The organism is Clavibacter californiensis, from assembly GCF_021952865.1.
Lineage (GTDB): Bacteria > Actinomycetota > Actinomycetes > Actinomycetales > Microbacteriaceae > Clavibacter > Clavibacter californiensis.
In genome coordinates, this window is record NZ_CP040792.1 from 2,024,685 (window position 1) to 2,480,968 (window position 456,284).

417 protein-coding genes, 10 tRNA genes, 1 other RNA gene and 1 pseudogene (2 of these 429 cut by a window edge) are annotated in these 456,284 nt (G+C 72.5%); 196 read left to right on the forward strand and 233 right to left on the reverse strand.

The annotated features are described in order from the left end of the window. Positions 1-942, forward strand: the final stretch of a protein-coding gene (locus tag FGD68_RS09825; protein WP_237609404.1) for an Rne/Rng family ribonuclease. It extends 2,055 nt beyond the left edge of the window; only the last 942 of its 2,997 coding nucleotides appear in the window; its start codon lies off the left edge, out of view; the stop codon is at positions 940-942. Positions 943-1,031: 89 nt separating this feature from the next. Here FGD68_RS09825 and FGD68_RS09830 read toward each other — a convergent pair whose 3' ends face one another. Continuing rightward, positions 1,032-1,310: a DUF4031 domain-containing protein gene (locus tag FGD68_RS09830; protein ID WP_119373202.1), complete on the reverse strand. Its 279-nt coding sequence runs from the start codon at positions 1,308-1,310 to the stop codon at positions 1,032-1,034. 291 nt (positions 1,311-1,601) lie between these two features. Between FGD68_RS09830 and rplU the strand changes: the two genes are divergently transcribed. The 17 genes from rplU (at position 1,602) to FGD68_RS09915 (ending at position 15,349) form a co-directional block, all read left to right on the forward strand. Then, positions 1,602-1,910 (forward strand): 50S ribosomal protein L21, encoded by a 309-nt coding sequence (rplU, locus tag FGD68_RS09835; RefSeq protein ID WP_119373201.1) that lies wholly within the window; start codon positions 1,602-1,604, stop codon positions 1,908-1,910. Between the two features lie 24 nt (positions 1,911-1,934). After that, positions 1,935-2,189: a 50S ribosomal protein L27 gene (gene rpmA / locus FGD68_RS09840; protein WP_012038176.1), complete on the forward strand. Its 255-nt coding sequence runs from the start codon at positions 1,935-1,937 to the stop codon at positions 2,187-2,189. 119 nt (positions 2,190-2,308) lie between these two features. Further along, positions 2,309-3,847: a GTPase ObgE gene (gene obgE, locus FGD68_RS09845; protein WP_104236490.1), complete on the forward strand. Its 1,539-nt coding sequence runs from the start codon at positions 2,309-2,311 to the stop codon at positions 3,845-3,847. Positions 3,848-3,850: 3 nt separating this feature from the next. After that, positions 3,851-4,630 carry a glutamate 5-kinase gene (gene proB / locus FGD68_RS09850; RefSeq protein WP_119373200.1) on the forward strand — a complete coding sequence of 260 codons (780 nt, stop codon included), beginning with the start codon at positions 3,851-3,853 and terminating at the stop codon, positions 4,628-4,630. A 49-nt stretch (positions 4,631-4,679) separates the two neighbouring features. Beyond that, positions 4,680-5,978, forward strand: coding sequence for a glutamate-5-semialdehyde dehydrogenase (locus FGD68_RS09855; protein WP_237609405.1), 1,299 nt, complete (start codon positions 4,680-4,682; stop codon positions 5,976-5,978). 97 nt (positions 5,979-6,075) lie between these two features. Beyond that, on the forward strand, positions 6,076-6,291 hold the full coding sequence (locus FGD68_RS09860; RefSeq protein ID WP_012038180.1) for a hypothetical protein: 216 nt from the start codon (positions 6,076-6,078) through the stop codon (positions 6,289-6,291). Positions 6,292-6,308: 17 nt separating this feature from the next. Continuing rightward, positions 6,309-6,911 carry a nicotinate-nucleotide adenylyltransferase gene (gene nadD / locus FGD68_RS09865; RefSeq protein ID WP_104236492.1) on the forward strand — a complete coding sequence of 201 codons (603 nt, stop codon included), beginning with the start codon at positions 6,309-6,311 and terminating at the stop codon, positions 6,909-6,911. Further along, complete coding sequence (locus FGD68_RS09870; protein ID WP_119373302.1) at positions 6,908-8,443, forward strand: hypothetical protein; 1,536 nt, start codon at positions 6,908-6,910, stop codon at positions 8,441-8,443. Before nadD ends, FGD68_RS09870 begins: the two co-directional genes overlap by 4 nt. Before the next feature lie 39 nt (positions 8,444-8,482). Then, entirely contained in the window at positions 8,483-8,860 is a 378-nt protein-coding gene (gene rsfS, locus FGD68_RS09875; protein WP_012038183.1) for a ribosome silencing factor, read from the forward strand. 31 nt (positions 8,861-8,891) lie between these two features. Continuing rightward, positions 8,892-9,305 carry a TFIIB-type zinc ribbon-containing protein gene (locus FGD68_RS09880; RefSeq protein ID WP_119373301.1) on the forward strand — a complete coding sequence of 138 codons (414 nt, stop codon included), beginning with the start codon at positions 8,892-8,894 and terminating at the stop codon, positions 9,303-9,305. 101 nt (positions 9,306-9,406) lie between these two features. Continuing rightward, a tRNA-Ala gene (locus FGD68_RS09885) sits at positions 9,407-9,479 on the forward strand. A gap of 187 nt (positions 9,480-9,666) precedes the next feature. After that, entirely contained in the window at positions 9,667-9,990 is a 324-nt protein-coding gene (locus FGD68_RS09890; RefSeq protein WP_041465260.1) for a hypothetical protein, read from the forward strand. Positions 9,991-10,117: 127 nt separating this feature from the next. Beyond that, a complete protein-coding gene (locus FGD68_RS09895; protein WP_237609406.1) occupies positions 10,118-11,050 on the forward strand; it encodes an SGNH/GDSL hydrolase family protein in 933 nt (310 codons plus the stop codon). Between the two features lie 134 nt (positions 11,051-11,184). Then, the gene (locus FGD68_RS09900) at positions 11,185-11,973 is read left to right on the forward strand and encodes a DeoR/GlpR family DNA-binding transcription regulator (RefSeq protein WP_119372899.1); all 789 of its coding nucleotides are present in this window, start codon (positions 11,185-11,187) and stop codon (positions 11,971-11,973) included. Then, positions 11,970-12,941, forward strand: a complete 972-nt coding sequence (locus tag FGD68_RS09905) for a 1-phosphofructokinase family hexose kinase (protein WP_119372898.1) — start codon at positions 11,970-11,972, stop codon at positions 12,939-12,941. Before FGD68_RS09900 ends, FGD68_RS09905 begins: the two co-directional genes overlap by 4 nt. Before the next feature lie 22 nt (positions 12,942-12,963). After that, on the forward strand, positions 12,964-15,030 hold the full coding sequence (locus tag FGD68_RS09910; RefSeq protein WP_119372897.1) for a PTS fructose transporter subunit IIABC: 2,067 nt from the start codon (positions 12,964-12,966) through the stop codon (positions 15,028-15,030). Positions 15,031-15,076: 46 nt separating this feature from the next. After that, complete coding sequence (locus FGD68_RS09915; protein WP_119372896.1) at positions 15,077-15,349, forward strand: HPr family phosphocarrier protein; 273 nt, start codon at positions 15,077-15,079, stop codon at positions 15,347-15,349. Positions 15,350-15,427: 78 nt separating this feature from the next. On the opposite strand, the gene FGD68_RS09920 is transcribed toward FGD68_RS09915, so the two are convergent. Both FGD68_RS09920 and FGD68_RS09925 read right to left on the reverse strand, forming a co-directional pair. Continuing rightward, positions 15,428-16,918 carry an SDR family oxidoreductase gene (locus FGD68_RS09920; RefSeq protein WP_119372900.1) on the reverse strand — a complete coding sequence of 497 codons (1,491 nt, stop codon included), beginning with the start codon at positions 16,916-16,918 and terminating at the stop codon, positions 15,428-15,430. A gap of 142 nt (positions 16,919-17,060) precedes the next feature. Then, positions 17,061-17,336, reverse strand: a complete 276-nt coding sequence (locus tag FGD68_RS09925) for a hypothetical protein (protein ID WP_119372895.1) — start codon at positions 17,334-17,336, stop codon at positions 17,061-17,063. Between the two features lie 87 nt (positions 17,337-17,423). Here FGD68_RS09925 and FGD68_RS09930 point away from each other — a divergent pair, with 87 nt between their 5' ends. Beyond that, on the forward strand, positions 17,424-19,964 hold the full coding sequence (locus FGD68_RS09930; protein ID WP_104236828.1) for a DEAD/DEAH box helicase: 2,541 nt from the start codon (positions 17,424-17,426) through the stop codon (positions 19,962-19,964). After that, complete coding sequence (locus FGD68_RS09935) at positions 19,961-20,890, forward strand: SDR family NAD(P)-dependent oxidoreductase (protein WP_237609407.1); 930 nt, start codon at positions 19,961-19,963, stop codon at positions 20,888-20,890. Before FGD68_RS09930 ends, FGD68_RS09935 begins: the two co-directional genes overlap by 4 nt. 14 nt (positions 20,891-20,904) lie before the next feature. Here FGD68_RS09935 and FGD68_RS09940 read toward each other — a convergent pair whose 3' ends face one another. Continuing rightward, a complete protein-coding gene (locus FGD68_RS09940; RefSeq protein ID WP_119373054.1) occupies positions 20,905-22,023 on the reverse strand; it encodes a histidinol-phosphate transaminase in 1,119 nt (372 codons plus the stop codon). 85 nt (positions 22,024-22,108) lie between these two features. Here FGD68_RS09940 and FGD68_RS09945 point away from each other — a divergent pair, with 85 nt between their 5' ends. From FGD68_RS09945 to FGD68_RS09955, 3 genes are all read left to right on the forward strand, one after another. Continuing rightward, complete coding sequence (locus tag FGD68_RS09945) at positions 22,109-23,038, forward strand: alpha/beta fold hydrolase (RefSeq protein ID WP_119373055.1); 930 nt, start codon at positions 22,109-22,111, stop codon at positions 23,036-23,038. A gap of 67 nt (positions 23,039-23,105) precedes the next feature. After that, positions 23,106-23,840 (forward strand): esterase/lipase family protein, encoded by a 735-nt coding sequence (locus tag FGD68_RS09950; protein WP_104236824.1) that lies wholly within the window; start codon positions 23,106-23,108, stop codon positions 23,838-23,840. 30 nt (positions 23,841-23,870) lie between these two features. Continuing rightward, the gene (locus FGD68_RS09955; RefSeq protein WP_119373056.1) at positions 23,871-25,316 is read left to right on the forward strand and encodes an MFS transporter; all 1,446 of its coding nucleotides are present in this window, start codon (positions 23,871-23,873) and stop codon (positions 25,314-25,316) included. Here the strand turns inward: FGD68_RS09955 and FGD68_RS09960 are convergent. After that, on the reverse strand, positions 25,313-26,290 hold the full coding sequence (locus tag FGD68_RS09960) for an NAD(P)H-quinone oxidoreductase (protein WP_119373057.1): 978 nt from the start codon (positions 26,288-26,290) through the stop codon (positions 25,313-25,315). The genes FGD68_RS09955 and FGD68_RS09960 overlap by 4 nt on opposite strands. Positions 26,291-26,444: 154 nt before the next feature. Here FGD68_RS09960 and FGD68_RS09965 point away from each other — a divergent pair, with 154 nt between their 5' ends. Continuing rightward, positions 26,445-27,011, forward strand: a complete 567-nt coding sequence (locus tag FGD68_RS09965; protein WP_119373058.1) for a YceI family protein — start codon at positions 26,445-26,447, stop codon at positions 27,009-27,011. Between the two features lie 103 nt (positions 27,012-27,114). On the opposite strand, the gene FGD68_RS09970 is transcribed toward FGD68_RS09965, so the two are convergent. From FGD68_RS09970 to FGD68_RS09980, 3 genes are read right to left on the reverse strand one after another with little or no spacing between them, the layout of a single operon-like run. Further along, positions 27,115-28,047, reverse strand: coding sequence for an alpha/beta hydrolase (locus FGD68_RS09970; protein ID WP_119373059.1), 933 nt, complete (start codon positions 28,045-28,047; stop codon positions 27,115-27,117). Beyond that, entirely contained in the window at positions 28,044-29,090 is a 1,047-nt protein-coding gene (locus tag FGD68_RS09975; RefSeq protein ID WP_237609408.1) for an FUSC family protein, read from the reverse strand. Before FGD68_RS09975 ends, FGD68_RS09970 begins: the two co-directional genes overlap by 4 nt. Positions 29,091-29,144: 54 nt before the next feature. After that, on the reverse strand, positions 29,145-32,567 hold the full coding sequence (locus FGD68_RS09980) for a DNA polymerase III subunit alpha (protein ID WP_119372548.1): 3,423 nt from the start codon (positions 32,565-32,567) through the stop codon (positions 29,145-29,147). 114 nt (positions 32,568-32,681) lie between these two features. Between FGD68_RS09980 and FGD68_RS09985 the strand changes: the two genes are divergently transcribed. The 3 genes from FGD68_RS09985 to FGD68_RS09995 all read left to right on the forward strand — a co-directional run bounded on the left by FGD68_RS09985 (position 32,682) and on the right by FGD68_RS09995 (position 36,269). Further along, on the forward strand, positions 32,682-34,049 hold the full coding sequence (locus FGD68_RS09985; protein WP_104236817.1) for a glucose-6-phosphate dehydrogenase: 1,368 nt from the start codon (positions 32,682-32,684) through the stop codon (positions 34,047-34,049). Positions 34,050-34,151: 102 nt separating this feature from the next. Beyond that, positions 34,152-34,901 carry a dienelactone hydrolase family protein gene (locus FGD68_RS09990; RefSeq protein ID WP_119372547.1) on the forward strand — a complete coding sequence of 250 codons (750 nt, stop codon included), beginning with the start codon at positions 34,152-34,154 and terminating at the stop codon, positions 34,899-34,901. Positions 34,902-35,009: 108 nt separating this feature from the next. Then, positions 35,010-36,269 carry an LCP family protein gene (locus FGD68_RS09995; RefSeq protein WP_119372546.1) on the forward strand — a complete coding sequence of 420 codons (1,260 nt, stop codon included), beginning with the start codon at positions 35,010-35,012 and terminating at the stop codon, positions 36,267-36,269. 30 nt (positions 36,270-36,299) lie between these two features. On the opposite strand, the gene pnuC is transcribed toward FGD68_RS09995, so the two are convergent. Further along, positions 36,300-36,992: a nicotinamide riboside transporter PnuC gene (gene pnuC, locus FGD68_RS10000; RefSeq protein WP_119372545.1), complete on the reverse strand. Its 693-nt coding sequence runs from the start codon at positions 36,990-36,992 to the stop codon at positions 36,300-36,302. 128 nt (positions 36,993-37,120) lie between these two features. Further along, complete coding sequence (locus tag FGD68_RS10005) at positions 37,121-37,444, reverse strand: DUF6504 family protein (RefSeq protein WP_104236813.1); 324 nt, start codon at positions 37,442-37,444, stop codon at positions 37,121-37,123. A gap of 254 nt (positions 37,445-37,698) precedes the next feature. Here FGD68_RS10005 and FGD68_RS10010 point away from each other — a divergent pair, with 254 nt between their 5' ends. Next, positions 37,699-38,568, forward strand: a complete 870-nt coding sequence (locus tag FGD68_RS10010; protein WP_119372544.1) for an aldo/keto reductase — start codon at positions 37,699-37,701, stop codon at positions 38,566-38,568. 70 nt (positions 38,569-38,638) lie between these two features. Here FGD68_RS10010 and FGD68_RS10015 read toward each other — a convergent pair whose 3' ends face one another. Next, positions 38,639-39,736, reverse strand: a complete 1,098-nt coding sequence (locus FGD68_RS10015; protein WP_237609409.1) for an App1 family protein — start codon at positions 39,734-39,736, stop codon at positions 38,639-38,641. 37 nt (positions 39,737-39,773) lie between these two features. Next, positions 39,774-40,505 (reverse strand): SOS response-associated peptidase, encoded by a 732-nt coding sequence (locus FGD68_RS10020; protein WP_119372543.1) that lies wholly within the window; start codon positions 40,503-40,505, stop codon positions 39,774-39,776. Here FGD68_RS10020 and FGD68_RS10025 point away from each other — a divergent pair. The 9 genes from FGD68_RS10025 (at position 40,504) to FGD68_RS10065 (ending at position 47,685) form a co-directional block, all read left to right on the forward strand. Continuing rightward, the gene (locus FGD68_RS10025) at positions 40,504-40,674 is read left to right on the forward strand and encodes a hypothetical protein (protein WP_237609410.1); all 171 of its coding nucleotides are present in this window, start codon (positions 40,504-40,506) and stop codon (positions 40,672-40,674) included. The genes FGD68_RS10020 and FGD68_RS10025 overlap by 2 nt on opposite strands. A 23-nt stretch (positions 40,675-40,697) precedes the next feature. Next, complete coding sequence (locus tag FGD68_RS10030) at positions 40,698-41,603, forward strand: ABC transporter ATP-binding protein (protein ID WP_119372542.1); 906 nt, start codon at positions 40,698-40,700, stop codon at positions 41,601-41,603. Then, positions 41,600-42,298 (forward strand): ABC transporter permease, encoded by a 699-nt coding sequence (locus FGD68_RS10035; RefSeq protein WP_119372541.1) that lies wholly within the window; start codon positions 41,600-41,602, stop codon positions 42,296-42,298. The genes FGD68_RS10030 and FGD68_RS10035 overlap by 4 nt, the downstream gene beginning before the upstream one ends. Beyond that, positions 42,295-43,020 carry an ABC transporter permease gene (locus tag FGD68_RS10040; RefSeq protein ID WP_104236808.1) on the forward strand — a complete coding sequence of 242 codons (726 nt, stop codon included), beginning with the start codon at positions 42,295-42,297 and terminating at the stop codon, positions 43,018-43,020. The genes FGD68_RS10035 and FGD68_RS10040 overlap by 4 nt, the downstream gene beginning before the upstream one ends. A 14-nt stretch (positions 43,021-43,034) precedes the next feature. Then, positions 43,035-43,961, forward strand: a complete 927-nt coding sequence (locus FGD68_RS10045; RefSeq protein WP_119372540.1) for an ABC transporter substrate-binding protein — start codon at positions 43,035-43,037, stop codon at positions 43,959-43,961. 148 nt (positions 43,962-44,109) lie between these two features. Next, a complete protein-coding gene (locus tag FGD68_RS10050) occupies positions 44,110-44,559 on the forward strand; it encodes a DUF3618 domain-containing protein (protein WP_237609411.1) in 450 nt (149 codons plus the stop codon). 29 nt (positions 44,560-44,588) lie between these two features. After that, a complete protein-coding gene (locus FGD68_RS10055; protein ID WP_237609412.1) occupies positions 44,589-45,776 on the forward strand; it encodes a type III polyketide synthase in 1,188 nt (395 codons plus the stop codon). Continuing rightward, positions 45,776-46,498, forward strand: a complete 723-nt coding sequence (locus FGD68_RS10060) for a class I SAM-dependent methyltransferase (RefSeq protein ID WP_104236805.1) — start codon at positions 45,776-45,778, stop codon at positions 46,496-46,498. Before FGD68_RS10055 ends, FGD68_RS10060 begins: the two co-directional genes overlap by 1 nt. Further along, positions 46,495-47,685 (forward strand): FAD-dependent oxidoreductase, encoded by a 1,191-nt coding sequence (locus tag FGD68_RS10065; RefSeq protein WP_237609413.1) that lies wholly within the window; start codon positions 46,495-46,497, stop codon positions 47,683-47,685. Before FGD68_RS10060 ends, FGD68_RS10065 begins: the two co-directional genes overlap by 4 nt. On the opposite strand, the gene FGD68_RS10070 is transcribed toward FGD68_RS10065, so the two are convergent. Then, positions 47,678-48,523, reverse strand: coding sequence for a UbiA family prenyltransferase (locus tag FGD68_RS10070; RefSeq protein WP_237609414.1), 846 nt, complete (start codon positions 48,521-48,523; stop codon positions 47,678-47,680). The two genes, FGD68_RS10065 and FGD68_RS10070, sit on opposite strands and share 8 nt — an antisense overlap. Next, positions 48,520-48,990 carry a GNAT family N-acetyltransferase gene (locus FGD68_RS10075; RefSeq protein ID WP_237609415.1) on the reverse strand — a complete coding sequence of 157 codons (471 nt, stop codon included), beginning with the start codon at positions 48,988-48,990 and terminating at the stop codon, positions 48,520-48,522. Before FGD68_RS10075 ends, FGD68_RS10070 begins: the two co-directional genes overlap by 4 nt. A gap of 51 nt (positions 48,991-49,041) precedes the next feature. Here FGD68_RS10075 and FGD68_RS10080 point away from each other — a divergent pair, with 51 nt between their 5' ends. After that, positions 49,042-49,551 carry a GNAT family N-acetyltransferase gene (locus FGD68_RS10080; protein WP_104236801.1) on the forward strand — a complete coding sequence of 170 codons (510 nt, stop codon included), beginning with the start codon at positions 49,042-49,044 and terminating at the stop codon, positions 49,549-49,551. A gap of 296 nt (positions 49,552-49,847) precedes the next feature. On the opposite strand, the gene FGD68_RS10085 is transcribed toward FGD68_RS10080, so the two are convergent. Beyond that, a complete protein-coding gene (locus FGD68_RS10085) occupies positions 49,848-50,291 on the reverse strand; it encodes a hypothetical protein (RefSeq protein WP_237609416.1) in 444 nt (147 codons plus the stop codon). Positions 50,292-50,669: 378 nt separating this feature from the next. On the opposite strand from FGD68_RS10085, the gene FGD68_RS10090 reads away from it, so the two are divergent. The 4 genes from FGD68_RS10090 to cydC are packed head-to-tail and all read left to right on the forward strand — an operon-like array spanning position 50,670 to position 56,551. Continuing rightward, positions 50,670-52,082: a cytochrome ubiquinol oxidase subunit I gene (locus FGD68_RS10090; RefSeq protein ID WP_119373622.1), complete on the forward strand. Its 1,413-nt coding sequence runs from the start codon at positions 50,670-50,672 to the stop codon at positions 52,080-52,082. Then, on the forward strand, positions 52,082-53,086 hold the full coding sequence (gene cydB / locus FGD68_RS10095) for a cytochrome d ubiquinol oxidase subunit II (protein WP_119373623.1): 1,005 nt from the start codon (positions 52,082-52,084) through the stop codon (positions 53,084-53,086). Before FGD68_RS10090 ends, cydB begins: the two co-directional genes overlap by 1 nt. 7 nt (positions 53,087-53,093) lie before the next feature. Then, positions 53,094-54,884 (forward strand): thiol reductant ABC exporter subunit CydD, encoded by a 1,791-nt coding sequence (gene cydD, locus FGD68_RS10100; protein WP_237609417.1) that lies wholly within the window; start codon positions 53,094-53,096, stop codon positions 54,882-54,884. After that, the gene (gene cydC / locus FGD68_RS10105; protein ID WP_237609418.1) at positions 54,860-56,551 is read left to right on the forward strand and encodes a thiol reductant ABC exporter subunit CydC; all 1,692 of its coding nucleotides are present in this window, start codon (positions 54,860-54,862) and stop codon (positions 56,549-56,551) included. Before cydD ends, cydC begins: the two co-directional genes overlap by 25 nt. Positions 56,552-56,567: 16 nt before the next feature. Here the strand turns inward: cydC and FGD68_RS10110 are convergent, their stop codons facing one another. Further along, positions 56,568-57,386 carry an aminotransferase class IV gene (locus tag FGD68_RS10110; RefSeq protein WP_237609419.1) on the reverse strand — a complete coding sequence of 273 codons (819 nt, stop codon included), beginning with the start codon at positions 57,384-57,386 and terminating at the stop codon, positions 56,568-56,570. Between the two features lie 53 nt (positions 57,387-57,439). Here FGD68_RS10110 and FGD68_RS10115 point away from each other — a divergent pair, with 53 nt between their 5' ends. From FGD68_RS10115 to holA, 5 genes are all read left to right on the forward strand, one after another. Then, entirely contained in the window at positions 57,440-58,921 is a 1,482-nt protein-coding gene (locus tag FGD68_RS10115; RefSeq protein WP_237609420.1) for an anthranilate synthase component I family protein, read from the forward strand. A gap of 98 nt (positions 58,922-59,019) precedes the next feature. Further along, a complete protein-coding gene (gene leuS / locus FGD68_RS10120) occupies positions 59,020-61,578 on the forward strand; it encodes a leucine--tRNA ligase (RefSeq protein ID WP_104236795.1) in 2,559 nt (852 codons plus the stop codon). Positions 61,579-61,837: 259 nt separating this feature from the next. Further along, the gene (locus FGD68_RS10125) at positions 61,838-62,635 is read left to right on the forward strand and encodes a ComEA family DNA-binding protein (RefSeq protein ID WP_237609421.1); all 798 of its coding nucleotides are present in this window, start codon (positions 61,838-61,840) and stop codon (positions 62,633-62,635) included. Positions 62,636-62,724: 89 nt separating this feature from the next. Beyond that, a complete protein-coding gene (locus FGD68_RS10130) occupies positions 62,725-64,389 on the forward strand; it encodes a ComEC/Rec2 family competence protein (protein WP_237609422.1) in 1,665 nt (554 codons plus the stop codon). An 82-nt stretch (positions 64,390-64,471) separates the two neighbouring features. After that, positions 64,472-65,500: a DNA polymerase III subunit delta gene (gene holA / locus FGD68_RS10135; protein ID WP_119372256.1), complete on the forward strand. Its 1,029-nt coding sequence runs from the start codon at positions 64,472-64,474 to the stop codon at positions 65,498-65,500. 118 nt (positions 65,501-65,618) lie between these two features. Here holA and rpsT read toward each other — a convergent pair whose 3' ends face one another. Both rpsT and FGD68_RS10145 read right to left on the reverse strand, forming a co-directional pair. Further along, complete coding sequence (rpsT, locus tag FGD68_RS10140; protein ID WP_012299101.1) at positions 65,619-65,882, reverse strand: 30S ribosomal protein S20; 264 nt, start codon at positions 65,880-65,882, stop codon at positions 65,619-65,621. Positions 65,883-66,017: 135 nt separating this feature from the next. Continuing rightward, positions 66,018-66,536, reverse strand: a complete 519-nt coding sequence (locus FGD68_RS10145; protein WP_104236791.1) for an NUDIX hydrolase — start codon at positions 66,534-66,536, stop codon at positions 66,018-66,020. A gap of 155 nt (positions 66,537-66,691) precedes the next feature. On the opposite strand from FGD68_RS10145, the gene FGD68_RS10150 reads away from it, so the two are divergent. From FGD68_RS10150 to lepA, 5 genes are all read left to right on the forward strand, one after another. After that, the gene (locus FGD68_RS10150; protein WP_119372255.1) at positions 66,692-67,951 is read left to right on the forward strand and encodes an amidohydrolase; all 1,260 of its coding nucleotides are present in this window, start codon (positions 66,692-66,694) and stop codon (positions 67,949-67,951) included. Beyond that, a complete protein-coding gene (locus tag FGD68_RS10155) occupies positions 67,948-68,925 on the forward strand; it encodes an epimerase (RefSeq protein WP_104236789.1) in 978 nt (325 codons plus the stop codon). The genes FGD68_RS10150 and FGD68_RS10155 overlap by 4 nt, the downstream gene beginning before the upstream one ends. An 88-nt stretch (positions 68,926-69,013) precedes the next feature. Continuing rightward, positions 69,014-69,583, forward strand: coding sequence for an RNA polymerase sigma factor (locus tag FGD68_RS10160; RefSeq protein ID WP_220452696.1), 570 nt, complete (start codon positions 69,014-69,016; stop codon positions 69,581-69,583). Beyond that, a complete protein-coding gene (locus FGD68_RS10165) occupies positions 69,576-70,370 on the forward strand; it encodes a hypothetical protein (protein WP_104236787.1) in 795 nt (264 codons plus the stop codon). Before FGD68_RS10160 ends, FGD68_RS10165 begins: the two co-directional genes overlap by 8 nt. Before the next feature lie 97 nt (positions 70,371-70,467). After that, positions 70,468-72,315 (forward strand): translation elongation factor 4, encoded by a 1,848-nt coding sequence (lepA, locus tag FGD68_RS10170; protein WP_119372253.1) that lies wholly within the window; start codon positions 70,468-70,470, stop codon positions 72,313-72,315. 71 nt (positions 72,316-72,386) lie between these two features. Here lepA and FGD68_RS10175 read toward each other — a convergent pair whose 3' ends face one another. Genes FGD68_RS10175 through FGD68_RS10190 form a run of 4 tightly spaced genes read right to left on the reverse strand, consistent with a single transcriptional unit; the run spans position 72,387 to position 75,723 of the window. Further along, the gene (locus FGD68_RS10175; RefSeq protein WP_104236785.1) at positions 72,387-73,211 is read right to left on the reverse strand and encodes a hypothetical protein; all 825 of its coding nucleotides are present in this window, start codon (positions 73,209-73,211) and stop codon (positions 72,387-72,389) included. A 59-nt stretch (positions 73,212-73,270) separates the two neighbouring features. Next, the gene (locus FGD68_RS10180) at positions 73,271-74,056 is read right to left on the reverse strand and encodes a hypothetical protein (RefSeq protein WP_119372252.1); all 786 of its coding nucleotides are present in this window, start codon (positions 74,054-74,056) and stop codon (positions 73,271-73,273) included. A gap of 36 nt (positions 74,057-74,092) precedes the next feature. Further along, positions 74,093-74,893 carry a hypothetical protein gene (locus tag FGD68_RS10185; RefSeq protein ID WP_119372258.1) on the reverse strand — a complete coding sequence of 267 codons (801 nt, stop codon included), beginning with the start codon at positions 74,891-74,893 and terminating at the stop codon, positions 74,093-74,095. Between the two features lie 56 nt (positions 74,894-74,949). Beyond that, positions 74,950-75,723, reverse strand: a complete 774-nt coding sequence (locus FGD68_RS10190) for a hypothetical protein (protein WP_104236783.1) — start codon at positions 75,721-75,723, stop codon at positions 74,950-74,952. Between the two features lie 392 nt (positions 75,724-76,115). Between FGD68_RS10190 and FGD68_RS10195 the strand changes: the two genes are divergently transcribed. Next, a complete protein-coding gene (locus FGD68_RS10195; protein ID WP_119372251.1) occupies positions 76,116-76,769 on the forward strand; it encodes a DUF1990 family protein in 654 nt (217 codons plus the stop codon). 22 nt (positions 76,770-76,791) lie between these two features. On the opposite strand, the gene FGD68_RS10200 is transcribed toward FGD68_RS10195, so the two are convergent. Next, positions 76,792-77,493, reverse strand: a complete 702-nt coding sequence (locus tag FGD68_RS10200) for an HAD family hydrolase (RefSeq protein ID WP_119372250.1) — start codon at positions 77,491-77,493, stop codon at positions 76,792-76,794. 79 nt (positions 77,494-77,572) lie between these two features. On the opposite strand from FGD68_RS10200, the gene hemW reads away from it, so the two are divergent. Next, positions 77,573-78,796 carry a radical SAM family heme chaperone HemW gene (hemW, locus tag FGD68_RS10205; RefSeq protein WP_104236780.1) on the forward strand — a complete coding sequence of 408 codons (1,224 nt, stop codon included), beginning with the start codon at positions 77,573-77,575 and terminating at the stop codon, positions 78,794-78,796. Between the two features lie 19 nt (positions 78,797-78,815). Here hemW and FGD68_RS10210 read toward each other — a convergent pair whose 3' ends face one another. Then, positions 78,816-79,229: a VOC family protein gene (locus tag FGD68_RS10210; protein WP_104236779.1), complete on the reverse strand. Its 414-nt coding sequence runs from the start codon at positions 79,227-79,229 to the stop codon at positions 78,816-78,818. Between the two features lie 10 nt (positions 79,230-79,239). Beyond that, positions 79,240-79,635: a DUF4870 domain-containing protein gene (locus FGD68_RS10215; RefSeq protein WP_119372249.1), complete on the reverse strand. Its 396-nt coding sequence runs from the start codon at positions 79,633-79,635 to the stop codon at positions 79,240-79,242. Between the two features lie 186 nt (positions 79,636-79,821). On the opposite strand from FGD68_RS10215, the gene hrcA reads away from it, so the two are divergent. From hrcA to leuA, 13 genes are all read left to right on the forward strand, one after another. Beyond that, entirely contained in the window at positions 79,822-80,844 is a 1,023-nt protein-coding gene (gene hrcA / locus FGD68_RS10220; RefSeq protein ID WP_104236777.1) for a heat-inducible transcriptional repressor HrcA, read from the forward strand. Positions 80,845-80,904: 60 nt separating this feature from the next. Beyond that, positions 80,905-82,020 carry a molecular chaperone DnaJ gene (gene dnaJ / locus FGD68_RS10225; RefSeq protein ID WP_104236776.1) on the forward strand — a complete coding sequence of 372 codons (1,116 nt, stop codon included), beginning with the start codon at positions 80,905-80,907 and terminating at the stop codon, positions 82,018-82,020. Between the two features lie 2 nt (positions 82,021-82,022). Further along, positions 82,023-82,781 carry a 16S rRNA (uracil(1498)-N(3))-methyltransferase gene (locus tag FGD68_RS10230; RefSeq protein WP_119372248.1) on the forward strand — a complete coding sequence of 253 codons (759 nt, stop codon included), beginning with the start codon at positions 82,023-82,025 and terminating at the stop codon, positions 82,779-82,781. A gap of 28 nt (positions 82,782-82,809) precedes the next feature. Then, on the forward strand, positions 82,810-83,166 hold the full coding sequence (locus tag FGD68_RS10235; RefSeq protein ID WP_119372247.1) for a histidine triad nucleotide-binding protein: 357 nt from the start codon (positions 82,810-82,812) through the stop codon (positions 83,164-83,166). Further along, complete coding sequence (locus FGD68_RS10240; RefSeq protein WP_119372246.1) at positions 83,153-84,202, forward strand: PhoH family protein; 1,050 nt, start codon at positions 83,153-83,155, stop codon at positions 84,200-84,202. Before FGD68_RS10235 ends, FGD68_RS10240 begins: the two co-directional genes overlap by 14 nt. After that, positions 84,199-84,660 carry an rRNA maturation RNase YbeY gene (ybeY, locus tag FGD68_RS10245; RefSeq protein WP_119372245.1) on the forward strand — a complete coding sequence of 154 codons (462 nt, stop codon included), beginning with the start codon at positions 84,199-84,201 and terminating at the stop codon, positions 84,658-84,660. The genes FGD68_RS10240 and ybeY overlap by 4 nt, the downstream gene beginning before the upstream one ends. An 8-nt stretch (positions 84,661-84,668) precedes the next feature. After that, a complete protein-coding gene (locus FGD68_RS10250; protein ID WP_119372244.1) occupies positions 84,669-85,991 on the forward strand; it encodes a hemolysin family protein in 1,323 nt (440 codons plus the stop codon). Continuing rightward, positions 85,984-87,051 (forward strand): GTPase Era, encoded by a 1,068-nt coding sequence (era, locus tag FGD68_RS10255; protein WP_182480869.1) that lies wholly within the window; start codon positions 85,984-85,986, stop codon positions 87,049-87,051. Before FGD68_RS10250 ends, era begins: the two co-directional genes overlap by 8 nt. Positions 87,052-87,159: 108 nt before the next feature. Next, positions 87,160-88,668, forward strand: coding sequence for a sensor histidine kinase (locus tag FGD68_RS10260; RefSeq protein WP_237609423.1), 1,509 nt, complete (start codon positions 87,160-87,162; stop codon positions 88,666-88,668). Positions 88,669-88,721: 53 nt separating this feature from the next. Further along, on the forward strand, positions 88,722-89,408 hold the full coding sequence (locus tag FGD68_RS10265) for a response regulator (protein WP_012038260.1): 687 nt from the start codon (positions 88,722-88,724) through the stop codon (positions 89,406-89,408). 80 nt (positions 89,409-89,488) lie between these two features. Continuing rightward, positions 89,489-90,892: an alpha/beta hydrolase gene (locus FGD68_RS10270; RefSeq protein ID WP_104236772.1), complete on the forward strand. Its 1,404-nt coding sequence runs from the start codon at positions 89,489-89,491 to the stop codon at positions 90,890-90,892. Further along, on the forward strand, positions 90,889-93,465 hold the full coding sequence (locus FGD68_RS10275) for a bifunctional lysylphosphatidylglycerol flippase/synthetase MprF (RefSeq protein ID WP_119373093.1): 2,577 nt from the start codon (positions 90,889-90,891) through the stop codon (positions 93,463-93,465). The genes FGD68_RS10270 and FGD68_RS10275 overlap by 4 nt, the downstream gene beginning before the upstream one ends. A 165-nt stretch (positions 93,466-93,630) precedes the next feature. After that, positions 93,631-95,397 (forward strand): 2-isopropylmalate synthase, encoded by a 1,767-nt coding sequence (gene leuA / locus FGD68_RS10280; RefSeq protein WP_104236770.1) that lies wholly within the window; start codon positions 93,631-93,633, stop codon positions 95,395-95,397. Between the two features lie 90 nt (positions 95,398-95,487). Here leuA and FGD68_RS10285 read toward each other — a convergent pair whose 3' ends face one another. Beyond that, complete coding sequence (locus tag FGD68_RS10285) at positions 95,488-96,165, reverse strand: trimeric intracellular cation channel family protein (RefSeq protein ID WP_104236769.1); 678 nt, start codon at positions 96,163-96,165, stop codon at positions 95,488-95,490. Positions 96,166-96,283: 118 nt separating this feature from the next. On the opposite strand from FGD68_RS10285, the pseudogene recO reads away from it, so the two are divergent. The 4 genes and pseudogenes from recO to FGD68_RS10305 form a co-directional block, all read left to right on the forward strand. Then, a pseudogene (gene recO / locus FGD68_RS10290) lies at positions 96,284-96,997 on the forward strand (DNA repair protein RecO); the annotation flags it as partial. A gap of 218 nt (positions 96,998-97,215) precedes the next feature. After that, positions 97,216-98,082, forward strand: a complete 867-nt coding sequence (locus tag FGD68_RS10295) for an isoprenyl transferase (protein ID WP_119373418.1) — start codon at positions 97,216-97,218, stop codon at positions 98,080-98,082. A 9-nt stretch (positions 98,083-98,091) separates the two neighbouring features. Further along, on the forward strand, positions 98,092-99,201 hold the full coding sequence (locus FGD68_RS10300) for a Gfo/Idh/MocA family protein (RefSeq protein ID WP_119373417.1): 1,110 nt from the start codon (positions 98,092-98,094) through the stop codon (positions 99,199-99,201). A 110-nt stretch (positions 99,202-99,311) separates the two neighbouring features. Continuing rightward, entirely contained in the window at positions 99,312-100,697 is a 1,386-nt protein-coding gene (locus FGD68_RS10305; RefSeq protein WP_104234636.1) for a glycine--tRNA ligase, read from the forward strand. A gap of 52 nt (positions 100,698-100,749) precedes the next feature. Here FGD68_RS10305 and FGD68_RS10310 read toward each other — a convergent pair whose 3' ends face one another. Then, positions 100,750-101,283, reverse strand: a complete 534-nt coding sequence (locus FGD68_RS10310) for an aminoacyl-tRNA deacylase (protein WP_182480945.1) — start codon at positions 101,281-101,283, stop codon at positions 100,750-100,752. A gap of 51 nt (positions 101,284-101,334) precedes the next feature. Between FGD68_RS10310 and FGD68_RS10315 the strand changes: the two genes are divergently transcribed. The 12 genes from FGD68_RS10315 to FGD68_RS10370 all read left to right on the forward strand — a co-directional run bounded on the left by FGD68_RS10315 (position 101,335) and on the right by FGD68_RS10370 (position 115,757). Beyond that, complete coding sequence (locus FGD68_RS10315) at positions 101,335-102,060, forward strand: DsbA family oxidoreductase (protein ID WP_237609424.1); 726 nt, start codon at positions 101,335-101,337, stop codon at positions 102,058-102,060. Further along, positions 102,057-102,263, forward strand: a complete 207-nt coding sequence (locus FGD68_RS10320; protein WP_237609425.1) for a hypothetical protein — start codon at positions 102,057-102,059, stop codon at positions 102,261-102,263. Before FGD68_RS10315 ends, FGD68_RS10320 begins: the two co-directional genes overlap by 4 nt. A 92-nt stretch (positions 102,264-102,355) precedes the next feature. Beyond that, positions 102,356-103,588: a tRNA dihydrouridine synthase DusB gene (gene dusB, locus FGD68_RS10325; RefSeq protein ID WP_119373522.1), complete on the forward strand. Its 1,233-nt coding sequence runs from the start codon at positions 102,356-102,358 to the stop codon at positions 103,586-103,588. Positions 103,589-103,592: 4 nt separating this feature from the next. Continuing rightward, positions 103,593-104,852, forward strand: a complete 1,260-nt coding sequence (locus FGD68_RS10330) for a deoxyguanosinetriphosphate triphosphohydrolase (protein ID WP_104234900.1) — start codon at positions 103,593-103,595, stop codon at positions 104,850-104,852. 61 nt (positions 104,853-104,913) lie between these two features. Then, a complete protein-coding gene (gene dnaG, locus FGD68_RS10335) occupies positions 104,914-106,806 on the forward strand; it encodes a DNA primase (RefSeq protein ID WP_237609426.1) in 1,893 nt (630 codons plus the stop codon). Positions 106,807-107,006: 200 nt separating this feature from the next. Beyond that, positions 107,007-108,662: an ABC transporter substrate-binding protein gene (locus FGD68_RS10340; protein WP_104234641.1), complete on the forward strand. Its 1,656-nt coding sequence runs from the start codon at positions 107,007-107,009 to the stop codon at positions 108,660-108,662. Between the two features lie 164 nt (positions 108,663-108,826). Continuing rightward, the gene (locus tag FGD68_RS10345) at positions 108,827-109,900 is read left to right on the forward strand and encodes an ABC transporter permease (RefSeq protein ID WP_237609999.1); all 1,074 of its coding nucleotides are present in this window, start codon (positions 108,827-108,829) and stop codon (positions 109,898-109,900) included. 1 nt (position 109,901) lies between these two features. Then, the gene (locus tag FGD68_RS10350) at positions 109,902-110,882 is read left to right on the forward strand and encodes an ABC transporter permease (protein WP_119373196.1); all 981 of its coding nucleotides are present in this window, start codon (positions 109,902-109,904) and stop codon (positions 110,880-110,882) included. Beyond that, a complete protein-coding gene (locus FGD68_RS10355) occupies positions 110,879-112,591 on the forward strand; it encodes a dipeptide ABC transporter ATP-binding protein (protein ID WP_104234644.1) in 1,713 nt (570 codons plus the stop codon). The genes FGD68_RS10350 and FGD68_RS10355 overlap by 4 nt, the downstream gene beginning before the upstream one ends. Positions 112,592-112,704: 113 nt before the next feature. Continuing rightward, the gene (locus FGD68_RS10360) at positions 112,705-113,646 is read left to right on the forward strand and encodes an ABC transporter ATP-binding protein (protein WP_119372446.1); all 942 of its coding nucleotides are present in this window, start codon (positions 112,705-112,707) and stop codon (positions 113,644-113,646) included. Positions 113,647-113,756: 110 nt separating this feature from the next. Next, positions 113,757-114,662, forward strand: a complete 906-nt coding sequence (locus tag FGD68_RS10365) for a D-isomer specific 2-hydroxyacid dehydrogenase family protein (RefSeq protein WP_119372447.1) — start codon at positions 113,757-113,759, stop codon at positions 114,660-114,662. A 66-nt stretch (positions 114,663-114,728) separates the two neighbouring features. Continuing rightward, entirely contained in the window at positions 114,729-115,757 is a 1,029-nt protein-coding gene (locus FGD68_RS10370) for a lactonase family protein (RefSeq protein WP_119372445.1), read from the forward strand. A gap of 13 nt (positions 115,758-115,770) precedes the next feature. On the opposite strand, the gene FGD68_RS10375 is transcribed toward FGD68_RS10370, so the two are convergent. From FGD68_RS10375 to def, 3 genes are all read right to left on the reverse strand, one after another. Then, on the reverse strand, positions 115,771-116,136 hold the full coding sequence (locus FGD68_RS10375; protein WP_119372444.1) for a hypothetical protein: 366 nt from the start codon (positions 116,134-116,136) through the stop codon (positions 115,771-115,773). Positions 116,137-116,214: 78 nt separating this feature from the next. After that, positions 116,215-116,287, reverse strand: a tRNA-Asn gene (locus FGD68_RS10380). 77 nt (positions 116,288-116,364) lie between these two features. Beyond that, the gene (gene def, locus FGD68_RS10385) at positions 116,365-116,931 is read right to left on the reverse strand and encodes a peptide deformylase (RefSeq protein WP_104234648.1); all 567 of its coding nucleotides are present in this window, start codon (positions 116,929-116,931) and stop codon (positions 116,365-116,367) included. 39 nt (positions 116,932-116,970) lie between these two features. Between def and FGD68_RS10390 the strand changes: the two genes are divergently transcribed. The 4 genes from FGD68_RS10390 (at position 116,971) to FGD68_RS10405 (ending at position 121,949) form a co-directional block, all read left to right on the forward strand. Further along, positions 116,971-117,882 (forward strand): DMT family transporter, encoded by a 912-nt coding sequence (locus FGD68_RS10390; protein ID WP_119372443.1) that lies wholly within the window; start codon positions 116,971-116,973, stop codon positions 117,880-117,882. Positions 117,883-118,062: 180 nt separating this feature from the next. Further along, the gene (locus FGD68_RS10395) at positions 118,063-119,322 is read left to right on the forward strand and encodes a glycosyltransferase (RefSeq protein ID WP_119372442.1); all 1,260 of its coding nucleotides are present in this window, start codon (positions 118,063-118,065) and stop codon (positions 119,320-119,322) included. Between the two features lie 12 nt (positions 119,323-119,334). Then, positions 119,335-119,408 (forward strand) — tRNA-Ile (locus tag FGD68_RS10400). Positions 119,409-119,756: 348 nt separating this feature from the next. Further along, positions 119,757-121,949 carry an acyltransferase family protein gene (locus FGD68_RS10405; RefSeq protein WP_119372441.1) on the forward strand — a complete coding sequence of 731 codons (2,193 nt, stop codon included), beginning with the start codon at positions 119,757-119,759 and terminating at the stop codon, positions 121,947-121,949. Between the two features lie 99 nt (positions 121,950-122,048). Here FGD68_RS10405 and FGD68_RS10410 read toward each other — a convergent pair whose 3' ends face one another. Next, positions 122,049-123,044 carry a GDP-L-fucose synthase family protein gene (locus tag FGD68_RS10410; protein ID WP_119372440.1) on the reverse strand — a complete coding sequence of 332 codons (996 nt, stop codon included), beginning with the start codon at positions 123,042-123,044 and terminating at the stop codon, positions 122,049-122,051. Next, positions 123,041-124,093, reverse strand: a complete 1,053-nt coding sequence (gmd, locus tag FGD68_RS10415) for a GDP-mannose 4,6-dehydratase (protein WP_119372439.1) — start codon at positions 124,091-124,093, stop codon at positions 123,041-123,043. The genes FGD68_RS10410 and gmd overlap by 4 nt, the downstream gene beginning before the upstream one ends. A gap of 170 nt (positions 124,094-124,263) precedes the next feature. Between gmd and FGD68_RS10420 the strand changes: the two genes are divergently transcribed. The 8 genes from FGD68_RS10420 (at position 124,264) to FGD68_RS10455 (ending at position 132,287) form a co-directional block, all read left to right on the forward strand. Continuing rightward, positions 124,264-125,550: a glycosyltransferase family 4 protein gene (locus tag FGD68_RS10420; RefSeq protein WP_119372438.1), complete on the forward strand. Its 1,287-nt coding sequence runs from the start codon at positions 124,264-124,266 to the stop codon at positions 125,548-125,550. Further along, complete coding sequence (locus FGD68_RS10425) at positions 125,547-126,131, forward strand: LbetaH domain-containing protein (protein WP_119372437.1); 585 nt, start codon at positions 125,547-125,549, stop codon at positions 126,129-126,131. The genes FGD68_RS10420 and FGD68_RS10425 overlap by 4 nt, the downstream gene beginning before the upstream one ends. Positions 126,132-126,234: 103 nt before the next feature. Beyond that, complete coding sequence (locus FGD68_RS10430; RefSeq protein WP_119372436.1) at positions 126,235-127,170, forward strand: polysaccharide pyruvyl transferase family protein; 936 nt, start codon at positions 126,235-126,237, stop codon at positions 127,168-127,170. Beyond that, complete coding sequence (locus FGD68_RS10435) at positions 127,167-128,399, forward strand: glycosyltransferase (protein WP_119372435.1); 1,233 nt, start codon at positions 127,167-127,169, stop codon at positions 128,397-128,399. Before FGD68_RS10430 ends, FGD68_RS10435 begins: the two co-directional genes overlap by 4 nt. Continuing rightward, complete coding sequence (locus tag FGD68_RS10440; RefSeq protein WP_119372434.1) at positions 128,396-129,679, forward strand: putative colanic acid polymerase WcaD; 1,284 nt, start codon at positions 128,396-128,398, stop codon at positions 129,677-129,679. The genes FGD68_RS10435 and FGD68_RS10440 overlap by 4 nt, the downstream gene beginning before the upstream one ends. After that, entirely contained in the window at positions 129,660-130,328 is a 669-nt protein-coding gene (locus tag FGD68_RS10445) for a glycosyltransferase family protein (RefSeq protein ID WP_237609427.1), read from the forward strand. The genes FGD68_RS10440 and FGD68_RS10445 overlap by 20 nt, the downstream gene beginning before the upstream one ends. Further along, the gene (locus FGD68_RS10450; RefSeq protein WP_104234660.1) at positions 130,325-130,828 is read left to right on the forward strand and encodes a serine O-acetyltransferase; all 504 of its coding nucleotides are present in this window, start codon (positions 130,325-130,327) and stop codon (positions 130,826-130,828) included. Before FGD68_RS10445 ends, FGD68_RS10450 begins: the two co-directional genes overlap by 4 nt. Positions 130,829-130,862: 34 nt before the next feature. Beyond that, positions 130,863-132,287 (forward strand): oligosaccharide flippase family protein, encoded by a 1,425-nt coding sequence (locus tag FGD68_RS10455; protein ID WP_237609428.1) that lies wholly within the window; start codon positions 130,863-130,865, stop codon positions 132,285-132,287. A gap of 12 nt (positions 132,288-132,299) precedes the next feature. On the opposite strand, the gene FGD68_RS10460 is transcribed toward FGD68_RS10455, so the two are convergent. The 3 genes from FGD68_RS10460 to FGD68_RS10470 form a co-directional block, all read right to left on the reverse strand. Further along, complete coding sequence (locus tag FGD68_RS10460; protein ID WP_104234662.1) at positions 132,300-133,865, reverse strand: sugar transferase; 1,566 nt, start codon at positions 133,863-133,865, stop codon at positions 132,300-132,302. Between the two features lie 145 nt (positions 133,866-134,010). Further along, positions 134,011-134,298, reverse strand: a complete 288-nt coding sequence (locus tag FGD68_RS10465; protein ID WP_119373389.1) for a hypothetical protein — start codon at positions 134,296-134,298, stop codon at positions 134,011-134,013. A 117-nt stretch (positions 134,299-134,415) separates the two neighbouring features. Continuing rightward, entirely contained in the window at positions 134,416-134,619 is a 204-nt protein-coding gene (locus tag FGD68_RS10470; RefSeq protein WP_012038298.1) for a cold-shock protein, read from the reverse strand. A 257-nt stretch (positions 134,620-134,876) separates the two neighbouring features. On the opposite strand from FGD68_RS10470, the gene FGD68_RS10475 reads away from it, so the two are divergent. Continuing rightward, entirely contained in the window at positions 134,877-136,547 is a 1,671-nt protein-coding gene (locus FGD68_RS10475; RefSeq protein ID WP_237609429.1) for a bifunctional 3'-5' exonuclease/DNA polymerase, read from the forward strand. Between the two features lie 66 nt (positions 136,548-136,613). On the opposite strand, the gene FGD68_RS10480 is transcribed toward FGD68_RS10475, so the two are convergent. Beyond that, positions 136,614-136,799 carry a hypothetical protein gene (locus tag FGD68_RS10480; protein WP_181036605.1) on the reverse strand — a complete coding sequence of 62 codons (186 nt, stop codon included), beginning with the start codon at positions 136,797-136,799 and terminating at the stop codon, positions 136,614-136,616. Positions 136,800-136,895: 96 nt separating this feature from the next. Between FGD68_RS10480 and FGD68_RS10485 the strand changes: the two genes are divergently transcribed. Then, positions 136,896-137,747 (forward strand): DUF1684 domain-containing protein, encoded by an 852-nt coding sequence (locus tag FGD68_RS10485; protein WP_104234665.1) that lies wholly within the window; start codon positions 136,896-136,898, stop codon positions 137,745-137,747. Position 137,748: 1 nt separating this feature from the next. Here the strand turns inward: FGD68_RS10485 and FGD68_RS10490 are convergent, their stop codons facing one another. Next, positions 137,749-138,351 carry a PadR family transcriptional regulator gene (locus tag FGD68_RS10490; RefSeq protein WP_119372691.1) on the reverse strand — a complete coding sequence of 201 codons (603 nt, stop codon included), beginning with the start codon at positions 138,349-138,351 and terminating at the stop codon, positions 137,749-137,751. A 262-nt stretch (positions 138,352-138,613) separates the two neighbouring features. On the opposite strand from FGD68_RS10490, the gene FGD68_RS10495 reads away from it, so the two are divergent. Next, the gene (locus FGD68_RS10495) at positions 138,614-139,132 is read left to right on the forward strand and encodes a DUF3145 domain-containing protein (protein ID WP_012038303.1); all 519 of its coding nucleotides are present in this window, start codon (positions 138,614-138,616) and stop codon (positions 139,130-139,132) included. A 91-nt stretch (positions 139,133-139,223) separates the two neighbouring features. Here the strand turns inward: FGD68_RS10495 and FGD68_RS10500 are convergent, their stop codons facing one another. The 6 genes from FGD68_RS10500 to aceE all read right to left on the reverse strand — a co-directional run bounded on the left by FGD68_RS10500 (position 139,224) and on the right by aceE (position 146,923). After that, positions 139,224-140,465 carry a beta-ketoacyl-[acyl-carrier-protein] synthase family protein gene (locus FGD68_RS10500; protein WP_104234668.1) on the reverse strand — a complete coding sequence of 414 codons (1,242 nt, stop codon included), beginning with the start codon at positions 140,463-140,465 and terminating at the stop codon, positions 139,224-139,226. Between the two features lie 79 nt (positions 140,466-140,544). Next, on the reverse strand, positions 140,545-140,793 hold the full coding sequence (locus FGD68_RS10505) for an acyl carrier protein (RefSeq protein WP_012038305.1): 249 nt from the start codon (positions 140,791-140,793) through the stop codon (positions 140,545-140,547). Between the two features lie 53 nt (positions 140,794-140,846). Continuing rightward, positions 140,847-141,860, reverse strand: coding sequence for a beta-ketoacyl-ACP synthase III (locus FGD68_RS10510; RefSeq protein ID WP_119372690.1), 1,014 nt, complete (start codon positions 141,858-141,860; stop codon positions 140,847-140,849). 30 nt (positions 141,861-141,890) lie between these two features. Further along, positions 141,891-142,811: an ACP S-malonyltransferase gene (locus FGD68_RS10515; protein WP_119372689.1), complete on the reverse strand. Its 921-nt coding sequence runs from the start codon at positions 142,809-142,811 to the stop codon at positions 141,891-141,893. Positions 142,812-142,905: 94 nt separating this feature from the next. Beyond that, positions 142,906-144,180 (reverse strand): PucR family transcriptional regulator, encoded by a 1,275-nt coding sequence (locus FGD68_RS10520; RefSeq protein WP_119372688.1) that lies wholly within the window; start codon positions 144,178-144,180, stop codon positions 142,906-142,908. 16 nt (positions 144,181-144,196) lie between these two features. Further along, positions 144,197-146,923: a pyruvate dehydrogenase (acetyl-transferring), homodimeric type gene (gene aceE, locus FGD68_RS10525; RefSeq protein ID WP_119372687.1), complete on the reverse strand. Its 2,727-nt coding sequence runs from the start codon at positions 146,921-146,923 to the stop codon at positions 144,197-144,199. 240 nt (positions 146,924-147,163) lie between these two features. Here aceE and FGD68_RS10530 point away from each other — a divergent pair, with 240 nt between their 5' ends. Continuing rightward, on the forward strand, positions 147,164-147,637 hold the full coding sequence (locus FGD68_RS10530) for a peroxiredoxin (protein WP_119372686.1): 474 nt from the start codon (positions 147,164-147,166) through the stop codon (positions 147,635-147,637). 24 nt (positions 147,638-147,661) lie between these two features. On the opposite strand, the gene FGD68_RS10535 is transcribed toward FGD68_RS10530, so the two are convergent. After that, entirely contained in the window at positions 147,662-148,351 is a 690-nt protein-coding gene (locus tag FGD68_RS10535; RefSeq protein ID WP_119372685.1) for a DUF1345 domain-containing protein, read from the reverse strand. A gap of 92 nt (positions 148,352-148,443) precedes the next feature. On the opposite strand from FGD68_RS10535, the gene FGD68_RS10540 reads away from it, so the two are divergent. Continuing rightward, positions 148,444-148,516: transfer RNA gene (locus FGD68_RS10540), tRNA-Val, on the forward strand. 40 nt (positions 148,517-148,556) lie between these two features. On the opposite strand, the gene FGD68_RS10545 is transcribed toward FGD68_RS10540, so the two are convergent. Beyond that, entirely contained in the window at positions 148,557-149,156 is a 600-nt protein-coding gene (locus FGD68_RS10545; RefSeq protein WP_237609430.1) for a TetR/AcrR family transcriptional regulator C-terminal domain-containing protein, read from the reverse strand. A 77-nt stretch (positions 149,157-149,233) separates the two neighbouring features. Between FGD68_RS10545 and FGD68_RS10550 the strand changes: the two genes are divergently transcribed. From FGD68_RS10550 to rnpB, 7 genes are all read left to right on the forward strand, one after another. Continuing rightward, on the forward strand, positions 149,234-149,875 hold the full coding sequence (locus tag FGD68_RS10550; RefSeq protein ID WP_119373732.1) for a biotin transporter BioY: 642 nt from the start codon (positions 149,234-149,236) through the stop codon (positions 149,873-149,875). Continuing rightward, complete coding sequence (locus FGD68_RS10555; RefSeq protein WP_119373731.1) at positions 149,872-150,576, forward strand: energy-coupling factor ABC transporter ATP-binding protein; 705 nt, start codon at positions 149,872-149,874, stop codon at positions 150,574-150,576. The genes FGD68_RS10550 and FGD68_RS10555 overlap by 4 nt, the downstream gene beginning before the upstream one ends. Then, positions 150,573-151,184 (forward strand): energy-coupling factor transporter transmembrane component T family protein, encoded by a 612-nt coding sequence (locus tag FGD68_RS10560; protein WP_237609431.1) that lies wholly within the window; start codon positions 150,573-150,575, stop codon positions 151,182-151,184. Before FGD68_RS10555 ends, FGD68_RS10560 begins: the two co-directional genes overlap by 4 nt. 85 nt (positions 151,185-151,269) lie before the next feature. Further along, positions 151,270-151,461, forward strand: a complete 192-nt coding sequence (locus FGD68_RS10565; RefSeq protein WP_104234678.1) for a hypothetical protein — start codon at positions 151,270-151,272, stop codon at positions 151,459-151,461. 52 nt (positions 151,462-151,513) lie between these two features. Continuing rightward, positions 151,514-152,341 carry a Nif3-like dinuclear metal center hexameric protein gene (locus FGD68_RS10570; protein ID WP_119373169.1) on the forward strand — a complete coding sequence of 276 codons (828 nt, stop codon included), beginning with the start codon at positions 151,514-151,516 and terminating at the stop codon, positions 152,339-152,341. 88 nt (positions 152,342-152,429) lie between these two features. Further along, entirely contained in the window at positions 152,430-153,164 is a 735-nt protein-coding gene (locus FGD68_RS10575; RefSeq protein WP_119373168.1) for a zinc ribbon domain-containing protein, read from the forward strand. A 44-nt stretch (positions 153,165-153,208) separates the two neighbouring features. Beyond that, positions 153,209-153,590, forward strand: an RNA gene (gene rnpB / locus FGD68_RS10580) — RNase P RNA component class A. 73 nt (positions 153,591-153,663) lie between these two features. Here the strand turns inward: rnpB and ppgK are convergent. Further along, positions 153,664-154,485 (reverse strand): polyphosphate--glucose phosphotransferase, encoded by an 822-nt coding sequence (gene ppgK, locus FGD68_RS10585; protein WP_119373167.1) that lies wholly within the window; start codon positions 154,483-154,485, stop codon positions 153,664-153,666. 74 nt (positions 154,486-154,559) lie between these two features. Between ppgK and FGD68_RS10590 the strand changes: the two genes are divergently transcribed. Continuing rightward, the gene (locus FGD68_RS10590; RefSeq protein ID WP_012038320.1) at positions 154,560-154,742 is read left to right on the forward strand and encodes a hypothetical protein; all 183 of its coding nucleotides are present in this window, start codon (positions 154,560-154,562) and stop codon (positions 154,740-154,742) included. A gap of 9 nt (positions 154,743-154,751) precedes the next feature. On the opposite strand, the gene panB is transcribed toward FGD68_RS10590, so the two are convergent. Then, positions 154,752-155,621, reverse strand: a complete 870-nt coding sequence (gene panB, locus FGD68_RS10595; protein ID WP_104234682.1) for a 3-methyl-2-oxobutanoate hydroxymethyltransferase — start codon at positions 155,619-155,621, stop codon at positions 154,752-154,754. Between the two features lie 85 nt (positions 155,622-155,706). On the opposite strand from panB, the gene FGD68_RS10600 reads away from it, so the two are divergent. Then, positions 155,707-157,044 carry a glutamine synthetase family protein gene (locus FGD68_RS10600; RefSeq protein ID WP_012038322.1) on the forward strand — a complete coding sequence of 446 codons (1,338 nt, stop codon included), beginning with the start codon at positions 155,707-155,709 and terminating at the stop codon, positions 157,042-157,044. A gap of 58 nt (positions 157,045-157,102) precedes the next feature. Continuing rightward, entirely contained in the window at positions 157,103-160,123 is a 3,021-nt protein-coding gene (locus tag FGD68_RS10605) for a bifunctional [glutamine synthetase] adenylyltransferase/[glutamine synthetase]-adenylyl-L-tyrosine phosphorylase (protein WP_237609432.1), read from the forward strand. Positions 160,124-160,215: 92 nt separating this feature from the next. On the opposite strand, the gene glnA is transcribed toward FGD68_RS10605, so the two are convergent. Further along, complete coding sequence (gene glnA, locus FGD68_RS10610) at positions 160,216-161,640, reverse strand: type I glutamate--ammonia ligase (RefSeq protein WP_119372969.1); 1,425 nt, start codon at positions 161,638-161,640, stop codon at positions 160,216-160,218. 194 nt (positions 161,641-161,834) lie between these two features. Here glnA and FGD68_RS10615 point away from each other — a divergent pair, with 194 nt between their 5' ends. Then, positions 161,835-162,263: an RDD family protein gene (locus tag FGD68_RS10615; protein ID WP_119372970.1), complete on the forward strand. Its 429-nt coding sequence runs from the start codon at positions 161,835-161,837 to the stop codon at positions 162,261-162,263. 25 nt (positions 162,264-162,288) lie between these two features. On the opposite strand, the gene FGD68_RS10620 is transcribed toward FGD68_RS10615, so the two are convergent. Then, entirely contained in the window at positions 162,289-163,014 is a 726-nt protein-coding gene (locus FGD68_RS10620) for a J domain-containing protein (protein WP_119372971.1), read from the reverse strand. A gap of 54 nt (positions 163,015-163,068) precedes the next feature. Beyond that, positions 163,069-163,779, reverse strand: coding sequence for a DUF4191 domain-containing protein (locus FGD68_RS10625; RefSeq protein ID WP_119372972.1), 711 nt, complete (start codon positions 163,777-163,779; stop codon positions 163,069-163,071). 417 nt (positions 163,780-164,196) lie between these two features. Here FGD68_RS10625 and FGD68_RS10630 point away from each other — a divergent pair, with 417 nt between their 5' ends. Then, complete coding sequence (locus FGD68_RS10630; protein WP_237609433.1) at positions 164,197-165,729, forward strand: protein kinase domain-containing protein; 1,533 nt, start codon at positions 164,197-164,199, stop codon at positions 165,727-165,729. Between the two features lie 26 nt (positions 165,730-165,755). On the opposite strand, the gene sucB is transcribed toward FGD68_RS10630, so the two are convergent. From sucB to FGD68_RS10645, 3 genes are all read right to left on the reverse strand, one after another. Then, on the reverse strand, positions 165,756-167,207 hold the full coding sequence (gene sucB / locus FGD68_RS10635) for a 2-oxoglutarate dehydrogenase, E2 component, dihydrolipoamide succinyltransferase (protein WP_237609434.1): 1,452 nt from the start codon (positions 167,205-167,207) through the stop codon (positions 165,756-165,758). A 60-nt stretch (positions 167,208-167,267) separates the two neighbouring features. Beyond that, the gene (gene lpdA / locus FGD68_RS10640) at positions 167,268-168,641 is read right to left on the reverse strand and encodes a dihydrolipoyl dehydrogenase (protein WP_119373177.1); all 1,374 of its coding nucleotides are present in this window, start codon (positions 168,639-168,641) and stop codon (positions 167,268-167,270) included. Positions 168,642-168,732: 91 nt separating this feature from the next. Then, the gene (locus tag FGD68_RS10645) at positions 168,733-170,241 is read right to left on the reverse strand and encodes a leucyl aminopeptidase (RefSeq protein ID WP_119373179.1); all 1,509 of its coding nucleotides are present in this window, start codon (positions 170,239-170,241) and stop codon (positions 168,733-168,735) included. Between the two features lie 169 nt (positions 170,242-170,410). On the opposite strand from FGD68_RS10645, the gene FGD68_RS10650 reads away from it, so the two are divergent. From FGD68_RS10650 to FGD68_RS10670, 5 genes are all read left to right on the forward strand, one after another. Further along, the gene (locus FGD68_RS10650; protein WP_119373178.1) at positions 170,411-171,331 is read left to right on the forward strand and encodes a proteasome assembly chaperone family protein; all 921 of its coding nucleotides are present in this window, start codon (positions 170,411-170,413) and stop codon (positions 171,329-171,331) included. 75 nt (positions 171,332-171,406) lie between these two features. Further along, positions 171,407-172,729, forward strand: a complete 1,323-nt coding sequence (locus FGD68_RS10655; protein ID WP_104234691.1) for an MFS transporter — start codon at positions 171,407-171,409, stop codon at positions 172,727-172,729. 249 nt (positions 172,730-172,978) lie between these two features. After that, positions 172,979-174,466: an RNA polymerase sigma factor gene (locus FGD68_RS10660; RefSeq protein WP_104234692.1), complete on the forward strand. Its 1,488-nt coding sequence runs from the start codon at positions 172,979-172,981 to the stop codon at positions 174,464-174,466. Positions 174,467-174,469: 3 nt separating this feature from the next. Then, complete coding sequence (locus FGD68_RS10665) at positions 174,470-175,750, forward strand: Mur ligase family protein (protein WP_237609435.1); 1,281 nt, start codon at positions 174,470-174,472, stop codon at positions 175,748-175,750. After that, positions 175,747-176,481 carry a type 1 glutamine amidotransferase gene (locus FGD68_RS10670; RefSeq protein ID WP_237609436.1) on the forward strand — a complete coding sequence of 245 codons (735 nt, stop codon included), beginning with the start codon at positions 175,747-175,749 and terminating at the stop codon, positions 176,479-176,481. Before FGD68_RS10665 ends, FGD68_RS10670 begins: the two co-directional genes overlap by 4 nt. Positions 176,482-176,583: 102 nt before the next feature. Here FGD68_RS10670 and FGD68_RS10675 read toward each other — a convergent pair whose 3' ends face one another. Then, the gene (locus tag FGD68_RS10675) at positions 176,584-176,811 is read right to left on the reverse strand and encodes a DUF7455 domain-containing protein (RefSeq protein ID WP_104234695.1); all 228 of its coding nucleotides are present in this window, start codon (positions 176,809-176,811) and stop codon (positions 176,584-176,586) included. A 212-nt stretch (positions 176,812-177,023) separates the two neighbouring features. Here FGD68_RS10675 and FGD68_RS10680 point away from each other — a divergent pair, with 212 nt between their 5' ends. Beyond that, complete coding sequence (locus tag FGD68_RS10680) at positions 177,024-179,102, forward strand: DNA gyrase/topoisomerase IV subunit B (RefSeq protein ID WP_104234696.1); 2,079 nt, start codon at positions 177,024-177,026, stop codon at positions 179,100-179,102. Positions 179,103-179,183: 81 nt separating this feature from the next. Here the strand turns inward: FGD68_RS10680 and FGD68_RS10685 are convergent, their stop codons facing one another. Continuing rightward, positions 179,184-181,730 (reverse strand): DNA gyrase/topoisomerase IV subunit A, encoded by a 2,547-nt coding sequence (locus FGD68_RS10685; RefSeq protein ID WP_119372359.1) that lies wholly within the window; start codon positions 181,728-181,730, stop codon positions 179,184-179,186. 84 nt (positions 181,731-181,814) lie between these two features. Here FGD68_RS10685 and FGD68_RS10690 point away from each other — a divergent pair, with 84 nt between their 5' ends. After that, the gene (locus tag FGD68_RS10690; protein ID WP_119372360.1) at positions 181,815-182,954 is read left to right on the forward strand and encodes an alkaline phosphatase family protein; all 1,140 of its coding nucleotides are present in this window, start codon (positions 181,815-181,817) and stop codon (positions 182,952-182,954) included. Between the two features lie 55 nt (positions 182,955-183,009). Here FGD68_RS10690 and sepH read toward each other — a convergent pair whose 3' ends face one another. Beyond that, a complete protein-coding gene (gene sepH, locus FGD68_RS10695) occupies positions 183,010-184,200 on the reverse strand; it encodes a septation protein SepH (RefSeq protein ID WP_119372361.1) in 1,191 nt (396 codons plus the stop codon). A 325-nt stretch (positions 184,201-184,525) separates the two neighbouring features. Here sepH and FGD68_RS10700 point away from each other — a divergent pair, with 325 nt between their 5' ends. Further along, on the forward strand, positions 184,526-184,819 hold the full coding sequence (locus tag FGD68_RS10700) for a DUF4193 domain-containing protein (RefSeq protein ID WP_012038342.1): 294 nt from the start codon (positions 184,526-184,528) through the stop codon (positions 184,817-184,819). 49 nt (positions 184,820-184,868) lie between these two features. Here the strand turns inward: FGD68_RS10700 and FGD68_RS10705 are convergent, their stop codons facing one another. Next, a complete protein-coding gene (locus FGD68_RS10705) occupies positions 184,869-185,318 on the reverse strand; it encodes a DUF3093 domain-containing protein (RefSeq protein ID WP_119372362.1) in 450 nt (149 codons plus the stop codon). A 38-nt stretch (positions 185,319-185,356) separates the two neighbouring features. On the opposite strand from FGD68_RS10705, the gene dut reads away from it, so the two are divergent. From dut to dxs, 5 genes are all read left to right on the forward strand, one after another. Next, positions 185,357-185,827 carry a dUTP diphosphatase gene (gene dut / locus FGD68_RS10710; protein ID WP_043586840.1) on the forward strand — a complete coding sequence of 157 codons (471 nt, stop codon included), beginning with the start codon at positions 185,357-185,359 and terminating at the stop codon, positions 185,825-185,827. After that, positions 185,824-186,516 carry a DUF3710 domain-containing protein gene (locus FGD68_RS10715; RefSeq protein ID WP_104234702.1) on the forward strand — a complete coding sequence of 231 codons (693 nt, stop codon included), beginning with the start codon at positions 185,824-185,826 and terminating at the stop codon, positions 186,514-186,516. The genes dut and FGD68_RS10715 overlap by 4 nt, the downstream gene beginning before the upstream one ends. Positions 186,517-186,518: 2 nt before the next feature. Beyond that, entirely contained in the window at positions 186,519-187,316 is a 798-nt protein-coding gene (locus tag FGD68_RS10720; protein ID WP_119372363.1) for a DUF3159 domain-containing protein, read from the forward strand. A 231-nt stretch (positions 187,317-187,547) separates the two neighbouring features. Continuing rightward, positions 187,548-190,361, forward strand: a complete 2,814-nt coding sequence (acnA, locus tag FGD68_RS10725; RefSeq protein ID WP_119372364.1) for an aconitate hydratase AcnA — start codon at positions 187,548-187,550, stop codon at positions 190,359-190,361. Between the two features lie 114 nt (positions 190,362-190,475). Continuing rightward, a complete protein-coding gene (gene dxs / locus FGD68_RS10730) occupies positions 190,476-192,428 on the forward strand; it encodes a 1-deoxy-D-xylulose-5-phosphate synthase (RefSeq protein WP_119372365.1) in 1,953 nt (650 codons plus the stop codon). 64 nt (positions 192,429-192,492) lie between these two features. On the opposite strand, the gene FGD68_RS10735 is transcribed toward dxs, so the two are convergent. The 7 genes from FGD68_RS10735 to FGD68_RS10765 form a co-directional block, all read right to left on the reverse strand. After that, the gene (locus FGD68_RS10735; protein WP_119372366.1) at positions 192,493-194,622 is read right to left on the reverse strand and encodes a 3-hydroxyacyl-CoA dehydrogenase NAD-binding domain-containing protein; all 2,130 of its coding nucleotides are present in this window, start codon (positions 194,620-194,622) and stop codon (positions 192,493-192,495) included. Continuing rightward, the gene (locus FGD68_RS10740) at positions 194,619-195,827 is read right to left on the reverse strand and encodes a thiolase family protein (protein WP_104234707.1); all 1,209 of its coding nucleotides are present in this window, start codon (positions 195,825-195,827) and stop codon (positions 194,619-194,621) included. The genes FGD68_RS10735 and FGD68_RS10740 overlap by 4 nt, the downstream gene beginning before the upstream one ends. Before the next feature lie 71 nt (positions 195,828-195,898). Continuing rightward, positions 195,899-197,371 (reverse strand): ribonuclease D, encoded by a 1,473-nt coding sequence (locus tag FGD68_RS10745; protein WP_237609437.1) that lies wholly within the window; start codon positions 197,369-197,371, stop codon positions 195,899-195,901. Then, positions 197,368-197,964, reverse strand: coding sequence for a DUF3000 domain-containing protein (locus FGD68_RS10750; protein WP_119373099.1), 597 nt, complete (start codon positions 197,962-197,964; stop codon positions 197,368-197,370). Before FGD68_RS10750 ends, FGD68_RS10745 begins: the two co-directional genes overlap by 4 nt. 94 nt (positions 197,965-198,058) lie before the next feature. Continuing rightward, positions 198,059-198,805, reverse strand: coding sequence for a dihydrofolate reductase family protein (locus FGD68_RS10755; protein ID WP_104234709.1), 747 nt, complete (start codon positions 198,803-198,805; stop codon positions 198,059-198,061). Then, entirely contained in the window at positions 198,802-199,242 is a 441-nt protein-coding gene (locus tag FGD68_RS10760) for a SufE family protein (RefSeq protein ID WP_119373098.1), read from the reverse strand. Before FGD68_RS10760 ends, FGD68_RS10755 begins: the two co-directional genes overlap by 4 nt. Beyond that, the gene (locus tag FGD68_RS10765; protein ID WP_119373097.1) at positions 199,239-200,150 is read right to left on the reverse strand and encodes a sulfurtransferase; all 912 of its coding nucleotides are present in this window, start codon (positions 200,148-200,150) and stop codon (positions 199,239-199,241) included. The genes FGD68_RS10760 and FGD68_RS10765 overlap by 4 nt, the downstream gene beginning before the upstream one ends. A 168-nt stretch (positions 200,151-200,318) precedes the next feature. Here FGD68_RS10765 and zapE point away from each other — a divergent pair, with 168 nt between their 5' ends. The 7 genes from zapE (at position 200,319) to FGD68_RS10800 (ending at position 209,067) form a co-directional block, all read left to right on the forward strand. Next, a complete protein-coding gene (gene zapE / locus FGD68_RS10770; RefSeq protein ID WP_119373096.1) occupies positions 200,319-201,383 on the forward strand; it encodes a cell division protein ZapE in 1,065 nt (354 codons plus the stop codon). Between the two features lie 252 nt (positions 201,384-201,635). After that, entirely contained in the window at positions 201,636-202,922 is a 1,287-nt protein-coding gene (locus tag FGD68_RS10775; protein ID WP_104234712.1) for an ammonium transporter, read from the forward strand. A 206-nt stretch (positions 202,923-203,128) separates the two neighbouring features. Continuing rightward, positions 203,129-203,968 (forward strand): aldo/keto reductase, encoded by an 840-nt coding sequence (locus FGD68_RS10780; RefSeq protein ID WP_119373095.1) that lies wholly within the window; start codon positions 203,129-203,131, stop codon positions 203,966-203,968. A 191-nt stretch (positions 203,969-204,159) separates the two neighbouring features. Beyond that, on the forward strand, positions 204,160-204,591 hold the full coding sequence (locus tag FGD68_RS10785) for a helix-turn-helix domain-containing protein (protein WP_237609438.1): 432 nt from the start codon (positions 204,160-204,162) through the stop codon (positions 204,589-204,591). After that, positions 204,588-205,454 (forward strand): putative protein N(5)-glutamine methyltransferase, encoded by an 867-nt coding sequence (locus tag FGD68_RS10790; RefSeq protein WP_237610000.1) that lies wholly within the window; start codon positions 204,588-204,590, stop codon positions 205,452-205,454. The genes FGD68_RS10785 and FGD68_RS10790 overlap by 4 nt, the downstream gene beginning before the upstream one ends. Before the next feature lie 173 nt (positions 205,455-205,627). Beyond that, entirely contained in the window at positions 205,628-206,890 is a 1,263-nt protein-coding gene (locus FGD68_RS10795; RefSeq protein WP_119372967.1) for an endo-1,4-beta-xylanase, read from the forward strand. Positions 206,891-207,174: 284 nt separating this feature from the next. Next, positions 207,175-209,067, forward strand: coding sequence for an endo-1,4-beta-xylanase (locus tag FGD68_RS10800; protein WP_237609439.1), 1,893 nt, complete (start codon positions 207,175-207,177; stop codon positions 209,065-209,067). A gap of 117 nt (positions 209,068-209,184) precedes the next feature. Here the strand turns inward: FGD68_RS10800 and FGD68_RS10805 are convergent, their stop codons facing one another. From FGD68_RS10805 to FGD68_RS10825, 5 genes are all read right to left on the reverse strand, one after another. After that, positions 209,185-209,490 (reverse strand): FUSC family protein, encoded by a 306-nt coding sequence (locus FGD68_RS10805; protein ID WP_237609440.1) that lies wholly within the window; start codon positions 209,488-209,490, stop codon positions 209,185-209,187. Positions 209,491-209,525: 35 nt separating this feature from the next. Continuing rightward, entirely contained in the window at positions 209,526-210,164 is a 639-nt protein-coding gene (locus FGD68_RS10810; protein ID WP_147361649.1) for a hypothetical protein, read from the reverse strand. Between the two features lie 388 nt (positions 210,165-210,552). Then, positions 210,553-211,026, reverse strand: coding sequence for an NUDIX hydrolase (locus FGD68_RS10815; RefSeq protein ID WP_119372963.1), 474 nt, complete (start codon positions 211,024-211,026; stop codon positions 210,553-210,555). Further along, positions 211,023-213,110: a S9 family peptidase gene (locus tag FGD68_RS10820; protein ID WP_119372962.1), complete on the reverse strand. Its 2,088-nt coding sequence runs from the start codon at positions 213,108-213,110 to the stop codon at positions 211,023-211,025. Before FGD68_RS10820 ends, FGD68_RS10815 begins: the two co-directional genes overlap by 4 nt. 39 nt (positions 213,111-213,149) lie before the next feature. After that, positions 213,150-213,929, reverse strand: a complete 780-nt coding sequence (locus tag FGD68_RS10825; RefSeq protein ID WP_104234722.1) for an SDR family oxidoreductase — start codon at positions 213,927-213,929, stop codon at positions 213,150-213,152. Positions 213,930-214,107: 178 nt separating this feature from the next. Here FGD68_RS10825 and FGD68_RS10830 point away from each other — a divergent pair, with 178 nt between their 5' ends. Genes FGD68_RS10830 through FGD68_RS10840 form a run of 3 tightly spaced genes read left to right on the forward strand, consistent with a single transcriptional unit; the run spans position 214,108 to position 215,636 of the window. Beyond that, positions 214,108-214,425, forward strand: coding sequence for a hypothetical protein (locus FGD68_RS10830; RefSeq protein ID WP_237609441.1), 318 nt, complete (start codon positions 214,108-214,110; stop codon positions 214,423-214,425). Next, positions 214,422-215,210: a glycerophosphodiester phosphodiesterase family protein gene (locus FGD68_RS10835; RefSeq protein WP_237609442.1), complete on the forward strand. Its 789-nt coding sequence runs from the start codon at positions 214,422-214,424 to the stop codon at positions 215,208-215,210. Before FGD68_RS10830 ends, FGD68_RS10835 begins: the two co-directional genes overlap by 4 nt. 60 nt (positions 215,211-215,270) lie before the next feature. Then, positions 215,271-215,636: an RNA polymerase-binding protein RbpA gene (locus FGD68_RS10840; RefSeq protein ID WP_012038371.1), complete on the forward strand. Its 366-nt coding sequence runs from the start codon at positions 215,271-215,273 to the stop codon at positions 215,634-215,636. Positions 215,637-215,723: 87 nt separating this feature from the next. Here the strand turns inward: FGD68_RS10840 and lnt are convergent, their stop codons facing one another. The 9 genes from lnt to FGD68_RS10885 all read right to left on the reverse strand — a co-directional run bounded on the left by lnt (position 215,724) and on the right by FGD68_RS10885 (position 226,135). Continuing rightward, the gene (lnt, locus tag FGD68_RS10845) at positions 215,724-217,265 is read right to left on the reverse strand and encodes an apolipoprotein N-acyltransferase (RefSeq protein ID WP_119372401.1); all 1,542 of its coding nucleotides are present in this window, start codon (positions 217,263-217,265) and stop codon (positions 215,724-215,726) included. 41 nt (positions 217,266-217,306) lie between these two features. Next, entirely contained in the window at positions 217,307-219,778 is a 2,472-nt protein-coding gene (locus FGD68_RS10850; protein ID WP_119372402.1) for a DEAD/DEAH box helicase, read from the reverse strand. Between the two features lie 94 nt (positions 219,779-219,872). Continuing rightward, positions 219,873-220,625, reverse strand: coding sequence for a twin-arginine translocase subunit TatC (tatC, locus tag FGD68_RS10855; RefSeq protein ID WP_119372411.1), 753 nt, complete (start codon positions 220,623-220,625; stop codon positions 219,873-219,875). 54 nt (positions 220,626-220,679) lie between these two features. Continuing rightward, positions 220,680-221,024 (reverse strand): Sec-independent protein translocase subunit TatA, encoded by a 345-nt coding sequence (gene tatA, locus FGD68_RS10860; protein ID WP_104234727.1) that lies wholly within the window; start codon positions 221,022-221,024, stop codon positions 220,680-220,682. A 198-nt stretch (positions 221,025-221,222) separates the two neighbouring features. Beyond that, a complete protein-coding gene (locus FGD68_RS10865) occupies positions 221,223-222,212 on the reverse strand; it encodes a helix-turn-helix transcriptional regulator (RefSeq protein WP_104234728.1) in 990 nt (329 codons plus the stop codon). Next, a complete protein-coding gene (locus tag FGD68_RS10870; protein WP_119372404.1) occupies positions 222,209-223,216 on the reverse strand; it encodes a helix-turn-helix transcriptional regulator in 1,008 nt (335 codons plus the stop codon). The genes FGD68_RS10865 and FGD68_RS10870 overlap by 4 nt, the downstream gene beginning before the upstream one ends. A 48-nt stretch (positions 223,217-223,264) precedes the next feature. Beyond that, a complete protein-coding gene (locus tag FGD68_RS10875; protein ID WP_119372405.1) occupies positions 223,265-224,308 on the reverse strand; it encodes an FKBP-type peptidyl-prolyl cis-trans isomerase in 1,044 nt (347 codons plus the stop codon). 61 nt (positions 224,309-224,369) lie between these two features. Continuing rightward, entirely contained in the window at positions 224,370-225,443 is a 1,074-nt protein-coding gene (locus tag FGD68_RS10880; RefSeq protein WP_119372406.1) for a tRNA (adenine-N1)-methyltransferase, read from the reverse strand. Continuing rightward, positions 225,440-226,135 (reverse strand): HAD family hydrolase, encoded by a 696-nt coding sequence (locus FGD68_RS10885; RefSeq protein ID WP_119372407.1) that lies wholly within the window; start codon positions 226,133-226,135, stop codon positions 225,440-225,442. Before FGD68_RS10885 ends, FGD68_RS10880 begins: the two co-directional genes overlap by 4 nt. A gap of 92 nt (positions 226,136-226,227) precedes the next feature. Between FGD68_RS10885 and FGD68_RS10890 the strand changes: the two genes are divergently transcribed. Continuing rightward, the gene (locus tag FGD68_RS10890; RefSeq protein ID WP_119372408.1) at positions 226,228-227,187 is read left to right on the forward strand and encodes a PAC2 family protein; all 960 of its coding nucleotides are present in this window, start codon (positions 226,228-226,230) and stop codon (positions 227,185-227,187) included. A 15-nt stretch (positions 227,188-227,202) separates the two neighbouring features. Here FGD68_RS10890 and mshC read toward each other — a convergent pair whose 3' ends face one another. The 3 genes from mshC to FGD68_RS10905 are packed head-to-tail and all read right to left on the reverse strand — an operon-like array spanning position 227,203 to position 230,659. Continuing rightward, positions 227,203-228,483, reverse strand: a complete 1,281-nt coding sequence (mshC, locus tag FGD68_RS10895; RefSeq protein ID WP_119372409.1) for a cysteine--1-D-myo-inosityl 2-amino-2-deoxy-alpha-D-glucopyranoside ligase — start codon at positions 228,481-228,483, stop codon at positions 227,203-227,205. Between the two features lie 4 nt (positions 228,484-228,487). Continuing rightward, positions 228,488-229,306, reverse strand: a complete 819-nt coding sequence (locus tag FGD68_RS10900; RefSeq protein WP_104234735.1) for an undecaprenyl-diphosphate phosphatase — start codon at positions 229,304-229,306, stop codon at positions 228,488-228,490. Between the two features lie 42 nt (positions 229,307-229,348). After that, the gene (locus FGD68_RS10905) at positions 229,349-230,659 is read right to left on the reverse strand and encodes a M20/M25/M40 family metallo-hydrolase (protein WP_119372410.1); all 1,311 of its coding nucleotides are present in this window, start codon (positions 230,657-230,659) and stop codon (positions 229,349-229,351) included. Between the two features lie 114 nt (positions 230,660-230,773). Between FGD68_RS10905 and FGD68_RS10910 the strand changes: the two genes are divergently transcribed. From FGD68_RS10910 to FGD68_RS10920, 3 genes are all read left to right on the forward strand, one after another. Further along, positions 230,774-230,859: transfer RNA gene (locus tag FGD68_RS10910), tRNA-Leu, on the forward strand. A gap of 138 nt (positions 230,860-230,997) precedes the next feature. Next, positions 230,998-232,014: a magnesium and cobalt transport protein CorA gene (locus FGD68_RS10915; RefSeq protein ID WP_104234737.1), complete on the forward strand. Its 1,017-nt coding sequence runs from the start codon at positions 230,998-231,000 to the stop codon at positions 232,012-232,014. 43 nt (positions 232,015-232,057) lie between these two features. Next, positions 232,058-233,023, forward strand: coding sequence for an NAD-dependent epimerase/dehydratase family protein (locus tag FGD68_RS10920; protein WP_104234738.1), 966 nt, complete (start codon positions 232,058-232,060; stop codon positions 233,021-233,023). 8 nt (positions 233,024-233,031) lie between these two features. On the opposite strand, the gene FGD68_RS10925 is transcribed toward FGD68_RS10920, so the two are convergent. Beyond that, positions 233,032-234,372: a J domain-containing protein gene (locus tag FGD68_RS10925; RefSeq protein ID WP_237609443.1), complete on the reverse strand. Its 1,341-nt coding sequence runs from the start codon at positions 234,370-234,372 to the stop codon at positions 233,032-233,034. Positions 234,373-234,622: 250 nt separating this feature from the next. Between FGD68_RS10925 and FGD68_RS10930 the strand changes: the two genes are divergently transcribed. The 4 genes from FGD68_RS10930 to FGD68_RS10945 are packed head-to-tail and all read left to right on the forward strand — an operon-like array spanning position 234,623 to position 238,320. Further along, positions 234,623-235,264 carry an ABC transporter permease gene (locus FGD68_RS10930; protein WP_104234740.1) on the forward strand — a complete coding sequence of 214 codons (642 nt, stop codon included), beginning with the start codon at positions 234,623-234,625 and terminating at the stop codon, positions 235,262-235,264. Further along, positions 235,257-236,546, forward strand: coding sequence for an ABC transporter ATP-binding protein (locus FGD68_RS10935; protein WP_119373139.1), 1,290 nt, complete (start codon positions 235,257-235,259; stop codon positions 236,544-236,546). The genes FGD68_RS10930 and FGD68_RS10935 overlap by 8 nt, the downstream gene beginning before the upstream one ends. Further along, positions 236,543-237,310, forward strand: coding sequence for an ABC transporter permease (locus tag FGD68_RS10940; RefSeq protein WP_104234742.1), 768 nt, complete (start codon positions 236,543-236,545; stop codon positions 237,308-237,310). Before FGD68_RS10935 ends, FGD68_RS10940 begins: the two co-directional genes overlap by 4 nt. A gap of 2 nt (positions 237,311-237,312) precedes the next feature. Continuing rightward, positions 237,313-238,320, forward strand: coding sequence for a glycine betaine ABC transporter substrate-binding protein (locus FGD68_RS10945; RefSeq protein WP_119373140.1), 1,008 nt, complete (start codon positions 237,313-237,315; stop codon positions 238,318-238,320). Between the two features lie 217 nt (positions 238,321-238,537). Here FGD68_RS10945 and FGD68_RS10950 read toward each other — a convergent pair whose 3' ends face one another. The 3 genes from FGD68_RS10950 to FGD68_RS10960 form a co-directional block, all read right to left on the reverse strand. Beyond that, a complete protein-coding gene (locus FGD68_RS10950) occupies positions 238,538-240,346 on the reverse strand; it encodes a DEAD/DEAH box helicase (protein WP_104234744.1) in 1,809 nt (602 codons plus the stop codon). A 200-nt stretch (positions 240,347-240,546) separates the two neighbouring features. Then, complete coding sequence (locus FGD68_RS10955; protein WP_237609444.1) at positions 240,547-241,737, reverse strand: acyl-CoA dehydrogenase family protein; 1,191 nt, start codon at positions 241,735-241,737, stop codon at positions 240,547-240,549. 51 nt (positions 241,738-241,788) lie between these two features. After that, positions 241,789-242,640, reverse strand: coding sequence for a VOC family protein (locus FGD68_RS10960; protein WP_104234747.1), 852 nt, complete (start codon positions 242,638-242,640; stop codon positions 241,789-241,791). 125 nt (positions 242,641-242,765) lie between these two features. On the opposite strand from FGD68_RS10960, the gene FGD68_RS10965 reads away from it, so the two are divergent. Then, the gene (locus tag FGD68_RS10965; protein WP_119373263.1) at positions 242,766-243,557 is read left to right on the forward strand and encodes an SGNH/GDSL hydrolase family protein; all 792 of its coding nucleotides are present in this window, start codon (positions 242,766-242,768) and stop codon (positions 243,555-243,557) included. Between the two features lie 15 nt (positions 243,558-243,572). On the opposite strand, the gene FGD68_RS10970 is transcribed toward FGD68_RS10965, so the two are convergent. Next, on the reverse strand, positions 243,573-244,787 hold the full coding sequence (locus tag FGD68_RS10970; RefSeq protein ID WP_119373262.1) for a D-alanyl-D-alanine carboxypeptidase family protein: 1,215 nt from the start codon (positions 244,785-244,787) through the stop codon (positions 243,573-243,575). Beyond that, entirely contained in the window at positions 244,784-245,593 is an 810-nt protein-coding gene (locus tag FGD68_RS10975) for a TrmH family RNA methyltransferase (protein ID WP_119373261.1), read from the reverse strand. Before FGD68_RS10975 ends, FGD68_RS10970 begins: the two co-directional genes overlap by 4 nt. Positions 245,594-245,747: 154 nt before the next feature. Between FGD68_RS10975 and FGD68_RS10980 the strand changes: the two genes are divergently transcribed. Continuing rightward, positions 245,748-246,602, forward strand: a complete 855-nt coding sequence (locus FGD68_RS10980) for a Sir2 family NAD-dependent protein deacetylase (protein WP_119373260.1) — start codon at positions 245,748-245,750, stop codon at positions 246,600-246,602. Then, positions 246,599-247,234: a histidine phosphatase family protein gene (locus FGD68_RS10985; RefSeq protein WP_104234751.1), complete on the forward strand. Its 636-nt coding sequence runs from the start codon at positions 246,599-246,601 to the stop codon at positions 247,232-247,234. The genes FGD68_RS10980 and FGD68_RS10985 overlap by 4 nt, the downstream gene beginning before the upstream one ends. A gap of 53 nt (positions 247,235-247,287) precedes the next feature. Here the strand turns inward: FGD68_RS10985 and FGD68_RS10990 are convergent, their stop codons facing one another. Together FGD68_RS10990 and FGD68_RS10995 are read right to left on the reverse strand one after the other, a co-directional pair. Continuing rightward, positions 247,288-248,382 carry a glycosyltransferase family 4 protein gene (locus tag FGD68_RS10990; protein WP_119373249.1) on the reverse strand — a complete coding sequence of 365 codons (1,095 nt, stop codon included), beginning with the start codon at positions 248,380-248,382 and terminating at the stop codon, positions 247,288-247,290. Further along, positions 248,379-249,275, reverse strand: coding sequence for an alpha/beta fold hydrolase (locus FGD68_RS10995; RefSeq protein ID WP_119373248.1), 897 nt, complete (start codon positions 249,273-249,275; stop codon positions 248,379-248,381). The genes FGD68_RS10990 and FGD68_RS10995 overlap by 4 nt, the downstream gene beginning before the upstream one ends. 125 nt (positions 249,276-249,400) lie before the next feature. Between FGD68_RS10995 and treS the strand changes: the two genes are divergently transcribed. Together treS and FGD68_RS11005 are read left to right on the forward strand one after the other, a co-directional pair. Next, on the forward strand, positions 249,401-251,134 hold the full coding sequence (treS, locus tag FGD68_RS11000; protein WP_174239530.1) for a maltose alpha-D-glucosyltransferase: 1,734 nt from the start codon (positions 249,401-249,403) through the stop codon (positions 251,132-251,134). A gap of 10 nt (positions 251,135-251,144) precedes the next feature. After that, positions 251,145-251,846, forward strand: coding sequence for a 3'-5' exonuclease (locus FGD68_RS11005; RefSeq protein WP_119373247.1), 702 nt, complete (start codon positions 251,145-251,147; stop codon positions 251,844-251,846). A 75-nt stretch (positions 251,847-251,921) separates the two neighbouring features. Here the strand turns inward: FGD68_RS11005 and FGD68_RS11010 are convergent, their stop codons facing one another. The 3 genes from FGD68_RS11010 to glgA all read right to left on the reverse strand — a co-directional run bounded on the left by FGD68_RS11010 (position 251,922) and on the right by glgA (position 254,372). Continuing rightward, on the reverse strand, positions 251,922-252,179 hold the full coding sequence (locus tag FGD68_RS11010) for a type B 50S ribosomal protein L31 (RefSeq protein ID WP_086513528.1): 258 nt from the start codon (positions 252,177-252,179) through the stop codon (positions 251,922-251,924). A 133-nt stretch (positions 252,180-252,312) separates the two neighbouring features. Next, positions 252,313-253,101 (reverse strand): ABC transporter ATP-binding protein, encoded by a 789-nt coding sequence (locus FGD68_RS11015; RefSeq protein ID WP_104234755.1) that lies wholly within the window; start codon positions 253,099-253,101, stop codon positions 252,313-252,315. 86 nt (positions 253,102-253,187) lie between these two features. Next, the gene (glgA, locus tag FGD68_RS11020; protein ID WP_237609445.1) at positions 253,188-254,372 is read right to left on the reverse strand and encodes a glycogen synthase; all 1,185 of its coding nucleotides are present in this window, start codon (positions 254,370-254,372) and stop codon (positions 253,188-253,190) included. A gap of 46 nt (positions 254,373-254,418) precedes the next feature. On the opposite strand from glgA, the gene FGD68_RS11025 reads away from it, so the two are divergent. Next, positions 254,419-255,660, forward strand: coding sequence for a glucose-1-phosphate adenylyltransferase (locus FGD68_RS11025; protein ID WP_119372159.1), 1,242 nt, complete (start codon positions 254,419-254,421; stop codon positions 255,658-255,660). Next, positions 255,657-256,355 (forward strand): phosphoserine phosphatase SerB, encoded by a 699-nt coding sequence (gene serB / locus FGD68_RS11030; RefSeq protein ID WP_220452691.1) that lies wholly within the window; start codon positions 255,657-255,659, stop codon positions 256,353-256,355. The genes FGD68_RS11025 and serB overlap by 4 nt, the downstream gene beginning before the upstream one ends. Before the next feature lie 21 nt (positions 256,356-256,376). Here serB and FGD68_RS11035 read toward each other — a convergent pair whose 3' ends face one another. Together FGD68_RS11035 and fabG are read right to left on the reverse strand one after the other, a co-directional pair. After that, a complete protein-coding gene (locus tag FGD68_RS11035; protein WP_104234758.1) occupies positions 256,377-257,333 on the reverse strand; it encodes a phosphotransferase enzyme family protein in 957 nt (318 codons plus the stop codon). A 23-nt stretch (positions 257,334-257,356) separates the two neighbouring features. Further along, entirely contained in the window at positions 257,357-258,067 is a 711-nt protein-coding gene (gene fabG, locus FGD68_RS11040; RefSeq protein ID WP_119372160.1) for a 3-oxoacyl-ACP reductase FabG, read from the reverse strand. Positions 258,068-258,186: 119 nt separating this feature from the next. Here fabG and FGD68_RS11045 point away from each other — a divergent pair, with 119 nt between their 5' ends. From FGD68_RS11045 to FGD68_RS11055, 3 genes are read left to right on the forward strand one after another with little or no spacing between them, the layout of a single operon-like run. Next, on the forward strand, positions 258,187-258,642 hold the full coding sequence (locus FGD68_RS11045) for a DUF3099 domain-containing protein (RefSeq protein ID WP_119372161.1): 456 nt from the start codon (positions 258,187-258,189) through the stop codon (positions 258,640-258,642). Continuing rightward, positions 258,639-258,896: a hypothetical protein gene (locus tag FGD68_RS11050; RefSeq protein WP_119372162.1), complete on the forward strand. Its 258-nt coding sequence runs from the start codon at positions 258,639-258,641 to the stop codon at positions 258,894-258,896. Before FGD68_RS11045 ends, FGD68_RS11050 begins: the two co-directional genes overlap by 4 nt. Beyond that, positions 258,893-259,738, forward strand: coding sequence for an SURF1 family cytochrome oxidase biogenesis protein (locus tag FGD68_RS11055; RefSeq protein ID WP_119372163.1), 846 nt, complete (start codon positions 258,893-258,895; stop codon positions 259,736-259,738). Before FGD68_RS11050 ends, FGD68_RS11055 begins: the two co-directional genes overlap by 4 nt. Positions 259,739-259,804: 66 nt before the next feature. On the opposite strand, the gene FGD68_RS11060 is transcribed toward FGD68_RS11055, so the two are convergent. The 6 genes from FGD68_RS11060 to sufB form a co-directional block, all read right to left on the reverse strand. After that, complete coding sequence (locus FGD68_RS11060; protein WP_043586702.1) at positions 259,805-261,403, reverse strand: ABC-F family ATP-binding cassette domain-containing protein; 1,599 nt, start codon at positions 261,401-261,403, stop codon at positions 259,805-259,807. 224 nt (positions 261,404-261,627) lie between these two features. Next, the gene (locus tag FGD68_RS11065) at positions 261,628-261,963 is read right to left on the reverse strand and encodes a metal-sulfur cluster assembly factor (RefSeq protein ID WP_012038415.1); all 336 of its coding nucleotides are present in this window, start codon (positions 261,961-261,963) and stop codon (positions 261,628-261,630) included. After that, a complete protein-coding gene (gene sufC / locus FGD68_RS11070; protein WP_119372164.1) occupies positions 261,960-262,748 on the reverse strand; it encodes a Fe-S cluster assembly ATPase SufC in 789 nt (262 codons plus the stop codon). Before sufC ends, FGD68_RS11065 begins: the two co-directional genes overlap by 4 nt. Before the next feature lie 13 nt (positions 262,749-262,761). Continuing rightward, the gene (locus FGD68_RS11075; protein ID WP_043586697.1) at positions 262,762-263,082 is read right to left on the reverse strand and encodes a non-heme iron oxygenase ferredoxin subunit; all 321 of its coding nucleotides are present in this window, start codon (positions 263,080-263,082) and stop codon (positions 262,762-262,764) included. Beyond that, positions 263,079-264,290 (reverse strand): Fe-S cluster assembly protein SufD, encoded by a 1,212-nt coding sequence (gene sufD, locus FGD68_RS11080; RefSeq protein ID WP_119372165.1) that lies wholly within the window; start codon positions 264,288-264,290, stop codon positions 263,079-263,081. Before sufD ends, FGD68_RS11075 begins: the two co-directional genes overlap by 4 nt. After that, complete coding sequence (gene sufB, locus FGD68_RS11085; RefSeq protein WP_012038419.1) at positions 264,291-265,709, reverse strand: Fe-S cluster assembly protein SufB; 1,419 nt, start codon at positions 265,707-265,709, stop codon at positions 264,291-264,293. Between the two features lie 266 nt (positions 265,710-265,975). Between sufB and FGD68_RS11090 the strand changes: the two genes are divergently transcribed. Beyond that, the gene (locus FGD68_RS11090; RefSeq protein WP_119372166.1) at positions 265,976-266,986 is read left to right on the forward strand and encodes a COX15/CtaA family protein; all 1,011 of its coding nucleotides are present in this window, start codon (positions 265,976-265,978) and stop codon (positions 266,984-266,986) included. A gap of 234 nt (positions 266,987-267,220) precedes the next feature. Here the strand turns inward: FGD68_RS11090 and FGD68_RS11095 are convergent, their stop codons facing one another. Beyond that, positions 267,221-268,141, reverse strand: coding sequence for a heme o synthase (locus tag FGD68_RS11095; protein ID WP_012038421.1), 921 nt, complete (start codon positions 268,139-268,141; stop codon positions 267,221-267,223). Positions 268,142-268,312: 171 nt separating this feature from the next. Here FGD68_RS11095 and tkt point away from each other — a divergent pair, with 171 nt between their 5' ends. From tkt to pgl, 6 genes are all read left to right on the forward strand, one after another. Continuing rightward, the gene (gene tkt / locus FGD68_RS11100; RefSeq protein WP_119372167.1) at positions 268,313-270,403 is read left to right on the forward strand and encodes a transketolase; all 2,091 of its coding nucleotides are present in this window, start codon (positions 268,313-268,315) and stop codon (positions 270,401-270,403) included. A 150-nt stretch (positions 270,404-270,553) separates the two neighbouring features. Then, positions 270,554-271,669: a transaldolase gene (gene tal / locus FGD68_RS11105; protein ID WP_104234768.1), complete on the forward strand. Its 1,116-nt coding sequence runs from the start codon at positions 270,554-270,556 to the stop codon at positions 271,667-271,669. Then, positions 271,666-273,261 (forward strand): glucose-6-phosphate isomerase, encoded by a 1,596-nt coding sequence (locus FGD68_RS11110; RefSeq protein WP_119372168.1) that lies wholly within the window; start codon positions 271,666-271,668, stop codon positions 273,259-273,261. Before tal ends, FGD68_RS11110 begins: the two co-directional genes overlap by 4 nt. 38 nt (positions 273,262-273,299) lie before the next feature. Next, positions 273,300-274,841: a glucose-6-phosphate dehydrogenase gene (zwf, locus tag FGD68_RS11115; RefSeq protein WP_012299309.1), complete on the forward strand. Its 1,542-nt coding sequence runs from the start codon at positions 273,300-273,302 to the stop codon at positions 274,839-274,841. Further along, on the forward strand, positions 274,838-275,836 hold the full coding sequence (locus FGD68_RS11120; RefSeq protein WP_043586688.1) for a glucose-6-phosphate dehydrogenase assembly protein OpcA: 999 nt from the start codon (positions 274,838-274,840) through the stop codon (positions 275,834-275,836). Before zwf ends, FGD68_RS11120 begins: the two co-directional genes overlap by 4 nt. Beyond that, positions 275,833-276,603 (forward strand): 6-phosphogluconolactonase, encoded by a 771-nt coding sequence (pgl, locus tag FGD68_RS11125; RefSeq protein ID WP_104234770.1) that lies wholly within the window; start codon positions 275,833-275,835, stop codon positions 276,601-276,603. The genes FGD68_RS11120 and pgl overlap by 4 nt, the downstream gene beginning before the upstream one ends. 194 nt (positions 276,604-276,797) lie before the next feature. On the opposite strand, the gene FGD68_RS11130 is transcribed toward pgl, so the two are convergent. The 16 genes from FGD68_RS11130 to polA form a co-directional block, all read right to left on the reverse strand. Further along, the gene (locus FGD68_RS11130; protein WP_012038428.1) at positions 276,798-277,166 is read right to left on the reverse strand and encodes an RNA polymerase-binding protein RbpA; all 369 of its coding nucleotides are present in this window, start codon (positions 277,164-277,166) and stop codon (positions 276,798-276,800) included. Positions 277,167-277,177: 11 nt separating this feature from the next. Beyond that, positions 277,178-277,429, reverse strand: a complete 252-nt coding sequence (gene secG, locus FGD68_RS11135) for a preprotein translocase subunit SecG (protein ID WP_012038429.1) — start codon at positions 277,427-277,429, stop codon at positions 277,178-277,180. A 142-nt stretch (positions 277,430-277,571) separates the two neighbouring features. Then, positions 277,572-278,375 (reverse strand): triose-phosphate isomerase, encoded by an 804-nt coding sequence (gene tpiA, locus FGD68_RS11140; RefSeq protein ID WP_119372169.1) that lies wholly within the window; start codon positions 278,373-278,375, stop codon positions 277,572-277,574. Continuing rightward, positions 278,366-279,580, reverse strand: coding sequence for a phosphoglycerate kinase (locus tag FGD68_RS11145; RefSeq protein WP_104234772.1), 1,215 nt, complete (start codon positions 279,578-279,580; stop codon positions 278,366-278,368). Before FGD68_RS11145 ends, tpiA begins: the two co-directional genes overlap by 10 nt. Positions 279,581-279,586: 6 nt before the next feature. Beyond that, a complete protein-coding gene (gene gap / locus FGD68_RS11150; RefSeq protein ID WP_119372170.1) occupies positions 279,587-280,594 on the reverse strand; it encodes a type I glyceraldehyde-3-phosphate dehydrogenase in 1,008 nt (335 codons plus the stop codon). Positions 280,595-280,721: 127 nt separating this feature from the next. Next, positions 280,722-281,348, reverse strand: coding sequence for a superoxide dismutase (locus FGD68_RS11155; protein ID WP_012038433.1), 627 nt, complete (start codon positions 281,346-281,348; stop codon positions 280,722-280,724). A 170-nt stretch (positions 281,349-281,518) separates the two neighbouring features. Continuing rightward, complete coding sequence (whiA, locus tag FGD68_RS11160; protein ID WP_104234774.1) at positions 281,519-282,499, reverse strand: DNA-binding protein WhiA; 981 nt, start codon at positions 282,497-282,499, stop codon at positions 281,519-281,521. A 29-nt stretch (positions 282,500-282,528) separates the two neighbouring features. Beyond that, positions 282,529-283,404 carry an RNase adapter RapZ gene (gene rapZ, locus FGD68_RS11165; protein WP_012038435.1) on the reverse strand — a complete coding sequence of 292 codons (876 nt, stop codon included), beginning with the start codon at positions 283,402-283,404 and terminating at the stop codon, positions 282,529-282,531. Positions 283,405-283,479: 75 nt separating this feature from the next. Then, positions 283,480-285,408: an excinuclease ABC subunit UvrC gene (gene uvrC / locus FGD68_RS11170; RefSeq protein ID WP_119372171.1), complete on the reverse strand. Its 1,929-nt coding sequence runs from the start codon at positions 285,406-285,408 to the stop codon at positions 283,480-283,482. Next, positions 285,408-288,329: an excinuclease ABC subunit UvrA gene (uvrA, locus tag FGD68_RS11175; protein WP_104234775.1), complete on the reverse strand. Its 2,922-nt coding sequence runs from the start codon at positions 288,327-288,329 to the stop codon at positions 285,408-285,410. The genes uvrC and uvrA overlap by 1 nt, the downstream gene beginning before the upstream one ends. Positions 288,330-288,411: 82 nt before the next feature. Continuing rightward, positions 288,412-290,478, reverse strand: coding sequence for an excinuclease ABC subunit UvrB (gene uvrB / locus FGD68_RS11180; protein ID WP_104234776.1), 2,067 nt, complete (start codon positions 290,476-290,478; stop codon positions 288,412-288,414). A gap of 9 nt (positions 290,479-290,487) precedes the next feature. Continuing rightward, entirely contained in the window at positions 290,488-291,102 is a 615-nt protein-coding gene (gene coaE / locus FGD68_RS11185; protein ID WP_104234777.1) for a dephospho-CoA kinase, read from the reverse strand. Positions 291,103-291,189: 87 nt separating this feature from the next. Further along, positions 291,190-292,644, reverse strand: a complete 1,455-nt coding sequence (rpsA, locus tag FGD68_RS11190; RefSeq protein WP_012038440.1) for a 30S ribosomal protein S1 — start codon at positions 292,642-292,644, stop codon at positions 291,190-291,192. 186 nt (positions 292,645-292,830) lie between these two features. Beyond that, positions 292,831-294,510: a DUF885 domain-containing protein gene (locus FGD68_RS11195; protein ID WP_119372422.1), complete on the reverse strand. Its 1,680-nt coding sequence runs from the start codon at positions 294,508-294,510 to the stop codon at positions 292,831-292,833. Then, positions 294,507-294,965, reverse strand: coding sequence for a PTS sugar transporter subunit IIA (locus tag FGD68_RS11200; protein WP_104234779.1), 459 nt, complete (start codon positions 294,963-294,965; stop codon positions 294,507-294,509). Before FGD68_RS11200 ends, FGD68_RS11195 begins: the two co-directional genes overlap by 4 nt. Before the next feature lie 43 nt (positions 294,966-295,008). Further along, the gene (gene polA, locus FGD68_RS11205) at positions 295,009-297,693 is read right to left on the reverse strand and encodes a DNA polymerase I (protein ID WP_119372421.1); all 2,685 of its coding nucleotides are present in this window, start codon (positions 297,691-297,693) and stop codon (positions 295,009-295,011) included. 53 nt (positions 297,694-297,746) lie between these two features. Between polA and FGD68_RS11210 the strand changes: the two genes are divergently transcribed. Further along, a complete protein-coding gene (locus FGD68_RS11210) occupies positions 297,747-298,181 on the forward strand; it encodes a PaaI family thioesterase (protein WP_119372420.1) in 435 nt (144 codons plus the stop codon). A 39-nt stretch (positions 298,182-298,220) separates the two neighbouring features. Here FGD68_RS11210 and FGD68_RS11215 read toward each other — a convergent pair whose 3' ends face one another. Beyond that, positions 298,221-298,829 carry an ANTAR domain-containing response regulator gene (locus FGD68_RS11215; protein WP_147361605.1) on the reverse strand — a complete coding sequence of 203 codons (609 nt, stop codon included), beginning with the start codon at positions 298,827-298,829 and terminating at the stop codon, positions 298,221-298,223. Between the two features lie 84 nt (positions 298,830-298,913). On the opposite strand from FGD68_RS11215, the gene FGD68_RS11220 reads away from it, so the two are divergent. Beyond that, positions 298,914-298,996: transfer RNA gene (locus tag FGD68_RS11220), tRNA-Leu, on the forward strand. A gap of 97 nt (positions 298,997-299,093) precedes the next feature. Here FGD68_RS11220 and pyk read toward each other — a convergent pair. The 49 genes from pyk to FGD68_RS11465 all read right to left on the reverse strand — a co-directional run bounded on the left by pyk (position 299,094) and on the right by FGD68_RS11465 (position 353,741). After that, positions 299,094-300,539, reverse strand: coding sequence for a pyruvate kinase (gene pyk, locus FGD68_RS11225; RefSeq protein WP_104234782.1), 1,446 nt, complete (start codon positions 300,537-300,539; stop codon positions 299,094-299,096). Positions 300,540-300,625: 86 nt separating this feature from the next. Then, complete coding sequence (locus FGD68_RS11230; protein WP_119372418.1) at positions 300,626-302,083, reverse strand: glutamate synthase subunit beta; 1,458 nt, start codon at positions 302,081-302,083, stop codon at positions 300,626-300,628. Continuing rightward, entirely contained in the window at positions 302,076-306,647 is a 4,572-nt protein-coding gene (gene gltB / locus FGD68_RS11235) for a glutamate synthase large subunit (protein ID WP_119372417.1), read from the reverse strand. The genes FGD68_RS11230 and gltB overlap by 8 nt, the downstream gene beginning before the upstream one ends. Positions 306,648-306,754: 107 nt before the next feature. Further along, positions 306,755-307,777, reverse strand: coding sequence for a prolipoprotein diacylglyceryl transferase (gene lgt / locus FGD68_RS11240; RefSeq protein WP_119372423.1), 1,023 nt, complete (start codon positions 307,775-307,777; stop codon positions 306,755-306,757). Positions 307,778-307,847: 70 nt separating this feature from the next. Further along, on the reverse strand, positions 307,848-308,660 hold the full coding sequence (trpA, locus tag FGD68_RS11245) for a tryptophan synthase subunit alpha (protein WP_119372416.1): 813 nt from the start codon (positions 308,658-308,660) through the stop codon (positions 307,848-307,850). Further along, on the reverse strand, positions 308,657-309,871 hold the full coding sequence (gene trpB / locus FGD68_RS11250) for a tryptophan synthase subunit beta (RefSeq protein ID WP_119372415.1): 1,215 nt from the start codon (positions 309,869-309,871) through the stop codon (positions 308,657-308,659). The genes trpA and trpB overlap by 4 nt, the downstream gene beginning before the upstream one ends. After that, complete coding sequence (trpC, locus tag FGD68_RS11255) at positions 309,868-310,644, reverse strand: indole-3-glycerol phosphate synthase TrpC (RefSeq protein ID WP_119372414.1); 777 nt, start codon at positions 310,642-310,644, stop codon at positions 309,868-309,870. The genes trpB and trpC overlap by 4 nt, the downstream gene beginning before the upstream one ends. Further along, positions 310,644-310,886, reverse strand: coding sequence for a DUF6704 family protein (locus tag FGD68_RS11260; RefSeq protein WP_119372413.1), 243 nt, complete (start codon positions 310,884-310,886; stop codon positions 310,644-310,646). Before FGD68_RS11260 ends, trpC begins: the two co-directional genes overlap by 1 nt. A gap of 104 nt (positions 310,887-310,990) precedes the next feature. After that, positions 310,991-311,629, reverse strand: coding sequence for a Trp biosynthesis-associated membrane protein (locus tag FGD68_RS11265; RefSeq protein WP_104234788.1), 639 nt, complete (start codon positions 311,627-311,629; stop codon positions 310,991-310,993). After that, positions 311,629-313,188 (reverse strand): anthranilate synthase component I, encoded by a 1,560-nt coding sequence (locus tag FGD68_RS11270; protein ID WP_237609446.1) that lies wholly within the window; start codon positions 313,186-313,188, stop codon positions 311,629-311,631. Before FGD68_RS11270 ends, FGD68_RS11265 begins: the two co-directional genes overlap by 1 nt. Continuing rightward, positions 313,185-313,583: a phosphoribosyl-AMP cyclohydrolase gene (gene hisI / locus FGD68_RS11275; protein ID WP_119373812.1), complete on the reverse strand. Its 399-nt coding sequence runs from the start codon at positions 313,581-313,583 to the stop codon at positions 313,185-313,187. Before hisI ends, FGD68_RS11270 begins: the two co-directional genes overlap by 4 nt. Beyond that, positions 313,580-314,371 (reverse strand): imidazole glycerol phosphate synthase subunit HisF, encoded by a 792-nt coding sequence (gene hisF, locus FGD68_RS11280; RefSeq protein ID WP_237609447.1) that lies wholly within the window; start codon positions 314,369-314,371, stop codon positions 313,580-313,582. The genes hisI and hisF overlap by 4 nt, the downstream gene beginning before the upstream one ends. A gap of 2 nt (positions 314,372-314,373) precedes the next feature. Next, positions 314,374-315,213: an ATP phosphoribosyltransferase gene (gene hisG, locus FGD68_RS11285; RefSeq protein ID WP_104234907.1), complete on the reverse strand. Its 840-nt coding sequence runs from the start codon at positions 315,211-315,213 to the stop codon at positions 314,374-314,376. A gap of 48 nt (positions 315,214-315,261) precedes the next feature. Then, positions 315,262-315,525 carry a phosphoribosyl-ATP diphosphatase gene (locus FGD68_RS11290; protein WP_043586624.1) on the reverse strand — a complete coding sequence of 88 codons (264 nt, stop codon included), beginning with the start codon at positions 315,523-315,525 and terminating at the stop codon, positions 315,262-315,264. 109 nt (positions 315,526-315,634) lie between these two features. Beyond that, positions 315,635-316,003, reverse strand: a complete 369-nt coding sequence (locus FGD68_RS11295) for an FKBP-type peptidyl-prolyl cis-trans isomerase (protein ID WP_012038460.1) — start codon at positions 316,001-316,003, stop codon at positions 315,635-315,637. A gap of 34 nt (positions 316,004-316,037) precedes the next feature. Next, positions 316,038-316,706 carry a ribulose-phosphate 3-epimerase gene (gene rpe / locus FGD68_RS11300; RefSeq protein ID WP_119373563.1) on the reverse strand — a complete coding sequence of 223 codons (669 nt, stop codon included), beginning with the start codon at positions 316,704-316,706 and terminating at the stop codon, positions 316,038-316,040. 10 nt (positions 316,707-316,716) lie between these two features. Continuing rightward, complete coding sequence (locus FGD68_RS11305) at positions 316,717-318,216, reverse strand: RsmB/NOP family class I SAM-dependent RNA methyltransferase (protein WP_237609448.1); 1,500 nt, start codon at positions 318,214-318,216, stop codon at positions 316,717-316,719. Beyond that, positions 318,213-319,130 carry a methionyl-tRNA formyltransferase gene (fmt, locus tag FGD68_RS11310; protein WP_119373713.1) on the reverse strand — a complete coding sequence of 306 codons (918 nt, stop codon included), beginning with the start codon at positions 319,128-319,130 and terminating at the stop codon, positions 318,213-318,215. The genes FGD68_RS11305 and fmt overlap by 4 nt, the downstream gene beginning before the upstream one ends. Positions 319,131-319,221: 91 nt before the next feature. Beyond that, positions 319,222-321,339 carry a primosomal protein N' gene (locus FGD68_RS11315; RefSeq protein WP_262914781.1) on the reverse strand — a complete coding sequence of 706 codons (2,118 nt, stop codon included), beginning with the start codon at positions 321,337-321,339 and terminating at the stop codon, positions 319,222-319,224. 42 nt (positions 321,340-321,381) lie between these two features. Further along, entirely contained in the window at positions 321,382-322,593 is a 1,212-nt protein-coding gene (metK, locus tag FGD68_RS11320; protein WP_119373702.1) for a methionine adenosyltransferase, read from the reverse strand. A 39-nt stretch (positions 322,594-322,632) separates the two neighbouring features. Continuing rightward, positions 322,633-323,850, reverse strand: coding sequence for a bifunctional phosphopantothenoylcysteine decarboxylase/phosphopantothenate--cysteine ligase CoaBC (gene coaBC / locus FGD68_RS11325; protein WP_237609449.1), 1,218 nt, complete (start codon positions 323,848-323,850; stop codon positions 322,633-322,635). Positions 323,851-323,928: 78 nt separating this feature from the next. Next, on the reverse strand, positions 323,929-324,198 hold the full coding sequence (rpoZ, locus tag FGD68_RS11330; RefSeq protein ID WP_012038467.1) for a DNA-directed RNA polymerase subunit omega: 270 nt from the start codon (positions 324,196-324,198) through the stop codon (positions 323,929-323,931). Positions 324,199-324,246: 48 nt separating this feature from the next. Beyond that, the gene (gene gmk / locus FGD68_RS11335) at positions 324,247-325,155 is read right to left on the reverse strand and encodes a guanylate kinase (RefSeq protein ID WP_119373724.1); all 909 of its coding nucleotides are present in this window, start codon (positions 325,153-325,155) and stop codon (positions 324,247-324,249) included. Next, entirely contained in the window at positions 325,152-326,045 is an 894-nt protein-coding gene (pyrF, locus tag FGD68_RS11340; RefSeq protein ID WP_237609450.1) for an orotidine-5'-phosphate decarboxylase, read from the reverse strand. Before pyrF ends, gmk begins: the two co-directional genes overlap by 4 nt. Then, positions 326,042-329,332 (reverse strand): carbamoyl-phosphate synthase large subunit, encoded by a 3,291-nt coding sequence (gene carB, locus FGD68_RS11345; RefSeq protein ID WP_119373316.1) that lies wholly within the window; start codon positions 329,330-329,332, stop codon positions 326,042-326,044. The genes pyrF and carB overlap by 4 nt, the downstream gene beginning before the upstream one ends. Continuing rightward, positions 329,332-330,501 carry a glutamine-hydrolyzing carbamoyl-phosphate synthase small subunit gene (gene carA, locus FGD68_RS11350; RefSeq protein ID WP_182480936.1) on the reverse strand — a complete coding sequence of 390 codons (1,170 nt, stop codon included), beginning with the start codon at positions 330,499-330,501 and terminating at the stop codon, positions 329,332-329,334. The genes carB and carA overlap by 1 nt, the downstream gene beginning before the upstream one ends. A gap of 5 nt (positions 330,502-330,506) precedes the next feature. Next, a complete protein-coding gene (locus tag FGD68_RS11355; protein WP_237609451.1) occupies positions 330,507-331,034 on the reverse strand; it encodes a PH-like domain-containing protein in 528 nt (175 codons plus the stop codon). Then, positions 331,031-332,443, reverse strand: a complete 1,413-nt coding sequence (locus FGD68_RS11360) for a dihydroorotase (protein WP_237609452.1) — start codon at positions 332,441-332,443, stop codon at positions 331,031-331,033. The genes FGD68_RS11355 and FGD68_RS11360 overlap by 4 nt, the downstream gene beginning before the upstream one ends. Continuing rightward, positions 332,440-333,396, reverse strand: coding sequence for an aspartate carbamoyltransferase catalytic subunit (locus tag FGD68_RS11365; protein WP_119373502.1), 957 nt, complete (start codon positions 333,394-333,396; stop codon positions 332,440-332,442). Before FGD68_RS11365 ends, FGD68_RS11360 begins: the two co-directional genes overlap by 4 nt. After that, positions 333,393-333,977: a bifunctional pyr operon transcriptional regulator/uracil phosphoribosyltransferase PyrR gene (gene pyrR / locus FGD68_RS11370; protein WP_119373501.1), complete on the reverse strand. Its 585-nt coding sequence runs from the start codon at positions 333,975-333,977 to the stop codon at positions 333,393-333,395. Before pyrR ends, FGD68_RS11365 begins: the two co-directional genes overlap by 4 nt. 89 nt (positions 333,978-334,066) lie before the next feature. Beyond that, positions 334,067-334,960 (reverse strand): GNAT family N-acetyltransferase, encoded by an 894-nt coding sequence (locus tag FGD68_RS11375; RefSeq protein ID WP_119373500.1) that lies wholly within the window; start codon positions 334,958-334,960, stop codon positions 334,067-334,069. A 78-nt stretch (positions 334,961-335,038) separates the two neighbouring features. Next, positions 335,039-337,090, reverse strand: coding sequence for an acetate--CoA ligase (gene acs, locus FGD68_RS11380; protein WP_237609453.1), 2,052 nt, complete (start codon positions 337,088-337,090; stop codon positions 335,039-335,041). 71 nt (positions 337,091-337,161) lie between these two features. After that, entirely contained in the window at positions 337,162-338,028 is an 867-nt protein-coding gene (locus tag FGD68_RS11385; RefSeq protein ID WP_237609454.1) for an ABC transporter permease, read from the reverse strand. Next, a complete protein-coding gene (locus tag FGD68_RS11390) occupies positions 338,025-339,077 on the reverse strand; it encodes an aliphatic sulfonate ABC transporter substrate-binding protein (RefSeq protein WP_119373873.1) in 1,053 nt (350 codons plus the stop codon). The genes FGD68_RS11385 and FGD68_RS11390 overlap by 4 nt, the downstream gene beginning before the upstream one ends. A 114-nt stretch (positions 339,078-339,191) precedes the next feature. Next, complete coding sequence (locus FGD68_RS11395; protein ID WP_237609455.1) at positions 339,192-340,061, reverse strand: ABC transporter ATP-binding protein; 870 nt, start codon at positions 340,059-340,061, stop codon at positions 339,192-339,194. 105 nt (positions 340,062-340,166) lie between these two features. After that, positions 340,167-340,580 (reverse strand): transcription antitermination factor NusB, encoded by a 414-nt coding sequence (gene nusB / locus FGD68_RS11400; protein ID WP_043586586.1) that lies wholly within the window; start codon positions 340,578-340,580, stop codon positions 340,167-340,169. 3 nt (positions 340,581-340,583) lie between these two features. Next, positions 340,584-341,147, reverse strand: coding sequence for an elongation factor P (gene efp / locus FGD68_RS11405; protein WP_012038481.1), 564 nt, complete (start codon positions 341,145-341,147; stop codon positions 340,584-340,586). Positions 341,148-341,257: 110 nt separating this feature from the next. After that, a complete protein-coding gene (locus FGD68_RS11410; protein ID WP_043586584.1) occupies positions 341,258-341,698 on the reverse strand; it encodes a type II 3-dehydroquinate dehydratase in 441 nt (146 codons plus the stop codon). Positions 341,699-341,730: 32 nt separating this feature from the next. Then, positions 341,731-342,516, reverse strand: a complete 786-nt coding sequence (locus FGD68_RS11415; RefSeq protein ID WP_119373270.1) for an SDR family oxidoreductase — start codon at positions 342,514-342,516, stop codon at positions 341,731-341,733. Next, positions 342,513-343,667, reverse strand: coding sequence for a 3-dehydroquinate synthase (aroB, locus tag FGD68_RS11420; protein ID WP_182480933.1), 1,155 nt, complete (start codon positions 343,665-343,667; stop codon positions 342,513-342,515). The genes FGD68_RS11415 and aroB overlap by 4 nt, the downstream gene beginning before the upstream one ends. Continuing rightward, positions 343,664-344,155, reverse strand: coding sequence for a shikimate kinase (locus tag FGD68_RS11425; RefSeq protein WP_119373271.1), 492 nt, complete (start codon positions 344,153-344,155; stop codon positions 343,664-343,666). The genes aroB and FGD68_RS11425 overlap by 4 nt, the downstream gene beginning before the upstream one ends. A gap of 2 nt (positions 344,156-344,157) precedes the next feature. Continuing rightward, on the reverse strand, positions 344,158-345,396 hold the full coding sequence (gene aroC, locus FGD68_RS11430; protein WP_119373272.1) for a chorismate synthase: 1,239 nt from the start codon (positions 345,394-345,396) through the stop codon (positions 344,158-344,160). A gap of 39 nt (positions 345,397-345,435) precedes the next feature. Beyond that, positions 345,436-346,326 carry a shikimate dehydrogenase gene (locus FGD68_RS11435; RefSeq protein ID WP_237609456.1) on the reverse strand — a complete coding sequence of 297 codons (891 nt, stop codon included), beginning with the start codon at positions 346,324-346,326 and terminating at the stop codon, positions 345,436-345,438. Next, a complete protein-coding gene (gene mltG, locus FGD68_RS11440; RefSeq protein WP_237609457.1) occupies positions 346,319-347,929 on the reverse strand; it encodes an endolytic transglycosylase MltG in 1,611 nt (536 codons plus the stop codon). The genes FGD68_RS11435 and mltG overlap by 8 nt, the downstream gene beginning before the upstream one ends. Further along, positions 347,883-348,368, reverse strand: coding sequence for a Holliday junction resolvase RuvX (ruvX, locus tag FGD68_RS11445; protein ID WP_119373318.1), 486 nt, complete (start codon positions 348,366-348,368; stop codon positions 347,883-347,885). Before ruvX ends, mltG begins: the two co-directional genes overlap by 47 nt. Then, entirely contained in the window at positions 348,368-351,025 is a 2,658-nt protein-coding gene (gene alaS / locus FGD68_RS11450) for an alanine--tRNA ligase (RefSeq protein ID WP_119373319.1), read from the reverse strand. Before alaS ends, ruvX begins: the two co-directional genes overlap by 1 nt. Before the next feature lie 5 nt (positions 351,026-351,030). Further along, positions 351,031-351,252, reverse strand: a complete 222-nt coding sequence (locus tag FGD68_RS11455; protein ID WP_012038491.1) for a hypothetical protein — start codon at positions 351,250-351,252, stop codon at positions 351,031-351,033. Between the two features lie 183 nt (positions 351,253-351,435). Continuing rightward, complete coding sequence (rpsD, locus tag FGD68_RS11460; RefSeq protein ID WP_012038492.1) at positions 351,436-352,065, reverse strand: 30S ribosomal protein S4; 630 nt, start codon at positions 352,063-352,065, stop codon at positions 351,436-351,438. A gap of 248 nt (positions 352,066-352,313) precedes the next feature. After that, a complete protein-coding gene (locus tag FGD68_RS11465) occupies positions 352,314-353,741 on the reverse strand; it encodes a replication-associated recombination protein A (RefSeq protein WP_237609458.1) in 1,428 nt (475 codons plus the stop codon). Positions 353,742-353,814: 73 nt separating this feature from the next. Between FGD68_RS11465 and FGD68_RS11470 the strand changes: the two genes are divergently transcribed. The 3 genes from FGD68_RS11470 (at position 353,815) to FGD68_RS11480 (ending at position 356,292) form a co-directional block, all read left to right on the forward strand. Beyond that, positions 353,815-354,102, forward strand: a complete 288-nt coding sequence (locus tag FGD68_RS11470; protein WP_119372833.1) for a dioxygenase — start codon at positions 353,815-353,817, stop codon at positions 354,100-354,102. Between the two features lie 257 nt (positions 354,103-354,359). Beyond that, positions 354,360-355,592, forward strand: a complete 1,233-nt coding sequence (locus FGD68_RS11475) for a DUF349 domain-containing protein (protein ID WP_104234912.1) — start codon at positions 354,360-354,362, stop codon at positions 355,590-355,592. A gap of 91 nt (positions 355,593-355,683) precedes the next feature. Then, the gene (locus FGD68_RS11480) at positions 355,684-356,292 is read left to right on the forward strand and encodes a type IV toxin-antitoxin system AbiEi family antitoxin (RefSeq protein WP_119372831.1); all 609 of its coding nucleotides are present in this window, start codon (positions 355,684-355,686) and stop codon (positions 356,290-356,292) included. Here FGD68_RS11480 and FGD68_RS11485 read toward each other — a convergent pair. The 16 genes from FGD68_RS11485 to FGD68_RS11560 form a co-directional block, all read right to left on the reverse strand. Beyond that, positions 356,279-358,528 carry a RelA/SpoT family protein gene (locus FGD68_RS11485; RefSeq protein ID WP_104234818.1) on the reverse strand — a complete coding sequence of 750 codons (2,250 nt, stop codon included), beginning with the start codon at positions 358,526-358,528 and terminating at the stop codon, positions 356,279-356,281. The genes FGD68_RS11480 and FGD68_RS11485 overlap by 14 nt on opposite strands. A gap of 167 nt (positions 358,529-358,695) precedes the next feature. After that, complete coding sequence (locus FGD68_RS11490) at positions 358,696-359,055, reverse strand: rhodanese-like domain-containing protein (RefSeq protein ID WP_104234819.1); 360 nt, start codon at positions 359,053-359,055, stop codon at positions 358,696-358,698. Continuing rightward, complete coding sequence (secF, locus tag FGD68_RS11495) at positions 359,052-360,062, reverse strand: protein translocase subunit SecF (protein WP_104234820.1); 1,011 nt, start codon at positions 360,060-360,062, stop codon at positions 359,052-359,054. Before secF ends, FGD68_RS11490 begins: the two co-directional genes overlap by 4 nt. Then, a complete protein-coding gene (secD, locus tag FGD68_RS11500) occupies positions 360,062-361,870 on the reverse strand; it encodes a protein translocase subunit SecD (protein WP_104234821.1) in 1,809 nt (602 codons plus the stop codon). The genes secF and secD overlap by 1 nt, the downstream gene beginning before the upstream one ends. A 126-nt stretch (positions 361,871-361,996) precedes the next feature. Continuing rightward, the gene (yajC, locus tag FGD68_RS11505) at positions 361,997-362,380 is read right to left on the reverse strand and encodes a preprotein translocase subunit YajC (protein WP_237609459.1); all 384 of its coding nucleotides are present in this window, start codon (positions 362,378-362,380) and stop codon (positions 361,997-361,999) included. A gap of 76 nt (positions 362,381-362,456) precedes the next feature. Continuing rightward, positions 362,457-363,536: a Holliday junction branch migration DNA helicase RuvB gene (ruvB, locus tag FGD68_RS11510; protein WP_119372830.1), complete on the reverse strand. Its 1,080-nt coding sequence runs from the start codon at positions 363,534-363,536 to the stop codon at positions 362,457-362,459. After that, positions 363,533-364,177 carry a Holliday junction branch migration protein RuvA gene (ruvA, locus tag FGD68_RS11515; RefSeq protein ID WP_237609460.1) on the reverse strand — a complete coding sequence of 215 codons (645 nt, stop codon included), beginning with the start codon at positions 364,175-364,177 and terminating at the stop codon, positions 363,533-363,535. The genes ruvB and ruvA overlap by 4 nt, the downstream gene beginning before the upstream one ends. 16 nt (positions 364,178-364,193) lie before the next feature. Further along, the gene (ruvC, locus tag FGD68_RS11520; protein WP_237609461.1) at positions 364,194-364,802 is read right to left on the reverse strand and encodes a crossover junction endodeoxyribonuclease RuvC; all 609 of its coding nucleotides are present in this window, start codon (positions 364,800-364,802) and stop codon (positions 364,194-364,196) included. Between the two features lie 51 nt (positions 364,803-364,853). Beyond that, complete coding sequence (locus FGD68_RS11525; protein ID WP_119372783.1) at positions 364,854-365,621, reverse strand: YebC/PmpR family DNA-binding transcriptional regulator; 768 nt, start codon at positions 365,619-365,621, stop codon at positions 364,854-364,856. A 77-nt stretch (positions 365,622-365,698) separates the two neighbouring features. After that, positions 365,699-366,328 (reverse strand): pyridoxal 5'-phosphate synthase glutaminase subunit PdxT, encoded by a 630-nt coding sequence (gene pdxT / locus FGD68_RS11530; RefSeq protein WP_119372784.1) that lies wholly within the window; start codon positions 366,326-366,328, stop codon positions 365,699-365,701. Then, positions 366,318-367,220 (reverse strand): pyridoxal 5'-phosphate synthase lyase subunit PdxS, encoded by a 903-nt coding sequence (pdxS, locus tag FGD68_RS11535; protein ID WP_119372785.1) that lies wholly within the window; start codon positions 367,218-367,220, stop codon positions 366,318-366,320. Before pdxS ends, pdxT begins: the two co-directional genes overlap by 11 nt. Positions 367,221-367,233: 13 nt before the next feature. Beyond that, the gene (locus tag FGD68_RS11540) at positions 367,234-367,818 is read right to left on the reverse strand and encodes an HIT family protein (RefSeq protein WP_050976305.1); all 585 of its coding nucleotides are present in this window, start codon (positions 367,816-367,818) and stop codon (positions 367,234-367,236) included. 2 nt (positions 367,819-367,820) lie between these two features. Beyond that, positions 367,821-369,875: a threonine--tRNA ligase gene (thrS, locus tag FGD68_RS11545; RefSeq protein WP_119372786.1), complete on the reverse strand. Its 2,055-nt coding sequence runs from the start codon at positions 369,873-369,875 to the stop codon at positions 367,821-367,823. Between the two features lie 158 nt (positions 369,876-370,033). Next, positions 370,034-370,108 (reverse strand) — tRNA-Val (locus FGD68_RS11550). A gap of 10 nt (positions 370,109-370,118) precedes the next feature. Further along, positions 370,119-370,192, reverse strand: a tRNA-Cys gene (locus tag FGD68_RS11555). 64 nt (positions 370,193-370,256) lie between these two features. Beyond that, positions 370,257-370,328: transfer RNA gene (locus FGD68_RS11560), tRNA-Gly, on the reverse strand. A gap of 280 nt (positions 370,329-370,608) precedes the next feature. On the opposite strand from FGD68_RS11560, the gene FGD68_RS11565 reads away from it, so the two are divergent. Beyond that, positions 370,609-370,681, forward strand: a tRNA-Val gene (locus FGD68_RS11565). A gap of 43 nt (positions 370,682-370,724) precedes the next feature. On the opposite strand, the gene FGD68_RS11570 is transcribed toward FGD68_RS11565, so the two are convergent. Next, complete coding sequence (locus tag FGD68_RS11570; RefSeq protein ID WP_119372787.1) at positions 370,725-371,684, reverse strand: sugar-binding transcriptional regulator; 960 nt, start codon at positions 371,682-371,684, stop codon at positions 370,725-370,727. A gap of 110 nt (positions 371,685-371,794) precedes the next feature. Between FGD68_RS11570 and FGD68_RS11575 the strand changes: the two genes are divergently transcribed. Together FGD68_RS11575 and FGD68_RS11580 are read left to right on the forward strand one after the other, a co-directional pair. Further along, positions 371,795-373,555 (forward strand): glycerol-3-phosphate dehydrogenase/oxidase, encoded by a 1,761-nt coding sequence (locus FGD68_RS11575; RefSeq protein WP_119372788.1) that lies wholly within the window; start codon positions 371,795-371,797, stop codon positions 373,553-373,555. Positions 373,556-373,664: 109 nt separating this feature from the next. Beyond that, positions 373,665-374,156 carry a glutathione peroxidase gene (locus FGD68_RS11580; RefSeq protein ID WP_043586528.1) on the forward strand — a complete coding sequence of 164 codons (492 nt, stop codon included), beginning with the start codon at positions 373,665-373,667 and terminating at the stop codon, positions 374,154-374,156. A gap of 42 nt (positions 374,157-374,198) precedes the next feature. Here FGD68_RS11580 and FGD68_RS11585 read toward each other — a convergent pair whose 3' ends face one another. Next, positions 374,199-374,714 (reverse strand): mycothiol transferase, encoded by a 516-nt coding sequence (locus FGD68_RS11585; protein ID WP_119372789.1) that lies wholly within the window; start codon positions 374,712-374,714, stop codon positions 374,199-374,201. Positions 374,715-374,805: 91 nt separating this feature from the next. Between FGD68_RS11585 and FGD68_RS11590 the strand changes: the two genes are divergently transcribed. Beyond that, positions 374,806-375,222 carry a YchJ family protein gene (locus FGD68_RS11590; RefSeq protein ID WP_119372790.1) on the forward strand — a complete coding sequence of 139 codons (417 nt, stop codon included), beginning with the start codon at positions 374,806-374,808 and terminating at the stop codon, positions 375,220-375,222. A 25-nt stretch (positions 375,223-375,247) separates the two neighbouring features. Here FGD68_RS11590 and dhaM read toward each other — a convergent pair whose 3' ends face one another. Genes dhaM through dhaK form a run of 3 tightly spaced genes read right to left on the reverse strand, consistent with a single transcriptional unit; the run spans position 375,248 to position 377,637 of the window. Continuing rightward, positions 375,248-375,982 carry a dihydroxyacetone kinase phosphoryl donor subunit DhaM gene (gene dhaM, locus FGD68_RS11595; protein ID WP_237609462.1) on the reverse strand — a complete coding sequence of 245 codons (735 nt, stop codon included), beginning with the start codon at positions 375,980-375,982 and terminating at the stop codon, positions 375,248-375,250. After that, positions 375,979-376,632 carry a dihydroxyacetone kinase subunit DhaL gene (gene dhaL, locus FGD68_RS11600; RefSeq protein WP_237609463.1) on the reverse strand — a complete coding sequence of 218 codons (654 nt, stop codon included), beginning with the start codon at positions 376,630-376,632 and terminating at the stop codon, positions 375,979-375,981. The genes dhaM and dhaL overlap by 4 nt, the downstream gene beginning before the upstream one ends. A 3-nt stretch (positions 376,633-376,635) precedes the next feature. Further along, positions 376,636-377,637 (reverse strand): dihydroxyacetone kinase subunit DhaK, encoded by a 1,002-nt coding sequence (gene dhaK, locus FGD68_RS11605; protein WP_119372338.1) that lies wholly within the window; start codon positions 377,635-377,637, stop codon positions 376,636-376,638. Positions 377,638-377,864: 227 nt separating this feature from the next. Here dhaK and FGD68_RS11610 point away from each other — a divergent pair, with 227 nt between their 5' ends. Together FGD68_RS11610 and glpK are read left to right on the forward strand one after the other, a co-directional pair. Beyond that, a complete protein-coding gene (locus FGD68_RS11610; RefSeq protein WP_182480874.1) occupies positions 377,865-378,671 on the forward strand; it encodes an MIP/aquaporin family protein in 807 nt (268 codons plus the stop codon). A gap of 29 nt (positions 378,672-378,700) precedes the next feature. Further along, positions 378,701-380,218, forward strand: coding sequence for a glycerol kinase GlpK (gene glpK, locus FGD68_RS11615; protein WP_012038518.1), 1,518 nt, complete (start codon positions 378,701-378,703; stop codon positions 380,216-380,218). 89 nt (positions 380,219-380,307) lie between these two features. On the opposite strand, the gene FGD68_RS11620 is transcribed toward glpK, so the two are convergent. After that, the gene (locus FGD68_RS11620; protein ID WP_119372337.1) at positions 380,308-381,054 is read right to left on the reverse strand and encodes an SOS response-associated peptidase; all 747 of its coding nucleotides are present in this window, start codon (positions 381,052-381,054) and stop codon (positions 380,308-380,310) included. A 46-nt stretch (positions 381,055-381,100) separates the two neighbouring features. Then, positions 381,101-382,156, reverse strand: a complete 1,056-nt coding sequence (trpD, locus tag FGD68_RS11625; RefSeq protein ID WP_119372336.1) for an anthranilate phosphoribosyltransferase — start codon at positions 382,154-382,156, stop codon at positions 381,101-381,103. A gap of 79 nt (positions 382,157-382,235) precedes the next feature. On the opposite strand from trpD, the gene ctaE reads away from it, so the two are divergent. The 7 genes from ctaE (at position 382,236) to FGD68_RS11660 (ending at position 388,666) form a co-directional block, all read left to right on the forward strand. Continuing rightward, a complete protein-coding gene (ctaE, locus tag FGD68_RS11630) occupies positions 382,236-382,874 on the forward strand; it encodes an aa3-type cytochrome oxidase subunit III (protein WP_079533409.1) in 639 nt (212 codons plus the stop codon). A 26-nt stretch (positions 382,875-382,900) separates the two neighbouring features. Further along, positions 382,901-383,701 (forward strand): cytochrome bc1 complex diheme cytochrome c subunit, encoded by an 801-nt coding sequence (gene qcrC / locus FGD68_RS11635; protein WP_043586512.1) that lies wholly within the window; start codon positions 382,901-382,903, stop codon positions 383,699-383,701. A 45-nt stretch (positions 383,702-383,746) separates the two neighbouring features. Then, complete coding sequence (gene qcrA, locus FGD68_RS11640; RefSeq protein WP_104234840.1) at positions 383,747-384,856, forward strand: cytochrome bc1 complex Rieske iron-sulfur subunit; 1,110 nt, start codon at positions 383,747-383,749, stop codon at positions 384,854-384,856. Further along, a complete protein-coding gene (gene qcrB / locus FGD68_RS11645; RefSeq protein WP_390610660.1) occupies positions 384,837-386,471 on the forward strand; it encodes a cytochrome bc1 complex cytochrome b subunit in 1,635 nt (544 codons plus the stop codon). The genes qcrA and qcrB overlap by 20 nt, the downstream gene beginning before the upstream one ends. A 113-nt stretch (positions 386,472-386,584) precedes the next feature. Further along, positions 386,585-387,502, forward strand: a complete 918-nt coding sequence (locus tag FGD68_RS11650; RefSeq protein ID WP_119372335.1) for a methyltransferase domain-containing protein — start codon at positions 386,585-386,587, stop codon at positions 387,500-387,502. Positions 387,503-387,768: 266 nt separating this feature from the next. Further along, entirely contained in the window at positions 387,769-387,933 is a 165-nt protein-coding gene (locus FGD68_RS11655) for a hypothetical protein (protein WP_237609464.1), read from the forward strand. 37 nt (positions 387,934-387,970) lie between these two features. Further along, a complete protein-coding gene (locus FGD68_RS11660; protein WP_237610002.1) occupies positions 387,971-388,666 on the forward strand; it encodes a PP2C family protein-serine/threonine phosphatase in 696 nt (231 codons plus the stop codon). Between the two features lie 14 nt (positions 388,667-388,680). Here FGD68_RS11660 and FGD68_RS11665 read toward each other — a convergent pair whose 3' ends face one another. From FGD68_RS11665 to FGD68_RS11690, 6 genes are all read right to left on the reverse strand, one after another. Then, the gene (locus FGD68_RS11665; protein WP_119372332.1) at positions 388,681-389,118 is read right to left on the reverse strand and encodes a GNAT family N-acetyltransferase; all 438 of its coding nucleotides are present in this window, start codon (positions 389,116-389,118) and stop codon (positions 388,681-388,683) included. 4 nt (positions 389,119-389,122) lie between these two features. Beyond that, positions 389,123-389,539: a cytochrome c oxidase subunit 4 gene (locus tag FGD68_RS11670; RefSeq protein WP_104234844.1), complete on the reverse strand. Its 417-nt coding sequence runs from the start codon at positions 389,537-389,539 to the stop codon at positions 389,123-389,125. Between the two features lies 1 nt (position 389,540). Continuing rightward, complete coding sequence (ctaD, locus tag FGD68_RS11675) at positions 389,541-391,286, reverse strand: aa3-type cytochrome oxidase subunit I (RefSeq protein WP_182480873.1); 1,746 nt, start codon at positions 391,284-391,286, stop codon at positions 389,541-389,543. Between the two features lie 12 nt (positions 391,287-391,298). Further along, positions 391,299-392,210, reverse strand: a complete 912-nt coding sequence (gene ctaC, locus FGD68_RS11680; protein ID WP_119372331.1) for an aa3-type cytochrome oxidase subunit II — start codon at positions 392,208-392,210, stop codon at positions 391,299-391,301. A gap of 124 nt (positions 392,211-392,334) precedes the next feature. Beyond that, the gene (gene erpA, locus FGD68_RS11685) at positions 392,335-392,697 is read right to left on the reverse strand and encodes an iron-sulfur cluster insertion protein ErpA (protein ID WP_012038530.1); all 363 of its coding nucleotides are present in this window, start codon (positions 392,695-392,697) and stop codon (positions 392,335-392,337) included. A gap of 127 nt (positions 392,698-392,824) precedes the next feature. After that, positions 392,825-394,246, reverse strand: a complete 1,422-nt coding sequence (locus tag FGD68_RS11690) for a dipeptidase (protein WP_119372330.1) — start codon at positions 394,244-394,246, stop codon at positions 392,825-392,827. A gap of 40 nt (positions 394,247-394,286) precedes the next feature. Here FGD68_RS11690 and FGD68_RS11695 point away from each other — a divergent pair, with 40 nt between their 5' ends. Continuing rightward, on the forward strand, positions 394,287-394,880 hold the full coding sequence (locus FGD68_RS11695) for a DUF3043 domain-containing protein (RefSeq protein ID WP_119372329.1): 594 nt from the start codon (positions 394,287-394,289) through the stop codon (positions 394,878-394,880). A gap of 30 nt (positions 394,881-394,910) precedes the next feature. On the opposite strand, the gene FGD68_RS11700 is transcribed toward FGD68_RS11695, so the two are convergent. From FGD68_RS11700 to hisD, 3 genes are all read right to left on the reverse strand, one after another. Beyond that, positions 394,911-395,945: a quinone-dependent dihydroorotate dehydrogenase gene (locus tag FGD68_RS11700; protein WP_119372328.1), complete on the reverse strand. Its 1,035-nt coding sequence runs from the start codon at positions 395,943-395,945 to the stop codon at positions 394,911-394,913. A 63-nt stretch (positions 395,946-396,008) separates the two neighbouring features. Next, positions 396,009-396,482 carry a transcriptional regulator NrdR gene (gene nrdR / locus FGD68_RS11705; protein WP_012038534.1) on the reverse strand — a complete coding sequence of 158 codons (474 nt, stop codon included), beginning with the start codon at positions 396,480-396,482 and terminating at the stop codon, positions 396,009-396,011. A 17-nt stretch (positions 396,483-396,499) separates the two neighbouring features. Beyond that, entirely contained in the window at positions 396,500-397,804 is a 1,305-nt protein-coding gene (gene hisD, locus FGD68_RS11710; protein WP_182480875.1) for a histidinol dehydrogenase, read from the reverse strand. A gap of 61 nt (positions 397,805-397,865) precedes the next feature. Here hisD and FGD68_RS11715 point away from each other — a divergent pair, with 61 nt between their 5' ends. After that, positions 397,866-398,381 (forward strand): flavin reductase family protein, encoded by a 516-nt coding sequence (locus FGD68_RS11715; RefSeq protein ID WP_104234851.1) that lies wholly within the window; start codon positions 397,866-397,868, stop codon positions 398,379-398,381. Positions 398,382-398,412: 31 nt separating this feature from the next. Here FGD68_RS11715 and dnaE read toward each other — a convergent pair whose 3' ends face one another. The 20 genes from dnaE to FGD68_RS11815 form a co-directional block, all read right to left on the reverse strand. Beyond that, positions 398,413-401,874 carry a DNA polymerase III subunit alpha gene (gene dnaE, locus FGD68_RS11720; RefSeq protein WP_390611012.1) on the reverse strand — a complete coding sequence of 1,154 codons (3,462 nt, stop codon included), beginning with the start codon at positions 401,872-401,874 and terminating at the stop codon, positions 398,413-398,415. Between the two features lie 127 nt (positions 401,875-402,001). Continuing rightward, the gene (locus tag FGD68_RS11725; RefSeq protein WP_104234853.1) at positions 402,002-402,919 is read right to left on the reverse strand and encodes an RluA family pseudouridine synthase; all 918 of its coding nucleotides are present in this window, start codon (positions 402,917-402,919) and stop codon (positions 402,002-402,004) included. A 135-nt stretch (positions 402,920-403,054) separates the two neighbouring features. Then, a complete protein-coding gene (locus FGD68_RS11730; RefSeq protein ID WP_104234854.1) occupies positions 403,055-403,705 on the reverse strand; it encodes a DivIVA domain-containing protein in 651 nt (216 codons plus the stop codon). Between the two features lie 139 nt (positions 403,706-403,844). Further along, on the reverse strand, positions 403,845-404,144 hold the full coding sequence (locus FGD68_RS11735; protein WP_043561739.1) for a YggT family protein: 300 nt from the start codon (positions 404,142-404,144) through the stop codon (positions 403,845-403,847). Positions 404,145-404,210: 66 nt separating this feature from the next. After that, positions 404,211-404,708: a cell division protein SepF gene (locus FGD68_RS11740; protein WP_104234855.1), complete on the reverse strand. Its 498-nt coding sequence runs from the start codon at positions 404,706-404,708 to the stop codon at positions 404,211-404,213. Positions 404,709-404,756: 48 nt separating this feature from the next. Then, positions 404,757-405,488, reverse strand: a complete 732-nt coding sequence (locus tag FGD68_RS11745; protein ID WP_104234856.1) for a YggS family pyridoxal phosphate-dependent enzyme — start codon at positions 405,486-405,488, stop codon at positions 404,757-404,759. Continuing rightward, positions 405,485-406,624, reverse strand: a complete 1,140-nt coding sequence (ftsZ, locus tag FGD68_RS11750; RefSeq protein WP_012038543.1) for a cell division protein FtsZ — start codon at positions 406,622-406,624, stop codon at positions 405,485-405,487. The genes FGD68_RS11745 and ftsZ overlap by 4 nt, the downstream gene beginning before the upstream one ends. 137 nt (positions 406,625-406,761) lie before the next feature. Beyond that, positions 406,762-408,006, reverse strand: a complete 1,245-nt coding sequence (locus FGD68_RS11755) for an FtsQ-type POTRA domain-containing protein (protein ID WP_237609465.1) — start codon at positions 408,004-408,006, stop codon at positions 406,762-406,764. Beyond that, positions 408,003-409,433: a UDP-N-acetylmuramate--L-alanine ligase gene (gene murC / locus FGD68_RS11760; protein WP_237609466.1), complete on the reverse strand. Its 1,431-nt coding sequence runs from the start codon at positions 409,431-409,433 to the stop codon at positions 408,003-408,005. Before murC ends, FGD68_RS11755 begins: the two co-directional genes overlap by 4 nt. 42 nt (positions 409,434-409,475) lie before the next feature. Next, a complete protein-coding gene (gene murG, locus FGD68_RS11765; protein WP_237609467.1) occupies positions 409,476-410,579 on the reverse strand; it encodes an undecaprenyldiphospho-muramoylpentapeptide beta-N-acetylglucosaminyltransferase in 1,104 nt (367 codons plus the stop codon). Then, positions 410,576-411,865 (reverse strand): putative lipid II flippase FtsW, encoded by a 1,290-nt coding sequence (gene ftsW, locus FGD68_RS11770; RefSeq protein ID WP_119372870.1) that lies wholly within the window; start codon positions 411,863-411,865, stop codon positions 410,576-410,578. Before ftsW ends, murG begins: the two co-directional genes overlap by 4 nt. Beyond that, a complete protein-coding gene (gene murD, locus FGD68_RS11775; RefSeq protein WP_119372871.1) occupies positions 411,822-413,366 on the reverse strand; it encodes a UDP-N-acetylmuramoyl-L-alanine--D-glutamate ligase in 1,545 nt (514 codons plus the stop codon). The genes ftsW and murD overlap by 44 nt, the downstream gene beginning before the upstream one ends. A gap of 2 nt (positions 413,367-413,368) precedes the next feature. After that, positions 413,369-414,478 (reverse strand): phospho-N-acetylmuramoyl-pentapeptide-transferase, encoded by a 1,110-nt coding sequence (gene mraY, locus FGD68_RS11780; RefSeq protein ID WP_119372872.1) that lies wholly within the window; start codon positions 414,476-414,478, stop codon positions 413,369-413,371. Next, on the reverse strand, positions 414,472-415,881 hold the full coding sequence (locus FGD68_RS11785) for a UDP-N-acetylmuramoyl-tripeptide--D-alanyl-D-alanine ligase (protein WP_119372873.1): 1,410 nt from the start codon (positions 415,879-415,881) through the stop codon (positions 414,472-414,474). Before FGD68_RS11785 ends, mraY begins: the two co-directional genes overlap by 7 nt. 1 nt (position 415,882) lies before the next feature. Next, on the reverse strand, positions 415,883-417,427 hold the full coding sequence (locus FGD68_RS11790) for a Mur ligase family protein (protein ID WP_104234862.1): 1,545 nt from the start codon (positions 417,425-417,427) through the stop codon (positions 415,883-415,885). Between the two features lie 12 nt (positions 417,428-417,439). After that, positions 417,440-419,221: a peptidoglycan D,D-transpeptidase FtsI family protein gene (locus FGD68_RS11795; RefSeq protein WP_119372874.1), complete on the reverse strand. Its 1,782-nt coding sequence runs from the start codon at positions 419,219-419,221 to the stop codon at positions 417,440-417,442. An 89-nt stretch (positions 419,222-419,310) separates the two neighbouring features. Next, positions 419,311-419,985: a hypothetical protein gene (locus tag FGD68_RS11800; RefSeq protein WP_237609469.1), complete on the reverse strand. Its 675-nt coding sequence runs from the start codon at positions 419,983-419,985 to the stop codon at positions 419,311-419,313. Further along, positions 419,982-420,938, reverse strand: a complete 957-nt coding sequence (gene rsmH, locus FGD68_RS11805; protein ID WP_119372260.1) for a 16S rRNA (cytosine(1402)-N(4))-methyltransferase RsmH — start codon at positions 420,936-420,938, stop codon at positions 419,982-419,984. Before rsmH ends, FGD68_RS11800 begins: the two co-directional genes overlap by 4 nt. Positions 420,939-421,041: 103 nt before the next feature. Continuing rightward, entirely contained in the window at positions 421,042-421,473 is a 432-nt protein-coding gene (mraZ, locus tag FGD68_RS11810) for a division/cell wall cluster transcriptional repressor MraZ (RefSeq protein WP_012038555.1), read from the reverse strand. Between the two features lie 344 nt (positions 421,474-421,817). Next, the gene (locus FGD68_RS11815; protein ID WP_237609470.1) at positions 421,818-422,204 is read right to left on the reverse strand and encodes a DUF3040 domain-containing protein; all 387 of its coding nucleotides are present in this window, start codon (positions 422,202-422,204) and stop codon (positions 421,818-421,820) included. Positions 422,205-422,284: 80 nt separating this feature from the next. Between FGD68_RS11815 and FGD68_RS11820 the strand changes: the two genes are divergently transcribed. Beyond that, entirely contained in the window at positions 422,285-423,406 is a 1,122-nt protein-coding gene (locus FGD68_RS11820) for a polyprenyl synthetase family protein (RefSeq protein WP_119372262.1), read from the forward strand. A gap of 51 nt (positions 423,407-423,457) precedes the next feature. On the opposite strand, the gene FGD68_RS11825 is transcribed toward FGD68_RS11820, so the two are convergent. Further along, positions 423,458-423,799 (reverse strand): Rv2175c family DNA-binding protein, encoded by a 342-nt coding sequence (locus tag FGD68_RS11825; RefSeq protein ID WP_119372263.1) that lies wholly within the window; start codon positions 423,797-423,799, stop codon positions 423,458-423,460. Between the two features lie 213 nt (positions 423,800-424,012). Between FGD68_RS11825 and FGD68_RS11830 the strand changes: the two genes are divergently transcribed. After that, a complete protein-coding gene (locus FGD68_RS11830; protein ID WP_119372264.1) occupies positions 424,013-425,314 on the forward strand; it encodes a muramidase family protein in 1,302 nt (433 codons plus the stop codon). Positions 425,315-425,396: 82 nt separating this feature from the next. Then, positions 425,397-427,346, forward strand: a complete 1,950-nt coding sequence (pknB, locus tag FGD68_RS11835) for a Stk1 family PASTA domain-containing Ser/Thr kinase (RefSeq protein WP_104234870.1) — start codon at positions 425,397-425,399, stop codon at positions 427,344-427,346. 68 nt (positions 427,347-427,414) lie between these two features. On the opposite strand, the gene FGD68_RS11840 is transcribed toward pknB, so the two are convergent. The 3 genes from FGD68_RS11840 to FGD68_RS11850 all read right to left on the reverse strand — a co-directional run bounded on the left by FGD68_RS11840 (position 427,415) and on the right by FGD68_RS11850 (position 430,578). Then, positions 427,415-428,785, reverse strand: a complete 1,371-nt coding sequence (locus FGD68_RS11840) for a class II 3-deoxy-7-phosphoheptulonate synthase (protein ID WP_104234871.1) — start codon at positions 428,783-428,785, stop codon at positions 427,415-427,417. A 59-nt stretch (positions 428,786-428,844) separates the two neighbouring features. Beyond that, on the reverse strand, positions 428,845-429,534 hold the full coding sequence (locus FGD68_RS11845; RefSeq protein WP_104234872.1) for a lysophospholipid acyltransferase family protein: 690 nt from the start codon (positions 429,532-429,534) through the stop codon (positions 428,845-428,847). Between the two features lie 78 nt (positions 429,535-429,612). Further along, positions 429,613-430,578, reverse strand: a complete 966-nt coding sequence (locus FGD68_RS11850; protein WP_104234873.1) for an ROK family glucokinase — start codon at positions 430,576-430,578, stop codon at positions 429,613-429,615. A 133-nt stretch (positions 430,579-430,711) separates the two neighbouring features. Between FGD68_RS11850 and FGD68_RS11855 the strand changes: the two genes are divergently transcribed. Next, positions 430,712-432,538, forward strand: coding sequence for an AMP-dependent synthetase/ligase (locus tag FGD68_RS11855; RefSeq protein WP_119372265.1), 1,827 nt, complete (start codon positions 430,712-430,714; stop codon positions 432,536-432,538). A 36-nt stretch (positions 432,539-432,574) separates the two neighbouring features. Here the strand turns inward: FGD68_RS11855 and FGD68_RS11860 are convergent, their stop codons facing one another. The 3 genes from FGD68_RS11860 to FGD68_RS11870 are packed head-to-tail and all read right to left on the reverse strand — an operon-like array spanning position 432,575 to position 437,987. Further along, on the reverse strand, positions 432,575-433,066 hold the full coding sequence (locus FGD68_RS11860) for a peptide deformylase (RefSeq protein ID WP_104234875.1): 492 nt from the start codon (positions 433,064-433,066) through the stop codon (positions 432,575-432,577). Positions 433,067-433,097: 31 nt separating this feature from the next. Continuing rightward, on the reverse strand, positions 433,098-434,570 hold the full coding sequence (locus FGD68_RS11865) for a mycothione reductase (protein WP_119372268.1): 1,473 nt from the start codon (positions 434,568-434,570) through the stop codon (positions 433,098-433,100). A 15-nt stretch (positions 434,571-434,585) separates the two neighbouring features. Further along, positions 434,586-437,987 carry a pyruvate carboxylase gene (locus tag FGD68_RS11870; protein ID WP_119372266.1) on the reverse strand — a complete coding sequence of 1,134 codons (3,402 nt, stop codon included), beginning with the start codon at positions 437,985-437,987 and terminating at the stop codon, positions 434,586-434,588. A 79-nt stretch (positions 437,988-438,066) separates the two neighbouring features. On the opposite strand from FGD68_RS11870, the gene FGD68_RS11875 reads away from it, so the two are divergent. Next, positions 438,067-438,879 carry a ParA family protein gene (locus tag FGD68_RS11875; RefSeq protein ID WP_045528295.1) on the forward strand — a complete coding sequence of 271 codons (813 nt, stop codon included), beginning with the start codon at positions 438,067-438,069 and terminating at the stop codon, positions 438,877-438,879. Between the two features lie 194 nt (positions 438,880-439,073). Here FGD68_RS11875 and FGD68_RS11880 read toward each other — a convergent pair whose 3' ends face one another. The 4 genes from FGD68_RS11880 to FGD68_RS11895 form a co-directional block, all read right to left on the reverse strand. Continuing rightward, on the reverse strand, positions 439,074-439,616 hold the full coding sequence (locus FGD68_RS11880; protein WP_012038569.1) for a MerR family transcriptional regulator: 543 nt from the start codon (positions 439,614-439,616) through the stop codon (positions 439,074-439,076). Between the two features lie 357 nt (positions 439,617-439,973). Next, complete coding sequence (gene ftsR, locus FGD68_RS11885; protein WP_104234877.1) at positions 439,974-440,675, reverse strand: transcriptional regulator FtsR; 702 nt, start codon at positions 440,673-440,675, stop codon at positions 439,974-439,976. Then, entirely contained in the window at positions 440,675-441,157 is a 483-nt protein-coding gene (locus tag FGD68_RS11890) for an FHA domain-containing protein (RefSeq protein ID WP_012038571.1), read from the reverse strand. The genes ftsR and FGD68_RS11890 overlap by 1 nt, the downstream gene beginning before the upstream one ends. Before the next feature lie 88 nt (positions 441,158-441,245). Next, positions 441,246-442,631 (reverse strand): cation:dicarboxylate symporter family transporter, encoded by a 1,386-nt coding sequence (locus FGD68_RS11895; RefSeq protein ID WP_119372267.1) that lies wholly within the window; start codon positions 442,629-442,631, stop codon positions 441,246-441,248. A gap of 140 nt (positions 442,632-442,771) precedes the next feature. Between FGD68_RS11895 and FGD68_RS11900 the strand changes: the two genes are divergently transcribed. The 5 genes from FGD68_RS11900 (at position 442,772) to FGD68_RS11920 (ending at position 447,506) form a co-directional block, all read left to right on the forward strand. Further along, complete coding sequence (locus FGD68_RS11900; protein ID WP_237609472.1) at positions 442,772-444,526, forward strand: sensor histidine kinase; 1,755 nt, start codon at positions 442,772-442,774, stop codon at positions 444,524-444,526. Beyond that, positions 444,523-445,227 carry a response regulator gene (locus tag FGD68_RS11905; protein ID WP_119373907.1) on the forward strand — a complete coding sequence of 235 codons (705 nt, stop codon included), beginning with the start codon at positions 444,523-444,525 and terminating at the stop codon, positions 445,225-445,227. The genes FGD68_RS11900 and FGD68_RS11905 overlap by 4 nt, the downstream gene beginning before the upstream one ends. A gap of 93 nt (positions 445,228-445,320) precedes the next feature. Next, positions 445,321-446,367, forward strand: coding sequence for a M4 family metallopeptidase (locus FGD68_RS11910; protein WP_104234880.1), 1,047 nt, complete (start codon positions 445,321-445,323; stop codon positions 446,365-446,367). Next, the gene (locus FGD68_RS11915) at positions 446,368-446,649 is read left to right on the forward strand and encodes a protealysin inhibitor emfourin (protein WP_119373778.1); all 282 of its coding nucleotides are present in this window, start codon (positions 446,368-446,370) and stop codon (positions 446,647-446,649) included. Then, positions 446,646-447,506, forward strand: a complete 861-nt coding sequence (locus FGD68_RS11920) for a DUF3097 domain-containing protein (RefSeq protein ID WP_237609473.1) — start codon at positions 446,646-446,648, stop codon at positions 447,504-447,506. Before FGD68_RS11915 ends, FGD68_RS11920 begins: the two co-directional genes overlap by 4 nt. Positions 447,507-447,551: 45 nt before the next feature. Here FGD68_RS11920 and FGD68_RS11925 read toward each other — a convergent pair whose 3' ends face one another. Further along, the gene (locus FGD68_RS11925) at positions 447,552-448,625 is read right to left on the reverse strand and encodes a LacI family DNA-binding transcriptional regulator (RefSeq protein WP_104234883.1); all 1,074 of its coding nucleotides are present in this window, start codon (positions 448,623-448,625) and stop codon (positions 447,552-447,554) included. 112 nt (positions 448,626-448,737) lie between these two features. Between FGD68_RS11925 and FGD68_RS11930 the strand changes: the two genes are divergently transcribed. From FGD68_RS11930 to FGD68_RS11950, 5 genes are read left to right on the forward strand one after another with little or no spacing between them, the layout of a single operon-like run. Further along, positions 448,738-449,946, forward strand: a complete 1,209-nt coding sequence (locus FGD68_RS11930; protein WP_237609474.1) for an extracellular solute-binding protein — start codon at positions 448,738-448,740, stop codon at positions 449,944-449,946. Continuing rightward, positions 449,943-450,896: an ABC transporter permease gene (locus FGD68_RS11935; protein ID WP_043586431.1), complete on the forward strand. Its 954-nt coding sequence runs from the start codon at positions 449,943-449,945 to the stop codon at positions 450,894-450,896. Before FGD68_RS11930 ends, FGD68_RS11935 begins: the two co-directional genes overlap by 4 nt. Further along, positions 450,896-451,711 (forward strand): ABC transporter permease, encoded by an 816-nt coding sequence (locus tag FGD68_RS11940; protein WP_119373345.1) that lies wholly within the window; start codon positions 450,896-450,898, stop codon positions 451,709-451,711. Before FGD68_RS11935 ends, FGD68_RS11940 begins: the two co-directional genes overlap by 1 nt. 7 nt (positions 451,712-451,718) lie before the next feature. Beyond that, a complete protein-coding gene (locus tag FGD68_RS11945; protein ID WP_237609475.1) occupies positions 451,719-452,870 on the forward strand; it encodes an ABC transporter ATP-binding protein in 1,152 nt (383 codons plus the stop codon). Next, the gene (locus tag FGD68_RS11950; RefSeq protein ID WP_237609476.1) at positions 452,867-454,444 is read left to right on the forward strand and encodes an inositol monophosphatase family protein; all 1,578 of its coding nucleotides are present in this window, start codon (positions 452,867-452,869) and stop codon (positions 454,442-454,444) included. Before FGD68_RS11945 ends, FGD68_RS11950 begins: the two co-directional genes overlap by 4 nt. Here FGD68_RS11950 and FGD68_RS11955 read toward each other — a convergent pair. Beyond that, on the reverse strand, positions 454,441-455,403 hold the full coding sequence (locus FGD68_RS11955) for an NUDIX domain-containing protein (RefSeq protein ID WP_237609477.1): 963 nt from the start codon (positions 455,401-455,403) through the stop codon (positions 454,441-454,443). The two genes, FGD68_RS11950 and FGD68_RS11955, sit on opposite strands and share 4 nt — an antisense overlap. Positions 455,404-455,443: 40 nt before the next feature. Between FGD68_RS11955 and FGD68_RS11960 the strand changes: the two genes are divergently transcribed. Continuing rightward, on the forward strand, positions 455,444-455,923 hold the full coding sequence (locus FGD68_RS11960; protein ID WP_104234889.1) for a hypothetical protein: 480 nt from the start codon (positions 455,444-455,446) through the stop codon (positions 455,921-455,923). A gap of 40 nt (positions 455,924-455,963) precedes the next feature. Here FGD68_RS11960 and FGD68_RS11965 read toward each other — a convergent pair whose 3' ends face one another. Next, a protein-coding gene (locus tag FGD68_RS11965) for an NADP-dependent oxidoreductase (protein WP_237609478.1) crosses the window boundary here: on the reverse strand, positions 455,964-456,284 show its 3' end. 687 nt of this gene lie beyond the right edge of the window; only the last 321 of its 1,008 coding nucleotides appear in the window; its start codon lies off the right edge, out of view — the gene reads right to left on this strand; its stop codon occupies positions 455,964-455,966.

Here is a 456,284-nt window from a genome sequence, read left to right on the forward strand (position 1 = left end):
GTCGACTTCATCGACATGGTGCTCGAGACCAACCGCGATCTCGTGCTGCGCCGTCTGGTGGAGTGCCTCAGCCGCGACCGGACCAAGCACCAGGTCGCCGAGGTCACCTCGCTCGGCCTCGTGCAGATGACGCGCAAGAAGCTCGGCCTCGGGCTGCTCGAGTCGTTCTCGGAGAACTGCGAGACGTGCGCCGGGCGGGGGATCATCATCCACCACGACCCGCTCATGGCCCACAAGCAGACGCCGCAGGAGCCCATTCAGGGCCAGGGGCGCCGCCGCGGCGGCAAGGGCCCGCAGGAGCACGGCAACGGCGGCGGTCGCGGCAACGGCGGCGGCCAGGCGCAGCAGCAGCAGCGCACGCCCGCGGCGAGCACGCACAGCATCACCGACGACGCGCGCTCCGCCCTCGCCAAGATCGCCACGAGCACCATCCAGACGGTGAACGAGGCGATCGACCGGGTCGAGGACGTCGTGCGCACGCCCGACGAGACCGCGGACCCGGCCGTGCAGGCCGAGGCTGCTCCCGTCGAGGAGCAGACCCGCGGCGACCGTCCGCGTCGGAGCCGCGGGGGCCGGGGACGCGCGTCGTCCGCCACCGTCGAGGGGCAGGACAGCTCGGAGCCGCAGGCGCCCGCCGCCGAGGCGCCGTCCGCTCCCGCCGAGGACCCGACGCCGGCCGACGCGCCGGTGGAGGAGCCCGCCCTGTCGACGCTCGAGCCGCGCGAGGCCATCCGCCTCGAGCCGGTGCAGATCCTCGACATCCCGGTCGCGAGCGCGCGCACAGCACCGCGCCGCGTCAGCTCGGCGGACGCGGAGCAGCTCCTCGGCTCCGTCCTCGACGCGCTGCCGCAGCCCAAGGAGCCCGGACAGGGGCGTTCGCGCAGCCGCCGGGTCTCCACGCAGACGCTGACGACGCCGGCCCCGGCCGACGACGCGAGCTGACGCGTCGGCTGCCCGTCAGGCAGCCGCACGAGGGAGGGCCCGGGGCGCATGCTCCGGGCCCTCCGTCGTGCGATCGGACGTCCGCCGCGTCAGGATCCCAGCCCGCGCCGTTCGCGCTGGGTGACCCGCAGCCCGCTCGCCTGCAGCCGCCGGACGAGGTCGCGGTTCGAGACCGCCACGGCGCCGCGTGCCACCAGCTCCGCGTGCCGTTCCTCGGGCACGTCGTAGTGGTCGCGGTCGAAGGCCTTCTCGGGGACACCGGCCGCCCGGGCGAAGGCGTGCAGCTCCTCGAGGGACGCGTCGCTCACCAGGTGCGCCCAGAGCCTGCCGTGCGCTGGCCAGGCCGGTCGATCGAGGAGGACGGTCATCCTGCGAGCTTAGGCAGGCCCGTCGCCGGTGGGTGCACCGCCTGGGCCCTCGGTCGGCGACGACGCGCCCGGCGGGAATGCGGCGAGGACGCCGCCGGCTCGCGTATGATCGACCGAGGACGCCGGGGGTCCGGAGTTTGACCCCTGTCCGGCGTTCCGGTAACGTGAGTCGCTGGCATGCGCCGATCCCTAGAGATCATGCGCCTGCGGCAGACTTCCTCCAATGATTCGGGCCACAGGGCGTCAAGTCCCCAGTGAGTCAAGCCCGCGAGAGAAAACAGGTACGGAAAAGTGGTTTACGCAGTTGTGCGCGCCGGCGGTCGGCAGGAGAAGGTCGAGGTCGGGACCATCGTGACGATGGACCGGGTCAAGAACCAGCAGAGCGGCAAGGTCGTGTTCCCCGCGGTCCTGCTCGTCGACGGCGACACCATCACCACGGACGCCGCCAAGCTCGCCGACGTCACCGTCAGCGCCGAGATCCTGAACGACCTCCGCGGTCCCAAGATCGTCATCCAGAAGTTCAAGAACAAGACCGGGTACAAGAAGCGCCAGGGGCACCGCCAGGACCTCACGCGCGTCCAGGTCACCGAGATCAACTAGCACCGAGACCGCAGGGAGAAACAGATGGCACACAAGAAGGGCGCGAGCTCTACCCGCAACGGCCGTGACTCGAACGCCCAGCGCCTCGGCGTGAAGCGCTTCGGCGGCCAGGTCGTCGGCGCCGGCGAGATCATCGTCCGCCAGCGCGGCACGCACTTCCACCCCGGCGTCAACGTCGGCCGTGGCGGCGACGACACGCTGTTCGCCCTCTCCGCCGGCTCGGTGCAGTTCGGCGTCAAGGGCGGCCGCAAGGTCGTCAACATCGTCGTCCCGGCCTAGCGCAGGCCGACAGCACGGACGCTGCGGCGGCACTGCCGCGCAGCACTTCAAGGGCGGGCCTCGGCCCGCCCTTGTCTGCGTTCCGCAGGGAACACCCCTAGAAGAAACGAGCTACAGCCATGGCGACATTCGTCGACACCGTGACCCTCCACCTGCGGGCGGGAAACGGCGGGAACGGCTGCGTCTCGGTGCGCCGCGAGAAGTTCAAGCCCCTGGCGGGACCCGACGGCGGCAACGGCGGCAACGGCGGGGACATCGTCCTCGTCGCGGACCCCCAGGTCACCACGCTCCTCGCCTACCACCGCGGACCGCACCGCTCCTCGCGCAACGGCGGACCCGGCATGGGCGACCACCGCCACGGCACGCTCGGCGAGGCGCTCGAGCTCCCCGTCCCGGTCGGCACCGTCGTCAAGGACGCCGACGGCAACGAGCTCGCCGACATGGCCACGCCCGGCATGCGGTTCATCGCCGCCGAGGCCGGCCAGGGCGGGCTCGGCAACGCCTCCCTCGCCACCACGAAGCGCAAGGCCCCCGGCTTCGCGCTGCTGGGCACGCGCGGCTACGAGGGCGACGTCGTCCTCGAGCTCAAGGTCGTCGCCGACGTGGCTCTCGTGGGCTACCCGTCCGCGGGCAAGTCGAGCCTCGTCGCCGCCATCTCGGCCGCGAAGCCGAAGATCGCCGACTACCCGTTCACCACGTTGCACCCGAACCTCGGCGTCGTCGAGGTCGCGGACTCGCGCTACACCGTCGCGGACGTCCCCGGCCTCATCGAGGGCGCGAGCGAGGGAAAGGGCCTCGGCCTCGAGTTCCTGCGCCACGTGGAGCGATGCTCGGCCCTCCTGCACGTGCTCGACTGCGCGACGCTGGATCCCGGTCGCGACCCCATCTCCGACCTCGACATCATCCTCACGGAGCTCGCCGCGTACCCCGTGCCCGACGGCCAGGTGCCGCTGCTCGATCGCCCGCAGCTCATCGCGCTGAACAAGATCGACGTCCCCGAGGCCCGGGAGCTCGCGGAGCTCGTGCGGCCTGAGCTCGAGGCCCGCGGCTACCGCGTCTTCGACATCTCCACGGTCAGCCACGACGGCCTGCGCCAGCTGTCCTTCGCCCTCGCGGAGCTCGTCGAGGACGCCCGCACGAAGGCCGCCGAGGAGCCCGAGGCACCGCGGATCGTGCTGCGTCCCCGCGCCGTCAACGAGAAGCCGTTCACCATCCGCGTCGACGGCGGCAGCTACGGCGACATCTACCGCGTCATCGGCACCAAGCCCGAGCGCTGGGTGCAGCAGACCGACTTCACGAACGACGAGGCCGTCGGCTACCTCGCCGACCGCCTCGCCAAGCTCGGCGTCGAGGACGGCCTGTTCAAGGCCGGCGCGGTGGCGGGATCCAGCGTCATCATCGGCGAGGGCGACGGCATCGTCTTCGACTGGGAGCCGACCCTCACGTCGACCGCGGAGCTCATCACGAGTCCCCGCGGCGCCGACGCCCGCGTCGACCCGATCAGCCGACGCACCAACCAGGCGCGCCGCGAGGACTACTTCGCCCGCATGGACGCGAAGGCCGAGGCGCGCGCGCAGCTCGTGCGCGAGGGCGAGGCCGGCCTGTGGGCGGACGAGGACGGGTCGGACGAGGACGCGTCCTCGGACGCGAAGGCCTAGCGGGTGGGGACGGCCTCCCGCGCGGGCATCGCGTCCGCGCGGCGCATCGTCGTGAAGGTCGGATCGTCGTCCATCAGCGGGGACAACGCCGGGCAGATCGCACCGCTCGTGGACGCCATCGCTTCCGTGCACGCGCGGGGTGCTGAGGTCGTCCTCGTGTCCTCCGGCGCCATCGCCACGGGGATGCCCTTCCTCCGGCTCGACGACCGCCCGGCCGACCTCGCCACCCAGCAGGCCGCGGCCGCGGTCGGCCAGAGCGTGCTGATCTTCCGCTACCAGGAGAGCCTCGACCGCTACGGCATAGTCGCGGGCCAGGTGCTCCTCACAGCCGGCGACCTCGCCGCACCCGACCACCGGGAGAACGCGCAGCGCGCCATGGAGCGGCTGCTCGGCCTCCGCCTGCTGCCCATCGTCAACGAGAACGACACCGTCGCCACGCACGAGATCCGCTTCGGCGACAACGACCGGCTGGCAGCGCTCGTCGCCCGACTGGTTGGCGCCGACCTGCTGCTCCTCCTCTCGGACGTGGACGCCCTCTACACGCGACCGCCGGAGGAGCCGGGCGCCCGCCGCATCGAGCACGTGGGGTTCGGCGACGAGCTCGACGGCGTCGAGATCGGCAGCACCGGCACGGGAGTCGGCACCGGGGGAGCGGTGACCAAGGTCGCCGCCGCGCGCCTCGCCGCCGAGGCCGGCACCGGGGTGCTCCTCACGTCGACCGCGCAGGTCCGCTCGGCCCTCGCCGGCGAGCACGTCGGCACCTGGTTCGCGCCCCGCGGCTGAACGCCCCGCCAGCACCTCGGGCCGGCGGTGCGTCAGTAGGCTGCCGTGCATGCCCTCGAACGCGCCCATCGCCCCGACCGTCGCCACCGAGGCCCTCCCCGCCGACGAGCTCGAGCGGATCCTCGAGGCCGCCCGCACCGCATCCATCTCCCTCGCCGCCAGCACCTCCGTCCAGCGCGACACGGCGCTCGACGCCGTCGCGGCCGCGCTCGTCGCCGGAGCCGACCGCATCGTCGCGGCCAACGCCGAGGACCTCGCCGCGGGCCGGGACGCCGGGCTGGCAGCTGGCCTCCTCGACCGGCTGACGCTCGACGGCCGGCGCGTGGCGTCCCTGTCCGACGCCGTCACCGGGATCCGCGGGCTCGACGACCCGCTGGGCCACGTCGTCCGCGGCCGCACGCTCCCGAACGGCCTGCTGCTCTCCCAGGTGCGCGTCCCCTTCGGCGTGGTCGGCGCGATCTACGAGGCCCGGCCCAACGTCACGGTCGACATCGCCGCGCTCGCGCTGAAGAGCGGCAACGCCGTCGTGCTGCGCGGCGGATCGGCGGCGCTGCGCACCAACGCCGTCCTCGTCGACGTCATGCGCGCCGCCCTCGAGCGCGTCGACCTCCCCGCGGACGCGGTGCAGACCGTCGACGCGCACGGCCGCGCGGGCGCCGCCCGGCTCATGCGGGCACGCGGCCTCGTCGACGTGCTCGTGCCGCGCGGATCCGCCGAGCTCATCCGCACCGTCGTCGAGGAGTCGACCGTGCCGGTCATCGAGACCGGCGCCGGCGTCGTGCACGTCTACCTCGACGCGTCGGCCGACGCGCGCATGTCCGTCGACATCGCGGTCGACGCCAAGGTCAGCCGCCCGAGCGTGTGCAACGCGATGGAGACGCTGCTGGTGCACCGCGACGCCGCCCCCCGGGTCCTCCCCGCCGTGCTCGACGCCCTCCGCGACCGGGGCGTGACGGTGCACGGCGACGCCGCCGTGCACGAGCTCTGGCCGGACGCCGTCCCCGCCACGGACGAGGACTGGGCAGCCGAGTACCTCTCGCTCGACCTCGCGGTGCGCGTCGTCGACTCCGTGGAGGACGCGGTCGCCCACATCGCCCGCTGGTCGACGCACCACACCGAGTCCATCGTCACGTCCGACCTCGCCGTCGCCGAGCGCTTCCTCGCCGCCGTGGACTCGGCCGTCGTGATGGTCAACGCGTCCACGCGCTTCACCGACGGATCCGAGTTCGGCTTCGGCGCCGAGGTCGGCATCTCCACCCAGAAGCTGCACGCGCGGGGTCCGATGGGCCTGCAGGAGCTCACCAGCACCAAGTGGATCGTGCGGGGGAGCGGGCAGGTCCGCGGCTGACGGCACGCCCGGCGGGCGTGCGCCCCGTGCGGGGGCCCGCCGGTAGGATGGCAGGCGCCGCCTCCGCTCGACGGGGCGTGCCACGAACGGAGATCACATGCACGCGCTGACCACCACCATCCTCGCCGAGACCGAGCACGCCATGGAGCTCGCCGCTCCGCTCTGGGTGTTCCCGGCCGTCGCGGCGGTCGCGTTCCTCGCGCTCGGCGTGGTCATGTTCAGCTTCCGCGACGTGGCGAACCGCCACTCGGAGAAGTGGGGCAAGCCCCCGGTGGCCGAGCAGGGCCACGGCACCGCCGACTCCACCCACTGAGCGCGAGAACCCACCACATGACGACGGCCGCCGCCCCGCGCCTCCGCATCGGGGTCATGGGCGGCACGTTCGACCCCATCCACAACGGCCACCTCGTCGCCGCGAGCGAGGTGCAGCAGCACCTCCAGCTCGACGAGGTGATCTTCGTCCCCACCGGCCAGCCGTGGCAGAAGCAGACCGTCACGGACGGTGAGCACCGCTACCTGATGACGGTGATCGCGACCGCGGCCAACCCGCGCTTCACCGTCAGCCGCGTCGACATCGACCGCGCGGGCACCACGTACACGATCGACACGCTCCGCGACATCCGGCGCACCCACCCGGACGCGGAGCTGTTCTTCATCACGGGAGCGGACGCCATCCAGCAGATCCTGGGCTGGAAGGACGTCGCCGAGCTGTGGGACCTGGCGCACTTCGTCGCCGTCACCCGGCCCGGGCACGACCTGACCGAGAGCGGCCTCCCGCACGCCGACGTAAGATTGCTGGAGGTGCCGGCGCTGGCGATCTCCTCGACCGACTGCCGAGCCCGTGTCGGTCGGGGCTTCCCCGTGTGGTACCTCGTCCCCGACGGAGTCGTCCAGTACATCTCCAAGCACCACCTGTATCGGAGCCCGCAATGACCCCCTCCCACGACGCGCCCGACACCGGGCCGACCTCGTTCGACGACGGTCCCGCTCCCGCGACCCTGGGGCTCAGCCGCCGCGAGATGCGCGCCGCTGAGCGTGCCCGCGCGCTCGCGCTCGGCATCGACGAGGCGGACGACGCCCCCGCGGACGAGCCGACGACCGCTGCGGACGCCTCGACGGACGGATCCTCCGACGAGCGATCGGCGACGGCGACCCCCGCGGACACCGAAGCGGACACCCCGTCTCCTTCGCGTGGGGACGGAACAGGGCCCCGGCCCGACGAGGCGACGACGCCTCCGGCCGCCCCGCTGACCGCTCCGGGCATCGGCCCCGACACCTCGGCCATCCTGCTGTCGGGCGGCGTGCTCACGCGACGCCAGCTCCGCGCCATCCGCGAGGCCGAGGAGGCCGCCCGCGAGCAGCGCGGATCCGAGCACGAGGACGCGCAGGCGACGCCCGCCGGCTCGGAGACGGGCTCCACTCCGTCCGACGCCGAGCCCTCGACCGCCGCCGTGGACGACGCGCCGCCGTCCTCGTCCGAGACGTCCGTCCCGCCGTACGCGCGATACGGCCGAGGATCCCGTGCGACGCCGCGGCCCCGCGCGCCCTACGGGAGCGCCTACCGTCGTGCGGCCGCCGCAGAGGCGACGGACGCACCCGCACCCGCCGCGGAGGACGACGCCCAGGCGGAGGCACCCGAGGCGCCCGCGGCGGCGGACCGCGAGACGACCCCCGCCGAGACGCCGTCGGCCTGGCCGTTCGCGCCGATCGTCCCCTCGGGCGACGCCGCCGGTCGCGACCCGGACGCGTCGGGCGAGCAGCCGACCGTCCCGCCCCTCGCGGCCCATGCCCCGAGCTCCGACGAGGATCCCCGCCCCGCACCCTCGCTCGACGCGACGCCGTGGGTCACGGGAGCCGCCGACCCGCACCTCGAGCCGGCGTTCGGCACACGCGCGTCGGCCGCAGAGGCCCTCCCGGAGGACCGGACCGAGACGCCGGACGCCGACTCCGACTCCGACTCCGCATCGACCGTGACCGCCTCGACGGACTCCGACGCGCCCGACGCCCGCGCGCCGTTCACCCCGCCGACGGGTCACTGGTCCGTGCAGGACCAGGTCGACGAGGACCAGCCCCACACCGGCAACCACTTCATCCTCCCGACCGTGCCGCACGCCAACGACATGCAGCAGGCGCTCAACAGCACCGGCGAGATCATCATCACCGGCTCCATCGACCTGCCCCGCAGCCTCGGCTCCATGGGCACGCACCCGGACCGCTTCGACACGGCCGACATGGACCGCATCCTCGAGCAGGGCGACGACCACGACCACGCGCCGGGCGGCTCGGACTCCGAGCCCGTCCGCGCCAGCCGCGCCGTCAGCACGCACACGTCGACGCGCGCCGTGGTCCAGCCGCCGCCCCGCAAGCGCTTCACCGCGCCGGTCGTCGCGGCCGTCGCGGCCGGGGGAGTCGCCGTCATCGGCGCCGGCCTCGTCATCGTCGCGTTCATGACGAATGTATTCTGATCGTCTGATGCACCATCCCACCCGTCCCGGAAGGACTCTGTGACCGCTTCTCCCCGCGCCCTCGACCTGCTCAAGGTCGCCGCCCTCGCTGCCGACTCCAAGCAGGCCATCGACCTGGTCGCGCTCGACGTCTCCGGGCCCCTGCCCCTCACCGACGTCTTCCTCATCGCCTCGGCCCGCAACGAGCGGAACGCGCAGGCGGTCGCCGACGAGATCGAGGACAAGATGATCGAGGCCGGCGCCAAGCCGCTGCGCCGCGAGGGGAAGAGCGAGGGCCGCTGGATCCTCCTCGACTTCGGCGACGTCGTCGCCCACGTCTTCACCGAGGAGGACCGCATGTACTACTCGCTGGAGCGCCTCTGGAAGGACTGCCCCGTCGTCGCCCTCGAGATCGAGCCGACGGCCTCCGCATCCTGATCCTGCGCCACGCGTCCCGCGAGGAGCTCGCATGAAGTGCCCTGACGACTCCGCCACCCTCGTGATGAGCGAGCGCGCCGGCGTCGAGATCGACTACTGCCCCGACTGCCGGGGCGTGTGGCTCCACCGCGGCGAGCTCGACAAGATCCTCGATCGCGCGGAGCAGGAGATGCGGTCCGCCCCGGCGGCCGCGTCGCCCGTGCCACCGGCGGCGCCGCTCGGCGGGTATCCGGACCCGGGTCGCGACGACCGGCGCCGGGATGACGACGGCCGGCGCGACCGTCGCCTGGACGACGACCGCGATCGCTCGTACGGATCCCGGATCGACGGATACGGCGACCGCGGCGGCTCCGGCCATCCGGCGGTCGGCGGCTACGAGCAGAGCGGCGGGTACGGCGGGAAGCGCCGCAAGAAGGAGAGCTGGCTCAGCGAGCTGTTCGACTGAGCCGTCTCCGCCGGCCGCCCGTGGACGAGGATGCCCTGGTCATGGGGTGGTCGGAATGTGTAGTAATGTAGACGAGTCGCTTCCGCAGGGAAGCGGATCACGGGTCTGTGGCGCAGTTGGTAGCGCACCTGCATGGCATGCAGGGGGTCAGGGGTTCGAATCCCCTCAGATCCACCCTCGAGCCCCGCTCCTCCTCTCGGAGGCGCGGGGCTCTTGTCGTTTCCGGCTGTGTTGGTCTCCGGCTGTGCTCGTATCCGGCTGTCCTCTTCCCGGCGCGGCGTCGGTCCCCGATCGGGGGACTGTCCTCCACTTGGAGGACCGGCGTACCGTTGCTCAGGTCATCGACCCCTGGAGCTCCACAATGTCGCACGCCACCCTGCACCGCACGCACACCACCGACCCGCACCGCACGTCGGTGGTCGGTTCCGCGGTGCTGGGGTTCCTGTCCGCGTTCGTGGTGGGCGCGGCCGTGATCGTGACGCTCCTCATCACCTCCTTCGCGCAGGGGACCGAGGGCTACCCCGGACTCGACGTGCCGGGCGTGGTCGACACCCGCATCGACCACGGCAGCGTCGTGACGCAGATCGGCCCCGGCGGGTTCCTCTTCCCGCTGGCTGCCGGCCTCCTCGTCGGGCTCATCGTGGCCGTCGTCGTCTACGCGCGTCAGCGCCACGTCGAGGACTGAGCCCGACCGACCCTGATCCCGAGCGCGTAGGGTCGAGGGGATGCCTCGCCACACCGCCTCACGCTCGAGTCGGCGCCGCGCGTCGGCCTCTCGCTCCCTTCTCCGTGGAGCGTCCCTCGCCAGCGCGGTGACGGCCCTGCTCCTGATCGCGACCGGCTGCACCGCACCGGATGTCGTCCAGCCGACGGCTCCCGCCGCCCCGCTCCGGGTGGTCTCCCTCGGTGACTCCTACTCCACGGGCACGGGACCAGCCGAGCCGCTGCCCGGCGATGCGGGGGTGTGCGGGCGCACCGTGGCCTCGTCCGTCCGGGTCGCGGCGGCCGCGGTCGGTGCGGATCTCGTCGACGCGGCCTGCGACGGCGCCAGCACCGCGGACCTCGTCGACCCGCGCGAGCGCGGCGGACAGACGGTGCCCGCGCAGCTGGACGCCCTCGCCGACGGGGCCGATGTGGTCCTCGTGCGCCTCGGGGGCAACGACCTCGGCTTCCCCGCCCTCGTCGGCGGGTGCCTCGCCCGGGATCCTGACGGGCCCGTGGCCGCCGGGCCGACGACGTGCGTGGACGCGCTCGCGCCCGCGGGCGGGTCCGACGCCGTCCGCGCCCGCATCGACGGCGAGGTGGCGACGCGTCTCGCCGAGGCCTTCGCGCGGATCCGCGCCGCGGCACCGGACGCACGCATCGTCGCGCTCGGCTACCTGACCGTGCTCGGCGACCCGGATGCGCTCCCGGCCGAGGGCTGCCTACGCGCCACGGCGTCGTCGGCGGTCAACGGACAGGTGCTCCTCGCCGACCGGGACGCGGTGTGGCTGGCGGGGATCCAGCGCGAGCTCGACGGGGCGATCGCGCGGGCGGCCGCCGACGCCGACGCGCGATTCGTGGACCAGGAGACGCCGACGGTCGCGCACGGCGCCTGCGCGGGCGATGCCGGGGATCCGTACGTCGCAGGGCTCGGCGGCAGCGCGGGAGACGTGCCGCTCCATCCGAACGCCGCGGGGCTCGCCTGGGAGTCGGGTGCCATCGCAGACGTGCTGCGCGAGGAGGGGGCGGCGCTCGGCCGCTGACCGCGCCGCTGCCCGGGACGCCGATTCTGGGTTCGTGTGGGTTCCTGTGGGATCTTGTTGCTTCTCCCACGAATCGGGGCTACAGTGCGAGGACGCGAGGCGCCAGTGCCCCACGGAGTCGAAGGAGACCGCCCATGTACGCCGAAGAGCGCCAGGACAGGGTGGTCGCCCTCCTCGAGCGCACCGGCCGCGTCGCGGTCCTCGGCCTGGCCCGCGACTTCGACGTGACCACCGAGACCGTGCGCCGGGATCTGGCGCAGCTCGAGAGCCGCGGCGTGCTCCGCCGGGTGCACGGCGGCGCCGTCCGGGCTGACCGGTCCACGCGCGCCGAGGAGAGCCTGGACACGCGCGGCTCCCGCAACACGGCGGCGAAGGCGCGCATCGCCGACGCGGCCATGGCCTTCCTGCCCGCGAGCTTCGAAGGATCCATCGCGCTCGACGCGGGCACCACCACGGGCCTCGTCGCGGAGCGCGTCGCCGCCTGGCGGCCCGACGTCCCCGGCCGCACGCTCGTGGTCGTCACGCACTCCATGGCCGTCGCGCAGACGGTCACCCGCAATCCCGCCGTCGAGGTGCAGCTGCTCGGCGGCCGCGTCCGAGGCATCACGAGCGCGGCCGTCGGCCCCGCGACCCTCGGCCAGCTCGCGCGGCTGCGACCCGACATCGCCTTCATCGGCGCCAACGGGATCCACGCCGAGTTCGGCCTGAGCACACCCGATGAGGAGGAGGCGGCCGTGAAGACCGCGTTGACCCGAGGATCCCGACGCGCCGTGGCGCTCGTCGACGCGTCGAAGGCGGGGGAGGAGGCGCTCGTCGGCTTCGCCTCACTCGAGGACCTCGACGCGCTCGTGACCGACGAGGCGCCCGACGGACCGCTGGCCGCGGCGCTGGCGGCCGCCGAGGTGGAGGTGATGGTCGCGTGATCCTCACCCTCACCGCCAACCCGAGCCTCGACCGCACCATCGACCTCGCGGGCTCCCTCGCGCGCGGCGCCGTGCAGCGCGCCCGCGGCGTGGCCGAGCAGCCGGGCGGCAAGGGCGTCAACGTCTCGCGCGCGCTCATCGCCTCGGGCCTCGACACGATCGCGCTGCTGCCCGGGCGCCTCGACGACCCCATGCTCGTGGCCCTGGCCGCCGAGCGGATCCCGCTGGACCACCTCGACATCGACGGCCGTGTGCGCCAGAACGTCACGCTGACGGAGCCCGACGGCACGACGACCAAGGTCAACGAGCCGGGCCCCGTGCTCTCCGCGGCCGAGGCGGACGCGCTCGTGGCGCTCGTCATCCGGCACGCGCGCCGGGCGAGCTGGCTCGTGCTCGCGGGATCGCTGCCGCCCGGCCTCGACGACGACTTCCACGCCCGCGTGGTGCAGGCCGTGCGCGCCGAGCTCGGCGACGAGGCCCCGCGGATCGCCGTCGACTCGTCGGGCGCGCCCATGGCCGCGCTCGTCGCGTCCGGCGCGGTCGTGGACCTCGTCAAGCCCAACGCCGAGGAGCTCGCCGAGCTCGTCGGCCTCCCCGACCCGGATGCGCTCGAGGCCGATCCCCGGCTCGCCCACGACGCATCCCGCTCCCTCGTCTCGCGCGGCTGCCGGGCGGTCCTCGCGACCCTCGGCGCGCGGGGCGCCGTCCTCACCACGGCGGAGGGCGGGTGGCTCGCCACGATGCCCCCGATCGTGCCGGTGAGCACCGTGGGCGCGGGCGACTCGTCGCTCGCGGGCTACCTGCTCGCCGACCACCGCGGGGCAGGACCCGAGGGGCGGCTGGCGCAGGCCGTCGCCCACGGATCCGCCGCCGCGTCCCTGCCCGGCAGCACCATGCCGTCCCCCGACCAGACACGGCCGGAGATCGTCACCGTCCAGTCGCTCCTCCCGATCGCCGCCGATCGCTGACCCGCCCCACCTGGAGAAGAACATGCCATCGCTCATCACGAACCGCCTCGTGCTCCTCGACGCCGACCTCGGCGCCGACCGCGAGCACGCCGTCCGCACGCTGGCCGAGCGCGTCGTCGCCGAGGGCCGCGCCACAGACGCCGACGCCCTCTTCGCCGACGCGTGGGAGCGCGAGTCGAAGACCGCGACCGGCATGGGCGGCGGGCTCGCCATCCCGCACTGCCGCTCCGCCGCGGTGACCGAGGCCACGCTCGTCATGGCCCGCCCGCAGCCGACCGTCGACTTCGGCGCGCCGGACGGCCCCGCCGACCTCGTGTTCTTCATCGCCGCGCCCGACGGCGCCGACCAGGAGCACCTCGTGCTGCTGTCGCGCCTCGCCCGGTCGCTCATCAAGCCGGAGTTCGTCGAGGCGCTGCGCACGGCGACCGACGAGGACCAGGTCGTGTCGCTCGTGGAGGGCGCGCTCGTGGACGAGCCCGCCAGCTCCACCGGCGCCCCGGCCGCCGCCGCTCCCGCCGCGTCCACCGCCGACGCCGGGTCCGCCGCGCCCGCACCCGCGGCCGCGGCCGACGCCCCCGTCCTGATCGCCGTCACCGCGTGCCCCACCGGCATCGCGCACACCTACATGGCCGCCGACTCGCTCGTGGCCGCCGCGAAGCGCGCAGGCGTCGAGCTGCACGTCGAGACGCAGGGGTCCTCCTCGGTCACGCCCGTCGACCCTGCGATCATCGCGCGGGCGACCGCCGTGATCTTCGCCGTGGACGTCGACGTGCGCGACCGCGCGCGATTCGCCGGCAAACCCGTCATCCAGTCGCCCGTCAAGCGCGGCATCGACCAGCCCGACCAGATGGTCGCCGAGGCGGTCGCCGCGGCGAAGGACCCGAACGCCCCGCGCGTGCCGGGCGGCGCGTCGTCCGCATCGGGCTCCGAGCAGGCGTCCCCGCAGTCGTCGCGGTCCGTCGGCGCGCGCCTCAAGCGCTGGCTGCTCACGGGCGTCAGCTACATGATCCCGTTCGTCGCGGGCGGTGGGCTGCTCATCGCGCTCGGCTTCCTCCTCGGGGGCTACCGCATCACCGAGACCGCGTCCGATGTCGTGCTGCAGAACTCACTGGCGAACCTGCCGGACGGCGGCCTCCTCCAGTACCTCGGCGCGGTGGCTTTCGTCATCGGCAACGCGTCCATGGCCTTCCTCGTGCCCGCCCTGGCGGGCTACATCGCCTACGCGATCGCCGATCGGCCGGGCATCGCGCCCGGATTCGTCGCCGGATCCGTGTCCGTGATCATGGGCGCGGGGTTCCTCGGCGGCCTGGTGGGCGGTCTCCTCGCCGGTGGCATCGCGTACGCCATCGGACGCATCGACGTGCCGCGCTGGCTGCGGGGCCTGATGCCCGTCGTGATCATCCCGTTGCTCGCCTCCATCGTCGCCTCCGGCCTCATGGTCATGGTGCTCGGCGGTCCCATCGCGGCGCTCACGCGCGGGCTCAACGGCTTCCTCTCCGGGCTCACCGGCACGTCGGCCATCGTCCTGGGCATCATCCTCGGCGTCATGATGTGCATCGACCTCGGCGGCCCGATCAACAAGGTCGCGTACTCGTTCGCGGTCGCCGGCCTCGGCGCCGGATCCATCACCGACCAGGCGCCGTGGCACATCATGGCCGCGGTCATGGCCGCCGGCATGGTGCCGCCGCTCGCCCTCGCGCTCGCCTCCACGGTGATCGACCGCCGCCTGTTCAGCCCCGCCGAGCGCGAGAACGGCAAGGCCGCGTGGCTCCTCGGGGCGGCCTTCATCTCCGAGGGCGCCATCCCGTTCGCGGCCGTCGACCCGCTCCGCGTGATCCCCGCGAGCATCGTGGGCGGTGCCGTCACGGGTGCCATGATCATGGGGCTCGACGTCGTGTCGCAGGCCCCGCACGGCGGCATCTTCGTGCTGTTCGCGATGAACGGCACGTTCCTCGGCTTCCTCGCCTCCGTCGCGGTCGGCGCCGTCGTCTCCGCGTTCCTCGTGGTGCTCCTCAAGCGCTTCACAACGAAGCGCCCGGAGGCGGCCGCCGCCCAGCCCGTCGACCAGGGCGTGCCCGTCGCGGCCTGATCCGCCTGTCCCACCTCCACCCGATCCCCGTACGAAGGAGAACATCATGACCGAGCGCACCGCCACCATCGGCAGCCGCGTGGGCCTGCACGCCCGACCCGCATCCCTCTTCATCGAGGCCGTGCGCCGCACGGGCGTGCCGGTGAGGATCAGCAAGCCGGGCGGCACGCCGCTCGACGCGACGAGCATCCTGTCGCTGATGAGCCTCGGCGCCGCGAACGGCGACCAGGTCGTGCTCACGGCCGAGGGCGAGGGCGCGGATGCCGCGCTCGACGAGCTCGCGGCGCTGCTCGAGAGCGACCTCGACGCCGTCGAGTAGCCGCTCCGCACGACGAGAGGGCCCGGTCACCGCGATGCGGCGGCCGGGCCCTCTCGTCGTGTCAGGGGAGCGCCCGCGTCACCACTCGGCGACGCGGTAGTCCTTGAGGAAGACCCCCGAGATGTCCTCGCCGGCCTGGCCCATGACGATGGGGTCGTAGACACGCGCGGCGCCGTCCACCAGGTCGAGCGGCGCGTGGAAGCCCTCCTCGGCCAGCCGGACCTTGGTGGGGTGCGGGCGCTCGTCGGTGATCCAGCCCGTGTCGACGCTCGTCATGAGGATGCCGTCCGTCTCGCGCATCTCGCGCGCCGACGTGCGGGTCATCATGTTGAGCGCGGCCTTTGCCATGTTCGTGTGCGGGTGGCCGGGGCCCTTGTACGCGCGGGCGAACTGGCCCTCCATGGCGCTCACGTTCACGACGTACTTCCGGCGCGACGCGGACGCGGCCATCGCGGGGCGCAGCCGGCTGACGAGCAGGAACGGCGCCGTGACGTTGGCGAGCTGGACCTCGAGCATCTCCAGCGGGTCCACCTCGTGCACGACCTGCGTCCAGCTGTTCGCGTCGTGCAGGTCGGGCACGAGGCCGCCCGCGTCGATCGCGGTGCCGGCGGCGAGGCGCGCGAGCGACGAGGAGCCCGCCGTCATGGCGAGCTCGGTGACCTCCGCCGCGGTGATGCCCGTGGCGGTCGAGAGGATCGGGTGCGCAGCGACGCTGGCGGCCAGGGCCGCGGGATGCGCGTCGTTGGTGTGCCCGAAGGTCAGCAGCTCGGGGAGGTCGCCGTCGGGCAGCGGCGCCGCCTCGGCCTCCGACAGCGGCGCGTACGAGCCGGGGGAGCGGCGCACGGTCTGCGCGGCGTTGTTGATGAGGATGTCGAGCGGACCCGCGGCGGCCACCGCGTCCGTGAGGCCGATGACCTGCGCGGGGTCGCGGAGGTCGAGGCCCACGATGCGCAGGCGGTGCACCCACTCGTGCGCGTCGGGCAGGCCGGCGAAGCGGCGCACGGCGTCGCGGGGGAAGCGCGTGGTGATGGTGGTGTGCGCGCCGTCGCGGAGCAGACGCAGGGCGATGTGCATGCCGATCTTGGCGCGGCCGCCCGTGAGCAGCGCGCGCATGCCGGAGAGGTCGGTGCGGGCCTCGCGCTTCGCGTGGTTGAGGAGCGCGCAGTCGGGGCAGAGCTGGTGGTAGAAGGCATCGACCTGCGTGTAGTGCTGCTTGCAGATGTAGCAGGGGCGCGAGCGGAGGAGGGTGCCGGCGGTGGGCTTCGCGGTGGTGATGGCGAGCGGGATGCCGCGGGTCTCGTCGTCGATGCGGTCGGGTGCGCCCGTGGCGGTGGCGGCGACGACGGCGCGGTCCGCGCTCGCGACGGCCTCGCGCTTCTCGAGCCGACGCGCCTTCTTCACCTGCTTGAACATGGACGCCGTGGCGCGGCGGACGGCGACGAAGTCGGGGTGCTCCTCGTCGATGTCGGCGAGGGAGCCGAGCACGCGGAGGGCGACGGCGAGGTCGTCCGGGTCGATGGCCGATCCGGGGGCGGCCGACCGGTCGGGGGAGGCGGCGGCATCGGGCATGGGGGTGACGGGATCCGCGGGGCGGGCGGGGTCGTCGGGCAGGGCGTCGGAGGGCACAGGAGATGATACCCGGGACCTCGGCGGCGCCCGGGCGCCGACCGGCTCCCCGCGCTGCGCGGCGGGACCAGCGGATCGAGCCGCGCTACATCGTGGTGGCGAAGCCCACCGCGGCGGCGATGACCGCCCAGAGCGCGATGGTGACGACCACGAGGGCGATGACGCCGGTGCGGCGGTCGCGCCAGCGCGCCCGCTCGGTCTCGGGGTCGACGGGGACGGACTCCGGGGCGGTGACGCCGGCGGTCGCGTCGTCCGCGACATGACCCGCTGTGGCCTTGACCGTGTCGGCGGGCGGAGTCGATGCCGGGGTCGGGTGGAGCTGGGCGCGGTGGGGACGCGGATCGAGCGGGAGGGACGGCATCCGGCGACCGTACGCGCTGGCGCCCCGAGGACCCTGCGGCCTGTGGAGAACTCCGCGGTGGGATGCGTGGGGGAGGATGGACGCATCATGTCGGACACCGCGCTCGCCCCCACGCTCACCGAGGAGGCGGCCCGGCTGGCCGTGGACGGGGCGACCGACGACGCCATCTACGACGCGTTCGCCGAGTGGGCGATCGCACGCGGGATCGAGCTCTACCCGGCGCAGGACGAGGCGGCGCTGGAGATCGCGTCGGGCGCGAACCTCATCCTCTCGACGCCGACGGGCACGGGGAAGTCGCTCGTCGCCGTCGCTGCGCACTTCGCGGCGCTCGCCCGGGGTCGCCGCTCGTACTACACGGCCCCGATCAAGGCGCTCGTCTCCGAGAAGTTCTTCGCGCTCGTGGAGCTGTTCGGCGCGGCGCAGGTGGGAATGGTCACGGGCGACTCCTCCGTCAACCCGGACGCGCCGATCATCTGCTGCACCGCGGAGATCCTCGCCAACCGGTCGCTCCGCGGCGGCGCGGACACGCCCGTCGACCAGGTGGTCATGGACGAGTTCCACTTCTACGCGGATCCCCAGCGCGGCTGGGCCTGGCAGGTGCCGCTCCTGCTCCTGCCGCACGCGCAGTTCGTGCTCATGTCGGCGACGCTCGGCGACGTGACCGACCTCGCGGACGACCTCACGCGCCGCACCGGGCGGGCGACGGCGCGGATCACGGGCATCGAGCGGCCGGTGCCGCTCTTCTTCCACTACGCGGTGACGCCCGTGCAGGAGACCGTCGAGGAGCTGCTCGACACGAAGCAGGCGCCCGTCTACATCGTGCACTTCGCGCAGGCCGCGGCACTCGAGCGGGCGCAGGCGCTCTCGAGCATCAAGATCGTGACGCGCGAGCAGCGGGACGAGATCGCCGAGATCATCGGCGGCTTCCGGTTCAGCACGGCGTTCGGGAAGACGCTCTCGCGGCTCGTGCGCGCGGGGATCGGCGTGCACCACGCGGGCATGCTGCCGAAGTACCGGCGGCTCGTCGAGCAGCTCGCCCAGCAGGGACTGCTCCGGGTGATCTGCGGCACCGACACCCTGGGCGTCGGCATCAACGTCCCGATCCGCACGGTGCTCTTCACGGGCCTCACCAAGTACGACGGCACCCGGATGCGGCAGCTCAACGCGCGCGAGTTCCACCAGATCGCGGGGCGCGCCGGCCGCGCCGGCTACGACACCGCCGGGACCGTGGTGGCGCAGGCCCCCGAGCACGAGACCGAGAACATCAAGATGCTCGAGCGCGCGGGCGACGACGTGAAGAAGCGCCGCAAGCTCGTGCGGAAGAAGGCGCCCGAGGGCTTCGTCTCCTGGGGCGAGCCGAGCTTCCGGAAGCTCATCGACGCGGAGCCAGAGCGGCTGACGTCGAGCATGCAGGTGAGCCACGCGATGATGCTCAACGTCATCGCGCGCGGCGGCGACGTGTTCCGGAACATGCGCGCGCTCGTCGAGGACAACCACGAGCCGAGGATCCGCCAGCTCGCGCTCGCCCGCCGCGCCCTCGCCATCTACCGGACGCTGCGGACGGCCGGGATCGTGGAGCAGGTCGAGGACCCGGATGGGGGGCCGACGCGGATCACGCTCACGGTCGACCTGCAGGCCGACTTCGCGCTCAACCAGCCGCTGTCGCCGTTCGCGGTCGCCGTGTTCGAGATCCTCGACCGGGAGTCGCCGACGTACGCGCTCGACATGGTGAGCGTGGTCGAGGCGACGCTCGACGACCCGCGGCCGATCCTCTCGCAGCAGCAGTTCAAGGCCCGAGGCGAGGCCGTGCAGGCGATGAAGGCCGACGGCATCGAGTACGACGAGCGCATGGAGCTGCTGGAGTCCGTCACGCACCCGAAGCCGCTCGAGGAGCTGCTCGACCAGTCGTTCACGACCTACGCGGCGAGCCAGCCGTGGATCGGGGACTTCGCGCTCAGCCCCAAGTCGGTCGTCCGCGACATGTACGAGCGGGCCATGTCCTTCAGCGAGCTGATCTCCTTCTACGGCCTCATGCGCTCCGAGGGCCTCGTGCTCCGCTACCTCTCCGACGCGTTCCGGGCGCTGCGTCAGACGATCCCCGACGAGGCCAAGACCGAGGAGCTGCTCGACGTCATCGAGTGGCTGGGCGAGCTCGTGCGCCAGGTCGACTCGAGCCTCCTCGACGAGTGGGAGGAGCTGTCGCACCCGACCCAGGCGCCCGGCGACGCGCCCGTGCTGCCGCCCGCGCCGAAGCTCCTCACGTCGAACACGCGCGCGTTCCGGATCCTCGTGCGCAACGAGCTGTTCCGCCGCGTGCAGCTCGCGGCTCGCGAGGACCTGCAGGCGCTCGGCGAGCTCGACGCCGCGTCCGGCTTCGACGCGGACGCGTGGGGCGACGCGCTCGACGGCTACTTCGGCGAGTACGACCGCATCCTCACCGACGGCGACGCCCGCAGCCAGGCGCTCGTCACGATCGAGGAGGGCCCTGCCGCGTGGACCGTGCGTCAGGCGCTGCACGATCCCGAGGGCGACCACGACTGGGGGATCGAGGCGACGGTGGACCTCGACGCGTCGAACGAGGCGGGCGAGGCCGTCGTGCGCGTGACGCGCGTGGGCACCCTCTCGTGAGCGCCGCGCCCCACCTGCCCGACCTCGCGGGGCGGACGGTCCTCGTCACGGGCGCGAACGGCGGCATCGGCTTCTGGACCTCCGCGCAGCTCGCCGCCGCGGGCGCCCGCGTGCTCCTCGCCTGCCGCTCCGCCGAGCGCGGTGACGCCGCCGCCCGGGCGCTCCGGGCGCGTGCGCCGGGGGCCGACGTGGATGTCGTGTCCCTGGATCTCGCGAGCCTGGCCAGCGTGGACGCATGCGTCGCCGCCGTGCGGGAGGACCTCGACGCGATCGTCGCGAACGCGGGCCTCACCCCCGCGGGCGGACGCGCGCGGCACCGCCGGACGACCGTCGACGGGTTCGAGGAGCTCATGGGCACCAACGCGCTCGGCCACTTCGCGCTCGTCGCCGGGCTCGCGCCGCGGCTGCGGGCGGACGGACGCGTGGTGATGCTCGGATCCCTCGCCCATCGCCTCTCGCCGCTCGACCTCGGCGACCTCGCGGGGGAGCGGCGCATGCCCGCGCTCGTGAGGTACGGCCGGTCGAAGACGGCGTGCATGGTGATCGCGGCCGAGCTCGACCGGCGGTGGCGCGCCGCGGGATCCGACCGCATGGCGCTCGCGGCGCACCCCGGCTACTCGGTGGACGCGCTGACGCCGCCGCAGGAGCCGGCCGACCGTGCGCGCGGACTCGACGCCGCACGCCGCCGGCTCGCGCGGGCCGGCCGCGTTTCGGTGCAGGGCAAGGACGCCGGCGCGTGGCCGGTGGCGCACGCCGCGGCCGCGGACGGCGTCACGGGCGGTGCGTACTGGGGACCCGCGGGCCCGCTCGAGCTGAAGGGCGCGCCTGCTCCCGGGTTCGTCGCGGAGCACGCGCGATCACGGGCCGTCGCCGAGCAGCTGTGGGCGGCCGCCGAGGACGCGACGGGGATCCGCTTCCGGCCCTGACGGGGCCCGCCGGCTCAGCCCCGAGGCGCCCCGAGCACGTCGTCGAGCGCGTCGCGGAACGCGGCCGTCTCCTCGGGGGTGCCGACGGAGACCCGGAGCCAGCCCTCGGGTCCCGTCTCGCGGATCAGGACGCCCCGGTCGAGCAGCCCCTGCCACACCGCGTGCCGGTCGGGGAACCGGCCGAAGAGGACGAAGTTCGCATCCGAGGGCGCCACCTCGAAGCCACGCCCGCGCAGCCACTCGACGAGCGCGTCGCGCTCCTCGCGGAGGGACGCGACCTGCGCGAGCAGCACCCCGCTGTGCCGGAGGGCGGCGGTCGCGCTCACCTGCGTGATCCGCGACAGGTGGTACGGCAGGCGCACGATGCGGAGCGCGTCGACGACCGCGGGGGAGGCGGCGAGGTAGCCGAGCCGGCCGCCGGCGAAGGCGAACGCCTTGCTCATGGTGCGCGAGACGATGAGGCGCGGGTGCTCCGGCAGCAGCGAGATCGCCGTCGGCACGCCCTCGCGGCGGAACTCGGCGTACGCCTCGTCGATCACCACGACGCCGGGCGCGACGGAGAGCACGTGCTCGATCTCGGGGATCGTGAGCGCGGTGCCCGTCGGGTTGTTCGGCGAGGTGAGGAACACGACGCTCGGCTGGTGCTCCTCGACGAGCGCCGTGACGTCCGCGAGGTCGAGCGTGAAGTCCTCGTGGCGACGGCCGGAGACCCAGCGCGTGAGCGTGTTGCGCGCGTACTCCGGGTACATCGCGTAGTGCGGCGCGAAGGAGAGCGCGACGCGGTCGGTGCCGCCGAAGGCCTGGAGCACCTGCTGCAGCACCTCGTTGGATCCGTTCGCCGCCCAGACGTTCTCGGGGCCGAGCTCCAGGCCGCTGTCCGCCGTGAGGTACTCGGCGAGCTCGGTGCGCAGCTCGAGGAACTCGCGGTCGGGGTAGCGGTTGAGCCCGCGCGCGGCCTCGAGCACGGCCTCGCTCACCGCGACCGCGACCTCCTCGGGCAGCGGGTACGGGTTCTCGTTCACGTTGAGGAGCACGGGCACGTCGAGCTGCGGGGCGCCGTAGGGCTCCTCGCCGCGGATCCCGTCGCGGAGGGGCAGGTCGGCGAGGGTGGTCTCGGACCAGTCGGGGCTCATGGGTCTCCTCGGGAGTCGTCGGGCTCCCCATCCTCCCATCGACCGGGCAGGCGGACGCCCGGCGCGGGGCGGCTAGGGTCGACGGATGCGGTCCCCCCTCGCCCGGCTCGCGCGCGTGCGGCTCCCGGGGGACGTGCACCGCACCGAGTCCGCGCCGCCGCGCTGGCTCCTGATCTCCCGCCGCTACGGGTCGCGGGCGATCCCCGTCGAGCACGACCTCGAACGGCGCACCGTGCTCGGCTTCCGGGTCGCGATCAAGGTGTTCCGGTCGTCGGGCGCGAACACCGGTCGCATCCTGTCGGCCGCCCCGTCGCGCGAGGGCTCGCCGGGGTCCGCCGAGGCGCGTCCGGCCTTCGTGCTCGTGCACGGGATCGGCGTCTCCTCGCGCTACTTCCACCCCGTGGCCGCGTTCCTCGCCGAGCACGGCACCGTGTACGCGATCGACCTGCCGGGCTACGGCGAGTCGCCCAGGGTCCGTCGGGACGTGACGCTCGACGACCACGCGGCCGTCGTGGCCGAGGTGATCCGGATGCACGGCCTCGTCGACCCCGTCGTCGTCGGCCACTCGATGGGCACCCAGATCGTGACCCGGCTCGCCGTCGACCAGCCCGAGGTCACCGACCGCGTCGTGCTCATCGCCCCCACGCTCCCGCCGCGGACGCGCGGCGTCGTGCGGGCGGCCGTCGCGCTCGCGGTCGACACCCTGCGCGAGCCGCTGCTGGCGAACGCCGTGGTGCTCGGCGACTACTTCCTGCGCTGCGGGGTCCCGTACTACCTCCGGCAGCTGCCGCACCTCATCGACGACGCGATCGAGGAGCGGGCGCCGCGGATCCGCGCGCGGACGCTCGTCCTGGTGGGCGACAGGGACGCGGTGGTCGACCGGCCGTTCGCGCGCGACCTGGCCGAGCGGATCCCTCGCGGGACGCACCGCGTGGCCCGCGGCCCGCACGTCGTCATGTACACGGATCCGCTCGGGGTCGCGCGCGCGATCGTGGAGCATGCCCGGGCCCGCTGAGGCGGCGGATGCGCAGCCGACGCGCCGCGGGCCGGTCGCGCCCATCCCGTCCGGGCAGGATGGACGGGTGACCGCCGCAGGACCCGACCCGCTCCCGCCGCTCCCGCTCCTCCGCAAGGCGCTCGACTGGGCCCTCGACTACGCCTATGTCCTCCGCTGGCAGATCGCGGCCACGCTCTCCCGCGACGACGCCCGCTCCTTCGAGGACGGGCGCGACGACCGGCCGACGATCCTCGTGCTGCCGGGCGTCTACGAGCGCTGGCAGTTCATGCTCCCGATCATCCGGCGGCTTCACGCGCGCGGGCACGGCGTGCACGTGGTCGGCGCGCTCGGCGCGAACGTGGGCCGGATCGCCGAGATGTCGCGTCGCGCCCGCGTCTACCTCGAGGCCGAGGACCTGCGCGACGTCGTGATCGTCGCGCACAGCAAGGGCGGCCTCATCGGGAAGCACCTGATGGCGTTCGGCGACCCGGACCGCCGGATCCGCGCGATGGTCGCGATCAACGCGCCGTTCGGCGGATCCTCGTACGCGCGCCTGTTCCCCGTCCGCAGCATCCGCGACTTCTCGCCGCGGAACGCCGCGCTGGTGGAACTCGGACGTTCGCGTGAGGTCAACGCGCGGATCACGAGCCTCTTCGCGCGCTTCGACCCGCACATCCCGGGCGGCAGCTCGCTCGACGGCGCGACGGACGAGCGCGTCCGGGCGTCGGGGCACTTCCGGATCATGGGCGACGAGGACGTGCTGCGCCGCGTCGAGGCCGCGATCGACCGCGCCGGCACCCCGGCGCCGCCCGCCGCCTGACCCGACTCCGGCGCGGCGCATACTGGGCACATGCCCGACCCCGCCGCCCCCGCCCGCGCCGGCGGCTCCGCGGACGGACACCCTGGCGGCACCGCAGACGGCCGCGGCCGCACGGTGCTCGTCGTCGCGATCCTCGCCTCCTTCGTCGCGTTCCTCGACGGCACGGTCGTCAACGTCGCGCTGCCCGCCATCGGGGCGGACCTCGGCGGCGGCCTCGTCGTGCAGCAGTGGGTCGTGGACGCGTACCTCATCACCCTCGGCGCGCTGATCCTGCTGGCCGGCTCGCTCTCCGACGCCTTCGGGCGCGTGCGCGTGCTGCGCTGGGGGCTCGTCGGTTTCGGCGTGACGTCGCTCGTGTGCGCGATCGCGCCGACGGCCGTGATCCTCATCGCCGCGCGCGCCGCCCAGGGCGCGGCAGGGGCGCTGCTCGTGCCGAGCTCGCTGGCCCTTATCGCGCAGGCCTTCCGCGGTCCCGCGCAGGCGCGCGCCATCGGCTCGTGGACGGCGTGGACCGGCACGGCGATGCTCGTCGGCCCCGTGCTCGGCGGCGTGCTCGTGGACGCCCTCGACTGGCGGCTCGTGTTCGGGATCAACGTGCTGCCCATCGCGGTGACCCTCGTGCTCCTCGCGCGGCTCCCGCACGACGCGCCGGTGGCGGACGGCACGCGCGTCGACGTGCCGGGCGCGGTGCTCGGCGCCCTCGGGATCGGCGGCCCCGTCTTCGCGCTCATCGAGCAGTCGCGGCTCGGCCTCGGTCACCCGCTCGTGGTCGGCAGCCTCGTCGTCGGCGTCGCGTGCCTCGTGCTCTTCGTGGTGCGCGAGCGGCGCACCGCGCATCCGATGCTGCCGCTGTCGCTCTTCCGGGAGCGGGACCTCCTCGTCGGCAACATCGCGACGATCGGCATCTACGGCGCGCTGTCGCTCGGCGGCTTCGTGATCGCGGTCTTCCTGCAGCAGACCGGCGGGCTGTCCGCGACCGCCGCGGGCTTCGCGCTCGTGCCGACCACCGTGATCATGCTGCTGCTGTCGACGCGGTTCGGGGCACTCGCCGGGCGCATCGGGCCGCGGCTCCTGATGGGCGTCGGTCCGATCGTCGCGGGCGGCGGCTACCTGCTGATGCTGCGCGTCACGGAGCCCGTCGACTACTGGGGGCAGCTGCTCCCCGGCATCCTCGTCTTCGGCCTGGGCCTGTCGATGACGGTCGCGCCGCTGACCGCGACGATCCTCGAGGCCGTCCCGTCCGCGCAGGCGGGCATCGCGTCCGCCGTCAACAACGCCGTCTCGCGCGTCGCCGGGCTCGTCGCGATCGCCGCGATCGGGCTGGTCGCGGGGCCCGATCTCGACGTGGCCGCCTTCCACCGCGTGGTGCTCGTGACGGCGGCGCTGCTCATCGCGGGCGGGCTGGTGTCCCTCGTCGGGATCCGCTCGCGCCGCGCCGTGGCCGCTGCCCCTGCCTCGGGCGACGCGACGGGCTAGACGGCCAGCAGCACCTTGCCGACGTGCTGCGACGACGCCACGTGGGCGTGCGCGGCGGCCGCCTCGGCGAGCGGGAAGACGCGGTCGACGACCGGCCGCACGGATCCGTCGGCCACCGACGGCCACACGTCCGCGCGGATCGCGGCGACGATGCGCGCCTTGTCGTCGGTGTCGCGGGCCCGGAGCGTCGTACCCCAGATCCGTCCGCGTCGCGCCATCAGCTGGCCGAGCGCGATGCTCGTGGGCGCGCCGCTCTGCGCGCCGATGACCATGATCCGGCCGTCGCGCGCGAGGGCACGGATGTCGCGGTCGATGTAGTCGCCGCCGATCGCGTCGAGCACGACGTCGGCGCCGCGCCCATCGGTGGACTCGAGGAGCGCCGCCACGAAGTCCTCCTGGCGGTAGTCGATGAGGATGTCCGCGCCGAGCGCCCGGCACGCCTCGAGCTTCGCCGGGCTGCCCGCGGTCACCGCCACGCGCGCGCCGAGCCGGGCGGCCAGCTGGATCGCCATGGTGCCGATCCCGCTCGACCCGCCGTGCACGAGCAGCGTCTCGCCCGGAGCGAGGCACGCGTCGAGCACGACGTTCGACCACACGGTCGCGACGACCTCGGGCAGGCCGGCCGCCTCCACGAGGTCGATGCCATCGGGCACCGGGAGGACGTGGCGCTCGTCGACCGCGACGAGCTCCGCGTAGCCGCCGCCCGCGAGCAGCGCGCACACGCGGTCGCCGACGCTCCAGCGCGTCGCGCCCGCGCCGACGGCCTCGACCGTGCCGGACACCTCGAGCCCCAGGTGCGTCGGCGCGCCGGCGGGCGGCGGGTACGCGCCCTCGCGCTGGCTGAGGTCGGCGCGGTTCACGCCGGCGGCGGCCACGCGGATGAGGATCTCGCCTGGCCCGGCCACCGGATCCGGGAGCTCGGTGAGGGAGAGGACGTCGGGGGAGCCGGGGGACGGGAAGGTGATCGCGCGCATCCCGCCACGGTACGCCCGCGGCGGCCCGCATCCGGCCGCCCCCAGAAGTACATGAACTCGCAACTGAATTCGGGAATAGGACTCCGATCCATGCGCTTGCATACCTTCGAGGCCGTCGGCCCGCACCCATGACCCCTGTAGGAAAGGCACGCACATGAGCGACACCAGCACCGTCCCCGGCTACATCGCCGGCACCTGGACCATCGACAAGACGCACAGCTCGGTCGGCTTCAGCATCCGCCACATCATGATCAGCAAGGTCAAGGGCACGTTCAAGGACTTCGACGCCGAGATCTTCACGGGCGCCACCCCCGAGCAGAGCTCCGTCAAGGCCCACGCGACCATCGCCTCGATCGACACCAACGAGCCGAACCGCGACCAGCACCTCCGCACCAACGACTTCTTCGACGCCGAGAACAACCCCACCATCGACTTCGTCTCGACCGCGGTGCGCGTCGAGAAGGACGGCGACGCGAAGGTGGACGGCGAGCTCACCGTCCGCGGCGTCACCAAGCCCGTCACGTTCGACGTCGAGTTCGGCGGCTTCGGCGGCGACCCCTACGGCAACACCAAGTTCGGCGCGACGGCCACCACGGTCATCAACCGCGAGGACTTCGGCCTCACCTACAACGCGGCCCTCGAGACCGGCGGCGTGCTGCTCGGCGACAAGGTCACCATCACGCTCGACATCCAGGCGGTCCTCGCGACCCCCGCGGCCTAGCTCGCGCCGGTCGGCATCCGTCCGGCCGCCTCCGCGTCATGCGGATCCGACGCCCCCGTTCCCCTCGCCGGACCGGGGGCGTCGTCGTGCCCGGCGTCGCGTCTCAGGGGACGAGGCCGAGCGCCCGGAGCGTCTCGACCGGTCGCTCCACGTGCGCGAAGTGGCCGGCGTCGCGGATCACGCCGGAGCGCAGCGAGGGCACCGCGCGCGCCAGGAGGTCGAGGTCGTCCCGGGACACGAACACGTCGTCGTCACCGCGCACCGCGACCACCGGGCAGGCGATGCGCGACCACAGGCCGTCGGCGTCGTAGCCACGTGTGACCTCCGCCGCGAGCGAGAACGCGCGAGGGCGCGCCTCGGTGGCGATGGCGTCGACGATCGAGCGGCGCACGTGCCAGCCGTGCGCGAAGAGCGGCAGCGCGATCGCCCGCATGAGGCGGATGCGGCCGACGCCGCGGATGAGCGCGGTGCCGGGGCGTCCGAGCCGGCGCATGGTGCGCATCACGCCGAGCATCATCGTGAAGCCGGGGATGAGCCGGAACTCCCGCACGGGATGCGCGACGGACGCGATGACGGAGTACGTCGTGGGCGAGACGAGCGCGACGGACACGGCGCGGGCGGGGTCGCGCGCGGCCAGGTGCAGCGCGATGAAGCCGCCCATCGAGTGGCCGACGAGCCGCCAGCGCGCGTAGCCGAGGCCGTCCACCACGACGCGGACGGCGTCGGCGATGGCGTCGACCGTGGCCTCGGCGTCGGTCGCGTCGAGCTCCGAGCCGCCCCAGCCGGGCAGGTCGATGGCGACGACGTCGGCGAACGGCGTGCCCGCGTCGCGCGCGGTGCGGATCAGCGGCGTCCAGGTGGTCCAGGATCCCGCGGCGCCGTGCAGCAGCACCGTCGCGGTGTCCGAGCCGCGGACCCGCACGTGGTGGTGCCGCACGACGCCGAGGCCGGTCGGCGTGGTGCCGCGCGCGAGGCCGGATCCGGCGGGATCCGCATCGAGCTCGAGCGGGCTGTAGCCGGGCAGGGGCCGGGTCACTCGGCGCCGCCGATGATCTCCGAGCGGATGCGGCGGATGTCCTCCAGCAGCGAGCCGATGAGGATCCAGTGCTCGTCGCTCGGCTGCAGCACCACGAGCGGTGCCGTGAGCGCCGGCTCCTCCCGCGGGTCGGCCCCGTCCGCGCGAGCGTCGCCCGGCAGCGCGTGCTCGGCGAGGAGCCGCACGTCGTGGGCGGCGCGCGTCAGCTCGGTCGCGATCCCACGCACCACGGGCTCCTCGGCGAGCGACGGGTCGTAGCGGTCGTGCACGGCGCGCGTCATGCCGACCACGCGGTTGACGAGCACGGTGAGCGTCGCGAGCAGCTCGCGGTCGGCCTCGAGCAGCGCGCGGTGCCGCCGCCGGAGCGGGTTGAGGGTCAGGCTCTCGAGCCCCCTGTCGACCTCGGCGACGGCCTTCGTGTGCCGCGGCCGGAGCTCGCGCGCGCGGACGAGCATGCGGTCGAGCTCCTCGCGGTCGACCGGCTCGGACAGCGCGCCGGCGAGCCGGTCGAGGGCCGCGGCGCAGTCGCCCGCGAGGCCGACCACCGCGCGTCGGCTCGCCTCGTGCAGCACGGGCGGGGCGATCGCGATGTTGACGACCACGCCGATGGCCGCGCCGAGGATCGTCTCCACGATGCGGTCGACCGCGTACACGGGCGAGAGCTGGCCGATGGCGAGCACGAGCATCGCGCTGATGGGGATCTGCGTACTCGACCCGGGCGTCAGCCGGAACACCCAGCCCACGAGCACCGCCACGACGACCGCGAGGAGCACCACCCCGCTCAACGTGCCGAGCGCGAGGCCGAGCCCGAGCGCGAGCAGCACGCCCGTGATCACGCCGAGGCTGCGCTCGACCGCCTTGCCGAAGGTCTGGTTGATGCTCGGCTGCACCACGAGCAGCGCCGCGATGGTCGCGAAGATGGGCAGCTGCGCCGGCAGCAGGGCGGTGCAGACGAACCAGGCGATGATCGCGGCGACGGACGTCTTGACCACCTGGACGAACGGGATCCGCGTGGTGGTGCGGACGGTCGTGGTGATGCGCACGTGCGGCCTCGAGCTTCCGTCTGGGGTGCCCCCATCATCCCGCGGGCGGGGACCTCAGGCGACCTGGGCCGCGTCGTCCATCCCGCCGTCGCCCTCGCCGCCCTGCCGCCTGGCGTCCTGCCAGCGCGCCCACATCTCCTTGAGGTCCCACGCGTCCTCCGCCTGGATGGAGACGCCGCGCTCGCCCGTGCGCCGGGTGCGCCCCCGGATGACGAGCAGCCGCGTGCCGAAGAGCATGGGCCCGGCCTTCTGCTGCGCCTCGTCGAAGAAGGTGGAGTCGGAGCAGCCCGTGCCGTCGTCGAGGCTGATGAAGACCACGCGCTTGCCGCTGCGCATGGGGGGCGTCTGCGTGGCGATGCGGATCCCCGCGACCACCACCTCGGAGCCGCCGCGCACCTCGAGCAGCTGGCTCGCCGGGATCACCCCGAGCTCGTCGAGCATCGGCCGGTAGCTCTCCAGCACGTGCTCGGTGACCTCCATCTGCAGGATGTCGAGCTCGGCGGCGACCCGCGCGCGTCCGTCGGGGTCGGGCGAGCCGCGCGGGATGAGGTCGCGGTCGTCGACGAAGAGCGGCAGCTGGCCGGCCGGATCCGCGGGCCGGGCCGCCCGCGCCGTGAGCCGCCGCGCGTACGCCATGACGTCGCCGCGGGACGCGGCCCCGCGCGCCGCCCGGTCGTCCTCGTTCGTGGCGAGCGAGTCGAGCGCGCCGACCGCGGCGAGCCGCTCCAGCAGCGCGCGCGACGGCTGCGCCTTCGCGTAGAAGTCGCTGATGGAGTCGTAGGGCTGGCCCCGCTCGATGCGCTCGAGCTCCGCCTCGCTCATGCCGTGCACGTCCTGCAGCGACAGCCGGATCCCCAGCTCCCCGATGCGCGTGCGCCCTGTCGTCTCCCCGCCCTCGACGCGCTCCACGCGGTAGACGCCGGTCGACCGGTTCACGTCGAGCGGCAGCACCGGCACGCCCATGCGACGGGCCTCCGTGAGGAGCAGGCGCTTGGGGTACATGCCGGGGTCGTGCGTGAGGATCCCCGCGAGGAACTCCGCCGGGTAGTGCGTCTTCAGCCACGCGCTCTGCCAGGTGGGCAGCGCGAACGCGGCGCCGTGCGCCTTGCAGAACCCGAACGACCCGAAGCCCTTGAGCGCCTTCCAGATGCGCTCGACGTCGGCGTCCGTGAAGGGACGCCGACCCGTGCGCCCGTCGACGTGCATGGCGGTGCGCTCCCGGAACGCCTGCTCGACCACCGTGTCCATCCGCTCCATGTTGCGGCGCAGCTCGTCCGCCTCCGCGAGGGAGACCTGCATGCAGTCGGCGAAGATCCGGATGACCTGCTCGTGGTAGATGACGACGCCGAACGTGGGCGCGAGGAACGGCGCGAACCGCGGGTGCAGGTAGTCGGGCCGGGTGATGCCGTGCTTGGTGTCGAGGAACGGGGCGACCATGTTGCCCTTCATGGGGCCCGGCCGGAACAGGGAGATGTCGGCGATGAGGTCCTCGTAGACGTCCGGCTGCATCTTGCTGATGAGCTCGCGCTGCCCGGGCGACTCGATCTGGAACATGCCGAGCGTGTGCGTGGTGCGGATGGCGGCGAAGGTCTCCTCGTCGTCGTGGGGGATCTCGTCGAGCTCGATGCGCCCGTCGCGGTGCACGTAGCGCGCGTCGACCGGGACGCCGCCCGCGACCGCCGAGCGCGCGCCGTGGATGCGGTGGATCTCGTCCAGCGCGTACGCCATGGTGCTCTGCATCCGCACGCCGAGGATGTCGAGCTTCAGGAGCCCCATGTCGTCGATGTCGTCCTTGTCGAACTGGCTCATCGGCAGGCCCATCCCGCTCGGCTGCACGGGGCTCGTGCTGAGCAGGTCGGAGTCGCCGAGGATCACGCCGCACGGGTGCATGGAGATGTGCCGGGGGAGCCGGTCGAGCCGCTCCGTGAGGTCGACCAGCAGGTCGATGCTCGGGTCGTCGCGCACGAGGTCGGCGATGGGCTTGAGCTCGGGCTTCGTCTCGAGCACCGCCCGGAACTCGCGCGCGTTGAAGCGCCAGATGTTCTTGGCGATGAAGTCGATCTGCTGCTCGTCGAGGTCGAGCGCGAGCCCCGCGTCGCGCGCGGCCCCGCGGGCCCGGTAGGTGTTCTGCATCGACAGCAGGGTGACCCGGTTGCTCCCGTACTTCTCGAACACGCGGTGGTAGACCTCGTGCCGGCGTGCGGACTCCACGTCGATGTCGATGTCGGGCAGCGTCGAGCGCACCTTGCCGAGGAAGCGCTCGAACAGCAGGTCGTGCTCGAGCGGGTCGACGTTGGAGATGCGCAGGAGGTAGTTGACGAGGCTGCCCGCGCCGGATCCGCGGGCCTGGTTGCGGACGCCCATGTCGCGCATGAGCGCGCACACGTCGGCGACCGTGAGGAAGTAGGTGGCGAAGCCGAAGCCCGTGATGGTCTGCAGCTCCGTGCGCATCCGGGCGAGCACGCGCTGCCGCATCGCCTCGTCGACGTGCCCGAACCGCTCGGTGACGCCGGCCTCGGCCTTCCGCCAGAGCGCCTCGTCCGGGTCGCCCGTGACGCCGATGACGGACTTCTCCGGCAGCTTCGGCTTCCTCCAGGCGAGGTCGGCGTCCGGATCCAGGCGGCAGCGGTCGGCGAGCTCCTCGGTGGCGCGCAGCAGCGCCTCGCCCGCCCGGCGGTCGAGGGACGACGTGCCCGCGACCTCACGCGCGATCTCCTGCATCTCGGCCGGGGTCTTGAGCCACGCCTGGCCGTTGGGCTGCGGCCGGAACGACCCGAGCGGCCGGAGCGTGCCCGCGGAGTCGAGCACGTCGCCCGTGAGCGCGTCATCGGGCTCGAGGTAGCGGACGGCGTTGGTGAGCACCGCGGGGACGCGGTGGGCCTCGGCGAGCTCGAGCATGCGGGCGGCGTGCCGGAGGCTGGCGGACTCGCCGGGCTCGGTGAAGTGGCAGACCACCTCGACGACCAGCGCGCCGGGCAGCAGCCGGGCCCACTCGGCCAGGTGGCGGGACGCGAGCGCGTGGTCGCCCGCCGCGACGGCGCGCCCCACATCGGAGTCGGGTCCGAGCATGACCGTGCCGACCGGCCCGTCCTCGCCGAGGAGGAACGCGGGCGGTCGGGTGCGCGCGATGCCCGCCTGGGCGCTCCGCGCGGTGCTCCTCGCCGTGCCGCGCCCGTGGCTCGCGCTGATGAGCCGGCTGAGCGCCGCCCAGCCCTGGCCGCGCGTGCCGCCGTGCGCGAGCACCGTGATCCGGCCGGGGTGCTCGCCCGTGAGCCCGAGCTCCGCGCCGACGACGGGGGAGACCCCGGCGGCGAGGGAGCGGCGGATGTGGCGGACGGCGCCGTAGAGCCCGTCGCGGTCGGTGATGGCCGCGGCAGACGCGCCCCGGGACGCGACCTCGTCGACCAGGGCCTCGGGTGCCGTGGTGCCGAAGTGCGCGGAGAAGGCGGACGCGACGTGCAGGTGGGTGAAGCTCACGCGCGCCTCCCTCGATGTCCGCCCGCGTCCTCCCCGGGCGCGATGTTCGAACGGATGTTCGACTCGCCCAGTGTAGGTCGGCTGCCCGGCAGCCGCGACCCGTAGTCTCGGAGGATGACCAGCGAACCCTCCACCCTCGTCATCCTCGGCGCCAGCGGCGACCTCACGGAACGCCTCCTCCTGCCGGGTCTCGGCAGCCTCGTGGCGAGCGATCGGGGGCGGCGGATCCAGCTCATCGGCACCGGCCGGAGCGAGCGGAGCGCTGCGGAGTGGACGAAGACGGTCCGCACCGCGTTCGACTCGGTCGACGCGAAGGGTCGCCGCGCGGCGGGCATCGTCTCGTCGACGAAGTACATCCAGGCCGACCCCACCGACCTCGACGACCTCAAGCGCATCCTCGACGCGTGCGAGGGCGCGCCGGCCCTCTACTTCGCGCTGCCGCCGGCCATCTCCATCGCGGTCTGCGAGAAGCTCGAGCAGCTCGACCTGCCGGAGGGCACCACGTTGGCGCTCGAGAAGCCGTTCGGGTCGAACAGCCGCACGGCCGCGCAGCTCAACCGCCAGCTGCTGAAGCTCGTGCCGGAGGACCGCATCCACCGCACCGACCACTTCCTCGGCCTCTCCACGGTGCTCAACCTCGTGTCGCTGCGCTTCGCCAACCGCTTCTTCGAGTCGGTGTGGAGCGCGAAGGACATCGAGAAGGTCGAGATCCTCTACGACGAGACGCTGGCGCTCGAGGGCCGCGCCGCCTACTACGACAAGTCGGGCGCTCTCGTGGACATGATCCAGAGCCACCTGCTGCAGGTGCTCGCGGTGTTCGCGATGGAGCCGCCCGCGAGCATCGACCCGGACGACCTCCGTTCGAACATCGCCTCGGTCCTCCGGGCCACCGAGGTCTGGGACAACGACCCCATCGCCCACAGCCGCCGGGCGCGCTACACCGGCGCCACGGTGGACGGCACGCGCATCCCCGCGTACGCGAAGGAGGAGGGGGTGGACCCGGCCAACGAGACGGAGACGCTCGCCGAGGTCACCTTCGGCGTCGCGAACGCGCGCTGGGCGGGCGTCCCGTTCCGGCTGCGCTCGGGCAAGGCCCTCAAGGAGGCGTCCAAGCGCATCGTCGTCACCTTCAAGCCCGTGGCGCACCTGCCGCGGGGGCTGCACGGCTCCGCGCGGCCGGACCGGCTCATCATCGACCTCAAGCCCGACGGCATCTCGCTGGAGGTCACGATGGACGGCACGGGCGAGCCCTTCACGCTCACGCAGTCCACGTTCCGCGCGGAGTTCGCGGAGCCCGAGCTCACGCCGTACGGCGAGGTGCTCGACGGGATCCTCGCGGGCGACCCGCGCCTCTCGGTCCGCGGCGACGTGGCCGAGCGCTGCTGGCGCATCGTCGCGCCGGTAATGCGCGCCTGGAAGGGCGACCGCGTGCCGATGGCCGAGTACCGCGCCGGATCCGCGGGGCCGACCGCCTGGCGCTGACCGCGCGGTGCTCCCGCCCGCGCATGGCGGGCCCGCATGACGGCTCCCTGGGCGTCGTCGCCTCCCGGCGGCGGCGCCCTCGCCGCGTCCTAGCGTGATGGCATGCCCGTGACCCTCACCGAGATCCCCCTGCCCGCGGCCTCGCCGGATGCGTCGCCCGGGCTGCACGGCGTGCTGGCGGTGCCCGACGGCGAGGGGCCGTGGCCCGCGGTCGTGGTGGTGCACGAGGCCTTCGGCGTCACCGACGTCATGCGTCGCCAGGCCGAGCGCCTCGCCGAGGCCGGCTTCCTGGCGCTCATGCCCGACCTCTTCTCCGCCGGCGGCGCGCGCCGCTGCCTGGTCGCGACCTTCCGCACGCTCGCGGCGGGGGAGGGCCGGGCGTTCGTCGACGTCGAGTCCGCCCGCCGCGCGCTCCTCGCCCGCGCCGACTGCACGGGCCGCGTCGGCGTCATCGGCTTCTGCATGGGCGGCGGGTTCGCCCTCGCGGCCGCCTCCCGCGGCTTCGACGCGTCGAGCGTGAACTACGGGATGCTCCCGGAGGACCTCGACGGGGTGCTGGACGGCGCGTGCCCGATCGTCGCGAGCTACGGCGGCCGCGACCGGCAGCTCGCGGGATCCGCCGACCGCCTCGAGGCCGCGCTCGTGGCGCACGGCATCGATCACGACGTGCGGGAGTACGCCGCCGCCGGGCACTCCTTCCTCAACGACGCGGAGACGGGTCCCCGGCCGCTCCGCCCGGTGCTACGCGCGGTGGGCATGGGCCCGGACCCCGCCTCCGCGGCGGACGCCTGGCGCCGGATCGACGCGTTCCTCGACGCCCACCTGCGCCGCGAGGAGCGCACGGGGGCGTAGCGCATCGGGCCCGCGCGCCGAGGGGACTCTCCACCGGCCTCGGCTAGCCTGTGGAGGATCCGGGTCCCCGCGCCCGACCCTCCCCGCCCGGCGACGAGAGATCCACCCATGCAGCACGCACCCCAGAGGACCCGCGCCGACCGGGCCCGCGTCCGCGGCATCGCCCGCCACGGCCGCCTGCGCACCCCGAGCGCGGGACGCACCGTGATGAGGGGCATCGGCATGACAGTGGCGGTCGCCCTCGTGAGCACGCTCTCGGTCGTGGGCATCGCCGCCTGGGACCTCTCCCGCACCGTCGCCGACAACACGGTCGACATCTCGGGCGGCCAGACGCTCCCGCCCTCGCTCGGCGGCATCGACGGCGGCGCGAACATCCTCATCGTCGGCAGCGACAGCCGCGCCGGCCAGGGCGACGGCTACGGCGCGGCGAAGGACGTGGGCACGGCCACCCTCAACGACGTCACGATGCTGCTGCACATCAGCCAGGACAGCAGCCGCGCGACGGTCATCTCCTTCCCCCGCGACATGCTCGTGCCCATCCCGGAGTGCGAGGGCCCCGACGGCACGAAGTACGCCGCCAGCTCGCGCGCGCAGCTCAACGAGTCGCTCTCCCGCGGCGGGTTCGAGTGCACCGTGCGGATGGTCGAGGGCCTCACCGGGCTCGACATCCCGTACGGCGGCGTCGTGCAGTTCAACGGCGTGGTCGAGATGTCCAACGCGGTCGGCGGCGTCGAGGTGTGCGTGGCCAACGGGATCTACGACAAGAAGACCGACCTGTCGCTGGATCCCGGGCTGCACACGCTCCAGGGCAAGGACGCCGTGCAGTTCCTCCGCACGCGCTACGGCGTCGGCGACGGCAGCGACATCTCCCGCATCGGCAACCAGCAGGTGTTCCTGAGCGCGCTCGTGCGCACCATCAAGAGCACGGACACGCTGACCAACCCGGCGAAGCTCTACGGCATCGCGCGGGCCGTGGTCGACAACATGCAGCTGTCCACGTCGCTCGCCGACCTCGACACGCTCGTCTCGGTCGCGCTCACGTTCAAGGACATCCCGCTCGACGACGTCGTGTTCCTGCAGTACCCGGGCACGGTCCTCGCGAACGGGCGCGTCCAGCCGGATGAGGCGGCGGCCGCGCAGCTCGTGAGCCTGCTGGCCTCCGACGCGGACTTCTCGCTCGGTCAGCCGGCCGCGACCGACGAGGCCGGCAGCGTCCCGGCCGAGGGCGCGACCACGCCGCCCACGACCGCGCCGCCGACCGACGCCTCCGCACCGACCACGCCGCCCACCGCGACGGCCGAGGTGCTCGACCCGAGCATCACCGGCCAGACCGCGGCGCAGAGCACCTGCTCCAACGGCCAGGGCTGACCCGCTCGATCGCCAGCCGCCAGCCCCCGGCTACGGCTGGCGCTCGGCGATCCGCGGATCCGGGAAGGCCGTCTCGACCGCGGGCGCGTCGGTGCCGCGGGCGCGCATCCAGACGAAGAATCCCGTGAGCGTGAACGCGCCGTAGAAGACGTACATGAAGGCGGACGCGTAGTAGCCGGCGCTCACCAGCAGCGGCACGCCGACGAGGTCGACGGCGACCCAGACCAGCCAGAACTCGACCCAGCCCTTGGCCATGCCGTAGGTGGCGAGGAGGGAGCCGACGAAGATCCAGGCGTCGGCCCAGACGGGCTCGTAGGAGCCGAGCGCGCGGAAGGCGGGGGTGAGCAGCGCGGTGCCGCCGACGAGCGCGACCACGAGCAGGATCCGCTCGCGACCCGACGCCCACTGCGGCACGACGGGCGCGCCACCGTGCCTGGCCTGCTGCCAGCGGTACCAGCCGTAGACCGACACGGCGATGAACATGACCTGACGGCCGGCCTGGCCGAGCAGGTTGACGGGGTTCGGCGTGCCGAAGACCGCGCCGAGGAAGACGGTGAACAGGAGCACGTTGCCGACGATGCCGACGGGCCACGCCCAGACCTTCCGGCGCATGCCGCCGAGCGCGCTGGCGAGGCCGAAGAGGTTGCCGACGATCTCGCGCCAGAGGATGGTCTGGTCGCCGATGCGGAGCTGCGCGTCGAACAGCCACTCGAGTGCCGCCATGCGGGGTCCCTCCGTGCGCCGCGGTCCGGGTGACCTGCGTGCGGGGCGCCGTGCGCGGCGCCGATGGGGTGAAGGCGCAGGCGCCCCCGGCTATTCCCCGCAGCCCGTGCGGACGGGGACGGGCGGCCTCACGCGAACAGGCGCACGTCGAGCTCCTCGTCCGACGCCGTGACGAGCGACCACCGGCCGCGCGCGTCGACGCTCAGGTCGAACGAGCCGTCGACCCGGCGCGCGCCCGTGGTGAGCGGCACGGCCTCCACGCGCCACATCGACAGCTCCAGCAGGTGGGCGCTCGCACCGCGGGGCGCGCGGCCCGTGCGCTGCCACCAGTCGACCCGCGCGATCCACCGCTCGGGCGAGCTGACGACGCCGTAGACCACGTCCCGCCAGGTGAACCGCAGCGGCGATCCGTCGGCCGAGAGCTCGACCTCCACGTCCTCGTCGATCCGCATGGTGCCGCTCCTCTCGCCCGTCGCGCCGGCCGCGCTCCCGCGTTCGAACGGATGTTCGAACGTCTGATCCGAGTGTAGGAACGCCCGCCGACATCCACGAGGGGAGCGGGCGGATCCACCTCACCCTCGACCGGAGCCTGAGGGTCGGGTCCGGATCGCGCGCATCGGGCATGGATCCACCGTCCGCCGCGTTGGCCCCGGTGTCCCGAGGGCGGCAGACGCCCCCTCGTCATCGACACCCGAGGAGGGTCCACATGACCGACACCACCACCCGTCCTGCCGAGGCATCCGGCACGTTCACCATCGGCGGCGACCTGCCCGTCGTCCGGCTCGGCTACGGCACCATGCAGCTGACCGGCGAGGGCGTCTGGGGCGCCCCCGAGGATCCCGCCGAGGCCGTCCGCGTCATCCGCCGCGCCGCCGAGCTCGGCGTCACGTTCTTCGACACCGCCGACTCCTACGGCCCGTTCGTGGCCGAGGAGCTCCTCAAGGAGGCGCTCCACCCGTACGCCGACGACGTCGTCATCGCGACCAAGGGCGGTCTCACCCGCCCCGGCCCCGGCGACTGGCGGCCCGTCGGCCGCCCCGAGTACCTGCGCCAGCAGGCCGAGCTGAGCCTGCGCCACCTCGGCCTCGAGCGCATCGACCTCTACCAGCTGCACCGCATCGACCCGGCCGTGCCGCTCGCCGACCAGATCGGCGTGCTCAAGGACCTGCAGTCCGAGGGCAAGATCCGCCACATCGGGCTCTCCGAGGTGCAGGTCGACGATGTGAAGGCCGCTCGGGAGATCGCCGAGATCGTCTCCGTGCAGAACCTCTTCAACCTCGCCAAGCGCGACGCCGAGCCGCTGCTCGACTACGCCGAGGCCGAGGGCCTCGCCTTCATCCCGTGGTTCCCGCTCGCGACCGGCGAGCTCGCGAAGGACGGCGGCCCGCTCGACGCCCTCGCGAAGCAGCACGACGCGCGCGCCTCGCAGCTCGCGCTCGCCTGGCTCCTGCGCCGCTCGCCCGTCATGCTGCCGATCCCCGGCACCAAGTCGGTCGGCCACGTCGAGGACAACATCGCCGCGGCGGGCATCGAGCTCACCGACGACGAGTTCCAGGCGCTCACCGACGCCGTCTGATCCACCGCACGACGACGAAGGGCCCCGCGACGGATCGCGGGGCCCTTCGTCGTGCCGGTCGGCGTCCGGGTCAGGTGCCGATCCGGGTGCCCGAGTCGTCGGCGAGGCCGAGGTCGTCGAGCTGCGCGAGCAGGCTCGCCCCGTCCGGCGCGTAGACCCACGGGATCGAGCTGTCGAGGGCGCGCTTCTCCGCCTTCGCCCGTCCGCCCGCGAGCACGGCCTCGCCCGCCGAGAGCTGCCGGATGAGGACGACCTCGACGTTGTCGGGGTGCCGCTCGGCGAACTCGCCGTAGAGCAGCTCGTCGTGCTGGCCGTCGTCGCCCGCGAGGATCCACTTGACGTGCGGGAACTCGGCCGCGAGGCGCTGCAGGTTGTTGCGCTTGTGCTCCATGCCGCTGCGGAACCACCGGTCGACGGTCGGGCCCCAGTCGGTGAGGAGGATCGGTCCCGGCGGGTAGAGGTTCCGCGAGAGGAACCGCGTGAGCGTCGGGGCGACGTTCCACGCCCCCGTGGAGAGGTAGAGGACGGGCGCGCCCTCGTGCTGCAGGCGGAGGCGCTCGTAGAGCACGGCCATGCCGGGGGTGGGCGTGCGCGCGTGCTCGTCGAGCACGAAGGTGTTCCAGGCGGCGAGGAACGGCCGGGGGAGCGCGGTGACCATGACGGTGTCGTCGATGTCGCTGAGGATCCCGGTGCGCACGTCGTCGCCCACGATGAAGACGGGCGCCTCGACGGTCTCGGACCCCTGCGCGCGGATGCGGATGGTGTGCCAGCCGCTCCGCAGGCTCGCCTCGACGACCTGGTCGACGACGCCGCCGCGGTCCGCCCGCACGTGGTGCTCGGTCCCGTCGATCTCGACGACGACGTCGACGTCGGTGAGCGGGACGCTCGTGAAGCTCCGCCAGCCGCGGACGACCTTGTCGCCGGCCAGAGCCCGCTTGCTCTTCGGGTCGGTGAGGAGGACACGGCAGAGGACGCGGACCCAGCGCACGGATCCGTAGCCGGCGTACGGGATGACGGTGGGCTTCAGCCCGCGCTTGCGGGCACGGCCCTCGCGGATCTCGTGGATGCGGTCCTCGATGCGCGCCGCCCGGTGCAGCACCGGTGCGGCGGCCGGTGACTCGAGGAGCGTGCGGGTCGCGTGCTTCTTCTTCTTCGAGGAGGGGGCCACGGGCACAGTCAACCAGACGAGGGGACGCGGCCGGGCGTCACACGGGTCGGGCGAGCTCCGCCGTGTCGGGCGCGCCCTGGTCGATGCCGGGTCCGACCTCGTCCATCGCCAGCTGCTCGATCACGTCCTCCGCCTGCGCGGCGACGGCCCGGAGCAGGTCGGGGGAGCCCTCGGCAGTGGGGTCGAGCCACTCCTCGACCACGTCGGGGGAGAGCACGACGGGCATGCGCTCGGCGAGCGCCTCCACGGTGCCGGCCGCCGGCCGGGTGAGGACGGCGCAGGTCAGCACCCAGCGGGCCGGGTCGTCGGCGGCGCGCGCGGGATCCCGCCACCACCCGTACAGCGCCGCGAGCAGCACGATGCCGTCGCCCGCGCCGACCAGGTAGGGGGTGCGCAGGCCGTCGTCGGTCTCGTGGTGCTCGTAGTAGCCCGACACCGGGATCGCCGCGCGCCGGGACACGAGCGCCTGCAGGAGCTCCGGCCGTGAGCCGAGCTGCTCGGCGGGGACCTCGGCGAGCGGCGGGCCCTGGTCCGGTGCGGGCGACCCCGCAAGGACGAGGCCCCACCTGGCGGACTCGAGGCGCCGCACGGGCACCTGCTCCTCCGTGTCGCCCTCCGCGCGGCGCGGCAGCGTGTCGACCAGGACCGCCACGCGCTGGGCCGGCTCGATGCGCCAGGACGGCGCGGGCACGGCCTCGCCCGCGTGATCCACGTCGAGGAGCCCGACCAGGTCGTCGGCGGTCGAGGACCTGGCGAGGATGCGCGTCATGCCCTCCATCCTGGCCGACGCGCCAGGCGCCGACCGACGCGCGCACGGCATCCGTGGGCTATCCACGGAAGCATCGATTTGTTACGAAGTGGCGACAGGGGACGACCCGGTGCGTCCGTTCCGCCGCGATCGTGGTTCGCTGGTGTGCCTGGCAAGTGTCGATTCGTAGTGCCTACGAGGAATGAGCCACCCATGATCGAGTTCCACCACGTCCGCAAGCAGTACCCGGACGGCACGCTCGCGATCGAGGACTTCAGCCTCGTCGTCCCCTCGCAGACCACGACGGTCCTCGTCGGATCCTCGGGCTGCGGCAAGACGACCCTCATGCGCATGATCAACCGGATGGTCGAGCCCACCTCCGGCCGCATCGAGATCGACGGCACCGACATCGCCACCCAGGACGCCGTGAAGCTCCGCCGCAGCATCGGCTACGTGATGCAGAACTCCGGCCTCCTGCCGCACCGCAAGGTCGTCGACAACATCGCCACCGTGCCGCGCCTCACCGGCGTCGACAAGCGCACCGCGCGCGAGGGCGCCCTGAAGCTCATGGACACCGTGGGCCTCGACCGCTCGATGGCCGACCGCTACCCGTCGCAGCTCTCCGGCGGCCAGCAGCAGCGCGTCGGCGTGGCCCGCGGGCTCGCGGTGGATCCGAACATCCTGCTCATGGACGAGCCGTTCGGCGCCGTCGACCCGCTCGTGCGCGACGACCTCCAGCAGGAGCTGATCCGCCTGCGGACCGAGCTCGACAAGACCGTCGTCTTCGTGACGCACGACATCGACGAGGCGTTCCTGCTCGGCGACCAGGTCGTGATCCTCGAGAAGGGCGGCCGCATCGCGCAGCAGGGTACGCCGCAGGAGATCCTCTCGAACCCGGCGAACGACTTCGTCCGCGACTTCGTGGGCGCCGACAAGGGCAAGCGCGCGCTGCACGTCGAGGACACCGCAACGGGACAGGTGCTCGTCGACCGCGACGGCCGGCTCGTGGGCGTGCTCGACGACGAGGGGCGCGCCGCCGCCCGATCCGCATCCGCTCCGACCGAGGCGGGGGCCGCGCACGCCCCCGGTGCTCCGGCGCAGGGTGCGGGACCCGCGTGAACTGGGTCATCGCCAACTTCGGAACGGTGCTCGACCTGGCCGTCGCCCACGTCGCCCTCGCGGCGCCGCCCGTCGTGCTGGGGCTCGTCATCTCCCTGCCGCTCGGCTGGCTCGCCAACCGCTACCGCCGCACCCGCGGAGCCCTGCTCACCGTCGGCGGAGCCCTCTACACGATCCCGTCCATCGCGCTCCTGCTGGCGATGCCCGCCATCATCGGCACGAACATCCTCGACCCGCGCAACGTCGTCGTGGCGCTCACCGTGTACGCGGTCGCGCTCATGATCCGCATCACCTCGGACGCGCTCGCGTCGGTCTCCGAGGACGTCAAGCAGTCCGCGACCGCGATGGGCTACGCCGGGTGGGCGCGCTTCTGGCGGGTGGAGCTGCCGCTCGCGGGTCCCGTCCTCCTCGCCGGGCTCCGAGTCGTCTCCGTCAGCACGGTCAGCATGGTCACCGTGGGCTCGCTATCGGGGATCCTCAGCCTCGGCACGATGATCCTGAGCGGATACCGGCGCCAGTTCTACACGGAGATCATCACCGGGATCGCGGGCATCGTGATCATCGCGCTCGTCTTCGACCTGGTCCTCCTGCTGGCCGGGAGGATCCTCATGCCGTGGTCGACCCAGCCATCCCTGCGTGCGCGCACGCGCTCTGCGCGCCGCGCCGCCCTGGTCACGGATGCGAGCGCCTCGTGAACCTCTTCGCGGAGGCCTTCGCCCTCCTTCTCGACGCCTCGCGCTGGGCGGGTCCCACCGGATACGGCACGCGCTTGCTCGAGCACCTGGGCTACACCGCCCTCGCCATGGGGGTGGCCGCCGTCATCGCCATCCCCGCCGGCCTGTACATCGGGCACACCGGTCGGGGCCGCAACGTCGCCGTCGCGTTCTCCGGCGGCCTCCGTGCGCTCCCCACCCTCGGCGTGCTGGTCCTGCTCGGGCTCCTGTTCGGCATCGGGCTGACCGGCCCGATCCTGACCTTCTCGCTCCTCGGGATCCCGCCCCTGCTGGCGGGCGTGTACTCCGGCGTCCAAGCGGTCGACCGGTCCGCGATCGACGCGGCACGCTCCGTGGGCATGAGGGAAACGCAGATCCTGGGTCGCGTCGAGATCCCGCTCGCGCTGCCGCTCATGATCAGCGGCTTCCGCGCGGCGATCCTGCAGGTCATCAGCACGGTCACGCTCGGTGCCTACCTCGGGCTCGGCGGGCTCGGTCGAGACATCTTCACGGGCTTGACCACGCGGAACTTCCCCCTGCTCCTGGCATCGGCGATCCTCGTGACCGCGCTCGCGCTCGTCGTCGACGCGGTCTTCGCGATCGTGCAGCGCGCCGTCGTCCCCCGCGGCGTCGTCGCCGCCTCCGGACGCACCCCCGACTCACCGCGCGCCTCGTCGAGGCACGCGGTCAGCACCACCTCCTGAAAGGAACACAGCACATGACCCACAGCATCATCCGCCGGCTCCTCGTCGGCACCGTCGCGCTGGGCACCGCGATGGCCCTCGCCGGCTGCTCGTCCGGCGATCCCCTCGACACCTCGGGCGGCTCGGCATCGGCCGCCCCCACCGACACCATCTCCGTCGGCTCGGCCGCGTTCGGCGAGAACGTCATCCTCGCCGAGGTCTACGCGCAGGCCCTCGAGGCCAACGACGTGAAGGTCACGCGCAACCTGCAGATCGGCGAGCGCGAGGTCTACCTCAAGGCGCTCGAGGAGGGGTCCATCGACCTCATCCCCGAGTACACGGGCAACCTGCTCGCCGCTTACGACACCGAGTCGACCGCCACCTCCAGCGACGACGTGTTCGCCGCTCTCGGCGACGCTCTGCCGGACGGGTTCGAGGTGCTCGACGAGTCGCCCGCCGAGGACAAGGACTCGTACAACGTCACGAAGGAGTACTCGGAGACCAACGGCGTCACGAGCCTCTCCGACCTCAAGGGCAAGGCCGTCCGCGTCGGCGGCGGCGCGGTGCTGGGCGAGCGCGAGTACGGGATCCCCGGCCTCACGGGCACGTACGGCATCGACGCGAGCCTCGTCACCATCGAGGACCAGGGCGGCCCCAACACCGTCAAGGCGCTGCTCGACGGCCAGGTCGACATGGCGAACATCTACTCGACCACGCCGTCGATCCTCGACAACGGCTTCGTGACGCTGGAGGACCCCGAGAACCTCATCAAGGCGCAGAACGTCGTGCCGCTCGTGAACACCGCGAAGATGAACCCCGACGTCACCGCGATCCTCGACAAGGTGTCGGCCGCGCTGACCACCGAGGACCTCACCGAGATGAACCGCCGCAACCAGGGCGACGAGAAGGCCGAGCCGGCCGCGATCGCCGCCGACTGGCTGAAGGAGAAGGCCCTCTTCTAGGAGGCGCCGACCGGGCGGCGACGCCCGGCACCCGGGAGGGGTCGACGCGCGAGCGCCGGCCCCTCCCGCCGTCCGTGGGTGCCCGCCCGGGCACGACGGAGCATGATGGATCCACCGCAAGTACTTCCCCGATGGCAGGAGCCCGCGCATGGCCAAGAAGAAGTCCCCGACCGGCGAGGTCAGCGTCCTCGGCGCGGTGACCACGGTCGCCCGCGAGGTCCGCAAGCACAGGGCGGTCGCCGAGTCGGCGCCGCACGGCGAGGGCGCGAACATCCCGCCCGCGCCCAAGCGCAGCCCCGAGGAGCTGAAGCGCGACATCCAGGCAGGACGCGACGAGCTCGCGCGCACCGTGCGGGAGCTCGAGACCGCGCTCGACGTGCCGGCCCGCGCCTCCGAGCTGAAGGCCGACGCCTCGGCCCGCGCCCGCGCCATCCGCGACGACGTCACGACGCGCGTCCGCACGACCGGCCGGGACGTCGCGCGCCGCACGCGCGCGTTCACGAAGAAGGACCCGGCCGTCGCCGCGTCGATCGGCGCGGGTGCCGTCGCCGTCGTGCTCGCGGTGGGCGCGGCCGTCGTCTCCGGCGGCCGACGCTGATCGCCTCCATACGCTCGATCGCCACGGCCGTGCCGCCGACCGTCCTCGCCCAGGACGGCGTGCGCGACCTCTTCGGCAGCCAGCCCGAGCTCGGGCGGCTCGGGACGAGGCTCGTGTCCGCGGCCTTCGACGCGTCGGGGATCCGCACGCGGCACACGGTGATCCGCGAGCTCGGCACCGCGCCGGGCATGGCGGGCGCCGACGCGGATCTCGAGGCCGGGGACGGCGATCCGGTGTTCTACGACCGGGCGAGCGGGCGGATCCTCACCCCCGGCACCGGCGCGCGGAACGACACGTACATCCGGGAGGCCCCCGCCCTGCTGCTCGAGGCGGCGCGGCAGGCGGTCGAGGGGGCAGAAGGCATCGGGACCTCCGACGTGACGCACGTCGTCACCGTCTCCTGCACGGGCTTCTACGCGCCCGGACCCGACTACCAGGTAGTGCGCGGCCTCGGCCTCGGCGCGTCCACCCAGAGGTTCCACCTCGGCTTCATGGGCTGCTACGGCGCGTTCCCGGCGCTGCGCATGGCCGCGCAGTTCTGCGCCGCCGACCCTGGCGCCGTCGTCCTCGTCGTGTGCGTCGAGCTCTGCTCGCTGCACCTGCACTCGTCGGACGACGCGGACACCATCGTGGCGTCGTCCGTCTTCGGGGACGGCGCGGCGGCCGCCGTGGTCACCGCGCGACCGGCTCCGGCCGGATCCACCGTGCTCGACCTCGACGCGTTCGAGACCGTCCTCACGCCCGTGGGCGAGGACGACATGGCGTGGACCATCGGCGACCAGGGCTTCGACATGGTCCTGTCGAGCTACGTGCCGAGGATCATCGACGAGCACATCGAGGGCGCGCTCGCGCCGCTGTGGGCGCAGCTCCCGGCGCTCGAGGGCGTCGCCCCCGCGGAGATCGAGGACTGGGCCATCCACCCGGGCGGCCGCAGCATCCTCGACCGCGTCGAGGGCCGGCTGGGGCTCGCGCCCGCACAGCTCGAGGCCTCGCGCTCGACGCTCGCGGAGGTGGGGAACATGTCGAGTGCGACGGTGCTGTTCGTGCTCCGGCGGATCCTGCACCGGACGCCTCCCGCGGATGTGCCGGGTCGACCCGACCTCGCTGAGGCCGCACCCGTCGTCTCGTCCGGGCCCGGCTCAGGGCGCGTGTGCGCGATGGCGTTCGGCCCGGGCCTCACCGTCGAGACGGCGCTCATGACGCGCCGGACCGTCTGATGGACCTCTCCCGGCGCGACGCCGGTCTCACGGAGCTCATGGACGACCCGGACTGCGATCCCGTCGCCCTCGACCGCACCTACGCGCGGTTCGCGATGGTGAACCGTGTCGTCGCCGGATGGCGCGGCGTCTACCGGTCCCGGATCCGCCCGCTGCTGTCCGCCCAGCGGGAGACGACGCTCCTCGACATCGGGTCGGGCGGCGGCGACGTGCCGCTCGCCCTCGCGCGGTGGGCTCGGCGCGACGGGCTGCGGCTCACCGTCACGGGGATCGACCCGGATCCGCGCGCCGCCGCCTTCGCGTCCGCACGACCCCGCGACCCCGACGTGGCGTTCCTCGCGTCGTCGAGCGGGGACCTCGTCGCCGCGGGCCGCCGCTTCGACCTCGTGACGAGCAACCACGTGCTCCACCACCTCGACGACGCCGCGTTCGACGCGCTCCTGGCGGACTCCGCGGCGCTCGCCCCGCGCGCGATCCACGGCGACATCGCGCGCGGTCGCCTGGCCTACGCCCTCTACGGGCCGGCCTCCCGGCTCGTCGCGCGCGGCTCGTTCGTGCACGTGGACGGGCTCCGGTCGATCCGTCGCAGCTGGACGCCCGTGGAGCTCGCCCTCCGCGTGCCCGCCGGCTGGCGTGTAGAGGGCGCCGTGCCGTTCCGCGTGCTCGTCGTCCGCGACCCGTCCACGGGCCGCGCTGACCCCGTCGGGCGCCCGGGCCGATGACCCGCGTCGACGCGCTGGTCGTGGGCGGTGGGCCCGTCGGGATCCACCTCGCGGCGCTCCTCGCGCAGGCTGGTCTCGACGTGCGGGTGTGGGAGGCACGGCCGGCGCCCGCCCTGCTGTCGCGCGCGATCGGGATCCACGCGCCGTCGCTCGACGCGTTCGACCGACTGGGCGTCGCGGACGAGATGGTCGCCGAGGCGGTCCTCGTCCGGACGGGCATCGCGATGGGGCCCCGCGGCGAGCTCGGGCGCGTCTCGTTCGCCGGGGTCTCGGCCACGCACCCGTACGTCGCGGCGCTGCCGCAGTGGCGCACGGAGGAGATCCTCGCGAGGCGCCTGACCGGCCTCGCCCCCGACGCCCTCCGCCGCGGCGTGACGCTCACCGGGCTCGACGCGGATCCCGCCGGTGCGCCGGGCGGGGTCGTCCGCGCGAGCGGGCGGGACGCCGACGGCGCGCGCGTCGAGGTCGCCGCGTCCCTCGTCGTCGGCGCGGACGGCACGCGCGGCCGGGTCCGCGGGCTCCTCGGGATCGGCGTCGACGAGCGCCCCCTGCCTGACCGGTTCCTGATGGGCGACGCTCCCGACCGCACCGACGGAGGCGACGACGCCGTCGTCACCCTGCATCCGGACGGCGTCGTCGAGTCCTTCCCGCTGCCCGGTGGCCTGCGGCGCTTCGTCGTGGGGCTCCGCGCGGGGGAGGACGACGGGGATCGGGCGTCGCTCCTCGCCCGCGCGGTGCGCGAGCGCACCGGGCACGTCGTGTCGGCCGCGGAGCTGGATCCGGTCAGCGGCTTCGGCGTGCGCCGTCGCCTCGCGAAGCGCATGGTCGCCGGGCGAGGCGTGCTGATCGGCGACGCGGCCCACGAGATCAGCCCCATCGGCGGGCAGGGGATGAACCTCGGCTGGCTCGACGCGGACGCCCTCGCGCCGATCCTCGTCGACGCCGTCCGCGCGCGCCGCGGCGCGCCGGATCCCGTGCGCCTCGCCCGCTGGGAGCGTGACCGGAAGGCCAGCGCGCGACGCGCGGCGGTGCAGTCGGAGATCAACACGGCGCTCGGGCGTCCCGTCCGGGGGCTCACCCGCCTCGTGCGCGACGCGGGGCTCCGCACGGTGCTCGCCTCGCCCGCCGCTGCCGGGCTCGCCTCCGTCTACGCCATGGGCCGGGACGCGGGCGCGCGGGTCAGGTGAGGCGGGTCGCGTTCAGCGCGATCTGCGCCACGAGCAGCAACGACGCCGCCATGATCAGCTGGAACAGCAGCCGCCCCGGCGGCCGCGTGACGACGCGCACGGCACCCCACGCGGCGATGCCCAGCGTGACGACGAGCCCGGCGGCCGCGACCGGCGTGATCGCGCGCGCCGGATCCGCGAGCACGGGGCCCACGGCCACGACGACCGCCCCGAGCGCGAGCGCCCCGAACGCGACGAGGCCCGACGGCACGCGCCCGAGCCGGTGCGGCAGGCCCCGCACGCCCGTCCGAGCGTCGTCCTCGAGGTCGGGCAGCACGTTGGTGAAGTGGATGGAGACGCCGAGCACCGCGCCGGTCGCCATCGCCCACGCGGCCGCGGGCACCGGATCGACGCCGCCCAAGGCGACCACCGTCGGCAGGATCCCGAAGGCCACGACGAAGGGGAGGACGCTCACGGCGGTCCGCTTCAGCCCGGCGTTGTACGCCCAGCCCGCGCCCACGAGCACGCCGTGCGCGAGGAGGAACGCCGGTCCGAGCGCGGCCGACGCCACGCCGCACGCCGCCACCGTCACGAGGGCCGCCGCCCGGACCAGCCCGACCGTCACCTCGCCGCGCGCGACGGGCTTGTCGGCGCGGGCGACGCTGCGGTCGCGCTCGGCGTCGATCCAGTCGTTGGAGAGGCCGATGGACAGCTGCCCGAGGAGCACGGCCAGCGCCACCGCGACCACGCGCCCGGGCCCGTAGCCGAGCGCGATCGCGAGCACCGCGGCGAGCACCGTGACGGTCGCCGTCGGCCCCGGGTGCGAGGAGAGCGCGAGGAGCCGGAGCCGGCCGATCACGCGAGCGTCAGCGCGTAGCAGCGGGAGCCCTCGGAGTCGGCGTAGGCGCCGAAGCGGGGGATCTCGGTCCAGCCCTCGCGGACGTAGAACCGCATGGCGTCGGGCTGCTCCGGGCCGGTCTCCAGCACCAGGTCGACCACGCCGAGCTCGCGGGCGGTCTCCTCGAGGGCGCGGAGGACGGCCGTCGCGACGCCCGTGCCGCGGACGGCGGGCACCACGTACATGCGCTTCAGCTCCGCCCACGGCGTCCCGTCGCCGCGGTCGGCGAGCGGCCGGATCCCGCCGCAGCCGACGGGCGTCCCGTCCGCGTCGCGCGCGACGAGGAACGCGGCCATGTCGGCGGCCGTCGGCTTGGCGCCGGGCTCCGTGTCGCCGCCGTAGCGGAGGTCGAGCTCGGCGCGCTGGGCGGCGCGGAGGGAGATCGCGTCGTCGTCGTCCCACGCGACCCGCGAGATGGTGAGGTCCATGCGTCGATCCTGCCGCACGGCTCCCGCCGACCGCTCCGTTAGCCTGCTGGCATGAGGATCCGCCCCGCCGAGCTGCGTGACATCGACGACCTGCTGGAGATCCGCAACCACGCGATCCTCACCGGCACCGCCCTCTGGACGGAGGAGCCGGTCGACCGCGCCGAGCGCGAGGCGTGGTTCCGGGAGACGACGGAGGCGGGCGACCCGATCCTCGTCGCCGAGGTCGACGGGGCCTTCGCGGGCTACGGCACCTACGGGCCCTGGCGGCGGATGTCCGGCTACCGCTTCTCGGTGGAGGACTCGGTCTACGTGCGCGACGCCTTCCAGGGGCAGGGCGTCGGCCGCGCGCTCATCGAGGCGGTCGTCGAGCACGCACGAGCGGCCGGGAAGCGCGCGGTGTTCGCGGACATCGAGGCCGGCAACACCGGCTCGATCCGGCTGCACGAGCGGCTCGGCTTCCGTCAGGTGGGGCTGCTGCCCGGGATCGGCTGGAAGTTCGGCCGCCCGCTCGACCTCGCGATCCTGCACCTGCCGCTGGTCGACGACGCGGCATCCGCCTAGCAGAGGGCGATGCCCGCGCGAGGATCCGCCCGCCGGACGGTCGAGAGGCCCGGCACGGGGCGCGGGAACGCCACGGGTGCCGGGCCTCTCCGGTGATCGCGGTCCTTCGGGGGGTGGGCGATCGCCGTGGTCCGGGAGCCGTCCGATCCGGGGGGGGGGTGGACGGACGTGCTCGTCGGGTTGCGAGCGCCAGGCCCAAGGGGGGGGTAAGGGCCGTGCGCTCGTGGACGACTCTACCGGGTCCCCCTTTATGCGGACACACGGGGATGGCCCCAGAAAGAGGGGCGCACCCGATGTCAGTCCTGGGACTCGTCGAGCTCGCGGCCGCCGCCCGCGACGACCGCGTCGCGGAGCGCGTGGAACTGGTCGACCGTGAGGCCGTTGCGGAGGAGGTACGGCTCCACGCCGCCGCGGCCGGCCAGGGAGTGCAGGGCCTGGATCACCGGCGCGGGATCCCCGTCGACGGCGTGCTGCGCCGCGTCGCGGACGTCGAGCCCGCCGGCGACGAGCGCGAGGGCGACGACGAGCGCGTCCTCGGCGGACGCGGTGCGGGCGTCGTAGCGCGCCGCGGGCGCGCCGGCCCCCAGGAGGTCCGCCGCCTCGGCGACCCGCTCCGTGAGGTGGGTGCCGTCGGCCACGAGGAGGGCGACGTACGTGGATGCGGGAGCACCGGCGGCGGCGGTCGCCGCGGATCCGATGGTGCGGTCGGATGCCGGCGAGGCGGGAGCGGGTGAGGTCATGGCGGCGGCCCTTCGGTCGACGTGCGCGGTGCGGGTGGGTGCGGTGCCGGATCCGAGGGCCGACGGCGTGCGCGGAGCCGATGCCGACCCGCGCATGGGCGCACCGGGTCGACGCCGATCCGGATGCGTGGTCCGACCCTCGCCCGGCCGGGTGAACGACGGGTGTCGCGCGCGCCGCCGGCCGGCCAACGCGACGCGGCCGGGATCCGCGCGCAGGGCTCGCGCCGATCGTCTACAAGTCGTAGAATCGAGGGGTCGCGATGGAGCCTCAGCCCGCACGATCCGCCATCCACAGGAAGCGCATCCGGTCGCCATGACACCGCACCCCGTTCCCGCAGACCATCCCGCACCCGGCCGTCGCCAGAGCGGTCGCCCCGAGTGAACGACCTCCTCGACCCGCTCCTCCTCTCCCGCTGGCAGTTCGGCCTCACGACCGTCTACCACTTCCTCTTCGTCCCGCTCACGATCGGGATGGCGTTCGTCTGCGCGCTGTACCAGACCGCGTGGGTGCGCACCGGGAAGCAGCACTACCTGCGGCTCACCCGGTTCTTCGGGAGGATCTTCCTCATCAACTTCGCCATGGGCACGGTCACGGGCATCGTGCAGGAGTTCCAGTTCGGCATGAACTGGTCCGAGTACTCCCGCTTCGTGGGCGACGTGTTCGGCGCACCGCTCGCGCTCGAGGGCCTGCTGGCGTTCTTCCTCGAGGCGTCGTTCATCGGCGTCTGGATCTTCGGCTGGGACAAGCTCCCGAAGAGGCTGCACCTCGCGTCGATCTGGGTGGTCTCGGTCGCGTCGATCCTGTCGGCGTACTTCATCCTCGCGGCCAACGCCTTCATGCAGAACCCGGTGGGGTACCGCATCGACGAGGCCCGCGGACGAGCCGAGCTCACCGACATCTGGGCGCTCCTCACCAACAAGGTCGCCCTCGCGGCGTTCCCCCACACGATCTTCGCGGCCTTCATGTGCGTGGCCGCCGTCATCATCTCGGTCGCCGCCTGGCACCTGTCGCGCAACCAGCACCTCGAGACGATGATGCCGGCGCTCAGGTTCGGCATGTGGTTCATGGTCGTCTCGGGCGCGCTCACGATCCTCTCCGGCGACCAGCTCGGACTGGCGATGGTGCAGACGCAGCCCATGAAGATGGCCGCAGCCGAGGCGCACTACGACACCTCGTCGGGCGCCGCCGCGTCGTTCTCGCTCTTCACGTGGGGCACGCCGGACGGGTCGAGCGAGCTGTTCTCCATCCGGATCCCGTACCTGCTCTCGTTCCTCTCGACGCACACGCTCGACGGCACGGTCCAGGGCATCAACGACCTGCAGGCGCAGTACGTCGCGAGCTACGGCCCGGGCGACTACACGCCCACCATCTGGGTCACCTACTGGGCGTTCCGCTGGATGATGGGCTTCGGCATGGCGGCCATCGGCGTCGCGGTCGCGGGCCTCTGGTCCACGCGCCGGGGGCGCCGCATCACGAAGCCGTGGATGTGGAAGGTCGCCATCTGGGCCGCCCCGCTGCCGCTGCTCGCGATGACGGTCGGCTGGATCTTCACGGAGATGGGCCGCCAGCCCTGGATCGTCTTCAGCCTGCTGCAGACCTCGTCCGCGGTCTCGCCGAACGTCACCGGGATGCAGGTGCTGCTCTCGCTCATCGCGTTCACGGTCGTCTACGGGTCGCTCGCCGTGGTCGAGTTCCGCCTGATCCTGAAGGCGGCGCAGAAGGGTCCGGAGGCCGAGCAGGAGCCGGATCCCGTCACGGGCGAGGTCGTCCGGGAAGCGAGCGTGTACTGATGGACCTGCCCACCATCTGGTTCGGTGTCATCGCCTTCCTCTTCGTCGGCTACTTCGTGCTCGACGGCTTCGACTTCGGCGTGGGGATGAGCTTGCCGTTCCTCGCGAAGGACGACACCGACCGCCGCGTGCTCATCAACACCATCGGCCCGGTCTGGGACCTCAACGAGACGTGGCTCATCGTCGCGGGGGCCGCGCTCTTCGCGGCGTTCCCCGAGTGGTACGCGACCATGTCCAGCGGGTTCTACCTGCTGCTCGTCGCGATCCTCATCACGCTGATCCTCCGCGGCGTCTCGTTCGAGTTCCGGCACCAGGGGGCGTCGGACCGGTGGCGCGGGTGGTTCGACGCGATGATCGTGGTCGGATCCGTGGTGCCGTCGTTCCTCTGGGGCGTCGTGTTCGCGAACGTGGTGCGCGGCGTGCCGATGGACGCGAACCACGACTACACGGGGTCCACGCTCGACCTGCTGACCCCGTACGCGCTCCTCGGCGGGCTCACGACGCTCTCGCTGTTCCTCGTGAACGGCCTGCAGTTCGCCGCGCTCAAGACCGACGGGCCGATCCGGGCGCGTGCCCGGCTGCTCTCGATGCGCGTCGGCGCGGTGACCATCGCGATCGCGGCGACCTTCCTCACTTGGACGACGCTCGCGCACGGGTCGGCGCTGTCGGGGCTCGTGTCCGCGCTCGCGGCCGCGGCCCTCGTCGGGTCCTACCTCGCGAACGTGCGGGGTCGGGAGCGCTGGGCGTTCGGGCTGCTCGCGGCGACCATCGCGCTCGCGGTCGCGAGCCTCTTCACGGCGCTGCACCCGTACGTGATGCCGGCGTCGAACGATCCCGCGTACGGCCTGACGCTGGAGAACGCGTCCTCGTCGCCGTACACGCTCACGATCATGACGTGGGCCGCGGGCTTCGCGCTGCCGCTGATCCTCGCCTACCAGGCGTGGACGTACTGGGTGTTCCGGAAGAGAATCACGCGCGCCGTGATCGTCCAGGCCGCGCACTAGGCGCGCCGTGAAGCCCCTGGATCCGCGGCTGCTGCGGCACTCGGCGTCGGCGCGCGCCATGCTCGCCGTGGGCGCCGTCGTCGGCGTGGTGCAGACCGCGGCGCTCGTCGCCTTCTGCTGGTCGCTCACGCAGCTCGTCGTGCGGGCGATCGGCGGCACAGCCGCGTCGGAGCTCGGGCCGGTGCTCGCGCTCGTCGTCGGATCCGCCGTCGTGCGCGGAGCCTCGGCGTGGCTCCTCGACGTGGTGGGCGCGCGCGGCGCCGCTCGTGTCACCGCGGAGCTCCGTCGCCGGGCGCTCCGCGCGATCGCCGACCTCGGGCCCGCGTGGACCGCGGGCCGCAGCCGCGGGCGCCTGGCGACCGTCGTCGGCCCGGGACTCGACGCGCTCGACCCCTACTTCGCCCGCTACGTGCCGCAGCTGATCCTCACGGCGCTCGCGACGCCGATCGTCGTGGCGGTGCTCTTCCTGGCCGACCCGCTCACGGGCGTGACCGTCCTCGCGACGCTGCCCGTGATCCCGGTCTTCATGGTGCTCGTCGGCTGGGCGACGCAGGAGGTGCAGCGGCGGCAGTGGTCGCGCCTCACCGAGCTGGCGTCGGGCTTCCTGGACGTGGTCGACGGGCTGTCCACGCTCCTGGTCTTCGGGCGCGCCCGGCGGCAGACCGCCCGGATCCGCCGGGTCACGGACGAGTACCGCGTCGAGACCATGCGCGTGCTCCGGATCTCGTTCCTGTCCGGCTTCGTGCTGGAGCTCGCGGCGTCGCTGTCGGTCGCGCTCGTGGCGGTGTCGGTGGGGGTGCGCCTCATCGGCGGGCAGCTCGACCTCGAGGTGGGGCTCTTCGTGCTGCTGCTCGCGCCGGAGGCGTTCCTGCCCATCCGGCAGGTGGGCGTGCAGTTCCACGCCGCGGCCGAGGGGGTCGCGGCCGCGGACGACGTGCTCGGGATCCTCGAGGAGGAGCGGGCCGGGCGGGCGGCGCGGGCCGTCCCGCGCGCCGGGGCGGCCGCAGGCGCTGCAGCTCACGCTGCGGCTGGCGCCGCGGCTGCCCGGGGTCCCGCGGGCGACGCGCTCGTGATCCGCGACCTGGTCGTCACGCGCGGCGACCGGCCCGTTGTGGCCGGGCTCTCCGCGACCTTCCCCCGGGGACGCGTCACGGCGGTGACCGGGCCGAGCGGCGTCGGCAAGTCGTCACTCCTCCAGGCGATCCTGGGGCAGCTGCCCGCGGCGGGCGCCGTCGGCTGGGTCGGCGAGAACGCCGCCTCCGCGCCGCGCGCGCCGCTGGTGACCGAGATCGCCTGGGCGGGGCAGCGGCCCGGACTCGTGGCGGGCACGGTGCGGGCGAACGTGGCGCTCGGCGTCGCGGATGCGGACGACGCGCTCGTCCGACGCGCGCTCGCGCTCGCGGCGGCCGACGGCATCGACCCCGACCTGGAGCTCGGCGTCGGCGGGCAGGGGCTGTCCGGCGGGCAGGCGCAGCGGGTCGCCGTCGCGCGGGCCGTGCACCGCGCGCTCGCCCTCGACTGCCCGCTCGTCCTCCTCGACGAGCCGAGCTCCGCGCTCGACGCCGCTGCCGAGGCGCGCCTCGCCGACGGGATCCGCGCGCTCGCCGACCAGGGCCGTGCCGTGGTGGTCGTCACGCACCGCGGCGCGCTCGTGCGGGCGGCGGACGCCGAGCTGCGGCTGGGCGGGGGATCCGCCGCGGACGGGACACCGCCCGCCATCGGCCGGCGCGTACCCGCCGCCGAGATGCCCGCCCGCATCGCCCCGGAGCCCGCATGGCGCGCGCAGGTCGCGCCGTGAACCGCGACGACGTCCTCCGGCTCGCGCAGCCGCCCGCGCGCCGCGCCCTGCCCGGCCTCCTCGCGGGCCTCGCGAGCGCCGTCGGCTCGGTCGCGCTCCTCGCGACCTCGGCCTGGCTCATCACGCGCGCGTCCGAGCAGCCGCCCATCCTCTTCCTCGGCATGGCGATCGTCGGGGTGCGGGCGTTCGCGCTCGGGCGGGCCGCGTTCCGCTACCTGGAGCGCATCACGAGCCACGACGCGGCCTTCCGGGCCCTGGCGACGCTCCGCGTGGGGGTCTTCGAGCGGCTCCTCCCGTTCGCGCCCGCCGGCCTCCGCGACACGCGCCGCGGCGACCTCCTCACGCGGCTCGTCGGCGACGTCGACCGGCTCCAGGACCTCCCGCTGCGCGTCGTGCAGCCGCTCGCGGTGTCGGTGCTCGTCCAGGTGGCGAGCGTCGCGGTCGTGTGGGCCGTGCTGCCCGCGGCGGGGATCGCGCTGCTCGTCGTGCTGGCGGTCTCGCTCGCCGTCGGGATCGGCGCGACGACCGCGCTCGCGGCACGCGCCGAGACGCGCATCGCGCCGCTGCGCGCCCGGCTGCAGGACCTCGTGCTCGACCTGGTCGGCGGCCTCGACGTGCTGACCGCGTTCGGGGTGGTGGGCGACCGACTCGCCGCGATCGACCGGGCCGCGTCCGACCTCCGGCGCCAGGAGCTGCGCAGCGCCGCCGCGGCGGGCGTCACCGCGGGCGTCGTGCTCGCCGGCACGGGCGCGGTCGCCGGCTGGACCGTGCTGCAGGGAGTGCCGGGCGTCGCGTCCGGGACGCTGGATCCCGCCTGGCTCGCGCTGGCCGCGCTGGTGCCGCTCGCGCTGGTCGAGCAGGCGACGGCCGTGCCGCTCGCGGTGCAGGCGTGGCGGCGCGTGCGCACGAGCGCGGAGCGCGTGGCGGGCGTCGTGCCGGGGACGGTGCCCGACGAGATCCCGCGGGAGCCCGACGACGCCGACGCGGAGCCCGCGCACGCCGACGCGCCGACCACGGGCACGACCCTCGAGGTCCGCGACCTGGTCACGCGCTGGCCGGGAGCGCATCACGACGCCCTCGCCCCGGTGTCGCTCGTGGTGCGGCCGGGGGAGACGGTCGTCGTGCGCGGCCCGAGCGGATCCGGGAAGTCGTCGCTCGCGGCCGCCCTCGCCCGGTTCCTCGAGTCGCGCGGCGCCTACGAGCTGGACGGCCGGGACGCGCGGTCGATGGCTCCGTCCGCCGTGCGCCGGATCGTCGGCCTCTGCGAGCAGGCGCCGCACCTCTTCGACGCGAGCATCCGGCAGAACCTGCTCTTCGCGCGCGATGGCGCGACGGACGACGAGCTCGTCGGCGTCCTCGCGCGCGTGGGCCTCGCCGGGTGGACGGCCGAGCGGGGCGGGCTCGACGCGCGCGTCGGCGACCGCGGCGGCCTCGTCTCGGGCGGCCAGGCGCAGCGCATCGCCCTGGCGCGGGCGCTCCTCGCCGAGTTCCCGGTGCTCGTGCTCGACGAGCCGACGGCGGACGTCGATGCCGAGCGCGCCCAGGCCGTGCTGCGCGACGTGCTTACGGCGGCGCGCGCCAGCGGACGCGGGGTGCTGCTGCTCACGCACACGGAGGTGCCGGGCGACCTCGTGGACCGGACCATCGAGCTGCTGCCCGTGTCCTGACCCGGGGCCGCGTGGGTCAGCCCGAGGGCAGCTCCCGCCGCAGCGCATCCAGCCGCGTGCGCCACGCGCGCACCCGACCGGGCTCGGCCGCGGTGGCCGGGCCGTCGATCCAGCCGCGCACCAGGCGGATCCCGTGCAGCGCGCTGACGGCCCACACCTCGCGCCCGTCGAGATCGGCCGGCCGCGCCCGCTCGTGCAGCACGTCGACGCCGAGTGCCGTGGCCAGCGCGACGATGCTGCGCTCGGTGACGCTCGGGATCCGCGGCACTGCGCCCTCGACGACCGCGAGCGCGTCGCCGTGCCACCACAGGATCGCGCTGTACGCGCCCTCCACGATCGTGCCGTCGGCCGCGAGGATCACCGCCTCGCCCGCTCCGTATCGGGAGGCGCGGCTGCGCAGGGCGCCGAGCGCGTGCAGATCGGGTCCCTTGACGCGGGGCATCGTGCGCGGATCCGGGCCGTCGTGGTCGCGCAGGACCACCGAGGCCGTGCGCTCCGGGGCCGGGCGCACGAGGAGCCGGGCCACGTCGCCGTCGGGGCCGCGGAGCGCCTCCACGCGTGGGAACCACGCGCCGTCGCGGGGCAGCGCGGCGACCGCGGCGTCGAGGAAGGCCGCGGGATCCGCCACGGCCGCGGACTGCAGGCGCAGCGACGCGAGGAACCGCTGCCGGTGGACGTCGAGCGCCAGCACCCGGCCCTCCTCGACGAGGAACGAGTCGGCCGCGAGCACCCGGTGAGCGGCGGGTCGGGCCTCCTCGGCTCCTCCACCGGCGGGATCCGCGGCCGTCGTCGCCCATCCGGCCGCGCTCCACCGGAGGATCGTCTCGGAACTCATACCCTTGAGGCTAGGCGGCCGCCGGGTGCGCTCACGACACCGGGAGGCCGAGCATGCACGAGGGCGACGCGCGCGCCGCCGCGGAGGTCGTCGGCCGCCGGCTGGGCCGCTGGCACGACCCCCAGGACGTGTTCCTGGCGCTCTTCGCCGCGGAGTCCGCCGGCGACGTCGCGTGGCTCGACGACTCGGCGGGGGAGGGATGGACCTACCTCGCGGCGTCGACCGACACCGTGACGGCGTGGCCGCGGGGCGTGTTCGCGGGGCTGGCGGAGCTGCTGCCGGCGTCAGCGCCCGACGTGTCGCCCGCCGGGTCCGCCGCGCCCGATGCCGACCCGCTGCCGGACGGCCTCGCCTTCCGGCTGGGGCTCGTCGGCTGGATCCCGCACGACACCTGGACGGAGACCGTCCCGCTCCACCATGCGCCGCCGAGCGCGCCAGCGCACGCCACGGGCCGCGTCCCGGCCGCCGCGCTCCGCGTCGACCGCCTCCTCGCCTTCGACCACGCCACGGGCGAGGTGTGGGCCGTCGCACGAGCGGGGGATCCCTGGCCGCTCGCCGTCGAAGAGGAGCTGGAGCGCGCGGACCAGGCCGGCGCCCGTCCCGTCGCGCGCGCCCCGGAGGACGACGCTGACGCGCCACCCGTCTGGCGGCACGACGACGCGGCCTACCTCGACCTCATCCGCGCCTGTCAGGAGTCCATCCGCCGCGGCGACGCGTACCAGCTCTGCCTCACGAACAGCGCGGCCGTGCCCGGGCACGTCGACCCCGTCCGCGTGCACCTGGCGCTGCGTGCGCTCAGCCCCACCCACCATGGCGCGTTCCTGCGCGCGGGCGGCACGGTGCTCGTCAGCGCGTCGCCCGAGCGGTTCGTCGAGGTCGACGCGCGCGGCACCCTGCGCACGCTGCCCATCAAGGGCACCCGGCCCCGCCACGCGGATCCCGCCTCGGATGCACGGGCGCGCGCCGAGCTCCTCGCGAGCGAGAAGGAACGCGCCGAGAACGTCATGATCGTCGACCTCATGCGCAACGACCTCAGCCGCGTGTGCGTCCTGGGGTCCGTGCGCGTGACGAGCCTGTTCGCCGTCGAGGCCTACGCCCAGGTCCACCAGCTCGTGAGCCGCGTCGAGGGGGAGCTCGCCCCGGGCGTCTCGGCCGTCGACGCGGTGCGGGCCCTGTTCCCCGCGGGATCCATGACGGGCGCCCCCAAGTCCGCGGCCGTCGGCATCCTCCAGGCGCTCGAGGGCGGCCCACGCGGCGTCTACGCGGGCGCGTTCGGCTGGTTCGGCGACGACGGGCGCGTCGACCTCGCCATGGTCATCCGCTCGGTCGTCGTCACGGGCGGCCGCGCGACGGTGGGTGCCGGCGGCGGGATCACGGCGCTGTCCGTCCCCGAGGAGGAGCTCGAGGAGGTGCGCGTGAAGGCCGCGCCGCTCCTCGCGGCCGTCCGGGCCGGACGCGTGCCGCCACCCGGCGACGAGGACGATGCCGACGCCGCACCGCGTCCCGCCCTCCCCAAGGCGCCGGAGGCGGCCTGATCCGCGCCCCTCCCACCGGTTCGGGAGGGGCCCTGCGCGTTCACTAGTCTTGTCGAGGCCTTCACGGCCGCGACCCCCGCATCGAATCGAGAGCGCCCTTGGCACACGAGACCCCCGACATCCCCGGCGAGACCTACGACTTCCGCGCCATCGAGGCCGAGTGGTCGGAGGTGTGGGAGCGCGAGCAGCCGTTCCGCACGCCGGACGCGAGCGACACCCGCCCCCGCAAGTACATCCTCGACATGTTCCCGTACCCCTCGGGCGACCTGCACATGGGTCACGCGGAGGCGTTCGCGCTCGGCGACGCGGTCGCGCGCTACTGGCGCCAGCAGGGCTTCAACGTGCTGCACCCCATCGGCTGGGACTCCTTCGGCCTGCCCGCGGAGAACGCGGCCATCAAGCGCGGGGTCGACCCGCGCGAGTGGACCTACGCGAACATCGAGACGCAGAAGCAGTCGATGAAGCGCTACGGCCTGTCCTTCGACTGGGAGCGCGAGCTGCACACGAGCGATCCCGAGTACTACAAGTGGAACCAGTGGCTGTTCCTCAAGATGCACGAGAAGGGCCTCGCCTACCGCAAGGACAGCTGGGTCAACTGGGACCCGGTGGACCAGACCGTCCTCGCCAACGAGCAGGTCCTGCCGGACGGCACGTCCGACCGCTCGGGCGCCGTGGTCGTCAAGAAGAAGCTCACGCAGTGGTACCTGCGCATCACCGACTACGCCGACCGACTCGTCGACGACCTCAACCAGCTCGAGGGCACGTGGCCGGCGAAGGTCATCAGCATGCAGCGCAACTGGATCGGACGGTCCATCGGCGCGGAGGTCGACTTCGTCGTCGAGGGCCGCGACGAGCCCGTCACGGTCTTCACCACGCGTCCGGACACGCTGCACGGCGCCACCTTCATGGTCGTCGCACCCGACAGCGACCTGGCGGCGGAGCTCGTCGAGGGGGCGTCGGACGAGGTCCGCGAGCGGTTCCGCGGCTACCTGGAGCGCACGCAGCGCCTCAACGAGATCGAGCGCTCCACGACCGACCGCCCGAAGACGGGCATCCCGCTCGGCCGCACGGCGATCAACCCCGTCAACGGCGAGCGGATCCCCGTCTGGGCCGCCGACTACGTGCTCGCCGACTACGGCACGGGCGCCGTCATGGCCGTCCCCGCGCACGACCAGCGCGACCTCGACTTCGCGCGCGCCTTCGACCTGCCGGTGCGCGTCGTCGTCGACACCACGCAGCCCGTCACGGGCGCCATCCGCATCATCCCCGAGGACGGTGAGCTGCCCGACCTCGAGGAGGTGCTGCCCGGTCGCACGGGCGTGGCGCTGCCCGGCGAGGGCCGCCTCATCAACTCCGGATCCCTCAACGGGCTGAGCAAGCAGCCGGCCATCAAGCGCGTCATCGAGCAGCTCGAGGCGGAGGGCCGCGGCCGCGCGGCGAAGAACTACCGCCTGCGCGACTGGCTCATCTCGCGCCAGCGCTTCTGGGGCACGCCCATCCCGATCGTCTACGACGCCGAGGGGAACGAGATCCGCGTCCCCGAGGACCAGCTGCCCGTCCGGCTGCCCGACACCGAGGGGCTCGACCTCACGCCGAAGGGCAAGTCGCCGCTGGCGGCCGCCACGGAGTGGACGAACGTGCCGAGCCCCGTCGACGGCAGCCCGGCCACGCGCGACCCCGACACCATGGACACCTTCATGGACAGCTCCTGGTACTGGTTGCGCTTCCTGTCGCCGAACGACGCCACGAAGGCGTTCGACCCGGCCGACGCCGACCGCTGGGCGCCCATCGACCAGTACGTGGGCGGCGTGGAGCACGCGATCCTGCACCTGCTGTACTCCCGCTTCATCACGAAGGTCCTGTTCGACCTCGGCTACGTCACCTTCACCGAGCCGTTCAGCGCGCTGCTCAACCAGGGCATGGTGCTCTCCGGCGGCAGCAAGATGTCGAAAAGCAAGGGCGGCGTCGACCTGGGCTCCGAGATGGACCGCCACGGCGTCGACGCCATCCGCCTCACCATGGCGTTCGCCGGCCCGCCCGAGGACGACATCGACTGGGAGGACGTCTCCCCGTCCGGCTCCGCGAAGTTCCTGGCGCGCGCCTGGCGCCTGACGGGCGACATCACGAGCGCCCCGGAGATCGAGTGGAAGACGGGCGACGAGGCGCTCCGCCGCGTCACGCACCGCTTCCTCGCCGAGGCGCCCGGCATGCTCGAGGCGTTCAAGTTCAACGTCGTCATCGCCCGCACGATGGAGCTCGTCAACGCCATCCGCAAGACCATCGACCAGGGTCCCGGCGGCGGCGACGCGGCCGTGCGCGAGGCGACGGAGGTCGTCGCCATCGCGCTCAGCCTGTTCGCGCCGTACACGGCGGAGGACATGTGGAGGCGCCTCGGCCGCGAGGGGTCCGTGGCGTTCGCCGGCTGGCGCAAGGCCGAGCGCAACCTGCTCGTGCAGAGCACGGTCACGGCCGTGGTGCAGGTCGACGGCAAGGTGCGCGACAAGCTCGAGGTCGACGCGAAGATCGGGGCGGACGAGCTCGAGGCCCTCGCGCGCGAGACCGCGGGCGTCAAGCGGTCCACCGCGGGTCGCACGATCGACAAGGTCATCGTCCGCGCGCCCAAGATCGTGAGCATCACCACCACTCCCGCTCCCTGAGGGACGGCCCGCGACCCGACGTCGCGGTGAGGCGAGGGCGGTCCGGCGACGGGCCGCCCTCGCTCCATCCCAGGGCGGATCCGCGACGGCGATCCCCAGACCCGGAGCCGCGGGCCGGACGCCCCCGGGCACCGCCTACCGTGCCCGCATGCGCCCCCTCCGCCGACCCCGTCCCGGACCCGATGCCGCCGAGCACCGGGAACCCGCGGGGTCGACGGACGACGGGTGGGAACCCGACGCTGAGTGGCCCTCGGGGGCCGTGCCCCCATCACGAGCGGACGGTGACGCCGACCCGGCAGACGACGCCGTCCTTGGCCGCGCCGCTCCCGACACGGTCCATCCGCTGCCTGGTCAGCGGTCGCGCATCCGGCTCCGCGTCGGCATCGGGGCCGCGGTCGTGCTGGTCGGTGCGGCGCTCGTGGTGACGATCCTCGTCACCGCCGTCCAGTCGGCCGGCGTCGCCTCCCCGGCGGTTGCCCCGGCGGCGCGCCCGAGCCCGTCGACGCACACGAGCGCAGGCGCCGGCGCATCGGACGGATCCGGGGACGAGGACGCGACCGGGAAGCCGGGCGACGCGAGCGACGCGGACGGCGGGTCCGCCGACGGCGCGCGGACGCCCATCTACGTGCACGTGGTCGGCGCGGTCGTCTCCCCGGGCCTGTACCCCCTGTCCCCGGGCAGCCGCGTCGTCGACGCCCTCGCCGCCGCGCACGGCTTCGCCGACGGGGCGGACACCGCGGGCGTCAACCTCGCGCGCGTCCTCTCCGACGGCGAGCAGCTCGTCGTCCCGCGCCAGGGGGAGGCCCCCGCCGTGCCCGCGACGTCGGGCGCCCCCGGAGCCGCAGGCGGGTCCGCGAGCCCGTCGGCACCGGTGGACCTCAACACGGCGACGGCGGAGCAGCTGGAGACCCTCCCGCGCGTCGGACCCTCCCTGGCCGCGCGGATCATCGCCTGGCGCACCGCGCACGGCCGCTTCGCGCGCGTCGCCGACCTCGGGCGGGTCCCGGGCATCGGCGATCGCACGCTCGCGTCGCTCACCCCGCTGGTGCGGGTGTGATGCCGAGGTCGGGTGCCGGCCGCGGCTCGCGCGGGCCGGCGCGAGGGCGGTGGGGCGCTGCCGCGGGGCACGTCGACCTCCGACTCGCGATGCCCGCGGCCGCCGGCTGGACGACCACGGCGGCAGCCATCGGCATCCGGGGTGCGGACGCGCCGTCGGCCGTCGCCGCCGCGACGGTGGCCGTGGTGTGCGCCGGGATCGCCGTCGGGTCGGCCGTGCGCGCGAGGGCGTGTGCGACCCCGACGGGATCCCCGGACGCCGGGCCGCGCATCCCACGACGCCGACGGGCGCGCCGAGCGGACGCGTCTGCGGCCCGGTTCCGCCGCGCCGCCGCCGCGCTCGCGGTCGCCGCAGGGGTCACGGCGATGCTCCTCGGCGCCGCCGCCGCCCGCGAGCCGTCGCGGCACCCGGAGGTCCTCGAGGCCGCCGCGCACGCGGACGGCATGGTGTTCGCGGACGCCGTCGTCGACGAGCCTCCCGCCCCGATCGCCTCGCACTCCGGGAGCGGACCGGGCCGCGCCGATCGAGTGCGGATCGTCGCGCACCTCACCGCCCTCCACGTCGGCCGCGACGCGATCGGGCGGACGGTCGACGCCGCGCTGCGGCTGCCGGCCCCGGTGCCCGTCGTCGTCTTCGCCACGGGCGCCGACGAGCGGCACGGCGGATCCGCGCACGCTCGCCCGGGGGTGGGCACGCTCCTGCGGGTGAGCGCCGCCGTCCGCGCCACGGATCCGGGCGATCGCGCCGCCTACCTCCTCGTCGCCCGCGGGGCACCCGAGATCGCGGGCGGGCCCGCCGGCCCGCTCGGGTTCGCCGACGCCCTCCGTGCGGGCCTCGCCGACGCCTCCGCCGACCTCCGCGGACCGGGGGCCGAGCTGCTGCCCGGCCTCGCGATCGGGGACGTGTCGGCGGTGACGCCCGCCCTCGCGCAGACCATGAAGGACAGCTCGCTCACGCACCTCACGGCCGTCTCCGGTGCGAACTGCGCGGTCATCGTGGGACTCGTGCTCGCGCTGGCGGCCGCCGCCGGGCTCCGGCGACCGGCGCGCGCGGTCGCGGCGCTGGCCGCCCTCGGCGCGTTCGTGATCCTGGTGACGCCGCAGCCCAGCGTGCTGCGCGCCGCCGTGATGGCCGCCGTGCTCATCGTCTCCACCGCATCCGGGCGGCCCTCCCGCGGCCTGCCCGCCCTCGCGGTGGCCGTGGTCGTCCTGCTCACGAACGATCCCTGGCTGGCACGCGACCTCGGCTTCGCCCTCAGCGTGCTGGCGACGGCCGGGCTGCTCGTCCTGGCGCCCCCGCTCGCGGACCGCCTGTCACGCCGCATGCCGCGTCGCCTGGCCGAGGCGCTCGCGATCCCCGTCGCCGCGCAGGTGGCGTGCCAGCCGGTGCTCCTCGTGCTGCAACCCGGCCTGCCGGTGCACGGGGTGCTCGCGAACGTGCTCGCCGAGCCCGCCGCCGCGCCCGCCACCATCGGCGGCCTCGTCGCGTGCGTCGTCCTCCCTGTCTGGCCGGCGGCGGGCGGTCTCGTGCTGCGGCTGGCCTGGCTACCGGCGTCGTGGATCGCCGCGGTCGCCTCCGTCATGTCCCGTCTCCCCGCGGGCCGCGTGCCCTGGGCGGCCGGGCCCGCGGGCGTCATCGCGCTCACGGTCGCGATCGCCCTGGTGATAGCGGTGGTGGCGCTCGGTCATCCGGCCTCCGCGCGGTCTGCCGCCGCCGCAGTCCCGACGCCCGGGGATGTCCCTCCCGACGGCTAACCTGGATCCGCCCGACCGCCGGACCGCCCGACCACCCGGCGCCGGGATCCACGCCCGCACCCGCACCCCCGGAAGGACCCGCATGGCCACCAGGACGTCCCGCAGCACGGCGGCGAAGCCCTCCGCGGCCATCCCGCAGCTCTCCTGGGACGCGGTGCGGCCGGCGCCCATCGTCCTGGTGTCCGGCACCGAGGCCCTCCTCGCCGACCGGGCGATGCGACGCCTCCGCGACATCCTCACGGCGGAGGACCCCCGCATCGAGGTCTCCGACATCGAGGCCGACTCCTACGCGCCCGGCGAGCTCATCACGCTCGCGAGCCCGTCCCTGTTCGCGGAGCCGCGGCTCATCCGCATCGTCAACGTGGAGAAGTGCTCGGACCAGTTCCTGCTCGACGCGGTGGCGTACCTCGACCAGCCCGCCGACGACACCTATGTGGTGCTCCGGCACGCCGGGGGAGTGCGCGGCAAGAAGCTGCTCGACGCCGTGCGCGCGGGCACCGGCGGCGGCATCGAGGTCGTCTGCGCGGAGCTCAAGAAGGACAGCGAGAAGCACGACTTCGCCGTCGCCGAGTTCCGGGCCGCGAAGCGCTCGATCACGCCGGGTGCGGTACGACAGCTCGTGGCCGCGTTCCAGGACGACGTGAGCGAGCTCGCGTCGGCGTGCCAGCAGCTCATCTCGGACACCGCGCACGAGATCACCGAGGTCACGGTCGACCAGTACTACGGCGGCCGGGTCGAGATCAACGCGTTCGCGGTCGCGGACTCGGCGATCGCCGGCCGCGGCGGCGAGGCGCTCGTCCTGCTCCGCCACGCTCTCACCTCGGGCGCGGACCCCGTGCCGCTCATCGCCGCGTTCGCGATGAAGATCCGCACGATGGCGAAGGTGTCGGGCGTCTCGGGCGCGTCGGGCCAGCTGGCGTCGAAGCTCGGCATGGCGCCGTGGCAGGTCGACCGCGCCCGCCGCGACCTGCAGCTCTGGGACGACGCGGGTCTCGGCCGGGCCATCGAGGCCCTCGCCGAGGCGGACGCGCAGGTGAAGGGCGGCGGACGCGATCCCGTGTACTCGCTGGAGCGCATGGTGCGCACCGTCGCCTCGCACGGCCGGGACTGACGCGCGGCCGCGACTCACGCGCGGCCGGGCTGCCGGCAGCTCACCCGTCGGCTCCGCCTCCGGACATGACGACGGGCCCCGCGCGATGCGCGGAGCCCGTAGATCACACCAGGGGAGGTCAGCCGATCTTGGCGACCTGCTTGGCGATCGCGCCCTTGCGGTTCGCGGCCTGGTTCTTGTGGATGACGCCCTTGCTGGCGGCCTTGTCGAGCTTCTTGCCGGCGAGGCTGACGGCCTTGACGGCCGCGTCCTTGTCACCCGCGGAGATGGCGGTCTTGACGGAGCGGATGGCCGTCTTCAGCTCGCTCTTGACGGCCTTGTTGCGCTCCTGGGCCTTCTTGTTGGTGCCGATGCGCTTGATCTGCGACTTGATGTTTGCCACGTGTTATGTCTTCCGTTCGAGTTGTCGTCGTATGAGTTGCCGCTCAGCGAGAGAGGGCGCCTGCGGCGATACCGCGTGATCGGGGAGGATCACACGCAAGCCAACAGGCGACGATACCAGGTCGCGGCCCGGAAATCAGGCCGCGGGGCCACGCGCGTCGCGGGCGAGCCGGGCGACGTCATCGCCCGGGCGCACGAACCGGGTCTCGGGCGCGTCGTCGACCGCGTGCCGGATCCGCCCGAGGAAGTCGGCGGGCATCTCCGGCAGCCCGTCGACCGGCCACCAGGCGACCTCGAGCGACTCGTCGTCGTTGACGCGCGCCTCGCCCGAGACGTAGCGGCACCGGAACGTGAGGTCGAGGTAGCTGGCGCGATCGCCGTTCGGGTAGGTGATCTCGTCCGTGGTCCCGACGGCGACCAGCCGCTCGACCTCGACGATCACGCCGGTCTCCTCCTCCGCCTCGCGCCAGGCGCCGACGGCGGGCTCCTCCCCGGGCTCGAGGATCCCCGAGACGGGCGCCCACGCGCCGGTGTCGCCGCGGCGCACGAGGAGGACCCGGGGGCCGTCCAGGATCACGGCGGTGACGCCCGAGAGCCACAGGGGAGCGGTGCCGACCCGCTCGCGGAGGGAGACGATGAAGTCGGGGATGCCCATCCCGCGAGCGTACCGACACCCCGCGGCGCCATGATCCGCCCGCGGAGGCGCCGACGGGCCCGCGGAGGCGCCACGACCTGCCCGCGGAGGCGTCGACGGGCCCGCGGACACGCCGCCCCGCCGGCGGAGACCGGACCGCGTCCTAGGCTCGTTCCATGCCCATCTCCGACAGCACCGCTCCCGTCCGCGCGTCCGCATCCTCCGTCACCGCCATCGTCGGCGGCCACGTCGTCCCCGTCGACGGCGCCCCGATCCCGGGCGGCACCGTCCTCCTCCGCGACGGCCTCGTCGCCGCGGTCGGCCAGGCCGGCGACGTCGTGGTGCCCGAGGGCGCGATCGTCATCGACGCGAGCGGCCGCTGGGTCCTGCCGGGCTTCGTCGAGGCGCACGGCCACGTCGGCATCCACGAGGAGGCCAACGGCCCCGCGGGCAACGACACGAACGAGATGACCGACCCCGACATGAGCTCGGTGCGCGCGATCGACGCGATCGACATCGACGACGAGGGCTTCCGCGACGCGCTCAAGGGCGGCGTCACGACCATCGTCGTGAAGCCCGGCTCGGGCAACCCGATCGGCGGCCAGTCCGTCGCCATCAAGTCGTGGGGCGGCCGCACGATCGACGAGCAGCTCGTCAGCGACTCCGTGAGCGTCAAGAGCGCCCTCGGCGAGAACCCGAAGCGCGTCTATGGCGCGAAGGACCGCACGCCGTCGACGCGTCTGGGCGTGGCCATGGTGATCCGCCGGGCCTTCCGCGACGCCGAGGACTACCGCGCCGCCCGCGACCACGCCGCGAAGGAGGGCAAGCCGTTCTCCCGCGACCTCGGCAAGGAGACGCTCGTGCGCGTGCTCGACGGCGAGCTCGCCTGGGACCAGCACACCCACCGCCACGACGACATCGCCACCGCGATCCGCCTCGCCGACGAGTTCGGCTACCGCCTCGTCGTCAACCACGGCACCGAGGGCGACAAGATCGCGGACGTGCTCGCCGAGCGCGGCATCCCCGTGATCTTCGGCCCCATGATCACCTCGCGCTCCAAGGTCGAGCTCCGGGACCGCGCCGTCGCGAACCTGGCCGCGCTGCACCGCGCCGGCGTCCTCGTCGCGATCACGACCGACGCGCCCGTCGTGCCGATCGACTTCCTGGTGCACCAGGCCTCCTTCGCCGTGAAGGACGGACTGCCCGCCGACATCGCGATCCGCGCCATCACGGCGAACCCCGCCGCGATCCTCCGCCTCGACCACCGCGTCGGCGCGCTCACGCCGGGCCTCGACGCCGACGTCGTGATCTGGTCGGGCGACCCGCTCGACGTCCAGTCCCGCGCCGAGCACGTCATCATCGGCGGCAGCACGGTCTACACCTGGGCCGACGGCCAGGGCACGACGGTCGAGCGCCGCGCGCGCTTCGGCGCATGAGCGACGCACCGGGGTCGACCACCCCCCGCACCGCGGTCGTCGCGGGCGCGTCCGGCTTCATCGGGCAGGTGCTCGTGCGCGAGCTGGCCGACGAGGGCTACCTGGTCCGCACCATCGGCCGCTCCGGCGCCGACGCGCGCTGGGGCGACGCCGAGGGGATCCGCCGGCTCCTCGACGGCGCCGACCTCCTGGTGAACCTCGCGGGCAAGAGCGTGAACTGCCGCTACGGCGTGGCGAACCGCCGGGAGATCCTGCGCTCGCGCGTGGAGACGACGGCCGAGCTCGCCCGCGCCGTCGCCGACAGCGCGCGGCCCGTGCCCGTGTGGATCAACGCCTCCACCGCCACCGTGTACCGGCACGCGACCGACCACCCGCAGACGGAGTCGACCGGCGAGCTAGGCGACGACTTCTCGCCGTCCGTCGGCCGCGCCTGGGAGCGCGCGTTCTTCGCGCCCGACCTGCCGTCCACGCGACGCGTCGCGCTGCGGATCGCGATCGTGCTCGGCCGAGACGGCGCCCTCCAGCCGCTCCTCGGCCTCGCGCGCTTCGGCCTCGGCGGCCCGCAGCTCGACGGGCGCTTCCCCGGTCGGCCGTCCAGGATCCGGGCCGGTGCCCACCACGTGTACCAGCCGACCCACGGCCGCCAGGTCTTCAGCTGGCTGCACATCGACGACCTGGTCGGCATCATCCGCTTCGTCCGCGACACCCCGACGCTCGAGGGTCCGGTCAACGCGTCGAGCCCCGCGCCCGTCACGAACCGCCGGCTGATGAAGGTCCTCCGTCGCGCCGTCGGCATGCCCGTCGGCCTCGCGGCGAACCGGTGGATGCTCGAGGTCGGCATGTGGCTGTTCCGCACGGAGCCGGAGCTCGTCCTCAAGAGCCGTTGGGTCGTGCCGGAGTCGCTCGAGGCCGCGGGCTACCGCTTCCGGTGGCCCGAGCTCGAGGCGGCCGTCGCCGACATCGTGCGTCGCTGACCCGCACCGCAGCCGCCGACATCCCGTCACGACACGCCCGGACGTCATGGAACGCGAAAGCGGGTACCCATCCCGGGCGATACCGGATGTGAGCACCGACAGCGACATCATCGAGCGGTCCGCGACGACCCCTCGGGCGTTCGCCGAGATCTACGACCGCCACGCGCCGACGGTGCACCGGTACGCGGCGCGCGCGATCGGCGTCACGACGGCGGGCGACGTGATGTCGTCCACGTTCCTGGTCGCGTTCGAGCGGCGCCACTCGTACGACATCGGACGCCCGGATGCGCTGCCCTGGTTGCTCGGCATCGCCACGAACCTTCTGCACCGTCACCGACGGAGCGAAGCCAGGGCACGCCGGGGAATGGCCGCATTCCACGAGGCAGTGGTGCCGTTGGACGCCGAGGACGCCGCGTCCGACCGGATCGACGCGGTCCGCCGCATCGACGCCGTGCGAGCGGAGCTCGCGCGGATGCCGGAACGCGAGCGCGACGTGCTCCTCCTCCACGCGTGGGGCGGACTCGACCACGCCGGGATCGCCCGCGCGCTGGACATCCCCGAGGGCACGGTCGGCAGCAGGCTGCACCGGGCGAGGCGCCGGCTGCGCCCGCTCGTCGAGGACGCGCGGGGCGCGAGGATCGGAGCGGACGATGCGTGATCCCGTGTTCGACGCGGTCGAGCGAGCAGGAGGCGATCCGCCGCCCGCGACGGAGGGCGCCCTCGACCGCGGTCGCGCGCTGCTCATCGCGCGCGCCGACGAGGAGGAGGCGACCGGGAACCCGATTCCGCCGGCACGCTGGACCCGACGTCGCGCGCTCGGCATGGGGCTGGCTGCCTCCGCCGCCGCGGTCGCCGTCGCGGGTGCCGCCCTGGTGGGCAGGCGGAGCCGCGGCCGCGCTCCGACCGCGGCGCCGCCCGACGGCGACGCGCCCTTCGACGTCGAGATCGCCCGCGACGCCTTCGACCATGGCGAGATCGACTACGACGCGTTCGCCGACACGACGGCGATGGCCGCCGCGAGCGACGCGGTCGTCGTCGGCACGGTCTTCCGGGTGCGCGATGCGCGCGTGCCGCCGCCCGGTGACACCGCGGGGGTGCGCTGGGACACCGTCCTCGTCGAGCTCCGGGTGGATCGGGTGGCGTCCGGGACTGCGCGCTGGCAGGTCGACGGCAGGATCCTCCTCGAGATCCAGCGCCCCGGCGCCACGCTCGAGGAGCAGCGCTCCGCCCTGCCGGCGGATACGCGCATCGTGGCCTACATCGACGCCGCGCAGGACTTCCTCGACGTGCCCGGCGACGCCGTCGCGTTCTACCGCCCCGTGGGGATCCAGGCTGTCACGGTCCAGGGCGCCGACGGTGGTCGGCTCGTCCGGCCGCTCCTGGGGCAGACGGCGGACGCGGACCTCGACGCCGCGCTCCCCGGGGGCACGGCCATCGGGTACTGATCTCGCGCGGGTGTCGTAGCGGGCGCAGGCGCTGCCTGCCCGCCCGGTCATGGGATGATCGTGGTTCCGCTCCACCCGCTCGACCCGTAAGGAACGCGTGAGCCCCCTAGCTTCGAAGGCCCTCCGGCCCGCCGCGACCGACCCCGCGTCCATCCGCAACTTCTGCATCATCGCCCACATCGACCACGGCAAGTCCACGCTGGCCGACCGCATGCTGCAGATGACGGGCGTCGTCGACTCGCGCTCCATGCGCGCCCAGTACCTCGACCGCATGGACATCGAGCGCGAGCGCGGCATCACGATCAAGAGCCAGGCCGTCCGCATGCCGTGGGAGCTCGACGGGCGGACGTACGCCCTGAACATGATCGACACCCCGGGCCACGTCGACTTCTCGTACGAGGTCTCCCGCTCGCTCGCCGCGTGCGAGGGCGCCATCCTCCTGGTCGACGCCGCGCAGGGCATCGAGGCGCAGACCCTCGCGAACCTCTACCTGGCGCTCGAGAACGACCTCACGATCATCCCGGTGCTCAACAAGATCGACCTGCCGGCGGCGGATCCCGACAAGTACGCGGCCGAGCTCGCCTCGCTCATCGGCGGCGACCCGTCCGACGTGCTGCGCGTCTCCGGCAAGACGGGCGCCGGCGTCGAGGACCTGTTGGACCGCGTCTCCCGCACCATCCCCGCGCCCGTCGGCGACCCGGACGCCGCCGCCCGCGCCATGATCTTCGACTCCGTCTACGACGCCTACCGCGGCGTGGTCACCTACGTCCGCATGATCGACGGCAAGCTCAGCCCGCGCGAGAAGATCTCGATGATGTCGACGCGCGCCACGCACGAGATCCTGGAGATCGGCGTCAGCTCGCCGGAGCCCACGCCCTCGGACGGGCTCGGCGTCGGCGAGGTCGGGTACCTCATCACGGGCGTGAAGGACGTGCGCCAGTCCAAGGTCGGCGACACCGTCACCACCGCGGCGCGCCCGGCCACCGAGGCCCTCCCCGGCTACACCGAGCCGCTGCCGATGGTGTTCTCGGGCCTGTACCCCATCGACGGGTCCGACTACCCCGACCTCCGCGACGCCCTCGACAAGCTCAAGCTGTCGGACGCCGCGCTCGTCTACGAGCCCGAGACGTCCGTCGCCCTCGGGTTCGGCTTCCGCTGCGGCTTCCTCGGCCTCCTGCACCTCGAGATCATCACCGAGCGCCTCTCCCGCGAGTTCGGGCTCGACCTCATCACGACCGCGCCCAGCGTGATCTACGAGGTCACCAGCGAGGACAAGAAGACCGTCACCGTCACCAACCCGAGCGAGTTCCCGGGCGGCAAGATCGTCAGCGTCTCCGAGCCCGTGGTGAAGGCCGCGATCCTCGCGCCCAAGGACTACGTCGGCACGATCATGGAGCTCTGCCAGTCGCGGCGCGGGGTCCTGCTCGGCATGGAGTACCTCGGCGAGGACCGGGTGGAGATCCGCTACACGATGCCGCTCGGCGAGATCGTGTTCGACTTCTTCGACAACCTCAAGAGCAAGACGGCCGGCTACGCGTCGCTCGACTACGAGCCCGCGGGCTCGCAGGACTCCGACCTCGTGAAGGTCGACATCCTCCTGCAGGGCGAGCAGGTCGACGCGTTCAGCGCCATCGTCCACCGCGACAAGGCCTACGCATACGGCGTGCTGATGACGGGCCGCCTCCGCGAGCTCATCCCGCGCCAGCAGTTCGAGGTGCCGATCCAGGCGGCCATCGGCGCGCGGATCATCGCCCGCGAGTCCATCCGCGCCATGCGGAAGGACGTGCTCGCGAAGTGCTACGGCGGCGACATCACCCGCAAGCGCAAGCTGCTCGAGAAGCAGAAGGAGGGCAAGAAGCGCATGAAGATGGTCGGCCGCGTCGAGGTCCCCCAGGAGGCGTTCATCGCCGCGCTCTCGGGCGACACTGAGAAGAAGGCCAAGTAGCCCCCCCCGCATGGACGAAGCGCCCCCTGCCTCGTGAGGCAGGGGGCGCTTCCGCGTCCAGTGGCGGATGATCAGCAGCGGGCGGGAGCCGGCCGGCCAGCGGTGACCCACTGCGAGTAGGTCATCTTCATGCCGTCCGGCGCCGCGTATCCGCGGTAGGTGATGTCGGACGATCCGGCGGCCTGGCAGTAGCGGTCGCCGGGGAACGACGCCACGACCTGCGGCGTCGGGAACGCGAAGGCGGCCCACTCGTCGTACGTCAGCACGTCGCCGCTCGCGTTGTCCGGGATCTCCCACACGATCGCCGGGCTCCACGCCAGCTTCCGCATGTACATGTCGGCGAAGGGGTAGTTGTCCGCGACGGTCTCCGTCAGCTCGGGGGAACCGAGCCGGACGTACTCGGCGTAGGTCAGCTTGTGCGTGGTCGACAACGGCCCGCCGTCGCGCAGGAGCAGATCCGTGTCCACGAACACCTCCGGGGAGGAGCCGAATCGGAACGCGTAGCCGGACTCCGGCAGGGAGTTCGTGACGGGTCGCGGAGAGCCGACCCGCTGCCACTCGGCGAAGGTGAGGCGCGTCGCCTCGGGACGGTCGTCGTCTCCGAACCGGAGGTCCGCGAGCACGTCCGCGGACCAGGAGTACCCGTGGTACGACACCCCGGCGGGACGCGGCGCCGGGAATCCGTCCCCCTGCCACTGCGCGTAGGTGGCCGTGGTGATGAAGGTCTGGTTCTGGTCCGTGAGCGCCTCGACGCGCACGAGATCGGCGCGGAACGGCAGCGAGTAGTACGTGACGGTGCTCGTGTCGTCGACGGCGCCGCTGGCGGGAGCAGCTGCGGCGGCACCCCCGACGAGCAGTGTGCCGACGAGGGCGAGGGCAGCGAGTGGTCGGTGCATGGTGCGGGCTCCTTCGGGAGGCGTCGGATGGGAGGGACGGAGAAGAGCAGGCGCCGCGGTCAGCAACGTGCAGGAGGAGGGGACCCGGCGTCACGCCACTGGCCGAAGCTCAGCTGCGCGCCGCGAGGAGCGGCATCCCCGAAGTAGTGGATGTCCGCGGAGCCCGGCGCCTGGCAGAAGCGGTCTCCCGGGAACGACGCCACGACCTGCGGTGCCGGACGGGCGTAGTAGTCCCACACGGCGAAGTCCATGACGCCGACCTCGCCCGTGAAGTCCTTCGGTCCGACGATGGCGGGGTACCACGCGAGCTTCCGGAACTCGGTCTCCAGGACGCGGTCCACGGGCGGAGAGCCGATGCTCGCGTACTCCCGGTAGGTGAGCTTGTGGAAGCCCGGCTCGTCGGTGAACGAGGCGCCCTCGATGACGAAGAGCTCGTCGGATCCGTCGTATCGGATGACCTCGTGCTGGTAGGCGAGCTGGTCGCTGCGTGGTGCCGGCTGGCCCGCGTGCGTCCACCGGTCGAAGTCGAGCATGCGCGTGGAGGTGAAGGGGCCGAACGTCTCGTCCGCCCAGATCGTGGGCTCCCACGTGTAGCCGATGTAGGCGACCTTCGCGGGGACGGGCGTCGGGAACCCGTCGGCCCGCCACTCGTCGAACGTGGCGCCGTAGGAGTCGAGCGAGGTGTCGCCCGGCCGGACGGCCATGAGCCGGTCGTCGAACGGGTTCGAGTAGTACACGACGGTGCCGGTGGTCGCCGCGGTGGCTGAGGCCGACGGGAGGGCCACGATCGTGCCGCCGAGCAGCAGTGCCGCTGCGGTGACGAGGGCGGGGAGTGAACGGTTCATGGTCTGGCTCTCTAGGGGTTCGCGGTGGGAAGGGGATCAGCAGCGGGTGGGGGCCGGTGAGCCGGCCTCGAGCCACTGGCCGTACGAGAGCTTCACGCCCTGCGGGGCGGCGATGCCGACGTAGCGGATGTCGGCGGAACCCGCGGCCTTGCAGAAGCGGTCGCCGTCGAACGACTTCACGATCTGCGGGGTCGGCTTGCCCCAGTACTCCCACGTCCAGAAGTCGATCGCCACGACCTCGTAGGAGGGCACGGTCGGTCCCACGATCGCCGGGAGCCAGGAGAGCTTGCGGAAGCCGCCCTCACGCACGTCCGAGGACGGGTAGCCCAGTGCCGCGTACTCGGCGAAGGTCAGCTTGTGGTTGACCGGGACGTCGTCCCCGAAGCTGAAGACGAAGACGAAGAGCTCGTCCGAGTACGAGTACTTGAAGACGCCGGCGTTGACGGGCAGCACGTTCTTCGTCGGCTTCGGCGAGCCCGCGGCGCTCCACTGCGAGTACGTCAGGCCGAGCGTCGATGCAGCCCCCGGCTCCGTCTGGATGTCGGCGTAGACGTCGTCCGTCCAGGTGAAGCCGCGGTAGGAGATGGTCGCCGCGACGGGCTGCGGGAAGCCGTCGGCCTTCCAGTCGGCGAAGTACGCCGGCGTGGCGTACTTCTCGCCCCCGGTCGCATCGGTGACGTAGAGGTCGCCGTTGAACGGGACCGAGTAATAGGTGCTGTGCTTGGGCGCGGCCTGTGCGGGGGCGGCGACGAGCGCTCCACCCAGGGCGAGGGCGCCTGCGAGGACGAGGGCGGGGATCGAGCGGTTCACGGTGGCCTTCCGAGGCGATGGGGTCATGGGGTGGGAGGTGGAGAAGAGGAGGGCGGGCAGCCGGTCGGCTGCCCGCCCGGGGATCAGCAGCGTGCGGGAGCGGGGAAGCCGGCCTCGCGCCACTGCGCGTAGCTGAGCTTCGCGCCCTTCGGCGCGGCGATGCCGACGTAGCGGATGTCGGCGGAGCCCGCGGCCTTGCAGAACCTGTCGCCGTCGAACGACTTCACGATCTGCGGGGTGGGACGGGCGAAGTAGTCCCACTCGTCGAGCGTCAGCGCGGCGACCTCGCCGGTCTGCGGGGTCGGGCCGACGATCGCGGGGAACCACGCCAGCTTGCTGAAGACCGAGTCGGACACCTGGTCGACCGCGGGGGAGCCGAGGTGCGCCCACTCGCGGTAGGTCAGCTTGTGGAGTCCGGGATCCTCCTCGAGGTACGTCCCCTCCACGAGGTACAGCTCGTCGGAGTAGGCGTACTTGATGACCGCCGCCTCCGCCGTCAGGGTGTCGTCGGAGGGCTTGGGGGAGCCGACGCTCGCGTACTGGTCGTACGTCAGGCGGAGCGTCGTGGCCGCGCCCTCGAGGACGACGTCCGCGTAGACGGCCGGCGACCACGTGTACTTGTGGTAATCGACCTCGGCGGCGACCGGACGCGGGAAGCCCGCGGCAGCCCACTCGTCGTAGGTCACGTACTCGACCTCGAAGCCGTCGGCGCCCTCGACGTCACGGAACAGCGTCTGGTCGAACGGGACGGAGTACACGGTGCCGTCGCCGGGGGTCGCCTGCGCCGGTGTGGCGACGAGGGCGCTGCCGAGCACGAGGGCTCCGGCGATGACGAGGGCGGGAGTGGAGCGGTTCACGATGGCCTTCCGATGGTCGACGCGGTGGTCGAGAGGTGCGGGGAGTGGATGCGGAGGTACGACGGATCGCGACGTGGACGGCGCCCGGACCGCGATGCGGACCGGGACGAGTGCACCCGAGATGACGTTCCCCTGAGCCGGTCGGACCGGCCTTGGCTGAAACGTATCGGCCGGAGGAGACGCTCAGGAGAGCCCCGGGTCACGGACGGATAACGCTTCTGACCAGCACTACAGCGCCGGGATGAGGGCGACCCGTCGCGCGTCATCCGGACGGATGACAGGGGCGCCGAACGGACCCCAGAGCGGGGGTGACGCGGCTTCGAGGCGCAGCGGGCGCCCTCGTCTCGGGCCCGCGCCGGAGCCTCGCAGCCCCACGCCGTAGTCTGATCCGCATGCGCCGCAGCACCTACACCGCGACCGCCGTCACCTACGGCTCCGTCGGCGGCACCCAGGCCGTCGACCTCATGACCTACCCGCCGGAGGGGTACCGTCCCGCGGAGGCCAGCGCCCGGCTCGGCAGCGGCGACGAGCGCTTCGAGCAGGCCGTCGCCCTCCTCATGACGTGGGGCGTGCAGCGCGGCAGCGGGATCGAGGTCACCCGCATCGAGCAGGAGGTCCCCGACGACCCCGGCTACCAGGGGCTGGAGTTCGACGAGGACGGGGTGCCCCAGGTGCCCGTCGACCGACCGCGGGAGACGCTGTACGGCGACGACGGCACCGCGTGGATCACGTCGGGCACCTCGGCGGTGCTCCGGATGCCGTTCGGCCCGTTCCATCCCGAGGCGCCGGTCCGCGTCGTGTACACCGTGCAGGAGACCGACCGCGTCGGCTTCGCCTACGGCACGGTGCACGGTCACCCGCTGAGCGGCGAGGAGGCGTTCCTCGTCTCCCGGGAGCCCGACGGCAGCGTCTGGCTCACCCTCCGCGTCTTCTCGCGACCCGCGTCCTGGCCGATGCGCCTGGCGAGCCCGGTCCTGCGCATCGTGCAGGGCGTGTTCATGCGCCGGTACCTGCGGTCGCTGCACCCGTCGGTCGCGTCCGCCTGATCCGCTGAGCGGCCGAGCCGCGTCAGCGCGCGGCGAGCCCGTCCAGGTACGCCATGACCTCGTCGTGGCCTGCCGCGAGATCGGGGACCACGACGGCCGCATGCGCATCCGGCGACCGCAGCTGCTCGACGTCGTACGCGCCGGTGGCGACGGCCACGAACGGGAAGCCGGCCGACTCGGCCGCGACGCCGTCGGCGGGCGTGTCGCCGATGATCACGACGGTCGCCCCGGCCAGCGCCTCCGCGGCGCGGCGCGTGAGGTCGCTGCGGATCCTGGCCTCGTGCCCGAAGAACGACGCGTCCCAGTCGAAGAGGTCGACGTCGAGCCCCGCACCGTCGAGCTTGTAGCGCGCGCGGAGCGGCGAGTTGCCGGTGAGCAGCGCGTTCACCCAGCCGCGACCGGCGACGTCCGCAACGAGCCGCGGCACGCCGACCGGCACCTCGCGCCGACCCGCGCCGTAGTGCTCGACGCGCGACATCCCCTCGAGCTGCTCCCGGACGGCCGCGTGCAGCGACTCCGGCAGGCCGTAGAGGTCGAGGGTCTCCCAGATGATCTGGCCGTCCGTCTTGCCGTGCGCGTGCACGGTGCGGTCCTGGAGCTGGTCGCCCGCGGCGAGCTCGATCGCACGGTGGTACATGCTGCCGGCGCGCGGGCCGTTGAGGAGGAGCGTGCCGTCGACGTCCCAGAGGACGTGCAGGGGCCGGGGGGATGGGGCGTCGGTCATGCCCCCATCCTGCCGGAGGACGAGGCGCACCCCGACGGCCGCGGACCCGGGCGCCTCCCGACCGGGGGATGATGGACGGATGCCGTCCGCCCTGCCCCTCGCCGATCCCGCCCCCGCCGACGGCCTGCTCCCCGCCTCCGCGTCGGTCGACGCGGAGACCCGCGCGTTCGGCGTCTACCTGCACGTCCCGTTCTGCCGCGTCCGCTGCGGCTACTGCGACTTCAACACCTACACGGCGCCCGAGCTCCGCGGCGTGAGGCAGTCCGACTACGCGTCGCAGGCCGTGCAGGAGGTGCGCTTCGCCGGATCCGCCCTCCACGACTCCGGCGTCCCCGTCCGGCCCGCGTCCACCGTCTTCCTCGGCGGCGGCACGCCGACGCTCCTCCCCGTGGAGGACCTCGTCCGGATGCTCGACGCCGTGCGCGAGACCTTCGGGCTCGCCGAGGGCGCGGAGGTCACGACGGAGGCGAACCCCGACAGCGTCGACGACGCGTACCTCGCGGCCCTCGCCGCGGGTGGGTTCACGCGCGTGTCCTTCGGCATGCAGTCCGCCGTGCCGCGCGTGCTCGCCACGCTCGAGCGCACGCACGACCCTGCGCGCATAGCGCCCGTCGTCCGCGGCGCCCGGGCCGCCGGCCTCGAGGTCAGCCTCGACCTCATCTACGGGACGCCGGGGGAGACCATCGACGACTGGCGCGCCTCGCTCGAGCAGGCCATCGGCGAGGCGCCCGACCACCTCTCCGCCTACGCGCTCATCGTCGAGCCGGGGACGAAGCTCGCGCGGCAGATCCGCCGCGGCGAGGTGCCCGAGCCCGACGAGGACCTCCAGGCCGACATGTACGAGCTCGCCGACCGCATGCTGGGCGAGGCCGGTTACGAGTGGTACGAGGTGAGCAACTGGGCGCGCGACGGCCGGCGCAGCCGCCACAACCTCGCCTACTGGCAGGGCCACGACTGGTGGGGCGTGGGGCCGGGCGCGCATAGCCACGTGGGCGGCGTCCGCTGGTGGAACGTCAAGCACCCGGCCGCGTACGCCGACCGGGTGCTCGCGGGCGCGTCGCCCGGCGCGGGTCGCGAATCGCTAGATGACGCGACGCGCGAGGTGGAGCGCGTGCTCCTCGGCGCCCGCATCCGCGACGGCCTGGACATCCCGACGCTCACGGCCGAGGGCCGCCGCCAGGTGGCGGGGCTCATCGCCGACGGCCTGGTGGATCCGCGCGCCGCCCTCTCCGGCACCCTCGTGCTCACGCTGCAGGGGCGCCTGCTGGCCGACGCCGTCGTGCGGCGGCTGCTCGAGGACTAGGCGGCGGCCCGGCCGGTCGTCAGAGGACGACCGCGCCCACCACGTCGCCGGCCTCGCGCTCGGCGTCGCTGCGCTCCACGCAGAACTCGTTGCCCTCGGGATCCGCGAGCACGACCCAGCCGCTGCCGTCCGCGTTCCGCCGGTCGGCCACGAGCGCGGCTCCCAGCGCCAGAACGCGGTCGACCTCCTCGTCGCGCGTGCGGTCGTCGGGCGCGAGGTCGAGGTGCACGCGGTTCTTGCCGGCTTTCGGCGCGTCCGCGCGCTGCAGGATGATGCCCAGGCCGGAGACCGGGTCGCCCAGCCACGCGGCGTCCTGACCTGGGAGGTTCGGTTCGTCCGGATCCTCCGCGAAGCCCGTCACGCCGGCCCAGAAGAGGGAGAGCGCGTGCGGGTCGAGGCAGTCGATCGCGACGTGCCGGATCCTCGCGCTCACGGGCGTCCGCCTACTTGATCCACCGGATGTTGAGCGGGTAGCGGTAGGGCCGGCCAGCCTGCACGCGTGTGCCGCCGATGATCGCGAAGACGATGTTGACCACGACCACCGCGAAGATCCCGAGGCCGAGGAGCAGGCCGATGATCAGCCCGAGGATCGGGATGACCCCGAAGACCACCTGCAGCACGTTGAGGATGACGAGCGCGCCCGCGACGTTGATGGTCCAGTTGGTCGCCTCCTTGCCCTCCTGGTCGGTGAACCGGCCGCGCTCGCGGAACACGAGCCAGACGATGAACGACGGCACGATGAGGATCGCGAGGAAGTGCGTGAGGGACGCCCAGAGGCGGTCCTCGCTCGGGGTGAGCGGAGCGGGCGCGCCGTACGGGTGCGGATCGGGTGCGGACATCGCGGGGAGCCTCTCGGTGCCACGCGACGGCCGGGGACCGGCGGACGCGAGCGGATGGTGGGTGGGCCGGGCGACGCCTGGCCCTTCCACGCTACCGCCGACGACGCGCGACCGGCAACGCCGACCACCGCCGCAGCCGCGGTACGATTGGCAGTCAGAACCGACGAGTGCCAGGAGGGAGCCGCCATGGTCTCGGAACGCGGGCTCGACGTCCTCCGGGTGATCGTGCAGGACTACGTGTCCTCTCGGGAGCCCGTGGGCTCCAAGTCCATCGTGGAGCGCCACGCATTCGGCGTCTCGGCCGCCACCATCCGCAACGACATGGCCCTCCTCGAGGAGGAGGAGCTGATCGCCGCGCCGCACACGTCGTCCGGTCGCGTGCCGACCGACAAGGGGTACCGCGTCTTCGTCGACCAGCTGGCCGACGTGCGTCCGCTCACGCCCGCACAACGCCAGGCCATCCACGTGTTCCTCGGCGAGTCGGTCGACCTCGACGACGTCCTCGCGCGCACCGTGCGCCTCCTCGCGCAGCTCACCAACCAGGTCGCGCTCGTGCAGTACCCGTCGCTCGCCACGAGCCACGTGAAGCACGTCGAGCTCGTGGCGCTGTCCACCACGCGCGTGCTCACCGTGCTCATCACCGACACGGGCCGCGTCGAGCAGCGCGTCGTCGAGCTCGCGGGCGACCCGGACGACGCCTTCCTCGCGGTCATGCGCACGCGGATCAACCAGGCCGTCGGCGGTCTCGGCCTCGCCGAGGCGGCCACCCGGCTCGAGACGCTGTCCGACGAGGTAGGACCGGCCCAGCGCGCCGCGGCCTCCGTGCTCGCGGGCACGCTCGTCGAGCAGGTGCTCGCCAACCGGCAGGAGCGGCTGCTGCTCGCCGGATCCGCCAACCTCGCCCGCACCGAGCGCGACTTCCCCGGCAGCATCTCGCCCGTCCTCGAGGCCATCGAGGAGCAGGTGGTGCTCCTGCGCCTGCTCGGCGAGATGGAGGCCGACCAGCACGGAGTCTCGGTGAGCATCGGCCGGGAGAACGCCCCGTTCGGGCTCGGCGAGACGAGCGTGCTCACCAGCGGCTACAGCTCGTCCGGCGGGGTGCTCGCGCGCCTCGGCGTGCTGGGGCCGACCCGCATGGACTACTCCACCAACATGGCGTCGGTGCGCGCGGTCGCGCGCTACCTCTCGCGCCTGCTCGAGGAGCGGTGACCGCCGCCTGCCGGCGCACCGCCCCCAGTTCCCACGACCATCACCACCGAAGGGCCCGACGTGGCTGACCACTACGAAGTACTCGGCGTGAGCCGCGAGGCGACGCCAGAGGAGATCAAGAAGGCGTACCGCAAGCAGGCGCGCCAGCTCCACCCGGACGTCAACGACGCCCCCGACGCGGCCGAGCGGTTCAAGCTCGTCACGCACGCGTACGACGTGCTGTCGGACCCGCAGCAGCGCCAGCAGTACGACCTCGGCCCGCAGGCCGGGTTCGGCGGCCAGGGAGGCCAGGGCTTCGGCGGGTTCGGCGACATCTTCGAGACGTTCTTCGGCGGCCAGCAGGGCGGCGGCGGACGCGGCCCGCGCTCCCGCCAGGAGCGCGGCCAGGACGCGCTGCTGCGCGTGGAGGTCGAGCTCGAGGAGGTCATCTTCGGCGTGCACCGCGACCTCGAGGTCGACACGGCCGTCGTCTGCGACACGTGCCACGGATCCTGCGCCCAGCCCGGCACGAGCGCCGTCACCTGCGACATCTGCCGCGGATCCGGGAGCATCCAGCGCCAGGTGCGCTCGCTCCTCGGCAACGTGATGACCTCGAGCCCCTGCGGCACCTGCCGCGGCTACGGCACCGTCATCCCGCACCCGTGCCCCACCTGCCAGGGCCAGGGCCGCGTCCGCGCGCGCCGCACCGTGCCGGTGGACATCCCGGCCGGCGTCGACACGGGCCTCCGCCTCCAGATGCCGGGCTCCGGCGAGGTCGGACCCGCTGGCGGCCCCAACGGCGACCTCTACCTCGAGATCAAGGTCAAGCACCACGAGGTCTTCAGCCGCAACGGCGACGACCTGCTCGCCACGGTCGAGGTGAGCATGGTCGACGCGATCCTCGGCAGCGACGCCCACATCGAGGCGCTCGACGGCGACGTCGACCTGGAGCTGCGGCCCGGGATCCAGAGCGCCGAGATCATCACGGTGCGCGGACGCGGCGTAACGAAGCTCCGCGGCTCCGGTCGGGGTGACCTCAAGATCGGGATCCAGGTGGTCACGCCGCAGAAGCTCGACCACAAGGAGCGCGACCTCATCCAGCAGTTCGCGCGCCGCAACAAGGCGCCCGCGCCGCACCTCGCCCACTTCCAGCAGGGCCTGTTCCAGAAGCTCCGCGACCGCTTCCTCAACGTCTGACCGTGGCGCACTTCTACCTGGCAGACGACATCGGCGCGTCCGACCTCGCGGTCGGACGCCTGCTCGTGCTCGCCGGGCAGGAGGCCAGGCACGCCGTGACGGTGAGCCGCGTGCGCGCCGGCGAGGGGATCCTCGTCGGGGACGGGCGCGGCACCATCGCCTCCGGCACGGTCACGTCGGCCGAGCCGCAGCGCCTGGAGCTCCGCGTCGACTCCGTCGGGGCGCACCCCGAGCCGACTCCGCGCGTGGTCCTCGTGCAGGCCCTCGCGAAGGGGGACCGCGACGAGCTCGCCGTGCAGGCGGCCACCGAGCTGGGCGTCGACGCGGTCATCCCGTGGCAGGCGCAGCGCTCCGTCTCCCGGTGGGAGGGCCAGAAGGTCGCGAAGGGGCGGGATCGCTGGCGCGCGATCGTGCGCGAGGCCGTGAAGCAGTCCATCCGGCCCCGCGTGCCCGAGGTCGAGGCGCTCGCGACGACGAAGGACCTCGTGCGCATGGCCGCGACCGCGCGCGTGCTCGTGCTCGACCCGACGGCCGACACGCGGCTGTCGCGGCTCGACCTGGCGACGGCCGACGGCGACGCGGGTCCCGCGACCGACGTGCTGCTCGTGGTCGGACCCGAGGGCGGCATCGCCCCCGCGGAGGTCGAGGCGCTCCGCCAGGCGGGGGCCATCCCGGTCGCGCTCGGCTCGGGGATCCTCCGCACGTCGACCGCGGGGCCCGCCGCTCTCGCGCTCGTCAACGCCGCGCTCGGGCGCTGGTGACGTCGCGGGTCCCGCGTAGGCTGGGCGCATGACCAGCAGCGCAGAGCCCACCGTCTTCGAGCGCATCGTCGCGCGCGAGATCCCGGCCGGGATCGTCGCGGAGACCGACCGCGTCATCGCCTTCGAGGACATCGCGCCCAAGGCCCCCGTGCACGTCCTCGTGGTGCCCAAGACGGCCGCGTACCGCGACGTCGTCGAGCTCGCCGCGGGCGACCCGGCGCTCCTCGCGGAGGTCGTCGAGGTCGCGTCGCGCATCGCCGCCGAGCGCACGGGCGGCCAGTTCCGCCTCCTCTTCAACACGGGGGCGGACGCCGGCCAGACCGTCTTCCACGTGCACGCGCACGTGCTCGCCGGCTTCGACCAGGGGGACCATGTCGGGCTCTGACCCGCGGGGCGGCGCATCCACGGCGGATGACCGCGTCGAGCAGACGGCGACGATGGACGGCGTGCTCATGGTGCGCCTCCTGGGGCCGCAGGACCGGCTGCTCCGGCAGATCGAGCGCGAGCACCCGGACGTCGACGTCCGGGTCCGCGGCAACGAGATCACGCTCGTCGGCACCCGGGCGGACGTGGCAGCGGCCCGTCGGCTCATCGACGAGGTCGTGGCGATGGTGGAGGACGGACAGCACGTGGAACCCCAGGAGATCGAGACGAGCGCACGCCGGCTCGGCGAGGACGACGCGCGGACCCTGTCCGACGTGCTGAGCGAGGCCATCGTGCAGTCGCGCGGCCGCACGGTCCGGCCGAAGACCGAGGGCCAGAAGCGATACGTGCAGGCGATCGACGAGAGCACGATCGTGTTCGGCATCGGCCCCGCGGGCACCGGCAAGACGTACCTCGCCATGGCGAAGGCCGTCCAGGCGCTGCAGCGCAAGGAGGTCGAGCGGATCATCCTCACGCGTCCGGCCGTCGAGGCGGGGGAGCGGCTCGGCTACCTGCCCGGCTCGCTCACCGACAAGATCGACCCGTACCTGCGCCCGCTGTTCGACGCGCTCAACGAGATGATGGATCCGGAGCTCGTCCCGAAGCTCATGGCCTCGAACACCATCGAGGTCGCTCCGCTCGCCTACATGCGCGGCCGCACGCTCAACAACGCGTTCGTCGTGCTCGACGAGGCGCAGAACACCACGCCGGAGCAGATGAAGATGTTCCTCACGCGCCTCGGCTTCGGCTCGAAGATGGTGGTCACGGGCGACATCACGCAGGTCGACCTGCCCACCGGGTCGAGCGGCCTCCAGCTCGTCACGCGGGTGCTCGAGGGGATGGACGACATCCACTTCTCCCGCCTCACGAGCGACGACGTCGTGCGGCACACCCTGGTCGGCCGCATCGTGGACGCGTACACGCGCTACGACGCGGAGCGCCAGGCCGCCGACCACATCCGCGCCGAGCGCCGATCGACCCCCGGGAGCACCCGATGAGCATCGAGATCAACAACGAGTCGGCCATCGAGGTCGACGAGCCGCTCATCCAGCGGCTCGCCACGTACGCGCTCGACACCCTGCACGTGCACCCCGACGCGGAGCTGGCCATCGTGATGGTGGACGAGGGCGCGATGGAGCAGCTGCACGTGCAGTGGATGGACGAGCCGGGGCCCACCGACGTCCTGAGCTTCCCGATGGACGAGCTGCGCCCCGGGACCGAGGATCGGCCGACGCCCGCGGGCCTCCTCGGCGACATCGTGGTGTGCCCTCAGGTGGCGGCCGAGCAGGCGGTGACGGCGGGGCACTCCGCGATGGAGGAGATCCTGCTGCTCACGGCGCACGGCATCCTGCACCTGCTGGGCTTCGACCACGCCGAGCCCGACGAGGAGCGCGAGATGTTCGGGCTCCAGCGCGACATCCTCATCGGGTTCGCCATGAGCGAGCGCGGGCGCTGACCGCCTCGATGCTCGCCCTCCTCCTCCCCGCCTTCCTCCTCGTCGTCCTCGGCGGCCTCTTCGCCGCCGCCGAGTCCGCCATCTCGTCGCTGTCCCGCGCGGACATCCAGGAGCTCGCGGCCACCGCGCGCGCCCGCCGCGCGCTGCTCGCCATCTCCACCGACACCGGCGCGTACATCAACGCGCTCGGCTTCGTGCGGATCATCGCCGAGACCGGCGCCGCGGTGCTCGTCACGCTCGCGCTGGCCTCCACGATCGACGAGTGGTGGATCACGCTGCTGGTCGCCGCCGCGATCATGACGGCCGTCTCCTTCGTGCTCGTCGGCGCGAGCCCGCGCTCGGTCGGCCGCGTCCACGCCCGCCCGCTGCTCGCGTGGACCGCGCTGCTGGTGCGCGTGATCCGCGTGGCCATCGGGCCCGTCGCCGACGCGCTCGTGGCCCTCGGCAACCGGGTCACGCCTGGCCGCCCGAAGACCGTCGCGACGTTCACGAGCGAGGAGCAGCTGCTCAGCATGGTCGACGAGGCCACCGAGCTCGAGGTGCTCGAGGAGGACGACAGGGAGCTCATCCACTCCATCTTCGAGTTCAACGACACGGTCGTGCGCGAGGTGATGATCCCGCGCACCGACATGGTGGTCGTGGAGCAGACCGCGCACGTCGGCTCCGCGCTCGGCCTCTTCCTCTCCCGCGGCATCTCGCGGGCGCCGGTGACGGGACGCGACTCCGACGAGATCGAGGGCGTCCTGTACCTCCGCGACCTCGCGCGCATGGTCTACGAGCGGCCACAGGAGGCGGAGCGCACCACGGTCGACCATCTCGCGCGCCCCGCGGTCTTCGTGCCCGAGTCGCAGAAGGCCGACGCGCTGCTCCGGCAGATGCAGCTCGAGTCCAACCACCTCGCCATGGTCGTCGACGAGTACGGCGGCATCGCCGGGCTCGTCACGCTCGAGGACCTCATCGAGGAGCTCGTGGGCGACATCAGCGACGAGTACGACCGCGACGTGCCCGAGTTCGAGGACCTCGGGGACGGCGTGTACCGTGTGAGCGCCCGGCTGCCGATCGACGAGCTGGGCGACCTGTTCGGGCTCGAGCTCGACGACGACGACGTGGACAGCGCCGGCGGCCTCCTCGCCAAGACCCTGGGGCGCCTGCCCGAGCGCGGATCCGTCGTGCGCGTCGGCGGGCTGGTCCTCACGGCCGACCGGGTCGAGGGGCGCCGCACGCGCATCAGCACGATCCTCGTCGAGCGCGACCGCGCCGACGACCCCGACGACGACCACGAGGCGGCCCCCACGGGCGCCGCCGCCAGCAGAGGACACGACCATGACTGATCCCCGCGACGACGCGACACCCGTCGAGGAGACGGCGGCGGACGGGACGCCCGCCGCCGGGATGGCCCCAGACGAGACGGTCGCCGAGCCCGCCCCGCTGTCCGACGAGGCCTGGGGCATCGACCGCGCCGCGGAGCCGTCGCGCGCGAAGCGCAAGCCGCGCGGGGGAGCGCCCGCCTACCGCGCGGGCTTCGTCTCGTTCGTCGGCCGCCCGAACGTGGGGAAGTCCACGCTCACGAACGCGCTGGTGGGGGAGAAGGTCGCCATCACGAGCTCCAAGCCGCAGACGACGCGCAAGGCCATCCGCGGGATCGTGCACCGGCCGGACGGGCAGCTCATCCTCGTCGACACCCCCGGGATCCACCGCCCGCGCACGCTCCTCGGCGAGCGGCTGAACGCGCTCGTGCAGACCACGCTCGGCGACGTGGACGTCATCGGGCTGTGCATCCCCGCGGACGAGCGGATCGGCCCGGGCGACCGCTTCATCAACGAGCAGCTCGACGAGTACCCGCGCGCCCGCAAGATCGCGATCGTCACGAAGACCGACTCCGCGTCGCGCCATGCGGTCGCCGAGCAGCTCCTCGCCGTGCAGGAGCTGCGCGACTGGGACGCGATCGTGCCCGTCTCCGCCGTCGAGGCGATCCAGCTCGACGCGCTCGTGGGCGAGCTGCTCAAGGCGCTGCCGGTGTCCGAGCAGCTCTACCCGTCCGACGCCGTCACCGAGGAGGGGCTCGAGGCGCGCATCTCGGAGCTGATCCGCGAGGCCGCGCTCGAGGGTGTCCAGGACGAGCTGCCGCACTCGCTCGCCGTCACGATCGACGACATGATCCAGCGCGAGGACAAGGAGCTCCTCGAGATCTACGCGAACCTCTTCGTAGAGCGCGACAGCCAGAAGGGCATCGTCATCGGCGCGCAGGGGTCCCGGCTCAAGCACGTCGGGCAGGTGGCGCGCGCGCAGATCGAGCCGCTCGTGGGCACGCGCGTGTTCCTGTCGCTGCGGGTGAAGATCGCCAAGGACTGGCAGCGCGACCCGAAGCTGCTCGGCCGCCTCGGCTTCTGATCCGCGTCGGCAGCGCCCGTACATCCCGCGGATGAGATCCGGGCGCCTCCGCGGGGATCATCGGCCGCCACGGGCTCGGCGGGCGTGCGCGGCACGTACGGTGGTCGCATGCTCCGACGGATCCCGAGGTACCAGCTCGTCCTCGACGTCGTCCTCGCGGCGGCGTTCGTCGCCATCCTCTCTCCCGGGTCGATCGGCGTCGCGGCCGCGAGCGCGTTCGGGGTCTTCTCCTTCGCGACCTCCGAGGTCTCGCTCGTCCTCGTGCTCCTCATGGGCGCGGCCCTCGCCGTCCGGCGGCTCGCGCCCGGGCTCTCGCTCGCCGTGGCGTGGGCGGGCGCGATCATCCAGATGGGAGCCGGAGCCGCGGTCGAGCCCGGCGACATCGCCATCGCCTTCGTCGTCTACTGCACCGCGGCGTACGGCGGCCGCGTCGTCCGGTCGCTGGGCCTCGCCTCCGCCATCGTCGGCGGCGTGGTCGCGGCCTCCTACCTGTCATACGCCTCGGGCCGCGTCCCCATCGGCAGCCAGGCGTTCAGCACGGGGGAGTGGACCGCATTCGCGACCCTGTTCCTGTTCCTGCTCCTGTGCGCGTGGAGCGTGCTGCTGGCGTCGTGGACGGCCGGACGCCTCGTGGTCGCGTCCCGCGCGTCGCACGCGAGCCGGGACGCCCAAGAGGCCGCCGAGCGCGACCAGGCCCGTGCGCTGCAGGACGTCGTCGTCGAGCAGGAGCGCAACCGCATCGCCCGGGACATGCACGACGTCGTCGCCCACTCGCTGGCCGTCGTGATCGCGCAGGCCGACGGCGCGCGCTACGCCCGGCTGGTGGATCCGGAGGCGGCGGACGAGGCGCTGCGCACCATCTCCACCACCGCGAGGCAGGCGCTCGGCGACGTGCGGATCCTCCTGGCGCAGCTCCGGCACAGCGAGGACGACGCCCCGCAGCCCGAGCTCAAGGAGCTGAGCGACCTCATCGACCAGATGCGCTCCACGGGCCTCACCATCGAGTTCGTGGAGACGGGCCAGCCCGGCGCATTCGGCACGGGGCAGCAGCTCGCCGTCTACCGGATCGTGCAGGAGGCCCTCACCAACGTGCTGCGCCATGGCGATGTCGGGCATCCCGTCGAGGTCGAGCTCGCCTGGGAGCCGGACGGCGTCTCGGTGTCGGTGCGGAGCCGGACGCTCCCGGACCCGGTGCGCCCCGCCCGCACCACGACGGGCATCATCGCCCTCCCCGTGCTGCCGCCCGCGCCCGCGACGCCCGCGCAGCCGGTCGGCCACGGCCTGGCCGGGATGCGCGAGCGCGCGACGCTCTCCGGCGGCCGCTTCTCGGCGGGTGTCCGCGACGGCGTCTGGACCGTGTCCGCGTGGATTCCGTTCGCGCCCGCGACCCGCCCCGTGCCCCGCGTGCCCGTCGCCGGCGCGTCCGTCGGCACGGGAGCGGACGCGCCCAGCCGCCCCCTGACCCTCGACGAGCTGTTCCCGCCGGAGGCCGCGGCCGCGGGTACGGCGACGCCCGGGGCTCCCGCCGCGCATGTCAGCCCGCACCGCACCGCCGCCGCCCGCGGGGCAGCCGCCGCGGCACGCCGCGCGCGCGACGACCGGCCAGCCGGATCCTGACCCGCCGCGCGCCGCGATACCCTCCCCACGCCGACCTCGATCGAAGGACACCCGTGCCCACCCCACCCATCCGCGTCGCCCTGGTCGACGACCAGGCCCTGTTCCGCACGGGCGTCCGCATGCTCATCTCCTCCCAGCCCGACCTGGAGTTCGCCGGCGAGGCCGCCAACGGCCAGGAGGCCGTGGAGCTCGCGCGCGCCGAGCGCCCCGACGTGATCCTCATGGACATCCGCATGCCGGTCATGGACGGGATCCAGGCCACGGCCGAGGTCCTGCGGGCGGCGGACGCGCGCGGCGAGCGCCCGCCGCGCGTCCTCGTGCTCACCACGTTCGACCTCGACGAGAGCGCCGCGCGCGCCATCCGGGCCGGCGCGAGCGGCTTCGTCCTCAAGGACGCCGACCCCGAGTTCCTGCTCGCCGCGATCCGCACCGTCCACGCGGGCAACTCCGTCATCGCGGCGTCGGCCACGCGCCAGCTGCTCGAGCACTTCGACCCGGGATCCCGGCCGCGGGTCGCGCCGCCCGCGTTCATGTCGCTCACCTCGCGCGAGCGGGAGATATTCGTCCTCGCGGCGCGCGGCCTCAGCAACGCGGAGATCGCGCAGGCGGAGTTCCTCAGCGAGGCGACGGTGAAGACGCACGTGAGCCGCATCCTCGCGAAGCTCAGCCTCCGCGATCGCGTCCAGCTCGTGGTCTTCGCCTTCGAGCACCGGCTGAACGGATCCCCGACCCAGGGCTAGCCGCTCCCCGCGTCACCCTGCTCGCTCAGGATCGCGTGGGCTAGATTCGACCGCCTTCGTTCCCGCCCCAGAGGACCACCTTGCTCCACGATCTCGCCGACCTCCCGATCATCTCGGCCTCGTTCGTGACCGCGTCGACGGTGCTCCCGCTCGTGGCCCTCGCCCTCCTGCTCCTCGTCGCGCGGCGGGCCCGGATGCGGACCGGGGCGCGCGCTGCGTCGCCGACCAGGTCAGCGGTCGCGATCCTGATCGGCGCGTTCGTCGGAGCACTCGCCGGCCTCGCCCTCGCGTGGGTCCTCGGCGACCTCCTCGACCTCTTCGGGGTGATCCTCTCGGTCCCCACGCGCGTCTGGACGGCGCTCGGCGGGCTGGGGCTCGGCGTGGCCGCGGTCGTGGTCGCCCGGAGCCGGAGCGCCGTCACGGGCGTCGGCGGCCACGGCGCGCCACCCCGCCGGCTGCGCATGCTGCACACCGGGCTCGCGGTGCTGATCGCCCCGCTCGTCGTCTTCGCCGCCGCGATCGGGATCAACGCCGATCTCCAGGAGTACCCCAACATCGCGGCCGCGTTCGGCATCTCGCGGATCAGCCCGCTCGACGTCTCCACCCTCCCCGCCCCCGATGCCGCGGGCCCCTCGGACGGCACGGACTCCACGACGCCGGTCTCGGAGACCTGGCGGGCGTCGGAGAACCTGCCCTCCCGCGGCCGCGTCGGCAGCGTCACCATCCCGGGGACCCAGTCGGGCTTCGTCGCGCGCGACGCCCTCGTGTACCTGCCCCCGGCCGCGCTGGTGTCCGACGCGCCCGACCTGCCCGTCGTCGTGGCCATGTCCGGCCAGCCCGGTTCCCCGCTCGACCTGATCGCATCCGGGCGGGTGGACACGGTCCTCGACAAGTACGCCGCCGAGAACGGCGGCCTGGCGCCCATCGTGGTCATCCCGGACCAGCTCGGCGCCCAGGACGCGAACCCCATGTGCGTGGACTCCCCGCTCGGCAACACGTCGACGTACCTCACGGCCGACGTGCCGGCCTGGATCACCGCCCACCTCCGCGTCCTCTCCGGCGCCGACCACTGGGCGATCCTCGGCTTCTCCCAGGGCGGCACCTGCGCCGCGCAGATCGGCTCGGCACGCCCGGACCTCTTCGGGACCATCGTCGACATCTCGGGCGAGGTCGCCCCGACACGCGGAGGCGACACCGTCGCCGCCGCGTTCGGCGGATCGCAGGCGAGGTACGCGGCGGCATTCCCCGCGGCGATCATGGAATCCCGTGCGCCCTATCCCGACACCGCGGCGTTCTTCTGCGTGGGCGAGGTCGACCAGCAGTACCGTCCCGAGGTGGAGCAGGTCGAGGCGGCGGCGAAGGCGGCGGGGATGGACACGAGTATGAGCACGGCGGCCGGACGCGCCCACGACTGGGGCGCCGTCAACACGTGCGTCCACGACATCGTCCCGGCGCTCAGCACGCGGCTGGGGCTCACCCCGTGACCGCGCGCCCCCGCATCCTCACGCTGCAGGGCGCCGCCCGCGCCCTCCTGTCGCGACTCGTCGCCCAGCCCGTGACCCTCGGCATCGCCGCGCTCATCCTCCTGCTCGCCGTGCTGCCCGCCGTCTCCGCGACGTGGCGGCGGGTCGTCCACCACGAGCTGGCTACCGGATACGTGGCGGTCGTCGAGCGCGGCCACTGGTGGACCACCGCCACGGCGGCCTTCCTCACCGACGGCCCCGTGGAGCTCGTCGTCTCGCTCCTCGCCGTGCTGGTGCTCGTCGGCGTCGCGGAGCACCTCATGGGCTGGTGGCGCACGCTCCTCGGGTTCGTGCTCACCGGCACCGTCGGCTCTCTCCTCGGCATCGCCGTCCAGGCGCTGGGGCTCGTGGACGGCGAGCTGTGGTCGCACGGCGTCCGCGGCATCGCGACGGCGGATCCGCTCACGGCGGTCGCAGGCGTGCTCGCGCTCTCGAGCGCGTGGGCAGGCGTCCTGTGGCGGCGGCGCATCCGGGTGGTGCTCGTCGTCGTGGTGCTCGTGTTCCTGCTCTACTCGGGCCAGCCGAGCGACCTCTACCGGCTCCTCGCGATCCTGGTCGGCGGCGTCGTCGGCGCGCTGCTGCACCGGCCGGCCGGGGGAGCCCTGTGGCAGCGCAGCTCCCACCACGAGGTGCGCGTGATCCTCGCGGCGGTCGTGGCGATCCTCGGCACCGGCCCCGCGATCGCCCTGCTGTCCCGCAGCCGCTACGGCCCGCTCGCCCCCATCGCGCTGCTGTTCGTCGACGACCGGGTGCCGGGCGACGCGATCTCCACCCGCTGCCTGTCGAGCGACTTCACGCACGACTGCCTGCAGGAGATCATGCTGGCGCGCATCGGCGGCGGTGTGGGTCCCATCCTCCTGTCGGTGGCGCCGCTGCTCGCCCTGCTGGTCGCCGCGTACGGCCTGGCGCGCGGGCGTCGCTTCGCCGTGTGGCTGGCCGTCAGCGTCAACGTGCTGCTCGCCGTGCTCTCCGCCTACGCGTTCGGGATGCTGGTGCACCGCGACATGGTGTCGCCGCGCCTGTCCGCGTCCCCGTCCGCGCACCCGGAGGCGGTGGCCGCGCTCGTCGCGTCGGTGGCGCTGCCGCTCGGCAGCGCCATCATCCTCGTGCTCCTGCGCCGGCACTTCACCATCCTCTCGACGGCCCCCGCGATCCGGCGCTTCCTCGTGACGACGGGCGTCGCCCTGGCCGGCCTCATGGCGCTGTTCGTGGCCACGGGGCTCGCGCTCTCCGACGCCTTCACGCGGCCGGTGGACCTCAACGACCTGCTGGCCGAGGCGCCCGACCGCTTCATCCCGGCGTCGTTCCTCCGCGGCGAGTCGCTCGACTTCCTGCCGACCGACCCGATCACCGACGTCGTCTACCGCGGTGTCGGGCCGGCCTTCTGGATCATCCTGGTGATCGCGAGCCTGCGCGCCATCGCCGACGTCCGCATCGCGGCCGTGCCCCGGGCGCAGGCCCGCGTCACGCCTGCCCTCCGCCGCGGGGCGATCGGCTCGCTGTCCCACATGGCGACGTGGCCGGGCAACTCGTACTGGATCGCGGCGGACGGGCAGACGGTCGTCGCCTACCGCGTGGTCGGCAGCGTCGCGATCACCACGGCCGCGCCGCTCGGACCGCCCGAGGACGACCGCGCCCTCCGCGACGTCCTCGGCCAGTTCGCGCGCTTCGCCGACGACAACGGGTGGACGCCCGTCTTCTACAGCGTCCCCGCGTCGATGACGCCGCTTTTCCGCGAGATGGGCTGGGAGACGCTGGTCGTCGCCGAGGAGACCGTCGTCCGCCCGGGCACGTGGCAGACCACGGGCAAGAAGTGGCAGGACGTGCGCACGTCCATCAACCGGGCGGATCGCGCGGGCATCCGGGCGGAGTGGACCACCTGGGCGGAGCTGCCCCTCGCCTGGGCCAGCCAGATCGAGCAGATGTCCGAGGAGTGGGTCGCGGAGAAGGAGCTGCCCGAGATGGGCTTCACCCTCGGCGGCGTGGAGGAGCTCCGGGATCCCGCCGTGCGGCTGATGCTCGCGATCGACGCGGACGACCACGTCCAGGCCGCCACGAGCTGGCTGCCGACCTGGCGTGACGGCGAGGTGATCGGCTGGACGCTCGACTTCATGCGCCGCCGCCCCGACGGGATCAACGGCGTGATGGAGTTCCTCATCGCCCGCTCGGCCATGCGGATGAAGGAGGACGGCATCGAGTTCATGAGCCTGTCCGCCGCGCCGCTCGCGCAGACGCGGGCGGCTTCGACCTCGGCCTCGGCCTCCGGCGGGCAGGCGGACGCCGGCACCGGCGCGGAGCCGCAGGAGAGCGCGGTCGAGCGGATCCTCGAGTTCCTCGCCGACTCGCTGGAGCCGGTCTACGGCTTCCGGTCGCTGCTGGAGTTCAAGCGCAAGTTCCAGCCCGAGCTCGTGCCGCTGATCATGGCCTACCCGGACGCGACCGCCCTGCCGACCGTGGGCCTCGCGCTCACGCGCGCGTACCTGCCGTCGACGTCGGTGCGCGACCTGACGCGCGTGCTCCGCTCCGCGCGGTGAGCGCCGTCCGTCGGCCGCCGCGGGTGCGGAGCCACGCGGCGCCGGTGTACCGTGGTCGCATGCAGTCCGGCCGCCTCCTCCTTAGTCGCCGCGGCGAGGCCTGATCCGGCCCTCCTCGTCGCGGAGTCCCGTCACGGCTGACCCGACGACGACGAGGAGAAGTCCATGAAGAGCACGCAGACCCCCAGCGGGATGCCCGTCCACAAGTACCGCCCGTACCACGAGCAGATCGCCGTCGACCTGCCCGACCGCACCTGGCCCGCCCGCCGGATCACCGAGGCGCCGCGCTGGTGCGCGGTCGACCTCCGCGACGGCAACCAGGCGCTCATCGACCCGATGAGCCCCGAGCGCAAGCGGATCATGTTCGACCTGCTGGTGCGCATGGGCTACAAGGAGATCGAGGTCGGCTTCCCGTCGGCGAGCCAGACCGACTTCGACTTCGTCCGCAGCCTCATCGAGGACGACGCGATCCCGGACGACGTCACCATCCAGGTCCTCACGCAGGCGCGCGAGCACCTCATCGCCCGCACCTACGAGTCGCTGCGCGGCGCGAAGCAGGCCATCGTGCACCTCTACAACTCGACGAGCGTGCTGCAGCGCGACGTCGTGTTCCGCACCGACAAGCAGGGCATCATCGACATCGCGCTCGAGGGCGCGCGCCTCTGCAAGCGGTACGAGGAGACGATCCCCGAGGTCGACGTCTACTACGAGTACTCGCCCGAGAGCTACACGGGCACCGAGCTCGAGTTCGCGGCGGAGATCTGCAACCGCGTCGTCGAGGTCTTCGACCCGACCCCCGAGCGCAAGGTCATCCTCAACCTCCCCGCGACCGTCGAGATGGCGACGCCGAACGTCTACGCCGACTCGATCGAGTGGATGTGCCGCCACATCGACCGCCGCGACGAGGTCCTCGTCTCGCTGCACCCGCACAACGACCGCGGCACGGCCGTCGCCGCCGCGGAGCTCGGGTACATGGCCGGCGCCGACCGCATCGAGGGGTGCCTCTTCGGCAACGGGGAGCGCACCGGCAATGTCGACCTCGTCGCGCTCGGGATCAACCTGTTCACGCAGGGCATCGACCCCGAGATCGACTTCAGCGACCTCGACGGGATCAAGCGCACGGCCGAGCACTGCAACCAGCTGGCCGTGCCCGAGCGGAGCCCCTGGGCGGGCGACCTCGTCTACACGGCGTTCAGCGGTTCCCACCAGGACGCCATCAAGAAGGGGTTCGAGGCCATGGCCGTCGACGCCGCCGCGCAGGGCGTCACGGTGGACGAGATCCCGTGGGCCGTGCCGTACCTGCCGGTGGACCCGCAGGACCTCGGCCGCTCCTACGAGGCCGTCATCCGCGTCAACTCGCAGTCGGGCAAGGGCGGCGTCGCGTACCTGCTGAAGGCCGACCACTCGCTCGACCTGCCGCGACGCCTGCAGATCGAGTTCTCCGGCGTCGTGCAGGCCACGACCGACGCCGAGGGCGGCGAGGTCACGAGCGCGCAGATCTGGTCGATCTTCCAGGACGAGTACCTCCCCGCGCCGCTCGACCGCGCCGAGGAGAAGTGGGGCCGCTTCGAGCTGACCTCCACGCGCACGTCGAGCGACATGGGCGGATCTGTGTCCCTCGACGTCGAGCTCCGCGACGGCGACGAGGTGCGCGCGGCGTCCGCGTCCGGCAACGGGCCGATCGCCGCGTTCCTGCAGGTGCTGGCCGACCAGGGCGTCGACGTGCGCCTCCTCGACTACGTGGAGCACGCGCTCAGCGCGAGCGGCGACGCACTGGCCGCGTCCTACGTGGAGCTCGAGGTCGAGGGCGTGCGCCTCTGGGGCGTCGGCATCGACGAGGACAGCTCGACCGCGTCGCTCGAGGCGATCGTCTCCGGGGTCAACCGGGCGATCCGCCGCACCGTCCGCGAGCCGGAGCTGGCCGCGGTCTGACCCCTGTCGCGTGACGCGCGATCACGACGGCCGGGCGGCGACGCCCGGCCGTCGTCGTGCGCGGCGGCGGATGCGCGCGCGCCCGCGGGATCAGCGCCGCGGACGCGGCCGGCGCAGCGCCGTGAACCGCAGACGGCTCAGCGCGCGCTGCTCCGGGAGGCTCCAGCCGAAGCGCACCGCCAGGAGCCGCGTGGTGGCCGTGACCGCCACGCACACGATGGCCGCGACCCACATGGGAACGCCGAACGCGGCGAGCACGACGACGATGACCGCGCCCACACCCGCGGCGACCGCGTAGAGCGAGCCCACGTGCATCATCGCGATGGGCAGGTTGAGCAGGAGGTCGCGCACGAACGAGCCGCCGACAGCCGAGACGACGCCGATGAAGACGGCGGGCACCTCCGGCACCCCCGCGGCCAGAGCCTTCGATGTCCCGATGGCGCAGAACAGGCCGATGGTGAGGGCGTCGAGGGCGGTGATGACGACGTCGAGGCGCGTGAAGATCCGCTCGAGCAGCATGCCGCCGAGGGCCGCGGCGACCGCGATGAGCATGAGCCAGTTGCTGGAGAGCGCCGCCGGGGTGACGTTGAGGAACACGTCGCGGAGGAGCCCGCCGCCGAGGCCGGTGGCCGTGCCGATGATGGCGACGCCGAGGAGGTCGAGGCGGCGGTCGCGGAAGCCCGCCGCGAACATGGCGCCCTGCAGGCTGCCGATGCTGACCGCCAGGAGGTCCGCCCAGAGCGGGATGGTGAGGGGGACGGGATCCATGGCCTCCCCTTGATAGCACAGCGCGGGTGCCCCGCCCGGCCGCGTGACGCCGGGCGGACCGTGCCCGCCCCGCGCGGCGGCGGAGGGGGAGCCGGCGCGCGGGGCGGATAATCGAGGGGTGCCCCTCTACCGTGACGAGATCGTCGTCCTGCGCACCCACAAGCTGGGCGAGGCGGACCGGATCGTCACGATGCTCTCGCGCCAGCACGGCAAGATCCGCGCGGTGGCCAAGGGCGTGCGCCGCACGCAGTCGAAGTTCGGCGCCCGGCTCGAGCCGTTCATGGTCGCCGACGCGCAGTTCTTCGAGGGCAGGACGCTCGACATCATCACGCAGGCCGAGTCCATCGCCTCCTACGGCGCCCTCATCGCGGCCGACTACGGCAGCTACACGGCCGCCAGCGCGATGGTCGAGACCGCCGACCGCGTCACGGAGGACGAGGGCTCGCTCCAGCAGTACCTGCTCTTGGTCGGCGCCCTCAGGTCCCTCAGCCGCCGCGAGCACGGCGCGAGCCTGACGCTCGACTCGTACCTGCTGCGCAGCCTGTCGATGGCCGGCTGGGCGCCGAGCTTCCAGGACTGCGCGGTGACGGGCGCGCCCGGGCCTCACTCCGCCTTCGTCGTGCAGCTCGGCGGCGTGGTCGCGGATGCCGCCGCCCCGCCCGGATCCCCCCGGCTCGACCCCGACACCCTCGCGCTGCTCTCGGCCCTCCTCACGGGCGACTGGCCGCACGCCGAGGCCGCGACGCTGCGATCGCAGGCGCGCGCGAGCGGCGTGGTCGCGGCGTACGCGCAGTGGCACCTCGACCGGGGGATCCGCTCGCTCGGCCTCGTCGACCGCAGCGACGCGCGACAGCTGCTGCCGCCCACCGAGCAGCCGGTGCCGCTCGACGCGCCCGACATCGACGGCGCCGACCCGGATCCCGCCGCGGCCCTCGCCGCCGCGACCGCGTCCGTCGTGCGCGCGACGCCGCGCGACCCGGAGCCCGAGCCCGAGCCCGACGCCATGCCCGCCACCCCCGCCGACCGCCCCCGAGCACAGGAGACGACCCCATGAGCCGACGCCCCGAGGTCCCCGGCCGCACCGACCTGCCGCTCGACTGGACCGGCGAGCAGCCGCCCGCGATCCCCGCCGACCTCGTGCCGAAGCACATCGCGGTCGTGATGGACGGCAACGGCCGCTGGGCCAACCAGCGCGGCCTGCCCCGCACCGCCGGGCACCAGGCGGGCGAGGAGGCCTGGTTCGACACCGTCGCGGGCGCCGTGCAGCTGGGCGCCACGCACCTGTCCGTCTACGCGTTCTCCACCGAGAACTGGAAGCGCTCGCCCGCCGAGGTGCGCTTCCTCATGGGCTTCAACCGCGACGTGATCCACCGCCGCCGCGACCAGCTGAACGCCTGGAACGTCCGCATCCGCTGGGCCGGCCGCCGCCCCCGCCTCTGGCGCAGCGTCATCGACGACCTCCAGGTCGCGGAGGAGATGACCAAGCACAACACCGGGATGACGCTCACGATGTGCATCAACTACGGCGGGCGGACGGAGATCGGCGACGCCGTGAAGCGCATCGCCGAGGACGTGGACGCGGGGCGGCTCAAGGCGTCGCGCGTCGACGAGCGCACGATCCAGCGCTACCTCTACCTGCCGGACGTGCCCGACGTCGACCTGTTCATCCGCAGCTCGGGGGAGCAGCGCACGAGCAACTTCCTGCTCTGGCAGTCGGCGTACGCGGAGATGGTGTTCCTCGACCGGCTGTGGCCCGACTTCCGCCGCAAGGACCTGTGGGACGCCGTCGAGAGCTACGTGCACCGCGACCGGCGGTTCGGCGGCGCTGTCGACGCGCACGCGGGCGACGAGGACGTGGGGTCCGCCGAGGATCCGGACGCGGAGGTCGAGGGCGACCGCGACACCGCCGCTCAGTAGCATCGGGACGTGAGCACACCCGACACCGCGCCCCAGCCGTCCGCCCCCGTCGCCTCCACCGAGGGCGGCGACGTGCCCATCCGCGTGGGGATCGTCGGCTACGGCCTCGCCGGCCGCGTCTTCCACGCGCCGTTCCTCCAGGCGAGCCCCGAGTACCGCATCGCCCTCGTCTCCACCTCCGACGCGGACCGCGCCGCGCAGGTCCGCGATCGCCACCCCGGCGCCGACGTCGTCGCCTCCGCGGACGAGCTCTTCGCGCGATCCGCCGAGCTCGACATGGTCGTCATCGCGTCGCCCGCATCCGCGCACCTCCGCCAGGGGCTCCAGGCGCTCGACGCGCACCTCGCCGTCGTGATGGACAAGCCGTTCGTCGCGACCGTGGACGAGGCGCTCATGCTCATCGAGCGCGCCGAGGCCCTCGGGGTCCCGTTCTCGGTGTTCCAGAACCGGCGGTGGGATGGCGACTTCCTCACCGTGACGGCGCTCGTCGCGTCGGGCCGCCTCGGCGAGGTCCACCGCTTCGAGTCGACGTTCGAGCGCTGGGGCGGACCCGTCCGCGACCGCTGGCAGGACCGCGAGACGCCGGCCGACGCGGCGGGCATCTCCTACGACCTCGGCAGCCACCTCATCGACCAGGCGCTCGAGCTGTTCGGACCCGTCGCCGACTTCGCGGCCGAGCTCGCGACCGTGCGCGACGGATCCGCGAGCGACGACGACGCCTTCTACTCGCTGCTGCACGAGTCGGGCGTCCAGTCGCACATCACCGTCAGCCGCGTCGCCGCGCTCGCCGGCCCCCGCTTCCGCGTCCTCGGCACCGCGGGTGCGTACGCCGTGCACGGGCTGGATCCGCAGGAGCCGCTCCTCAAGGACGGCGCGTCGCCAACCGACCCGGGCTTCGGCGAGGCGCCCGAGGCCGAGTGGGGCACGCTCGTGGAGGCGGCGGGCGATCCGGCGGGGGAGCGGATCCCCACCGAGCGCGGCCGCTACGCCGACTTCTACGCACGCATGGCCGACGCCGTCCGCGGACGCGGCCCCGTGCCGGTGGACCCCCGCGACTCCCTCGAGACCGTCCGCATCGTCGAGCTCGCGCACCGGCGGACCGCGGGCGACGACGACTGAGCGCGCAGCGCCCGTAGACTGGGGGCCGCCTTTCCCGGCGACGTCGGCATCCGCCGGCCGGTCGCCGTCCGCCGACCGGGCACCCAGTCCGGCCCCACCTAGGAGCAAACGTGGCAACCCCCTCGCGTCTCGACCCGGTCATCAACCTCGCCAAGCGGCGCGGGTTCGTCTTCCAGGCGGGTGAGATCTACGGCGGCTCGCGCTCCGCGTGGGACTACGGGCCGCTCGGCGTGGCGCTGAAGGAGAACATCAAGCGCCAGTGGTGGCAGACGATGGTCAACGGCCGCGACGACGTCGTGGGCCTCGACTCCTCGGTGATCCTCCCCCGCCGCGTGTGGGAGGCGTCCGGCCACGTCGAGGTCTTCAGCGATCCGCTCGTCGAGTCGCTGCACACGCACAAGCGCTACCGCGCCGACCACCTCCTCGAGGCGTACGAGGCGAAGCACGGCCACCCGCCGGTCAACGGCCTCGCCGACATCAAGGACCCGGACACCGGCCAGCCCGGATCGTGGACCGAGCCGCAGAACTTCTCGGGCCTCCTCAAGACCTTCCTCGGCCCCGTCGACAACCAGGAGGGCATGCACTACCTCCGCCCCGAGACCGCGCAGGGCATCTTCGTCAACTTCGCGAACGTCCTGAGCGCCGCGCGCCAGAAGCCGCCGTTCGGCATCGGCCAGATCGGCAAGAGCTTCCGCAACGAGATCACGCCGCAGAACTGGATCTTCCGCACGCGCGAGTTCGAGCAGATGGAGATGGAGTTCTTCGTCGAGCCCGGAACCGACGCCGAGTGGCACCAGTACTGGATCGACGCCCGCTACGCCTGGTACACCGACCTCGGCATCGACCCCGAGAACCTGCGCCTCTTCGAGCACCCGGCCGAGAAGCTGTCGCACTACTCCACCCGCACGGTCGACATCGAGTACCGCTTCGGCTTCGCCGGCGGCGCGTGGGGCGAGCTCGAGGGCATCGCGAACCGCACCGACTACGACCTGCGCACGCACTCCGAGGCGTCCGGCCAGGACCTCTCCTACTTCGACCAGACGAAGAACGAGCGCTGGATCCCGTACGTCATCGAGCCCGCGGCCGGCCTCACCCGGTCGATGATGGCGTTCCTGGTCGACGCGTACCACGAGGACGAGGCCCCGAACGCGAAGGGGGGCGTCGACAAGCGCACGGTCCTCCGCCTCGACCGGCGCCTCGCGCCCGTCAAGGTCGCCGTGCTGCCGCTGTCTCGCAACGAGAAGCTGTCGCCGGTCGCGCGCGAGCTCGCCGCGGAGCTGCGCAAGGTCTGGAACATCGAGTTCGACGACGCGGGCGCCATCGGCCGCCGCTACCGCCGGCAGGACGAGATCGGCACGCCGTTCTGCGTCACGGTCGACTTCGACACCCTGGACGACCGCGCCGTCACCGTGCGCGAGCGCGACACCATGGCGCAGGAGCGCATCCCGCTCGACGACCTCATGGGGTACCTCGCGGGGCAGCTCATCGGGGCCTGATCCGCTCCTCCCGCACGGCCGATCCGCCGTCCCAGGTCCCGCTCGCGCGGGGTCAGGGGCGGCGGATCGTCAGCTCATCCGTGATGTCGCCGACCGTCGCGCCGAGCGCGTCCACGAGCGCGTCCGCGTCCACCAGGGCCGAGACGCCGTGCTCGCCGCCGCCCATCCCGATCCGCCGACCCGCGATCCGCTCGTCCGCGTAGACGGGCAGCTCGCCGTGTGCGCCGAGCGGCGTGATGGTGCCGCGCTCGTATCCGGTCGCCTCGAGCGCGACCTCGGGCGCGGGCATCGAGAGCTTGTTGACGCCCACGAGCGCACGCAGCTTCGCCCAGCTGATCTGCCGGTCGCCGGGCACGAGCGCGATGAGCAGGGCGCCGTCGTGGCGCTTGACCACGAGCGACTTCACGAGGTGCGACGGCGCGATGCCGAGGCCGCGGGCCGCCTCCTCGAGGGATCCGGCGTCCGGGCGGTCGACGACCTCGACGTCGATCCCGAGGCGCGCGGCGTGGGCGAGCACGCGGGCGCGGCCCTGAGGAGCGGCGTCGTCGGATCCGGACGGGACGGGGGAGGGGGAGCTGTCGGCCATGCTCGGGCAACACCGCGGGAATGCCCCGCCTTCCCGACCGGTTGCCCACCCGTGACCGACTCCTCCGCCCCCGCCCTGCCCGCCATCCGCGTCGACGTCTGGTCGGACATCGCGTGCCCGTGGTGCTACGTCGGCAAGCGGCGCTTCGAGGCCGGGGCGCGCGCCTTCCAGTCGCGGACTCCCGGTGCACCGGAGATCGAGATCACCTACCGCTCCTTCGAGCTCGCGCCCGACACCCCGGTCGACTTCCAGGGCACCGAGGTCGACTTCCTCGCGGGCCACAAGGGCATCCCGGCCGACCGCGTCGCGACGATGCTCGAGGACATGACCCGGCTCGCCGGCGCGGAGGGCCTCGCCTACGACTACGACGCGCTGCAGCACACCAACACGGTGCTGGCCCACGAGCTGCTGCACCTCGCGCGCGTGCGCGCCGTGCAGCTCGAGATGGTGGAGCGGCTGCTGAAGGCGTACTTCACCGAGGGGCGCCACGTGGGCCGCGTGCCCGACCTCGTCGAGCTCGCGGTCGAGGTCGGGCTTGACGCCGACGAGGTGCGCGAGGCCCTCGAGACGCACCGCCACCTCGACGACGTGCGCGCCGACCAGGCGCAGGCGGTCGCGTACGGGATCCAGGGCGTGCCCTTCTTCGTGATCGACGAGCGCTTCGGCATCTCCGGCGCGCAGGACCCGACGGTGTTCGCCTCCGCGCTCGGCGAGGCGCTGGCCGCGCGCGACGGCGACACCGTCCGAGTCATCGCGGGCGAGGAGGCGACGCGATGAGCGCGGCGCCCGCCACCGGGGCGGTGCCCGTCGCGGCGCCCCTGCTCGCGATGCTCGGATCCGCGGACGCCGCCGTCTGCGAGGGCGACGCGTGCCTCGTGCCCGGGGCCACCGCCGTCGCGTCCGACGCGACCGCCGACGCCTCCGCGGCCGCCGACCTCGCGCGCGTCCGCGACGCGATCGACGCCGGTCGGGCCATCTGACCCGCCCTCCCCAGGCGCCCGCCGCCTGCTCCCCGCGGGGATCCCGTCCCGCGTCCGCCGCCCGCCGTCCCGTCTGGGAGAATCGAGCCGTCATGTCCTCTCCGACCCTCGTCCCCGTCCCCTCCGCGGCCGACGCGCCCGGTGCTCCCGCGACCGCGCCCGCCGCCGAGCCCGCCCTCCGCATCGGCGGCATCCCACTGGACGTGCCCGTCGTGCTCGCGCCCATGGCGGGCATCACCAACACCGCGTTCCGGCGCCTGTGCCGCGAGTTCGGCGCCGGCCTCTACGTCAGCGAGATGATCACGAGCCGCGCGCTCGTCGAGCGCACTCCCGAGTCCATGCGGCTCATCACGCACCACCCGTCGGAGAAGGTGCGCTCCATCCAGCTCTACGGGGTGGATCCGAAGACCGTGCGCGAGGCCGTCACCATGCTCGTCGCGGAGGACCGCGCCGACCACATCGACCTGAACTTCGGCTGCCCCGTCGCCAAGGTCACGCGCAAGGGCGGGGGAGCGGCCCTGCCGTGGAAGCTCGGGCTCTTCACCGACATCGTCGAGGGCGCCGTGAAGGCCGCGGGCGACATCCCCCTCACGGTCAAGATGCGCAAGGGCATCGACGCCGACCACCTCACCTACCTCGAGGCGGGGCGTGCCGCCGAGGGCGCGGGCGTCGCCTCCATCGCGCTGCACGCGCGCACGGCCGCCGACTACTACAGCGGGCACGCCGACTGGTCCGCCATCGCGACGCTCAAGCAGGCCATCGCGAGCGTGCCCGTGCTGGGCAACGGCGACATCTGGGCCGCGGAGGACGCCATCCGCATGATGGACGAGACCGGCGCCGACGGGGTCGTCGTCGGCCGCGGCTGCCTCGGCCGCCCCTGGCTCTTCGGCGACCTGGCCGCCGCGTTCCACGCGCGCGCCGCCGGGCTCGATCCGGCAGACACGCCCCGCGCGCACCCGTCGCAGGGCCAGGTCGCCGACACGTTCCGCCGCCATGTGGAGCTCCTCGCCGAGTTCTTCGAGAGCGAGGAGCGCGGCTGCCGCGACGCCCGGAAGCACGTCGCCTGGTACTTCAAGGGGTATCCCGTCGGCGGCGACCTGCGGGCCGCGCTCGCCTCGGCGTCCTCGCTCGACGAGATCGACGGGCTGCTCGCCACCCTCGATCGCGAGCAGCCCTACCCCGGTGCCGGTGCCGAGGGCGCGCGCGGCCGCCAGGGCAGCATGAAGCGCACGGCGCTGCCGGACCGCTGGCTCGAGAGCCGCGACATCGACGCGCAGGATGCGATGGAGATCGCGGACGGGGAGATCCACAACAGTGGCGGTTGAGAGCATGCAGGAGCGGTCGGCGTACAGCGCGACCGACGCCGAGCGGTGGTTCCCCGAGCAGCACTCGTCGCGCCGGAGCGATTTCGCGCGCGACCGGGCGCGCCTGCTGCACTCCAGCGCGCTCCGCCGTCTGGCCGCCAAGACGCAGGTGCTGAGCCCCATGGCCGGCCTCGACTTCGCGCGCAACCGCCTCACGCACTCCCTCGAGGTGGCGCAGGTCGGCCGGGAGCTCGCCTCCAGCCTCGACCTGGATCCCGACGTGGTCGACACCGCGTGCCTCGCGCACGACATCGGCCACCCGCCCTTCGGCCACAACGGCGAGCGGGCCCTCAACGACTGGGCCGCCGACATCGGCGGTTTCGAGGGCAACGCGCAGACGCTGCGCCTGCTCACCCGGCTCGAGCCCAAGGTCATCGGGCCGGAGGGGCGTCCGTACGGCCTCAACCTCACGCGCGCCAGCCTCGACGCGAGCTGCAAGTACCCGTGGCCGAGCTCCCAGTCGGTGCCCGATCCCTCGGGTCGCGGCAAGTTCGGCTTCTACGACGACGACGTGGCGGCGTTCGAGTGGCTGCGCGAGGGCGCGCCCACGGGCCGCCGCTGCATCGAGGCCGAGGTCATGGACCTCAGCGACGACATCGCCTACTCCGTGCACGACTTCGAGGACGCCATCGTCGGCGGCTACGTGGACGTGCGCGCGCTCGGCGCGCGGGTCGACCACGAAGAGCTCGTCGATTCCATGGTCGCGTGGATCGGAGGGGCGCACTCGCACGAGGAGCTCATCCAGGCCTTCGACCGGCTCGACTCCCTCGACGTGTGGGTGGACGAGTACGACGGCGGCCGCGGCGCGCAGGCGGCGCTGAAGGACCTCACGAGCCAGCTCATCGGCCGGTTCGCGGGCGCCGCGACCCAGCTCACCCGTGCCACCCACACCGACCGCAGCCTCATCCGCTTCGGCGCGCACGTGGTCGTGCCCCGCGCGATCCAGGCGGAGATCGCCGTGCTCAAGGGCATCGTCGCGGCGTTCGTCATGTCGAAGAACACGCGCCAGCCCATCTACGCCCGCCAGCGCGAGGTGCTCGCGGGCCTCGCGGACGCGCTGCACGCGCGCGGCGCCGACGAGCTCGACCCCGGCTTCGCGGGCGACTGGCGCGAGGCCGCGGACGACCGCGCGCGCAAGCGCGTCATCGTCGACCAGGTCGCCAGCCTCACCGACCAGTCGGCCATCGCCTGGTATGAGCGCCTGTGCGCGCGGCCCGTCTTCTGATGCCCGCGGGTCGCGGCATCAGGCCCGGAGAAGCCGGCGACCCCGGACGTAGGATGAGCCGATGGCACTGATCCGCAAGAGCGACATCGACGAGGTCCGCTCCCGGGTCAACCTGGGCGACGTGGTGGGGGAGTACGTCACCCTCAAGTCCGCAGGCGTCGGATCCCTCAAGGGCCTCTGCCCGTTCCACGACGAGCGCACCCCGAGCTTCCACGTGCGGCCCCAGGTCGGCTTCTACCACTGCTTCGGCTGCGGCGAGGGCGGCGACGTCTACACGTTCCTGCAGCGGATGGACCACGTGACCTTCGCCGAGGCTGTGGAGCGCATGGCGCAGCGGATCGGCTACCAGCTGCACTACGAGGACGGCCAGGCCGCCACCGACCAGGGCAACCGCTCGCGGCTCCTCGGCGCGAACGAGGCCGCGGCGGAGTTCTTCGTCGAGCAGCTCGGATCCGAGGAGGCGGAGATCGGCCGCAGCTTCCTCGGGGAGCGCGGCTTCGACCAGGGCGCGGCGCAGCGCTTCGGCGTCGGCTTCGCCCCCCAGAGCTGGGATGCGCTGTCCTCGCACCTGAAGGCCAAGGGCTACACGGAGGCCGAGCTCGTGACCGCTGGCCTCCTCAGCCAGGGCGACCGCGGCGCGTACGACCGGTTCCGCGGCCGGCTGGTCTGGCCGATCCGCGACCTCACCGGCGCCACCGTCGGCTTCGGGGCGCGCCGCCTGCGCGAGGACGACAAGGGCCCGAAGTACCTCAACACCCCCGAGACGCCCGTCTACCACAAGAGCTCGGTGCTCTACGGGCTCGACCTCGCCAAGCGCGACGTGAGCCGCGGCCGCCAGGTCGTCGTGGTCGAGGGCTACACCGACGTGATGGCGTGCCACCTCGCGGGGATCACGACGGCCGTCGCCACGTGCGGCACCTCCTTCGGCGTCGACCACATCAAGGTGCTCCGCCGCGTGCTCGGCGACGACAGCGGCCTCGGCGAGGTCGTCTTCACGTTCGACCCCGACGCCGCCGGGCAGAAGGCGGCCATGCGCGCGTTCTCCGAGGAGCGCCGGTTCGCCGCCCAGACCTACGTCGCGGTCGGGCCCGAGGGGCTGGATCCCTGCGACCTCCGCCTCACGCGCGGCGACGACGCCGTGCGCCGCATGATCCAGGGCAAGAAGCCCATGTTCGAGTTCGCGATCAAGCAGATCCTCGCCGACCACGACCTCGACACCGTCGAGGGCCGCGTCGCCGCGCTCCGGGCCGCCGCGCCCGTGGTCGCCGACATCCGCGACCCGTCGCTGCGCCCCGGCTACGCGCGCGAGCTCGCGGGATGGCTCGGCATGGACCTCACCGAGGTCGGCCGCGCCGTCCAGACCGCCGGCCGCAGCATGCCCGCCGACGGGGCCGACCGCTCCGGCGGCGCGCCGCAGGGCAGGCACGCGCAGGGCGGGCACGGCCCGGACGACGACGGCGCAGGCGACGCGTCGCGCTCCATGTCGCTCATGGACCTGCCGACGGACCTCGCCACCCGCCTCGAACGCGACGCCCTCATGGCGATGCTGCAGCACCCGGAGCTCGTCGGGAACGACCTCGTGATGCGCGCCGCGCAGGTCACGTTCGTCAACGAGAGCCTCGCGGTCGTCCGCGACGGCGTCATCGGTAGCATGGACGCCCTCGGCGGCGCCGACTGGCTCTCGCGCGTGGCGCTCGAGGTGCCCGAGTCGTTCGCGACGCTCGTCAAGCAGCTCGGCGTCGCCCCGCTGCCCAACCGCGGCGACGCCGACAAGCTCGCCGTCTACGTGAAGGGCGTCACGGCCGAGCTCGTCGGGCGTGACCTGCTGCGACGGAAGGCCGACCTCATCGGTCGGCTGCAGCGCACGGACGCGACGCACGATCGCGAGCGCTACCAGGAGATCCAGCGCGAGCTCATGCAGGTCGAGGCCGAGCGCCGCGCGCTCCGCGAATAGGACGGATCCCGCCGGGCGGACCGCGATCCGCACCGGATTCACGCGCGCTCACCATGTTTCATTCGTGTGAAGAAGCGTCTCCGCGCGTGCCCCGGGTCCGGGCCGCTGTTTCCCGTGTGTTAGAAATCATGCACAGCACAGCGTCCGTGTCTTCCCGAAGCGCGGGCGCGAATCCCCTTCATGAAAGAGGCACTCGGAACATGACGTCCGCATTCCCCCGGCGCTCACGCGTCCTGCTCGCCACGGCCGGATTCTCCGCCGCGGCACTCGTCCTCGCCGGCTGCTCCGGCGGATCCGGCGACCCGCTCGCCGAGGACGGCGCCTCAGGCGGCGGATCCATCGTCGTCGGCACGACCGACAAGGTCATCTCGCTCGACCCGGCCGGCTCCTACGACAACGGCTCGTTCGCGGTGCAGAACCAGGTCTACCCGTTCCTCTTCAACAGCCCGTACGGCAGCCCGGACGTCGAGCCCGACCTCGCCGTCTCCGGCGAGTACACCTCGCCCAACGACTTCACCGTGAAGCTGAAGCCCGACCTGAAGTTCGCGAACGGCCACGCGCTCACCGCGAGCGACGTCAAGTTCACGTTCGACCGCATCGCGACCATCGCCGCCAACGGCGCCGACAACGGCAACGGCCCGTCGTCGCTGCTCGCCAACGTCGAGTCCGTGGCAGCTCCGGACGACACCACGGTCGTCTTCACGCTCAAGACCGCGAACGACCAGACGTTCGAGCAGGTGCTCTCCAGCCCCGCCGGCCCCATCGTCGACGAGGAGGTCTTCCCGGCCGACGCGCTCGCCGACCCGGCAGCCATCGTCGCGGCGAACGCCTTCGCGGGCCAGTACGTCATCACCGACTTCCAGCTCAACCAGCTCGTCGCCTACGCGCCGAACGCCGACTACCAGGGCGTCCTGCCGAAGCCCGCGAACGGCGGCGTGACCGCGCGCTACTACGCGGACGAGACCACGATGAAGCTCGCCGTGCAGAACGGCGAGATCGACGTCGCGGGCCGCTCGCTCGGCGCGACCGACATCGCGGACCTCAAGAAGGACGACTCCGTGAAGGTCGTCGACGGACCCGGCGGCGAGATCCGCTACATCACGTTCAACCTGAACACGCAGCCGTTCGGCAAGACCACCGGCGAGGCCGACGAGGCCAAGGCCCTCGCCGTGCGCCAGGCGGCCGCCGACCTCGTCGACCGCGACGAGCTGTCGACCCAGGTCTACAACGGCACCTACACGCCGCTCTACTCCTACGTGGCCGACGGCCTCTCGGGCGCGAACGAGGCCCTCAAGGGCATGTACGGCGACGGCAACGGCGGGCCCGACGCGGACAAGGCCGCGAAGGTGCTCTCCGACGCGGGCGTGCAGACGCCCGTCGCGCTGCAGCTCCAGTTCAACCCGGACCACTACGGCGCCGGCTCGGACGACGAGTACGCGCTCATCAAGCAGCAGCTCGAGGCGACCGGCCTGTTCCAGGTCAACCTGCAGTCCACGATCTGGGACCAGTACAGCAAGGCCCGCGTCAACGACGAGTACCCGGCGTACCAGCTCGGCTGGTTCCCCGACTACTCGGACGCGGACAACTACCTGACGCCGTTCTTCTCCCCGCAGTCGTTCGTGAAGAACCACTACGACAACGCCACCGTGACGGACCTCATCACGCAGCAGCTGTCGGAGTCCGACTCCACGAAGCGCGCCGAGATCATCGGCCAGATCCAGGACGACGTCGCCGCCGACCTGCCGACCCTGCCCCTGCTCCAGGGCTCGCAGGTCGCGGTCGCCGGCAAGGACGTGGAGGGCGTGACGCTCGACGCCTCCTTCAAGTTCCGCTACGCGCCGATCAGCAAGGGCTAGCAGCCCTGCGGAGGGCGTCTCCTAGACTGACGACCTCCACGGATGGGGCGTCCCGCTGCGGCGGGACGCCCCATCCCCATGCCACCCGTCGTGGCACCGACCAGGCGCACCACCCGTACGACGACCCGAAAGGCCCACCCGCCGTGACCGTCATCCCGGACGCCATGCCCGCGTCCGCGCCCCCCGGGGCGCAGCAGCCCAAGGCCCGGAAGCAGGGGATCGGGCTCGGCCAGTACATCCTCATCCGCGCCGTGCTCATCATCCCGACCGTGTTCATCCTCGTGACGCTGGTCTTCTTCCTCATGCGCATCGTGGGCGACCCGATCTCCGCCGCCGTAGGTGACCGCCTCACCCCGGAGCAGCTCCAGGAGCGCCTGGCCACCGCAGGGTTCGACCGGCCGATCATCGTGCAGTACCTCGAGTACCTCGGGCAGATCGCGACGGGGGACTTCGGCCGCTCGCTCACCGACAACCGTCTCATCAGCGAGGTGCTGCTGCAGTACGGCTCCGCCACGCTCGAGCTCGTCATCTACTCGCTGATCGTCGCCTTCGTCATCGGCATCCCGCTCGGGCTCGTCGCCGCCTACTTCAAGGACCGCACGCCCGACGCCGTGCTGCGGATCCTCGCGATCCTCGCCTACGCGACGCCCGTGTTCTTCGCTGGCCTGCTGCTCAAGCTCGTCTTCTCGGTCTGGCTCGGGATCCTCCCGCTCTCCGGCCGCGCCGACACGCGCGTCGAGGTCGCGCTGGGGAGGCTGGACAACCCGACCGGCATCTACCTGATCGACGCGCTCCGCCTCGGCAGCCCCACGGCCGTGAGCGACGTGCTCGAGCACGCGGTGCTCCCGGCGCTCGCGCTCGGCCTCCTCACCGCCGGCATCTTCCTGCGGCTCGTGCGCACCAACGTGATCTCCACGCTCGGCACCGAGTACGTCGACGCGGCGCGCTCACGCGGTGTCGGCGAGTTCCGGCTCACGACGCGGCACGCGCTGAAGCCGGCGCTCATCCCGATCATCACGGTCGTGGGCCTCCAGATCGCCGTCATGCTCGGCGGCGCGGTCCTCACGGAGACCACGTTCGAGTGGCGGGGCCTCGGCTTCCAGCTCGCGCAGTACCTGGCGGCGCGCGACTTCGTCGCCGTGCAGGGCATCGTGGCGCTCCTGGCCGTGATCGTGGCCGTGACCAACTTCATCGTCGACGTCGTCGCGGCGCTCATCGACCCGCGAGTGAGGTACTGACATGACCGACACCACCTCCACCGCAGCGCCCGCGCCCGCCCCGGCGCGCCGCTCCCTGCTCCAGCGCCTCCCGCTCGTCTCGCACGTGCGGCAGAGCGTCGGCCTCCAGCGCGGCATGCTCGTCGCCGGCATGGTCATCACCGGGATCTTCATCCTGCTCGCGGCGTTCGCGCCGCTCATCGCGCCCTTCGGCTTCGACCAGGACCGGGACGACGCGGGCTCCTTCACGCGCCAGGCAGCACCGGACGCGGCGCACATCTGGGGCACCACGGTCGGCGGCTACGACGTGTTCTCCCGCGTCGTCTGGGGCACGCAGACCGCGCTCTCGGTCGTCGTGATCGCCGTGGTCCTGTCGCTGTTCGCCGGCGTGCTGCTCGGCGTCGTCTCCGGCTACCTCGGTGGATGGCTCGACCGGATCCTCGTGGTCATCGCCGACGCCATCTACCCGTTCCCGACGCTCCTGCTGGCCATCGTCGTGAGCATCGTGCTGACCGGCGGGCAGTCGAGCCTCTGGGGCGGCATCCTGGCGGCGGCCGTGAGCATCACGGTCGTCTACATCCCGCAGTACTTCCGGGTCATCCGCGCCGAGGTCGTGCGGCTGAAGGCGGAGGCGTTCGTCGAGAGCGCCAAGGTCATCGGCACGTCGACGCCGCGGATCATGTTCGTGCACGTGCTGCGGAACTCCACCCGCACGCTGCCGCTGATCCTCACGCTCAACGCGTCCGAGGCCATCCTCACGCTCGCGGGCCTCGGCTTCCTCGGCTTCGGCATCTCGCCGACGTCGGCAGCCGAGTGGGGCTACGACCTCAACCGCGCGCTCGCGGACACCGCGAGCGGCATCTGGTGGACGGGCGTCTTCCCCGGAGTCGCCATCGTGCTCCTCGTCCTCGGGCTCACGCTCGTGGGCGAGAGCGTGAACGACATCTCCGACCCCAAGCTGCGCGCCCGCAAGCGCGCCGAGAAGAAGAAGGTGTCCGCATGAGCGACGTCGTCTCGATCCGCGACCTCGGGGTGACCTTCGCGACCGACGGCGGCGACGTCCGCGCGGTCGACGGGGTGTCCCTCACGGTGTCGCCCGGCGAGATCCTCGCCATCGTGGGGGAGTCGGGGTCGGGCAAGTCCGTCACCGCCCGCACGATCCTCGGCCTCCTGCCCGACACAGCAGTCACCGACGGCGCCGTGCTCCTCAGCGACCGGAAGGGGGCGGGCGCGGTCGACGTGCTCTCCATCTCCGCGGACGAGCTGCGCCGGGCGCGCGGCCGCGACGTCGCGATGGTGTTCCAGGAGCCGTCCACGGCGCTGAACCCCGTGCACACGGTGGGCTGGCAGATCGTCGAGGGCCTCCGCGCCCACGGCCGCGTGTCGAAGAAGGAGGGTCGCGCGAAGGCGATCGACATCCTCCGCCGCGTGGGCATCCCCGACCCCGAGACCCGGGTCGACCACTACCCGCACCAGTTCTCGGGCGGGCAGAAGCAGCGCGTCGTCATCGCCATGGCGCTCGTGCTGGATCCCGGGCTCATCGTCGCCGACGAGCCGACGACGGCCCTCGACGTGACCGTGCAGGCCGAGATCCTCGACCTGCTGCGGCGCTGCCGCGACGAGTTCGGCGCGGCCGTGATCCTCATCACGCACAACATGGGCGTGGTGGCCGATCTCGCCGACCGCGTGGCGGTCATGTACCGCTCGCGGCTCGTGGAGCAGGCCGACGTGGCCACGCTCTTCGCGTCGCCGAAGGAGGAGTACACGCGCAATCTCCTCGCCTCGGTGCCGAAGCTCGGCGAGGGCGTCGCCGCGACCGTGGAGCGCGCGGCCGTGCGCACCCGGGCACGCGCGGAGTCCACCACGGAGTCGGCGCCCGTCGTCGTCGCGGAGGGGCTGGAGATCGAGTACCCGGGTCGCCTCGGGTCGCCCGCGTTCCGCGCCGTCAAGGGCGTCGACCTGCGCATCGAGGCCGGCGAGGTCCTCGGGCTCGTGGGGGAGTCGGGCTCGGGCAAGACCACCATCGGCCGTGCCATCGCGGGGCTCACCAACGTGACCGGCGGATCGCTGAAGGTCCTCGGCACCGAGATGCTCGGCGTGCGCGAGCGCGACTTCCGCACGAAGCGCGCCGACATCGGGTTCGTGTTCCAGGATCCTGCGACGAGCTTCAACCCGCGCCTCACGATCGCCGAGTGCGTGGCCGAGCCGCTCATCGTGCACGGACGCGCGAAGTCGCCGCAGGCCGCCCGTGGCCGGGTCGACGAGCTGCTCGAGGCCGTGCAGCTGCCCAAGGCCTTCGGCGACCGGTACCCGCACGAGCTCTCCGGCGGGCAGCGCCAGCGCGCGAGCCTCGCCCGCGGGCTCGCGCTCGAGCCGTCGCTGCTCGTCGCCGACGAGCCGACGAGCGCGCTCGACGTCTCGGTGCAGGCGCGCGTGCTGGAGCTCTTCGCCGAGCTGCAGCGCGAGCTCGGCTTCGCGGCGCTGTTCATCAGCCACGACCTGGCCGTGGTCGACCTGCTCGCCGACCGCATCGCCGTGCTGTACCGCGGCGAGCTGGTGGAGGAGGGGACAGGCGCCGATGTCCTCGGCAACCCGCAGCACCCGTACACGCAGCGCCTCCTGGCGTCGCTGCCCGTGCCCGACCCGGCCGAGCAGGCCGAGCGCCGCGCGCGGCTGCACGCGCTCCGGGCCGCGGAGCGCACCGCCGGCTAGGCGGCTCGGAGCGGCGCCCGGCCGACCCGGGGCATGATGGGTCGGAACCCGCATCCGTCGTGCGGCCGGTCACGCCGGCCTGCCGCACGACCACGCCGAGGACGGAGCAGCGCATGACGCACACCCCCCGAGACGCCGACGCGGACGGCGGGCCCGCCGAGCCCGTGCTCGACGTCCGCGACCTGCGGCTGGCGTACCCCGCCCGCCGCGGAGCCGAGACGCCGCCGGCCGTCGACGGCATCACGCTCCGGATCATGCCGGGCGAGGTGCTCGGCGTGGTCGGCGCGAGCGGCTCCGGGAAGTCGTCGCTCGCGCGCGTGCTGGCGGGCCTCGTCCCGTCGGGCGACGAGGGGGCGGCCGTGCCGAGGATCACGGGCGGCGACGCCTCGGTGCTCGGCGAGGGCCTCCGCCGCATGGGCCGCCGCGCGCGCACGCGCACCACGTACGGCATCGGCTACGTGCCGCAGGACGCCGGCACCACGCTGCACCCCCAGCTCACGGCGAGCGAGGCGATCGCGGAGCCGATCTTCTCCCGCGACCGCCGCTTCGACAGCGAGGTCGCCGCGCGCCGCGTCGTCACCCTGCTCACGGCGCTCGAGCTGCCGCCGGGCACGCAGGACCGCTACCCTCACGAGCTCTCCAGCGGCCAGCGCCAGCGCGTAGCCCTCGCGCGCGCGCTGGTCCTCGGCCCGCGCCTCCTCATCGCCGACGAGCCCACGTCGGGCGTCGACGTGATGAGCCGCGTCGCCGTGCTCGACCTGCTGCGCGACCTCCAGTCCCGCGGCGGCTTCTCCGCCCTCGTGGTCAGCCACGACCTCGCCGTGGTCGAGCGCCTCACCGACCGCCTCGCCGTGCTGGACCGCGGGACGCTGGTCGGCTTCGGCGCCATCGACGACGTGCTCGCGGATCCCACGCACCCGTACGTGCAGGGGCTCGCGGAGTCGCGCACGGCCGCCGAGCCCGCGCCCGACGAGGGCGGCCCCGGTCCCGATGTCGTCCTGCGTTCCCCCGAACCGCCCGCCCGCGTCCCGCACCCCCGGAGGCCCCTCGCATGACCGACACCACCGCATCCGCATCCGCCGCTCGCCGCGTCCACCGCGCGGTCGACGGCGCCACGCCGCACCGCCTGACGGGCGACGCGCGGCCGACGCCCGGCCCGATCGCCATGCTGCCGCGCACGGAGGACGCGTACCTCGAGGCCGTCCGCGCCGGCGGCGGCGAGGTGGCCGAGCTGTCGGAGGACACGCGCGGCATCGTCTGGCTCTCCATCCGCCGCGCCGCGGAGCTCACCGACACGCTCGCCGCCAACCCGCAGGTGCAGTGGGTGCAGCTGCCGTTCGCGGGCGTCGACGCCTTCGCCGACACGCTCCGGGAGTGCGACCGGCCCGACCTCGTCTGGACGAGCGCGAAGGGCGCCTACTCCGAGCCGGTCGCCGAGCACGCGCTCGCGCTCACCCTCGCGACCCTGCGCCAGCTGCCGGAGCGCGCACGGGCGACCTCCTGGGGATCCTCCGCCGGCCTCTCGCTCTACCGGTCAGAGGTCGTCGTGGTCGGCGCGGGCGGCATCGCGCTGGAGTACATCCGGCTGCTCGCCCCCTTTGACTGCACCGTCACGGTCGTGCGCCGCAGCGGCGACCCCGTGGAGGGCGCGGATCGCACCGTCACGGCCGACCGGCTCGACGAGGTGCTGCTGGGCGCCGACGTCGTGATGCTGGCGGCGGCCAGCACCGACGACACCGCAGGGCTCATCGGCGTCGCGCAGCTCGCGGCGATGAAGGACACGGCTGTCCTCGTCAACATCGCCCGCGGCGCGCTCGTGGACCCCGACGCGCTGCTCGACGCGCTCCGCTCGGGCGCGATCCACGGCGCGGGCCTCGACGTCACGTCGCCCGAGCCGTTGCCGGACGGCCACCCGCTGTTCTCCGAGCCGCGCTGCATCGTCACGCCGCACACCGCCGACACCCCGGACATGGTGCGGCCGCTGCTGGCCGAGCGGATCCGGCTCAACACGGAGGCGTTCCTCCGGACGGGCGACTTCGTCGGCATCGTCGAGCCGTCCTCGGGCTACTGACGCCGTCGCGCGCGTCGCCCGCCCGCCCGCGCCGCGTCGGGCGCGCCCCGTAGGCTCGTCATCGTGATGACGCCCGAGGAAGCCGCCGTGCCCGAGGTCTCGATGTGGGCGGGCGGCTACACCGCCGATGCCGGCGGATCGGGCATCGGCATCATGCGCCTCACGGTCGACCCCATCACGGGCGACCTCGCGGTCACGGGCACAGCGGTGGAGACGCCGTCGCCCTCCTTCCTCCTCGCGCACGGCGACATGGTCTACGCGGTGGGCGAGGCGGCCGACCGCGTGGAGGCGTTCCGCCGCGGACCGGGCGGCTCGCTGCAGTGGGCGGGCGGCCAGCCGAGCGGCGGTTCCGGACCCTGCCACCTGCACGTGGTGGACGACCTGCTCCTCACCTCGCACTACGGGGACGGCACGATCGCCGTCCACCCCATCGCGCCCGACGGCACCCTCGGCGACGCCGTCCAGCTGCTCACCTCCGAGGGATCCGGGCCCCGCCCGCAGCAGGACGGCCCGCACGCGCACGCCACGCTCCACGTCGGCGGCGGGATCGTCCTCAGCGCCGATCTCGGGACCGACACCGTCCAGGTGCACGCCCTCCGCGAGGGCCGGCTCGTCCGCACCGGCGCGCTCGACCTGCCGCCCGGCACCGGGCCGCGGCACATGGCCCTCCTGACGTCGGGCCGCGTGCTCCTCGTGGGCGAGCTCGACGGCACCCTGCACGCGCTCGATGGCACGGACGGCTCCTGGCGCGTCGCCGCCTCCACCTCGTGCGCGGCCGAGCCCGACGTGCGCGACTCGGCCGCCGAGGTGCGGGTGTCCGCCGACGAGCGCCTCGCCTACGTCGGCCTCCGCGGCTCCGAGCGGATCGCGGTGGTCGGCATCGCCGAGGACGGCGCGCTCGCCCCCGTCGCCGCCTTCGACTGCGGCGGCGAGACGCCGCGCCACCACGTCCTCGTCGACGATCGGCTGCACGTCGCGAACCAGGGATCGAGCACGGTCGCCTCCTTCCGGCTCGACCGGGCGAACGGGCTCCCCACGGCGTCGCCCGCCGTGATCGCCGTGCCGAGCCCGACCTACCTGCTGCCCGTCGGGTAGCCGGTCGGGCGCCTCAGCGCAGCAGCAGGGGAGCGGCCGCCCGGATCTCCTCCTCGACGCCGAGCCCGCGCCAGCCCTCAGCCGTGAACGCCCGGCCGTCGACCCCGTTGCGGTCCATGAGGGCGAAGCCGACCGCGCGGATCCCCGAGTAGGCGATGAGCACGGGGTGGTGGGGATCCCCGACGAGGCGCACGATGCGCTCGCGCCGGGCCTCGAGGACGGGCAGCGTGTCGGCCGGCCCGTCGGCCGCCCGGGGCAGGATCGCGTCGGCCACCGGGTCGTCGCCCGGGGCGTCGCGCGAGCGCAGGTCCTCGTCCAGCAGCGGCCAGAGCCGATCCGCGTCATTCGGACGCGCGACCACCACCTGGAACATGCCCATGGTCCGACGCTACCGGCCGCAGGGGGAGGATGGCCGGGCAAGGAAAAAGGCCCCGCGGGTGGAGCCGCGAGGCCTTCGCTCCCCGAGTTGGACTCGAACCAACAACCTGCCGGTTAACAGCCGGCTGCTCTGCCAATTGAGCTATCGAGGATCACGTGGAGCAACCTGGAAAGCGTAGCAAAGAAATCGGGTGCCTCCGCTCACCGGGCGCGACGCCCTGGCGCGTCCTCAGTCCTCGAGGTGGTCGCGCCCCGGCAGCCACGACTGCCCGGGCACGCCCCAGCCGCTCTTCCGGATGATCTTCGCCACGGGCTTCACGAACTCGTGCTCGAGCCGGTCGGTGTAGATCAGACCGTCGAGGTGGTCGAACTCGTGCTGCAGGATCCGCGCGAACCACCCGGCCGCCTGGATCTCGAACGGGCGGCCGTCGAGGTCGACCGCGCGGAGGATCGCCCGGTCGGCGCGCACCAGCGGGAAGCGCTCGCCCGGGAACGACAGGCAGCCCTCCTCCTCGGTGTCCTCGTCGGCCTCGCGCACGGCGACGGGCGTGATGAAGAGGTCGGGGTTCACGGCGACGCCCCGCAGCGGCTCGCCCTCGTCGGTCTCGTAGGAGTAGACGAACACGCGCAGCGGCACGCCCACCTGGGGTGCCGCGAGGCCGACGCCCGGCGCCTCGTCCATGGTGTCGAACATGTCGGCCACCAGGGTGCGCAGGTCGTCGTCGAACGCCTCCACCTCGCGGGCCGGGGCGTGCAGGACGGGGTCTCCGGTGATCCGGATGGGGAGGACGGCCATGCTGCCGATGATAGGCGGGCCGCCGGGTAGGGTCGGGGCGTGCCCTTCGACGCCAGCCCCGTTCTCCAGGCCGCCTCGTTGACCCCGTACCAGGCGCTCGGGATCCCGATCGCGCTCGTCGGCGCCGTGTTCCTGTCCCTGGGCGCGCAGCTGCAGTCGCAGGGCGTCGCGAAGATGGAGGCGCGCGGGAAGAAGAGCACCGCGGGTCTCAGCGTCCGGCAGCTCGGCGCGCTGCTCGGCCGTCCGTCGTGGGTCGCCGGCACCGTGATGCTCGGCCTCGCCATCGTGTTCCAGCTCGCGAGCCTGCGCCTCGCGCCGCTCATCGTGGTGCAGCCGCTCGGGGCGGTGGCGCTCGTGGTCACGGCCGTCCTCAACTCCCGGGCCACGGGGAAGCGCCTCGACCTCAAGGCCAAGCGGGCGGTCGGTCTCTGCATCGGCGGCGTGGGCCTGTTCGTGGTCTTCGCGGCCGTCTTCGCGAAGGAGACGCCCATCCGCACGCCCGAGCTCATCACGATCCTGGTGATCCTCGGCCTCGTGCTCGCGCTGCTCGGCGGCCTCTTCCTCTACTTCCGCCGGCACGTGCGCGCCATCTTCTACATCATCAGCGCCGGGGTGCTCTACGGCTTCGTCGCGACGCTCGCCAAGGTCGTCATCAACCGCCTCACGACGGGCGACTTCGACGTGCTCACCGCCGTGTGCATCGTCGCCCTCGTCGCGGCGACCCTGCTCGGCGCCTACTTCGTGCAGACCGCGTACTCGTCGGGGCCGCCCGACCTCGTGATCGCGGGGCTCACGGTGGTCGACCCGCTCGTGGCCGTCTGCATCGGCGTGACCGTCCTCGGCGAGGCCGCGGACGCCCCGCTCTACGCCGCCGTGGCCTTCCTCGTCGCGGCCGCAGTGGCGGTCATCGGCGTGTTCCAGCTCGCGAAGCACCACCCGCACGCGTCCTGACCCCGCCGCATCCCGGGCCGCCGACGGGGACGCCCGGCGACCGGAGGAGGCGGCCTCGACCCCGGTGCGCCGTCGGGCCCTCCCGGGGCCCGTGCGATACGTTGCTCTGCGACACCCGGCCCGCATCGCCCCGATCCACGTGACGCGCGCCGGACGCCGACACCACTGGAGAGACACTTCTTGCCGAACACCTCAGGGCAGACCCCGCGCGAGCCGGCGACCCCCGGTCGACCGCTGCGCATCCTCATCGGCGCGGACACGTTCCCGCCGGACGTGAACGGGGCGGCGCGCTTCGCCGAGCGCCTCGCGGGGGGCCTCGTGCGTCGCGGCCACGAGGTGCACATCGTCGCCCCGGCGGCGAGCCGCAAGCACGGCACGTGGACCGAGGTGCACGACGGCCAGGAGATGACCGCGCACCGCCTGCGCAGCTGGCGCTGGTACCCGCACGACTGGCTGCGGTTCGCGCTGCCGTGGACCGTGAACCAGAACAGCGCCCGGATCCTCGACGCCGTGCAGCCCGACGTCGTGCACTTCCAGTCGCACATCGTCACGGGCCGCGGCCTCAGCATCGAGGCCGAGAAGCGCGGCATCCGCATCATCGGCACCAACCACTTCATGCCGGAGAACATGCTCCAGCACACGCTGCTGCCGGTCGCGTGGCAGGACAAGGCCATCACGATGGCCTGGAAGGCCGCGCGCCGCACCTTCGGGCGCGCCGAGGCCGTCACGACGCCGACGCGCCGTGCCGCCCAGTTCCTCGAGCGCTACACGGGTCTCTCCGGCGTCATCGCCATCTCCTGCGGCATCGACGCGGCGAACTACACGCCCGACTTCTCGCCGCGCACCCGCAACCGCATCGTCTTCGTGGGCCGGGTGACGGGGGAGAAGCAGATCGACGTGCTGCTGCGCGCGTTCGCGATCCTGCCCCAGGCGCTCGACGCCGAGCTCGAGATCGTGGGCGGCGGCGACCAGAAGGCGAACCTCGAGAAGCTCGCCGCCGACCTCGGCATCGCCGACCGCACGACCTTCACCGGCTACGTCTCCGACGAGGAGCTGCGCCGTGCCTACACGCGCGCCACCGTGCTCGCGATGCCGAGCATCGCCGAGCTGCAGTCCATCGTCACGATGGAGGCGATGGCCTCCGCCCTGCCCGTCGTGGCGGCCGACGCCATGGCCCTCCCGCACCTCGTGCACGACGGCGAGAACGGCTACCTCTTCCGTCCCGGCGACGTCGACGACCTCGCGACGAAGCTGCGGCGGGTGCTCGAGCTCCCCGAGGAGGAGCTCCAGCGCATGAAGCGCGAGAGCCTCGCGGTGGTCGCCACGCACGACATCGAGCGCACGATCTCGACGTTCGAGAGCCTGTATCGTGGCGAGTCCGTGGCCGCGCCGGTCACGGACGAGGCACGCGGACGCACGGACGGCCACAGCGCCGTCTAAGCCCACCGTCTCGGGGCGGTAGCTCAGCTGGTCAGAGCAGCGGACTCATAATCCGTCGGTCATGGGTTCAAGTCCCATCCGCCCTACTCCCGCCCGGCCCGGCTCCGCGCGCACCGCCCGGCTCCGCGCGCACCGCCCGGCTCCTCGAGCACGGCCCGACTCCGCGCGCACCGCCCGGCTCCGCGAGCACGGTCCCGTGCGAGAGTCTCATCGGCCCTCCGCGGCCCGTCCGCTCGCCCGCGACCCTCGGATTGGGGTCCGCGCCGCCCTAGCACGGCGCCGCTCAGACCGCCACGGCGATGTCCGCTCTATTACCATGGGTATCGAAATCACCCCGGTCGCGGGGGCCCCGGGGCGCCCGACGACCGCCACCGGCCACCCGCCGACGAGGCGCCAGCGCGCGCGTCGGGCCGCCGCCCACCCGCGAGGACACGATGACGAGCACGCGCCCCAACCGCACGAGCCGACCCACGACGGTCGCGCCGGAGGGATCCAGCACCAGATCGTTCCGCGGCGACATCCAGGGCCTGCGCGCCCTCGCCGTGATCGCGGTCATCCTCGACCACCTGCTCGCCTGGCCGTCCGGCGGATTCCTCGGCGTCGACGTCTTCTTCGTGATCTCCGGCTTCATCATCACGTCGCTCCTGCTGCGCCAGCACGACAAGCGAGGCCGGATCTCGTTCGCCGAGTTCTACCGCAAGCGCGTGAAGCGCATCCTCCCGGCCTCGACCGCGGTGCTGCTCGTCACCGTCCTCGCGAGCTGGATGGTGTTCCTCTCCGGCCGCGCCTCGGCGATCGCGTGGGACAGCGTCGCCGCGTTCTTCTTCGTCGCCAACTGGCGCTTCGCCGCGACCGACACCGACTATTGGGCCGCCGACAGCGCCGTCTCGCCCGTGCAGCACTACTGGTCGCTCGGCGTGGAGGAGCAGTTCTACGTCGTCTGGCCGATCCTCCTCACGCTCGGCCTCGCGCTCTCGCTGCGGTTCCGCGGGCCCGGCCGCTACCGCGGGATCCTCACGGCGATCCTCGTCGTCATCACGGTCGGCTCGTTCGCCTGGGCCATGGCCGACACCGCGGGCAATGCCGCGGTCGCGTACTTCTCCACGCTGTCCCGCGCCTGGGAGCTCGGCGTCGGCGCGCTGCTCGCGGTCGGCACGCCGCTGCTGCGCCGCATCCCGGACGCCGCGCGTCCCGTCTTGGCGTACGCGGGCCTCGCCGTCATCGCCTACGGGCTGTTCGCGCTGAGCAGCGAGTCGCCCATCCCCGCGCCCGGATCCGCGATCCCCGTCGTCGGCGCCGCGCTCGTCATCGCCGGCGGCACCGGCGGCGCCCAGCGCTTCCTCTGGCCACTCACGAACCCGGTCTCGCGCTACCTCGGCGACATCTCGTACTCGCTGTACCTGTGGCACTTCCCGGTCATCGTGATCCTCGCGGCCGTCTCCGACACCGCGGGCCTCGGCTACCCGGTCATCGTGCTCGTGCTCACCCTCGGCCTCTCGGTGCTCTCGTACCACGGCCTCGAGGACCCCATCCGCCGCTCGCACTGGCTCGAGCCCGGCGCCGCGGCGCGGCGCAGGAAGAAGCGGTCGAGGCGCCAAAAGGGCTTCGGCGCGTCCACGGGCACGAAGGTCGCCGCCCTCGGGACGGCCGCGCTCCTCACGGTCACGTTCATCAGCCTCGCCGTCGTCCGGCAGCAGGAGATCCAGGAGGCGTCGCGCATCGCCCCGGGCCCGGCCGCGTCCGGCGAGGCCGACGCCGCTGACCCCGCCGTGCTCGCGGCCGGCGACCTCGGCGCGCTGCAGGTCCAGATCCGGGACGCCCTCGGAGCCACCAGCTGGCCCGCGCTCGACCCGGCGATCGACGGCCTGGAGAAGTCCGCCGTCCCCGTCGAGGACGGCCAGGGCTGCGGCCGCACCGACGTGGCGAACCCGCGCTCCTGCTCCTTCGGCGACAGCAGGAAGCCCACGATCATGGTGCTCGGCGACTCGACCGGCATCACGCTGCTGCCCACGGTGCGGGCGATGTTCGAGGCGACGCACCACATCCGCGGCCTCACCTTCGCCGGCTGCGCCGTCATGGACGTCGAGTGGGACTTCCCCGACGCGTCCACCAAGGGCGGCTGCCTGGACTTCCGGGAGCAGGCGATCGCCGCGATCCAGGAGGAGAAGCCGGAGATCCTGTTCGTCAGCAACAGCTACGGGCAGATCCTCAAGCTCGCATCGAAGGCCACGGGCGACGACGCGGTGGCCGAGTGGTCCACGGGCGTCCAGAGCACGGTGGGCCAGGTCCGGGACAGCGTCGGCAAGGTCGTCCTCGTCTCGTCGCCTCCCACCGGCCAGCCGCTCGAGACCTGCGCCACGAAGGTCTCCACGCCCGCCGACTGCCAGGCCTCCATCCCCGGCGCCTGGAAGGTGGGGGACCGCGCGCAGGAGGACGCGGCCGCCGCGATGGGCATCGCCTACGTCGACACCTCGTCGCTGTTCTGCTGGGAGGAGCGCTGCCCGTCCTTCGTCGGCAGCACGCCCACGAAGCGCGACAGCGTCCACACCACGCCGCAGTACGCGGCCGTCGTCACGCCGGCGTTCCGCCAGATGCTCGACGAGGCGCTGGCGGGCGTCCCGGCCTGATCCACGGGCACGGGCCGGGCGCATCCGCCATCGCCCGCGCGCATGACGACGACGGCCGCCGCGCGGATGCGCGACGGCCGTCGGTCCGTCCGGGCGCATCTACTCCCGCAGCGTCGTGATGTGCTCCCGGTACCACTCGACCGTCGACCGCAGGCCCTCGTCGAGCCCGATGGACGAGGTCCACCCGGCGTCGGCGAGCTTGGACACGTCGAGCAGCTTCTGCGGCGTGCCGTCCGGCTTCGAGGTGTCCCACTCCGTGCGGCCCTCGTAGCCGACGACGCGCGCGATGGTCTCCGCCATCTCGCGGATCGTGACGTCGCTGCCCGTGCCCACGTTGACCTGCTCGGGCCCGTCGTAGTGCTCCAGCAGGTGGAGGCACGCGGCGGCCATGTCGTCGACGTGCAGGAACTCGCGGCGCGGCGTGCCGGTGCCCCAGTTCGTCACCGACTCCGCGCCGGACGCGCGCGCCTCGTCGTAGCGGCGGATGAGCGCGGGTAGCACGTGCGACCCCTGCGGCGAGAAGTTGTCGCCCGGCCCGTACAGGTTCGTCGGCATCGCCGAGATCCACGGCAGCCCGTACTGGCGGCGCACGGCCTGGATCTGCATGATCCCCGCGATCTTCGCGATCGCGTACGCGTCGTTGGTCGGCTCGAGGTGGCCGGTGAGGAGGCTGTCCTCGGTGATCGGCTGCGGCGCGAGCTTCGGGTAGATGCACGAGGAGCCGAGGAACAGGAGGCGGTCGACGCCGTGCGCGAGCGCGGCGTCGAGCACGTTGACCTGGATCCGGAGGTTGTCGCTGAGGAAGTCGACCGGGTAGGTGCTGTTCGCGAGGATCCCGCCGACCTTCGCGGCGGCGAGCACGACGTGGACCGGCTTCTCGGCGGCGAAGAACGCGAAGACCGCGTCGCGGTCCTTGAGGTCGAGCTCGGCGGAGGTGCGGCCGATCACGTCGGTGAAGCCCTCGGCCTCGAGCCGGCGGACGATCGCCGACCCGACGAGCCCGCGGTGGCCGGCCACGTAGACGCGGGCCGAGCGGTCGAGCGGCGCTGGGGTGAACGCGACGGCGTCGCGCTCGTCGGCGGCGGACGTGCTCACGCCTCGACCGCGGTCGGCTCGGCGGTACCCCAGCTCGCGAGCCGCACCGTGTCGATCCACGGGCGCCCCTCGGCCTCGAGCGCGGCGATGTCGGCGTCCACCATGATCCGGGCGAGCATCGTGGTGTCGACCGTGGCCTTCCAGCCCAGCTTCTCCTCGGCCTTCGTGGCGTCGCCCACCAGGGCGTCGACCTCGGTGGGGCGGAGGTACCGCGGGTCGAAGCGCACGTGGTCGGACCAGTCGAGGCCGGCGTGCGAGAACGCGGTCTCGAGGAAGTCGCGCACGGTGAAGTTGCCGCCGGTCGCGAGCACGAAGTCGTCGGGCTCGTCGGCCTGCAGCATCCGCCACATGCCCTCGACGTACTCGGCGGCGTATCCCCAGTCGCGGATGCTGTCGAGGTTGCCGAGGTAGACGTGGTCCTGCGTGCCTGCCTTGATGGCGGCGACCGCGCGCGTGATCTTGCGGGTCACGAAGGTCTCGCCGCGGCGGGGCGACTCGTGGTTGAACAGGATCCCGTTGACGGCGAACATGTCGTAGGCCTCGCGGTAGTTCTTCGTGATCCAGAAGCTGTAGAGCTTCGCGGCCCCGTACGGCGAGCGCGGGTAGAACGGCGTGGTCTCGCTCTGCGGCGGGGGAGTCGCCCCGTACAGCTCGCTCGAGGAGGCCTGGTAGAAGCGGGTCTCGATGCCCGACAGACGCACGGCCTCGAGCAGCCGGATGGTGCCGGTGCCCGTCGTGTCGGCGGTGTGCTCCGGCTCGTCGAAGGAGACGCGCACGTGCGACTGGGCCGCGAGGTTGTAGACCTCGTCGGGCTGGATCTGCATCATCAGCGTCGTGAGGCGCGAGCCGTCGCTCAGGTCGCCGTAGTGGAGGAAGAGCTTCGCGCCCTCCTCGTGCGGGTCCTGGTACAGGTGGTCGATGCGGGACGTGTTGAACGTCGACGAGCGGCGGATGAGGCCGTGGACCTCGTAGCCCTTGGCGAGCAGCAGCTCTGCCAGGTACGAGCCGTCCTGCCCGGTGATGCCGGTGATGAAAGCCTTCTTGGCCATGGATCCCCCCAGATTCTCATGCGATGCGACGCGACGGCGGCGGGGCAGTCGCCCGGCGCGGCCGTCCGTCCGGTCGAATCTAACGTGACCGCGCCGCTCGACGGCAATCGGGGTACGACGCCGGGCGGCCGGTTAACGACATCGAAACCTCCAGGCACCAGAATGGGGCCATGGGGGATTTGAGCACGACCGACGCTGCGCGCACGCAGACGGCGGACCTGGGGGGCCTCACGGTCTGCCTGGTCGGCATCAACTACTGGCCGGAGACCACGGGCATCGCGCCGTACACGACCGCGATGGCCGAGGCGCTCACCGACGCGGGGGCGTCGGTGCACGTGGTCACCGGGATACCGCACTACCCGCAGTGGAAGCTGCAGGACGAGCGGTACGCCGAGGGCGGGCGATGGGAGGAGATGCGCGACGGCGTCCGCATCACCCGCGTCCGCCACACCATCCCGGAGACGCCGGACCTCGCGGGCCGGGCGAAGCTCGAGGCGAGCTTCCTGCGCGGAGCGCTCCGCGAGGTGCGGAGGGACACGAGCGAGGTCGTCATCGCGGTCACGCCGTCGCTCGCCGGCCTCGCCGCCGGAGCGCTCGGGCGCGGACGCCGCCCCTTCGGCGTGCTGGTGCAGGACCTCACGGGCAACGCCGCGGGCGAGTCCGGCACCACAGGGGGTCGCGCATCGCGCCTCATCGCGTCGGGGGAGTACGCGCTCCTCCGCCGGGCCGACCGCATCGGCGTCATCACGCCGCGCTTCGGCGACCTGCTGATCCAGCAGGGCCTGCCCGACGGATCCATATCCGGGCTCCCGAACTTCACGCACATCACGCCGGTGGACGTCTCCACCGCGGCCGCCCGCACCCGGCTCGGCTGGACCCGCGACGCGTTCACCGTGGTCCACACCGGCAACATGGGCATGAAGCAGGGGCTGGAGTCGGTCGTCGAGGCCGCGCGCCTCTCGGACGAACGGGACCTCGGCATCGACTTCGTGCTCGTGGGCGACGGCAACCAGCGGGCCGCCCTCGAGGCGCAGGGTGCCGGGATCCGCTCGCTCCGCTTCGTCCCGCCGCTCGACGGCGACGACTACCCGTACGCGCTGGCCGCGGCCGACGCGCTCCTTCTCAACGAGAAGCCGGGCGTGCGCGAGATGAGCATGCCGTCGAAGCTCACGTCGTACACCAGCAGCCGGCGCCCGATCATCGCCGCGGTCGAGGACGGCGGCATCACCGAGAGCGTCGTGCGCGAGCACGGGGCGGCGGCCATCATCCCGCCGGGCGACCCGGAGCGGCTGCTCCAGGCGGCGCAGGACCTGCGCTGCGACACCGAGGGCGCCGCGGACCTCACCACCGCCGCGCAGCGGATGTACCAGAACCGGTACTCGCCGGTCAGCGCCCACGCCAGGTACGTGCGGTTCGCGCAGTCGCTGGCCACCCTGGGCGCCGGGGTCCGCGCGTGACGGCGGCGCAGGATCCCACGACCGACGTCCAAGTGATCGACCTCTCCCTGGCTCCCGGCGAGCACCAGGCCTGGGACCGCCCGAAGCGGACCGTCTACCTGTGGGCCGTGGTCGAGCTGCTCCTCGTCACGAACCCGTGGCAGATCAGCTCGTCGCTCCGCGTCCGCGCGCTCCGGGCGTTCGGCGCCGAGATCGGCGACGGCGTGGTCTTCCGGCCGCGCACGCGGGTGAGGTTCCCGTGGAAGCTGCGCATCGGCGACCGCTCGTGGATCGGCGAGGGCGTCTGGTTCCACAACCAGGACCTCATCACCGTCGGCCACGACGTCGTCCTCTCCCAGGAGACGATGCTCACCACGGGCAGCCACGCGCACCGGCGCGACATGGCCCTGATCACGCGCCCCATCGTCATCGAGCCGGGAGCGTGGATCACGTCGCGCTGCCTGGTCCTCGGCGGCGCGCACGTGGGCCGCTCGGCGCTCGCCCGGCCGATGACCGTGGTGGCGGGCGACGTGCCCGCGGGCGCGATCGTCTCCGGCACGGACTGCGCGGTCGTCGGTTCGCGCTTCGCCGGACGACGCTGACGCTCACGTCCCCGCGCCTCCGGCGCGCCCGGCGCATCGCGCCCACCTCCCTTTCCGCCGGCCACCGCACCAGCACGTCGCCGCCCCGAACGAAGGCTCCCTCATGAACGGACTCCTGCTCGATCCCTCCATCTCGTCGGCCAACATCGGCGACCAGATCATCCGCGAGAACGTCCTCCGTGCGCTCGACGGCGTGGTGTCGATCACCGGCAGCCTCCCCACGCAGACGCGCCTGACCCGCGACCAGCGCCGGACCGCCGCCGACGCCGAGCTGGCGATCGTGGGCGGCACGAACCTCCTCTCCTCGAACATGCCCTGGTACCGCCAGTGGAAGCTCGACCCGATCGTGGCGCGCAGCCTCAAGCACAAGGTCGTCCTCCTCGGCGTCGGCTGGTGGCAGTACCAGGACGAGCCGAACCGCTACACCACGCGCATGCTCAAGGAGGTCCTCGCCCCCGACCTCGTGCACTCCGTCCGCGACGAGTACACCAAGGTGCGCCTCGAGCGGATGGGCTTCCACGTCGTGAACACCGCGTGCCCGACCATGTGGGGGCTCGACCGGCACAACGGCGTCGAGAGCACGCGCCCCGCGCAGGCGATCCTGACGCTCACCGACTACAACCGCGACGTCGCCGAGGACGAGTGGCTCATCGCCCTCGCCGCCGAACACTACGAGCGCGTCGTCATCTGGCCGCAGTCGATCCGCGACTCCGCATACGCGCGGACCCTGAAGGGCGACTTCACGATCGCGGAGCCGACGCTCGCCGCGTACGACGCGCTGCTGGCCGCCGGCGACTCCGACTACATCGGCACGCGCCTCCACGGCGGCGTCCGCGCGCTCGAGACGGGGGCGTGGGGCGTCATCGTGGCCGTCGACAACCGGGCGCTGGAGATCAGCCGCGACACCGGCCTCCCCGTGCACGCCCGCGGTGAGCGGGACACGATCAGCGCGACGGTCGAGCGCCGCGCGCCGCTGGACGTGCGGCTCCCGTACGACCAGATCACCGCCTGGAAGGCGCAGCTCCCGGTGGCCGGATGAACGGCGCCCCCGCCCCGCAGCCGGACTCCGCGGGCCCGACTCTCCGCGTCCTGCACCTCAGCGTGCGGCTCGGCGAGGGCGGTGCGGCCGGCGTCGCGCGGACGCTGATGCACGAGCTGGCCGAGATGGGCGTGGACGGCTCGTTCGCCTACGGCTACGGCCCCGGCGGTCGCGACTCCGGCGGAGCGCACGCCCGCTCGTCGCTCCGCGTCACGTCCCGCCCGCGCGCGGCCCTCAACATGGCGGCGCACCTCGTGGTCGGCACCGAGGTCGTGCGTCCGGCGGCCGGCCGACGCGAGGAGCTGCGCGCGGCCATCGCGGCCGCCGACGTCGTGCACCTGCACATCGTCCACAGCTACTGGCTGCCGCCGAGGTGGCTGTTCCGCGAGATCGCCGCCGCCGGCACGCCTGTGGTGTGGACGTTGCACGACCAGTGGATCATGACGGGCCGCTGCGCCCAGCCCGGCACGTGCCGGCTCTGGGAGGACGGCTGCCCGCGCTGCCCGGACCTGGCGGCCTACCCGCCCGCCCGCGTCGACAACGCCGCGCGCGTCTTCACCCGCAGGCGCGACGACATCGCCGCCCTCCGCCGAGCCGTGCCCTCCGCCGTGGTGGCCTGCGCGCACTGGCTCGCCGCCGAGGCCGCCACGGCGGGCTTCGACGACGTGCGGACGATCACGAACTCCGTCGACCGCGCGTTCTGGTCGGAGGCGACGGCGTCACGGGTACCATCGGACGCGCCGCGCTCGGGGGCGCTGTTCATCTGCCGCGACCTCCGGGATCCGGCGAAGGTCGACTGGGACGCGCTCCGTGCCATCGCCGCGGACACGACCGAAGGGCTCACCATCATGGGAGACGACGCACCCGAGGACGCACCCGGCGCCGCGCGCCTGCCCGCCACGGGCGACCGCGTCGAGCTGGCGCGGGTGATGCGCCGCCACGACCGCCTCGTCTTCACCTCCCGGGTCGACTACTTCCCGCTCACCGTCTCCGAGGCGCTCACGGCGGGCATGCGGGTCTTCGCCGTCGACTCGCCGGCCATCCGCGAGTTCGGCGACCACCCGGACGTCACGGTGGTGGGCACGGGATCCGAGCTCGCGGCGGCGCTCCTCGCGGACGAGCGCGCGGGCGACCGGGCGGATCGCGAGACGCGCGATGTCCGCCGCTTCGACCCCCGCCGCATGGCCGACGAGTACCGCGCCGTGTACGAGGAGCTGGTGTCCGCGTGACCCGCGGCTACCGGCGCGAGGCGTGGCTGATGGGCATCGCCATCATCGGCCAGCACTTCATGATCGTCCAGGCCGCCGGCTACCCCGTCACGCTCGGCCTGGTGGTGGGCGTGCCCCTCATCCTCGTGCTGTCGCGCGGCGGGTACGCGAGCCGCCTCATCCTCGCGCTGTGCGCGGTCGTGGCGCTCACGGCGTCGGCGGCGCTCATGACCGGCATGGAGGGCAGCGATCCGCTGTCGTTCCTGCGCACGCTGGCCCTGTTCATCCTCGCAGTCATCGTGATCGTGGCCGGATCCTCAGGGCTGGACCCCGGGTTCATCGGCTCGAGGGCCTTCTCCACCGCGATCTCCGTCACCCTGCTGCTGGTCGTCGGCCTGTCCGTCCTCCAGGTGGCCGCGGGGACGCTCGGCAGCGAGGCGTTCTTCAACGTGTTCGGGCGCTTCCAGTACCTGTACCAGTACCAGCCCTACCTCCAGTTCAACCCCGTCCCGCGCGCGCAGGGCTTCTTCCTGGAGCCGTCCTACGACGCGTTCGTGATCGGCACCCTCACCCTCATCTCGCTGCTCACCGGCCGCCACTTCCGCGGCACCATCGCGGTCGGCATCCTCGGAGTCCTCATGTCGCGCTCGGCGACGGGCCTCCTGCTGCTCCTCATCATCGGCGTCGTCGTCGCGCTCCGCTCCCGACCCGGTGCGAGCATCGTCGTCCTCAGCGGCCTCGCGGTCGTGGGCGTCGCCAGCGGCACGTACCTCCAGTCGCGCCTCGAGAGCTTCAGCACCTCCGGGTCCAGCACGAACTACCGGCTCGTGGCGCCGCTGCAGGTCCTCGGGGACACGCTGCTGCACACGCCCATCGGCCACGCCCTCGGCTCGGTGTCGAACATCCTGCTGGGCTACGACCTGTACAACGGCGCGGAGCTCGGCACCTCGCTCGACAACGGCCTCTACGTGCTGGTGTTCTACTTCGGCTGGATCGGGCTGGTGCTCATCGCGGCCCTCGCCGTCATGGCGCTGCGGGCGATGCTGCGCAGCGGCCGCTCCACCTGGGGAGCCGTGGCCCCGCTGTGGCTGTTCGGGACCCTATTCTTCTCCGGCGGGATCATGCTGCCCGAGTACGCCGTCATGACCGCCCTCCTCATCGCGACGCTCGTCGCCTGCAACGAAAGCCTGGTCGCTCCCCATGCCGGTACCCCCTCCGCTCCTGTCCGTCGTCGTGGTCACCTTCCGGGACCTGCCGGGGCTCGGCAGCACGCTCCGGTCGGTGCGCCAGCTCGTCCATGACGCGGGCGACGCGATCGAGGTCATCGTCGTCGACGGCGGCACGGGGGAGGGGCTCGACGACGTCGTGAGCTCCTCGGGCGTCCCGGTCGACCTCTCGAGCGGGCCCGACGACGGCATCTACGACGCGATGAACGAGGGCATCTCCCGCTCGACGGGCAGGTTCGTCTGGTTCCTCAACGGCGGCGACCGGTCGCACGTCGAGTCCTGGGAGCTGCTGTCCGGCATCCTGCGCGCCGCGGGCGACGACGAGCTGCTCCTCGGCGACTACCTGCTCGACACCGGGCGCGGCGAGATCCTGCGGAAGGCACGACCGCCCATCTACATCCACCACGGGCTGCCCACCTCCCATCAGGCGATCCTCTATCCCGGCTCCCGCATCCGCGGCGCCCGTTACGACCTCCGCTTCAGCGTCGTCGGCGACTACGAGCTCACGGCCCGGCTGCTGCGATCGGGCGTCCGCCCGGTCGTCGTGCACGTGCCCCTGGCGGTGTTCGCGGCCGGCGGCATGTCGCAGGTGCGCGCCAAGGAGATCGCCGTCGAGGCGGCGCGGGTGCAGGCGGAGACGCTGCGCACGCCCGTGCCGGTCCGCTGGGCGAGCAGGGCGCTGCACACGGCGAGCCGCATCCGGCGCACGGTGCAGACGTCGTGAGCGCCCCCGACGAGCGCGGCCGCTGGGCGGCGGACCGCGCGCGCTACGGCCGCAGGGCGTGGCTCCTGCAGCCGTCCTTCTGGGCCGTGTCCGTCTACCGGTACGGACGCTGGACCCGCACGTGCTCGCGGGCCGTGCGCCTGCCCGCCCACGTGCTGTACGTCGGGCTCTACAGCGTGGTGCGGCTCGTGACCGGCATCGACATCCCGCGCTCGGTCGAGATCGGGCCGGGCATCATGATCCACCACTTCGGCACGGTCATCGTCCACCCGCATGCGCGCATCGGCGCCCGCTTCACGATGCGGCACGGCGTCACCATCGGCGCCAAGAAGGGCGACGACGTGCCGGTCATCGGAGACGACGTGCAGGTGGGCGCGTTCGCCCAGATCCTCGGTCCCATTCGCGTGGGCGACGGCAGCACCATCGGCGCCATGACCCTGGTGCTGCGCGACGTCCCCGCAGGCGCCACCGTGGTCGGCGTCCCGGGACGCGTGCTGTGACCGGACGAACTGCCGCCGCCCGGCCGAGCGCGCGATGAGCGCCGACGACCGCGCGGCCCGGGGCGCCCGGAGCCGCGACTCCTCGGTGTGGCCGCTCGCCGCGCAGGCCGTCATCGCCGCCGTCGGCCTCGTCGCCGCGACGCTCGCCGCCCGGCTCCTGGGCCCGTCCGACTACGGCGTCTACTTCCTCGCCCTCACCGTCACGGCGTGCGTCGCGGTCCTGTTCGACATCTGCGTCCCGCAGGCCGTGCTCACGCACACGCCCGGCTACCTCGAGTCCGCGCGCACGTGGCGCCGCATGGCCGTGGTCGTTGCCGCGGCCGCCGCGGCGCTCACGGCAGCCGTCGCGCTCGCGGTCGGCTCATCCCTGGACGCCGACGCGATGTGGGTGGTCCTCTGCGCCGCGCTGCCCATCACGATGGCGTCCATGACGCCTCGCGCCTTCCTCATCGCGGCCCGGCAGCTCCGCTACGTCTCGCTCGTCGACCTCTCGAGCGTGCTCGTCGGCAACGTCGTCGCGATCGGCGCCCTCCTCCTCACGGACAGCCTGTGGGCGGCCGCGAGCAGCCAGCTCGTCATCGCGGCGGTGCGCTGGCTGGCGTTCGAGGCCGCCTGGATCCGGCGCGGACGGGCCGACCTGCCCGCGCGCGTCCCCGTCCGCCCGGCCGTGCGTCAGCTCTACACGTCGATGCACGGCACCTACCAGAGCCAGCTCGCCGGATTCGCCGCCCGCAACGGCGACAACCTGCTCGTCAGCATCCTTCTCGGCCCGGTCGCCCTCGCGCAGTACTCGCGCGCGTACTCGTTCCTCATCGGGCCCCTCCAGCAGGCGCAGCAGGCGCTGAACCCCATGGCCATCCGCGACCTCGCGGTGGCGCGGCTGGCCGGTCGCGCCGACGACCAGCTCCGGCGCCTCGCGGCCGTCGTCATCGCCGTCGGCGTGCCGTTCGCGCTCGCGATCTCCCTCAGCGGCCCGCACCTCGTGCAGGTGCTCCTGGGCGACGAGTGGCGCACGGCGGGAGCACTCATGCCGCTGTCCTGGGGGCTCGCGGCGTCGATGATCGTCGCCATCCCGGCACGGTGGGCCCTCGTCGCCGGCCACCGCTCACGGGCTCTGACGGTGGACGCCGTCCTCAACTACACCGTGCTCGCGGGCGTGGTCGTCGGCGCGCTCACCGGCGGCCTCGCCGGCGTGCTCGTGATCAACTCGTTCATCGTCTCGCCCGCCATCACCATCACCGCGTGGTGCATGCTCGGCGCGGTGCCCCGTCGGCTGTTCCTCGCGCGCCTGCTGCCCCTGGCGATCGGGCTCGGCGGCCTCACCGCCCTCGTCTGCATCGTGGTCGGCGAGCTCGTCGACTCCAGCCTCATCGAGACCGTCCTCGACCTCGGCATGGGCGAGATCATCGCGGTGCTCGCGTTCGCCGCCATCATGCGCCGACGGCGGCGCGCGTACTGAGCGCGGACCCGCTCAGTAGGCCCCCTCACGCTGCAGCACGGCCTTCGCCGTCTTCCACAGGATGACGAGATCGCCCACGATCGACCAGTTCTCCACGTAGTAGAGGTCGAGCCGGACGCTGTCCTCCCACGAGAGGTTCGACCGGCCGCTCACCTGCCAGAGCCCCGTGATGCCCGGCTTCACGAGGAAGCGCCGGTGCACCTTGGTCTCGTAGGCCTCCACCTCGCGGGCAAGCGGCGGGCGCGGCCCCACGAGCGACATGCTGCCGTTGAGGACGTTCACGAGCTGCATCAGCTCGTCCAGGCTGTAGCGGCGGAGGAACCGGCCGATCGGCGTCACCCGCGGGTCGTCCTTCATCTTGAACAGCACGGAGTTGCCCGCGTCGCGCGACTGCTTCTCGAGCTCCAGCAGACGCGCCTCCGCGTCCGTCACCATGGTGCGGAACTTCAGCATCTGGAACGCGCGCCCGTTGATGCCCACGCGCTCCTGGCGGAAGAGGACGGGACCCGGGGTGCTCAGCCGGACGGTCATCGCGATGGCGAGGAACAGGGGCGAGGCGAGGACGAGGATCAGCGTGCTCGCGACGATGTCGAACGCCCGCTTGGCGAAGAGCTTCGTGCCCTCGTAGCGCGGGGTCTCCACGTGGATGAGCGGGAGGCCCGCGACGGGTCGGGTGTGGATGCGGGGACCGCCGATGTCGGTGAGGCTCGGCGCGACCACGAGGTGCTGGCGACCGGGCTCCAGCGACCAGCTGAGCTCGCGGATCCGCTCCGGCGACAGCTCGTCGTTGCTGGCGATGACGACGGTGTCCGCGTCGACCGCGCGCATCGCGGCCTGCAGGTCGTCGAGCTTGCCGAGGACGGGGATCCCGGTGCCCGGCAGCGTCGCCGCGATGACGCCCGAGGGGATGCACGCACCGACGACGTGGTAGCCGGCGTAGGGCTGGCGCGCGAGCTCGCGGGCCAGGAAGCCCGTCGAGGCCTCGGATCCGATCAGCAGCACGCGGGACGAGTAGCGGCCCTTGGCGCGCTGCACGTTGAGCCACTGCCGCCACATCCACCGGCTGAGCACGAGGGTCACGAGCCCGAGCGGCAGCGCGATGATGATGTAGCCGCGGGCGAAGTCGATGCGACCGAGGAAGGCCACGATGGCGAGCAGCCCGAAGAGCCGCACGGTGGCGTCGAGGATCAGCCGGTACTCCTGCGGCCCCGTGCCCAGAACGCGGTAGCCGCGGGTGCCGTACAGGCCGAGGGCCACCATCCAGCTCGCGATGATCACGAGCGAGATGAGCGAGTAGCTCACGGCGACGCCCTCGAAGTCGCCGTTGAAGGCGACGTCGGAGGTCTCGAACCCGAACCACGCGATCTGGACGCCGAAGACCACCCAGATGAGGACGAGGAGATCCGTGACGACGAGCCCGAGCGCATAGGTGCGTCGCCAGTCGTGGGCCCTGAGGCCGTCCGCCTCGGTGAGCGGCCCTGCGTCGGCGCGCAGGCCCTTCGCGGACCTGTCCGTGATGCGCCGACGTGCGCCGGTCTCCCGTGCTGCGGTGTCGTGCGCGGTCTTCTGTTCGATCATCGTCCCCCCAAGCCGATGGTGCGTCCCCCTGAGGCACCGTCGGCTCTTGGGATCGAGACTACAGGCGTTGCCGTCGATGCTCGGCGGCGGGTCCATGACGGGCCGCCGGGACGGACCCTCGGGGGACAGCAGGGGGCTGGGCGGATCAGATCCGGGTCCAGGCGCCTCCGTCGCGACGCGTGATGCTCGCCCGGGGGATCTCGACGAGCCGGGCCGCACGAGCGCGGACCTCGCCCGCGATGCGCTCGGCCGCCGCGTCGTCGTCCGCGGTGAACCGGACCGTGAGCCGGGGCTCGCCGCGCACGACCTGGATGTCGTTCGCCTCGACGGTGGCGATGCGGGCGGCCTCGGTGGCAGCGGCCGGGAGGACGGCGGCGGGATCGGCGCCCGGTCGCAGCGCGCCGACGGTCATGGTGATGCGGTAGGAGGGCACGGTCCATGGTGGCGCACGCGCGGACGTCGCGTTAAATGGAGAACGGCTCCGACCACATGGTCGAAGCCGTTCTCGGAAGCTCAGCGTGCTGCGCTCACCAGAGGCGAGCGGGTGGCATTAGAGCGGGCGGATGTTCTCAGCCTGGGGACCCTTGGGGCCCTGGGCGACCTCGAACTCGACCTTCTGGTTCTCGTCGAGCGACTTGTAGCCGCCCGTCGCGATCGCGGAGTAGTGAGCGAACACATCCGCGGTTCCGTTGTCGGGAGCGATGAAGCCGAAGCCCTTTTCAGCGTTGAACCACTTGACGGTGCCTGTTGCCATGACGAAATTTCCTTCAAAAAGAGATGCATCGATCCCGGGACCCGGGACCGCGGGTCGCCTGCCCCTCGTGACCCCTCCGGCGGACCGGGCGGATCGTGAGGACCTGACGACTTGTCACCAACCCTAGCGGGTGAAACCGCGCCGGCGGGGGATGCGCGCACATTCCCGTCGGGTGTTTCCCTCCGTGACGCCATGCGGGGGAGCGGCGCGGAGCCGGCCGGCGGTCCGACGTCGGACGTGCGCGGGATGATGGGGGCATGCACATCCTGGTCGCGCGGACGCCCTCCGGCGTCCGGCTGGTCGACCTCGACGCGACCGGGACCGTCACAGGGACCCGCGACGTCCCCTCCGCCGAGTGGCCCGCGGTGGCCGCCGCCCGCGAGCGGGACGCGCCCTCCCCGCGTTGGGTCTGGGACGACACGGCGTCGTGGGCCCGGAGCCTCATCGCCGCTGGCGTGCGCGTCGCGCGCTGCCACGACCTCCGGCTCTGTCATGCGATCCTCCGGCTCTCGACGCAGACCGCCGACAGCGAGCTCGCGCGGCTGCCCGCCGGCCACTGGGACCGGGCTGCCCCGTCCGAGCGGGAGCCGTCCGCGTCCGCCACGCTCTTCGACGACCTCGACACCTCCGACGGCCGAACGTCGGACGAGCTGATCGCCGAGCTCCGCCTCCAGCTCGACGCGGTCGCGGCCAGCGCGGAGCCCGGCCGCCTGAGACTCCTCCTCGCGGCGGAGTCGGCGGGCGCCCTCGTGGCCGCGGAGATGTCCGCCGACGGGCTGCCCTGGGACACGGCCATCCACGACGCGCTCCTGGTCGACCTGCTCGGCGGACGGCCCGCGCACGGCGGAGCGCCTCCCGCGCTCCTGCGGCTCGCGGCGCGCATCCGGGAGATCCTCCGAGCGCCTGACCTCAACGTCGACAGCCCGCCCGACGTGCTCCGCGCCCTGCGCCGCGCCGGCATCGACGCCGCAAGCACCCGGCAGTGGGAGCTGCAGGAGATCGACCACCCCGTCATCGCGCCGCTGCTCGAGCACAAGAAGCTCTCCCGCCTGCTCACGGCCAACGGGTGGACATGGATGGAGACGTGGATCCGCGACGGCCGCTTCCACCCCGAGTACGTGCCGGGCGGCGTCGTCACGGGGCGCTGGGCAGCCAGCGGCGGCGGAGCGCTGCAGCTGCCGCGGCAGATCCGGTCCGCCGTCCGCGCGGATCCCGGCTGGCGGCTCGTGGTGGCCGACGCCGCCCAGCTCGAGCCGCGCGTGCTCGCCGCGCTGGCGGAGGACCGCGCCATGGCCGACGCGGGTCGCGGCACCGACCTCTACCAGGGCCTCGTCGACGCCGGCGTCGTGGACACCCGCGCGCACGCCAAGGTCGCGATGCTCGGCGCCATGTACGGCGCCACCTCCGGCGAGAGCGGGCGCCTGATGCCGCGGCTCGTCCGGGCATACCCGCGCGCAACCGGCTACGTGGAGCGCGCGGCGCGGGCGGGCGAGAGCGGGGCCGTCGTGAGCACCCGACTCGGCAGGTCCTCGCCGCCGCCAGGCGACGCGTGGGTCGACGTGCAGCAGATCGGCCGCGCGGGTGAGGCGTCCAGCTCCGACGCGGCACGTGCGCGCACGTCCGCCCGCGACCAGGGCCGGTTCACCCGCAACTTCGTCGTCCAGGGCAGCGCCGCCGAGTGGGCGCTCTGCTGGCTCGCCGGGCTCCGGCGCCGCCTCGCCGCGATGGAGCGGCCCGGATCCCGCCCGCACCTCGTCTTCTTCCTCCACGACGAGGTCATGGTGCACGCGCCGGACGACCGCGTCGACGAGGTCCGCGTGGCCGTGTCCGAGGCCGCCGCGGAGGCCGGCCGTCTGCTGTTCGGCGACGCGCCCGTCGACTTCCCCGTCACGATCGCCGTGGTCGACGACTACGCGCAGGCGAAGTGAGACGAGCCCGGACGTGACGACGCCCGGTCCCTCGTGGGACCGGGCGTCGCTCGCAGGTGGGGAGGATCAGCCGCCGGAGGCGACGTCGCCCGAGTGATCGTCGCCCTCGCCCGTGTTGCTGCCCGACCCGTCGGGGGTGGGTCCGTCCGAGCCGCTCTCGGTCGTGACCGAGGTGGAGGTCTCGACGTGCTCCTCGGTGTGCGTCGTCGTGCCGTCGTCGTCGGTCGAGGTGCTCTCGTGATCTGTGCTCATGCCCCGAACGTACGCTCGCGGTGCGCCACGGGGAACCCCGCCCGCCCGACGCGCTCCCGACTTGGCCGGCGCCCCCCTGGCCGCGAGGATGGGTCCATGACCGATCCCGCCACCGCCGCCCCCGCTCCCACCGACCCGGCGGAGGTGCTCGCCGTCTACCGCTCGCGACGCGAGCAGATGGTGGTCCTGCCCCAGGGCAACCTGGCCCTCGTCAACACGCAGTGGATCTCCCACGACGCCGCGCCGCAGCCCGTCTACGGGATCCCCGGCACCTGGGCGCCGCTCGAGCCCGGCGTCTCCGGCCTCCGGGTGCGCGCGACCGCGTCGGACGGCCTGCACGTCGACGGCGTCCTCGTCGACGGCGAGGCGATCGTGCGCGGCCGCGACGACCCGCGGCCGTCCTCCGTCGTCGCCAGCGACACCGTGTCGGCGTTCGTCATCGCGAGCGAGGAGGGGACGTACGCGCTCCGCGTCTGGGACGCGCAGTCCGACGCGATCCGCGACTTCGGCGGCATCGACGCCTTCCCCTACTCCGAGGAGTGGGTCGTCACGGCCGACTTCACGCCCATCGAGGGCGGCCGCGCGATGGGCTTCGAGCACCTCAAGGACGACGGCGCCACCAAGGACAAGGTCGTGCCCGGCGAGATCACGTTCACCAAGGACGGGGTCGACTACTCGCTGGCCGCCTTCCGCGAGGGCCGCGCGCTCCTGCTGGTCTTCTCGGACGCCACGAGCGGCGAGTCCACGTACGGCGTGGGCCGCTTCCTCATGGTCGCGCCGTCGCCGGACGGCACGATCACGCTCGACTTCAACCGCGCCTACCTGCCCCCGTGCGCGTTCAGCTACAACTTCAACTGCCCGATGCCGCCCAAGCAGAACCGCTTCGCCGTGCCCATCGAGGCGGGGGAGAAGAACGTGCTCGCGAAGGGCGGCGGCCTCCTGCACTAGGTCAGTGCGCGGATCCGCCCGGGTGGCGCGCGGGACGTCCTCGGCGGGGCGCCTCGGCCAGTCCGGCGGGTCCCGCGCCCGTCGCGCGGGCGTCCCCGATGCGGCGCTCGGCCGCGTCGAGGAATGTCAGCCGGGCGGCCACCTGCGCCTCCTGCGCATCCACCGCGAGCAGGCGCGCGATCGCGACCTCGCCGACGTCCGCCTCGAGCTCCGAGCGGATCCGCGCGAGCTCGGCCGCTTCGGTCAGCGAGCCCTCCCGCTGGGCCCGCACGACCTCGAGGGCGTCGCCCGAGGGGAGCGACAGCGCGAGCGCGACCTTCACCGGCAGCTCGTCGCGAGCCCCGACGGGGCTGACGGTCGACGCCAGCCACGCCTCGACCTCCGCGTCCCCGGCCCGGGTGATCGTGTACGGCACGTGACCCGCCTCGTCCGTGGCGCCCTTGACGACCATGCCGTCGCGCTCCAGCCGGTCGAGGGTGTTGTAGATCTGGCCGACGTTGAGGGGCGCTGAGGTGCCCGTCCGTCGTGAGAACTCGGTCCGCAGCTGGTAGCCGTAGCAGGTGCCCTCCGTGAGGATGGCGAGGAGCGCGTGCCGCACCGACATGCCCGCCCCGTCTCCCGGCCACGGCTGGCCGACACCTGGAGCATAGGCATTCCCGGAATGCATCGCGGTCGGACCCGCCGCATCCGCGGAAGCGCGCGCGAACCCGCTGCGGCGCGTCGTCACCCGCATGTTGCCCGCGCACAGGATCACCCGCCATGATGGGACCCGTCGGCGCTCGCGCCGGCCGCACCGGCAGGTGTGGAGCTCGTCCATCGCACGCAGATCGTTGGGGAAGACGCATCTGATCGGATGGAGGAGACCCATGGAAGCACCCGTCGCCAACTCAAGACCGGCTCGAGGAGTGCTCTACGTGCACTCCTCCCCTCGCGCGCTCTGCCCCCATGTCGAATGGGCCGCCGGTCGTGCGCTCGGTCACGCCGTGAACTTCACGTGGGACCCGCAGCCCGTGCTGAAGGGCGCCATGCGCGCGGAGTACTACTGGGAGGGCCCGGAGGGATCCGGCGCCGCCATCGCCAGCGGCCTCCGCGGCTGGGAGCACCTGCGCTACGAGGTCACCGAGGACGCCGGACCCGGCCGCGACGGCGGACGCTGGATGCACACTCCCGACCTCGGCGTCTTCTTCGCCCAGACCGACACGGCCGGCAACACCGTCATCCCCGAGGACCGCATCCGCTACGCCCTCGACGTCGCGGGATCCAACACGCTGGAGCTCCACCGCGAGCTCCGCCTCGCCATGGGCCAGGCCTGGGACGACGAGCTGGAGGCGTTCCGCCACGCGAGCGACTTCAGCCCCGTCGTCTGGCTGCACAAGGTCGGCTGACCCGCACCCCGCCGGGCGCGCGGCTCCTCCCCGCCCGCCCCGCGATGAGAGGCCCCGACCATCCGGTCGGGGCCTCTCGTCGTGGGTGCCGCTAGACGCTGCGGAAGGCGATGACCGCGTTGTGCCCGCCGAAGCCGAACGAGTTGCTGATCGCGAGCAGGTCGCCGTCGCCCAGCGGCCGGGGCGACGTCACCACGTCGAGCGGGATGTCGGGGTCCTGCTCCGTGAGGTTGATCGTCGGGGGAGCGGTGCGCTCCGCCAGCGCCTTCACGGTGAAGACCGCCTCGATGGCGCCCGCCCCGCCGAGGAGGTGGCCCGTCGACGCCTTCGTGGCGCTCACCGGGATCCCGTGCACGGCGTCGCCGAACACCCGCTCGAGTGCCTTGTACTCGGCGATGTCGCCGACGGGCGTGCTCGTCGCGTGCACGTTGATGTGCGACACGTCGGATCGCGAGTATCCCGCGCCCTCGATGGTCTGGATCATGGCGCGCGCGGCGGCCGTGCCCTCGGGGTCCGGGGCCGTGATGTGGAACGCGTCGCTCGTGACCGCGCCGCCCACGAGCTCGGCGTAGATGCGGGCGCCGCGTGCCTTCGCGTGCTCCTCTGTCTCGAGGACGAGGGCGGCTCCGCCCTCGCCGAGCACGAAGCCGTCGCGCGCGATGTCGTAGGGACGCGACGCGCGCGTGGGGTCGTCGTTCCTCTTCGAGAGCGCCTGCATCGCGGCGAACGACGCGATGGGCAGCGGGTGGATGGAGGCCTCGGATCCGCCGGCGACGATGATGTCCGCACGGCCGGCCTGGAGGTGCTCGTAGGCGCTCGCGATGGACTCGGTGCTGGAGGCGCACGCGGAGACGACGGTCTGGATGCCGGCGCGCGCGCCGAGATCCATGCCGACCGCGGCCGCGGGGCCGTTGGGCATGAGCATCGGGACCGTCATGGGGAGGACCCGGCGGGGGCCCTTCTCACGGAGGGTGTCCCAGGCGTCGAGGAGCGTCCACACTCCGCCGATGCCGGTCGCCCAATCCACGGCGAACCGCAGCGGGTCGACCTCGGGGGAGCCGGCGTCGGCCCACGCCTCGCGCGCGGCCGTGAGCGCGAACTGGCTCGACGGGTCGAGGCGCTTGGTCTCGATGCGCTGCATGACCTCGGAGGACGGCACCTTGGCCTGGCCGGCGAAGGTGACGGGGATCTCCCACTTGGCGACCCAGTCCTGCTCGAGGGTGCTGATGCCCGACTCACCGCGGAGGAGCGCCTGCCAGGTGTCCTCGGCGGTGCCGCCGAGCGGAGACGTCGCGCCGATGCCGGTGACGACGATCTTCTTGGGGGTGGTCATGCGTGGCGTCTCCTCGACGTCGGGAACAGGGGAGGGAGATGGCCGGCCCCGTGATCGGGACCGGCCATGCTCCGCGCGGTCAGGACTGCGCGTTGGTGATGAACGTGACCGCGTCGCCGACGGTCTTGAGGTTCTTGACTTCCTCGTCGGGGATCTTGACGTCGAACTTCTCCTCGGCGTTGACGACGATCGTCATCATCGAGATCGAGTCGATGTCCAGGTCGTCGGTGAACGACTTGTCCATCTCGACGGTGTCGGTGGCGATCCCGGTCTCGTCGTTGACGAGCTCGGCCAGGCCGGCCAGGACTTCTTCGGTGGACAGTGCCATGTGTATCTCCTCGTGGTTCGTGATGACCGGAACAGCTTATGGGGCGGTGGGGCTCAGGGCAGGACGACGACCTGCGCGCCGAAGACGAGTCCCGCGCCGAAGCCGATCTGCAGGGCGAGGCCGCCCGAGAGCGACGGGTCCTCCTCGAGCAGGCGGTGGGTGGCGAGCGGGATCGACGCGGCGGAGGTGTTGCCCGTGGTGGCGATGTCGCGTGCGATGGCGACGGACTCGGGGAGGCCGAGCTGCTTCGCGAACTCGTCGACGATGCGCATGTTGGCCTGGTGGGGGATGAAGGCGGCGAGCTGCTCCGGGGTGACGCCCGCGCGGTCGAGCGCCTCCTTGGCGACCTTGACCATCTCCCAGACCGCCCAACGGAAGACCTTCTGGCCGTCCTGGCGGAGCGTGGGCCACGCGGATCCGTCGCGCATGCTCTTCAGGGTGCCGCTCATGCCGACCGCGTCCCAGTTGGAGCCGTCCGAGCCCCACACTGTGGGGGAGATGCCGGGGGTGTCGCTCGGGCCGACGATCGCTGCGCCTGCGCCGTCGCCGAGCAGGAACGAGATGGAGCGGTCGGTCGGGTCGACGATGTCGGACAGCTTCTCCGCGCCGACGACGAGGACGTACTCCGCGAGGCCCGACCGGATGAAGGAGTCGGCCTGCGCGATGCCGTAGGTGTACCCGGCGCAGGCGGCCGAGATGTCGTAGGCCGGCGCGGGGTTCGCACCGATGCGGTCGGCCAGGAGCGCGGCCATCGACGGCGTCTGCACCGTGTTGCTCACGGTGCTGACGAGGACGATGCCGATCTGCTCCGGACGGATGCCGGCCTTCGCTATCGCCTCGAGCGACGCCGTGGTCGCGAGGTCGACCGCGTCGACGTCGGCGCCCGCGCGCTTGCGGGTGATGATGCCTGTGCGCTGGCGGATCCACTCGTCGGACGAGTCGATCGGGCCGACGAGATCGTCGTTCGGCACGTCGAGCTCGCCGCGGGCGGCGCCGAGGCCCCAGATGCGGGTGAAGCGCGCGACCACGGGCGCGGTCCGGATGGTGGGGCGGGGCTGGTCGGTCATGGGTGCCTGTTCGGTGTCGGTGAGGCGGGATCAGGCGTGCGCGTCGAGCATGTCGATCGCCGCCGGGAGGTCGTCGGGTGTGGAGAGCGCCAGCGTGGGCAGGCCCTTGAGGCCGCGCTTGGCGAGGCCGGTGAGCGCTCCGGCGGGGGCGACCTCGATGAGTCCGGTGACGCCCGCGGCCGCGAAGGCCTCCATGCAGAGGTCCCAGCGCACGGGGCTCGCGACCTGGCCCACGATGAGGTCGAGGTACGCGGCGCCGGACTCGACGCGGCTGCCGTCGCGGTTGGTCCAGACGGGGAAGCGCGGGTCGCGGGGCGCGAGCGGCGCCACGGCGGCGCGCAGGGCGTCGACCGCGGGAGCCATGTGGTGCGTGTGGAACGCGCCGGCGACCTGGAGCGGGATGACCCGCGTCCCGCGGAGCGGCTCGGCCTGCAGCGCGGCGAGGGCTTCGGGCGCCCCGGCGACGACGATCTGGCCGCCGCCGTTGAAGTTGGCGGGCTCGAGGTCGAGCTCGGCGAGCCGCGCGAGGACGGCGTCCTGGTCGCCACCGACTACCGCGCTCATCCCCGTGCGGGTGATCGCGGCGGCCTCCGCCATCGCGTCGCCGCGGGTGCGCACGACGCGCATCGCCTCGTCGTCCGTCAGGATGCCCGCGCCCGCCGCAGCCGTGATCTCGCCGACCGAATGGCCGGCGATTCCGGCGACGTAGGCGTCACGACCATCAGCGAGGAGGGCGTGCAGGGCGACGATGCCGGCGGCCACGATGAGCGGCTGCGCTACGGCGGTGTCGCGGATGGTGTCGGCGTCCGATGTCGTGCCATGGGTCACGAGGTCGAGGCCCGCCGCGTCGCCCAGCTCGCCCAACCGCCGCGCGTGCTCGGGGTGCTCGAGCCAGGACGAGAGGAAGCCCGGCTTCTGGGAACCCTGGCCGGGGCAGACGACGATGATCATCCGTCCATCCTCCCGTCCGCTGCGAGATGCATCGGAGTCGACATCCGACAGAGGATCCGCCACGACATTGTGCCGATGCCACACGCCGCGTGGGTCACCGCGCCGCCTGGCGCTTGGGGCGGGCGCGACCCGACCCCTGCTGCTTGGGGACCGTCGTGCCCGCCTCGGCGATGCTGCCGATGATGAGCGCGGCCTGCAGGATGAGCGCCTCGCGCGCGCCCGTGGCATCCCACCCGATCACGTCGGAGACGCGCTTGAGGCGGTAGCGGACCGTGTTGGGGTGCACGAACAGCTCCCGCGCGGTCGCCTCGAGGGAGCGGCCGGTGTCGAGGTAGCACCAGAGCGTCGCGAGCAGCTCGGTGGAGTGCGCCTGCAGCGGCTTGTAGATCCGGTTGATGAGGGTCGAGCGCGCGAGCGGGTCGCCGGCCAGGGCGCGCTCCGGGAGCAGATCGTCGGCGAGCGTCGGCCGCGGGGCGTTGCGCCACGACCGCGCGACGGCGAAGCCCGCCAGGGCCGCCCGTGCGCTCCGCGATGCCTCGACGAGGCTGGGGACCTCGTGGCCGAGCACGAGGTGGCCTGCCCCGAACCCGGGCTCGAGCTGGGTCGCGATCTCGAGGAAGGAGACCGGGGGAGCCTCCGGCGCGGCGGCCTCCGGGTCGACCACCGCGGGGGACGCACGTCCGATGACGAGGACGAGCCTGCTGCCCTGCACGCCGATGAGCACGTCGGCCTCCAGGTGCCGCGCGGTGCGACGCAGCTGGTCGACGTCGAGCACCGCGGGAGCCGTGCCCACGAGGACGGACACCTCCCCGTGCCCGTGCCACCCGAGCGCGGCGATGCGCGACGGCAGCTCGTCGTCGTACTCGCCGGACAGGATGCTGTCGACGACGAGCGCCTCGAGCCGGGCGTCCCAGAGCCCGCGGGCCTCCGCGGCACGTGCGTAGACGTCGGCGGCCGCGAACGCGATCTCCCGCGAGTACAGCAGGATCGCGTCGCGCACCGTGCGGTGGCGGTCGCGCACGCGGTCCTCGACGACCTCGACCGTGACGCGGATGAGCTGCAGCGTCTGCTGCAGGCTCACGGAGCGGAGCAGCTCGCGGGGCGCAGCCCCGAACACGTCCGCCGCGATCCACGGCGTGGAGTCGGGGTCGTCGTACCAGTGGATGAAGGACGTGATCCCGGCCTGCGCGACGAGCCCCACGGCGGACCGCCGCCCGGGCGGCATGTCGCCGTACCAGGGCAGCGTGTCCTCCAGCCGCTTGAGCGTCGCGCTCGCGAGCTCGCCCGAGAGGGACCGGAGCCACGTCAGCGTCTCCGCCTTCGTCTCCCCGGTCTCCACGTCGGTGTCGTGCCGATCGCTCGTGGTCACGTCAGGTCGGCGCAGCTCACGCCTCGCCGCCCGCCGATCCGGTCGTGCCGGCGTTCACATCGAGCAGGCGGTACTTGTCGATCGCCCACTTCGGCGCGTCCTGGTCGACCTTGCCCTGCTTGGCGAGCCGCTGCAGCGTCTTCACGACCATCGACGGACCGTCGATCGCGAAGAAGCGGCGGGCGGCCGGACGGGTGTCCGAGAAGCCGAAGCCATCTGCGCCGAGCGTCGAGTAGTCACCGGGGACGAACTGGCGGATCTGGTCGGGGACCGCGTGCGAGAAGTCGGTGACCGCGACGAACGGGCCCTCGGCATGACGCAGCTTCTCCTCCAGGTACGGGACCCGGGTCTCGGAGTGCGGGTGGAGCATGTTGTGCTCCTCGGCGGCGAGGCCATCGCGGCGGAGCTCGCCCCACGAGGTCACGGACCACACGTCGGCGGACACGCCCCAGTCATCGGCCAGCAGCTGCTGCGCCTCGAGGGCCCACGGGACGGCCACGCCGGACGCCATGAGCTGCGCCTTGGGGCCGTCGACCCAGCCGTCCTTGAGCTTGTAGACGCCGCGGACGATGCCGTCCACGTCCACGCCCTCGGGCTCGCTCGGGTGGATGATGGGCTCGTTGTACACCGTGAGGTAGTACATGACGTTCGGGTCCTCGTGCTCCCCGCCGTACATGCGCTCGAGGCCGGACCGCACGATGTGCCCGATCTCGTAGGCGTACGCCGGGTCGTAGGACACGACGGCCGGGTTCGTCTGCGACAGGACGAGCGAGTGGCCGTCGGCGTGCTGGAGCCCCTCGCCCGTGAGCGTGGTGCGTCCTGCGGTGGCACCGATGAGGAAGCCGCGGGCCATCTGGTCGCCGGCGGCCCAGATGGCATCGCCCGTGCGCTGGAACCCGAACATCGAGTAGAAGACGTAGATCGGGATGAGCGGCTCGCCCTGCGTCGAGTACGTGGTGCCGAGGTTCGTGAACGCCGCCAGGGCGCCCGCCTCGTTGATGCCGACGTGCACGATCTGGCCCTGCGGGCTCTCCTTGTAGGAGAGGAGCAGCTCGCGGTCGACCGACGTGTAGTGCTGGCCGTTCGGGTTGTAGATCTTCGCCGTCGGGAAGAAGGCGTCGATGCCGAACGTGCGGGCCTCGTCCGGGATGATCGGGACGACGCGGTTGCCGAAGTCCTTGGAGCGGATGAGGTCCTTCAGGAGCCGGACGAACGCCATGGTGGTGGCGATCTCCTGCGTGCCGGAGCCCTTCTTGGAGATGCGGTACGCGGAGTCGTCCGGGAGAGTGATGGCCGTGTGCTGCGTGCGGCGCTCCGGCGAGTACCCGCCGAGCGCACGGCGGCGCTCCTGCATGTACTGGATCGCCTCGTCGTCCTGGCCGGGGTGGTAGTACGGCGGCAGGTACGGGTCCGCCTCGAGCTGGGCGTCCGTGATCGGCACGCGCATCTCGTCGCGGAACTGCTTGAGGTTGTCGAGCGTGAGCTTCTTCATCTGGTGGGTCGCGTTGCGTCCCTCGAAGCTCGGGCCGAGGCCGTAGCCCTTGACGGTCTTCGCCAGGATCACCGTGGGCTGCCCCGTGTGCTCGCTGGCCGCCTTGAACGCCGCGTAGACCTTGCGGTAGTCGTGCCCGCCGCGCTTGAGGTTCCAGATCTGGTCGTCGGTGTAGCCCTCGACGAGCTTCGCGGTGCGCTCGTCGCGCCCGAAGAAGTTCTCGCGGATGTAGGCGCCGCTCTCGGCCTTGTAGGTCTGGTAGTCGCCGTCCGGCGTGCGGTTCATGAGGTCGAGGAGCGCGCCCTCGGTGTCGCGGGCGAGGAGGTCGTCCCACTCGCGGCCCCAGACCACCTTGATGACGTTCCAACCCGCGCCGCGGAAGAAGCTCTCCAGCTCCTGGATGATCTTGCCGTTGCCGCGGACGGGTCCGTCGAGGCGCTGCAGGTTGCAGTTGATGACGAAGTTCAGGTTGTCGAGCTTCTCGTTCGCCGCCACCTGGAGCTGGCCGCGGCTCTCCACCTCGTCCATCTCGCCGTCGCCCAGGAACGCCCAGACCTGCTGGTCGGACGCGTCCTTGATGCCGCGGTTGGTCAGGTACTTGTTCGCCTGCGCCTGGTAGATCGCGTTGATGGGGCCGAGGCCCATCGAGACCGTGGGGAACTGCCAGAACTCCGGCATGAGACGCGGGTGCGGGTAGGAGGACAGCCCTCCGCCCGAGTGGCTCTTCTCCTGGCGGAAGCCGTCCAGCTGGTGCTCGCTCAGACGTCCCTCGAGGAACGCGCGCGCGTAGGTGCCGGGGGATGCGTGGCCCTGGACGAACACCTGGTCGCCGCCGCCGGGGTGGTCCTGGCCGCGGAAGAAGTGGTTGTAGCCGACCTCGTAGAGCGCGGCCGAGGACGCGTAGGTGGCGATGTGCCCGCCGACCGCGATGCCGGGGCGCTGGGCCCGGTGGACCGTGACGGCCGCGTTCCAGCGGATCCATGCGCGGTAGCGGCGCTCGAGGTCCTCGTCACCGGGGAAGTCGGGCTCGTTCTCCGGCGCGATGGTGTTGATGTAGTCCGTGGTCGGGACCATCGGCACACCCAGGTGCAGCTCCTTGGAGCGCTTCAGGAGGCTGAGCATGACGTCGCGCGCGCGACCCCGGCCCTGCGTCTCCACGAGCCCGTCGAGCGACTCGTTCCATTCGGCGGTCTCTTCCGGATCCTGGTCGGTGTGGTTCACCGAGTACGGATCCTGGTCGTTGACAGTCACCCTCGACCTCTTCCTGTGGTGTGCAGACATCGTCTTCGGTGCCACGGGGCTCGAAGGGTGCGAGACCGCGCGTACGCCGAGGGCCAGCCTACCCATGACGGCCGACGGTCACGGACGGACGGCGGCGCGTCCCGCCGGCCCGTCGCGACCGCGTGGCGCTGGACTTCGCGGATCCCGGGCGTAGTGTGGATCCTCGTGCCAGACAGGGGACATCTGCCGGCACGGAAGGATCCGCACCCCATGGCCCTGGCCAACGACACACAGGCTCCCGACTTCGAGCTCGCCAACCAGTTCGGCGAGCGCGTCCGGTTGAGCGAGTACCGCGGACACCGCGCGGTCGCCCTCGTCTTCTTCCCCCTCGCCTTCTCCGGCACGTGCACGGGCGAGATGTGCCAGCTGGAGGAGAACCTCGGCCTCTTCGCCGACAGCCGCGTGGAGCTCATCGGCATCAGCGTCGACAGCAAGCACACGCTGCGCGCGTGGGCGCATCAGCAGGGCATCGACTTCCAGCTCCTCGCCGACTTCTGGCCACACGGCCAGGTGGCCAAGGAGTACGGGGTGTTCCTCGAGGAGAAGGGCTTCGCCAACCGGGCGACCTTCCTCATCGACACGCGCGGCATCATCCGCGGCAGCTTCATCACGGCGCCAGGCGAGGCGCGCGAGCTCGAGGCGTACCGCACCGCGATCCGCGATCTGGCGCTCGTCCCCGCCTGATCCGGCGAGAGCGGGCGGCGGTCGTCAGCTCAGGATGTTCACCGCCCGGGCGATGACCAGCGCGAGGATCACGAAGCCGGCGAACGCCTCCAGCGCCATGAGCGCCTTGGCGCGATGCGACAGCGGCATCACGTCGGTGGGGCTGTACGCCATCGAGTTCGTGAGCGAGAAGTACGCGAAGTCGACGAATCCCGGGACCCAGTCGGCGTGCTCCGACGATCGGCGGGCGACCTCGGACACCGCGCCGGAGTCCTCGTCCTGCGGGAAGCGGAAGTCCGCCGGCGCGAGCGCGACGCGCGCGTGGGTCCGCCGCGCGACCGGCCCGCCGCGATCGAGCTCCCAGTAGACGATCGCGAACGCCAGCACGTTGGTCCCCCACACCTGCAGGGCCGTGAGCAGCAGCTCCGGTCCCGCCTCCGAGGCGTCGACCAGGGCGACGACCAGGACGACGAGGCTGACCTGGTTGGCGACCACGAGCAGGACGCCGAGGCCGACGCCGAGACCACGGGACCACGAGGTCTCCCGGGTGAACCGCCGCGGGTTGAGCGTGACCAGCGGCACGAGCAGGGAGACGGCGATCGCCACCACCGCGATGCGGACGCCGGTCGGGACCGCGGTCGGCGCTATCGCGTAGAGGACGACGGCGACGACGAGCCCGACGGCGGCGGGCCAGCGCGGCTCCGCGACCGTCCGGCGGGAGGCGTGGATGGGCACGGGGGAGAGGCTACGGCCCGCGCCCGTGGCACGGCCGGGACGCGCCGAGGCGGTCGGCTAGCATGGCGGGGCGCTCGGCGATCGGGCGTTGAGGGCCTTTAGCTCAGTTGGTAGAGCGCCACGTTTACACCGTGGATGTCGTCGGTTCGAGCCCGGCAGGGCCCACCGCGCGCACGCTGCGCCTGCGAGGACCCACGGCGGGCGATCAGACGCGGGTCGTGAGGCCCCGCACCAGCAGGTCGATCCCGAAGGCGAAGTCGCGGGCGGGGTCCTCGTCGCGTGCGTGGCCGGGCAGCAGGCCGAGCCGGTCGAGCTCTATGCGCTGCTGCTCGTGCGCCACGTGGCCGAGCACGAAGTGCAGGAGCGCCGATGCCGCGCGGGCGCAGTCGGCCTCCCCGAACCCGCCTGCCGCGACGGCCGCCGACAGCGAGCGGCGCGCCGCCGTCGCGCCGAGCCCCATCGCGGTGGTGCTGGCCACGACCTCCGCGCCGTCGCGATGGGCGAGGAGCGCCGCGCGGAGGACCACAGCGGCGTGCCGGACCCCCTCCTGCCAGTCGGTGCGCCGATCCGCCGAGGTCTCGGCCGCGGCCTCGGTGTCGGCCTCGGCGACGATGCGGTCCGCCAGCTCGGCGAGGAGGCTCTGCTTGTCCGGGAAGTGCCAGTAGAGGGCGCTCGGCTGCACGTCGAGGGCGGCGCCGAGGCGGCGCATCGTGAAGTCCGGGAGGCCGTGCTCGTCGAGGATCCGGAGGGCCATGCGGGCCACGTCGTCGCGGCTGTGCCGCCCCGCCGCATGCGCCCGCACCATGCCCCCCAGTATAGTGAACGCCGTTCAGGTGAACATCGTTCAGGTCGATGACCGTCGCGTCACTCAGGAGGTAGCCCATGACCCCGTCCCCCTCCCTGCCCCTGGGGGCCGACCGTCGCGCGCGCCTGGACGCCACCGACCTCGCGCGGGTCGCCGTGCTCGCCGCCGCCGTCGCGGTGCTCGGCCTGCCGGGGAGCATCAGCGTGATCGGGGGCGTCCCCATCACCGCGCAGACGCTCGGCGTGATGCTCGCGGGCGCCGTGCTCGGGGCCCGGCTGGGCGCGCTCGCCCTCACCGTCCTCCTCGCGCTCGTCGCGGTGGGGCTGCCGCTCCTCTCCGGCGGGACAGGCGGCCTCGGCGTCTTCCTCGGACCCTCCGCCGGCTACCTCGTGGGCTGGATCCTCGGGGCCGCAGCGGTCGGGTGCATCGTCCACCTCGGCGGCCGGCGGCCCACCGTGTGGCGCACCGCCGTGGCCATGCTGGTCGGCGGGATCGCCGTCATCTACGCGGTCGGGATCCCCGTGCAGAGCCTCGTGACGCGCCTGCCGCTGACCGAGACCGCGTATACCAGCCTCATATTCCTCCCGGGCGACCTGATCAAGGCGGCCGTCGCCACCGCCATCGTGATGACCCTGGTGCGCGGCTACCCGCGCGCGTTCCGCCGCGCGTCGGGCTGGACCACCGCCCCGCGGGACGTCGACGCGACGACCGCCCCGTGACCCCGCCGGAGTGCGCGGATCCCCCTGCCCTGCGTCTCACCGACGTCGGCGTGCGCCTCGGCGACGTGGACGCCCTCCGGGACGTCTCGCTCGACGTGGACGCGCGCACGCTCGCCGTGATCGGCGAGAACGGCTCGGGCAAGAGCACGTTCGCCCGGTTGGCGGGAGGCCTCGTCGCGCGCACGGCGGGGGAGCTCCGGGTGCTGGGCGTCGATCCCGACCGCGGATCCCGCGAGCTGAGGCGACGCGTGGCCCTGGTCTTCAGCAATCCGGACGCCCAGATCGTCATGCCCACCGTCGCCGAGGACGTCGCGTTCTCGCTGCGTCCCGAGCGCCTGCCGCGCGCCGAGTCGGACGCGCGGGTCGACGAGGCCCTCCGCCGCTTCGGGATCCAGCACCTCGCGGAGCGCTCCTCTCACGAGCTGTCCGGCGGGCAGAAGCAGCTGCTCGCGCTGGCGGGGGCATTCGTCCGGCGTCCGGAGCTCGTCATCGCGGATGAGCCGACGGCGTACCTCGACGCCCGGAACGCACGCCGGGTCGCCGACCACCTGTTCGAGGACGGCCACCGACTCGTCCTCGTCACCCACGACCTCGCCGCGGCCGCCCGGTGCGATGCTGCCGTCCTGTTCGCCGGCGGCCGGGTCGTCCGCACGGGCCCGCCCGCGGACGTCATCGCCGAGTACGAGGCGACGCTCGGGTGACGCCTGCCGAGCCACGACGTCCCGGGCGCCTCGAGCGCATGCCGGCGGGGCCCGAGCTGATGGCGCTCCTGGCCGTCGTGCTCGGGGTCTCGCTCCTGCCGTCCACCTGGTGGGCCGCGGGCACCGCGGTCGCCGTGTCGGTCCTCGCCTACGCCGTCGCGCAGCTGGGCGACGGCCTCCTGGGCCTCCGCCGGCTCGCCGCCCAGGTGCGGTCCGTGCGCTGGGTGATGCTGTTCACCCTCGGCAGCCAGCTCGTGCTGCTCGGGCCGGAGCCCGCGGTGGCGAACACCGCCCGCGTCACAGCGGCGATCGCCATCGCAGGCCTCCTCGTCCTCACGACCTCGATGACCGCGCTCCTGGACAGCATCGAGCGTGGCCTGCGTCCGCTCCGGATGCTCGGCGTCGACACGGAGCGGGTATCCCTGCTCCTGACGCTGACGGCCGGCACCGTCCCGGTCCTCGGCCGCCTGGCCGCCGACGTCCGCGAGGCGCAGCGGGCGCGAGGCGCGCGGCCCGGCCTCCGGACCTTCGTCGTGCCCTTCCTCGTGCTCGCCCTCAAGCACGCGGATCAGCTCGGCGATGCGCTCACCGCGCGCGGTGTCAGGTGACGGCCGAGGCGGCTGCGCCGCGATCGCGCTGTCCACGGGCCGCGCGGGCCGGGTCGCCGCGGGCGTGTCGCGCTAGCATCCACCCATGAGCTCCGACACGGACGACGACGCCGCCGCCTGGTCGGTCGTCGACGCCGCGACGCACGGGTCCAGCACCCATCGCGGATCCGCCCAGCGGAGCCTCTGGCCGCTGGAGCCGCTCGTGCCGTCGCCCGGCGTCGCGCCCGATGAGTCGCGCGACGACGGCCGGACCCGCCGCCCCACCCGCCGAGCTTGAAGCACGGTCGGCCGGTGACGGGCCGCGGTCGCCCCTTCGTTACGATGGCCAGGTGATCCCCACCCTCGCCGACGTCGTCCGTGTCGTCGAGGACGCGTGGCCGCCCGCCGGCGCGTCGGACTGGGACGCCTCGGGGCTCGTCTCCGGGGACCCGCGTGGACAGGTCCGCCGCATCCACCTCGCCGTCGACGCCGTGCGCGCGACGGTGGACGAGGCTGTCGCCGCCGACGCCGACCTGCTGCTCGTCCACCACCCCCTGCTCCTCCGTGGCGTCACCACGATCGCCGAGACCGGCTACAAGGGCGCGCTCCTCGCCGACCTGATCCGCGCCGGCTGCGCCCTGCACGCCGCGCACACCACCGCAGACGTCGTCGAGGACGGGACCTCGGGACGGCTCGCGGCGCTCCTCGGCCTGGTGCCGGAGACCATCCGTCCGATCGACGCCGCCGCGGGCGGAGTGCGCGGCATCGGCCGTGTCGGCGACCTGCCCGCGCCGACGACGCTCGGCCGCCTCGCGGGGGAGCTCGCCCGCATCCTCCCGCCCACGGCGACGGGGATCCGCGTCGCCGGACCCTACGACGCGCCGGTCACCCGCGTGGCCCTCTGCGGGGGAGCAGGGGACTCGTTGCTCGGCGCCCGAGAGGTCGTCGCCGCCGATGTCTACGTCACCTCGGACCTGCGCCACCACCCGGCCAGCGAGGCGCGGGAGTCGGCCGCCCTCCGCGACGGCACGCCGTACCTCATCGACACCTCCCACTGGGCGAGCGAGTGGCTGTGGCTCGACCAGGCCGCCGACACGCTGCGATCAGCGCTCCCGGACGTCGCGGTCACCGTCAGCGACATCCGCACCGACCCCTGGGACTTCGCCGTCACGCAGTGACCGCCCGCCGCGCGGTCGGGTCCGCGCATCCACGACACGCACCGCGTGCCCGCCTCCCGGAGGCGAGCCGCACCACGAGAGGGAGAGCATGAAAGCCGATCCGAGCATCCAGAAGGAGCTCCTCGACCTGCAGGAGATCGACACCCGGCTCACGCACCTCACGCGGCAGCTGGGGCAGCTCCCGCAGCTGAAGGAGATCGACGCGCTGCAGCGGGAGATGGAGCTCGTCCGCCGCCGGCTCGGCGAGCGGACCGGCGTGGTGGAGGACGCCCAGACCGAGCTCTCGCGCATCGAGTCCGACGTGGCGGTCGTGCAGGCCCGGATGGACCGCGACCGCACCCGCATCGAGGCGGGCGGCAGCTCGAAGGACGTCCAGGCGCTGGAGCGCGAGCTCGAGTCGCTGCTGCGTCGCCGCGACACCCTGGAGGAGGTCGAGCTCGAGGTGATGGAGCGGCTCGAGGAGGCCCAGTCGGCTCAGGCCGAGGTGGTCGTCGAACGCGACGCCCTCGCCGAGCGCCTCGCCGCCGTCGAAGCCGAGCGCGACGCCGCGGCCGTCGAGCTGCGCGCGCAGGCCGAGCACGCGCGGAGGGACCGCGACGCTCTCGCCACGCGCTTCCCCGAGGACCTCCTCGCGCTGTACGAGAAGCAGCGCGCCAGATACGGCGTGGGCGCCGCGATGCTGCACCGCGGGATCTCCCTCGGCAGCAACATCGCGCTGCACCAGAGCGACCTCGACGCGCTCCGCAAGCGCGCGCCCGACGACGTGGTGATCGATCCCGAGAGCAACGCCATCCTCGTGCGAACGGAGGAGTCCGGCCTCTAGCGGGAGGTCCGGCATGCCGTCTGCCCTAGACTCGACACCGCGGATGGGTCGGCAAGACGGTCGCGCCGCGGAGGAACCCGAGAGGGGGAGACCGCGTCGAGGAACGTCCGGGCTCCGCAGAGCAGGGCGGTGGGTAACACCCACCCGGGGCGACCCGCGAGACAGTGCAACAGAGAGCAGACCGCCCGTCGCGCGAGCGGCGGGTGAGGGTGAAACGGCGGTGTAAGAGACCACCAGCGGCCCGAGTGATCGGGTCGGCTATGCAAACCTCGCCCGGAGCAAGGTCGAACAGGGGACGCACAGGCTGCTCGTCCAGTCCCCGGGTAGACCGCTGGAGGGCTGCGGTGACGCAGCTCCGAGATAGATGGCCGTCCATGGTGCCGCGAGGCACCGGGACAGAACCCGGCGTATCAGCCGGCCCATCCGCACCACCTACGACGAAGCGGCCGGATCCCGAGGGGATCCGGCCGCTTCGTCGTGCGGGCGCGTGCGCCCCGGCTCAGTCCTCGGGCTTCGTCTTGTCGACGAGGTCGGCTGCGGGCGCGTGCGTGCTCGCGCCGACCGCGTGCGCGGCGAGGGCCGCGGCGCCCATGATGCCCGCGTTGTTGCGCAGCTCCGCCGGCACGATCGGGGTGCGCAGTCGCAGCAGCGGCAGGAAGTGCTTGTGGTTCTTGGACACGCCGCCGCCCACGATGAACAGCTCCGGCCACATCAGCTTCTCGAGCTGTCCGTAGTACACCTGCAGCCGGGCGGCCCAGCGCTTCCAGTTGAGGTGCGCGCGCTCCTTGGCTGCGTACGAGGCGCGGCGCTCGAAGTCGCGGCGGCCCGCGACGTCCATGTGGCCGAGCTCGGCGTTCGGGATGAGGACGCCGTCGTGGATCAGGGCCGTGCCGATGCCCGTGCCGAGCGTGGTCATGATGACGAGACCGCGCACGTCCTTGGCCGCGCCGTAGCGGGCCTCGGCGTAGCCGGCGGCGTCCGCATCGTTGACGAAGGTGATCTCGAGGCCCAGGCGCTCCTCGAAGAGCTTCTCGGCCTCGAGGCCGATCCAGGTGGGGGAGACGTTGGCGGCCGACATGGTCGTGCCGTGCACGATCGCGGCGGGGAAGCACACGCCGAGGGGCGTGCCCTCGGGGACCTCGCCGAGCGCCTCGATGATCTGCTTCACGGTCGCCACGATGTCCTCGGGCTCGCCGCCCTGCGGCGTCGGCAGCTTGACGCGCTCGCTCTTCAGCTCGCCGCTCACGACGTCCACGATGGCGCCCTTGATGCCGGTCCCGCCGATGTCGATGCCGATTGCGGTCGTCGCGTCCTCGCTCATGGAAGCGACCCTACCGGCTCGCCCGACCGCGGTCGCTCGCCGCACGCGTCGCGGACGGGCCTAGCATCGGCAGCATGAGCGACAGCGACGAGCAGTACTGGTACGACGACCGCACGGGCGAGGTGGAGAAGGGGATGCTGTCCCCGGCAGCGCATCGGATCGGCCCGTTCGCCTCGGCGGAGGAGGCGGCCAGGGCACCGCAGCGGCTGCGCGAGCGCGCTGAGCAGTGGGCGGCGGAGGACCGCGACGACGACTGATCCCGCGGATCAGTCGGAGTAGCTCTCCGCCTCCGCGGGGAACGCGCCGCTGACGACGTCGTCGCGGTAGCGCGTCGCCGCGTCCAGGAGCACCGCGCGCATGTCCGCGTAGCGCCGCACGAAGCGCGGCACGCGGCCGCTCGTCAGGCCGGCGAAGTCGGTCCAGACCAGGATCTGCCCGTCCGTGCCGTTCCCCGCGCCGATGCCGATGGTGGGGATGCGCAGCTCCTCGCTGACGCGCCGCGCGATCTCCTGGGGCACCATCTCGAGCACCACGGCGAACGCGCCGGCGTCCTGGACGGCGCGCGCGTCGGCGAGGAGCGCCTCGGCGGCGTCCCCGCGACCCTGGATGATGTGGCCGCCGAGTCCGTGCTCGCTCTGCGGCGTGAACCCGACGTGTCCCATCACCGGGATGCCCGAGGAGACGATCCGGCGGATCTGCTCGGCGCTGCGCACGCCGCCCTCGAGCTTCACGGCGTGGGCCCGCGCCTCCTTCATGAACCGCACCGACGTGGCGAGCGCCTGGTCGGGGCCGGACTCGTAGGACCCGAACGGCAGGTCGGCGACCACGAGCGCGCGGGCGGCCGAGGCGGCGACCGCGCGCGCCAACGGGATGAGCTCGTCCACCGTGACGGGGACGGTCGTGTCGTATCCGAGCACGGTGTTCCCGGCGGAGTCGCCGACGAGCAGGAAGTCGATGCCGGCCTCGTCGAACACGCCGGCCGTGAGCATGTCGTAGCTGGTGAGTCCCGTGATCTTGAGGCCCTGCTCCTTCGCCCGGGCGAAGTGCCGGATGCGCACCCGCCGGGGACCCGCGTCGGGCTCGCTCGGGAGGCGGGCGGGATCGGACGGGGAGACGGCAGCGTCGGGGCTCTGCATGCCTCGGAGTCTACGGCGGGCCTCGCGAGCGCTCGGCCCGACCCCTGGTCAGCCGGTAGGTTGGACTCCGACGAGAGGGTGGTGGATGGACAAGCAGCGTGACTTCGTCCTGCGGACGATCGAGGAGCGCGGGATCAAGTTCGTGCGCCTGTGGTTCACCGACGTGACCGGCACCCTGAAGTCGGTGGCGATCGCCCCGGCGGAGGTCGAGGGAGCGTTCGCGGAGGGCCTCGGGTTCGACGGCTCGGCCATCGAGGGCCTCACCCGCTCGTACGAGGCCGACATGCTGGCCCACCCGGATCCGACGACCTTCCAGATCCTCCCGTGGCGCGGCGAGATCGACCCCACCGCGCGCATGTTCTGCGACATCTCGACGCCGGACGGGCAGCCCGCCATCGCGGATCCGCGCAACGTCCTCAAGCGCACGCTGGAGAAGGCGGCCGACCGCGGCTTCACCTTCTACACGCACCCCGAGATCGAGTTCTACCTCCTCAAGTCGAGCGAGTTCGGCGTCGACGGCCCGGAGCCCGTGGACGCGGCCGGCTACTTCGACAACGTCCCCGGCGGCACGGCGCACGACTTCCGCCGCCGCTCGGTGCGCATGCTCGAGGACCTCGGCATCTCCGTGGAATTCAGCCACCACGAGGCGGGCCCCGGCCAGAACGAGATCGATCTCCGCTACGCGGACGCCCTCACCACGGCCGACAACATCATGACGTTCCGCACGGTCATCAAGGAGGTGGCCATCGAGCAGGGCGTCTACGCGACGTTCATGCCGAAGCCCCTCGCGGCGCACCCCGGCAGCGGGATGCACACGCACATGTCGCTCTTCGAAGGCGACGTCAACGCGTTCTACGCGTCCGGCGCCGAGTACCAGCTCTCCACCATCGGCCGCCAGTTCATCGCGGGCCTCCTCAAGCACGCCCCGGAGATCACGGCCGTCACGAACCAGTTCGTGAACTCGTACAAGCGCCTGTGGGGCGGCGGCGAGGCCCCGAGCTTCGTGACGTGGGGCCACAACAACCGCTCCGCGCTCGTGCGGGTGCCGTTGTACAAGCCCAACAAGGGCAACAGCTCGCGCGTCGAGTACCGCGCCATCGACTCCGCGGCGAACCCGTACCTGTCGTTCTCCCTCATGCTGGCCGCGGGCCTCAAGGGCATCGAGGAGGGCTACGAGCTGCCGGCCGAGGCGGAGGACAACGTGTGGACCCTGAGCGACGCCGAGCGCCGCGCCCTCGGGTACGCGCCGCTGCCGTCGAGCCTCGACCACGCGATCCAGCTCATGGAGCGCTCCGAGCTCGTCGCCGAGACGCTGGGGGAGCAGGTGTTCAACTACGTGCTGCTCAACAAGCGGCAGGAATGGCGCGACTACCGCGCTCAGGTGACGCCGTACGAGCTCCGCTCCAACCTCGAGATGCTCTGATCCGGATCCCCGCCAGGAGCATCACGACCGAAGTCCGACGACGAGGCCGGAGCCAGCCATGAGACGTGGGCAGACGCTGCTCGGCGCCCTCGCGCGCGCGGGCTTCGCGCGTCTCAGCGAGGTCGGCGAGGCCCTCGAGGAGGCCGCGGAGCTGTCCGGGTGGACCGAGGCGGATCTCGTGGAGGCGCTGCACTCCAGCGCGGACCCGGACGGGGCGCTCGACGCCCTCGTCCGGCTGCTCCGCGAGGATCCCGAGCGCACCCGCGCCGTCCTCGCCGACCCCGATGCCCGCCACCGGTTGGCGCGGGTGATCGGTTCGTCGCGCGGCCTCGCGGAGTTCCTCACGCGTCACACGGACGAGCTCGAGGCCTTCGCCCGTCCGCTCGAGGGGATGCCCGCGCCCGCCGACGTCCGCACCCGCATGCTGGAGTCGGTCCACGCGGTCGACGGCGTGGCGGGGATCACCGGCACGCCCGCGCGGACGGCCCTGCGGATCCGCTACCGCGCGCTCGTGGCGCGCGTCGCGGCGTGGGACCTCGTGCACCCGGATCCGCTCGCGGCCGTGCGACCCGTGACCGCCGCCCTGGCAGACCTCGCCGGGGCCGCCCTCGAGGCGTCGCTCGCCGTCGCCCGGGCGGAGCTGTCCGCGCCCGGCAGCTTCGGCCGCGCGCGACCCGAGGAGATCGCCGCCACGCGCCTCGCGATCATCGGCATGGGCAAGGCGGGCGCCCGCGAGCTCAACTACGTCAGCGACGTCGACGTGATCTTCGTCGCCGAGGCCGCGACCGACGCGGACGACCGACCCGTCATCGAGCCGGCCCGTGCGGTCGAGCTCGCGACGCGCCTCGCCGTGCTGGCCATGCGCGGCATCGACGAGCACGAGATCGAGCCGGCCCTCTGGGAGGTGGACGCCAACCTCCGGCCCGAGGGGAAGGCCGGCGCGCTCGTCCGCACGCTCGACTCGCACCTCGCGTACTACGAGCGGTGGGCGAAGGACTGGGAGTTCCAGGCTCTGCTCAAGGCTCGTCCGCTCGCGGGTGATGCCGAGCTGGGCGGGCGGTACGCCGACGCCGTCGCGCCGCTCGTCTGGTCCAGCGCGTCGCGCGAGGGGTTCGTCGGACAGGTCCAGCGGATGCGCACGCGCGTCACGGACAACATCCCCGCCGATCAGCTGCACCAGCAGATCAAGCTCGGGCCGGGTGGTATCCGCGACATCGAGTTCACGGTCCAGCTCCTCCAGCTCGTGCACGGCCAGGGCGACGAGACCGTCAGGGACCGCAGCACGCTCGCCGCGCTGGTGGCGCTCGCGGACGCCGGCTACATCGGGCGCACGGAGGCCGGCGAGTTCGCGAAGGACTACCGCTACCTCCGGCTCCTCGAGCACCGGCTGCAGCTGGAGCAGCTGCGGCGCACGCACCTGATGCCCACCGATGAGGAGCGGATGCGGATCCTCGCGCGCAGCACCGGCCTGGACGGACGCGCGGAGGAGCTCACGGCCCGGTGGACCGCCACGAAGACCGCCGTGCGCACGCTGCACGAGCGGCTGTTCTACCGGCCGCTCCTCGCCGCGGTCGCGTCGCTGCCCGAGGAGTCGCTCGCGCTCACCAGCGACCAGGCCGCCGCTCGCCTGTCCGCCATCGGATTCGTCGACGCGCGTGGGGCGCTCGCGCACATCCGCGCGCTGACGCAGGGGGTCTCGCGCAGCTCCGCCATCCAGCGCCACCTGCTCCCCGTGCTCCTGCAGTGGTTCGCGGACGGCCCGGATCCCGACCACGGCCTGCTCGCGTTCCGCCGGCTCAGCGAGGCGCTGGGGGAGTCGGACTGGTTCCTCCGGATGCTCCGGGACTCGGCCGGTGCCGCGCAGCGCCTCGCGCAGGTGCTCTCGGGATCCCGCTTCGTCTCGGAGCTGCTCGACCGCGTCCCCGAGACCGCCGCGTGGCTCGCGCGCGACGAGGACCTGCGCCCCCGCACCTGGGCGGCCCTCGAGGAGGAGGCCGTCGCCACGGTGAACCGGCATCCCACAGCCGATGCCGCCGCGGCCGCGTTGCGCACGCTCCGCCGCCGCGAGATCCTCCGACTCGCCATCGGCGCGATCGTGGGCGTCACGCACGTCGAGACCCTCGGACCCTCCCTGGCCGACATCACCACGGCGACGCTGCGTGGTGTCATGCGCGCAATCCGCCGCGAAGACGGACCCTGGCCCGAGTTCGCCGTGGTCGCGATGGGCCGCTACGGCGGCGCGGAGCTCGGCTTCGGTTCCGACGCCGATGTCATGTACGTGTTCCGCCCGATCGCCGGCATGGATCCCGAGCTGGCCCAACGCCGCGCCCAGCTCATCGTCTCCGAGCTGACGCGCCTCACGGAGGACTCCCGCCTCCCGCTCGACCTCGACACCGGCCTCCGGCCCGAGGGACGCAACGGGCCCGTGGTGCGCTCGTTCGCGTCCTACCGCGCCTACTACGAGCGCTGGTCCCTCACCTGGGAGGCGCAGGCGCTGCTCCGCGCACGCGGGGTCGTCGGCGACAGCGGCCTCATCGCCGACTTCGCATCCCTCGCCGACCGCATCCGCTACCCCGAGGCCATCGGCGACGCGGACGTACGCGAGATCAAGCGCATCAAGGCGCGCGTGGAGAACGAGCGGCTCCCGCAGGGTGCGGATCCCACACGGCATCTGAAGCTCGGCCGAGGATCCCTCAGCGACGTGGAGTGGCTGGTGCAGCTGATCCAGCTCCAGCACGCGCACGCGCATCCCGCCCTGCGGACGCCGACCACTCTCGGGGCCCTCGACGCCGCCGTGGCCTCGCACATCGTGGCCGAGGGCGACGCCGTGCGTCTCCGGGATGCCTGGCTCCTCGCGTCGCGGGTCCGCTCCGCGATGACGCTCTGGACGAATCGCACGGCTGACGTCCTGCCCGCCGAGCGCGCCGCGCTCGACGCCGTCGCGCGGCTCCTCGAGTACCCGCCCGGATCAGCGTCGGTGCTCGAGGAGGAGTACCTCGGAGTCACCCGCCGCTCCCGCGCCGTCTTCGAGCGCCTGTTCTACGGGGTCGACGACCGGCCCGATCCGCGGGGCGCCTGACACCCTCGGTTCCTCGGCACCGACGACGACGGGCCGCCCTCCCGGAGGAGGACGGCCCGTGCGTCACGCACCCCCATCGGGTGCCGGCGGGATCAGACGCCGTAGTACAGCTCGAACTCGAACGGGTGCGGGCGCTGCGCGAGGGGCTTGATCTCCATCTCGCGCTTGTACTCGATCCACGTCTCGATCAGGTCGGGCGTGAACACGTTGCCCGCGGTGAGGAACTCGTGGTCCGCCTCGAGCGCCTCGAGCGCCGCACCGAGCGACGCGGGGACCTGCGGGATGTTCTTCGCCTCCTCGGGCGGGAGCTCGTAGAGGTCCTTGTCGACGGGCTCGTGCGGCTCGATGCGGTTCTTGATGCCGTCGATGCCCGCCATCAGCTGCGCCGCGAACGCGAGGTACGGGTTGCTCGACGCATCCGGCGCACGGAACTCGATGCGCTTCGCCTTCGGGTTCGTGCCCGTGATCGGGATCCGGATCGACGCCGAGCGGTTGCCCGCCGAGTAGACCAGGTTCACGGGCGCCTCGAAGCCCGGCACGAGGCGGTGGTACGAGTTCACCGTCGGGTTCGTGAACGCCAGGATCGCCGGCGCGTGCTTGAGGATCCCGCCGATGTACCAGCGCGCGAGGTCCGACAGACCGCCGTAGCCGGCCTCGTCGTAGAACAGCGGCTTGCCGTCGTTCCACAGCGACTGGTGCGTGTGCATGCCCGAGCCGTTGTCGCCGAACAGCGGCTTCGGCATGAACGTGGCCGTCTTGCCCCACTGCTCGGCCGTGTTCTTGACGATGTACTTGAACTTCAGGATGTCGTCCGCCGCGTGCACCATCGTGTCGAAGCGGTAGTTGATCTCCGCCTGCCCACCGGTGCCCACCTCGTGGTGCGCGCGCTCCAGGATGAGTCCGGCATCGATCAGCTTGAGGCTGATGTCATCACGCAGATCGGCCTGCTTGTCGACCGGGCTGACCGGGAAGTAGCCGCCCTTGTACGGCGTCTTGTTGCCCAGGTTGCCGCCCTCCTCCTCACGTCCCGAGTTCCACGCACCCTCCTCGGAGTCGACCGAGTAGAAGCTCGTGTGCTGGTTCACCTCGTAGCGGACGTCGTCGAAGATGTAGAACTCGGCCTCGGGCGCGAAGAACGCGGTGTCCGCGATCCCGGACGCGGCGAGGAACTTCTCCGCCTTCTTGGCCACCTGGCGCGGATCACGGGCGTAGATCTCGCCATTGCGCGGGTTGTAGATGTCGAACACCATGATCAGCGTGCGCTCGACACGGAACGGGTCCACGTACGCCGTCGTCACGTCCGGGATGAGCTGCATGTCCGACTCGTGGATGCTCGCGAAGCCGCGGATCGACGAGCCGTCGAACAGCTGGCCGACGGAGAAGAACTCCTCGTCGACGGTGGATGCGGGGATGTTGAAGTGCTGCTGCACCCCGGGCAGGTCGGTGAACCGGATATCGAGGAACTTGACGTCGGTGTCCTTGATGAACGCGAGCACCTCGGATGAGTCTCTGAACATGTGGTGTCTCCAAAAGGGGGGCCGGAGCGGATGAGACTGACGGTTTCAGCCTCTCCGACCCTAGAGGGCAGGGGTTACTTCGCCATAACCGCCGTGTTTCCGCGATGTTACGCGGCCTGTCCCGGGCGAGTCGGCGACCGCTCCCAAGTCGGCGCGACCAGGGGATCCGCCTCACGCGCGCCTAGGATCGCAAGGTGCCCGCGATTCCCACGAACCCCGACCTCGGCGATCCCGGCCGCAACCGCTGGCCGGGGGAGCGCCTCGGGCTGCCGGAGCGCGGACGCGGGTCCGTCGCCCGCGCGGGTCGGCGCATCGTGGGGATCTGCATCGACTGGGCCATCGCCGTGCTGGTCTCCTGGGCGTTCTTCGCGTACGACTCCACGGCGACGCTCGCGATCTTCGCGGTGATGCAGTACCTCCTCATCGTCACCCTCGGGGGGAGCATCGGCCACGTCGTGTTGGGCATGCGCGTGCGCCCTCTCGGCGGGGGATACGTGTCGCTGTGGCGGCCGGTCCTGCGCACCGTGCTGCTGTGCCTGGTCCTCCCCGCGGTCGTGTGGAACGCCGACCAGCGGGGCCTCCACGACGTGTTCTCGGGCACGGTGCTGGTGCGCACGTCCTGACCGCTTCGCCGTGTCGCGAGGGGCGTCAGCCGGGCTCGCACCCGAGGTACACGAGCTCCGGGTCGACGCCGCCGAGCACGACACGGGCGGGGGAGCCCGCGCGGACGGCGCCGAGCTCGCGGCTCTCGGTCTCCCGCCCGTCGTCGGAGCGCCCGGTGGTGACCTCGAAGCGGACGAGCGCGGCGCTGCAGTCCTCCGGCGCGGTCATGTCGAGGAGCGTGCACGACGTCGTGTCGATGCACTCGCTCGCGCGGGAGGCGGGATCGTCGACGGGCACGACGGTCGCCCCCTGGGTGAGGTCCGCGCCGACCGTCGTGAACCGCGCCCGCGTCGAGTCCTGGAAGCTGACCACGACGACCAGCACCCCGGCCAATGCGCAGACCGCGGCGATCGAGGGCCCGAGACCGCGGCGGGCCCGCTCGCGTCGAGAGCGTCCGTAGGGCGACAGGCGCTCTGCCTGCGGATGCGACCGGGGCGGGTCCGAGCGCGCCGGCTCGCGGCGGGGTTCCGCGCGGCGCCCAGCGGCGGGTCCCGAAGAACCAGTGCCCGTCCGCTGGCGGAGGAGCAGGGCGTCCCGGGCCAGCGTCAGCTGGACGAAGCGCTCGTGCGCGCCCTTCAGCTGCTGGGGCGTGGCACCGGCCAGGCGGTCGGGGTGGGTCTCGCGAGCACGTCGGACGTACGCGCGGCTGATGGTCGCCCGATCCGCATCAGCCGCGACGCCGAGCAGCGCCGCAGCGGAGGCCTGATCCATGGGCTCAGTCTGCGCCGGGCACGGTGACGGCGCAAACGACCCGCGATCCGAGGATCAGCGTGCCCGGGACGGGCGGACCTTGAACGGGTCGACGCCCTTGGGGATCGGCATGCTGTTCTGACCCAGAGAGGTCAGGCGGTTGTTCACGGCCAGGACCTCGGCCTTGGTGATGGTGCGCGGGAAGCGCTGCAGGCGACCGGCCAGCTTGTGCAGCTCGACGGAGTCCGCATCGGGGCCGACGAACACGAAGTGCACGGGCACGTTGGGGAGCACGCGGGCGATCTTCCGGCGCTCGTCCTCGAGCATGCGCGTGGTGCGGCTCTTCGGTCCCTCGCCGATGAGGGCCACGCCGGGACGCCCCACGGCGCGGTACACGGCGTCCTGCGACTTGCCGTTGACGGCGACGGGCATCTCGCTGCCGACCCATCCGCGCTTCAGGGAGCTGCGTAGGACCACTCCGACGGCCCCGGGCTGGCCCTTGATCTGCAGGTACGCCGCACGCTCGGCCTTGCGTCCGAGGACGATGAGGAAGGCGAGGATCCCCGCGAAGACGCCCGCGATGACGAAGAGGATGGCGGTGAGCCAGTTGCCACCCGTCGCGAAGACCGCGAGCAGGACGCCGACGACGACGGGACCCAGCAGCGCCAGGAGCATCCACCAGACCGAGCTCTTGTCGTACCGCCGGGTCATCTGGAAGACCTGCCACATCTGCTTGATGCGGCCGGGTTCCTTGGGTGCCTTCGGAGAGGCTGTCTTGCGGGCCATGGTGCCCAGGATACCGGTGCGCGGGAGGCAGCCGGAACGGCCGAGGGGGATCGCGCCTCGTCCTGCCCCTCACAGGCGCGTGGAGCGGACGTGATCCCCAGGAGCAGCGCTCGTGGCCCCTCTCCGCCCGCCTGCCCGCACACTCCCGGGACGGGCACCCGGTCCTCGGCGACTCACGCTGATGGAGCAGGGTCGAGGAGAGGACGCGACGCGATGCCGTACGGACGCGCTCAGCCGCATGTCGGACCGCCCAGGGAGCGAGGCCGTGCGGACGGTCCCCGCCGCGAGACGGCCGACGGGAGACCGGGAGCCTCGACCGCGCGCGCATCGCGGAGGACGAGGGGCAGGGCCGCGGACACGGCGACCAGCGGCAGCACGGTCGCCGGGTATCGCCTCGTCCGGCTCATCGGGAAGGGCATGCGCTGCGAGGTGCACCTCGCACGGCCCTGCCGCGCCGCGGATGCCACGGGCGGTCTGATGGACAACGTCGCCGTCAAGATCGTGCCGCAGTCGGAACGCAGCCGCGGAGAGGCGGAGATCCTCGCGCTGCAGGCCGTCACCTCCGAGCACGTCGTCGAGCTGCGGGACGTCGCCACGCTCTCCGACGGCAGCCTGTGCATCGTGCAGTCGCTCGGGACCCGCGGCACGGCAGCGGCCCTGCTCGGCCGCCGAGGCAGCCTCACGCCCGGGGAGATCGTGACCCTCGTGGCCTCCGTCCTCCGAGGCCTGGGCGACCTGCACGAGGCGGGCATCGCGCACGGGGCCGTCGATCTGACCCACGTGCTCATCGACGCCACGGGCCGTCCGGTGCTGGGTGGGCTGGGGTCCTCCCGCGTCGTCGCGGGAGAGGCCGGCGAGGAGGGCCTCCGGGGCGTCGACCCCGTCGAACAGGACCTGGGGCGGGTCGCGCGCATCGTGCAGGCGCTGCGCGACCCGGGGGACGCGCGCGGACGAGCATCCACCGACAGATGGGAGGCATGGCTGGCGCTCCTCGACGGAACGATCCACGGGGAGGCCGACCTCACCGCCCACGACCTCGCTGACCGACTGCTCGACGTCGCGGACGCGGCACCGCTGGCCGATGCCGGCGGAGCCCGCCCCGAGGAGGACGCGGATCGTGCCCTGTCGCAGGGAGCGATCCCCGTCGATGTGCCTTCCGACCCCGTCAGCGACCGCGCTCCGCGTCTCACGGGACCCCGTCGCGCGCCGCGGCCCTTCTCGCGCTCACGTCGGAGCGCTCATCGCCGGCATCGGGCGGCGCGCGCTCCGTGGGCGCACGACGTCGATGCACGGCTCACCTCGGGGCGGAGCGAGCTCGCGTCGGTCCGCCCGCGCATCTGGGCGCTCGGAGCGTCCGCGCTCCTGCTGCTGATCGCCGGCGTGGTCGCCGTCCCCCTCCTCACCGGACCCGCCCGGGGAGCGACGACAGCGCCCACGAGCACACCGAGCACCGCGGCACCGGCGGACGCCGGCTTCGACGGGGACGTGGCACCGGCGCCAGACGGGGACGTGGCACCGACGTCGGACGGTGAGGTGGCACCGACGTCGGACGGTGACGTGGCGCCGTCGTCGGACGCAGACGCTGCAGAATCCCCGGATCCGGACGTCGCCGCTCCCGCGCTCCTCCGCCTCAGGGCAGCCTGCCTGCACCACTCCGATGCCATCTGCGTGAGCGATGTCGATGAGGCCGGCTCCGCCGTCGACGACGCTGATCGGAGCACCATCGCCAGCGATGGGAGCGAAGCCCCAGACGGCGTCGCGCTCCACGTCGGGGACGCCCTCGGCCCGGCTCGGAGACTCGGAGACACCGCGCTCATCGAGCTGCGTCCCGGCTCGGAAGCCCCGGCGGCGCCGACGGACGTTTCGGCACCGGAACGGCGACCGGCCTCCCTCCTGATCGTCAGGGGGGAGGCCGGGTGGCGGATCAGGGACCTGATGGACGACCGGTGACAGTCGCCGTCGGGTCCTGGTCGGACCTAGATGCCGAGGTCGGCGTCGAACGCACCCGCCTCGAGGCGGTTCTTCACGGCGACGAGGAACCGGGATGCGTCAGCCCCGTCGACGATGCGGTGGTCGTAGGACAGCGCCAGGTAGACGGTGGAGCGGATCGCGATCGTGTCCTGACCATCCGCCGTGATGACCACGGGCCGCTTGGTGACGATGCCGGTGCCGAGGATCGCGGACTGCGGCAGGAACACCACGGGGGTGTCGAAGAGCGCGCCGCGCGACCCGGTGTTGGTCAGCGTGAAGGTGCCGCCAGCCAGCTCGTCCGGCGACAGCTTGTTGTCGCGCGTGCGGGCGGCCAGGTCGGCGATCTCCGACGCGAACTGCGCGAGGTTCTTGCCCTCGGCGTTCTTCACGACGGGGGTCAGCAGTCCACGCTCCGTGTCGACCGCGATGCTGATGTTCTCGTGGTCGGGGTACACGATGCTGTCGCCGTCGACCGTCGCGTTGACGACCGGGTACGCCTTGAGCGCCTCGGCGGCGGCGAGGGCGAAGAAGGGCAGGAACGAGAGCTTCACGCCCGTCTTCTCGAGGAAGTCGCCTTTCACGCGGTCGCGGAAGCGGGCCACCTTCGTGACGTCGACCTCGACCACCGAGGTGAGCTGCGCGGTGGATTGCATCGAGACGACAGCGCGGTCTGCGATGAGCTTGCGCATGCGGGACATCTTCGCGGTCGTTCCCCGGAGCGGCGACGTCTCGAGCGGAGCGGCAGCGGGCGCCGCGGGACCCGACGCGGTCGGGGTGCTCTTCGCCGCGGCGGCCTCTGCAGCAGCGAGCACGTCCTCCTTGCGAATGCGCCCTCCCACGCCTGTGCCGGTCACGGAGCTGATGTCGACCCCGCGCTCGTTGGCGAGCTTGCGCACCAGCGGGGTGACGTAGCCCGCGTTGCCGGACGGCGCCGGAGCCGCGGCGGGCGCGGCGGCGGCAGCCGTCGGAGCCGCAGGAGCGGGTGCCGGAGCCGCGGCGACAGGGGCCGGGGCGGCGGGAGCAGGTGCGGGGGTCGACTCGGGAGCGGCCTTCTCCTCCTGGGAGGCCGGAGCGGGCTCGGGCTCGACGGGAGCAGGCGCCTCGGCCTCGTCGTCCGCCTCGGTGGAGGGGATCACGGTGTCCTCGACGGCCTCCTCGGTCGCCGTCTCCGGCTCCGCTGCGGCCGCGGGCTCCTCCGCGGGAGCGTCGCCCCCACCGGAGCCGTCGCCGATGCGCACCAGCACGGCGCCCACCTCGACCGTCTCGTCCTCCTGGACGAGGATCTCCTCGATGACGCCGGCGACCGGCGAGGGGATCTCGGTGTCGACCTTGTCGGTCGACACCTCGAGCAGGGGCTCGTCGACCTCGACGTGGTCGCCGACGTTCTTGAGCCAACGGGTCACCGTGCCCTCGGTGACGCTCTCGCCGAGTGCGGGGAGGTTGACGGATTCGCTCATGGGGTTGTCTCCTTCAGGCCCGACTCCGGACCCGGCTTGTATGTCGGTGATGGCAGGGTGCTACAGGGCGTGCAGAGGGGTTCCGGCGAGAGCCAGGTGCGCCTCGCCGAGCGCCTCGTTCTGGGTGGGGTGGGCGTGCACCAGGTTGGCGACGTCCTCGGGGTAGGCCTCCCAGTTCACGATGAGCTGGCCCTCGCCGATGAGCTCGCCGACACGGGCGCCGATCATGTGGATGCCGACGACGGGCCCATCCTGCACGCGGACGACCTTGATGGAACCGGCCGTGCCGAGGATGGAGCTCTTGCCGTTGCCACCGAGGTTGTACTCGTAGCTCGAGACCTTGTCGGCGCCGAACTTCTCGGCGGCCTTCGCCTCGCTGTAGCCGACGCTCGCGACCTCGGGGTCGGAGTAGGTGACCTTGGGGATGTTGATGTCCTCGACGACCACGGGCTTGTTGCCCGCGATCTCCTCGGCGACGAAGATGCCCTGCTGGAACCCGCGGTGCGCGAGCTGCAGGCCGGGGACGATGTCGCCGACGGCGTAGACGCCGGGGACGCTGGTCTGGAGCCGCTCGTCCGTCAGGACGAAGCCGCGGTCGGTCTTCACGCCCGCCTCCTCGAATCCGAGCCCCTGGGTCGCCGGGCCGCGGCCCACGGCGACGAGCAGGAGGTCGGCGTCGTACGTCGTGCCGTCCTCGAGGGCGACCTGGACGCCCTGGTCGTCCTGGGTGACCGACTTGAAGCGCACACCGAGCGAGAACGCGATGCCGCGCTTGCGGAACGCCCGCTCGAACTGCTTGCTGATCGACTCCTCCTCGTTGGGCACGAGGTGGGGGAGGGCCTCGATGATCTGCACGTCGACGCCGAAGGAGCGCCAGACGGAGGCGAACTCGACGCCGATGACGCCGCCGCCCAGGATCGCGACCTTCTTCGGGATGTAGTCGAGCTCGAGCGCCTGCTCGCTCGTGATGACGCGGCCGCCGATCTCGAGGCCGGGGAGCGTGCGGGAGTAGGAGCCCGTCGCGAGGACGATGCTCTTCCCGGTGACGGTCTGGTCGCCTACCTGGACGGTCGTGCCGGAGGTGAGGCGCCCCTCGCCCTCGATGACGGTGATGCCGCGGGCCTTGATGAGCCCCTGTAGGCCCTTGTACTTGCTGGCGACGATGGCCTCGCGATAGGCGTTGACGCGGGCGATGTCCACCCCGTCGAACGTGACGTTGACGCCGTACTTCTCCGACTCCCGCGAGACGTCGGCGACCTCGGCCGAGTGCAGGAGCGCCTTGGTGGGGATGCAGCCGCGGTGCAGGCACGTGCCGCCCAGCTTGCCCTTCTCCACGAGGCCCACGGTCTTGCCCAGCTGCACCGCACGGAGGGCGGCTGCATAGCCACCGCTCCCGCCGCCGAGCACCACCACGTCAAAGTTCTGTTCCGACACCCAGGATCTCCCTCGTATGCATCAAGGTCGTCTCATGCGACCGCCCGACCGGGCAGGCGCGGGACCCCCTCAGGAGGCCTCTCCGAGCCTACTACGCGCGTGAAAAACCCGCGGCCAGGGCCAGGAGCGTGCGGACCGCGACGCCTGTCGGGCCCTTCCCCGTGAAGCCGTGACCGCCGCCCTTGTTGTGCGACGGCCCGGCGATGTCGATGTGCGCCCACGGGATCCGCGGAGCGTCGTCCGCGTCACCGGTCCGGCCGACGAACTCCTTGAGGAACACGCCCGCGACGAGCATGCCGCCAGCCGGGTTGCCCGGCTTGACGTTGGCGATGTCCGCGATGTCGGAGTTGAGGAGCGCGCGCATCTCCTCCGGGAGCGGCATGCCCCACATGCTCTCGCCCTGTTCGCGGGCGGCGTCGAGGAGGCGGGCGACGAGCGCGTCCTCGCCCATGACGGCGGAGTACCGCTCGCCGAGCGCGACGACCTGGGCGCCGGTCAGCGTCGCGATGTCGACGATGGCGTCCGGGTGCTCCTCGCTGGCGGCGACGATGCCGTCCGCCATCACGAGCCGACCCTCGGCGTCGGTGTTGAGGACCTCCACGGTCGTGCCCCCGCGCATGCGCAGGACGTCGTCCGGGCGGATCGCGGAGCCCGAGGGCATGTTCTCGGCGATGCACAGCCACGCCGTGAGGCGCACGGGCAGCTCGAGCCGTGCCGCGGCCACGACGACCTCGAGGATCGTCGCGGCGCCGGTCATGTCGTACTTCATGCCGATCATGGGCACGGCGGGCTTGAGCGAGATGCCGCCGGTGTCGTAGGTGATCCCCTTGCCGACGAGCGCCAGATGGCGCGTCGCACCCGCGGGGGAGTATGCGACCTTGACGAGCCGGGGCGGGCGCGTGGAGCCCTGACCGACACCGAGGATCCCGCCGAAGCCGTCGGCCGCGAGCGCCTCCTCATCCCAGACCCGGACGTCCACGGGGAGCCCGGCGGTGCGCTCGTGGACCGCGTCGACGAACGTCGCGGGATAGAGGTCGAGCGGCGGGGTGTTGACGAGGTCCTTGGTGCCCGCCACCGCGCCGGCGACGGCGGTGGCACGCGCCACTGCCTCGTCGGCGTCATCGGCGGTCCAGGAGTCGCCCTGCGCGAGCACCGTGACGGCGGTGGCCCGCGGCTTCTGGCCCGCGAGCGAGTCCCGGCGGTACGCGTCGAAGGAGTAGGTCCCGAGGGCAGCGCCCTCGAGCACGGCGGTCAGCTCGACGAGCGAGGACACGGGGACGGCCACGGCGACGTGGGCGACGCCGCGCAGCTGGCGGGTCGCGCTGCCGACGGCGTAGCGGAGCGCGACCGCGTCCAGGGGACCCGAGCCCACTCCCACCAGCGCGACCGTGCGGGCGGCCGTACCCGTCCCGGCGATGCGCACGACCTCGTCGCGGCCGCCGGTGACGCCGATGTCGGACAGGCCGTCCACGTCGATCTCGAGGCCCTCGGGCGCATGCACCCGGATCCCCTCCTTCTCGCTGGAGACGGCGACGACGAGCGCGTCCGCCTCCACGTCGATGGCACGGTCGGCGGACACGGAGAGAAGGGGGAGGGTCATGGGCGACGAGCCTACCGACGTGCGCATGCGCCGCAGCCCGGAGCGCGGGGTCCGGGGATCCGCTCGGATCTGCGCATCCAGGCGTCGTCGGCGACCGTGTTCGCTCTCGGCGGCACGTGGCGGTCACCGACAGGGAGGGGCCCTCGGAGGTGCGGCTTAGAGTGGATCCATGGCAGATGCGGACGGACTGTACGAGATCGACACCGACATCGGCGAGGTCCCGACTGGACTGCCCCTGGTCGCCGGACTCACCGGCTTCTCCGACGCGGGATCCGGGGTCTCCCAGCTCAGCGAGTACCTGCTGAGCACCCTGAGCCACCGCGACGTCCTGCGCTTCGACACGGACACCCTGCTCGACTACCGCGCGCGCCGACCCACCATCTACTTCGACCAGGACCACCTCGCAGACTACCGTCCGGCCCGGCTGGCGCTGTACCTCGCGCACGACGAGATCGGGCAGCCGTTCCTCCTCCTCACGGGCTTCGAGCCGGACTTCCGGTGGGAGGCCTTCACCGCCGCCGTCCTCGGCATCGTCGACCGGTACCGCGTCTCCACGACGACGTGGGTGCACGCGATCCCCATGCCGGTGCCGCACACGCGCGACATCAACGTCACCGTCAGCGGCAACCGCACCGAGCTCATCGACGCGCTCAGCGTGTGGAAGCCGCACACCCAGGTGCCGGCGAACGCGCTGCACCTGGTGGAGCACCGCCTGCACGACGCCGGCCATCCCGTCGCCGGCTTCGTGCTCCTCGTCCCGCACTACCTCGCGGACACCGAGTTCCCCCTCGCCGCGGTCGCCGCCCTGGAGAGCATCAGCGCCGCGACGGGCCTCATCTTCCCGACCGACCGCCTCCGCGAGGAGGGCCGCGACTTCGTGGGCCGCATCGACGAGCAGGTCGCGGGCAACCAGGAGCTGGCGCGCCTCGTCACGACGCTCGAGGAGCGCTACGACAGCTACATGGAGGACACGCCGCTCAAGTCGCCGCTCACGGACGAGGACGGCGCCCTGCCGACCGCCGACGAGATCGCCGCCGAGCTGGAGAAGTTCCTCGCACGCCGTCGCCCCGGCGACGGCGACGCCGCCTGATCCTCCGGCGGTGAGCGGCGCCCGCTGGGCGGGCGCCGGCATCGCGGAGGCCGCTGCGTCGGTATCCTCGTGCCGATGACCACACGCCGCGCCCGCCTCGTCCTCGGCGTCGCCATGGTGGCGTACCTCTCCTCCGTGCTGCAGCGCGGCTCGCTCGGCATCGCGTCCGTCGAGGCGGGGGAGCGGTTCCACGTCTCCGCGTCGCTGCTCTCCACGCTCGCCGTCACGCAGCTCGTGGTGTACGCGGCGCTGCAGATCCCGGTCGGCGTGCTGATCGACCGGATCGGCCCGCGCGCGCTGCTCGCGGCGGGAGCCCTCCTGATGGTGGCCGGGCAGGTCACCCTGGCGCTCTCCACCTCGCTCGAGGTCGCGATCCTGGGGCGCATGCTCGTCGGCGCGGGGGACGCGATGACGTTCGTCTCCGGCCTGCGCCTCATCAACTCCTGGTTCTCGGGTCCGCGCGTGCCGGTGCTGTCGCAGTGGTTCGCCAACGTGGGCCAGCTCGGCCAGGTGCTGTCGGCGATCCCGCTCTCGCTCGTGCTGCACACGGCGGGATGGACGCCCGCGTTCCTCGGCTCGGCGTCCGTGGCGGTCGTCGCCTTCGTCGCTGTGGTCGTCGCCGCCCGCGACCGGCCGGCGGGCGACGCGCCGCCGCCGCGCGTGCCGTGGGGCGACTCGATGCGCGAGCTCGGCCGGAGCCTGCGTCGGCCCGGCACGCAGCTCGGCTTCTGGTCCCACTTCGTCACGCAGTCGTCCGGCGTGGTGTTCAGCCTCCTGTGGGGGTTCCCGTTCCTCGTGGACGGCCTGGGCTACAGCCCCGCCCTGGCGTCGGGTCTCCTCATCGTGATCGTGGCGTCCGGCATGGTCGTGGGACCCGTCATCGGCATCCTCACCGGTCGCTTCCCGTTCCGGCGCTCCAACCTCGTCCTCGGCGTGGTCGCGATGATGGGCGCGGCCTGGGCGCTCCTGCTCCTGTGGCCGGGCGTGCCGCCGCTCGCCGTCGTGCTGCTGGTGGTCGTCGCGATCGGCATCGGCGGGCCCGGGTCGCAGGTCGGCCTGGACTTCGCGCGCACGTTCAACCCGCCCCGGAGCCTCGGCGCCGCGTCCGGCATCGTGAACGTCGCCGGGTTCACCGCGAGCTTCACGATGATGCTGCTCATCGGCATCGCGCTCGACGTGCAGGACGGGATCCGGGTCGCGGGCGGGGCACCGAGCGACCTGTACGCGTTCGACTCGTTCCGCGTGGCCTTCGCCGTGCAGTACCTCGTGGTGGGCTTCGGCGCGCTGATGCTCGTCCGGACGAGGCGGCGCACGCGGCGCCTGCTCGCCGACGAGGGAATACGGGTGGGGCCGCTGTGGGTTGCCTACCTCGACAGGCGGCGCCGACGCCGCGCGTGACGCCGGCCCGCACACGGATCCCATTGGCTCGCCCACGCGCGCATCCGTGCAATAATCAGATACGGACCCGTTCATGTCCTGCATCTCGCATCACCTCGGTGGTGGCGTCATCCCGGTGGCGCACGAGCAGCGGACTTGACATGGGTCCTAGCAATGTCCGAAAACAACCCCGACCCACCTCCGGCAGGTCTCCCCGCAGCAGCATCGCGGAGCGCGCGACCGGTCGTCGTGGGGACGAAAGGTGTTCGCATGGCCACCCCCTCCACACCGTCCGCCACCCTGGACGCGGCTTCCGCGACCGGCACGGCCGACGACGCCGCGACGGGTGAGGCGAAGGCACCCGCGAAGCGCGCCCCCGCCCGCAAGACCGCGGCCGCGAAGGCTCCCGCTGCCAAGACGGCGACGGCGGCGAAGGCCCCGACGAAGGCCGCCGCCGCGAAGGCCGCGGCAGCTGAGGCAGCAGCAGCCGAGGCCGACGATGCGGCCTCCGCCGACGCTCCCGCGGCGCCCGCCAAGGCACCCACCGCGCGGGCGAAGGCCGCGGCCGCGAAGAAGGCCGCCGCCGCGTCGGGTGACGCCGCACCGGCGAAGGCCCCGCGCAAGACCGCGGCGAAGAAGACGGCGGCCCAGGGCTCCGGAGAGGCGTCCGACGACGACGCCGAGGAGGTCGTGGTCCCCGTCGCCGAGGACGACTCGGATGACGAGGCCGTCGAGGACGGCGCCGCCAAGCCGCCCGTCGCGCTCGAGCCGCTCCCGACCGGCGCCATGGTGCTGTCGAACAAGGAGGAGGACGAGGACGTCCCCGTCTACTCGACGACCATCACCGGTGCCACGGCGGATCCCGTCAAGGACTACCTCAAGCAGATCGGCAAGGTCGCGTTGCTCAACGCCGCCGAGGAGGTCGAGCTCGCCATGCGCATCGAGGCGGGGCTCTTCGCTGAGGACAAGCTGGCGAACACGCCCGGCATCTCGCGCGAGCTGGAGCGCGAGCTGCGCTGGGTCGCGCGGGACGGCCAGCGCGCGAAGAGCCACCTGCTGGGCGCGAACCTGCGTCTCGTGGTGAGCCTCGCCAAGCGCTACACGGGTCGTGGCATGCAGTTCCTCGACCTGATCCAGGAGGGCAACCTCGGCCTCATCCGGGCGGTCGAGAAGTTCGACTACACCAAGGGCTTCAAGTTCTCCACGTACGCCACGTGGTGGATCCGCCAGGCCATCACGCGCGCCATGGCCGACCAGGCGCGCACCATCCGCATCCCTGTGCACATGGTCGAGGTCATCAACAAGCTCGCCCGCGTGCAGCGCCAGATGCTGCAGGACCTGGGCCGCGAGCCCACGCCCGAGGAGCTGTCGCGCGAGCTCGACATGACGCCCGAGAAGGTCATCGAGGTCCAGAAGTACGGGCGCGAGCCGATCTCCCTGCACACGCCCCTGGGCGAGGACGGCGACAGCGAGTTCGGCGACCTCATCGAGGACACCGAGGCGGTCGTCCCCGCGGACGCCGTCGGCTTCACGATGCTGCAGAAGCAGCTGGAGTCGCTGCTCGACTCGCTCTCGGAGCGCGAGGCCGGCGTGATCCGCATGCGCTTCGGCCTCGGCGACGGCATGCCGAAGACGCTCGACCAGATCGGCGACACGTTCGGCGTCACGCGAGAGCGGATCCGCCAGATCGAGTCGAAGACCATGGCCAAGCTCCGCCACCCGTCGCGCTCGCAGTCGCTGCGCGACTACCTCGAGTAGGCCGTGCCGCTGCGCCTCGCCGTCGCCGCGGGCCGGGCCGCCCGCTGGGCCGCCCGTCTCCGTGGCGGCGGTTCCGCCGTGCCCGGCGTCGTCGCCCTCCGCCTCGAGCCGCGCTTCCTCGAGCGCACGATCGCCGACCTGCCGCACGGGGTGGTCGCCGTCACCGGCTCCAACGGCAAGTCGACGACGACCCACATGCTCACCGCCGTGCTCCGCGCGCATGGTCTCCGCGTCTTCACGAACCCGTCCGGCGGCAACCTGCCCCAGGGGATCGCCTCCGCGGTGCTCGCGGACGCCGACGCGTCCGGTCGCCTCGATGCCGACGTCGCCGTGCTCGAGATCGACGAGGCCTACGGCGTCGCGCTCTCCGCGCTGCTCACGCCGCGCACGGTGCTCCTCCTCAACATCCAGATCGACCAGCTGAACCGCTTCCACGAGCCGGATCGCGTGGTGGGCATGCTCGAGCGGATCGCCGCCACGGCGACCGAGGCCGTGGTCGCCAACCGGGACGACGCGCACGTCAACGCCATCGCCGCGCACACCGCGCGCTCCGGCCGGGCCGACGTCGACTGGTTCGGCGTCTCCGAGGAGCTCCTGGTCGACAGCAAGCACGGCCTGGCGTCCGCGCCGCGGTTCGGCTCCGAGGATCCCGACCCGGTACACGTCGCGGCCGGAGTCGAGGCCGTGGCGCTCTCCGGTCGCAATGCGGTCTTCCGGCTGCCGTCCGGCGACCTCCCCGTGACGCTCCCGTCGCGCGGCCTGCACTACGCCGTCGACGCCGCGGGCGCGCTCGCGACGGCCAGGCGCGTCCTCGGCGACCGCTTCGACCCCGCTCGTGCGGCTGAGGGCCTGGGATCCGTGGCCGCCGTCTACGGTCGCGGCGAGATGCTGCGCGCGGGCGACGAGGACATCGAGATCATCATGATGAAGAACCCGGCGAGCCTGCAGATGAACCTCGACGCGCTCGACGACCCGCCCGAGCAGGTGCTGCTCGCCGTCGACGACGGCACGCCGGACCCCTCCTGGATCTACGACACCGACCTCTCCGCGCTCACGCACGCCGACGTCGTCTCCGGCACGAAGGGCTACCAGCTGGCCGTGCGCTTCGGATACGAGGGCCTCGAGGTCGGCCGCGTCGAGCCCGACCTGCGCCGCGCCGTGCAGGCGTTCCTCGCGATGGAGAAGCCGTCCCGCGGTGTCAAGACCATGATCGTCAACTACGAGCAGATGATGGCGATCCGCCGCATCCTCGGGTACACGGACCTCGAGGGAGGACCCGCGTGAGCGACGCCCTGCGCATCCTGCACCTCTACCCCGAGGAGCTCGGCATCAACGGCGACCGCGGCAACGTGACCGTGCTCGTCGAGCGCGCGCGCATCCGCGGGATCAGCACGGAGGTCGTCCGGCACTCCCCGGGTGGTGGGGACCCGGGCGACGCCGACCTCGTGGTCATCGGCTCCGGGCCGCTCACCGCGCAGCGCGCCGTCCTGCCCGACCTCGTCGCGCACGCCCCGCATCTCGTCGCGCTCCAGGAGGCCGGCGTCCCGCTCCTCGCGGTGGGCGGGGGCCTGCAGCTCCTGGGGGAGTCCGTGCGGCTCATCGACGGCGGCGAGCTCGTCGGCGCGGGAGTCCTGCCCGTGCGCACCACGCTGACGGCCGAGCGACGCGTGGGAGACCTCGTGCTCGACACGCCGGAGGGCGAGGTCGTCGGTTACGAGAACCACGGGTCCACGCTCGACATCGGCGCGCACGCTCCGCTCGGCACGGTGCGCGCGGGCTTCGGCAACGGCGGGCAGGGCGGCGCGGAGGGCGTGCGCGTCGGCGCCGCCATCGGCACCCACCTCGGCGGGCCCGTCCTCGCGCTCAACCCGCGCCTCGCGGACGAGCTGCTGTCCGCAGCCCTCGCGCGGCATGGCCGCGAGCTGCCCGCCGACATCTCGGGGACGCTCGACCGGCTGGACGCCTGGGCGCGCGAGGCCCGGTCCACCGTGATGGCCCGGCCGGCGCACTACTGATGCTCCGCGGCCGTCAGGCGGCCGCATCCGCACATGACGAAGGGCGCATCCCCACCGGGATGCGCCCTTCGTCGTCCGCCGATGTGATCGGCGCTGGTCGTCCTAGGCCCGCTCGTCGAGCAGGCGGCTCGACTCGTCGTGCCAGCTCGTGGCGACGGCCGACAGCTTCTCCTGGTACTTCTTGCCGTGGTGGGCGCAGAAGAGGAGCTCGCTGCTGTTCACCTCGACGCGGATGTACGCCTGGGCTCCGCAGCTGTCGCAGCGGTCGTTGGCGGTGAGCTGGTGGTTGTCGAGCTCGTCCACGGGACGCTCGGTCGCGGTCGGTGTCATGTGATGCTCCCCTCCGGGTCGGGTCTGGTCGAGCCGAATGCATCAAGTAGACCACGAGCTCCCCGCAGTCGACCCGACCGCGGACGTCTGTTTCGCTCTGCGCGTAGGGCGCGGTGCGGGTGACGTCGATTCGGAGGGGGAGGCGGCGGGCGGCGGTTAAGATCGATGCGGCTCGCGTCCGGCGAATGCCGGACGTACATGGAGGACAGCACGTGGCAGCATCCGATTATTCCGCCCGCCATCTCTCCGTCCTCGAGGGCCTCGAGGCCGTGCGCAAGCGGCCCGGCATGTACATCGGATCCACCGACTCGCGCGGCCTCATGCACTGCCTCTGGGAGATCATCGACAACAGCGTCGACGAGGCGCTCGGCGGGCACGGCGACCGCATCGACGTGCGGCTCCATCCCGACGGCAGCGTCGAGGTGCGCGACACCGCACGCGGCGTGCCGGTCGACATCGAGCCGAAGACCGGACTCTCCGGCGTCGAGGTCGTCTTCACCAAGCTGCACGCGGGCGGCAAGTTCGGATCCGGCTCCTACGCGTCATCGGGCGGCCTGCACGGCGTGGGCGCGTCCGTCGTGAACGCGCTGTCGGAGCGCCTCGACGTCGAGGTGGACCGCGGCGGCAAGACGCACGCCATGTCGTTCCGGCGCGGCGAGCCGGGCATCTTCGAGGACCAAGGCGAGGCGAGCCCCGACGCGCCGTTCCGCCCCTTCACATCCGGGAGCGAGCTGCGGGTCGTCGGCAAGGTGCGCAAGGGCGTCACCGGCACGCGGATCCGCTACTGGGCCGACCGGCAGATCTTCACCCGCGGCGCGTCCTTCCTCACGGAGGAGCTCCTCGGCCGCGCGCGCCAGACCGCGTTCCTCGTCCCCGGGCTGAGCATCGACATCGAGGACCTCCGCGGCGAGCAGCCCGTGCGCGAGTCCTTCCGCTTCGACGGCGGCATCGCGGAGTTCGTGGACCACCTGGCCGTCGACGCGCCGCTGACGGACACCTGGCGGCTCGAGGGATCCGGCACGTTCACTGAGACCGTGCCCGTGCTCACCGACGGCGGCGCCATGGTGCCGACGGAGCTCACGCGCGAGTGCGCCGTCGACATCGCGCTCCGCTGGGGCACGGGGTACGACACCCGCTTCAAGTCGTTCGTCAACATCATCGCGACGCCCAAGGGCGGCACCCACCAGGCCGGCTTCGAGGCGGGCCTGCTCAAGTTCGTGCGCGCGCAGGTCGAGGCCAACGCGCGCAAGCTCAAGGTCGGCACCGACAAGCTCGAGAAGGACGACGTGCTCGCCGGCCTCACGGCGGTGCTCACGGTCCGCTTCCCCGAGCCGCAGTTCGAGGGCCAGACCAAGGAGGTGCTGGGCACGCCGGCCGTCCGCGCCATCGTGTCGCAGGTCGTGCAGAAGGCCATGACCGAGCGGTTCGCGTCGACCCGACGCGAGGACAGGGCGCAGACCGCCGTGCTCCTCGAGAAGGTCGTCGGCGAGATGAAGTCGCGCATCTCGGCGCGCACGCACAAGGAGACGCAGCGGCGGAAGAACGCGCTCGAGAGCTCGTCCCTGCCCGCGAAGCTCGTGGACTGCCGGTCGAACGACGTCGCCAACAGCGAGCTGTTCATCGTGGAGGGCGACTCCGCCCTCGGCACCGCGAAGCTCGCGCGCGACAGCGAGTACCAGGCGCTGCTGCCCATCCGCGGCAAGATCCTCAACGTGCAGAAGGCGTCGCTGCCGGACATGCTCTCCAACACGGAGTGCGCCTCGATCATCCAGGTGCTGGGCGCGGGATCCGGCCGCACGTTCGACCTGTCGGCGGCGCGCTACGGGAAGATCATCATCATGAGCGACGCCGACGTCGACGGCGCCCACATCCGCACGCTGCTGCTCACGCTCTTCTTCCGCTACATGCGGCCGATGATCGACGAGGGCCGGGTCTTCGCCGCCGTGCCGCCGCTGCACCGCGTGGTGGTCATGAACCCGGGGTCGAAGCCGAACGACGTCATCTACACGTACTCGGAGCGGGAGCTCGCCGCGGTCCTCGCGCAGGCGAAGCGGCAGGGCAAGCGCTACCAGGACCCGATCCAGCGGTACAAGGGCCTGGGGGAGATGGACGCCGACCAGCTCGCGACGACCACCATGGACCGCCGCAACCGCACGCTCCGCCGCGTGCGCGTCGACGACGCCGAGGCCGCCACGCGCATGTTCGAGCTGCTCATGGGCAACGACGTCGCGCCGCGCAAGGAGTTCATCATCGACGGCGCCGGATCCGTGCGGGACCGCATCGACGTGTGATCCACCGGCTGCGTGCCGGATGCGCGGACGGCCGCGGACCCCACGGGTCCGCGGCCGTCCGCGTGCGTGGCGCCGATGCGCCTACGTCTCGAGCGGGGTCGAGCCGTCCTCGGCCGACGGCTCGACGATGCCCGCGGCCGCGCCGGACGCCGCATCCGGCGCCTCGGCCGGGGTGACCGCCTGGCCGACGCTCCCGATCGCCTTCTCGAGCGGGATGCCCGAGCCGTCGCGCTTCATGCCCGTGGGCGGCAGCTGCCTGACCTCGCCGGCCGCCCCGACCGCGAGGGCGGGCCCGGGGCCGACCCAGGCGAGGGCGAGGTGGTCCTCGCCCTTCAGGTACGCGTGCGCGCGGACCCCGCCCGTGGCGCGTCCCTTGCGAGGGAAGTCGCCGAACGCGCTCACCTTGGCGCGGCCGGGATCCACGCCCGCGATGGTGGCGGACGACGCCGAGATCGTGACGACCTCGGCACCCTCGGGCGCGACGGAGGAGAAGAACAGCACGCGCGCGCCTGCGCCGAGGTTGACGCCGGCGACGCCGCCCGCCTGGATGCCCTGGGGTCGCACGGACACCGCGGGGAAGTGCAGCAGCTGCGCCTCGCTGGTGACGAAGACGAGCTCGTCCGTCTCCGCGCCCTGCCGCGCACCGACGACCTCGTCGCCCTTCTTCAGCGCGATGACCTCGAACTCGGGCTTCGCGGGCAGGGCCGACGGGGCGATGCGCTTGACGACGCCCTGGCGCGTGCCGAGCGCGATGGCCTCGTCGGTGCCCAGCGCCACGAGCGCGACGACGCGCTCCTTCCTGTCGGTGAGACCCAGGTAGTCGCGGATCCGGACGCCGGCGCCCAGCTGAACGCTCGCGACCGGGACGACGGGGAGGTCGACAGGCGTCATCGTGATGAGCCGGCCGATGTTCGTGATCGCGCCGATGCGCGTGCGGCTCGTGGTCTCGATCGCCGTGAGGACCGCGTCTTGGGAGCTGCGGCGGACGGTCTGCAGGGGCGTGCCCGGCGCGTCCGTCGGCAGGTCGACGCGGACCGCGCGCCCGGTCGTCGACAGCAGCACCCGGCAGGGCACGTCCGCGATCTCGAGCACGGGCGCGGCACGGCGGCTCGACGCCCCGGCGACGCTCGGCGCGGCCTCGGTGAGCAGGGTCCGGCGCGGCGTGCCGAAGCGGTCGGCGACCTCCTGCAGCTCGGTCGAGACGAGGGCCCGGAGCCGGCGGGGATCGGCGAGGATCGCCTCGAGCTCGGCGATCTCAGCCTGGAGCCTGTCCCGCTCCTCCTCGAGCTCGATGCGGCTGAACCGCGTGAGCCGGCGGAGGCGGAGCTCCAGGATGTAGTCGGCCTGCAGCGTCGACAGGTCGAACACGTCCATGAGTCGGGCGCGCGCCTGCTCGGTGTCGTCGCTGCCGCGGATGACCTGGATAACCTCGTCGATGTCGAGGATGGCGATCAGCAGCCCGAGCACGAGGTGCAGCCGCTCCTGCCGGCGGGCGAGCCGGTAGCGCGTGCGGCGCGTGACCACCTCGAGCCGGTGCGCCACGTAGACCTGCAGCAGCTCCTTCAGCCCGAGCGTCTGCGGGCTGCCGTCGACGAGCGCGACGTTGTTGATGCTGAAGCCGTCCTCGAGCGGCGTGTAGCGGTAGAGCTGCTCGAGCACGGCCTCGGGGTTGAAGCCCGTCTTGATCTCGATCACGAGCCGCAGCCCGTGCGTGCGGTCGGTCAGGTCGGTGACGTTGGTGATGCCCGACAGCTTCTTGTTCTGGACGCCGTCCTTGATCTTCTCGATGACCTTCTCGGGGCCGACCAGGTACGGCAGCTCGGTGACGACGAGCCCCGACTTCCGGGGCGTGAGGCTCTCGACGGAGACGCGCGCGCGGGTCTTGAAGCTGCCGCGGCCGGTGAGGTACGCGTCCTTGACGCCCGACAGGCCGATGATCGTGCCTCCCGTGGGGAGATCCGGCCCCGGCACGAAGGCCATGAGGTCGTCCAGGCTGGCGTCCGGGTGGTCGATGAGATGGCGCGCGGCGCCGACGACCTCGATCAGGTTGTGGGGGACCATGTTCGTCGCCATGCCGACCGCGATGCCGCTCGCGCCGTTGACCAGCAGGTTCGGGAACGCCGCGGGGAGGACGGCCGGCTGCATGAACGCGTTGTCGTAGTTCGGGACGAAGTCGACGACGTCCTCGTCGAGGCCCTCGACCATCGCGAGCGCGGACGCGGCGAGCCGGGCCTCCGTGTAGCGGGGGGCGGCCGGACCGTCGTCGAGCGATCCGAAGTTGCCGTGCCCGTCGATGAGCGGAACCCGCAGCGTGAACGACTGCGCCATGCGCACCATCGCGTCGTAGATGGCGGAGTCGCCGTGCGGGTGGAGCTTGCCCATGACCTCGCCAGTGACGCGGGCGGACTTCACGTGGCCTCGGTCGGGGCGGAGGCCCATCTCGCTCATCTGGTACAGGATCCGGCGCTGCACGGGCTTGAGGCCGTCGCGCGCGTCGGGCAGGGCCCGCGAGTAGATGACCGAGTACGCGTACTCGAGGAACGAGTTCTCCATCTCGGTGGAGACGTCGACGTCCTCGATCCGCTCGGCGGGCTCGTCGGGCGTGGTGTTCGTGGTGGAGGGACTCATGGACTCTCTGGGTCGGGGTCGGCGCTGCGTCGATCGGCGTCGTGACGCGGATGCGCGCCGGTCTGCTGTGGCAGACTGGGCCGGATGGCCCCCATGCTACCGGCGCCCGGATCCAGCCGGATGAGCCTCACCGCGGTCATGCCCGGCTGCCTCGCCGCCCTCGCGGGCGAGGAGTCGGACGCCGGCCTCCCGCCCGTCGACCGGGCCGTGGTCGTCCTCGTGGACGGGCTCGGCTCCGCGGCACTCCGCGCCCGGGCCGGGCACGCCCGCCACCTGGTGCAGGGTTGGCGGAAGAAGGACGTCGTGGACGTGGGGTTCCCCACCACGACGGCGGCCAGCATCACGTCGCTCACCACCGGCGTGCGCGCGGGCGAGCACGGTCTCGTCGGGTACAGCGCGCTCGATCCCGCGCACGACCGCGTCCTCAAGCTGCTGTCCGGATGGGACGCCCGCAGCGTGCCCGAGGAGTGGCAGCCCGTCCCGACCGTGTTCGAGCGGGCGGTCGCCGCGGGCATCCCCGCGTACGTGGTCGGATCCGCCCGCTACGCCGGGTCGGGCTTCTCGCGGGCGGCGCTGCGCGGGGCGACCTACGTCGCGGCCGAGTCGATCGCGGATCGCTTCACGACCACGCGAGCGCTCATGGACCGGGAGCCGCGCGCGCTCGTCTACCTCTACGTGCCTGAGCTCGACCAGGCCGCCCACTCGCACGGCTGGGAGTCGGATCGCTGGCTCCGCGGCCTGGAGGAGCTCGACCAGGCGGCGGGTCCCTTCCTCGACCGGCTCGGCTCCCGGGAGGGCGCCCTGATCACGGCCGACCACGGCATCGTCGACGTGCCCTCCGGATCCCAGGTGCTGTTCGACCGCGTGCCGGAGCTGGTCGCGGGCGTCCGTCACGTCGCGGGGGAGCCGCGCTGCCTCCACCTCCACCTCACGCCTGGCACGGACGCCGACGCCCTCGCCGACGCCTGGCGCGCCTCGGAGGGGTCGCGCGCCCATGTCGCGACGCGCGCCGAGGCGATCGCCGCCGACTGGTACGGGCCGGTCCGGGATGACGTGGCGGCGCGCATCGGCGACGTCGTCGTCGCGACGCGCTCGCTCATCGCGTACTACGACGGCCGGCCGCGGGACCAGGGCGCCCGTCGCATGATCGGACAGCACGGATCGTTCTCCGACGAGGAGCGGCTGGTGCCCCTCGTCCGCGCGGGAGCCTTCGCCCGCGGCTGACCCGCCCGACGATCGCGGGCCGCCTCCAGGGCGACCCGTCGGACGACGGGTGGGATCAGGCCAGGTGGTCGTCGTCGCTGCGCGCGCCGAACACGATCTCGTCCCAGCTCGGCATCGCCGTCCGCCCGCGTCGGCCGGACGGCTTCCCGGATCCGCGAGCCTCGCCGGTGCCGGGCGTGCGCAGGCCCTCGTCCTCGGCATCGTCGCGCGGGCGGTCGCGGCCCGTGTCGACGCGGCCGATGCCGGGGATCACCGCGGACCGCAGCGGCGGCACGGAGCGCTGACCGCCGCGCGGGCGGGACAGCTGCGCGTCGCGCGGGGCGACGGGAGCGGGAGCCTCATCGGCCTGGTCGTCGGCCTCGTCCTCGCGCGGCACGGACTCGCGCTCGCCCCGGCGGCGGCGGAGGGCCTCGAGCAGGTCGGCGGTCTCGTTCAGCTCGACCTGCGCGACGCGCGCCGGCTGCTGGCTGCCTGCGGGGTGGTTGCCCTGCCGCCCGAGGTGCGAGACGGACGCGCCCTCATCGCGGCGCGGCGTCTCCCACGGCTGGGGAGCGGTGTCCTGCGTGGCGGACGCCGTAGGCTCGGGCAGGCGGAACGCCCCGCTGTCGAAGCGCGTGACGCCGGCCTCCTCGTGCGTGTCCGCGGCCTCGGGCGGGAGAGCCCGGAGCCGGGGGATGAGCGCCCCGCGGATCTCGCCCTGCTGCGAGAGCGTGATCGCCTCGTTGTTGGCGGGGGAGAGCGCGTGCTTCTTGGCGTCGTAGGCCCAGCGCGCGTCGTGCTCGATCTCCTCGCTCGTGAACGCGACCTTCACGACCCAGCCGCCGAGCTGCTCCCTCCAGCTGCTCCAGCGCACCTCCTGCGCGCCGAGCGACTCGAGGCGCTCTTCGATGACCTGCCCGAACAGCGTGCCCTGGCCCATCGGGTCGACCTCGATGGCGGTGTGGACGGGCACCTTCATCGCGCTGCGCACGACGTGCTCGCGCTCGGCGACGACGGGCCCCTCGAACTTGCGCACGTACTCCACGGACGCGCCGGTCTCCCGCGCGACGTCCTCGGCGCTCATGCCCTGGCGGATGAAGGACTGGATGATGCGCGGCGCGGCCTTGCGCGTCGCACCGCCGTCGGCGGACTGGCGGCGGAGCGCGGACCGGAAGGAGTCGTCCATCACGAGACGGTGCCGTTCACCGCCTGCGGCCTCGACGACGAGGGCGCCGTCCTCGACTCCGACGATTTTCAGATCCTGCATGGGTTCCACGCCTCTCGCGCTCACTGGACGATTCACGATCGCACGACTCGGCCCCTCTTCCGGGGAATACGCGTGGCGCGCCGCGACTTGGGTCCGACGAGAGCGCCGGAAGGCGAGATCGCGGGTCCGGAGCGCAGGTTGTTCGTGCGCGAACGGTGTACCGTGTGAGTCCGCATCCGCGGCCCGATGACGGGCCGGCTCCCCGCATCCAAACCGCCGATCAGGAGGCCCGACAGGGGCCTCAGGACGGTTTGCTATCCGGATGCGATTCATGCAAACTGTGCCCGCCGATTCCGTTCGGCGGTTATTCGAGAAGTGGACAGGAATGGCAACTGATTACGACGCCCCGCGCAAGACGGAGGACGACTCCGACTCGATCGAGGCTCTGAAGGAGCGCGTCCCGGACCGCATGTCCGGGGTCGTGGACGTCGACGATGCCGACAACCCCGGGAGCTTCGACCTCGCCGGAGCGGACCTCTCCGACCTCGAGCTCGAGACGGTGGTGCTGCCGCCCCAGGCGGACGAGTTCACCTGCGTGAGCTGCTTCCTCGTGAAGCACCGCTCGCAGATCGACCACCAGGAGAAGCTCGGACCCATCTGCCAGGAGTGCGCCGCCTAGAGCGACGCCGGGCCATGTCCCCCTCGGAGGCCTCGCGCCCCGCCGCACGTCATGATCGCCGCGATCCCCGGATCGCGGCGATCAGTCGTTCCGGGGTCCGCGTGGACAGCAGCCAGTAGGGCGCCGGGTCCGCCGCGTCCAGGAGCGGCACCTTGACGACCGGATCCACCCATCCGCGGATCACGAGGTACGCCCGCGCATGCAGGCGCGTTCCGCGCTCCGCCGTCGCCTGGGCCCCCCGGAACCCCTCCGGCTCACCGAGCTGCTCGACGTCGATGGACGCACGGCCGGCCCGCAGGCGCCCGTCGACCACCTCGATGACCGGGCTCGTGAGCACGAGCGTCGCGACGACCCCCGCGTAGAGCACGATCGCGACGACCACCCCGGCGATGACGCTGATGGGGAGGAACACGAGCAGGCTCGCGGGGATGACGAGGGCGGTGGCGACGAAGAGCCAGGGAGCCGGCCACAGCCGCTCGCTGTAGGGGGATGCGGGCATGCGCCTATTCGATCAGATTCCTGCACTAGCCTCGGACCGTGCCCGATCCCGTCGACGTCCTCATCGCGGGCGACGCCCCGATCCCGGCCTACGCGCATCCCGGTGACGCCGGCGCCGACCTCACGGCAGCGGAGGCCGTCCGCCTGGAGCCCGGCCAGCGGGCCACCGTCGGCACCGGCGTCTCCATCGCCCTCCCGGACGGCTACGCGGCCTTCGTGCTGCCCCGGAGCGGACTGGCCGCGCGCCATGGCATCACGATCGTGAACGCGCCCGGCACCGTCGACGCCGGATACCGCGGCGAGATCCGCGTCACCCTCCTCAACACCGATGCCGACGCCGCGTACGATGTCGCGGTCGGCGACCGCATCGCGCAGGTCGTCGTCATGCCGGTCAGCCGGGTGCGGTTCGTGCCCGTCCAGAAGCTGCCCGGGAGCCACCGCGGTGCGGGGGGCTTCGGCTCCACGGGCACCGGTGCCCTCCCCGCCCGAGATCCAGGAGACCGAACATGACCGACGAGAACGCGAACCAGCCGGACGACGCCGCCCTCGCGGACGACGCCGAGGACGTCCTGGACGCCAAGTCCGCGCCCGACGACCGCGCCGACGAGGGCCCGCTCGACGAGACCGAGGCCAACCCCGTGCGTCCGTACGTCGACCTGGGCGGGATCAAGATCCTCCCGCGGGAGGGCCTCCACCTCCGCCTCGAGGTCGCCGAGGGCACCCAGCAGGTCGTCGCGATCGGCCTGGACTTCGCCGAGTCCAGCCTCCAGGTCCAGCCGTTCGCGGCGCCGCGCTCGAGCGGGCTGTGGCACGAGATCCGCACGAGCATCGGGGAGCAGATCCAGAGGCAGGGCGGCACCACGCGCCTCGCCGACGGCCCGTTCGGCCCCGAGCTCCACGCCGCCATCCCCGTCGTGCAGCAGCCGGGCCAGCCCGCGGCCAGCACGCGGGACGCGCGCTTCATCGGCGTCGACGGCCCGCGCTGGTTCCTGCGCGGCGTCATCACCGGCCGCGCCGTGACGGATCCCGAGGCCGCCGCCGCCGTCGAGGACCTGTTCCGCAGCGTCGTCGTCGTGCGCGGCTCGTCGCCCATGCCCCCGCGCGACCTCATCCCGCTCAAGATGCCCGCCGCCCAGGTCGGCACCACCCCGGGCGCGGCTCCGGCCGGCGAGGGCCCGGCACCCGCGCTGGGCTCCTGACCGTGTCGGGTGAGGATCCGCTCGAGCGGGATCCGCAGCGCCCGGCGCCCGGCGACGACGCGTCCGCGACCGACAACGATGCGGCCGGACACGCGTCACCTGCCGCTCCGGGCGAGGCGATCGGCGCGAGCATGGCCCAAGCCGCGGAGCGCGCGGGCCTCGGGCAGGCGGCGCGCGGCGAGACGATGACGGCCGCCGCCCTCCTCACCGCGATGGGCGGCGTCCGCGGCATCCTCGAGGCGATCGTCCCCGGGCTCCTCTTCCTCGTGGCGTTCACGATCACGCGCGACGTCGTGCTCTCCGTCGCGGTGCCGGTCGTCGTGGCGGTCGTGGCCGTCGTCGCCCGACTCGCGCAGCGGTCGGCCGTCGCACCCGCCGTGGGCGGCCTCGTCGGCATCGTCATCTCCGCGTTCCTGGCGCTCCGCTCGGGGGAGGGCCGCGACTTCTACGCGCTCGGGCTCTGGACCAACGGCGCCTACTTCGCCGTGCTGCTGCTCTCCGTCGTGGTGGGCTGGCCGCTCGTCGGGGTCGCCGTCGGCTTCCTCATGGGCGACGGCACGGCCTGGCGGCAGGACCGCAGGAAGGCCAGGGCGCTCCGCCTGCTCACCCTCGTGTGGGTCGGCTTCTTCGCGCTCCGCCTCGCGGTGCAGCTCCCGCTCTACCTCGCCGACGCGATCGACGCGCTCGGCGTCGCGCGACTGGTGATGGGCACGCCCCTGTACGGCGTGCTCCTCGTCCTGTCGTGGCTCTTCGTGCGCGCCGTGTACGCGAAGGACCCGACGGCACCGGCCGCCGGCTGACCTCGGCCCCTCTCGACGTCGCCGCGGCGCGCGTTCCGCCGCGCGCCGCGGCACCCTGTCGGCGTCGCGATGCTAGATTCATCTCGACGTCGAGATACATCGACGCCGTCCCGCCTCGCGTCGGCGTGCCCGATCAGGGTCGCCTTACTGGACCCGGCCGCGGCGGGCGACCAAGATCGGATGACGGGCGGAATCGACTTCCGCGCCCATCCAGCGAGGGAAGAGGGCCACGTGTCTGCAATCAACAGCTTCGGCGCGAAGGACACACTCCGCGTCGGGGACACCGACTACGAGATCTACCGCATCGACACCGTGGCGGGCCACGAGCGTCTCCCGTTCAGCCTCAAGGTGCTGCTGGAGAACCTCCTCCGCACCGAGGACGGCAAGAACGTCACCGGCAGCCAGATCAGCGCCCTCGGCGACTGGGCTCCCGACTCCGAGCCCGACACCGAGATCCAGTTCACGCCCGCGCGCGTCGTGATGCAGGACTTCACCGGCGTGCCCTGCATCGTCGACCTCGCCACCATGCGCGAGGCCGTCGGCGAGCTGGGCGGCGACCCCACCAGGATCAACCCGCTGGCGCCCGCCGAGCTCGTGATCGACCACTCGGTCATCGCCGACCTCTTCGGCTCCGAGGACGCGCTCGAGCGCAACGTCGACATCGAGTACGAACGCAACGGCGAGCGGTACCAGTTCCTCCGCTGGGGCCAGACGGCGTTCGAGGACTTCAAGGTCGTCCCGCCCGGCACCGGCATCGTCCACCAGGTCAACATCGAGCACCTCGCCCGCGTCACCATGACGCGCGAGGTGGGCGGCGCCCTCCAGGCGTACCCCGACACGTGCGTCGGCACCGACTCGCACACCACCATGGTGAACGGCCTGGGCGTGCTGGGCTGGGGCGTCGGCGGCATCGAGGCGGAGGCGGCCATGCTCGGCCAGCCCGTGTCGATGCTCATCCCCAAGGTCGTCGGCTTCAAGCTCTCCGGCGAGATCCCCACGGGCGTCACCGCGACCGACGTGGTGCTCACCATCACGCAGATGCTGCGCAAGCACGGCGTCGTCGGCAAGTTCGTCGAGTTCTACGGCACCGGCGTCGGCGCCGTCCCGCTCGCCAACCGCGCCACCATCGGCAACATGAGCCCCGAGTTCGGCTCCACCGCCGCGGTCTTCCCCATCGACGACGTCACCCTCGAGTACCTGCGCCTCACCGGCCGCAGCGAGGAGCAGGTCGCGCTCGTGGAGGCGTACGCCAAGGAGCAGAAGCTGTGGCACGACGCCGATGTCGAGCCGGCGTTCAGCGAGTACCTCGAGCTCGACCTCTCCACGGTCGTCCCCTCCATCGCCGGCCCGAAGCGCCCGCAGGACCGCATCGAGCTGACCGACGCGAAGTCGCAGTTCGAGCGGGACCTCAACGACTACGCGCAGGTCGACCACGACATCGTCGACCTCACCACGGCGATGAGCTTCCCCGCATCCGACCCGGGCGAGCTGCAGCCGGAGGACGAGCACTCGTCGCACGAGCACCACCACGCGTCGCAGAGCCCCTCCTCGGTCTCGAAGCCCACGCGCGTGACCCTCGAGGACGGCAGCGACTTCACGCTGGACCACGGCGCGGTCGCCATCGCGGCCATCACCTCCTGCACCAACACGTCGAACCCGTCGGTCATGCTCGCGGCCGGGCTCCTCGCCCGCAACGCCAGCAAGAAGGGCCTCAAGGCCAAGCCGTGGGTGAAGACCACGCTGGCGCCCGGATCCAAGGTCGTCACGGACTACTACGAGAAGTCCGGCCTCACCACGTACCTCGAGGACCTCGGCTTCTACACGGTCGGGTACGGGTGCACGACCTGCATCGGCAACTCGGGCCCGCTGATCGACGAGATCTCCACCGCGGTGCAGGACAACGACCTCGCCGTCACGGCCGTGCTCTCGGGCAACCGGAACTTCGAGGGCCGCATCAACCCCGACGTGAAGATGAACTACCTCGCGAGCCCTCCGCTCGTCATCGCGTACGCGCTGGCCGGATCGATGAACTTCGACTTCGACTCCGATGCGCTCGGCACCGACACCGAGGGCAACGACGTGTTCCTGAAGGACATATGGCCCGACGCGGACGAGGTCCAGTCGACGATCGACAGCTCCATCGACACGGGCATGTTCACGCACCAGTACGCCGGCGTCTTCGACGGCGACGAGCGCTGGCGCTCGCTCCCCACCCCCACGGGCGCGACGTTCGAGTGGGACGCGGAGTCCACGTACGTGCGGAAGCCCCCGTACTTCGAGGGCCTCACGATGGAGATCACGCCGGTCTCCGACATCCAGGGTGCGCGCGTCCTCGCGAAGCTGGGCGACTCGGTCACGACCGACCACATCAGCCCCGCCGGCTCGATCAAGGCGGACAGCCCCGCGGGCCGCTACCTGGACGAGCACGGCGTCGGCCGCAAGGACTACAACTCCTACGGCTCGCGCCGCGGCAACCACGAGGTCATGATCCGCGGCACGTTCGCGAACATCCGCCTCCGGAACCAGCTGCTCGACGGCGTCGAGGGCGGCTACACGCGCGACTTCACGCAGGAGGGCGGCCCGCAGTCGTTCATCTACGACGCGTCCGAGAACTACCAGGCGGCGGGCACCCCGCTCGTGATCCTCGGCGGCAAGGAGTACGGCTCCGGCTCGTCGCGCGACTGGGCGGCCAAGGGCACGAGCCTCCTGGGCGTCAAGGCGGTCATCACCGAGAGCTTCGAGCGGATCCACCGCTCCAACCTCATCGGCATGGGCGTCGTCCCGCTGCAGTTCCCGGCGGGCGAGACCTGGGCCTCGCTCGGGCTCGACGGCACCGAGGAGATCAGCATCATCGGGCTCGAGGAGCTGAACTCGGGCACGACGCCGCGCACGGTGCACGTCGTCGCGGCACCCACGGCCGACTCGCCCGCGGGCAAGGAGACGGTCGAGTTCGACGCGGTCGTGCGCATCGACACCCCCGGCGAGGCGGACTACTACCGCAACGGCGGGATCCTGCAGTACGTGCTGCGCAGCCTCGTCGCGTGACAGCAACCTGAGGGGGCCGGGCGGCGACGCCCGGCCTCCTTCGTGCATGCAGGGCCCTGCGTACACTCGAAGAGGCGGGTGCCTGCACATGGCGCCCGATGGAAGGCGGTCAGCATGGGAATCCTCGAGACGATCACGGGACCCCGGGACCTCGACCGGCTGAGCCGCGAGCAGATGCTCGCGCTCGCCACCGAGATCCGGCAGTTCCTCGTCGCCGAGGTCTCCAAGACGGGCGGCCACCTCGGGCCGAACCTCGGCGTCGTCGAGACGACGCTCGCCATCCACCGGGTCTTCGACTCGCCGAGGGACCCCATCGTCTTCGACACCGGCCACCAGTCCTACGTGCACAAGCTGCTGACGGGCCGGCAGGACTTCTCCCGGCTCCGCGAGTCGGGCGGCCTCGCCGGCTACCCGCAGCGCGCGGAGTCGGAGCACGACATCGTCGAGAGCTCGCACGCGTCGAGCTCGCTGAGCTGGGCGGACGGCATCTCGCGCGCGTTCGAGATCACCGGCCAGACCGACCGGCACGTGGTCGCGGTCGTGGGCGACGGCGCCCTCACGGGCGGCATGACGTGGGAGGCGCTCAACAACATCTCCGACGACAACACGCGGAAGCTCATCATCGTCGTCAACGACAACGGCCGCTCCTACGCGCCGACCATCGGCGGCATGGCGCGCTTCCTCAACACCGTGCGCACGCGTCGCACGTACCGGGGCCTCTACGAGACGAGCCAGCGCGTGTTCGGCGTCTTCGGGGCGCCGGGCGACAGCCTCTACCGCGGCCTCCGCGGCGGGCTGCACGGGTTCCTCACGCGCGTCACCGACAACGAGGCGCTGTACTCCAATCTCGACATCAAGTACCTGGGGCCCATCGACGGGCACGACCAGCAGGCGATGGAGGAGGCGCTCGAGCAGGCGCGCGACTACGGCGCGCCCGTCATCGTGCACGCGATCACGGAGAAGGGCCGCGGCTACGCGCCCGCGCGCCGGGACGTCGCCGACCAGTTCCACGCCGTCGGGCAGATCGACCCGGAGACGGGGGAGCCGATCGACCCGTCTCAGGCCGTCAGCTGGACGAGCGTCTTCGCGGACGAGATCCTCGCCCTCGCCGACGAGGATCCGCGCATCGTCGGCATCACCGCGGCGATGCTCCGTCCGGTGGGCCTGCACAGGTTCGCCGCGAAGCACCCGGATCGCGTGCATGACGTCGGCATCGCCGAGCAGCACGCCGTGACGAGCGCCGCGGGCCTCGCCTACGGCGGCCTGCACCCGGTCGTCGCCCTCTACGCGACCTTCGTCAACCGCGCCTTCGACCAGGTGCTCATGGACGTCGCGCTGCACCGTGCCGGCGTGACCTTCGTGCTCGATCGCGCGGGCGTCACCGGTCCCGACGGGCCGAGCCACCACGGCATGTGGGACCTCGCGCTGCTGCAGATCGTGCCCCACATCCGCCTCAGCGCCCCACGCGACGCCACGCGCCTCCGCGAGGAGCTGGGGGAGGCCGTGAAGGTCGACGACGGGCCCACGGTCGTGCGCTTCTCCAAGGGCAACGTCGGCGACGAGATCGAGGCGCTGCGACGTCTCGACGACGGGGTCGACGTGCTGCACGAGTCGGCATCGCGGGACGTGCTCATCGTCACCGTGGGACCGATGGCGGCCATGGGCATCGAGGTCGCGGAGCGCCTCGCCGCGCAGGGGATCGGCGCGACCGTCGTGGATCCCCGATGGGTCGTGCCCGTGCCGCGCAGCATCGTCGAGCTCGGCGGCAGCCACCGCCTCGTCGTGACCATCGAGGACGGCGTCGTGGTCGGCGGCATCGGCACGCGGATCCGGCAGGATCTCCGCGAGGCCGGCATCGACACGGGCGTGACGGAGCTGGGTCTCCCGGACGAGTTCCTCGACCACGGCACGCGCTCGGAGATCCTCGAGCGCGTCGGCCTCACCCCGCAGCACATCGCGCGCGACGTCGTCGCCCAGGTGCTCGGGAGCCGGGTGCCCGCGGCACGGCCGCTGCCGGAGGACGAGGAGCGCGTGTCGATCCGCGCGGAGGACGACGAGCAGGCCTGATCGCCCGCCTCACGCGAGGAGGGCCCGGCCGATGCGGCCGGGCCCTCCTGTCGTGCCGGTGGCGCTACTCCACGCCGCGGATCGGCGGGTGGTGGAACGTGTCGCCGAAGGCGCGGTCGCTCGCCCCGACGCGGTCGAGGTACGGCGTGAGGCCGCCCATCTGGAACGGGTAGCCGGCGCCGAGGATGAGGCACAGGTCGATGTCCTCGGCCGCGTGCACGACGTCGTCCTCGAGCATGCGGTGCACCTCGTCCGCGAGGCCCGTCTCGACGCGCTCGCGGATCTCGTCGCCGGTCATCGGATCGGTGCCGCCCTTCACGATGCGGACGGCCTCCTTGTCGAAGCCCGTGGGGCGGCCCTTGGCGTCGCGCGAGTAGATCCGTCCGAGGTCAGCCAGCCTGTGCAGGTTGGGGCTCTCGAAGAAGCGGTCGGGGAACGCGGCGTGGTGCGTGTCGAGCACGTGCGCACCCACCCGGAGTCCCACGAGCTCGAGCAGCTCGAACGGCGTCATCGGCAGCCCGAACGGCGCGAGCGACCGGTCGACGACCTCGAAGGGCGTGCCCGTGTCCACCGCGTGCATGGCCTCGCCCAGCACCTTGGCCAGGATCCGGTTCACCACGAAGCCGGGCGTGTCCCGCGTGATGACGGCGTTCTTCCTCAGTGTCTTGGCGACCTGCATGGCCGTCGCGAGCGTCTCGTCCGTCGTCCGCGGCGTGCGCACGACCTCGATGAGCGGCATGACGGCCACGGGGTTGAAGAAGTGGAACCCGACCAGGCGCTCCGGGTTCGCGAGCCGCTCGCCGATGCGCTCGACGGAGAGGCTCGACGTGTTGGTCGCCAGGATCGCCGTCGCGGAGACGTGCTGCTCGATCTCGGCGAACACCTGCTGCTTCACGCCCAGCTCCTCGAACACGGCCTCGATGACCCAGTCCGCGTCGGCGAAGTCGGCCTTGTCGGTCGTGCCCGTGACGAGCGCCCGGAGCCGGTTGGCCTCGTCGGGGGAGATGCGCCCCTTCTCGGCGAGCGTCCGGATCTCGCCGTGGATGCCGGCGACCCCCGCGTCGACGCGCGCCTGGTCGAGGTCCGTGATGACCACGGGCACCTGGAGCCTGCGCACGAACAGCAGCGCGAACTGCGATGCCATGAGGCCGGCGCCGACGACCCCGACCTTGGTGACCTTGCGTGCGAGCGCCTTGTCGGGCGCCCCCGCGGGCCGCTTCGCGCGCTTCTGCACCAGGTCGAACGCGTAGATGCTGGCGCGGAACTGGTCGCCCGAGATGAGGTCCGCGAGGGCCTCGTCCTCGGCGGCGAAGCCCTCCTCGCGCGTCGTGCTCCTGGCCGCCTTCAGCAGGTCGAGCGCGCGGTACGGCGACTGGGCGACCGTGCCGATCCGCTGCTCGAGCGACTTGCGGGCGATGCCGACGGCGATGTCCCACTTGGCGATGCGCTCGAGGCGGCCGGGTGCGTTGGGGCGCTTCACCTCGATCGCGCCGGAGATGACGCCGTCGGCCCAGCGGATCGACTGCTCGAGGAACGACGCGGATGGGAACGACGCGTCGGCGATGCCGAGCTCCATCACGTCGGCCGCCTTGAGCGTGCGGTTGTTCTTGAGCGGGTTCTCGATGATCACCTTGAGCGCGTTCTCGATGCCGATGAGGTTCGGCAGCAGCCATGCCCCGCCCCAGCCGGGGATGATGCCGAGGAAGACCTCGGGCAGCGCCACGGCGGGCACGGACGCGTCGACCGTGCGGTAGTCGGAGTTCAGGCCGATCTCGAGCCCGCCGCCGAGCGCGAGCCCGTTGATGAAGGTGAACGACGGAACGCCGAGGCGGTGCAGGCGGCCCAGGGTGTCGTGCCCGAGCTGCGCCATCTGGCGGCCGACCTCGCGGCTGGGGATCTCGCCGACCTTGCTGAGGTCCGCACCCGCGGCGAGGATGAACGGCTTGCCGGTGATCGCGACGCCGCGGATCTCCCCGGCGGCCGCCCGGGCGGAGAGGCCGTCGAGCGCATCCGCGAGCTCCAGCAGCGTGGCCGGCCCGAGGGTGGACGGCCGGGTGTGGTCGCGGCCGTTGTCGAGCGTGACGAGCGCCAGGACGCCGCCCGAGGGCAGCGGCACGTCGCGGACGTGCGAGTGGGTGACGACCTCGTCGGGGTCGAGCGCCACGAGCTCCCGGAAGCGGCTGGTGTCGGTCACTTGTTCCTCTTCCTCTTGCCGGTGAAGTGCGGGTTCTCCCAGATGACGCTGCCGCCCTGGCCGAGTCCCACGCACATCGCCGTGAGTCCATAGCGGACCTCGGGGTGCTGCTCGAACTGGCGCGCGAGCTGGTTCATCAGCCGGACGCCGCTGGACGCGAGCGGGTGGCCGACGGCGATGGCGCCGCCGTACTCGTTGACGCGCGGATCGTCGTCGTCGATGCCGAAGTGGTCGAGCAGGCTGAGCACCTGGATGGCGAACGCCTCGTTGAGCTCGAAGAGCCCGATGTCGTCGATCGTGAGGCCGGCCTTGCGGAGCGCCTTCTCGGTGCTCGGCACGGGGCCGATGCCCATGATCTCGGGCTCGACGCCCGCGAACGCGAAGGACACCAGGGTCATCTTCGGCGCGAGGCCGAGCTCCTTGACGGCGTCGCCGCTCGCGAGCAGGGCCGCGGTGGCGCCGTCGTTGAGGCCGGACGAGTTGCCGGCCGTGACGCGGCCGTGCGGGCGGAACGGGGTGCGGAGGCCGGCGAGTCCCTCGAGCGTCGTCTCGGGGCGCATGGCCTCGTCGCGCGTCGCGAGCCCCCAGCCGCTCTCGGAGCGGGTCGCGACGGGCACGAGGTCCGGCTGGATCTGGCCGTTCGCGTATGCCAGGGCGGTCTTCTGCTGGCTCGCGAGCGCGTAGCGGTCGGCGCGCTCGCGGGTGAGGGACGGGAAGCGGTCGTGGATCCGCTCGGCCGTGTTGCCCATGTTCAGGGCATCCTGGCTCACGAGGCGCTCGGCGAGGAAGCGCGGGTTCGGGTCCGCGTCGAAGCCCATCGGGTGGCGGCCCATGTGCTCGACGCCGCCCGCGATCGCGAGGTCGTAGGCGCCGAAGGCGATGCCGCCTGCGGTCGCCGTGACGCTCGTCATGGCGCCGGCGCACATCCGGTCGATGGCGTAGCCGGGCACCGAGCGCGGGAGGCCGGCAAGGAGCGCGGCGGTGCGGCCGAGGGTCAGGCCCTGGTCGCCCGTCTGGGTGGTGGCCGCGATGGCGACCTCGTCGATCCGGTCCTTGGGCACCTGCGGGTTCCGCTCGAGCAACCCGATCATGGCCTTGACCACCAAGTCGTCGGCGCGGGTCCGCCAGTACATGCCCTTCTCACCCGCTCGTCCGAACGGGGTGCGCACCCCGTCCACGAAATGGACTTCGGCTCTCTCGACCACTGACGCCTCCTCGCATCGATTTCCCCCACCCTAGGAAGAAGCCGGACGGGAGCCGAATCCGTTGACTGTTCCTACGAGGCCCCGTCGTCGGTCGCGTCGTCGGCTTGGTCTGCATCGACAAAGGCCGCCGCCACCGGAGCGGCCGTCGCCTCGATCTGCCAGGGGCGCGCGCCCCAGGACTCGAGGGCCGTCGCGACGGCCTCGGGCGCGAGGTCGTCGGGCGGCGTCCACGCGACGCGACGCAGGACCTCCGGCGTGAGCAGGTTCTCCTGCGGCACGCCCATCGCCGTCGCGACCTCCTGGACGGCGACGCGGGCGCGCTTGAGCCGGCGGTCGGCGGCGGGATCCCTGTCGGCCCACGCCTTCGGCGGCGGCATGGTCTCGCCCGTGCCGCGCAGCTGCGGGAACTCGGTCGCGGCCAGGCCCCGCTCCACGGCGGCCCACCAGCGGTCGATCTCGCTGCGGCTCGCGCGGCCCGAGAACTCGCGCACCGCGGCGAGGTCGCGCTTGGTCTGCGGCAGGACGCGCGCGACCGCGACGAGCGAGCCGTCGGGGACGAGGCGACCGGGGCTCGTGTCGACCTCGCGCGCGTAGGCGTCGCGGGCCTCCCACAGCTCCTTCGCGACCGCGAGGTTGCGGCCGCCGCGGACGCCGTGCAGGCCGCTCAGACGACGCCACGGCTCCACACGCGCGGGCTTCGCCTCCTTGGCGATGGTCGCGGCGAACTCCTGCTCGGCGATGCCGGTCTTGCCCTGCTCCTCGAGGCGGCGCGCGATCTCGTCGCGCACGTCGACGAGCAGCTCGACGTCGAGCGCGGCGTAGACGAGCCAGGCGCGGGGGAGCGGGCGGGTCGACCAGTCGGCGGCCGAGTGCTCCTTGGCCAGGTGGATCCCGAGCAGCTCCTCGACGACCGTGCCGAGGCCCACGCGGGGCAGTCCGAGCAGGCGCGAGGCGAGCTCGGTGTCGAAGATGCGCTGCGGGTCGAGGCCCACCTCGCGGAGGCAGGCGAGGTCCTGGCTCGCGGCGTGGAGCACCCACTCGACATCGCGGATCACGGTGTCCAGCTCCGAGAAGTCGCCCACAGCGGGCGGGTCGAAGAGGAACGTGCCGGCGCCACGGCGGAAGACCTGTATGAGGTACGCACGCTGGCTGTAGCGGAAGCCCGATGCGCGCTCGGCGTCGACCGCGATGGGACCGGTGCCCGCGGCGATCGCCTCGACGGCCCGCAGGTACTCCTCGCGGGTGTCGATGACGGTGAGGTCGCCCGTCGCGGCGGCCTCGCGGAGGGGCGTGCGTGCGGGGGCGTCGGTCTCCGTCAGCGCGGCGGCGGCCACGACGGGCGCCGGGTCGGGGACGGGATCCGGCGCCGTGCGCCGCGCCCGGGTGCGCGTCCGCGCGACGACGGCGTCGGTGGCGGTGGATCCCGGCACGTCGGAGAACAGGGACGCGCCCATGGCCGGGCGGCTCAGGCCGGCGGGAGTCGAGGGGACGGGAGCGTCGCCGCCGGTCGCGTCGGGGTCGGGGATATCGGACGGGGCGTTCACGTCCGGGTGCGTCGCGCTGATAGCAGTGTCACTCCTTCGCCCGCGGGAGGGAGCCCTGCGAGCATGCACAGTAGTTCCCCCCAGCCTTCCACATGGGCGGTCACGTCGGCGTCCGCCGGCGTCCACGAGGCGCGCAGCTCGATCTTTGCGCCGCTGCCCTGGCGGGCCAGCTCCCCGTAGCCGGTGGAGATGATCCGGGTGGCGGTCCCCGACGGCGAGGAGTACCGGGCACCGCGGGAGGCGAGGCCGTCGACCAGCCACGACCAGGCGACGTCGGCGAGGAACGGATCCGTCCCCATGTCGGTCTCGAGCGGCGCCTGGGCGAAGCAGACGACGCGGAAGGCGCCGCCCCACGCGTCCGGCTCCTCGGGGTCGTGCAGCAGGATGAAGCGGCCGGTGCCGAGCTCCGAGTCGGAGGCGTGGCCCGAGGGCGAGACGTCGGCGGCCAGCGCGACGGCGTACGGCGCCAGGTTGCTCGATGGCGACGGGATCTCGGTCAGCACGAGCTCGGATCGCGTGGTCGCGCGCCGCAGCGCGTCCAGCGCCGCGCGGAACTCGGGCGGATCCTCGGCGCTGTCACGGGTGTCTACCACGTGTGCAGACTATGTTCCGCCGCGCTCCGGCCCGGGAGCCACGCCGCGGCGGTGACGCCCGGGCGCCGCCCTCGATGGCGGCACGACCAGGGGATCAGCCCCGCCGCGTCGCCCAGCGCGCATAGGTGCGGTGGTCGTCGTCGACGAGCAGCTGGTCGAGCCGCATCGGCGCGTGGATGCCGGAGCCCGCCGGCACGAGCGGCGTCAGTGGTGTCACGAGCTCGGGCGACGTGGTCAGGCAGAGCTCGTCGACCCGGCCGGCGGCGAGCAGGGACGCGGCGAGCGCCGGCCCGCCCTCGCACACCACATGGGTCAGACCGCGGCCGCGGAGCGCGTCGACGACGACGTGGCCGGACATCCGCCCGTCGGCCGCGGCGCCCAGGGGCACGGACACGATCTCCGCAGGCACGCCGCCGAGAGTGGCCACGGCGCGGTCGCGAGCCTCGGGCGGGCAGAGCACGAGGAGGCGGCCCTGCGCGGCGTCCGGGTCGAAGCGGTGGCCCTCCAGGTCGCCCGACGAGGTGGCGACGGCCAGGGGCGTCCGGCGGGGGAGCACGTAGCGCTCGGCGCGCACCGTGCCCGCCCCCACGAGCACGACGTCGGCGAGCTCGCGGATCACGCCGAGGATCCGCCGGTCGACGACGCTGGAGAGGCTGTCGGACGTGCCGTCGGCGCCGATCACGCTGCCGTCGACCGACGCCACGAAGTTGAGGCGGACGTGGTCGGCGGATCCCGGCCGGTAGAGGTCCTCCAACCACTCCCTGGTGCCGTCGTCGTCCAGCCCGCGCGGCGCGGCGTCGTCGCCCGACGCCGCACCGGGGAGGACGCGCGTGATCCTCATCCGGCGAGCCGCTCGCGCACCTGACGCTTGACCCGCCCGAGCATCGCCGTCATGCCGCGCATGCGCAGCGGCGACACGGCGGCGTCGAGCCCGATGGTGGACGGGTAGTCGTCGGGCACGGCGAGCACCAGGTCGGCGGGGAGCCCGTCGAGGCCCTGCGCGAGGATCGACGCGAACCCGCGGCTCGTCGGGGCCTCGGCCGGCGCCTGGGCGTGCACGTGCACGTCGCCGTCGACGACCTCCACGAACATGAACACGGGCGACTGGCACTCCTCCACGCGCTCGAGGAGGTCCGGGTGGTCGGCGTACCGCGCCGGCAGCTCGGGCAGCTCGTTGCTGAAGTCGAGCAGGAGGAGGAGCCGGTCGCGCTGCTCCAGCGCGAGGAAGTCGTCGCGGATCTCGGCGAGCGCCGCGGGCAGCTCGGGGGAACCGGTCATCGGGCGGGCAGCTCCCCGGGCTCGTCGCCCTGGACGATGGGGACGCGCACGGCGGAGCCCCACTCGGTCCAGGAACCGTCGTAGTTGCGGACGCCCTCGAAGCCCAGCAGGTGCGTCAGCACGAACCACGTGTGGCTCGAGCGCTCGCCGATGCGGCAGAGGACCACGACGTCGTCGCCATCGCCCAGGCCGGCGCCGTCGCGGTAGACCGCGTCGAGCTCGGCGCGCGTCTTGAACGAGCCGTCCTCGGCCGCGGCCTTCGCCCACGGGACGTTCTTCGACGTGGGGATGTGGCCGGCGCGGAGCGCGCCCTCCTCGGGGTACGCCGGCGCGGTCGTGCGCTGTCCCGTGTACTCCTCGGGGCTGCGGACGTCGATGAGCGGGTTGCCGAGGTGAGCGAGCACGTCGTCCTTGAGCGCGCGGATCTCCTCGTCGCGGCGCTCGACGACGGGGTACTCGACGGGGGTGACCGCCGGCCGGTCGGTCGTGGTCGGGCGGCCCTCGGCGATCCACTTGTCGCGGCCGCCGTCGAGCAGGCGCACGTCCTCGTGGCCGAACAGCGTGAAGACCCAGAGGGCGTACGCGGCCCACCAGTTGCTCTTGTCGCCGTAGATGACCACCGTGCTGTCGCGCGCGATGCCGCGCTCGGACATGAGCTGCGCGAACCGCTCGCCGTCGACGTAGTCGCGCTGCACGGGATCGTTGAGGTCGGTGTGCCAGTCGAGCTTGACCGCGCCGGGGATGTGGCCGGTCTCGTAGAGGAGCACGTCCTCGTCGGACTCGACGACCACGAGACCGGGCGTCAGGGCGCCGTCCGCGAGTCGCGCCTGGAGCCAGTCGCCGCTGACGAGGCGCTCCGGGTGGGCGTACTCGGCGAACCTGGGGGTGGTGTCCGGCTCGACGGCCATGGGGCTCTCCTGATCTCGCGGCCGGAGGGGCCGCGCTGGGTGGGACGCGGATTAGTCTGGTGGGTGTTCCGCGGGCACCGAGCGCCGCGCGTCGCCCACCGTCAACGGTAACGGTTCGGCCCGCACGGGACTTCCCTGCACCGCCACATGACAGCCGGAGACCCACCTGTGACGAACGCCGAGATCGGATCGCCGAGCCACGACGCGGAGGGCACCGCACCGGGCGCGCTCGTCGGCCGCTCCCCGAGCATCACCGGCCAGGAGATCGCCGCGCACCTCGTGCCGCCGCGTCAGTTCGACGACGCCCGGTTCGACACCTACCGGCCCGACCCCGAGTACGACACGCAGGCTCAGGCCGTCGAGGTGCTGCGCGCGTTCTCGGGCGACCGCGCCGGATCCCGCGGCGGCCTGTTCTCGCGCAGGAAGGCGCCCGCCCTGAAGCCCGGCGTCTACCTGGACGGCGGGTTCGGCGTCGGCAAGACCCACCTCCTCGCGTCGCTCTGGCACGCCATGCCGGGACCGAAGTACTTCGGCACCTTCATCGAGTACACGGCGCTCGTCGGGGCGCTCGGCTACCAGGGTGCCGTCGGGATCCTCCGCGGCGCGACGCTCGTGGCCATCGACGAGTTCGAGCTCGACGACCCGGGCGACACCATGATGATGACGCGCCTGCTGTCCGACCTCGTGGCCGACGGGACGCGCATCGCGGCGACGAGCAACACGCCGCCGAACGCGCTGGGGGAGGGGCGCTTCGCGGCGGCGGACTTCCTGCGCGAGATCCAGGCGATGAGCGACCGGTTCGACACCATCCGCATCGACGGCCTCGACTACCGGCGCCGCGCCTTCGAGGGCCACGCGATCACGGTGGACGGCGACGACCTCGACGCGCGGGCCGATGCGGCGCAGGCCGGCGGCCGGACCGTGACCGTCGACGGCTTCCCGGAGCTCGTCGCGCACCTGTCCCGCCTGCACCCCTCCAAGTACGTGAAGGTCATCGAGGGCGTCGACGTCATCGCGCTCCGCGGCGTGACCCAGCTGCAGGGCCAGACCGACGCGCTCCGCTTCGTCGCCTTCGTCGACAGGGTCTACGACGCGCAGATCCCGCTGCTCGCGTCGGGCACGCCGTTCGACGAGGCTTTCTCGGCCGAGATGCTCGCGGGCGGCTACCGCAAGAAGTACCTGCGCGCGATCTCGCGGCTCATCTCGCTCACCGCGGCCGGTCGCGACATCTAGCCCACCGCGCTCCGACGTCCCTGGATCGGGGGCCGTCGTGGGCATCCCCGCCGCGCCCGGAAACACGATGTTCACACGCGCGCCACCCGTGTAACGCGCCGGAAACACGTCCGGCGAGCCGGCGAAACCTCGCCCCCCGACACTGGACGCGTACCCGGCATCCGGCTCGCGCCGAACCACCCGACCACACGGGCGGCCGCTCGCCTCCAGTCCGGTGCGACCCCCTGCACGATCTACGAGAGGTGAAACACCATGGATCAAGGCAACACCGCCTTCCTCCTGATCGCCGCGGCGCTGGTCCTCCTGATGACGCCGGGTCTGGCGTTCTTCTACGGCGGGCTCGTCAAGGCCAAGAGCGTCATCAGCATGATGATGATGAGCTTCGGGGCCATGGGCCTCATCGGGCTCCTCTGGGTCCTGTACGGCTACGCCATCGCGTTCGGCAACGGACCAGACGGCGCGGCGGGCAACCCGCGCTTCGTCGGCATCGACGGCGTCCTCGGCATCGACCTCGGCCAGCTCGGCCTCGGCGACGCGTACACCGCGGCACTCGGCGAGCAGACGTCGGCGTACCCGACGCTCGCCTTCGCCGCCTTCCAGGCCACGTTCGCCATCATCACGGTCGCCCTCATCTCCGGCGCCATCGCCGACCGCGCGAAGTTCGGCGCGTGGATGGTCTTCGCGGGCGTGTGGGCCACGGTCGTCTACTTCCCGGTCGCCAGCTGGGTCTTCAACTTCACGCTCGCCGACGGCGCCACCGTCGACGGCGGATGGATCGCCTACAACGTCGGCGCCATCGACTTCGCGGGCGGCACGGCGGTCCACATCAACGCGGGCGCCGCGGCCCTCGCCCTCTCGCTGGTCCTCGGCAAGCGCGTCGGGTTCGCCAAGGGCATGCACGTGCCGCACAACCCGCCGTTCGTGCTCCTCGGCGCCGGCCTCCTCTGGTTCGGCTGGTTCGGCTTCAACGCCGGCTCCGAGCTCGCGGCCGACGGCATCGCGGCCATCGCGTTCCTCAACACCATCGCCGCGCCGGCCGCCGCGATCCTCGGCTGGCTCGTGGTGGAGAAGATCCGCGACGGCAAGCCGACCTCGGTCGGCGCCGCATCCGGCGCCGTCGCGGGACTCGTCGCGATCACCCCGGCGTGCGCAGCGCTCTCGCCGACCTGGGCCATCGTCCTCGGCCTCATCGCCGGCGCCGTCTGCGCCGTCGCGATCGAGCTGAAGTTCAAGCTCGGCTTCGACGACTCGCTCGACGTGGTGGGCATCCACCTCATCGGCGGCCTCATCGGCACGCTGTACATCGGCATCTTCGCCACGAACGTCGGCCTCATCTACTCGGGCTCGCTCGAGCAGCTCGGCAAGCAGGCCCTCGCCGCGTTCGCGGTGCTGATCTACTCGTTCGTGCTCTCGTACGTCATCGGCACGATCATCCAGAAGACCATGGGATTCCGGGTGAAGAACGAGGACGAGATCGCAGGCATCGACACGATCGTCCACGGCGAGGAGGGCTACGTGCTGGAGACCTCCGGCCGCTGACCTGCCCAGCCGATCGACCCGACGGGCGCCGCACCTCGCGAGAGAGCGGCGCCCGTCCGTCGTCTCACCGCTGTTCGCCCTCCGCGGAGAGCCGTCCCCGACGGGCGGCGGACGGCGACCCCGGCGTACGGTGGGAAAGAGCGGTCGGGCGCGCACCACGGCGCCTCCGCATCCCGTGACCATCGAGACGAAGAAGACGAGAGCACATGGCATCCCCCCTCATCACACTGAACAACGGCGTCACCATCCCGCAGCTGGGCTTCGGCGTCTTCCAGACCCCGCCCGCCGAGACGCAGCAGGCCGTGGAGCGCGCGTTCGAGGCCGGCTACCGCCACATCGACACCGCCGCCGGCTACTACAACGAGGAGGGCGTGGGCGCCGCCATCAAGGCGACGGGCATCCCGCGCGAGGAGCTCTTCATCACCACGAAGCTCCGCAACGGCGACCAGGGCGCGGACAGCGCCCGCAGCGCCTTCGAGGACAGCCGGCGCAAGCTCGGCGTCGACGCGGTGGACCTCTACCTCATCCACTGGCCCTGCCCGAAGCACGGGCTGTACGTCGAGACCTGGAAGACGTTCGAGGCGCTGCACGCCGAGGGCCTCATCCGCGCGATCGGCGTCTCCAACTTCCTCCCGGAGCACCTGGAGACGCTGGCCGCGGAGTCGGACGTCGTCCCGGCGGTGAACCAGATCGAGGTGCACCCGACGTTCCAGCAGCACGACCTCTCGACCTTCTCGGTCGAGCGCGGCATCGAGGTCGAGGCCTACAGCCCGCTCGGCCAGGGCGCCGACCTGGAGTCGGAGATCGTGACGCGCCTCGCGAAGGAGCACGACGCCACCCCTGCGCAGATCGTGCTCGCGTGGCACCTCGCGCAGGGTCGCATCGTGATCCCGAAGTCGGTCACCCCGGAGCGCATCGTGCAGAACTTCCAGAGCATCGAGGTGGAGCTCACGGTCGAGGAGCTCGCCGAGATCGACACCCTCGAGACCGGCACGCGCCTCGGCGCCGACCCGGCGACGGCGGACTTCACCCAGTTCCCGTCCTGATCCACCCGCCGGCATGCCGGCAGCACGACGCCCGCCCGGCTCCTCGCCGCGGCGGGCGTCGTCGCGTCGGCACCGCCGCGTGACATCGCGCTCGTATCGGGGGCGTGACAGGTCTATCCTGAGCGGCACGACGCTCCCTCAGGCCGGAGGCGAGAGCCTCAGACCCGCCAGAGCCCACCGTCAGGAGCATCGTGATCGATCCCGCCGTCCCGCACGCCCGCCTCGCCGACGCGCTCACCGCCGTGTCCGAGCACATCGACGCGTCCGTCGACGCGAGCTGGGACGGGCTCACGGGAGTGCAGATCCTCATCATCCGGCGGCTGTCGGGCACCGAGCGGATGGACAGGGCGTCCCTCGCGCTCGACACCCGCACCGCTCGCGCCGCCACCGTCCCGAGCCTCGCGTCGCTCATGCAGAAGGGGTTCGTCCTGGAGTCCGAGGACCAGGTCGGCTCGTACCTGCACCTCTCCGACGGCGGCCGGGCGCTGCTGCTGGGCGTCCGCGCCGCGCGGGCCGAGTGGGTGGAGCAGGCGGCGCTCCAGGCGAGCCCGCCCGTGCGCGGCGACGACCTCCTGCGGGCCGCCGCGCTGCTCGAGCACCTCGGCACCACGGAGCGCAGCTGAGCGGGCAGGCTGCGACCGACGTCGGACGCGGCGACGGCCTGGTCGCGCGCCTGCGGGCCGCCGGCTGCGTCTTCGCGGAGGAGGAGGCCGCCCTGCTCGTCGCGGAGGCGGCGGACCGCCATCCCGACGACGGCCGGGGACGCGGGGGAGACGCCCGCGCGGCGGAGCTCAGGCGGATGACGGCGGCACGCGTCGATGGGGCGCCCCTCGAGACCGTCCTCGGCTGGGCCGAGTTCGCGGAACGTCGGATCGTCGTGCGGCCCGGGGTGTTCGTCCCGCGCCGGCGCACCGAGCGGCTCGCCCGGGCCGCCGTCGCCGCGGCGCGCGGGACCGACGGACCTGTGGTCGTCGACCTGTGCTGCGGATCCGGCGCCATCGCCGCCGTGCTCGCGGACGATGTCGAGGGCGCGATCGTGCACGCGGCCGACGTGGATCCGGTCGCGGTCGCCTGCGCCGCGGAGAACCTCGTGCCGCGCGGCGTCGGCGTGCACCGCGGCGACCTGCTCGACGCCCTGCCCGGCGACCTCCGCGGGCGGATCGACGTCCTCGTCGCCAACGTGCCCTACGTGCCGCACGCCGCGCTCGACCTCATGCCGCCCGAGGCGCGCCTGCACGAGCCCGAGGCGACGCGCGACGGCGGCTCCGACGGGCTCGACGTGCTCCGGCGGGTGGCGCGCGGGAGCGGCTCCTGGCTCGCGCCCGGCGGCCTGCTCCTCGTCGAGGTCGCGGACGCGCAGGTCGACGCCGCCCTCGGCGCACTCGCGGCCGCCGGTCTGGACGCACGCCTCGCGCCGGCCGCGGCGAGCGCGCGCGACTGCGACGAGGACGACGGCACGCGCGTCATCACCGGCCGGATGCGCTGACCGGTGTCGGACCGCACGGCGAGGCGCGCAGGCGATCCGCGCGCTGCCGAGGATCTCGTTGCCTCCTGTCCACAACCCGCTCGGCGGCCGGACGGTCCTCCCTAGGGTCGCGGTGTCCCACCCACGTACGAGAGGCACCAGTGACCCACTCCCCACACCGTCCCCGCACGCCCATGAGCACGGCGCCGTCCCTCCCGCACCGCGACGCCCGTCGTCGCTCTCGTCGCGGCCTCGCCGCCCTCGCGTCGGCCGCCGCCGTCCTCACCGCGGTCGCCATCGGCGTCCCCGCCGTCTCCGCATCCGCGGCCGCGCCCAGCACGCCCGTCCCCGGCATGCAGGTCCCCGCCCTCAAGGACGTCCTCGGCGACGCCGGCATCGAGCACGTCGGCGTCGCGATGGGCAGCGGCGAGGTGCAGGGCGCCTCGGCCGACCTCATCGCCCGCCACTTCAACGCCATGACCCCGGAGAACGAGGGCAAGGCCGACGCGATCCAGCCCGTCGAGGGCCGGTTCGACTTCTCGGGCATCGACAAGCTGCTCGACTTCGCCGACGCCCACGGCATGAAGATGTACTTCCACGTCCCCTACTGGAAGCCGCAGACGCCCGACTGGTTCTTCCTCGACCATGGCCGTCCGCTCACGAACAGCCCGGCCGACCAGGCGCTGCTCACGGCGCGCATGGACGCCCACATGAAGGCGATCGCCGACCACATCGCGTCCCGCTACCCGGACGGGAACAGCCCCATCTGGGCCATGGACGTCGTCAACGAGGTCATCGACGACGGCCCCAACGGCAACCCGCACGACATGAAGGACACGCCCTTCTTCCGGGTGCTCGGCGAGGGCTTCGTCGACGAGGCCTTCCAGCTCGCGAAGGAGTACTTCCCAGGCGTCAAGCTCTTCATCAACGAGTACAACACCGACTCGCCGAGCAAGCGCGCGGACTACCTCGGGCTCGTCTCCGACCTCCTGGAGCGGCACATCCCGGTCGAGGGCGTGTCGCAGCAGAGCCACATCGGACTCCGCAGCGACATCGAGGAGCTGAGGAACACGATCCACGCGGTGAAGGCCCTCGACCCGCACCTCCTGCAGGCCATCTCGGAGCTGGACGTCGGCGCCTCGCAGGCCGCCGCGACGGGCAACAGCGAGAACCGGAACCACACGGCGCCGATCTACTCGGACCCGGACGACACGGCCGCCGCCGTGGGCTGGGTCTACGAGGACCTGTTCGCGATGATCCGGCAGGAGGCCGCGAACCTCGAGTCGGTCACCTTCTGGGGCTCCGACGACTCGCGGACCTGGCTGCACAGCCCGTCGATCGACCAGCCGTGGGACCAGCCGCTCCCGTTCGGGACCCACCAGGAGGCCATGCCCGCGTACTGGGGCATCGTGAACCCGAGCCTGCTCCCGCCGCGACCACCCCTCCCGAAGGGCTGATCGCAGCGCGAGCCACCGCGGCCCCCGTCCTCATCGAGGACGGGGGCCGCACTGCGTTCGTTGCCACACACAACAAAGGTTTTCGAATACCTTGCCGCCCGTAGGGGAGGATGCCTACGGTGCGAGCATCCGACACCGAAGTCGGAACACATGAGAGGTGTTCGACGATGAGCATTCCCCGCACCAGCCCGCCAGCGTCCGCGGACGTCAGCCATTCACGCCCGGACCGCAGCAGGTCCGCTGGCGGCCGCAGCGCCGGCACCCGTCCCGCCCGTCGCCACGGCATGGCGGCGATCACCGCGCTCGGCCTCGTCGTGGGCGCAGGCGCCCTCGTCGCGCCATCCGCACAGGCCGCCGACGCTGCCGCTCCCGCCGGCATCGGATCCGACTTCGAGTCCGGAACGGACGGCTGGGCCCCGCGCGGCGACGGCGTCGCGATCGCGCCCAGCACGATCGCGCACACCGGATCCGGCAGCCTGCTCGTGACCGACCGCACGCAGGAGTGGCACGGCGCCGCCCTCGACGTGACGAGCGCCCTCGCCGTCGGCCAGCAGGTCGAGGTGACGGTGTGGGCGCGCCTGGCCGCGGGGGAGGAGCCCGCGTCCCTCAAGGTCTCCGTGCAGCGCGACACCGGCGGCGGCAGCGGATACGACGGGGTGGCGGGAGCCGCCGCGCGGGTCACCGCCGACGCCTGGACGGAGCTCACCGGCACGTACACGCTCGGCGGACCCGTCGACAAGGCGCAGGTCTACGTGGAGGGGACGGTCGGCGCCGACTTCCTCCTCGACGACTTCCAGCTCGGCGACGAAGTGGGCACCCCCGTGCAGACCGACATTCCGGCGCTGAAGGACGTCCTCGGCGCCCGCGGCATCGAGCACGTGGGCGTGGCCGTCGACGGGCGCGAGACCGTCGGCGCCGGAGCCGACCTCGTGAGCCGGCAGTTCAACGCGCTCACGCCGGAGAACGCCGGGAAGCCCGAGAGCGTCCAGCCGGAGGAGGGCCGCTTCACGTTCGCGCAGATCGACCAGCTGCTCGACTACGCCGACCGCACCGGCACCAAGGTCTACTACCACGTGCTGTTCTGGCACTCGCAGACGCCCGCGTGGTTCTTCCTCGACGGCGACCGCCCGCTCACCGACAGCCCCGCCGACCAGGCGATCCTGAAGGCGCGCATGGAGGCGCACGTGAAGGGCATCGCGGACCACGTGGCAGCCCGCTACCCGGACGGCGGCAGCCCGATCTGGGCGATGGACGTCGTCAACGAGGTCATCGACGACGGCCCGAACGACAACGCGCACGACATGCGCGACAGCCGCTGGTACCAGGTGCTGGGGGAGGGCTTCGTCGACGAGGGCTTCCGCCTGGCGCGCGCCTACTTCCCGGGCGTGAAGCTGTTCATCAACGACTACAACACCGAGGTGCCGACCAAGCGCGCCGACTACCTCGAGCTTGTCTCGGCGCTCGTGGCCCGCGGCGTGCCGATCGACGGGGTGGGCCACCAGGCGCACGTCGACTTCGCCCGGCCCGTCTCGTGGCTGCGCGACTCGATCCGCGCGGTGGAGCGCATCGACACGCGCCTGCTGCAGGCCATCACGGAGCTCGACGTCAACGCGTCGAACCAGAACGAGGGCGCCGACGTGAGCGGCGCGCCGCAGGATCCGTACACGCCGGTCTACGCGGACGACGCCCAGGCGGGAGCGGAGGTCGGCTACTACTACCGCGACCTCTTCCAGATGATCCGCCAGCAGGCCGCGTCGATCGACTCGGTCACCTTCTGGGGCGTGAGCAACGCGCGCAGCTGGCTGCGCACGTGGCCCATCGCGCGTCCGTGGGAGCAGCCTCTGCCGTTCGACGACGATCTGCAGGCGGCGCCCGCGTACTGGGGCATCGTGGATCCGAAGCAGCTGCCCGCGCGACCGGCCGACCTGTCGGCGCCGCGCATCGCGGACGTGGACGACATCACGGCCGTCGCCACGAAGGCCACCGGCGTGCGCGTGCCGTACGCGCTGCCATCGGCCATCGACACCCGCGACGGGAACGTGCGCATCGTCTGCGATCCGCCGCGCAGCGGGATCTTCCCCGTCGGGACGACCACCGTCACCTGCACCGCGAAGGACCGGGCCGGCAACGTCCGGACGAGCGAGTTCGACGTGGTGGTGACCCGCGCCGGCTCGTGATCCGCTGACGCACCGCGGCGGTCGGCCATCCGATCGCCGCGGGCCGGTGCCCGGACAGACAGCTCGAGCCCCTGCAGGCGCAGGGGCTCGAGCTGTCGTCCTCGTGAGCGTCGTCACCTACGGGAGGCAGGTGCTGTGCTGGAGGTCGGGGACCGAGACGTACATGTGGTGCTGCTCGAGGAGGGTGAGAGCGACCGTGACGGCGAGGGCCCATGCGGCGTAGCTGACCTCGCGCAGCAGGATGCCCGCACCGATGGTGGCCAGAGCGCACGCCGTGAGCAGAGGTGCCAGGTCAGGGGTGATTGCAAGCGGCACGAGAGCGACGAGGGAGCCCACCGCGGCTCCGACGAAGCGGTGGACACCTTTCGTCACCGCGTCGGCGCTGCCCCGCGGCAGGTACGAGACGATCACGGCACTCAGCACGACCCACCCCCAGTGCGCGCCGAATCCGAGTGCTCCTACGACGAACGCCGCGGCGAGAGCCGCGGCCAGCTGCAACGCCATCCGGGTCGTCGTCGACGTCCGTGTGGTGGTCGACGTGCGCGGTCCGGCGCAGGGTTGCGCGGCGCGGGAGCGCCGGACGCGACGGCCCCGGGGGAGGGCACGACCCGGAGCCGCCGAGCCGAGGCCTGCACCAGCGTCACGACGGTCCAGGCAAGCACCGCGACGAGGATGGGCTCGGCGATCGCGAGCACTGGGCCGTGATCCGCCCCGGCTCCCGCGGGCAGGAACAGCACCGCCAGCGAGGGTGTGGCGGCGACCGTGCTGAGACGTCGGCCGAGCTCGCCGAACCTGCGGACGAGGGTCGCTGCGACCAATGCGGCCACGTACAGGGCCGCGCCGAGCCACAAGGCCTGGCGCAGGAGCGCGCCGATCCCGCTCGTCAGCACTGCGAGCACCGGAAGGAGGGCGAGCGCCTCCAGGCAACCTCGGAAGTCCCTCTCCGACTGGCTGCGGCTGAGTGATGACACCAGTGCGATGCCGAGCATGACGGGCGCGGGCTCGGGATCGACGCACAGGACGATGGCGACCACGATCGCCGCCGCTGTGAGGGCGAGGGCACCGCGCACCAGCGGGGCACGTCGAGAGTCGTGCACAGGGAGAACGTTAGACGCCCGCGAGGTCAGGGGTTGCGGGAGGTCAGGGATAGCGCAGGGTCATCCGGCGATGCGCGCGGTGCGCTCGACGAAGCTGGCGGCCACCGTCACGTGCGAGATCAGCGACCCGGCCCGGTCGCTGTCGACTGCTTCGAGACGTCGGTGACGTACACCGACGCGACGACCGCCGACCACCCCGACGTCAGATCGATCGCCAGCGGCGATCCGCAAGCCCTCCCAGACGACAGCCGAAAGCGAAGCGCACCCGCATCGCGAGTCCCGCCCCGTCGGACGATCTGGCGTACTCCGGCACTCGGTCACTTAGATGACATAATGTGCATTATCGGCTCTACGCCGGAGCCTCGCGAGAGGGCGTGATCGGGCCGCCTCACGACCTCCGGGACAGCACCTCGCGCGCTACGTCCACCAGCTCGGCCGGCTCGATCGGCTCGTCCGTCGCGGCCAGCTCGTCGAGCCCGAACCAGCGGTGCGCGTGGATGTCGTCGAACTCGTCGGGCATCCAGTTGTCGGACACCGGCGCGAACGCCGTGGTGCGCACCAGGTAGAACGTCGAGTGGCCGGTGTCGAGGTCGCCGTCGATGCGACGCCGCGCGTAGTCGTGCTCCCAGACCGGTTCGCCGACGGACTCGACGCGCAGGCCCGTCTCCTCGAACAGCTCGCGGCGGGCCGCCTGGGCCGGCGACTCCCCCGGGTCGATCCCGCCGCCCGGCGTGAGCCAGCGCGGCGGCAGGTCGACGTCCACCGAGTAGTTCGTGAGGAACAGCAGAAGCCGGTCGCGCTCGTCGACCAGCAGGATCCGTGCCGTGTCACGGACGTGCCGCACGACCTCGCCGTCGGTCATCGCGCTGCGCCGCCGACCGGCAGGTGACCGGCCCACCAGTCGAGGATCGCCTCGAAGCGCTGCACGCGGTGGCGCGGCCGACCGGATCGGCTGAGCTCGTGGTCCTCGCCCGGGAAGACGAGCATCTCGGTCTCGACGCCCGCGCGCACGAGGGCCAGGTGGTACCGCTCGGCCTGCGACAGCGGGCAGCGCAGGTCGTCCTCGGAGTGGACGACGAGCGTCGGCGTGCGCACCTGGTGCGCGACCGCCTGCGGGCTCTGCGCGCGGCGCGTCTCCTCGTCGTGGCCCGTGTACTCCTCGCCGAAGAACGTGCCGATGTCGCTCGTGCCGGTGAACAGCTCCGGGTCGAGGAACCCGCGCTCGACGATGGCACCCTGGAAGCGGTGCTCGTGTGCGATGGTCCACGCGGTGAGGTAGCCGCCGTAGGAGCCGCCCATGATGCCGGCGCGGGATCCGTCGATGGTGTCGTGGACCGCGATCGCGCCGTCGAGGAAGTCGAGCACGTCGTGCATGTCGACCGTGCCCATGCGCTCCTTGATGACCCGGCCGTGGGCCTGGCCGTAGCCGGCGGCGCCGCGCGGGTTGCACAGGAGCACGGCGTAGCCGGCGTCGGCGTACACCTGCGCCTCGTCGAAGAGGTGCACGCCGTAGGCCGCGTACGGCCCCCCGTGGATCACGAGGAGGACCGGGTGCGGCCCCTCCCCTTCCGGCAGCACGACCCAGCCGTGCACCGGGTAGCCGTCGCGACCCTCGACCACCAGCTCGTGCAGCGGGCGGATCCCCGCCTCGCGCAGCGGCGCGGAGAAGTCGGTGAGCGGGACGAGCGCGGATCCGGCGTCGGGCGCGCGATCGGTGCGGACCAGCGCCAGGTCACCATGCGTGCGCGGGTCCGTGAGGGCGACGACGACGGCCCCTCCCCCGACGCCGACGCCCGTGACCTCCACCTGGTCGTCGACGAGCGCCTCGACGGCGCCGTCCGCGGTCACGCGCAGCAGGTGCACGGTACCGCGCGATCCGTTGAGCACGAGGACGGCCTCGCGGTCCTCGACGGTGATGCCGCTGCCGCCGAGGTCGACGGTCTCGGCGTCCGTGAGGACGCGAGGCGCGGCGTCGTCGGCGTCGAGGACGTAGAGCGCGGTGTTGCGGGCGACGAAGTCGACTCCCGTCTCCCCCAGGTCCTGCGCCAGCAGGTAGATCCGGCCGCCCTCGACGGACGCGACCTCCGCGATGCCGAGCCCGGCCTCGTGCGACACCACGGTGCGGACCTCGGGCACGCCGCTCGAGGCGTCACCGGGGGCGGGGACAGCGACCGCGTAGGCACCCGAGAGCAGGTCGTCGTCACGACCGTCGTGGCGCGAGGCGACGAACAGGACCTCGGAGCCGTCGGCGGAGAAGCGCGGCGCGTCGTGGTCGACGGGCTCGTCGGTGAGACGGACGACCGGCGGCACGCCCGCGCGCTCGGCGGCGGAGGGCTTCGCATCGGCGCCGTCGCCGCGCACAGCGGGATCCGCGGCATCCGGGTAGCCGGACGGGACTGCGGCCACGAAGGGCTCCGCGTCCAGCGCCGGCAGATCGACGAGGAAGAGCTGGGTGTGCCGGTCCGTGGACCAGCCGAGGCCGTTCGCGAGGTACTTCGTGGTGGTGATGCGGCGGGCGGGCTCCGCCGCCGCCGACACGCCCTCGACGCTCCCGTACCGCCCGGCCTCCGCCACGCGCGAGGCGTAGACGAGGCGCGAGCCGTCGGGCGACCAGTCGAACGCGCCGACACCGAGCAGCTCGTCGGTGAGGGCGACCGGCTCGCCGCCGGCGGCCCGGACGACGTGCAGCTGCGGCGGCCCCTTCGGCTCCGCGCGGAGGAACGCGATGACCGACCCGTCCGGCGAGAGCCGCGGCGCCGTGTCGCGGAAGCCGCGCGTGATGCGGCGCGGCGGCGCGGATCCGTCGGTGGTCACCTCCCACAGCTGACCGGTGTACGCGTCCGCGTGCACCCGCGGGCACGTCACCGAGACGACGGCCAGGCGGCCGTCGGGCGAGACGGCGGGGCGGGAGACGGAGGTGAGGAGGTCGAGATCCGTGGTCTTCATCGGTTCGAGCCTAGCCCCGGGTCGTCGCCCGGCCCCGGGTCACTCGGGGCGGAAGCTGCTGGTGTCGCCGACGAGGCGCAGGTGTTCGGCGGGGATCGGGTCGACGACCGCGCGCGCGACCTCGGCCGCGAACTGCGAGACGTTGTAGAGGCCTCCGGACGCCTCCTTGCGCTCCTGGATGGCCTCGGGGTTCATGCGGCTGAGGAGCGTGGCCGTGATGGTGCCCTCGATCATGTCGCCGGAGACGACGACGAAGCCGATGCCCCGCTCGTCGAGCTCCGGGATGAGCTCACGCAGGGCGTCCTCCCCCGCGCGCTTGCTGCGCGCGACGGCCTCGTACTCGGGCATCGTCTCGGTCGTGCGGATGAAGTGGGCCTGGTGGCTCGTGACGAAGACGACCCGGCCGCCCTCGGACAGCAGCGGCAGCGCGCTGCGCAGGACGTTCAGCTGCGCGTCGCGATTGAGGGTCATGGCGTAGTCCTCGGCCATGCCGCTCTCCATGCCGCCGGACGCGTTCAGGACGAGCACGTCGAGGCCGCCGAGCTCGGCGCGGACGGTCTCCATGAGGCGGTCGACGGACTCGGGATCCGTGAGGTCCGCCCCGACCGCGATGGCCTTGGTGCCGCCCTCGACCAGCTTCGCGACGAGCTTCTCGGCGCGCGCCGCCTTGTTGCGGTAGTTGACGACGACATCGGCGCCCGCGTCGGCGAGGTACGCGACCGTGTCGGCGCCGATGCCGCGGGAGGAACCGGTGACGAGCGCGCGGCGGCCGCGGAGCTCGTCGGGTGCGAAGGGGCGGATCTCGTCGACGGTGCTCACAGCGGTACTCCTCCAGGGGTGCGCGCCGTTCGCGCGCGACGGGTCGTCCGGCGAGGGACGGATCGGGACGGGCCGCGCGGGCGGGACACCACGCTGACGGCCAGGAGAGCCTATCGCCCGTCGTCCGGGCGGTGGGCTAGGTTCGGGCCATCCGGTCCACGGAGCGAGGGAGCAGCGGGTGACGGTCCTGCTCGACGACCACGCGTGGATCGCCTGGCTCGCCCTCATCGTCACGGGGGTCGTCGTGGAGATGCGGCGGCTCGACCTGATGGGTCTCTGCGGCGGGGTCGCGGCTCTCGCGGCCCTGCTCTCCGGCCTCCTGGGTGCGCACTGGTGGCTGCAGGCGGTCGTCGCGCTCGTGGCCGCGGCCGCTCTGCTCGGATCCGCGCGACCGGCGCTGCTCCGCGCCCTCCCCGTCGAGGGCCGTCGCGAGCGCGACGACCTCGGACCGGGCGGGTCCTCGGCCGTGCCCGACGACGACGACCGGCCCGCGTGACGCGCACCGCCTGGTTCGACGGCGCCGTGCCCCGCGTCCTCGCGCACCGCGGGTGGACCGGATCCGGTGCCGTGGAGAACACCCTCGACGCCTTCCGCGCGGCGTGGGAGCTCGGCGCGACCCACCTCGAGACGGACGTGCACGTCACAGCTGACGGCGCGTGCGTGCTCTGGCACGACGGCGACCTCCGACGTCTCACAGGCCGCCCCGGTCGCGTCCGCGACGCGACGCTGGCGGAGCTGCGCGCCATCGACCTCGGGTCAGGCACGCGCGTCGCCACGCTCGGCGAGCTCCTCGCGGCCCTGCCCGACGCGCGGCTGAACGTCGACGTGAAGGGCCGGGACGCGCCCGCCGCCGCCGCTCGGGCGATCCGCGACGCCGACGCCGTCGACCGCGTGCTCGTCACGTCGTTCTCGGCCTCCCGACGACGACGCGCGCTGGCCCTCCTCCCCGGCGCTGCCACGTCCGCCGACGCGGGTCGCCTCGTCCTCGCGGTCCTCGGCGCGCGGCTCGCGCTCGCGCCGGTCGTGCGCCTCGCCCTCCGCGGCGTCGACGCCGTGCAGATGCCCTGTCGGGTGATCGGGATCCGCACCGTGTCGCCCATGATGGTCGGCCGGCTCGCCCACGCCGTCCGCGAGGTGCACGTCTGGACGGTGGACGACCCCGACGAGATGATCCGCCTGGTCAGCGCTGGGATCCACGGCATCGTGACCGACCGGCCCGATCTCGCGCTCGCCGCCATCGGCGTCAGGGACTGGGATTCGCCTGGGAACCGGGAGACCTGAGAAAGGATCCTCACAGCCGCACGGTTTACAACGGGGAGTGCATCGCGAGAGGAGACCACCATGGCAGATCGCAGCTTGCGCGGGATGCGGCTCGGGTCCACGAGCCTGCAGAGCGAGGAGGGCGTCAGCTTCTCCCCCCGGCAGAGGAAGACGTACCGCACGACCGACGGCACCACGTTCGAGGTCGTGTTCTCGGCCGACGCCGAGGTCCCCGAGGTGTGGGAGTCGCCGAAGAGCGGCTTGGAGGGACGCCTCCTCGACGCCGAGGGCGCACCCGTCGCCCACGACGAGGTCGAGGCGAAGGTCCCCCGGAGCCACTGGGACATGCTGCTCGAGCGCCGGACGCGCGCCGAGCTGGAGGAGCTCCTCGAGGAGCGCCTGGCCACCCTCCGCGCGCGGCGCGGTCAGCACCGCATCGGCGCCTGACCCGACCCCTCCGCTCGCGAACCGGACACAGGAGCACCCCTCGGCACAGCCGGGGGGTGCTCCTGTGCGTGCGTGCGGCGCGGCCCGTCAGCGCGCGGCTCGGCGCCCGCGGCGCCCGAGCGCGATGCCGGAGACGGCCAGAGCGCCCAGGCCGAGCCCCGAGACGAGCCACTCGATGTCCCGCCCCACGAGGATCGCCGGCGTGACGACGTCGGCGGTCGGCACGTCGACCACCATCGACCCGGCGGTGAACCAGGGCAGCCGGTCGATGTCCCGCCCGTCCGGGCCGACGATCGCGCTGGTGCCGACTGTCGAGATGTTGACGACGCTGCGGCCCGTCTCGAGCGCGCGCATCCGGGCGATGGCCAGCTGCTGCACGCTCTCGTCGGTGCGGCCGAAGTCCGCGTTGTTCGACTGGGCGAGGATGAGGCCGGCGCCCTCGTTGACCATGTCGGTCGTGAGCTGGTCGTCGACGATGTCGAAGCAGATGGCGATGCCGGCGGTGACCCCCGCGACGTCCATCACCTGATCCGTGGTGCCCGGCGTGTACTCGCGCTGGATGAGGCCGATGAGGTCGGGGGCGAACGGCTCCCAGAACGCGCGGTCGGGCACGTACTCGCCGAAGGGGACGGGGTGCTTCTTGTCGTAGTGGTCGGTCGCCCCTCCCCCGGTCCAGACGAGCGACTCGTTGTAGTAGCGGCCGTCGCGCTCGGTGACGGTTCCCACGACGAGCGGGGCGCCGAGGCGCGCGACGACGCGGTCGAGGGCGGCGGCCGAGCCCGGGTCCCGCAGCGGATCCGCGTCCGCCGCGTTCTCGGGCCACACCACCATGTCGACGCCGGCGTCCGACGGGATCTCCGCCGTCGCGGCGAGGTGCGCGCGCAGGATGTCGCCGTAGCGCGCGCCGTCGAAGTACCCGGCCTTCGCGTTCCCCTGCACGGCGGCGACGCGCGTGGTCCCCGTCGTCGTCACGGGGAACGCGGGCACGACGAGCACGAGGGCGACGGCGGTCCCCGCGACGAGCGCTCGGGACGCGCGCCGCACGCGCTCCTCCGCGGCGAGCTCGAGCAGCAGCGCGACGAGGAGCACGAGCACGAAGGAGAGGCCGGAGACGCCGAGCCACGTCACGAGGTGCGCGAAGGGGCTCTCCGACTGGGACAGCGAGACGCGTCCCCAGGCGAAGCCGCCGTAGGGCCAGACCGCGGAGATCGCCTCGCGCGCGGTCCACAGCCCGGCGACCGCGACCGGGAGCAGCACCACCCGGCCGGCGACCGTGGGGAACGCGCGCGGGATCCAGCGCGACGCCGTGGCGATGGCGACCGCCCCGGTGGCGACGAAGAGCGACTCCAGGGCGGACAGCGCGATCCACGGCACCGGCCCGAGGTACAGCGACGCCCACTCGATGTGCGTGAGGTAGAACGCGAGCCCGGCCACGAGCCCGATGAGGAACGCGGGACCGGGACGCCTGCCCCGCAGCGCGAGCAGCACGAGCGCGATCCCGGGGAACACGAGCGGCCACAGCCCGCGGTCGGGGAACGCCGCGTCCATGACCGGTCCGGACGCCGCGGCGGCGAGCAGCGCGCCCCACAGCGGCAGCGGCGGACGGACGGGCTCCGCGGGCGAGGGCATGAGGAGGGGGCGCTCCCGACGGGGAGCCCGGGCGAGCGCGGTCACACCGAGGAGTACGCGACGATGCCGCGGCGGATGCTGTCGAGCGCCGTGCGCGCGTTCCGGGAGACGGGCCCGTCGGCCACGACGGAGAGCTGGTCCAGGAGGTCGATGGTCTGCTTCGTCCAGCGGACGAAGTCGCCGGCGGCGAGGTCGGCCTCGTCGAGCACGGCGTCGAGGCTGCCGCCGCGTGCCCAGCGGTGCATCGGCGCGCACAGGCCGGTCGAGAGCGGATCCGTGGTGGGAAGGCGGCGCTCGCGCTCCACGTCGTCGAGGCGCGACCAGATCTCCTCCGTGCGCTCGAGCGCCGCGCGGAAGGCTCCGCGCGGCAGGTTCCGGTCGTTGCGGTCGCCCTCGTCACGGCGCGGCTGGTAGACCAGCGAGGCGGCCATGGCGGCGAGGGCTGCGGGATCGAGGTCCACCCACACCTGCGTGCGCAGGCACTCCGCGATGAGGAGGTCGCGGTCGCCGTAGATGCGCTTGAGCATCCGGCCGTTGGGCGTCGGCGCTACCTGGCCGTCGGGGGCGCGCCTGAGGTACCCGAGGGAGAGCAGCAGCTCGGTGACGCGGTCGAAGACCTTGGCCACGGCGTTGGTGCGGGTGCGGATCTGCTGCCCGAGCGCGTCCGTCTGCCGCTTGAGGCGCCACCAGCGCTCCGCCCAGCGCGCGTGCGACTCGCGGTCCTTGCACGCGTGGCAGGGGTGCGCCTTCATCCGGCGACGGAGGTCGGTCAGCTGGCGCTGCCGCTTGTCGCGCTCGCCATGCTGGCCGGGCTGCTGCATGTCGGCGCGGGCCGCGGTGGCGCGCTCGAGGTCGCTGAGCTCCCGGCGGAGGCCCGAGTACTCGCGGAAGTCGCCGAGGTGGCAGACCATCGCCTTCTCGTAGCCGGCGAGCGACTCCTCCTGCGTGCGCACCTTCCGCGCGAGGTCGACGACCGCACGGTCGGCCTGGAACTGCGCGAACGAGGACTCCAGCACCTCGCGCGTCCGCTCCCGGCCGAACTGGTCGATGAGGTTGACGGCCATGTTGTACGTGGGACGGAAGCTCGAGTTGAGGGGGTACGTGCGGCGGGAGGCGAGGGAGGCGACGGCCTGCGGATCCAGCCCGTCCTTCCACTGGATGACGGCGTGACCCTCCACGTCGATGCCGCGGCGGCCGGCGCGGCCGGTGAGCTGGGTGTACTCCCCCGGCGTCAGCGGCACGCGCGCCTCGCCGTTGAACTTCTCGAGCTGCTCGAGCACGACCGTGCGCGCGGGCATGTTGATGCCGAGCGCGAGGGTCTCCGTGGCGAACACGGCCTTCACGAGCTTCCGCTGGAAGAGCTCCTCGACGACCTCCTTGAAGGCGGGCAGCATGCCCGCGTGGTGGGCCGCGACCCCGCGTTCCAGGCCCTCGAGGAACTCCCAGTAGCCGAGGACGGCGAGGTCCTCGTCGCGGAGCGTGCGGCAGCGCTCCTCCACGACGGCGCGGATCTCGTCGCGCTCGTGCGCGTGGGTGAGACGGACGCCGGCGCGCAGCACCTGCTTGACGGCCGCGTCGCAGCCCGCGCGGCTGAAGATGAAGAAGATCGCGGGCAGCAGGTTCCGCTCCTCGAGGAGGGCGACGACCTCGGGGCGGTCCATGCGGCCGCGGTCCCACGGGCCGGGTGCCCGCTTGCCGGATCCGCCGACGGCCCCCGTCCGGCCCCGCGAATGGCCCTGGCCGCCGCGCACGCGGACGGCCTCGCGACCTCCGCCGTGCGTCATGCGCACCAGCTCCGGATTGACGCGGTGCGTCGCCGCGAGACCCGACGAGTCGAAGAGGTCGACCATGCGGTGCCGCACGATGACGTGCTGCTCGAGGGGCACGGGCCGTTCCTCGGAGACGATGACGTCCGTCTCGCCGCGCACCGCCTGCAGCCAGTCGCCGAACTCCTCGGCGTTGGACACGGTCGCGCTCAGCGAGATCATCCGGACGCTCTGCGGGAGGTGGATGATGACCTCCTCCCACACGGCGCCGCGGAAGCGGTCGGCCAGGTAGTGCACCTCGTCCATGATCACGAAGGCGAGGTCGCGGAGCAGGTCGGAGTCCGCGTAGAGCATGTTGCGGAGCACCTCGGTCGTCATCACGACGATGCGCGCGCGGCTGTTGACGTTGGTGTCTCCCGTGAGCAGGCCCACCTCGTCCGGCCCGTACTCGGCCACGAGCTCGGCGTACTTCTGGTTGCTGAGCGCCTTCATCGGCGCCGTGTAGAAGATCTTGGCGCTCGGCCGCTGCATCGCGAGGTAGACCGCGAACTCGGCCACGATCGTCTTGCCCGCGCCCGTCGGCGCCGCGACGAGGACGCTGCGCCCGTTCTCCAGTGACTCCGCGGCCGCGCGCTGGAAGGGATCGAGGTCGAAGCGCAGGCCGCTCGCGAACGACTCGAGGAGCGGGAAGCTGCGACGCGTTCGGGAGGCCGCGTAGCGTTCGGCGGGCGAGAGCTGGTCTGTCACGATGTCGCCATCCTAGGCTCCGGATCCGCGCGCCGGCCGGGGGCGCACGCGACGACGCCCGCCCCTCGCGGGACGGGCGTCGGAGCCGAGCGGATCAGGACAGCAGGTCGTCCGCCATCGCGGCGGCCTTGCGCGCGCGGCGCCGGTCGTTCAGCAGCGAGATGCCCGCGGCCACCAGGTACAGCACCGTCATCGGGACCGCCAGAAGGAACATCGACATGACGTCGGCAGCCGGGGTCGCGATGGCGCAGAACAGGATGATCAGCAGGATCGCGATGCGCCATGACCGGATGATCGTCGCGCCGCTGAGGATCCCCATGAAGTTGAACAGCACGAGGAACACCGGCAGCACGAACGCGATGCCCACCGCGAAGACCAGCTTCAGCACGAAGTCGAAGTACTCGCGCGCCGTGATGAACGACGAGTCGCCCGCACCCGCGAACTGCGTGAGCAGCGCGACGATGTGCGGCAGGACGAACCAGCCGGCCGCGCAGCCCGCGAGGAACAGCGGCACGGCGGAGAAGAAGAAGCCGAACGTGTAGCGGCGCTCCGTCCTCGTGAGGCCGGGCACCAGGAAGGCGAACACCTGGTAGAGCCACACGGGGCTCGAGATGATGAGGCCCACGTAGAGCGCGATCTGCAGGCGCAGGTCGAACGCCGACGTGATGGTCGGGAAGTTGAGGCTGGCGTTCCGCCCCTGCTCCGCGTTGATGGTCTCGATGGGCTGGCGCAGCGCCTCGAGGACGAACGAGGAGAGGAACCAGCCCACGACCATCGCCAGGATGATGGCCACGCCCGCGATGAACAGGCGCTTCTTGAGCTCCAGCAGGTGCTGGACGAGGGACATGCGTCCCTCCGCGTCGCGCTTCTTCTGGCGGGGACGCTCGGTGGTGCTCACGGATCAGGCGCGGGGGCGGGAGTCCCCGCCGTCGCGCGGGGAGTCGTAGCGCGGGGCGTCGTAACGGGGCTCGTCGACGCGGGACTCGCCGGGGCGCACGTAGTCGCGCGGCGTCGCGTCGCGGTCGTCGGCACGGTAGCGCTCCTCGTCGCGGCGGCGGTTCTCGTCGCGGGTGTCGTCGCGGCGGTCGGGGCCGCTCTCCTCCTTCATGGTCTTCACCTCGCCCTTGAAGATGCGCATGGACTGGCCCACGCTCTTCGCGAGGGCGGGCAGCTTCGTGGAACCGAAGAGCAGGACGATGACGACGAGGATGATGACGAGGTGCCATCCGGTCAGGTTTCCGAGCATGTGGTTCACGTTCCTTCAGGTCGGGGGCCGGACAGTCGTTGTCGGGATCCTCGATGAGTCTACCTTCGCGACCCGTCAGGACACCCTGTGCGGCATTGCGGTTCACCCGGATTTCCCCTGCGCGGACCACTGGTCCGGGCGGCGTCCTCCCGATGCCGGGTATTCGGAGCCCGGCACCGTGCCGCTCGGTGCCGCGGCTCAGCCGGCGTCGTCGTAGGCGGCCGCGGCCCGCTCGGCCCACTCGGCCACCGCCGCCCGCGCCTCCGGAGGCGAGGTGACCACGACCACGCCCGCCATGCCCGCGACCAGGCGCACGAGGCCCTGGTAATGCGCGACGCGCACGGTGACGGCGACGCGGCCGGGCCGACCGGCGACGGGGACGGGCCGCTCGTCGCCCACGAAGTCGCCGAGGAGCGGGAGCGCCGACTCCTGGACCTCGAGCGTGACGCGGAGGTCGTCGGGGCTCGGCTCGAAGAGGGTGTCGCCGAGCACCACGTCCTGCGGCCGGTGCTCGGGCGGGAGGTCGGTGACGACGAGCTCGTCGAGGCGGTCGAGGCGGAACGTGCGGACGGCGCCGCGGGCCAGGTCCCAGCCGCGCAGGTACCAGTCCTCGTCCATCGACTCGAGGCGGAGCGGATCCACCACGCGGCGCTCCGTACCGCCTCGGGGGCTCCGGTAGTCGAACTCGACCCGGCGCTCCTCCGCGATGGCACGGCGGAGGTCGTCGCGGGTGCCGTCGCCCGCCCCGGCCGCGACGGCGACCTGGCTGGGGCTCGCCGAGGATCCGCGTGCGAGCTTCGCCATCAGCTGGCCGACGAGGTCGAGGTCGCTGGCCTCCGCCTGGGACGAGACGTACTGGAGGCCGGCGATGAGCGCGGCCGCCTCCCGGGCGGAGAACCGCGGGGAGTCGTCGATGGCGACCATGTGCGTGATGACGATCTGGTCGTTGTCCTCGAAGTCGTCCCACGCGATGTCGAACAGGTCGCCGTGCTGGTACGAGGCCGTGGAGCCGGGGACGCCGGACACGGCGATGAGGCGCACGGCCTGGCGGATCTGCTCGGGCGGCACCCGGAAGTGCGCGGCCGCCTGGCTGACGCTGACGCGTCCGTGGTCGGTGAGGTACGGCACGAGGGCCAGCAGGAACGCCAGCTTGTCCTGCGCGTGGAGCGGCGCGGCGCGATCGGTCATGATGCGTCCTCCCGGTGGGCGGAGACGGTCTCCGCGAGGCGGGCGCGCACGGCGTCCCGCAGCTTCGGCGGCGCGATCACGCGGGCCTCCGGACCGAAGCCCGCGACCTCGTCGGCGAAGAGGTTGGTGTCGGAGTAGTGCACGCGGAGGCGTCCGTCGCCGAGGTCCTCCGTGCCGCGACGACGGCGCAGGCGGATCTCCGCGTCGGATCCGGGGGCCACGGTGACCTCCCCGACGCCGTTCGCCCACACGCGGTCCAGGTCGGCGAGGGCGCGCTCGGCGTGGTCCTCCCCCTCGGGCACGAAGGCGCGGCTCGTCACGCGCACGCGGTCGACGATGCGCGACAGCAGGAACGTGCGCGGTCCGTCGGCGTCCTGGTCGACGCCGTGCAGGTGCCAGCGGCCCTGGTGCTGCACGAGCGCGAGCGGGGCGACCGTGCGGATCCTGGCCGTCCGTTCCCCCGGCTTGAGGTAGCCGAAGGAGACGAGGACGTGCCGCTCGAGCGCGACGCTCAGGGGCGCGAAGGCCGCCTCGCGCGTGCGCAGGCGCGGCGCGAAGCCGATGACGGGATCGTCGGACTCCACGCCGAGCGAGCGCAGCTTGATGAGCGCACGGCGCGACTCCCCCGAGAGCGACCCCTCGCGCCACACCATGGCCGCGAGGTTGAGGAGCGTCGTCTCCTCCGGCGTGAAGGACAGGTCGGCGGGGAGCTCGTAGGCGCCGCGCGGGATCCGGTAGCGCAGGAGCTGGTTGTTGCCCTCCTGGCCCGGCGCCTCCACGGTCTCGAGCGGCACGCCGAGGTCGCGGATGTCGTCCTTGTCGCGCTCGAACTGGCGCTCCAGGTTGGCGTTGTCGCCACCGGCCCGGTAGCGCTGCCGGTAGCCCTGGACGCTCGAGAGGACCTCGTTCTTCGTCAGGCCCTGCTCGGTGGCGAGAAGCGCCAGCACGAGGCTGAACAGGCGCTCCTCGACGGGCACGTTCGGTCGGCGGGATGTCTCGGGCACGCGGTGTTCCTCACGTCGGTGCAGCCCCCGGCCGGTGGCGATGCGTCGTTACTTGGTGGTGCTGGTCCCGAGGATATCCACCACGTAGACGAGCGTGGACCCCGCGGGCACCTTGGCGGAGCCCTGGTCGCCGAATCCGTCGGCCGGTGGGACGACCGCGATGACCTGGTCGCCGGCGTGCTTGCCCACGAGGGCCTTCGCGAGGCCGGGCGTGACGACGAGCGAGGAGGCCGCGCCGGTGGAGGGCGCCGCCGTGGTGGCGGTCGCGGGCACCTGGAGGGGGCCGCCGCCTGTCCAGCTGGATCCGAACACGGCCTGCTTCTCGGCCGACGTGCTCGTGCCCCAGACGACGCCGGTGTACTGCAGCGTGACGGTGTCGCCGTCGCCGACCTCGGCGCCGTCGCCCGCGCGGAGGAGCGCGTCGCGGTACTCGGTGGGCGGCGTGCTCGGCGGGATGGTGATCCCGGGGATGCCGTCGTCCGTCGTGACGACGGACGGGAACCCGGCCTGGGCAGGCCGCGGCTCGCCGGTGGCCTTCTCCGGGAAGGACGACGTGATGTCGACGATGAGGACGAGGCCGTCGGTGGCGTCGAGGCCCTGGGACGACAGGTCCTGTCCGGGGAAGACCGTGGACACGGGGACCGTCACCGCGACACGCGAGCCGACGGGCATGCACGTCATCGCGTCCTCGAGGTACGGCAGCGACTCGTGCAGGGAGGCCGGCGTGAAGAGCGGCGAACCCGTGGTGCGGGCGTTGGGCGCGATGCGGGCGTAGGCCGCGAGGTCCTTGCCGGTCTTGCCGTCGACGATGGAGGCCGCGGCCGTGATGCCCTGGTTCGGCTGCACGGGCGCACCGTCGCCCTCGACGATCGTGGAGACCTCGACGCCCGCGGGCTTGAGCGGCGTGGGGAACGCGACCGAGGCGGGCGCGCTGCCGACGTCGCCCGTGGCGGTGACCGTGCTGGACGACGTGCCGGCCTGGGCGAGGGGCGTGCAGCCCGCCGCCGCACCGGATCCGGAGCCGGAGGGGCTGCAGGCGGCGAGCGTCAGGACGAGTCCTGCGCAGACGGTGAGCGCGGCGGAACGGCGCACGTGACTCCTCTTTCGATGGTGGGGGCGGCCGGCACGCACCCGCGTGATCGGCCCTGTCATCCTAGGCGGTGGGGTCGGTGGGCTCCGGCGCATCGGACGTGTCGTCCGCGCCGTCGGGGACGACCGTGTCGCCCGCCTCCGCCTGGTCCCTGGCGCCCGCGAGCTGGGCGCCGTGCTCCGCGATGCGGACGCGCTTGCGCAGGACCTTGTCGCTCACCTTGCGCTCGCCGAGCGATCCGGGGGTCCAGGCCTCCATGTCCTCGTCGCTGAAGTCGGACTTCGACGCGCGGCGCTTGAGCTGCGGCAGGACGGATCCGGGTGCCAGGCGGCGCGCGGTGATGAGGAAGCCGGTGTGCCCGATCATGCGGTGCTCGGGACGGACGGCGAGGCCCTCCACGTGCCAGCCGCGGATCATGGTCTCGCTCGCATCCGGGTTCGTGAAGAGCCCGGAGTCGCGGAGCGCCTCGGCCACGCGCGACAGCTGCGTGACGGTGGCGACGTAGCAGAGCAGGACGCCGCCGGGCGTGAGCGCCTCGGCGACCGCGTCGACGCACTCCCACGGCGCGAGCATGTCGAGGATCACGCGGTCGACGGAGTGCGGCTCGGTGACGGTCGGCAGCGCCTCCGCCAGGTCGCCGAGGGTGATGGACCAGTTCTCCGGACTGTGGCCGAAGTAGCTCGAGACGTTGCCTCGGGCGACGTCCGCGAACTCCTCGCGGCGCTCGAAGGAGAGGAGCGTGCCGGTCGGCCCGAGGGCGCGCAGCAGCCACATCGAGAGGGCGCCGGATCCGACGCCCGCCTCCACGACGGTGGCGCCCGGGAACACGTCCGCGAGGCCGAGGATCTGCGCGGCGTCCTTCGGGTAGATGATCGCGGCGCCGCGGGGCATCGACATGACGACATCCGAGAGCAGCGGCCGGAGCGCCAGGCACTCGATGCCCGCGCTGTTCTTCACGACGCTGCCGTCGGGCAGTCCGATGAGGTCGTCGTGGTCGATCATGCCGCGGTGGGTGTGGAACACCTTGCCGGGCTCGAGCAGGATGGTGTTGAGCCGGCCCTTGGGGCCCGTGAGCTGCACGCGGTCGCCCGCGCGGAACGGTCCGCTGAAACGCGCGGCGGCGGTGTCGACGGTCATGCGGGCACCTCGTCGCGAATCGAGGCCGCGGCCCGGCGGTCGGCGTGGGCCGCCTCGAGGTCGGCGAGCGTGCGGCCGGCGAGGGTGTCCCAGAGCACGTAGGCGTCGTCGGTCGGCAGCGGCACGTGGTGCGGCACCGCGATGACGGTCGCGCCGGATGCGGTGGCGGAGGCGACGCCAGGAGCGGAGTCCTCGATGGCGACGCAGTCGCGGATGTCCACGCCGAGCAGGTCGGCGGCGGCGAGGTACGCCTCGGGGTGCGGCTTGCTGCGGGAGACGTCGTCGCCGGCGACGACGTGGTCGAACGCGTCGAACGGCACGGCGTCGGCGACCTGGCGCGCCATGCGGCCGATGCTCATGGTGACGAGAGCGGTGGGGATGCCGGCCTCGCGGATCCCGCGGAGGAGCTCCCGCGCGCCCGGGCGCCACGGCACCTCGACGAGGATCTGCTCCATCACGCGGTCGCTCAGGCGGTCGATGATCTCCTGGACGGGCAGGTCGACGCCCGCCTCCTGCAGGATGCGCGCCGAGTCGTCCAGCCCATTGCCGACGAGCCGGAGCCCGTCCTCGGGGGTCCACGTGCCGCCGAAGGAGCCGACCAGCGCCTCCTCCGCCACCATCCAGTAGGGCTCCGTGTCCACGATGGTGCCGTCCATGTCCCAGAGGACGGCCGCGGGTCTGTTGCTGATCACGGGGAGCGAGTCTACCGGCGAGGCGCCGCGTCCTAGGATCGTACGATGACCGCCGGCCGGGCGGTCCGAGGGCGAGACGGAACGGGAGTCACGTGGCGGATGCCGAGAGGTTCGTGAGCGGACGGCTGCTGGTCGTCGCCTTCGAGGGCTGGAACGATGCGGGCGAGGCCGCCAGCGGTGCGGTCCGGGCGCTTAAGGACCTGCTCGACCTCGAGGCGGTGTCGTCGGTGGATCCCGAGGACTACTTCGACTTCCAGTTCAACCGCCCCACCATCGGCTTCGCGGAGGACGGCACCCGCGAGCTGGAGTGGCCGGGCGCCACGCTCTACGGCCCGAAGGACCCGCGGCGACCCGCGCAGGACCTGGCGGCCGACGCGCAGCTCGGCGTGAGCGGCGACAACGGCGGCAGCATCCACCTCCTGCTCGGCGTCGAGCCGTCCAGGCACTGGACGGCGTTCACCGCCGAGGTGCTCGACGCGGCGCGCGCGGCCGGCGTCGAGGGCGTCGTGCTGCTCGGGGCGCTGCTGGCCGACGTGCCGCACACGCGGCCCATCTCCGTCTACTCCACGAGCGAGAACGCGAGCGTGCGGGCGGAGCTCGGCATCGAGCGCAGCACCTACGAGGGGCCCGTCGGGATCCTCAGCATCATCGCCCAGCGCGCCGAGGAGATGGGCATGCCCACCGTCTCCCTCTGGGCCTCCGTGCCGCACTACGTGCACAGCGCGCCGTCGCCCAAGGCCACGCTCGCGCTCATCGACAAGCTGGAGGAGATGGTCGACGTGGTGATCCCGCGCGGCGAGCTCATCCAGGAGGCCGCGACCTGGGAGGCCGGCATCGACCAGCTCGCGGGCGAGGACGAGGACATGGCGTCCTACATCCAGCAGCTCGAGCAGGCCCGCGACACGGTGGACTCCCCCGAGGCGAGCGGCGAGGCCATCGCGCAGGAGTTCGAGAGGTACCTGCGCCGGGGCGACGGGCCGCGTGGACGCGGCGACGACCGGCCCGAGGAGCCGTGGCGGCCGAAGGACCCCAAGGACCCCAAGGACCAGTAGCGCCCCGCCTCCGGGTCAGGCCGCCGGGCTCCCGAGCGCCACGCCGAGGAGCGCGTCGACCGCGGCCACCTCGACGGGCGTCGCGGGGACGCCGGTCGCGACACGGAGGTCGAGCAGCAGGATCGCGCCCGGCGTGTCGAGGTCGTCGGCGAGGCGCTCGCGGACGAGCTGCACCAGCTCACCCGGCTCCCCCGCGTCGGCGTCCGTCGACGACGCGTCGGCGGCCCACGCATCCCAGGCGGCGAGACGGGTGACGGATTCCGCGAGGAGCGCGTCCGTCCACTCCCAGTCCGAGCGGTAGTGCTGCGCGAGGAGCGCGAGGCGGATGGCGCGCGGATCCACGCCCGCGGCCCGCAGGCGCGACACGAGCACGAGGTTGCCGAGCGACTTGCTCATCTTCTCGCCCTGGTACGCGACCATGCCGCTGTGCGCGTAGACGCACGCGAAGTCCTCGCCGGTGAGGGCGGACGCGTGGCCGGCGGACATCTCGTGGTGGGGGAAGATCAGGTCGGATCCGCCGCCCTGCACGGTGACCGGACGGTCGAGCTTCCGCAGCGCGATGACGGCGCACTCGATGTGCCAGCCGGGGCGGCCTCGCCCGACGACGCTGTCCCACGCGGGCTCGCCGGCGCGCTCGACGCGCCACAGCAGCGGATCCAGCGGGTCGCGCTTGCCGGGACGCTCGGGGTCGCCGCCGCGCTCGGCCGAGAGCGCGGCCATGGTGTCGCGGTCGTAGCCGCTCTCGTCGCCGAGGGCCCAGGGGCCGTCCGCGCCGGCGCGGCCGACGTCGAAGTAGAGGTCATGGGCTCCGGCCTCGGCGGCGTCGGGCGTGGCGACCGGGTAGGCCGTGCCGCGCCGGACGAGCTCCGCGACCGCGGCCGCGACCTCGTCGACGACCTCCGTGACGCCGACGTAGGAGTCGGGCGGCAGGATCCGCAGGGCCTCCATGTCGGTGCGGAACAGCTCGACCTGCTCGGTGGCCAGGTCGCGCCAGTCGACACCCGTGGCGGTCGCGCGCTCGAGCAGCGGGTCGTCGACGTCGGTGACGTTCTGCACGTAGGCGACGTCGTACCCGCGGTCGAGCCAGACGCGCTGCAGCGTGTCGAAGGCGAGGTACGTGGACGCGTGGCCTATGTGGGTCGCGTCGTAGGGCGTGATGCCGCAGACGTAGAGGCCCACGCGGCCGTCGCCCGTGCACTCGGCGGGGCGGACGGATCCGGCGCTCGTGTCGAACAGGGTCGGGACGGGGGGCTCCCCCGCTACGGCGGGGACGGCGGGGCGTGGCCAGGCGCGCACGGGATCAGGCCGCGATCGCGCCGGTGCCGAGCAGCACCAGGAGCACGACGCCGAGGGCGACGCGGTAGACCACGAACGGCATGAACGTGCGGGTGGAGATGTACCGCATGAGGCCCGCGATGACCGCGAGGCCCACGATGAACGCGATGAGGGTCGCGACCGCGGTCTGCCCGGCGCCGGCCTGGCCGGTCTCGTCGAAGCTCTTCACGAGCTCGTACAGGCCGCTGCCGAAGACCGCGGGCACGGCGAGGAGGAACGAGTACTCCGCGGCGACCGGCCGGGAGTAGCCGAACGCGCGCGCGGCCGTGGTGGTCGCGCCCGAGCGCGAGACGCCGGGGACGAGGGCGAGGGCCTGCGCGATGCCGATGCTCACGCCGTGCCCGTAGGTCATGTCCTTCTCGAGGCGGTCGCTGCGGCTGTAGCGGTCGGCGAGGCCGAGCAGGATGCCGAAGACGATGAGCACGATCGCCACGATCCAGAGCGAGCGGAACGTGGAGCGGATGGTGTCCTGGAAGAGGTACCCCGCGATGCCGATGGGGACTGTGCCGATGATGACGAGCCAGCCCATGCGCACGTCCGGGTCGCCCTTCGGCATCCCGCCGCGGAGCGAGCGGGTCCACGCCGAGAGGACCTTGCCGATGCGCTTGCGGAAGAAGACCACGACCGCGAGCTCGGTGCCGAGCTGCGTGATGGCGGTGAACGTGGCTCCCGGGTCGCCGCCCATGAAGAGCCCGGCGATGCGGAGGTGCGCGCTCGAGGATATGGGCAGGAATTCGGTCAGGCCCTGGACGAGGCCCAGGATGATCGCCTCGAGATAGCTCAAGCGTGCACTCCAAGTGTCGGGTGGCCCACCTGGGGCTCGGATCTAGTAGTTCAGGAGGAGGTCGCGGAGGACCTGCCTCCCGAAGACTAGTGCGTCGAGCGGGACCCTCTCGTCGACGCCGTGGAACATCGACGGGAAGTCCATGGACGCCGGGAGCTTGAGCGGCGCGAAGCCATATCCGGTGATCCCGAGGAGGCTGAGCGCCTTGTTGTCCGTGCCCCCGGAGAGCATGTAGGGCAGGACCTCGGCCTCGGGGTCGTGCATGCCCAGGGTGGCGACCATGGCGTCGACGAGCGGTCCCTCGAAGGGGTTCTCGAGGCCGACGTCCTGGTGCACGATGCGGACCTCGACGCCGTCGCCCGCGAGCTCCCGGACGCGTGCGAGCACCTCGTCCTCCTCGCCCGGCAGGACGCGGATGTCGATGAGCGCCTCCGCCGTGTCGGGGATCACGTTGTGCTTGTAGCCGGCGTGCAGGAGCGTCGGGTTGGTCGTGGTGCGCAGCGTCGCGGCGATGAACTTCGACGCGGTGCCCGTGGCGATCGCGAGGTCGTCCGGCGTGACCTGCTTCGGGTCGGCCCCCACGATGCGGGCGATCTCGTCGAGCAGCTGGCGCGTCGTGTCGGTGAGGTGGACGGGCCACTCCTCCATGCCGATCCGCGCGACCGCGCCCGCGAGCCGCGTGACGGCGTTGTCGCGGTTGACCTGCGAGCCGTGGCCCGCGGTGCCCGTGGCGACGAGGCGGATCCAGACGAGGGCCTTCTCGCCCGTCTGCAGCAGGTAGGCGCGCTTCCCGGCGAGGTCGATGGAGTAGCCGCCGACCTCGCTGATGGCCTCGGTCGCGCCCGCGAACCACTCGGGCCGGTTCTCGACGACGTAGGCGGAGCCGAGCACGCCGCCCGCCTCCTCGTCGGAGAAGAAGCCCATGATCAGGTCGCGCTCGGGCGCGCGGCCCGAGGTGATGATCTCCTGGAGCGCGGTGATCATCATCGCGTCCATGTTCTTCATGTCCACGGCGCCGCGACCCCAGAGCATCCCGTCCTTGATGACGCCGCCGAACGGGTCGACGGACCAGTTCGCGGGGTCGGCGGGCACGACGTCGAGGTGGCCGTGGACGACGAGCGCGGGCTTGTCGCGGTTGCGGCCCGGGATGCGCGCGAGGACGCTCGTGCGACCGGGCGCGGCGTCGATGAGCTCGGGCGCCAGCCCCAGGTCCTTGAGATGCTGCTCGACGTACTCCGCGGCCTCCGTCTCCCCCTCCGACCGGCCCTCGCCGTGGTTGGTGGTGTCGAACCGGATGAGGTCGCGGGCGATCCGGGCGGTGGCGTCGAGGTCGTCGGGGAGCGTGTCGGTCATGGGTCCACGCTATCGAGGCCGGACGCGGGCGTCCTGTCGCCGGGTGGTCGGGGAGCCTCCCGGGCCGTGCTAATGTCGTCTCTCGGCAGCCGGAGACGGCGGGCCGCGCATCCTGTCCGGATGGCGGAATTGGTAGACGCGCTAGCTTGAGGTGCTAGTGCCCGTATTAGGGCGTGGGGGTTCAAGTCCCCCTTCGGACACACACGAGAGCCGGTCGGATCCACGAGGATCCGGCCGGCTCTTCTGCGTTGAGGCCCCGCTCCTCTCTTCTCGCGGCGGGCCCGGCTACAGTCGCACTCGGCCCGCGCGCGGGTCCCCCGACCCGAGAGCGAGATCCGATGACCGTCGTCGACAGCGCCGTGTACGTGCAGGGGGTCCGCACCGCGGATCCCGAGAGCCTCGACGAGACGTTCGAGGTGATGCGGGAGCGCCAGGGCCTCGCGTGGATCGGCCTGTACCGGCCGGACCCGGAGGAGCTGCACCGCGTCGCCGACGAGTTCGGCCTGCACCCGCTCGCCGTCGAGGACGCGCTCAGCGGGCACCAGCGCTCGAAGATGGAGCGCTACGGCGACACGTGGTTCGTGGTGCTCCGCCCCGCGCGGTACCTCGACGCCGACGAGCGCGTCGAGTTCGGGGAGCTGCACGTCTTCGTCGGGCCCGACTTCGTCGTCACCATCCGCCACGCGGAGTCGCCCGACCTCGCCGCCGTCCGGCACCGCCTCGAGGAGGACCGCGAGCTCCTCGCGCTCGGGCCGCGCGCCGTCATGTACGCGATCCTCGACCAGGTCGTCGACGAGTACGGCCCCGTCGCCGCGGGCCTCGAGGACGACGTCGACGAGATCGAGGACCAGATCTTCGGCGCCGACCCCGACGTCTCCCGCCGCATCTACGCGCTGATGCGCGAGGTCACCTCGTTCCAGCGGGCGACGGCGCCACTGGGCTCCATCCTCGACGACCTGCGGCGGCGCGCCGAGGAGCACGACGTCGACCTCGAGCTCCGCCGCGGCTTCCGCGACGTGCACGACCACGTCATCCGGGTCGCCGAGCGCGCCGACGCCTTCCGCACGCTGCTGCAGAACGCGCTCACCGTGCACACGACGCTCGTCGGCCAGCGTCAGAACGACGAGATGAAGAAGCTCACCGAGACGAGCCTCGCCCAGAACGACCAGGTGAAGCGGATCTCCTCCTGGGCCGCGATCCTGTTCGCGCCGACGCTCGTCGGCACCATCTACGGCATGAACTTCGTCAACATGCCGGAGCTGCAGTGGACCTACGGCTATCCGCTCGCGCTCGGCCTGATGGTCCTGATGGGCGTGATCCTCTACGCCGCGTTCCGGAAGCGCGGCTGGATCTGATCCCCGGTCGAGTCGGCCATCCGGCGCGGCGTAGGGTGACGGGATGCGTGTCGTCGTCATCGGAGCCACCGGCCACATCGGGACCTTCCTCGTCCCCCGACTCGTCGAATCCGGTCACGACGTCGTCGCGGTGAGCCGCGGCACCCGCGAGCCCTACCGCGAGTCGCCCCTGTGGGACCGCGTCGAGCGCGTGCGCGTCGACCGCGACGCCGAGGACGCCGCCGGCACCTTCGCCGACCGGATCGCCGCCCTGTCCCCCGAGGTCGTCGTCGACCTGGTGTGCTTCACGCCGGAATCGGCGCGCCACCTCGTCGAAGGGCTCCGCGGACGCGTGCGGCACCTCGTGCACATCGGCAGCATCTGGACCCACGGCCTCAGCACCGCCCTGCCGCTGCGGGAGGACGACCCGAAGGAGCCGTTCGGCGAGTACGGCGTGCAGAAGGCGGAGATCGAGCGCTACCTGATCGCCGAGTCGCGGTCGGGCGGCGTGCCCTGCACGGTGGTGCACCCGGGTCACATCAGCGGCGGCGGCTGGCCCGTGATCACGCCCCTGGGCAACCTCGACCCCGGGGTGTGGACCGCGCTCGCGACCGGCGGCCGGCTCGCCGTGCCGGGTTCGGGCAGCGAGACGATGCACCACGTGCACGCCGACGACGTCGCGCAGGTCGTGCAGCTCGCGATCGCCAACCGCGAGACGAGCGTCGGCGAGAGCTTCCACGCCGTCTCGGACCGCGCGCTCTCGGTGCGCGGCTTCGCCCGCGCGGCAGCCGCCTGGTTCGGCCGCGAGCCCGAGCTGGAGCACCTCGACTGGGACGGGTTCCGCGCCCGCACCGAGCCTGGTCACGCCGACGCCAGCTGGGAGCACCTGAGCCGCAGCCACGTCGCGAGCATCGACAAGGCCCGCGACGTCCTCGGCTATGCGCCGCGGTTCACGAGCGAGCAGGCCGCGCGCGAGGCCGTCGAGTGGATGGTGCGCGCGGGCGATCTGGACGTCCCGCTCCCCCGCTGACCCGGACGCTAGACGAAGCGCGCGTCGAGCACGAGGCGCGTGCGGACCGCCAGCAGGCGCTCCGCATCCATCGCGTGGAGACCGGGCAGTCCCGCGGCGACGTGGTCCGCGAGCAGCGTGCGGGCGACCGCGTAGGCAGGGAGCGCGTGCGGATCGTCGGCCGCGTGCAGGACGACGGGCGCGGCGCCGAGGACCCCGGACGGCAACGAGAGCACGAGGCCGACCACGGGAACGTCCATCTCGCGGGCGAGGGCACGGGCGCGGCCGTCGAGACCGCGGAGCGCGGCGTCGCGCGCCGACGGATCCGTGGCGCCGGCGGATCCCGCGGGCACCGACTCGACCGCGACGAGCCCCTGCGGGCCGAGCACGAGGTGGTCGATCGCGTCGCCCGAGCGCGGCACGGCCACGCCGTTCCAGAACGCGTAGGACGGCCCGAGCTCCATCAGCTCGCGCGCGGTCTCCTCCTGGGCGACGGCGGCCCGCAGCGCCTCGGAGGCGGCCGCGGGCACCTCGGCGACGAGGTCCGGAGCGTACGCGTCGGCCTCGAAGCGCCGGCGCAGCCCCTCGAGGCGGGCGAGTCGCGCGCTGTAGGCGGCCATGAGGTCGGGGTAGGCGCGGAGGGCCCGCTCGTGCGCGATGGCCTCCTGCTGCAGCCGCTCCGCCGCGCGGCGTCGCGGCTCCTCGGAGCGGAACCAGGCGCGTCCGATCGGACCCGCGGCGGCGAGGCCGGCGGCCGCGCCCACGACGAGGCCCACGGCGGCGGCCAGCGCGCCCAGGCCGGAGACGAGCAGGGTCAGGGCGAGCAGGACGCCGAGCACGGGCGGTGCGATCGCGCGCGCACGCCGGACGTAGGGCTCCGGCCGGTCGGACAGCGCCGCGCCCCCGCGGGGCGGGACGGGAGCGGCGGGAACGGAGGGCTCCGCGGGATCAGCCAGCCACTCGCGCACGAGGGCCAGGTAGCGGAGCCGGGCGAAGCCGCCCGGGTGCCCGAAGCTGCGGGTGCGCGCGGCGGGACGGGCGCGCGGCGCCCCGGGACGGCCGCGGCGGGACGCCGGGTCCCACGCCTCGCCGGCCGATGTGGAGCCCGGGGATGCGGGGTGCGCGCGCCCGACGGGATCCTCCGGGGCCGGGGCCTCGCGGAGCGTGCGCTCGTAGCGGGCGCGGCTCTCGGGATCGCCCACGGCCTCGAACGCGTCGCGCACGGCCTGGAACGCGTCGGCGCTGCCGCCCATGTCGGGGTGGGCGTCCCGCACGCGGCGACGGTAGGCACGGCGGATCTCGTCCTGCGACGCGGACGGCTCGACGCCGAGCACGGCGTACGCGTCGGCATCGCGCGACGGGACGGGCATCGGTGGCTCCTCGCGGGAACCGGTCGGGCGGCTCCCAGGATCACGAGCGTATGCGAGCGCGCCTGGACGACCCCCGAGCGCGCGTGCGCGGTCGCCGGTACATCACGACAGCGCGCGCGCCCGCCCGCGCCGGGCGCGGGATACCACCGCGGGGCGGCCGCTGGCGAACTTCGCGCATCCGGGTCGCCTGCGTAAGGTGAGCCACCGCCGATGCCCCTCCCGGTGACCGACACATCCTGAGGAGACCGACATGTGGGACTTCCTGTCCTCCCGCGCCGACCAGATCGCGTTCTCCGCGTGGCAGCACCTCAGCCTCGTGGTGCAGTGCCTCGCGCTCGCGACCGTGATCGCCGTGGGGATCGCGGCGCTCGTCTACCGCAGCCGCCCGCTGAGCTCGCTGGCCAACAGCGTCTCGGCGATCGGGCTGACGCTCCCCGCGTTCGCGCTGGTGGGGCTGCTCATCGCGCCGCTCGGGTTCGGCGTCGCGCCGGCCGTCGCGGTCGTCACGTTCTTCGCCGTGCTGCCGATCCTGCGCAACGCGGTGGTCGGCCTCACGGGGATCGACCCCGCGATCGTGGAGTCCGCACGCGGCATCGGCATGGGGCGCGTCCGCACCCTGCTGCGCGTCGAGCTGCCACTCGCCTGGCCCGTCATCCTCGGCGGCATCCGCGTGTCCGCGCAGATGGTCATGGGGATCGCCGCGGTCGCCGCCTACGTGCTCGGCCCCGGGCTCGGCGGCTTCATCTTCTCCGGGCTCTCCCGCCTCGGCGGCGCGAACGCGACCGAGTCCGTCCTCACGGGCGTCATCGGCGTCGTCCTGCTCGCCCTCCTGCTCGACCTCGTCCTCGTCGGCATCGGCCGGCTCACCACTCCGAGAGGCATCCGTGTCTGAGACAACCACCACCCCCGAGATCAGCGGCCGTTCGATCCTGCTCGACGGCGTCACCAAGAGGTACCCGGGACAGGCCAAGCCCGCCGTCGACGGCATCACGCTGGAGATCCCGGCCGGCAAGATCGTCATGCTCGTCGGCCCGTCCGGCTGCGGCAAGACGACCACGCTGAAGATGATCAACCGGCTCATCGAGCCCACGGAGGGCCGCGTCGTCCTCGGCGACGAGGACGTGACGGCCATCGACGGCGACGAGCTGCGGCGCCGCATCGGCTACGTGATCCAGGCAGGCGGGCTCTTCCCGCACATGACCGTGTCGGCGAACATCGCGGTGGTGCCCAAGATGCTCGGCTGGGACGCCGCCCGCATCCGCGCCCGCGTCGACGAGCTGCTCGAGCTGGTCTCGCTCGACCCCGAGCAGTACCGCGACCGCTACCCGAAGGAGCTCTCGGGCGGCCAGCAGCAGCGCGTCGGCGTGGCCCGCGCGCTCGCGGCCGACCCGCCCGTGCTCCTCATGGACGAGCCGTTCGGCGCGGTGGACCCGATCACCCGGCAGCGCCTGCAGGACGAGCTGATCCGCATCCAGGCCGAGCTGCAGAAGACCATCGTCATCGTCACGCACGACTTCGACGAGGCCGTGAAGCTCGGCGACTGGATCGTCGTCTTCGCGGAGGGCGCGCGCATCGTGCAGTACGACACCCCCGAGCGGATCCTCGCCGAGCCCGCCGACGCGTTCGTCGAGGAGTTCATCGGCTCGGGCGCCGGCCTCAAGCAGCTGACGCTGCGCCGCGTGGACGAGGTGCCGCTCGCCGACGCCGTCATCGCGCACCCGGGCGACGCCGCGCGCGACGTGCTCGCCCGGATGGACGAGGTCGGCCACCAGCACGCTGTGGTCGTCGACGCCAGGAAGCGCCCGATCCAGTGGCCGTCGCGCCGCCAGCTCGGCCGCATCGACGTCGTCGGCGGGGTCCCCGAGCCGCGGCTGCCGGTCATCGGCAACCGCGCGACCCTCAACGACGCGCTCGACACCATGCTCGTCTCGAGCGCCGGCGCCGCGCTCGTCACCGGGCGCGGCGGGGCCTTCCTCGGCGTGATCGACGTCGAGACGGTCATGGACGCCATCACGAGCGCCCGCGCCTCGGCGGCCGGTGGCGTCGAGGGCGCTCCGGTCGGCACGAACACCGGCACGATCGGCACCGTGGGCGCCGACGCCGCGCGGGCCGAGCAGTCCGCCGGATCCCCCGCCGCCGACTCCCCCGCCGCGCACGACGGGCAGGCCGGATGAGCGCCGTGACCGAGGCCCGCACCGACGCCGTCGGCGGTGCGCAGAGCTGGCGCGGGCTGGTCGCGCAACCCGTCGCGATCGCGGCGGTCCTCGCGGGGTACCTCGTGTGGCTCGCCGTCGCCCCGCTCACCGCGGTCGAGCGCACCACGCTCGCGCCGGGCGCGCTCGGCAAGGCGACCCTGGAGCACCTGGGCCTCACCTTCTCCGCGGCCGTCGTCGTGCTGCTCATCGCGGTCCCGCTCGGCGTCCTGCTCACCCGCGGTCGCTTCCGCGGCTACTCCGCGCCCGTCCTCGCGGTCGCGAACTTCGGGCAGGCGGCTCCGGCGATCGGGCTCGTCGTGCTGCTGAGCATGGTGATGACGGGCAGTGGTTTCATCGCCAGCCTCGTCGCCCTCGTGCTCTACGCCGCGCTCCCCGTGCTGCGCAACACCATGATCGGGATCCGCGGCGTCGACGAGCGCCTCGTCGAGGCCGGCAGAGGCATGGGCATGAGCCGCGCGTCCGTGCTGTTCCGCATCGAGCTCCCGCTGGCCGTGCCCGTCATGCTCGCCGGGATCCGCACCGCCCTGGTGCTGCTCGTCGGCACCGCGGCGCTCGCCGCGTTCGTCAACGGCGGCGGGCTCGGGATCCTCATCACCACCGGCGTCAACCTCTACCTCTACCCCGTGCTGATCTCGGGGGCGCTCCTCATCTCGCTGCTCGCGCTCGCCATCGACTGGCTCGGCCGCGTCGTCGAGCACGTCGCCCGCCCGAAGGGACTCTGACCGTGACGACCCTCCCCCGCTCCGCCCGCCTGCGCCGCGCGCTCGGCGTGCCCGCGCTAGTGACCGCCGCCCTGGCGACGCTCACCGGCTGCGGCCTGCAGCCCGCGACGGCGTACGTGCCGGACACGGCGCCGGGCTCCATCCAGCCCCTCGACCTGCCGGCCGGCGCGCATCTCACGGTCACGTCGAAGAACTTCACCGAGCAGCTGATCCTCGGCAAGATCGCCGTCATCGCGGCGAAGGCGGCCGGGTTCGACGTCACCGACCAGACGAACGTGCCCGGCAGCGTGCCGGCCCGCGAGCTCATGACGAGCCACGGCGCCGACATGACGTGGGAGTACACCGGCACCGCGTGGCTCAGCTACCTGGGCGAGCCGAAGGGCATCCCGGACCAGCGCGCCCAGTACGAGGCCGTGCGCGACGCCGACGGGGCCAACGGGCTCACCTGGCTGACGCCGGCGCCGCTCAACAACACGTACGCGCTCGCCATCCGCAGCGAGGAGGCGGACAGGCTCGGCATCACGAAGCTCTCGCAGATCAAGGACCTGCCGGTGGACGAGCGCACGTTCTGCGTGGAGGCGGAGTTCAACTCGCGCTCCGACGGCCTGTCGCCGCTGCTGGAGACCTACGGCATCCCGCGCGGATCGGCGGACGGCGTGCCCGACGGCAACGTGTCGATCTTCGACACGGGCGCGGTCTACACGGCGACGGATCGCGGCACGTGCGAGTTCGGCGAGGTCTTCACGACCGACGGCCGCATCGACAAGCTCGGCCTCACGATCCTCCAGGACGACCTCGGCTTCTTCCCGGCCTACAACGTCGCGCCGGTGCTCGACTCGGCGACCCTGGCCGAGTACCCGGGGCTCCAGGACGTCTTCGACCGGATCTCCCCCGTCATCACCGACGACGCCCTCCGCGAGATGAACCTCCGCGTCGACGACCAGGGCGAGGAGCCCGCGGACGTCGCCTTCGAGTTCATGGTCGACCACGGGTTCGTCACCGCGCCATAGGGACGCTCCGCGGGTGAATGCGCGTCAGCCGCGCATGCACCTGCGGAGCTGCCCCGGTCCGTCCTCGCGCGCTCCAGCTGCGCATCCACCTGCGGCGCGGCCCCGGTCCACCCGAGCGCGCTAGCTGCGCATCCACCTGCGGAGCTGCCCCGGTCCACCCGCGCGCTCCAGCTGCGCATCCACCTGCGGAGCTGCCCCCAGTCCGTCCTCGCGCGCGCTAGCTGCGCATCCACCTGCGGAGCTGGTCGATGCGCTGCTGCAGCTGCGTCACGCTGCACTGGCCGACCGCGGGCCCGCCGCACACACGGCGGAGCTCGGCGTGGACGAGGCCGTGGGGCTCGCCGTGCAGCTTCGCGCGCATGCCGACGAGGCTGTTGAGGAGCTGCCGCTGCTCCTTGAGCGTGCGGTACAGCGGGATGTCGTCGGGGTCCTTCGGGGCGCCGCTCTCCGCCTGCTTGCGCTCGCGCTCGCTCGCGTGCCTCGACTGCCGGTGCTGGCGCTGGGCGAGGAGCTCGCGCACCTGCTCGGGCTCGAGGATCCCGGGGAGGCCGATGAACTCCTCCTCCTCGAGGCTGCCGACGTCGGCCATCTGCCCGAACTCGGCGCCGTCGAAGAGCACCTTGTCGAAGGTCGCCTCGGATCCCATCGCCTCGAAGGAGAACTCGCTGAGGAGGGAGTCGGATCCCTTCTCGCTGCGGTTCGCCTCGCCCATCATGGCGTCCTCGGGGTTGTAGAGGTCGCCCTCCTTCGAGGAGTCGCGGTCGAGCGCGTGATCCCGCTGGCGCTCGAGCTCATTGGCGAGGACGAGGAGGTTGGGGACGCTCGGCAGGAAGATCGACGCGGTCTCGCCGCGGCGGCGGGCCCGCACGAAGCGGCCGATGGCCTGCGCGAAGAACAGCGGGGTGGACGCGCTGGTGGCGTACACGCCTACCGCGAGCCGCGGGACGTCGACGCCCTCGGAGACCATGCGCACCGCGACCATCCAGCGCGACGTGCTCGCCGAGAAGCGGTCGATGTTGGCGCTCGCCTCGACGTCGTCGGAGAGCACGAGGGTGACGGGCTGCCCGCTGATCCGCTGCAGGATCGCGGCGTAGGCGCGCGCGGTCGTGTGGTCGGTCGCGATGACGAGCCCGCCGGCATCGGGGATGGACTGCCGCACCTCGCTGAGGCGCCGGTCGGCGGCGGCGAGCACCTGCGGGATCCACTCGCCGTCGGGGGCGAGCGCCGTGCGCCACGCCTGGGAGGTGATGTCCTTCGTGTTGCCCTCGGCGAGCTGCGCCTCCATCTCGTCGCCCATCTTGTTGCGCCAGCGCATGCTGCCGGCGTAGGCGAGGAAGATGACGGGCCGCACGACGCCGTCGGCGAGCGCCCGTGAGTAGCCGTAGTCGTAGTCGGTCTGCGAGAGGCGGACGCCGCGGTGGTCGCGGAGGTAGCTGACGAACGGGATGGGCGCGGTGTCGGAGCGGAACGGCGTCCCCGTGAGCGACAGCCGGCGGGTCGCGCGCTCGAAGGCCTCGCGGATGGCGTCGCCCCAGCTGAGCGCGTCGCCGCCGTGGTGGACCTCGTCGAGGATCACGAGGGTGCGGCTCGACTCGGTCATGGTCTTGTGCAGGTAGGGGTTGGCGGCGACCTGCGCGTAGGTCACGGCGGCCCCGTGGTAATGCCTGCCGAGGGCGCCCGAGCTGTTGCTGTACATGGGGTCGAGGCGGACGCCCGCGCGTGCGCCGGCGTCGGCCCACTGCTTCTTGAGGTGCTCGGTGGGCGCGACGACGGTGATCCGGTCGATGGTCTTCCGGTGGAGGAGCTCGGAGGCGAGGCGGAGCGCGAACGTGGTCTTGCCGGCGCCCGGGGTCGCGTTGGCGAGGAAGTCGCGCGGCTCCTTCTCGAAGTACGCGGTGAGGGCCTCCTCCTGCCAGGCCCGCAGCTTGCTGACGGTGCCCCAGGCGGCTCGCTCCGGGAAGGCCGGCGAGAGGTGCTCGGCCGCGGCGGATCCGACGTGCGGTGGAGGGGTCGGATGGGTGCTCACTCGACCTCACGATACCCGCACCGGGGGACGCTCCCGTCGATCGCGGAGCCGTCCCGGCACGTCGCGGCGAGCGGATCCGCGTCGTCCGCGGCCTCCGGTCGGCGCGGCGCGAGACGGGCGGATCCGCGCTTCCGAGACGGTCCGGGCGCGTCGCGGCGCGAGGCGCCCGGATCGGCTTCCTCCGTCCGTCGAGCGGCCCCTCAGGACGCGCGCGGGACCGGCCCGAGCAGCGTCGTCGCGATGGTCTCGGCGGCCTGGCGGTCGCTCGACGGGTGGAAGCCGCCGGCCAGCACGTCGCGGTACAGGCGGCCGAGCTCGTCGCCCGTGCGGAGGGATCCGCCGCCCGCGACCGCGATCGCCCGCTGCACGACATCGGCCGCCGTGCGGGTCGCCCGGACCTTCGCCCCGACGAGGAGCGAGGCCCACCGGTCGCCGTGGTCCACTCCGCGGTCGACGTCGTCCGCGAGCGCCGTGAGCTGCAGGAGGAGCGCGTCCTGCGCGAGCGCGGCCTCCGCGACGAGGTGGCGGATCCCGGGGTCGGCCGCGAGCGCGGCACCGCCGGCCGCGCGCGAGGTGCGGCGGAGCGCCGACTCGACGGCGAGGTCGAGCGCGCGCTGCCCGATCCCGGCGTACACGGCGGCGATGAGCAGCTCGAACGCCTGCAGCACGGCGAGGACGAACGGGTCGTCGCGGCGGCCGTGCTCGCGCCGACGGACCACGTCGGCGGGCTCAGCGCGCGCGTCGCGGAGGATCACCGTGTGGCTCTGCGTCGCCCGCATGCCGAGCGTGTCCCAGTCGGGCACGATCTCGAGGCCGGGCGCGTCGCGCTGCACGAATGCGTGCACGAGGAGCGGCCTCTCCGGATCCGTGTCGTCGCGCCCGAAGAGGCCGAGCCGGGTCCACGCGGGCGCCATGCTCGACGTCGACTTCGTGCCCGTGAACCGGCATCCGCCGTCCGCGTCGGGCTCGGCCCGCGTGAGCGCGTCGGCGAGGGCCTGGTCGTTGCCGGGCTCGCTGATCGCGAAGGCCAGCAGCTCGTCGCGCCCCGCGTCCTCGAGGACGCCGCGGAGCGAGTCGTCGCCGCGGTCGGCGAGGATCCGGGCGACGGCAGTCCAGACGAGGTGCATGCCCACGCCGAGCGCCGTGGCGGGCGCCGCCTGCGCGAGGAGGTGCTGTGCGCGCACGGCGTCGGAGAGGGAGGCCCCCGATCCGCCGAGGTCGCGCGGCACGAGGAGCCGGAGGTGGCCGGCGGCGCGCAGCTCGTCGAGGTCCTCCGCGAAGAACGCGTTGCGGGCGTCGTACCCGGGGGCGCGGGAGCGGATCCGGGCGAGGAGCGCCTCGTCGAGGTGCGCGAGCGGATCGGGCAGGTCGGCCGGGGCGTCGGGCGTCATGCGCCCAGTCTCCCCCGCCCGCCCGTCGTGCGACCCGCCGGGTGCAGGCGCTCAGGCGGCGGACAGCACCAGGGCGTTGCCCCACGGGTCCTCGAAGGCGAGCTCCCGTCCGTCGTCGCGCGTGGCGACGCCCGACGCGCGGAGGCGCGCGTCCACCGCCTCGACCTCGTCGCGCGTGGGGACCTCGATCCGCACGGTGCCGAGCCCGAGCGTGGCGGGACGGCGGCCGGCGCCCCTGCTGTTCCACGTGTTCATGGCCATGTGGTGGTGGTACCCGCCCGCGGAGACGAAGATCGCGGATCCGTGCCAGCCCGCGACGAGCTCGAAGCCCAGCGTGTCGACGTAGAAGGCGGACGCCTGCTCCGTGTCGCCCACCTGCAGGTGCACGTGGCCGATGCCGGCCGCGTCGGAGGCGGCGTCGGAGACGGGTGCGAGCTCGTCCCGGAGGAACGCGTTCGGGTCGAGCCGGAGCGAGTCCATGACGATCCGGCCGTCCTGCCACGTCCACTCGTCGCGCGGACGGTCGGTGTACAGCTCGACGCCGTTGCCCTCGGGGTCGGTGAAGTAGAACGCGCGGCTCACGAGGTGGTCGGCGCTGCCGGTGAAGGTGCCGGGGGCGCGCTGCGCGAGCGAGGCGACGGAGCGGGCGAGCGCGGCGGGCTCGTCGAAGAGCACGGCCGTGTGGAAGAGGCCGGCGTTCCCGGGGCTCGGCAGGTCGAGGCCGCTCGCGGGTTCGAGGACGACCGCGGGCACTCCCCCGCGCCCGAGCGTCGTGGACTCCGTGCCCTCGTGCAGCTGCTCGAGCCCCACGGCGTCGCGGTAGTAGGCGGTCATCCGGTCGAGGTCGCCGACCAGGAGGGTCACGGGTCCCATGGTCGTGGCGGCGGAGAGCAGGTCGGGCATGGGTCCTCGTTCCTCGGGTGGTGCATCCTATTGCTTGAATGCTCAACAAACGGATGCGAGCCAGCATTCCCGGGGCCGCCCGAGGGCGTTCCTATGATGGGATCGACCCACCCGGAAGGACCCGCATGACCGAGCCCCACCCCTGGCGCCGCTACGTCGCCCTCGGCGACTCCTTCACGGAGGGCATCGGCGACCCCGAGCCGGGCAGCCCCGGCGGGCACCGCGGCTGGGCCGACCGGGTGGCCGAGGTGCTGGCCAGCCAGGTCGAGGGCTTCTCCTACGCGAACCTCGCGATCCGCGGGCGACTGCTCGGTCAGATCGCCGACGAGCAGGTCGAGCCCGCGCTCGCGCTGCACCCCGACCTCGTCTCGCTCTCCGCGGGCGGCAACGACATCCTCCGGCCCGGCGCCGACCCCGACCGCCTCGCGGAGCGCCTCGACCAGATGGTCGCCCGGCTCTCCTCCGAGGGTGCGACCGTGGTGCTCTTCACCGGCACCGACGTGAAGTTCTCCCCCGTCTTCGGGCGGCTGCGCGGCAAGGTCGCGATCTACAACGAGGACATCCGTGCGGTCGCCGCCCGGCACGACTGCATCGTGGCCGACCAGTGGTCGCTCACCGAGATCCAGGACCCGCGCATGTGGGACGTCGATCGTCTGCACCTCGCGCCGCTCGGGCACCACACCGTCGCGCGCATGGTGCTGCAGGCGCTCGCCGTCGAGAACGATCTCGAGCCGCTGAAGCCCGAGCCGCTCCCGCCGCGCACCTGGAGCCAGGCGCGCGCGGGCGACATCGACTGGGCGCGCTCGTACTTCGTGCCGTGGGTGCTGCGGCGCCTGCGCCACCAGTCCTCGGGCGACGGGCGCACCGCCAAGCGGCCGGACGCGTCGCCGTTGTCGCGCGTGGACGCCGGCAGCTGACGGGCCGGCGGGACCTCAGCCGAGCAGCGCGCCCGGGTTGCCGAGGCGCCACCAGCCGTCGGGTCCCGGGATCGCGCGGTCGAGCGCCAGCGGCACCCGAACGGTCTGCTGCCCCGCCGTGACGGTCGCCGCGCCGACCTCGGTGCCGGCGGCGGCCTCCCCGGATCCGGACGCCTCGACGGTCGTCGTCACGGGCGTGTCGCCCCACACCAGGAGCGACTCGTCCTCGGTGGCGACGGCCTGCGCTGTCGCACCCCAGGCCGTCGTGTAGTCGGCGAACGGCTCCCCCGAGGACGCCACCTGCACCACGTGCAGGTTCGCCGTGACCGTCGGCAACAGCGCGGTCACCTGCCGGGCGAGCTCGACGTGGTCCTTCGCGCCGAGCGTCACGCCGACCATGGTCACGTCGCGGTCGCCCACCTTCGTGTCCACCGCCCAGAGCAGGCACTTGCCCGCCTGCTCCAGCGTGCCGGTCTTGATCCCGCGGAATCCGGGGACGCCCGCCAGCAGGTTGCGGTTCTCCACGGTCCCCACCCCCGCCACGTCGGCGCTGCGCTGGTCGACGATGCCCGAGAGCACCGGATCGGCCAGCACCATCTCGCCGATGCGGACGAGGTCGGCCGTCGTGCTCACGGTCTCCGGCGAGAGCCCCATCGCGTCGGCGACGTGCGTGCCCGTGAGCCCCTCGTCGGCGAGCCAGGCGTTCGCGGCGGCGACGAAGGCGTCGTTCGAGCCGTACGCCCAGACCCCGAGCGCCGCCGCGTAGTTGTTGGCGCTCGCGAGCAGGGCGCCCTCCAGGAGGTCCCGCTGCGACAGGCTCGTGCCCGGCACGGCGGGCTCGACGATGCCGTCCTGCTTGAGGATCTCGCCGCGGAGCGCCTCGTCCTCGGCCGTGAAGGTGACCTGCGGCCCGTCCTCCCCGGGGGCGAGGGGCTTCGCGCGGAGCACCACGAGCGCGGTCACGGTCTTGGTGATGCTCGCCATCGGCCGGGACACGGGCGTGGCCTCGTTCGTCGCGAGGACGCCGTCGAAGCCGACGGCGCCGACGGCCGAGACGCCGTCGCCCGGCCAGGTCTCCGGCGTCGGCACGTTGACGACCGGCTGCGGCGCGTCGACCTGCGCGACCGCGGCGGGCGGATCCGCCGTGAGCGTGACGGGCACGTACACCCCCGCCGAGACGAGGAGCGCCGCGGCGACGCCCGCGAGGGTGACGCGGCGGACGCGGCTCACGCGGGGACCCGCAGCGCGTAGAGCGCGACGGCGCTCGCCGCTGCCACGTTCAGCGAGTCCACGCCGTGCAGCATGGGGATCACGACCGTCGAGTCGGCGTGGCGTAGCGCGTGGCGGCTGAGGCCGTCGCCTTCCGTGCCGAGCACGAGCGCGATCCGCTCGGGCGGATCCGCCGCGAAGGCGTCGAGGGTGACGGCGTCGTCCTCCAGGGCGAGCGCCGCGAGGTGGAAGCCGGCCTCGTGCAGCAGCGGCGCGGCCTCCGACCACTCGGGCAGCCGGGTCCACGGCACCTGCAGCACGGTGCCCATGCTGACGCGCACGCTCCGCCGGTAGAGCGGATCCGCGCAGCGCGGGGTGATGAGCACGGCGTCGGCGCCGATCCCCGCCACCGCGCGGAAGATCGCCCCGACGTTCGTGTGGTCGACGATGTCCTCCAGGACGACGACCCGGCGCGCGTCGCGCAGCACGTCGGCGACCGCGGGCAGCGGCGGGCGGTGCATCGCGGCGAGCGCCCCGCGGTGCAGGTTGTACCCGGTGAGGTGCTCGAGCACGGCGGCCGCGCCCACGAACACGGGGACGTCCGGGAAGCCCTCGAGGAGCGGGGCGACGTCGTCGAGCCACTGCTCCTGCACGAGGACCGAGCGCGGCACGTGCCCCGCGGCGAGCGCGCGGCCCATGACCTTGGTGGACTCGGCGATGTAGAGGCCGCCGGCGGGCTCGCTCACCCGGCGGAGGGCCACGTCGGTGAGGCGCGAGTAGTCCTCGAGGCCCGGGGAGGAGAGGTCCTCGATGCGGTGGATGTGCACGCCGGTCCTCTCTCGGTCCGCGGGGAGGGATGCGGAGCCACTTCGCGCGGAGCCGTCGCGGGGATGCGCTGTCTAGACTCGACAGGACAATGATGCCCTGCCCCGTCGCCGCCCGCCGACACGGCGGGGCGCCAGCTCGGCACCGGGAGGCCCCATGAGCACCGCTCTCCGTGACGAACCCCGACCCCCCGCGGGGTCCACGATCGCCGCGGCGGTAGAGCTGATGCGCGGCCGCCGCACCGCCGTCCTCACGGGCGCCGGCCTCAGCACCGACTCGGGCATCCCCGACTACCGCGGCGAGGGCGCCCCGAAGCGGAACCCCATGACGTTCCAGCAGTTCCGCAGCGAAGGCGATGACTTCCGCCGCCGCTACTGGGCGGGCGGGCACCTCGGCTGGAAGGCCTTCAGCTCCGCGCGTCCGAACGACGGGCACGCGGCGCTCGCCGACCTCGAGGCGGCCGGCGTGGTGGGCGGCCTCGTGACCCAGAACGTCGACGGCCTGCACGAGCGCGCGGGATCCCGCCGCGTCGTGGACCTGCACGGCTCGCTCGACCGCGTCCTCTGCCTCGACTGCGGGCAGGCGTACGCGCGCTCGGCGATCGCGGACCGCATCAGCGCCGAGAACCCCTGGCTCGACCTGCCCGACGCGGTGGAGCTGAACCCCGACGGCGACGCCCAGGTGCACGACGTCGACCGGTTCCGCATCCCCGTCTGCAGCGTCTGCGGCGGCATGCTCAAGCCCGACGTGGTCTTCTTCGGGGAGCTCGTGCCCACCGAGCGCTTCCGCGAGGCGAGCGCCATCGTGTCCGACGCGGACGTGCTCCTCATCGCCGGGTCGTCCCTCGCGGTCAACTCCGGGATCCGCCTGCTCGAGATCGCCCGGAGGAGCCGCATGCCGATCGTGATCCTCAACCGCGGCACCACGAAGGGCGACACCCGCGCCACGGTGCGCCTCGAGGGCGGCACCAGCGAGATCCTCCGCGCCATCGCGACGGAGCTCGCGTCGTGACGCGGATCGTGCTCGTGCGCCACGGCCGCACCGCGTGGAACGTGGAGCGGCGCGTGCAGGGATCCAGCGACATCCCGCTCGACGACACCGGCCGCGCTCAGGCGGCCACCGCGGGTGCGCTCCTCGCCGCGGCCGTCGCGGGCGGCGCGGGCTGGGACGCGGTGCACGCGAGCCCGCTCAGCCGCGCGTTCGAGACGGCGTCGATCATCGCGGAGCACCTCGCGCTCGGCGGCGCGCCCACGACGGGCCCTCTGCCGGAGCCGGCGCTGGCCGAGCGCCGCTACGGCCTCGCCGAGGGGCTCACGCACGCGGAGATCGAGGCGCGCTTCCCGGACGGCGACGTGCCCGGCCGCGAGACCGTCGAGTCCGTCACCGAGCGGGCGGGCGCGGCGCTCCTCCGGCTCGCGGAGCGGCACCCCGGCGGGTCGATCATCGCGGTCTCGCACGGCGGCGTCATCGCGGCGCTCGCGCGCAGCCTCGACGCGTCGCTCTGCACGCGCCCGGGGCCCATGATCGAGAACGGCTCGGCGCACACGTTCGGCGTGGTCGACGGCGAGCTGTCGCTGCTCCGCTTCGGCGGGGTGGCCGACCTCGGAGCCATCGCGGACCTCGATCCGGCGCGCCGGGCCTGATCCGGGTCCGCCGCGCCCGAGCGGACGACGACCGGTCGGCGACCGCCGCGGCCTCAGGCCCCGCGGCGCCCCGTGCGTGCGACCTGCTCGAGGAGGTCGCCGAGCGCCTCTGCGGACCGGTCCCAGTCGTACTCGGCGGCCCGCGCGATGCACGCCGCCGACCGGCGCCTCCACTCGTCCGGGTCCTCCAGCGCGCGCACGGCAGCCGCGAACCCCTCCGCGTCGTCCGGCTCCACGTACACGGCCGCGTCGCCGCCGATCTCGCGGAAGATCGGGATGTCGCTGACGACCACCGGCAGGCCGACGCTCATGGCCTCGATGACCGGGATGCCGAAGCCCTCGTCCCGCGACGCGGTGAGGAGGGCCGTCGCGCGCCGCAGCGTCGACGCGTACTCGTCGTCGCTCGCGCCGTCGCGGAAGACGAGCCGCGCGCCGTCGGCGATCGCCTCCAGCCGCTCGCGCTCCGCCTGGCCGACGCGGCTCATGAGGTGCAGCTCGTGGTCGGGCAGGTCGTCGGCCGCGCGCACGAGCGTCTCGACGTTCTTGTAGGGCATGTACGAGCCCATGTAGACGAGCGTGCGCTCGACGGGTGCGTCGCGCGGCCCGTCCGGGCGGCCGTCGGGCGCGGGCACGAGCTCGGCCGCGTTCGGCACGACGACCACGGGCCGCGTGGTGAGCCGGTGCGCGCGGATGAGCCCGCGCGTCGTCTCGCTCACGGTCACGATCGCGTCGGCCCGGTCGAGCAGCAGCCGCTGCGGCCACCACGCGAGGTGGAAGGCCCTCCACAGCGCGCGCACGGGCGCGGGCAGGTCGCGCGGCGGACGCCGGTGGCGGTAGTAGATGAGGTCGTGCAGCGTGAGCACGAGCGGGTAGGTGCGTCCGCGGGATCCCATCGTCTGCATGGGGCTGTAGACCACGTCGGGCCGCATGCGCGACACGCGTCGGGCGACCCACGGCTCGCGCGGCCCGGTCGGCGAGCTGACCAGCTGCCACGGCAGGTCGGGCAGGAGCGCGAGCTGGCGGTGGTCGCTGATGAGCATGGTCACGTCGAAGCGCGCGCCCAGCCGCGCGACGAGCTCGGCGCCGTAGCGGCTGATCCCATCATGCCGGCCGATGCGCGTGTACCTGCAGTCGAACACGAGCCTCATGATGCGCTCCCCTCGTCCAGGAACGCGCGGATGGAGCCGGCCGCCTCCCGGGGCCTCTCGTAGTGGATGAGGTGCCCGACGCGCGGGATCACCTCGAGCCGGGCGTCGGCGAAGAGGCGCTGCAGCCGGTGCTGCGCTGCCACGGGCGTGATGTCGTCGCGCTCGGCGGCCACCAGCAGCACGGGAACGGCGACGCGGGGCGCGTAGGTGCTCGCGTCCGACGACACGGACGCGCGGAACGCCTCGAGCACGACGCGGCGGTCGCTGAACGCGCTGAAGAAGCGGTCGTGCTGGTCGTTGATCCACCGGCGGAGCGAGCGGTCGCGCGTCTTCGCCATGGCCTCGCTCATCACGCGCACGATGGCCCGGTTGCGCAGCAGGCCGAAGCCCGCGCGCTCGGGCAGCACGGCGGCGGCGCGGTAGTAGAGCACGGCGAGCCGGGTGAGGATCCCGCGCGGCCCCTCGAGCGCGGGCGCGGCGATCGGGTTGACCAGGACCGCGCGCGGGCTCGGCAGGCCGTCAGCCAGCGCGGCCGAGACGACGATGGACCCGAACGAGTGCCCGAGCACGGTGGCGTCGCACGTGCCGGTGGCGTCGACGAACGCGCGCAGCCATGCGGCGTAGCCGGGGATGTCATGCCGTGCGTCGACGAGCGGCGTCGAGTCGCCGAAGCCGGGCAGGTCGGGCGAGAGGATCCGCACGTCCGGCAGCTGCGCGACGACCGGCTCCAGCCCGTGGTGGTCCCCGCGGAACCCGTGCACGACGACGAGCGTCTGCGGGGCATCGGCTGGCCCGTACTCCCACCAGGCGGTGCGGCTCCCGAGGAGGTCGAAGGTGCGGCGGACCACGGGGATGCGGTCGAGCTGGGCTGCGTAGGGCGAGGGGACGGTCATCGGGGACGAGTCTACGAGCGGGCGCCGCCCCGGCCCCCGGGCGCGCCGGGCTCCGTCCGCCCGGCCTTCCGCGCCTAGAGTTGCGACGAGCCTTCCCACCCCGAGTCGACGCCCCCGTCGCGCCCATGAGGAGAACCGTGAGCTTCACCGCCCCCATCACCCTGCCCGGACTCACCCTCGACAAGCAGTGGTACAAGCGCTCGGTCTTCTACGAGGTGATGATCCGCTCGTTCGTCGACTCGAACGGCGACGGCACCGGCGACATCCAGGGCCTCATCTCCAAGCTCGACTACCTGCAGTGGCTCGGCATCGACGGCCTGTGGATCCCCCCGTTCTTCCAGTCGCCGCTCCGCGACGGCGGCTACGACATCAGCGACTACATGTCGGTGCTCCCCGAGTTCGGCACGCTCGACGACTTCAAGGAGCTCGTCACCAAGTCGCACGAGCGCAACATGCGCATCGTCATCGACCTCGTGATGAACCACACCTCCGACCAGCACGAGTGGTTCCAGCAGTCCCGGTCCGACCCCGATGGCCCCTACGGCGACTTCTACGTCTGGAGCGACACGGACGAGAAGTACGAGGACATCCGCGTCATCTTCGTCGACACCGAGGAGTCCAACTGGACCTTCGACCCGGTGCGCCGCCAGTTCTTCTTCCACCGCTTCTTCTCGCACCAGCCCGACCTCAACTTCGACAACCCGAAGGTGCACGAGGCCATCTACGGCGTCATCCGCCACTGGCTCGACATGGGCGTCGACGGCCTCCGCCTCGACGCGATCCCCTACCTCTACGAGACCGAGGAGGGCAACGGCGAGGGCGAGCCCGCCACGCACGAGTTCCTCAAGCGCCTCCGCGCCATGGTCGACGAGGAGTACCCGGGCCGGATCCTCATCGCCGAGGCGAACCAGTGGCCCCGCGAGGTCTCCGCGTTCCTCGGCACCGAGGAGGAGCCCGAGTGCCACATGGCGTTCGACTTCCCGATCATGCCCCGCATCTTCTACTCCCTCCGCTCGCAGACCGCGGACGAGCTGAAGCGGATCATGAGCGAGACGTTCGAGATCCCCGAGGCGGCCGCGTGGGGCGTCTTCCTCCGGAACCACGACGAGCTCACGCTCGAGATGGTGAGCGAGGAGTACCGCCAGGCCATGTACGGCTGGTACGCGTACGACCCGCGCATGCGCGTCAACATCGGCATCCGCCGCCGCCTGGCGCCTCTCCTCGACAACTCGCGCGCCGAGCTCGAGCTCGTGCACGCGCTCCTCTTCTCCCTGCCCGGCAGCCCGTTCCTCTACTACGGCGACGAGATCGGCATGGGCGACAACATCTGGCTGCCGGACCGCGACGCCTCGCGCACGCCCATGCAGTGGACCCCCGACCGCAACGCCGGCTTCTCCACCGCGGACCCGGGCAAGCTCTACCTGCCCGTCGTGCAGTCGCTCGTCTACAACTACGCGCAGATCAACGTGGAGTCGCAGCTGGCGCAGTCGCGCTCCCTCCTGCACTGGGTCCGCAACGTGATCCACGTCCGCAAGGCCCACCCGGTCTTCGGCCAGGGCACGATCCGCGTGCTCCCGACCGACCACGAGAGCGTCCTCGCGTTCGTCCGCTCCTACGAGGGCAGCGGCACGCACTTCGGCGACCGCGCGGAGGACGTGCTCTGCGTCTTCTCGTTCGCCCACAACCCCGTCTCGGTCACGATCGACGCGTCCGACTTCGCGGGATCCCAGCTCTACGACCTCTTCGGCGGCGGCGTCTTCCCGACGGTCGGCGACGACGGCCGGCTCACGCTGACGCTCGCGACGCAGAGCTTCTACTGGCTGCACATGGGTGCGCCCGCCATCGGCGGTCGCCCGTAGCATCTACAGGATGACCTCCCGCTGGCACGACACCCTGGCCTCGTTCGACCTCGAGACGACGGGGGTGGACGTCGAGACCGCGCGCATCGTCACGGCGTGCATCGTCGTCCTCGACGCGCAGGGCGAGGTCCTCGAGCGGCACGACTGGCTCGCGGATCCCGGCGTCGAGATCCCCGCGGGCGCGGCCGCCATCCACGGCGTCACCACGGAGCGGGCCCGCGCCGAGGGGCGCGACGCCGCGGTGGTCGTCCTCGAGATCGTCACCACCATCCGCGAGATGTTCGCCCGCGGCCTCGCGCTCGTCGTCTACAACGCGCCCTACGACCTCACGCTCCTCAACCGGGAGGCCGTGCGGCACGGGGTCGAGCCGCTGCGCGACACCGGCCCCGTCATCGACCCGCTCGTCATCGACAAGGCCGTGGACACCTACCGCCGCGGCAAGCGCACGCTGTCCGTCGCCGCGGAGCACTACGGCGTCCGGCTCGACGACGCGCACGACGCGGGAGCGGACGCCATCGCCGCCGGTCGGGTCGCCCAGGCCATCGTCGGCCGCTACGCCGATCAGCTCGACATCCCCGTGCTGGACCTGCACGACCGCCAGGTCGACTGGTCGCGCGTGCAGGCGGAGAGCTTCCAGGACTACATGCGGCGCACGCGCGATCCCGCGTTCACGACGTCCGGTGCGTGGCCCGAGCGGCACGCCGGGTCCTGACCCCGCTCCCCCGCCTGGATACGACGAAGGGCGCCCGGCCGGAGCCGGGCGCCCTTCGTGCTGCAGCGGGAGCTGCTACTTCTTCGTGCCAAAGCCCGCGTAGCGCGAGTTGAACTTCTCGACGCGTCCGGCGGAGTCCATGATGCGCTGCTTGCCCGTGTAGAACGGGTGCGAGGCGCTCGAGATCTCGACGTCGATGACGGGGTACGTGTTTCCGTCCTCCCACTCGATGGTCTTCGAGCTGCCCACGGTGGAGCGCGTGAGGAACGTCTCGCCCGAGGCGAGGTCGCGGAAGACGACGGGGGCGTACTGGGGGTGGATGTCGGTCTTCATCGGGGGGTGTCCTTCGTCGGTTCGAGTTTCTGCGTGGGAAGCGTGGGTGCCCGGGATGATCACCGGACCAGTGGACGAGCCTACCAGACGGGTGCCGCGAACGGGCAGGCGCGCCGGGGGCCGATCGATGGGGTCAGGAGCGGAGGGCGCGCGCCGTGAAGCGGCCGTCGTCGTGCGTGACCTCGAGCGCGAGGCCGAAGGCGCGGCCGAGGTTGTCCGCGGTGATGACGTCCGCGAGCGGACCGGCCGCGACGACCGCTCCCTCGCGCAGCAGCAGGCCGTGCGTGAAGCCGCGCGGGATCTCCTCGACGTGGTGCGTGACCATGACGATGCCGGGGGCCTCGGGCGCCGACGCGTAGCCGCCGAGGAGCTGCAGCAGCTCCTCGCGCGCGCCGAGGTCGAGGCTCGCGGCCGGCTCGTCGAGGAGCAGCAGCTCGGGGTCGGTCATGATCGAGCGCGCGATCTGCACGCGCTTCTGCTCGCCGTCGCTCAGCGTGCCGAACCTGCGCTGCTCGAGGTGGCCGAGTCGCCACTCCGCGAGCACGCGCTGGGCGCGGCGCACGTCGATGTCCTCGTAGTCCTCGTTCCAGCGGCCCGTGACCGAGTACGCGGCGGTGAGCACGACGTCGAGCACGGTCTCGTCGGCGGGGATGCGCCGGGCCATCGCGGTGGACGCGAAGCCGATGCGCGACCGCAGCTCGAACACGTCGACCCGGCCGAGCTCGTGGTCGAGGACCGTCGCGGTGCCGGAGGACGGGTGGGCCATGGCGGAGGCGATCTGCAGGAGGCTCGTCTTCCCGGCGCCGTTCGGGCCGAGGACGACCCAGCGCTCGTCGCCGTCCACCGTCCACTCCACCTGGTCGAGGATGGTCGTCCCGTTCCGGACGAAGGACACTCCGGACAGGGAGAGGACGTGGCTCATGGGCACGAGTCTACCGGCCCGTGTCGGCGCCCCGCCCGGCCGTGGGGAGCGCCGGGCCGAACTCGCCGGGGCCGGCGCCCGGTCCCTCAGCGCAGGATCGACGCGTAGATCGCCTCGGTCTGGCGGGCGATGCGGTCCCAGCCGAACTCGCGCTCGGCGCGCACGCGGCCGGCCGCCCCCATGCGGCGCGCGGCGTCGGGATCCGCGACGACCTCCGTCAGCGCGGCCGCGAGGTCCCGGACGAAGCGCTCGGGGTCCGTGGGCGTGCCCGTGCCGTCCGTGGCCTGGTCGATGGGGACGAGGCGGCCGGTGACGCCGTCGTCGACGACCTCGGGGATCCCGCCCGTGGCGGTGCCGACGACGGGGGCACCGCACGCCATGGCCTCGAGGTTCACGATGCCGAGCGGCTCGTAGACGGACGGGCAGACGAAGACCGTGCCGGCCGTGAGGACGGCCGAGAGCTCGCGGCGCGGCAGCAGGCGGTCGATCCACACGACGCCCGAGCGCTCCTCCTGCAGGCCCCGGACGAGAGCCGTGACCTCCTCCATGATCTGCGGGGTGTCGGGCGCGCCCGCGCACAGCACCATCTGCACGTCGGCGGGCAGCAGCGCGGCGGCGCGGAGGAGGTAGGGCAGGCCCTTCTGGCGCGTTATCCGCCCGACGAACACGACCGAGGGACGCGACGGGTCGATGCCGAGCGAGCGCACGAGGTCGTCGTCGTGCACGGGCGCCCACGACTCGAGGTCGATGCCGTTGTACACGGTGTGCACCCGGGCCTCGTCGAGCGCGGGATACGAGCGGAGGATGTCGCGCTTCATGCCGTCGCTGACGGCGATGACGGCATCGGCCGCCTCGTACGCGGTGCGCTCGATCCAGCTGGAGACGCGGTAGCCGCCGCCCAGCTGCTCGGCCTTCCACGGCCGGAGCGGCTCGAGGCTATGCGCGGTGACGACGTGCGGGATCCCGTGCAGCATCGACGCGACGTGGCCCGCGTGGTTCGCGTACCAGGTGTGCGAGTGGACGACGTCGGCGCCCGCCACGTCGCTCGCGATCGCCAGGTCGACAGCCATCGTCTGCAGCGTCGCGTTGGCGCCCGCGAGCTCCGACGGGACGGGATAGGAGAACACGCCCGGCTCGTCACGTGGCGCCCCGAAGGCTCGGACGATGACCTCCGTCTGCTGCCGCATCGCCTTGACGAGCTCCGTGACATGGACCCCGGCACCCCCGTAGACCTCGGGCGGATATTCCTTGGTGATCACGTCTGCTCGCATTGGTCGAACGCTAGTACATGCCCCGACGTGCATCTACGCTGGGGCAATGGCATCGAAGAAGATCTTTGGAATCGTGCTCGCCGGCGGCGAGGGCAAGCGGCTCATGCCGCTCACCGCGGACAGGGCGAAGCCCGCCGTCCCGTTCGGCGGGCAGTACCGGCTCATCGACTTCGCGCTGTCCAACCTCATCAACTCGGGGCTCACGCAGATCGTCGTGCTGACGCAGTACAAGTCGCACTCGCTCGACCGCCACGTGTCGCAGACCTGGCGCCTCAACCAGATGCTGAACTCCTACATCGCGTCGGTGCCCGCGCAGCAGCGCCTCGGCAAGCGCTGGTTCAGCGGCTCGGCGGACGCGATCCTGCAGAGCCTCAACCTCATCAACGACGAGAAGCCCGACATCGTCGTCGTGGTCGGCGCCGACCACGTCTACCGCATGGACTTCAGCCAGATGATCGAGGCGCACATCGCGTCCGGCCACGGAGCGACCGTCGCGGCGATCCGCCAGCCCATCGAGCTCGCCGACCAGTTCGGCGTGATCGACGTGGACCCCGCGAACCCGTACCAGATCCGGGCGTTCCTCGAGAAGCCGAAGGACCCCCAGGGCCTCGACGACTCCCCCGGCGAGGTGCTCGCGTCCATGGGCAACTACGTCTTCGACACCGACCAGCTCATCGACGCGGTGCGCCGCGACGGCGAGAACGCGGAGTCCGCGCACGACATGGGCGGCGACATCGTGCCGTGGTTCGTCGAGCAGGGGAACGCGGGCGTCTACGACCTGAACCGCAACGAGGTCCCCGGCGCCAACGACCGCGACCGGTACTACTGGCGCGACGTCGGCACGATCGAGTCGTTCTTCGACGCGCACCAGGACCTCATCTCGGCGCTGCCGGTGTTCAACCTCTACAACAAGGACTGGCCGATCTTCAGCCAGCAGCTCAACAGCCCGCCGGCCAAGTTCGTCCGCGACGCGCAGGGCAACACGGGCACCATGATCGACTCGATCACCTCGCTCGGCGGCGTCATCAGCGGCGCCCACGTCGAGCGCAGCGTGCTCGGCCCGTGGGTCATCGCGGAGTCGGGTGCGCGGATCGTCGACAGCATCGTGTTCGACAAGGTGCACATCGGGGCGGGCGCCGTGATCACGCGCGCCATCCTCGACAAGGACGTGGAGGTCGAGGCCGGGGCCACGGTCGGGGTCGACCACGCTCGTGACCGCGAACGCGGCTTCACGGTCACCGACGGCGGCATCACCGTCGTGGGCAAGGGCGTGCGCGTCACCCCGTGAGCGCCGCCAACCCGCTGACGCCGCCCGTCCCGTCGGCGTCGCCCGTCACCCCTGCCCTGCCGCGCATGCTCGTGGTGCTCGACGTCGACTCGACCCTCATCGAGGACGAGGCCATCGAGCTGCTCGCCGCCGAGGCGGGCTCCCTCGACGAGGTCGCCGCCGTCACCGACCGGGCGATGCGCGGCGAGCTCGACTTCGCGGAGAGCCTGCGCTCGCGGGTCGCGACGCTGGCCGGGCTGCCGTCCTCCGTGCACGCGAAGGTCGGCGCGCGGATCCGCGTCACGCCGGGTGCCGAGCGCATGATCTGGGGTCTGCACGACGCCGGCCACGTCGTCGCCGTCGTGTCGGGCGGCTTCCACGAGCTGCTGGATCCGCTCGCCGAGCGACTCGGGCTCGACATGTGGCGCGCCAACCGGCTGGAGAGCGCGGAGGGGCGTCTCACGGGCCGCGTCACGGGGCCGGTCATCGACGCCGCGGCGAAGCGCGCTGCCGTGGAGGAGTGGAGCCGCGAGCTCGGCATCCCGCTCGCCCGCGTCGTCGCGGTCGGCGACGGTGCCAACGACCTCGAGATGATGGCCGTGGCCGGGCTCTCGGTCGCGTTCGACGCGAAGCCCGCCGTCCGCCGGCGCGCCGACGTGTGCGTCGACCGCCGCGACCTCGCGCAGGTGCTCGCGCTCCTCGGCCTCCCCCGCTGACGCGGCGCGCGGGTCCTCGCCTCAGCCCGTGACGACCGCCCGGGCGATCGCCGCGAGCTGCGCGATGTTCGCGGGCATCCGCTCCCGCTCCGACGGCAGGCTCGCCAGGTGCGTGACGTTGTCGAGGTACGCCAGGAAGATGAACGCGCCGAATCGCTCGTCCGGGACGCCCGTGCTGCCGCCCGCCGCCGTGTAGGCGCGGTGGAACTGGGCGCGCTGGCGGGGCGCGAGGTACATGATCGCGGCGGCCACGTCGAGGCCGGCCGGCCCCAGGCCGCACCGGTCGAAGTCGATGACGGAGACGCCGGTCGGCCCCTGGATCAGGTTGCCCGGGTGGTAGTCGCCGTGCACCATGATCGGCGGCCCGGCCTCCGCGAGCGTGGCGCGGAGCTCCTCTATCGCGCCGGCCAGCGCGTCGGCGGTGGAGCCGTCGGACATGATGCCGGGGTAGCCCTCGACCAGGCGCTCCAGGCGGGTGGTCGCGTAGTCCGCGTCGTAGCGGCGACGCTGGCCCGCGAGCCCGACGGCGACGGGATCCGCGCCGGCAGCGTGCAGGGCGGCCAGCGTCTCGGCGAACGGGCCCGCATCGGCCGACGCGGGGAGGCTGCTCAGCATCTCGCCGTCGTGCCAGGTCAGCAGGCTCGCGAGACGCCGCTCCACGCGTCCGCCCGACGCGCCCACCACCGCACGGCGGAGGCCGATCTCGTCGTCGTCCGGCACGGCGACCTCGACGGTCGCCGTCCAGGAGCCATCGCACGTGCGCTGCGGCACCGGCACGGAGGGCCCGCCGCGCGCGGCCAGCACGTCGAGCCAGTCGAGCTCCAGGTCGATCTCGCGCTGCGTGCGGCGCGCGACGTGCAGGCGCAGCAGGTACCGGGATCCGGCGTCGACGTCGACCCGGTACGCGTGGTTGTGCGTGGCCCCCAGCTCGGTGAGCGCGGCGGGACCCGTGCCCCAGGCCGCCAGGAGGTCGGACACGTCGCTCTCCTCGACGGTCGGCGTCAGTGGCCCATGCCGAGGCCGCCGTCGACCGGGATCACGGCGCCCGAGATGTACGCCGCCGCGTCGGAGGACACCCACGCCACGACGCCCGCGACCTCGGCGGCGGTGCCGTAGCGGCCGGCCGGGATGGACTTCTTGTACTCGGCGGCCGTCGCCTCGGGCAGCTCCGCGGTCATGTCGGTCTCGATGAATCCCGGCGCGACGACGTTCGCGGTGATCCCGCGGCCGCCGAGCTCGCGCGTGACGGAGCGGGCGAGGCCCACCAGCCCGCTCTTGGACGCCGCGTAGTTGACCTGCCCGCCGGAGCCGTACAGCCCGACGACGCTGGAGATGAGGACGATGCGACCGAAGCGCGCCTTGAGCATGCCCTTCGACGCGCGCTTGACGACGCGGAACGCGCCGCCCAGGTTCGTGTCGACCACCTCGGTGAAGTCGTCGTCGCTCATCCGCATCATGAGCGTGTCGCGCGTGATGCCCGCGTTGGCGACCACGACCTCGACCGGTCCGTACGCGGCCTCGACCTCGGTGAACGCGGCGTCGACGGACGCGGCGTCCGTCACGTCGGCGCGCACCGTCAGGCTGCCCTCGGGGCCCTGGCCGGAGCGCGCGGTGACGGCGACGCGGTGGCCCTGACGCAGCATCTCCTCGGCGATCGCGTACCCGATCCCCCTGTTGCCTCCGGTGACGACGACGGTGCGTGCGGTGCTCATGGGGGACCTTCCATTACGGCTCGGCGGGGGCTGGCGGACGCGGACGAGCCTATCGGTGGCGCGGCGTACCCTGGTCTCGATGGGGAGCGCGACGCTCCCTCTAAGGACGCCAACCACGCATGCCAGCTCCCCAGCAGTCGGTCACCAGCCTCCCCCGGTCCCCGCAGGAGGACCGCCATGCCCGCATGGTGAAGTACACCATCGCGATGAGCATCCGCATGGTCTGCATCCTGTCCTGCCTATTCCTCCAGGGCTGGTGGCTGGCCGTCGCCGCCATCGGCGCCATCGTGCTCCCGTACTTCGCCGTGATCCTCGCGAACGTCGGCGGCAGCCAAGGCACGGCCGTCGAGCGCCCCGGCGGCGTGGTGGTCGTGCCGGCCCGCCACTCCGGCTTCCCGCCGCCCGCCGAGCCGTACGTGCCCTCGGAGCCGTTCCGCGCGTCGGAGCCGTTCACCACGCCCGCGCCGTTCACGACCTACGAGACCGGTCGCGCGCCCGAGCCCACGCGCGCCTCCGACGTCCGTCCGACGACCGCGGGCGGCACGGCCGCGCCCGACACCCCGACCGACGCGTGAGCGGGCTCGCTTCCTGGGGCCTCGGATCCGCCGGGCGGTCCTCCGACGTCGTTGAGTGCTCGCGCGCGGGCTGCCGCGTCGACGCCTCGTGGCGCGTCGAGTGGCGCAACCCCCGGATCCACGGACCCGAGCGGGTGAAGACGTGGACCGCGTGCGACGAGCACGTCGGCTTCCTGCGCGACTTCCTCGCCGGCCGCGACTTCCCCGTGCGCGTCGCCGCGATCGACGCGCCAGTCGCGGGAGCGATCGCGTGAGCCGCTGGCGATTCGTCCTCAACCGCAGGTGGGCCGGCTACCTCGCCGTCGCCGTCGTGTTCGCCATCGCGTGCGTGCTCCTCAGCCACTGGCAGTTCGCGCGCCGCGACGAGGCCCTCGCCGAGATCGCCAAGGTCGAGGACAACTGGGATCGCGCGCCGCAGCCCGTCGACCAGGTGCTCGCCGACGCGTCGTCGTACGTCGACACGCAGAAGTGGACGCCGGTCACCATGACCGGGACCTACCTCGTGGACGAGCAGCTGCTCGCGCGCAACCGGCCGTTCAACGGCCAGCCCGGCTTCGAGGTCCTCACGCCCCTGCGACTCGACGACGGGCGGGTGTTCGTCGTCGACCGCGGGTGGGTGCCCATCGGCAACTCCCAGGACTCCCCCGACTCCGTCCCCGCCCCGCCCGCAGGCGAGGTCACGGTGACCGCGCGGCTCAAGGCCGGCGAACCGGAGCTGCCGGGGCGTTCCGCACCCGAGGGGCAGATCGCCACCGTCAACCTGCCCGACATCGCCGAGCGCGTCGGGTCGCCCACGTTCACGGGCGCGTACGGCCTGCTCATCTCCGAGGATCCCGCGCCCGCCGAGGCCGCGCCCTTCGCGGCTCCGCGCCCCGAGGAGGACGAGGGCCCGCACCTCTCCTACGCGTTCCAGTGGCTGGTGTTCGCGGTCATCGCGTTCGTCGGCCTCGGCGTCGCGATCCGCAACGAGTACCGCATCATCAACCAGGACGATCCCGAGGAGCAGGACCGCGAACGCGCCCGACAGGCCAAGCGCGCGCGGAAGCAGCCGTCGGACGCGGACGTCGAGGACCGGATCCTCGACGACGCACGCTGAGCCGACACCTCCACGCTGCCGGGCGGATCGCCTCGGCCGGGCCGGGCCGGGCTTGGCCTGGCCGGGTCAGGCCAGCTCGATGAGGTCCATGTAGTCGGGGCTCCAGTGGTCCTCGGTGCCCTCCGGCATGATGAGGACCCGCTCCGGGTTGAGGGCCTCGACCGCACCCGAGTCGTGGCTCACGAGCACCACGGCGCCCGAGTAGGTGTTGAGCGCGCCGAGGATCTCCTCGCGGCTCGCGGGGTCGAGGTTGTTGGTGGGCTCGTCGAGCAGCAGCACGTTGGCGCCGGACACGACGATCATCGCGAGCGCGAGGCGCGTCTTCTCGCCGCCGGACAGGACCCCGGCGGGCTTCGCCGAGTCGTCGCCCGTGAAGAGGAACGAGCCGAGCACACGGCGCGCCTCCATCTCGGAGATGTCGGGCGAGGAGGACACCATGTTCTCCAGCACGCTGCGCTTCACGTCGATGGTCTCGTGCTCCTGCGCGTAGTAGCCGATGCGCAGGCCGTGGCCGGGCTCGAGCCGGCCGGTGTCGGGCTGGTCGACGCCCGCGAGGATCCGCAGCAGCGTCGTCTTGCCCGCGCCGTTGAGGCCGAGGATCACGACCTTGCTGCCGCGGTCGATCGCGAGGTCGACGGCCGTGAAGATCTCGAGCGAGCCGTAGTTCTTGCTGAGGTCGCTCGCCATGAGCGGCGTGCGGCCGCAGGCGACGGGCTCGGGGAAGCGCAGCTTGGCCACGCGGTCGACCGCGCGCACCTCCTCGAGGCCAGACAGCATCTTCTCCGCGCGTCGCACCATCTGGTGGGCGGCGGCGGCCTTCGACGCCTTGGCGCCGAACTTGGCGGCCTGCAGCTGGAGGACGCCCGCCTTCTTCTCGACGTTGGCGCGCTCCTTCTTGCGGCGCTCCTCGTCGGCGGCGCGCTGGCGCTGGTAGTGCTTCCAGCCCATGTTGTAGATGTCGATGACCATGCGGTTCGCGTCGAGGTAGAAGACGCGGTTGACGGTGTCCCCGACGAGCTCGACATCGTGGCTGATCACGATCAGGCCGCCCTGGTAGCCCTTGAGGAACTCGCGCAGCCAGGTGACGGAGTCGGCGTCGAGGTGGTTGGTGGGCTCGTCGAGGAGCATCGTGTCGGCGCCGGAGAACAGGATGCGCGCGAGCTCGATGCGGCGGCGCTGACCGCCGGACAGGGTGCTGAGCGGCTGGTCGAGGATCCGGTCGGGCAGGCTGAGGTTGCTCGCGATGGACGCGGCCTCCGCCTCGGCCGCGTACCCGCCGAGCGCGACGAAGCGCTCCTCGAGCCGGCCGTAGTCCTTCATCGCCTTCGCGGAGACCTTGTCGTCCGTGGACGCCATGTCGAGCATCGCGCGCTGCATGTCCAGCGACAGCGTGCCGAGGCCGCGGGCGTCGAGGATGCGCGTGCGCGCCAGGTCCTCCGGGTTGCCGGAGCGCGGGTCCTGCGGGAGGTAGCCGATCTCGCCGGAGCGGTCGATGCGGCCGCCCGTGGGCTGGCCCTCTCCCGCGAGGATCTTGGTGAGCGTGGTCTTGCCGGCGCCGTTGCGGCCGACGAGGCCGATCTTGTCCCCCGGGCTCACCCGGAACGAGACGTCCTCCATGAGGACGCGAGCGCCGACGCGCAGCTCCAGTTCGTGTACAGCGAGCACGGTGAGAGGTCCTTCTGTTGAGCGGATGTCCCACGGTCCGTGGGAGAGGGGCGACCCGCAGCAGAGGGGGTCGAGCCCGGTCGGTCGAGGGCGTCCATCGGACCCGACCGGTCCAGTGTACGAGACGCGGGGCCGGCAGCCCCGCCCGCCGACCGCCGGTCGACGCGACGACGGCCCCACCCGGAGCGGGTGGGGCCGTCGTCGAGGAGCGGTCGGGCGGAGGATCACATGGAGAAGCCGAGCGCCCGCATCATGTCGCGGCCGTCGTCCGTGATCCGGTCGGGACCCCACGGCGGCATCCACACCCAGTTGATGCGGAACGCGTCCACCACCCCGTCGAGCGCCTCGGCGGTCTGCTCCTCGAGCACGTCCGTGAGCGGGCAGCCGGCCGACGTCAGCGTCATGTGGATGATGAGGGCGTCGTTCTCGTCATCCCACGCGAGGTCGTAGATGAGGCCCAGGTCGACCACGTTGATCCCGAGCTCGGGATCCATGACGTCCTTGAGCGCCTCCTCGACCTCGTCGAACTTCTGCGGGGTCAGCGTGCTCTGCGTGCTCACGCGTCCACCGTCGTCGAGGGCGCGAGCCCTGCAGCCGGGGCGAGGAAGCGGTCGTAGCCCTCCTCCTCGAGGCGGTCGGCCAGCTCGCGGCCGCCCTGCTCGGCGACGCGGCCCGCGACGAACACGTGCACGAAGTCGGGCTGGATGTAGCGGAGGATGCGCGTGTAGTGCGTGATGAGCAGGAGCCCGAGGCCCGTGTTCGCCTTCGCGCGGTTGACGCCCTCGGAGACGATCTTGAGCGCGTCGACGTCGAGGCCGGAGTCGGTCTCGTCCAGCACCGCGAACTTCGGCTTCAGCAGCTCGAGCTGGAGAACCTCGTTGCGCTTCTTCTCGCCGCCGGAGAAGCCCTCGTTGACGTTGCGCTCGGCGAACGCGGGGTCCATCTTGAGCGCCGCCATGGAGGAGCGGACGTCCTTGATCCAGCCGCGGATGGCCGGGGCCTCGCCGTCGATCGCGGTCTTCGCCGTCCGCAGGAAGTTGGTGGTGGTGACGCCGGGGATCTCGACCGGGTACTGCATGGCGAGGAACAGGCCCGCGCGGGCGCGCTCGTCGACCGTCATGTCGAGGACCTCGACGCCGTCGAGCGTGATGGAGCCGGAGTCGACGTGGTACTTCGGGTGACCCGCGATCGTGTACGCCAGCGTGGACTTGCCGGAGCCGTTGGGGCCCATGATCGCGTGGATCTCGCCCTCGTTGATCGTGAGGTCGACGCCCTTGAGGATCTGCTTGCGACCCTGCTCGGTGTCGACGCTGACGTGCAGGTCGGTGATGGTGAGAGTTGACATGCGTGCGGTTCCTCTAGCTCTTCGGGGTGGTGTCGATGTGGATGTCGCCGTCCACGATCGACACGGGGTAGACGGGGACGGGCTCGTAGGCCGGCAGCGTGCGCGGCTTGCCCGTCTCGAGGGAGAACTTCGACCCGTGGGCCCAGCACTCCAGGGTGTCGCCCTCGACGAAGCCCTCGGCCAGCGAGATGTCGCCGTGCGTGCAGGTGTCGCCGATGGCGTGCACCGTGCCGGAGGAGTCCTTCACGATCGCGATGGCGAGGCCCTCGACCTCGACGCGGAGCGCCTCGTTCACGTCGAGGTCGTCGACGCCGCAGATCCGCACGGCGGTCATCGGTCGACCGCCGCGGACGGGCTGGCGGAGAGCTCGGCCTCGATGGCGGCCTGGAGCCGCTCCTCGAGGTCGGGGACGCCGATCTGCTGCACGATCTCGCTGAGGAAGCCGCGGACGACGAGGCGACGCGCCTCCTCCTCCGTGATCCCGCGGGCCTGCAGGTAGAACAGCTGCTCGTCGTCGAAGCGGCCCGTGGCGCTCGCGTGCCCGGCCCCGGCGATGTCGCCGGTCTCGATCTCGAGGTTCGGGACCGAGTCGGCGCGCGTGCCGTCCGTGAGGACCAGGTTGCGGTTCTGCTCGTAGCTGTCGGTGCCGGGCGCGGAGCGGCGGATGAGGACGTCGCCGATCCACACGGTGCGCGCGCCCTTGCCCTGCAGCGCGCCCTTGTAGGTCACGCGGCTGCGGGTGTTGGGGGCGTCGTGGTCGACGTACACCTGCTGCTCGAGGTGCTGGCCCGCGTCGGCGAAGTAGACGCCGAGCAGCTCGCCGTCCGCGCCCTCGTGGGAGAGGTGCGCCGAGGGGTTGACGCGCACGATGGATCCGCCGAGCGTCACCACCACGTGCTTGAGCTTCGCGTCGCGGCCGACGACGGCCTGGTGCGCGGCCAGGTGGCGCGCCTCGGCGTCCCACTGCTGCACGGTGACGACCGTGAGCTCGGCCTGGTCGCCCACGACGATCTCGACGTTCTCCGCGAGCGACGCGGATCCGGCGTTGTCGAGGATGACGACGCCGCGGCTGAACGGGGCCGCCGTGATGACGGTGTGCGCGGCGCGCGGGGCGGGCCCGAGATCCGAGCGGCCGACCGTGATGGTGACGCGCTCCTCCCCCGTGACGTCGATGGCGAGCGCCTCACCGAAGGACGACCAGGCGTTGGCCTGGGCGCGGTCCTCAGGGGCACCCGCGGTGCCGATGCGCGCGTCGTCCCGCGGGATCCACGAGACGGACGTGCCATCCGCCTCGGAGCTGGTGAACGGGTACCGGGAGCCGTCGAGCTCACCCGAGATGAGGTCGTCGATCCGTCGGACGGGCGTCAGCTTCCAGACGGCCTCGCGGCCGGTGACCGCCTCGAAGGCCTCGACGTCCGTGGACGTGAAGCGCTCGGAACGGGTCTGGATGGGGACTGCCGCCCACCCTCCGTCGGTGTGCGCCCGATTGCCGTGCTGGTCGGCGGGGACGGGGGCTTCTGTGGTGGCGAGTGGGGTCGTCATCTAGCCGACGGATCCTTCCATGCCCATCTCGATGAGCTTGTTGAGTTCGAGCGCGTACTCCATGGGGAGCTCGCGGGCGATGGGCTCGATGAAGCCGCGGACGATCATGGCCATGGCCTCGTCCTCGGGCATGCCCCGGCTCATCAGGTAGAACAGCTGCTCCTCGCTGACGCGCGAGACCGTCGCCTCGTGGCCGAGCTGGACGTCGTCCACGCGGATGTCGATCGCGGGGTACGTGTCGGAGCGGGAGATGGTGTCGACCAGCAGCGCGTCGCAGCGGACGGTGTTGGCGGAGTGGTGCGCAGCCGCGTCCACGCGGATCTCGCCGCGGTAGCCGGCCCGGCCGCCGCCGCGCGCGATGGACTTCGACACGATCGACGACTGCGTGTACGGCGCCATGTGCACCATCTTCGCGCCGGCGTCCTGGTGCTGGCCGGGGCCGGCGAAGGCGACGGACAGGGTCTCGCCCTTGGCGCGCTCGCCCATGAGGTAGATGGAGGGGTACTTCATCGTGACCTTGGAGCCGATGTTGCCGTCGATCCACTCCATGGTCGCGCCCTCGGCCGCCGTCGCGCGCTTGGTGACGAGGTTGTAGACGTTGTTCGACCAGTTCTGGATGGTCGTGTAGCGGACGCGGGCGTCCTTCTTCACGATGATCTCGACCACCGCCGAGTGCAGCGAGTCGGACTTGTAGATGGGGGCGGTGCAGCCCTCGATGTAGTGGACGTAGCTGCCCTCGTCCGCGATGATCAGCGTCCGCTCGAACTGGCCCATGTTCTCGGTGTTGATCCGGAAGTAGGCCTGCAGCGGGATCTCGACGTGCACGCCCTTGGGCACGTACACGAACGAGCCGCCGGACCAGACGGCCGTGTTCAGCGCGGCGAACTTGTTGTCGCCCGCGGGGATGACGGTGCCGAAGTACTCCTTGAACAGCTCCGGGTGCTCGCGCAGCGCCGTGTCGGTGTCCATGAAGATGACGCCCTGGTCCTCGAGCTCCTTCTGGATGGAGTGGAAGACGACCTCGGACTCGTACTGTGCCGCGACGCCGGAGACGAGGCGCTGGCGCTCCGCCTCGGGGATGCCGAGACGCTCGTACGTGTTCTTGATGTCGTCGGGCAGGTCCTCCCACGTCTGGGCCTGCTTCTCCGTGGAGCGCACGAAGTACTTGATGTTGTCGAAGTCGATGCCGGAGAGGTCGGCGCCCCAGGTGGGCATGGGCTTCTTGCCGAAGAGCTCGTAGCCCTTCATGCGGTTGGCGAGCATCCACTCGGGCTCGCTCTTGCGCCGCGAGATGTCGGCGACGACCTGCGGGGAGATGCCGCGCTTGGCCGAGGCACCCGCGACGTCGGAGTCGGACCAGCCGAACTCGTACTGCCCCAGGCTCTCGAGCTCGGGTCGGTCGATGAGCACATCTGACATGGCTACCTGCTTTCCTGACGATCTGGGCGTATCAGCGCCGTATCGGCATTCACCCCCCGCACGGCGACGCCGCTTCGGTGACGAGAGGAAGACTGTGGGTGTCCGGGATGCGGCGGCTTCACGCCTTGCACCCCTCTTAGGATGAACACGAACGCGGGTGGACTTGTTCCCGCCGTCCTCGCTGACGTGCCGGATGCCGCAAGGCCCGACGTGTTCCATGAACCACCCGATTCTACGGGCAATCCAGCGGGCACGGAAGGCAGGCAGTGACTCACGGCACCGATGCGGGGCAGTCTCCCAGTGGGAGCGTGCTAGGTCAGACCCTCATGGTCACCAGGCGGCTGCGGGAGCGGCTGCCGGACGGGATCACCCGCGTCACGCGGTTCCTCGTCTGGACCACGCTCGTCGTGCAGACGCTCGTCGTCGGCACCGGCGGGCTCGTGCGGCTCACTGGCTCCGGGCTCGGCTGCCCGACGTGGCCCAGGTGCACCGCCGACTCCTTCGTCTCGACGCCGGAGATGGGCGTGCACGGGATCATCGAGTTCGGCAACCGCCTCCTGACCTTCGTGCTGGTCATCGTCGCGATCGCGACGTTCCTCGCCGTGCTGCGGCTGCGGAACCGAGGACGCGGCCTCTTCTCCATCGCGCTCGCGATCGGCCTCGGCATCCCCGCGCAGGGCGTCATCGGCGGCATCACGGTCCTGACCGGGCTGAACCCGTACATCGTGGGCCTGCACTTCGTCGTGTCCGTGGTGCTCGTCGTGCTGTCGACCGTGCTCGTGTGGCGCACCTACCACCCTCTCGACGAAGCTGAGCGATCGGTGCCGTCGTACTTCCTGACGCTCGCGCGCATCACCTCCGTCGTCGTCGGCATCACGATCCTCGTCGGCATCGTCGTCACCGGATCCGGCCCCCACGCGGGCGACCAGGGCGCCGCCCGCAACGGGCTCGACCCGGAGCTGCTGCAGCACGTGCACAGCTGGCCGGCCTACACGACCTTCGCACTCACGATCGCCCTCGTCGTCATCGCGGCCCGCAACCGGTGGACCGCCGTCTCGCGCTGGACCCGCGTGCTTCTCGCGGTCGAGCTCGTGCAGATCGCAGTGGGCCTCATCCAGGCGCGGACGGGGCTGCCCGAGTTCCTCGTGGGGCTGCACATGGTGCTCGCGTGCCTGCTCGCGTCCGCGATGACGGCCACCCTGCTGAGCACCACCCGACGGGCGGACACGCTCCGGCTCACTCCCGCGGAGGTACGGCGCTCCGCCCACGTGGGCTGATCCCCGCCCGTCCCGACGACGCCCGCCCGAGCTCCTCTGGCGGCGGGCGTCGTCGCGTGCGGCGCCTCAGCGGAGCGGTCCACGGAGCGGTCCACCGGGACACAGGCGCGCACCCCGTCTACAACGAGCGGGTCGCACGGCACGGGTGCGGCACAGGTGCGGCCCGGTCCCCACGGCCCGACCGACGCCGACGCGAACGCGCGACGCTCGCCCCGCGACGCGGGACCGCGCGGATCAGAAGGGCAGGAGGGGGTCGATGCCGACCGCGAGGAACAGCAGCGAGAGGTACGAGATCGACGCGTGGAAGACGCGCATCGGCTTGATGGGCTCGTGACGCACGGCGAGGTCGTAGAGGCGGTGGGTCTCGTAGACGAACCAGCCGCCGCCCGCGAGCGCGGCGAGCGTGTAGACGAGCCCCATGCCCGCGACCGGGATCAGCAGGAGCGAGCAGGCGAGCGTGGCCCACGCGTACAGGATGGTCTGCAGGCCGACGGCCGCGCGGCCGCGCACGACGGCGAGCATGGGCACGTTGACCGAGGCGTAGTCGTCGCGGTACTTCATGGACAGCGGCCAGTAGTGCGGCGGGGTCCAGAGGAACACGATCATGAAGAGGATCACGGGCGCCCACGAGATGTCGCCCGTGACGGCGGCCCAGCCGATGAGGACCGGCATGCAGCCCGCTGCTCCGCCCCAGACGATGTTCTGCGGCGTGCGGCGCTTCAGCCACAGCGTGTAGACGAAGACGTAGAAGAGGATCGCCGCCAGCGAGAGCGCGGCCGCCAGCCAGTTGGAGATGACGCCGAGCCAGACGATGCTGGCGACGCCGATGATCCAGGCGAACACGAGGGCCTCGCGGTCCGTCAGCTCCCCCGTCACCAGCGGCCGTCGCTGCGTGCGCTTCATGACGCGGTCGATGTCGCGGTCGATGTAGCAGTTGAACGCGTTGGCGCTGCCCGCGCTGAGGGTGCCGCCGACGAGGACGCCGAGGATGAGCCAGGGGTTCGGCCATCCCCCCTGGGCGAGGATCATGACGGGCGCGGTGGTCACGAGCAGGAGCTCGATGACGCGCGGCTTCGTCAGTGCGACGTACGCCTTGGTCTTCCTCGCCACGCCGATCGTCTCCCGATCGACCCGACTCTGCACCGCAACGTTCATCGCACCTCTAACTCGCCGGAAATTCCCTCCCCATGGTAGGCCACGGCCCCTGGACGCTTAGCCGCCCGGCGCCGTCCCCGCGGCTCGGAACACCGAGGACCAGGTGGGTGTTCCATATACTGATAGGCGGTCCGGCTGGGCCTCCCCCATCTTCAGAAGGGCTAGAACCAAGTGGCAGCATTGCAATGGGACCCCATCGACAGCAAGGCGGTCGACACCGCACGGATCCTCGCCGCGGACGCGGTGGAGAAGGTCGGAAACGGTCACCCCGGCACCGCGATGAGCCTGGCTCCGGCGGCCTACCTCCTGTTCCAGAAGGTCATGCGCCGCGACCCCTCCGACAGCACCTGGATCGGTCGCGACCGGTTCATCCTCTCGGTGGGCCACAGCTCGCTCACGCAGTACACGCAGTTCTTCCTCGGCGGCTACGGCCTCGAGATCGAGGACCTCCAGGCCCTCCGCACGTGGGACTCCAAGACCCCCGGTCACCCGGAGTACGGCCACACCGACGGCGTCGAGATCACCACCGGCCCGCTCGGCCAGGGCCTCGCCTCCTCCGTGGGCTTCGCCTACGCCGCGCGCTTCGAGCGCGGTCTCTTCGACCCCGAGACCCCCGCGGGCGAGAGCCCGTTCGACCACTTCGTGTACGTGATCGCCGGCGACGGCGACATGCAGGAGGGCATCACCTCCGAGGCCTCCTCCCTCGCGGGTCACCAGGAGCTCGGCAACCTCATCGCGATCTACGACAGCAACCAGATCTCCATCGAGGACGACACCGACATCGCCTTCACCGAGGACGTGGCCGCGCGCTACGAGTCCTACGGCTGGCACGTGCAGCACGTCGACTGGAAGAAGACGGGCGAGTACGTCGAGGACGTGCAGGAGCTGTTCGACGCCGTCGAGGCCGCCAAGGCCGAGACGCGAAAGCCCTCGCTGATCATCCTGAAGACGATCATCGGCTGGCCCTCCCCGAAGAAGCAGAACTCGGGCAAGATCCACGGCTCCGCCCTCGGCGCCGAGGAGCTCGCGGCCGTCAAGCAGATCGTCGGCTTCGACCCCGAGAAGAGCTTCGAGGTGCCGGACGGCGTCCTCGAGCACACCCGCCAGGCCGTCGACCGCGGCCAGCAGCAGCACCGCGAGTGGGACGAGAAGCTCGCCGCGTGGGCCGAGGCGAACCCCGAGCGCAAGACGCTGCTCGACCGCGTCCTCGCCGGTGACGCCCCCGAGGGCCTCGACGAGGCGCTCCCCGTGTTCCCCGCGGGCAAGGACGTCTCGACGCGCGCCGCGTCCGGCAAGGTCATCAACGCCATCGCCGAGGTCATGCCCGAGCTGTGGGGCGGCTCGGCCGACCTCGCCGAGTCGAACAACACGACGATCGAGTCCGCGCCGTCCTTCGTGCCGGCCGAGCGCTCGACCGAGATGTGGAAGGGCGACCCCTACGGCCGCGTCCTCCACTTCGGCATCCGCGAGCACGCCATGGGCGCGATCCTCAACGGGATCGTCCTGCACGGCAACACGCGTCCCTTCGGCGGCACGTTCCTCATCTTCAGCGACTACATGCGCCCGGCGGTCCGTCTCGCCGCGCTCATGAAGGCGCCGTCGATCTTCGTCTGGACGCACGACTCCGTCGCCCTCGGTGGCGACGGCCCGACGCACCAGCCGGTGGAGCAGCTCGCCAGCCTCCGCGCCATCCCGGGTCTCGACGTCATCCGCCCCGCGGACGCCAACGAGACCGCGCAGGCGTGGAAGACGGTCCTCACGCGTCGCATGGGCCCTGCGGGCCTCGCGCTATCGCGCCAGAACCTCCCGGTCCTGGAGCGCGGCACGGGCGACGCCACGGCCACCGAGTTCGCCTCGGCTGCCGGCGTGGCCAAGGGCGCGTACATCCTGGCCGACACCGAGGGCACGCCCGACGTGATCCTCATCGCCACGGGCTCCGAGGTCCAGTTCGCCGTCGAGGCCCGCGAGGCCCTCGCCGCGGACGGCGTCCAGGCCCGTGTCGTCAGCGCCCCGAGCCTCGAGTGGTTCGAGGAGCAGGACGCCGAGTACAAGGAGCACGTGCTCCCCGAGGCGGTCGCCGCGCGCGTCTCCGTCGAGGCGGGCATCTCGCTCTCCTGGAAGCAGTACGTCGGGCACCACGGCCGCAGCATCTCGATCGAGCACTTCGGCGCCAGCGCCGAGTACGAGGTCCTGTACCGCGAGTTCGGCATCACCACGGAGGCCGTCGTGAAGGCGGCCAAGGAGTCCATCGCCTCCCTCTAGAAGCTGACGAGGAGCGGGGCGGCCGAGCTGCTCCGCTCCCCGCCGGCCGCCCCGGTCGACCCGCCCTTCGGCGCGTCGATCGGGTACCCGGGAGGGGCGCACGCGTGCGCCCCTCCCCCCGAACCTCACAACCAGCGAGAAGAAGGCAACATGACCGACACCACTTCCCCCACCGCGCAGCTCTCCTCCGCGGGCGTCAGCATCTGGCTCGACGACCTGTCGCGCGAGCGCATCGATGCCAAGGGCATCGAGAAGGTGATCGCCGAGCGCGACGTCGTCGGCATCACGACGAACCCCACCATCTTCGCGTCGGCCCTCGCCAAGGGCGAGGCGTACGACGCCCAGGTCCGCGAGCTCGCGGCCGACGGCGCAGACGTCGACCGCGCGGTCTTCGAGATCACCACCCGCGACGTCGGCGAGGCCGCGCGCATCTTCCGCCCGGTCTACGACCGCACCGCCGGCTTCGACGGCCGCGTCTCCATCGAGGTCTCCCCCGACTTCGCCAACGACACGCAGGCGACCATCGACGAGGCCCACAAGCTGTGGGACAAGATCGCCGAGCCCAACGTCATGATCAAGATCCCCGCGACCCGCGAGGGCCTCGAGGCCATCACCGAGGTCATCGGCGCCGGCATCAGCGTCAACGTCACCCTGATCTTCAGCCTCGAGCGCTACCGCGAGGTCATCAACGCGTACCTCACCGGCCTCGAGAAGGCGAAGGCGGCGGGCATCGACCTGTCGACCATCCACTCGGTCGCCTCCTTCTTCGTGTCGCGCGTCGACACCGAGATCGACAAGCGCCTCGACGCGCTCGGCACCGACGAGGCCACCGCGCTCAAGAGCAAGGCCGGCGTCGCCAACGCGCAGCTCGCCTACCAGGCCTTCGAGCAGTCCTTCGCGTCCGAGCGCGCCCAGGGCCTCCTCGGCGCCGGCGCCAACAAGCAGCGCCCGCTCTGGGCGTCCACGGGCGTCAAGAGCCCCGACCTGCCCGACACGCTCTACGTGACGCAGCTCGTCGCGGCGGACGTCGTCAACACGATGCCGGAGAAGACGCTCGACGCGACCTTCGACCACGGCGTGATCGAGGGCGACACCATCACGGGGTCCTACGACGCCGCGAACGAGGTCCTGAACAAGGTCGACGAGCTCGGCATCTCCTACAAGGAGGTCACCGAGCTCCTCGAGGAGGAGGGCGTCGCGAAGTTCAAGGTGTCGTGGAGCGAGCTCATCGAGACCGTGACGACGGCCCTGGACGGCGCCAAGTGAACGTGCGCATCGCGCTGAGCGGCGCGGCGGCCACGGCCGTCGAGACCCACGTCCCCGCGCTCGTGGAGGCGCACGTCGCCTCCGGGATCACCGGGCTCGACGGCACCCTGTGGGGACCGGACGCCGAGTCCGAGGCCACCGAGCGCCTCGGCTGGACGCAGGCGGTCTCCGTCTCGCGTCCCCTCGTCGCCGAGATCACGGCGCTCCGCGAGGAGCTCCGCGGCCAGGGCGTCGACCACATCGTCCTGGGCGGCATGGGCGGATCCTCGCTGGCGCCCGAGGTCATCACGCGCACCGCGGGCGTCGAGCTCACGGTCCTCGACTCGACCGACCCGGGCCAGGTGCTCGCCGCGCTCGGAGACCGCCTCGCCACCACGGCGGTCGTCATCTCCTCGAAGTCCGGATCCACGCTCGAGACGGACAGCCAGAAGCGCGTCTACGAGAAGTCGTTCCGCGAGGCGGGCATCGACCCGACCACGCGCATCGTCATCGTGACCGACCCGGGCTCCCCGCTGGACGAGTCGGCCCGCGCCGACGGCTACCGCGTCTTCAACGCGGACCCCGACGTGGGCGGCCGCTACAGCGCGCTGACCGCGTTCGGCCTCGTGCCGTCCGGCCTCGCGGGCGCCGACATCGGCGGCCTGCTCGACGAGGCGGAGGCCGCGTCCGCGCAGCTCGCCGTCGACGACGTGTCGAACCCGGGCCTCGTGCTCGGCGCCGCGATCGCCGGCACCTCGCCGCTCAAGGACAAGCTCGGCATCGTCTCCGACGGGACGCACATCGTGGGCTTCGGCGACTGGGTCGAGCAGCTCATCGCGGAGTCCACCGGCAAGCTCGGCACGGGCCTCCTGCCCGTCGTGCTGCCGACGGACGCCCCCGAGCTGTCGCTCGGCCTGGCCGACCTGCAGATCGCGCGGCTCGTCGCCGACGTCGACGCGCACGACGCGGTCGAGGGCGAGATCGTCATCAGCGGCACGCTCGGCGCGCAGATCCTCACGTGGGAGTACGCCGTCGCGGTCGCGGGACGCCTGCTCGAGATCAACCCGTTCGACCAGCCCGACGTGGAGGCGGCCAAGGTCGCCGCGCGCGGACTGCTCGACGACCGTCCTGCTCCCGAGGCCCCCGTCGTCACGACGGACGGCATCGAGGTGCGCGGCACGAGCGAGGTCACCGAGGGTGCGTCCGACGTGTCCTCCGCCATCGACGCCCTGCTCGCGCAGGTCGGCCCCACGGGCTACGTCGCCGTCCAGGCATTCGTCGACCGCCTCGCGCTCCCCGAGCTCGAGCGCCTCCGCGACGCGGTCGCCCGCAAGGTCGGCCGTCCCGTCACGTTCGGCTGGGGCCCTCGGTTCCTGCACTCCACGGGGCAGTTCCACAAGGGCGGCACCCCCGTCGGCGTGTTCCTGCAGATCACCGCGGACGCGGCCGAGGATCTCGAGATCCCCGACCGCCCCTTCACCTTCGGGCAGCTCATCCAGGCGCAGGCCGCCGGTGACGCCACCGTGCTCGCCGAGCACGGCCGTCCCGTCCTGCGACTGAACCTGACCGACCCCACCACGGACGCCCGGGCCCTGCTCTCCACGCTCGAATGACCGCATCGCCGGATCCGTCCGGCAGATCGAGGAGTTACATGTCGCCGGTGGATATCACCCCGGAATTCAATCCACTGCGGATCCCGTCTGATCGACGGCTGAACCGCATCGCGGGGCCGAGCAGCCTCATCATCTTCGGCGTGACGGGTGACCTGTCGCGCAAGAAGCTGATGCCGGCCGTCTACGACCTCGCGAACCGGGGGCTCCTGCCCCCCGGCTTCGCGCTCATCGGCTTCGCCCGGAGGGACTGGGAGGACCAGGATTTCGAGCAGGTCGTGTACGAGGCCGTCAAGCAGTACTCGCGCACCAAGTTCGACGAGGACGTCTGGCGCCAGCTGGCGCAGGGCATCCGCTTCGTGCAGGGCACCTTCGACGACGACGAGGCGTTCCAGACGCTGAAGGACATCACGGAGGAGCTCGACCGCGAGCGGGGCACGATGGGGAACCACGCCTTCTACCTGTCGATCCCGCCGAAGTCCTTCCCGCTGGTCACCGAGCAGCTCCGCCGCTCGGGCCTCGCGGACCAGAAGGAGGGCCACTGGCGCCGCGTCGTCATCGAGAAGCCCTTCGGGAGCGACCTCACGACGGCACGCGAGCTCAACGCCGTCGTCGAGTCGGTCTTCCCGCCGGACTCGGTGTTCCGCATCGACCACTACCTGGGCAAGGAGACGGTCCAGAACATCCTGGCGCTGCGCTTCGCGAACCAGCTCTACGAGCCCCTGTGGAACGCCAACTACGTCGACCACGTGCAGATCACCATGGCCGAGGACATCGGCGTGGGCGGCCGTGCCGGGTACTACGACGGCATCGGCGCGGCGCGCGACGTGATCCAGAACCACCTCCTGCAGCTCCTCGCCCTCACGGCCATGGAGGAGCCCGTCGCGTTCGACGCGTCGAGCCTTCGGGACGAGAAGGAGAAGGTGCTGTCCGCGGTGCGCCTGCCGAAGGACCTCTCCACCGCCACGGCCCGCGGGCAGTACGCCGGCGGCTGGCAGGGCGGCGAGGAGGTCGTGGGCTTCCTCGACGAGGACGGCATGGACCCCGAGTCCCTGACCGAGACCTACGCGGCCATGCGGCTCGACATCAACACGCGCCGCTGGTCGGGCGTGCCGTTCTACCTGCGGGCGGGCAAGCGCCTCGGCCGCCGCGTGACGGAGATCGCGGTCGTGTTCAAGCGGGCGCCGCAGAACCTGTTCGCGGAGGACCAGACGTCGGCCCTCGGGCAGAACGCGCTCGTCATCCGGGTGCAGCCCGACGAGGGCGTCACCATCCGCTTCGGCTCCAAGGTGCCGGGCGCGGGGATGCAGGTGCGCGACGTCACCATGGACTTCGGCTACGGCCACGCCTTCACCGAGGCGAGCCCGGAGGCGTACGAGCGGCTCATCCTCGATGTGCTGCTCGGCGACCCGCCGCTCTTCCCCCGTCACCAGGAGGTCGAGCTGAGCTGGAAGATCCTGGACCCCATCGAAGAATTCTGGCGCACGCAGGGCCAGCCCGAGCAGTACCGTCCGGGCACCTGGGGGCCGGCCTCGGCCGACGAGCTCCTCGCCCGCGACGGACGGACCTGGAGGCGGCCATGAGAGTCGATCTGCCGAACACCACCACCGCCAAGATCTCGAAGGCGCTCGTCAAGATCCGCGAGGAGGGCGGCGCGGTCGCCCTCGGTCGCGTCCTGACCCTCGTCATCTCCACCTCGCTCGGCAGCGAGGAGGAGGCCATCGAGGCGGCGAACGACGCCTCGCGCGAGCACCCGATGCGCGTCATCGTGATCTCCACCGAGCGCGGCGCCGCCGCGGAGACGACGACGGAGAAGGCTCGCGTCGACGCCGAGATCCGCGTGGGCGGCGACGCCGGCGCGAGCGAGGTCGTAGTGCTGCGCGTCTACGGCGCGGCCGCCGAGGACGAGGAGAGCCTGGTCACGGGCCTGCTCCTCCCCGACGCGCCCGTCGTGGCCTGGTGGCCGCACGATGCTCCCGCGGTCGTCAGCCAGTCGCCGCTCGGCCGCATCGCGCAGCGCCGCATCACGGACTCGTCCACGAGCAGCAACCCGCGCCTGGCCCTGCAGCACCTGGCGGCGACGTACGCCCCGGGCGACACGGACTTCGCCTGGACGCGCCTCACGCTCTGGCGCGCGCTGCTCGCCGCGGTGCTCGACCAGCCGCCGTACGAGCCCGTCACGCAGGTGGAGGTGTCCGGCGCCGCCGACTCCCCCAGCACCGTGCTGCTCGCCGCGTGGCTCGGCCTGCAGCTGCAGGTGCCCGTGCTCCACGAGGTCACCACGCGCGCCACCGGCTCGAGCGGGATTCACGGCGTGCGGCTCCACCGCGCGTCGGGCGTCATCGACCTCGACCGGCCGATCGCCAACGTGGCGACGCTCAAGCAGCCGAACCAGCCGACGCACGACGTGAGCCTCCCCCGGCGCAGCCTCCGCGACTGCCTGGCCGAGGAGCTGCGGCGCCTCGACCCCGACGCGCTCTACGGGGACGTGATCCGTCACGGTCTCGAGCGCTCGAACGCCGGCCACGGGTACATCCCCGCGTCGACCACCGCACGGAAGGACTCGGGAGACCGATGACGAACGACCGCAGGGTGCTCGTGCACCCCGACAAGAAGGCCATGACCGGCTCCGTCGCCGCGCGCTTCCTCACGAAGCTCGTCGACATCCTGGATGAGGAGGAGACCGCGAACGTCGTCCTCACCGGGGGGACGGTCGGCCCGAGCATCCTCGCGGCCGTCAACGAGTCCGCGGCGCGCGACAGCGTCGACTGGACGCGCGTGCACTTCTGGTTCGGCGACGAGCGATGGCTGCCCCATGGCGACCCCGAACGCAACGACACCACGGTGCGCACGGCTCTGCTCGATCACATCGAGCTGCCCGCGGAGAACGTCCACGCCATGGGCGCGAGCGACGCCGGCCTGAGCCTCGACGAGGCCGTGGCCGCGTACACGGCGGAGCTCGCCGCGCACGCCAACGGCGACACCGCGCTCCCCCGGTTCGACATCACGTTCCTCGGCGTCGGGCCGGACGGCCACGTGGCGTCGCTCTTCCCCGACAGCGACGGCATCCGCACCATGGACGCCGCCGTGATCCCCGTGCGCAACTCGCCGAAGCCGCCGGCCGAGCGGATCTCGCTCACGCTGCCTGTGCTGAACTCGTCGCTGCGCATCTGGATGGTGCTCGCGGGCCCCGACAAGGCGTTCGCGCTCGGCCTGGCGCTCGCGGGCGCCGACCGGACCGAGGTGCCCGTCGCGGGCATCAAGGGCCGCAAGCGCACGGTGTTCTTCATCGACGGCGAGGCCGCCGCCGACGTCCCGGAGAACCTCCGGCTGTCGTCGTACTGACGCGGGAGCCGGCGCGGTCCGGCGCCCCACACGATGGGCGGGTCCTCCGGGATCCGCCCTTCGTCGTCTCCGAGGGGACGCGCCACGGTAAGAGGCGTCCCGGCCGTGGTTCACGGCACCGACCGAGCCTCCCGGAGACGCAGAACGCCCCCGTCCTCGGGACGGGGGCGTTCGACGTTCGGATGCGGTCGGCGCTACTTGGTGGCCTTGACCGTGCCGCGGCGGGCGCGGAGCTGCTCGAGCGCCTCCTCGAGGAGCTGGCTCGCCTCCTCCTCGCTGCGACGCTCCTTCACGTACGCGAGGTGCGTCTTGTACGGCTCGAGCTTCGCGACCGACGGCGGGTTCGCCTTGTCGCGCCCGGCCGGAAGACCCGACTGCGGCGAGTCGATGGTGACGGGGATCTCCTCCTCCGGCAGGTTCGCCGCGAAGTGGCGGACGGTCTCGTTGCCGAGGGCGTCCCAGTACGAGATCGAGATGCGCTCCGCGTGGAAGCCGCGGTCCTGCTCGCCCATGGGGCCCGCGCCTACGCGCGAACCGCGGATGGCGCTTCCTCCTGATGCCATGTGGCTGCTCCCTACAATCCGGTGTCGAACTTGGTGATGAGCCCCAGGACCACGATGCACGTGACCCAGACGAGGCCGAGAATGACGGTGATGCGGTTCAGGTTCCGCTCGGCCACGCCCGAGGAGCCGAGGCTCGACGTGGTGCCGCCCCCGAACATGTCGGACAGACCGCCGCCCCGCCCCTTGTGCAGGAGGATGAGCATGGTCAGCAGGAGGCTGGTGATTCCCAGAACCACCTGCAGGACTACCTGGAGGATTTCCACGTGCGGCCTTTCGGGTGCGCGGTGCTGTGGCCGAGACCGACCGGTGAACGGCCGATGGGCCGTTGTCGATTATAGCGGGCGGCTGAGTGCGACGAGCCGCCCGCGCCCGGATGGACGCGAGCGGCTCGAGGGGATGCGTGGATCAGACGCCGACGTGCGAGCGGAACCGCGCGATCGCGGAGAACTCCTGCACGTCGAGGCTGGCGCCGCCGACGAGGGCTCCGTCGACGTCCGGCTCCCGGAGGAAGCCCGCGATGTTGCCGGCCTTGACCGAGCCGCCGTAGAGGATGCGCGTGGCCTTCGCGGCCTCGTCGCCCAGGAGCTCGGCGACGACCGCGCGGAGCGGTGCCGCCACCTGCTGCGCCTGCTCGGGCGTCGCGGCCTGGCCGGACCCGATGGCCCACACGGGCTCGTAGGCGACGACCACGTCGGCGCCCTTCGGCAGGCCCTGGAGCGCGACGCGCAGCTGTGCCACGGGGACGGCGCTGGCGCCATGCTCCTCGAGGTCGGCCGCGGTCTCGCCCACGCAGATCACCGGGACGATGCCGTGCTTCACGGCTGCAGCCGACTTGGCAGCGACCTGCTCGTCGGTCTCGCCGTGCAGCGTGCGCCGCTCGGAGTGGCCGACGATCACGTACCGGCAGGCGAGCTGCGCCAGGAACGCCGCGGAGATCTCCCCCGTGTACGCGCCCGACTCGTGCTCGGAGACATCCTGGGCGCCGTAGGCCAGCTCGAGCTTGTCGGCCGAGACGAGCGTCTGCACGCTGCGGATGTCGGTGGCCGGCGGGAAGACCGCGACCTCCGCCTCCGCGTAGTCGTGCTTGGCGTCCTTGAGGCTCCACGCGAGCTTCTGGACGAACGCGATGGCCTGGAGGTGGTCCAGGTTCATCTTCCAGTTGCCCGCGATGAGGGGCGTGCGCCCCTGCGGGCGATCGGTCACTGCCATCCGAGGACCTCCAGTCCCGGCAGGCGCTTCCCCTCGAGGAACTCGAGGCTCGCGCCGCCTCCGGTCGAGATGTGACCGAAGCGGTCATCATCGAATCCGAGCGCGCGGACGGCCGCGGCGCTGTCGCCGCCGCCGACCACGGAGAGCCCCTCGACGCGGGTGAGCGCATCGGCGACCGTCCTCGTGCCGGCCGCGAACGGCTCCAGCTCGAAGACGCCCATGGGCCCGTTCCAGAACACCGTTGTCGATCCGCGGATGATCGTCGCGAACGCGTCGGCGGTCTCGGGGCCGATGTCGAGCCCCAGCCCCTTCGCGCCCGCCGGAGTGCCCTCGATGGCGTCGGCGCGCGTCACCTCGTGGGCGGCGTCGGCGGAGAACCCGTCGGCGACGACCACGTCGGTGGGGAGCACGATCTTGACGCCGCGCTCCTCGGCCTCGGCCAGGTAGCCCTTGACGGTCTCGACCTGGTCCTCCTCGAGGAGGCTCGCACCCACCTCGTGGCCCTGGGCCTTGAGGAACGTGAAGAGCATCCCGCCGCCGATGAGCAGCGAGTCGACGCGCGGCAGCAGGTGGCCGATGACGCCGAGCTTGTCGGACACCTTGGAACCGCCGAGGACGACCGTGTAGGGCCGCTCCGGGTTCTCCGTGAGGCGGTCCAGCACCTCGAGCTCGCTCGCGATGAGCGAGCCGGCGGCGCTCGGCAGGACCGAGGCGAGCTCGAAGACGCTGGCCTGCTTGCGGTGCACGACGCCGAAGCCGTCGGACACGAACGCGTCCCCCAGCTCGGCGATCGACTCCGCGAAGCCGCGGCGGACGGACTCGTCCTTGCTCGTCTCCTCCGCGTGGAAGCGCAGGTTCTCGAGCACGACGACGTCGCCGTCCGCGAGGGCGTCCACGGCGGCGCGGGCGGAGTCGCCCACGGTGTCCGTCGCGAACGCCACCTCGGCGTCGAGCAGCTCGCCGAGGCGCGCCGCGACGGGGCGGAGGCTGTACTGCTCGTCCGGGGTGCCGTCGGGCCGGCCGAGGTGCGAGATCACGACGACGCGCGCGCCGGCCTCGCGGAGACCCGTGAGGGTCCCCAGCGAGGCGCGGATGCGCCCGTCATCCCCGATCACGCCGTCCTTCAGGGGGACGTTGAGGTCGCAGCGCACGATGACGCGACGACCCCGGAGGTCCCCCAGGGAGTCGATGGTGCGGAGTGCCACGGCCGGTTACAGGCGATCGGCGACGTACTCGGTGAGGTCGACGAGGCGGTTGGAGTAGCCCCACTCGTTGTCGTACCACGACGCGACCTTGACCTGCGAGCCGATGACCTTCGTGAGGCCGGCGTCGAAGATCGAGGAGTGCGGGTCGTTGACGATGTCGCTCGAGACGATGGGGTCCTCGGTGTACTTGAGGATGCCCTTGAGGGGGCCGTCGGCCGCCGCCTTGTACGCGGCGTTGACCTGCTCGACCGTGACGTTCGCCGAGGTCTCGATGGTGAGGTCGGTGATCGAGCCGGTGGGCACGGGCACGCGGAGCGCGTAGCCGTCGAGCTTGCCGACGAGCTCGGGGATCACGAGGCCGAGCGCCTTCGCGGCACCCGTCGACGTGGGGATGATGTTGACCGCGGCGGCGCGCGCACGACGCAGGTCGCTGTGGGGGCCGTCCTGCAGGTTCTGGTCGGCCGTGTAGGCGTGGACCGTCGTCATGAGGCCGCGCTCGATGCCGAACTCGTCGAGGAAGACCTTCGCGAGGGGCGCGAGGCAGTTCGTGGTGCAGGACGCGTTGGAGATGACATCGTGCGTGGCGGGGTCGTAGGTGCCCTCGTTGACGCCGAGGACCAGGGTCGCGACGTTGTCGCCCGTGGCGGGCGCGGAGACGAGGACCTTCTTGGCGCCGGCGGTGATGTGCTTGCGCGCGTCCTCCGCCTTCGTGAAGCGGCCCGTGGACTCGATGACGATCTCGACGCCCAGCTCGCCCCAGGGGAGGTTCGCGGGGTCGCGCTCCTCGAGGACGCGGATGGCCTTGCCGTTGACGACGATGTTGTCGCCGTCGAGCTCGACGGTGGCGTCGAGGCGGCCCGTGATGGAGTCGTACTTGAGCAGGTGCGCGAGCGCCTTGTTGTCGGTGAGGTCGTTCACCGCGACGATCTCGATGTCGCTGCCCTTGGCGAGCGCGGCGCGGAAGTAGTTGCGGCCGATGCGGCCGAAGCCGTTGATGCCGATCTTGACGGTCACGTGTTCTCCTGATGTTCTGCGCGCTCGGGGGCGGCGGTGGGTGATCGAGGTTCGGGGTGCGCGGGAGTCCTGCAGTGCGGGATCCGCGGGCGGACGGGGTCTCCCCGCCGGCCGCCCGCGGATGCGGCTACGAGAGGAGGAAGAGGCCCTGCGTCTTCGTGCGGGCGGCGTCGAAGCGCGCCTGCACGTCGGCCCAGTTGACGATGTTCCAGAACGCCTTGACGTAGTCGGCCTTGACGTTCACGTAGTCGAGGTAGAAGGCGTGCTCCCACATGTCCAGCAGCAGGATCGGCACGGTGGCCGCCGCGAGGTTGCCCTGGTGGTCGTACAGCTGCTCGATGATGAGCTTCTGGCCGAGCGAGTCCCACGCGAGGATGCTCCAGCCGGAGCCCTGGATGCCGAGGGCCGATGCGGTGAAGTGGGCCTGGAACTTGTCGTACGAGCCGAAGAACTCGTCGATGGCCGCGGCGAGCTCGCCGGTGGGCTTGTCGCCGCCGTCGGGGCTGAGGTTGTTCCAGAACACGGTGTGGTTGACGTGGCCCGCGAGGTTGAACGCGAGGTCCTTCTGCAGCTTGTTGACGAAGGTCAGGTCGCCGGCGTCGCGCGCCTCCTGCAGCTTGACGAGGGCGGTGTTCGCGCCGTCGACGTAGGTCTTGTGGTGCTTGTCGTGGTGCAGCTCCATGATGCGGCCGCTGATGCTCGGCTCGAGGGCCGAGTAGTCGTACGGGAGGTCGACGAGAGTGTAGTCAGCCATAGGTGTATCTCCTCTTCATTGCCCGGGGGCTCCCGGCCAGAGGCCGGGGGTGGGTGACGGATCGAGTCTAGTCCGGCGGCCCTCCGCACCACCTGGCCGGATGACGCCCGGCGTCCCGCGGATGGCCGCCCGCCGGGGCGCGCGTGCACCGCCGACGGACGCCTCGCGGATCAGACGTCGTCGAGGTCGGCGGGGAGGTTCGCGTCGGTGCCGGGGAGGCCCTCGTCGACGGCCTTCTTGTCGGCCATGGCGAGGAGGCGGCGGATGCGGCCGGCCACGGCGTCCTTCGTCATGGGCGGATCGGCGTGGTGGCCCAGCTCGTCGAGGCTGGAGTCGCGGAAGCGCAGGCGGAGGTCGCCCGCGTACTTGAGGTGGTCGGGGATGTCCGGGCCGAGGATCTCCATGGCGCGCTCGACGCGCGCGCACGCGGCGACGGCGGCCTGCGCGGAGCGGCGGAGGTTCGCGTCGTCGAAGTTGACGAGGCGGTTGGCGGTGGCCCGCACCTCGCGGCGCTGGCGCATCTCCTCCCAGCTCACGACCGTGCCCTGCGCGCCCATGACGCGCAGCATCTGCCCGATGGCGTCCCCGTCGCGGATGACCACGCGGTGGACGCCGCGGACCTCGCGCGCCTTGGCGCTGACGTCGAGGCGACCCGCGGCGCCGACGAGCGCCATCGCCGCCTCGTTGCCGGGGCAGGTGACCTCGAGGGCGGCCGAGCGGCCGGGATCCGTCAGCGTGCCCGCGGCGAGGAACGCCCCGCGCCAGACGGCGGCGATCTCCTCGCGCGAGCCCGTGGTGAGCCGGTTCGGCAGGCCGCGGATGGGGCGGCGGCGGGCGTCGAGCAGGCCGGTCTGGCGGGCGAGCGTCTCGCCGCCCTCCATCACCCGGACCAGGTAGTGGGTGGCGCGGCGCATGCCGGACGCGGGGATGACCGAGATGTCGCTGCGCACCCCGTAGAGCTCGGCCAGGTCCTTGCGGACGCGGCGGGCGAGGAGCGGGGTGTCGAGCTCGGACTCGACGGCGATGCGGTTCGAGATGAGGTGCAGCCCACCCGAGAACCGCAGGATGGTCGCCAGCTCGGCGGCCCTCACCGTGGTCTTGCTGACCTCGACGCGTGACAGTTCTTCCTTGACGTCCGAGGTCAGAGGCAAATGCTTACTCCCTTGATGAGATGGGTGCCCTACTCCCGGCCGAGGTCGCGGTGCTTGGTGCTGACAGCGACGCCGGGAAGGGCGCGGAGGAGGCTGGAGAGCTCCTCGGAGACGGCGACCGAGCGGTGCTTGCCGCCGGTACAGCCGATAGCGATCGTAGCGTGTCTCTTGTTCTCCCGCTGGTACCCCGCGAGCACCGGGGCGAGGGCCCTGGCGTATGCGTGGACGAACTCCTCTGCGCCCTCCTGGCCCAGCACGTAGTCGCTGACGGCCTTGTCGCGACCCGTGAGCGGGCGGAGCTCGGGGGTCCAGAACGGGTTGGGCAGGAAGCGCATGTCGGCCACCATGTCGGCGTCCGCCGGGGTGCCGTACTTGAACCCGAAGCTCATCACGGTGACGCGCACGCCGGCGTCGTCGGCGCCGCTGAACTGCTCGGTGATGGTGGTGGCGAGCTGGTGGATGTTGAGCTCGGAGGTGTCGATGACGAGGTCGCTCGCCTCGCGGATCTCGATCATGCGGGCCCGCTCGGCCGCGATGCCGTCGAGCAGCGTGCCGTTGCCCTGGAGCGGGTGCGGGCGGCGCACCTGCTCGAACCGCCGGACGAGCGCCGCGTCGGTGGCCTCGAGGAAGAGGACACGTAGGCGCGGACCTGTGCCGAAGGTCTGCAGGATGTCGCGCAGCTCGGAGAAGAAGTCGCCGCCGCGGACGTCGACCACAGCCGCGATCTTGGGCAGCGATGTGCCCGCGCGGCCGGCCAGCTCGACGAGCGGCTTGAGCATCTGCGGCGGGAGGTTGTCGACCACGTACCAGCCGAGGTCCTCCAGGGCGTTGCCGACGGTGGAGCGGCCCGCGCCGGACATCCCCGTCACGATCATGACGTCCTGCTGGGGGATCTCCACGCTCATGCGGGCATGCACCTCTCGTCGCGCTGTCGGTGGATCCAGTCTAGGCGCGACCCGCGACACGCGACCGGGCACAGGTCACGAGCGGAGCCGCTCGTACACGGCCTGCGCGAGGGTCGGCCCGATGGTGCGCACGGCCGCGATCTCCTCGACCTCCGCCTGCTTCAGCTTGGCCACGGACCCGAACTGCTGCAGCAGCCGCTGCACGCGCGACGGCCCGAGCCCCGGGATCTCGTTGAGCACCGACGTGATGTCGCGCTTCCGGCGGGCCCGCTGGTGCGTGATGGCGAACCGGTGGGCCTCGTCGCGGATGCGCTGGATGAGGAAGAGCGCGTCGCTGTTGCGCGGCAGGATGATCGGGTAGTCGGAGTCCGGGAGCCAGATCTCCTCGAGGCGCTTGGCGATGCCGGCGAGCTGGATCCCGGTCACGCCCGACTCCTCGAGCGCCCGCTGGGCCGCGGCCACCTGCGGTTGCCCGCCGTCGACGATGAGCAGGTTGGGGCTGTACGAGAACTTGTTCACGGGCGGTGCCTCGCCGAGCTCGGGCGGCGCGGCGTCGGCCGGGACCTCGGCCTCCTTGCCGAGGTACGCGAGCCGGCGCGTGATGACCTGGTGGATCGACTCGGTGTCGTCCGTGGAGTCGGCGATGTTGAAGCGGCGGTACTGGTCCTTGCGCGGCAGGCCGTCCTCGAAGACGACCATGGACGCGACGATGTTGGTGCCACTGAGGTGCGATACGTCGTAGCACTCCATCCGCAGCGGCGCGTCGGGCATGCCGAGCGCCTCCTGGATGTCGGCGAGGGCCTTCGACCGGGTGGTGAAGTCGGAGCTGCGGCGCGTCTTGTAGAGCATGAGCGCGTTCTGCGCGTTGGTCGCGGCGGTGTGCGCGAGCGCCGCCTTGTCACCACGCTGGGCGACCCGGAGGTCGACCTGCCAGGAGCTCGGGCGGCCGCGGCGCACGGTGCCGTCGTCCTCCCCCGCGGCGCGCCGCTGGCTGAGCCAGAGCTCGAGCTCGGCGGCGTCGGCGGGCAGCTCGGGGACGAGGACCTCGCGCGGAGGGTGCGCCTCGTCCTCGTAGGCGTTGTGCAGCACGGTCTCGACGAGCTCGCCGATGCCGATGTCGAGCTCCTTGTCGACGACCCAGGTGCGCGTGCCGCGGATGCGGCCGCCGCGGACCATGAACTGCTGCACGGCCGCGGCCAGCTCGTCGGCGGCGATGCCGAAGACGTCGGCGTCCACCCGATCGTCGAACACGACGGCGGTCTTGGAGAGGGCGGCCTCGAGCGCGCCGATGTCGTCGCGGTGGCGGGCGGCGGCCTCGTAGTCCATCTCCGCCGCGGCGTCCTTCATCCGCTGCGTGAGCTGCCCCACGTACTTCGAGTCGTTCCCGCCCATGAAGCTCACGAAGTCGTCCGCGATCTCGCGGTGCTCCTCGTCGGAGACGCGGCCGACGCACGGGGCGGCGCAGCGGCCGATGTCGCCGAGCAGGCAGGGCCGGTTCGTCTGCCGGGCGCGCTTGAACGTGCTCTCGGAGCAGGACCGCATCGGGAACACCTTGAGCAGGTGGTCGACCGTCTCGCGGATGGCCCAGACCTTGGTGTACGGGCCGAAGTACTTGGCGCCGCGGATCTTCCGATTGCGCGTGACCATGACCCGGGGGTAGTCCTCGCCGAGCGTCACGGCCAGGTAGGGGTAGGACTTGTCGTCCCGGAACTTGACGTTGAACGGCGGGTCGAACTCCTTGATCCAGGTGAACTCGAGCTGGAGCGCCTCGAACTCGCTGCCGACCACGGTCCACTCGACGCCGGCAGCCGACGTGACCATCCGGCGCGTGCGCTCGTGCAGGCTCTCCAGGGGAGCGAAGTAGTTCGCGAGCCGCGCGCGGAGGTTGTTGGCCTTGCCCACGTAGAGCACGCGGTCGGCGGCGTCGCGGAAGCGGTACACGCCCGGCGACGTGGGGATCTCCCCCGCCGCCGGGCGGTAGCCGACGGTGTCGGTGCGGGCCATCAGCCGGCCGCGCGCTCCTCGCGCGCGCGCTGGGACGCGACCGCGGAGGCCTCGGCCTCGGCGTCGAGGACCTCCTTGAGGAAGCCGCCCGTGTAGCTCTCCGGCACGGTGGCCAGGTGCTCGGGCGTGCCGGTGGCGAGCACCGTGCCGCCGCCCGCGCCGCCCTCTGGGCCCATGTCGATGAGCCAGTCGGCGGACTTGATGACGTCGAGGTTGTGCTCGATGACGATGACGGTGTTCCCCTTGTCGACCAGACCGTTCAGCACGAGGAGGAGCTTCCGCACGTCCTCGAAGTGGAGACCGGTGGTCGGCTCGTCGAGCACGTAGATGCTCCGGCCGTTCGACCGGCGCTGCAGCTCGGTGGACAGCTTGACGCGCTGCGCCTCGCCGCCGGAGAGCGTCGTGGCGCTCTGGCCGAGCCGCACGTAGCCGAGGCCCACGTCGACCAGCGTCTTCATGAAGCGGTGGATGGCCTGGATCGGCTCGAAGAACTCCGCCGCCTCGCTGATGGACATGTCGAGCACCTCGGCGATGCTCTTGCCCTTGTAGTGGACGCTGAGGGTGTCGCGGTTGTACCGCGCTCCCCCGCAGACCTCGCACGCCACGTACACGTCGGGCAGGAAGTTCATCTCGATCTTGATGGTGCCGTCGCCCGAGCACGCCTCGCAGCGCCCGCCCTTGACGTTGAAGCTGAAGCGGCCGGGGAGGTAGCCGCGGGCCTTGGCCTCGGTCGTCTCGGCGAAGAGGTTGCGGATCCGGTCGAACACGCCCGTGTAGGTGGCCGGGTTCGAGCGCGGGGTGCGGCCGATGGGGTTCTGGTCGACGTGCACGACCTTGTCGAGGTTCTCGAGCCCCGTGACGCGCGAGTGCTTGCCCGGGACCTTGCGGGCGCCGTTGAGCTCGTTGGCGAGCACGCGGTAGAGGATGTCGTTCACGAGCGACGACTTGCCGGATCCGCTGACGCCCGTGACGGCCGTGAGCGTGCCGAGCGGGAAGGTCGCCGTCACGTTCTGCAGGTTGTTGGCGCGCGCGCCGACGACCTGGATCTGCCGCTTCTTGTCGACCTTGCGGCGCTTCGCGGGCGTCGCGATGGCGCGGCGGCCGGCGAGGTAGTCGCCCGTGAGCGACTCGCGGTTCTCGATGAGGCCCTCGTAGGAGCCGGAGTGCACGACCTTGCCGCCGTTGACTCCCGCGCCCGGGCCGATGTCGACGATCCAGTCGGCGGTGCGGATGGTGTCCTCGTCGTGCTCGACGACGATCAGCGTGTTGCCGAGGTCGCGCAGCTTGACGAGGGTCTCGATGAGGCGTCGGTTGTCGCGCTGGTGCAGGCCGATGGACGGCTCGTCCAGCACGTAGAGCACCCCCGTGAGCCCCGAGCCGATCTGCGTGGCCAGGCGGATGCGCTGCGCCTCGCCGCCGGAGAGCGAGGCCGCCGCACGCGCGAGGTTGAGGTAGTTCAGGCCGACCTCGATGAGGAACTCGAGGCGCACGCGGATCTCCCGCAGCACCTGCGCGGCGATGTGCGCCTCGCGGTCGGTCAGCTCGAGCTGGGCCATGAACTCCTGCGCGTCCGAGAGGCTCATCTCCGCGACGTCGGCGATGTTCGCGCCGTGCACGAGCACCGCGAGGACCTCGGGCTTCAGCCGCTTGCCGTCGCAGACCGGGCAGGGGATCTCGCGGAGGTACTCGCCCCAGCGGGCGCGCTGGTTGTCGGTCTCCGCCTGGGCGAACTGGCGCTCGATGTAGGGCATGACGCCCTCGAAGCCCGACGAGTAGGTCATCTCGCGGCCGTAGCGGTTCTTCCACTTGACCTGGACCTCGAAGTCGTTGCCCCGCAGGACGGCCTCGCGGACCTCCTCGGGCAGCTTCCGCCAGGGCGTCGTGAGCGAGAACTTGAGGTCGCGCGCGAGGCCGGCGAGCAGCTTCTCGTAGTACTGGAAGAGGCCCTTGCCCTGCGTGGTCCACGGGAGGATGACTCCGTCGGCGATGCTCAGCGACTCGTCGCCGATGAGCAGCTCCTGGTCCACCGACATGCGCGTGCCGAGGCCCGAGCACTCGGGGCAGGCGCCGAAGGGCGCGTTGAACGAGAAGGTGCGGGGCTCGATCTCGGTGAGCTGGATGGGGTGGTTGTTCGGGCAGGAGAGCTTCTCGGAGTACGTCCGCAGGCCTCCGGGGCCGTCGACGTCGACGAAGTCGATCATCACGATGCCGTCGGTGAGCCGGAGCGCGGTCTCGAGCGAGTCCGTCAGGCGTCCGAGGATGTCGTCGCTCGCGACCAGGCGGTCGACGACGACCGAGATGTCGTGCTTGTACTGCTTCTTGAGCTTGGGCGGCGAGCTGAGCTGGATGAGCTCGCCGTCGACGATGGCCCGCGAGTACCCGCCGGAGGCGAGCTCCGCGAACAGGTCGACGAACTCGCCCTTCTTCTGCGACACGATGGGGCTGACGACCTGGTACCTGGTGCCGGTCTCGAGCTCCATGAGCTGGTCGGCGATCTGCTGGACGGTCTGGCGCGAGATGCGCTCGCCGCAGACGGGGCAGTGCGCGACGCCGATGCGCGCCCAGAGCAGGCGCATGTAGTCGAAGATCTCGGTGATGGTGCCCACCGTGGAGCGCGGGTTGCGGTTCGTCGACTTCTGGTCGATGGAGACCGCGGGGCTCAGGCCCTCGATGAAGTCGACGTCGGGCCGGTCCACCTGCCCGAGGAACTGGCGCGCGTACGCGGACAGCGACTCGACGTAGCGGCGCTGGCCCTCGGCGAAGATGGTGTCGAACGCGAGCGATGACTTGCCGGACCCCGACAGACCCGTGAAGACGACGAGCGAGTCGCGCGGGATGTCGAGGTCGACATCGCGGAGGTTGTGGACGCGGGCGCCGCGCACGCTGAGGAGGGAGGAGGACTCGACGGGGGAGATTGACACCCGTCCATCGTATGCGTCGCCACCGACAGCGACCGCGGCCCGGGCGCGCGACCGACGGCCGTCCGCCGCGCGCCCCTCGTCATCAGGACAGGTGGCCGGCCTTCTCCATCTGCCGGAGCTCGCGCTTCAGGTCGCCCAGCTCGTCGCGCAGCCGTGCGGCCAGCTCGAACTTGAGCTCGCCCGCCGCCTGGAGCATCTGGTCGTTGAGGTCGGAGATGATCGTCTCCAGCTCGTTCGCTCCCGCGGCCGCCTTGCCCTCGCGTCGGAGGTTCGGGGTGGGCGAGCGCTTGCCGCCGCCGCGCCCCTCGAGCATCTTCTTCGTGTCCTCGCCCTCGCGCGCCAGGATCTCGGTGATGTCGGCGATGCGCTTGCGCAGGGGGGTGGGGTCGATGCCGTGCTCGGTGTTGTAGGCGACCTGCTTCTCGCGGCGCCGGTCGGTCTCCTCGATGGCGCGCTTCATGCTGTCCGTCAGCACGTCGGCGTACATGTGCACCTCGCCCGACACGTTGCGCGCCGCGCGGCCGATGGTCTGGATGAGCGACGTGGACGACCGCAGGAAGCCCTCCTTGTCGGCGTCGAGGATCGCGACGAGCGACACCTCCGGGAGGTCGAGGCCCTCGCGCAGCAGGTTGATGCCCACGAGCACGTCGTACACGCCGGCTCGCAGCTCGCTGAGCAGCTCGACGCGGCGCAGGGTGTCGACGTCCGAGTGGAGGTAGCGCACGCGCACCCCGGCCTCGGCAAAGTAGTCGGTGAGCTCCTCCGCCATCTTCTTCGTGAGCGTGGTGACGAGGATGCGCTCGTCCTTCTCCACGCGGATGCGGATCTGCTCCAGCAGGTCGTCGATCTGGCCCTTGGTGGGCTTGACGACGATGGCCGGGTCGATGAGGCCTGTCGGTCGGATGATCTGCTCCACCACGCCGTCGCCCATGCCGAGCTCGTACTTGCCGGGCGTCGCCGACATGTACACGGTCTGCGGCACGCGCTCCGTGAACTCGTTCCACTTCAGCGGCCGGTTGTCGAGCGCGCTCGGCAGGCGGAAGCCGTGCTCGACGAGCGTGCGCTTGCGCGACGAGTCGCCCTCGAACATGGCGCCGATCTGCGGCACGGTGACGTGCGACTCGTCGATGACGACCAGGAAGTCGTCCGGGAAGTAGTCGAGCAGGCAGTGCGGGGCCTCCCCCGCGTCGCGCCCGTCGATGTGGCGGGAGTAGTTCTCGATGCCGGAGCAGAAGCCGATCTGCTGCATCATCTCGATGTCGAAGTTGGTGCGCATGCGCAGCCGCTGGGCCTCGAGCAGCTTGCCCTCGCGCTCGAGCACGGCGAGCCGCGCCTCGAGCTCCTCCTGGATGGTGCCGATGGCCCGCTGCATGACCTCGGTCTCGGCCACGTAGTGGGAGCCCGGGAACACGGACACCGAATCCATCTTGCGGACCACGTCGCCCGTGAGCGGGTGCAGCTGGTAGAGCGCCTCGATCTCGTCGCCGAACATCTCGATGCGGATGGCCAGCTCCTCGTACATCGGGATGATCTCGATGGTGTCGCCGCGCACACGGAAGTTGCCGCGCGAGAAGTCGACGTCGTTGCGCTGGTACTGCATGGACACGAACTTGCGGATGAGCGTGTCGCGGTTGATCTGCATCCCGACCTGGAGCGCGACCATGGCGTTCATGTACTGCTCCGGCTGGCCGAGGCCGTAGATGCACGACACCGTGCTGACCACCACGACGTCGCGGCGGCTGAGGAGCGAGTTGGTCGTGGAGTGGCGGAGGCGCTCGACCTCGGCGTTGACCGACGAGTCCTTCTCGATGAAGGTGTCCGTCTGCGGGACGTAGGCCTCGGGCTGGTAGTAGTCGTAGTAGGAGACGAAGTACTCGACCGCGTTGTCCGGCATGAGCTCGCGGAACTCGGTGGCGAGCTGGGCGGCGAGCGTCTTGTTGTGGGCGAGGATCAGCGTGGGCCGCTGGACCTGCTCGATGAGCCAGGCGGCCGTGGCCGACTTCCCCGTTCCGGTGGCGCCCAGGAGGACGACGTCGGGCTCGCCGGCGTTGACCCGGCCCGCCAGCTCCGCGATGGCCGTGGGCTGGTCGCCGCTCGGGGAGTAGTCACTGACGACCTTGAACGGGCGCACGGAACGGGTGGGCTGCATGGGATCAGCCTACGAGCGGCCACCGACACCGTCGGACAGGTTCGCCCAGAGCCGATCCGTCTGCGCGAGCGTCGACGCGAGCGAGATGCCGGAGTCGACGACCTCGTCGGCGACGGCGAGGCGCTCCTCGTCGGTGGCCTGCGACGCGATGCGGCGCTCGGCCTCCTCGGCCGACATACCGCGCAGCTCGACGAGGCGGCGGATCCGCTCCTCGCGCGGCGCGTGGACCACGACGATCCGGTCGAACTCGTCGACGCGGCCGGACTCCACGAGGAGCGGGATGTCGTAGACGACGACCGCGTCGGCGTCCGCCTCCCCCGCCGCGGCCATGCGCGCGGCGGACAGCGCGCGCACCGCGGGGTGCGTGATGGCCTCGAGGTCGCGTCGCGCGTCCGGGTCCTGGAACACGACCGCGCCGAGCGCGGGCCGGTCGAGGGATCCGTCGGCGGCGATCACGCCGGGCCCGAAGCGACGTGCGATCTCCGCGAGGGCGGGGGTGCCGGGCTCCACGACCTCGCGGGCGAGCCGGTCGGCGTCGATGCGCACGGCCCCCAGCTCCGCCAGGCGGTCGGCCACCACCGTCTTGCCCGCGGCGATGCCGCCCGTCAATCCGATCACCTGCATGGATCCAGCCTAGGCGGGCGGCTGGCCGGGGGACGACGGAGGCCGCCCTCCCCGGAGGGAGAGCGGCCTCGTGATCGTGCGGTGGTGCTACTTCGAGCTGGACAGCTTCTCGCGCAGGGCGGCGAGGCTCTCGTCGTCCGCCAGCGTGCCGGCGCCCGTCGAGTCGCTCGTGAAGCCGGGGCCGGCGGACGTGATGCCCGTGTCGGCCGCCTCGGCCTCGGCTGCCGCCGCGACCTGCTTCTTGTGGGCCTCCCAGCGGGCCTGGGCTGCGGCGTACTGCTGCTCCCAGGTCTCGCGCTGCGACTCGAAGCCTTCCTTCCACTCGTTGGTCTCCGGGTCGAAGCCCTCGGGGTACTTGTAGTTCCCCTGGTCGTCGTACTCGGTGAGCATGCCGTAGAGGGCGGGGTCGAACTCGGTGCCCTCGGGGTCGACGCCGTCGTTGGCCTGCTTGAGGCTCAGCGAGATGCGGCGACGCTCGAGGTCGATGTCGATGACCTTGACGAACACCTCGTCGCCGACGGACACGACCTGCTCCGCGAGCTCGACGTGCTTGCCGGAGAGCTCCGAGATGTGCACGAGGCCCTCGATGCCCTCGGCCACGCGGACGAACGCACCGAACGGCACCAGCTTGGTGACCTTGCCGGGCGCGACCTGGCCGATGGCGTGCGTGCGGGCGAAGACCTGCCACGGGTCCTCCTGCGTCGCCTTGAGCGACAGCGAGACGCGCTCGCGGTCCAGGTCGACCTCGAGGATCTCGACGGTCACCTCCTGGCCCACCTCGACGACCTCGCTGGCGTGCTCGATGTGCTTCCAGCTGAGCTCGGAGACGTGCACGAGACCGTCGACGCCGCCCAGGTCCACGAACGCACCGAAGTTGACGATCGAGGAGACCACGCCCTTGCGGACCTGGCCCTTCTGGAGGTTGTTGAGGAACGTGCTGCGGCTCTCGGACTGCGTCTGCTCGAGGAGCGCACGGCGCGACAGGACCACGTTGTTGCGGTTCTTGTCGAGCTCGAGGATCTTGGCCTCGATCTCCTGGCCGAGGTACGGCGTGAGGTCGCGGACGCGGCGCAGCTCGATGAGCGAGGCCGGGAGGAAGCCGCGGAGGCCGATGTCCACGATGAGGCCGCCCTTGACGACCTCGATGACGGTGCCGGTGACGACGCCGTCGGACTCCTTGATCTTCTCCACGTCGCCCCACGCACGCTCGTACTGCGCGCGCTTCTTGGACAGGATCAGACGGCCTTCCTTGTCCTCCTTCTGGAGGACGAGGGCCTCGACGGTGTCGCCGACCTTGACGACCTCCGTGGGGTCGACGTCGTGCTTGATCGACAGCTCACGCGAGGGGATGACGCCCTCGGTCTTGTAGCCGACGTCGATCAGGACCTCGTCCCGATCGATCTTCACGACGGTGCCCTCGATGAGGTCTCCGTCGTTGAAGAACTTCAGTGTCTTCTCGACCGCGGCGAGGAAGTCCTCAGCAGATCCGATGTCGTTGATCGCGACCTGCTTGGGCGCCTTGTCGGTCGTTGCGATTGTCATGTAGTTAGTGCTCCAGGATGGGCATGAATAAGGCCGCTGGCGCGGACCCGTGCGGGTACCGGTCGAGCGGCGGACGGATGGGTCGTCGCAGAAGTGCGACAGTCGATCTTAGACCCGGCCGCGGAGGCGGGACAACCGCGCCGCGCGGGGCGTCGGCCCTGCGCGCGTCGACCGCCCCACCCGCGGTCAGCGGAGGACCGCCGCCCGCAGCGTGTCGAGGCCGACGCCGCCCACGTCGAGCGCGCGGCGGTGGAACGCGCGGATGTCGAACGCGTCGCCCTCCCGCCGGCGCGACTCGTCGCGGAGGTCCTCCCAGATGCGCTGGCCGACCTTGTAGGAGGGGGCCTGGCCGGGCCAGCCGAGGTAGCGGTTGACCTCGAAGCGCACGAAGGACGGATCCATGTTGACGTTCCGGCCCATGAAGTCGAATGCGAAGCCGGCGTCCCAGACGCCCTCGCCGTCGGGGCGCGTCTTGCCGAGGTGGACGCCGATGTCGAGCACCACGCGGGCGGCGCGCATCCGCTGCCCGTCGAGCATCCCGAGGCGGTCGGCCGGGTCGTCGAGGTAGCCCAGCTCCTGCATCAGGCGCTCGGCGTAGAGGGCCCAGCCCTCCGCATGTCCCGACGTGCCGGCGAAGCGGCGCCACGTGTTGAGCTCCGCCTTGTTGTAGGTGGCCTGCGCGATCTGCAGGTGGTGGCCGGGGACGCCCTCGTGGTAGACGGTCGTCAGCTCGCGCCAGGTGTCGAACTCCGTGACGCCCTCGGGCACCGACCACCACATGCGGCCGGGGCGGCTGAAGTCGTCGGCGGGGCCGGAGTAGTAGATGCCGCCCTCCTGCGTGGGGGCGATCATGCACTCGAGCGCGCGGATCTCCTGGGGGATGTCGAAGTGCGTGCGGCCGAGCTCCTCCACCGCGCGGTCGCTCGTCTCCTGCATCCACGCGCGGAGGGCGTCCGTCCCGTGCAGCTTGCGCGAGGCGTCGCCGTCGAGGTGGGCGATGGCCTCGAGCACGCTCGCGCCGGGGAGGATCTCGCGGGCGATGGCCTCCTGCTCCTCCACCATGCGGGCGAGCTCGCCCACGCCCCACTCATAGGTCTCGTCGAGGTCGACCTCGGCGCCGAGGAACGAGCGCGACCGCAGCGCGTACTGCTCGCGACCCACGGCGTCGGCGTCGCGGCCCGCGGGCTCGAGCTCCGAGCCGAGGAACGACGCCAGCCGCTCGTACGCTGACCGGGCCTCCTCGGAGCGCGCCCCGAGGTCCTGGCTGAGGGAGGCGGACAGCTCGCCGGCGTCCGGTCGCGCCTCGTCGGCGAAGGACCGGAAGAACCCGTCGGGCGCGGCCTGGCGCTCGACCTGGCCGAGCACCTCGCGGATCTGCCGCTTCGCCGGCACCTGCCCGCGGCGGACGCCCTCCCGCAGGGTCTCGATGTAGCCGTCGACCGCGCCGGCGACGTTGCCGAGCCGCGTCGCGATGCTCTCCCAGTCGTCCGCGGTGGCGGTGGGCGAGATGTCGAACACCTCGCGGATGCCCTGCGCGGGCGACGCGATCACGTTGAGATCGGAGAGGTGCACGCCTGCGTCGTGCATCTCGACGTCGAGCTCCAGCTCCCGGGTGAGGTCCATGCGGGTGACCTCGTCGATCGCGTCGACGGGCGTGGCCCGGGCGAGCTGCCGGACGACCGCGCGAGCCGCGTCGGCGTGCGCCGCGTGGCCCGCGGGCGACATGTCGCCGTACTCGCCCTCGCGTCCGGGGCGGCCGAGGTAGACGCGCTCCTCGGGGTGCAGGTCGAGCGAGGCGTCGATCCAGCCCTCGGCGATGCGGTCGATGTCCGTCTGCGGTCGGGGGGCCTTCGGCGTCGTCGTCATCCTTCGACCGTAGCGGCTCCCAGCAGGGACCGGACGGTCGCCGGATCCGTCGCGCCGCGCAGCTGCTCCGCGCGCACGGGGTCGAGCAGGATCTCCGCGAGGCGCGACAGCAGCGGGATGTGCCCGCCTCCCGTCGCCGCGATGCCGATGACGATGCGGACGTCGTGGCCGTCCCAGTCGACGCCGTCGGGCAGGCGCAGCAGGCTGATCGCGTCGGCCCGGACGAGGTCGCGGCCCGCGGCGAGCGTGCCGTGCGGCACTGCGACGCCCTCGCCCACGAACGTGGACACGGACCGCTCGCGTTCGACCATGGCCTCGACGTATCCGGGCTCGACGGCACCGGCCGCGACGAGCGCGTCGCCCGCCTGGCGGATGGCGGACTCGCGGTCGTCGGCGCGCGCGTCGAGCCGGATGGAGCCGTCGGCGAGGAGGTCGGAGAGTCGTGCTGTCGTCATGCGCTGTGCTCCTCGTGCTGGGTGGATGGAGGGGATCCGCCGGTCAGTGCGCGGCGGCGGCCCACGAGTCGCCGCGGCCCACCTGCACCTCGAGCGGCACCCGGAGGTCCGCCGCGTGGGCCATGCGGTCCGTGACGATCGCCTCGAGCGCGTCCCACTCCCCCGCGGCGACCTCGAGGATGAGCTCGTCGTGCACCTGGAGCAGCATGCGCGATGCCATGTCGCGCTCGCGCATGTCGGCCTCGATGCGGATCATGGCGATCTTCATGATGTCGGCCGCCGAGCCCTGGATGGGCGCGTTGAGGGCAGCCCGCTCGGCGTTGTCGCGGAGGACGCGGTTCGGGCTGTTGAGGTCGGGGAACGGACGGCGGCGGCCGAAGATCGTCTCCGTGTACCCGGCGGCGCGCGCCTCCTCCACGACCTGGCGGAGGTAGTCGCGCACGGCCCCGAAGCGCGCGAAGTAGTCCGTCATGAGCTGCTTCGCCTCGGACGATGGGATGCGCAGCTGCTTGGACAGCCCGAAGGCGCTGAGCCCGTAGGCCAGGCCGTAGCTCATGGCCTTCACCTTGGTGCGCATCTCGGCGCTGACGTCAGCCGGCTCCACCCCGAAGATGCGGGATCCGACGAAGCGGTGCAGGTCCTCCCCCGCCGCGAAGGCCTCGATGAGGCCCGCGTCGCCGGAGAGATGCGCCATGATCCGCATCTCGATCTGCGAGTAGTCGGCGGTGAGCAGGGTCTCGTAGCCCTCGCCGACACGGATGGCGCTGCGGATGCGGCGGCCCGCCTCCGTGCGCACGGGGATGTTCTGCAGGTTCGGGTCGTTGGAGGAGATGCGGCCGGTCGTCGTGCCGGTCTGCACGTAGGTGGTGTGGATCCGCTCGTCGTCGCCGATGCCCCGCTCGAGCGTCTGGATGATCTGGCGCAGCTTGCTCGCGTCGCGGTGCTCGAGCAGCAGGTCGAGGAACGGGTGCGGGTTCGAGGCCTGGAGGTCGGCCAGCGCGCCGGCGTCGGTCGAGAAGCCGGTCTTGTTGGCGCGGGTCTTCGGCATGCCGAGCTGATCGAAGAGGACCTCCTGCAGCTGCTTCGGCGAGCCGAGGTTGATCTCCTTGCCGATCTCCGCGAACGCGCGCTGCGCGAGGTCGGTGATGCGCTCCTGCAGCTGCGCCGACAGCTCCGCGAGGCCGGCGCGGTCGGTGGCCACGCCGCGCAGCTCCATCTCCACGAGCACGAGCAGCGTCGGCATCTCGATGTCGACCATGACGCCGAGCGTGCGCTCGTCGAGCACCTCGCGCAGCGCGTGCTCGACCCGGAGCGTGTACCAGGCCTCGACCGGCGCCGTGAGCGCCTCGGTCTCGGGGACGAGCTGGTTGGCGTCGGGCTCGGGCAGGTCCTCCATGAGGTAGCGGCTCACGAGCGCGGCGAGCGTCTTGTCGGTGAAGCCGGGACGCAGCAGCCAGCCCGCGACGAGGACGTCGAACGCGAGCCCCTGGACCTCGAGGCCGGCGCGGCGCATGGCCTTCACCTGCAGCTTGGCGTCGGACATGATCTTCGGCGCGTCGCTCGCGAGCCAGCGCTCGAACGGCGCGTAGTCGGCGCGGCCCTCCTGCCACGGCAGGGTCACGGCCTCGGTCGCGCTCGCGAGCCCGAAGCCGACGGGTCTCCCGTCGTGCGTCTCGACCGTGAGGCCCAGGCCGTGCGGCGACGCGGCGCTGTGCGTCCGGATCCACTTCTCGAGCTCCTCGTCGAGCAGCTGCTGCTGCTTCGGGGCCTGCGGCGCGGTGGACGGCTCCTGCTCGACCGTGCCCACGGGCGTGCCCTCGCTCGACACGGAGGCGCCCGATCCCTCGAGCTTCAGCACCCGGTCGAGCAGCTGCTTGAACTCCAGCACCTGGAACACCTCGCGGAGGGCGGGCTCGTCGATGGGCTTGCGCTCGAGGTCGGCCGGGCCGAGCGGCAGCTCGACGTCGGTGAGCAGCCGGTTGAGGCGGCGGTTGCGGATGACGTTCTCGTACTGGGCGCGGAGGTTGTCGCCGACCTTCCCCGAGATCTCGTCCCGGTGCTCGAGGACAGCGTCGAGGGAGCCGTACTGGTTGAGCCACTTGACGGCGGTCTTCGGACCGACCTTGTCGACGCCGATGAGGTTGTCGCTCGTCTCCCCCACGAGCGCCGCGATGTCCGGGTACATCTCGGGCTGCACGCCGTACTTCTCGAACACCTTCTCCGCGTCGTAGCGCGTGAGCTGCGAGACGCCCTGGGTGGACGGGTAGAGCAGCGTGACGTCGTCGTTGACGAGCTGGATGGCGTCGCGGTCGCCCGAGACGACGAGCACGCGGAACCCCTGCTCGCGACCCTGGGTGGCCAGGGTCGCGAGGATGTCGTCCGCCTCGTGGTCCTCCTTGGTGAGGGTGGGGATGTTCATGGTCTTCAGCGCGCGCTCGAGCAGCGGCACCTGCCCGGTGAACTCCACGGGCGTCTCGCCGCGCGTGCCCTTGTACTCCGGATACTCCCGCGTGCGGAACGAGAAGCGCGAGATGTCGAACGCGACGCCCACGTGCGTGGGCTTCTCCTTCTGCAGGAGGTTGATGAGCATCGCGATGAAGCCGTGCACGGCGTTCGTGTGCTGCCCCTCGCGGTTCTGGAAGCTCTCCGCCGGCAGGGCGTAGAAGGCCCGGAACGCCAGGGAATGGCCGTCGATGACGAGGAGGGTAGGCTTTTCCGTGTTCGGCACGGGTCCAGCCTATAGAGGCCTCCCGACGTCCGACCGGCCCCGGAGGATCCCCGATGACCCAGCCCGCACCCGAGCCGTCCGCCACCGCGCGGCTCCTCCGCCAGCCCCAGGACGTGGGCGCGCTCGCCGAGAAGATGGGGATCGTCTTCCAGGAGCTGAGCCCCGAGCGATCCGTCGCCACCATGCCCGCCGAGGGCAACACGCAGCCGTACGGCGTGGTGCACGGCGGCGCGTACGTCGTGCTCGCCGAGTCGCTCGGGTCCATGTCGGCGAACGTGCACGCCGGCCCCGACCGGGTCGCCTTCGGCATCGAGCTCAACGCGAGCCACACGCGCTCCGCGTCGACCGGCACCGTCACCGGCACCTGCACGGCGATCCACCTCGGCGGCACGCTCACGACGCACGAGATCGTCATGACGGACGACGAGGGACGACGGCTCTCCACCGTGCGGATCACGAACATCATCCGCGAGCGCTCGCGTCGTTGACCGCGGCGCCCTTGTGCCGCGCGTCACGCGCCGCGGCGGCTAGGCCTTCTTGGCGCTCAGCTGCTCGATGATGGCCTGCGCCACGTCGTGCATGGTGAGGCGGCGGTCCATGGACGCCTTCTGGATCCAGCGGAACGCCTCGGGCTCCGTGAGCCCCATCTTCTCGTTGAGCAGGCCCTTGGCCCGGTCGACGAGCTTGCGGGTCTCGAAGCGCTCGACGAGGTCCGACACCTCGGCCTCGAGCGTGATGATCTGCGCGTAGCGGGCCAGCGCGATCTCGATCGCGGGCAGCAGGTCGTTCGGCGTGAACGGCTTGACGACGTAGGCCAGCGCCCCGGCCTCGCCCGCGCGCTCGACGAGCTCCTTCTGACTGAAGGCCGTGAGGAGGACGACGGGCGCGATGTGGTTGCGGTTCAGCCGCTCGGCCGCGGAGATGCCGTCGAGCTGGGGCATCTTGACGTCCATGATGACGAGGTCGGGACGCAGCTCCGTGGCGAGCGCGACGGCGGTCTCGCCGTCACCGGCCTCGCCCACGACCTCGAAGCCGTTGTCGCGGAGGGTCTCCACGATGTCGAGGCGGATGAGCGACTCGTCCTCGGCGACGACGACACGGCGGGGGGCTGCGGGGGTTTCTTCCTGGTCACTCACGGATAGGAGCCTACGGTATCGTCGGGCGGGCCGGTGCGCGCCGGGACGGCGGGTGCCCGCAGGATCCCGGGTCGACCGGGGTGCGCCGGATTGGCGGAATGGCAGACGCGGAGCACTCAAAATGCTCTGTCCGTGAGGGCGTGTGGGTTCGAGTCCCACATCCGGCACCGCATCCCCCGAGGGGGACGCGAGAGGGCGGGCGACCACGCAGGTCGCCCGCCCTCTCGGCGTCTCCGCGGGGGCCTGTGCCCCCGCGTCCGCGCGCTACTTCTCGTACGCGGGAGCCGCCTCGTTCACGGCGTCGCCGACGACGTGGACGCGCAGCTCGTTGGTCGAGCCCGCGATCCCGGGAGGGGACCCGGCGATGACGACGACCTTCTGGCCGACCTCGGCGAGGCCCTCGGCCAGGAGCACGTCGTCGACCTGGTGGAACATCTGGTCGGTGTGCGTGACCGACTCCACGAGGTAGGACTGGACGCCCCACGACAGCGCGAGACGACGGCGGATGCCCTCGTTCGGCGTGAAGGCGAGGATCGGGATGCCGTTGCGGAGCCGCGTCATGCGGCGCACGGAGTCGCCGGACTCGGTGAACACGCACAGGAACTTGGCCTCGACGAACTCCGCCACCTCGGCGGCCGCGAGAGTGATCGCGCCGCCCTGCGTGAACGGGCGCGTGCCGAGCTTCGGGATGCGCTCCAGCCCGTGCTCCTCGGTCGACTCGATGATGCGCGCCATGGTCTTCACGGTGACGACGGGGAACTCGCCCACGCTCGTCTCGCCGCTCAGCATGAGCGCGTCGGCGCCGTCGAGCACCGCGTTCGCGCAGTCGGAGGCCTCGGCGCGCGTCGGACGCGGGCTCGTGATCATCGACTCGAGCATCTGCGTGGCCACGATGACGGGCTTGGCCTTGCGACGGGCGAGCTCGACCGCGCGCTTCTGCACGATGGGCACGGCCTCCAGCGGGAGCTCGACGCCCAGGTCGCCGCGGGCGACCATGATCGCGTCGAACGCGTCGACGATCTCCTCGAGCGCGTCGACGGCCTGCGGCTTCTCGACCTTGGCGACGACGGGGACGCGACGGCCCTCCTCGTCCATGATCTCGTGCACGCGGACGATGTCCGAGGCGTCGCGCACGAAGCTCAGCGCGATGAGGTCGGCGCCGAGGCGGAGGCCCCAGCGGAGGTCGGCCTCGTCCTTGCCGGAGAGCGCGGGCACGTTGACCGCGACGCCCGGGAGGTTGATGCCCTTGTTGTTGCTGACGGCGCCGCCCACCTCGACCGTGGTCGTGACGCGGGTGCCGTCGGTGGAGACCACGCGGAGCGTGACCTTCCCGTCGTCGATGAGCAGCGGGTCGCCCGGCTTCACGTCGCCGGGGAGGCCCTTGTACGTGGTGGAGCAGATGTCCTTCGTGCCCAGGATGTCCTCGACGGTGATGACGAAGGTGTCGCCGAACGCCAGGTCGTGGGGACCGTCCGAGAACTTGCCGAGCCGGATCTTCGGGCCCTGCAGGTCGACCAGGACCGCGACCGCGCGGCCCGCGTCGTCGGCGGCCTTCCGGATCGTGGAGTAGATGCCCTCGTGGACGTCATAGGTGCCGTGGCTCAGGTTCATGCGGGCCACGTCCACGCCGGCGTCGATGATGGCGCGGATGCTCTCATAGGAGCTGGTCGCGGGCCCGAGGGTCGCGACGATCTTCGCTCGTCTGGTCATGCTCTGTCTGTCTCGCGTTTCTGCGTCGCACACGGACGCGGTTCGGGTGAGTGGTCGCGGCCATCGCACATGGCGCGACGACCGGGTCAGATGGAGAGAGCGCGGTCCGTGGGACGGACCGGGAACGGGAGCTCCGTGTCCCCCTCAAGGTACCGGTCGACGGCGGAGGCCGCTGAACGTCCCTCCGCGATGGCCCACACGATGAGCGACTGGCCGCGGCCCGCGTCGCCCGCGACGAAGACGCCGGCCTGGTCGGTCTGGTAGTCCTCGCCGCGCGCGACGTTGCCGCGCTCGTCGAAGGGGACCTCCAGCTGGCTCTCGAGGGCGGCCTTCTCGGGGCCGGTGAAGCCGAGCGCGAGCAGCACGAGGTCGGCGGGGATCTCGCGCTCCGTGCCCGACTTCGGCACGCGGCGTCCGTCGCGGAACTCGGTCTCGGCGACGCGGACGGCGCGGACGTGCCCGTCGTCGTCCTTCAGGAACTCCACCGTGGTGGCGAGGTAGTGGCGCTCGCCGCCCTCCTCGTGCGCGCTGGACACCTCGAAGAGGGCCGGGTACGTCGGCCACGGCTGGTCGGGGCGTCGCTCCGTCGGCGGCTGCTGGCCGATGGCGAGGTTGGTCACCGACGCGGCCTTCTGCCGGTGCGCGGTGCCGATGCAGTCCGCGCCCGTGTCGCCGCCGCCGAGGACGACGACGTGCTTGCCCTCCGCGTGGATCTGCTCGGGCACCTGGTCGCCGGCGGTCGCGTGGTTCGACTGGCGCAGGTAGTCCATGGCGAAGTGGACGCCGTCGACGTCGCGGCCGGGGATGTCGAGGTCGCGGGGCACGAGCGCGCCCGTGCAGACCACGACCGCGTCGTAGCGCAGGCGCAGGTCGGACCAGGTGATGTCCTTCCCGATGTCGACGCCCGCGCGGAAGCGGGTGCCCTCGGCGGTCATCTGCGCGAGACGCGCCTCGAGGTGGCGCTTCTCCATCTTGAAGTCGGGGATCCCGTAGCGCAGCAGGCCGCCGATGCGGTCGTCGCGCTCGAACACGGCGACCGTGTGGCCGGCGCGCGTGAGCTGCTGGGCGGCGGCGAGGCCGGCGGGACCGGATCCCACGACCGCGACGGTCTTGCCCGTGAGCCGCTCGGGCGGGTGCGGCTCGACCCAGCCGTTCTGGAAGGCGTCGTCGATGATCGACACCTCGACCTGCTTGATCGTCACGGGCGGCTGGTTGATGCCGAGCACGCACGAGCTCTCGCAGGGCGCGGGGCACAGCCGGCCGGTGAACTCCGGGAAGTTGTTCGTTGCATGCAGGCGCTCGATGGCCTGGCGGCCCTCGCCCCGCCACGTGAGGTCGTTCCACTCCGGGATGAGGTTGCCGAGCGGGCAGCCCTGGTGGCAGAACGGGATGCCGCAGTCCATGCACCGGCCGGCCTGGCGCACGAGCTCGCCGCGCTCCTGCTGCTCGTAGACCTCCTTCCAGTCCATGAGGCGGACGGATACGGGTCGGCGCTTGGGGAGCTCGCGCTCCGTCACCTTGAGGAAGCCCTTGGGGTCAGCCACCGGTCACCTCCAGGATGCGCTTCCAGGCGACGTCGCCGTCGGGGTCGAGACCCTCGTCCACCGCGGTCTGGCGGGTGGCGAGGACGGCCGCGTAGTCCCGCGGCAGGATCTTGGTGAAGCGTTCCATGGAGGTCTCCGGGTCGGCGAGCAGGCGCTCGGCCACGGTGGATCCGGTCTCGGCGAGGTGCCGGCGGAGGAGGTCGAGCACGATCTCGACGTCGGCGCTCCCGAGCGGGTGCAGCTCGAGCTCGCCCGACGCGAGCGCGTCGGTGTTGATGCGGTCGCGGTCCAGGTCGATCATGTACGCCGTGCCGCCCGACATGCCGGCGCCGATGTTCCGGCCGGTGCCGCCCAGGACGAGCGCGAGCCCGCCGGTCATGTACTCGAGCGCGTGGTCGCCCACCGCCTCGACGACCGCGGTGGCGCCGGAGTTGCGGACGAGGAACCGCTCCCCCACCATCCCGCGGATGAACATGGTGCCCTGCGTCGCGCCGTAGCCGATGACGTTGCCCGCGATGACGTTCTCCTCCGCAGGGAAGCCGGCCCGCGCGTCGGGCCGCACGACGATGTCGCCGCCCGAGAGGCCCTTGCCGAGGTAGTCGTTGCTGTCGCCGACGAGGCGCAGCGTGATGCCCGACGGCATGAACGCGCCGAAGGACTGGCCCGCCGAGCCGCGCAGCGTGACGTCGATGGATCCCGTCGGGAGCCCGTCCTCGCCGTGCGCCTTCGTGACGAGGTGCCCGAGCATCGTGCCGACCGCGCGCGCCGTGTTGCGCACGGGCAGGTCGATCTCGACGCGGCCGCCGTGGTCGAGCACGTCGCGGCTCAGCCGGATGAGCTCGTTGTCGAAGTGGTCCTCGAGCTCGTGGTCCTGCGACCGGCCGTGCTTCATCGGCTCGTCGTCCGCGAAGGTCGGGCCGACCAGGATCGGCGTGAGGTCGAGGCCGGACGCCTTCCAGTGGTCGACCGCGTCCTCGACGCCGAGCAGGTCGTTGCGACCCACGATCTCGTCGAGCGATCGGTAGCCGAGGGCGGCGAGGTGCTCGCGCACCTCCTGCGCGATGAACTCGAAGAAGTTGACGACGTGGTCCGCCTTGCCGGGGAAGCGCTTGCGCAGCTCCGGGTTCTGCGTGGCGACGCCCACGGGGCAGGTGTCGAGGTGGCAGACGCGCATCATGATGCAGCCGGACACGACGAGCGGCGCGGTGGCGAAGCCGAACTCCTCGGCGCCGAGCAGCGCGCCGACGATGACGTCGCGGCCGGACTTCATCTGCCCGTCGACCTGCACGACCACGCGGTCGCGCATGCCGTTGAGGCGGAGGGTCTGCTGCGTCTCGGCGAGACCCAGCTCCCACGGGGTGCCCGCGTGCTTGAGCGAGTTGACCGGGCTCGCACCTGTGCCGCCGTCGTGGCCCGAGACGAGGATCACGTCGCTCAGCGCCTTCGCGACGCCCGCCGCGACCGCGCCGATGCCCGACTGGCTGACGAGCTTCGTGTGGATCCGGGCGCTCGGGTTCGCGCGCTTCAGGTCGAAGATCAGCTGCTTGAGGTCCTCGATCGAGTAGATGTCGTGGTGCGGCGGCGGCGAGATGAGGCCGACGCCCGCTGTCGCGTGGCGCGTGCGCGCCACCCACGGGTACACCTTGCCGGGCGGCAGCTGACCGCCCTCGCCGGGCTTGGCGCCCTGCGCGAGCTTGATCTGGATGTCGTCGGCGTGCGTGAGGTACATGCTCGTGACGCCGAAGCGCCCGGACGCGACCTGCTTGATGGAGCTGCGGCGCTCGGGGTCGAGCAGGCGCTCGACGTTCTCGCCGCCCTCGCCCGTGTTCGACTTCGCGCCGAGCCGGTTCATGGCGATGGCGAGCGTCTCGTGCGCCTCCTCGGAGATCGATCCGTAGCTCATCGCACCCGTGGAGAAGCGCTTCACGATGTCGCTGATGGGCTCGACCTCGTCGAGCGGCACCGGCGGCCGCGTGCCCGTGCGCAGCTGGAACATGCCCCGGAGGGTCATGAGGTCCTTCGACTGCGCGTCGACCATGGACGTGTACTCGCGGAAGATGTCGTACCGGCGCGTGCGGGTGGCGTGCTGCAGCCGGAAGATCGTGTCCGGGTTGAAGAGGTGCGGGGATCCGTCGCGGCGCCACTGGTACTCGCCGCCCGTCTGCAGGCGCTCGTGGGACAGCACGGCGCCGTCCGTCGGGTACGCGCTGCGGTGGCGCGCGGCGTTCTCGGCCGCGATGACGTCGATGCCGACGCCGCCGAGGCGCGTGGTGGTGCCCGAGAAGTACTGGTCCACCAGCCCCTGCGAGAGGCCGACCGCCTCGAAGCACTGCGCGCCCGCGTACGAGGACACCGTCGAGATTCCCATCTTGGACATGATCTTGAGCACGCCCTTGCCGAGCCCCTTGATGAGGTTCCGCGTGGCCTTCTCCGGCGTCACGCCCGTGAGCATGCCGCTGCGGACCAGGTCCTCGCAGGACTCCATCGCCAGGTACGGGTTGACCGCCGAGGCGCCGTAGCCGATGAGCAGCGCGATGTGGTGCACCTCGCGCACGTCGCCGGCCTCGACCACGATGCCGACCTTCATGCGGGTCTGCTTGCGGATGAGGTGGTGGTGCACCGCGGCGATCATGAGGAGCGACGGGATGGGGGCGAGGTCGCGGTTGCTGTCACGGTCCGACAGGACGATGAACTGCGCGCCGTGCGCGATGGCGCGGTCGACCTCGTCGCACATGGCGTCGATGCGCTTCTGCATGGCGAGCGGGCCGTCGTCGACGCGGTAGAGCCCGCTCACGATGGTGGTGGTGCGGCTGCCCGGACGGTGGTCGATGTGGATGACCTTGGCGAGCTCGTCGTTGTCGATGACGGGGAAGTCGAGCACGACCTGCTTCGTGTGCTCGGGGCCGGCGTCGAGGAGGTTGCGCTGCGGACCGAGGCCGAGTCGGAGGCTGGTGACGACCTCCTCGCGGATGGAGTCCAGCGGCGGGTTCGTGACCTGCGCGAACTGCTGCGTGAAGTAGTCGAACAGCAGGCGGGGGCGCTGCGAGAGGACCGCGATGGGCGTGTCCGAGCCCATGGCGCCGAGGGGCTCCGCGCCGATCTTCGCCATGGGCATGAGGAGCATCCGCACCTCCTCCTCCGTGTAGCCGAAGGTGCGCTGGCGACGGACGACGGACGCGGGCGTGTGCACGACGTGCTCGCGCTCCGGCAGGTCGGCGAGGTGGATCCGGTTCCGGAGCCACTCGCCCCACGGCGCGCTGGCCGCGAGCTCGGACTTGATCTCGTCGTCCTCGATGATGCGGCCGGCCTCGGTGTCGACGAGGAACATCTTGCCGGGGCGCAGGCGGCCCTTCCGCATGATGCGCGCGGGGTCGATCTCGAGCACGCCGATCTCGCTGCCCAGGACCACGAGCCCGTCGTGCGTGACGAGGTAGCGGCCCGGACGCAGGCCGTTGCGGTCGAGGGTGGCGCCGACGAGGGTGCCGTCGGTGAAGGTGAGCGCCGCCGGGCCGTCCCACGGCTCCATGACCATGGAGTGGTACTCGTAGAAGTCGCGGCGGACGGGGTCGATGTCGGTCTGCTTCTCCCACGCCTCGGGGACCATCATCATCATCGCGTGCGGCAGGCTGCGGCCGCTGAGGCTGAGGAGCTCGAGCACCTCGTCGAAGGACGCGGAGTCGCTCGCGCCCGGCGTGACGATGGGCATGAGCGGCGACAGGTCGCCGAGCAGCTCCGACTCGAGCTGGGACTGGCGGGCGCGCATCCAGTTGCGGTTGCCCGCGACCGTGTTGATCTCGCCGTTGTGCGCCATCATCCGCAGCGGCTGCGCGAGGGGCCACGACGGGAACGTGTTGGTGGAGTAGCGCGAGTGCACGATCGCGAGCTTGGATGCGAAGCGCTCGTCGGAGAGGTCGGGGTAGAACGGCTCCAGCTGGAGCGTGGTGACCATGCCCTTGTAGACGAGGGTCCGCGATGACAGCGAGATGAAGTAGGCGCCGAGCTCCCGCTCCGCGCGCTTGCGCAGGCGGAAGGCGAGGCGGTCGAGGGCGAGCCCCGACGGCCGGTCCTCCGGCCGCGCCGAGTCGGAGGTCAGGAACAGCTGGCGGAACGCGGGCATGGCCTTGCGCGCCAGGTTGCCGAGGTGCGTCGCGTCGACCGGGACCTCGCGCCAGCCGAGGACCCGAAGGCGCTCGTCGCCCGCGATGCGCTCGATGCCGGACTGCAGCTCCTCGCGCTCGGCGTCGTCGGTGGGCAGGAAGGCCATGCCCACGGCGTACTCCCCCATGGCCGGGAGGTCGAAGCCGACGACGCCGCGGAGGAACACGTCCGGGATCTGCGTCATGATGCCGGCGCCGTCGCCGGTGCCCGCGTCGGACCCGATCGCGCCGCGGTGCTCCAGGTTCCGGAGCGCGTCCAGCGCGTTCACGATGATGTCGTGACCGGGGGTGCCGCGCAGGGTGGCCACCATGGCCAGGCCGCACGCGTCCTTCTCGAACGCCGGGTCGTAGAGGCCCTGCTTCGCGGGGAACGAGCCGCCGGGAGGTGAGGTGGAGGAGAACGCCATGGGAACCGTCCTAGATGCACTGCGGAGGGACGTCGCTGGCCCTGTGGTGGGGACCGCCTCGCGTGAGGGAGAGGAGGCGGTGACCGCGGGGGTGCCCGCGCTGAGGACTAGGCGCCGCGTCCGCTTGTGGCGGGGAGAGCGTGGGAGTCCGAACCGGTGGATGCCCGATCGTCGTCGACGTCGGCGAAATCCGAATCCGTGTACACCGATGCTACCTCGCCGTCGCGGCCCGCCTTCGCACGGGCGCTTACGTCATCCGGGGTGCGGCCCGGCAGGTACGGGCTGGGCTCGCTGCCGACGTGACGCCTCGTCTGCACGATGAAGAGGACGAGGCCGAAGGCGACCGCGAGGAAGGCGGCCCACACGTTGGTGCGGATGCCGAACAGGATCTCGCTTGGGTCGATGCGGATCGACTCGAAGACCATGCGCCCGAGGCCGTACCACATGAGGTAGACGGCGAGCCCGCGTCCCCACTGCAGGCGGACGGCGCGACCCAGCGCCATGATGACGAGCGCGCCGGCGACGTTCCACACGATCTCGTAGAGGAACGTGGGGTGGAAGAGAGTGCCAGCTGGCAGCCCGGCCGGGAACGCGGCGTTGGTCGGGTCGACCTCGAGGCCCCAGGGCAGCGTGGTCGGCGTGCCGAACAGCTCCTGGTTGAAGTAGTTGCCCATGCGGCCAGCGGCCTGCGCGAGGAGGAGACCGGGGGCGAGCGCGTCGGCGAAGGTCCAGAAGCGGACACCCGTCCACTTGGAGCCGAGCCACACGCCCACCGCGCCGCCGATGAGGGCGCCGAAGATGGCGATGCCGCCCTCCCACACGTAGAGCACGCGCCAGAGGTTCGCACCCTCGTAGAAGTAGTCGCCGGGGTGGGTGAGCACGTGGAACGCGCGGGCGCCGACGATGCCCAGGACGAGCGCGCACAGCGTGAAGTCGATGACCGTGCCCGACTCCACGCCCCGCGCCACGAGGCGGCGGTTGGTGAGGAACGCGGCGATGAGGATGCCGATGAGGATGCACACCGCGTACGCGTGGATGACGAAGGTGAGCGGCAGGTCGATGCCGAGGCCCTGGAGCCACGCCGTGACGTCGAACCGGGTGTCGGACGGATCCGGGCTGGGGATGCTCATCGGGTCGAACAACGGATGGCGCTCACTTTCGGAGGGGGATCGGCGGGCGCGGCGGGACCGCGGGCCGGGGCTACTGTAGCGCGGTTCCCCGCGCGAGATCGGCCGCGGCGCGGGCGACGCCGGGCACGCCGCCGTCGGCGAGGGCCGCGACGAGGGCGGATCCGACGATGGCGCCGTCGGCGTAGTCGAGCACCTCGCGCACCTGGTCGCCGGTGGAGATGCCGATGCCCACGCAGGCGCTCGTGGAGCCGGCGTCGCGCAGGCGCGAGACGAGTCCGCGCGCGGCCTGGTCGACGTCCTGGCGCGCGCCCGTGATGCCCATGGTCGAGACCGCGTAGACGAAGCCGCGGCTGCGCTCGACCGCCTGGTGCAGGCGCGCCTCGCTGGACGACGGGGCCGCGAGGAAGACGCGGTCGAGGCCCGTGCGCTCGGACGCGGCCAGCCAGTCGGCACCCTCGTCCGGGATGAGGTCGGGCGTGATGAGGCCGGCGCCGCCCGCGGCGACGATGTCGTCCGCGAAGCGCTCGACGCCGTATTGCACGACGGGGTTCCAGTAGGTCATGAGGAGCACGGGCGCGTCGACGCGCTGGGTGATCGCGTGCAGCGCGTCGAAGCCGTCGCGGAGGCGGAAGCCATGCGCGAGCGCCGTCTGCGTCGCGCGCTGGATGACCGGGCCGTCCATGACGGGGTCGCTGTACGGCAGGCCGAGCTCGATGACGTCGACGCCGTTCTCGACGAGCGCGACGGCGGCCTCGATGCTCGTGGCGAGGTCGGGGAAGCCGACGGGGAGGTACCCGACGAGGGCGCCCGATCCCTGCTCGCGGCGGACCGCGATGGCCCGCTCGACGGGGCTGACCGCGGGCGGTGCCGCGTGAGCGGTCACGACTGCTCCGCCCCTGCGTCGATGAGGTCGAAGTACTTGCCCGCGGTCTCCATGTCCTTGTCGCCGCGGCCGCTGAGGTTGATCAGGATGATCGACTCCGGGCCGAGCTCCTTGCCGAGCTCGAGCGAACCGGCGAGGGCGTGCGCGGACTCGATGGCGGGGATGATGCCCTCGGTGCGGCTGAGCAGGCGCAGCGCGCTCATGGCCTGGTCGTCCGTGACGGGACGGTACGACGCGCGGCCGAGGTCCGAGAGCCAGGAGTGCTCCGGGCCGACGCCCGGGTAGTCGAGGCCCGCGGAGATCGAGTGCGAGTCGATCGTCTGGCCGTCCTCGTCCTGCAGGAGGTAGCTGCGCGCGCCGTGCAGCATGCCGGGGCGGCCCTTGGTGATGGTGGCGGCGGTGCGCGGGGTGTCCGCGCCGTCGCCGCCGGCCTCGAAGCCGTAGAGCGCCACGTCGGCGTCGTCGAGGAAGGCGTGGAAGATGCCGATGGCGTTGGATCCGCCGCCGACGCATGCGGCCACGGCGTCGGGCAGGCGCCCGGTGAGCGCGAGCACCTGCTCGCGGGCCTCCTCGCCGATGACCTTCTGCAGGTCGCGGACCATGGCCGGGAACGGGTGCGGGCCGGCGACCGTGCCGAAGACGTAGTTCGTGGTCTCGACGTTGGTGACCCAGTCGCGCATGGCGTCGTTGATGGCGTCCTTGAGCGTGCGCGAGCCGGAGCGGACCGGGATGACCTCGGCGCCGAGCAGGCGCATCCGCGCCACGTTCAGCGCCTGACGCTCGGTGTCGACCTCGCCCATGTAGATGACGCAGTCGAGGCCGAAGAGCGCGGCCGCGGTGGCGGTGGCGACGCCGTGCTGGCCCGCGCCCGTCTCCGCGATTATGCGCTTCTTGCCGATCTTCTTGGTGAGCAGCGCCTGCCCGAGCACGTTGTTGATCTTGTGCGAGCCGGTGTGGTTCAGGTCCTCGCGCTTGAGGATGATGCGGGCGCCGCCGGCGTGCTCGGCGAACCGCGGCACCTCCGTGATGAGCGACGGGCGTCCGGTGTAGCTGCGGTGCAGCTCCTTCAGCTCCTCGATGAACGCGGGGTCGACCTTGAGCTCCTCCCACGCCTCGGACAGCTCGTCGAGGGCGGCGACGAGGGACTCGGGGACGTATCGCCCGCCGAAGTCGCCGAAGTACGGACCGGTCGTGCTGCGCAGGTCCGTCATGCGCGGATGTCCAGGAACTCGCCGAGCGTGCGGACGGGATCGCCCGTGACGAGCGCCTCGCCCACCAGGACGACGTCGGCGCCCGAGCGGCGGTAGTGCGCCACGTCGTCCGCGGTCTTCACCGCGGACTCGGCGATGCGGACGACGCCAGCGGGGATGGAGTCGGCCAGGCGGCCGAAGAGGTCGCGGTCGAGCTCGAACGTGGTGAGGTCGCGGGCGTTGACGCCGACGACCTGCGCGCCGAGGTCGAGCGCGCGGGACACCTCCTCGGCCGAGTGGGTCTCGACGAGCGCGGTCATGCCGAGCTCGCCCACGAGCGCGTGCAGCTCGACGAGCGTCTTCTGGTCGAGCGCGGCGACGATGAGGAGGACGAGGTCGGCGCCGGACGCGCGGGCCTCGAGCACCTGGTACGGCTCGCCGATGAAGTCCTTGCGGAGCACGGGGATGGAGACGGTGTCGCGCACCTGCTCGAGGTCCTGGAGGGATCCGCCGAACTTGCGGCCCTCGGTGAGGACGCTGATGGCGCTGGCGCCGCCGGTCTCGTAGCGGGACGCGAGGAGCGCAGGATCCGGGATCTCGGCGAGGGCGCCGCGCGAGGGGCTCGAGCGCTTGACCTCCGCGATGATCTTCACGCGGTCGGCGGGCGCGAGGGCGCTGAGCGCGTCGAGGGCGGCGGGACGCGCGAGCGCCTCGGCCTCGACCTGGGCGAGCGGACGGGTCTCGCGGCGCGCGGCCGCGTCCTCGAGGGCGCCGGCGAGGAGGTCGTCCAGCACTACGAGCGCGCCTTCGAGTGGCTGGAGACCGTGCGGTGCCCGTCGACGCCGAAGCCCATCTTCTTCATGACGCCGCCGGTGATCCAGCCGAGGATCGCGAGGACGGCCGATGCCCACACGACGGGCTCGATGGCGAACCAGAAGGCGATGGTGCCGACGGTGAACGCGACGAGCATGATGACGACAGCCGTCCAGGCCGCCGGCGAGTTGCCGTGGCCGGGTTCTGCGGACTCTGTGGACATGCGTGCTCCTCGGGGATCGTGCGATGGGGACGGGTCGAGTCTACCCGGCGGCGTCCGGGCGGCCGTCGGCTTGGGGAGGGTCGGATGGGGCCGTCAGCCGACCCTCACGAGGTCCCGCCGGCCGGGGTGTCGTCGGGGTCGCCTGACTCGCGGCGGGTGGGATCCGCGCCGCCGCTCAGGCTGTCCCACGCGGCCACGGGATCCTCGCGCGGGACGATCCGGCGGGCGGGCGACTGGTCGGGCGCGTCGTACCGCGACCGGCGGGTGGGCCAGCGCGGTCCGGTGACCGCGATGAGGAGTCCCGTCAGCGCCGACGCGATGCCCGCGACCAGCGTGACCGGACCCCAGGGGGTCGTGGTCCACCCGTCGACGAGCTCCGCCACGGCCGATGAGCCCGCGACGCCCGTGACGGTAGTGACCGCGGCCTCGCCCGCCTGGACGGGCCCGGCGGTCGCGGCGAACGCCGTGAGCGCGACCGTCGCGCCGATGAGCGCCTGCAGGATCCCGAGCACCACGCGGAGCACGCGGCCCGCGATGGCGAGCGCGCCGGCGAGGGCGAGGCTGGAGAGCGCGAGGGCGCTGAGCGCGGGGGCGGCGACGCTGCCCGCCACGGGCACGAGCGTCGGCGCCTGGCCGCCGATGCGGAGCGTGGACCAGTCCTGCGACCAGCCCAGGAACGTGGCCGCGCTCGTCGCGAGGACGAGCAGGAGGGCGAGGGACTTCGTGCGGCGGGTGACGCGCATCAGCGCACGCGCCGCATGGCCTCGGCGACCGCGACGGCGCGCAGCGGTGCGGCGGCCTTGTTCTGCGACTCGAGGTACTCCGCGTCCGGGTCGGAGTCGGCGACCATGCCGCCGCCTGCCTGCACGTGGGCGATGCCGTCGACGATAGTGGCGGTGCGGATCGCGATGGCGAGGTCTGCGTCGCCCGCGAAGTCGAAGTAGCCCACCACTCCCCCGTACACGCCGCGCTGGGCGGGCTCGAGCTCGTCGATGATCTGCAGCGCGCGCGGCTTGGGCGCGCCCGAGAGCGTGCCGGCCGGGAACGTGGCGCGGAAGACGTCGATGCTCGAAACGCCGGGCCGGAGCGTGCCCTCGACCGAGCTCACCAGGTGCATGATGTGGCTGAACCGCTCGACGCGCATGAACTCGGTGACCTCGACGGATCCCGGGGCGCACGCCTTCAGCATGTCGTTGCGCGCGAGGTCCACCAGCATGAGGTGCTCGGCGCGCTCCTTCGGGTCGGCGAGGAGCGACTCCTCGTGGGCGACGTCCTCCTCGACGGTCGCGCCGCGCGGGCGGGAACCGGCGATGGGGTGCATGTACACGTGGTCGTCGGTGACCGTGACGAGGGCCTCGGGCGAGGAGCCGACGATCGAGTACGGCTTGCCGTCGGCGTCCTCGAGCGTGAGGAGGTACATGTACGGGCTCGGGTTGAGCACGCGCAGGATGCGGTAGACGTCGATCGGGTCGGCCGTGGTCGGCTGGTCGAAGCGCTGCGAGACGACGACCTGGAAGACGTCGCCCTCGTGGATGTGGTGCTTGCTGCGCGCGATCGCCTCGTGGAAGTCCGCGGGCTCCGTCCGGAGCGTCGCCGACGGCTGGGCCTGGAGGTCGACCTCGGCGAGGAACGTCTCCGACGGGCGCGCGAGGTCGGCCTGCATGCGGTCGAGGCGCGCCTGCGTGTCGGCCCACATGGAGTCCTCGTCATCCACGCCGTCGTTGAGCGCGGTGGCGACGAGCGTGACGGTGCCGCGGCGGTGGTCGAGCACCGCGAGCTCCGAGACGAAGCTGAGCGCCTGGCCGGGCACGGGCACCTCCGCCGGCGGGCGGTCGGGCAGGCGCTCGATCTGGCGCACGGCCTCCCAGCCGATGAAGCCGACGAGGCCGCCGGTGAGGGGCGGCAGGCCCGGGATCCGCGGCGTCTCCCAGCGCGCGTAGAGGGCGGCGAGGGCCGCGAGTGGGCCGTCGGGCGCGTCGTCGCCGAGGGCGCGGCGCGCGTCCATGCCGTAGTCGAGCCAGCGGGCGGAGTCGCCCTCCTGCGTGAGGACGCCGAAGGACGAGACGCCGACGAACGAGAAGCGGGTCCAGATGCCGCCCTGGCCGGCCGACTCGAGCAGGAAGCTGCCGGGGCGGCCCGCCGTGAGCTTGCGGTGGACGCCCACGGGCGTCTCGCCGTCGGCGAAGACCTCCCGCAGCACGGGGATGACCCGGTGGTCGGCCGCGAGGGCGCGGAACGCATCCCGCGTGGTGGTGCCGGGTGCGGGGACGGACGGCGCGGCGGGGCGCGGGGACTCGCTCATGGGGTGGGCCCTTCGTCGGCGGCGGGGCGCGCGCCCGTGACGGGGTGGAGGTGGTCGGCGTCGAAGCAGGTGCGCGTGCCGGTGTGGCAGGCCACTCCTACCTGGTCGACCTGGATGAGGACCGTGTCGCCGTCGCAGTCGAGGGCCGCGTCGCGCACGTACTGCCCGTGCCCGGAGGTGTCGCCCTTCCGCCAGTACTCGCGGCGGGACCGGGACCAGAAGGTGACGCGGCCGGTGGTGAGCGTGCGGCGCAGGGCCTCGCGGTCCATGTAGCCGAGCATGAGCACCTCGCGCGTGTCGTGCTGCTGGATCACGGCGGGGAGCAGCCCGTCGTCGCCGAACGACGCGCGCGCGAGGACGCCGTCCACGTCGGGGGAGGACGCTGCCGTGCTCACCGCCGGACCAGCTGACCGGCGTCCGCGAGGGCGCCCTTGACGTCGCCGATCGTGAACCGGCGGGAGTGGAAGACGCTCGCGGCGAGCACGGCGTCGGCGCCGGCCTCGATCGCGGGCGCGAAGTGGTCGAGCTCGCCCGCGCCGCCCGACGCGATGACGGGCACGCGGCTCGCGGCGCGCATCGCGGCCACGAGCTCGAGGTCGAAGCCGTCGCGCGTGCCGTCGGCGTCGATGGAGTTGACGAGCAGCTCGCCCGCGCCGCGCTCGACGGCCTCGCGGGCCCAGGCGACGGCGTCGATCGTCGTGCGCGTGCGGCCGCCGTGCGTGGTGACGACGAAGCCGGACTCCGTGTCGCCGCGCGTCACGTCGAGCGAGAGGACGCACACCTGCGCGCCGAAGCGGTCGGCGATCTCGCCGACGAGGTCGGGACGCGCGATGGCAGCGCTGTTGACGCCGATCTTGTCGGCGCCGCTCGCGAGCAGCCGGGCCACGTCGTCGGCGCTGCGCACTCCCCCGCCGACCGTCAGCGGGATGAAGACCTGCTCGGCGGTGGCGCTCACGACGTCGTACATCGTCGACCGGTCCTCGACCGTGGCCGTGACGTCGAGGAACGTGAGCTCGTCGGCTCCCTGCTCGTAGTAGAGGCGCGCGAGCTCGACGGGATCGCCCGCGTCCTGCAGGTCGAGGAAGTTGACGCCCTTGACGACGCGGCCGGCGGCCACGTCGAGGCACGGGATCACGCGGACGGCGAGCTGCGCGGCCGGGCCGGGCGCGGCGGAGGCGGCCATGCTCAGATCCGGGCGGCGTGGATCGGGCTGACCAGGATGGCGCGTGCGCCCACCTCGTGCAGGCGGTCCATGATCTGGTTCGTGTCGTCGCGCGGCACCATCGAGCGCACGGCGACCCACGCGGGATCCTGCAGCGGCGAGATCGTGGGCGACTCGATGCCCGGCGTGATGGCCGTGGCGGCGTCCAGGAGCGACAGCGGCACGTCGTAGTCCATGAGCACGTAGCGGCGCGCGACGAGCACGCCCTCGAGGCGGCGGAGCAGCGTGGACGCGCCCGGCTTGTCCTCGGCGCCGGAGATGAGGACGGCGGTGGAGCGGAGGATCACGGGGCCGAAGATCTCGAGCCCGGCCTTCCGCAGAGTGGTGCCCGTCTCGACCACGTCGGCGATCGCGTCGGCGACGCCCAGCTGGATGGCGGACTCGACCGCGCCGTCGAGGCGGATGAGCTGCGCCTCGACGCCGTGCTCGCGGAGGAAGCCGCCCACGAGGACGGGGTAGCTCGTGGCGATGCGGACCCCGGCGAGGTCGGCCAGGTCGGCGAATCGGCCGACGGGGCCCGCGAAGCGGAACGTGGATCCCGCGAAGCCGAGCTCCGCGGTCTCGGAGGCGTCCGAGGCGGAGTCGATGAGGAGGTCGCGGCCGGTGATGCCGACGTCGAGCGCGCCGGACCCCACGTAGGTCGCGATGTCGCGCGGGCGGAGGTAGAAGAACTCGACGTCGTTGCGCGCGTCGAGGACGTAGAGCTCCTTGGGGTCACGACGACCGGCGTACCCGGCCTCGGCGAGCATCTGGGCGGCGGTCTCGGCGAGCGAGCCCTTGTTGGGCACGGCGACACGGAGCATGGGGATCACTTCTTCCGATGGAGGGGACGACGCAGGTGACGGGGCGCGTCACAGATGTCGGCCGACGTCCTCCAGGGTGAGGCCGCGCGCGATCATCATGACCTGGACGTGGTACAGCAGCTGGGAGATCTCCTCGGCCGTGCGGTCGTCGGACTCGTACTCCGACGCCATCCAGACCTCGGCGGCCTCCTCGACGACCTTCTTGCCGATCGCGTGCACGCCGCCGTCGAGCTCGCGGACGGTGCCGGACCCCTCGGGCCGCTCGGCGGCGATCCGGGTCAGCTCGCCGAACAGGTCATCGAAGGTCTTCACGTGGTCCAGGGTACAGGCGCGCGACGGGCGCCCGACACGACGACGGGAGGCCGGGAGCGCGATGCTCCCGGCCTCCCGGTGATGGTGCTGGTCGTGCGTGGTCGCGGTGCTAGCCGACGCCCTGCAGGTCGATCACGAAGATCAGCGTGCGGCCGGAGAGGCGGTGGCCGCCGCCCGCGGGGCCGTAGGCGAGCTCGGGCGGGACCACGAGCTGGCGGCGTCCGCCGACCTTCATGCCGGGGATGCCCTGCTGCCAGCCGGCGATGAGGCTGCGGAGGGGGAAGCGCACGGACTGGCCGCGGCTCCAGGAGGAGTCGAACTCCTCGCCGGACTCGAAGTCGACGCCGAGGTAGTGCACGTCGACCGTGTCGCCGGGCTGTGCCTCGGGGCCGTCGCCCACGGTGATGTCGGAGATGGTCAGCTCTGCGGGGGCCGGGCCGTCGACGGGCTCGACCTCGGGCTTGGTGGTGTCGGTCATGGATCCAGTCAAGCAGATCCGCGCCGGGCGTCCGTCAGTGCGCGTGCGTGTGCGCCTCGGCCGCGCGGCGCAGCTCGGCGATGGCCGCCTCGGGGTCGCCGCCGCGGAAGACGCCGGATCCGGAGACGAACGTGTCCGCGCCGGCCTCGGCCGCGCGGCCGATGGTCTCGACGTCGATGCCGCCGTCGACCTGGAGCCACACGTCGTGGCCGGAGTCCCGGAGGCGCGACCGGAGCGCGCGGAGCTTCGGCATGGTCTCGGGCATGAAGGACTGGCCGCCGAAGCCGGGCTCGACCGTCATCACGAGCACCTGGTCGAACTCGGCGAGGAGCTCGAGGTAGTCGTCGACGGGCGTGCCGGGCTTCAGCGCGATGCCGGCACGGGCGCCGATCTCCCGGAGGCGCCGCGCGAGCGCGACCGGCTCCCGGGTGGCCTCGGCGTGGAAGGTCACGCTCGCCGCGCCCGCCTCCGCGTAGCCGGGGGCCCAGCGGTCGACGTCGTCGATCATCAGGTGGATGTCGAGCGGTACCGGGGTCACCTGCTGGAGTCGCTCCACCATCGGCAGGCCGAACGTGAGGTTCGGCACGAAGTGGTTGTCCATGATGTCGACGTGCACGAGGTCGGCGGTGGCGAGGCGCTGGATCTCGCGCTCCAGGTTCGCGAAGTCGGCGGACAGGATGCTCGGTTCGATGCGGACGGGCATGGTCCCGACCCTACCGGCGGGTCAGCAGGGCGATGAACATGGCGTCGGTGCCGTGGCGGTGCGGCCAGAGCTGCACGCTGGATCCACGGGTCGCGGCGTCGGGGTCGCCCTCCGGCAGCTTGAGGTCGCCGTCGGCCACGTCCTGGAGCACGGCGCGCGTGTCGAGCGCGGTCACGTCGGGGTGGCGCTGGAGCGCGGCCTGCACGATGGCGCGGGTCTCGGCGAGGTGCGGCGAGCACGTGACGTAGGCGAGGATCCCGCCGGGTGCCAGCGCGCCGATCGCCGAGTCGATGAGCCCCGTCTGCAGGGCGCCGAGGCCCGCGACGTCGCGCGGGGTCTTCCGCCAGCGCGCCTCGGGTCGGCGGCGGAGGGCGCCGAGGCCGCTGCAGGGCGCGTCGAGGAGGATCCGGTCGAACGCGCCCGGGTGCTCCTCCCCCACGGTCGTGCCGTCGGCCTCCCACACCTCGGTGTCGCCGGGGACGGCGCGGAGCGCGTCGCGGACGAGCCCGGCGCGGGCGGGGACGAGCTCGTTCGCGGTGAGCAGGGCGCCGGAGCGACCGGCCTCGGCGGCGAGGAGCGCGGCCTTGCCGCCGGGACCCGCGCAGAGGTCGAGCCAGCGCTCGCCGGGGGCGACGGGTCGGGCGCGGCTGAGGGCGAGCGCGGCGAGCTGGGATCCCTCGTCCTGCACGCGGACGCGGCCCTCGGCGACGCCGGGCGCGTCCATGGGGTCGCCGCCCTCGAGATAGGCGCCGACGGGAGAGAAGGCGGCCGGCTGCTCGCCGGTCTCCTCGACGGTCGCGAGGCCCGGGAGCGCGACGAGGCTGACGGCGGGCGCCGCGTTGTCGGCGCGCAGCAGGTCCTCGAGCTCGTCGGCGCGGCCCTCGCGGGCGAGCGCCTGGCGGAGGGCGCGGAGCACCCAGAGCGGGTGGGAGTGCTCGAGGGCGAGCCGCTCGTCGTCGCTCGCGGCGCTGTCGAGCACGCGCTGCCGCCACTCGGCGGGCTCCGAGCGCGTGATGGTGCGGAGGACGCCGTTGACGAAGCCCGTGGCCGAGCGGGATCCGACCGCGCGCGCCATGTCGACGCCCTCGTTGACGGCCGCGTGGGTCGCGACGCGCATGCTGAGGAGCTGGTGCACCGAGAGGCGGAGCACGTCGAGGATCGGCGCGTCGATCGCCGCGACGGGACGGCCGGCGGCCAGCTCGATCACGCGGTCGTAGTAGCCGGACATGCGCAGGGTGCCGTAGGCGAGCTCGGTGGCGAGCGCCGCGTCCTGGGCGCTGAGGGCGGCGCGGCGGATCCTGACCGGCAGCAGCAGGTTCGCGTACGCGTCCGACTCGCGGACCGCGCTCACGACCTCGTAGGCGACCCGGCGGGCCGGGCTGACGGAGGCGGGGCCGCCGACCGCCGCCCGGTCGTCGGCGGGGCGGGACCCGCGGTCGCCGGCGCGGCGCGCGCCACCCGGGCGGCGGCCGTCCGGTCGACGGGCGGGGGATCCGGTGCTGTCGCTCATCGTGCGGTGATGTCCCTCGTCGTGACGCCGCGCCACCAGTCGGCGGCGGGCATGGGCTTCTTCCCCGCGGGCTGCACCTGGATGAGCTCGACGGGATGGCTGGTGGTGCCGACCATCACGGCGCCGCCGACGGACTCGATGCGCCCGGGTTCGAGCGGGGCGGCGTCGCGCAGCTCGGCTGCACGGTGCACCTTGACGCGCACATCGTCCACGGAGGTGAACGCGCCGGGCTCCGGCGTCACGCCCCGGATCTGCGCGAGCACGGCATCCGCCGGGCGCGCCCAGTCGATCCGGCCGTCGTCGATGGAGGTCTTCGGCGCGAGCGTGGGCTCGCCCTCCTGGGGACGCGCGACAGCGCGGCCCGCGGCGATCCCGTCGACCGTGCGGACGAGGAGGTCGGCGCCCTGCATCGCGAGCGCGTGCAGCACGTCCCCCGCGGTCTCGTGCGCGCCCGTCGGCCGCTCCTCCACGGCGTACACGGGACCGGTGTCCATGCCCCGCTCCAGTCGGAAGACGCTGGCGCCCGTGACGGTCTCGCCCGCCATGATCGAGCGCTGCACGGGCGCCGCTCCCCGCCACCGGGGCAGGAGGGAGAAGTGCAGGTTGATCCAGCCGTGCGCGGGTGTGGACAGCAGCGGCTCCCGCACGAGGCCGCCGTAGGCGACGATCACCCCGAGGTCGGCCCCGACCGCGGCGATGCGGGCGGTCGCCTCCTCGTCCAGCCGGTTGGTGCGGAGCGTGGGGATGCCGAGCCCCTCGGCCTCCCGGGCGACGGGCGACGGCGTCAGCAGACGCTTGCGGCCGGTGGGCGCGTCGGCCCGCGTGACGACGAGCGCCACCTCGTGGCCCGAGGCGTGCAGGCGGACGAGCGACGGGACGGCCGCGCGGGGCGTGCCGGCGAAGACGAGTCTCATGCGGTTCCCTCCCGGGGACGGCGTGCGGGACGAGCGGTGGATGCAGGACGGGCTGTCGGGCCGGGTGCGCGGTCGGCTCGACGGACGCGCATCAGAACAGCCCCGTGTCGTCGAACCGTACACGGAGCGGGACCGTGGGCCGGAACCCGGTGCGGCCCGCGACGGGCTTGCGGCGGCTGGAGGCGTTCCTCACGACGGCGGCGCGGAGCTCGCGCGCCGCGTCGGCGCCGCTGGCGTAGTCGAGGCGGACGATGGCGCGGACCCGGCCCTGCTCGGTGGGCACCGGGCCGAGCACGTCGACCCCCTCGATCCCGTCGAGCCGCTCGACCGCCTGACCGACCGCATCCGGCAGCCCCTCGACGCTCGCGGCGCGCACGGCAGGCGGGAAGCGAAGTGCGCGTCGCTCGAGCAGCTCCTCGCGGGCGTACCTCGCCTGCTGCCAGGTGGCGAGGGCGCGCGCGACCTGGCCGCCGACGCCCACGAGCATCACGGGCGCGCGCGGAGCCGCGAGGGCGGCGGCGTTGGACCACTGGCGGAGCACGTCCTCCCCCACCCGGAGGCTCTCGCGCGCGAGCATGCGCTCCCCGTCGAGCAGCAGGATCGCGCGGTATCCGCCCGCGGCGACGGGCTCGGCCCCGCGCGTGGCGACGACGAGCCGCGACTCCGCGTCGACCTCCTGCACGTGGCGCTCGCCGTCGGCCAGCACCACCTGCACGCCGGGGAACGCGCGGCCGAGCTCCTCCGCCGTGCGGCCCGCGCCGATGGTGACGAGGCGCAGCTCGTCGGATCCGCAGTTGGCGCAGCGCCAGTCGCCCGCGAGGTGCCCGCACCAGCCGCACGTCGGCGTGCTCGTGGCGGTGGACATGCCGAGCGGGCCCGTGCAGACGGTGCAGCGGGCGGCCTGGCGGCAGGCGCGGCACGCGACGAGCGGCGCGTAGCCGGGTCGCGCGACCTGGATGAGGACCGGCCCGTGCTCGACGGCGTCCTTGGCGGCGCGCCACGCGCCCGACGGGATCCTGGCCTGCCGGGCGAAGCCCTCGTCGCCCGTCTGCGAGGTGGTCGGGATCACCCGCGGGGTCCGGGTGGCCGCGGGCGAGACGCTCGTGAGGTAGCCGATCGCGACGAGCCGCTCGACCTCGGTGCTCCGCGAGTGCGCGAGCAGCACGAGCGCCGTCCCCTGCTGACGGCTGCGGAGGAGGGCGACGTCGCGTGCGTGGGCGTAGGGGCTGAGCGGCTCGGCGTGCAGCGGGTCGCCCTCGTCCCACATCGCGACGAGGCCGAGGTGCGGCGCGGGCGCGTAGACGGCCGAGCGGTTGCCGACGACGATGCGGGGCGCGTCGCCCAGGCCCGCGAGGAAGGAGCGGTAGCGGTCGGGGCCGGACTGGCGCGCGTCGGTGCGGAGGACGGAGCCCGCTGGCGCGTGCGCGGCGAGGGCGGCCTCCAGCTGGTCCTGGTCGCGGTAGTCGGGCACGACGAGGACGCTGCTGCGTCCCGACGCGAGCACGCGCGCCGCGGCCTGCGCGAGCGTGACGGCCCAGCGGCCGGCCCAGACGCCGCCGGGCAGCTCGACGACCTCGGGGATGGCGTCGACGGCCACACGACCGGATCCGTCGACAGCGGCGGCGAGGCCGTCGGGCGCGTAGCCGTCGATGGATGGGTGGTCCGCGGGCGGGGTCTCCGCCGGGGAGGTCTCCGCCGGGGAGGTCTCCGCCGCCGGGGCGTCCGCGGCGGTGGCGTCCGCCTGCGCGGTCGACACCGCGGCGGCGTCGGCATCCGCGTCGGCCGCCGCCGCGGCCTGGAGGTGCGCCTTCTCCACGCGCACCTGCCGCGGCGGCACGGCCAGGCGGATCACGTCGGACGCGGTCCCGGCCTGCCGGTCGGCGACCTCCCGCGCGAGCGTCCAGATCTCCGGGCGCAGCACGGGCAGCGGCGACACGACCTGCTCCACCTCGCTGAGCGCGCCGTCGTAGCCCCCGCCGTCGCCTACCTCGATGACGTAGCCGTCGGCCACCCGGCCCGCGGACCGGAGCGGCACGCGCACCCGGACACCGGGCACGCACGTCGCGCGGAGCTCCTCGGGCACCGCGTAGTCGAAGAGGCGGTCGAGCTGCGGCAGCGGCGAGTCGACCATCACCCGCACGACGGGCGGGCGTGTGCCCGTCTCGGCGGCGGGTGTCGCGGATCCGCGCCCGGCCTCCCCCGCGGTCACCCGACCCTCCCGGTCATGCCGGGACCCGGGCGGCGGGGTGCGTCAGAGGCCCGCGGCGCTCTGCAGGTCGGCGACACGGTCGAGCGCCTCCCAGGTGAAGTCCGGCAGCTCGCGACCGAAGTGCCCGTAGGCGGCGGTCTGCGCGTAGACGGGACGGAGCAGGTCGAGCCGCTCGACGATGGCGGCGGGACGCAGGTCGAAGGTCTCGCGGATGGCGCGCACGATGCGCTCCTCGGGCACGTGCGCCGTGCCGAAGGTCTCGACGTAGAGGCCCACGGGCGCGGCCTTGCCGATGGCGTACGCGACCTGCACCTCGAGGCGGTCGGCGAGGCCCGCCGCGACCGCGTTCTTGGCGACCCAGCGCATGGCGTACGCGGCGCTGCGGTCGACCTTCGACGGGTCCTTGCCGCTGAACGCGCCGCCGCCGTGCCGGCTGAACCCGCCGTACGTGTCGACGATGATCTTGCGTCCGGTGAGGCCCGCGTCGCCCTTCGGCCCGCCGATCTCGAACTTGCCTGTGGGGTTGATGAGCAGCGTCGCGTCGCGGGAGTCGAGCTCGATGCCGATCTCGGCCGCGGCGGCGAGCACCGGGCGGATCACGTGCTCCTCGACTTCGCGGCGGAGGTCCTCCTGGGAGACCTGCGGGCCGTGCTGCGTCGAGAGCACGACCGTGTCGACCGTGCGCGGCACGAGCCCCTCGTAGCCGATGGTGACCTGCGTCTTGCCGTCGGGCCGCAGGTACGCGAGCTCGCCCGAGTGGCGGACGGCCGCGAGGCGCTCGGCGAGGCGGTGCGCGAGGTAGATGGGCAGCGGCATGAACACGGGGGTGTCGCGCGACGCGTAGCCGAACATGAGGCCCTGGTCGCCGGCGCCCTGGAGGTCGTGCGCGTCGGTGGACGCGGATCCCGAGCGCGACTCGTACGAGCGGTCGACGCCCTGCGCGATGTCGGGCGACTGCGCGCCGATGGACACCGTGACGCCGCAGTTGCTGCCGTCGAAGCCGACCTCCGAGGAGTCGTAGCCGATGTCCCGGATGCGGTCGCGCACGATCTGCGGGATGTCGACGTAGCCGCTCGTGGTGACCTCGCCCGCGACGTGCACGAGGCCCGTGGTGACGAGCGTCTCGACGGCCGCGCGGCTCGTCGGGTCCTGCGTGAGGAGGGCGTCGAGGATGCTGTCCGAGATCTGGTCGCAGATCTTGTCCGGGTGGCCCTCGGTGACGGACTCGGAGGTGAACAGGCGCAGGTCGGTCACGGGTCGCTCCAGGGGGATCGCGTGGTCGCGCGCCGTTCGCTACTGCGGCGCCGGCGAGCCCACTACGTCGAGAATTCGATGGGCGACCTGCTCCTTGGAGCCGGAGGCCTCGGCAAGTGTATCGCCGGACCTGTCGAGCACCGTGATCGTGTTGCCCTCCGTGGCGAACCCCTCGGACCACCCGACCCTGTTGAGGACGAGGAGGTCGCAGCCCTTCCGCGCGAGCTTCGCGCGGCCGATCCTGAGCCGCTCGGCTGGGTCCTCCTCGGTCTCCGCCGCGAAGCCCACGACCAGGCGGCGGGTGCCGTCGGCGCGCGGCACGGCCGCGTCGGACGCGAGCCGCTGCAGGATGTCGGGGTTCCGCACGAGCTCGACGGTCAGCGCGTCGCCCGCCTCCTCCTTCGTGATCTTGCCCGCGGACACGGCGACGGGCCGGTAGTCGGCGACGGCCGCGGCCATGATCACGACGTCGGCGCCGTCCGCCTCGCGGAGCATCGCGTCGGACAGCTCGAGCGCGGTCGAGACCGGCACCACGCGGACGCCGGCGGGCGCGGGCACCTCGAGGTGCGCGGCGACGAGCACGACGTCGGCGCCGCGGTCGCGCGCGGCGACTGCCAGCGCGACGCCCTGCCGACCGGAGGACCGGTTGCCGAGGAAGCGCACGGGATCCAGCGGCTCGCGCGTGCCGCCCGCGGACACGAGGACGCGGCGGCCCTCGAGGTCGCGGCCCCCCGGACGGACGGCGGCGAGGGCCGCGGCGAGCACGTCCTCCACCTCGGCCATGCGGCCGGGCCCGGAGTCCGTGCCGGTGAGCCGGCCCGATGTGGGGCCGACGAGCGTGGCGCCGCGGGAGCGCAGGAGGGCCGCGTTGGCCTGCGTCGCCGGGTGCTGCCACATCTCGGTGTGCATCGCGGGGGCGACGACGAGGGGCGCACGGCTGGCGAGGATCGTGGTGCCGAGCAGGTCGTCCGACAGGCCGAGGGCCATGGTCGCGAGCGTGTGCGCGGTGGCGGGGGCGACGACGATGAGGTCGGCCTTCTGGCCGAGCGCCACGTGGCGGACCTCGGACACCCCGTCGTAGAGGTCGCTCGTCACCGGGTTCCGGCTGACGGCCTCGAGCGTGGGCTTCCCGACGAACCGGAGCGCCGCCTCGGTGGGCACGACGTGCACGTCGTGGCCGAGGAGCACGAGGCCCCGGACCACGCCGACGGCCTTGTAGGCCGCGATGCCGCCCGTGATCCCCACGACGACCATCACGCAGCGGCGCTCCGGGGCTCGAGGGCGGGGAGGGCGTGCGGCGTGCGGTCGGCGCGGGGCATCCGGGACAGCGGGCGGCTAGGAGGCCGCGGGCTCCACGATGGGGGTGGCGACGAGCTTGTCCTCGTTGATCTCGTGCATCGCGACCGAGAGGGGCTTGTCGTCGATGGTGCTGTCGACGAGCGGTCCGACGTTGTCGAACAGGCTGCCCTCGTGCAGGTCGGCGTAGTAGTCGTTGATCTGGCGGGCCCGCTTGGAGGCGAAGATCACGAGCGCGTACTTCGAGTCGACCTTCGAGAGGAGCTCGTCGATGGGCGGGTCGATGATGCCCTGGGTCTTGTCAACCATGGATGTGCCGCTTCCTCATTGCATGGAAGAAGGCCGCACTGGTCCGTGTCATGGACCGACGGCCTTCCGGGATATCATCAAGTCTACGACCTCGCGCGCCGCCTCCGCGACATCGCGGTTGACGACGAGGTGGTCGAACTCGTCCTGGGCGGCCAGCTCGACCTTCGCGGTGTCCAGCCTGCGCTGCTGCTCCTCGGGTCCCTCGGTGCCGCGACCGACCAGGCGGCGCACGAGCTCCTCCCAGGTGGGCGGCAGCAGGAACACGAGCCGCGCCTCGGGCATCGCGGCCTTCACCTGGCGCGCGCCCTGGATGTCGATCTCCAGCAGCACGCTCCTGCCCTCGGCCAGCGCGGCGTCGATGGGCGCGCGCGGCGTGCCGTAGCGGTGCGCGTTGTGCACCGTGGCCCACTCGAGGAGCTCGTGCTGCTCGACCATGCGGTCGAACTCGGCGTCCGACACGAAGAAGTAGTTGACGCCCTCGACCTCGCCGGGACGCGGCGCGCGCGTGGTGGCGGAGACGGAGAGCAGCACGTCCGGCTCGTTCTCGCGGATGAAGGTGGAGACGGTGCCCTTGCCCACCGCGGTGGGTCCCGCGAGCACCACGAGCCGGCTGGGCTCGACGATCTGCTTCGCGGCCTGCCACTCCTCGAGGAAGCGGGTGAGGCGCACGCGCTGGTGGACGCCGAGGCCGCCGAGGCGCTTGGCGGTGGAGATGCCGAGGTCGCCGAGGATCCGCTCGAGCTTGGTGGGGCCGATGTTCGGGATGCTCGTGAGGAACTCGGTGACGCGGAGCGTGGCCTCGGCGCGGTGCGCGGGATCCGCGGACGCGTCGAGGACGCCGAGCGGGGTGCGCTCCCCCGCGACGATGTCGTGCTTCACCTGCGCGCGTGCGCGGCGGGCGGCGACGGCGGCCTGCGACGCGGCGACCCGGTCGACCTCGGGTGGTTCGGGCCTCATGGCAGCACCTCTTCGAGTCGTCCGGCGTGGTCGGTGACGGCCTCCGCGACACCCCGTGGCCCTGCCGTGAGGATACTCCGCGACGCGGCCGCGATCACAACGCCGGCGGCCGGGCCGAACAGCTTCCGGACGTCGCCCAGCAGCGCGCCCTGGTGGCCGAAGCCGGGCGCGAGGATCGGGGTGCGGAGGAGCCGCGCGAGGTCGAGCCCGGCGTCGGCGGCGTCGACGGTCGCTCCGACGACGAGCCCGAAGGACCCGGGATCGGCCGACGGGTCGTCGAGCGGGCCGTTCGCGGCGACGGCCGCGTCCTGGATCCCGCGGGCGACGGTGCGGGCGGCCGCGGATCCGTCGCCGGGGAGCACGGCGCGCTGCAGGTCGCGCGCCTCCGGGTTGGAGGTCGCGGCGAGCACGAAGACGCCCGCGCCCCAGCCGTCCGCGGCGGTGCGCACGCCGTCGAGGGATCCGACGCCCGTGTACGCCGTGAGGGTGACGGCGTCGGCGCGCAGCGGGCTGTCGGGCGCGAGCCAGGCGGCGCCGTACGCGTCGACCGTGGAGCCGATGTCGCCGCGCTTGGCGTCCGCGATGACGAGGAGGCCGGCGTCGCGCGCCGCGGCGAGCACGCGCTCGAGGGCGACGTAGCCGGCGGATCCGTGGCGCTCGAAGAACGCGACCTGCGGCTTGACGATGCCGGCCCGCCCCGCGGTCGCCTCGACCACGCGGAGGCCGAACTCCTCGAGGCCGCGCGCGTCGTCGCCGAGGCCCCAGGCGTCGAGCAGCGGACGGTGCGGGTCTATGCCGACGCAGAGGTGCCCGTGCGCGCGGAACGTGCAGGCCAGCCGCGCGCCGAACGACGGGGCGTCGGGAACCGCCCCGCCGTCCGCGGTCGTCACCTGCGGGCCTCGCGGGCGATCGCGTAGTCCTGCAGGCTCGTCACGTCGAAGCCCGCGCGGATGGCGTCGAAGGACGCGACCGCCGCGGTGAGCTGCGCGATGGTCGTGAACAGCGCCTTGTCGGCCGCGACGGCCGCCGCGCGGATCTCGTAGCCGTCCGCGCGCGCCGTGCGGCCCGACGGGGTGTTGATGACGACGTCCACCTCGTCCCGGTTGATCAGGTCCACGATCGACGGCGAGTCTCCCGCGGCGGGCTCCTCGCTGTACTTGCGGACGACGCGCGCCTGGATCCCGTTGCGGCTGAGGATCTCCGCCGTGCCCGCGGTCGCCAGCACCTCGAAGCCGAGCTGCTGGAGGCGGAGCACCGGCAGCACGATCGAGCGCTTGTCGCGGTCGGCGACCGAGACGAACACCGTGCCCGAGAGCGGGAGGCCGCCGAACGCCGCCTCCTGGCTCTTCGCGAACGCGCGCGGGAAGTCGCGGTCGATGCCCATGACCTCGCCGGTGGAGCGCATCTCCGGGCCGAGCACGGAGTCGACGATGAGGCCGTCCTTCGTGCGGAACCGCTTGAAGGGCAGCACGGCCTCCTTCACGGCGACGGGCGAGTCCATCGGGACGTCGGATCCGTCGCGCTCGGGCAGGAGCCCGGACGACTTCAGCTCGGCGATGGACGTGCCGACCATGACGAGCGACGCGGCCTTCGCGAGCGGGATGCCGAGCGCCTTGGAGACGAACGGCACCGTGCGGCTCGCGCGCGGGTTCGCCTCGAGGACGTAGAGCACGCCCGCGCCGATCGCGAACTGCACGTTGAGGAGGCCGCGCACGCCCACGCCCTCGGCGATGGCGCGCGTCGCGTCGACGACCTGCTGGATCTGGCCGCGGCCGAGGGTCACGGGCGGGAGCGTGCAGCTCGAGTCGCCCGAGTGGATCCCGGCCTCCTCGATGTGCTCCATGACGCCGCCGACGTACAGCTCGGTGCCGTCGTAGATCGCGTCGATGTCGATCTCGATGGCGTCGTCGAGGAACCGGTCGATGAGGAGGGGCTTGCCCTCGCCGATGATCCCCTGGTCGGCCATGCGCAGGAAGTAGTCGTGCAGCGTGGCGGTGTCGAAGACGATCTCCATGCCGCGGCCGCCGAGCACGTAGCTCGGGCGGACGAGGACGGGGTAGCCGATCCCCTCCGCGACGACCACGGCCTCGTCGATCGCGACCGCGGTGCCGTTGCGCGGCGCGACGAGGCCAGCGGCGTCGAGGATCCCGGAGAACAGGCCCCGCTCCTCCGCGAGGTCGATGGCCGACGGGCTCGTGCCGAGGATCGGGACGCCCGCGGCCTCGAGGCCCTTGGCGAGCCCGAGCGCGGTCTGGCCGCCGAGCTGCACGACGACGCCGACGAGCTCGCCCGCCTGCTGCTCGACGTGCACGATCTCGAGCACGTCCTCGAGCGTGAGCGGCTCGAAGTAGAGCCGGTCGCTCGTGTCGTAGTCGGTGGAGACCGTCTCCGGGTTGCAGTTGATCATGATGGTCTCGAACCCGGCGTCCGCCAGCGCGAAGGACGCGTGCACGCACGAGTAGTCGAACTCGATGCCCTGGCCGATGCGGTTCGGGCCCGAGCCCAGGATGATCACCTTGCGGCGCTCGGACGGCACGATCTCCGTCTCGGAGTCGTAGCTGGAGTAGTGGTACGGCGTGAGCGCGGGGAACTCGCCCGCGCACGTGTCGACCGTCTTGTAGACGGGGCGGATGTCGGCCGCGTGGCGCGCGTCGCGCACCTCCTGCTCGGTGAGGCCGCGGATCTCGGCGATCTGCGCGTCCGAGAAGCCGTGGTCCTTCGCCTCGCGGAGCGTGTCGGCGTCGAGGGAGCCTGCGTCGCGCACGGCGTCGGCGACCTCGTTGATGAGCACGATCTGGTCGATGAACCAGGGGTCGATCTTCGTGGCGTCGAAGACCTGCTCCGCCGTGGCGCCCGCGCGCAGCGCCTGCTGCACCGTGACGATGCGGCCGTCGGTGGGCGTGCGGCTCGTCTCGAGCAGCTCGTCGACCGAGCGGGTCTCGGGGCCCCAGTGGAAGGAGGATCCGCGCTTCTCGAGCGAGCGCAGCGCCTTCTGCAGCGCGGTGGAGTAGTTGCGGCCGATGGCCATGGCCTCGCCGACCGACTTCATGGTCGTGGTGAGCTCGGCGTCCGCGGCCGGGAACTTCTCGAACGCGAAGCGCGGCACCTTCACGACCACGTAGTCGAGCGTGGGCTCGAAGCTCGCGGGCGTGACCTTGGTGATGTCGTTGGGGATCTCGTCGAGGCGGTAGCCGATGGCGAGCTTCGCCGCGATCTTGGCGATGGGGAAGCCCGTCGCCTTCGACGCGAGGGCGCTGGAGCGGGAGACGCGCGGGTTCATCTCGATGACGATGAGGCGGCCGTCGGCGGGGTCCACCGCGAACTGGATGTTGCAGCCGCCCGTGTCGACGCCCACCCGGCGGATGATGTCGATGCCGATGTCGCGCATGTGCTGGTACTCGCGGTCGGTGAGCGTGAGGGCCGGCGCGACCGTGATCGAGTCGCCCGTGTGCACGCCGACCGGGTCGACGTTCTCGATGGAGCAGACGACGACCGTGTTGTCGGCGGTGTCGCGCATGAGCTCGAGCTCGTACTCCTTCCAGCCGAGGATCGACTCCTCGAGGAGCACCTCGGTCGTGGGGCTCGACTGCAGGCCGTCGGCGACCATGCGCTCCAGCTCCTGGCGTGTGTGCGCGAAGCCGGAGCCGAGGCCGCCCATGGTGAAGGACGGGCGGATCACGAGCGGGTAGCCGAGGTCCTCGGCGAACTCCACGGCCTGCTCGAGCGTCTTGGCGACGTGCGAGCGGGCGACGTCGGCACCGGACTCGATGACGAGGTCCTTGAAGAGCTGCCGGTCCTCGCCCTTCTGGATCGCCTCGACCTTCGCGCCGATGAGCTCGACGCCGTGCTTGGCGAGGATGCCGAGCTCGTCGAGGCGGATGGCCGCGTTCAGCGCCGTCTGGCCGCCGAGCGTCGGGAGCACCGCGTCGGGGCGCTCCTTGATGATGATCTTCTCGAGCACCTCGCTCGTGATCGGCTCGATGTAGGTCGCGTCGGCGAAGTCCGGGTCGGTCATGATCGTGGCGGGGTTCGAGTTCACGAGGATGACGCGCACGCCCTCCTCACGCAGCACCCGGCAGGCCTGGGTGCCGGAGTAGTCGAACTCGGCGGCCTGGCCGATGACGATCGGCCCGGAGCCGATGACGAGGACGCTGTTGATGTCGTCGCGCTTGGGCATTACACGGTCTCCTGGGGGGTCGCGGCGGCGGGGGCGGTGCCCGACGCGTCGTGGATCAGCTCGATGAACCGGTCGAAGAGGTAGGACGAGTCGTGGGGACCCGCGGCCGCCTCCGGGTGGTACTGCACGCTGAAGGCGGGGATGTCGAGGCAGTTGAGCCCCTCGACCACCTGGTCGTTGAGCGAGACGTGGCTGACCTCGGCGCGGCCGAAGCCGGCGGGGCTGTCCACGGGGCCGTCGAGCGGCGCGGAGACCGCGAAGCCGTGGTTCTGGCTCGTGATCTCGACGCGGCCGGTGCGGCGGTCGAGCACGGGCTGGTTGATCCCGCGGTGGCCGAACGGCAGCTTGTAGGTGTCGAACCCGAGGGCGCGGCCGAGGAGCTGGTTGCCGAAGCAGATCCCGAAGAACGGGATGCCCTTTCGGAGGACGTCCTGCAGGAGCTCCACGTGGTACTGGGAGGCCTCGGGGTCGCCGGGGCCGTTCGAGTAGAAGACCGCCGTGGGCGCGAGCTCCTCGAGCTCCTGGGTGGTGATCGACTGCGGCACGACGTGCACGTCGAGGCCGCGGGCCGCGAGGTGCTTCACCGTGGCGGTCTTGATCCCGAGGTCGAGCACCGCGACGGATCCGATGCGGGGCCCTTCCGCGGGGATCGTGTACGTCTCCTGCGTGGAGACCTCGGCGGAGAGGTTGCGGCCCGCCATGTCCGGCGCCTGCCGGACCTGCGCGAGCTGCTCCTCGTCGCCGAGCGCGAAGGCGTCACCGGAGAAGACGCCGGCGCGCATGGCGCCCTCGTCTCGGATCCGGCGGGTGATCGCGCGCGTGTCGATGCCGGAGATGCCGACCACGCCCTGCGCGACCAGGTCGTCCTCGAGCGTGCGCTGCCCGCGGAAGTTGGAGACCACGCGAGAGGGGTCGCGGACGACGTAGCCGGCGACCCAGATGCGGCGGGACTCCATGTCGTCGTCGTTCATGCCGGTGTTGCCGATGTGCGGCGCCGTCTGGAGGACGATCTGGCCCGCGTAGGACGGGTCGGTGATGGTCTCCTGGTAGCCGGTCATGCCGGTCGCGAAGACGGCCTCGCCGAGGGTCACGCCGCGGGCGCCGTACGCGCGTCCGACGTACCTCCGTCCGTCCTCGAGCACCAGGACCGCCGGTTCGTGTCGGGCCATGTCGGTCACTTCCCTTCGTTGTCGTCGTCGTGCGCAGGGCGCGTGATGTGGTGGAGGGCGTCGACGAGCGCGGTCTTCTCGCGCGGGTCGATCACCCGGATGTACGTGTCGACCGAGGTCCCGGCCGCCGCGTCGAGGATCCAGGTGACGGCCACCAGGCCGCCCTCCTCCACGACGCGGTCGATCGCATAGGTCGCGAGCCCGGATCCCGTGATGCGGTCGGCGGGCACGAGCACCTCGCGCTCGCCGTCGATCGCGAGCACGAGGCCCGCGTCGTGCACCCGCGCAGCCGCGCGACCGCGGAAGCCGAGGGGCGCCACGGTCAGCCGGTCGAGCGGCTCCCCCGCTGTGGTCGTGGCGACGTAGAGCACGTCGACCTCGAGCGTCGGCGCGCCGAGCCCGGCGGGCGGGCGCGGCGGCTCGGGCAGCGCGCGCTGGCGTCGTCGGCGCGCGCGCCAGCCGAGCACCATGAGCGCGAGCAGCAGGACGAGGAGCGCGATCACCGTGATCGCGGGCACGAGGCGGCCGCTCATGCGCGCGCCTCCGGGACGCCGGCCGAGGTCGCCGCGTCGCGTGCGTCGGCGTCCGCGCGGTCGCGGAGGACGGCGGCGCGGGCGACGGTCTCGCGGTCGACGAGCGCGCCGTCGAGCACGGTCGGGTATCCGCGGTGGAAGGTCGCGACGACGCGGCCGGGCAGCGTCATCTCGAGGTAGGGCGAGTTGCCGCTGAGCCCGCCGAGGTCGTCGCGCCCGAAGACGCGCGACGCGGACGGGTCGTAGAGCGTGATGTCGGCCGGGGATCCGCCGGCCACGGCGTGCCCGTGCTCGGCGAGGCGGCCGATGCGCGCGGGCGCGTGCGACATGACGCGCGCGACGCCGGCCCAGTCGATCAGGCCGGTGTCGACCATGGCGAGCTGCACCACGGAGAGCGCCGACTCGAGGCCGACCATGCCGAACGCGGCCGCGTCCCACTCGCAGTCCTTAGCCTCCGTCGGGTGCGGCGCGTGGTCGGTCGCGACCACGTCGATCGTGCCGTCGGCGAGGGCGGCGCGGAGGGCCTCGACGTCCTCGCGGCGGCGCAGCGGCGGGTTGACCTTGTAGCGCGCGTCGTAGCCCGCGACCAGGTCCTCGGTGAGGAGGAGGTGGTGCGGCGTGACCTCGGCCGTGACGTCGACGCCGCGCGCCTTGGCCCAGCGGATCACGTCGACGGAGCCGGCGGTGGAGACGTGGCAGACGTGGAGGCGGGATCCCACGTGCTCGGCGAGCAGGACGTCGCGCGCGATGATCGACTCCTCGGCGACCGCGGGCCAGCCCGTGATGCCGAGCTCGCCGGACAGCGCGCCCTCGTTCATGGTGGCGCCCTCGGTGAGCCGCGGGTCCTGCGCGTGCTGCGCGATGACGCCGTCGAACGCCTTCACGTACTCGAGGGCGCGGCGCATGAGCAGCGGGTCGGAGACGCACTTGCCGTCGTCGGAGAAGACGCGGACGGCGGCGCGGCTGGAGGCCATCGCGCCGATCTCCGCCATCGACTCGCCGGCCAGGCCCACCGACACCGCGCCGATGGGGCGCACGGTCGCGTAGCCGGCCGCGTCGCCGAGCGCCTTGACCTGCTCGACCACGCCCGCGGTGTCCTGCACGGGCATCGTGTTGGCCATCGCGAAGACCGCCGTGAAGCCGCCGAGGGCCGCGGCGCGGGATCCCGTGAGCACGGTCTCGCTCTGCTCGTAGCCGGGCTCGCGCAGGTGCACGTGCAGGTCGACGAGTCCGGGCAGCGCGACGAGGCCGTCGGCCTCGATCACGTGGGCACCGGCGGGTGTCTCGAGGTCGGGGCCGATCTCGCGGATCAGCCCGTCGGCGACGAGGATGTCGGCCCGCTCGCCCGACGGCAGGGTCGCGCCGCGGATCAGGTGGGTGTCGTCGGGGTTCGTGTCGTTCTGGGTCATCGGTCGGCCTTCCCGTCGCCGGACAGCAGGAGGTAGAGGACGGCCATGCGCACCGAGACGCCGTTGGCGACCTGCTCGCGCACCGTGGACCTCTCCGAGTCGGCGGCGGCGGCGGATATCTCGAGCCCGCGGTTCATGGGCCCCGGGTGCATGACGATCGTATCGGCCCCGAGGAGCGCGAGCCGCGCGTCGTCGAGGCCCCAGATGCGCGCGTACTCGCGCGGGTTCGGGAAGAAGGCGGCGCGCATGCGCTCGGCCTGGATGCGGAGCATCATCACGGCGTCGGGCGCGCCCTCGACGAGCGCCGCGTCGAGGTCGTACCGCACCGTGACGGGCCAGGATCCGACGCCCACCGGCACGAGCGTGGGCGGTGCGACGAGCGTGACCTCGGCGCCGAGCGTCGTGAGCAGCCACGCGTTCGAGCGGGCGACGCGGGAGTGCAGCACGTCGCCGACGATGACGACGCGCGTGCCGTCGAGCCCCTTGCCCCGCGCGGCGGATCCGTGCAGCCTGCGGCGGATGGTGAACGCGTCGAGCAGCGCCTGCGTGGGGTGCTCGTGCGTGCCGTCGCCCGCGTTGACGATCCCGGCGTCGATCCAGCCGCTGCCGGCGAGCGTGTGCGGCGCGCCCGACGACGGGTGCCGGACGACCACGCCGTCGGCGCCCATCGCCTGCAGCGTCTGCGCGGTGTCCTTGAGGCTCTCGCCCTTGGAGACGCTCGACCCCTTCGCGCTGAAGTTGATGACGTCGGCCGACAGGCGCTTGGCGGCGGCCTCGAACGAGATGCGGGTGCGGGTGGAGTCCTCGAAGAAGAGGTTGACGACCGTGCGCCCGCGGAGCGCGGGCGTCTTCTTGATCTCGCGCGTGCCGACGTCGGCCATGTCCTCGGCGACGTCGAGGATGTGGATCGCCTCGTCGCGGGACAGGTCGCGGGTGGAGAGCAGGTGCCTCATGGGGTCGCCCCCTCTGCGGCGGATCCCGTCGCGGGCGCGTCGTCCGGGCCGGCGATGCTCACCGACTCCTCGCCGTCGGTCTCCTCGAGCCGGACGAAGATCCGCTCGGCGAGGCTGGAGGGCAGGTTCTTGCCCACGAAGTCGGCGCGGATGGGGAGCTCCCGGTGGCCGCGGTCGACGAGCGCGGCGAGCCGCACGGCCGTGGGACGGCCGAGGTCGCCGATCGCGTCGAGGGCGGCGCGCACGGTGCGGCCGGAGAAGAGCACGTCGTCGACGAGCACGACGGTGCGGCCGTCGACGCCGCCTGAGGGCAGGCGCGTGGGCGCGGGCGCGCGGGTCGGGTTCCGCTGCAGGTCGTCGCGGTACATCGTGACGTCGAGCGACCCCACCAGGTCGGCGGGGGCCTCGGGCTCGAGGCGGGCGATGATCCGGCCGATGCGCTCGGCGAGGACGGTGCCGCGGGTGGGGATCCCGAGGAGCAGCAGGCCGTGCGGGCCGCGGTTCGACTCGAGGATCTCGTGGGCGATGCGCGTGAGCGCACGGGTGATGTCAGAGGGCTGCAGCACGATGCGCTGAGGCAATCCGACCTCCTTCCCCGCCTCTCGGGACGGATGTTAAAGGTGGTCTGTTCCGCGGGTCACTCTAGCGGGTGTCGGCCCGTCGGTCACCGTCACGCCGCGCGGGTGCGGTCCCGGCGCTCGGGCAGCGCCACGAATCCCGCCGAGCGGTACGTCGCGACGGCGCCGCGGAGGTCACTCGGCGTGCACACGAGGGCCGCCGAGGAGCCGAGCTCGCGCAACGCTGCCGCTGCTGCGCGGCAGACTGCTCTCCCGTGGCCCTTCCCGCGCTGGTCCGCGCGCACGCCCATCGGCTCGAGGAGGCCAGGCCGCCCCTGCCCTGCCGACCAGACCGTGACTCCCGCCACGGGCACCCCGTCGGGGTCGCGGCCGAGGAGGCACACCATCGACGCCGTGTCGGCACCTGTCGCGCGACGGGCGGTGACGCCGGACGCCATGGTCGCCCACTGCGCGTCGGTGAAGGTCGCGTTGGCCCACGCGGACCGGTGGACGGCCGTGAACGCGGAAGAGGCACCGGGCACGACGCGCTCGACGCGGAGCCCGCCCGGGATCCGAACGGGCTCGGAGAGATCGAGCACCAGGGGGGTCCACGCCTCGCCCGCCGACCAGCCGGAGGTGGCGAGGGCCGCGTCGAGTGCCGTGCCCGCGGGGATCTCGACGGATGCCCGACCGACGGGCAGCACGCCGGCCTCGGGGTCCGCGATGTCCGCCCGCACGACGTCGGCGAGCGCCGGGTCCGACCACCGTTGCGGCGCCACCGTCGTCCGGAGGAGGCCAGGCCCGTCGAGGAACCCGATCGCCACGATCCGGCCGTCGTCGCGCCAGACGCGGAGCGCGTCGGCGACCGCACGCGACCCGTGCCGCTCCGCCCAGCCGATGTCGCCCGGGTGGAGCTGAACGGGCGCATCGTCGCGCTGCCATCGCCGGAGCGCGTCCACGACAGGACCGAGCTCGTCCGGACCGGGGGAAGTGAGGACGATGGACATGTCCTCATCCCATCACCCGGGCGACGCCAGGACCACCCCTCGGAGCACGGTCCCCGGCTCGACGGGCCGCGGTGTCCGTCAGCGGGAGGCGTCGAGCACCGCGCGGATCCGTCCGAGCACGGCGGCGTCCTGCAGGCTCGTGGCGTCGCCGAGGGGTCGGCCCTCCACGAGGTCGGCGAGGAGGCGGCGCATGATCTTGCCCGAGCGCGTCTTGGGCACGTCCGGCACGGCGACGATCCGGCGCGGCTTCGCCACCGGCCCGATCGCGCGCGCGACGTGCGTCGTGAGGACCGGCCCCAGCTCCGCGGCGAGCGCCGCCCAACCGTCGGCGTCGTCGTCCGCGGGGCGGTCGTCGCCGCGCGGGACGACGAACGCGACCACGCGCTGGCCGGTGAGCTCGTCGGCCACGCCCGTGACGCCGGCCTCGCCCACGCGCGGATGGGCTACGAGCGCCGACTCGATCTCGATGGTGGAGAGGCGGTGCCCGGACACGTTGACGACCTCGTCGATCCGGCCCTGCAGGGCCACGTCGCCGTCGACGTCGCGCCGGGCGCCGTCGCCCGCGAGGAACCAGCCGCGGTCGGCGAACCGCTCCCAGTAGGCGCTGCGGTAGCGGGCCGGGTCGCCCCACACAGTGCGGGCCATGCCGGGCCAGGGGCGCTGGATCACGAGTAGGCCGCCCTCCCCGTCCGCGGCGGGCTCGCCGTCGTCGTCGACCACGTCCACGCGGAACCCGGGCAGCGCGCGGCCGGCGGCGCCGGGCTTCAGGGTCGAGACGCCCGGCAGCGGGGCGATGACGGCGGCCCCGGTCTCGGACTGCCACCACGTGTCGACCACGGGCGCGGATCCCCCGCCGATCTCGCGGTGGAACCAGCGCCACGCGGCCGGGTTGATGGCCTCCCCCACGGAACCCAGCAGCCGGATGCTCGACAGGTCGTGCCCCGGGACGCCGTCGGGGAACCAGCCCATGAGCGAGCGGATGAGCGTGGGGGCGGTGTAGTACGTCGTCACCCCGTAGCGCTCGATGATCTCCAGGTGCCGCCCGCGGTGGGGCGTGTCGGGCGTGCCCTCGTAGATCACCTGCGTGAGCCCGTTGGAGAGCGGCCCGTAGATCTCGTAGGTGTGGGCGGTGACCCAGGCGAGGTCGGCCGTGCACCAGTGCACGTCGTCGGGCTTCGCGTCGAAGTGGGCCCAGTGCGCCCACGACGCGTGCGCGAGGTAGCCGCCGCTCGTGTGCACCAGGCCCTTGGGGCGGCCGGTGGTGCCGGATGTGTAGATGATGAAGAGCGGGTGCTCGGCGTCGAAGGCCTCCGGTGCGTGCTCGGGCGACGCGGATCCGACCGCGTCGTGCCACCAGACGTCGCGGCCCGCGGTCCACGGCACGTCCTGCCCGGTGCGGCGGACGACGAGCACGTGCTCGATCGACGCGACGCCCGCGACGGCCTCGTCGGCCTGCGGCTTGGTGGCGACCGCCTGGCCGCGACGGTTCTGCCCGTCGCTCGTGATGAGCAGCTTCGCGCCCGTGTCCTCGACGCGGAACCGCAGCGCCTCCGCGGAGAAGCCGCCGAAGACGAGCGAGTGCACCGCGCCGATGCGCGCGACCGCGAGGGTCGCGACGATCGTCTCGACGAGCACGGGCAGGTAGATCACGACGCGGTCGCCGGGACCGACGCCGAGCGCCGTGAGGGCGTTGGCGGCGCGGGACACCTCGTCCTGGAGCTCGCGGTAGGTGACCGTGCGGCGGTCGCCCGGCTCGCCCTCGAAGTGCAGCGCGACCTTCTCCCCGCGGCCGGCGGCGACGTGCCGGTCGACGCAGTTGGCGGCGACGTTGAGCCGTCCGCCCGCGAACCACGTGGCGGCGGGGACCTGCGGGGTGCCGTCTGCGGCGACGGGCGGGATCCACGTGTGCGCCGTCTCCCACGGCGTCTCCCAGTCGAGGCGGCGGGCGGCCTCCTCCCAGAAGGCGACGGGATCCGCGTCGGCGCGCGCGTACGCCTCCGCCGTGACGTTCGCGGCGGCGGCGAGCGCGGCGGGCGGCGGGAAGAGCGCCTGCTCGTGCGCCACGGCGCCCGGGGCGTCGGCGGCGGGTGCGGGTGCGGTCTCGGCCTGCTCGGTGCGCGGGGAGGTCATGCGCCGACGCTACGTTCCGCGCGACCGGGATCCGGAACCGGGATGTCACGCGGCGACACGAAGGCGGCGGGTCAGCCCCAGCGCCGCACGAGCACCCGCTCGACGAGGCCGACCACCGCGTCGGTGATCGCGCCGAGCACGGCGAGCAGCACGATCGCCAGCAGCACCCGGTCGACGCGTCCGTTGGACGACGACTCCGTGAGCAGGTAGCCGAGCCCCATCGACGCGGCGAGCAGCTCGGCCGCCACGAGGAACAGCCACGACTGCGCGAGCGCGAGCCGGAGGCCGGAGACGACGGCCGGCAGCACGGCGGGGAGCTGCACGGTGACGAGCAGCGGGATCCGCGTCAGCCCGAACGCGCGTCCCGCCTCCACGAGGTGCGGGTCCACGTGCCGGAGCGCGCCCGCGACGGTCGTGTAGACCGGGAACATCGCGCCGATGGCGACGAGCGTGACCTTGGAGTCCTCGTTGATGCCCATCCAGAGCAGGAGCAGCGGCACCCACGCGAGCGACGGCACCGTGCGGAACGCGCCCGCTGTGGGCGCGAGGAGGAGCCTGCCGATGCGCGACAGGCCGACCACGGCGCCGAGCACGAGGCCGACCGTGGCGCCCAGCGCGAAGCCGAGCAGCACGCGCTGCAGCGAGATGGCGACGTACTGCCCGAGGATCCCCTGCTCGGCCAGCTGCACCCCGGCCCGCACCACGTCGAGCGGCGCGGGCAGGAGGTGGGCGGGCACGGCGCCCGTCGCGGTCACGACCGCCCAGAGCCCGACCACCAGGACGGGGACGACGAGGCCCACGGCGACCCGGAGGAGGACCCCACGGGTCGCGCGGCCGGGCGCCGGGCGCCGGGCGCGCTGGCCGTCGTCGTACGGGGCCCCGACGCCCGCGCGGTCGCCCGTGCCGACGTCCTCCCGCGCGGGCCGGAGCGCGGTCATCCGGCGGATCCGGAGGCGGGGTCCGCGGCCTCGGCGAACCGCGGCTCGAACAGCTCGTCCAGTGCCGTGTCGACCTTCCCCTGGTCCTCCACGTCGCCGGACTCCACGAGGATCGGGCCGACGCGCTCCAGCACGGCGCGCTGGGCGTCGCCGGGCACGGGGTCGACGCCGAGGTTCGTGCGGTCGATGACGGTGGAGGCGACGGCCGGGTCGATCGCGGCGGCCTGCGCGAGGATCGCCGCGGTCTCGTCCGGGTGGTCGACCGCCCAGGCGCGGGCCTCCTCGTAGGAGTCGACGACGGCCTGCGCGAGGTCGGGCGACGCGTCGAGGAACGACTGCGTGGCGTTGAGGAACCCGTAGGTCGCGAAGTCGACGTTCCGGTACAGCAGAGTGGATCCCGCCTCCGCCTCGCTCGCCGCCATGAGCGGGTCGAGCCCGGCCCACGCGTCGACCGAGCCGTTCTCGAGCGCGGCCCGGCCGTCGGCGTGCTGGAGGTTCTGGATGGTGACGTCGGACGCGGGGATGCCGGCCTCGTCCAGCGTCTGCAGCAGGAAGAAGTACGGGTCCGTGCCCTTCGTCGCCGCGATGTCGGCCCCGCGGAGCTGGTCGACGCTGGTGATGGGCGACCCCTTCGGCACGACGATCGCGGTCCACTCGGGCTGCGAGTACACGTCGATGGTGCGGATGGGCGAGCCGTTGGCCCGGGCGAGGAGCGCGGCGGATCCGGCGGTGGATCCCACGTCGACGGCTCCCGCGCGCAGCAGCTCGTTGGCCTTGTTCGAGCCTGCGGACTGCACCCAGTCGACCTTCACGTCCGACCCGAGCCGCTTCTCCACGAGGCCCTGGTCCTTCACGATGAGGCTGAGCGGGTTGTAGGTCGCCCAGTCGAGGGTGAGCGTGTCGGCGCTCCAGCCGGCGGGATCCGCGGATGCCTCGGCGGCGGGCGCGACGGACGAGCCCTCCCCCGCGGCGCAGCCGGCGAGGAGCATCGCGGCGGCGCCCACGAGCGCGAGGGCGGGGAGGGATCTGCGGGGCAGGAGACGGGTCACGGTGGGTCCTCGGTGCGGTGTCGGGTGGTGCGGGGGTGGTGGTGCGGGGGTGGTGGTGCGGGTGGTGGTGCGGGTGGTGGTCCGGGGGGGTGCGGCCGGTGGCGGTGGTCCGGCTCAGCGCGCCCGGTGGCCCGGCACGCCGAGCCCCTCGAGCAGCTCCGCGCGGAGGGCGGCGAGGGTCGCGTCGCCGCGGTCCCGCGGGCGGGCGCCCGGCACCTCGAGGACGCGGCGGACGGTCGCGCCGGGCGCGGCTCCGTCCGCGGGATCCGGGCCGAGCAGCACCACGCGGTCGGCGAGGTGCAGGGCCTCGTCCACGTCGTGCGTGACGAGGAGGACCGTGGTCGGGATCGCGGCGTGCACGTCGAGCAGCAGGTCCTGCATGCGCAGGCGCGTCAGGGCGTCGAGCGCGCCGAACGGCTCGTCGAGCACGAGGACGCGGGGCCGCCGGGCGAGCGCGCGGGCGAGCGAGGCGCGCTGGGCCATGCCTCCGGAGACCTGCCGGGGACGGAGGTCGGCGGCCTCGGCGAGGCCGGTCAGCTCGAGCAGGTCGCGCACCCGGGCGTCGCCCTCGTCGCGCGGCACGTCGCGGGGCAGGCCGAGGCGGACGTTGGCGCGGATCGTGCGCCACGGCAGCAGGCGCGGCTCCTGGAACGCGACCGCGGAGCGCTGGTCGACCTCGCTCACGGCAGTGCCGTCGATGCGGATGGATCCGGCGTCGGGCCGGTCGAGGCCGCTCACCTGGCGCAGGAGCGTGGACTTCCCGCAGCCGGACGGCCCGAGGACGGCCACGACGTCGCCCGCGGCGAGGTCGAGGTCCACGTCCCGCAGCACCGTGCGCCGGGCTCGGGATCCGTCGCCGGCGAACGACCGCCCCACCCCGCGGAGCTCGACCGCGCCGGCGGAGGCCGCGGTCGCATCCGGGGCGGGAGCGGGCGACGCGGCGGTCGTCCGGTCGGGTCGCTGGGCGGATGCGGTGACGGGCATGACCCGACGCTAGGGCGGCCCGGGCACCGGCGGACCGTCCCGCGTCACACGCGGTCGCGTGGCGTCACGCGAGGTAACGGGGTGGCGCGACGCACCCCGCGATGCCTAGGCCTGCGTCGCCGCGATCCGCGCGAGCATGCCGTTCACGAACGAGGCCGACTCATCCGTCGAGAGCGACGACGCGAGGTCCACGCTCTCCGAGATCGCGACGCCGTCGGGCACGTCGGCGTTGAAGAGGATCTCCCAGATGCCGATGCGCAGGATCGCGCGATCGACGGCGGGCATGCGGGCGAGGGTCCAGTTCACCGAGTACGTCTCGATGAGCTCGTCGATCTCGTCCTGGTGCTCGACGAAGCCCTCGGCGATCTCGCGCGCGTACTGCCACGACGCCTGCCGGTCGGGCTCGGCCGCGGCGCGCTGCTGCTCGACCGCGAGGGTCGCGGGGATGGACTCGCCGCGGATGTCCGCGACGTAGAGGACGTCGAGGGCGCGCTTGCGCGCCTTGGTGCGTGCGCTCACGGGTCAGTCGGTGACGCGGCCGAGGTAGTCGCCCGTGCGGGTGTCCACCTTGACGCGCGTGCCCTGCTCGAGGAAGAGCGGCACCTGGATCTGGTGCCCGGTCTCGACCGTCGCGGGCTTGGTGCCGCCCGTCGAGCGGTCGCCCTGCAGGCCCGGCTCCGTGTACGTGATGGTGAGCACGACGGACGCGGGCAGCTCGACGTAGAGGCCCTCGCCGTTGTGCAGCGCGACGGTGACGTCCTGGTTCTCGAGCATGAAGTTCTTCGCGTCGCCGACCTGCGCGGCGGACAGCGTGATCTGGTCGTAGTCGCTCGTGTCCATGAACACGAAGTTCTCGCCGTCGGCGTAGAGGTACTGGAAGTCGCGGCGGTCGACCGTCTCGGTCTCGATCTTCGCGCCGGCGTTGAACGTGCGGTCGACGACCTTGCCGCTCATCACGTTCTTGACCTTGGTGCGCACGAACGCGCCGCCCTTGCCCGGCTTCACGTGCTGGAACTCGATGACGGTCCACAGCTGGCCGTCCATGTTGAGGACGACGCCGTTCTTGATGTCAGCGGTAGAGGCCATGCGGGAGGGTCCTTGCCTGTTCGACGAGCGGGAGGTGCGGCGTCGATGCGGCCGCACGGGGATGCCGGGGCCGACCCGGTGCGGGCGGCGTGGCGATCCGAGGGATCAGCCTAACGGGTGCCGGTCACGACGTGCGCGAGGGCCAGGAGGTACGAGCCCTGCCCGAGCCCCGCGATGACGCCCGTCGCGACGGGCGAGATGACGCTGGTGTGCCGGAACTCCTCGCGCGCGTGCGGGTTCGAGATGTGCACCTCGAGAAGCGTGATGCCGGCCTTCGTGACGAGCGCCGCGGCGTCGCGGAGCGCGTACGAGTAGTGCGTGAACGCCGCGGGGTTCATGATCACGGGGGTCCGCGTGTCGACGGCCTCGTGCAGCCAGCCGATGAGGGTCGCCTCGTCGTCGGTCTGCCTGAGGTCGATCTCGACATCGTCGGGCGCGAACGCGACGAGCTCGCGGCGGAGGTCGTCGAGCGACCCGGTGCCGTACACGTCGGGCTCGCGGCTGCCGAGCCTTCCGAGGTTGGGGCCGTTGAGGACGAGCACGCGTGACATGCGCACCAGCCTAGGGCGCGGCCCGGGCCCGCTCAGCCGACGCTCTGGCCGCCGTCGGAGCGGATGCGCTGGCCGTTGATCCAGCCGCCCTCCGCCGAGAGCAGGAAGCACACGAGCGCCGCGGCGTCGCGCGGTTCGGCCAGGCGCCCGCGGGGCGTGGCCTGCCGGAGTCCCTCGCGCAGCTCGGGCGTGAACCAGCCCGTGTCGGTGCGCCCGGGATCCACGAGGTTGGCGGTGACGCGCACGTGCTCGAGCTCCCGCGCGGCCGCGATGACGATGCGGTCGAGCGCCGCCTTGCTGGCGCCGTACGGCACGTTGCCGACGACGTGGTCGCTCGTGAGCGCGACGATGCGGCCGGCGCCGGGCTCGGCCCGGTACCGCCGCGCGAAGCCCTGGATGAGCTGCAGCGAGGCCCGCACGTTCACGGCGAGGTGGCGGTCGAGGCTCTCGACGGTGGTGTCGAGGAGGCCGCTGTCGACCGACTCGGCGTGACTGAGGACCAGGCCCGTGATCGGGCCCAGCTCGCGCTCGACCTCGTCGAGGATCCGCTCGGGGGCACCGGTGTCCATGAGGTCGGCCTCGATCGCGTGCGCCCGGCCGCCGGCGCCCTCGACCGCCTCGGCGACGCGGGCGGGGTCCTCCGGCTGGCGGCCCCACGGCATGCGGGAGTCGTACGCCGACCAGTACGAGAAGGCGACGTCCCAGCCGCCGAGCGCGAGGTCCTCGGCGATGGCCGCGCCGAGCCCCGCGACCCGGCCGACGCCCGTGATCAGCGCGACGGGCCGGACGGGCGCGTCGGGATGCGCGGGATCCGTCACGAGCCGATCTCCTGGTACGCCGCGAACAGCAGCGCCTCCTCGGGCCCGTTGAGCACGCTCGCGCGGCCCACGCCGTCGAGCACGATGAACCGCATCATGTCGCCGCGCGCCTTCTTGTCGCGCTTCATGCTCGCGACGAGCGTGGGCCAGCGGCCGACGGGGTAGCTGGTGGGCAGGTCGAGCGAGTCGAGGATCCGCCGGTGCCGGTCGACGGCCTCGTCGGACAGCGAGCGGGTGAGGCGAGAGAGCTCGGCCGCGAAGACCATGCCGACCGCGACGGCCGCGCCGTGCCGCCAGCGGTAGCGCTCCGCGTGCTCGATGGCGTGGCCGAGCGTGTGACCGTAGTTGAGGATCTCGCGGCGGCCCTTCTCGGTGAAGTCCTCCCCCACGACCTCGGCCTTCATCGCGATGGACAGCTCCACGACCCGGCGGAACTCCGGGCTCGTGGGATCGGTGACGCGCGCCACGTCCCGCTCGATGATGTCGAGGATCTCGGGCACGGCGATGAAGCCGGCCTTCACGATCTCCGCGAAACCGGTGACGAGCTCGTTCCGCGGCAGGGTGGCGAGCAGGTCGAGGTCGACGATCACGGCGGTCGGCGCGTAGAAGGCACCCACGAGGTTCTTGCCCTCGGACGTGTTGATGCCGGTCTTGCCGCCCACGGCCGCGTCGACCATGGCGAGGACGGTCGTGGGGATCTGGATGAGCATCACGCCGCGCAGCCACGTCGCCGCGACGAAGCCGCCGAGGTCTGTGGTGGCGCCGCCGCCGAGCGTGATGACGGCGTCCGAGCGCGTGAAGTCGGTGGTGCCCATGATCTTCCAGCAGAACGCCGCGACCTCCACGCGCTTGGCGCCCTCGGCGTCGGGCACCTCCGCGAGGTACACCTCGACGTCGCCCTGCAGGCGCTCGCGCAGCCGGGACGCCTCCTCGGCGAGGGCTGGCGCGTGCACGATGAGCACCTTGCGCACGCGCGGGCCGAGCAGCGCGCCCACGCCCTGGACGAGGCCGCGGCCCACGGTGACGTCGTAGCCGGGGGTGCCGGAGACGCGGATCACGGTGGGCGCGTCGGGCTCGACGGCGGCGCTCTGCGCGGTGGCGTCGGTGGCGTCGGTGTCGGTGTCGGTGTCGGTGGGGGTCGGTTCGGTCATTGCTGCCTCTCCCGGGCGAAGCGCTCGATCTCGCGGGCGATGCGCGGGAGCGGGCGGTCGGAGGTGTCGATGGTCAGGTCGGCGAGCGAGCGGTACAGCTCCTCGCGGTCGGCGACGATTCGACGCCAGCTCTCGAGGCCGTCGACGAGCGGGCGGTCGTTGCCGCGGATCCGGGAGCGCACGGCGTGCTCGCTCACGGTGAGGAGCACGACCCGGCAAGCCGCCAGATCGGCGCGCGTCGCGGGGTCGAGGACGGCTCCCCCGCCGAGCGAGACGACGCCGTCCTCCGCGAGCGCGGCGGCGACCTGGGCGCGCTCGAGCTCGCGGAACCGCGGCTCCCCGTGCTCGCGGAAGATGTCGGCGATGGATCCGTGGGCCTGCACGATCGCGCGGTCCGTGTCGGTGAACGGCAGCCCCAGGGCCTTCGCCACGCGCCGGCCGACCGTGGTCTTGCCCGCGCCGGGCGGGCCGATCAGGACGACCGGCACGCTCAGGCCTCGGGTGCCGCCGGCGGCGCGGCGTCCGCCTCGTCCACGAGGTCGGCGCCGGTGCGGCGGCCCTCGGGGATCGCGTCGAGGTAGCCGCGGAGGTTGCGCAGGGTCTCGCCCACGGAGTCGCCGCCGAACTTCTCCAGCACGGCGTCGGCGAGCGTGAGCGCGACCATGGCCTCGGCGACGACGCCCGCTGCGGGCACCGCGCACACGTCGGAGCGCTGGTGGTTCGCGGGGGCCGCGCCACCCGTGGCCGTGTCGATGGTGCGGAGCGCGCGCGGCACGGTCGCGATGGGCTTCATGCCGGCGCGGACGCGCAGGACCGTGCCGGTCGACATGCCGCCCTCGGTGCCGCCCGCGCGGTCCGTGGACCGGCCGATGCCCGCGGCCGTGGAGAAGAGCTCGTCGTGCGCCTCGGATCCGCGACGCGTGGTGGTGAGGAAGCCGTCCCCGACCTCGACGCCCTTGATCGCCTGGATGCCCATGAGCGCGGCCGCGAGCTTGGAGTCGAGGCGGCGGTCCCAGTGCACATGCGAGCCGAGGCCGGGCGGCAGGTCGTAGGCGAGGACCTCGACGACGCCGCCGACCGTGTCGCCGCTGGACTTCGTGTCGTCGACCTCGGCGACCATGCGGGCGCTGGTCTCGGGGTGGAAGCAGCGCAGCGGATCCGCGTCCAGCGCGTCCACGTCGGCGGGCGTCGGCAGCGGCGCGCCCTCGGGCACGCGGACGGGGCCGATGGCGAGCGTGTGGCTGACGAGCGTGATCCCGAGCTCGGCGAGGAACGCGCGCGCCACTGCGCCGAGCGCGACGCGGGCCGCGGTCTCGCGGGCGCTCGCCCGCTCGAGGATGGGACGCGCCTCGTCGAAGTCGTACTTCTGCATGCCCACGAGGTCGGCGTGGCCCGGGCGGGGACGCGTGAGGGCCGCGGCGCGCGCGCCCCGCAGCTTCTCCGGATCCACCGGCTTGGGGCTCATGACGTCGACCCACTTGGGCCACTCCGTGTTGCCGATCCGCACCGCGATGGGGCTGCCGAGCGTGCGCCCGTGGACCACCCCGGTGGAGAGGCTCAGCTCGTCCTGCTCGAACGCCATGCGCGCGCCGCGGCCGTAGCCGAGCTTGCGACGGGCGAGGTCGGCGCGGATGCCGTCGAGGCTGACGGGCACGCCCGCGGGCAGCCCCTCCAGGACGGCGATGAGTTCGGGGCCGTGGGATTCCCCGGCGGTGAGCCAACGCAGCATGTCCCCATCCTCCCACAGCGGCAGCCGCCGACCCGCGGGTCAGGCGCCGGTCCAGGGCCTCAGCGGATCGCGGCCGACGCTCGCGAGCATCGCCGCCAGCACGCGCTCCTCGCCAGGCAGCGGCCGTCCCGCGTCCCCCGCGACGAACAGCCGCACCTGGTCGAGCGCCTGGTGCACGAGCATGTCGATCCCCGGCACGACGCGGCCGCCTGCCCGCTCCCACGCCGACGCGATCCCGGTGGGCCACGGCGCGTACGTCACGTCGAGGAGCACGCTCGCCCCGGACAGCCTGCCGGGCAGCGGCACGGCAGCGGCGGCATCGCCCGGCAGGGTGCTGACCACGGTGTCGGCGTCGCGGAGCGCGTCCACCGCCGCGTCGAGCGGGGTGGTCACGAGCGCGACGCCCAGCTCGTCGGCCAGCGGGGCGAGCTCCCGCCCCTGCTCCTGCCGGCGGGCCGCGACGACGACCTCGTGCGCGCCCAAGCGGGCCAGCGCGACGACGGACGAGCGCGCGGTGGATCCGGCGCCCAGCACCACGGCGCGCCCTGCGCGCTCGACGCCGGCCGCCCCGAGCGCCCGCACGATGCCCGCGACGTCCGTGTTCGCGCCCCGCCGGACGACGACCCCCGCCGCGTCGCGCTCGAGGAGCAGCGTGTTGGCCGCGCCCGCCAACCGGGCCGTGTCGTCGATCAGGTCGAGGAGCGGCAGCACGTCGCGCTTGAGCGGCATGGTGAGCGAGAGGCCGCGCCAGTCGGATCCGAGACCCGCAACGAACGCGCCGAGGTCCGCCCCCGTGCACTCCACCGCCTCGTACACCCAGTCGAGACCGAGCACCGCGTACGCCGCGGCGTGCAGCCGCGGCGACAGCGAGTGCGCGATGGGGCTGCCGAGGACCGCCAGCCGCACGGCCGGCGTCCGCGGATCAGCCATTGCCCGGGTTGTCCTTCATGAACTGCTGCCACTGCGCGACGGCCTTCTCGTGCTCCTCGTACGTCTGCGAGAAGACGGTGTCGCCCGTGATGGTGTTGACGGTGACGAAGTACAGCCACGGGCCGTCGGCGGGCGCCAGCGCGGCCTTGATCGCGAGGTCACCCGGGTTGGAGATGGGGCCGATCGGCAGGCCCGGGTGCACGTAGGTGTTCCACGGGTTGTCGTCGGCGCGCTCGGCGTCGGTGGTCGTCACGCGGCCGACCGAGTTCGCGCCGTAGGCGACCGTCGCGTCCGACTGCAGCGGCATGCCGATCGCGATGCGGTTCTGGAAGACCCGCGACACCTTGTAGAAGTCCCCCTCGAAGCGGGCCTCCTTCTGGATGAGCGCGGCGAGCGTGAGCACGCGGTGCCGGTCGGCGGGAGCGACGCCGGCCTGGTCGAGCGCCTGGAAGGTGCGGCTCACCATCGCCTTCACCATGTCCGTCGCGGAGGTGCCGGGCGGGAAGTCGTACGTGGCCGGGAAGAGGTAGCCCTCGATGTTCGGCGCCTCCGCGGGGATGCCGAGCGCGGCGCGATCCGACGCGGCGGCCTCGAGGTCGGCGACGGGCGTGCCCGTGCCCTCCGCGATGAGCTCGAACGCCTGCGCGGCGGTCTGGCCCTCGGGGATGGTGACCTTGGCCTGGACCTGGCTGGAGGGATCCTGCAGCATCGCGAGCGCGGACGCCGCGCTCATCTGCTTCCGCAGCGTGTACGTGCCCGGCTGGAACACGACCTCGCCTCCGGACGCGACGACGGCCCGGTAGAACGCCTTCGACGTCTTCACGACGTCCTGCGAGGCGAGCGTGTCCCCGATGGTGCTGCCGGTGTCGCCCGTCTTGACGACCACCTGCACCTCCCCGGATCCGTCGCCGTCGTAGTCGGTCGGCTCGGCGGGCGTCATCAGGGCCGACACGACCGGGCCGAACAGCGACGTCGCGATGACGGCCGCGCCGCCGAACAGCGCGACGAGCAGGAGCACGACGTACGGCCACCTGGGGTGGCGCCGCTTGGGCTTCGGGGCGACGGGAGCCGCCGCGGGCGGCGGAGTCCGACGTGCACCGCCCCGCGTCGTGCGGGTGGGCGTGGTGGTGGCTGCGATGCCGGCAGCGGACGCGGACGCCGTGGAGACGTCGCCGGCGGCCGACGCTGCGGAGGTCGCCGCGGCGGCTGCCACGTCGGCTGCCACGCCGGCGCGCGGGCGCTCCTCGACGGCGGGACGCGGCGCGGGGGTCCGGGGTGACGTCTCCCGCGCGGCGGGACGCTCGTCGGCCGCCGCGGATGAGGGCGCGCCGTCCGGAGCGGGAACGGGGGCCGCTGCCTGCGCCTCGGCCGCCTCGCGCAGGGCACGGAGCTCCCGGCGCGTCATGGGCGCGCCGGTGCCGATGCCCGGTCCCTCGCCGCGCGGCGCCAGGGGGGACGACGGACGTCCGGGTGCCGCCGCCTTCTCGCCGAACAGGCTCTCGAAGGGGTCGCCGCCTCCGCCCGCGGCCGCCGTGGCGCGTCGGGTGGGATCGTTCTCAGGCGTGTCGGTCAGGATCGACTCGGTTCCTCGGGACGAGATCACCGGGTGGGGAGCCGGCGGCGCGCTCGGTCTCGAGCGCGTGTTGAAGGATTATAACGGCCGCCACCTGGTCGATCACCGGCTTCTGCTTACGGGAGCCTCTGCCCGAGGCGCGCAGGGCGCCCTGGGCGGAGACCGTCGAGAGGCGCTCGTCGACCAGCCGCACGGGGATCTCCGTCGCGTCCGCGAGCCGCCGGGCGAATCCCTCCGCGTCGTCCGTGGATGCCGTCGCCCGGCCGGAAAGCGCGAGCGGGAGGCCCACGAGGAGCTCCGCGCAGTCGATCTCGGCCGCCACCGCGAGGATCCTCCGCACGTCCGCCGAGCCGGCCGCGTCGCGCGGCACGGTCTCGACGGGCGTCGCGATCAGCCCGTGCGGATCCGACCGGGCGAGGCCGATCCGGGCCTTCCCCACGTCGACCGCGAGCCGGGATCCGATCCGCATCAGGAGTCGAGCGCCTGACGCACCGCGGTCAGCGCGTCGCCGATGGCCGAGACGTCGGATCCGCCACCCTGCGCGAGGTCGTCCTTGCCGCCTCCGCCGCCCCCGAGCACCGCGGCCGCCGCCCGGGCGAGCTGCCCGGCCTTGGCACCCGCGTCGCGCGCGGCCTGGTTGGTGGCCACGATGACGGTCGGCTTGCCGCCCGCGTCGCCCGCGAGGGCGACCACGACGGGCTCGGATCCCGCACGCTCGCGCACGAGCGTCACGAGCTGGCGCACCTCGTCGGCCGAGCGGACGCTGCCGAGCGACTCCTGGATGAGCGTCACGGCTCCGACGCGCGATCCCTGCGCGAGGAGCGCCGGCACGCGCTGCTGCAGCGCCTGCGCCTCGAAGTCGGCGATGCGACGCTCCGCGGTCTTGAGGTTCTGCATGAGGTCGGCGATGCGGTCGGGCAGCTGCTCGCGCGGCGTCTTCAGGCTCGAGGTGAGCTGCGACACGATGGCGCGCTCGACGGCCAGGTCCTGGAACGCCTCGCGGCCGACGAGCGACTCGATGCGGCGGTTCGTGGATCCGACCGACGACTCCCCCACGACGTTGATGAGCCCGATCTGCGCGCTGGAGGACACGTGCGTGCCGGCGCACAGCTCGCGCGACCACGGGCCGCCGATGTCGACCACGCGCACGGTGTCGCCGTACTTCTCGCCGAACAGCGCCATGGCGCCCAGCTGCTTGGCCTCGTCGATCGGCATGACGCGCGTCACGACCTGCAGGTCGTCGCGCACCGCGCCGTTCGCGATGTCCTCGATCTCGCTGCGCGTCTCGGGGCTGAGCGCCTGGTTCCACGCGAAGTCGAGGCGCATGTAGCCGGCCCGGTTGTAGGACCCGGACTGGTGCGCGTCCTGGCCGAGCACCTGGCGGAGCGCGGCGTGGACGAGGTGGGTGCCCGAGTGCGCCTGGGTCGCGCCGCGGCGCCAGTCGGCGTCGACGACGGTCGTGGCGGCGTCGCCCACGCCCACCTCGCCGGAGCGCACCTGCACGCGGTGGCTGATGAGGCCCTTCACGGGCTTCTGCACGTCGAGCACCTCGAGGTCGAAGCCCTGGCCGACGATGCTGCCCGCGTCGGCCTCCTGGCCGCCGGACTCGGCGTACAGGCTCGTCTCGGGGAGGATGACCTCCGCGATGTCGCCCGCGACCGCGTGGTCGACACTGTGGCCGCCGACGATGAGGCCGAGGATCGTGGTCCCGGTCTCCAGCTCGTCGTAGCCCGTGAAGCGGGTCTCGCCCGCCGCACGGAACTCGCTGTAGACGGTGAGGTCGGCCAGCGCCGTCTTCTTGCTCTTGGCGTCCGCCTTGGCGCGCGTGCGCTGCTCCAGCATCAGCCGGTCGAACGCCTCGCGGTCGACCGTGAGGCCGTTCTCCTCCGCCATCTCGAGCGTGAGGTCGATGGGGAAGCCGAAGGTGTCGTGCAGGAGGAATGCGGTGTCGCCCGCGATCCGCTCGCCGCCCTTCGCCTTGGTCTCCCCGACCGCGACGTCGAGGATCGTCGTGCCGCCGGAGAGCGTGCGGAGGAAGGTCTCCTCCTCCGCGTACGCCAGGCGCGAGATGCGGTCGAAGTCGTCGGACACCTCGGGGTAGGCGGCCTTCATCGCGTCGCGCGACGCGGGGAACAGCTCGCCGAAGGTCGCGGCGTCCACGCCCATCAGGCGCATCGCGCGCACGGTGCGGCGCATGAGGCGGCGCAGGATGTAGCCGCGCCCCTCGTTCGACGGCCGGACGCCGTCCGACATCAGCATGAGGGAGGAGCGCACGTGGTCGGCGACGATCCGCATGCGCACGTCGTCCTCGTGGTCGGCGCCGTAGCGACGACCTGACAGCTCGGCGGCGCGGTCGAGCACGGGGCGCACCTGGTCGATCTCGTACATGTTCTCGACGCCCTGCTTGAGGAACGCGACGCGCTCGAGGCCCATGCCGGTGTCGATGTTCCGCTTCGGCAGGTCACCGAGGATCTCGAAGTCGCTCTTTCCCGTGCCGGCCCCGCGCAGGTACTGCATGAAGACGAGGTTCCAGATCTCCACGTAGCGGTCGTCGTCGGTCGCCGGGCCGCCGTCGGCGCCGTACGCCGGGCCGCGGTCGAAGAAGATCTCGGAGCAGGGTCCGGCCGGGCCGGGCTGGCCGGTGTGCCAGTAGTTCGTGTCGCGGCCGAGGCCCTGGATCCGCTCGTCCGCCAGGCCCGCGATGCGCTTCCACGCCTGCCTGGCCTCGTCGTCCTCGTGGTAGACGGTGACCCAGAGGTCGTCGGGCGAGAACCCGAGGCCGCCGTCGGCCTCGCTCGTCGTGAGCAGCTCCCACGCGTACGCGATCGCCTGCTCCTTGAAGTAGTCGCCGAAGGAGAAGTTGCCGTTCATCTGGAAGAAGGTGCCGTGGCGCGGCGTGCGCCCGACCTCCTCGATGTCGAGGGTGCGGATGCACTTCTGCACGCTCGTCGCGCGCGGGAACGGCGCGGGCACGACGCCCGTGAGGTACGGCACGAACGGCACCATGCCGGCCACCGTGAACAGCAGGGTCGGGTCGTCGCTCACGAGCGACGCGGACGGCACGACGGTGTGCCCGCGGTCGCCGAAGTACGTCAGCCAGGCGTTGCGGATGTCTGCGGTCTGCATGCGGTCTACTGCTTTCCGAGCTCGGTGATGGTGTCCTCTGCCTCGCCCACGGCGGAGCGCAGCTCGGCCTCGCGGCGACGGTAGCCGTGCTCGACGGACTCGCCGAACCGGCGGGCGCGGGCGTCGACGTCCTGGAACAGGCGGTGCCCGGCGGGGGTGCGGTCGACCACGTGGGCGACCGCGAAGCCGATGACGACCCCCACGACGATGAGGACGAGGTTCTTCATGCTGCTCCCCTTCCGGGAGGTGACGCGACGGGCTGGCGGCCTTCGGGGCCGAGGGCGATCCTACCGGCCGGGCTCCGCGCCGCCCGGGCCGCGGTGGCGCGGAGCCGACCGCGGCCGGATACGACGCGAGGCGGGCCGCCCCGTGATGGGGCGACCCGCCTCGCGGACGGTGGAGCGGTGTGGCTAGCGTGCCGCGTAGTACTCGACGACCAGCTGGACCTCGCAGGTCACGGGGACCTCGGCGCGCTTCGGCAGGCGCACGAGGCGGGCCTGCAGCTTGTCGAGCTCGACCTCGAGGTACGAGGGGAGCTTCGGCAGCACGTCGGCGTGACCGCCGGCGGCCGCGACCTGGAAGGGCTCGGTGCCCTCGGAGCGCGGCTTGACGTGGATCATCTGGCCGGCCTTCACGCGGAAGGAGGGACGGTCGACGATCTTGCCGTCGACCATGATGTGGCGGTGCACGACGAGCTGGCGGGCCTGCGCCGTGGTGCGCGCGAGGCCGGAGCGGACGACGAGCGCGTCGAGGCGCTGCTCGAGGATCTCGACGAGGTTCTCACCGGTCAGGCCCTGGGTGCGACGCGCCTCCTGGAAGGCGATCTTGAGCTGGGCCTCGCGGATGCCGTACTGGGCGCGCAGACGCTGCTTCTCGCGGAGGCGGACGGCGTAGTCGCTGTCCTGCTTGCGCTTGGACCGGCCGTGCTCGCCCGGCGCGTAGGGGCGCTTCTCGAGGTACTTGGCCGCCTTCGGCGTGAGCGGGATGCCCAGCGCGCGGGAGAGGCGGGTCTTGCTGCGGGTGCGTGACTTGGTGGACACGTTTTCCTTCCAGGGAGAAAGTCTCTGACTACGGATGATGCAGGGCGTCCGCGCACACGCATGGGCGCGCGACGATCGATCCCGCTGATGCGGGTCCTGCGGAAGTAGAGGGATTCGCCACGGGTCGTCCGGCTACAGGACGTGTCCCTTGGATCTGGATGTCGACGCAGCCGCACGCGACACCCCATCTAGGCGTCAGCAAGCGTAGCACGCGATCGGCGCGATCCCGGGGATGCGCCGCGCCGGGATCAGCCCCCGCGGACGATGCGGCGCAGCTTCTCGAGCCGGGCCGAGAGGTCCCGCTCGTGCCCGTGCTGCGTGGGCGCGTAGTAGGTGCGTCCGACGAGCTCGTCCGGCAGGTACTGCTGCGTCACGACGCCGATGTCCGCGTCATGGGGATAGCGGTAGCCCTTGCCGTGGCCGAGCCGCTTCGCGCCCGGGTAGTGCGCGTCGCGGAGGTGGAGGGGCACGCGGCCGAAGGCGCCCGCGCGCACGTCCGCGATGGCCTGGTCGATGCCGAGGTAGGAGGCGTTCGACTTGGGCGCGGTCGCGAGGTGCACGACCGCCTGCGCCAGCGGGATCCGCCCCTCCGGCATGCCGATGAGCTGCACCGCGTCGGCGGCCGCGACCGCGACCACGAGCGCCTGCGGGTCGGCGAGCCCGATGTCCTCCGAGGCCGAGACGATGATCCGCCGGGCGATGAAGCGCGGGTCCTCCCCCGCCTCGATCATCCGCGCGAGGTAGTGCAGCGCGGCGTCGACGTCGGACCCGCGGATCGACTTGATGAAGGCGCTGATGACGTCGTAGTGCTCGTCGCCGTTGCGGTCGTAGCGCAGCAGGGCCCGGTCGACCGCCAGCGCGACCTGCTCGGTGGAGATGGGGATGGGCGCGGGATCCTCGGCGGGCTCGGGATCCACGCCGTCCTGGTCCTCGTCGTCCTCGTCGTCCTCCTCGTCCTCCTGCCCGTCGGCCGCGGCGCGCGCCTTGCCCGACGCGTCCGCCTGCGCCGACACCGCCGCCGCCTCGAGCGCCGTCAGCGCGCGCCGGGCGTCGCCGGAGGCGAGCCGGATGATCATGGCCCGCGCGTCGTCGTCGAGCGCGAACCGGCCGCCGAGGCCCCGGTCGTCGGCCACGGCGCGGTCCACGAGCACGCCGAGGTCGTCGTCGTCGAGCTGCTCCAGCGTCAGCAGGAGGCTCCGGGAGAGGAGCGGCGAGATGACGGAGAACGACGGGTTCTCGGTGGTGGCCGCGATGAGGATCACCCACCCGTTCTCCACGCCCGGCAGCAGCGCGTCCTGCTGGGCCTTGGTGAAGCGGTGGATCTCGTCGAGGAAGAGCACGGTCGAGACGCCGAAGAGGTCGCGGTCGCTGAGCGCCTTCTCCATCACCTGCCGCACATCGCGGACGCCGGCGGTCACGGCCGACAGCTCGACGAAGCGGCGGCTGGATCCGTGCGCGATGGCCTGCGCGAGCGTCGTCTTGCCCGTGCCGGGCGGGCCCCACAGGATGATCGAGACCGAGCCCTGCTCCCCCGCCACGTCCGACGCGAGGCTCACGAGGGGCGATCCGGGGGTCAGGAGATGACGCTGGCCGGTGACCTCGTCGAGGCTGCGGGGACGCATCCGGACGGCCAGGGGCGTCGCCCCCGAACGGAGGCCCGGTCGCGTGTCGGTCATGATCTCGATGGTAGGCGCGACCGGCTATGGTTCCCGTACCGCCGCCTCGGGCGGGACCGACCGTGAGGACGCCGTGGCCCCGAAGAACGACCGCGCAGCCCGTGAGGCGCAGGCCCGACTCCGCCGCTACGCGGCCCGCCAGGAGCTCCACGCGCGCGCCGTCCGACGCCGCCGTCGCGACGACCTGGGCGCGGTCGTCGCCGTGGTCCTCGTCGCCGCGCTCGCGATCGGCGCGCAGCTCGCCTACGAGTCCGGGCCGGGTGCCCCCGCGCCTGCACCCGCTCCCTCGTCATCGCCGTCGTCCCCCGCGACCGCGCCCGCCCCCGCCCCTGCGACGCCGGACGCCACGCCGACGCCCTGAGCCCGGACCGCAGCGCCGACGCGAGGCCTTGTCCCACGTGCGCACGGCCGGTACGGCTCGAGGAGCCGGCCGGTCCTCACGGGCCCCTGCGAGCCGCGTCCGATCCGCGGCCACACGAGCGACCGCGACGTGCGCTGGGGCATGATCGAGAGGTCAGCCCGCCGCCACCCGCGGCGAACCCGCTCGATGCCCGTGCTCTAGGCTGACGTGCACGTCTCCGCACCGGTCCGTCCGGTCCTACGAACAAGGTGGAATCCGTGGCTGACAACGATCAGACCCCCTGGGGCCGCGTCGACGAGACGGGCACCGTCTTCCTGCGCGAGGGCGACGGCGAACGCGCCGTCGGCCAGTACCCCGACGGGACCCCCGAGGAGGCGCTGGCCTACTTCCAGCGCAAGTTCACGGACCTCGCCGGGCAGGTCACGCTGCTGGAGCAGCGCGCCAAGCGCGGCGCTCCCGCCGCCGACGTCTCCAAGGCGGTCGCGCACCTCATCGAGGCCGTGGAGGGCGCGAACGCCGTCGGCGACCTCGCGGCGCTCCGCACGCGTCTCGACGTCCTCGCCGCCACCGTCGGCGAGCTCACCGAGAAGCAGGGCGAGGAGCAGCGACAGGTGGTGCAGGGCGCCATCGCCGAGCGCACAGCCATCGTCGAGGAGACCGAGCGCCTCGCGAGCCAGGACTTCTCGAAGGTCCAGTGGAAGCAGCTGACGGCCGAGGTCGACGCGCTCTTCGGCCGGTGGCAGCAGCATCAGCAGACGGGGCCTCGCCTCCCCAAGAACGAGGCCAACGAGCTCTGGAAGCGCTTCCGCACGGCGCGCTCGACCATCGACACCGAGCGCAAGGCGTTCTTCGCCGAGCTCGACAACGCGCACAAGGACGCCCGCTCGAAGAAGCAGGCGATCGTCGAGCAGGCACGCGCCCTCGAGCCGCAGGGCGTCGCCGGCATCCCCGCCTACCGCCGTCTCCTCGACGAGTGGAAGCTCGCCGGACGCGCGGGCAAGCGCTACGACGACGCCCTGTGGGCGCAGTTCAAGGCGGCGGGCGACGTGCTCTACGGCGCCAAGGCCGAGGTCGACGCGGCGGACGACGAGGAGCAGCAGGCCAACCTCCAGGCCAAGCTCGCGCTCCTCGACGAGGCCGAGCCCATCCTCCAGATCACGGAGCGCACGGCGGCTCGTGACAAGCTCACCGCCGTCCAGCTCCGCTGGGACGCGATCGGTCGCGTGCCGCGGGACAGCGTCAAGACCGTCGAGGACCGCCTGCGCAAGGTCGAGACGCACGTGCGCACCCTGGACGAGGAGTTCTGGCGAAAGAACAACCCGGAGACGAAGGCGCGCTCGGAGGGGCTCGCATCGCAGCTCGGCGCCGCCATCGACAAGCTGCAGCGCGAGCTCGACGCGGCCAAGGCCGACGGGGACGCGCGACGCATCAAGGACGCCGAGGAGGCCCTGGCCGCCCGCCGCGTGTGGCTGGACGCCCTCGGCTCCTAGCCCGCCCCCTCCAGCGCGGCGACGGCCCGGGATCCTCCACAGGATCCCGGGCCGTCGCCCGTGGCCCCATCCCCGATGGCATGGTGCGCCCATGTCACCCCGACTCGCCCCCGTCCTGTCCGTCCTCGACCTCCCGCTCGCCGAGCTCTGCTCCGCCCGCCTCGACGGCGAGGTGTACGAGGTCGACGCCTGCTACTCCCCCGTCGACGAGCTGGCCTCGCCCTGGCTCCGCGCCGCGGCGCTCGCTGCGCAGGTCCCCTCGCGCCTCATCGCCGAGCGGTCGACGGCGGCCTGGGTGCACGGAACCGTCCGCACCCCGCCGCGCACGCACGAGTACTGCGTCGACAGCGTCGCGCGCTGCCATCCTCCGGCGCTGCGCAACGTGCGCATCCGCGAGGTCGTGCTCGACGGGCGCGACACGGTCGTGCTGGCCGGCCTCCGCGTCACCACGCCTCTGCGGACGCTGTGCGACATCGCGCGCACGGTCGCCGACTTCTCGCCGGCCCACGAGGCCGCGTGCCTCGGGCTGCTGGCGCTGCCCGGTGTGACGGACGCGGCGGCGAGGGAGCACCTGGCCGCGTCGGGTGCACTCCCCGACAAGCGACGTGCGCTCGTCCGTCTCGATGCGCTGGCACGGCGCGCGGCGTCGTCGGACCACGCGGAGCGCGGGCCGGGGGCGGGTCCCGTCAGCCCCCGTTGACCCGGTACACGTCGTACACGGCGTCGATGCGGCGCACCGCGTTGAGCACGCGGTCCAGATGCGTGACGTCGCCCATCTCGAACACGAAGCGGCTGATCGCGAGCCGGTTGGACGACGTCGAGACGGACGCCGACAGGATGTTGACGTGGTGCTCCGACAGCACGCGCGTCACGTCGCTGAGGAGGCCGGAACGGTCGAGCGCCTCGACCTGGATGTGCACCAGGAACAGGCTCTTGGACGACGGCGCCCACTCCACCTCGATCATGCGATCGGGCTCCGCGCGCAGGGAGTCCACGTTGTGGCAGTTGGCCTGGTGGACGGAGACACCCGCGCCGCGCGTCACGAACCCGATGATCTCGTCCCCGGGCACGGGCGTGCAGCACTTCGCGAGCTTCACCAGGATGTCCGGCGCCCCACGCACGAGGACCCCGGAGTCGCTGTTGCGCGAGACCCGCGAACGCTGCGTGACCGCGAAGACCTCCTCGGCCTCGCCGCCGCTGTCGCCCTGGATCGACGACAGCACCTTCTCGATCACCGACTGGGTCGAGACGTGACCCTCGCCGACGGCGGCGTAGAGCGCCGCGACGTCGTCGTACTTCATGCTCTGCGCCACGTCCGAGAACGCGTCCTGGTTCATGAGCTTCTGCAGCGGGAGGTTCTGCTTGCGCATGGCGCGGGCGATGGCGTCCTTGCCCTGCTCGATCGCCTCCTCGCGGCGCTCCTTGGTGAACCACTGCTTGATCTTGTTGCGCGCGCGAGCGCTCTTCACGAACGCGAGCCAGTCCTTGCTCGGTCCGCTGTCGGGGTTCTTCGACGTGAACACCTCCACCACGTCGCCCGTGGTGAGCGGGTTCTCGAGCGGCACGAGCCGCCCGTTCACCTTGGCGCCCATCGTGCGGTGGCCGACGTCCGTGTGCACGGCGTAGGCGAAGTCCACGGGCGTCCCGCCGGCGGGCAGGCCGATCACCTTGCCGTGCGGGGTGAAGACGTAGACCTCCTTCGCGCCGATCTCGAAGCGCAGCGAGTCGAGGAACTCCCCCGGATCCGCGGTCTCCGACTGCCAGTCGGAGATGTGCGCGAGCCAGGCGAGGTCGGTGTCCCCCTGCGGCGACACCTCGGGGGTGCGCCCGCCGTTCATGCGCTCCTTGTACTTCCAGTGCGCCGCGACGCCGAACTCGGCGCGCTGGTGCATCTCGTGCGTGCGGATCTGGATCTCGACCGGGCGGCCCTTGGGCCCGATCACCGTCGTGTGCAGCGACTGGTACAGGTTGAACTTGGGTGTGGCGATGTAGTCCTTGAAGCGCCCGGGCACGGGGGTCCAACGGGCGTGGATCGCGCCGAGCACGGCGTAGCAGTCGCGCAGCGAGTCGACCAGCACGCGGATCCCGACGAGGTCGTAGATCTCGTCGAACTCGCGGCCGCGCACGACCATCTTCTGGTAGATCGAGTAGTACTGCTTGGGCCGGCCGGCCACCTTGCCGCGGATCTTGGCGGCGCGGAGGTCGTCGTTGACGCTGTCGATCACCTGCTGGACGAACTCCTCGCGCTGCGGCGTGCGCTGCTTGACGAGGTTCTCGATCTCGACGTAGATCTTCGGGTAGAGCACCGCGAACGAGAGGTCCTCGAGCTCCCACTTGATGGTCGATATGCCGAGGCGGTGCGCGAGCGGCGCGTAGATCTCGAGGGTCTCCTTGGCCTTCCTCTCGGCGGACGCGGATTCGACGAACCCCCACGTGCGCGCGTTGTGGAGGCGGTCGGCCAGCTTGACCACGAGGACCCGGATGTCCTTGGACATGGCGACGACCATCTTGCGCACCGTCTCGGCCTGCGCGCTGTCGCCGTACTTCAGCTTGTCGAGCTTGGTCACGCCGTCGACCAGCATCGCGATCTCGTCGCCGAAGTCGTGGCGGAGCATGTCGAGCGTGTAGTCGGTGTCCTCGACCGTGTCGTGCAGGAGGGCAGCCGCGAGGGTCTTGGGGCCGATGCCGAGGTCCGCGAGGATCTGCGCGACCGCGACCGGGTGGGTGATGTACGGCTCGCCGCTCTTGCGCTTCTGGCCCTCGTGCGCCCGCTCGGCGACGGCGTAGGCCCGCTCGATCAGGCTCATGTCGGCCTTGGGGTGGTGCAGGCGCGCGGTGCGGATGAGCTGCTCGACGGCACCGGCCGGCTGCGCCCGCGAGAAGAGGCGGGGCACCAGGCGCCGGAGGGAAGCCGTGCTCGAGGTCGTCTCCGTCATCGTTCAGCCTCCCAGGCGTGTGCTGGTGACCAAATTATCACCGCGCCCGAGAGCTCCCGACCACGGACGGGCGTCCGGCGACGCGCAGAGGGCGGCCAAGAGCACGTCACCCAAGTAGGCGTGGGGCCGTCTCCGTCAAGCGACGCCGCCCGACTTGCCGTCCCCGATCAGGCGATGCGGCCGGGCTGCCCGTCGTCGGTGACGACGTCGCCGCCCATCTCGGACCATGCGTGCATGCCGCCCGTGATGTTGGAGGCCGCGAACCCGCCGCGCAGCAGGGCCTGGGTCGCGATGGCCGACCGGTGTCCGGAGCGGCAGACGACCGCGATGTGCTGGTCGGTCGGGATCTCGCCCGCGCGCGCCTCGAGCTCGCCCATCGGGATGTGGTGGGCGACGGCGGAGTGGCCGGCCTCCCACTCGTCGGGCTCGCGCACGTCGAGGAGCCAGGACTCACCCGTGGTGGTGCGGGCCTTGGCGGTGGCGGCGTCGAGGTCCTCGGGGACGCCCGCGCCCTGCGAGCTCGTCACGACTCCACCGTCACGGCGGCGCGCTCGGCCTGGGCGCGGCTCGCGGCCGACTTCGCGAGAGCGTCGCCGCGCTTCACCTTCGGCTCGCCCTCACGGAGGTGCGCGTAGAGGGGAGCCGCGATGAAGATCGTCGAGTAGGTGCCGACGATGATGCCGATGAACAGCGACAGCGCGATGTCGCGCAGGGTGCCGGCGCCGAGCACGACGGCGCCGATGAAGAGGATCGACCCGACGGGCAGGATGGCGACGATCGACGTGTTGATCGACCGCACCAGGGTCTGGTTGACCGCGAGGTTCACCGACTGCGCGAACGTGCGCCGCGACTCCTGCCCGTCCTCCGCGGTGTTCTCCCGGATCTTGTCGAACACCACGACGGTGTCGTAGAGGGAGTAGCCGAGGATCGTGAGGAAGCCGATGACCGCGGCCGGGGTGACCTCGAAGCCCGTGATGCCGTAGATCCCGGCGGTGAGGACGAGGTCGTGCAGCAGCGCGATGATCGCCGCGACGGACATCTTCCAGGTGCGGAAGTAGACCGACATGACGACCGCGGCCAGCGCCAGGAACACCACGAGGCCCCAGAGCGCCTGCCGGGTGATGTCCTGTCCCCAGGACGGCCCGATGAAGGACTCGGTCACGTTGGACGTCTCGACGCCGTACGCCGTCGCGAGCGCCTGCCGCACGGCGGAGCTGTCCGCGGGCTGGAGCTGGTCGGTCTGGACGCGGACGCCGTCGGACCCGACCGACGACACGCGCGCCGGCACAGGGGTCACGGTGGCGACGGCGTCGCTCGCGATGTCCTGCGACTGCGACTGCACCCCGCTCACCGTGTACTCGGATCCGCCCGTGAACTCGATGCCGAACGTGAAGCCGCCGCGCACGAGCGGCCCCAGGACGGAGATGAGGATGCAGATCGCCGCGATGGAGTACCAGAGACGGCGGCGGCCGACGATGTCGAACGAGCGCTTGCCCGTGTAGAGGTCGTTGCCGAACTCGGAGAAGCCAGCCATCAGTCGTCCCTGCTCGTGTCGTCGGCCCGCGGCGCGTCGATCGTCGCGGTCTTCGTGGATCCGGTCGCCTGACCCTGGGCGGCCTTGCGCTCGGCGATGGTCTGTCGGCGCGCCGCCTCCTTGGCCGCCGCGGCACCGCGTCCGGTGGTGGCCGTGGGGGTGCGGAACGTGGCGCGGCCCCGGTACACCGCGCCGAGCGCCCGCGGGTCGAGCCCGCTCATGCGGTGGCCCTCCGCGAAGAAGCGCCGGTTCGCGAGCAGCTGCAGGATCGGGTGCGTGAAGAGCGAGACGACGATGAGGTCGATGATCGTCGTGAGCCCCAGCGTGAGCGCGAAGCCCTTGACGTTGCCCACGGCGAGGATGAACAGCACCGCCGCCGCGAGGAAGTTGACCGTGTCGGACGCGATGATCGTGCGCAACGCGCGCTTCCATCCCTGCTCGACCGAGGAGACGAGGCCGCGGCCGTCGCGCAGCTCGTCCTTGATGCGCTCGAAGTAGACGATGAACGAGTCGGCTGTGATGCCGATGGCCACGATGAGCCCCGCCACCCCGGCGAGCGACAGCCGGTACCCCTCCCGCCAGCTGAGCAGCGTGATGAGGAGGTAGGTGATCACCGCGGCGATCACGAGCGAGGCGATGGTGACCATGCCGAGCGCCCGGTACTGCACGAGCGAGTAGAGCACCACGAGCACGAGGCCGATGAGTCCCGCGATCAGTCCGCTGGTGAGCTGCGAGGATCCGAGCGTGGCCGAGATGACATCCGAGCTCTGCAGAGTGAAGCTGAGCGGCAGGGCGCCGAACTTGAGCTGGTCCGCCAGCGCCTTGGCGCTCTCCTGCGTGAAGTTGCCCGTGATGGAGGGCTTGCCGTTGGTGACGACGCCCTGCGTGACCGGGGCGGAGATGACCTCGTTGTCGAGCACGAACGCGAACTGGTTGCGCGGCGACTCGAGCGTGATGAGGCGGGTGGACATGTCGCCGAACTGCTTCGTGCCGTCGCCGTCGAAGACCAGGTTGACCGACCACGTGCCGGTGCTGACGCCCTGGCTCGACTGCTGGAGGCCGCTCGTCGCGTCGGAGATGGTGCTGCCGTCGACCTCGACCGGGCCGAGGACGTACTTCGCGGCACCGTCGTCGGAGCAGGCGATGATCGCGCGGTCGGCGGGGGCGGCCTGCCCGTCGCTCTCGGGGGCGGTCGCGCAGTCGTAGGCGGCGAACTCCGCCTGGAGGCGCGGCGTGACCCACGAGACGTCGCTCGGGCCCGTGGGCTCGGCCGTGGGCTCGTCGGAGAGGGTGGAGGGATCCGGGGTGGCCTCTGCGGCCGGGGTCTCGGCCGCGGGAGTGGAGCCGTCCGCGGGCGCCGACCCATCGGTGGGCGTCGGCGTGGGCGTCGGGGCGACCGACGCCGTGCCGGCCGCGCCGATGAGCACGGGGCGCAGCTCGAGCTTGGCGGAGGACTGCAGGCGCTGCATGGTCGCCGCGTCGGGCTCACCGGGCAGGCTGACGACGATGTTGCTGCCGCCCTGCGTGGTGATCTCCGCCTCGGAGACGCCGCTCGCGTCGACGCGCTGGCGGATGATCGAGACCGCCTGGGCGAGCTGCTCGCTCGTGGGCCCGGAGGAGGCCCCGTCGAGCTGCGGCGCGAGGATGATCTGCGTGCCGCCCTCGAGGTCGAGCGCGAGCTTCGGGCTCCATGAGCCGTTGCTGAACGCGACGCTCGCGGCGTTGCCTCCGGCCAGGAGGCCGATGATGACCAGCAGCCAGATGAGCTTGCGCCTGGCCTTGCGTACCGGTGTGGGCGACTTGGCCACCTGGACACTCGACTTTCTTCGCGGTGGGCCGACGGGATCCGCGCGGCGCTCCGGATGGAGGGGTGTTCGGGTCCGGGCGGGGTGCCGCCCGGAGGGGCGGGCGACCGGTGGTCGCCCGCCGGGGGATCAGGAGCGCGCGGTGGGGGCGTCGCCGTCATCGACGCGGCGCGAGACGTCGCTCGTGCCGGTCTCGTCGACCACGTCGGCGGCGGGCGCGTCATCCGCGAGGACCGACGCGTCGTCGGCGACGGTCGGCTCGACGACGCGGGCGATCGTCTGGCGGTGCAGCTTCAGCACCGTGCCGGGCGAGACCTCGAGGTACGCGAGGTTGTTCTCCTCGTCGAATGAGACGAGCGTGCCGTAGACGCCGGACGCGGTCATGACCTCGGCACCGGGGACCATCTGCGTCTGCAGCGCGGCGAGGTCCTTCTGGCGCTTCCGGCTGTTGCGGAACATGAAGAAGATGAGCAGCGCCAGGACGGCGAACATGATGAGGGTGAACGGGTCCATGCGGGACGGGCCTTTCAGGTGCTGGGAGGTGACGGACACGACGAACCGGCGACGTTCCGCGGGAGGCCAGCTTGAATCATAGTTCATCGCCGAAGAGGGCCCCGGCGGCATCTGCCGCACCCGATGCGCGGGCGGGAGCGCCCGGCGCCGCGGGGGCCTCGAGGCCGAAGTGCTCCCACGCGGCCGGCGTCGCGACGCGACCCCTCGGCGTCCGCGTCACCAGGCCGATGCGGACGAGGAACGGCTCGACGACCGACTCGATCGTCTCCGCCTCCTCCCCCACCGACACGGCGAGGGTGTTGAGCCCGACGGGCCCGCCGCCGAAGCGCGTGAGGATGCCGCGCATGACGGCGCGGTCCAAGCGGTCGAGGCCGAGCGGATCCACGTCGTAGAGGTCGAGCGCCGCACGCACGGACTCGAGGCCCGCCTCCGTGCCGTGCACGAGCGCGTAGTCGCGCACCCGCCGGAGCAGGCGGTTCGCGATGCGAGGAGTCCCCCGGCACCGACCGGCGATCTCCGTGACCGCCTCGTGCTCGATCTCCAGGTGCAGCATGCGGGCGGCGCGCTCGATCACCTGCTCGAGCTCGTGCGTCTCGTAGAACTCGAGGTGCGCGGTGAAGCCGAATCGGTCGCGGAGGGGGCTCGGCAGCATCCCCGAGCGCGTCGTCGCGCCCACCAGGGTGAACGGCGACAGCTCGAGCGGGATTGAGGTCGCCCCCGCGCCCTTGCCCACCATGATGTCGATGCGGTAGTCCTCCATCGCCAGGTACAGCATCTCCTCGGCCGAGCGCGCCATGCGGTGGATCTCGTCGACGAACAGGATCTCGCCCGGCACCAAGGCGGACAGCACGGCCGCGAGATCGCCCGCGTGCTGGATGGCGGGACCGCTCGTGAGCCGCAGGGGTCGGCGGCTCTCCTCCGCGACGATCATGGCGAGCGTCGTCTTGCCGAGCCCGGGAGGGCCCGCGAGCAGGATGTGGTCGGGCGAGCGGTTCTGCATGGCCGCGGCCGTGAGCAGCAGCTCCAGCTGGCCGCGCACCTTGACCTGGCCGACGAACTCGGAGAGCGATCGGGGGCGGAGCGCGCCCTCGAACGCCAGCTCGGCGTCGGACTCCGGGACGGGGCTGGACGCGTCGCCGTGCTCGAGGCCGCTCACCGGTCGGCCGCCTGGCCGGTCGGGGTCGCGCCCGCGGGCTGCTGCGGCCCGAGCATGCCGAGCGCGACGCGCAGCAGGCGGGGCATGTCGGCCGGCGCGCCCTGCTCGGCAGCCGCGGCCGCGGCGTCGTCGACCGCGGTGCGAGCCACGCGCTCGGACCAGCCGAGGCCGATGAGGGCGGTGACGACGTCGGCCGTGACCGTCGAGGCGGCGGACCCCGTCGAGCGGCTGCGCGGCTGCGTGACGAACAGCTTCCCCGCGAGCTGCAGCACGATGAGCTTGGCGGTCTTCGGTCCGATGCCGGAGACGCGGCGGAACGCGGCGTCGTCCTCGGCCGCGACGGCCTGGGCCATGGCCTCCGGGTCCAGGTGCTCGAGCACCGCGAGGGCCGACTTGGGGCCGACGCCCGTGACGCCGCAGAGCAGCTCGAAGGCCCGCAGCTCGTCAGGCCCGGGGAAGCCGAAGAGCGTGAGCGAGTCCTCGCGGACGACCAGCGAGGTGAGCACGGTGGCCTCGGATCCGTGCCGCAGCTCGAGCGCGTGCTGGGGCGTCACCGAGACGCCGTAGCCCACCCCGTGCACCTCCAGCAGGAGGGTCTGACCGGAGACGGACAGCACGGTGCCACGGAGGGAGGAGATCACGCCCCAACCCTACGAGCTAGCGCCGACCCCGCTGCGCACGCTCGGCCGCGAGCCACGCGGCCTGCGCCGCGGTCGGTCCCGCGCCCGACGCCGCGTCCGCGCCGGACGCGCGTGGCGTCGGCGCCGGCGTCCCGGCGATGCCGGCGCGGGACATGCCCGCGCGCCAGCCGGCGCAGATCGCGAGGGCCAGGGCGTCGGACGCGTCGGCGGGGGTCGGCAGCTCGTCAAGGCCGAGGATCCGCGCCACCATCGTCGCCACCTGCCTCTTGTCAGCCTGGCCGTACCCGGTGACGGCGGCCTTGACCTCGCTCGGCGTGTGCAGCGCGACGTCGAGACCGCGCCGGGCCGCGCCCACGAGGGCCACGCCCGTGATCTGCGCGACGCCCATCACCGTCGAGAGGTTGTCCTGCGCGAACACGCGCTCGATGGCGACGACGGAAGGCCGGTGCCGGTCGACGAGCTCCTCGATGCCGTCACCGACCGCGAGCAGCCGGTGGTGCAGCTCGGCCGTCGGGCTGGTGCGGACGACCTGCACGTCGACGAGCCGGGCCGAGCGGTCGGCGTAGACGTCGACCACGCCGACGCCGCAGCGCGTCAGCCCGGGGTCGATCCCGAGGATCCGCACGGACGGGCCGCTGCCACCCGCGCCGCTCCCCCGCGCCCCGGCGATGGGGTCCTACTCCTCGTCGTCGTCGTCCAGCGCGGCCTGCACGTCGGCGGGTACGTCGCTGTTGACGTAGATGTTCTGGACGTCGTCCAGGTCCTCCATGGCGTCGACGAGCTTGTTCACCTTGCGCGCGGTCTCCAGGTCGACCTCGACCTTGACCTGCGGCACGAACTCCACGTCGGCGGAGTCGTAGTCGATGCCCGCGTCCTGCAGCGCCTGGCGCACGGCGACCACGTCGGACGGCTCGCAGCGGATCTCGAACACCTCGCCGTGGTCGGTCACGTCCTCGGCGCCCGCGTCGAGGACCGCCGCGAGCACGTCGTCCTCGGTCGGCGCCTCGACGTGCGGCACCGCGATGACGCCCTTGCGGTGGAAGTTGTAGGCGACGCTGCCCGGGTCGGCCATCGTGCCGCCGTTGCGGCTCATGGCCGTGCGGACCTCGGCGGCCGCGCGGTTCTTGTTGTCCGTGAGGCACTCGACGAGCATCGCTACGCCGTTGGCGGCGTAGCCCTCGTACATGATCGTCTGGTAGTCGACGACCTCGCCGAGCAGCCCGGCCCCGCGCTTGACGGCGCGGTCGATGTTGTCGTTCGGGACGCTGGTCTTCTTGGCCTTCTGCACCGCGTCGACGAGGGTCGGGTTGCCGGACATGTCGGCGCCGCCGATCTTGGCCGCGACCTCGATGTTCTTGATCAGCTTCGCGAACGACTTGGCCCGCCGCGAGTCGATGATCGCCTTCTTGTGCTTCGTGGTCGCCCACTTGGAATGTCCGGACACGGGTGGTTCTCCTTACGCGGCGTCTGCTCGCTGTCAATGATGGACCATCAGCGCATCCCGTCGAGGGACGCGGGTGGTCAGAGGGTGCGGCCCGCGTCCTCGACCATGTCGAGGAAGAGGCGGTGGAACCGGAGGTCGCCCGTGACCTCCGGGTGGAACGAGGTGCCGAGGAGGGCGCCCTGCCGGACGGCCACGACGCGGCCGTCGTCGAGCGAGGCGAGCGCCGAGGCCGCCGGCCCGACCGACGCGACCACGGGTGCGCGGATGAAGACGGCGTGCACGGGCGGGTCCCCCAGCGCGGGCACGTCGAGGTCGACCTCGAAGGACGCCGTCTGGGATCCGAACGCGTTCCGCCGCACGGAGACGTCGAGGCCGCCGATGCTGCGCTGGTCGTGGATCGCGTCGACGATCTCGTCGGCCAGCATGATCAGCCCCGCGCACGTCCCGTAGACGGGCAGGCCGTCGTCGATGGCGGCGCGCAACGGCTCCGCGATCCCGAACTGCCGCGACAGCTTGTCCATCACCGTGGACTCGCCGCCGGGTATCACGAGCCCGGAGAGGCCGGGCAGGTCCTTCGGCTGGCGCACCAGCTGCGTCCGGGCGCCGAAGCCCTCGAGCACGCGCACGTGCTCCCGGACGTCCCCCTGCAGCGCGAGGACGCCCACGAGAGGGCCGTCGCCGTGCGGAGCCGAGGTGCTACCAGCCACGCTCGGCGAGGCGGTGCGGGGCGGGGACGTCGGCGACGTTGATCCCGACCATGGCCTCGCCCAGCCCGCGCGACGCCTCGGCGATGGCGTCGGGGTCGTTGAACAGGGCCGTGGCCGTGACGACGGCCTTCGCGCGCGCGACCGGGTTGCCCGACTTGAAGATGCCGGATCCGACGAACACGCCGTCGGCGCCGAGCTGCATCATCATCGCGGCGTCGGCCGGGGTGGCCACGCCGCCCGCGGTGAAGAGGACGACGGGCAGCTGGCCCGTCTTGGACACCTCGAGCACGAGGTCGTACGGCGCCTGCAGCTCCTTCGCGGCGACGTAGATCTCGTCGTGCGTGAGGGCGCTGAGCGCGCGGATCTCGGACTTGATCGTGCGGATGTGCTTGGTGGCCTCGGAGACGTCGCCCGTGCCCGCCTCGCCCTTGGAGCGGATCATGGCCGCGCCCTCGGTGATGCGGCGGAGCGCCTCGCCGAGCGTGGTGGCGCCGCAGACGAAGGGCACGGTGAAGCCCCACTTGTCGATGTGGTTCACGTAGTCGGCCGGGCTCAGCACCTCGGACTCGTCGATGTAGTCGACCTCGAGGGACTGCAGGACCTGCGCCTCGACGAAGTGGCCGATGCGGGCCTTCGCCATGACGGGGATGGACACCTCGGCCTTGATCTGGTCGATGAGGTCGGGGTCGCTCATGCGGGCGACGCCGCCCTGCGAGCGGATGTCGGCCGGCACGCGCTCGAGCGCCATGACGGCGACCGCTCCCGCGTCCTCCGCGATGCGCGCCTGCTCGGCGTTGACGACGTCCATGATGACGCCGCCCTTGAGCATCTCCGCGAGTCCGCGCTTGACGCGGCTCGAGCCGACCTGTCCGGTGGTGTTGGTGTCAGTCATTGTGGTCCCTATCCTATTCGCCCGCGGGTGCGGGCCAGGCTGCGGCGATGGATGCGCGCACGTCGCCCAGCAGCTGCGGCAGCGCCTTGGTCTTCGCGATGATCGGCAGGAAGTTCGCGTCCTGCCCCCACCTCGGCACGATGTGCTGGTGCAGGTGCTCGGCGATCCCGGCACCCGCCACCTGGCCCTGGTTCATGCCGATGTTGTAGCCGTCGTTCCGCGACACCTCGCGCACGACCCGCATGGCGGTCTGCGTGAGGGAGCCGATCTCGGCGACCTCATCGGGGCTCGCGAGGTCGTAGGTCGCGATGTGACGATACGGGCAGACGAGCAGGTGGCCGCTGTTGTACGGGAAGAGATTGAGCAGGACGTAAGCGTGCTCGCCCCGCGCGACGATGAGCGCGTCCTCGTCCGACATCGACGGCGCGATGCAGAACGGGCACTCGTCCCGGTCCGGCTGCTGGCCCTTCTGGATGTAGACCATGCGGTGCGGGGTCCACAGGCGCTGGAACTCGTCCGGTACGCCCGCGAGATGGCCGGGGTCGTCGACGCGCACCTCCCCCCGCTCGTCGTCTCCCGCGGGCTCGTGGTCCGACATCGTCAGACGGGCCACGCGGTCACCACCTGCTCGCGCCGGGCGATAGCGCCCGTGATCCGCTCGACGGCCTCGGCCACGGGCACGCCGTTGACCTGCGTGCCGTCGCGGAAGCGGAAGCTCACGGATCCGGCAGCCCGGTCGTCCTCGCCCGCGATGAGCTGGTACGGCACGCGGGCCTTGGTGTGCGTGCGGATCTTCTTGGGCATGCGGTCGTCCGAGGTGTCGAGCTGGACGCGGACGCCCTCGGCCCGGAGCCGGTCGAGGACGCCGCCGAGGTACTCCTCGTAGTCCTCGGCCACGGGGATGCCGACCACCTGGACAGGCGACAGCCACACAGGGAACGCGCCCGCGTAGTGCTCGGTGAGCACGCCGAAGAATCGCTCGATGGATCCGAACAGCGCCCGGTGGATCATGACGGGCTGCTTGCGCGTGCCGTCGTTCGCCGTGTACTCGAGGCCGAAGCGCTCGGGCAGGTTGAAGTCGAGCTGGATGGTGGACATCTGCCACGTGCGCCCGATGGCGTCGCGCGCCTGCACCGAGATCTTGGGGCCGTAGAACGCAGCGCCCGCGGGATCCGGCACGAGCTCGAGGCCCGTGTCGACCGCGACCTGGCGGAGCGTCTCGGTGGCCTCCTCCCACACCTCGTCGGATCCGACGAACTTCTCCGGGTCCTTGGTGGACAGCTCGAGGTAGAAGTCGTCGAGGCCGTAGTCGCGCAGCAGCGACAGCACGAACTCGAGCGTGCCCTTCAGCTCGTCCGCCATGCGCTCGCGGGTCGTGAAGATGTGGGCGTCGTCCTGCGTCATGCCGCGCACGCGGGTGAGGCCGTGGATCACGCCCGACTTCTCGTTGCGGTAGACCGTGCCGAACTCGAACAGGCGCAGCGGCAGCTCGCGGTACGAGCGCTGGCGCGACCGGTAGATGAGCACGTGCATCGGGCAGTTCATGGGCTTCAGGTAGTAGTCCGCGCCCTGTCGCGTGATCTCGCCCTCCGCGTTGCGCGCCTCGTCGAGGTGCATGGCGGGGAACATGCCGTCCTTGTAGAAGTCGAGGTGGCCGCTCGTCTCGAACAGGTTCGACTTCGTGATGTGCGGCGAGTAGACGAACTCGTAGCCGGCCGTCTCGTGCCGGCGGCGCGAGTAGTCCTCCATCTCGCGGCGGATGATGCCGCCCTTGGGGTGGAAGACCGCGAGGCCGGATCCGATCTCGTCGGGGAAGGAGAAGAGGTCGAGCTCGGCGCCGAGGCGGCGGTGGTCGCGCTTGAGCGCCTCCTCGATGCGGCCCTGGTACGCGCGCAGCTCGTCCTTGGTCGGCCAGGCCGTGCCGTAGATGCGCTGCAGCTGCGGGTTCTTCTCGGAGCCGCGCCAGTAGGCGGCGGCGACGCGCGACAGCGCCCAGCCGTTGCCGACCATGCGGGTGCTCGGCAGGTGCGGGCCGCGGCAGAGGTCGCGCCAGAAGACCTCGCCGGACTTCCCGTCGACGTTCTCGTAGACCGTGAGCTCGGCGCCGCCGACCTCGACGGACTCGCCGTCCTCGCCGAGCTCCTCGGCGGATCCGCCCTTGAGTCCGATCAGCTCGAGCTTGTAGGGCTCATCCGCCATCAGCTCGCGGGCCTCCTCCTCGGAGACGACGCGCCGCGTGAAGCGCTGGCCCTGCCGGATGATGCGCTCCATGTTCTTGGAGATGGCCTTGAGGTCCTCGGGCGTGAAGGGCTCGGCGACGTCGAAGTCGAAGTAGAAGCCGTCGGTGACGGGCGGGCCGATGCCGAGCGTCGCCTCCGGGTTGATCTGCTGCACGGCCTGCGCCATGACGTGAGCCGCCGAGTGGCGGAGGATCGCGAGTCCGTCGGGCGAGTCGATGCGGACCGGCTCGACGACGTCGCCAGGTGCGACCTCGGCCGCGAGGTCCTTCAGCTCCCCGGCGATGCGCATGGCGACCACGGCGCGGTCGGAGAACAGCGTGAACCCGGTGCCCGCCTCCGTCACCTCGACCGGCTGCCCGGTCGTCTCCGCGGGCGCGGCCTCGTCGTGGATCTCGGGCTGGGCGGCGTCTACCACTGCGGGCTCCTTGCGGGACGGGGAGGGAACCGATCCAGACTACCGGCGCCCGACGGGGCGCCATCGACGAGAGGGACGTCGATCGCGTCGTCGGCGGGACCGCACGGGCGTGGGCGTCGGGGCAAAGAAGAAGGCCCCGGTCTCCCGGGGCCTTCTGGTGGTGAGCGATACTGGGATCGAACCAGCGACCTCTTCCGTGTCAGGGAAGCGCGCTACCGCTGCGCCAATCGCTCATGCACTTGCTGGAGGTGGGGACGGGATTTGAACCCGCGTGGACGGCTTTGCAGGCCGCTGCCTCGCCTCTCGGCCACCCCACCATGGGTGCTTCCACACCGGTGGTTCCCACCTTGTGAAAGGGACCCCTCTCAGGGCCCCTGTTCGAGCGGATGACGAGATTCGAACTCGCGACCCTCACCTTGGCAAGGTGATGCGCTACCACTGCGCCACATCCGCATTTCGCGCGCCGCTCCCGGCTTCCCGGCAACCCTGCGTGCTCGATGACTCTAGCCGATCTCCTGGCACGGGTGCAAAACGACGCCCACTCGGAGGCGGCCTGCACGGCGCTCGCCCACCGTTCTCCGCGTGTTCACGCGGATCCGGTGGACGAGGACACGGCGACGACCCGGGCGTGTCGCGACGACGCTCAACCCGCGGTGCAGCCGACACCGCCCCGTGACCGCGACCGCCTCCGCGGTATGGCATCATTGACGCGCACCGTCCGCGGTGCGAGCACGGGCGATTGGCGCAGTTGGTAGCGCGCTTCCTTCACACGGAAGAGGTCATCGGTTCGAGTCCGGTATCGCCCACCGAAGCAGTCCCCTCTCCCTCCCGACAGGTCGATCCGTCGCATCACGCGAGCAACGCCCGCGCCGTCCCCTCGTCGAGCACGATGTCCGTCACGAGCCCGGCGGCCAGCGCGCCGCGCACGCTGCGCCCCTTGGACGCCCCCGCGACCACGCACACGCGTCGCGGCGCCTTGCGGATCGTGGCCAGGTCCGGCCCGCTCGCCCGCGCGTTGATCGCGATGTCGGCCGACGACCCGTCCTCCCGGAAGAAGACCGTGGAGACGTCGCCCACCACGCCGTCCGCGTCGAGCGCGCGCTGGTCGGACCGCTCGAGGTAGCCGCCCGAGTAGACGTGGCTGGGCACGAGCGCGACCGGCGATCCGACGCCGAACAGCACCATGTCCATCCGCTCCTGCAGCTCGAGAACGCGCTTGGTGCTCCGCTCGCGCCACAGCGCCTGCTTGGTGGCCGGGTCGTCGAAGAACGCCGGCACCGGGAACTGCTGCACCGTGGCGCCGTACGCCTGCCCGAACCGGCGGAGGATCTCGCTCGCGTACATGATCCCCGTGGTCCGCACGTTGCCGGCCCCGTTGAGCTGCACCACGAGGGTGTTGTGCGTCGGCTTCGGCACGAGGTAGCGGCTCACCGCGCTCACCGTGGAGCCCCACGCGACGCCGACGACCATGTTCGAGTCGACGTACTGGGTGAGCATCCGTGCAGCCGAGAGCGCCACCCGGTCGACGCGGTCGACGTCGCTCGTCTGGTCCGGCACGGGCACGACGTGCGCGACCACGCCGTAGCGCTCGTGCAGCTGCTCCCCCAGCACCGTGGCGAGGTCGAGCGGCGAACGGATCTGGATGTCCACGAGGCCCGTCTCCCTGGCGAACGAGAGGAGCCGGGAGACCGACGAGCGGCTCGTGCCGAGCTCGCGCGCGATGGCCTCCATCGTCAGGTCCTGCATGTAGTAGAGGTGCGCCGCGCGCAGGGCGTCCTGGGTGCGCTCGTGCGCGATGCCGTCGACCATCCGGTCATGGTTGCACATCCGTGCACGGGCTTCGCGAGATCCGTTCGCGGGCGGATGATGGTCGCACAGCACGCGCACCACGCACGCATCGAACAGAGAGAAGCCTCCTCGTGACCACGTCGAAGAAGACCGACCTGCGGGACAACGTCGCCCGCATCCACGACCGCCCGAGCGCGCAGGTGCTCGTCATCGGCGGCGGCATCAACGGCATCGCGACCTTCCGCGACCTGGCGCTCCAGGGCGTCGACGTCGTGCTCGTCGAGCGCGCCGACTACGGCTCGGGCGCCTCGGCCGCCAGCTCGCACATGATCCACGGCGGCATCCGCTACCTCGAGAACGGCGAGTTCCGCCTCGTGCGCGAGTCCGTCGAGGAGCGCAACGGCCTCATCCGCATCGCTCCCCACTACGTGAAGCCGCTGCAGACGACCATGCCGATCTTCTCCACGTTCTCCGGCATCCTCAACGCGCCGCTGCGCATGCTCACCCACAAGCAGCGCTCCACGAAGGAGCGCGGCGCGCTCCTCATCAGCGTCGGCATGACGCTGTACGACTCCTTCTCCCGTGACGGCGGCTCGGTCCCCCGTCACCGGTTCCGCATCGGCAAGGCAGCCCGCGAAGAAATGCCCGCGCTCAACAAGGACGTCAAGTTCACGGGCACCTACTACGACGCCTCCGTCCACGAGCCCGAGCGCCTGGCGCTCGACGTACTGAAGGACGGCCTGGCCGCGGGCGACCACGCGCGCAGCGCCAACTACCTCGAGGCCGTGGGCGTCGCGGACGGCGGCGTGAAGCTGCGCGACGTGGTCTCCGGCACCGAGTTCGTCGTCACGGCGGACGTCGTCGTCAACGCGTCCGGCCCCTGGACCGATCTCACCAACGAGGCCATGGGCGGCGACACGAAGTTCATGGGCGGCACCAAGGGATCGCACATCGTCGTCGACAACGCCGAGCTGCTCGAGGCCACCAAGGGCCGGGAGATCTTCTTCGAGAACAACGACGGCCGCATCGTCCTCATCTACCCGCTCAAGGGCCGCGTCCTCATCGGCACCACGGACATCGACGCGGACCCGAGCGAGCCCGCCGTCTGCACCGAGGAGGAGGTCGACTACTTCTTCGACCTCGTCAAGCACGTCTTCCCGCAGATCGAGCTGAACCGCGACCACATCGTGTACCGCTACTCGGGCATCCGCCCGCTGCCGCGCCATGAGGACACGGCGCCCGGCTTCGTGTCGCGCGACTACCGCATCGTCGAGACCGAGATCCACGGCCTCGCCGACAGCAAGGTGCTGAGCCTCGTCGGCGGCAAGTGGACGACGTTCCGCGCGCTGTCCGCGCACCTCTCCACGGAGGCCACCACGCGCCTCGGCGTGGAGCGCTCGGTCGACACGACGGGCATGCCCATCGGCGGCGGCAAGGACTTCCCGTCCTCCAGCACCGCCCGCGCACGCTGGATCGCGACGCAGGCCGCTCGCGCCGAGGGCATCGGCACGGAGCAGGTCGACCGCCTGCTCAACCGCTACGGCACGCGCGCCACGAGCGTCATCGACGTCCTCTCCGGGCAGCCGTCGACGCCGCTCGCGACCGACCCGCAGCTGACGCGAGCCGAGATCGCGTACTTCGCCACGCACGAGGACGCGGTGCACCTCGCCGACGTCGTCCTGCGTCGCACGAACCTCGCGTTCGTCGGCGGCGTGACGCACGAGATGCTCGCGGAGATCGCGGACGTCCTGCAGGAGGCCATCGGCTGGAGCGACGACGAGCGCGACGCGGAGATCCAGGACACCGTCGACACCCTGCGCACGCACCACGGCGTCGACGTCGGCGCCACGAAGGTCGCGGCCGACGCGACCGTCACGGAGTTCGCGAACTAGCAGCGCGCACGGCGGATCCGATCCGCACCCGGGAGGCCGGTCGTCGAGAGGCGACCGGCCTCTCGCCATGCCGGGAGGCGCTGTCAGGGGACGGGACTACGTTCGGGCCATGACGAATCCCCGGCTCGACCCGATCCCGCTCACCACCCTCCAGGGCGAGGCCACCACGTTCGGCGCGTACGCCGACAAGGTCGTGCTGGTCGTCAACGTCGCCTCGCGCTGCGGCCTCGCGCCGCAGTACGAGAAGCTCGAGCAGCTGCAGCGCACCTACGGCGAGCGGGGCTTCACCGTCATCGGATTCCCGAGCAACCAGTTCCTCCAGGAGCTCGGATCCGCGGAGGCCATCGACGAGTACTGCTCCACCACCTGGGGCGTCACCTTCCCGATGATGGAGAAGGTCAAGGTCAACGGCCGGTCCGCCCACCCCGTCTACGCGGAGCTGACGAAGACGCCCGACGCGGACGGGAAGGCCGGCCGCGTGAAGTGGAACTTCGAGAAGTTCGTCGTCACGCCGTCGGGGGCCGTGCACCGCTTCCGCCCCACGGTCGAGCCCGACGCACCCGAGATCGTGTCGCTGATCGAGGCCGAGCTGCCCGCCTGAACCCGGTTCGCTCGGATCCGCGCCCGTCCGGTGCCCCCGCCGTCAGCGGCGACGGGCGAGGAGACCCGCGAGGTAGGACGCCTGCCCGGCGTGCTGCAGGTCGTCCGAGAGCACGCTGACGAGGCGGGCGCCGAGCGTCACGGGCGGGGTCCAGTCCTGGTCCACCACGCGGGCGAGCTCGGCGTCATCGAGTCCCGCGAGGTAGGCGAGCGTTGCGAACTGCACGGCGTCGAGGTAGCCGACGAGGAGCTCCGCTGTGACGCCCTCCAGCGCCGCGACGTCCTGGGGCGACTGGCCGTATCCGGTCGCCGACTCCTCGAACGGGAGGGCGAAGCGCCCCGCCCATCCGCCGGTCGACCAGGTCTGGTCGTGGCCGGCGACGTCGGCGACCTGGGCGTCCTGCACGCGGGCGAGGTGCCAGACGAGCCAGCCGATGGAGTTGGCCTCGGGATCCGGGCGGAAGGCGAGCTCGTCGGCGTCGAGGCCGTCGACGGCATCGCGCACGATCTCGGCGATGCGCCCGTAGGCGTCCACGAGCAGGTCGGTGGCGGGGGTCATGGTGCGCTCCTCATGTCGTGGATCGAGCGGGTCCGCGGGGGCGGCCGCTCCCCCATCCTGCTCCGGGTCGCCGGCGTGGGAGGCTCGGAGGATGACGCGCCTCTCCCCCGACGCCCCGTGGTCGACGCCGGACGACGACGCCTGGTGCCCGTGCACGAGCGGCGATGCGTACGGCGCGTGCTGCGGCCCGCTGCACCGGGGCGGAACGGCCGCGCCGACCGCCGAGCGGCTGATGCGCTCCCGCTTCGCCGCCTACGCGCGCGGCGATGCGGCCTACCTCGCCCGCAGCTGGCACCCGTCCTCGCGACCCGAGGAGATCGTCCTCGACCCGTCCGTCCGCTGGTTCCGGCTCACCATCCACCGCAGGTCGCTCGGCGGTCCCGACGACGCGACGGGCGTCGTCGACTTCGAGGCGTCGTTCCGGCACCACGGGGAGCGCGGCAGCCAGCGCGAGGCGAGCCGCTTCGTGCGGCACGCGGGATCCTGGGTCTACCTCGACGCCCTCTGACCGCGGCGCGGCGGGAGGCCCCGGGTCAGGCCTCCCCGAACCCCGACTCGATCAGCTCGACCAACGCGGTCACGGCCTCGTCCGCGTCCTCGCCCGTCGCCTCGATGACGACGTGCGCCCCGCGGGTCAGCCCGAGGGCCATGACACCGAGCAGCGACGCGGCGTTCTGGCCGTTGACGGTGACGGCAGCGGAGTAGGCGGACGCCCGCGTGACGAAGTCGGCGGCCGGCCGGGCATGCAGGCCGTCGCGGTTGACCAGGGTCGCCTCGCCGCGGAAGGTCCCCGATGAGCCGGCCGGGGCGGGCTCGGAGCCGTCAGCCCGCGGATCCGGCGCGAGGCCGGCATCGGCGTCATCCACGGCGTCGGCACCGGCGGCCGAGGCTGCGGCCGCGCCCACATCCTCGAGGGAGCCGCCCGTCTCGGCGGCCACCGCGGCGGCGACCGCGCCCTCGACCAGCGGTGCCCGCACCACGAGGACGCGCGCGGCGGCGTCCTCGTCGAGCATGTCGACCGCGGTCTCGGCCGTGAGGTACGCGGAGCCGAGGTCGGCGAGCACGACGACGCCGTCCCCGCCCTCCGCCTCGGCGAGCGCCGCGGAGACGACGTCGAAGCTCGTGCCGATGCCCGCGTCGGCGCGCGTGCCGTCGCCGGACCCGCCCGCGGGCACGAGGGCGACGGTCGGCGCCATCTGGCGCGCGAGGTCGACGAGCCCGTGCGCGATGAGGGCGCTGTGCGAGACGAGGACGAGACCGACGCTCACGATGCCGACCCGTCGGCGGCGCGGGCGGTCGTGGCCGCGGCGCGCAGGATGAGCGCGGACGACTGCGCGCCCGGGTCGCGGTGGCCGATGGCGCGGTCGCCCAGGTAGGACGCGCGTCCCTTGCGGGCCACGAGCGGCTCCGTCGCCACCGCGCCGTGCGCGGCGGCGTCGGCGGCCGCCTCGAGGGCGTCGGCCGGGCCGGATCCCGCGTCGGCGGCGGCACGCGCGGCCTCGGCGGCGGGACCCCACGCGTCCACCATCGTCTTGTCGCCCCGCTCGGCCTTGCCGCGGAGGACGATGCCGCCCACCGCCGCCTCGAGGACGTCGGCGATCGCGGACGCGTCGAGGTCCGCGAGGCCGGCGACGGCCGCGGATGCCTTGAGGTACGCCGTCCCGAGCAGCGGCCCGGAGGCGCCGCCGACGGTGGAGATCAGGGTGGTGGCGACCGTCTTCAGCGCGTCGGCGGGCGCGGCGTCGGGCGCGAGGGCCGCCAGCTTCTCGGTGACCGCGCCGAAGCCGCGGTCGAGGTTCTCACCGTGGTCGCCGTCGCCGATCTCGCGGTCGAGGGTGATGAGCTCACCGCGCTGGTCGGCGACGACGCGCGCCGCTTCCTTGATCCAGGCGACGACCCAGTCGGTCCCGAGTGCCATGAGCTACCTCCCCCACCGCAGCGCGGCGGTCTGCACGGGCGAGTCCCACAGGCCGACGAGCTCGTCGTCGAGCAGCAGCACCGTGAGGGACAGTCCCTCCATGTCGAGGGCCGTGACGTAGTCTCCCACGAGGCTCCGGGCGACGGTCAGGCCGGCCTCCTCGAGCACGGCGGCCGCTCGGCGGTACGCGATGTAGAGCTCAGACAGCGGTGTCGCGCCCATCCCGTTCACCATCAGCAGCACGCGGCTGCCGGCCGGAGCGGCGAGGTCCTCGAGCACCGGGTCGAGCAGCCGCTCGACGATCGCGTCCACCGGCTCGAGCGGCAGCTTGACGCGGCCGGGCTCCCCGTGGATCCCGATGCCGATCTCCATCTCGTCGTCCTCGAGCGCGAAGCTCGGCTCGCCGGCGTGCGGGACGGTGCACGCGCGGATGGCGACGCCCATGCTCCTGACCTGCCCGATCACCCGCTCGGCGATCCCGGCCACGGCCTCGAGGTCGTCCCCACGCTCCGCGGCGGCGCCCGCGATGCGCTCGACGAGCACCGTCCCCGCCACCCCGCGGCGGCCGGCCGTGTAGAGGGAGTCGGTGACGGCGACGTCGTCGTCGACCACCACGGTCCGCACCCGCACGCCCTCCGCCTCCGCGAGCTCGGCCGCGGTCTCGAAGTTGAGGACGTCGCCCGTGTAGTTCTTCACGATGTGCAGCACGCCCGCTCCGGCGTCCACGGCCAGGGTGGCGGCGACGACGGGATCCGGGGTGGGGCTCGTGAACACGGGGCCGGGCACGGCCGCGTCGAGCATGCCGTGCCCCACGAAGCCGGCATGCAGCGGCTCGTGCCCGCTGCCACCACCGCTGACGAGCGCCACGCGCCCGGGGCGGGTGGGCTCCGCGCGACGGACGAACAGCGGATCCGCGCTCAGGGCGACCAGATCGGGATGGGCGGCGGCGAAGCCCGCGACGGCCTCGTCGGCCACCGCCCTCGGGTCGTTGATCAGCTTCTTCACGGCCGGCTCCTCGTGGGTCTCGGGCGGCCGGACGGCAGCCGCGCATCCGAGCCGGATCGAGGACGGGACTCGGTCGGCGGCGACTCGGGTGTGTCGCCAACATACGCCCGGGAGCACGGGCTCCGACAGCCCCGCCGACCCTCCCTCAGGGGCAGGGATCCGCGTCGCCGAGCGGCCGACCGCGACAGGACGGGGCGCCCCACCGGCGCTAGATTGGAGCCACCGCGATGATGCGGAAGAGGTCGCCCGCGCGCCTCGACGAACGATCGGAGCACCACGCAGTGGATCTTGGAGTCATTTTCCTGTCGGAGACGGTGGGCACCGCCCTCCTCGTCCTCCTCGGATGCGGAGTCGTGGCGAACGTCGCGCTCATCAAGTCGAAGGGGCTCGCCGGCGGCACCCTGATGGTCAACTTCGGCTGGGGCCTCGCGGTCTTCGCCGGTGTCACCGTCTCGTACGCGTCCGGCGCGCACCTGAACCCGGCCGTCACGCTCGGCCTCCTCGCCGCCGGCAAGATCCAGGACCCGGCGAGCGTCCCCGTGTACATCCTCGCCCAGATGGTCGGCGCCATCATCGGCGCCGTGTTCTGCTGGCTCGCCTACAAGCAGCACTTCGACGAGGAGCCCGACGCGGCCACCAAGCTCGGCGTCTTCTCGACGGGCCCGTCCATCCGCAACTACGCATGGAACCTCGTCACGGAGATCATCGGCACCTTCGTGCTGGTCATCGTGATCCTCGGCTTCAGCCTCGCGAACAACCCCGACGCGGAGGCGTCCACCCCCGCCGGCCTCTCGGCCCTCGGCGCCATCCCCGTCGCCCTCCTCGTGGTCGGCATCGGCGCGTCCCTCGGCGGGCCGACCGGCTACGCCATCAACCCGGCCCGTGACCTCGGACCCCGCATCGCGCACGCGTTCCTGCCCATCAAGGGCAAGGGCTCGAGCGACTGGTCCTACGCCTGGGTCCCGGTCGTCGGCCCCGCCATCGGCGGCGTCCTCGCCGGCCTCGCGTCCTACGCGCTGCTCCCCATCCTCTAGAACCCCCGACCCCTCAAAGGAGAGACCACATGAGCGAGAAGTACATCGTCGCCATCGACCAGGGCACCACCAGCACGCGTGCCATCGTCTTCGACCACAGCGGATCCATCGTGTCCACCGGCCAGCTGGAGCACGAGCAGATCTTCCCCCGTGCCGGCTGGGTCGAGCACGACCCGATGGAGATCTGGCGCAACACGCGCGAGGTCATCGGCCAGGCCCTGTCCAAGGCCGACATCACGCGGCACGACGTCGAGGCCGTCGGCATCACCAACCAGCGCGAGACCGCCGTCGTATGGGACCGCACCACGGGCAAGCCCGTCTACAACGCCATCGTCTGGCAGGACACCCGCACCCAGAAGATCGTCGACCGCCTCGCGGCCGACGGCGGCGTCGAGCGCTTCAAGCCCACCGTCGGGCTGCCGCTCGCCACCTACTTCTCGGGCACGAAGATCGTCTGGATCCTCGAGAACGTCGACGGCGCCCGCGAGAAGGCCGAGGCCGGGGAGCTCATGTTCGGCACGACCGACACGTGGGTCCTGTGGAACCTCACCGGCGGCACCGACGGCGGCGTGCACGTCACCGACGTCACCAACGCGTCGCGCACGCTCTTCATGGACCTCGAGACGCTCCAGTGGGACGACGAGATCCTCAAGGCGTTCGACGTGCCGCGCTCGATGCTCCCCGAGATCAAGAGCTCCTCCGAGGTCTACGGCCAGGTCGAGTCCTCGAGCCTCCTGCGCGAGGTGCCCATCGCCGGCATCCTGGGCGACCAGCAGGCGGCGACGTTCGGCCAGGCCGCGTTCGACCAGGGCGAGTCGAAGAACACGTACGGCACCGGCAACTTCCTGATCTTCAACACCGGCACCGACATCATCCACTCGCAGAACGGCCTCCTCACGACGCTCGGCTACAAGCTGGGCGACCAGGAGCCGCACTACGCGCTCGAGGGCTCCATCGCGGTCACGGGCTCGCTCGTCCAGTGGATGCGCGACAACCTCGGGCTCGTGTCGAGCGCCGCGGAGATCGAGACCCTGGCCGCCACCGTCGAGGACAACGGCGGCGTGTACTTCGTCCCCGCGTTCTCGGGCCTGTTCGCGCCGTACTGGCGCTCGGACGCGCGCGGCGCGCTCGTGGGCCTCACGCGCTACGTCAACAAGGGCCACATCGCCCGCGCGGCGCTGGAGGCCACGGCCTTCCAGACCCGCGAGGTGCTCGACGCGGTCAACGCCGACTCCGGCGTCGACCTCACCGAGCTCAAGGTCGACGGCGGCATGATCGCCAACAACCTGCTGATGCAGTTCCAGGCCGACATCCTCGGCGTGCCCGTCGTCCGCCCCGTCGTCGCCGAGACCACCGCGCTCGGTGCCGCGTACGCCGCGGGCCTCGCCGTCGGGTTCTGGAAGGACCTCGACGACCTCCGCCAGAACTGGCAGGAGGACAGCCGCTGGACGCCGGACATGGACGACGCCGAGCGCGAGCGCCAGCTGCGCCTCTGGAAGAAGGCCGTCACGAAGACCTTCGACTGGGTCGACGACGACGTGCAGTAGACCGCACCCGCACGATCCGCACGCCCCGTCGCCCCAGGTGACGGGGCGTGCGGCGTGTCCGGGCGGTCACCCGACCGCGCGCCGCGGCGTCAGATGAGCGTGGGCTGCCCGTCGTCCGCGGGCGCCTCGTCGACGGGCGCCACGAGATCCGGTCCGTCGTTCCGCACGCTGTTGACGCGGGTCGAGACGAGTCGCGGCACGAGGTGGGGCTCCGGCAGCGAACCGAGCAGGTGACGCACGTCGTCGACCGCCGTCGTCCCGGCGTCGAGCCAGTCGTCGAGGCGGTAACGCGGCACGATGACGGGCGTGCGGTCGTGGATGTGTCCGAGCGCGTCGCTCGCGGCCGACGTGATGATGGCGAGGCTGCGCAGCCACGCGCCGGGCTCCCCCTCCGGGACGACGGGATCCCTCCAGTGCTCGTACACGGCCGCGAACGCCAGCGGGCGCTCGTCCTCGGCGTGGAGGTACACGGGCTGCTTCCCCGCTGCGGTGACCTGCCACTCGTAGTACCCGTCGGCCGGCACGACCGCCCGCCGCGTGAGCACGGCCCTGCGGAACGTCGGCTTCTCCGTCACGGTCTCGACGCGTGCGTTGATCAGAGGGGCGCCCTGCACCGCCTTCGCCCATGGCGGGACGATCCCCCACCGCGCCGCGGTCAGGACCCGGCGGACCGCGCCGTCCGCGTCACCGCGCGGATGGCGGTCGGCGACCATGCGGACGGTGGTCGTCGGGGCGACGTTCCACGAGGGGGGTGGATCCTCGCCGTCCACGTCGTCGACCGCCCAGTCCCCGACGAGGTCCCCCGTCGCCCGCGCCACCACGAATCTCCCGCACATGCGACCATCATCCGCCGCACGCGCGACATCGACCGCGTGACGAGGATCAGGCGCGCGTCGCCGCCGCCCACTCCTCGAGCTTCGCGGCGGCGCGGCCGGAGTCCACCGCGTCGGCGGCGACCGCGACCTTCTCGCGCAGCCGGCGCGCCATCGGCTGCTGCACGCGCGTCGGATCCCCCATCAGGTCGAAGGCCTCGAGGCCGGCCGCCGCGTTCAGCAGCACGACGTCGCGCTGCGGACCGGGCTCTCCCGCGAGGACGCGGCGGATCACCTGCGCGTTCCCCTCCACCCCGTCGCCGAGGAGCGCCTCGATGGGAGCGCGCGGGATCCCGAGCTCGAGCGGGTCGAGGTCGTGCTCGGTGACCGCGCCGCGGCTGACCTCCCAGATGTGGCTGTGCCCGGTGGTCGTCAGCTTGTCGATCCCGTCGTCGCCCCGGTACACGAGCGCCGTCGCGCCGCGGGTCCGGAAGACGCCCACCATGAGCGGGACGCGCGAGAGGTCGGCGACGCCCACCGCGGACGCCTCGGGGCGCGCCGGGTTGCAGAGCGGCCCGAGCACGTTGAACAGCGTCGAGATGCCGAGCTCGCGCCTCGTGGCCGCCGCGTGCCGGAAGCCCGGGTGGAAGAGAGCGGCGTGCGCGTACGTGATGCCCGTCTCCCGGAGCACCGCGGCCACGCGCTCGGGCGCGATCGTCAGGTCGATGCCGAGGGCGGTCAGCACGTCGGACGCGCCGGAGGCGGAGCTCGCGCCGCGGTTGCCGTGCTTGATCACGGGCACGCCCGTGGCGGCCGCGATGACGGACGCCACCGAGGAGATGTTGAGGACGGCGCCGTAAGGGTCACCTCCCGTCCCCACGATGTCGAGGGCGCGCGGATCCGCGTCGAGCGGCAGCGCCTCCTCGAGGACGGCGTCGCGGAAGCCGACGATCTCGTCGACGGTCTCGCCGGCGGCACGCAGCGCGACCAGGAGCCCGCCCAGCTGCGCGGGAGTGGCATCCCCGCGCATCACCTGGCGCATGGCCCAGGTGGACTCGGACACCGAGAGGTGGCGCCCCTCGATCAGCGTGGTGATGAGCGCGGGCCAGGTCGGGGCGGAGGGCATGCGGATCAGCCTAACGAGCGGCTGGATCGGATCTCACGGGCGGCCGGATGGGCATCGGGTGTCGTCGGCCTGGGTCATAATGGAACCTGTGACGACCACCTCAATCTCCCCAGTATCGACCGCGCCGGTGGTGAACCGGCCGAACACGGTCGCCGTCGGCACCATCGTGTGGCTCGGCAGCGAGGTGATGTTCTTCGCGGGTCTCTTCGCGATCTACTTCACCCTGCGCTCCACGTCCGGTGCCCTCTGGGAGTTCGAGGCGGGACGCCTCAACGTGCCCTTCTCCCTCGTGAACACGCTCATCCTCGTGTCGAGCTCGTTCACCTGCCAGTTCGGGGTCTTCGCGGCCGAGCGCCTGCAGGCGCGGGCCACGGGCTGGAAGCCCAGCCAGTGGGGCACGGTCGAGTGGTTCTTCCTCACCTACGCCCTCGGCGCCATCTTCGTCGTGGGCCAGATCTTCGAGTACGCCACCCTCGTCACCGAGGGCATCACGCTCAGCAGCAACGCCTACGGCTCGGCGTTCTACATGACCACGGGCTTCCACGGCCTGCACGTCACCGGCGGGCTCATCGCCTTCCTCCTCGTGATCGGGCGCATCTTCGCGGTCCGGTCGATGGGGCACAGGGAGGCGACGAGCGCGATCGTCGTGTCCTACTACTGGCACTTCGTCGACGTCGTCTGGATCGGGCTCTTCCTGGTCATCTACGTCCTCAAATAGCACCGAGCGGGAGCATCAACCACAGCATGAGCACCAAGACAGCACGCGCCCGTCGAACCGGTCGCCGCAGCCCCCTGACCACGATCGCCCTCCTCGCCATCGGCCTGCTCACCACGGGCGGCGCCTACGCGATGATCCAGTCGGGCACCGCGTCGGCCGAGGTCGACCTCAAGTCCGCGCAGACCATCGACGAGGGCCAGAAGCTCTTCGGCTCCAACTGCGCCACCTGCCACGGCATGGACGCCACCGGGACGGGCGTCGCCCCGAGCCTCATCGGCGTCGGCGCGGCCTCCGTCGACTTCCAGGTCGGCACCGGCCGCATGCCGCTGCAGGGCACCACGGTCCAGGCACCGGAGAAGCCCACGCAGTTCACCGACACGCAGGTGAAGGAGCTCGCGGCCTATGTCGCCTCGCTCGCTCCCGGCCCGGCCATCCCCGACGGCCAATACCTCGACGGGAAGGGCGACCCCGCCAACGGCGCCGAGCTCTTCCGCATCAACTGCGCCATGTGCCACAACGTGGCCGCGGCAGGAGGCGCGCTCACCGAGGGCAAGTTCGCCCCCAGCCTCGAGGGCGTGGCCCCGGTCCACATCTACGAGGCCATGGTCACCGGCCCGCAGAACATGCCGGTCTTCAACGACACCAACATCTCCCCCGAGGACAAGCGCGACATCATCACGTCGCTGCAGTACATCGAGGAGAACAGCACGGTCGGCGGCGCGAACCTCGGCGGGCTCGGCCCGGTGTCCGAGGGGCTCTTCATGTGGATCTTCGGTCTCGGCGGCATCGTCGCCCTGACCGTGTGGCTCACGGCCCGGTCCAACTGACGCCCGCATCGATGACCCGCATCAGCACACAGGAGAGGCACGTACATGGCACACGACGATAAGGACGAGTCGGCCGTCGTCCCCGCGGGCTCCGAAGCCGGCGAGCTCGAGCCGGCAGGCCGTGACGTCGTGCTCCCCGGCGGGACCGCCGTCGCCACGCGCGACGCGTTCCAGAACCCCGGGTTCCCGGAGCACCGACTCCGCGTCACCGACAAGGACCCGAAGAAGGCGAAGACCGCCGAGCGCGTCGTCTACACGTGGTTCTACCTGTCCATCGTGGGCAGCGTCTTCGCGATCGGCGCCTACTTCGGCTTCCCGATCTACGCGGACGACCCGGGCAGCGTGCGCCTCAACAACCTGTTCCTCGGCGTTGGCATCGCGCTGGCGCTCCTGAGCCTCGGCATCGGTGCCATCCACTGGTCCAAGGCCCTCATGAGCGACCATGAGCTGATCGACGAGCGCCACCCGCAGGGCGGCTCGCCCGCCACGCAGGCCCGCGCCGTCGAGATCTTCGCCCAGGCGAACGAGGAGTCCGGCTTCGGTCGCCGCTCGCTCATCCGCAACAGCCTCATCGGCGCCCTCGTCGCCTTCCCGCTGCCGGCCGTGATCCTGTTCCGCGACCTGTACCCAGGCAGCGCCGAGGAGCCCGCCTCCGCCCTCAGCCACACGCTGTGGAAGAAGGGCGAGGTCCTGACCCGCGATCCCTCCGGCACGCCCATCAAGGCGTCGGACGTCACCATCGGATCCGCGTTCCACGTCATCCCCGCCTCCCTCATGGAGATGGAGGAGGGCAAGCTCGAGGAGAAGGCCAAGGCCGCGGTGCTGCTGATGCGGCTCCGCCCCGAGGACCTCGTCGAGACCCCGGAGCGCAAGGGATGGTCCTACGACGGGATCGTCGCGTACTCCAAGGTCTGCACGCACGTGGGATGCCCGGTGGCGCTCTACGAGCAGCAGACCCATCACCTGCTCTGCCCCTGCCACCAGTCCCAGTTCGACGTGACCAACCACTGCGAGGTCATCTTCGGACCGGCCAAGCGGCCCCTGCCGCAGCTGCCCATCGCCGTCAACGACGAGGGCTACCTCATTGCACAGAGTGATTTCACCGAGCCCGTAGGGGCGAGTTTCTGGGAGCGTCGTGGTGACTACAACAGCTGATCCGACCACGACGGGTGCTGACGCACCCGCCGCCAAGAGCGGAGGCGGCCTCACCGCCGCCGCCGCGACCTACCTCGACGAGCGCACCAGCGTCAGCGTCGCCGTCAAGGAGTTCGGGCGGAAGATCTTCCCGGACCACTGGTCCTTCATGCTCGGCGAGGTCGCGCTGTACAGCTTCGTCGTGATCCTGCTCACGGGCACGTGGCTGACGTTCTTCTTCAACCCGTCCATGGCGGAGACGCACTACGCCGGCTCCTACGCGCCCCTCAAGGGCGTCGAGATGTCCGTGGCCATGTCCTCGTCGCTCGACATCTCGTTCGACATCCGCGGTGGCCTGCTCATGCGGCAGATCCACCACTGGGCGGCGCTGCTGTTCGTCGCGTCCATCGGCCTCCACATGCTCCGCATCTACTTCACGGGTGCGTTCCGCAAGCCGCGCGAGCTCAACTGGTTCATCGGCTTCGTGCTCTTCATCCTCGCGATGGCCGAGGGCTTCACCGGCTACTCCCTCCCCGACGACCTGCTCTCCGGCAACGGCCTGCGCATCATCGACGGCATGGTGAAGGGCATCCCGGTCATCGGCACGTGGATCTCGTTCCTCCTGTTCGGCGGCGAGTTCCCGGGCACTCACATCATCCCGAGGCTCTACACGCTGCACATCCTGCTGCTGCCGGCGATCCTCGTCGCGTTCCTCGCGCTCCACCTGCTTTTCGTGGTCGTGCACAAGCACACCCAGTTCGCCGGCCCCGGCCGCACGAACGAGAACGTGGTCGGCGTCCCGGTGCTCCCCACGTTCGCCGCGAAGGCCGGCGGGTTCTTCTTCGTCGTCTTCGGCGTGATCGTCGTCATGGCGTCGTTCTTCACGATCAACCCGATCTGGAACTACGGCCCCTACGACCCGTCACCGGTGTCGGCGGGAACGCAGCCAGACTGGTACATCGGCTTCGCGGACGGCGCGCTGCGCCTCGTCCCGCCAGGACTCGAGTTCGTGCTGTTCGACCACACGTTCTCGTTCAACATCATCCTGCCGATCACGGTCCTGGGTCTGTTCATCGTGCTCGTCGCGCTCTATCCCTTCATCGAGGCGTGGATCACGGGCGACAAGCGCGAGCACCACATCCTCGACCGCCCGCGCAACGCCCCGACGCGCACGGCCATCGGCGCCGCCGGCGTCACGTTCTACGCGGTCCTCTGGTCCGCTGCGAGCTCCGACCTCATCGCCACCCACTTCAAGGTGTCGATGGAGGGCGTCATCCACACGCTGCAGGCGCTGCTGATCCTCGGGCCGGTCATCGCGTACCAGGTCGCCAAGCGCATCTGCCTGGCGCTCATGAAGAAGGACCGCGAGATCGCTCTCCACGGCGTCGAGTCGGGCCGCATCGTGAAGCTGCCCGGCGGTGAGTTCATCGAGGTGCACGAGCAGCTCGACGAGTACGAGCGCTGGCGCCTGGTCAGCTACGACGACTACAAGCCGCTCATGATCCGCCCGGACAGCCGTGGACGCATCACGGTCAACCAGCGGGCCCGCGCGGCGCTCTCCAAGTGGTTCTTCGAGGACCGGATCTCCCCGGTCACCACGAAGGATGTCGAGCGCAGCCACAGCGACCACCACTAGGCACGACCCGTCCGCATAGCGCGGACTCGCATCGAGAGCCGGTCCGGCGTCACGCTGGACCGGCTCTCGTGCGTCCGGCTCGACCGCCGCCCGCATCGTCTCCAGGAGGACCCGTGGATCTCGACCGGCTCGCCAGCTGGCTCCGCTGCCCCTCCTGCGGGTCGGACCTGCATGCCGTGCCGCCCCTCGTGCTCCGGTGCGAACACGGACACACCGTCGACGCGAACAAGCGGGGCTACGCCAACCTGCTCGCACCGGGTACGCGCGTCACCGGTGACACCGCCGAGATGCTCGCCGCGCGCGGCACCTTCCTCGACCGCGGGCACTACGCCCCGCTCGTCGACGCCCTGGCACACGCGACGATCACGCCTCGCGAGCCAGCGTCGGATGGTTCATCACGGCCCCCGGGCGGCAGCGCTGCACCCCTTGACGCAGGCCTGCGCGTCGTCGACGCGGGCTGCGGCACCGGGCACTACCTCCGGGCCCTCCTGGATGCCGTGCCCGGGTCGATCGGCCTCGCCGCCGACCTCTCCCCCGCGGCGGTGGCCATCGCGGTCCGCGGCCGTCCCGACGTCGACGGCGTCGTCGCGGACACCTGGGCCGCCCTCCCCATGCGCGACGGCGTCGCCGACCTGATCCTCGACGTCTTCGCACCGCGCAACCTGCCTGAGTTCCATCGCGTGCTCGCCCCGCGCGGCCGCGTCGCGATCGTGGCCGCGGGACCGCTGCACCTCGAGCAGCTGCGGGCGTCGGGGCGTGCGGTCGGCGTGCAGGAGGACAAGCGGGAGCGGATCCTCGAGGCGGCCGACCCGTACTTCGAGACCGAGTCGGAGACGCGGGTCGAACGGGTGCTGCCCCTGTCCGAGGACGACGTGCGCCTGCTGCTGGGGATGGGTCCTTCCGCGCATCACGCAGCCGTGGCCGATCGCGGCACCGCCGAGGCGACCGCGGGAAGCGGCGCTCGGCACGATGTCACCATCGACGTCATGGTCCACGTCCTGCGTCGACGAGACGACGTCGACCTCGGCTGAGCCCGCCCGTTCGCCGGGCTCGCCTCGACAAGGGTCATCGCCGGCCCCGACATCCCGCTCCGTAGAAGGGACGGCGTGGCCCAGCAGCGTGAGGGCCTTCACAGAGATGCTGTCCGAGTGGGAAGCGATCGCCATCGTGTCGTGCCTCCGATTGCAGCGCCTCTCCGTCCACCGGCTGATCCTCGACGGGGCATCGCGTTCGGGCCGACCCATGGATCCCGGACCGCGTCTTGCTGGAGTCGACCGCCCTCCGCGTCGCCTTCGGCATGACGACCCTCACCCTGTTCCTACTCATCCGGAGGGTGACGTTCCGCAGCACGCGATCGCCGCTCAGCTTCTGGTGGTGCGCCGTCCTGGCGCTCGTCATGAGCGGATCCCTCGCCTACCTGCAGGACGGCACCCGCAGCAGACCCCGGACGGCCTCGTGGTGACGCTCGCCGACTCATGGCCAAGGTCGCGTGCCCGGCCATGATCGCGGCCACCGTGCGTGCCGCGCTACGGGTCGCATCGACGTCGCCGGATCCGGGGCGGACGCTCGCCGTGGTCGACCGCGCCGTCGAATCCGACCTCGGCGCAAACGACGGGTTCGTCGCGCTCCTGCATCTCCGGCTCGACGCGCAGAGCGGCGACATCGCGCTGGTCGACGCCGGCCACGGCCTCACCGTCGTCTGCCGTGCTAACGGTTCCCGCGGACCCATCCCGTCGCCGGACCTCCCGCCCGGCGTCCTGGGCACTCAGCGGTGGTTGCCGTCGACGGTGCGGCTGGAACCCGGCGACATGCTCCGCGTGTGCGGCGACGGCGCGCTCGACCGCTTCGACGGGACCATCGCGTCGAAGGATCTCCCCGCGCGGACTGCGATGGACGCCGACCGCGCTGGTGTCGCTGGTGTCGCTGGTGTCGCGGCTGTCGCGGCTGTCGCGGCTGTCGCGGCTGTCGCGGCTGTCGCGGCTGTCGCGAACATCATCCGCCTCGTCGCGGAGACCACGCCCCCGGATGACGTCACGGTCGTGGCGATCCGCCGACTGCCCTGCACGACAGCTCGCCGACCACCCCCTGGCACACGCGACAAGGGCCGGCGCCGCATCGGACGCCCAGCGCGTGCCGCGACGACGGACGCCCGGACGCGCGGATGCCCGGCCTCTCGAGGAGACCGGACATCGTGACGAGCGGAGCGGATCTAGCGCAGGAGCTTCTTGTAGAACTCGGCAGTGCGCTGGTATCCCAGGCGCTTGTAGAACTCCCCGGCACGTCGCGTGCTCATGGTGATCTGCCCGACGCCCCGATCGGCACAGAGCCGCTCCACGGCCCGCACGAGAGCGGAGCCCGTGCCCCCGCTCCTGGCTCCGGCGTCGACGACGAGCTCCTCGAGGTGGGCGCTCAATCCGCCCGCGTAGAGCAGGCGGCTCACTACGAGGTACGCGTATCCGACGACCGCGCCCGCCTCTTCCGCGACGAGGAGGACGTCCCGCCCCTCGTCCTTGGTGGCCCGGAGGATGTGGAAGAAGGTGACGTCGAAGTCGTCGCGGGTAGCCGGAGCGTTGATCATGTCGAGCTGCTGGCAGAGCGCGAAGACCGCGTTCCCGTCGGTTGCCTGCGCGTGCCGGATGTCGACCATCGGATCAGCGCGCGAAGTAGCCGCGGTAGTACTCGTAGGTCCAGCCTACGAGCGCGATGATGGCGAGCCCGCCGCCGATGATCGCGATCCAGATGCCTACGGCGAGACCGAGGAACACCGAGGCCGCGCTAGCCGCGAGGATGACGGGCCACCAGCTCCAGGGGCTGAAGAAGCCCAGCTCCGGATCGCCGTCGTCGACGTTGGCGTCGCTGCGGTCCTCCGGGAGCTCCCCGTTCTGGGCGGCGTAGAGCCGGGCGACGAAGAATCCGATGAAGCCCGCCAGGGCGCCCGAGAGAGCGATGGCCAGCGTGCCGACCCACTCGACCTGACCGGTGTCGATGACATGCCACACCGTGTACGCGCCCGCCGCGAGGACGAAGAAGACCGCGAGGACGTAGAAGAGGTTCCTATTGGCGCGCACGTCACTTCACCTTGTCGCTGGAGATGTCGTAGGTCGCGGCATCGGGGGCGTCCTTGGCCGGACCGATTCCCACGGGGATGCCCGCCTCGGGGTGGTTGAGGTCGAAGGCCGGGGCCTCCGAGCGGATCCGCGGGATGGACGTGAAGTTGTGCCGCGGCGGCGGGCAGGAGGTCGCCCACTCGAGCGAGCGGCCGTAGCCCCACGGGTCGTTCACGGTGACGCGCGGAGCGGTGCGCGCGGTGATCCAGACGTTCAGGAAGAACGGGATCATCGACAGCGCGAGGATGCCGGCGCCGATGGTGGACAGCTGGTTCATCCACGTGAAGTCGTCCTCGGGCTGGTACGTCGCGTAACGACGCGGCATGCCCATGACGCCCAGCCAGTGCTGGATGAGGAACGTCGTGTGGAAGCCGACGAAGAGCAGCCAGAAGTGGACCTTGCCGAGTCGCTCGTTGAGCATCTTGCCCGTCCACTTCGGCCACCAGAAGTAGAAGCCGGAGAACATGGCGAACACGACGGTGCCGAACACGACGTAGTGGAAGTGCGCCACGACGAAGTACGTGTCGGACACGTGGAAGTCGAGCGGGGGCGACGCCAGGATGACGCCCGTGAGGCCGCCGAACGTGAACGTGATGAGGAATCCGATGGCCCACAGCATGGGCGTCTCGAACGTGACCGAGCCACGCCACATCGTGCCGATCCAGTTGAAGATCTTCACGCCGGTGGGGACCGCGATGAGCATGGTCATGAGCGAGAAGAACGGCAGGAGGACGGATCCGGTGACGTACATGTGGTGCGCCCACACCGTGACCGAGAGGGCCGCGATGGAGATGGTCGCGTACACGAGGGTCTTGTAGCCGAAGATCGGCTTGCGGCTGAAGACCGGGAAGACCTCCGACACGATGCCGAAGAACGGCAGCGCGATGATGTACACCTCGGGGTGCCCGAAGAACCAGAAGAGGTGCTGCCAGAGGATGGCGCCGCCGTTCGCGGGGTCGTAGATGTGCGCGTCGAATATGCGGTCGGCACCGAGGCCGAAGAGCGCGGCCGCGAGGACCGGGAACGCCATGAGGACGAGGATCGACGTCACGAGGATGTTCCACGTGAAGATCGGCATGCGGAACATGGTCATGCCGGGTGCGCGCATCGTGATGATGGTCGTGACGAAGTTGACCGCGCCGAGGATGGTGCCGAAGCCGCTGAGCGCGAGGCCCATGACCCAGAGATTGCCTCCCAACCCTGGCGAGAACGTCGTACTCGACAGCGGCGCGTAGGCGAACCAGCCGAACGATGCCGCGCCGGCCGGGGTGAGGAAACCGGCGACCGCGATGAGCGACCCGAAGTTGAACAGCCAGTACGCGAAGGCGTTGAGGCGCGGGAACGCGACGTCAGGAGCGCCGATCTGCAGCGGCATGAGCACGTTGGCGAAGCCGGCGAAGAGCGGCGTCGCGAACATCAGCAGCATGATCGTGCCGTGCATGGTGAAGAGCTGGTTGTACTGCTCCTTCGTCTCCACGACGTGCAGGCCCGGCTCGAAGAGCTGCGCGCGGATCACAAGGGCCATCACGCCGCCGAGGCAGAAGTAGAGGAACGAGGTGATGAGGTACAGGTACCCGATGGTCTTGTGGTCCGTGGAGGTGATCCAGTTGACGACGACGTTCCCACGCCGTTCGGCCTTGCCGGAGTCCTCGAGGACCTTCGCCTGTCCCGCGGGGATCGCGGTGGGACGGTTGAGTGTCGATGTCACGGTGTGTGTGCCCTACTTCTCGGACGACTCGGTGGTGGCCGGCACGTCGGTACCGGGGAGGTTCTGCAGGCGGTCGTAGTCCTTGCCGAGGTCTCCCTCGAAGCCGGCGGCCTTCTGCGTCTCGATGTAGGCGTTGTACTCGTCGACGGAGACGACCTTCACCTGGAACAGCATGAGGGAGTGGTACTCGCCGCAGAGCTCGGCGCACTTGCCCATGTACGTCCCCTCCTTCTCCGGGATGAACGTCATGTAGTTCGTCTTGCCCGAGATGAGGTCCTTCTTGTACAGGAAGTCCACGACCCAGAAGGAGTGCAGCGTGTCGCGGGTGTTGAGCTCGAGCTCGACCTTGGTGTTGACCGGCAGGTACAGCGTCGGGAGCTTGTCCTTGTCGATGGATCCCTGGGGACCGTTCGGGTCGTCGACCGCCTGGACGCCCTGCTCGTACGCGCCGCCCTCGATGGGCTGGCCGGCCTCGGTCTCGCCGCCGAGGTAGTTGAAGTCCCAGGCCCACTGCTTGCCGAAGACCTGGACCTTGACCTCGGGCTTGTCGAAGCGGGCCTCGATCGCGGCCTGGTCCTTCGCGGTGAAGGCGAAGAAGCCGAGGACGAGGATCAGCGGCACGATCGTGTAGAAGATCTCGATCGGCATGTTGTAGCGCATCTGCACGGGGAGGCCGGTCTGGCCCTTCCGGCGGCGGTACACGACCGCGGCCCAGATGGTGAGGCCCCAGGTGAGGACGCCCACCGCGAGGAGGACGATCCAGGCGGTGACCCACAGGCCGATGACCGAGTCGACGTGGTTGGTCGTGCCCGGCTCCGTCGGCAGGAAGCCCTGGAGCTGCTGCTGCGTGCACCCCGCGAGGAGTACCGAGATGCCCAGGGCGACGGGGATCGTCAGCCAACGTTGACGGCGAGTGAAGCGCACGTGCAGACCCTTCGAAGAACCGGATGTGACGGGTCCCACACTACGCGACAGGGAGCCGCCCGAAGGACGACTCCCTGCTCCGGCCCCGTGTTTCCGGGCCCAGATCCGCTTACCGTTCCGTGTGTCAGTGGAACGAGTCCCCGCACGCGCACGACCCGCCGGCGTTCGGGTTGTCGATGGTGAAGCCCTGCTTCTGGATGGTGTCCTCGAAGTCGATGGTGGCGCCGTCGAGGTACGGGACGCTCATCTTGTCGACGATGACCTCGACCCCGTCGAAGTCGACCGTGGCGTCGCCGTCGAGCTCGCGCTCGTCGAAGTAGAGCTGGTAGATGAGGCCAGAGCAGCCGCCGGGCTGGACGGCGACGCGGAGGCGGAGGTCCTCGCGGCCCTCCTGCTGGAGCAGGCTCTTGACCTTGCTCGCCGCGGTGTCCGTGAGTCCGACGCGGTGGGCCGCCTGGGCGGTCTCGGTCAGCGTGGTGTCGGTCATGAGCACTCCTCGGGTGGTGGGATCTGCGGTCGGGCGACTCCGGTGGAGTCTACGTCGTGCAACCGCGGGAGTCACCCGGGTGTTCCCGACCGCCGGCCCGATCCCTTCGGCGGTCGGGAGGGGCCCGTCAGCTGCGGCGCGCGATGCGCGACAGCAGGACGGCCTCGCTGAGGATCGCGCGCCGCAGCACGCCCAGGTGCTGCGACTCGTTCGGGCTGTGGGCGCGCGTGTCCGGGTCCTCGACGCCTGTCACCAGGATCTGGGCGGACGGGAACGCCTCGACGAGGTCGGCGATGAAGGGGATGGATCCGCCGATGCCGGCCTGCACGGGCGCGCGGCCCCAGCCGGCGGTCATGGCGGCGGTGGCCTCGGCCATGGCCCAGCCCGTCGTGTCGACCAGGAAGGGATCGCCCTGGTCGACGTCGCTGATCTCGACGTGCGCGCCGAAGGGACGGTTCCGCTCTACGTGCGCCTCGAGGGCGCGGTACGCGTCCGCGGCCGTCTGGCCGGGGGCGATGCGCGCGCTGATGCGGACGGACACCTCCGGGAGGAGCGTGTTGCTCGCGTTCGCGACGGAGGGCGCGTCGATGCCCGTGACGGTGATGGAGGGCTGCGCCCAGAGGCGGGTGAGGATCGGGCCGGTGCCCACCGCGGAGACGCCGGGCAGCAGCGCCGCCTCCTCGGCGAGGCGCGCGTCGTCGTAAGCCGGCGTGTCCATGTCGGTCGAGGTGAGGCCCGCGACGGCGACGGATCCTCGCTCGTCCCACAGGGAGTCGAGGAGACGGACGGCCGCCATCATCGCGTCGGGGACGGCGCCGCCGAACATGCCGGAGTGCGACGCGTGGTCGAGCGTGCGCACCGTGAGGCGGAACGTGACGTTGCCGCGGAGGGCGATCGTGATGGAGGGGGTGTCGACGTCCCAGTTGTCGCTGTCGGCGACCACGATGACGTCGGCGGCGAGGGCGTCGTGGTGCGTGGCGAGGAAGTCGGAGAAGGAGCGGGATCCGGCCTCCTCCTCACCCTCGATGAAGACGGCGAGGCCGAGGTCGAGGTCGTCGCCCTCCGCCTCGACGAGCGCGCGGATGGCCGCCACGTGCGTCATGATGCCGGCCTTGTCGTCGGAGGCCCCGCGCCCGTGCAGGCGGTCGCCGCGGAGGGTCGGCTCGAAGGGCGGCGTCTCCCAGTGCTCGTCCGCTCCGGGGGGCTGCACGTCGTGGTGGGCGTAGAGGAGCACCGTGGGCTTGCCGTTCCGCGCGGCGCGCGTGGCGAGGACCGCGGGCTGCCCGTCGTCGCCCGAGGGTGTCGTGGCGCGGTGCACGGAGACGTCGTCGAAGACGCCGAGCCCGGCGAGGAGCCCTGCCACGGCGTCCGCGCTGGCGGCGACGTGCGTCGGATCGAAGGCCGGCCAGGAGACGGAGGGGATGCGCACGAGCGCCGAGAGCTCGGCGATCGTGCTGGGCAGCCCTCCCGCGACGGCGGCGGCGAGCCGGTCGACGACCTCCTGGTCCGGTGCGGTCACGGCGTCTGCGGAGGTGTCGGGAGGCGTCATGCAGGTAATCTTAGATTCACTCCAGGCAAGGACGAGAGACGTGGCGAAGCAGCACACCCCCGCAGAGACCCCCGCCGAGACGAGCGCCCCGGCGCCCGTCGACGGCCGCACGGCCGACGGGAAGAAGGGCCCCACCCCGACTCGTCGGGAGCGGGAGGCCGCGAACCTCCGCCCGCTCGTGCCCCAGGACCGCAAGCTCGCGGCGCAGCAGGCCAAGGAGAAGGCGCGCGAGGCGCGCGCCCGGGCCAACGCGGGCATGGCCGCCGGCGACGAGCGCTACCTGCCCGTCCGCGACAAGGGCCCGCAGAAGCGGTTCGCCCGCGACGTGGTGGACGCACGCTGGAGCGTCGGCGAGCTGCTGCTCCCCGTGATGGGCGTCGTCGTCGTGCTCACCTTCGTGCTGCCGAACCTGTCGGCGATCCCGCTGCTGTCGATCTACGTGTTCGTCATCGCCGCGATCATCGACGCCTACTTCACCGGACGCCGCGTACGGGCAGCCATCGTCGCCCGCGTCGGCGCCGATCGCGTCGAGCGCGGGATCCGGTGGTACACGGGGATGCGCACGATCCAGATGCGGCCGATGCGCCTGCCCAAGCCCCAGGTGAAGCGGCGCGAGAAGGTCACCTTCAGCTGATCGCGTGCACGCGCCGTCGGCGCGTGCGCGTCACCGTGTGCGGCGGATCCGCGCGAGGCCGGCGTTGACCGACCTCGCCCAGAGCGGACCGCGGTAGAGGAAGGCCGTGTAGCCCTGCACCAGGGTGGCGCCGGCGTCGAGCCGTGCCTGCACGTCCTCCGCCGTGTCCACGCCGCCGACGGAGATGACGCACGACTCGGCGGGCAGCGCGCGGCGCAGGATCCGGAGCACCTCGAGCGCGCGCGGGGCGAGCGGCGCCCCCGACAGCCCGCCCGCGCCTGCCGCCTCGACGACCGCGGCGTCCGTGCGCAGATCCGCGCGGGACAGCGTGGTGTTCGTGGCGATGACGCCCGCGAGGCCCAGCTCCGTGGCGAGCTCGGCGATCCGCTCGACCTCGGCGTCCTGCAGGTCGGGCGCGATCTTCACGAGCACCGGCACGCCCTCCGCGGCGTCGCGGATGCTCGTGAGGAGGGGCCGGAGCAGCTCGATCTCCTGCAGCCCGCGGAGCCCCGGCGTGTTCGGCGAGCTGACGTTGACCGCGAGGTAGTCGGCGACCGGGGCGACGAGGCGCGCGGACCGGACGTAGTCGGCGACGGCGTCGTCGACGGCCACGGCGCGGGTCTTGCCGATGTTGACGCCGATGACGGGCCGGTCGCGCCGGGACCGCAGGCGACGGAGCCGGTCGGCGAGAGCGGCCGCTCCCCCGTTGTTGAAGCCCATGCGGTTGATGACGGCGCGGTCCTCGATCAGGCGGAACAGGCGCGGTCGCGGGTTGCCCGGCTGCGCCTCGGCCGTGACGGTGCCGACCTCGACGTGGCCGAAACCCAGCTGGCCGAGGCCGAGCACGGCCTGCGCGTCCTTGTCGAAGCCCGCGGCGACGCCGAACGGGGACGGGAAGCGGAGGCCGAGGGCGTCGACCGCGAGCGACGGATCCGGCGCCGTCAGCCGCCGGGCGATCCAGCCGAGGCCGGACGACGGGAGGAGGGCGATGGCCGTGGACGCGAGGTGGTGGGCGTCCTCCGGGTCCATGCGCGACAGGACCGTGCGGAAGAGGAGGGGATACATCGGCACCAGGCTAGCGCCTGCGCGGGCGGCGTCCTGCGAGACGTACGCGGGACCCGCCGCGGGTCAGAGTGCGTCCGCGTCGGGGGTCGCGGCGTGCGCCACGCGGAGCTGCGCGATGGCCGACTCGAAGTCGTCGAGCGAGTCGAAGCCCTGGTAGACGCTGGCGAACCGGAGGTACGCGACCTCGTCCAGCTCGCGCAGCGGCGGCAGGATCGACAGGCCGATGTCGTTGGCCTCGATCTGCGACGCGCCGGTGGCCCGGATCGCCTCCTCCACCCGCTGCGCGAGGACCGCGAGGTCGGTGTCCGTCACGGGACGCCCCTGGCAGGCCTTCCGGACGCCGGTCACGATCTTCTCCCGGCTGAACGGCTCCACGACGCCGTTGCGCTTGATCACGCTGAGGCTCGCGGTCTCGGTGGTGCTGAAGCGGCGGCCGCACTCGGGGCACTGCCGGCGCCGGCGGATCGACAGGCCGTCGTCGCTCGTGCGGGAGTCGACGACGCGGGAGTCGGGGTGGCGGCAGAAGGGGCAGAACATGGTGTGGCCAGGATACGTCAGGGCGTGAGGCGCGCCGTCACCGCGTCGCCGTGCGCGGGCAGGTCCTCGGCTTGGCTGAGCGCGACGATCATCGGCTCGGCCTCACGCAGCGCATCGGCGTCGTAGCGCACCACCTGCTGCGGGCGGAGGAACGTGTACGCGCCGAGGCCCGAGCCGAAGCGCGCCTGGCCGCCCGTGGGGAGGACGTGGTTGGATCCGGCGAGGTAGTCGCCGAGGCTCACCGGCGAGTGCGGGCCCAGGAAGATCGCGCCGGCGCTGTGCAGGTGCGCGAGCAGGGCGTCCGGGTCGGCGGTCTGGACGGAGAGGTGCTCGGGGCCGTATGCGTCGCTGTAGCGCGCGGCCGTGACGAGGTCGTCGACGACGAGGATCGCCGACTGCGGTCCGGTGAGCGCCTGGCCGACGCGGGCCGAGTGACCCGTGGTCGCCGCCAGGGCCTCGACCTCGGCGTCGACCGCGCGCGCGAGCTCCGGCGAGTCGGTCACGAGGACGGAGGCCGCCATCTCGTCGTGCTCGGCCTGGCTGACGAGGTCGGCGGCCACGAGGCGGGGATCGGCGTGCGCGTCGGCGATGACGAGGATCTCGGTCGTGCCGGCCTCGGAGTCGATCCCGGTGACGCCGCGGACGACGCGCTTGGCGGCCGCGACGTAGATGTTGCCGGGGCCCGTGACGACGTCGACGGGCTCGAGGCCGAGGTCCGGGACGCCGTGCGCGAAGGCCCCGATGGCCCCCGCGCCGCCCATCGAGTAGACCTCGTCGACGCCGAGCAGGCCAGCGGCGCCGAGGATGACGGGGTGCACGGATCCGCCGTGCGCCGCCTGCGCGGGCGAGGCGAGGGCGATGCTCGCGACGCCCGCGACCTGCGCGGCGACCACGTTCATCACGACGCTCGACGGGTAGACGGCCTTGCCACCGGGCACGTAGAGGCCGACGCGGCGGACGGGCTGCCAGCGCTGGACGATGGTGCCGCCGGGGACGACCGTGGTGGTGGTCTCCGGCGGGACCTGCGCGGCGGAGCCGAGGCGGACGCGGCGGATGGCCTCCTCGAGCGCGGCGCGGACGGCGGGGTCGAGGTCGTCGACGGCGGCGGCGATCGCGTCGGTGGGCACGCGCAGCGACCTCGGACGGACCCGGTCGAGCCGCTCCGCCTGATCGAGCAGGGCCGCGCTCCCCCGGGTGCGCACGTCCTCCACGAGCTCGCGCGCGACGTCGAGCGCGACGGCCACGTCGGTGACCGGACGCGGGAGGAGGTCGAGCAGGTCGGCGGTGCTGGGCGTGGTGCCGCGGAGGTCCTGGATGCGCATCATGACTCCGGAAGTCTACCGAGCGGGCGCCGGGCGGTTCCGGCGGCTAGCGTCACCAGGCATGGACGCGCACCCCGCCACCACGCTCGCCGAGGCCCCGGGCCAGGCCGCCTTCCGCACCGCGTTCCGGCGCCATGCCGCGGGCGTCGCGGTCGTCACGACCCGCGATCCCCAGGGCTCCCCCGTCGGCTTCACCGCGACATCGCTCGCCTCCGTGTCGGCGGATCCGCCGCTCGCCAGCTTCAGCCTGGCGCGCACGGCGTCGAGCGCCGCCGCGATCGCCGCCGCGGACCACGTCGCGATCCACGTGCTCGGCGCGCGCGACCGGCACCTCGCCGAGCGCCTCAGCGGCCCGGCATCCGAGCGCTTCGCCGGCGACCACTGGTCGACCGGCCCGCACGGCCTGCCCGTGCTCGCGGGCGGGACGGCGCTCCTCGTCGCCCGGATCGTCGAGCGGGTCCATGTGCACGACGCGATCGTCGTGATCGTGCGGATCGAGGACGGTGGAGCGGGCGTGGAGGACGAGCCGCTCGTCTACCACGCGCGCCGCTACCTCCGGCCGGGCGCCGAGGCCTGAGCGCCGGCGCCCAGATCGGGCGAGCGGCGGATCACCCCAGGCAGTTCGGCCCGAGCAGCGACTTCAGCTCGCCGTAGAGGTCGGCGCTCACCGTGACCGGGTACGGGATCTCGAACACGCGCCCGCTGTCGCCCTTCACGAGCTGCAGCCGCACCTCGGTGTCGCCCGAGTGGCGGATGAGCACGTCGTTGAGGCCCATGACGGTCTCCGTCGTCGCGCGGTTCTCCGCGAGGCTGATGAGCAGCGGGCCGGACCCGAGGCTCTGCCCGAGGTCGGGCTGGAACATGGAGAAGGCATGGATGTTCATGCCGTCGTCGCGCGTGGAGACCCGGCCGCGGATCACCACAACGGTGTCGCTCTGCAGGGCCGGCGCGAACTCCTGGTACGCCTTGCCCATGAACATGCAGGTGATCTCGCCGCCGAAGTCCTCCAGCTGCACCATGCCGTACTGGTTGCCCGAGTTGCGCGCGGTGCGGTGCTGCACGCTGGTGAGGAGCCCCGCGAGCGTGACCGTCTCCCCGTCCATCGACGCGTCGGTCGCCAGCAGCTCGGCGATGCCCGTCGAGGCGAGCTTCGCCAGCGGGATCTCGAGGCCGGCCAGCGGGTGGTCGGAGACGTAGAGGCCGAGCATCTCCCGCTCGAACGCGAGCTTGTCGCGCTTGGCCCACTCCGGCCGCTCGGGCACCTTGCGCGCGTGCTGCGGCTCGTCCCACAGGCTGTCGAAGTCGAAGCCGACCTGCCCGTTCATGGCGGCGCGCTTGTCGCTGACGGAGGCGTCGATCATGCCCTCGTGCACCTCGAGCAGCGCCCGGCGGGTGTCGCCCAGCGAGTCGAACGCGCCCGCCTTGATGAGCGACTCCACGGTGCGCTTGTTCGCGACCGGCAGCGGCACCTTCTTGAGGAAGTCGTCGAAGGAATCGAAGGCGCCCTGCTCGGTGCGCGCGCCACGGAGCGCCTCGACGACGTTCGCGCCGACGTTCCGGACGGCGCCCAGGCCGAAGCGGATGTCGGCGCCCGCCGCCGCGAAGAACCCGATCGACTCGTTGACGTCCGGCGGGAGCACCTTGATCCCCATGCGGCGGCACTCGTTGAGGTAGAGCGCCATCTTGTCCTTGGAGTCGCCGACGCTCGTGAGGAGCGCGGCCATGTACTCGGCCGGGTAGTGCGCCTTGAGGTACGCCGTCCAGTAGGAGACGACGCCGTAGGCCGCGGAGTGCGCCTTGTTGAACGCGTAGTCGGAGAACGGCAGCAGGATGTCCCAGAGGGCCTTGACCGCGGCCATCGAGTAGCCGTTGTCCTTCATGCCCTGCGAGAAGCCCTCGAACTGCTTGTCCAGCTCCGACTTCTTCTTCTTGCCCATGGCGCGGCGGAGGAGGTCGGCCTGCGCGAGCGTGAAGCCCGCGAGCTTCTGCGCCACCGACATGACCTGCTCCTGGTACACGATGAGGCCGTGCGTGGTGCCGAGCACCTCGCGCAGCGGCTCCTCGAGCTCCGGGTGGATCGGGGTGATCTCCTGCAGCCCGTTCTTCCGCAGCGCGTAGTTGGTGTGCGAGTTGGCGCCCATCGGGCCCGGCCGGTACAGCGCGATGACGGCCGAGATGTCCTCGAAGTTGTCGGGCTTCATCATGCGCAGGAGCGAGCGCATGGGCCCGCCGTCGAGCTGGAAGACGCCGAGGGTGTCGCCCCGGGCCAGCAGGTCGTACGCGCCCTGGTCGTCGAGCCCCAGGTCCTCGAGCACCAGCTTCTCGCCGCGGTTGGACTCGATGTTGTTGAGCGCGTCGTCGATGATCGTGAGGTTGCGCAGCCCCAGGAAGTCCATCTTGATGAGGCCGAGCGACTCGCAGGCGGGGTAGTCGAACTGCGTGACGATCTGGCCGTCCTGCTCCCGCTTCATGATCGGGATGATGTCGATGAGCGGCTCGCTCGACATGATGACGCCGGCCGCGTGCACGCCCCACTGCCGCTTGAGGTTCTCGATGCCCTGCGCGGTCTCGAAGACCTTCTGCGCCTCGGGGTCCATCGCGAGCACCTCGCGGAAGTCGCCGGCCTCGCGGTAGCGCGGGTGGTCGGTGTCGAGGATGCCGGACAGCGGGATGTCCTTGCCCATGATCGCGGGCGGCATGGCCTTCGTGAGCTTGTCGCCCATGGAGAACGGGTAGCCGAGCACGCGGCTGGAGTCCTTCAGCGCCTGCTTCGCCTTGATGGTGCCGTACGTGACGATCTGCGCGACGCGCTCGTCGCCGTACTTGTCGGTCACGTAGCGGATGACCTCGCCGCGGCGACGGTCGTCGAAGTCGACGTCGAAGTCGGGCATGGAGACGCGGTCGGGGTTGAGGAACCGCTCGAAGAGGAGGCCGTGCTCCAGCGGGTCGAGGTCGGTGATGCCCATGGCATACGCGACCATCGAGCCGGCGCCCGAGCCGCGGCCGGGGCCCACGCGGATCCCGTTCTCCTTCGACCAGTTGATGAAGTCGGCGACGACGAGGAAGTAGCCCGGGAAGCCCATCTGCGCGATGACCCCGACCTCGTAGTCGGCGCGCTTGCGCACGTCGTCCGAGAAGCCGCGCGGGTAGCGGCGCACGAGGCCGCGCTCGACCTCCTTGACGAACCAGGTCTGCTCGCTCTCGCCCTCGGGTACCGGGTAGCGCGGCATGTAGTTCGCGGACTCGTTGAACTGCACGTCGCACCGCTCGGCGATGAGCAGCGTGTTGTCGCACGCCTCCTCGTGGTCGCGGAAGAGGTGGCGCATCTGCTGCGCGGTCTTGAGGTAGAACTCGTCGGCGTCGAACTTGAAGCGGTTGGGGTCGTCGAGCGTCGTGCCGGACTGGACGCACAGGAGCGCCGCGTGGCTGGTCGCGTCGTGCTCGTGCGTGTAGTGCAGGTCGTTCGTGGCGACGAGCGGGAGGCCGAGGTCCTTCGCGAGCCGATGGAGGTCGGTCATGATCCGGCGCTCGATGCCGAGCCCGTGGTCCATGACCTCGCAGAAGTAGTTCTCGGCCCCGAAGATGTCGCGGAAGTCCGCCGCTGCCCTCACGGCCTCGTCGTACTGGCCGAGGCGGAGGCGCGTCTGCACCTCGCCGGACGGGCAGCCGGTGGTGGCGATGAGGCCCTTCGCGTAGGTGCTGAGCAGCTCGCGGTCCATGCGGGGCTTGAAGTAGTAGCCCTCGAGGGAGGCGCGCGACGAGAGGCGGAAGAGGTTGTGCATGCCCTCCGTCGTCTCGGCGAGCATCGTGAGGTGCGTGTAGGCACCGGATCCGGAGACGTCGTCCTGGCCTCCGTTGCCCCACCTGATGCGGGTGCGGTCGCTGCGGTGCGTGCCCGGCGTGATGTATGCCTCGGTGCCGATGATGGGCTTCACGCCCGCGGCCTTCGCCTGCTTCCAGAAGTCGAACGCGCCGAACACGTTGCCGTGGTCGGTGATCGCCACGGCCGGCATCCCCTGCTCGGCCGCGGCCTGCACGAGCGGGCCGACGCGGGCCGCCCCGTCGAGCATCGAGTACTCGCTGTGGACGTGGAGGTGGACGAACGAGTCGTTGCGGGGCACGGGTCTCTTCTACTGATCGGTCGGCGGTGCAGCAATCATAGGCAGGCTCCCGGAGGCGCTCCGGGCGTGTCGCGCGTCAGTCCTCGAGGACGTCCAGCGCGTGCTGCAGGTCGGCCGGGTACGTGCTCGAGAACGACGCCCGGTCCCCCGTCGCGGGATGCGTGATCTCGAGCCGCATCGCGTGCAGCCACTGCCGGTGGAGGTCGAGCTGCGCCGAGATCGTGGGATCGGCGCCGTACATCGCGTCGCCCACGCAGGGGTGGCGCTGCGCGGCCATGTGCACGCGGATCTGGTGGGTCCGGCCGGTCTCCAGGTGCACCTCGAGCAGCGCCGCGCGCCGGAACGCCTCGAGCGTCTCGTAGTGCGTGACGGACGGCTTACCGTCGGCGGTGACCGCGAACTTCCAGTCGCTGCGGGGGTGGCGCCCGATGGGCGCGTCGATCGTGCCCGCGAGCGGATCCGGATGCCCCTGCACGACCGCGTGGTAGACCTTCTCGACCTCCCGGTCGTGGAACTGCCGCTTGAGCTCCGTGTACGCGCGCTCGGTCTTCGCCACCACCATGAGACCGCTGGTGCCCGCGTCGAGCCGGTGCACGATGCCCTGTCGCTCCTCCGCGCCCGAGGTGCTCAGGCGGAACCCGGCGGCGGCCAGCGCGCCCAGCACGGTCGGCCCCGTCCAGCCGACGCTCGGGTGCGCCGCGACGCCGACGGGCTTGTCGACCACCACGATGTCGTCGTCGTCGTGCACGATGCCGAGGTCGGGCACCGCGAGCGGCACGATGGTCGGCTCCTGCTTCGGCTGCCAGCTGACGGCGAGCATGGATCCGCCGACGAGCCGGTCGGACTTGCCCGCCTCCCGGCCGTCCTGCGTCACGCCGCCGGCCTCGGCGACCTCGGCCGCGAAGCTGCGGGAGAAGCCGAGGAGGCGGGCGAGGCCGGCGTCGACGCGCTGTCCGTCGAGGCCGTCCGGGACGGGAATGGTGCGGTGCTCCATCGGGTGACCTCTTCCGGTGCGGTGCTGGTGGTGCGGCGGTGACGCGGGCTGCGCGAACGACGACGGCGACGCGGGACCCCGTCGCTCCTCGGAGCCGGGTCCCGCGCCGCCGTCGGGCGTGCGGGTGGTGCGGTGCTAGTTGCCGAACGAGGCGGTGGCGGGCGCCTCGCTGGAACCGGCGGAGTCGAGCTCGCGCAGCTGGCCCTCGATGTAGCCCTTGAGCTTCGTGCGGTACTCGCGCTCGAAGGTGCGGAGCTCGTCGATGCGGCCCTCGAGGACCTGGCGCTCCTTCTCCAGGACGGCGGTCTTCGAGCGCTGCTCGGCCTCGGCCTCGGCGGCGATGCGGGCCGCGGTGGCGTGCGCCTCGGCGACGAGCGCGTCGCGCTTCTCGATGCCCTCGCGGACGTGCTCCTCGTGGAGCTTGCGGGCGAGCTTGAGGAGGCTGCTCGTGCTGGAGGTCTCGTCGTCCACGTCCGCGGGGGCGGCGGCGGCGGGCGCCTGCGCGACGACCGGGGCCGGCTCGGGCTCCGGGGTGGGCTCGGGCTCGACGACCACGGGGGCCTGCTCGACGGCGGCGGGAGCGGGGGTCTCGATGACCGTGGTCGCGGCCGGGGCGGCGTCGCCCGAGCCGAGACGCTGGCGCAGCTCCTCGTTCTCCTGGTGGAGGCGTCGCAGCTCGACGACCACCTCGTCGAGGAAGTCGTCGACCTCGTCCTGGTCGTATCCCTCGCGGAACTTGGTCGGCTGGAAACGCTTGTTGACGACGTCTTCAGGAGTGAGAGCCATGGCCTGCCACCTCTTTTGTGCGTAGAGCGGGGTCCGCAGGTGCGGACGCGGGATTCGGGACAACGTGCGACCCAACGCTATCAGCGGAACGCGTCGCTCCGGGGACGGGAGCGCGGAACGGCGGAAGGAGCGCCGGGCGTCAGCCCGTGAAGCCGCGGACGACGTTGAGCAGGATGATCGCCACGAGCATCGTGATCATCCAGCCGAAGTCGAGCGCGACCGGGCCGAGGCGCAGCGGCGGGATCAGGCGCCGGACGAAGCCGATGGGCGGATCCGTGACCGTATACGAGGCCTCGGCGACGATGAGCATCGCGCCGCGCGGACGCCACTGCCGCGAGAGCGACTGGACCAGGTCCAGGACGAACCGGCCCCACATGCAGATGATGAACGCCAGGAGGGCGAACCACAGGACGGTGGCGACGATGTTGACGATGATCACGGACACAAGTATGGCGGGCGCCGATGGGAGGTGCCGTCGGCGCCCGCCATGGCGGTGCTCGGTGGATCAGCGCCCGAAGAAGGAGGCCTCGACCTCGGCCTCGGTGGCCGACTGCTCGCCGGACACGGCGACGTGCGACGGCGAGAGGAGGAACACCTTGGCCGTGACGCGCTCGATCTTGCCGTAGAGGCCGATGGACAGGCCGCTGGCGAAGTCGATGAGGCGGCGGGCGTCGTCGTCTGTCATCTGCGAGAGGTTGATGATGACCGGCACTCCCTCGCGGAAGTTCTCGGCGATGACCTGGGCGTCCTTGTAGGCCTTGGGGTGGACGGTGAGGATCTCGTTCATTTCAGCCGGCGCCGCATTCCTTGTGGTGGTCGAGGGCTTGTGCAGGGGGGTCACGGGTGCGCGCTTCGCCTGCTGCTGGGGAGCGGGGGCGGGCGTCGGGACGGCCTGGACGGGCGACTGCTGCTGCTGCTGCGCGGGCTGCTGGCCCTGCTGGTAGTCGAGCTCCTCGTCGGCGAGTCCCAGGTACACCATGGTCTTGCGAAGTGGGTTGGCCATCATTCCTCTTTCCGTTTCGGCCTGACGAACCGGACCGCACTCCCGACATTAAGGGCCGTCGGGTCGCTTTCCCGTGATTGCCGACCCGATCCGAAGGTGTGTCGCGCCCTCGAGGAGCGCCTCGCGCAGGTCGCCGGACATGCCGGCGGAGATCGCGCCCGCATCGGGCAGGATGCGGCGCACGTCGTCCGAGATCCCCCGCAGCCGCGCGAAGGCACGGCGGGGCTCGCCGTCGTCGGGCGCGACCGCCATGACGCCGAGGACGCGGATGCCGGATGCGCCCGCCGCGTGCTCCGCGAGGGCCTCCGCCTCGGCGGGCCGGACGCCGCCCCGCCCGTCGTCATCGGTGAGGTTGACCTGCAGGAAGACGCGCGTCTCCTGCTCGTCGGACGCGAGCGCGTCGACGAGGGACGGGCGGTCGACCGAGTGGATCACCGAGGCGTAGCGCCTCACCTGCCTGGCCTTCTTGCCCTGCAGCTGGCCGACGAAGTGCCAGGCCACGCCCGCGCCCTCGAGCTCCGCGGCCTTGCCCTGCGCCTCCTGGTGCCGGCTCTCGCCGAGGTCGCGGACGCCGAGGTCGACGAGGGCGCTGAGGAGGGAGACGGGCTGGAACTTGGTGACCACGATCGTGGTCACCTCGTCGGGACGGCGGCCGGCCGCGCGGATCCCGTCGGCGACGTCCGCCTGCACGGACGCCCACCGCTCGGCGAGGCCGGGGTGGGCTTCGCCGGGGTGGGCGTCCGACGCGTGCGCGCCGCCTGTCTGCGGAGCGTCGGTCACTTCAGGAAGTCGGGGATGTCCAGGTCGTCGCCGTCGTCCTCGAACGTCGGGTCGCTCGCGGGGACGGACGCGACGGGCGCCTCCGCCTGCGGGCGCGCCGGCGCGGACTCGACGGCCTCGGGAGCGGCGACCGCTCCCCCGCCCGCGGCGACGAAGCCGCTGCGGCGGTTCTCGACCTTGGACGCCGGCTCGCCGCCGTCGAAGCCCGCCGCGATGACGGTGACGCGCACCTCGTCGCCGAGGGTGTCGTCGATGACCGCGCCGAAGATGATGTTCGCCTCGGGGTGCACGGCCTCCTGCACGAGCTTGGCCGCGTCGTTGATCTCGAAGATGCCGAGGTTGGATCCGCCCTGGATCGAGAGGAGCACGCCATGGGCGCCCTCGATGCTCGCCTCGAGGAGGGGAGACGCGACCGCGAGCTCGGCGGCCTTGATGGACCGGTCGGCGCCGCGGGACGAGCCGATGCCCATGAGCGCGGATCCGGCACCCTGCATGACCGACTTGACGTCAGCGAAGTCGAGGTTGATGAGGCCGGGGGTCGTGATGAGGTCGGTGATGCCCTGGACACCCGCGAGGAGCACCTGGTCGGCCGTCGCGAAGGCCTCGAGCATGCTGATGCCGCGGTCGCTGATCTCCAGCAGGCGGTCGTTCGGGACGACGATGAGCGTGTCGACCTCGTTCTTCAGCGTCGCGACGCCGAGCTCGGCCTGGGCCGAGCGGCGCTTGCCCTCGAAGCCGAACGGCTTCGTCACGACGCCGATGGTCAGCGCGCCGATCGACTTCGCGATGCGGGCCACGACGGGCGCGCCGCCGGTGCCGGTGCCGCCGCCCTCGCCCGCGGTGACGAAGACCATGTCCGCGCCGGCCAGGGCCTCCTCGATCTCCTCCGCGTGGTCCTCGGCGGCGCGACGGCCGACCTCGGGGTCCGCGCCGGCGCCGAGGCCCCGGGTGATCTCGCGGCCGACGTCGAGCTTGACGTCGGCATCGCTCATGAGCAGCGCCTGGGCGTCGGTGTTGATCGCGATGAACTCCACGCCCCGCAGACCGAGCTCGATCATGCGGTTGACGGCGTTCACGCCGCCACCGCCGATGCCGACGACCTTGATGACGGCGAGGTAGTTCTGGTTGTTCGACACGACGGGCCTCCGCTAGAACCTTCGACCTCCGGTGGAGGCTTAGAGTTTACTCAGTATGCATTTCCTGATCCCGACGTTAGGGGGCTCGGGGTCGGCGCGACGACTCCCGTGCCGCGTGTCGCGAAGGCCGGGCGGGATCAGGGTCCGGCGACCGGCGCGTCGGGCGCCGACACGTCGTAGGAGCCGACGTCCCCGCGGGCCTCGACCAGCGCCTGCAGCACCTGCGCCTTGTCGACCGAGCGCTCGCCGCTCCCCCACAGCACCTTCTTGCCGCTGCGGAGGGTGAGCATCACGTCGTCGGTCGTGTTGGCCTGGATGCTGTCGACCTGCGGCAGGAAGTCGGCGGGCAGCGCGACCAGGACCGCCGCGGCCGCCTGGAAGCGCGGGGACGAGAAGTCGGCGCTCGGCAGGTCGATGAGGGGGTAGCCGTCCGGGCGCGCCGTCGCGCGCTCGATCGTGATGCCCGCGGGATCCACCAGGTCGAAGCCGGCGCCGGACTGGATCACGGCCACGGGTGTGCGCTCGACGATGCGGACCACGAGCGTCGACGGCGGACGGCTCTCGGTGCTGTAGCTGCGGATCAGCGGGAACGCGCGGAGCTCGTCGCCGACGCGGTCCAGGTCGACGAGCGGGAGCGGCGTGCCGACCTGGTCGGAGAGCGCCGCCTGGATGCTCGACGGGGACACGCGGTCCGCGCCCTCGACCTCGACGGTGCGGAGGGCGAGCAGCGGCGAATACACGGCGATGCCGACGACGATCGCGAGGGTGAGGACGGCGCCGAGCGCGCCGAGGAGCCCGGCGCGTCGACGGCGGGCGCGCTGCGTGAAGCGGCGCACCTCCTGGCGCTCGTAGCGCTGCCGCTCACGGCGGGCGCGGCGCAGCTGGCGTCGCGCCTCGGCGTCTCCGGTGGCCGCGCTCGCGGGGCGGGCCGGGCGGTGGGCCCGAGGGGTGGGCTCCCCGTCCGCGTCCGAGTGGGTGCGCCGGCGGAGCGGACGGGCGGAAGCCGCGGTCTCCGCCGCTCCGCGTGCCCGAGCGCCCAGCCTGCCGGCCAGGCCGCCCGAGCGCGGCGGCGTCGGCTCGCGGCCCGTGCGCGGCGCGGGCGGCGCCTCGACCGGTGCCTGCGCGAGGTGCGGGAGGACGATGGGCTCGGTGTCGGGCTCGTCGTCGTCACGCCACGCCGCGCGGGGGCGCGGGCTCACGGGCGGCGTGGGCGCTGCCGGGGCGAGCGCGGGCGGCGTCCGCGCGGGCGCCACGGGCGCGGCGGGACGCGATCCGCGACCGCGACGGCTGCGCGCGTCCGCGCCCTCGGCGCCCTCGGCGGGCGCGGCGGGCGCGGGCGGCTTCGGGACCCGGGGCCGGTCGAAGCCCTCGGGCCGCTTCACTCGCGGGGCCGGGAGGACGCGGCGGGCTGCGGGGATCCGGCGGGACGCTCGAGCGCACCGATCACCTGCGGGATGATCCGGTACACGTCGCCGCAGCTGAGGGTCACGATGAAGTCGCCGTCGCGCGCGATAGCCGCCGCGCGATCGGCCGCCTCCTGCCAGTCGGGCAGGTAGTCGACGTGGCCCGCGTCATGGAAGCGCTCGGAGACGAGGGCGCCGGTGACGCCGGGGATCGGGTCCTCGCGGGCGCCGAACACGTCGAGCACGATGGTGTGGTCGGCCAGCTCCTCGTAGACGCGCGCGAAGTCGCCGGCCATCATCTGCGTGCGGCTGTAGAGGTGCGGCTGGTGGACGGCGATGATCCGGCCCTCCCCCACGACCGTGCGCGCGGCCTCGAGCGCGGCGCGGACCTCGGTGGGGTGGTGGGCGTAGTCGTCGTAGACGCTCACCCCGCGGACCTCCGCGTGCAGCTCGAACCGGCGGCCGGTGCCGGAGAAGCCAGCGAGGCCCGCGATGGCGTCGTCGGGATCCACGCCGAGGCCGACGAGCACGGCGTACGCGCCGGCCGCGTTGATCGCGTTGTGACGGCCGGGGACGCGGAGCGCGGCGCGGCGCGCGACGCCGTCGTGGGTGAGCGTGAAGGCGACGGGGCCGTCGGTGACGATGTCGGTGATCCGGATGTCGGCGGCCGGGTCCTCGCCGAACGTGACGACGCGTCCCTCGATGCGGGCGGTCACGCGCCGGGCACCCGGGTCGTCGCTGGAGATGACGACGAGCTCCGACGCGGCCGACGCGAAGCGCACGAAGGCGTCGTCGAACGCCTCGTGCGAGCCGTAGTGGTCGAGGTGGTCGGCGTCGACGTTGGTGATGAGCGCGACGGACGTGTCGTAGAGGAGGAAGGAGCCGTCGGACTCGTCGGCCTCGACGACGAACAGCTCCTCGGATCCGGGGGCGCTCGAGACGCCGAGCCCGCCGATCACGCCGCCGTTGACGAACGACGGGTCGCGGCCGGCCTCGAGGAGCGCGGTGACGATCATGCCCGTGGACGTGGTCTTGCCGTGGGCGCCCGCGACGGCCACGAGCCGCTGGCCGGAGATGAGCCACGCGAGCGCCTGCGAGCGGTGCAGGATCGGGAGGCCCCGCTCCTTCGCGAGCACGTACTCGGGGTTGTCCTGCCAGAGCGCGCCCGTGACGACGAGCGCGTCGGCGTCGCCCACGTGCGCGGCGTCGTGGCCGACGTGGATCTCGGCGCCCAGCTCCCGGAGCGCCTGGACGGCGTCGGAGTCACGGGAGTCGGATCCGGTGACCCGGTGCCCTGCCGCGAGGAACAGGCGCGCGATGCCGCTCATGCCGGACCCGCCGATGCCCACGAAGTGGACGCGCCCGAGCTCGGTCGGGATGTCCATGGTCAGGTCGGGTGCGATCACGTGCGGTCTCCTCGGGAGGGTGGGAAGCGGGGTGGGCGGCGGTCAGCGCCGCGCGGCGGGCCGGGACGGGCGGGCGGCGACGGCGTCGCGGACGAGGTCGGCCATGCGGGCCGCGCCGTCGCGCGTGCCGACGGAAGCCGCCGCCTGGGACATGCGCGTGAGCGCCGCCGGGTCGGACAGGAGCGGGAGGACGTGCGCGAGCACCCAGTCGGGCGTGAAGTCGGCGTCGGCCACGACGATGCCGCCGCCGGCCGCGACGACGCCGCGGACGTTCACGGCCTGCTCGCCGTTGCCCACGGGGTAGGGCACGTAGACCGCGGGGACGCCGACGCAGGTGAGCTCGGAGAGCGCGCCGGCGCCGGCGCGGGAGACGACGAGGTCGGCCGCGGCGATCGCGAGCTCCATCCGGTCGGAGTAGCCCACCACGTGGTAGCGCTCGACGCCCGGGTCGGTGAACTCCTGCGCGCCGCCGACGATGTGCAGGATCTGCGCACCCGTCGCGGTGATGCGCTCGGCCACCTGCACCACGGTGCGGTTGAGGCTGCGCGCGCCCGTGGATCCGCCCGTGACGAGGAGCGTCGGCCGGTCGGCGTCGAGGCCGAGCTCGGCGCGCGCGGCGTCGCGGGCTGCCACGCGGTCGAGGGTCGCGATCTCGCGGCGGAGCGGCATGCCGACCACCTGGGCGCGCGGGCCGAGCGCGGTGCCGGGGAACGTGATCCCGACCGCCGCGGCGACGCGAGCGCCGAGCCGGTTGGCGAGTCCCGGCGATGCGTTGGCCTCGTGCACGACGACGGGGACGCCCGAGCGGCGGGCGGCGACGTAGGCGGGCGCGGCCGCGTAGCCGCCGAAGCCGACGACGACGTCGATGCCGCGATCGGCGACCATGCGGCGGATCTGCCCCACGGCCCGGGCGAAGGCCGGCGCGAAGCGCACGGCGGCCCCGTCGGGGCGGCGCGGGAACGGCAGGCGGGCGATGGTGAGCAGCTCGTAGCCGCGGGCGGGGACGAGCCGGGACTCGAGGCCCTCGCGCGTGCCGAGGACGAGGATCGTCGACCCCGGCTCGCGCGCGCGGAGCTCGTCGGCCACGGCGAGCAGCGGGTTGACGTGCCCCGCGGTGCCGCCGCCGGCGAGCAGGTAGACCGTCACGAGCGCATCCCGACGACGGCGGGCACGACGTCCGGCGACTCCTCGGTCGTGGGCCTCCTGGCGAAGCCCAGCACGATGCCCATCGCCACGAGCGTCGTCACGAGCGACGACCCTCCGGACGACACGAACGGCAATGGCACCCCGAGCACCGGGAGCAGGTTGAGCACCACGGCGATGTTCACGAAGGCCTGCACGATGATCCAGGTCATGACGGCGCCCGTCGCGACGCGCGCGAAGGTGTCGGTGTTGGCGCGGATTACGCGGATGAAGCCGATGGCGAGCACCACGAACAGGAGGATGACGACGATCGCGCCGATGAGGCCGAGCTCCTCGCCGATGATCGCGAAGATGTAGTCGTTGTCGGCCTCGGGCAGCCACATCCACTTGGCCTTCGAGTTGCCGAGGCCCACCCCGAAGATGCCGCCGGCCGCCAGCGCGTACAGGCCGTGCGTGGACTGCCAGCAGCCGCCCGCGTAGTCGCACTGGCCGGTGAGGAACTCGGTGACGCGGCGCATGCGGCTGTCGCTGATCACGGTCATGAGCACCGCGAGCACCGAGCCGATCGTGAGCATGAGCGTGAGCTTGCCGATCGGGATCCCCGCGAAGAAGAGGGCGCCGAGCACGATGCTCGCCATGATGATCACGGTCCCGAGGTCGCCGCCGAGCGCGACGAGGCCGACGGCCCCGCCCGCGACGGGCAGCACCGGGATGAGGATGTGCGGCCAGGTGCGCAGCAGGTGGCGCTTCCTCGCGAGGATGAACGCCAGCCAGATCACGAGGCCCACCTTGATGAGCTCGGCGGGCTGGAACGTCGTGCCCGCGATGCGGATCCAGCCGATGTTCTCGCCGACCTTGACGCCCATGGGGCCGAACACCAGCAGCTGCACCGCGCTGGCCCCGATCAGCAGCACCCAGGCCCAGCGCTTCCAGAACATGGGCGGCACGAGCGAGACGAGGAGCATGAGCGGCACGCCGATGAGCGCGAACATGCCCTGCTTGAGGAAGATGCCGAAGAAGCCGCCGCCAGCGACGAACGAGTCGATGCTCGACGACGAGAGCACCATCACGAGGCCGAAGACGACCAGGAAGAGCGTCGTGCCGAGGAGCAGGAAGTAGGAGCCGCTCTCCGCGTGGAAGGCGCGGCCGAGGTGGATGCGGGCGGCGAGGCCGCGACGCTGCGTCCCCTCCTGCGCGTCGTCGACGGGCGACTCCGGGGTGCGCGGGCCGCGGGGGCCCGGCACGTCAGCCGCGCGAGGGGTCCGCGTCGTTCTCGGGGGCAGTGTCATCCGCCGCACCTCCCAGGTGGTGGTCGACCGCGGTCCGGAATCGGCGTCCTCGGTCGGCGTAGTCGGTGAATTGGTCCATGGATGCCGCCGCCGGGGCCAGGAGGACGGTGTCGCCCTCCCGGGCCACGCCCGCCGCGAGCCGCACGGCGGACCGCATGACCTGTTCAGTGTCGCTCTCGGCCACCTCGAGGACGGTGACGTCGGGCGCGTGTCGCGCGAATGCCGCGAGGACCCCGGCGCGCTCGACGCCGATGACGACCGCCGCGCGCAGGCGTGACGCGTGGGCGCGGATCAGGTCGTCGAGCTCGACGCCCTTGAGGAGGCCGCCGACGACCCACACCACGGAGGGGAAGGCCGCGAGCGACGCGGACGCCGCGTGCGGATTGGTGGCCTTCGAGTCGTCGACGAAGGCGACGCCGTCGCGCTCCCCGATCCGCTCGATGCGGTGGCTGTCGAGCTCGAAGCGCTGGAGCGCCTGCCGCACCACCGCCGGCGAGACGCCGTAGGACCGGGCGAGCGCGGCCGCGGCCAGGATGTTCTGCACGATGTGCGGTGCCGCGAGGCCCACCGCGCGCAGCTCGTCGAGCGTCGTCAGCTCGAGCGCGGAGGTGAGCCGCTCCTCGAGGAACGCGCGGTCGCAGAGGATCCCGTCGACGATGCCGAGGTCGCTCGGACCCGGCGCGTCGAGCCCGAACCCGATGGCGCGCGCGCCGTCCTGGACGTCCGCGTCGCGGAGCGCGTCCTCGGTCGCGCGGTCGGCGCGGTTGTAGACGCAGGCGACGCGCGTGTCGGCGTAGACCCGCCCCTTCGCGGCCGCGTAGGCCTGGCGGGAGCCGTGCCACTCGAGGTGGTCGTCGGCCAGGTTGAGGAAGGCGCTCGAGTAGGGCCGCACCTTGCGCATGTAGTGCAGCTGGTGGCTGGAGAGCTCGACGACGAGCACGTCGAAGCCGTCCGGGTGGCGGACGACGTCGAGCACGGGCAGGCCGATGTTGCCGCACGGGACCGCTCGCACCCCGCCCTCCTGGAGGAGCGCGGCCGTGAGCTGCGTGGTGGTGGTCTTGCCGTTGGTGCCGGTGATGGTGATCCACTCGGCGGGCGCGCCCGTCTTGTCGCGCACGCGCCAGGCGAGCTCGATGTCGCCCCACAGCGGGATCCCCGCCTCCGTCGCCCATGCGGGCAGCGGGTGCGTCGGCGCGTAGCCGGGCGACACGACGACGAGCTCGGGCGCGAAGGCCACGAGCTCCCCGGGGACGGGCTCCTCCTCGGTCGGCCGCACGAGGCGCCCGCCGATCACGTCGAGCAGCGCCAGCCGCTCGGGCGACGCGTCGGACGCGACCACGAGCACATCGGCGCCGAGCTCGACCAGCGTGTCGGCCACCGAGAAGCCGGTGCGCCCGAGGCCGAGGACGGCGACGCGGAGGCCGGTCCAGTCGTCGTGCCAGCTGTGCAGGGAGTCGGGTCGCGCGAGCGCCGTGCCGTCGTCGGAGGTGCCGTCTGTCATCTCTACTGCGTGATCCATTCCAGGTAGAAGGTGCCGACGCCCGCCGCCACGAGCAGCCCGGCGATGATCCAGAAGCGCACGACGACCGTGACCTCCGCCCAGCCCTTCAGCTCGAAGTGGTGGTGCAGCGGGCTCATGAGGAAGATGCGCTTGCCGTGCGTGAGCTTGAAGTAGATGCGCTGCAGGACCACCGAGCCCGCGACGATCACGAACAGGCCGCCGATGAAGACCAGCAGCAGCTCGGTGCGGCTGAGGATCGCGAGGGCAGCCAGCGCGCCGCCGAGGCCCAGCGAGCCGGTGTCGCCCATGAAGATCTGCGCCGGCGACGTGTTCCACCAGAGGAAGCCGATGAGCGCCCCGACGATGGAGGCCGCGATGATCGCGAGGTCGAGCGGGCTCGCCACCTCGTAGCAGCGGTACTCGTTCTGGTAGCTGGAGACGCTGTCGCACGACTGGTTGAACTGCCAGAAGCCGATGATGACGTAGGAGCCGATCGAGAAGATCGACGCGCCCGCCGCGAGGCCGTCGAGGCCGTCGGCCACGTTCACGCCGTTCGAGGCGCTCGCGACGATGAGGCAGATCCAGACGATGAACAGGCCCGTGCCGATGACCGCGCCGAGCGCCATGAAGTCGAGCGGCAGGTCGCGGAACAGGCTGATGGCGGTGGAAGCGGGCGTGAGGCCGGACACGGGGTCGCGCAGCGTGATGGCGAGCACCGCGAACACGGTCGCGACGATGACCTGGCCGGCGATCTTCTGCCAGCCGCCGAGCCCGAGCGACTGCTGCTTGCGGGTCTTCAGGTAGTCGTCGAGGAAGCCGACGAAGCCGAGGCCGACCATCATGAACACGACCAGCAGGCCCGACGGCGTCACGGGGTCGAAGCGGATCCCGTCCCACGTGAGCAGGTGCCCCACGAAGTAGCCGAGCACGCTCGCCAGGATGATGACGATGCCGCCCATCGTGGCGGTGCCGCGCTTGGTGTGGTGGGTCTGCGGGCCGTCGTCGCGGATGAACTGGCCCCACTGCAGCCGGTGGAACAGCTTGATGAACAGCGGCGTGAGGAAGAGCGTGAAGGCGAGCGAGAACGCGCCCGCGAAGAGGAGGGCTACCACGCGTACTTCTCCCCCAGCTCGTCGCCGAGGAAGCGGAGCCCGGCGGAGTTCGAGGACTTCACGAGCACGAGGTCGCCGTCACGGAGGATCCGGTCGAGGATCTCGCGGGCCTCGGCCGCGTCCTCCGCGAAGATCGACTCGCCGTCCCACGAGCCCTGCGCGATGGCCTCGAGGTGCAGGCGGCGCGCGGGGCGGCCGACCACCACGAGTTGACCGATGTTGAGGCGCACCGCGAGGAGGCCCACGCGGTCGTGCTCCTCCTCGGAGAACTCGCCGAGCTCGCTCATCTCGCCGAGCACGGCGACCGTGCGCTGCTCCGGTCCGCGGATCTGCGCGAGCGTGCGCAGCGCGGCCGCCATCGAGTCGGGGCTCGCGTTGTATGCGTCGTTGATCACCGTGACGCCGTTGCCGCCGAGCACCTCCATGCGCCAGCGCTCGGCGCGTTGCACGGTCTGGAGCGCGGAGACGATGGAGTCGCCGTCGACGCCGAGCGCCCAGGCGCCCGCCGCCGCGGCCAGCGCGTTGGTGACGTGGTGCTCGCCGAGCACGCGGAAGGACACCGGACGCTCAGAGCCGTCCGGCAGGTGGAGCGTGAAGGTCGTGCCCGCCGCCGAGGCGACGATGTCCGTGGCGCGGACCGCGGCGCGCGCGTCGCGGCCGAACCAGAGCACGGGCGCCTCCGTCTTGTCGCTCATGGAGGAGACGCGCGGGTCGTCCGCGTTGAGGACGGCCGTGTCCTCCGGCAGCAGGTCCTTGACCATCTCGGTCTTCGTCACGAGCGTCCGCTCGATGCCGCCGAAGCCGCCCGCGTGGGCGAGCCCGACGGTGAGGACGATGCCGACGTCGGGCTTCGCCATGCGGATCAGCCGCGTGATCTCCCCGAGCCCGCTCGCGCCCATCTCCGCCACGAGGTACCGCGTGGTGCGCGTGACCTTGAGCATGGTCAGCGGCGCGCCGACCTCGTTGTTGAAGGACGCGACGGGCGACACGGTCTCGCCCTGCGTCGAGAGGATCGCGTGCAGCAGGTTTTTCGTGGTGGTCTTGCCGTTGGATCCGGTGACCGCCACCATCCGCAGGTCGCCGAGCGCGCGCACCCGCGCGACGACCTCGTGCGCGAGCCGGCCGAGCGCGTCGACGACGTCGGGCACGAGCACCTGGGGCACGGGCAGGTCGAGCTCGCGCTCGACGAGGAGCAGGGCGGCGCCGGCCTCGACGGCCTGGGGCGCGAACAGGTGGCCGTCGGTCTCCTCGCCGGGCTTGGCGACGAAGATCCCGCCGGGGCCGATGAGCCGGCTGTCGGTGTCGACCGCGCCGTCGACGACGGTCTGCGCGGTCGCGTCGCCGCGCAGCAGGAGTCGGCCGTCGACCGCCTCGGCGATCTCGGCGAGGGTGAGGGCGATCATGTCAGCTCCAGCCTGCGTCGCGGAGTGCCGCGCGCGCGTCGTCACGGGCGGAGAACGGGATCTTGCGCCCGGCCACCTCGTGGTAGTCCTCGTGCCCGGGTCCGGCGACGAGGATGGTGTCGCCCTCGCCGACCAGCGACACCGCGGTGCGGATCGCCGTGGCGGGGTCGGGCACCTCGTGGATCTCGCGGTCGGGGACCGCGGCCCTCGCACCCGCGATGAGGCTCGCCCGGATGGACGCCGGGTCCTCGTAGCGGGGGTGGTAGTCGGTGATGACCACGACGTCGGCGAGGCGGGCCGCGATCGCGCCCATCTCGGCGCGCTTCGTGGTGTCACGGTCGCCGTCGGCGCCGAACACCATCACGAGCTTCCCGGGCGTGAACGGACGCAGAGCCTGCAGCGTCTGCTCGAAGGCGTCGGGCGTGTGCCCGTAGTCGACGAAGAAGAGGGGGCCGGTCTCGCCGGAGACGCGCTCGGCGCGACCCGGGATGTACGCCCGGATGCCGCCGTCGCGGTCGAGCACGTGGGCGACCGCGTCGAGGTCGTAGCCCGACTCGACGAGCATCACGATGGCGAGCCCCGCGTTGGCGGCCATGAACCAGCCGGGGACGGGCACGCGCGAGACGAGCACGCGGTTGTCGGGACCCTCGAGGCGGAAGCCCGTGGAGTCGGGCGTCTGCTCGAGCACCGTGACGGTCCAGTCGGCGTCGACGCCGGGCCTCGAGGCGATCGTGGTCATCGGGATGCGGGATCCGTCGACGATGCGCTGACCCCACTCGGTGTCGAGCGAGACGACGCCGCGGCGCGCGCGGTCGGGGTCGAAGAACGCGGCCTTGGCATCGAAGTACTCCTCGAAGTCCGCGTAGTCGTCGAGGTGGTCGTGGCTGAGGTTGATGAACGCGGCCACGTCGAACACCAGGCCGTCGACGCGGTGCCGGGTGAGGGCCTGCGCCGACACCTCGATCGTCACGGCGCGGACCTCCGCCTCGCGCATGCGGGCGAGGAGCGCGTGCAGCTCGCTCGCCTCGGGCGTGGTGAGGCGGCTGGTGATGCTCTCCTCGCCGATGCGGCGCTCGGCCGTGGAGGTGAGCCCGGTCACCACGCCGAGCTGGCGGAGCAGGCCGTCGAGCAGGTACACCACGCTCGTCTTGCCGTTCGTGCCCGTCACGCCGTAGAGCGTCGCCGGGTTCTCGGCCGAGCGGTGGACCCACGCGGAGATGTCGCCGAGGGCGGCCCGGGGGTCGGGCGTGAGGATCACCGGGAGGCCGGAGCCCTGGGCGTCGGCGAGCCCGTCGGGGTCGGTCAGCACCGCGACCGCGCCGCTCGCGGCCGCATCGGCGGCGAAGCGGGCGCCGTGCACGCGGATCCCGCGGAGACCGACGTAGAGGTCGCCCGGCTGCACGTCGCCGGAGGACAGCGTGACGCCCGTGACCTCCACGTCGTCCACGTCGCCGACGACGTCGAGCGCGAAGTCGCTCACCAGGCCGGACAGCGACCGTGCGACGGGATGCTCGGGGCGGAGGGCGGGGGTGGCAGGGGAGGTCATCGCCCTCATCTCTCAGTAGGTCGTCGGGAGGTTCGGGGACGGCACGGTGGAGGGGGGCACCCGGTACGTCTTCAGGACCTGGGACATGATCTTCTGGAAGACGGGCGCCGCGGCCGCCGAGGACTTCATGGTATCCGGATTGGCCAGGCTGATCGACACGACGTACTGGGGGTCCTCGGCCGGCGCGAGGCCCGCGATCGACACCAGGTAGTTCTTGCCGTACTTGCCGTCGGCCTCCGCGACCTGCGCGGTGCCGGACTTCGCCGCGACCCTGTAGCCGGGGATCGTGAGGTCCTTGGAGAGGTGGCCGTCGGTGACGACCGTCTCGAGCATGTTCACGGTCGAGTCGGCGGCCTGGGGCGAGACGACCTGCGTGCCCTGGGTCGAAGGCTGGTCCGTGACGGTGCCGTCGGCGGCCTTGCAGCCGGAGACGAGCGACAGCGGCAGCTTGACGCCGTGGTTGCCGATGGTCTGGTAGATGCTCGCGACCTGCAGCGCCGTGGTCGTGAGGCCCTGGCCGAACATGGTCGCGTAGTTGGTCTGCGGGTCCCACTCCTGCCACGGCCGGATCAGGCCGCTGCTCTCGCCGGGGAAGCCGAGGCCGGTATCGCCGCCCACCCCGAACGCCCTGAGGTAGTCGTAGCGGTCCTCGGCGGAGAGGCGCTCGCCGAGCGCTGAGATGCCCGTGTTCGAGGAGTCCATGAGCACGCCCGCGAGCGTGAAGTGCAGGTCGGGGTGCACGTAGCTGTCGCTGAGCTTCACGTTCGGACGCGTGAACGTGTAGGGCGCGACCACGTGCGTGCCCGCGTCGGCCTTGCCGGAGTCGAGGAGCGCGGCGGCGGTCACGGCCTTGAGGGTGGATCCCGGCTCGAACGGAGAGCTGAACGCGCGGCTCCCCCGGTCCTCGGGCTTCGTCGCCGACACGTCGTTGGGGTCGACGGACGGGTACTCGGCGACCGCGAGGACCTTGCCCGTCTTCACCTCGACGATGGTCGCGTGCCCGTAGTCGGCGCCGACCTTCACGGCCTGCTCGGCGACGGCGGTCTGCGCGAAGTACTCGAGGTCCGTGTCGATGTTGGTCAGCACGTCGCTGCCGTCCTTGGCCGGCTTCTGCGTGACGGTGCTGCCGGTGATGGGCACGCCGTCCGCGCCGCGCTCGTAGGTCTGGGCGCCGTCCTGGGCGGCGAGGCAGGAGTCGTACTCCTGCTCGAGCCCGGCCTTGATCGTCCCGTCGCCCGCGATGTAGCCGAGGATGCTGCCCGCGATCTGGCCGTTGGGGTAGGTGCGGCTCGATACGGCTTGGAAGTAGATCCACGGGATCTTGAGGTCCCGGATGGCGAGGTACGCGTCGACGTCCACGCCCTTGGTCACGTAGCCGAACAGCGACTTGGGGTCCTTGGCGAGCGCTCCCGTGATGAGCCCGTGGATCTCCTCGGGCTTCTGCCCGGTGATCGCGCCCAGCTGCGCCTCGGCGTCCGCGAGCGACACGTCCTGCTTCACGGGCTTGCCGTCGTCGCCGGTGACCGTCCGCGTGAAGTCGCCGGCCTTGGACGGATCCATCGTCACGTCGTAGCGGAGCACGCTGTCCGCGAGCACCTTGCCGTCGGCGTCGTAGATGCTGCCGCGGACGCCGGGCAGCGTCTGCGAGATGGCCCTCTTGCCGAGCGCCTCCTCGTTGAGCTCCGTGGCCTGCACGACCTGGATGTCGATGAGCTTGACGACGAAGACCCCGATGACGGCGAGGATCGCGATGAGGGAGAAGGCGATGCGCCGTCGGTTCGAGATCGTGCTCACTCGGGGTTCCTCTCGATGCCTGCGAAGCGGTGCGGTGCTCCGTGGGAGCGGTGTCGTGCGCTTGCCCGCGCCTCACGGCGCGGACGGGATCAGCGGGTCTGCGGGGTCGGGATCGACGTGGCCGACGCTAGCCCGGAGGCCGCGCCGGACGCGGGAGGCGCGCTCGGGGCCCCGGCGGTCACCCCGCCCGAGGCCTCGGCGGAGCCCGGGATGGCGGAGCCGGGGTCGACCGCGGCGGCACCGTCCTGCGCCGTCGCGGCCTGCAGCGCGGCCGCGCGCTTCGTCGGGTCGCTCTCGATGGTGAGCGGGACCCCGGAGAGGAGCGAGTTGCCGATGAGGGTGTCGGCGGTGAGCGCCGTGGTGGCGCCGTCCTTCGCCTGCGGGGTGCCCTGGATCGTGCCGTCGAGCGAGAGGAAGGAGGGCGACGCGCTGGCGACCATGCCGAGGGCCTGGGCGTTCCGCGCCAGGTTCTGCGGGGACGACAGCCGGTCGACGTCCTCGGTCAGCGCCTGGTGGGTGCGGTCCAGCTCCTTCTGCTGCTGCTGCAGGGACTGGATCGCGTACGCCCCGTCGGACAGGCCGATCGAGAGCAGGAGCTGCGCGAGGAGGACGGCGAAGAGCCCGCCCACCACGATCACGGCGTAGACGGTGCGCGGGCGGGCGCGACGCTGGCCCCGCGTGGCGACGACCTCGATGTGGCGGGTGGGCGGCTCGGCGGACGGCCGGATCCGGGGACGCGCGGTCGCGCGTGCTGCATCGGTCATGCGTGTCGCCTCCTGGCTCGTTCGGCGGCGCGCAACCGGACGGAAGCGGCGCGGGGGTTCTGGGCGATCTCGTGCTGGTCCGCGAGCTCGGCGCCGCGGACGAGGAGCTTCAGCTCCGGACGGTGCTCGGGGAGCTCGACGGGGAGCCCGACGGGCGCGGTGCTCGTGGACCTCCCGCGCAGCTCGCGCTTCACGATGCGGTCCTCCAGCGACTGGTACGACTCGACGACCACGCGGCCGCCGACGGCCAGCCGGTCGATCGCGGCCGGCATCGCTCGCGCGAGCACGCTCAGCTCCTGGTTGACCTCGATGCGCAGCGCCTGGAAGACGCGCTTGGCCGGGTGCCCGGCACGCTGGACCGCGGCAGGGGTCGCTTGCTGGATGATCTCCACGAGGCGCGCCGACGTGGTGATCGGCTCCACCTCGCGCGCCTGGACGATGCGGCTGGCGTAGCGGGGGGCGAGCTTCTCCTCGCCGTAGTCGTAGAAGATCCGGCGCAGCTCGAGCTCGTCGTACTCCGCCACCACCTGGGCGGCGGTCAGGCCCGCGGTCCCGTCCATGCGCATGTCGAGGGGCGCGTCCTGCGAGTAGGAGAAGCCGCGCTCGACGCGGTCGAGCTGGAGCGACGAGACGCCCAGGTCGAAGAACACGCCCTGCACCTCTCCGATCCCCAGCCCGTCGAGCGCGCGCCCGATGCCGTCGTAGACCGTGTGGACGAGGTGGACGCGGTCGCCGAAGCGCGCGAGCCGCTCCCCCGCGATGGCGAGGGCGTCGGGGTCGCGGTCGAGCCCGACCAGACGGAGGCCAGGCAGCGCGTCGAGGAACGCCTCGGAGTGGCCGGCCATGCCGAGGGTGGCGTCGACGAGCACGGCGCCCTCGCCCTGGAGGCCGGGGGCGAGCAGCTCGAGGCACCGCTCGAGGAGGACGGGGGTGTGGATGTCGTCGAGGGCCATGGCATCCCGCTGTCCTGTCCGCGGCTCCTGATCCCCATCCGTCCCGACCTGCCACCGGGGAAGTGCGGCAGGGCGTCGGACGGCTGGGAGTCAGGGGCCGGGGTCAGAACAGTCCGGGGATCACCTCCTCCGCGGTGTCGGCGAACGCGCTCTCGTTGGCGGTGAGGTACTCGTCCCACGTGCCGGCGTCCCAGATCTCGACGCGGCTGCCCGCGCCGATGACCGCGAGCTCGCGGTCGAGGCCCGCGTAGGTGCGGAGCGCCTGCGGGATGGTGATGCGGTGCTGCTTGTCCGGCGTCTCGGCGTTCGCCCCGGACAGGAAGACGCGCATGTAGTCCCGCGCCTGCTTGCTCGCGAGGGGCGCCTGGCGCATCCGGTCGTGCAGCTCCTCGAACTCGCGCGTGGTGAACACGTAGATGCAGCGGTCCTGGCCGCGCGTCATGACGACGCCGCCCTCGAGCTCGTCGCGGAACTTCGCGGGGAGGATGAGCCGCCCCTTGTCGTCGAGACGAGGCGAATGGGTGCCGAGGAACACACCGACACCCCCTGTCTCTCCGGCCGTGGTTCAGGACTTGCTCCACTTTACTCCACAGCCCTCCACCCACCGCCAGGGACGCGAGGTGAATTCGCGGGGACCGTCCCCCGATCCCAGTGATCTGCTGGCCCTTCTCGTGGGGAGGGATGTGGAGGGCATTGCGACGACCGGCGCGCCGCGGACACGCAGAAGCGCCCCACGGGCGGTCCGAGGACGGCCGGCGGGGCGCTGGGGAGGGATGTGGGCGACGGAGGGGACAGGAGAAGGGGCCGATCCCTGTTCGGGATCGGCCCCTTCGGGTCGAGTGGAGGGCGGTGGAGGAACGCCTCAGTCGGACGTCAGTCCTAACCGCCCTGGCGCTTCTCCCAGCGCTCGTTGATCCGGTCCATGAAGGAGGACGACGAGGCAGGACGCTTGGCACCGCCTCGGCCGGGCGCAGGAGCGGACGTGGACGACGACGCACCGGCAGCCGCATCGCGCGGGCTGAAGATGAGGAGCGCTCCGACGATCATGACCGCGAAGCCGAGGATGCCGATGATGGCCAGCTTGGTGATGACCCCGGCGGCCAGGGCGGCGATGCCGACGACTATGACGAGCACCCCGACCACGACCATCGTGTAGTTCGGTCTGCTGCGGCGACCGCTGACGGTCGCCACGAAGTCTGCGTCGTTGTGATAGAGACTGCGCTCCATCTCCTCCAGCAGGCGCTGCTCTTGCTCGGAAAGCGGCATCATGTTCCCCTCAGGCTCGGGACGACGCGTTGGTGTTCACCCGTGAATTCTAGCTCCCTGCCCCTGGCTAGGCTAGGCGGGTGCCCGAAAGCGACCGCCTCGTCAGCCACGTCCAGACCCGCCTCGACGACTTCCTGACGGCGCAGGCGGCGGGACTCCGGGAGATCAGCTCGGATCTTGTGCCCATCCAGGAGTTCTCCTCGGATCTGCTGAGAGGCGGCAAGCGGTTCCGCGCGCAGTTCTGCTACTGGGGTTGGCGTTCGGTCATCGACCTCGAGCCCTCTCCAGCCGGACGCCCCCAGGGCGAGGAGCGTCCGGGGTACCGCGCTGTCGTCGGCGTCGCCGCGGGCCTCGAGATCTTCCACGCCGCAGCGCTCGTCCACGACGACATCATCGACCGCTCCGACACGCGTCGCGGCCGGCCCGCCGCGCACCGCCGCTTCGAGGCGCTGCACGCCGCCGGCGGCTGGGTCGGATCCTCGCCGCGCTTCGGCGAGGCAGGCGCGACCCTCCTCGGCGACCTGCTCCTGGGTTGGAGCGACGAGCTCCTCATCGACTCGCTCCTCGCACTCGCGGACGGGTCGGCGGCGCGCGCCACCCGCGCCGAGCTCGCCACGATGCGGACCCAGGTCACGCTCGGCCAGTACCTCGACGTGCTCGAGGAGGTCGCGTGGCCGACCGTGCCAGAGGCGGACACGCTCGCCCGCGCCCACAACGTGATCGTCTACAAGTCCGCGAAGTACAGCATCGAGGCCCCGCTCGTCGTCGGCGCGAGCCTGGCCGGGGCGACGCCCGAGCAGGTCGCGGCCCTACGTGCCGTCGGACTGCCGCTCGGCATAGCGTTCCAGCTGCGCGACGACGTGCTCGGCGTCTTCGGCGACAGTGCCGTGACCGGGAAGCCGAGCGGAGACGACCTCCGCGAGGGCAAGCGCACCGTCCTCATCGCGCTGGCTCGCCGCCGGCTCCCGGACGGGGTGCGCCGCACGGTGGACGCGCTCCTCGGCGATCCGGACCTCGACGACGAGCAGATCCGCGTGCTCCAGTCGATCCTGCGCGAGAGCGGGGCCCTCGACGAGGTCGAGGGGATGATCGCGCGTCACGTACGCGAGTCGCTGGCGGCGCTGCGTGAGGCACCCATCGGCTCCCGCGCGAGGAACCAGCTCGAGCTGCTCGTCGACAGCGTCACGCGCCGCGTCACCTGATCGCGATCAGAGCGGCTCGCGCCGGATGGTCGACGATCGCGATGGAGGGGATCAGGCGCTGGCCTGGGCCACGCGCCGCACCTCGGCCTTGCGCCCGGCGAGCAGGGCATCCACGGGGGCCGCACCGAGGCTCGGCTCATCCGTGAGGAGCCAGTGCATGGCCTCCTCGTCGGTGAAGCCGTTGTCGCCGAGCACCATGATCGTGCCCCGCAGCTCGGACAGCGGCTCGCCGTCCCGCAGGAAGACGGCCGGCACCTTGAGCACTCCGTCTAGACGGACGGCCAACAGGCGCCTGTCCTCGATGAGCCGACGCACGCGGCTGACGGTGAGACCCAGGAGGTCGACGAGATCGGGGACGGTCAACCACTCACGGTCGGAATAGGGCTCGTTCACGCCTCACATGCTGGCACGTCCGGAGCCGACACCGGGACCCGGTGCCCCGGCGACGACACGCTTCGGGTCGTCGATCCGCTGCCCATCCGCCGAAGACGCGTGTCGCTGTTCACTCCAGTCACACCCGTCCCTTATGTGCGCTTTTCTCTCGCTGCGTGTTAACGTGGAACACCTGCATCAGGGAATCGAGCACGACGGCCGGAGTAGACCAGCATGCCCATGACTGAACCCACCTCTCCCCGCGACCCCAGCCGGTCATCGGACACCGCAACGGGACGCTCGGCGAACCGCCGATCCAAGGCGTTGCTCGCGACCATGCCCATCGTGCTCGTCGGCTCCCTCGCGGTGAGCCTCGGCATGGCGACGCCCGCCGAGGCCGCCCCCGTCAAGCGCGTGCCGAAGGCCAAGTCCGGTGCGACGCAGACCAAGCTCCCCCGCGTCGCGGCTCCGACGGCGGCTGCGACGGCAGCTCCGATGGCAGCTCCGGCGGCGGCGCCCATGGTCGCGGCGCCCGCCACCTACGTGGTCGAGCAGGGCGACACCGTCTCCACCATCGCCGGGCGCTTCGGCCTCTCCACCGCATCCGTGCTCGCGCAGAACGGCCTCGGCTGGAAGACGACCATCTTCCCCGGCCAGACGCTCACGCTCGGCGGCTCCGGTACCGGCGCCTCGACGGCGGCTCCCGCCGCGGCCTCGAGCGGAGCTGGCGCGAGCTACACGGTGGTCGCGGGCGACACCGTGACCGGCATCGCCGGGAAGCACGGCGTCTCGACGTCGTCGGTCCTCCAGGCGAACGGCCTGCAGGCGACGAGCACCATCTTCCCCGGCAACCGCCTCACCATCCCGGGAGCCGGATCCACCGCGACGTCGGCGCCCTCGACTCCCGCCAGCGCATCGCCCGCCGCGAAGCAGGGCCTCTCCGGCACGTACACGATCGCGACCGGCGACACCCTGCACAGCATCGCGACGAAGTCGGGCGTCACCGTGCAGGACCTCCTCAACGCCAACGGGCTCAACTGGTCGAGCATCATCTACGCGGGCAGCAAGCTCACCATCCCGCACGCGTCGACGGCGGTGGTGCAGGTCGCGTCGCTCGACGGGACCACGATCATGACCGACGAGATGCGCCGCAACGCGCGCGTCATCGTCGAGGTCGGGCGCTCCGCAGGCGTGAGCGACTACGGGCTCGTCATCGCGCTCGCGACCGCCGCGCAGGAGTCCACGCTCCGCAACCTCGACTGGGGCGACCGCGACTCCATCGGGCTGTTCCAGCAGCGCCCGAGCCAGGGCTGGGGCGAGCCCGCGGACCTCAACGACCCCGTGTACGCGTCGCAGGCGTTCTTCGGCGGCAGCGTGAACCCGAACCCTGGCGCCACGCGCGGTCTCCTCGACATCCCGGGCTGGAAGTCGATGACCGTCACGCAGGCGGCGCAGGCCGTGCAGTACTCCGCGTACCCGGACGCGTACGCCAAGTGGGAGGCATCCGCCTGGGCCTGGCTCGACGAGATCGGCTGACGCCGATCCTGAGGCGCACCCGCGCGGCGGCGCACCGGTGTGCCGAGGGGGCCCCGACACCCACGATCCCTAGACTCGTCCAGTGACCTCCAGCCCGACCGACCCCATGATCGGCCGTCTCCTCGACGGTCGGTACCAGGTCAGGTCCCGCATCGCGCGCGGCGGCATGGCGACGGTCTACGTCGCCACCGACCTGCGGCTCGAGCGCCGTGTCGCCGTGAAGGTGATGCACGGGCACCTCGCCGACGACAGCGCGTTCCGCGACCGCTTCATCCAGGAGGCGCGCTCGGCGGCGCGGCTGGCGCACCCCAACGTCGTGAACGTCTTCGACCAGGGCCAGGACTCCGACATGGCGTACCTCGTCATGGAGTACCTCCCCGGCATGACCCTGCGCGAGCTGCTGCAGGAGTACGAGCGGCTGACGCCCGAGCAGACGCTCGACATCCTCGAGGCCGTGCTCTCGGGTCTCGCCGCCGCGCACAAGGCCGGCATCGTCCACCGCGACCTCAAGCCCGAGAACGTGCTGCTCGCGGACGACGGGCGCATCAAGATCGGCGACTTCGGGCTCGCGCGCGCCGTCAGCGCGAACACCGCCACCGGGCAGGCGCTCCTCGGCACCATCGCGTACCTCTCCCCCGAGCTCGTCACCCGGGGCATCGCCGACACCCGCAGCGACATCTACGCGGTCGGCATCATGATGTACGAGATGCTCGCGGGCGAGCAGCCGTTCAAGGGCGAGCAGCCCATGCAGATCGCCTACCAGCACGCGAACGACCAGGTGCCGACGCCCAGCACGGCGAACGCGTCCGTGCCGGTCGAGCTCGACGAGCTCGTGCTCTGGGCGACCGCGCGGGATCCCGAGCAGCGGCCCCGCGACGCCCGGGCGCTCCTCGACGAGCTCTACGCCGTCCAGAACCGGCTCGACGCTCGGTCGGGGGACCCGGCTCCGCTCCAGCGCACCGTCGTCTTCCCGAGCGCCCCGGCACTCCCATCCGTCACGACGGGCGAGACGCAGGTCGTGGGCGGTCCGCCCGTCATGACACGCCAGGAGACCGAGCGCACCGAACCGGAATCCGTCGTCGCCCTGGTCGCGGCCGGATCGCGCCGTCGTTCGCGCGGCTGGATGCTCGCGCTCCTCGTCGTGATGCTCGCCGCCCTCGCCGGCGGCACGGGCTGGTACTACGGCCAGGGCCCGGGCGCGCGCGTGCCGGTGCCCTCCGTCGCGGCGATGGCCGTCGACGACGCAGCCGGCACTCTCCGGGGTCAGGGCTTCGTCGTGGCGCGCGCCGAGGAGCCGAGCGTGGACGTCGAGGTGGGGCACGTGACGCGCAGCGTCCCGGCATCCGGGACGCCCGTCGACCAGGGATCCACCGTCACGCTGTACGCGTCCACCGGACCGCGGCTCCTCGACGTGCCTGACGTGGTCGGGGCCGCCGAGGCGGACGCCCGCACGCGCCTCGAGGGCGTGCCCTTCGTCGTGCAGGAGGCGACCGTCCGGCAGTACGGCGACGCCGCCGAGGGCACGGTCGTGCAGGTGCTGGACTCGTCGGGAGCGCCCATCGGCGCCCAGTACCCGGAGCAGCAGCCCGTGACCCTGGTGGTCGCCGCCGGCAAGATCCCGCAGGTGAACGGTCGATCCGTCGACCAGGCCAAGGCGACCCTCGCCCAGGCGGGCCTCGTCGGCGAGCCGGGGAAGCAGAGCTTCAGCGACGACGTGGACACAGGCGAGGTCATCTCGGTCTACGCCCTCGACCAGAACCCGGTGCGCTCCGGACTCGGCGACGCCCCCGGCAGCAAGGTGGGGCTCGAGATCTCCAAGGGTCCCGACCTCGTGGCCGTGCCGGCTGTCGTCGGCCTCACGCGCGACGAGGCGAAGGCCGCCCTCGACAAGGCGGGCTTCAAGTACGCGTACTCCGCGTTCTGGGACGCCCTGCCCAACAGCATCACGCGGGTGGCGTCGGCGAGCCCGGATGCGCAGGCGATGGCCCGCCGCGGGTCGACGGTCAACCTCGGGATCACCGCCTCCGGCTGATCTGCCCTGGCGCTCATGACGACGCCCCGCAGCCCAGAGGGCCGCGGGGCATCGTCGTGCGGGCAGGCTCAGCCGCGCGCGGCGGCCAGCTCCTCGGCGACGAGGAAGGCGAGCTCGAGGCTCTGCATGTGGTTGAGCCGCGGGTCGCACAGCGACTCGTAGCGCGTGGCCAGCGTCGCCTCGTCGATGTGCTCGGATCCGCCCAGGCACTCGGTGACGTCGTCGCCGGTGAGCTCGATGTGGATCCCGCCGGGATGCGTGCCCGCCGCCCGGTGCGCCTGGAAGAAGCCCTGCACCTCGTCGACGACGTCGTCGAAGCGCCGGGTCTTGTAGCCGGTGGGCGTGGTGAGGCCGTTCCCGTGCATGGGGTCGGTGACCCAGAGGGGATTCGCGTCCGACGCCTTGACGGCCTCGAGCAGGGGCGGCAGCGCGTCGCGGATGCGTCCGGCGCCCATGCGCGTGATGAAGGTAAGGCGACCGGGCTCCCGCTCCGGGTCGAGCTTCTCGATGAGCTCGTGCACGGTCTCCGGGGTGGTCGACGGCCCGAGCTTGACGCCGAGCGGGTTGCGCACGCGCGACAGGAAGTCGACATGCGCCCCGTCGAGGTCGCGCGTGCGCTCCCCGATCCAGATGAAGTGCGCCGACGTGTTGTACGGCGTGCCGGTGCGCGAGTCGATGCGGGTCATGGGCCGCTCGTAGTCCATGAGGAGGCCCTCGTGGCCGGTGTAGAACTCGACGCGCTTGAGGTCGTCGAAGTCGGCGCCCGCAGCCTCCATGAACTTGATGGCGCGGTCGATGTCGCGCGCGAGCTGCTCGTAGCGCTGGTTCGCCGGGTTGGCGGCGAAGCCCTTGTTCCAGCTGTGCACCTCGCGGAGGTCGGCGAAGCCGCCCTGCGTGAAGGCGCGGATGAGGTTCAGGGTCGAGGCGGCCGTGTGGTACCCCTTCACGAGGCGCGCGGGATCCGCCGCGCGCGACTCGGGCGTGAAGTCGTAGCCGTTGACGATGTCGCCGCGGTACGCGGGCAGCGTCAGGTCGCCGCGCGTCTCGGAGTCGCTCGAGCGGGGCTTCGCGAACTGACCCGCCATGCGGCCCATCTTCACGACGGGCATGGCCGCGCCGTACGTGAGGACCACGGCCATCTGCAGGACGGTCTTCACGCGGTTGCGGATGGCGTCGGCGGTGGCGCCCGCGAAGGTCTCCGCGCAGTCGCCGCCCTGGAGGAGGAACGCGCGGCCGTCCGCGGCGGCGGCGAGGCGCGAGCGCAGGAGGTCCACCTCGCCGGCGAAGACGAGGGGCGGCAGCAGGGCGATCTCGGCGGACGCGGCGTGCACGGCCGCGGCATCCGGCCACTGCGGCTGCTGCTTGACCTCGAGGGTGCGCCAGTGGTCGAGGCCCGCGAGGACGTCGGGATGGGCGGGGACGAGGTGCTCAGAGGCCACGGTGGGATCCCGGTTCGTGTCGTGCGCGTGGTGCGCGGTGGAGGCTGTGCGGGAGACGGTCAGCGGGCCGCGCTCGCGCGCTTCTCCTTGACCGAGGTCGCATAGACGTCGACGTACTCTTGGCCGCTCAGCCTGGAGAGCTCGTACATGATCTCGTCGGTGATGGAGCGGAGGATGAAGCGGTCTCCCTCGAGGCCCGCGAACCTACTGAAATCTAGCGGCTCGCCGATGACCACACCAATCCGGCGGACCTTCGGGATGCGGGTGCCGATGGGCATGACCTTCTCGGTGTCGATCATCGCGATCGGGACGACCGGGACGTCGCCCTCGAGGATCATGCGGGCCACTCCCGTGCGGCCGCGGTACATGCGGCCGTCGGGGCTGCGCGTGCCCTCGGGGTAGATCCCGAGCATGCGGCCCTCGGCGAGCACGCGGAGGCCCGTGTTGAGGGACGCCTCGGAGGCCTTGCCGCCGGAGCGGTCGATGGGGAGCATGCCCGTGGCCGTGAAGAACATCTTGGTCGCCCAGCCCTTGAGGCCGGTTCCCGTGAAGTAGTCGCTCTTCGCGAGGAACACGAGGTTGCGGTCCACCAGCAGCGGCAGGAAGACCGAGTCGATGAACGAGAGGTGGTTGCTCGCGAGGATCACGCCGCCCTTGGCGGGGATGTTCTCGACCCCGGTGACCCAGGGCCGGAACGTGCTCCGGAGGAGGGGTCCGGCGACCAGGTTCTTCATGAACCAGTAGAACATCGTCGGTCACCTTCCGGATGGGGTCGCATCCAGCATAGGCGGCCGGGCACGCGCGACGCCGCAGGCCGGCGCCCGGGGTCAGGCCCTGTGGCGCAGCGCGGCCGCGTGGCGACGGGCGAGGTCCGCCGCGCCGACGACGCCGGCGTCGTTGACGAGCTCGGCGATGCGGAACTCCGGCTCCGGGTGGTAGCCGCGGGCCGGGAGGTGCCCGAGGTAGGCCTCGCGGATCGGGTCGAGCAGCAGGTCGCCCGCCTGCGCGACGCCGCCGCCGATCACGAACATCTGGGGGTCGAGGATCGCGCCGATGCTCGCGGCGGCCTCGCCGAGCCAGCCGCCGAGGCGGCGGAGGGCGAGGAGGGCGCCGGGGTCGCCGGCCTGGATGAGGTCGCTGACGTCGTGGCCGGTGAGCGTGCCCACCTCGCGGCGGCGGGCGGCGAGGCCCTCGCCGTGCGTGCCGCCGAGGTCGGCCAGCTCGTCGGCGGTGCGCAGGAGCGCGCGGCCGGATCCGTACTGCTCGATGCAGCCGCGGGCGCCGCAGCCGCAGGGCAGGCCGTCGGGCACGACGCGCATGTGGCCGAGCTCCGCGCCCGCACCGAAGCCGCCGCGGAACAGCCGGTCGTCCGCGACGATCGCGCCGCCGACGCCCGTGCCGATGGTGAGGGTCACCATGTCGCTGACGAGACGGCCCGCCCCGTAGCGGAACTCGGCCCATCCGGCGGCGTTCGCGTCGTTCTCGATGACGATGGGGAGGTCGATGCGGCTGCGCAGCTTCTCGCGCACCGGCTCGTTGCGCCAGTTGATGTTCGGGGCGTAGTAGACGGTGGACTGCGCGGCGTCGATGAAGCCGGCAGCCGCGACGCCGACCGCGACGACGTCGGGGTGCAGGGCGCGGAGCCGCTCGACCATGCCGACGACGGCCTCGACGATCGCGTCCGGGCTGCTCGCCTCGGTGGGCGTGCGCTCCTCCGCCGCGATGACGCCGAGCTCGTCGACCACCGCCCCCGCGATCTTGGTCCCGCCGATGTCGATCCCTATTGCATGCACTCCGCGGGCCCTTCCTCATCGTCTCGCCCGTCGATCCTACTGACGTGCCGGACGCCCCCGACCGGGGACGAGCGCCCGGGAGTCCCCCGCCGATAGGCTGACCACATCCATTTCCGGTACCGAGGGAGTTGCCGTGGAACAGCACACCATGCCCGCCGCCGTCGAGGCGAGACCCGACGACAACATCACCGACGTCCTGGTGCACCGGGTGAGGACGAGCCCCGACGCTGCGCTGTTCGCGCTTCCGGACGGGAGCGGGGGCTGGAGCGACGTGTCGGCTGCCGAGTTCCACCGTCAGGTCGTCGCCCTCGCCAAGGGCCTCGTGGTGGCGGGGATCGAGCCGGGCGAGCGCATCGGCATGATGTGCCGGACCCGCTACGAGTGGACGCTCGTCGACTTCGCGGTGTTCTTCGCGGGCGCCGTCCTCGTGCCCGTCTACGAGACCTCCTCGCCCGGCCAGGTGCACTGGAACATGCAGGACTCCGGCGCGGTCGCGATGATCCTCGAGACGGCCGAGCACTTCTCGCGCTTCGACGAGGTGCACCCGGAGCTGCCGGCGGTGCGTCGCGTCTGGCAGATCGACCTCGGCGACCTGGACAAGCTCGCCGAGCAGGGCGTCGACGTGCCGGACGCCGAGATCGAGCGTCGCCGGAACATCGCCGTCGGCTCGGACATGGCGACCCTCATCTACACGTCCGGCACCACGGGCAGGCCCAAGGGCTGCATCCTCACGCATGCGAACTTCGTCGAGCTCTCGCGCAACGCCGAGGTGGCGATGGAGGAGGTCGTGCAGGTCGGAGCGTCGACGCTCCTGTTCATCACGACGGCGCACGTGTTCGCGCGCTTCATCTCGATCCTCAACGTGCAGGCCGGCGTGAAGACCGGGCACCAGGCCGACACCACGCAGCTGCTGCCCGCGCTCGCGTCGTTCAAGCCGACGTTCCTGCTCGCGGTGCCGCGCGTGTTCGAGAAGGTCTACAACTCCTCGGAGCAGAAGGCCGAGGGCGCCGGCCGCGGGAAGGTCTTCCGCAAGGCCGCCGAGGTCGCGTACGCGCACTCGGTCGCCGTCGACGCCGGCTCGGTGCCGCTGGCGCTGAAGCTCCAGTACAAGCTCTTCGACGCGCTCGTGTACTCCAAGATCCGGCAGGCGATGGGCGGGCGCGTGCGCTTCGCCGTCAGCGGATCCGCGCCCCTGGGCCTCCGGCTCGGGCACTTCTACCGGTCGCTCGGCCTCACGATCCTCGAGGGCTACGGCCTCACCGAGACGACCGCACCGGTCAGCGTCAACCTCGTGAAGGGCTTCCGCATCGGCACCGTCGGCCCCGCGCTGCCGGGCGTCTCCACGCGGATCACCGACGAGGGCGAGATCGAGGTCAAGGGCGTCAACGTCTTCGACGGGTACTGGCAGGACGAGGAGGCGACCGCGGCCGTCTTCGACGACGGCTGGTTCCGCACGGGCGACCTCGGGAGCTACGACGCCGACGGCTACCTCACCATCACGGGCCGCAAGAAGGAGATCATCGTCACCGCGGGCGGCAAGAACGTCGCCCCGGCTGCGCTCGAGGACCCCATCCGCGCGAACCCGCTCGTCGGGCAGGTCGTGGTGGCGGGCGACCGGCGACCGTTCATCTCGGCGCTCATCACGCTGGATCCCGAGATGCTCAGGGTCTGGCTCGCGAACAACGGCCAGGATGCCGCGATGACGCTCGAGCAGGCGTCGCAGAACCCGGCGGTGCTGGCCGAGGTGCAGCGCGCGGTCGACGCGGCCAACGCGACGGTGTCGCGCGCGGAGTCCATCCGGAAGTTCGTCGTGCTGCCCGTGGAGCTGACCGAGGCGGCCGGGCACCTGACGCCCAAGCTCAGCATCAAGCGCCAGGTGGTGCTGGACGCCTTCGCCGACGTCATCACCCGGATCTACGAGGCGGCACCGACCACGGAGGGGCACTCGCTGGTCCACTGACCGGAGCGACGGCCCGCGCACGCGCGGGCCGTCGGCTCAGAACCAGTCGGACTCGCGCACCTGCTTCATGGCCTCGCGGCGGCGCTGCTTGTCGAGCCGATCGAGGTAGACGAGGCCGTCGAGGTGGTCGACCTCGTGCTGGAAGGCCTGCGCGAGAACGCCCGTGCCCTCGATGCGGACGGGCTTCCCGTCGAGGTCGATGCCGGTGATGACGGCCTCGGGGTGGCGCATGGTGGGGAACCAGAGGCCCGGCACCGAGAGGCAGCCCTCGTCGACGAGGACCGCCTCGCCGCGCAGCTCCTCGATCACGGGGTTCAGGACGTAGCCGAAGGCCGGCCCCACGTTGTAGCTGAAGGCGCGGAGGTTCACGCCGATCTGCGCGGCGGCCACCCCGGCACGGCCGTCAGGCCGGACGCTGTCGAGGAGGTCCTCGACCAGGGCGCGCACGCCCTCGTCGATCTCGTGGATCTCCGAGGAGACGGTCTTCAGCACCGGATCGCCGAACAGGCGGATCTGTCGTTCAGTCATTCTCTGCTTCCGTGGGTCCTGCGGGCCTCGATCAGGGTCGATCGGCGCCCGCGGGCGCGAGGCCCGGTCTATTCTCCCGTGCCCAGTCGGCCACCGCGGACTCGGCGGCGAGCAGCGCGTTCTCGACGATCTCCGTCACGGCCGGGTGCGGCCAGTACTGCGCCCGGGCGAGGCCCGTCACGGGGTGGCCGAGGCTGGCGGCCATGAGGAGCGGCTGGATCAGCGCCGCCGAGTCCGAGCCGATGATGTGCGCGCCGAGGATGGTGCCGCCGTCGCGCGGATCCACCACGAGCTTGCAGAACGACGTCGTGTCCTCGAGCGCCCAGCCCCACGCGGTGGACGAGTAGGGCTGCTCGATCGTGACGACGGGTCCGGCCTCGCGGGCCTCCGCCTCCGTGAGCCCGAAGGAGCCGATCTGCGGGCGCGAGAAGACCGCCTGCGGCACGGGCCCGGGCGCTCCCCCGATGAGGTCGTCCGGGTGCAGCAGGTTGTGCTGCACGAGGCGCGCCTGGTGGTTGGCGACGTGCTTGAGCTGGTGGTCGGCGCTGATGTCGCCGAGCGCGAAGACGCCGGGCACCGGCTGGCCCCCTGCGAGCACGCGCTGCCGGTCGTCGACCACGATGCGGCCGTCCTCGTGCAGGTCGTAGCCCGCGTTCCCGACGGCGAGCGTGTCCGTGTTGGGGACGCGGCCGAGCGCGACGAGCACGGCCTCCGTCTCGACCAGGTGGCCGGAGGCGAGGCGCGAGCGGAGCACGTCGCCGTCGCGCTCGATCTCCTCGACCTCGCAGTCGGTGATGACGTCCCACTGCGTGCGCGCGAGCGTCGTGAAGCGCGTCGAGACGTCGGCGTCGAGGTTGCCGAGCAGGTGCGCGGAGCGGGCGACCTGCGTCACGTGGACGCCGAGGTGGCTGAAGACGTGCGCGAACTCGGCCGCCACGTAGCCGCCGCCCACGATGAGGAGCGAGGCGGGGAGCTGGGCGATGCGCATGATCGAGTCGGAGTCGTGGATGTCGGGGTCGGGCGCGTAGACGGCCTGCAGCGGCCGGGGCCGGGAGCCGGCGGCGAGGACGATGCGGTCGGCGGTGATCCGCTGCCCGCTCGCCGACACCAGCACGCCCGGCGCCTCGAAGCCGACGCTCTCGCGCAGCAGGGTCACGTTGTCCATGCCGCTCTCGCGCCACTCGCGGCCGCCCTCGCTGATGGCGTCGATGCGGCCGAACACCCGCGCGCTGATCGCGGGCCAGTCCACGGCGTCCACCGACGCGCGGATGCCGAGCGCGGCGCCGTCGCGCGTCTCCGCGGCGACGTCCGCCACGTGCACGAGCATCTTCGTGGGGATGCAGCCGGCGTTGAGGCACGTCCCGCCGAAGTGCTCGCCGTCGTCGACGAGCAGCACGCGCTGGTCGGCGAAGCGCTCGTCGACGATCGAGTTGCCGGATCCCGCACCCACGATCACGAGGTCGTAGCGGTCGGCCTGCTGCTGGTCCTGCGGGCTGTCGGTCATCTCGTGGCTCATCTCCTAGGGCTCGACGACGACGAGCAGGTCGCCCGCGTCGACCTGCTGCGTGGTCGGCACCGCGAGGCGCGCGACGCGTCCCGCGACGGGCGACGTGATGGCCGCCTCCATCTTCATCGCCTCGATGGACGCGACGGGCTGGCCGGCGGCGACGACCTGGCCCTCCTCCACCTTCAGCGTGACGACGCCGGAGAACGGCGCCGAGACGTGGCCGGGCTTCGCCGGGTCGCCGCGCTCGGCGGCGGTCGTGGTGACGGCGATGCCGCGGTCGCGCACGAACACGGGGCGGAGCTGGCCGTTCATGACGACCATGACGGTCCGCATGCCCGACTCGTCGGCGTCGCCCACGGCCTCCAGGGCGATGAGGACCTCGACGCCCCGGCTGATCCGCACCGCGTGCTCCTGCCCCGGGCGCAGGCCGTGCAGGTAGTCGTCCGTGTCGAGCACGGAGAGGTCGCCGAACAGCTCGCGGATGGTCTCGAACTGCTCCGTCGGCTGCGGGAAGAGGAGGTGGTTGAGCGTGCGGCGCCGGGCGGCTCCCGGTGCCTCGAGGGCGGCGCGGTCCTCGGCGGACACGGGTGTGACGCCGATGCGCACGTCGCGTCCCTGGAGGACCCGGGTGCGGAACGGCTCCGGCCAACCGCCGGGCAGGTCGCCCAGCTCGCCCGCCATGAAGCCGATCACCGAGTCGGGGATGTCGTAGTCCTGCGGGTTCCGCTCGAAGTCGGCCGGGTCGGCCTTCGAGGCGGCCAGCTGGAGGGCGAGGTCGCCGACCACCTTGGACGACGGCGTGACCTTGGGGATCCGGCCGAGGATCCGGTCGGCCGCGGCGTACATGTCCTCGATGAGCTCGAAGTCGTCGGCGAGGCCGAGGGCGATCGCCTGCTGCCGCAGGTTCGAGAGCTGACCGCCCGGGATCTCGTGCCGGTAGACGCGCCCGGTCGGGCCGGCGAGCCCGGACTCGAACGGCCGGTACAGGCGGCGGACCGCCTCCCAGTACGGCTCGAGGTCGCTGACCGCGTCGAGCGAGAGGCCCGTGTCGCGCTCGGTGTCGGCGAGGGCGGCGACGAGCGCGGACGCGGACGGCTGGCTGGTGGTGCCCGACATGGGAGCGCTCGCGACGTCGACAGCGTCGGCCCCGGCGCGGCTGGCCGCGAGCAGGGTCGCGAGCTGGCCGCCCGCCGTGTCGTGCGTGTGCACGTGCACGGGCAGGTCGAACTCGCGGCGGAGCGCGGTGACGAGCTTCTCGGCGGCCGCCGGCCGCAGGAGCCCGGCCATGTCCTTGATCGCGAGGACGTGCGCGCCCGCCGCCACGCTGCGCTCGGCGAGGCCCAGGTAGTAGTCGAGCGTGTAGAGGTCCTCGGCGGGATCCAGCAGGTTGCCCGTGTAGCAGAGGGCGACCTCGGCGACCGTGGTGCCGGTGGCGAGGACGGAGTCGATCGCGGGCCGCATCCGCTCGACGTCGTTGAGAGCATCGAAGATGCGGAACACGTCGACGCCCGTGGCCGCAGCCTCCTGCACGAACGCGTCGGTGACCTCCGTCGGATACGGCGTGTAGCCGACGGTGTTGGCGCCGCGCAGCAGCATCTGGATCGCGACGTTCGGCAGCGCCTCCCGCAGCGACGCGAGCCGCTCCCACGGGTCCTCGCCGAGGAAGCGCAGCGCGACGTCGTATGTGGCGCCGCCCCAGGCCTCGACGGAGAGGAGTTCGGGCGTCGTGCGCGCGACGTACGGGGCGACCGCCACGAGGTCGCGCGTGCGGACGCGCGTGGCCAGCAGCGACTGGTGGGCGTCGCGGAACGTCGTCTCCGTGACCGCGAGGGCGGTCTGCGCGCGCAGGGCCTCGGCGAAGCCGCGCGGTCCGAGCTCGAGGAGCCGCTGGCGGGATCCCGCGGGCGCGGGCTGCCGGAGGTCGACGTCGGGCAGCTTGTCGGCGGGCCGGACCACCGCGGTGCGCGGCCCGTTCGGCTGGTTGACGGTGACGTCCGCGAGCCAGTTGAGGATCTTCGTCCCGCGGTCCTTCGACACGTTGCTGCGCACCAGCCCCGGCCGCTCGTCGATGAAGGACGTGCTGATGTCGCCCGCCTGGAAGTCGGGGTCGTCGAGCACGCCCTGGAGGAACGGGATGTTCGTGGAGACGCCGCGGATCCGGAACTCGGCGAGGGCGCGCTTGGCCCGCGTCACGGCCGCCGGGAAGTCACGCCCGCGGCACGTGAGCTTCGCGAGCATCGAGTCGAAGTGCGGGCTGATCTGCGCGCCGGTCGCGACCGTGCCGCCGTCGATGCGGATCCCGCCGCCGCCCGGCGAGCGGTACGTCGTGATCTTGCCGGTGTCCGGGCGGAAGCCCTGCGCCGGGTCCTCGGTGGTGATGCGGCACTGGAGCGCCGCGCCGCGCAGCACGATCGCGTCCTGGAGGAGGCCGAGACCCGCGAGCGTCTCCCCCGCCGCGATGCGCATCTGCGACTGCACGAGGTCGACGTCCGTCACCTCCTCGGTCACGGTGTGCTCGACCTGGATGCGCGGGTTCATCTCGATGAAGACGTGCTGCCCGGCGCGCGGCCCGTCGGTGTCGAGCAGGAACTCGACCGTGCCTGCGTTGACGTAGCCGATGCTCCGGGCGAAGGCGATCGCGTGCGCGTGCATGGCGTCGCGGATCGCGGGATCCAGGTTCGGCGCGGGCGCGATCTCCACGACCTTCTGGTGCCGGCGCTGGACCGAGCAGTCGCGCTCGAAGAGGTGCACCGTCTCCCCCGCCGCGTCGGCGAGGATCTGCACCTCGATGTGCCTAGGCCGGAGCACTGCCTGCTCGAGGAACATGGTCGGGTCGCCGAAGGCGCTGTCCGCCTCGCGCATCGCCGCGCGCAGCGCGTCCTCCAGGTCCTCCGCGCGCTCGACGCGCCGCATGCCGCGGCCGCCGCCGCCCGCGACGGCCTTGGCGAAGATCGGGAAGCCGATGCCCGCCGCCTGCTCGAGCAGCAGCTCCACATCGGTCGACGGCGGCGTCGACGCGAGGACCGGCACGCCGGCCGCGGTCGCGTGCTCCTTGGCCGTGACCTTGTTGCCCGCCATCTCGAGCACGCCGGCGTCGGGGCCGATGAAGACGATGCCGTTCGCCGCCGCGGCGCGGGCCAGGTCCGGGTTCTCCGACAGGAAGCCGTACCCCGGGTAGATCGCGTCGGCGCCCGACTCCCTCGCGACGCGGATGATCTCGTCGACGTCGAGGTAGGCCCGGACGGGGTGACCCTCCTCGCCGATCAGGTACGCCTCGTCCGCCTTGAGGCGGTGCAGCGAGTGCCGGTCCTCGTGCGGGTAGACGGCGACCGTGCGGGCGCCCAGCTCGACGGCGGCGCGGAAGGCGCGGATCGCGATCTCCCCGCGGTTGGCGACCAGGATCTTCTGGAACATGGCGGGGCCTCTCGTCGGATGGGGCTCGGGCACCCCCGCGTTTAGGTCTTCCCAGAGTATCGACGGTAGCCTCTCCCACGTGCATGTACTGAGCGTCAGCTCCCTCAAGGGGGGCGTGGGAAAGACCACAGTGACCCTGGGACTGGCGTCCGCCGCCTTCTCCCGCGGCTTGAGGACCCTCGTGGTCGACCTCGACCCGCAGGCGGACGTGTCCACGGGCATGGACATCCAGGTCGCCGGCCACCTCAACGTCGCCGACGTGCTGGCCTCCCCCAAGGAGAAGATCGTCCGCGCGGCCATCGCGCCCAGCGGCTGGACCAAGGGCCGCACCGGCACCATCGACGTCATGATCGGCAGCCCGTCGGCCATCAACTTCGACGGACCGCACCCCAGCATCCGCGACATCTGGAAGCTCGAGGAGGCGCTGGCCAACGTCGAGGCCGACTACGACCTCGTGCTCATCGACTGCGCGCCCTCCCTCAACGCCCTCACGCGCACCGCGTGGGCGGCGAGCGATCGCGTCACCGTCGTCACCGAGCCCGGCCTCTTCTCCGTCGCCGCCGCCGACCGCGCGCTGCGCGCCATCGAGGAGATCCGCCGCGGCCTCTCCCCGCGCCTGCAGCCCCTCGGCATCATCGTCAACCGCGCACGCGTGCAGTCGCTCGAGCACCAGTTCCGCATCAAGGAGCTCCGCGACATGTTCGGCCCGCTCGTGCTGAGCCCGCAGCTGCCCGAGCGCACCTCGCTCCAGCAGGCCCAGGGTGCCGCGAAGCCGCTCCACGTGTGGCCGGGCGAGAGCGCCCAGGAGATGGCGCGCAACTTCGACCAGCTCCTCGAGCGCATCATGCGCACGGCGAAGATCGGCGACTACGCGGAGAACGCCGCGCGCTGATCCGCTCGCCCTCCGGACGCCGCTCCTCCTCGAGGGGCGGCGTCCGTCGTCTGCGGATCGTGCGCCCGGACCCCTGTCGGACGGGGGCGTGAGCACGTGCGGATCGACAGGACCGACGCCGCTGCGCTCCGCGCATGTCGGATGGGGCCGCTGGCCGTGGAGGGGTGTGCGGCAGGTGGAGCGGGCGCGCGGGTCTAGGACGCCTTGACGGCGCGGCGGGCCGCGAGCTCGTCGGTGGGATCCACGGTCTGCGTGTCGATCTCGACGAGGGAGTGCTCGACCTCGCGGAGGACCTTGCCGACGGCGATGCCGAAGACGCCCTGGCCGCGGCTCACGAGGTCGATGACCTCGTCGTTGCTGGTGCAGAGGTAGACGCTGGCGCCGTCGCTCATGAGCGTGGTCTGCGCGAGGTCGACGACGCCGGACTCGCGGAGCTGGTTCACGGCGGTGCGGATCTGCTGCAGGGAGATGCCGGTGTCGAGGAGGCGCTTGACGAGCTTGAGGACGAGGATGTCGCGGAAGCCGTAGAGGCGCTGCGTGCCGGAGCCGGAGGCCCCGCGGACGGTGGGCTCGACCAGGCCGGTGCGGGCCCAGTAGTCGAGCTGGCGGTACGTGATCCCCGCTGCCCGTGCGGCGACGGCGCCCCGGTATCCGGCGCTCGCGTCCATCTCGGGGAGGCCGTCGGTGAAGAGCAGACCGAGGTCGTAGCGCCCGGAGTCCGGGGTGGAGTCGCTCATCGTTCTGCCTTCCACCCCTCAGCGCTCGCCCCGGTGGGGTTCTCGCGCTGCTCGGGTCGGTTCGTCGGGATCGTGCTCTCACGGTAGCGGGGCCCGCGGGCCCGATCAACGACATCCGGCGGAAGCGCCCGGCGTGTCGTCCCGGCCCTCCGCCGCGCCCCCGTCGGGGGTGCGCATCGACCGGTCCCGACGGGCCCCTCCGGCGTGCGGACGGCCCCGTGCGGACACGTCAGCCTACCGGCCGCGTCCGTCGGCGCGAGCCCGATCAGGACGAGAGGCGGCCGAGGGCGGACCTCCGCGCAAGCGCGACCTCAGGACGACAGGCGGCCGAGGGCGGACCTCCGCGCGAGCACGACCTCAGGACGACAGGCGGCCGAGGGCGGACCGGATGAGGCTCCCACGCACGACCTCGAGCTGCGTGGCGATCTCGCGCGCGAGCTCCGCGGCATGCGCCCGGCTCGACGCGTCGCGTCGGCGGGAGACGGGCACCAGGGCCGACTCGATGAGGCTCAGCTCGCGCTCGGCAGCCTGGCGGAAGCCGCGGAGGTGACGCGGCTCGATGCCGGTGCGCTGCAGCTCGACGAGCGCGCGCATCACCTGCACCGCCTCCTCGCCGTACACCTCCGCGGGCATGAGCACGCCAGCCGTGATGGCGTCGCCGAGGAGCGGGGCGGTGGCGCCGGACTCGCGCACGAGCTCCGCCCGGCTGTAGCGGCGCTCCTGGTCGAGCATGGAGACGGTCGGGACGGGGGCGCCGCCGGGAAGGGCGGGCGAGAGCCCGGCATCGAGGTCGTGCAGGTAGGAGCGGATGACCTTGAGCGGCAGGTAGTGGTCGCGCTGCATCCCGAGGACGGTGCGCAGGCGCTCGACGTCGGCGGGGCTGAACTTGCGGTAGCCGGACTCCGTGCGGGACGGCTGCACCAGCCCCTGCTCCTCGAGGAAGCGGAGCTTGCTGTTGGTGAGGTCGGGGAACTCAGGCGTGAGGCGCGCCAGCACCTGCCCGATGCTGAGGAGACCGGGGGTGCGGGCTGGCGTCGACCGGGCGGCGGACGCCGTCACTACTCGTTCGTCCGGCCGACGAGGTCGGTGCGCGACGCGTAGAACGTGAGGCGGAACTTGCCGACCTGCACCTCCGCGCCGTCCTGGAGGAGCGCGGTGTCGATCCGCACGCCGTCGAAGTAGGTGCCGTTGAGCGAGCCGAGGTCCTTGACCTGGAACGACGTGCCCTGCCGGACGAACTCCGCATGGCGGCGCGACACGGTGACGTCGTCGAGGAAGATGTCGGCGTCGGGGTGGCGACCGGCCACGGTCACGTCGGCGTCGAGGAGGAAGCGCGCGCCCTGGTTGGGGCCGCGGCGGACCACGAGGAGGGCGGATCCCGAGGGGAGCGCCGTGACGGCGTCCTTCTCCTCGGCCGATACGGCGCCGTCGAGGCCCGCGAGGGCCGCTCCGAGCTCGTCGCGGAAGGTGGCCGTGGTGTCCGTGCTCGTGTACTGCTCGGGCACGCGCGTGGCGCCGTGACCCTCTTCGCGTCCATCCATGGTCGTACCTCCTGTGACCTGACAGCGTAACGGATCGGACTCGGCCGGGACCACGGCGGGCGGCACCCGGGCGTGGCCCCGGTCCGGGTCACCGGGCGGTGCCGCGCGGCTCGTCGCCGAGCTCACCCGCCCGCATGACGTCGGCCTCGAGCGCCTCGGCCGGGGCCTTCAGCTCGTCCCCGTGCTCGGTGCCCATGGTCTTCTCGTCGAACGGGTCGCCGCCGCCGAGGACGAGGGCGACGCGGTCGGCGTCGATGCCGCGGGTCCAGGTGCCGATGAGGAGCGTGGCGACCGCGTTCCCGGTGAAGTTCGTGAGCGCGCGTGCCTCCGACATGAAGCGGTCGATGCCGACGATGAGGCCGACGCCGTCCACGAGGTCGGGGCGGTGCGACTGCAGGCCGCCCGCGAGGGTCGCGAGGCCGGCGCCCGTGACGCCCGCCGCGCCCTTCGACGCGATGATCATGAAGACGAGGAGCGACACCTGCTCGCCGAGGGCCAGCGGGCTGCCGAGGGCGCTGGCGATGAAGAGCGACGCCATCGTGAGGTAGATGGCCGTGCCGTCGAGGTTGAACGAGTAGCCCGTGGGGACCGTGATGCCGACGACGGGCTTCGAGACGCCGACGTGCTCCATCTTCGCGATGAGGCGCGGCAGCGCGACCTCGGAGGAGGACGTGGACACGATGAGGAGGTACTCGCGGCCGAGGTACTTCATGAGCGTGAAGATGCTTACGCGGGTGACGAACCAGAGGAGCGAGCCGAGGATCACGACGATGAACAGCGCGCACGTGATGTAGAAGCCGATCATGAGGGTCGCGAGGCTGATGACCGCCTGGAACCCGGTGGCGCCGACGACCGCCGCGATCGCGCCGAACGCGCCGAGCGGGGCCACCCACATCACCATGCTGAGGATGCGGAACACGAGGATCTGGATGTTGCGGATCCCCTCGAGCACGGGCTCGCCGCGCTTCCCGAGCTGCTGCAGGGCGAAGCCGACGAGGAGCGCCACGAAGAGCGTCTGCAGGATGCTGCCCGAGGTGAGCGACGACAGCAGCGACGTGGGGATGATCGAGAGGAGGAAGTCCGTCTCGCCCGCCGCCTCCGTCGAGCCCTCCGGCGCGCGCAGGCCGCTGAGGTCGAGGCCCTCGCCCGGGTGGATGAGGTTGCCGACCACGAGGCCGATCGCGAGCGCGAACGTCGACATGACGATGAAGTAGAGGAGCGCGAGCCCGCCGACCCGACCGACCGTGGCGGCCTTCGCGACCGAGCCGACGCCGAGCACGATGGTGCAGAAGATGATGGGCGCGATCATCATCTTGATGAGGGCGACGAACGCGTCGCCGACGGGCTTCAGGGCGACGCCCGTCTCGGGGGCGACGAGCCCGACCGTGATGCCGAGCAGCACCGCGATGATGACGGCGATGTAGAGGTAGTGCTGGCGGTCCAGGCGTCGGAGCGCGGCGATGGGGTTGGTCATGGGACGTCCTTGTCTCGTGAGCGGCGCCCGCGCACGGGTGCGCGGACGGTCCTCGACAGGATGGCCCACACGCGGGGGCGCTCCCGCGTTGTGTTCATAATGTTCCTGCCGGGTGCCGGCCGCGGACGCGAGGGGGCAGCATGGCCGGACGCGCGTTCGCCGACCGGCTCCGCCACCCGCTCTCGGGCCTCCGGGTGGGACTCCCCCGCGGGATCGCCGCACGCCTCCTGGTCGTCCAGCTCGCGGTCCTGCTCCTCGTCGCGGTCGTCGCCACCGCGGCGCTGTGGGCGGACTCCCGGCAGCGCGCCGAGCAGGCCGCCGCCGACCGGAGCCTGGCCGTCGCGACGACCGTGGCCGACTCGCCGCGCGTGGCGGAGGGGCTCGCGTCCGCGGATCCCACGGCGGCCCTCCTCGACTACTCGCTCGACGTGACGCGCGACACCGGGGTCGACTTCGTCACGATCATGGACCGCGACACCGTGCGCGTGACCCACCCGGACCCGGGCGAGATCGGCCGCAGGTACCTCGGCACCACGGGCCCCGCGCTCGCCGGGCGGTCGATGACCGAGACCTTCACGGGGACGCTCGGGCCGAGCGTGCGCGCGGTCGTCCCCGTGCGCGACGCGGACGGCGGCATCGTCGGGCTGGTCGCGGCGGGCGTGACCGTCGACCGCGTCACCGAGGTGCTCGGGGCGCGACTCCCCGGGCTCGTCGGCACGGTCGGGGCGCTCGCGCTGCTCCTCGCGGCGGGGGCCGTGCTCCTCAGCAGGTCCCTGGAACGGACGACGTGGGGGCTCGGGCCCGAGGAGATGGCGCGCATGCTCGCCTACTACGAGTCGGTGCTGCACTCGGTCGGCGAGGGCATCGTGCTCGTCGACCGCGACCGGCGGCTCGTGCTCCACAACGACCAGGCGGCCGAGCTGCTCGACCTCGAGCTGGATCCCGCCACCGGTCCCGTCGAGATACGCGAGCTGGGGCTGCCGCCCGCGATCGAGCGGCTGCTCGTCGCGGGGACGACGGCCGACGAGGTCGTGCACCTGCCCAGCGGGCGCGTCCTCGTGGTCACGCAGCGGCCGGCGCTGCCCACCGGCCGCACCGGGAGCGCCGCGCGGCTGGGGACGGTGACGACGCTGCGGGACCGGACGGAGATCCAGCGCCTCTCGGGCGAGCTCGCGACGCTGCGGACCCTCTCGGACGCCATGCGGGCGCAGACCCACGAGTTCGCGAACCGGCTGCACACCATCGTGTCGCTCATCGAGCTGGAGCGGCCGCGCGAGGCGCTCGCGCTCGCGGCCGCGGAGCTCGAGACGGACAGGCGGGCATCGGAGGGCGGGCTGGCGGCGGACGCGGATCCCGTCGTCCGGGCGCTCGTGCGCGGCAAGACCGCGCAGGCGGCCGAGCGCGGCGTGGAGCTCTCCGTGCGGGTGGCCGACGGCACGGGCGACCCGGGCGTGCCTGCGACCGAGCTCGTGACGATCGTCGGGAACCTCGTCGACAACGCGATCGACGCGGCGGCGGATCCGTCGGTCGCCACGGCGCGCGGGGACGACCGCGGCCGCGTCGAGCTCTCGCTGTCGCGGACCGACGCGGGCGGGCTCGTCGTCGAGGTGGCGGACGACGGACCGGGCGTGGATCCCGCGGTGCGGCCGCGCGTGCTGGAGTTCGGGGTCACGACCAAGGCGGGCGACGCCGGGCCGCGCGGCGTGGGACTCGCGCTCGTGGCCCGCTCGGCCGCACGGCTCGGCGGACGGGTCGAGGTGGGCGACGCGGACGTGCGGCTGGGCGGGGCGCGCGTGCGCGTCGTGCTGCCCGCGGATCCCGCCGACGCCCCCGGAGAGGACCCGGCCGTCGTGCCCGAGGGCGCCGACGCCCGCGACGGCGGGGTGCGCGCGTGATCCGCGTGCTGGTCGTCGACGACGACGTGCTGACCGCGGAAGCCCACTCCCTCTACGTCGGCCGGCTCGACGGCTTCGAGGTGGCGGGCGTCGCGCACACGGGCGGCGAGGCGCTGCGGCTCGTCGCGGAGGCCGGGACCGACGGAATCGACCTCGTGCTGCTCGACATGACGCTGCCCGACATGCACGGGCTCGAGGTGTGCCGCAGGCTTCGGGCGGCCGGGCGCGCGACCGACGTCGTGGCCGTGACCGCCGTGCGCGACCAGGCCGTCGTGCGCAGCTCGGTGACCGCGGGCATCGTGCAGTACCTCATCAAGCCGTTCACGTTCGCGGCGTTCGCGGAGAAGATGGCGGCCTACGTCGGCTACCGCGAGGGGCTCGGGGCGGGCAGCGGGAGCACCACCCAGCTGCAGGTGGACCGGGCGCTCGCGGCGCTGCGCTCCCCCGCGTCCGACTCCCGCCTGCCGAAGGGCATGTCGGCGGAGACCCTCGACCTCGTGCGCGGGATCGCGCGGGGCGACGGCGCGACGACCGGCGGCGCGGACGGCGTCTCCGCGGCGGAGGTCTCGGGCGCGCTCGACATGTCGCGCGTGACGGCACGCCGCTACCTCGAGTACCTCGCCGACGTGGGCCAGGTGGAGCGGGTGCCGCGATACGGGACCCCCGGCCGGCCCGAGCTCGGGTACCGCTGGACGAGCTGACGCACGCTACGGCACGCGACGCGGTCGCGCGAGCCCGCCGCCGGATCCGCCGCGACCCATGACGATGTCGCCGCCCCGTGCGAGTCTCGGGTCATGAGACGCACCATCCTCCCGCCGTACCTGCTGATCCGCCTCGCCGAGGCCGACCCCGATCGCTTGGCCGCCGCCCGCCAGGCCGCTCGCCGCGCCCTCCGCGACCAGGGACCGCTCATCCACGACCGCCGCGGTCCGGGTGCGGCGCCGGACGCGTCGGCGCTGGCCGGGCGGGACCCGTCCGGGATCCACCGCACCATCTCCGACGCCGGGAACCGCGAGGAGCTGCCCGGCCGCACGGTGCGCGTCGAGGGCGCGCCCGACACGGGCGACGCCCAGGTCGACGAGGCCTACGCGGGGCTCGGCGCCACCTACTCGCTCTTCTCCGAGGTCTACGGACGGGAGTCGCTCGACGACCGCGGCCTGCCGCTGCTCGCGACCGTGCACTACGGCGAGGAGTACGACAACGCGTTCTGGGACGGCACGCGCATGGTCTTCGGCGACGGCGACGGCGAGGTGTTCGCGCCGTTCACCCGGTCGCTCACGGTCATCGGGCACGAGCTGACGCACGGGGTCACGGAGCTCACGCTCGGCCTCGTCTACCAGGGCCAGTCGGGTGCGCTCAACGAGTCGATCTCCGACGTGTTCGGCGTGCTCGTGGAGCAGCACGCGCTCGGGCAGACGGCCGACGAGGCCAGCTGGCTCGTCGGCGCGGAGCTGTTCCTCGAGCGGTCGACGGGCCTGGCGCTCCGCTCGATGAGCGCGCCCGGCACCGCGTACGACGACGACGTGCTCGGGAAGGACCCGCAGCCCGGCCACATGGACGACTACGTGGAGACCCAGGAGGACAACGGCGGCGTCCACATCAACTCGGGGATCCCCAACCGCGCGTTCTTCCTCGCCGCCACGGCGATCGGCGGCACGGCCTGGGAGGGCGCGGGCCGCGTCTGGTACGACGTGATCGAGTCCGGCGCCGTGCGCGCCGACGCCGACTTCGCGGCGTTCGCCCGCGCCACGATCGACGCGGCGGCGGCGCGGTACGGTGAGGGCGCGTCCGAGGTCGCCGCGGTCCAGGCGGCGTGGGAGGGCGTCGGGATCGAGGTCTAGGTGGAGATCGCCGTGTCGCGCACGGGCGGGGTGGCGGGCATGACCCGCACCTGGTCGGTGCGCGTGGACGACGGCCAGGACGGGGCGGCCGACTGGAGCGCGCTCGTCGACGCATGCCCATGGGACGAGCCCGCCGTGCCGACCCCCGGCACCGACCGCTTCGTCTACCTCGTGCGCGCGGGCGACCGCGAGGCGCGACTCGGCGAGGCCGCGGTCGACGGCGCGTGGCGTCGGCTCGTCGACCGGGTGCGCGACGCGTCCCGTGAGAGCCTCGGAGGATGACCCCGCCCCCCTCCGCTGACGACCGCTACGGACAGGACGTGCTCGCCCCGGGCTGGCGTGGCCCCGCGAAGAAGGCCCCGCGGCCGCAGGACGCGACGCGCGACCTCGTGGTCGAGGAGCTGTCGACCGGGTTCTGCGGCGCGATCGTGCGGGTCGAGTCCGGGATGGTCGTGCTCGAGGACTTCCGCCGGAAGCAGCGCACGTTCCCGCTCGGCGGCTCCTTCCTGCTCGAGGGCGAGCCCGTCGCGCTGCGCGTCCCGCGGGCCGCGCCCGCCGGACCAGCGCGCACCGCGTCCGGCTCGCTCGCGGTCGCCGACGCCACGGCCCGCGTGGCCCTGCCCAGCCGGATCTTCGTGGAGGGCCGGCACGACGCCGAGCTCGTGGAGAAGGTGTGGGGCGAGGACCTCCGGATCGAGGGCGTCGTCGTCGAGTACCTCGAGGGCGTCGACCACCTCGACGAGGAGCTCGACCGCTTCCGACCGGGCGCGGGCCGCCGGGTCGGCGTGCTCGTCGACCACCTCGTGCCCGGATCCAAGGAGAGCCGGATCGCCGAGGCCGTCGCCCGCGGGCCGCACCGCGCGCACGCGCTCGTGGTCGGCCACCCGTACGTCGACGTGTGGCAGTCGGTGAAGCCCGGGCGTCTCGGGCTCCGCGAGTGGCCCGTCATCCCGCGGAACGTGGAGTGGAAGCACGGCATATGCGCCGCGCTCGGCTGGCCGCACGAGGAGCAGGCGGACATCGCGCGTGCGTGGCAGCGGATCCTCGGGCAGGTGCGCTCGTACCAGGACCTCGAGCCCGCGCTCCTCGGCCGGGTGGAGCAGCTCATCGACTTCGTGACGGACCCCGCCGGACGCTAGCGTCGGGGCACCGGGGGCGAGGCGCGAGGCGCGGGGCGCCGCGGCTCAGGCGGGTGCCGCCGCCGTGTCGCCCATCCGCACGCGCACCGGCAGCACGACGCTCGCCGGCGCCCGGCCCGCGAGCAGCTCGCCGACCATGCGCCCGGCGCGCACCCCGCGGTCATGCAGCGGCTGCTCCACGGTCGTGAGCTGGCGCTCGAGCCACGGCAGGTGCGCGCCGTCGAAGCCCGTGACGGTGAGGTCCTCCGGCACGCGCAGCCCGCGGGCGGCGGCGGCGCGGATCGTGCTCGCGGCGAGCATGTCGTTCTGGGCGAGGATCGCCGTCGGCCGCGACGGCAGGTCGAGCAGCACGCCGGCGGCACGCTCCCCCGCCTCCAGGTCGCGCCCGCCCGCCTCGACGCGGACGGCGTCGGGGAAGACGCTCCACGCCGCGCGGAGCCGCTCCCGGATCGTGCGGTTGACGATCTCCTCGAGGTCGCGCCCCACGGGGATCACGGGGCCGGGCGGGCCGTCCTCCTCGATCCGCGTGGTGCGCATCAGCACGGCGACGTGGCGATGGCCGAGGGCGCGCACGTGGCGCGCGAGCTCGCCCATGCCGCGGGCGTCGTCGATGTCGACCACGGCCACGCCCTCCCCGTGCGGCCCCTCGACGCCGACCATGGGGATCCTGCGCGCGCGCAGCCCGGGGAGGAGCGCATCCACCTCCTCGCCGCGGGTGAGGAAGACCACGGCGTCGACGGGCATGCCCTCGAGCAGCGGCGCGGATCCCTCACGCGGCTCGCGGCGGCCCGGCAGCAGCAGCTGGCCCACGTCGAGCTCGTCGAGCGCCTCGCTGAGGCCCGCCATGGTCGCGAGCGCGACCGGGTTCTGGAAGGCGCGGCGGATGCTGCCCGCGACGACGACGCCGACGATGCCGGAGCGTCCGCTCTTCAGGGACCTGGCCGTGGGATCCGGCCCCGCGTAGCCGATGCTGGCGGCGGCGCGCAGGATCCGCGCGCGCGTGGCCGGCGTGATCGAGCCGGTGCTGCGATACGCGAGCGACGCCGTGGAGGTGGAGACGCCCGCGAGAGCGGCCACGTCGGCGAGGGTCACGGAGGTGCGCGGCGAGTTCCTCCTCATGCCGCCCACCCTATTCACGGCCGGCTCCCCGGCACGCCCGTTCGCCCTCGGGGACCGGGATCGCAACGCCCCGTTCACGTCCGGGCCACCGGAGGACCACACCATCGAAACGATGCGATCCGCATCGATCCCCCAGCAGAAGGACACCCGACACGTGATCCCCCGCCGTTCCCTCCTCGCCCTCGCCGCCGCCGCGTCCGCCGCGGTCGCGCTCGCGGGCTGCGCTCCCACCACGAGCACGCAGGCCCAGGCCCAGAACCACGCCGTCACCGACGCGTCGGGCACCGCCCGCGTCTTCATCTCCGGCGACACCAACGTCCAGGCCCTCTGGGACGACGGGATCATCCCCGCGTTCGAGAAGGCGAACCCCGGCGCATCGGTCACCACGACGCTCGACCTCCACGGCGAGCACGACGCACAGACCATGGCCACGCTCACGAGCTCGGTGCAGGGCGGATCCGACCCCGGCTACGACCTCATCGACGCGGGCTTCACCGCGGCGGCCGGCACCGGCGGGCTCCTCGCGCCCGTCTCGGCCGACACCATCCCGAACCTCGCGACCGTGCCGGAGACGACCGTGCAGTCCGGCGGCGGCTTCGGGATCCCCTACCGCGCCTCCTCCGTGCTCCTCGCCTACGACTCCACGAAGGTCCAGTCCCCGCCGAAGACCCTCGCGGACCTGCTCTCCTGGATCCAGGCCAACCCCGGCCAGTTCGCCTACAACTCCCCCTCCACCGGCGGATCCGGCCAGGCGTTCGTCACGACCGTCCTCGACACGCACGTCGACGACGCCACGCGCGAGAAGATGACGACCGGCTACGACCAGTCGCTCGAGAGCGCGTGGGACGCCGGCTTCGACGAGCTCAAGGGGCTGGACCCCGCCATGTACCAGGGCGGCGTGTACCCCAACGGCAACAACCAGGTGCTCGACCTGCTCGGCACGGGCGCCATCGAGATGGCCCCGGTCTGGAGCGACCAGGTCATCACGGCGCAGAAGTCGGGCACGCTCCCGTCGACCGTGAAGTACGCGCAGATCTCCGACCCCGCCTTCACGGGCAGCGCGTCCTTCCTCGGCATCCCGAAGACGGCCGAGCACGCGGACGTCGCGCAGAAGCTGGCCGACTACGTGCTCTCCGCCGAGGGCCAGGCCATCATCGCCAGCACCATCGCGGGCTACCCCGTGATCTCGCTCGACCAGGTGCCCGATGACCTGAAAGCCCAGTTCGCCTCGGCCGACCCCTCGACGCTCCGCCCCGGCTACTACAGCAAGATGGCGTCGGACATGTCGAACCTCTGGGACCAGAAGGTCCCCGGCCAGTGACGGCCGTCCGGACGGCGGATCCCGCCGCCCGGGCCGCCAGCGCGCGGCGGGTCTCCCCGGAGACCCGCCGCGCCGGCGTCGGCCTGGCTCTCGCCCTCCCGCCCGCGCTCCTGCTCGCGTTCTTCGTCGGGATCCCCGTCGTCCTCGCGATCGGCTTCAGCCTCGGCCACACGGGCGGGCTCAACAGCACCATCGCCACGATCGGCCTCGGCACGCGCACCGCCACGAGCTGGTGGGGCACGCTCGACGCCTACGTCGACGTGTTCACCGACCCGCGGTTCCTCCGCGACCTCGGCGTCACGGTGCTCGTGACGGTGATCTCCACCGCGATCGTGATCGCCCTGTCGCTCGCGATCGCGCTCAACCTGCGCCTCCGCGGCGGCCGCCTCGCGTCGGTGTTCGCGGGGCTCGCGATCGTCCCGCTCTTCATCCCCGTCGTCATCGCGTCGTGGGCGATCCTCACCTTCTACTCGGGCGACGGCTTCGTCCGCACGGTCTTCGCGCTCGTCGGCCTCGAGGGGCCGACCTGGGGCTACACGACGGTGGCGGTGGTCATCGGATCCGTGTGGACGAGCCTCCCGTTCGCCACGCTCATGGCGACCTCCGGCGTGCAGGGCATCCCCGACGCCATGATCGAGGCCGCACGCGACGCGGGCGCCTCGACCTGGGCCATCGTCACGCGGGTGCTCGTGCCGCTCGCCGCGATCCCGCTCGTCATCGCCACGACCTTCACGGCGATCGGCGTGCTCGGCTCCTTCACGGTGCCGTACTTCACCGGCCCCAACGCGCCCAGCATGCTCGGCGTCGACATCTCGAAGTACTTCACGGGCTTCAACCACCCGCAGCAGTCGATCGTGATGGCCGTCGTGGTGTTCGTGCTCGCGTCCGGCATCGCGTTCCTCTACGTGCGGGCCAACTTCCGCTCCGCGAAGAAGGAGGGCCGGGTCTGATGCGTGCCCTCCTCTCCGCCCGCGGCTGGATCCAGGCCGCGCTGTTCGCGGTCGTCGCGGTGTTCATCCTCGGCCCGCTGCTCTGGCTCGCGGCGCACGCGTTCGCGACGAGCTGGGACTACCCGAGCCTCGTGCCCGCCGGCCTGACGCTCGACTGGTGGCGCGTGGTGCTCGAGGACGCCGAGCTCGCCGCGGCCGTCCGCAACTCGCTGTACTTCGCGCCCATCACGGTGCTCGTCTCGGCGCTCGTCTGCCTGCCGGCCGCGTACGCGTTCTCCCGGTTCCAGTTCCCCGGCCGGCGGATCCTGCTGGTGGGCCTCTTCGCCACCAACGCGTTCCCCAAGATGGGGCTCTTCGTGTCGATGGCGTCGCTGTTCTACGGGCTGCACCTCATGAACACGGTCACGGGCATCGTCATCGTGCAGCTGATCGGCACGGTCGTGTTCATGACCTGGATCCCGGCCGCCGCGTTCAGCGCCGTGCCGCGCTCCCTCGAGGAGGCCGCGCGCGACGCGGGCGCAGGACGCGTGCGGACCTTCCTGCACGTGACCCTGCCGCTCGCGCTGCCCGGGATCCTCGTGGCCGTGCTCATGTCGTTCCTCGCCGCGTTCGACGAGGCGCAGGGCACGTACCTCGTGGGCGCGCCCGTCTACATGACGATGCCGACCGAGATGTACTCGCTCGTCCTCAACCACCCGAAGCAGGTCGCCGCCGTGTTCGCGATCCTCCTCTCCGTCCCCTCCGTCGCCCTCCTCCTGCTCGCCCGCCGCCACATCATGGGCGGGCGTCTGGCCGAGGGCTTCCAGATCCGTTAGGCCGGTCATGACCGCATCCGCCCCCACCTCCCCCACCGCCGCTCTCCCGCGCGCGCACGACGACGGCACCGGGACCGCCGCGCCGTCCGGCCTCGTCGTCGCCGGGCTCTCCAAGGACCTCGGCGGCCGCACCATCGTCGACGACCTCCACCTCGACGTCGCGCGCGGCGAGCTCGTCGCGCTCCTCGGCCCGTCCGGCTGCGGCAAGACCACCACGCTCCGCATGATCGCCGGGTTCCTCGAGCCCGACCGCGGATCCGTGGTCATCGGCGGCCGCGACGTCACCGCCGCCGGCCCCGCCAAGCGGCCGAGCGCGATGGTGTTCCAGAACTACGCGCTCTGGCCGCACCTCACCGTGTTCAAGAACGTCGCCTTCCCGCTCACGCTGAAGAAGCTGTCCAAGGACGAGATCACCCGTCGGGTCATGGCCGCGCTCGAGACCGTGAACCTCGGGCACCACGCCCACTCGCGCCCCACGCAGGTCTCCGGCGGCGAGCAGCAGCGCGCGGCGCTCGCCCGGGCGATCGTGCAGGAGCCCGACCTGCTGCTCCTCGACGAGCCGCTGTCGAACCTCGACGCCAAGCTGCGCGTGAAGGTGCGCGAGGAGATCCGCGACATCCAGCAGCGGCTGCGGATCACGACCGTCATGGTCACGCACGACCAGGACGAGGCGCTCGCCATCTCCGACCGCGTCGCCGTGATGCACCAGGGCCGCATCGAGCAGGTGTCGGCCCCCACGGAGCTCTACGCCCGGCCGCGGACCCTCGTGGTCGCGTCGTTCATCGGCAGCATGAACCTGCTGCCGACGCCGCGCCTGCAGGGCACGACGCCCGAGACCCTCACAGCCGGCCCGCCCGTGGCGTTCGCGCCCACCTCCGCCGACGCCGACGTCTGGGCCGTCCGCCCCGAGGACGTGACCTACGCGCCGCGCGGGATCCGGCCCGAGACCGACGCGACCTCCGTGGTCGTGCGCCGGGTGCTGCCGCACGGCCACTTCCAGGAGCTCGTCCTGGACGCGGGCGGCGTGGAGGTGCGCGCGCTCGTGACCGCATCCGCGCCCGCGGTCGGCGAGGCCGGCACCGTGACGCTCCGCGCGGTGCGGCACTACCGCGGCGGGGTCCTGGTGCCGGACGGCGCCACGGCGGGCGACGCGCGATGACGGCCGCGACCGCCCACCGCGGCGACTCCTCCCGGCAGCGCGAGAACACGCTGGCGGCCATCCTCTCGGCGGCTGAGGCCGGTGCCCGGACGGTCGAGGTCGACGTGCACGTCACGCGCGACGGCCAGGTCGTCCTCCTCCACGACGACACCCTCGAGCGCCTGTGGGGCGTCGACGCGCGCGTCGCGGACCTCGACCTCGCCGACGTGCGCGCGCTCGGCGGCGGGGAACTCCGCATCCCGCTCCTCGCCGAGGCGCTCGAGCTCCTGGCGGGCACGGACGTCGAGCTCGTGATCGACATGGCGTCCGGGGATCCGGCCGCCGCCGCGCACGCGGTCGTCCGGGCCGCCCCGCGCACGCCGCGGGTGGCCTGGTGCGGGCACCTCGACGGCATGCGCGTGATCCGCGAGCTCGACCCCGCGGCCGCCATCTGGCTGCCGTGGGCCGACCCCCAGCCGCCCACCGCGGACGATCTCGCGGAGCTCCGGCCCGCCGTCGTCAACATGCCGCACCTCCTCGTCGGCCGCGCGCTCGTGGACGCCGTGCACGCGCTCGGCGCGGGCGTCACCTGCTGGACCGTGGACGAGCCCGCCCAGATGGAGTGGCTGGCGTCGATCGGCGTCGACGCGATCACCACGAACGAGCTGGCGACGCTCCTCGACGTGCTCGCGCGCCGGGAGGCCGACCCCGCCGCCGCGGACGCCCGCGCGACCGCGCCCGCCGCGGAGCGGACCCGCGCCCGTGCCGCGGCGCGCGACCTCGCGGGGCGGGCGGTCCACCACGTCCGCTCGCACGAGGTCGGGGCCGTGACGACGAAGGCGAACCCCGCCGACCACGTGACGGAGATCGACCGGGCCGTCGAGCGCGACGTGCGCGCGGTCGTCGGGGCGCAGTTCCCGCACCACGTGCTCGTCGGCGAGGAGTACGGCGGCGAGGCCGTGCCCGGCCGCCCGTGCTGGTACCTCGACCCCGTCGACGGCACCGCGAACCTCGCCAACGGCGTGCCGTGGACGAGCTTCTCGCTCGCCCTCGTGGTCGACAGCGAGCCCGTCGTGGGCGTCGTGGCGGATCCCTGGCGCGGCACGGTCGTCGAGGCCGCCGCGGGCGAGGGCGCCTGGTCCGCCGGCGCGCGCCTCGACCTGCGGGCGACGCCGGGCGGCGTCCACGTGCCCGACGCGGATCCCCTCCGCGGCCGCATGGTGAGCACCGAGCTCGCGGGGCACGCGCCGTGGCCGGGGATGCTGCCGCTGCTCGACGCGCTCGCCGCGCGGTACTGCACGCTGCGGATCATGGGGTCGGGCACGCTCACGGTCGCGGGCATCGCGCTCGGCCACGGCGCGGGCGCGGTGATCGGCGCGTTCGGCCCCGTCGACCACCTCGCGGCGACGCTCATCGTGCGCGAGGCAGGCGGCGTCGTGCTCGACGCGGAAGGCGAGGACACGCTGTTCCCGGTGTCGGGCGGCGTGCTCGCGGCCCGCGACCCGGAGACCGCACGGGCCCTGCACGCGCTCTGGCGCGCCGGGATCGTCGAGGCGACCTCCGCCGCGCTGCCGACGCGCGCTCCGGCCGCCTAGCCCGCGTCGCGGTCCGCGCGCGCGTCGAGCAGCGCGCGGACCCGGCCGGGCCCGACGACGCGTGCGCCGAGCGCCTCGACGCGGGCGACGAGACCGCGGTCGGCCGTGACCACCAGGACCTCGCGCCCGGCGTCGCGCGCCGCGCCGACGACGCGCACGATCTCGCCGTCGCCGTCGCCGTCGGCTGGCGCGGCGACCACCGCGACACCGGGCGCGCGGAGCGTGGGCGACGCGGCAGCCGCGGCGGGCTCCGCCGGGAGCGACGCGTCGCGCGCGTCCCCCTCCACGACCGCCACGACGTCGGGCCAGCGCACGGCGCCCGGCAGGTCGAGCGCCGCGGCGGGCAGGCCGTCGCGCGCGAGCGCGTCGAGCGCGGCGAGGAGGCGGGCGGTGGATCCGGCGCGGTCGCGCCACCAGCCGTCCGGCCGGGAGCCGAGCAGGTTGGCGGTGTCGACGACCAGCGTGACCTCGCGCGCGAGCTCTCCGTGCAGCATGGGCCAGGCGCGGCCGAAGCCCGGGTGCAGCTCGAGCCCGTCGACCTCGACCACGGGCACCCAGCGCAGCTCGATGCTCTCGGCGTCCGCGACGCGGGGCTCGAACGGGCGGATGGTGCGCGCCGTGACGGTCGTGTAGCTCCAGAAGCCGAGGTCGAGCACGGTCGCCAGCACGGGGCGGATCCCCGCGGGCGGCACCCCCGCCTCCTCGGCGGCCTCGCGCGCGGCGCCGTCCACGGCGGACTCGCCCGCGTGACGTGCGCCGCCGGGCAGGCCCCACGTGCCGCCATGGTGGCTCCATGCGACCCGGTGCTGGAGCAGGACGCCGCGATCCGGGTCGTGCACGAGCAGCCCGGCGGCGCCGAACGCGCCCCAGAACCGCTGGCCCTCGGGGCTCTCGACCCATGCGTCGCCGCTGTCGCGATGCGCCCCGCGCGGGAGCTCGGGCGGGCGGTCGGCGGTCATGGATCCACCATCTCACGGGCACCTTCGATAACGTCGGGGCATGTCGTGCATCAGGTTCACCACCGCCGCGCAGCTCGAGGCCCTGCACCGGACCGCGCCCGCCGTCCTCACCGCGGAGCAGGCCGCCGCGCTGCATCCCGCGCCCGAGGTCACGCCCAGCAAGATCCGCCGGCTCCGCCTGCTCGCCGAGCACCGCGACCCCAAGGTGCGCGAGAGCGTGGCGAGCAGCCTGCACGCTCCGCTCGACGTGCAGCAGGCGCTCGCCCGCGACGCCGACGAGGGCGTGCGCGCGTGCCTGGCGCGCAACCCGCAGGCGCCGGCTGCCGTGCTCACGATGCTGGTGGGCGACACCTCCGAGCGCGTGCGCTCCTGGCTCGCCGTCAACGACGCGACGCCGCGCGCTGCGGTCGCGATGCTCGAGTGCGACGAGTCGCCCGCGGTGCGCGACCTGCTGCGGTGGCGCGAGGCGCACATCGAGACCCCTGCCGAGCCGGAGCCCGCCGAGGTCGTCGGGCGCTGACCCCGGCGGACATCACCCGGCGCGCATCACGCGCGGCGCGTCAGTCCCGCCCCTCCGCCACGTCGCGCGCCTTCGCCGTGCTGCGCCGGTCGCCCGGGTAGTGCACGGGCCGCATCCCGAGCACGATCTTGCCGCGCGCGTGCCGGCGCTCCAGGTCGTCGAACGCCTCCTGGACCTCGGCCAGCGGGTAGAAGCCCGAGACGAGCACGTCGACCTCGCGCTTGGCCGCGAGCTCCGCGACCGTCGCGAGCGTGCGGGAGCGATGGACGTCGTCCTCGTCCACGGGCGGCAGGACGGCCTCGAGCTCGATCGCCCGACGGTCGTCGCTCGAGCTGAAGCGCTTGCCCGCCACGCCCAGCTC

Excerpts from the sequence above, each read along its gene's own strand:
- FGD68_RS09830 (WP_119373202.1), bottom strand. The coding sequence starts at position 1,310 with ATGACCGTCCTCCTCGATCGACCGGCCTGGCCAGCGCACGGCAGGCTC.
- rpmA (WP_012038176.1), top strand. The coding sequence starts at position 1,935 with ATGGCACACAAGAAGGGCGCGAGCTCTACCCGCAACGGCCGTGACTCG.
- obgE (WP_104236490.1), top strand. The coding sequence starts at position 2,309 with ATGGCGACATTCGTCGACACCGTGACCCTCCACCTGCGGGCGGGAAAC.
- FGD68_RS09855 (WP_237609405.1), top strand. The coding sequence starts at position 4,680 with ATGCCCTCGAACGCGCCCATCGCCCCGACCGTCGCCACCGAGGCCCTC.
- FGD68_RS09860 (WP_012038180.1), top strand. The coding sequence starts at position 6,076 with ATGCACGCGCTGACCACCACCATCCTCGCCGAGACCGAGCACGCCATG.
- nadD (WP_104236492.1), top strand. The coding sequence starts at position 6,309 with ATGACGACGGCCGCCGCCCCGCGCCTCCGCATCGGGGTCATGGGCGGC.
- FGD68_RS09870 (WP_119373302.1), top strand. The coding sequence starts at position 6,908 with ATGACCCCCTCCCACGACGCGCCCGACACCGGGCCGACCTCGTTCGAC.
- FGD68_RS09880 (WP_119373301.1), top strand. The coding sequence starts at position 8,892 with ATGAAGTGCCCTGACGACTCCGCCACCCTCGTGATGAGCGAGCGCGCC.
- FGD68_RS09890 (WP_041465260.1), top strand. The coding sequence starts at position 9,667 with ATGTCGCACGCCACCCTGCACCGCACGCACACCACCGACCCGCACCGC.
- FGD68_RS09900 (WP_119372899.1), top strand. The coding sequence starts at position 11,185 with ATGTACGCCGAAGAGCGCCAGGACAGGGTGGTCGCCCTCCTCGAGCGC.
- FGD68_RS09910 (WP_119372897.1), top strand. The coding sequence starts at position 12,964 with ATGCCATCGCTCATCACGAACCGCCTCGTGCTCCTCGACGCCGACCTC.
- FGD68_RS09915 (WP_119372896.1), top strand. The coding sequence starts at position 15,077 with ATGACCGAGCGCACCGCCACCATCGGCAGCCGCGTGGGCCTGCACGCC.
- FGD68_RS09920 (WP_119372900.1), bottom strand. The coding sequence starts at position 16,918 with ATGCCCGATGCCGCCGCCTCCCCCGACCGGTCGGCCGCCCCCGGATCG.
- FGD68_RS09925 (WP_119372895.1), bottom strand. The coding sequence starts at position 17,336 with ATGCCGTCCCTCCCGCTCGATCCGCGTCCCCACCGCGCCCAGCTCCAC.
- FGD68_RS09930 (WP_104236828.1), top strand. The coding sequence starts at position 17,424 with ATGTCGGACACCGCGCTCGCCCCCACGCTCACCGAGGAGGCGGCCCGG.
- FGD68_RS09940 (WP_119373054.1), bottom strand. The coding sequence starts at position 22,023 with ATGAGCCCCGACTGGTCCGAGACCACCCTCGCCGACCTGCCCCTCCGC.
- FGD68_RS09945 (WP_119373055.1), top strand. The coding sequence starts at position 22,109 with ATGCGGTCCCCCCTCGCCCGGCTCGCGCGCGTGCGGCTCCCGGGGGAC.
- FGD68_RS09955 (WP_119373056.1), top strand. The coding sequence starts at position 23,871 with ATGCCCGACCCCGCCGCCCCCGCCCGCGCCGGCGGCTCCGCGGACGGA.
- FGD68_RS09960 (WP_119373057.1), bottom strand. The coding sequence starts at position 26,290 with ATGCGCGCGATCACCTTCCCGTCCCCCGGCTCCCCCGACGTCCTCTCC.
- FGD68_RS09965 (WP_119373058.1), top strand. The coding sequence starts at position 26,445 with ATGAGCGACACCAGCACCGTCCCCGGCTACATCGCCGGCACCTGGACC.
- FGD68_RS09985 (WP_104236817.1), top strand. The coding sequence starts at position 32,682 with ATGACCAGCGAACCCTCCACCCTCGTCATCCTCGGCGCCAGCGGCGAC.
- FGD68_RS09990 (WP_119372547.1), top strand. The coding sequence starts at position 34,152 with ATGCCCGTGACCCTCACCGAGATCCCCCTGCCCGCGGCCTCGCCGGAT.
- FGD68_RS09995 (WP_119372546.1), top strand. The coding sequence starts at position 35,010 with ATGCAGCACGCACCCCAGAGGACCCGCGCCGACCGGGCCCGCGTCCGC.
- pnuC (WP_119372545.1), bottom strand. The coding sequence starts at position 36,992 with ATGGCGGCACTCGAGTGGCTGTTCGACGCGCAGCTCCGCATCGGCGAC.
- FGD68_RS10005 (WP_104236813.1), bottom strand. The coding sequence starts at position 37,444 with ATGCGGATCGACGAGGACGTGGAGGTCGAGCTCTCGGCCGACGGATCG.
- FGD68_RS10010 (WP_119372544.1), top strand. The coding sequence starts at position 37,699 with ATGACCGACACCACCACCCGTCCTGCCGAGGCATCCGGCACGTTCACC.
- FGD68_RS10025 (WP_237609410.1), top strand. The coding sequence starts at position 40,504 with ATGCCCTCCATCCTGGCCGACGCGCCAGGCGCCGACCGACGCGCGCAC.
- FGD68_RS10020 (WP_119372543.1), bottom strand. The coding sequence starts at position 40,505 with ATGACGCGCATCCTCGCCAGGTCCTCGACCGCCGACGACCTGGTCGGG.
- FGD68_RS10030 (WP_119372542.1), top strand. The coding sequence starts at position 40,698 with ATGATCGAGTTCCACCACGTCCGCAAGCAGTACCCGGACGGCACGCTC.
- FGD68_RS10045 (WP_119372540.1), top strand. The coding sequence starts at position 43,035 with ATGACCCACAGCATCATCCGCCGGCTCCTCGTCGGCACCGTCGCGCTG.
- FGD68_RS10050 (WP_237609411.1), top strand. The coding sequence starts at position 44,110 with ATGGCCAAGAAGAAGTCCCCGACCGGCGAGGTCAGCGTCCTCGGCGCG.
- FGD68_RS10060 (WP_104236805.1), top strand. The coding sequence starts at position 45,776 with ATGGACCTCTCCCGGCGCGACGCCGGTCTCACGGAGCTCATGGACGAC.
- FGD68_RS10065 (WP_237609413.1), top strand. The coding sequence starts at position 46,495 with ATGACCCGCGTCGACGCGCTGGTCGTGGGCGGTGGGCCCGTCGGGATC.
- FGD68_RS10075 (WP_237609415.1), bottom strand. The coding sequence starts at position 48,990 with ATGGACCTCACCATCTCGCGGGTCGCGTGGGACGACGACGACGCGATC.
- FGD68_RS10080 (WP_104236801.1), top strand. The coding sequence starts at position 49,042 with ATGAGGATCCGCCCCGCCGAGCTGCGTGACATCGACGACCTGCTGGAG.
- FGD68_RS10085 (WP_237609416.1), bottom strand. The coding sequence starts at position 50,291 with ATGACCTCACCCGCTCCCGCCTCGCCGGCATCCGACCGCACCATCGGA.
- cydB (WP_119373623.1), top strand. The coding sequence starts at position 52,082 with ATGGACCTGCCCACCATCTGGTTCGGTGTCATCGCCTTCCTCTTCGTC.
- cydC (WP_237609418.1), top strand. The coding sequence starts at position 54,860 with ATGGCGCGCGCAGGTCGCGCCGTGAACCGCGACGACGTCCTCCGGCTC.
- FGD68_RS10110 (WP_237609419.1), bottom strand. The coding sequence starts at position 57,386 with ATGAGTTCCGAGACGATCCTCCGGTGGAGCGCGGCCGGATGGGCGACG.
- FGD68_RS10115 (WP_237609420.1), top strand. The coding sequence starts at position 57,440 with ATGCACGAGGGCGACGCGCGCGCCGCCGCGGAGGTCGTCGGCCGCCGG.
- FGD68_RS10130 (WP_237609422.1), top strand. The coding sequence starts at position 62,725 with ATGCCCGCGGCCGCCGGCTGGACGACCACGGCGGCAGCCATCGGCATC.
- holA (WP_119372256.1), top strand. The coding sequence starts at position 64,472 with ATGGCCACCAGGACGTCCCGCAGCACGGCGGCGAAGCCCTCCGCGGCC.
- FGD68_RS10145 (WP_104236791.1), bottom strand. The coding sequence starts at position 66,536 with ATGGGCATCCCCGACTTCATCGTCTCCCTCCGCGAGCGGGTCGGCACC.
- FGD68_RS10150 (WP_119372255.1), top strand. The coding sequence starts at position 66,692 with ATGCCCATCTCCGACAGCACCGCTCCCGTCCGCGCGTCCGCATCCTCC.
- FGD68_RS10155 (WP_104236789.1), top strand. The coding sequence starts at position 67,948 with ATGAGCGACGCACCGGGGTCGACCACCCCCCGCACCGCGGTCGTCGCG.
- FGD68_RS10165 (WP_104236787.1), top strand. The coding sequence starts at position 69,576 with ATGCGTGATCCCGTGTTCGACGCGGTCGAGCGAGCAGGAGGCGATCCG.
- FGD68_RS10175 (WP_104236785.1), bottom strand. The coding sequence starts at position 73,211 with ATGCACCGACCACTCGCTGCCCTCGCCCTCGTCGGCACACTGCTCGTC.
- FGD68_RS10180 (WP_119372252.1), bottom strand. The coding sequence starts at position 74,056 with ATGAACCGTTCACTCCCCGCCCTCGTCACCGCAGCGGCACTGCTGCTC.
- FGD68_RS10185 (WP_119372258.1), bottom strand. The coding sequence starts at position 74,893 with ATGACCCCATCGCCTCGGAAGGCCACCGTGAACCGCTCGATCCCCGCC.
- FGD68_RS10195 (WP_119372251.1), top strand. The coding sequence starts at position 76,116 with ATGCGCCGCAGCACCTACACCGCGACCGCCGTCACCTACGGCTCCGTC.
- FGD68_RS10200 (WP_119372250.1), bottom strand. The coding sequence starts at position 77,493 with ATGACCGACGCCCCATCCCCCCGGCCCCTGCACGTCCTCTGGGACGTC.
- hemW (WP_104236780.1), top strand. The coding sequence starts at position 77,573 with ATGCCGTCCGCCCTGCCCCTCGCCGATCCCGCCCCCGCCGACGGCCTG.
- FGD68_RS10215 (WP_119372249.1), bottom strand. The coding sequence starts at position 79,635 with ATGTCCGCACCCGATCCGCACCCGTACGGCGCGCCCGCTCCGCTCACC.
- hrcA (WP_104236777.1), top strand. The coding sequence starts at position 79,822 with ATGGTCTCGGAACGCGGGCTCGACGTCCTCCGGGTGATCGTGCAGGAC.
- FGD68_RS10235 (WP_119372247.1), top strand. The coding sequence starts at position 82,810 with ATGACCAGCAGCGCAGAGCCCACCGTCTTCGAGCGCATCGTCGCGCGC.
- FGD68_RS10240 (WP_119372246.1), top strand. The coding sequence starts at position 83,153 with ATGTCGGGCTCTGACCCGCGGGGCGGCGCATCCACGGCGGATGACCGC.
- ybeY (WP_119372245.1), top strand. The coding sequence starts at position 84,199 with ATGAGCATCGAGATCAACAACGAGTCGGCCATCGAGGTCGACGAGCCG.
- FGD68_RS10250 (WP_119372244.1), top strand. The coding sequence starts at position 84,669 with ATGCTCGCCCTCCTCCTCCCCGCCTTCCTCCTCGTCGTCCTCGGCGGC.
- era (WP_182480869.1), top strand. The coding sequence starts at position 85,984 with ATGACTGATCCCCGCGACGACGCGACACCCGTCGAGGAGACGGCGGCG.
- FGD68_RS10260 (WP_237609423.1), top strand. The coding sequence starts at position 87,160 with ATGCTCCGACGGATCCCGAGGTACCAGCTCGTCCTCGACGTCGTCCTC.
- leuA (WP_104236770.1), top strand. The coding sequence starts at position 93,631 with ATGAAGAGCACGCAGACCCCCAGCGGGATGCCCGTCCACAAGTACCGC.
- FGD68_RS10285 (WP_104236769.1), bottom strand. The coding sequence starts at position 96,165 with ATGGATCCCGTCCCCCTCACCATCCCGCTCTGGGCGGACCTCCTGGCG.
- FGD68_RS10295 (WP_119373418.1), top strand. The coding sequence starts at position 97,216 with ATGAGCCGACGCCCCGAGGTCCCCGGCCGCACCGACCTGCCGCTCGAC.
- FGD68_RS10310 (WP_182480945.1), bottom strand. The coding sequence starts at position 101,283 with ATGGCCGACAGCTCCCCCTCCCCCGTCCCGTCCGGATCCGACGACGCC.
- FGD68_RS10320 (WP_237609425.1), top strand. The coding sequence starts at position 102,057 with ATGAGCGCGGCGCCCGCCACCGGGGCGGTGCCCGTCGCGGCGCCCCTG.
- dusB (WP_119373522.1), top strand. The coding sequence starts at position 102,356 with ATGTCCTCTCCGACCCTCGTCCCCGTCCCCTCCGCGGCCGACGCGCCC.
- FGD68_RS10330 (WP_104234900.1), top strand. The coding sequence starts at position 103,593 with ATGCAGGAGCGGTCGGCGTACAGCGCGACCGACGCCGAGCGGTGGTTC.
- dnaG (WP_237609426.1), top strand. The coding sequence starts at position 104,914 with ATGGCACTGATCCGCAAGAGCGACATCGACGAGGTCCGCTCCCGGGTC.
- FGD68_RS10340 (WP_104234641.1), top strand. The coding sequence starts at position 107,007 with ATGACGTCCGCATTCCCCCGGCGCTCACGCGTCCTGCTCGCCACGGCC.
- FGD68_RS10345 (WP_237609999.1), top strand. The coding sequence starts at position 108,827 with ATGCCCGCGTCCGCGCCCCCCGGGGCGCAGCAGCCCAAGGCCCGGAAG.
- FGD68_RS10350 (WP_119373196.1), top strand. The coding sequence starts at position 109,902 with ATGACCGACACCACCTCCACCGCAGCGCCCGCGCCCGCCCCGGCGCGC.
- FGD68_RS10355 (WP_104234644.1), top strand. The coding sequence starts at position 110,879 with ATGAGCGACGTCGTCTCGATCCGCGACCTCGGGGTGACCTTCGCGACC.
- FGD68_RS10360 (WP_119372446.1), top strand. The coding sequence starts at position 112,705 with ATGACGCACACCCCCCGAGACGCCGACGCGGACGGCGGGCCCGCCGAG.
- FGD68_RS10365 (WP_119372447.1), top strand. The coding sequence starts at position 113,757 with ATGCTGCCGCGCACGGAGGACGCGTACCTCGAGGCCGTCCGCGCCGGC.
- FGD68_RS10370 (WP_119372445.1), top strand. The coding sequence starts at position 114,729 with ATGACGCCCGAGGAAGCCGCCGTGCCCGAGGTCTCGATGTGGGCGGGC.
- FGD68_RS10375 (WP_119372444.1), bottom strand. The coding sequence starts at position 116,136 with ATGGGCATGTTCCAGGTGGTGGTCGCGCGTCCGAATGACGCGGATCGG.
- def (WP_104234648.1), bottom strand. The coding sequence starts at position 116,931 with ATGGCCGTCCTCCCCATCCGGATCACCGGAGACCCCGTCCTGCACGCC.
- FGD68_RS10405 (WP_119372441.1), top strand. The coding sequence starts at position 119,757 with ATGACGAGCACGCGCCCCAACCGCACGAGCCGACCCACGACGGTCGCG.
- gmd (WP_119372439.1), bottom strand. The coding sequence starts at position 124,093 with ATGGCCAAGAAGGCTTTCATCACCGGCATCACCGGGCAGGACGGCTCG.
- FGD68_RS10420 (WP_119372438.1), top strand. The coding sequence starts at position 124,264 with ATGGGGGATTTGAGCACGACCGACGCTGCGCGCACGCAGACGGCGGAC.
- FGD68_RS10430 (WP_119372436.1), top strand. The coding sequence starts at position 126,235 with ATGAACGGACTCCTGCTCGATCCCTCCATCTCGTCGGCCAACATCGGC.
- FGD68_RS10435 (WP_119372435.1), top strand. The coding sequence starts at position 127,167 with ATGAACGGCGCCCCCGCCCCGCAGCCGGACTCCGCGGGCCCGACTCTC.
- FGD68_RS10455 (WP_237609428.1), top strand. The coding sequence starts at position 130,863 with ATGAGCGCCGACGACCGCGCGGCCCGGGGCGCCCGGAGCCGCGACTCC.
- FGD68_RS10460 (WP_104234662.1), bottom strand. The coding sequence starts at position 133,865 with ATGATCGAACAGAAGACCGCGCACGACACCGCAGCACGGGAGACCGGC.
- FGD68_RS10470 (WP_012038298.1), bottom strand. The coding sequence starts at position 134,619 with ATGGCAACAGGCACCGTCAAGTGGTTCAACGCTGAAAAGGGCTTCGGC.
- FGD68_RS10475 (WP_237609429.1), top strand. The coding sequence starts at position 134,877 with ATGCACATCCTGGTCGCGCGGACGCCCTCCGGCGTCCGGCTGGTCGAC.
- FGD68_RS10480 (WP_181036605.1), bottom strand. The coding sequence starts at position 136,799 with ATGAGCACAGATCACGAGAGCACCTCGACCGACGACGACGGCACGACG.
- FGD68_RS10485 (WP_104234665.1), top strand. The coding sequence starts at position 136,896 with ATGACCGATCCCGCCACCGCCGCCCCCGCTCCCACCGACCCGGCGGAG.
- FGD68_RS10490 (WP_119372691.1), bottom strand. The coding sequence starts at position 138,351 with ATGTCGGTGCGGCACGCGCTCCTCGCCATCCTCACGGAGGGCACCTGC.
- FGD68_RS10495 (WP_012038303.1), top strand. The coding sequence starts at position 138,614 with ATGGAAGCACCCGTCGCCAACTCAAGACCGGCTCGAGGAGTGCTCTAC.
- FGD68_RS10500 (WP_104234668.1), bottom strand. The coding sequence starts at position 140,465 with ATGACCACCCCCAAGAAGATCGTCGTCACCGGCATCGGCGCGACGTCT.
- FGD68_RS10505 (WP_012038305.1), bottom strand. The coding sequence starts at position 140,793 with ATGGCACTGTCCACCGAAGAAGTCCTGGCCGGCCTGGCCGAGCTCGTC.
- FGD68_RS10510 (WP_119372690.1), bottom strand. The coding sequence starts at position 141,860 with ATGACCGACCAGCCCCGCCCCACCATCCGGACCGCGCCCGTGGTCGCG.
- FGD68_RS10515 (WP_119372689.1), bottom strand. The coding sequence starts at position 142,811 with ATGATCATCGTCGTCTGCCCCGGCCAGGGTTCCCAGAAGCCGGGCTTC.
- FGD68_RS10530 (WP_119372686.1), top strand. The coding sequence starts at position 147,164 with ATGGCCCTGGCCAACGACACACAGGCTCCCGACTTCGAGCTCGCCAAC.
- FGD68_RS10545 (WP_237609430.1), bottom strand. The coding sequence starts at position 149,156 with ATGGTGCGGGCGCATGCGGCGGGGCGGCACAGCCGCGACGACGTGGCC.
- FGD68_RS10550 (WP_119373732.1), top strand. The coding sequence starts at position 149,234 with ATGACCCCGTCCCCCTCCCTGCCCCTGGGGGCCGACCGTCGCGCGCGC.
- FGD68_RS10565 (WP_104234678.1), top strand. The coding sequence starts at position 151,270 with ATGAGCTCCGACACGGACGACGACGCCGCCGCCTGGTCGGTCGTCGAC.
- FGD68_RS10575 (WP_119373168.1), top strand. The coding sequence starts at position 152,430 with ATGAAAGCCGATCCGAGCATCCAGAAGGAGCTCCTCGACCTGCAGGAG.
- ppgK (WP_119373167.1), bottom strand. The coding sequence starts at position 154,485 with ATGAGCGAGGACGCGACGACCGCAATCGGCATCGACATCGGCGGGACC.
- FGD68_RS10590 (WP_012038320.1), top strand. The coding sequence starts at position 154,560 with ATGAGCGACAGCGACGAGCAGTACTGGTACGACGACCGCACGGGCGAG.
- panB (WP_104234682.1), bottom strand. The coding sequence starts at position 155,621 with ATGCAGAGCCCCGACGCTGCCGTCTCCCCGTCCGATCCCGCCCGCCTC.
- FGD68_RS10600 (WP_012038322.1), top strand. The coding sequence starts at position 155,707 with ATGGACAAGCAGCGTGACTTCGTCCTGCGGACGATCGAGGAGCGCGGG.
- FGD68_RS10605 (WP_237609432.1), top strand. The coding sequence starts at position 157,103 with ATGAGACGTGGGCAGACGCTGCTCGGCGCCCTCGCGCGCGCGGGCTTC.
- glnA (WP_119372969.1), bottom strand. The coding sequence starts at position 161,640 with ATGTTCAGAGACTCATCCGAGGTGCTCGCGTTCATCAAGGACACCGAC.
- FGD68_RS10620 (WP_119372971.1), bottom strand. The coding sequence starts at position 163,014 with ATGGATCAGGCCTCCGCTGCGGCGCTGCTCGGCGTCGCGGCTGATGCG.
- FGD68_RS10625 (WP_119372972.1), bottom strand. The coding sequence starts at position 163,779 with ATGGCCCGCAAGACAGCCTCTCCGAAGGCACCCAAGGAACCCGGCCGC.
- FGD68_RS10630 (WP_237609433.1), top strand. The coding sequence starts at position 164,197 with ATGCGCTGCGAGGTGCACCTCGCACGGCCCTGCCGCGCCGCGGATGCC.
- sucB (WP_237609434.1), bottom strand. The coding sequence starts at position 167,207 with ATGAGCGAATCCGTCAACCTCCCCGCACTCGGCGAGAGCGTCACCGAG.
- FGD68_RS10645 (WP_119373179.1), bottom strand. The coding sequence starts at position 170,241 with ATGACCCTCCCCCTTCTCTCCGTGTCCGCCGACCGTGCCATCGACGTG.
- FGD68_RS10650 (WP_119373178.1), top strand. The coding sequence starts at position 170,411 with ATGGCAGATGCGGACGGACTGTACGAGATCGACACCGACATCGGCGAG.
- FGD68_RS10655 (WP_104234691.1), top strand. The coding sequence starts at position 171,407 with ATGACCACACGCCGCGCCCGCCTCGTCCTCGGCGTCGCCATGGTGGCG.
- FGD68_RS10660 (WP_104234692.1), top strand. The coding sequence starts at position 172,979 with ATGGCCACCCCCTCCACACCGTCCGCCACCCTGGACGCGGCTTCCGCG.
- FGD68_RS10675 (WP_104234695.1), bottom strand. The coding sequence starts at position 176,811 with ATGACACCGACCGCGACCGAGCGTCCCGTGGACGAGCTCGACAACCAC.
- FGD68_RS10685 (WP_119372359.1), bottom strand. The coding sequence starts at position 181,730 with ATGAGTCCCTCCACCACGAACACCACGCCCGACGAGCCCGCCGAGCGG.
- FGD68_RS10690 (WP_119372360.1), top strand. The coding sequence starts at position 181,815 with ATGGCCCCCATGCTACCGGCGCCCGGATCCAGCCGGATGAGCCTCACC.
- sepH (WP_119372361.1), bottom strand. The coding sequence starts at position 184,200 with ATGCAGGATCTGAAAATCGTCGGAGTCGAGGACGGCGCCCTCGTCGTC.
- FGD68_RS10700 (WP_012038342.1), top strand. The coding sequence starts at position 184,526 with ATGGCAACTGATTACGACGCCCCGCGCAAGACGGAGGACGACTCCGAC.
- FGD68_RS10705 (WP_119372362.1), bottom strand. The coding sequence starts at position 185,318 with ATGCCCGCATCCCCCTACAGCGAGCGGCTGTGGCCGGCTCCCTGGCTC.
- FGD68_RS10715 (WP_104234702.1), top strand. The coding sequence starts at position 185,824 with ATGACCGACGAGAACGCGAACCAGCCGGACGACGCCGCCCTCGCGGAC.
- dxs (WP_119372365.1), top strand. The coding sequence starts at position 190,476 with ATGGGAATCCTCGAGACGATCACGGGACCCCGGGACCTCGACCGGCTG.
- FGD68_RS10755 (WP_104234709.1), bottom strand. The coding sequence starts at position 198,805 with ATGAGGATCACGCGCGTCCTCCCCGGTGCGGCGTCGGGCGACGACGCC.
- FGD68_RS10760 (WP_119373098.1), bottom strand. The coding sequence starts at position 199,242 with ATGACCGGTTCCCCCGAGCTGCCCGCGGCGCTCGCCGAGATCCGCGAC.
- FGD68_RS10765 (WP_119373097.1), bottom strand. The coding sequence starts at position 200,150 with ATGGCCGTCGAGCCGGACACCACCCCCAGGTTCGCCGAGTACGCCCAC.
- FGD68_RS10775 (WP_104234712.1), top strand. The coding sequence starts at position 201,636 with ATGGATCAAGGCAACACCGCCTTCCTCCTGATCGCCGCGGCGCTGGTC.
- FGD68_RS10780 (WP_119373095.1), top strand. The coding sequence starts at position 203,129 with ATGGCATCCCCCCTCATCACACTGAACAACGGCGTCACCATCCCGCAG.
- FGD68_RS10795 (WP_119372967.1), top strand. The coding sequence starts at position 205,628 with ATGAGCACGGCGCCGTCCCTCCCGCACCGCGACGCCCGTCGTCGCTCT.
- FGD68_RS10800 (WP_237609439.1), top strand. The coding sequence starts at position 207,175 with ATGGCGGCGATCACCGCGCTCGGCCTCGTCGTGGGCGCAGGCGCCCTC.
- FGD68_RS10815 (WP_119372963.1), bottom strand. The coding sequence starts at position 211,026 with ATGACCGACGGCGAGGTCGTGCGGCACGTCCGTGACACGGCACGGATC.
- FGD68_RS10820 (WP_119372962.1), bottom strand. The coding sequence starts at position 213,110 with ATGAAGACCACGGATCTCGACCTCCTCACCTCCGTCTCCCGCCCCGCC.
- FGD68_RS10840 (WP_012038371.1), top strand. The coding sequence starts at position 215,271 with ATGGCAGATCGCAGCTTGCGCGGGATGCGGCTCGGGTCCACGAGCCTG.
- lnt (WP_119372401.1), bottom strand. The coding sequence starts at position 217,265 with ATGCCCTCGCCCGCGGAGCCCGTCCGTCCGCCGCTGCCGCTGTGGGGC.
- tatC (WP_119372411.1), bottom strand. The coding sequence starts at position 220,625 with ATGTCCCTCGTCCAGCACCTGCTGGAGCTCAAGAAGCGCCTGTTCATC.
- tatA (WP_104234727.1), bottom strand. The coding sequence starts at position 221,024 with ATGCTCGGAAACCTGACCGGATGGCACCTCGTCATCATCCTCGTCGTC.
- FGD68_RS10865 (WP_104234728.1), bottom strand. The coding sequence starts at position 222,212 with ATGACCGATCGCGCCGCGCCGCTCCACGCGCAGGACAAGCTGGCGTTC.
- FGD68_RS10880 (WP_119372406.1), bottom strand. The coding sequence starts at position 225,443 with ATGACCGTCGACACCGCCGCCGCGCGTTTCAGCGGACCGTTCCGCGCG.
- FGD68_RS10905 (WP_119372410.1), bottom strand. The coding sequence starts at position 230,659 with ATGACCGACACGCTCCCCGACGACCTCGACGCCACCGCCCGGATCGCC.
- FGD68_RS10915 (WP_104234737.1), top strand. The coding sequence starts at position 230,998 with ATGACCGTCGTCGACAGCGCCGTGTACGTGCAGGGGGTCCGCACCGCG.
- FGD68_RS10920 (WP_104234738.1), top strand. The coding sequence starts at position 232,058 with ATGCGTGTCGTCGTCATCGGAGCCACCGGCCACATCGGGACCTTCCTC.
- FGD68_RS10925 (WP_237609443.1), bottom strand. The coding sequence starts at position 234,372 with ATGCCCGTCCCGTCGCGCGATGCCGACGCGTACGCCGTGCTCGGCGTC.
- FGD68_RS10930 (WP_104234740.1), top strand. The coding sequence starts at position 234,623 with ATGTGGGACTTCCTGTCCTCCCGCGCCGACCAGATCGCGTTCTCCGCG.
- FGD68_RS10940 (WP_104234742.1), top strand. The coding sequence starts at position 236,543 with ATGAGCGCCGTGACCGAGGCCCGCACCGACGCCGTCGGCGGTGCGCAG.
- FGD68_RS10955 (WP_237609444.1), bottom strand. The coding sequence starts at position 241,737 with ATGACGCCCGACGCCCCGGCCGACCTGCCCGATCCGCTCGCGCACCTC.
- FGD68_RS10960 (WP_104234747.1), bottom strand. The coding sequence starts at position 242,640 with ATGCCCGACCTGCTCTCCGCCGCCACGACCATGGGACCCGTGACCCTC.
- FGD68_RS10965 (WP_119373263.1), top strand. The coding sequence starts at position 242,766 with ATGACCGAGCCCCACCCCTGGCGCCGCTACGTCGCCCTCGGCGACTCC.
- FGD68_RS10980 (WP_119373260.1), top strand. The coding sequence starts at position 245,748 with ATGAGCACCGCTCTCCGTGACGAACCCCGACCCCCCGCGGGGTCCACG.
- FGD68_RS10990 (WP_119373249.1), bottom strand. The coding sequence starts at position 248,382 with ATGAGGCTCGTGTTCGACTGCAGGTACACGCGCATCGGCCGGCATGAT.
- FGD68_RS10995 (WP_119373248.1), bottom strand. The coding sequence starts at position 249,275 with ATGACCGTCCCCTCGCCCTACGCAGCCCAGCTCGACCGCATCCCCGTG.
- treS (WP_174239530.1), top strand. The coding sequence starts at position 249,401 with ATGAGGAGAACCGTGAGCTTCACCGCCCCCATCACCCTGCCCGGACTC.
- FGD68_RS11005 (WP_119373247.1), top strand. The coding sequence starts at position 251,145 with ATGACCTCCCGCTGGCACGACACCCTGGCCTCGTTCGACCTCGAGACG.
- FGD68_RS11010 (WP_086513528.1), bottom strand. The coding sequence starts at position 252,179 with ATGAAGACCGACATCCACCCCCAGTACGCCCCCGTCGTCTTCCGCGAC.
- FGD68_RS11015 (WP_104234755.1), bottom strand. The coding sequence starts at position 253,101 with ATGAGCCACGTCCTCTCCCTGTCCGGAGTGTCCTTCGTCCGGAACGGG.
- glgA (WP_237609445.1), bottom strand. The coding sequence starts at position 254,372 with ATGCGAGCAGACGTGATCACCAAGGAATATCCGCCCGAGGTCTACGGG.
- FGD68_RS11025 (WP_119372159.1), top strand. The coding sequence starts at position 254,419 with ATGGCATCGAAGAAGATCTTTGGAATCGTGCTCGCCGGCGGCGAGGGC.
- fabG (WP_119372160.1), bottom strand. The coding sequence starts at position 258,067 with ATGAGCACCGCACGCACCGTCGTCGTCACCGGAGGCAACAGGGGGATC.
- FGD68_RS11045 (WP_119372161.1), top strand. The coding sequence starts at position 258,187 with ATGCCAGCTCCCCAGCAGTCGGTCACCAGCCTCCCCCGGTCCCCGCAG.
- sufC (WP_119372164.1), bottom strand. The coding sequence starts at position 262,748 with ATGTCAACTCTCACCATCACCGACCTGCACGTCAGCGTCGACACCGAG.
- FGD68_RS11075 (WP_043586697.1), bottom strand. The coding sequence starts at position 263,082 with ATGACCGCCGTGCGGATCTGCGGCGTCGACGACCTCGACGTGAACGAG.
- sufD (WP_119372165.1), bottom strand. The coding sequence starts at position 264,290 with ATGACGACCCCACTCGCCACCACAGAAGCCCCCGTCCCCGCCGACCAG.
- sufB (WP_012038419.1), bottom strand. The coding sequence starts at position 265,709 with ATGTCAGATGTGCTCATCGACCGACCCGAGCTCGAGAGCCTGGGGCAG.
- FGD68_RS11095 (WP_012038421.1), bottom strand. The coding sequence starts at position 268,141 with ATGAACGTTGCGGTGCAGAGTCGGGTCGATCGGGAGACGATCGGCGTG.
- tal (WP_104234768.1), top strand. The coding sequence starts at position 270,554 with ATGACCGACACCACTTCCCCCACCGCGCAGCTCTCCTCCGCGGGCGTC.
- zwf (WP_012299309.1), top strand. The coding sequence starts at position 273,300 with ATGTCGCCGGTGGATATCACCCCGGAATTCAATCCACTGCGGATCCCG.
- FGD68_RS11120 (WP_043586688.1), top strand. The coding sequence starts at position 274,838 with ATGAGAGTCGATCTGCCGAACACCACCACCGCCAAGATCTCGAAGGCG.
- pgl (WP_104234770.1), top strand. The coding sequence starts at position 275,833 with ATGACGAACGACCGCAGGGTGCTCGTGCACCCCGACAAGAAGGCCATG.
- FGD68_RS11130 (WP_012038428.1), bottom strand. The coding sequence starts at position 277,166 with ATGGCATCAGGAGGAAGCGCCATCCGCGGTTCGCGCGTAGGCGCGGGC.
- tpiA (WP_119372169.1), bottom strand. The coding sequence starts at position 278,375 with ATGGCAGTGACCGATCGCCCGCAGGGGCGCACGCCCCTCATCGCGGGC.
- FGD68_RS11155 (WP_012038433.1), bottom strand. The coding sequence starts at position 281,348 with ATGGCTGACTACACTCTCGTCGACCTCCCGTACGACTACTCGGCCCTC.
- rapZ (WP_012038435.1), bottom strand. The coding sequence starts at position 283,404 with ATGAGCGTGGAGATCCCCCAGCAGGACGTCATGATCGTGACGGGGATG.
- uvrC (WP_119372171.1), bottom strand. The coding sequence starts at position 285,408 with ATGGCCCGCACCGACACCGTCGGCTACCGCCCGGCGGCGGGGGAGATC.
- uvrB (WP_104234776.1), bottom strand. The coding sequence starts at position 290,478 with ATGCAGCCCACCCGTTCCGTGCGCCCGTTCAAGGTCGTCAGTGACTAC.
- coaE (WP_104234777.1), bottom strand. The coding sequence starts at position 291,102 with ATGCAGGTGATCGGATTGACGGGCGGCATCGCCGCGGGCAAGACGGTG.
- rpsA (WP_012038440.1), bottom strand. The coding sequence starts at position 292,644 with ATGACAATCGCAACGACCGACAAGGCGCCCAAGCAGGTCGCGATCAAC.
- FGD68_RS11195 (WP_119372422.1), bottom strand. The coding sequence starts at position 294,510 with ATGACGACGACGCCGAAGGCCCCCCGACCGCAGACGGACATCGACCGC.
- FGD68_RS11200 (WP_104234779.1), bottom strand. The coding sequence starts at position 294,965 with ATGACGACAGCACGACTCTCCGACCTCCTCGCCGACGGCTCCATCCGG.
- FGD68_RS11210 (WP_119372420.1), top strand. The coding sequence starts at position 297,747 with ATGACCCAGCCCGCACCCGAGCCGTCCGCCACCGCGCGGCTCCTCCGC.
- pyk (WP_104234782.1), bottom strand. The coding sequence starts at position 300,539 with ATGACCAGACGAGCGAAGATCGTCGCGACCCTCGGGCCCGCGACCAGC.
- gltB (WP_119372417.1), bottom strand. The coding sequence starts at position 306,647 with ATGGCGTTCTCCTCCACCTCACCTCCCGGCGGCTCGTTCCCCGCGAAG.
- lgt (WP_119372423.1), bottom strand. The coding sequence starts at position 307,777 with ATGAGCATCCCCAGCCCGGATCCGTCCGACACCCGGTTCGACGTCACG.
- trpB (WP_119372415.1), bottom strand. The coding sequence starts at position 309,871 with ATGACGGACCTGCGCAGCACGACCGGTCCGTACTTCGGCGACTTCGGC.
- FGD68_RS11260 (WP_119372413.1), bottom strand. The coding sequence starts at position 310,886 with ATGTCCACAGAGTCCGCAGAACCCGGCCACGGCAACTCGCCGGCGGCC.
- FGD68_RS11265 (WP_104234788.1), bottom strand. The coding sequence starts at position 311,629 with ATGCGCGTCACCCGCCGCACGAAGTCCCTCGCCCTCCTGCTCGTCCTC.
- FGD68_RS11270 (WP_237609446.1), bottom strand. The coding sequence starts at position 313,188 with ATGAGCGAGTCCCCGCGCCCCGCCGCGCCGTCCGTCCCCGCACCCGGC.
- hisF (WP_237609447.1), bottom strand. The coding sequence starts at position 314,371 with ATGGCCGCCTCCGCCGCGCCCGGCCCGGCCGCGCAGCTCGCCGTCCGC.
- hisG (WP_104234907.1), bottom strand. The coding sequence starts at position 315,213 with ATGCTCCGTGTCGCCGTGCCCAACAAGGGCTCGCTCGCCGAGACCGCC.
- FGD68_RS11295 (WP_012038460.1), bottom strand. The coding sequence starts at position 316,003 with ATGACCGACACCACCAAGCCCGAGGTCGAGCCCGTCGACGGCCCGGCC.
- rpe (WP_119373563.1), bottom strand. The coding sequence starts at position 316,706 with ATGCCCGTCCGCATCGAACCGAGCATCCTGTCCGCCGACTTCGCGAAC.
- FGD68_RS11305 (WP_237609448.1), bottom strand. The coding sequence starts at position 318,216 with ATGAGCGACAGCACCGGATCCCCCGCCCGTCGACCGGACGGCCGCCGC.
- fmt (WP_119373713.1), bottom strand. The coding sequence starts at position 319,130 with ATGAGACTCGTCTTCGCCGGCACGCCCCGCGCGGCCGTCCCGTCGCTC.
- rpoZ (WP_012038467.1), bottom strand. The coding sequence starts at position 324,198 with ATGGTTGACAAGACCCAGGGCATCATCGACCCGCCCATCGACGAGCTC.
- gmk (WP_119373724.1), bottom strand. The coding sequence starts at position 325,155 with ATGAGGCCCGAACCACCCGAGGTCGACCGGGTCGCCGCGTCGCAGGCC.
- carB (WP_119373316.1), bottom strand. The coding sequence starts at position 329,332 with ATGCCCAAGCGCGACGACATCAACAGCGTCCTCGTCATCGGCTCCGGG.
- carA (WP_182480936.1), bottom strand. The coding sequence starts at position 330,501 with ATGGCCCGACACGAACCGGCGGTCCTGGTGCTCGAGGACGGACGGAGG.
- FGD68_RS11355 (WP_237609451.1), bottom strand. The coding sequence starts at position 331,034 with ATGAGCGGCCGCCTCGTGCCCGCGATCACGGTGATCGCGCTCCTCGTC.
- FGD68_RS11360 (WP_237609452.1), bottom strand. The coding sequence starts at position 332,443 with ATGACCCAGAACGACACGAACCCCGACGACACCCACCTGATCCGCGGC.
- FGD68_RS11365 (WP_119373502.1), bottom strand. The coding sequence starts at position 333,396 with ATGAGGCACCTGCTCTCCACCCGCGACCTGTCCCGCGACGAGGCGATC.
- FGD68_RS11375 (WP_119373500.1), bottom strand. The coding sequence starts at position 334,960 with ATGTCCATCGTCCTCACTTCCCCCGGTCCGGACGAGCTCGGTCCTGTC.
- acs (WP_237609453.1), bottom strand. The coding sequence starts at position 337,090 with ATGACCTCCCCGCGCACCGAGCAGGCCGAGACCGCACCCGCACCCGCC.
- FGD68_RS11385 (WP_237609454.1), bottom strand. The coding sequence starts at position 338,028 with ATGACCGCGCTCCGGCCCGCGCGGGAGGACGTCGGCACGGGCGACCGC.
- FGD68_RS11395 (WP_237609455.1), bottom strand. The coding sequence starts at position 340,061 with ATGCCCGTCACCGCATCCGCCCAGCGACCCGACCGGACGACCGCCGCG.
- efp (WP_012038481.1), bottom strand. The coding sequence starts at position 341,147 with ATGGCCTCTACCGCTGACATCAAGAACGGCGTCGTCCTCAACATGGAC.
- FGD68_RS11410 (WP_043586584.1), bottom strand. The coding sequence starts at position 341,698 with ATGTCACGCGTGCTCGTCCTCAACGGCCCCAACCTCGGAAGGCTCGGC.
- aroB (WP_182480933.1), bottom strand. The coding sequence starts at position 343,667 with ATGACCGAACCGACCCCCACCGACACCGACACCGACACCGACGCCACC.
- aroC (WP_119373272.1), bottom strand. The coding sequence starts at position 345,396 with ATGCTGCGTTGGCTCACCGCCGGGGAATCCCACGGCCCCGAACTCATC.
- FGD68_RS11435 (WP_237609456.1), bottom strand. The coding sequence starts at position 346,326 with ATGGCTGATCCGCGGACGCCGGCCGTGCGGCTGGCGGTCCTCGGCAGC.
- ruvX (WP_119373318.1), bottom strand. The coding sequence starts at position 348,368 with ATGCGGATCGGATCCCGGCTCGCGGTCGACGTGGGGAAGGCCCGGATC.
- alaS (WP_119373319.1), bottom strand. The coding sequence starts at position 351,025 with ATGCAGACCGCAGACATCCGCAACGCCTGGCTGACGTACTTCGGCGAC.
- FGD68_RS11455 (WP_012038491.1), bottom strand. The coding sequence starts at position 351,252 with ATGAAGAACCTCGTCCTCATCGTCGTGGGGGTCGTCATCGGCTTCGCG.
- FGD68_RS11465 (WP_237609458.1), bottom strand. The coding sequence starts at position 353,741 with ATGACCGACACGCGACCGGGCCTCCGTTCGGGGGCGACGCCCCTGGCC.
- FGD68_RS11480 (WP_119372831.1), top strand. The coding sequence starts at position 355,684 with ATGTCACCCCGACTCGCCCCCGTCCTGTCCGTCCTCGACCTCCCGCTC.
- FGD68_RS11485 (WP_104234818.1), bottom strand. The coding sequence starts at position 358,528 with ATGACGGAGACGACCTCGAGCACGGCTTCCCTCCGGCGCCTGGTGCCC.
- secF (WP_104234820.1), bottom strand. The coding sequence starts at position 360,062 with ATGGCTGGCTTCTCCGAGTTCGGCAACGACCTCTACACGGGCAAGCGC.
- yajC (WP_237609459.1), bottom strand. The coding sequence starts at position 362,380 with ATGGACCCGTTCACCCTCATCATGTTCGCCGTCCTGGCGCTGCTCATC.
- pdxS (WP_119372785.1), bottom strand. The coding sequence starts at position 367,220 with ATGACTGACACCAACACCACCGGACAGGTCGGCTCGAGCCGCGTCAAG.
- FGD68_RS11540 (WP_050976305.1), bottom strand. The coding sequence starts at position 367,818 with ATGTCGGACCACGAGCCCGCGGGAGACGACGAGCGGGGGGAGGTGCGC.
- FGD68_RS11570 (WP_119372787.1), bottom strand. The coding sequence starts at position 371,684 with ATGGTCGACGGCATCGCGCACGAGCGCACCCAGGACGCCCTGCGCGCG.
- FGD68_RS11580 (WP_043586528.1), top strand. The coding sequence starts at position 373,665 with ATGACGAATCCCCGGCTCGACCCGATCCCGCTCACCACCCTCCAGGGC.
- FGD68_RS11585 (WP_119372789.1), bottom strand. The coding sequence starts at position 374,714 with ATGACCCCCGCCACCGACCTGCTCGTGGACGCCTACGGGCGCATCGCC.
- FGD68_RS11590 (WP_119372790.1), top strand. The coding sequence starts at position 374,806 with ATGACGCGCCTCTCCCCCGACGCCCCGTGGTCGACGCCGGACGACGAC.
- dhaL (WP_237609463.1), bottom strand. The coding sequence starts at position 376,632 with ATGGCACTCGGGACCGACTGGGTCGTCGCCTGGATCAAGGAAGCGGCG.
- FGD68_RS11610 (WP_182480874.1), top strand. The coding sequence starts at position 377,865 with ATGATGCGGAAGAGGTCGCCCGCGCGCCTCGACGAACGATCGGAGCAC.
- glpK (WP_012038518.1), top strand. The coding sequence starts at position 378,701 with ATGAGCGAGAAGTACATCGTCGCCATCGACCAGGGCACCACCAGCACG.
- FGD68_RS11620 (WP_119372337.1), bottom strand. The coding sequence starts at position 381,054 with ATGTGCGGGAGATTCGTGGTGGCGCGGGCGACGGGGGACCTCGTCGGG.
- trpD (WP_119372336.1), bottom strand. The coding sequence starts at position 382,156 with ATGCCCTCCGCCCCGACCTGGCCCGCGCTCATCACCACGCTGATCGAG.
- ctaE (WP_079533409.1), top strand. The coding sequence starts at position 382,236 with ATGGAACCTGTGACGACCACCTCAATCTCCCCAGTATCGACCGCGCCG.
- qcrC (WP_043586512.1), top strand. The coding sequence starts at position 382,901 with ATGAGCACCAAGACAGCACGCGCCCGTCGAACCGGTCGCCGCAGCCCC.
- qcrA (WP_104234840.1), top strand. The coding sequence starts at position 383,747 with ATGGCACACGACGATAAGGACGAGTCGGCCGTCGTCCCCGCGGGCTCC.
- FGD68_RS11655 (WP_237609464.1), top strand. The coding sequence starts at position 387,769 with ATGACGACCCTCACCCTGTTCCTACTCATCCGGAGGGTGACGTTCCGC.
- FGD68_RS11660 (WP_237610002.1), top strand. The coding sequence starts at position 387,971 with ATGATCGCGGCCACCGTGCGTGCCGCGCTACGGGTCGCATCGACGTCG.
- FGD68_RS11665 (WP_119372332.1), bottom strand. The coding sequence starts at position 389,118 with ATGGTCGACATCCGGCACGCGCAGGCAACCGACGGGAACGCGGTCTTC.
- erpA (WP_012038530.1), bottom strand. The coding sequence starts at position 392,697 with ATGACCGACACCACGCTGACCGAGACCGCCCAGGCGGCCCACCGCGTC.
- FGD68_RS11690 (WP_119372330.1), bottom strand. The coding sequence starts at position 394,246 with ATGACGCCTCCCGACACCTCCGCAGACGCCGTGACCGCACCGGACCAG.
- FGD68_RS11700 (WP_119372328.1), bottom strand. The coding sequence starts at position 395,945 with ATGTATCCCCTCCTCTTCCGCACGGTCCTGTCGCGCATGGACCCGGAG.
- nrdR (WP_012038534.1), bottom strand. The coding sequence starts at position 396,482 with ATGTTCTGCCCCTTCTGCCGCCACCCCGACTCCCGCGTCGTCGACTCC.
- hisD (WP_182480875.1), bottom strand. The coding sequence starts at position 397,804 with ATGCGCATCCAGGACCTCCGCGGCACCACGCCCAGCACCGCCGACCTG.
- FGD68_RS11715 (WP_104234851.1), top strand. The coding sequence starts at position 397,866 with ATGGACGCGCACCCCGCCACCACGCTCGCCGAGGCCCCGGGCCAGGCC.
- dnaE (WP_390611012.1), bottom strand. The coding sequence starts at position 401,874 with ATGCTCGACGGGGCGGCCCGCGTCGGCCCGCTCGTGCAGGCCGCGGCC.
- FGD68_RS11725 (WP_104234853.1), bottom strand. The coding sequence starts at position 402,919 with ATGGAGCACCGCACCATTCCCGTCCCGGACGGCCTCGACGGACAGCGC.
- FGD68_RS11730 (WP_104234854.1), bottom strand. The coding sequence starts at position 403,705 with ATGGCTCTCACTCCTGAAGACGTCGTCAACAAGCGTTTCCAGCCGACC.
- FGD68_RS11740 (WP_104234855.1), bottom strand. The coding sequence starts at position 404,708 with ATGGCCAACCCACTTCGCAAGACCATGGTGTACCTGGGACTCGCCGAC.
- ftsW (WP_119372870.1), bottom strand. The coding sequence starts at position 411,865 with ATGACACTGCCCCCGAGAACGACGCGGACCCCTCGCGCGGCTGACGTG.
- murD (WP_119372871.1), bottom strand. The coding sequence starts at position 413,366 with ATGACAGACGGCACCTCCGACGACGGCACGGCGCTCGCGCGACCCGAC.
- FGD68_RS11785 (WP_119372873.1), bottom strand. The coding sequence starts at position 415,881 with ATGATCGCCCTCACCCTCGCCGAGATCGCCGAGGCGGTCGACGGCCGA.
- FGD68_RS11790 (WP_104234862.1), bottom strand. The coding sequence starts at position 417,427 with ATGACCTCCCCTGCCACCCCCGCCCTCCGCCCCGAGCATCCCGTCGCA.
- FGD68_RS11800 (WP_237609469.1), bottom strand. The coding sequence starts at position 419,985 with ATGACCGATGCAGCACGCGCGACCGCGCGTCCCCGGATCCGGCCGTCC.
- rsmH (WP_119372260.1), bottom strand. The coding sequence starts at position 420,938 with ATGGCCCTCGACGACATCCACACCCCCGTCCTCCTCGAGCGGTGCCTC.
- FGD68_RS11815 (WP_237609470.1), bottom strand. The coding sequence starts at position 422,204 with ATGCCGCTTTCCGAGCAAGAGCAGCGCCTGCTGGAGGAGATGGAGCGC.
- FGD68_RS11830 (WP_119372264.1), top strand. The coding sequence starts at position 424,013 with ATGCCCATGACTGAACCCACCTCTCCCCGCGACCCCAGCCGGTCATCG.
- FGD68_RS11845 (WP_104234872.1), bottom strand. The coding sequence starts at position 429,534 with ATGTTCTACTGGTTCATGAAGAACCTGGTCGCCGGACCCCTCCTCCGG.
- FGD68_RS11860 (WP_104234875.1), bottom strand. The coding sequence starts at position 433,066 with ATGACTGAACGACAGATCCGCCTGTTCGGCGATCCGGTGCTGAAGACC.
- FGD68_RS11865 (WP_119372268.1), bottom strand. The coding sequence starts at position 434,570 with ATGACCGACAGCCCGCAGGACCAGCAGCAGGCCGACCGCTACGACCTC.
- FGD68_RS11870 (WP_119372266.1), bottom strand. The coding sequence starts at position 437,987 with ATGTTCCAGAAGATCCTGGTCGCCAACCGCGGGGAGATCGCGATCCGC.
- FGD68_RS11880 (WP_012038569.1), bottom strand. The coding sequence starts at position 439,616 with ATGAGCGACTCCACCCCGGACTCCGGGCGCTACGACCTCGGTCTGCTC.
- FGD68_RS11890 (WP_012038571.1), bottom strand. The coding sequence starts at position 441,157 with ATGGATGGACGCGAAGAGGGTCACGGCGCCACGCGCGTGCCCGAGCAG.
- FGD68_RS11895 (WP_119372267.1), bottom strand. The coding sequence starts at position 442,631 with ATGACCAACCCCATCGCCGCGCTCCGACGCCTGGACCGCCAGCACTAC.
- FGD68_RS11900 (WP_237609472.1), top strand. The coding sequence starts at position 442,772 with ATGGCCGGACGCGCGTTCGCCGACCGGCTCCGCCACCCGCTCTCGGGC.
- FGD68_RS11910 (WP_104234880.1), top strand. The coding sequence starts at position 445,321 with ATGAGACGCACCATCCTCCCGCCGTACCTGCTGATCCGCCTCGCCGAG.
- FGD68_RS11920 (WP_237609473.1), top strand. The coding sequence starts at position 446,646 with ATGACCCCGCCCCCCTCCGCTGACGACCGCTACGGACAGGACGTGCTC.
- FGD68_RS11925 (WP_104234883.1), bottom strand. The coding sequence starts at position 448,625 with ATGAGGAGGAACTCGCCGCGCACCTCCGTGACCCTCGCCGACGTGGCC.
- FGD68_RS11930 (WP_237609474.1), top strand. The coding sequence starts at position 448,738 with ATGCGATCCGCATCGATCCCCCAGCAGAAGGACACCCGACACGTGATC.
- FGD68_RS11940 (WP_119373345.1), top strand. The coding sequence starts at position 450,896 with ATGCGTGCCCTCCTCTCCGCCCGCGGCTGGATCCAGGCCGCGCTGTTC.
- FGD68_RS11945 (WP_237609475.1), top strand. The coding sequence starts at position 451,719 with ATGACCGCATCCGCCCCCACCTCCCCCACCGCCGCTCTCCCGCGCGCG.
- FGD68_RS11950 (WP_237609476.1), top strand. The coding sequence starts at position 452,867 with ATGACGGCCGCGACCGCCCACCGCGGCGACTCCTCCCGGCAGCGCGAG.
- FGD68_RS11955 (WP_237609477.1), bottom strand. The coding sequence starts at position 455,403 with ATGACCGCCGACCGCCCGCCCGAGCTCCCGCGCGGGGCGCATCGCGAC.
- FGD68_RS11960 (WP_104234889.1), top strand. The coding sequence starts at position 455,444 with ATGTCGTGCATCAGGTTCACCACCGCCGCGCAGCTCGAGGCCCTGCAC.